The organism is Microbacterium sp. AC035, from assembly GCF_979258485.1.
This window is the reverse complement of record NZ_OZ409858.1, coordinates 3,042,967-3,495,905: the sequence shown is the minus strand read 5'-3', so window position 1 is coordinate 3,495,905 and position 452,939 is coordinate 3,042,967. Positions and strand designations below refer to the sequence as shown.

Annotated in this window: 415 protein-coding genes, 4 tRNA genes and 2 pseudogenes (2 of these 421 only partly in view); 170 read left to right on the top strand and 251 right to left on the bottom strand. The window is 67.8% G+C overall.

Annotated elements, in window-relative coordinates:
* The 4 genes from ACZ0AA_RS16835 to ACZ0AA_RS16820 form a co-directional block, all read left to right on the top strand.
* Nucleotides 1–789: the 3' portion of a LacI family DNA-binding transcriptional regulator gene (locus ACZ0AA_RS16835; RefSeq protein WP_463513632.1), read on the top strand. Its footprint begins 216 nt before the window's first position; the window shows 789 of its 1,005 coding nt (coding positions 217–1,005); the start codon falls outside the window, past its left edge; it ends in the stop codon at nt 787–789.
* Nucleotides 790–874: 85 nt separating this feature from the next.
* A complete protein-coding gene (locus ACZ0AA_RS16830) occupies nt 875–2,203 on the top strand; it encodes a Gfo/Idh/MocA family protein (RefSeq protein ID WP_463513631.1) in 1,329 nt (442 codons plus the stop codon).
* Nucleotides 2,200–3,123 carry an NAD-dependent epimerase/dehydratase family protein gene (locus ACZ0AA_RS16825; RefSeq protein WP_463513630.1) on the top strand — a complete coding sequence of 308 codons (924 nt, stop codon included), beginning with the start codon at nt 2,200–2,202 and terminating at the stop codon, nt 3,121–3,123. Before ACZ0AA_RS16830 ends, ACZ0AA_RS16825 begins: the two co-directional genes overlap by 4 nt.
* A complete protein-coding gene (locus ACZ0AA_RS16820) occupies nt 3,120–4,232 on the top strand; it encodes a mandelate racemase/muconate lactonizing enzyme family protein (RefSeq protein ID WP_463513629.1) in 1,113 nt (370 codons plus the stop codon). Before ACZ0AA_RS16825 ends, ACZ0AA_RS16820 begins: the two co-directional genes overlap by 4 nt.
* A gap of 118 nt (nt 4,233–4,350) precedes the next feature.
* Here ACZ0AA_RS16820 and ACZ0AA_RS16815 read toward each other — a convergent pair whose 3' ends face one another.
* Complete coding sequence (locus ACZ0AA_RS16815) at nt 4,351–6,639, bottom strand: glycoside hydrolase family 3 C-terminal domain-containing protein (RefSeq protein WP_463513628.1); 2,289 nt, start codon at nt 6,637–6,639, stop codon at nt 4,351–4,353.
* Nucleotides 6,640–6,731: 92 nt separating this feature from the next.
* On the opposite strand from ACZ0AA_RS16815, the gene ACZ0AA_RS16810 reads away from it, so the two are divergent.
* A complete protein-coding gene (locus ACZ0AA_RS16810) occupies nt 6,732–7,328 on the top strand; it encodes a TetR/AcrR family transcriptional regulator (protein WP_463513627.1) in 597 nt (198 codons plus the stop codon).
* A 76-nt stretch (nt 7,329–7,404) separates the two neighbouring features.
* Here ACZ0AA_RS16810 and ACZ0AA_RS16805 read toward each other — a convergent pair whose 3' ends face one another.
* The 4 genes from ACZ0AA_RS16805 to serS form a co-directional block, all read right to left on the bottom strand.
* On the bottom strand, nt 7,405–8,649 hold the full coding sequence (locus ACZ0AA_RS16805; protein ID WP_400862317.1) for an LCP family protein: 1,245 nt from the start codon (nt 8,647–8,649) through the stop codon (nt 7,405–7,407).
* 53 nt (nt 8,650–8,702) lie between these two features.
* Nucleotides 8,703–8,787: transfer RNA gene (locus ACZ0AA_RS16800), tRNA-Ser, on the bottom strand.
* 42 nt (nt 8,788–8,829) lie between these two features.
* A complete protein-coding gene (locus ACZ0AA_RS16795; RefSeq protein ID WP_042537005.1) occupies nt 8,830–9,651 on the bottom strand; it encodes an HAD family hydrolase in 822 nt (273 codons plus the stop codon).
* Nucleotides 9,648–10,931, bottom strand: a complete 1,284-nt coding sequence (gene serS / locus ACZ0AA_RS16790) for a serine--tRNA ligase (protein ID WP_400862321.1) — start codon at nt 10,929–10,931, stop codon at nt 9,648–9,650. Before serS ends, ACZ0AA_RS16795 begins: the two co-directional genes overlap by 4 nt.
* 74 nt (nt 10,932–11,005) lie before the next feature.
* Between serS and ACZ0AA_RS16785 the strand changes: the two genes are divergently transcribed.
* Complete coding sequence (locus tag ACZ0AA_RS16785; protein WP_463513626.1) at nt 11,006–12,004, top strand: diacylglycerol/lipid kinase family protein; 999 nt, start codon at nt 11,006–11,008, stop codon at nt 12,002–12,004.
* Between the two features lie 42 nt (nt 12,005–12,046).
* On the opposite strand, the gene ACZ0AA_RS16780 is transcribed toward ACZ0AA_RS16785, so the two are convergent.
* The 3 genes from ACZ0AA_RS16780 to ACZ0AA_RS16770 form a co-directional block, all read right to left on the bottom strand.
* Complete coding sequence (locus ACZ0AA_RS16780) at nt 12,047–12,787, bottom strand: hypothetical protein (protein WP_463513625.1); 741 nt, start codon at nt 12,785–12,787, stop codon at nt 12,047–12,049.
* A 50-nt stretch (nt 12,788–12,837) separates the two neighbouring features.
* Entirely contained in the window at nt 12,838–14,298 is a 1,461-nt protein-coding gene (cls, locus tag ACZ0AA_RS16775) for a cardiolipin synthase (RefSeq protein ID WP_463513624.1), read from the bottom strand.
* 100 nt (nt 14,299–14,398) lie between these two features.
* Entirely contained in the window at nt 14,399–14,572 is a 174-nt protein-coding gene (locus ACZ0AA_RS16770; protein WP_164481682.1) for a hypothetical protein, read from the bottom strand.
* Between the two features lie 112 nt (nt 14,573–14,684).
* Between ACZ0AA_RS16770 and ACZ0AA_RS16765 the strand changes: the two genes are divergently transcribed.
* A complete protein-coding gene (locus ACZ0AA_RS16765; protein WP_463513623.1) occupies nt 14,685–15,803 on the top strand; it encodes a DUF4192 family protein in 1,119 nt (372 codons plus the stop codon).
* Here ACZ0AA_RS16765 and lysS read toward each other — a convergent pair.
* On the bottom strand, nt 15,796–17,322 hold the full coding sequence (gene lysS, locus ACZ0AA_RS16760; protein WP_463513622.1) for a lysine--tRNA ligase: 1,527 nt from the start codon (nt 17,320–17,322) through the stop codon (nt 15,796–15,798). The genes ACZ0AA_RS16765 and lysS overlap by 8 nt on opposite strands.
* Before the next feature lie 81 nt (nt 17,323–17,403).
* On the opposite strand from lysS, the gene ACZ0AA_RS16755 reads away from it, so the two are divergent.
* Nucleotides 17,404–19,269 (top strand): DUF2207 domain-containing protein, encoded by a 1,866-nt coding sequence (locus tag ACZ0AA_RS16755; protein WP_463513621.1) that lies wholly within the window; start codon nt 17,404–17,406, stop codon nt 19,267–19,269.
* Nucleotides 19,270–19,288: 19 nt separating this feature from the next.
* Here the strand turns inward: ACZ0AA_RS16755 and ACZ0AA_RS16750 are convergent, their stop codons facing one another.
* The 10 genes from ACZ0AA_RS16750 to hpt form a co-directional block, all read right to left on the bottom strand.
* Nucleotides 19,289–19,996: a DUF2520 domain-containing protein gene (locus ACZ0AA_RS16750; RefSeq protein WP_463513620.1), complete on the bottom strand. Its 708-nt coding sequence runs from the start codon at nt 19,994–19,996 to the stop codon at nt 19,289–19,291.
* Nucleotides 19,986–21,902 (bottom strand): PH domain-containing protein, encoded by a 1,917-nt coding sequence (locus ACZ0AA_RS16745; protein WP_463513619.1) that lies wholly within the window; start codon nt 21,900–21,902, stop codon nt 19,986–19,988. Before ACZ0AA_RS16745 ends, ACZ0AA_RS16750 begins: the two co-directional genes overlap by 11 nt.
* Nucleotides 21,899–22,495 (bottom strand): PH domain-containing protein, encoded by a 597-nt coding sequence (locus ACZ0AA_RS16740; protein ID WP_400862338.1) that lies wholly within the window; start codon nt 22,493–22,495, stop codon nt 21,899–21,901. Before ACZ0AA_RS16740 ends, ACZ0AA_RS16745 begins: the two co-directional genes overlap by 4 nt.
* A complete protein-coding gene (locus ACZ0AA_RS16735) occupies nt 22,449–22,928 on the bottom strand; it encodes a DUF3180 domain-containing protein (RefSeq protein WP_400862340.1) in 480 nt (159 codons plus the stop codon). Before ACZ0AA_RS16735 ends, ACZ0AA_RS16740 begins: the two co-directional genes overlap by 47 nt.
* Entirely contained in the window at nt 22,925–23,467 is a 543-nt protein-coding gene (folK, locus tag ACZ0AA_RS16730; RefSeq protein ID WP_463513618.1) for a 2-amino-4-hydroxy-6-hydroxymethyldihydropteridine diphosphokinase, read from the bottom strand. The genes ACZ0AA_RS16735 and folK overlap by 4 nt, the downstream gene beginning before the upstream one ends.
* Nucleotides 23,464–23,856 (bottom strand): dihydroneopterin aldolase, encoded by a 393-nt coding sequence (gene folB / locus ACZ0AA_RS16725; protein WP_463513617.1) that lies wholly within the window; start codon nt 23,854–23,856, stop codon nt 23,464–23,466. Before folB ends, folK begins: the two co-directional genes overlap by 4 nt.
* A 3-nt stretch (nt 23,857–23,859) precedes the next feature.
* Nucleotides 23,860–24,660 carry a dihydropteroate synthase gene (gene folP, locus ACZ0AA_RS16720; RefSeq protein WP_463513616.1) on the bottom strand — a complete coding sequence of 267 codons (801 nt, stop codon included), beginning with the start codon at nt 24,658–24,660 and terminating at the stop codon, nt 23,860–23,862.
* Nucleotides 24,657–25,262 carry a GTP cyclohydrolase I gene (gene folE / locus ACZ0AA_RS16715; protein ID WP_400862346.1) on the bottom strand — a complete coding sequence of 202 codons (606 nt, stop codon included), beginning with the start codon at nt 25,260–25,262 and terminating at the stop codon, nt 24,657–24,659. The genes folP and folE overlap by 4 nt, the downstream gene beginning before the upstream one ends.
* Before the next feature lie 3 nt (nt 25,263–25,265).
* Complete coding sequence (gene ftsH / locus ACZ0AA_RS16710) at nt 25,266–27,266, bottom strand: ATP-dependent zinc metalloprotease FtsH (protein WP_463513615.1); 2,001 nt, start codon at nt 27,264–27,266, stop codon at nt 25,266–25,268.
* 80 nt (nt 27,267–27,346) lie between these two features.
* Complete coding sequence (gene hpt / locus ACZ0AA_RS16705) at nt 27,347–27,898, bottom strand: hypoxanthine phosphoribosyltransferase (protein ID WP_400862350.1); 552 nt, start codon at nt 27,896–27,898, stop codon at nt 27,347–27,349.
* A 139-nt stretch (nt 27,899–28,037) separates the two neighbouring features.
* On the opposite strand from hpt, the gene ACZ0AA_RS16700 reads away from it, so the two are divergent.
* Nucleotides 28,038–28,628 (top strand): DUF937 domain-containing protein, encoded by a 591-nt coding sequence (locus ACZ0AA_RS16700; protein WP_463513614.1) that lies wholly within the window; start codon nt 28,038–28,040, stop codon nt 28,626–28,628.
* A gap of 110 nt (nt 28,629–28,738) precedes the next feature.
* Here the strand turns inward: ACZ0AA_RS16700 and tilS are convergent, their stop codons facing one another.
* Entirely contained in the window at nt 28,739–29,725 is a 987-nt protein-coding gene (gene tilS, locus ACZ0AA_RS16695; protein ID WP_463513613.1) for a tRNA lysidine(34) synthetase TilS, read from the bottom strand.
* A 77-nt stretch (nt 29,726–29,802) separates the two neighbouring features.
* Here tilS and ACZ0AA_RS16690 point away from each other — a divergent pair, with 77 nt between their 5' ends.
* Both ACZ0AA_RS16690 and ACZ0AA_RS16685 read left to right on the top strand, forming a co-directional pair.
* Nucleotides 29,803–30,474: a TMEM175 family protein gene (locus ACZ0AA_RS16690; protein WP_463513612.1), complete on the top strand. Its 672-nt coding sequence runs from the start codon at nt 29,803–29,805 to the stop codon at nt 30,472–30,474.
* A gap of 52 nt (nt 30,475–30,526) precedes the next feature.
* Nucleotides 30,527–31,018 carry an inorganic diphosphatase gene (locus ACZ0AA_RS16685; RefSeq protein WP_053098719.1) on the top strand — a complete coding sequence of 164 codons (492 nt, stop codon included), beginning with the start codon at nt 30,527–30,529 and terminating at the stop codon, nt 31,016–31,018.
* A gap of 73 nt (nt 31,019–31,091) precedes the next feature.
* On the opposite strand, the gene ACZ0AA_RS16680 is transcribed toward ACZ0AA_RS16685, so the two are convergent.
* Entirely contained in the window at nt 31,092–32,456 is a 1,365-nt protein-coding gene (locus tag ACZ0AA_RS16680) for a M23 family metallopeptidase (RefSeq protein ID WP_463513611.1), read from the bottom strand.
* 210 nt (nt 32,457–32,666) lie between these two features.
* Here ACZ0AA_RS16680 and ACZ0AA_RS16675 point away from each other — a divergent pair.
* The 3 genes from ACZ0AA_RS16675 to ACZ0AA_RS16665 all read left to right on the top strand — a co-directional run bounded on the left by ACZ0AA_RS16675 (nt 32,667) and on the right by ACZ0AA_RS16665 (nt 32,985).
* Nucleotides 32,667–32,739, top strand: a tRNA-Glu gene (locus ACZ0AA_RS16675).
* A 29-nt stretch (nt 32,740–32,768) separates the two neighbouring features.
* Nucleotides 32,769–32,842, top strand: a tRNA-Asp gene (locus tag ACZ0AA_RS16670).
* A gap of 70 nt (nt 32,843–32,912) precedes the next feature.
* A tRNA-Phe gene (locus ACZ0AA_RS16665) sits at nt 32,913–32,985 on the top strand.
* Between the two features lie 18 nt (nt 32,986–33,003).
* Here the strand turns inward: ACZ0AA_RS16665 and ACZ0AA_RS16660 are convergent.
* The gene (locus ACZ0AA_RS16660; RefSeq protein WP_463513610.1) at nt 33,004–34,170 is read right to left on the bottom strand and encodes a tyrosine-type recombinase/integrase; all 1,167 of its coding nucleotides are present in this window, start codon (nt 34,168–34,170) and stop codon (nt 33,004–33,006) included.
* Between the two features lie 387 nt (nt 34,171–34,557).
* Between ACZ0AA_RS16660 and ACZ0AA_RS16655 the strand changes: the two genes are divergently transcribed.
* Entirely contained in the window at nt 34,558–36,606 is a 2,049-nt protein-coding gene (locus tag ACZ0AA_RS16655) for a hypothetical protein (RefSeq protein ID WP_463513609.1), read from the top strand.
* 412 nt (nt 36,607–37,018) lie between these two features.
* On the opposite strand, the pseudogene ACZ0AA_RS16650 reads toward ACZ0AA_RS16655, so the two are convergent.
* Nucleotides 37,019–38,343 (bottom strand): annotated as a pseudogene (locus ACZ0AA_RS16650) (ISL3-like element ISPfr2 family transposase).
* Between the two features lie 107 nt (nt 38,344–38,450).
* Nucleotides 38,451–38,762 carry a putative quinol monooxygenase gene (locus ACZ0AA_RS16645; RefSeq protein WP_463513608.1) on the bottom strand — a complete coding sequence of 104 codons (312 nt, stop codon included), beginning with the start codon at nt 38,760–38,762 and terminating at the stop codon, nt 38,451–38,453.
* A 107-nt stretch (nt 38,763–38,869) separates the two neighbouring features.
* Here ACZ0AA_RS16645 and ACZ0AA_RS16640 point away from each other — a divergent pair, with 107 nt between their 5' ends.
* Nucleotides 38,870–39,811 carry a GlxA family transcriptional regulator gene (locus tag ACZ0AA_RS16640; RefSeq protein WP_463513607.1) on the top strand — a complete coding sequence of 314 codons (942 nt, stop codon included), beginning with the start codon at nt 38,870–38,872 and terminating at the stop codon, nt 39,809–39,811.
* Between the two features lie 485 nt (nt 39,812–40,296).
* Here ACZ0AA_RS16640 and ACZ0AA_RS16635 read toward each other — a convergent pair whose 3' ends face one another.
* The 9 genes from ACZ0AA_RS16635 to ACZ0AA_RS16595 form a co-directional block, all read right to left on the bottom strand.
* On the bottom strand, nt 40,297–41,163 hold the full coding sequence (locus tag ACZ0AA_RS16635; RefSeq protein ID WP_275093363.1) for a WD40/YVTN/BNR-like repeat-containing protein: 867 nt from the start codon (nt 41,161–41,163) through the stop codon (nt 40,297–40,299).
* Between the two features lie 60 nt (nt 41,164–41,223).
* Nucleotides 41,224–41,823: a DUF305 domain-containing protein gene (locus tag ACZ0AA_RS16630; protein ID WP_463513857.1), complete on the bottom strand. Its 600-nt coding sequence runs from the start codon at nt 41,821–41,823 to the stop codon at nt 41,224–41,226.
* An 82-nt stretch (nt 41,824–41,905) separates the two neighbouring features.
* Nucleotides 41,906–42,367 carry a DUF6153 family protein gene (locus ACZ0AA_RS16625; protein WP_463513856.1) on the bottom strand — a complete coding sequence of 154 codons (462 nt, stop codon included), beginning with the start codon at nt 42,365–42,367 and terminating at the stop codon, nt 41,906–41,908.
* Between the two features lie 51 nt (nt 42,368–42,418).
* Nucleotides 42,419–44,539 (bottom strand): heavy metal translocating P-type ATPase, encoded by a 2,121-nt coding sequence (locus ACZ0AA_RS16620; protein WP_120227546.1) that lies wholly within the window; start codon nt 44,537–44,539, stop codon nt 42,419–42,421.
* A gap of 55 nt (nt 44,540–44,594) precedes the next feature.
* Complete coding sequence (locus ACZ0AA_RS16615) at nt 44,595–44,924, bottom strand: heavy-metal-associated domain-containing protein (protein ID WP_056313443.1); 330 nt, start codon at nt 44,922–44,924, stop codon at nt 44,595–44,597.
* A gap of 31 nt (nt 44,925–44,955) precedes the next feature.
* Nucleotides 44,956–45,237: a metal-sensitive transcriptional regulator gene (locus tag ACZ0AA_RS16610; RefSeq protein WP_056313732.1), complete on the bottom strand. Its 282-nt coding sequence runs from the start codon at nt 45,235–45,237 to the stop codon at nt 44,956–44,958.
* Between the two features lie 209 nt (nt 45,238–45,446).
* The gene (locus ACZ0AA_RS16605) at nt 45,447–46,424 is read right to left on the bottom strand and encodes an arsenic resistance protein (protein ID WP_120227545.1); all 978 of its coding nucleotides are present in this window, start codon (nt 46,422–46,424) and stop codon (nt 45,447–45,449) included.
* A 73-nt stretch (nt 46,425–46,497) separates the two neighbouring features.
* Nucleotides 46,498–46,893 carry an arsenate-mycothiol transferase ArsC gene (locus ACZ0AA_RS16600; RefSeq protein ID WP_120227544.1) on the bottom strand — a complete coding sequence of 132 codons (396 nt, stop codon included), beginning with the start codon at nt 46,891–46,893 and terminating at the stop codon, nt 46,498–46,500.
* A gap of 22 nt (nt 46,894–46,915) precedes the next feature.
* Nucleotides 46,916–47,590, bottom strand: coding sequence for an arsenate reductase/protein-tyrosine-phosphatase family protein (locus tag ACZ0AA_RS16595; protein ID WP_120227543.1), 675 nt, complete (start codon nt 47,588–47,590; stop codon nt 46,916–46,918).
* Between the two features lie 48 nt (nt 47,591–47,638).
* On the opposite strand from ACZ0AA_RS16595, the gene ACZ0AA_RS16590 reads away from it, so the two are divergent.
* Together ACZ0AA_RS16590 and ACZ0AA_RS16585 are read left to right on the top strand one after the other, a co-directional pair.
* Complete coding sequence (locus ACZ0AA_RS16590) at nt 47,639–48,391, top strand: MIP/aquaporin family protein (protein ID WP_120227542.1); 753 nt, start codon at nt 47,639–47,641, stop codon at nt 48,389–48,391.
* Between the two features lie 11 nt (nt 48,392–48,402).
* Nucleotides 48,403–49,785 carry an FAD-dependent oxidoreductase gene (locus tag ACZ0AA_RS16585; protein WP_120227541.1) on the top strand — a complete coding sequence of 461 codons (1,383 nt, stop codon included), beginning with the start codon at nt 48,403–48,405 and terminating at the stop codon, nt 49,783–49,785.
* A 174-nt stretch (nt 49,786–49,959) separates the two neighbouring features.
* On the opposite strand, the gene ACZ0AA_RS16580 is transcribed toward ACZ0AA_RS16585, so the two are convergent.
* On the bottom strand, nt 49,960–50,271 hold the full coding sequence (locus tag ACZ0AA_RS16580; RefSeq protein WP_120230188.1) for a thioredoxin family protein: 312 nt from the start codon (nt 50,269–50,271) through the stop codon (nt 49,960–49,962).
* 146 nt (nt 50,272–50,417) lie between these two features.
* Between ACZ0AA_RS16580 and cmtR the strand changes: the two genes are divergently transcribed.
* The 4 genes from cmtR to ACZ0AA_RS16560 all read left to right on the top strand — a co-directional run bounded on the left by cmtR (nt 50,418) and on the right by ACZ0AA_RS16560 (nt 52,679).
* Complete coding sequence (gene cmtR / locus ACZ0AA_RS16575) at nt 50,418–50,777, top strand: Cd(II)/Pb(II)-sensing metalloregulatory transcriptional regulator CmtR (RefSeq protein ID WP_201468909.1); 360 nt, start codon at nt 50,418–50,420, stop codon at nt 50,775–50,777.
* Nucleotides 50,774–51,421, top strand: coding sequence for a cation diffusion facilitator family transporter (locus ACZ0AA_RS16570; protein ID WP_120227539.1), 648 nt, complete (start codon nt 50,774–50,776; stop codon nt 51,419–51,421). Before cmtR ends, ACZ0AA_RS16570 begins: the two co-directional genes overlap by 4 nt.
* A gap of 151 nt (nt 51,422–51,572) precedes the next feature.
* A complete protein-coding gene (locus tag ACZ0AA_RS16565) occupies nt 51,573–52,130 on the top strand; it encodes a recombinase family protein (protein ID WP_120227538.1) in 558 nt (185 codons plus the stop codon).
* 108 nt (nt 52,131–52,238) lie between these two features.
* A complete protein-coding gene (locus ACZ0AA_RS16560; protein WP_463513606.1) occupies nt 52,239–52,679 on the top strand; it encodes a hypothetical protein in 441 nt (146 codons plus the stop codon).
* Here ACZ0AA_RS16560 and ACZ0AA_RS16555 read toward each other — a convergent pair.
* The 4 genes from ACZ0AA_RS16555 to ACZ0AA_RS16540 form a co-directional block, all read right to left on the bottom strand.
* On the bottom strand, nt 52,606–52,809 hold the full coding sequence (locus ACZ0AA_RS16555; RefSeq protein ID WP_463513855.1) for a ParB family protein: 204 nt from the start codon (nt 52,807–52,809) through the stop codon (nt 52,606–52,608). The two genes, ACZ0AA_RS16560 and ACZ0AA_RS16555, sit on opposite strands and share 74 nt — an antisense overlap.
* A 65-nt stretch (nt 52,810–52,874) precedes the next feature.
* Nucleotides 52,875–53,261: a plasmid mobilization protein gene (locus ACZ0AA_RS16550; RefSeq protein ID WP_463513605.1), complete on the bottom strand. Its 387-nt coding sequence runs from the start codon at nt 53,259–53,261 to the stop codon at nt 52,875–52,877.
* A 93-nt stretch (nt 53,262–53,354) separates the two neighbouring features.
* Nucleotides 53,355–54,413 (bottom strand): DUF3631 domain-containing protein, encoded by a 1,059-nt coding sequence (locus tag ACZ0AA_RS16545; protein ID WP_463513854.1) that lies wholly within the window; start codon nt 54,411–54,413, stop codon nt 53,355–53,357.
* Between the two features lie 212 nt (nt 54,414–54,625).
* A complete protein-coding gene (locus ACZ0AA_RS16540; protein ID WP_376128865.1) occupies nt 54,626–54,823 on the bottom strand; it encodes a helix-turn-helix transcriptional regulator in 198 nt (65 codons plus the stop codon).
* 84 nt (nt 54,824–54,907) lie between these two features.
* Here ACZ0AA_RS16540 and ACZ0AA_RS16535 point away from each other — a divergent pair, with 84 nt between their 5' ends.
* Nucleotides 54,908–55,627 carry a helix-turn-helix domain-containing protein gene (locus ACZ0AA_RS16535; RefSeq protein WP_463513604.1) on the top strand — a complete coding sequence of 240 codons (720 nt, stop codon included), beginning with the start codon at nt 54,908–54,910 and terminating at the stop codon, nt 55,625–55,627.
* Between the two features lie 667 nt (nt 55,628–56,294).
* Here the strand turns inward: ACZ0AA_RS16535 and ACZ0AA_RS16530 are convergent.
* Nucleotides 56,295–56,759: a plasmid replication, integration and excision activator gene (locus ACZ0AA_RS16530; RefSeq protein ID WP_463513603.1), complete on the bottom strand. Its 465-nt coding sequence runs from the start codon at nt 56,757–56,759 to the stop codon at nt 56,295–56,297.
* A 477-nt stretch (nt 56,760–57,236) separates the two neighbouring features.
* Between ACZ0AA_RS16530 and ACZ0AA_RS16525 the strand changes: the two genes are divergently transcribed.
* The 6 genes from ACZ0AA_RS16525 (at nt 57,237) to ACZ0AA_RS16500 (ending at nt 62,677) form a co-directional block, all read left to right on the top strand.
* The gene (locus ACZ0AA_RS16525) at nt 57,237–58,109 is read left to right on the top strand and encodes a sce7726 family protein (RefSeq protein ID WP_463513602.1); all 873 of its coding nucleotides are present in this window, start codon (nt 57,237–57,239) and stop codon (nt 58,107–58,109) included.
* 51 nt (nt 58,110–58,160) lie between these two features.
* Complete coding sequence (locus ACZ0AA_RS16520) at nt 58,161–59,096, top strand: sce7725 family protein (RefSeq protein ID WP_463513601.1); 936 nt, start codon at nt 58,161–58,163, stop codon at nt 59,094–59,096.
* 277 nt (nt 59,097–59,373) lie between these two features.
* Complete coding sequence (locus tag ACZ0AA_RS16515; protein WP_463513600.1) at nt 59,374–60,030, top strand: hypothetical protein; 657 nt, start codon at nt 59,374–59,376, stop codon at nt 60,028–60,030.
* A 373-nt stretch (nt 60,031–60,403) separates the two neighbouring features.
* Complete coding sequence (locus ACZ0AA_RS16510; RefSeq protein WP_463513599.1) at nt 60,404–60,712, top strand: hypothetical protein; 309 nt, start codon at nt 60,404–60,406, stop codon at nt 60,710–60,712.
* Nucleotides 60,713–60,818: 106 nt separating this feature from the next.
* Nucleotides 60,819–61,442, top strand: coding sequence for a GntR family transcriptional regulator (locus ACZ0AA_RS16505; RefSeq protein ID WP_400862359.1), 624 nt, complete (start codon nt 60,819–60,821; stop codon nt 61,440–61,442).
* A gap of 314 nt (nt 61,443–61,756) precedes the next feature.
* Complete coding sequence (locus ACZ0AA_RS16500) at nt 61,757–62,677, top strand: AEC family transporter (protein ID WP_400862361.1); 921 nt, start codon at nt 61,757–61,759, stop codon at nt 62,675–62,677.
* On the opposite strand, the gene ACZ0AA_RS16495 is transcribed toward ACZ0AA_RS16500, so the two are convergent.
* Nucleotides 62,658–63,392, bottom strand: a complete 735-nt coding sequence (locus ACZ0AA_RS16495) for a DUF2071 domain-containing protein (RefSeq protein WP_463513598.1) — start codon at nt 63,390–63,392, stop codon at nt 62,658–62,660. The two genes, ACZ0AA_RS16500 and ACZ0AA_RS16495, sit on opposite strands and share 20 nt — an antisense overlap.
* A 71-nt stretch (nt 63,393–63,463) precedes the next feature.
* On the opposite strand from ACZ0AA_RS16495, the gene ACZ0AA_RS16490 reads away from it, so the two are divergent.
* The 6 genes from ACZ0AA_RS16490 (at nt 63,464) to ACZ0AA_RS16465 (ending at nt 69,371) form a co-directional block, all read left to right on the top strand.
* Complete coding sequence (locus ACZ0AA_RS16490; protein WP_463513597.1) at nt 63,464–63,967, top strand: hypothetical protein; 504 nt, start codon at nt 63,464–63,466, stop codon at nt 63,965–63,967.
* Nucleotides 63,968–64,135: 168 nt separating this feature from the next.
* Nucleotides 64,136–65,554: a cell division initiation protein gene (locus tag ACZ0AA_RS16485; protein ID WP_463513596.1), complete on the top strand. Its 1,419-nt coding sequence runs from the start codon at nt 64,136–64,138 to the stop codon at nt 65,552–65,554.
* A gap of 146 nt (nt 65,555–65,700) precedes the next feature.
* Nucleotides 65,701–66,606, top strand: a complete 906-nt coding sequence (locus ACZ0AA_RS16480) for an ABC transporter ATP-binding protein (protein WP_463513595.1) — start codon at nt 65,701–65,703, stop codon at nt 66,604–66,606.
* The gene (locus ACZ0AA_RS16475) at nt 66,603–67,436 is read left to right on the top strand and encodes an ABC transporter permease (protein WP_400862371.1); all 834 of its coding nucleotides are present in this window, start codon (nt 66,603–66,605) and stop codon (nt 67,434–67,436) included. The genes ACZ0AA_RS16480 and ACZ0AA_RS16475 overlap by 4 nt, the downstream gene beginning before the upstream one ends.
* A gap of 94 nt (nt 67,437–67,530) precedes the next feature.
* Nucleotides 67,531–68,751: a sensor histidine kinase gene (locus ACZ0AA_RS16470; RefSeq protein ID WP_400862372.1), complete on the top strand. Its 1,221-nt coding sequence runs from the start codon at nt 67,531–67,533 to the stop codon at nt 68,749–68,751.
* Entirely contained in the window at nt 68,748–69,371 is a 624-nt protein-coding gene (locus tag ACZ0AA_RS16465; RefSeq protein WP_400862373.1) for a response regulator, read from the top strand. Before ACZ0AA_RS16470 ends, ACZ0AA_RS16465 begins: the two co-directional genes overlap by 4 nt.
* A 70-nt stretch (nt 69,372–69,441) precedes the next feature.
* On the opposite strand, the gene ACZ0AA_RS16460 is transcribed toward ACZ0AA_RS16465, so the two are convergent.
* The 7 genes from ACZ0AA_RS16460 to ACZ0AA_RS16430 form a co-directional block, all read right to left on the bottom strand.
* Nucleotides 69,442–70,560 (bottom strand): fatty acid desaturase family protein, encoded by a 1,119-nt coding sequence (locus tag ACZ0AA_RS16460; RefSeq protein ID WP_400864680.1) that lies wholly within the window; start codon nt 70,558–70,560, stop codon nt 69,442–69,444.
* 147 nt (nt 70,561–70,707) lie between these two features.
* Entirely contained in the window at nt 70,708–70,992 is a 285-nt protein-coding gene (locus ACZ0AA_RS16455; RefSeq protein WP_463513594.1) for a hypothetical protein, read from the bottom strand.
* Between the two features lie 192 nt (nt 70,993–71,184).
* Nucleotides 71,185–71,640 carry a Sec-independent protein translocase subunit TatA/TatB gene (locus tag ACZ0AA_RS16450; protein ID WP_463513593.1) on the bottom strand — a complete coding sequence of 152 codons (456 nt, stop codon included), beginning with the start codon at nt 71,638–71,640 and terminating at the stop codon, nt 71,185–71,187.
* Nucleotides 71,641–71,642: 2 nt separating this feature from the next.
* Entirely contained in the window at nt 71,643–72,446 is an 804-nt protein-coding gene (gene tatC / locus ACZ0AA_RS16445; protein ID WP_463513592.1) for a twin-arginine translocase subunit TatC, read from the bottom strand.
* Between the two features lie 3 nt (nt 72,447–72,449).
* On the bottom strand, nt 72,450–72,692 hold the full coding sequence (locus ACZ0AA_RS16440) for a twin-arginine translocase TatA/TatE family subunit (RefSeq protein ID WP_463513591.1): 243 nt from the start codon (nt 72,690–72,692) through the stop codon (nt 72,450–72,452).
* A gap of 38 nt (nt 72,693–72,730) precedes the next feature.
* Nucleotides 72,731–73,672: an intradiol ring-cleavage dioxygenase gene (locus ACZ0AA_RS16435; RefSeq protein WP_463513590.1), complete on the bottom strand. Its 942-nt coding sequence runs from the start codon at nt 73,670–73,672 to the stop codon at nt 72,731–72,733.
* A gap of 89 nt (nt 73,673–73,761) precedes the next feature.
* Nucleotides 73,762–74,892, bottom strand: a complete 1,131-nt coding sequence (locus tag ACZ0AA_RS16430) for a low temperature requirement protein A (protein ID WP_400864683.1) — start codon at nt 74,890–74,892, stop codon at nt 73,762–73,764.
* Nucleotides 74,893–75,244: 352 nt separating this feature from the next.
* Between ACZ0AA_RS16430 and ACZ0AA_RS16425 the strand changes: the two genes are divergently transcribed.
* The 7 genes from ACZ0AA_RS16425 (at nt 75,245) to ACZ0AA_RS16395 (ending at nt 86,752) form a co-directional block, all read left to right on the top strand.
* On the top strand, nt 75,245–76,777 hold the full coding sequence (locus ACZ0AA_RS16425; RefSeq protein ID WP_400862383.1) for a sugar transferase: 1,533 nt from the start codon (nt 75,245–75,247) through the stop codon (nt 76,775–76,777).
* Between the two features lie 98 nt (nt 76,778–76,875).
* Nucleotides 76,876–78,024, top strand: coding sequence for a DUF1972 domain-containing protein (locus ACZ0AA_RS16420; RefSeq protein WP_400862385.1), 1,149 nt, complete (start codon nt 76,876–76,878; stop codon nt 78,022–78,024).
* Nucleotides 78,021–79,136, top strand: coding sequence for a Gfo/Idh/MocA family protein (locus ACZ0AA_RS16415; protein WP_400862387.1), 1,116 nt, complete (start codon nt 78,021–78,023; stop codon nt 79,134–79,136). The genes ACZ0AA_RS16420 and ACZ0AA_RS16415 overlap by 4 nt, the downstream gene beginning before the upstream one ends.
* Before the next feature lie 2 nt (nt 79,137–79,138).
* Nucleotides 79,139–80,026 carry a hypothetical protein gene (locus tag ACZ0AA_RS16410; protein ID WP_235559917.1) on the top strand — a complete coding sequence of 296 codons (888 nt, stop codon included), beginning with the start codon at nt 79,139–79,141 and terminating at the stop codon, nt 80,024–80,026.
* Nucleotide 80,027: 1 nt separating this feature from the next.
* Nucleotides 80,028–81,167 carry a glycosyltransferase family 4 protein gene (locus ACZ0AA_RS16405; protein WP_463513589.1) on the top strand — a complete coding sequence of 380 codons (1,140 nt, stop codon included), beginning with the start codon at nt 80,028–80,030 and terminating at the stop codon, nt 81,165–81,167.
* A gap of 186 nt (nt 81,168–81,353) precedes the next feature.
* The gene (locus tag ACZ0AA_RS16400; RefSeq protein ID WP_463513588.1) at nt 81,354–81,974 is read left to right on the top strand and encodes a hypothetical protein; all 621 of its coding nucleotides are present in this window, start codon (nt 81,354–81,356) and stop codon (nt 81,972–81,974) included.
* 62 nt (nt 81,975–82,036) lie between these two features.
* Complete coding sequence (locus ACZ0AA_RS16395) at nt 82,037–86,752, top strand: PKD domain-containing protein (protein ID WP_463513587.1); 4,716 nt, start codon at nt 82,037–82,039, stop codon at nt 86,750–86,752.
* Nucleotides 86,753–86,978: 226 nt separating this feature from the next.
* Here ACZ0AA_RS16395 and ACZ0AA_RS16390 read toward each other — a convergent pair whose 3' ends face one another.
* The 8 genes from ACZ0AA_RS16390 to ACZ0AA_RS16355 form a co-directional block, all read right to left on the bottom strand.
* The gene (locus ACZ0AA_RS16390; protein ID WP_400862394.1) at nt 86,979–89,450 is read right to left on the bottom strand and encodes a right-handed parallel beta-helix repeat-containing protein; all 2,472 of its coding nucleotides are present in this window, start codon (nt 89,448–89,450) and stop codon (nt 86,979–86,981) included.
* 233 nt (nt 89,451–89,683) lie between these two features.
* On the bottom strand, nt 89,684–90,325 hold the full coding sequence (locus tag ACZ0AA_RS16385; RefSeq protein ID WP_400862396.1) for a CDP-alcohol phosphatidyltransferase family protein: 642 nt from the start codon (nt 90,323–90,325) through the stop codon (nt 89,684–89,686).
* A 71-nt stretch (nt 90,326–90,396) separates the two neighbouring features.
* Complete coding sequence (locus ACZ0AA_RS16380) at nt 90,397–95,730, bottom strand: PKD domain-containing protein (RefSeq protein WP_463513586.1); 5,334 nt, start codon at nt 95,728–95,730, stop codon at nt 90,397–90,399.
* Nucleotides 95,731–95,840: 110 nt separating this feature from the next.
* A complete protein-coding gene (locus tag ACZ0AA_RS16375; protein ID WP_400862400.1) occupies nt 95,841–96,491 on the bottom strand; it encodes a hypothetical protein in 651 nt (216 codons plus the stop codon).
* 57 nt (nt 96,492–96,548) lie between these two features.
* Entirely contained in the window at nt 96,549–97,826 is a 1,278-nt protein-coding gene (locus ACZ0AA_RS16370; RefSeq protein ID WP_400862402.1) for an O-antigen ligase family protein, read from the bottom strand.
* A complete protein-coding gene (locus tag ACZ0AA_RS16365; protein ID WP_400862404.1) occupies nt 97,810–99,135 on the bottom strand; it encodes a hypothetical protein in 1,326 nt (441 codons plus the stop codon). The genes ACZ0AA_RS16370 and ACZ0AA_RS16365 overlap by 17 nt, the downstream gene beginning before the upstream one ends.
* A 59-nt stretch (nt 99,136–99,194) precedes the next feature.
* The gene (locus ACZ0AA_RS16360) at nt 99,195–100,403 is read right to left on the bottom strand and encodes a polysaccharide biosynthesis protein (RefSeq protein WP_400862406.1); all 1,209 of its coding nucleotides are present in this window, start codon (nt 100,401–100,403) and stop codon (nt 99,195–99,197) included.
* A gap of 101 nt (nt 100,404–100,504) precedes the next feature.
* Nucleotides 100,505–101,683, bottom strand: a complete 1,179-nt coding sequence (locus tag ACZ0AA_RS16355) for a glycosyltransferase (RefSeq protein ID WP_400862408.1) — start codon at nt 101,681–101,683, stop codon at nt 100,505–100,507.
* Nucleotides 101,684–101,844: 161 nt separating this feature from the next.
* On the opposite strand from ACZ0AA_RS16355, the gene ACZ0AA_RS16350 reads away from it, so the two are divergent.
* Entirely contained in the window at nt 101,845–102,306 is a 462-nt protein-coding gene (locus ACZ0AA_RS16350; protein WP_400862410.1) for an FAD synthase family protein, read from the top strand.
* Between the two features lie 30 nt (nt 102,307–102,336).
* Here the strand turns inward: ACZ0AA_RS16350 and ACZ0AA_RS16345 are convergent, their stop codons facing one another.
* On the bottom strand, nt 102,337–102,729 hold the full coding sequence (locus ACZ0AA_RS16345) for an SIP domain-containing protein (protein WP_400862412.1): 393 nt from the start codon (nt 102,727–102,729) through the stop codon (nt 102,337–102,339).
* A 98-nt stretch (nt 102,730–102,827) separates the two neighbouring features.
* On the opposite strand from ACZ0AA_RS16345, the gene ACZ0AA_RS16340 reads away from it, so the two are divergent.
* Genes ACZ0AA_RS16340 through ACZ0AA_RS16330 form a run of 3 tightly spaced genes read left to right on the top strand, consistent with a single transcriptional unit; the run spans nt 102,828 to nt 106,309 of the window.
* Nucleotides 102,828–103,091, top strand: a complete 264-nt coding sequence (locus ACZ0AA_RS16340) for a glutaredoxin domain-containing protein (RefSeq protein WP_042542249.1) — start codon at nt 102,828–102,830, stop codon at nt 103,089–103,091.
* Nucleotides 103,092–103,128: 37 nt separating this feature from the next.
* Nucleotides 103,129–104,508: an MFS transporter gene (locus ACZ0AA_RS16335; protein WP_400862414.1), complete on the top strand. Its 1,380-nt coding sequence runs from the start codon at nt 103,129–103,131 to the stop codon at nt 104,506–104,508.
* 46 nt (nt 104,509–104,554) lie between these two features.
* Nucleotides 104,555–106,309, top strand: a complete 1,755-nt coding sequence (locus ACZ0AA_RS16330) for an aldehyde dehydrogenase family protein (RefSeq protein ID WP_400862416.1) — start codon at nt 104,555–104,557, stop codon at nt 106,307–106,309.
* A gap of 24 nt (nt 106,310–106,333) precedes the next feature.
* On the opposite strand, the gene pip is transcribed toward ACZ0AA_RS16330, so the two are convergent.
* Nucleotides 106,334–107,296, bottom strand: coding sequence for a prolyl aminopeptidase (gene pip, locus ACZ0AA_RS16325; RefSeq protein WP_400862418.1), 963 nt, complete (start codon nt 107,294–107,296; stop codon nt 106,334–106,336).
* Nucleotides 107,293–108,180 carry a KPN_02809 family neutral zinc metallopeptidase gene (gene ypfJ / locus ACZ0AA_RS16320; RefSeq protein ID WP_400862420.1) on the bottom strand — a complete coding sequence of 296 codons (888 nt, stop codon included), beginning with the start codon at nt 108,178–108,180 and terminating at the stop codon, nt 107,293–107,295. The genes pip and ypfJ overlap by 4 nt, the downstream gene beginning before the upstream one ends.
* 50 nt (nt 108,181–108,230) lie before the next feature.
* Between ypfJ and ACZ0AA_RS16315 the strand changes: the two genes are divergently transcribed.
* Both ACZ0AA_RS16315 and ACZ0AA_RS16310 read left to right on the top strand, forming a co-directional pair.
* On the top strand, nt 108,231–109,220 hold the full coding sequence (locus ACZ0AA_RS16315; protein ID WP_463513585.1) for a malate dehydrogenase: 990 nt from the start codon (nt 108,231–108,233) through the stop codon (nt 109,218–109,220).
* Nucleotides 109,221–109,272: 52 nt separating this feature from the next.
* Nucleotides 109,273–109,743 carry a recombinase family protein gene (locus ACZ0AA_RS16310; RefSeq protein WP_400862423.1) on the top strand — a complete coding sequence of 157 codons (471 nt, stop codon included), beginning with the start codon at nt 109,273–109,275 and terminating at the stop codon, nt 109,741–109,743.
* A gap of 161 nt (nt 109,744–109,904) precedes the next feature.
* Here the strand turns inward: ACZ0AA_RS16310 and eccCa are convergent, their stop codons facing one another.
* From eccCa to ACZ0AA_RS16270, 8 genes are all read right to left on the bottom strand, one after another.
* Nucleotides 109,905–113,879, bottom strand: coding sequence for a type VII secretion protein EccCa (eccCa, locus tag ACZ0AA_RS16305; protein WP_463513584.1), 3,975 nt, complete (start codon nt 113,877–113,879; stop codon nt 109,905–109,907).
* A complete protein-coding gene (locus ACZ0AA_RS16300) occupies nt 113,876–115,123 on the bottom strand; it encodes an FHA domain-containing protein (RefSeq protein WP_400862426.1) in 1,248 nt (415 codons plus the stop codon). Before ACZ0AA_RS16300 ends, eccCa begins: the two co-directional genes overlap by 4 nt.
* Nucleotides 115,120–116,484, bottom strand: coding sequence for a hypothetical protein (locus tag ACZ0AA_RS16295; protein WP_463513583.1), 1,365 nt, complete (start codon nt 116,482–116,484; stop codon nt 115,120–115,122). The genes ACZ0AA_RS16300 and ACZ0AA_RS16295 overlap by 4 nt, the downstream gene beginning before the upstream one ends.
* A 115-nt stretch (nt 116,485–116,599) precedes the next feature.
* Nucleotides 116,600–118,042 (bottom strand): hypothetical protein, encoded by a 1,443-nt coding sequence (locus tag ACZ0AA_RS16290; RefSeq protein WP_463513582.1) that lies wholly within the window; start codon nt 118,040–118,042, stop codon nt 116,600–116,602.
* Entirely contained in the window at nt 118,032–119,396 is a 1,365-nt protein-coding gene (locus ACZ0AA_RS16285; protein WP_463513581.1) for a S8 family peptidase, read from the bottom strand. Before ACZ0AA_RS16285 ends, ACZ0AA_RS16290 begins: the two co-directional genes overlap by 11 nt.
* Nucleotides 119,396–119,800 (bottom strand): hypothetical protein, encoded by a 405-nt coding sequence (locus ACZ0AA_RS16280; RefSeq protein WP_400862434.1) that lies wholly within the window; start codon nt 119,798–119,800, stop codon nt 119,396–119,398. Before ACZ0AA_RS16280 ends, ACZ0AA_RS16285 begins: the two co-directional genes overlap by 1 nt.
* A 125-nt stretch (nt 119,801–119,925) precedes the next feature.
* Nucleotides 119,926–120,207 carry a WXG100 family type VII secretion target gene (locus ACZ0AA_RS16275; RefSeq protein WP_079113895.1) on the bottom strand — a complete coding sequence of 94 codons (282 nt, stop codon included), beginning with the start codon at nt 120,205–120,207 and terminating at the stop codon, nt 119,926–119,928.
* 41 nt (nt 120,208–120,248) lie between these two features.
* Entirely contained in the window at nt 120,249–120,563 is a 315-nt protein-coding gene (locus ACZ0AA_RS16270) for a WXG100 family type VII secretion target (RefSeq protein WP_056309991.1), read from the bottom strand.
* 357 nt (nt 120,564–120,920) lie between these two features.
* Between ACZ0AA_RS16270 and eccD the strand changes: the two genes are divergently transcribed.
* The 7 genes from eccD (at nt 120,921) to ACZ0AA_RS16235 (ending at nt 127,355) form a co-directional block, all read left to right on the top strand.
* Nucleotides 120,921–122,255, top strand: a complete 1,335-nt coding sequence (gene eccD / locus ACZ0AA_RS16265) for a type VII secretion integral membrane protein EccD (RefSeq protein WP_463513580.1) — start codon at nt 120,921–120,923, stop codon at nt 122,253–122,255.
* A 3-nt stretch (nt 122,256–122,258) separates the two neighbouring features.
* A complete protein-coding gene (eccB, locus tag ACZ0AA_RS16260; protein WP_400862438.1) occupies nt 122,259–123,611 on the top strand; it encodes a type VII secretion protein EccB in 1,353 nt (450 codons plus the stop codon).
* Nucleotides 123,611–124,951, top strand: coding sequence for a S8 family serine peptidase (locus tag ACZ0AA_RS16255; protein ID WP_463513579.1), 1,341 nt, complete (start codon nt 123,611–123,613; stop codon nt 124,949–124,951). Before eccB ends, ACZ0AA_RS16255 begins: the two co-directional genes overlap by 1 nt.
* Nucleotides 124,952–125,042: 91 nt before the next feature.
* Nucleotides 125,043–125,768 (top strand): hypothetical protein, encoded by a 726-nt coding sequence (locus ACZ0AA_RS16250; RefSeq protein ID WP_463513578.1) that lies wholly within the window; start codon nt 125,043–125,045, stop codon nt 125,766–125,768.
* A gap of 4 nt (nt 125,769–125,772) precedes the next feature.
* Nucleotides 125,773–126,096: a hypothetical protein gene (locus ACZ0AA_RS16245; protein WP_400862442.1), complete on the top strand. Its 324-nt coding sequence runs from the start codon at nt 125,773–125,775 to the stop codon at nt 126,094–126,096.
* Between the two features lie 49 nt (nt 126,097–126,145).
* Nucleotides 126,146–126,859 (top strand): hypothetical protein, encoded by a 714-nt coding sequence (locus ACZ0AA_RS16240; protein WP_400862444.1) that lies wholly within the window; start codon nt 126,146–126,148, stop codon nt 126,857–126,859.
* Nucleotides 126,860–126,887: 28 nt separating this feature from the next.
* Nucleotides 126,888–127,355 (top strand): hypothetical protein, encoded by a 468-nt coding sequence (locus ACZ0AA_RS16235; protein WP_463513577.1) that lies wholly within the window; start codon nt 126,888–126,890, stop codon nt 127,353–127,355.
* 26 nt (nt 127,356–127,381) lie between these two features.
* On the opposite strand, the gene ACZ0AA_RS16230 is transcribed toward ACZ0AA_RS16235, so the two are convergent.
* From ACZ0AA_RS16230 to ACZ0AA_RS16185, 10 genes are all read right to left on the bottom strand, one after another.
* Nucleotides 127,382–128,140 (bottom strand): hypothetical protein, encoded by a 759-nt coding sequence (locus ACZ0AA_RS16230; protein ID WP_463513576.1) that lies wholly within the window; start codon nt 128,138–128,140, stop codon nt 127,382–127,384.
* Nucleotides 128,137–128,967 carry a PP2C family protein-serine/threonine phosphatase gene (locus tag ACZ0AA_RS16225; RefSeq protein WP_400862449.1) on the bottom strand — a complete coding sequence of 277 codons (831 nt, stop codon included), beginning with the start codon at nt 128,965–128,967 and terminating at the stop codon, nt 128,137–128,139. The genes ACZ0AA_RS16230 and ACZ0AA_RS16225 overlap by 4 nt, the downstream gene beginning before the upstream one ends.
* Nucleotides 128,964–130,820, bottom strand: coding sequence for a DUF5684 domain-containing protein (locus tag ACZ0AA_RS16220; RefSeq protein ID WP_463513575.1), 1,857 nt, complete (start codon nt 130,818–130,820; stop codon nt 128,964–128,966). The genes ACZ0AA_RS16225 and ACZ0AA_RS16220 overlap by 4 nt, the downstream gene beginning before the upstream one ends.
* Nucleotides 130,817–133,369, bottom strand: coding sequence for a transglutaminase domain-containing protein (locus ACZ0AA_RS16215; RefSeq protein WP_463513574.1), 2,553 nt, complete (start codon nt 133,367–133,369; stop codon nt 130,817–130,819). The genes ACZ0AA_RS16220 and ACZ0AA_RS16215 overlap by 4 nt, the downstream gene beginning before the upstream one ends.
* Complete coding sequence (locus ACZ0AA_RS16210; protein ID WP_463513573.1) at nt 133,366–134,736, bottom strand: DUF58 domain-containing protein; 1,371 nt, start codon at nt 134,734–134,736, stop codon at nt 133,366–133,368. The genes ACZ0AA_RS16215 and ACZ0AA_RS16210 overlap by 4 nt, the downstream gene beginning before the upstream one ends.
* On the bottom strand, nt 134,733–135,698 hold the full coding sequence (locus ACZ0AA_RS16205) for an AAA family ATPase (RefSeq protein ID WP_140038588.1): 966 nt from the start codon (nt 135,696–135,698) through the stop codon (nt 134,733–134,735). Before ACZ0AA_RS16205 ends, ACZ0AA_RS16210 begins: the two co-directional genes overlap by 4 nt.
* A 97-nt stretch (nt 135,699–135,795) precedes the next feature.
* Complete coding sequence (locus ACZ0AA_RS16200; protein ID WP_463513572.1) at nt 135,796–141,777, bottom strand: Ig-like domain-containing protein; 5,982 nt, start codon at nt 141,775–141,777, stop codon at nt 135,796–135,798.
* Nucleotides 141,777–142,907 carry a serine/threonine-protein kinase gene (locus ACZ0AA_RS16195; RefSeq protein ID WP_400862457.1) on the bottom strand — a complete coding sequence of 377 codons (1,131 nt, stop codon included), beginning with the start codon at nt 142,905–142,907 and terminating at the stop codon, nt 141,777–141,779. The genes ACZ0AA_RS16200 and ACZ0AA_RS16195 overlap by 1 nt, the downstream gene beginning before the upstream one ends.
* Nucleotides 142,908–143,041: 134 nt before the next feature.
* Nucleotides 143,042–143,608, bottom strand: coding sequence for a DNA-3-methyladenine glycosylase I (locus ACZ0AA_RS16190; protein WP_400862459.1), 567 nt, complete (start codon nt 143,606–143,608; stop codon nt 143,042–143,044).
* Nucleotides 143,609–143,718: 110 nt separating this feature from the next.
* The gene (locus ACZ0AA_RS16185) at nt 143,719–144,375 is read right to left on the bottom strand and encodes a GntR family transcriptional regulator (RefSeq protein ID WP_400862460.1); all 657 of its coding nucleotides are present in this window, start codon (nt 144,373–144,375) and stop codon (nt 143,719–143,721) included.
* A gap of 231 nt (nt 144,376–144,606) precedes the next feature.
* Here ACZ0AA_RS16185 and ACZ0AA_RS16180 point away from each other — a divergent pair, with 231 nt between their 5' ends.
* Complete coding sequence (locus ACZ0AA_RS16180) at nt 144,607–145,365, top strand: GntR family transcriptional regulator (protein WP_400862461.1); 759 nt, start codon at nt 144,607–144,609, stop codon at nt 145,363–145,365.
* Complete coding sequence (locus tag ACZ0AA_RS16175) at nt 145,365–146,039, top strand: GntR family transcriptional regulator (protein ID WP_400862462.1); 675 nt, start codon at nt 145,365–145,367, stop codon at nt 146,037–146,039. The genes ACZ0AA_RS16180 and ACZ0AA_RS16175 overlap by 1 nt, the downstream gene beginning before the upstream one ends.
* A 163-nt stretch (nt 146,040–146,202) precedes the next feature.
* Here the strand turns inward: ACZ0AA_RS16175 and ACZ0AA_RS16170 are convergent, their stop codons facing one another.
* A complete protein-coding gene (locus tag ACZ0AA_RS16170) occupies nt 146,203–147,750 on the bottom strand; it encodes an HNH endonuclease signature motif containing protein (RefSeq protein ID WP_400862464.1) in 1,548 nt (515 codons plus the stop codon).
* A gap of 260 nt (nt 147,751–148,010) precedes the next feature.
* Nucleotides 148,011–149,057 carry an NAD(P)-dependent alcohol dehydrogenase gene (locus ACZ0AA_RS16165; RefSeq protein ID WP_463513571.1) on the bottom strand — a complete coding sequence of 349 codons (1,047 nt, stop codon included), beginning with the start codon at nt 149,055–149,057 and terminating at the stop codon, nt 148,011–148,013.
* A gap of 113 nt (nt 149,058–149,170) precedes the next feature.
* Here ACZ0AA_RS16165 and ACZ0AA_RS16160 point away from each other — a divergent pair, with 113 nt between their 5' ends.
* Nucleotides 149,171–150,199: a hypothetical protein gene (locus ACZ0AA_RS16160; RefSeq protein ID WP_463513570.1), complete on the top strand. Its 1,029-nt coding sequence runs from the start codon at nt 149,171–149,173 to the stop codon at nt 150,197–150,199.
* 93 nt (nt 150,200–150,292) lie between these two features.
* On the opposite strand, the gene ACZ0AA_RS16155 is transcribed toward ACZ0AA_RS16160, so the two are convergent.
* The 6 genes from ACZ0AA_RS16155 to ACZ0AA_RS16130 all read right to left on the bottom strand — a co-directional run bounded on the left by ACZ0AA_RS16155 (nt 150,293) and on the right by ACZ0AA_RS16130 (nt 163,716).
* A complete protein-coding gene (locus ACZ0AA_RS16155) occupies nt 150,293–152,362 on the bottom strand; it encodes an acyl-CoA dehydrogenase family protein (protein ID WP_400862469.1) in 2,070 nt (689 codons plus the stop codon).
* Between the two features lie 150 nt (nt 152,363–152,512).
* Nucleotides 152,513–153,787 carry an HTTM domain-containing protein gene (locus ACZ0AA_RS16150; protein WP_463513569.1) on the bottom strand — a complete coding sequence of 425 codons (1,275 nt, stop codon included), beginning with the start codon at nt 153,785–153,787 and terminating at the stop codon, nt 152,513–152,515.
* Nucleotides 153,784–154,590, bottom strand: coding sequence for a DUF5819 family protein (locus tag ACZ0AA_RS16145; RefSeq protein WP_463513568.1), 807 nt, complete (start codon nt 154,588–154,590; stop codon nt 153,784–153,786). The genes ACZ0AA_RS16150 and ACZ0AA_RS16145 overlap by 4 nt, the downstream gene beginning before the upstream one ends.
* Nucleotides 154,591–154,673: 83 nt before the next feature.
* Nucleotides 154,674–160,334, bottom strand: a complete 5,661-nt coding sequence (locus tag ACZ0AA_RS16140) for a choice-of-anchor G family protein (protein WP_463513567.1) — start codon at nt 160,332–160,334, stop codon at nt 154,674–154,676.
* A gap of 320 nt (nt 160,335–160,654) precedes the next feature.
* Entirely contained in the window at nt 160,655–162,415 is a 1,761-nt protein-coding gene (locus ACZ0AA_RS16135; RefSeq protein ID WP_400862477.1) for a glycoside hydrolase family 3 protein, read from the bottom strand.
* Between the two features lie 2 nt (nt 162,416–162,417).
* On the bottom strand, nt 162,418–163,716 hold the full coding sequence (locus ACZ0AA_RS16130) for an MFS transporter (RefSeq protein WP_463513566.1): 1,299 nt from the start codon (nt 163,714–163,716) through the stop codon (nt 162,418–162,420).
* A gap of 134 nt (nt 163,717–163,850) precedes the next feature.
* On the opposite strand from ACZ0AA_RS16130, the gene ACZ0AA_RS16125 reads away from it, so the two are divergent.
* Nucleotides 163,851–165,128, top strand: coding sequence for a TetR/AcrR family transcriptional regulator (locus ACZ0AA_RS16125; protein ID WP_463513565.1), 1,278 nt, complete (start codon nt 163,851–163,853; stop codon nt 165,126–165,128).
* Between the two features lie 46 nt (nt 165,129–165,174).
* On the opposite strand, the gene recQ is transcribed toward ACZ0AA_RS16125, so the two are convergent.
* On the bottom strand, nt 165,175–167,253 hold the full coding sequence (recQ, locus tag ACZ0AA_RS16120) for a DNA helicase RecQ (protein ID WP_463513564.1): 2,079 nt from the start codon (nt 167,251–167,253) through the stop codon (nt 165,175–165,177).
* 91 nt (nt 167,254–167,344) lie between these two features.
* On the opposite strand from recQ, the gene ACZ0AA_RS16115 reads away from it, so the two are divergent.
* Nucleotides 167,345–167,662: a GNAT family N-acetyltransferase gene (locus ACZ0AA_RS16115; RefSeq protein ID WP_400862484.1), complete on the top strand. Its 318-nt coding sequence runs from the start codon at nt 167,345–167,347 to the stop codon at nt 167,660–167,662.
* 30 nt (nt 167,663–167,692) lie between these two features.
* Here the strand turns inward: ACZ0AA_RS16115 and ACZ0AA_RS16110 are convergent, their stop codons facing one another.
* Nucleotides 167,693–168,070: a hypothetical protein gene (locus tag ACZ0AA_RS16110; protein WP_463513563.1), complete on the bottom strand. Its 378-nt coding sequence runs from the start codon at nt 168,068–168,070 to the stop codon at nt 167,693–167,695.
* Between the two features lie 64 nt (nt 168,071–168,134).
* On the opposite strand from ACZ0AA_RS16110, the gene ACZ0AA_RS16105 reads away from it, so the two are divergent.
* Nucleotides 168,135–169,097, top strand: coding sequence for a pirin family protein (locus tag ACZ0AA_RS16105; protein ID WP_463513562.1), 963 nt, complete (start codon nt 168,135–168,137; stop codon nt 169,095–169,097).
* Nucleotides 169,098–169,206: 109 nt separating this feature from the next.
* On the opposite strand, the gene ACZ0AA_RS16100 is transcribed toward ACZ0AA_RS16105, so the two are convergent.
* Nucleotides 169,207–172,260, bottom strand: a complete 3,054-nt coding sequence (locus ACZ0AA_RS16100) for a S8 family peptidase (RefSeq protein ID WP_400862489.1) — start codon at nt 172,258–172,260, stop codon at nt 169,207–169,209.
* 145 nt (nt 172,261–172,405) lie between these two features.
* Between ACZ0AA_RS16100 and ACZ0AA_RS16095 the strand changes: the two genes are divergently transcribed.
* From ACZ0AA_RS16095 to ACZ0AA_RS16075, 5 genes are all read left to right on the top strand, one after another.
* On the top strand, nt 172,406–172,948 hold the full coding sequence (locus ACZ0AA_RS16095; RefSeq protein WP_463513561.1) for an ECF transporter S component: 543 nt from the start codon (nt 172,406–172,408) through the stop codon (nt 172,946–172,948).
* Nucleotides 172,949–173,030: 82 nt separating this feature from the next.
* A complete protein-coding gene (locus ACZ0AA_RS16090) occupies nt 173,031–174,866 on the top strand; it encodes an ABC transporter ATP-binding protein (protein WP_463513560.1) in 1,836 nt (611 codons plus the stop codon).
* On the top strand, nt 174,863–175,681 hold the full coding sequence (locus ACZ0AA_RS16085) for an energy-coupling factor transporter transmembrane component T (RefSeq protein ID WP_463513559.1): 819 nt from the start codon (nt 174,863–174,865) through the stop codon (nt 175,679–175,681). The genes ACZ0AA_RS16090 and ACZ0AA_RS16085 overlap by 4 nt, the downstream gene beginning before the upstream one ends.
* 11 nt (nt 175,682–175,692) lie before the next feature.
* Nucleotides 175,693–176,568, top strand: coding sequence for a siderophore-interacting protein (locus tag ACZ0AA_RS16080; protein ID WP_463513558.1), 876 nt, complete (start codon nt 175,693–175,695; stop codon nt 176,566–176,568).
* Nucleotides 176,565–177,326, top strand: a complete 762-nt coding sequence (locus ACZ0AA_RS16075) for an ECF transporter S component (protein ID WP_463513557.1) — start codon at nt 176,565–176,567, stop codon at nt 177,324–177,326. Before ACZ0AA_RS16080 ends, ACZ0AA_RS16075 begins: the two co-directional genes overlap by 4 nt.
* A gap of 220 nt (nt 177,327–177,546) precedes the next feature.
* Here the strand turns inward: ACZ0AA_RS16075 and ACZ0AA_RS16070 are convergent, their stop codons facing one another.
* Both ACZ0AA_RS16070 and ACZ0AA_RS16065 read right to left on the bottom strand, forming a co-directional pair.
* Entirely contained in the window at nt 177,547–178,710 is a 1,164-nt protein-coding gene (locus tag ACZ0AA_RS16070; protein ID WP_400862499.1) for an acyl-CoA dehydrogenase family protein, read from the bottom strand.
* Nucleotides 178,711–178,873: 163 nt separating this feature from the next.
* Complete coding sequence (locus tag ACZ0AA_RS16065) at nt 178,874–179,809, bottom strand: M15 family metallopeptidase (protein ID WP_463513556.1); 936 nt, start codon at nt 179,807–179,809, stop codon at nt 178,874–178,876.
* Nucleotides 179,810–179,893: 84 nt separating this feature from the next.
* Between ACZ0AA_RS16065 and ACZ0AA_RS16060 the strand changes: the two genes are divergently transcribed.
* Genes ACZ0AA_RS16060 through ACZ0AA_RS16050 form a run of 3 tightly spaced genes read left to right on the top strand, consistent with a single transcriptional unit; the run spans nt 179,894 to nt 181,779 of the window.
* Entirely contained in the window at nt 179,894–180,961 is a 1,068-nt protein-coding gene (locus ACZ0AA_RS16060) for an Rv2578c family radical SAM protein (RefSeq protein WP_463513555.1), read from the top strand.
* Between the two features lie 40 nt (nt 180,962–181,001).
* Entirely contained in the window at nt 181,002–181,199 is a 198-nt protein-coding gene (locus ACZ0AA_RS16055) for a hypothetical protein (protein ID WP_463513554.1), read from the top strand.
* A gap of 40 nt (nt 181,200–181,239) precedes the next feature.
* Nucleotides 181,240–181,779 carry a YaeQ family protein gene (locus tag ACZ0AA_RS16050; RefSeq protein WP_463513553.1) on the top strand — a complete coding sequence of 180 codons (540 nt, stop codon included), beginning with the start codon at nt 181,240–181,242 and terminating at the stop codon, nt 181,777–181,779.
* A gap of 191 nt (nt 181,780–181,970) precedes the next feature.
* On the opposite strand, the gene ACZ0AA_RS16045 is transcribed toward ACZ0AA_RS16050, so the two are convergent.
* Nucleotides 181,971–184,295, bottom strand: a complete 2,325-nt coding sequence (locus ACZ0AA_RS16045) for a DEAD/DEAH box helicase (protein WP_463513552.1) — start codon at nt 184,293–184,295, stop codon at nt 181,971–181,973.
* A 293-nt stretch (nt 184,296–184,588) separates the two neighbouring features.
* On the opposite strand from ACZ0AA_RS16045, the gene ACZ0AA_RS16040 reads away from it, so the two are divergent.
* Complete coding sequence (locus ACZ0AA_RS16040; RefSeq protein WP_463513551.1) at nt 184,589–185,485, top strand: aldose 1-epimerase family protein; 897 nt, start codon at nt 184,589–184,591, stop codon at nt 185,483–185,485.
* A 220-nt stretch (nt 185,486–185,705) separates the two neighbouring features.
* Here ACZ0AA_RS16040 and ACZ0AA_RS16035 read toward each other — a convergent pair whose 3' ends face one another.
* The 4 genes from ACZ0AA_RS16035 to ACZ0AA_RS16020 form a co-directional block, all read right to left on the bottom strand.
* Nucleotides 185,706–188,936, bottom strand: coding sequence for an efflux RND transporter permease subunit (locus ACZ0AA_RS16035; RefSeq protein ID WP_463513550.1), 3,231 nt, complete (start codon nt 188,934–188,936; stop codon nt 185,706–185,708).
* A gap of 21 nt (nt 188,937–188,957) precedes the next feature.
* Complete coding sequence (locus ACZ0AA_RS16030; protein WP_400862513.1) at nt 188,958–189,548, bottom strand: TetR/AcrR family transcriptional regulator; 591 nt, start codon at nt 189,546–189,548, stop codon at nt 188,958–188,960.
* A 154-nt stretch (nt 189,549–189,702) separates the two neighbouring features.
* Nucleotides 189,703–190,062 (bottom strand): fluoride efflux transporter FluC, encoded by a 360-nt coding sequence (locus tag ACZ0AA_RS16025; protein WP_463513549.1) that lies wholly within the window; start codon nt 190,060–190,062, stop codon nt 189,703–189,705.
* Nucleotides 190,059–190,448: a fluoride efflux transporter FluC gene (locus ACZ0AA_RS16020; protein ID WP_463513548.1), complete on the bottom strand. Its 390-nt coding sequence runs from the start codon at nt 190,446–190,448 to the stop codon at nt 190,059–190,061. The genes ACZ0AA_RS16025 and ACZ0AA_RS16020 overlap by 4 nt, the downstream gene beginning before the upstream one ends.
* A gap of 86 nt (nt 190,449–190,534) precedes the next feature.
* Here ACZ0AA_RS16020 and ACZ0AA_RS16015 point away from each other — a divergent pair, with 86 nt between their 5' ends.
* Complete coding sequence (locus ACZ0AA_RS16015; RefSeq protein WP_463513547.1) at nt 190,535–192,064, top strand: FAD-dependent oxidoreductase; 1,530 nt, start codon at nt 190,535–190,537, stop codon at nt 192,062–192,064.
* A gap of 3 nt (nt 192,065–192,067) precedes the next feature.
* Here ACZ0AA_RS16015 and ACZ0AA_RS16010 read toward each other — a convergent pair whose 3' ends face one another.
* The 3 genes from ACZ0AA_RS16010 to ACZ0AA_RS16000 form a co-directional block, all read right to left on the bottom strand.
* Complete coding sequence (locus tag ACZ0AA_RS16010) at nt 192,068–192,892, bottom strand: nitroreductase family protein (RefSeq protein WP_400862520.1); 825 nt, start codon at nt 192,890–192,892, stop codon at nt 192,068–192,070.
* 4 nt (nt 192,893–192,896) lie between these two features.
* Nucleotides 192,897–193,271, bottom strand: a complete 375-nt coding sequence (locus ACZ0AA_RS16005; RefSeq protein ID WP_463513546.1) for a hypothetical protein — start codon at nt 193,269–193,271, stop codon at nt 192,897–192,899.
* A 191-nt stretch (nt 193,272–193,462) separates the two neighbouring features.
* Nucleotides 193,463–194,251, bottom strand: coding sequence for a MerR family transcriptional regulator (locus ACZ0AA_RS16000; RefSeq protein WP_463513545.1), 789 nt, complete (start codon nt 194,249–194,251; stop codon nt 193,463–193,465).
* Between the two features lie 139 nt (nt 194,252–194,390).
* Here ACZ0AA_RS16000 and ACZ0AA_RS15995 point away from each other — a divergent pair, with 139 nt between their 5' ends.
* The 3 genes from ACZ0AA_RS15995 to ACZ0AA_RS15985 all read left to right on the top strand — a co-directional run bounded on the left by ACZ0AA_RS15995 (nt 194,391) and on the right by ACZ0AA_RS15985 (nt 198,527).
* Nucleotides 194,391–196,877 carry a glycogen/starch/alpha-glucan phosphorylase gene (locus ACZ0AA_RS15995; protein WP_463513544.1) on the top strand — a complete coding sequence of 829 codons (2,487 nt, stop codon included), beginning with the start codon at nt 194,391–194,393 and terminating at the stop codon, nt 196,875–196,877.
* A 187-nt stretch (nt 196,878–197,064) separates the two neighbouring features.
* Entirely contained in the window at nt 197,065–197,904 is an 840-nt protein-coding gene (locus ACZ0AA_RS15990) for a DUF4097 family beta strand repeat-containing protein (protein ID WP_400862527.1), read from the top strand.
* Nucleotides 197,901–198,527 carry a PadR family transcriptional regulator gene (locus ACZ0AA_RS15985; protein ID WP_400862529.1) on the top strand — a complete coding sequence of 209 codons (627 nt, stop codon included), beginning with the start codon at nt 197,901–197,903 and terminating at the stop codon, nt 198,525–198,527. The genes ACZ0AA_RS15990 and ACZ0AA_RS15985 overlap by 4 nt, the downstream gene beginning before the upstream one ends.
* Before the next feature lie 70 nt (nt 198,528–198,597).
* Here ACZ0AA_RS15985 and ACZ0AA_RS15980 read toward each other — a convergent pair whose 3' ends face one another.
* Nucleotides 198,598–199,140 (bottom strand): universal stress protein, encoded by a 543-nt coding sequence (locus ACZ0AA_RS15980; protein WP_400862531.1) that lies wholly within the window; start codon nt 199,138–199,140, stop codon nt 198,598–198,600.
* 149 nt (nt 199,141–199,289) lie between these two features.
* Here ACZ0AA_RS15980 and ACZ0AA_RS15975 point away from each other — a divergent pair, with 149 nt between their 5' ends.
* The gene (locus ACZ0AA_RS15975) at nt 199,290–199,478 is read left to right on the top strand and encodes a DUF3073 domain-containing protein (protein ID WP_042537993.1); all 189 of its coding nucleotides are present in this window, start codon (nt 199,290–199,292) and stop codon (nt 199,476–199,478) included.
* A gap of 133 nt (nt 199,479–199,611) precedes the next feature.
* Entirely contained in the window at nt 199,612–200,433 is an 822-nt protein-coding gene (locus tag ACZ0AA_RS15970) for an MOSC domain-containing protein (RefSeq protein WP_400862533.1), read from the top strand.
* 33 nt (nt 200,434–200,466) lie between these two features.
* Here ACZ0AA_RS15970 and ACZ0AA_RS15965 read toward each other — a convergent pair whose 3' ends face one another.
* The 3 genes from ACZ0AA_RS15965 to purM are packed head-to-tail and all read right to left on the bottom strand — an operon-like array spanning nt 200,467 to nt 204,362.
* Nucleotides 200,467–201,795: an MFS transporter gene (locus ACZ0AA_RS15965; RefSeq protein ID WP_400862535.1), complete on the bottom strand. Its 1,329-nt coding sequence runs from the start codon at nt 201,793–201,795 to the stop codon at nt 200,467–200,469.
* Nucleotides 201,768–203,240: an amidophosphoribosyltransferase gene (gene purF, locus ACZ0AA_RS15960; RefSeq protein ID WP_400862537.1), complete on the bottom strand. Its 1,473-nt coding sequence runs from the start codon at nt 203,238–203,240 to the stop codon at nt 201,768–201,770. The genes ACZ0AA_RS15965 and purF overlap by 28 nt, the downstream gene beginning before the upstream one ends.
* A 6-nt stretch (nt 203,241–203,246) precedes the next feature.
* Nucleotides 203,247–204,362, bottom strand: coding sequence for a phosphoribosylformylglycinamidine cyclo-ligase (purM, locus tag ACZ0AA_RS15955; protein ID WP_400862539.1), 1,116 nt, complete (start codon nt 204,360–204,362; stop codon nt 203,247–203,249).
* Between the two features lie 62 nt (nt 204,363–204,424).
* Here purM and ACZ0AA_RS15950 point away from each other — a divergent pair, with 62 nt between their 5' ends.
* The gene (locus tag ACZ0AA_RS15950) at nt 204,425–205,057 is read left to right on the top strand and encodes a zinc-binding alcohol dehydrogenase (protein ID WP_400862541.1); all 633 of its coding nucleotides are present in this window, start codon (nt 204,425–204,427) and stop codon (nt 205,055–205,057) included.
* A 25-nt stretch (nt 205,058–205,082) separates the two neighbouring features.
* Here ACZ0AA_RS15950 and ACZ0AA_RS15945 read toward each other — a convergent pair whose 3' ends face one another.
* Both ACZ0AA_RS15945 and ACZ0AA_RS15940 read right to left on the bottom strand, forming a co-directional pair.
* Nucleotides 205,083–205,397, bottom strand: coding sequence for a potassium transporter Trk (locus tag ACZ0AA_RS15945; RefSeq protein ID WP_400862543.1), 315 nt, complete (start codon nt 205,395–205,397; stop codon nt 205,083–205,085).
* Between the two features lie 102 nt (nt 205,398–205,499).
* Nucleotides 205,500–210,506: an HtaA domain-containing protein gene (locus ACZ0AA_RS15940; RefSeq protein WP_463513543.1), complete on the bottom strand. Its 5,007-nt coding sequence runs from the start codon at nt 210,504–210,506 to the stop codon at nt 205,500–205,502.
* Nucleotides 210,507–210,668: 162 nt separating this feature from the next.
* On the opposite strand from ACZ0AA_RS15940, the gene ACZ0AA_RS15935 reads away from it, so the two are divergent.
* The 3 genes from ACZ0AA_RS15935 to ACZ0AA_RS15925 are packed head-to-tail and all read left to right on the top strand — an operon-like array spanning nt 210,669 to nt 213,654.
* Entirely contained in the window at nt 210,669–211,793 is a 1,125-nt protein-coding gene (locus ACZ0AA_RS15935; RefSeq protein WP_463513542.1) for a heme/hemin ABC transporter substrate-binding protein, read from the top strand.
* On the top strand, nt 211,790–212,863 hold the full coding sequence (locus ACZ0AA_RS15930) for a FecCD family ABC transporter permease (protein ID WP_400862549.1): 1,074 nt from the start codon (nt 211,790–211,792) through the stop codon (nt 212,861–212,863). The genes ACZ0AA_RS15935 and ACZ0AA_RS15930 overlap by 4 nt, the downstream gene beginning before the upstream one ends.
* Nucleotides 212,854–213,654, top strand: coding sequence for a heme ABC transporter ATP-binding protein (locus ACZ0AA_RS15925; protein WP_463513541.1), 801 nt, complete (start codon nt 212,854–212,856; stop codon nt 213,652–213,654). Before ACZ0AA_RS15930 ends, ACZ0AA_RS15925 begins: the two co-directional genes overlap by 10 nt.
* Nucleotides 213,655–213,664: 10 nt before the next feature.
* Here ACZ0AA_RS15925 and ACZ0AA_RS15920 read toward each other — a convergent pair whose 3' ends face one another.
* The gene (locus tag ACZ0AA_RS15920) at nt 213,665–214,036 is read right to left on the bottom strand and encodes a sterol carrier family protein (RefSeq protein ID WP_400862552.1); all 372 of its coding nucleotides are present in this window, start codon (nt 214,034–214,036) and stop codon (nt 213,665–213,667) included.
* Nucleotides 214,037–214,206: 170 nt separating this feature from the next.
* Here ACZ0AA_RS15920 and ACZ0AA_RS15915 point away from each other — a divergent pair, with 170 nt between their 5' ends.
* The 4 genes from ACZ0AA_RS15915 to ACZ0AA_RS15900 all read left to right on the top strand — a co-directional run bounded on the left by ACZ0AA_RS15915 (nt 214,207) and on the right by ACZ0AA_RS15900 (nt 218,105).
* The gene (locus ACZ0AA_RS15915) at nt 214,207–214,887 is read left to right on the top strand and encodes an NUDIX hydrolase (protein WP_463513540.1); all 681 of its coding nucleotides are present in this window, start codon (nt 214,207–214,209) and stop codon (nt 214,885–214,887) included.
* Nucleotides 214,888–214,945: 58 nt separating this feature from the next.
* Nucleotides 214,946–216,223 carry a phosphoribosylamine--glycine ligase gene (gene purD, locus ACZ0AA_RS15910; RefSeq protein ID WP_463513539.1) on the top strand — a complete coding sequence of 426 codons (1,278 nt, stop codon included), beginning with the start codon at nt 214,946–214,948 and terminating at the stop codon, nt 216,221–216,223.
* Nucleotides 216,224–216,321: 98 nt separating this feature from the next.
* Entirely contained in the window at nt 216,322–216,786 is a 465-nt protein-coding gene (locus ACZ0AA_RS15905; RefSeq protein WP_463513538.1) for a winged helix-turn-helix transcriptional regulator, read from the top strand.
* A complete protein-coding gene (locus tag ACZ0AA_RS15900) occupies nt 216,783–218,105 on the top strand; it encodes an MFS transporter (protein ID WP_463513537.1) in 1,323 nt (440 codons plus the stop codon). Before ACZ0AA_RS15905 ends, ACZ0AA_RS15900 begins: the two co-directional genes overlap by 4 nt.
* Nucleotides 218,106–218,179: 74 nt before the next feature.
* Here ACZ0AA_RS15900 and ACZ0AA_RS15895 read toward each other — a convergent pair whose 3' ends face one another.
* The 7 genes and pseudogenes from ACZ0AA_RS15895 to ACZ0AA_RS15865 all read right to left on the bottom strand — a co-directional run bounded on the left by ACZ0AA_RS15895 (nt 218,180) and on the right by ACZ0AA_RS15865 (nt 224,230).
* Nucleotides 218,180–218,908: an amino acid ABC transporter ATP-binding protein gene (locus ACZ0AA_RS15895; protein WP_463513536.1), complete on the bottom strand. Its 729-nt coding sequence runs from the start codon at nt 218,906–218,908 to the stop codon at nt 218,180–218,182.
* Complete coding sequence (locus ACZ0AA_RS15890; protein ID WP_400862561.1) at nt 218,905–220,383, bottom strand: amino acid ABC transporter substrate-binding protein/permease; 1,479 nt, start codon at nt 220,381–220,383, stop codon at nt 218,905–218,907. Before ACZ0AA_RS15890 ends, ACZ0AA_RS15895 begins: the two co-directional genes overlap by 4 nt.
* A 119-nt stretch (nt 220,384–220,502) precedes the next feature.
* The gene (locus tag ACZ0AA_RS15885) at nt 220,503–221,033 is read right to left on the bottom strand and encodes a GNAT family N-acetyltransferase (protein WP_463513535.1); all 531 of its coding nucleotides are present in this window, start codon (nt 221,031–221,033) and stop codon (nt 220,503–220,505) included.
* Between the two features lie 104 nt (nt 221,034–221,137).
* Nucleotides 221,138–222,711, bottom strand: a pseudogene (locus ACZ0AA_RS15880) (DHA2 family efflux MFS transporter permease subunit).
* A complete protein-coding gene (locus ACZ0AA_RS15875; RefSeq protein WP_463513534.1) occupies nt 222,708–223,340 on the bottom strand; it encodes a PadR family transcriptional regulator in 633 nt (210 codons plus the stop codon). Before ACZ0AA_RS15875 ends, ACZ0AA_RS15880 begins: the two are co-directional and overlap by 4 nt.
* Nucleotides 223,341–223,412: 72 nt before the next feature.
* Nucleotides 223,413–223,961, bottom strand: coding sequence for a GNAT family N-acetyltransferase (locus ACZ0AA_RS15870; protein ID WP_463513533.1), 549 nt, complete (start codon nt 223,959–223,961; stop codon nt 223,413–223,415).
* Nucleotides 223,962–224,014: 53 nt separating this feature from the next.
* The gene (locus ACZ0AA_RS15865) at nt 224,015–224,230 is read right to left on the bottom strand and encodes a hypervirulence associated TUDOR domain-containing protein (protein ID WP_463513532.1); all 216 of its coding nucleotides are present in this window, start codon (nt 224,228–224,230) and stop codon (nt 224,015–224,017) included.
* Nucleotides 224,231–224,368: 138 nt separating this feature from the next.
* Between ACZ0AA_RS15865 and ACZ0AA_RS15860 the strand changes: the two genes are divergently transcribed.
* Together ACZ0AA_RS15860 and ACZ0AA_RS15855 are read left to right on the top strand one after the other, a co-directional pair.
* On the top strand, nt 224,369–225,247 hold the full coding sequence (locus ACZ0AA_RS15860; RefSeq protein WP_463513531.1) for a phosphoribosylaminoimidazolesuccinocarboxamide synthase: 879 nt from the start codon (nt 224,369–224,371) through the stop codon (nt 225,245–225,247).
* Between the two features lie 182 nt (nt 225,248–225,429).
* Nucleotides 225,430–226,785 (top strand): uracil-xanthine permease family protein, encoded by a 1,356-nt coding sequence (locus tag ACZ0AA_RS15855; RefSeq protein WP_463513530.1) that lies wholly within the window; start codon nt 225,430–225,432, stop codon nt 226,783–226,785.
* A gap of 81 nt (nt 226,786–226,866) precedes the next feature.
* Here ACZ0AA_RS15855 and ACZ0AA_RS15850 read toward each other — a convergent pair whose 3' ends face one another.
* Genes ACZ0AA_RS15850 through ACZ0AA_RS15830 form a run of 5 tightly spaced genes read right to left on the bottom strand, consistent with a single transcriptional unit; the run spans nt 226,867 to nt 233,013 of the window.
* On the bottom strand, nt 226,867–228,579 hold the full coding sequence (locus ACZ0AA_RS15850) for an acetyl/propionyl/methylcrotonyl-CoA carboxylase subunit alpha (protein WP_463513529.1): 1,713 nt from the start codon (nt 228,577–228,579) through the stop codon (nt 226,867–226,869).
* Nucleotides 228,576–230,165, bottom strand: a complete 1,590-nt coding sequence (locus tag ACZ0AA_RS15845) for a 5-oxoprolinase subunit B/C family protein (RefSeq protein ID WP_463513528.1) — start codon at nt 230,163–230,165, stop codon at nt 228,576–228,578. The genes ACZ0AA_RS15850 and ACZ0AA_RS15845 overlap by 4 nt, the downstream gene beginning before the upstream one ends.
* On the bottom strand, nt 230,165–230,965 hold the full coding sequence (locus tag ACZ0AA_RS15840) for a putative hydro-lyase (RefSeq protein WP_463513527.1): 801 nt from the start codon (nt 230,963–230,965) through the stop codon (nt 230,165–230,167). Before ACZ0AA_RS15840 ends, ACZ0AA_RS15845 begins: the two co-directional genes overlap by 1 nt.
* 1 nt (nt 230,966) lies before the next feature.
* A complete protein-coding gene (locus tag ACZ0AA_RS15835) occupies nt 230,967–231,731 on the bottom strand; it encodes a LamB/YcsF family protein (RefSeq protein ID WP_463513526.1) in 765 nt (254 codons plus the stop codon).
* Between the two features lie 4 nt (nt 231,732–231,735).
* Entirely contained in the window at nt 231,736–233,013 is a 1,278-nt protein-coding gene (locus ACZ0AA_RS15830) for an NRAMP family divalent metal transporter (RefSeq protein ID WP_463513525.1), read from the bottom strand.
* A gap of 173 nt (nt 233,014–233,186) precedes the next feature.
* Here ACZ0AA_RS15830 and ACZ0AA_RS15825 point away from each other — a divergent pair, with 173 nt between their 5' ends.
* Entirely contained in the window at nt 233,187–233,843 is a 657-nt protein-coding gene (locus ACZ0AA_RS15825; RefSeq protein ID WP_463513524.1) for a GntR family transcriptional regulator, read from the top strand.
* Between the two features lie 34 nt (nt 233,844–233,877).
* Here the strand turns inward: ACZ0AA_RS15825 and ACZ0AA_RS15820 are convergent, their stop codons facing one another.
* Nucleotides 233,878–234,543 (bottom strand): TetR/AcrR family transcriptional regulator, encoded by a 666-nt coding sequence (locus tag ACZ0AA_RS15820; RefSeq protein WP_463513523.1) that lies wholly within the window; start codon nt 234,541–234,543, stop codon nt 233,878–233,880.
* A gap of 118 nt (nt 234,544–234,661) precedes the next feature.
* On the opposite strand from ACZ0AA_RS15820, the gene ACZ0AA_RS15815 reads away from it, so the two are divergent.
* Nucleotides 234,662–235,465 (top strand): DUF1266 domain-containing protein, encoded by an 804-nt coding sequence (locus ACZ0AA_RS15815; protein WP_463513522.1) that lies wholly within the window; start codon nt 234,662–234,664, stop codon nt 235,463–235,465.
* A gap of 93 nt (nt 235,466–235,558) precedes the next feature.
* Here ACZ0AA_RS15815 and ACZ0AA_RS15810 read toward each other — a convergent pair whose 3' ends face one another.
* From ACZ0AA_RS15810 to ACZ0AA_RS15790, 5 genes are all read right to left on the bottom strand, one after another.
* Nucleotides 235,559–236,554, bottom strand: a complete 996-nt coding sequence (locus tag ACZ0AA_RS15810) for a LacI family DNA-binding transcriptional regulator (protein ID WP_056276469.1) — start codon at nt 236,552–236,554, stop codon at nt 235,559–235,561.
* 56 nt (nt 236,555–236,610) lie between these two features.
* The gene (locus tag ACZ0AA_RS15805; protein WP_463513521.1) at nt 236,611–238,041 is read right to left on the bottom strand and encodes a GH1 family beta-glucosidase; all 1,431 of its coding nucleotides are present in this window, start codon (nt 238,039–238,041) and stop codon (nt 236,611–236,613) included.
* Nucleotides 238,042–238,046: 5 nt separating this feature from the next.
* Entirely contained in the window at nt 238,047–238,937 is an 891-nt protein-coding gene (locus ACZ0AA_RS15800; RefSeq protein WP_400862589.1) for a carbohydrate ABC transporter permease, read from the bottom strand.
* Nucleotides 238,934–240,037 carry a carbohydrate ABC transporter permease gene (locus tag ACZ0AA_RS15795; protein ID WP_463513520.1) on the bottom strand — a complete coding sequence of 368 codons (1,104 nt, stop codon included), beginning with the start codon at nt 240,035–240,037 and terminating at the stop codon, nt 238,934–238,936. Before ACZ0AA_RS15795 ends, ACZ0AA_RS15800 begins: the two co-directional genes overlap by 4 nt.
* A gap of 127 nt (nt 240,038–240,164) precedes the next feature.
* Nucleotides 240,165–241,472, bottom strand: coding sequence for an ABC transporter substrate-binding protein (locus ACZ0AA_RS15790; RefSeq protein WP_400862591.1), 1,308 nt, complete (start codon nt 241,470–241,472; stop codon nt 240,165–240,167).
* 267 nt (nt 241,473–241,739) lie between these two features.
* Here ACZ0AA_RS15790 and ACZ0AA_RS15785 point away from each other — a divergent pair, with 267 nt between their 5' ends.
* The 3 genes from ACZ0AA_RS15785 to purQ all read left to right on the top strand — a co-directional run bounded on the left by ACZ0AA_RS15785 (nt 241,740) and on the right by purQ (nt 243,304).
* Nucleotides 241,740–242,270, top strand: coding sequence for an adenine phosphoribosyltransferase (locus tag ACZ0AA_RS15785; protein ID WP_400862593.1), 531 nt, complete (start codon nt 241,740–241,742; stop codon nt 242,268–242,270).
* Between the two features lie 81 nt (nt 242,271–242,351).
* Nucleotides 242,352–242,600, top strand: coding sequence for a phosphoribosylformylglycinamidine synthase subunit PurS (gene purS / locus ACZ0AA_RS15780; RefSeq protein WP_215171271.1), 249 nt, complete (start codon nt 242,352–242,354; stop codon nt 242,598–242,600).
* Entirely contained in the window at nt 242,597–243,304 is a 708-nt protein-coding gene (gene purQ / locus ACZ0AA_RS15775; protein WP_463513519.1) for a phosphoribosylformylglycinamidine synthase subunit PurQ, read from the top strand. The genes purS and purQ overlap by 4 nt, the downstream gene beginning before the upstream one ends.
* A gap of 536 nt (nt 243,305–243,840) precedes the next feature.
* Here purQ and ACZ0AA_RS15770 read toward each other — a convergent pair.
* Complete coding sequence (locus ACZ0AA_RS15770; RefSeq protein WP_463513518.1) at nt 243,841–245,103, bottom strand: hypothetical protein; 1,263 nt, start codon at nt 245,101–245,103, stop codon at nt 243,841–243,843.
* A gap of 161 nt (nt 245,104–245,264) precedes the next feature.
* Between ACZ0AA_RS15770 and ACZ0AA_RS15765 the strand changes: the two genes are divergently transcribed.
* The gene (locus ACZ0AA_RS15765; RefSeq protein ID WP_400862598.1) at nt 245,265–245,714 is read left to right on the top strand and encodes a VOC family protein; all 450 of its coding nucleotides are present in this window, start codon (nt 245,265–245,267) and stop codon (nt 245,712–245,714) included.
* Here ACZ0AA_RS15765 and ACZ0AA_RS15760 read toward each other — a convergent pair.
* Nucleotides 245,711–246,139 carry a DUF1761 domain-containing protein gene (locus ACZ0AA_RS15760; protein WP_400862600.1) on the bottom strand — a complete coding sequence of 143 codons (429 nt, stop codon included), beginning with the start codon at nt 246,137–246,139 and terminating at the stop codon, nt 245,711–245,713. The two genes, ACZ0AA_RS15765 and ACZ0AA_RS15760, sit on opposite strands and share 4 nt — an antisense overlap.
* 138 nt (nt 246,140–246,277) lie before the next feature.
* On the opposite strand from ACZ0AA_RS15760, the gene ACZ0AA_RS15755 reads away from it, so the two are divergent.
* The 4 genes from ACZ0AA_RS15755 to ACZ0AA_RS15740 all read left to right on the top strand — a co-directional run bounded on the left by ACZ0AA_RS15755 (nt 246,278) and on the right by ACZ0AA_RS15740 (nt 251,571).
* Nucleotides 246,278–247,939 carry a glycoside hydrolase family 13 protein gene (locus ACZ0AA_RS15755; RefSeq protein WP_463513517.1) on the top strand — a complete coding sequence of 554 codons (1,662 nt, stop codon included), beginning with the start codon at nt 246,278–246,280 and terminating at the stop codon, nt 247,937–247,939.
* 67 nt (nt 247,940–248,006) lie between these two features.
* Complete coding sequence (locus ACZ0AA_RS15750; protein ID WP_400862603.1) at nt 248,007–249,017, top strand: LacI family DNA-binding transcriptional regulator; 1,011 nt, start codon at nt 248,007–248,009, stop codon at nt 249,015–249,017.
* Nucleotides 249,018–249,092: 75 nt separating this feature from the next.
* Nucleotides 249,093–249,986 carry a formylglycine-generating enzyme family protein gene (locus ACZ0AA_RS15745; protein WP_463513853.1) on the top strand — a complete coding sequence of 298 codons (894 nt, stop codon included), beginning with the start codon at nt 249,093–249,095 and terminating at the stop codon, nt 249,984–249,986.
* Between the two features lie 85 nt (nt 249,987–250,071).
* Entirely contained in the window at nt 250,072–251,571 is a 1,500-nt protein-coding gene (locus ACZ0AA_RS15740) for an arylsulfatase (protein WP_400862605.1), read from the top strand.
* Between the two features lie 9 nt (nt 251,572–251,580).
* Here ACZ0AA_RS15740 and nhaA read toward each other — a convergent pair whose 3' ends face one another.
* The 3 genes from nhaA to ACZ0AA_RS15725 all read right to left on the bottom strand — a co-directional run bounded on the left by nhaA (nt 251,581) and on the right by ACZ0AA_RS15725 (nt 253,473).
* On the bottom strand, nt 251,581–252,861 hold the full coding sequence (gene nhaA / locus ACZ0AA_RS15735) for a Na+/H+ antiporter NhaA (protein ID WP_463513516.1): 1,281 nt from the start codon (nt 252,859–252,861) through the stop codon (nt 251,581–251,583).
* Between the two features lie 64 nt (nt 252,862–252,925).
* Complete coding sequence (locus ACZ0AA_RS15730) at nt 252,926–253,099, bottom strand: hypothetical protein (protein ID WP_164481681.1); 174 nt, start codon at nt 253,097–253,099, stop codon at nt 252,926–252,928.
* Between the two features lie 32 nt (nt 253,100–253,131).
* Entirely contained in the window at nt 253,132–253,473 is a 342-nt protein-coding gene (locus tag ACZ0AA_RS15725) for an ArsR/SmtB family transcription factor (protein WP_463513515.1), read from the bottom strand.
* 81 nt (nt 253,474–253,554) lie between these two features.
* Between ACZ0AA_RS15725 and ACZ0AA_RS15720 the strand changes: the two genes are divergently transcribed.
* Nucleotides 253,555–254,892 carry an FAD-dependent oxidoreductase gene (locus tag ACZ0AA_RS15720; protein ID WP_463513514.1) on the top strand — a complete coding sequence of 446 codons (1,338 nt, stop codon included), beginning with the start codon at nt 253,555–253,557 and terminating at the stop codon, nt 254,890–254,892.
* Entirely contained in the window at nt 254,889–255,296 is a 408-nt protein-coding gene (locus ACZ0AA_RS15715) for an arsenate reductase ArsC (RefSeq protein WP_400862612.1), read from the top strand. The genes ACZ0AA_RS15720 and ACZ0AA_RS15715 overlap by 4 nt, the downstream gene beginning before the upstream one ends.
* A 144-nt stretch (nt 255,297–255,440) precedes the next feature.
* On the opposite strand, the gene ACZ0AA_RS15710 is transcribed toward ACZ0AA_RS15715, so the two are convergent.
* The 3 genes from ACZ0AA_RS15710 to fdxA are packed head-to-tail and all read right to left on the bottom strand — an operon-like array spanning nt 255,441 to nt 256,929.
* The gene (locus ACZ0AA_RS15710) at nt 255,441–256,070 is read right to left on the bottom strand and encodes a superoxide dismutase (protein WP_463513513.1); all 630 of its coding nucleotides are present in this window, start codon (nt 256,068–256,070) and stop codon (nt 255,441–255,443) included.
* A gap of 11 nt (nt 256,071–256,081) precedes the next feature.
* A complete protein-coding gene (locus tag ACZ0AA_RS15705) occupies nt 256,082–256,606 on the bottom strand; it encodes a flavin reductase family protein (RefSeq protein WP_400862616.1) in 525 nt (174 codons plus the stop codon).
* Nucleotides 256,603–256,929 (bottom strand): ferredoxin, encoded by a 327-nt coding sequence (gene fdxA / locus ACZ0AA_RS15700; RefSeq protein WP_400862617.1) that lies wholly within the window; start codon nt 256,927–256,929, stop codon nt 256,603–256,605. Before fdxA ends, ACZ0AA_RS15705 begins: the two co-directional genes overlap by 4 nt.
* Nucleotides 256,930–257,010: 81 nt before the next feature.
* On the opposite strand from fdxA, the gene soxR reads away from it, so the two are divergent.
* On the top strand, nt 257,011–257,490 hold the full coding sequence (gene soxR / locus ACZ0AA_RS15695; protein WP_463513512.1) for a redox-sensitive transcriptional activator SoxR: 480 nt from the start codon (nt 257,011–257,013) through the stop codon (nt 257,488–257,490).
* Nucleotides 257,491–257,509: 19 nt separating this feature from the next.
* Here soxR and ACZ0AA_RS15690 read toward each other — a convergent pair whose 3' ends face one another.
* From ACZ0AA_RS15690 to ACZ0AA_RS15665, 6 genes are all read right to left on the bottom strand, one after another.
* Complete coding sequence (locus ACZ0AA_RS15690; RefSeq protein ID WP_463513511.1) at nt 257,510–259,756, bottom strand: exo-beta-d-1,3/1,6-glucosidase; 2,247 nt, start codon at nt 259,754–259,756, stop codon at nt 257,510–257,512.
* On the bottom strand, nt 259,756–260,880 hold the full coding sequence (locus ACZ0AA_RS15685) for an ABC transporter permease (RefSeq protein WP_400862623.1): 1,125 nt from the start codon (nt 260,878–260,880) through the stop codon (nt 259,756–259,758). Before ACZ0AA_RS15685 ends, ACZ0AA_RS15690 begins: the two co-directional genes overlap by 1 nt.
* Before the next feature lies 1 nt (nt 260,881).
* The gene (locus ACZ0AA_RS15680; RefSeq protein ID WP_463513510.1) at nt 260,882–261,970 is read right to left on the bottom strand and encodes an ABC transporter permease; all 1,089 of its coding nucleotides are present in this window, start codon (nt 261,968–261,970) and stop codon (nt 260,882–260,884) included.
* Nucleotides 261,967–262,773, bottom strand: a complete 807-nt coding sequence (locus ACZ0AA_RS15675; protein ID WP_400862627.1) for an ABC transporter ATP-binding protein — start codon at nt 262,771–262,773, stop codon at nt 261,967–261,969. The genes ACZ0AA_RS15680 and ACZ0AA_RS15675 overlap by 4 nt, the downstream gene beginning before the upstream one ends.
* Complete coding sequence (locus ACZ0AA_RS15670; RefSeq protein ID WP_056310222.1) at nt 262,770–263,594, bottom strand: ABC transporter ATP-binding protein; 825 nt, start codon at nt 263,592–263,594, stop codon at nt 262,770–262,772. The genes ACZ0AA_RS15675 and ACZ0AA_RS15670 overlap by 4 nt, the downstream gene beginning before the upstream one ends.
* Before the next feature lie 65 nt (nt 263,595–263,659).
* Nucleotides 263,660–265,327 carry an ABC transporter substrate-binding protein gene (locus ACZ0AA_RS15665; protein WP_463513509.1) on the bottom strand — a complete coding sequence of 556 codons (1,668 nt, stop codon included), beginning with the start codon at nt 265,325–265,327 and terminating at the stop codon, nt 263,660–263,662.
* Nucleotides 265,328–265,494: 167 nt separating this feature from the next.
* Here ACZ0AA_RS15665 and ACZ0AA_RS15660 point away from each other — a divergent pair, with 167 nt between their 5' ends.
* Both ACZ0AA_RS15660 and ACZ0AA_RS15655 read left to right on the top strand, forming a co-directional pair.
* Nucleotides 265,495–266,142: a TetR/AcrR family transcriptional regulator gene (locus ACZ0AA_RS15660; protein ID WP_311259895.1), complete on the top strand. Its 648-nt coding sequence runs from the start codon at nt 265,495–265,497 to the stop codon at nt 266,140–266,142.
* Nucleotides 266,143–266,152: 10 nt separating this feature from the next.
* On the top strand, nt 266,153–267,367 hold the full coding sequence (locus tag ACZ0AA_RS15655) for an amidohydrolase (protein ID WP_463513508.1): 1,215 nt from the start codon (nt 266,153–266,155) through the stop codon (nt 267,365–267,367).
* 24 nt (nt 267,368–267,391) lie between these two features.
* Here the strand turns inward: ACZ0AA_RS15655 and ACZ0AA_RS15650 are convergent, their stop codons facing one another.
* The 7 genes from ACZ0AA_RS15650 to ACZ0AA_RS15620 all read right to left on the bottom strand — a co-directional run bounded on the left by ACZ0AA_RS15650 (nt 267,392) and on the right by ACZ0AA_RS15620 (nt 272,573).
* Entirely contained in the window at nt 267,392–267,610 is a 219-nt protein-coding gene (locus tag ACZ0AA_RS15650; protein WP_400862632.1) for a hypothetical protein, read from the bottom strand.
* Nucleotides 267,607–268,185 (bottom strand): ArsR family transcriptional regulator, encoded by a 579-nt coding sequence (locus ACZ0AA_RS15645; RefSeq protein ID WP_400862634.1) that lies wholly within the window; start codon nt 268,183–268,185, stop codon nt 267,607–267,609. The genes ACZ0AA_RS15650 and ACZ0AA_RS15645 overlap by 4 nt, the downstream gene beginning before the upstream one ends.
* Nucleotides 268,186–268,268: 83 nt before the next feature.
* Nucleotides 268,269–269,354, bottom strand: coding sequence for a GTP 3',8-cyclase MoaA (gene moaA / locus ACZ0AA_RS15640; RefSeq protein WP_463513507.1), 1,086 nt, complete (start codon nt 269,352–269,354; stop codon nt 268,269–268,271).
* Between the two features lie 203 nt (nt 269,355–269,557).
* Nucleotides 269,558–270,613, bottom strand: coding sequence for a sulfate/molybdate ABC transporter ATP-binding protein (locus tag ACZ0AA_RS15635; protein WP_463513506.1), 1,056 nt, complete (start codon nt 270,611–270,613; stop codon nt 269,558–269,560).
* Nucleotides 270,610–271,341 carry a molybdate ABC transporter permease subunit gene (modB, locus tag ACZ0AA_RS15630; RefSeq protein ID WP_463513852.1) on the bottom strand — a complete coding sequence of 244 codons (732 nt, stop codon included), beginning with the start codon at nt 271,339–271,341 and terminating at the stop codon, nt 270,610–270,612. The genes ACZ0AA_RS15635 and modB overlap by 4 nt, the downstream gene beginning before the upstream one ends.
* Nucleotides 271,342–271,394: 53 nt before the next feature.
* Nucleotides 271,395–272,177, bottom strand: a complete 783-nt coding sequence (modA, locus tag ACZ0AA_RS15625; RefSeq protein ID WP_463513505.1) for a molybdate ABC transporter substrate-binding protein — start codon at nt 272,175–272,177, stop codon at nt 271,395–271,397.
* Between the two features lie 3 nt (nt 272,178–272,180).
* The gene (locus ACZ0AA_RS15620) at nt 272,181–272,573 is read right to left on the bottom strand and encodes a TOBE domain-containing protein (protein WP_463513504.1); all 393 of its coding nucleotides are present in this window, start codon (nt 272,571–272,573) and stop codon (nt 272,181–272,183) included.
* Nucleotides 272,574–272,723: 150 nt separating this feature from the next.
* Between ACZ0AA_RS15620 and ACZ0AA_RS15615 the strand changes: the two genes are divergently transcribed.
* The 4 genes from ACZ0AA_RS15615 to ACZ0AA_RS15600 are packed head-to-tail and all read left to right on the top strand — an operon-like array spanning nt 272,724 to nt 275,444.
* Entirely contained in the window at nt 272,724–273,491 is a 768-nt protein-coding gene (locus ACZ0AA_RS15615) for a HesA/MoeB/ThiF family protein (protein ID WP_463513503.1), read from the top strand.
* Nucleotides 273,488–274,735, top strand: coding sequence for a molybdopterin molybdotransferase MoeA (locus ACZ0AA_RS15610; protein ID WP_463513502.1), 1,248 nt, complete (start codon nt 273,488–273,490; stop codon nt 274,733–274,735). The genes ACZ0AA_RS15615 and ACZ0AA_RS15610 overlap by 4 nt, the downstream gene beginning before the upstream one ends.
* Nucleotides 274,732–275,211, top strand: coding sequence for a cyclic pyranopterin monophosphate synthase MoaC (gene moaC / locus ACZ0AA_RS15605; protein WP_463513501.1), 480 nt, complete (start codon nt 274,732–274,734; stop codon nt 275,209–275,211). The genes ACZ0AA_RS15610 and moaC overlap by 4 nt, the downstream gene beginning before the upstream one ends.
* The gene (locus ACZ0AA_RS15600) at nt 275,208–275,444 is read left to right on the top strand and encodes a MoaD/ThiS family protein (protein ID WP_463513500.1); all 237 of its coding nucleotides are present in this window, start codon (nt 275,208–275,210) and stop codon (nt 275,442–275,444) included. The genes moaC and ACZ0AA_RS15600 overlap by 4 nt, the downstream gene beginning before the upstream one ends.
* A 125-nt stretch (nt 275,445–275,569) precedes the next feature.
* Here ACZ0AA_RS15600 and ACZ0AA_RS15595 read toward each other — a convergent pair whose 3' ends face one another.
* From ACZ0AA_RS15595 to ACZ0AA_RS15575, 5 genes are all read right to left on the bottom strand, one after another.
* The gene (locus ACZ0AA_RS15595) at nt 275,570–276,010 is read right to left on the bottom strand and encodes a molybdenum cofactor biosynthesis protein MoaE (protein ID WP_463513499.1); all 441 of its coding nucleotides are present in this window, start codon (nt 276,008–276,010) and stop codon (nt 275,570–275,572) included.
* Nucleotides 276,007–276,495: a MogA/MoaB family molybdenum cofactor biosynthesis protein gene (locus tag ACZ0AA_RS15590; protein WP_400862648.1), complete on the bottom strand. Its 489-nt coding sequence runs from the start codon at nt 276,493–276,495 to the stop codon at nt 276,007–276,009. Before ACZ0AA_RS15590 ends, ACZ0AA_RS15595 begins: the two co-directional genes overlap by 4 nt.
* A 41-nt stretch (nt 276,496–276,536) precedes the next feature.
* Nucleotides 276,537–278,159, bottom strand: a complete 1,623-nt coding sequence (locus ACZ0AA_RS15585) for a molybdopterin-dependent oxidoreductase (protein WP_463513498.1) — start codon at nt 278,157–278,159, stop codon at nt 276,537–276,539.
* Between the two features lie 103 nt (nt 278,160–278,262).
* A complete protein-coding gene (locus ACZ0AA_RS15580; protein ID WP_400862651.1) occupies nt 278,263–278,532 on the bottom strand; it encodes a hypothetical protein in 270 nt (89 codons plus the stop codon).
* Nucleotides 278,533–278,589: 57 nt separating this feature from the next.
* A complete protein-coding gene (locus ACZ0AA_RS15575; RefSeq protein ID WP_463513497.1) occupies nt 278,590–279,288 on the bottom strand; it encodes a GTP pyrophosphokinase in 699 nt (232 codons plus the stop codon).
* A 107-nt stretch (nt 279,289–279,395) separates the two neighbouring features.
* Here ACZ0AA_RS15575 and ACZ0AA_RS15570 point away from each other — a divergent pair, with 107 nt between their 5' ends.
* Nucleotides 279,396–279,755: a nuclear transport factor 2 family protein gene (locus ACZ0AA_RS15570; RefSeq protein ID WP_400862654.1), complete on the top strand. Its 360-nt coding sequence runs from the start codon at nt 279,396–279,398 to the stop codon at nt 279,753–279,755.
* A 104-nt stretch (nt 279,756–279,859) separates the two neighbouring features.
* Nucleotides 279,860–281,947 (top strand): APC family permease, encoded by a 2,088-nt coding sequence (locus ACZ0AA_RS15565; RefSeq protein ID WP_463513496.1) that lies wholly within the window; start codon nt 279,860–279,862, stop codon nt 281,945–281,947.
* A gap of 6 nt (nt 281,948–281,953) precedes the next feature.
* On the opposite strand, the gene ACZ0AA_RS15560 is transcribed toward ACZ0AA_RS15565, so the two are convergent.
* A complete protein-coding gene (locus tag ACZ0AA_RS15560) occupies nt 281,954–283,360 on the bottom strand; it encodes an aminotransferase-like domain-containing protein (protein ID WP_463513495.1) in 1,407 nt (468 codons plus the stop codon).
* On the opposite strand from ACZ0AA_RS15560, the gene ACZ0AA_RS15555 reads away from it, so the two are divergent.
* Genes ACZ0AA_RS15555 through ACZ0AA_RS15545 form a run of 3 tightly spaced genes read left to right on the top strand, consistent with a single transcriptional unit; the run spans nt 283,359 to nt 285,553 of the window.
* Complete coding sequence (locus ACZ0AA_RS15555) at nt 283,359–284,309, top strand: DMT family transporter (RefSeq protein WP_463513494.1); 951 nt, start codon at nt 283,359–283,361, stop codon at nt 284,307–284,309. The two genes, ACZ0AA_RS15560 and ACZ0AA_RS15555, sit on opposite strands and share 2 nt — an antisense overlap.
* Entirely contained in the window at nt 284,309–284,920 is a 612-nt protein-coding gene (locus ACZ0AA_RS15550; RefSeq protein ID WP_463513493.1) for an FMN-binding negative transcriptional regulator, read from the top strand. Before ACZ0AA_RS15555 ends, ACZ0AA_RS15550 begins: the two co-directional genes overlap by 1 nt.
* A 9-nt stretch (nt 284,921–284,929) precedes the next feature.
* Nucleotides 284,930–285,553, top strand: a complete 624-nt coding sequence (locus ACZ0AA_RS15545; RefSeq protein ID WP_463513492.1) for a GNAT family N-acetyltransferase — start codon at nt 284,930–284,932, stop codon at nt 285,551–285,553.
* Here ACZ0AA_RS15545 and ACZ0AA_RS15540 read toward each other — a convergent pair.
* The 7 genes from ACZ0AA_RS15540 to ACZ0AA_RS15510 all read right to left on the bottom strand — a co-directional run bounded on the left by ACZ0AA_RS15540 (nt 285,517) and on the right by ACZ0AA_RS15510 (nt 291,032).
* Nucleotides 285,517–286,218 carry a GntR family transcriptional regulator gene (locus ACZ0AA_RS15540; RefSeq protein ID WP_463513491.1) on the bottom strand — a complete coding sequence of 234 codons (702 nt, stop codon included), beginning with the start codon at nt 286,216–286,218 and terminating at the stop codon, nt 285,517–285,519. The two genes, ACZ0AA_RS15545 and ACZ0AA_RS15540, sit on opposite strands and share 37 nt — an antisense overlap.
* Nucleotide 286,219: 1 nt before the next feature.
* Nucleotides 286,220–286,960, bottom strand: a complete 741-nt coding sequence (locus ACZ0AA_RS15535; protein ID WP_463513490.1) for a GntR family transcriptional regulator — start codon at nt 286,958–286,960, stop codon at nt 286,220–286,222.
* Between the two features lie 213 nt (nt 286,961–287,173).
* Nucleotides 287,174–288,352 carry an SLC13 family permease gene (locus ACZ0AA_RS15530; protein ID WP_463513489.1) on the bottom strand — a complete coding sequence of 393 codons (1,179 nt, stop codon included), beginning with the start codon at nt 288,350–288,352 and terminating at the stop codon, nt 287,174–287,176.
* Between the two features lie 399 nt (nt 288,353–288,751).
* A complete protein-coding gene (locus tag ACZ0AA_RS15525) occupies nt 288,752–289,063 on the bottom strand; it encodes an AbrB/MazE/SpoVT family DNA-binding domain-containing protein (protein WP_400862670.1) in 312 nt (103 codons plus the stop codon).
* An 81-nt stretch (nt 289,064–289,144) separates the two neighbouring features.
* Nucleotides 289,145–289,501, bottom strand: coding sequence for a YciI family protein (locus ACZ0AA_RS15520; RefSeq protein WP_463513488.1), 357 nt, complete (start codon nt 289,499–289,501; stop codon nt 289,145–289,147).
* Nucleotides 289,498–290,745 carry an RNA polymerase sigma factor gene (locus tag ACZ0AA_RS15515; protein ID WP_463513487.1) on the bottom strand — a complete coding sequence of 416 codons (1,248 nt, stop codon included), beginning with the start codon at nt 290,743–290,745 and terminating at the stop codon, nt 289,498–289,500. Before ACZ0AA_RS15515 ends, ACZ0AA_RS15520 begins: the two co-directional genes overlap by 4 nt.
* Nucleotides 290,746–290,840: 95 nt before the next feature.
* A complete protein-coding gene (locus ACZ0AA_RS15510) occupies nt 290,841–291,032 on the bottom strand; it encodes a hypothetical protein (protein ID WP_463513486.1) in 192 nt (63 codons plus the stop codon).
* Nucleotides 291,033–291,316: 284 nt separating this feature from the next.
* On the opposite strand from ACZ0AA_RS15510, the gene ACZ0AA_RS15505 reads away from it, so the two are divergent.
* From ACZ0AA_RS15505 to ACZ0AA_RS15480, 6 genes are read left to right on the top strand one after another with little or no spacing between them, the layout of a single operon-like run.
* Entirely contained in the window at nt 291,317–291,406 is a 90-nt protein-coding gene (locus ACZ0AA_RS15505; RefSeq protein ID WP_056276367.1) for a potassium-transporting ATPase subunit F, read from the top strand.
* Complete coding sequence (kdpA, locus tag ACZ0AA_RS15500; protein WP_463513485.1) at nt 291,406–293,091, top strand: potassium-transporting ATPase subunit KdpA; 1,686 nt, start codon at nt 291,406–291,408, stop codon at nt 293,089–293,091. Before ACZ0AA_RS15505 ends, kdpA begins: the two co-directional genes overlap by 1 nt.
* Before the next feature lies 1 nt (nt 293,092).
* A complete protein-coding gene (gene kdpB, locus ACZ0AA_RS15495; protein ID WP_463513484.1) occupies nt 293,093–295,237 on the top strand; it encodes a potassium-transporting ATPase subunit KdpB in 2,145 nt (714 codons plus the stop codon).
* Between the two features lie 42 nt (nt 295,238–295,279).
* Nucleotides 295,280–295,879 carry a potassium-transporting ATPase subunit KdpC gene (gene kdpC, locus ACZ0AA_RS15490; protein ID WP_463513483.1) on the top strand — a complete coding sequence of 200 codons (600 nt, stop codon included), beginning with the start codon at nt 295,280–295,282 and terminating at the stop codon, nt 295,877–295,879.
* 14 nt (nt 295,880–295,893) lie between these two features.
* A complete protein-coding gene (locus tag ACZ0AA_RS15485; RefSeq protein ID WP_463513851.1) occupies nt 295,894–298,416 on the top strand; it encodes an ATP-binding protein in 2,523 nt (840 codons plus the stop codon).
* Nucleotides 298,413–299,084, top strand: coding sequence for a response regulator (locus ACZ0AA_RS15480; RefSeq protein ID WP_400862682.1), 672 nt, complete (start codon nt 298,413–298,415; stop codon nt 299,082–299,084). The genes ACZ0AA_RS15485 and ACZ0AA_RS15480 overlap by 4 nt, the downstream gene beginning before the upstream one ends.
* Nucleotides 299,085–299,105: 21 nt before the next feature.
* On the opposite strand, the gene ACZ0AA_RS15475 is transcribed toward ACZ0AA_RS15480, so the two are convergent.
* Both ACZ0AA_RS15475 and ACZ0AA_RS15470 read right to left on the bottom strand, forming a co-directional pair.
* A complete protein-coding gene (locus ACZ0AA_RS15475) occupies nt 299,106–299,900 on the bottom strand; it encodes a tryptophan-rich sensory protein (protein ID WP_463513482.1) in 795 nt (264 codons plus the stop codon).
* A gap of 100 nt (nt 299,901–300,000) precedes the next feature.
* Nucleotides 300,001–300,564 (bottom strand): TetR/AcrR family transcriptional regulator, encoded by a 564-nt coding sequence (locus ACZ0AA_RS15470; protein WP_463513481.1) that lies wholly within the window; start codon nt 300,562–300,564, stop codon nt 300,001–300,003.
* Nucleotides 300,565–300,659: 95 nt separating this feature from the next.
* Here ACZ0AA_RS15470 and ACZ0AA_RS15465 point away from each other — a divergent pair, with 95 nt between their 5' ends.
* Nucleotides 300,660–301,502, top strand: a complete 843-nt coding sequence (locus tag ACZ0AA_RS15465) for an alpha/beta fold hydrolase (RefSeq protein WP_400862687.1) — start codon at nt 300,660–300,662, stop codon at nt 301,500–301,502.
* 164 nt (nt 301,503–301,666) lie between these two features.
* Here the strand turns inward: ACZ0AA_RS15465 and ACZ0AA_RS15460 are convergent, their stop codons facing one another.
* The 5 genes from ACZ0AA_RS15460 to ACZ0AA_RS15440 form a co-directional block, all read right to left on the bottom strand.
* Entirely contained in the window at nt 301,667–304,456 is a 2,790-nt protein-coding gene (locus ACZ0AA_RS15460; RefSeq protein WP_463513480.1) for a glycosyl hydrolase 53 family protein, read from the bottom strand.
* A gap of 31 nt (nt 304,457–304,487) precedes the next feature.
* A complete protein-coding gene (locus ACZ0AA_RS15455) occupies nt 304,488–305,399 on the bottom strand; it encodes a sugar ABC transporter permease (protein ID WP_400862691.1) in 912 nt (303 codons plus the stop codon).
* Nucleotides 305,399–307,021: an ABC transporter permease subunit gene (locus ACZ0AA_RS15450; protein WP_463513479.1), complete on the bottom strand. Its 1,623-nt coding sequence runs from the start codon at nt 307,019–307,021 to the stop codon at nt 305,399–305,401. Before ACZ0AA_RS15450 ends, ACZ0AA_RS15455 begins: the two co-directional genes overlap by 1 nt.
* A 64-nt stretch (nt 307,022–307,085) precedes the next feature.
* Nucleotides 307,086–308,312: a sugar ABC transporter substrate-binding protein gene (locus ACZ0AA_RS15445; protein WP_400862695.1), complete on the bottom strand. Its 1,227-nt coding sequence runs from the start codon at nt 308,310–308,312 to the stop codon at nt 307,086–307,088.
* 104 nt (nt 308,313–308,416) lie between these two features.
* On the bottom strand, nt 308,417–310,423 hold the full coding sequence (locus ACZ0AA_RS15440) for a beta-galactosidase (protein WP_463513478.1): 2,007 nt from the start codon (nt 310,421–310,423) through the stop codon (nt 308,417–308,419).
* 215 nt (nt 310,424–310,638) lie between these two features.
* Here ACZ0AA_RS15440 and ACZ0AA_RS15435 point away from each other — a divergent pair, with 215 nt between their 5' ends.
* Entirely contained in the window at nt 310,639–311,646 is a 1,008-nt protein-coding gene (locus ACZ0AA_RS15435) for a LacI family DNA-binding transcriptional regulator (RefSeq protein WP_463513477.1), read from the top strand.
* Nucleotides 311,647–311,652: 6 nt separating this feature from the next.
* On the opposite strand, the gene ACZ0AA_RS15430 is transcribed toward ACZ0AA_RS15435, so the two are convergent.
* Together ACZ0AA_RS15430 and ACZ0AA_RS15425 are read right to left on the bottom strand one after the other, a co-directional pair.
* Complete coding sequence (locus tag ACZ0AA_RS15430; RefSeq protein WP_463513476.1) at nt 311,653–312,519, bottom strand: alpha/beta fold hydrolase; 867 nt, start codon at nt 312,517–312,519, stop codon at nt 311,653–311,655.
* Between the two features lie 112 nt (nt 312,520–312,631).
* Nucleotides 312,632–313,453, bottom strand: coding sequence for an SDR family NAD(P)-dependent oxidoreductase (locus ACZ0AA_RS15425; RefSeq protein WP_463513475.1), 822 nt, complete (start codon nt 313,451–313,453; stop codon nt 312,632–312,634).
* A gap of 59 nt (nt 313,454–313,512) precedes the next feature.
* On the opposite strand from ACZ0AA_RS15425, the gene ACZ0AA_RS15420 reads away from it, so the two are divergent.
* Nucleotides 313,513–314,061, top strand: a complete 549-nt coding sequence (locus ACZ0AA_RS15420; protein WP_463513474.1) for a TetR/AcrR family transcriptional regulator — start codon at nt 313,513–313,515, stop codon at nt 314,059–314,061.
* A gap of 22 nt (nt 314,062–314,083) precedes the next feature.
* Here ACZ0AA_RS15420 and ACZ0AA_RS15415 read toward each other — a convergent pair whose 3' ends face one another.
* The 11 genes from ACZ0AA_RS15415 to ACZ0AA_RS15365 form a co-directional block, all read right to left on the bottom strand.
* Nucleotides 314,084–314,791: a hypothetical protein gene (locus ACZ0AA_RS15415; RefSeq protein ID WP_400862704.1), complete on the bottom strand. Its 708-nt coding sequence runs from the start codon at nt 314,789–314,791 to the stop codon at nt 314,084–314,086.
* Between the two features lie 62 nt (nt 314,792–314,853).
* Nucleotides 314,854–315,312, bottom strand: a complete 459-nt coding sequence (locus ACZ0AA_RS15410) for a GyrI-like domain-containing protein (RefSeq protein ID WP_463513473.1) — start codon at nt 315,310–315,312, stop codon at nt 314,854–314,856.
* Nucleotides 315,313–315,348: 36 nt separating this feature from the next.
* The gene (locus tag ACZ0AA_RS15405) at nt 315,349–316,305 is read right to left on the bottom strand and encodes a siderophore-interacting protein (protein WP_463513472.1); all 957 of its coding nucleotides are present in this window, start codon (nt 316,303–316,305) and stop codon (nt 315,349–315,351) included.
* A complete protein-coding gene (locus ACZ0AA_RS15400; protein ID WP_400862708.1) occupies nt 316,295–317,095 on the bottom strand; it encodes an ABC transporter ATP-binding protein in 801 nt (266 codons plus the stop codon). Before ACZ0AA_RS15400 ends, ACZ0AA_RS15405 begins: the two co-directional genes overlap by 11 nt.
* Complete coding sequence (locus ACZ0AA_RS15395) at nt 317,092–318,165, bottom strand: FecCD family ABC transporter permease (protein WP_400864694.1); 1,074 nt, start codon at nt 318,163–318,165, stop codon at nt 317,092–317,094. Before ACZ0AA_RS15395 ends, ACZ0AA_RS15400 begins: the two co-directional genes overlap by 4 nt.
* A gap of 5 nt (nt 318,166–318,170) precedes the next feature.
* Entirely contained in the window at nt 318,171–319,193 is a 1,023-nt protein-coding gene (locus tag ACZ0AA_RS15390) for a FecCD family ABC transporter permease (RefSeq protein WP_400864697.1), read from the bottom strand.
* A 53-nt stretch (nt 319,194–319,246) separates the two neighbouring features.
* The gene (locus ACZ0AA_RS15385; RefSeq protein WP_400862710.1) at nt 319,247–320,281 is read right to left on the bottom strand and encodes an iron-siderophore ABC transporter substrate-binding protein; all 1,035 of its coding nucleotides are present in this window, start codon (nt 320,279–320,281) and stop codon (nt 319,247–319,249) included.
* Between the two features lie 423 nt (nt 320,282–320,704).
* Nucleotides 320,705–320,908, bottom strand: a complete 204-nt coding sequence (locus ACZ0AA_RS15380; RefSeq protein ID WP_042538190.1) for a cold-shock protein — start codon at nt 320,906–320,908, stop codon at nt 320,705–320,707.
* Nucleotides 320,909–320,985: 77 nt separating this feature from the next.
* The gene (locus ACZ0AA_RS15375) at nt 320,986–323,883 is read right to left on the bottom strand and encodes a helix-turn-helix transcriptional regulator (RefSeq protein ID WP_463513471.1); all 2,898 of its coding nucleotides are present in this window, start codon (nt 323,881–323,883) and stop codon (nt 320,986–320,988) included.
* A gap of 68 nt (nt 323,884–323,951) precedes the next feature.
* Nucleotides 323,952–324,305 (bottom strand): hypothetical protein, encoded by a 354-nt coding sequence (locus ACZ0AA_RS15370; protein ID WP_463513470.1) that lies wholly within the window; start codon nt 324,303–324,305, stop codon nt 323,952–323,954.
* Between the two features lie 194 nt (nt 324,306–324,499).
* Complete coding sequence (locus ACZ0AA_RS15365) at nt 324,500–324,955, bottom strand: SRPBCC family protein (protein WP_400862715.1); 456 nt, start codon at nt 324,953–324,955, stop codon at nt 324,500–324,502.
* Between the two features lie 121 nt (nt 324,956–325,076).
* Between ACZ0AA_RS15365 and ACZ0AA_RS15360 the strand changes: the two genes are divergently transcribed.
* Nucleotides 325,077–326,111 carry an FUSC family protein gene (locus ACZ0AA_RS15360; RefSeq protein ID WP_463513469.1) on the top strand — a complete coding sequence of 345 codons (1,035 nt, stop codon included), beginning with the start codon at nt 325,077–325,079 and terminating at the stop codon, nt 326,109–326,111.
* A gap of 44 nt (nt 326,112–326,155) precedes the next feature.
* On the opposite strand, the gene ACZ0AA_RS15355 is transcribed toward ACZ0AA_RS15360, so the two are convergent.
* The gene (locus ACZ0AA_RS15355; RefSeq protein WP_400862719.1) at nt 326,156–326,344 is read right to left on the bottom strand and encodes a hypothetical protein; all 189 of its coding nucleotides are present in this window, start codon (nt 326,342–326,344) and stop codon (nt 326,156–326,158) included.
* Nucleotides 326,345–326,448: 104 nt separating this feature from the next.
* Here ACZ0AA_RS15355 and ACZ0AA_RS15350 point away from each other — a divergent pair, with 104 nt between their 5' ends.
* Nucleotides 326,449–327,117 (top strand): DNA alkylation repair protein, encoded by a 669-nt coding sequence (locus ACZ0AA_RS15350; protein WP_400862721.1) that lies wholly within the window; start codon nt 326,449–326,451, stop codon nt 327,115–327,117.
* A 37-nt stretch (nt 327,118–327,154) separates the two neighbouring features.
* Here ACZ0AA_RS15350 and putP read toward each other — a convergent pair whose 3' ends face one another.
* The gene (gene putP, locus ACZ0AA_RS15345; protein WP_400864700.1) at nt 327,155–328,669 is read right to left on the bottom strand and encodes a sodium/proline symporter PutP; all 1,515 of its coding nucleotides are present in this window, start codon (nt 328,667–328,669) and stop codon (nt 327,155–327,157) included.
* 106 nt (nt 328,670–328,775) lie between these two features.
* Between putP and deoD the strand changes: the two genes are divergently transcribed.
* Both deoD and ACZ0AA_RS15335 read left to right on the top strand, forming a co-directional pair.
* Nucleotides 328,776–329,489, top strand: coding sequence for a purine-nucleoside phosphorylase (gene deoD, locus ACZ0AA_RS15340; protein ID WP_400862723.1), 714 nt, complete (start codon nt 328,776–328,778; stop codon nt 329,487–329,489).
* A 55-nt stretch (nt 329,490–329,544) separates the two neighbouring features.
* On the top strand, nt 329,545–332,058 hold the full coding sequence (locus tag ACZ0AA_RS15335) for a DEAD/DEAH box helicase (RefSeq protein WP_400862725.1): 2,514 nt from the start codon (nt 329,545–329,547) through the stop codon (nt 332,056–332,058).
* A gap of 138 nt (nt 332,059–332,196) precedes the next feature.
* Here ACZ0AA_RS15335 and ACZ0AA_RS15330 read toward each other — a convergent pair whose 3' ends face one another.
* Genes ACZ0AA_RS15330 through ACZ0AA_RS15315 form a run of 4 tightly spaced genes read right to left on the bottom strand, consistent with a single transcriptional unit; the run spans nt 332,197 to nt 335,922 of the window.
* Nucleotides 332,197–333,231 carry an acyltransferase family protein gene (locus ACZ0AA_RS15330; RefSeq protein WP_400862727.1) on the bottom strand — a complete coding sequence of 345 codons (1,035 nt, stop codon included), beginning with the start codon at nt 333,229–333,231 and terminating at the stop codon, nt 332,197–332,199.
* Nucleotides 333,228–334,184 carry a D-alanine--D-alanine ligase family protein gene (locus ACZ0AA_RS15325; RefSeq protein WP_400862729.1) on the bottom strand — a complete coding sequence of 319 codons (957 nt, stop codon included), beginning with the start codon at nt 334,182–334,184 and terminating at the stop codon, nt 333,228–333,230. The genes ACZ0AA_RS15330 and ACZ0AA_RS15325 overlap by 4 nt, the downstream gene beginning before the upstream one ends.
* Entirely contained in the window at nt 334,181–335,317 is a 1,137-nt protein-coding gene (gene alr / locus ACZ0AA_RS15320; protein ID WP_463513468.1) for an alanine racemase, read from the bottom strand. The genes ACZ0AA_RS15325 and alr overlap by 4 nt, the downstream gene beginning before the upstream one ends.
* On the bottom strand, nt 335,314–335,922 hold the full coding sequence (locus ACZ0AA_RS15315) for a M15 family metallopeptidase (protein WP_400862731.1): 609 nt from the start codon (nt 335,920–335,922) through the stop codon (nt 335,314–335,316). The genes alr and ACZ0AA_RS15315 overlap by 4 nt, the downstream gene beginning before the upstream one ends.
* 102 nt (nt 335,923–336,024) lie before the next feature.
* Here ACZ0AA_RS15315 and ACZ0AA_RS15310 point away from each other — a divergent pair, with 102 nt between their 5' ends.
* Both ACZ0AA_RS15310 and ACZ0AA_RS15305 read left to right on the top strand, forming a co-directional pair.
* A complete protein-coding gene (locus ACZ0AA_RS15310) occupies nt 336,025–336,696 on the top strand; it encodes a response regulator transcription factor (protein WP_400862733.1) in 672 nt (223 codons plus the stop codon).
* Between the two features lie 28 nt (nt 336,697–336,724).
* A complete protein-coding gene (locus tag ACZ0AA_RS15305) occupies nt 336,725–337,801 on the top strand; it encodes a sensor histidine kinase (RefSeq protein ID WP_463513850.1) in 1,077 nt (358 codons plus the stop codon).
* Between the two features lie 433 nt (nt 337,802–338,234).
* On the opposite strand, the gene ACZ0AA_RS15300 is transcribed toward ACZ0AA_RS15305, so the two are convergent.
* The gene (locus ACZ0AA_RS15300) at nt 338,235–338,891 is read right to left on the bottom strand and encodes an FMN-dependent NADH-azoreductase (RefSeq protein WP_400862734.1); all 657 of its coding nucleotides are present in this window, start codon (nt 338,889–338,891) and stop codon (nt 338,235–338,237) included.
* Nucleotides 338,892–338,970: 79 nt separating this feature from the next.
* On the opposite strand from ACZ0AA_RS15300, the gene ACZ0AA_RS15295 reads away from it, so the two are divergent.
* The gene (locus tag ACZ0AA_RS15295) at nt 338,971–339,309 is read left to right on the top strand and encodes a winged helix-turn-helix transcriptional regulator (RefSeq protein WP_400862736.1); all 339 of its coding nucleotides are present in this window, start codon (nt 338,971–338,973) and stop codon (nt 339,307–339,309) included.
* A gap of 378 nt (nt 339,310–339,687) precedes the next feature.
* On the opposite strand, the gene ACZ0AA_RS15290 is transcribed toward ACZ0AA_RS15295, so the two are convergent.
* The 3 genes from ACZ0AA_RS15290 to ACZ0AA_RS15280 form a co-directional block, all read right to left on the bottom strand.
* On the bottom strand, nt 339,688–341,208 hold the full coding sequence (locus ACZ0AA_RS15290; protein WP_400862738.1) for an SDR family NAD(P)-dependent oxidoreductase: 1,521 nt from the start codon (nt 341,206–341,208) through the stop codon (nt 339,688–339,690).
* 181 nt (nt 341,209–341,389) lie between these two features.
* The gene (locus tag ACZ0AA_RS15285) at nt 341,390–342,595 is read right to left on the bottom strand and encodes a hypothetical protein (protein ID WP_400862740.1); all 1,206 of its coding nucleotides are present in this window, start codon (nt 342,593–342,595) and stop codon (nt 341,390–341,392) included.
* Nucleotides 342,596–342,670: 75 nt separating this feature from the next.
* Complete coding sequence (locus ACZ0AA_RS15280; protein WP_400862742.1) at nt 342,671–343,888, bottom strand: hypothetical protein; 1,218 nt, start codon at nt 343,886–343,888, stop codon at nt 342,671–342,673.
* A gap of 238 nt (nt 343,889–344,126) precedes the next feature.
* Here ACZ0AA_RS15280 and ACZ0AA_RS15275 point away from each other — a divergent pair, with 238 nt between their 5' ends.
* The 3 genes from ACZ0AA_RS15275 to ACZ0AA_RS15265 are packed head-to-tail and all read left to right on the top strand — an operon-like array spanning nt 344,127 to nt 345,768.
* Complete coding sequence (locus ACZ0AA_RS15275; protein ID WP_400862744.1) at nt 344,127–345,191, top strand: M4 family metallopeptidase; 1,065 nt, start codon at nt 344,127–344,129, stop codon at nt 345,189–345,191.
* Nucleotides 345,166–345,471 carry a protealysin inhibitor emfourin gene (locus tag ACZ0AA_RS15270; RefSeq protein ID WP_400862745.1) on the top strand — a complete coding sequence of 102 codons (306 nt, stop codon included), beginning with the start codon at nt 345,166–345,168 and terminating at the stop codon, nt 345,469–345,471. The genes ACZ0AA_RS15275 and ACZ0AA_RS15270 overlap by 26 nt, the downstream gene beginning before the upstream one ends.
* Nucleotides 345,472–345,531: 60 nt before the next feature.
* Nucleotides 345,532–345,768 (top strand): hypothetical protein, encoded by a 237-nt coding sequence (locus ACZ0AA_RS15265; RefSeq protein ID WP_463513467.1) that lies wholly within the window; start codon nt 345,532–345,534, stop codon nt 345,766–345,768.
* A gap of 17 nt (nt 345,769–345,785) precedes the next feature.
* Here the strand turns inward: ACZ0AA_RS15265 and ACZ0AA_RS15260 are convergent, their stop codons facing one another.
* Entirely contained in the window at nt 345,786–346,838 is a 1,053-nt protein-coding gene (locus ACZ0AA_RS15260) for a mechanosensitive ion channel family protein (RefSeq protein WP_463513466.1), read from the bottom strand.
* An 84-nt stretch (nt 346,839–346,922) separates the two neighbouring features.
* Between ACZ0AA_RS15260 and ACZ0AA_RS15255 the strand changes: the two genes are divergently transcribed.
* Nucleotides 346,923–347,792: a ribonuclease H family protein gene (locus ACZ0AA_RS15255; protein WP_463513465.1), complete on the top strand. Its 870-nt coding sequence runs from the start codon at nt 346,923–346,925 to the stop codon at nt 347,790–347,792.
* A 47-nt stretch (nt 347,793–347,839) separates the two neighbouring features.
* Here the strand turns inward: ACZ0AA_RS15255 and ACZ0AA_RS15250 are convergent, their stop codons facing one another.
* Nucleotides 347,840–349,024, bottom strand: a complete 1,185-nt coding sequence (locus ACZ0AA_RS15250; protein ID WP_463513464.1) for an FAD-dependent oxidoreductase — start codon at nt 349,022–349,024, stop codon at nt 347,840–347,842.
* 38 nt (nt 349,025–349,062) lie between these two features.
* Here ACZ0AA_RS15250 and ACZ0AA_RS15245 point away from each other — a divergent pair, with 38 nt between their 5' ends.
* Together ACZ0AA_RS15245 and ACZ0AA_RS15240 are read left to right on the top strand one after the other, a co-directional pair.
* Nucleotides 349,063–349,620, top strand: coding sequence for a TetR/AcrR family transcriptional regulator (locus ACZ0AA_RS15245; RefSeq protein ID WP_463513463.1), 558 nt, complete (start codon nt 349,063–349,065; stop codon nt 349,618–349,620).
* A gap of 19 nt (nt 349,621–349,639) precedes the next feature.
* Nucleotides 349,640–350,059 (top strand): DoxX family protein, encoded by a 420-nt coding sequence (locus ACZ0AA_RS15240; protein WP_463513462.1) that lies wholly within the window; start codon nt 349,640–349,642, stop codon nt 350,057–350,059.
* 79 nt (nt 350,060–350,138) lie between these two features.
* Here ACZ0AA_RS15240 and ACZ0AA_RS15235 read toward each other — a convergent pair whose 3' ends face one another.
* From ACZ0AA_RS15235 to ACZ0AA_RS15180, 12 genes are read right to left on the bottom strand one after another with little or no spacing between them, the layout of a single operon-like run.
* A complete protein-coding gene (locus ACZ0AA_RS15235; RefSeq protein ID WP_463513461.1) occupies nt 350,139–351,116 on the bottom strand; it encodes an SRPBCC family protein in 978 nt (325 codons plus the stop codon).
* A gap of 1 nt (nt 351,117) precedes the next feature.
* Nucleotides 351,118–351,516 (bottom strand): ArsR/SmtB family transcription factor, encoded by a 399-nt coding sequence (locus ACZ0AA_RS15230; RefSeq protein WP_463513460.1) that lies wholly within the window; start codon nt 351,514–351,516, stop codon nt 351,118–351,120.
* A 43-nt stretch (nt 351,517–351,559) separates the two neighbouring features.
* Complete coding sequence (locus ACZ0AA_RS15225) at nt 351,560–352,966, bottom strand: FGGY-family carbohydrate kinase (RefSeq protein WP_463513459.1); 1,407 nt, start codon at nt 352,964–352,966, stop codon at nt 351,560–351,562.
* The gene (locus ACZ0AA_RS15220; protein ID WP_463513458.1) at nt 352,963–354,444 is read right to left on the bottom strand and encodes an FAD-binding oxidoreductase; all 1,482 of its coding nucleotides are present in this window, start codon (nt 354,442–354,444) and stop codon (nt 352,963–352,965) included. The genes ACZ0AA_RS15225 and ACZ0AA_RS15220 overlap by 4 nt, the downstream gene beginning before the upstream one ends.
* 38 nt (nt 354,445–354,482) lie before the next feature.
* The gene (locus tag ACZ0AA_RS15215; protein ID WP_400862877.1) at nt 354,483–355,259 is read right to left on the bottom strand and encodes an SDR family oxidoreductase; all 777 of its coding nucleotides are present in this window, start codon (nt 355,257–355,259) and stop codon (nt 354,483–354,485) included.
* Between the two features lie 53 nt (nt 355,260–355,312).
* Nucleotides 355,313–356,785, bottom strand: a complete 1,473-nt coding sequence (locus tag ACZ0AA_RS15210) for an NAD-dependent succinate-semialdehyde dehydrogenase (protein ID WP_463513457.1) — start codon at nt 356,783–356,785, stop codon at nt 355,313–355,315.
* Nucleotides 356,782–357,744 (bottom strand): NAD(P)-dependent oxidoreductase, encoded by a 963-nt coding sequence (locus ACZ0AA_RS15205; protein WP_463513456.1) that lies wholly within the window; start codon nt 357,742–357,744, stop codon nt 356,782–356,784. Before ACZ0AA_RS15205 ends, ACZ0AA_RS15210 begins: the two co-directional genes overlap by 4 nt.
* Nucleotides 357,745–357,748: 4 nt before the next feature.
* Nucleotides 357,749–358,273 carry a formaldehyde-activating enzyme gene (fae, locus tag ACZ0AA_RS15200; RefSeq protein ID WP_400862883.1) on the bottom strand — a complete coding sequence of 175 codons (525 nt, stop codon included), beginning with the start codon at nt 358,271–358,273 and terminating at the stop codon, nt 357,749–357,751.
* Nucleotides 358,273–359,205, bottom strand: a complete 933-nt coding sequence (locus ACZ0AA_RS15195) for a glycine betaine ABC transporter substrate-binding protein (protein ID WP_463513455.1) — start codon at nt 359,203–359,205, stop codon at nt 358,273–358,275. Before ACZ0AA_RS15195 ends, fae begins: the two co-directional genes overlap by 1 nt.
* Before the next feature lie 50 nt (nt 359,206–359,255).
* A complete protein-coding gene (locus tag ACZ0AA_RS15190; protein ID WP_463513454.1) occupies nt 359,256–360,053 on the bottom strand; it encodes an ABC transporter permease in 798 nt (265 codons plus the stop codon).
* On the bottom strand, nt 360,050–361,096 hold the full coding sequence (locus ACZ0AA_RS15185; protein WP_463513453.1) for an ABC transporter ATP-binding protein: 1,047 nt from the start codon (nt 361,094–361,096) through the stop codon (nt 360,050–360,052). Before ACZ0AA_RS15185 ends, ACZ0AA_RS15190 begins: the two co-directional genes overlap by 4 nt.
* Nucleotides 361,089–361,754: an ABC transporter permease gene (locus ACZ0AA_RS15180; protein WP_400862890.1), complete on the bottom strand. Its 666-nt coding sequence runs from the start codon at nt 361,752–361,754 to the stop codon at nt 361,089–361,091. Before ACZ0AA_RS15180 ends, ACZ0AA_RS15185 begins: the two co-directional genes overlap by 8 nt.
* A 112-nt stretch (nt 361,755–361,866) precedes the next feature.
* On the opposite strand from ACZ0AA_RS15180, the gene ACZ0AA_RS15175 reads away from it, so the two are divergent.
* Together ACZ0AA_RS15175 and ACZ0AA_RS15170 are read left to right on the top strand one after the other, a co-directional pair.
* Nucleotides 361,867–362,727, top strand: coding sequence for an IclR family transcriptional regulator (locus ACZ0AA_RS15175; protein ID WP_463513452.1), 861 nt, complete (start codon nt 361,867–361,869; stop codon nt 362,725–362,727).
* Nucleotides 362,728–362,802: 75 nt separating this feature from the next.
* On the top strand, nt 362,803–363,849 hold the full coding sequence (locus tag ACZ0AA_RS15170; protein WP_400862894.1) for an NAD(P)-dependent alcohol dehydrogenase: 1,047 nt from the start codon (nt 362,803–362,805) through the stop codon (nt 363,847–363,849).
* A 57-nt stretch (nt 363,850–363,906) separates the two neighbouring features.
* On the opposite strand, the gene ACZ0AA_RS15165 is transcribed toward ACZ0AA_RS15170, so the two are convergent.
* Genes ACZ0AA_RS15165 through ACZ0AA_RS15150 form a run of 4 tightly spaced genes read right to left on the bottom strand, consistent with a single transcriptional unit; the run spans nt 363,907 to nt 368,620 of the window.
* Nucleotides 363,907–365,421, bottom strand: coding sequence for a glycoside hydrolase family 32 protein (locus ACZ0AA_RS15165; RefSeq protein ID WP_463513451.1), 1,515 nt, complete (start codon nt 365,419–365,421; stop codon nt 363,907–363,909).
* A gap of 36 nt (nt 365,422–365,457) precedes the next feature.
* Complete coding sequence (locus ACZ0AA_RS15160; RefSeq protein WP_400862897.1) at nt 365,458–366,291, bottom strand: carbohydrate ABC transporter permease; 834 nt, start codon at nt 366,289–366,291, stop codon at nt 365,458–365,460.
* Between the two features lie 8 nt (nt 366,292–366,299).
* Complete coding sequence (locus ACZ0AA_RS15155) at nt 366,300–367,238, bottom strand: carbohydrate ABC transporter permease (protein WP_463513450.1); 939 nt, start codon at nt 367,236–367,238, stop codon at nt 366,300–366,302.
* Nucleotides 367,238–368,620 carry an ABC transporter substrate-binding protein gene (locus ACZ0AA_RS15150; RefSeq protein WP_463513449.1) on the bottom strand — a complete coding sequence of 461 codons (1,383 nt, stop codon included), beginning with the start codon at nt 368,618–368,620 and terminating at the stop codon, nt 367,238–367,240. Before ACZ0AA_RS15150 ends, ACZ0AA_RS15155 begins: the two co-directional genes overlap by 1 nt.
* A 197-nt stretch (nt 368,621–368,817) precedes the next feature.
* On the opposite strand from ACZ0AA_RS15150, the gene ACZ0AA_RS15145 reads away from it, so the two are divergent.
* A complete protein-coding gene (locus ACZ0AA_RS15145) occupies nt 368,818–369,891 on the top strand; it encodes a LacI family DNA-binding transcriptional regulator (RefSeq protein ID WP_463513448.1) in 1,074 nt (357 codons plus the stop codon).
* A gap of 70 nt (nt 369,892–369,961) precedes the next feature.
* Nucleotides 369,962–370,714: an SDR family NAD(P)-dependent oxidoreductase gene (locus ACZ0AA_RS15140; RefSeq protein WP_463513447.1), complete on the top strand. Its 753-nt coding sequence runs from the start codon at nt 369,962–369,964 to the stop codon at nt 370,712–370,714.
* A 212-nt stretch (nt 370,715–370,926) separates the two neighbouring features.
* Here the strand turns inward: ACZ0AA_RS15140 and hisD (ACZ0AA_RS15135) are convergent, their stop codons facing one another.
* Nucleotides 370,927–372,243: a histidinol dehydrogenase gene (gene hisD / locus ACZ0AA_RS15135; RefSeq protein WP_463513446.1), complete on the bottom strand. Its 1,317-nt coding sequence runs from the start codon at nt 372,241–372,243 to the stop codon at nt 370,927–370,929.
* Nucleotides 372,244–372,319: 76 nt separating this feature from the next.
* Between hisD (ACZ0AA_RS15135) and ACZ0AA_RS15130 the strand changes: the two genes are divergently transcribed.
* Nucleotides 372,320–373,246, top strand: a complete 927-nt coding sequence (locus ACZ0AA_RS15130; protein ID WP_463513445.1) for a LysR family transcriptional regulator — start codon at nt 372,320–372,322, stop codon at nt 373,244–373,246.
* 242 nt (nt 373,247–373,488) lie between these two features.
* On the opposite strand, the gene ACZ0AA_RS15125 is transcribed toward ACZ0AA_RS15130, so the two are convergent.
* The 4 genes from ACZ0AA_RS15125 to ACZ0AA_RS15110 form a co-directional block, all read right to left on the bottom strand.
* Nucleotides 373,489–374,367: a nitrilase-related carbon-nitrogen hydrolase gene (locus ACZ0AA_RS15125; RefSeq protein ID WP_463513444.1), complete on the bottom strand. Its 879-nt coding sequence runs from the start codon at nt 374,365–374,367 to the stop codon at nt 373,489–373,491.
* Nucleotides 374,360–375,529 carry a cupin domain-containing protein gene (locus tag ACZ0AA_RS15120; protein WP_463513443.1) on the bottom strand — a complete coding sequence of 390 codons (1,170 nt, stop codon included), beginning with the start codon at nt 375,527–375,529 and terminating at the stop codon, nt 374,360–374,362. Before ACZ0AA_RS15120 ends, ACZ0AA_RS15125 begins: the two co-directional genes overlap by 8 nt.
* A 30-nt stretch (nt 375,530–375,559) precedes the next feature.
* Entirely contained in the window at nt 375,560–376,540 is a 981-nt protein-coding gene (locus tag ACZ0AA_RS15115; protein WP_463513442.1) for an ester cyclase, read from the bottom strand.
* Nucleotides 376,541–376,675: 135 nt separating this feature from the next.
* Entirely contained in the window at nt 376,676–377,677 is a 1,002-nt protein-coding gene (locus tag ACZ0AA_RS15110) for a LacI family DNA-binding transcriptional regulator (RefSeq protein WP_463513441.1), read from the bottom strand.
* Between the two features lie 100 nt (nt 377,678–377,777).
* On the opposite strand from ACZ0AA_RS15110, the gene hisD (ACZ0AA_RS15105) reads away from it, so the two are divergent.
* From hisD (ACZ0AA_RS15105) to ACZ0AA_RS15095, 3 genes are read left to right on the top strand one after another with little or no spacing between them, the layout of a single operon-like run.
* A complete protein-coding gene (hisD, locus tag ACZ0AA_RS15105) occupies nt 377,778–379,109 on the top strand; it encodes a histidinol dehydrogenase (RefSeq protein WP_463513440.1) in 1,332 nt (443 codons plus the stop codon).
* Nucleotides 379,106–379,864 (top strand): SDR family NAD(P)-dependent oxidoreductase, encoded by a 759-nt coding sequence (locus tag ACZ0AA_RS15100; RefSeq protein ID WP_463513439.1) that lies wholly within the window; start codon nt 379,106–379,108, stop codon nt 379,862–379,864. The genes hisD (ACZ0AA_RS15105) and ACZ0AA_RS15100 overlap by 4 nt, the downstream gene beginning before the upstream one ends.
* Nucleotides 379,864–380,604 (top strand): HpcH/HpaI aldolase family protein, encoded by a 741-nt coding sequence (locus ACZ0AA_RS15095; protein WP_463513438.1) that lies wholly within the window; start codon nt 379,864–379,866, stop codon nt 380,602–380,604. The genes ACZ0AA_RS15100 and ACZ0AA_RS15095 overlap by 1 nt, the downstream gene beginning before the upstream one ends.
* A 201-nt stretch (nt 380,605–380,805) precedes the next feature.
* On the opposite strand, the gene ACZ0AA_RS15090 is transcribed toward ACZ0AA_RS15095, so the two are convergent.
* From ACZ0AA_RS15090 to ACZ0AA_RS15055, 8 genes are all read right to left on the bottom strand, one after another.
* A complete protein-coding gene (locus ACZ0AA_RS15090) occupies nt 380,806–381,504 on the bottom strand; it encodes an alpha/beta fold hydrolase (protein WP_463513437.1) in 699 nt (232 codons plus the stop codon).
* Nucleotide 381,505: 1 nt separating this feature from the next.
* Nucleotides 381,506–382,399, bottom strand: a complete 894-nt coding sequence (locus tag ACZ0AA_RS15085; RefSeq protein WP_400862922.1) for a carbohydrate ABC transporter permease — start codon at nt 382,397–382,399, stop codon at nt 381,506–381,508.
* A complete protein-coding gene (locus ACZ0AA_RS15080) occupies nt 382,396–383,268 on the bottom strand; it encodes a carbohydrate ABC transporter permease (RefSeq protein ID WP_463513436.1) in 873 nt (290 codons plus the stop codon). Before ACZ0AA_RS15080 ends, ACZ0AA_RS15085 begins: the two co-directional genes overlap by 4 nt.
* 71 nt (nt 383,269–383,339) lie before the next feature.
* Entirely contained in the window at nt 383,340–384,647 is a 1,308-nt protein-coding gene (locus ACZ0AA_RS15075) for an ABC transporter substrate-binding protein (protein ID WP_400862926.1), read from the bottom strand.
* Nucleotides 384,648–384,783: 136 nt separating this feature from the next.
* Complete coding sequence (locus ACZ0AA_RS15070) at nt 384,784–386,007, bottom strand: MFS transporter (protein ID WP_463513435.1); 1,224 nt, start codon at nt 386,005–386,007, stop codon at nt 384,784–384,786.
* A gap of 91 nt (nt 386,008–386,098) precedes the next feature.
* Nucleotides 386,099–386,389 carry a hypothetical protein gene (locus tag ACZ0AA_RS15065; RefSeq protein ID WP_400862932.1) on the bottom strand — a complete coding sequence of 97 codons (291 nt, stop codon included), beginning with the start codon at nt 386,387–386,389 and terminating at the stop codon, nt 386,099–386,101.
* Between the two features lie 3 nt (nt 386,390–386,392).
* Nucleotides 386,393–386,722 carry a DUF7882 family protein gene (locus ACZ0AA_RS15060; RefSeq protein WP_463513434.1) on the bottom strand — a complete coding sequence of 110 codons (330 nt, stop codon included), beginning with the start codon at nt 386,720–386,722 and terminating at the stop codon, nt 386,393–386,395.
* A 72-nt stretch (nt 386,723–386,794) separates the two neighbouring features.
* On the bottom strand, nt 386,795–387,244 hold the full coding sequence (locus tag ACZ0AA_RS15055) for a MarR family winged helix-turn-helix transcriptional regulator (protein ID WP_400862935.1): 450 nt from the start codon (nt 387,242–387,244) through the stop codon (nt 386,795–386,797).
* A 120-nt stretch (nt 387,245–387,364) separates the two neighbouring features.
* On the opposite strand from ACZ0AA_RS15055, the gene ACZ0AA_RS15050 reads away from it, so the two are divergent.
* A complete protein-coding gene (locus tag ACZ0AA_RS15050; RefSeq protein ID WP_463513433.1) occupies nt 387,365–387,622 on the top strand; it encodes a hypothetical protein in 258 nt (85 codons plus the stop codon).
* Entirely contained in the window at nt 387,622–388,179 is a 558-nt protein-coding gene (locus ACZ0AA_RS15045; protein ID WP_463513432.1) for a MarR family winged helix-turn-helix transcriptional regulator, read from the top strand. Before ACZ0AA_RS15050 ends, ACZ0AA_RS15045 begins: the two co-directional genes overlap by 1 nt.
* Nucleotides 388,180–388,224: 45 nt before the next feature.
* On the opposite strand, the gene ACZ0AA_RS15040 is transcribed toward ACZ0AA_RS15045, so the two are convergent.
* From ACZ0AA_RS15040 to ACZ0AA_RS15030, 3 genes are all read right to left on the bottom strand, one after another.
* Nucleotides 388,225–389,805 carry an MFS transporter gene (locus ACZ0AA_RS15040; protein WP_463513431.1) on the bottom strand — a complete coding sequence of 527 codons (1,581 nt, stop codon included), beginning with the start codon at nt 389,803–389,805 and terminating at the stop codon, nt 388,225–388,227.
* Nucleotides 389,806–389,905: 100 nt separating this feature from the next.
* Nucleotides 389,906–390,079, bottom strand: a complete 174-nt coding sequence (locus tag ACZ0AA_RS15035; RefSeq protein ID WP_082477872.1) for a CsbD family protein — start codon at nt 390,077–390,079, stop codon at nt 389,906–389,908.
* 56 nt (nt 390,080–390,135) lie between these two features.
* Entirely contained in the window at nt 390,136–390,384 is a 249-nt protein-coding gene (locus ACZ0AA_RS15030; RefSeq protein WP_463513430.1) for a hypothetical protein, read from the bottom strand.
* 91 nt (nt 390,385–390,475) lie between these two features.
* Here ACZ0AA_RS15030 and ACZ0AA_RS15025 point away from each other — a divergent pair, with 91 nt between their 5' ends.
* Complete coding sequence (locus ACZ0AA_RS15025; protein ID WP_463513429.1) at nt 390,476–392,110, top strand: SDR family oxidoreductase; 1,635 nt, start codon at nt 390,476–390,478, stop codon at nt 392,108–392,110.
* A 937-nt stretch (nt 392,111–393,047) separates the two neighbouring features.
* On the opposite strand, the gene ACZ0AA_RS15020 is transcribed toward ACZ0AA_RS15025, so the two are convergent.
* The 3 genes from ACZ0AA_RS15020 to ACZ0AA_RS15010 all read right to left on the bottom strand — a co-directional run bounded on the left by ACZ0AA_RS15020 (nt 393,048) and on the right by ACZ0AA_RS15010 (nt 397,741).
* A complete protein-coding gene (locus ACZ0AA_RS15020; RefSeq protein WP_463513428.1) occupies nt 393,048–395,126 on the bottom strand; it encodes a BCCT family transporter in 2,079 nt (692 codons plus the stop codon).
* 269 nt (nt 395,127–395,395) lie between these two features.
* Complete coding sequence (locus ACZ0AA_RS15015; protein WP_463513427.1) at nt 395,396–397,084, bottom strand: ABC1 kinase family protein; 1,689 nt, start codon at nt 397,082–397,084, stop codon at nt 395,396–395,398.
* 24 nt (nt 397,085–397,108) lie between these two features.
* Nucleotides 397,109–397,741 carry a PadR family transcriptional regulator gene (locus ACZ0AA_RS15010; RefSeq protein ID WP_463513426.1) on the bottom strand — a complete coding sequence of 211 codons (633 nt, stop codon included), beginning with the start codon at nt 397,739–397,741 and terminating at the stop codon, nt 397,109–397,111.
* Nucleotides 397,742–397,885: 144 nt separating this feature from the next.
* On the opposite strand from ACZ0AA_RS15010, the gene ACZ0AA_RS15005 reads away from it, so the two are divergent.
* Nucleotides 397,886–399,460 (top strand): glycosyltransferase family 2 protein, encoded by a 1,575-nt coding sequence (locus ACZ0AA_RS15005; protein ID WP_463513425.1) that lies wholly within the window; start codon nt 397,886–397,888, stop codon nt 399,458–399,460.
* Nucleotides 399,461–399,472: 12 nt separating this feature from the next.
* Here the strand turns inward: ACZ0AA_RS15005 and map are convergent, their stop codons facing one another.
* Nucleotides 399,473–400,243, bottom strand: a complete 771-nt coding sequence (gene map, locus ACZ0AA_RS15000; protein WP_463513424.1) for a type I methionyl aminopeptidase — start codon at nt 400,241–400,243, stop codon at nt 399,473–399,475.
* A 77-nt stretch (nt 400,244–400,320) separates the two neighbouring features.
* On the opposite strand from map, the gene ACZ0AA_RS14995 reads away from it, so the two are divergent.
* Both ACZ0AA_RS14995 and ACZ0AA_RS14990 read left to right on the top strand, forming a co-directional pair.
* Nucleotides 400,321–400,599: a helix-turn-helix domain-containing protein gene (locus ACZ0AA_RS14995; protein WP_400864712.1), complete on the top strand. Its 279-nt coding sequence runs from the start codon at nt 400,321–400,323 to the stop codon at nt 400,597–400,599.
* A 1-nt stretch (nt 400,600) separates the two neighbouring features.
* A complete protein-coding gene (locus tag ACZ0AA_RS14990) occupies nt 400,601–401,359 on the top strand; it encodes an SDR family NAD(P)-dependent oxidoreductase (protein WP_463513423.1) in 759 nt (252 codons plus the stop codon).
* Between the two features lie 77 nt (nt 401,360–401,436).
* On the opposite strand, the gene ACZ0AA_RS14985 is transcribed toward ACZ0AA_RS14990, so the two are convergent.
* The gene (locus ACZ0AA_RS14985) at nt 401,437–401,742 is read right to left on the bottom strand and encodes an ArsR/SmtB family transcription factor (protein WP_463513422.1); all 306 of its coding nucleotides are present in this window, start codon (nt 401,740–401,742) and stop codon (nt 401,437–401,439) included.
* A gap of 99 nt (nt 401,743–401,841) precedes the next feature.
* Here ACZ0AA_RS14985 and ACZ0AA_RS14980 point away from each other — a divergent pair, with 99 nt between their 5' ends.
* The 3 genes from ACZ0AA_RS14980 (at nt 401,842) to ACZ0AA_RS14970 (ending at nt 404,157) form a co-directional block, all read left to right on the top strand.
* On the top strand, nt 401,842–403,059 hold the full coding sequence (locus tag ACZ0AA_RS14980) for an MFS transporter (protein ID WP_463513421.1): 1,218 nt from the start codon (nt 401,842–401,844) through the stop codon (nt 403,057–403,059).
* Nucleotides 403,060–403,465: 406 nt separating this feature from the next.
* Nucleotides 403,466–403,954 (top strand): DUF2975 domain-containing protein, encoded by a 489-nt coding sequence (locus ACZ0AA_RS14975; protein ID WP_463513420.1) that lies wholly within the window; start codon nt 403,466–403,468, stop codon nt 403,952–403,954.
* Entirely contained in the window at nt 403,954–404,157 is a 204-nt protein-coding gene (locus ACZ0AA_RS14970; protein ID WP_042540715.1) for a helix-turn-helix domain-containing protein, read from the top strand. Before ACZ0AA_RS14975 ends, ACZ0AA_RS14970 begins: the two co-directional genes overlap by 1 nt.
* A gap of 215 nt (nt 404,158–404,372) precedes the next feature.
* Here the strand turns inward: ACZ0AA_RS14970 and panB are convergent, their stop codons facing one another.
* From panB to ACZ0AA_RS14945, 5 genes are all read right to left on the bottom strand, one after another.
* A complete protein-coding gene (gene panB / locus ACZ0AA_RS14965) occupies nt 404,373–405,242 on the bottom strand; it encodes a 3-methyl-2-oxobutanoate hydroxymethyltransferase (RefSeq protein WP_463513419.1) in 870 nt (289 codons plus the stop codon).
* Nucleotides 405,239–406,108 carry a pantoate--beta-alanine ligase gene (gene panC / locus ACZ0AA_RS14960; protein WP_463513418.1) on the bottom strand — a complete coding sequence of 290 codons (870 nt, stop codon included), beginning with the start codon at nt 406,106–406,108 and terminating at the stop codon, nt 405,239–405,241. Before panC ends, panB begins: the two co-directional genes overlap by 4 nt.
* On the bottom strand, nt 406,105–406,881 hold the full coding sequence (locus ACZ0AA_RS14955) for a Rossmann-like and DUF2520 domain-containing protein (protein WP_463513417.1): 777 nt from the start codon (nt 406,879–406,881) through the stop codon (nt 406,105–406,107). The genes panC and ACZ0AA_RS14955 overlap by 4 nt, the downstream gene beginning before the upstream one ends.
* A gap of 242 nt (nt 406,882–407,123) precedes the next feature.
* Nucleotides 407,124–407,609 carry a hypothetical protein gene (locus ACZ0AA_RS14950; protein ID WP_463513416.1) on the bottom strand — a complete coding sequence of 162 codons (486 nt, stop codon included), beginning with the start codon at nt 407,607–407,609 and terminating at the stop codon, nt 407,124–407,126.
* 199 nt (nt 407,610–407,808) lie between these two features.
* Complete coding sequence (locus ACZ0AA_RS14945; RefSeq protein ID WP_463513415.1) at nt 407,809–409,023, bottom strand: exonuclease domain-containing protein; 1,215 nt, start codon at nt 409,021–409,023, stop codon at nt 407,809–407,811.
* A 117-nt stretch (nt 409,024–409,140) separates the two neighbouring features.
* Between ACZ0AA_RS14945 and ACZ0AA_RS14940 the strand changes: the two genes are divergently transcribed.
* The gene (locus ACZ0AA_RS14940) at nt 409,141–410,649 is read left to right on the top strand and encodes a SulP family inorganic anion transporter (RefSeq protein WP_463513414.1); all 1,509 of its coding nucleotides are present in this window, start codon (nt 409,141–409,143) and stop codon (nt 410,647–410,649) included.
* A gap of 62 nt (nt 410,650–410,711) precedes the next feature.
* Here ACZ0AA_RS14940 and ACZ0AA_RS14935 read toward each other — a convergent pair whose 3' ends face one another.
* The 4 genes from ACZ0AA_RS14935 to ACZ0AA_RS14920 form a co-directional block, all read right to left on the bottom strand.
* Complete coding sequence (locus ACZ0AA_RS14935; RefSeq protein WP_463513413.1) at nt 410,712–412,034, bottom strand: enolase C-terminal domain-like protein; 1,323 nt, start codon at nt 412,032–412,034, stop codon at nt 410,712–410,714.
* The gene (locus ACZ0AA_RS14930) at nt 412,031–413,617 is read right to left on the bottom strand and encodes an aldehyde dehydrogenase (NADP(+)) (protein WP_463513412.1); all 1,587 of its coding nucleotides are present in this window, start codon (nt 413,615–413,617) and stop codon (nt 412,031–412,033) included. The genes ACZ0AA_RS14935 and ACZ0AA_RS14930 overlap by 4 nt, the downstream gene beginning before the upstream one ends.
* A gap of 39 nt (nt 413,618–413,656) precedes the next feature.
* The gene (locus ACZ0AA_RS14925; RefSeq protein WP_463513411.1) at nt 413,657–414,592 is read right to left on the bottom strand and encodes a 5-dehydro-4-deoxyglucarate dehydratase; all 936 of its coding nucleotides are present in this window, start codon (nt 414,590–414,592) and stop codon (nt 413,657–413,659) included.
* Between the two features lie 116 nt (nt 414,593–414,708).
* Entirely contained in the window at nt 414,709–415,686 is a 978-nt protein-coding gene (locus ACZ0AA_RS14920) for a 2-hydroxyacid dehydrogenase (protein WP_463513410.1), read from the bottom strand.
* Nucleotides 415,687–415,945: 259 nt separating this feature from the next.
* On the opposite strand from ACZ0AA_RS14920, the gene ACZ0AA_RS14915 reads away from it, so the two are divergent.
* From ACZ0AA_RS14915 to ACZ0AA_RS14900, 4 genes are read left to right on the top strand one after another with little or no spacing between them, the layout of a single operon-like run.
* On the top strand, nt 415,946–417,514 hold the full coding sequence (locus tag ACZ0AA_RS14915; protein WP_463513409.1) for an ABC transporter substrate-binding protein: 1,569 nt from the start codon (nt 415,946–415,948) through the stop codon (nt 417,512–417,514).
* 29 nt (nt 417,515–417,543) lie between these two features.
* Nucleotides 417,544–418,533 (top strand): ABC transporter permease, encoded by a 990-nt coding sequence (locus ACZ0AA_RS14910; protein WP_463513408.1) that lies wholly within the window; start codon nt 417,544–417,546, stop codon nt 418,531–418,533.
* On the top strand, nt 418,526–419,494 hold the full coding sequence (locus ACZ0AA_RS14905; RefSeq protein WP_400862974.1) for an ABC transporter permease: 969 nt from the start codon (nt 418,526–418,528) through the stop codon (nt 419,492–419,494). Before ACZ0AA_RS14910 ends, ACZ0AA_RS14905 begins: the two co-directional genes overlap by 8 nt.
* 7 nt (nt 419,495–419,501) lie before the next feature.
* Nucleotides 419,502–420,227 (top strand): sulfite exporter TauE/SafE family protein, encoded by a 726-nt coding sequence (locus ACZ0AA_RS14900; RefSeq protein ID WP_463513407.1) that lies wholly within the window; start codon nt 419,502–419,504, stop codon nt 420,225–420,227.
* A gap of 88 nt (nt 420,228–420,315) precedes the next feature.
* Here ACZ0AA_RS14900 and ACZ0AA_RS14895 read toward each other — a convergent pair whose 3' ends face one another.
* The 4 genes from ACZ0AA_RS14895 to ACZ0AA_RS14880 are packed head-to-tail and all read right to left on the bottom strand — an operon-like array spanning nt 420,316 to nt 423,207.
* Complete coding sequence (locus ACZ0AA_RS14895; RefSeq protein ID WP_463513406.1) at nt 420,316–420,594, bottom strand: hypothetical protein; 279 nt, start codon at nt 420,592–420,594, stop codon at nt 420,316–420,318.
* Nucleotides 420,595–420,647: 53 nt separating this feature from the next.
* Nucleotides 420,648–420,845, bottom strand: a complete 198-nt coding sequence (locus ACZ0AA_RS14890; protein WP_463513405.1) for a hypothetical protein — start codon at nt 420,843–420,845, stop codon at nt 420,648–420,650.
* A gap of 59 nt (nt 420,846–420,904) precedes the next feature.
* Entirely contained in the window at nt 420,905–421,897 is a 993-nt protein-coding gene (locus tag ACZ0AA_RS14885) for a 2-hydroxyacid dehydrogenase (RefSeq protein WP_463513404.1), read from the bottom strand.
* Nucleotides 421,894–423,207, bottom strand: a complete 1,314-nt coding sequence (locus ACZ0AA_RS14880; RefSeq protein WP_463513403.1) for a glucarate dehydratase family protein — start codon at nt 423,205–423,207, stop codon at nt 421,894–421,896. Before ACZ0AA_RS14880 ends, ACZ0AA_RS14885 begins: the two co-directional genes overlap by 4 nt.
* A 133-nt stretch (nt 423,208–423,340) precedes the next feature.
* On the opposite strand from ACZ0AA_RS14880, the gene ACZ0AA_RS14875 reads away from it, so the two are divergent.
* The 7 genes from ACZ0AA_RS14875 to ACZ0AA_RS14845 all read left to right on the top strand — a co-directional run bounded on the left by ACZ0AA_RS14875 (nt 423,341) and on the right by ACZ0AA_RS14845 (nt 432,462).
* On the top strand, nt 423,341–424,249 hold the full coding sequence (locus tag ACZ0AA_RS14875; protein ID WP_400862982.1) for a LysR family transcriptional regulator: 909 nt from the start codon (nt 423,341–423,343) through the stop codon (nt 424,247–424,249).
* Between the two features lie 123 nt (nt 424,250–424,372).
* Entirely contained in the window at nt 424,373–426,079 is a 1,707-nt protein-coding gene (locus ACZ0AA_RS14870; protein ID WP_463513402.1) for a dipeptide ABC transporter ATP-binding protein, read from the top strand.
* A gap of 361 nt (nt 426,080–426,440) precedes the next feature.
* Nucleotides 426,441–427,517, top strand: coding sequence for an extracellular solute-binding protein (locus tag ACZ0AA_RS14865; RefSeq protein ID WP_463513401.1), 1,077 nt, complete (start codon nt 426,441–426,443; stop codon nt 427,515–427,517).
* A 45-nt stretch (nt 427,518–427,562) separates the two neighbouring features.
* The gene (locus ACZ0AA_RS14860) at nt 427,563–428,579 is read left to right on the top strand and encodes an ABC transporter ATP-binding protein (protein ID WP_463513400.1); all 1,017 of its coding nucleotides are present in this window, start codon (nt 427,563–427,565) and stop codon (nt 428,577–428,579) included.
* Nucleotides 428,580–428,679: 100 nt separating this feature from the next.
* A complete protein-coding gene (locus ACZ0AA_RS14855) occupies nt 428,680–430,473 on the top strand; it encodes an ABC transporter permease (RefSeq protein WP_463513399.1) in 1,794 nt (597 codons plus the stop codon).
* The gene (locus tag ACZ0AA_RS14850) at nt 430,470–431,501 is read left to right on the top strand and encodes a LacI family DNA-binding transcriptional regulator (RefSeq protein ID WP_463513398.1); all 1,032 of its coding nucleotides are present in this window, start codon (nt 430,470–430,472) and stop codon (nt 431,499–431,501) included. Before ACZ0AA_RS14855 ends, ACZ0AA_RS14850 begins: the two co-directional genes overlap by 4 nt.
* Complete coding sequence (locus ACZ0AA_RS14845) at nt 431,419–432,462, top strand: metallophosphoesterase (RefSeq protein WP_463513397.1); 1,044 nt, start codon at nt 431,419–431,421, stop codon at nt 432,460–432,462. The genes ACZ0AA_RS14850 and ACZ0AA_RS14845 overlap by 83 nt, the downstream gene beginning before the upstream one ends.
* Nucleotides 432,463–432,554: 92 nt before the next feature.
* Here the strand turns inward: ACZ0AA_RS14845 and ACZ0AA_RS14840 are convergent, their stop codons facing one another.
* On the bottom strand, nt 432,555–433,043 hold the full coding sequence (locus ACZ0AA_RS14840) for a hypothetical protein (RefSeq protein WP_463513396.1): 489 nt from the start codon (nt 433,041–433,043) through the stop codon (nt 432,555–432,557).
* A gap of 101 nt (nt 433,044–433,144) precedes the next feature.
* On the opposite strand from ACZ0AA_RS14840, the gene ACZ0AA_RS14835 reads away from it, so the two are divergent.
* Nucleotides 433,145–433,723: a hypothetical protein gene (locus tag ACZ0AA_RS14835; protein ID WP_463513395.1), complete on the top strand. Its 579-nt coding sequence runs from the start codon at nt 433,145–433,147 to the stop codon at nt 433,721–433,723.
* A 107-nt stretch (nt 433,724–433,830) separates the two neighbouring features.
* On the opposite strand, the gene ACZ0AA_RS14830 is transcribed toward ACZ0AA_RS14835, so the two are convergent.
* Complete coding sequence (locus ACZ0AA_RS14830; protein ID WP_463513394.1) at nt 433,831–434,445, bottom strand: HAD family hydrolase; 615 nt, start codon at nt 434,443–434,445, stop codon at nt 433,831–433,833.
* A 114-nt stretch (nt 434,446–434,559) separates the two neighbouring features.
* On the opposite strand from ACZ0AA_RS14830, the gene ACZ0AA_RS14825 reads away from it, so the two are divergent.
* A complete protein-coding gene (locus ACZ0AA_RS14825) occupies nt 434,560–435,069 on the top strand; it encodes a hypothetical protein (RefSeq protein ID WP_463513393.1) in 510 nt (169 codons plus the stop codon).
* Between the two features lie 20 nt (nt 435,070–435,089).
* On the opposite strand, the gene ACZ0AA_RS14820 is transcribed toward ACZ0AA_RS14825, so the two are convergent.
* On the bottom strand, nt 435,090–436,175 hold the full coding sequence (locus ACZ0AA_RS14820; RefSeq protein WP_463513849.1) for a type I restriction endonuclease: 1,086 nt from the start codon (nt 436,173–436,175) through the stop codon (nt 435,090–435,092).
* Nucleotides 436,176–436,356: 181 nt separating this feature from the next.
* Between ACZ0AA_RS14820 and ACZ0AA_RS14815 the strand changes: the two genes are divergently transcribed.
* Complete coding sequence (locus ACZ0AA_RS14815) at nt 436,357–438,279, top strand: HNH endonuclease (RefSeq protein ID WP_463513392.1); 1,923 nt, start codon at nt 436,357–436,359, stop codon at nt 438,277–438,279.
* A 393-nt stretch (nt 438,280–438,672) separates the two neighbouring features.
* On the opposite strand, the gene ACZ0AA_RS14810 is transcribed toward ACZ0AA_RS14815, so the two are convergent.
* The 5 genes from ACZ0AA_RS14810 to ACZ0AA_RS14790 form a co-directional block, all read right to left on the bottom strand.
* Entirely contained in the window at nt 438,673–440,766 is a 2,094-nt protein-coding gene (locus tag ACZ0AA_RS14810) for an AIPR family protein (RefSeq protein WP_463513391.1), read from the bottom strand.
* Nucleotides 440,759–441,706 carry a PD-(D/E)XK motif protein gene (locus ACZ0AA_RS14805; RefSeq protein ID WP_463513390.1) on the bottom strand — a complete coding sequence of 316 codons (948 nt, stop codon included), beginning with the start codon at nt 441,704–441,706 and terminating at the stop codon, nt 440,759–440,761. The genes ACZ0AA_RS14810 and ACZ0AA_RS14805 overlap by 8 nt, the downstream gene beginning before the upstream one ends.
* A 2-nt stretch (nt 441,707–441,708) precedes the next feature.
* Nucleotides 441,709–444,447 carry a Z1 domain-containing protein gene (locus ACZ0AA_RS14800; RefSeq protein WP_463513389.1) on the bottom strand — a complete coding sequence of 913 codons (2,739 nt, stop codon included), beginning with the start codon at nt 444,445–444,447 and terminating at the stop codon, nt 441,709–441,711.
* Nucleotides 444,444–445,892, bottom strand: a complete 1,449-nt coding sequence (locus tag ACZ0AA_RS14795; RefSeq protein ID WP_463513388.1) for an ATP-binding protein — start codon at nt 445,890–445,892, stop codon at nt 444,444–444,446. Before ACZ0AA_RS14795 ends, ACZ0AA_RS14800 begins: the two co-directional genes overlap by 4 nt.
* A gap of 63 nt (nt 445,893–445,955) precedes the next feature.
* On the bottom strand, nt 445,956–447,080 hold the full coding sequence (locus ACZ0AA_RS14790) for a DNA cytosine methyltransferase (RefSeq protein WP_463513387.1): 1,125 nt from the start codon (nt 447,078–447,080) through the stop codon (nt 445,956–445,958).
* A 498-nt stretch (nt 447,081–447,578) separates the two neighbouring features.
* Here ACZ0AA_RS14790 and ACZ0AA_RS14785 point away from each other — a divergent pair, with 498 nt between their 5' ends.
* The gene (locus ACZ0AA_RS14785; protein ID WP_463513386.1) at nt 447,579–447,770 is read left to right on the top strand and encodes a hypothetical protein; all 192 of its coding nucleotides are present in this window, start codon (nt 447,579–447,581) and stop codon (nt 447,768–447,770) included.
* 123 nt (nt 447,771–447,893) lie between these two features.
* Here the strand turns inward: ACZ0AA_RS14785 and ACZ0AA_RS14780 are convergent, their stop codons facing one another.
* Nucleotides 447,894–448,148, bottom strand: a complete 255-nt coding sequence (locus ACZ0AA_RS14780; protein ID WP_463513385.1) for a TetR-like C-terminal domain-containing protein — start codon at nt 448,146–448,148, stop codon at nt 447,894–447,896.
* Nucleotides 448,149–448,217: 69 nt separating this feature from the next.
* Complete coding sequence (locus ACZ0AA_RS14775; RefSeq protein WP_463513848.1) at nt 448,218–448,313, bottom strand: TetR family transcriptional regulator; 96 nt, start codon at nt 448,311–448,313, stop codon at nt 448,218–448,220.
* Nucleotides 448,314–448,442: 129 nt separating this feature from the next.
* Here ACZ0AA_RS14775 and ACZ0AA_RS14770 point away from each other — a divergent pair, with 129 nt between their 5' ends.
* A complete protein-coding gene (locus tag ACZ0AA_RS14770; protein ID WP_463513384.1) occupies nt 448,443–449,444 on the top strand; it encodes an SDR family NAD(P)-dependent oxidoreductase in 1,002 nt (333 codons plus the stop codon).
* Between the two features lie 3 nt (nt 449,445–449,447).
* Here ACZ0AA_RS14770 and ACZ0AA_RS14765 read toward each other — a convergent pair whose 3' ends face one another.
* Nucleotides 449,448–449,723: a hypothetical protein gene (locus ACZ0AA_RS14765; protein ID WP_463513383.1), complete on the bottom strand. Its 276-nt coding sequence runs from the start codon at nt 449,721–449,723 to the stop codon at nt 449,448–449,450.
* 151 nt (nt 449,724–449,874) lie between these two features.
* Between ACZ0AA_RS14765 and ACZ0AA_RS14760 the strand changes: the two genes are divergently transcribed.
* Both ACZ0AA_RS14760 and ACZ0AA_RS14755 read left to right on the top strand, forming a co-directional pair.
* On the top strand, nt 449,875–450,108 hold the full coding sequence (locus ACZ0AA_RS14760; protein ID WP_463513382.1) for a hypothetical protein: 234 nt from the start codon (nt 449,875–449,877) through the stop codon (nt 450,106–450,108).
* A 31-nt stretch (nt 450,109–450,139) separates the two neighbouring features.
* The gene (locus ACZ0AA_RS14755) at nt 450,140–450,520 is read left to right on the top strand and encodes a hypothetical protein (RefSeq protein ID WP_463513381.1); all 381 of its coding nucleotides are present in this window, start codon (nt 450,140–450,142) and stop codon (nt 450,518–450,520) included.
* Nucleotides 450,521–450,530: 10 nt separating this feature from the next.
* On the opposite strand, the gene ACZ0AA_RS14750 is transcribed toward ACZ0AA_RS14755, so the two are convergent.
* Nucleotides 450,531–450,941 carry a DUF1428 domain-containing protein gene (locus tag ACZ0AA_RS14750; protein ID WP_463513380.1) on the bottom strand — a complete coding sequence of 137 codons (411 nt, stop codon included), beginning with the start codon at nt 450,939–450,941 and terminating at the stop codon, nt 450,531–450,533.
* 74 nt (nt 450,942–451,015) lie between these two features.
* The gene (locus ACZ0AA_RS14745; protein ID WP_463513379.1) at nt 451,016–451,585 is read right to left on the bottom strand and encodes a TetR/AcrR family transcriptional regulator; all 570 of its coding nucleotides are present in this window, start codon (nt 451,583–451,585) and stop codon (nt 451,016–451,018) included.
* 135 nt (nt 451,586–451,720) lie between these two features.
* Here ACZ0AA_RS14745 and ACZ0AA_RS14740 point away from each other — a divergent pair, with 135 nt between their 5' ends.
* Complete coding sequence (locus ACZ0AA_RS14740) at nt 451,721–452,023, top strand: hypothetical protein (RefSeq protein ID WP_463513378.1); 303 nt, start codon at nt 451,721–451,723, stop codon at nt 452,021–452,023.
* Between the two features lie 203 nt (nt 452,024–452,226).
* Nucleotides 452,227–452,939 carry the 5' portion of a hypothetical protein gene (locus ACZ0AA_RS14735; RefSeq protein WP_463513377.1) on the top strand. The gene runs 97 nt beyond the window's last position, so the window shows 713 of its 810 coding nt (coding positions 1–713); the start codon lies at nt 452,227–452,229; its stop codon lies off the right edge, out of view.

Genomic DNA, 452,939 nt, shown 5'->3' with positions numbered 1-452,939 from the left:
CCGGATCTCGAGAACCCGACCTTCCAGGCGATTCTCCGAGGTCTCAGTCGCGCCGCCAACGCCGACGGATATCACGTGCTGGTCGCCGACTCGCGTGAAGACCTCGATGAGGAGCACGCACTCGCCAGGGCGACCAGGCTGCGCACCGACGGTGTGATCCTCTGCGCTCCGCGCATGCCCGAGGCGGAGCTCGCACAGCTGCTCCCCGCACTCTCCCCCGCCGTCGCGATCAACCGCGGACCGCAGTCCGACGCTCCCGTCGTCGGCGCCGACTACGGATCCGGCATGCGCGAGATCGTCGACCACCTCACCTCTCTCGGCCACCGTCGCCTGGTGTACCTCGCCGGCGCCACCCGCAGTGTGACCCATCGGGCGCGACAGGATGCGATCGCGGCAGCGGTCTCTGCCGTCGACGGACTCGAGGTCGAGGAGATCTCCGCCGGCGTCGACTTCGACAGCGGCACTGCGGTGGCCGATCGGGTGCTCGCGAGCGGAGCCACTGCGGTGATCGCCTACAACGATCTCGTCGCGATGGGACTGCTCTCCGCTCTGACGGTCCGACGGGTCGACGTGCCGGATCGGCTGTCGATCACCGGCTTCGACGACATCCCGTTCGCCGCCTACACCTCGCCGCCGCTCACGACTGCCGCTGTTCCCGCAGTCGAGATCGGCGCGGCCGCGTGGGCCGCGATGCACGCCCAGCTCACGGGCGGCGATCCCACCCCGATACTCACGCTGACACCGAATCTCGTCGTGCGCGGCAGCACCGCGCCTCCACACGAGAGCTGAGCACGCGCCTGCCGATTGCTCGGCATCGGCTCTGTGCTATCGTCGAGAAAACGTTTCCTGAGTTCGAGATCAAAGAAGGATCACGATGACGAAGACCCGCTATGCCCTCGTCGGCGCCGGAGCCCGTGCGCAGATGTACGTCGAGGGGATCATCGGCCCGCACCGCGACCGCGCAGAGCTCGTGGCGATCATCGAGCCGAATCCCGTCAGGGCCGCGCACTACGCCGACCGCATCGCCGAGGTCGGTGCACCGGCGCCCCGACTCGCCGCCCCCGACGAGCTCGAGCAGGTCATCCGCGACGAGCACGTCGACCGGGTCATCATCTGCTCCCGCGACGACCTGCACGCCGAGCTGATCGTCCGCTCGCTCGAAGCGGGTGCCGATGTCGTGGTCGAGAAGCCGCTGACGATCGACGCGGCGAGCGCCGCCCGCATCGAAGCCGCCGTCGAGCGCACGGGGCGCCAGGTCGTGCTGACCTTCAACTACCGCTACTCCCCTCGCAACAGCGCGCTGCGCCAGGTGATCCAGGACGGCACGATCGGGCAGGTCACCTCGGTGGACTTCTCGTGGATGCTCGATACGAACCACGGCGCCGACTACTTCCGTCGCTGGCACCGCGAGAAGAAGAACTCGGGTGGACTGCTGGTCCACAAGTCGAGCCACCACTTCGATCTGGTCAACTGGTGGATCCGCTCGCAGCCGACGCGCGTCTTCGCCTCGGGCGGCTTGCGCTTCTACGGCGCCGACAACGCTCAGAGCCGCGGCCTGGGCGTGCGCCCCGCCCGCGGCACGCACGACGGCGGCGACCTGTTCGAACTCGACCTCCGCACCGACGAGCGCCTCACCGCGCTCTACCTCGATGCTGAACAGCACGACGGATACCGGCGCGACCTCGACGTCTTCAGCGAGGGAATCACGATCGAAGACAATCTGGCCCTCGTCGTCGACTACGCCTCGGGCGCGACGATGTCGTACTCGCTGAACGCGCACTCGCCGTGGGAGGGCTACCGCGTCGCGGTCAACGGCACGCTCGGCCGGGTCGAGCTCGAGGTCGTCGAACGCGGAGCCGTGCTCGCCGGCGACGGCCTGCACCCGCACATCGACCCCAGCCTCTCGGGTGCCGACGGAATCAGCTCGCTGCGCCCCGAGAGCGAGCGGCTGATCGTGCAGCGCCACTGGGAGGCCGCATACGAGGTGCCGATCGACGGCGGCGACGGCGGTCACGGCGGCGGCGATGAACTGCTGCTCTCCGACGTCTTCGAGGGCCCGGGCGATGATCCGCTCGCCCGCCCCGCCGACTGGACCGACGGCATCCGCTCGATCGCGGTGGGCATCGCCGGCAATCGCTCACTCGAGACAGGGCTCCCTGTGAAGGTCGACGAGCTCGGGATCGCCCTGCTCGCACGCCGATGAGGATCGTCGTCACCGGCGGTTCCGGCAGGCTCGGGCGCACGCTCGTGACAGGCCTGGCGGATGCCGGGCACGAGCTCGTCTCGATCGACCGCGAGGCGACCGACGACCTCGCACGCCCCGGGATCACGCAGTTCGCCCTCGATCTGACGGATGCGGATGCCACGGCCTCGGCGCTCGCGGGCACGGAGGCCGACGCGCTGATCCACCTCGCGGCGATCGCGGTGCCGTTCAGCGCGCCGGAGGATGTCATCCTCCGCACCAACGCCGCTCTCGCGCAGTCGGTGCTCGGCGGAGCGGTGCGCGCAGGCATCCACCGTGTGGTCGCAGCCTCCAGTCCCACCGTCATCGGCTACGGAGCACCACGCGGCTGGACTCCCGAACGACTGCCTCTCGATGAGACGTCGCCCACCGAACCCTGGAACGCCTACGCCCTGTCGAAGCTGCTGATCGAGCAGACCGTCGACATGCTGAGGAGACAGACCGGCGACGATGTGCGCTTCGCGTCCTTCCGCCCCTGCTACGTGATCGCCCCCGAGGAATGGGCCGGCGCTCCGACCCAGCAGGGTCACACGGTGATCGAGCGCCTCGACGACCCGGCATTGTCGGCCCCCGCACTCTTCAACTACGTCGACGCCCGCGACGTGGCCGCTTTCGCCGTCACGCTGCTCGCCGCCCTGGACGACATCCCGAACGGCGAGCGGTTCTTCGTCGGCGCTGACGATGCGCTGGCCCGTCGCCCCCTGAGCGAGCTGCTGCCGCGGTTCCACCCCGGCACCGCGCGGGCGGCGGCCGAACTCACCGGCGATGCGCCCGCCTTCTCCTCCGCCAAGGCGGCCCGGCTGCTCGGCTGGCGCCCCACCCGCACCTGGCGCACAGAGCTCGCCGCCGCATCCGCCCCCGGCAAGGCCTTCCCGCGATGACCACCATCCGCAGGCTGACGACGCGCCTGCAGCGAGTCTCGCTGACGCGTCCGTGGGCGGCCGACGTGACTTCCGTCGGCGTCGTCGCGACCCATGTCGTGCGCTCCGACGGAGCCGAGGGGTGGGGGTTCTCGTGGAGCCCGCAGATCGGTGCGCCCGCCGTGCACGCGCTGCTCGAGCACGACATCGCTCCCGCCGCCGAGGGCCGTTCCGCTGTTCCCGGCGAATCCTGGCAAGGTCTGTGGGAGCACCTGCACGAAGCCGGAGGCGGGGGGATCACGACGATCGCGCTGGCCGGACTCGATCTTGCGCTGTGGGATGCCGAGGCCCGATCGACGGGCCTCTCGATGTCAGGGCTGATCGGCCGCCGTCGCGAGCGAGTTCGCGCCTACGGCTCGGGTGTGAACCTGCACTATTCGCTCGACGAGCTCCTCGCCCAGGTGCAGCGGTGGATCGACTCGGGCTTCGGCGCCGTGAAGATCAAGGTCGGAAAGCCCGAGCTCGCAGAAGACCTCGATCGCGTCGCCGCCGTGCGCGAGCTGCTGGGCCCTGATCGGGCGCTGATGATCGACGCGAACCAGCGGTGGGATCTGGAGCGGGCGACAGCATCCGTCGAGGCCCTGTCGCGCTTCGACCTCGCCTGGATCGAAGAGCCGCTGCGCGCCGATGACCTCGACGGCCACACGGAACTCGCGCGACGCATCGACGTGCCGATCGCGCTCGGCGAGAACCTGCACACGGTGCACCGCTTCGGCGACTTCCTGCGCGCGGGAGCAGCGCAGATCGTGCAGCCCAACATCGTGCGGGTCGGCGGCATCACCCCGTTCCTGCGCATCGCCGAACTCGCCGCATCTCACGGCGCAGCGCTGCATCCGCATCTGCTGCCGGAGCTCTCGGGGCAGCTCGCGCTGACTCTGGCCCACACCGCTCACGAGATCCTGGTGGAAGACGTCGAGGATGCCGGGTTCGGAGCGCTGGGCGCATTGGTCGATCCGTCGCCGGTGACGATCAGCGACGGCTGGCTCACCGAGACCGTACACGACGGTCTCGGCATCCGCTTCTCGCCTCTGCTCTACTCGCCCCGGTCCGACGCCCCGCGTCCCGCATAGGAGCGCCCCTCCTGACCACCTCGCCCGCAGTCTGATCGCTGCGGCCGATCACCGAACGCCAGAGCGCCCTCTCCGTCGCAGGACGGGGAGGGCGCTGAGGCGTTCGGAGAACGTCAGGTCAGGCGTTCGGCAGCACTCCGGCGTTGGCCCCCTCGAGCAGCTGCTCGACCTGCTCGTGCGTGACCTCGATGCCGGGGAAGCCGATCAGTCGGCCGATCGGGAACGATGCCATCATCTTCTGCATCGCCTCATCGTTCGGCATCATCGAGGCGGCCGACGAGTCGGCTCCGGTGAGCTCTCCCATGAAGCCCCCGAGGGCGCCCATGATGGTGGGCCCTGCCACGGGATGAGCGACCACGTCGCCGATCGACGAGTTCATGGTCAGGGGCAGCGAGACAGCGTCGCCCTCGACCTCGACAGTCGACGACGAGCGGATGTCCCGGCTCGATGCCGCGACCTCGACGGTGTACTCGCCGCTCTCGACGATCCAGCGGTCGACCCGCACGTCCCAGTAGGCGAGGTCTGCGCGACGCACGACCAGCTCGACCGTGCGGGTCTCACCGGCAGCGAGAGCGACCGACGAGAACGCCTTGAGCTCGCGCGGCGCGCGCTGCACTGCAGACGCGACGGGAGCGACGTACACCTGCACGATCTCCCTGCCGTCGCGCGTGCCGGTGTTGGTGATGTCGACGTGCACGACGATGTCGCCGTTCTCGCTCGCCTCGACGGAGGCCTCGCCGTAAGAGAACGTCGTGTACGACAGGCCGTGCCCGAACGGGTAGGTGACCTCGAGGTTCTTCGCGTCATACCAGCGATACCCCACCAGCACGCCCTCGCCGTAGCGGACGTGTCCGAACTCACCCGGGAAGTTGCCGAACGAGGGGTTGTCCTCGAGCCGCACCGGAACGGTCTCGGTGAGCTTGCCCGACGGGTTCACGGTGCCGTACAGCACATCGGCGACAGCGCCGCCGCCTGCCTGGCCGAGCAGCCAGGTCTCGACGATCGCGGGCACCCGGCCTGCGAACGGCAGCGCCACGACGCCACCGTTCGAGAGCACGACCACGGTCGTCGGGTTCGCCTCGATCACGGCGTCGAGCACCGCGAGCTGGTCGGCGGGAAGATCGATGTGCTCGCGGTCGAAGCCCTCCGACTCCTCTGCGGCGGGAAGGCCGAGGAAGACGACGGCCACGTCCGCTGCCGAGGCTGCAGCCGCGGCCTCGTCGCGCAGGTCGTCGTCGGAGCGACCGGATGCCGCGACGGCGCCGCCCTCGACCGAGAAGCCGGCCGCGTAGGTGACGTCGTCTCCGCCGACGGCTCGCAGCTCGTCGAGCGCAGTGTCGACACGGGTCGGGTTGATCAGCGACGACCCTGCGCCCTGGAAGCGCGGTTCGGTGGCGAATGCGCCGATGACCGCGATCTTCTGTCCCGCTGCGAGGGGCAGCACATCGCCGTCGTTCTTCAGCAGCACGATCGACCGTCCGGCCGCTTCCCGCGCGAGCGCGTGGTGGGCGTCGACGTCGAGAGGGCCTGAGACGGCCGGGCGCCGCTGCGCCTTGCGGACGAGGTCGATCGCGCGGTCCGCCGCGGTGTCGAGCACGGTCTCGGCGAGCTCACCCGCGCGCACGGCGGCCACGAGCTGAGCATCCGTCCGTCCGCCGGACGAGGGCATCTCGAGATCGAGGCCTGCCGCGACGCCCGCCACACGGTCGTTCACCGCACCCCAGTCCGAGACGACCACACCGTCGAAGCCCCAGTCTTCGCGCAGCACCTGAGTGAGCAGCCACGGGTCCTCCGACGCGTAGACGCCGTTGATGCGGTTGTACGAGCACATGACGGTCCAGGGCTGGGCGTCGGTGATGACGCGCTCGAAGCCACGCAGGTAGATCTCATGCAGCGGGCGAGGGTCGACGTCGGAGCTCGCGCGCATGCGATCGAACTCCTGGTTGTTCGCTGCGAAGTGCTTGAGCGAGGTGCCGACACCCTGAGACTGCACGCCGCGCACCGAAGCCGCACCCAGGATTCCCGAGACGATCGGATCTTCGGAGAAGTACTCGAAGTTGCGTCCGCACAGCGGGGAGCGCTTGATGTTGATGCCGGGGCCCAGGACGATCGCGACGTCTTCGATGGCCGCTTCGACGCCGATGGCTGCTCCGACCCGTTCGATGATCTCGGGGTCGAACGACGAGCCGATACCGACGGCGGGCGGGAAGCAGGTCGCGGGCACGCTGCTCGAGAGACCGAGGTGATCGGTCCCTCCCGCCTGCTTGCGCAGGCCGTGCGGGCCGTCGGTCATCATGATCGACGGCAGACCGACGCGATCGATGGCCTTCGTCGTCCAGAAGTCGGCCCCGCTCGTGAGCGATGCCTTCTCCTCGAGGGTGAGGTCGGATGCCGATGTATCGGTCATGGTGTTCCTTTCGCGGCGACAGCGGTGTCTTGCGAAAACTATATGCCAGTAAGTATTGGATTTCAAACGTTGTTCAGGATTACTCTCGGAGGATGGCACGACGAGGTTCATACGCGAAGGGCGTCGCCAGGCGCGAAGAGATCCTCGAGAGCGCTCTCGATGTGATCGGCCGCAAGGGCTACCAGAACGCCTCGCTCAAGCAGATCGCCGAGCTGGTCGGCGTCACCCCGGCTGCGCTCCTGCACTACTTCGGCAGCAAGGAGGAACTCTTCACCGAGGTGCTGCGCAAGCGCGACGAACATGACGGCATGATGCCGCAGACGATGGATCCGTCCGACGGCAAGTCCGCGTTCATCGACGTCATCCGCCACAACACCGAGGTCCCGGGTGTCGTCGAGCTGTTCTCCCGCCTGTCCGTCGACGCCGTCGACCCCGCGCATCCGGCCCATCAGTACTTCCTCGAGCGCAGCGAGCGGCTACGCGAGAGCATCACCGTCAGCTTCGCCCACGGCGAGGCACACCGAGCGACGCTCGATCCGGACACCATGGCGCGGGTGATCCAGGCGGTCGCCGACGGGTTGCAGCTGCAGTGGATGATCGACCGCTCGGTCGACATGCCGGGCATCATCGGCGCCCTCATGGACGTGCTCTACCCGCCGGCCGATCAGCCGGAGACACCCACCCGCTGAATGCGAAGAACCGCCCTCACCCGGCTGGCAGGAGGGGCGGTTCGTCGAGACGGATCATGCCGTCAGTGCGCGAACGTCAGCGCACGTTTCCGTTCGAGCAGGTCTGCTGTGCGGCCGAGTTGCCCTTGATCGAGTCCGGCAGCGCCACCACGTTCTCGGGCGTGACCGCAGGGTCGGGCGTCGCACCGGCGTCGACAGGGGTCTGCGGTCCCGGATCCGTCACGACGACTCCGTCGTTCTCGGTGTTCTGGTGCGTGACCTGCAGCTGGGCGTTCTCGTTGATCGCGGTCCACATCGCTTCGGCGGACTCCTTGTCCGGCACGACGCGGTTGGGGTCGGCCGGGTCCGCGAACGTCGGGTACTGCAGGAAGACGATGTCCTCGAACGGCACGGACTTCACCGCGAGCGCGATCTGCACGATCTTCATCGGGTCGGCGAGCGAGGTGCTCGCCTCGACGTTGTCGAGACCGGTGGTCGCGAGTTTCAGCATCATCGGGACGTTGCCGAGCGTCTCGCCGCTGATCAGCGTGCGAGCCAGGCTCGACATGTACTGCTGCTGGTTGCCGATGCGTCCGAGGTCGCTGCCGTCTCCGACCCCGTGACGGGTGCGAAGGAACTGCAGAGCCGTGATGCCCTCGATCACGTGGTTTCCGGCCGCGAGGTCGAGTCCCGTGTAGCGGTCCTTGATCGGCGAGGCGAGGCACACCTCGACGCCGCCGATCGCATTCGTGATCTCGATCACGCCGCCGAACGTGACGGACGCCGCGAACTGGATCTCCTGACCGGTGAGGTCGGAGACGGTCTTCGCGACGCAGTTGAGTCCGCCGTCGGTGTACGCGGTGTTGATCTGCTGCTTGCTCATCGCGGAGTGCACGTCGCCCTCGGCGTCCTCGCACTCGGGGATCGGGACCATCATGTCTCGGGGCAGGCTGACGACGGTGATGCGGCGGGGCTCCTCCGACACATGCAGAAGAAGGTTCACGTCGTTGAGCGTGCCTTCGGAGTCGGCGCCGGTGCAGCGCTCTCCGAAGTACTGCGCGTAGGCCTCTTCGCACGTGTCGACACCGGTGAGGAGCATGTTGAATCCGCCCTCGTACTCGCTGATGTCCGGCGGGAGCTGCTCAGTGCTGTCCAGCTCGACCGCGTTGGCCGAGACCGTGCTGGAGAGGTCGTAGACGATGTACGAGACGACGCCGAACCCGCTCACCAGGACGACGGCGAGGCCGATCGCGATGAACGTCAGAAGCTGGCTGACGGGGCCTGGCGAGTGGAGCTGCCCGTGTCGTGCGATGGTACGACGTCGTCGGGTGTGAGGACTCACTCGGGACCTTTCGGTTCAGCGTGCGGTGCGGGGGGACACCGTTCCCTGGAATGCGGAGGGTGTGGGATTCGAACCCACGAGACATCTCTGCCCACTGGTTTTCAAGACCAGCTCCATCGGCCACTCGGACAACCCTCCCGACAGACGAATCTGCCGACAAGCCGTGAGTCTAGCCGAGTTCTATTCTCTCGCGCTGACCTGGGCGGCCGCTGGAAGCGTGTTCAGGGCCATCGCGAGGCCGCCGTCCTCGACGTCGCCGGTCACCTCACCCGCGGCATCCTTGACCTCTGCGGGCGCCTGCCCCATGGCGACGGCCCGGCCGTCGAGCCCCAGCGCCCACCCGAACATGCCGATGTCATTGCGACCGTCGCCGGCCACGAAGACCTGTCCTCGCTCGAAGCCCAGCTCGGTGCGCACACGCTCGAGCGCCGTGCCCTTGTCGACGCCCTGCGGCGCGATGTCGAGCCACGCGGTCCAGCCGATCGCGTATGAGACCTCGTTGAGCCCTGCGTCGGCGACGAGGCGGTGGAAGTCCTCCTCATCGTGCCCCGGCGACACGACCACGACACGGGAGACGGGCTCGGCGACCAGCTCCTCGAAGCCGACCTGTCGTCCGCCGTCGAGCGTCCAGTCGTCGAGATGCTCGGTGTAGAGCCGCAGTCCGGAGCCGAGCTCGACCATGTACCGAGCCTCAGGAAGGCGGTCGCGCAGGAGAGCGAGCACGGGAGACGGATCGAACGTCTCGATGTGCCACCGCTCCCACTCGTCACCCACCCGACGCATCGTCACCGCTCCGTTCGAGCACACCACGAACTGCGGGGTCAGCTCGAGCTGCTCGACCCAGCGACGCGTGGCCATCCAGCTGCGCCCGGTGGCGATCGTCACCTCATGACCGGCGTCCCGCAGCCGTGCGACGGCCTCGGGCACACCGGGGCTCATCGTCTCGTCCTGCAGGATGATCGTGCCGTCGACGTCGAGACCGACGAGCCAGGGGGCCGTCACGCGGTCGGCTCCAGAACCTCGAGTCCACCGAGGTACGGCCGCAGCACCTCCGGCACGCGCACAGAACCGTCGGCCTGCTGATGCGTCTCGAGCAGAGCGACGATCCAGCGGGTCGTCGCGAGCGTGCCGTTGAGCGTCGCCACGGGCTGCGTCTTCGCGGTCTGGCCCTCATGCACCTCTGGACGGTGCCGGATGTCGAGACGACGCGCCTGATACGTCGTGCAGTTCGAGGTCGAGGTGAGCTCGCGGAAAGCGCCCTGCGTCGGCACCCACGCCTCGATGTCGTACTTGCGCGCTGCGCTGGAGCCGAGGTCGCCCGCGGCGACGTCGATCACGCGATAGGCGAGGCCGAGCGAGGTGAGCATCTCCTCCTGCAGCGCGACGAGCCGCAGGTGCTCCGCCTCGGCATCCTCCGGGTTCGTGTAGACGAACATCTCGAGCTTGTTGAACTGGTGCACCCGGATGATGCCGCGGGTGTCCTTGCCATGCGAACCCGCCTCGCGGCGATAGCAGGTCGACCAGCCGGCGTAGCGCAGCGCGCCCTTGCCCAGGTCGAGGATCTCGTCCTTGTGGTACCCGGCGAGCGCGACCTCGCTGGTGCCCACGAGGTACAGGTCATCGTCCTTGTCGAGGTGATAGACCTCGTCTGCGTGCTCGCCGAGGAATCCGGTGCCCTGCATGATCTCGGGCCGCACCAGGGTGGGCGTGATCAGCGGGATGAAGTCGTTCTGCAGGGCCTTGTCGAGCGCGAGGTTCATGAGCGCGATCTCGAGACGAGCCCCGATGCCCCGCAGGAAGTAGAAGCGAGCGCCAGACACCTTCGCGCCGCGCTCCATGTCGATCGCGCCGAGGATCTCGCCGAGCTCGAGGTGGTCGCGGGGTTCGAAGTCGAACGCGGGCACCTCGCCGACTCGGCGCAGCTCGACGAAGTCGGCCTCGCCTCCGGCGGGGACGCCGTCGATGACGACGTTCTCGATGCGTGCGAGAGCAGCGGCCAGCGTCTCGGCGGCCTCGTTGGCGGCCTGCTGCGCCTGCTTGACGCGCTCGGCGAGGTCCTTGACCTGCGCGACGAGCGCCGCCTTCTCCTCCTTGGGGGCCTTCGCGACCTGCTTGCCGAACGCGTTCTGCTCGGCCCTCAGCTCTTCGAACGCGGCGAGCGCCGCCCGACGCGATCGGTCGGCCTCGAGCGCGGTGTCGACGGTGCCCTGGTCGTTGCCACGGGCGGCCTGAGAGCGGCGGACGATCTCCGGATTTTCGCGGAGGAGTGCGAGGTCGATCATCCACCAAGTCTATGGTGCGGCCCGGGCGCGTCCGCCGCGACCGAGCGGGTCGACTGCCGGGTTAGAGTAGCGCCATGACCACGAGCGCCACCGGCCGACGCCAGGCAGCGCTCATCTACAACCCGATCAAAGTCGACGAGAAGCATCTGCGGGCCAGAGTCCGCGCCCTCTCGAGCGAGGCCGGGTGGGAGCATCCGGCCTTCTACCCGACCACGATCGAAGACCCCGGCCAGGGGGCGACGGCTCAGGCCCTCGCCCGAGAGGTGGATGTCGTGCTCGTGGCCGGCGGAGACGGCACCGTGCGCGCCGTCTCCGAAGCCATCGCGAACACCGGAGTGCCACTCGCGATCCTGCCGAGCGGCACCGGGAACCTGCTGGCGCGCAATCTGGCGCTCCCGCTCGCCGATCCCGACGAGATGATCCGCGCGGCGCTGGGCGAGTTCCGCCACGCGATCGACATCGGCTGGGCGCGACTGACGAGAGAGAACGGCGAGCACGAAGAGCATGCGTACGTCGTTCTCGCCGGGGTCGGGCTGGATGCCGACATGATCGCCAACACCCGCGCCGATCTGAAGAAGTCTGTCGGGTGGATCGCCTACGTCGACGGAGCCGCGAGGTCGCTCGTGGGCGCCGAGCCCTTCCGCTCCGTGTTCCAGATCGACGACGGACGCCTGCACTCGACCAAGGTGCACAGCATCCTGTTCGCCAACTGCGGCACTCTGCCGGCGGGCATCTCTCTGATCCCCGACGCCTCCATCACCGACGGCGTCCTCGATATCGCCGTGATCCAGCCCACCGGCATGTGGGGCTGGCTCGGGGTCTGGCGCAAGATCTGGTGGGACAACTCGGTGCTGCGGCGATCGCGCGCGGGACGCCGGGTGCTCGAGCGTCGGGGCAGGGACGCCTCGGTGCACTACTTCCGCGGAGCCGCCGCCGAGGCCGCCGTGACGTCGCCCACGCCGATCGAGCTCGACGGCGACGAGTTCGGGACCGCGGTGCGCATCACCTGCCGCGTGGACCCCGGAGCGCTCCTGCTCGCCCTTCCCGCCGACCATCCGGTCGCATCGTTCTGATCCTCGCCGGACCGGCCTGCTCCGGACCGCTCGGATCCAGTGTCAGCCCCGCACCTCGACCGTGCCGTCGAGGCCGCCGCCGACGAGTGTGAGGGTGAACGCGTCATCGTCTACGGCGTCCTCGCCGAACTCGAGGATCGTCGCGCGCGGCGCCATGTCCATGGTGCAGACCTGGTCTTCGTCCGTCGCGAAGGTGGCAGTGCCCGAGGAGCCCGAGCCTTCGAGGTTCTCGACCACGGGTGCGCATGTCGAGGAGCCCCAGGTGAGCAGCACCAGCGAACCGTCATCGAACCAGCCGGCCGTCGGCGCGTACTCGGTCGACGAGCCGGGGGTGCCGGTGAATGAAGGGTCGCCGTCGAGATCGACGTCGTCGACGACATCGCCGTAGGTCACCTGCAGGGTGATCTCCTTCGTCGGGTCGACACCGTCCGGCAGCGCGCCGACGCTCGCGCGGGACGCCAGGTCGGCCGTGCATGCCTTCTCGCCGTCTCCGTCGGACTCCGGCTCGACGAGTGTCACCGAGACTGTCTGTCCTTCGGCCGACACCGTATCGACCTGCGGCACGCAGGTAGAGGATCCCCAGGTCACAACGGCGAACATGCGGCCGTCGTCGAGCAGCGTGCCTTCGACGTCATCCGAGTCGTCGGTGCTCTGACCCGGCCCGCTCGAGGGGTTCGAGGTCGCCTGCGACCCGGTGGCCCCGGGACCGATCGTGCACCCCGCGATGAGCAGCACGGCGGCCAGGGACGAGAGTGCGGCGATGACACGCGATGGGGATTCCATGCACACAGGGTACCGGCAGCGATGTCCGAGGGCACCCCCGTCTTGCCGCCCTACTGCAGCGCAGAGGTGAGGCGCGCGAGGTTGTCGAGGACGGTCGAGCGCAGAGGCTGCTGCATCCACTCTTCGAGAGTCAGCTCCCTGCTGAGCGAGCGGTAGACGTCTTCGACCGCGCGCATCTCGGAGACGAATTCCTCGCCCCGCACCAGCATCGACACCTCGAGGTTGAGACCGAACGATCTCATGTCCATGTTGCTCGAGCCGATCACGGCGACCTGGTCGTCGATCGTGAGGCTCTTCGTGTGCAGGATGTAGGGCTTGCGGTACATCCAGATCCGCACCCCGGCCTTGAGCAGCGCCTCGTAATAGCTGCGCTGCGCGTGATAGACCATCGCCTGGTCTCCCTCTTCGGAGACGAACAGCTCGACGACGACGCCGCGGTCGACGGCGGCGGTGACGGCGAGCAGCAGCGCTTCATCCGGCACGAAGTACGGACTGACGATCATGATCTTCTCTTTAGCCGCGTAGAGCAGCCCGAGGAAGAGACGCAGGTTGTTCTCGACCTCGAACCCGGGCCCCGACGGCACGACCTGACAGTCGAGATCTCCTGATCCCGTCTCGGCGTGCGAGATGTCGATCTCCTGCAGCACCTCGTCGGTCTCGCTGTACCAGTCGCTGAGGAAGATCGCGTTCACGCTCAGCACGACGGGCCCGTCGATGCGGACCATGAGGTCGACCCAGTGCAGACCGCGCTTGATGTTCTTGGGGAGGTTGTAGGTCGAGTCCGTGACGTTCTGCGAGCCGAGGAACGCGACCTTGCCGTCGACGACGAGCAGCTTGCGGTGGTTGCGCAGATCGGGCCGCTGCATGCGTCCCTTCAGCGGCTGCACCGGAAGCATCAGATGCCAGTTCGCACCCATCCGATTGAGCCGCTTGACGGTCTGCCGATACTTCGGCTTCCATCTGTTCGCCCAGTGGTCGAGCAGCACGCGGACGTGGACGCCGCGCTCTGCGACCTCCTCCATCGCTCGGAAGAAGTTGTCCGTCGATACATCGGCCTGGAGGATGTAGAACTCGATGTGGACGTAGTCCTCGGCCTTGCGGATCTCGTCGGCCATCGCGTCGAGCGAATCCTGATAGTCGGCGATCAGATGCGCGCCATTGTCTCCCGAGATCGGCAGCGCGCCGAGCCTGTGGTTCATCTCGACGAGCGGGGGGAACCAGCTCGGGGCATCCGGTCGCAGGGTGCCGAAGTGCAGATGCTCGCTCGTCTCGGCGATGTACTCGTTGATCTGATCCTGCTTGCGGCGTCGGGCGCGCGGCAGGCGCGGGTTTCCGATGAGCAGGAAGAGGAACACGCCGATGAACGGGATGAAGAAGACCGCGAGCAGCCAGGCCATCGCCGCAGTGGGTCGCCGGTTGCGCGGGATCACGATGATCGCGGTGATGCGGATCGTCAGGTCGAGGGCGATCAGGAACGCCGCGGTCCACCAGGCCCAGATCTCGGGCGTCATACCTCGTCCTCTCGGCCGGTCGGCACTTCGACGCGAGGCGCTTCAGTGGGCACCGAAGACGGTGCGCTGGCTACACAGTAGCCGATGGTGCCGACGCCGCTCAGGAGCGCGGCGGCAGACCGCGCGCGGCCCGCTCCTCGGCCTCGATCCGTGCGTGCACCTTGCGTTCGGTGCGATCGAACCGCAGGATTCCGCGGAGCACGAAGAAGAACACGACGCTCACCCCGATGGTCGGGATGATCGACCATGCGGCTGCGAGCCAGAAGTTCTCCATGGCTCCATGGTACGCGACCCACTACTCCTCCACACTCGGGGGCCCCGAGCGGATCGACGATCGCAGCTGTGGAATCGATCCGCGACAGCGAGCGTGCGATGAGACTCGCCGGATGACAACACTGCTCCGCGCTTCCGGCTCCGCTGAGTTCCTCAGCATCGTCCCCTCTCTCGCAGGCTTCACCCCGACCGAGAGCCTCGTCCTGCTGCCGTTCCGAGGCACACGCACGTACGGTGCGATGAGACTCGACCTCCCTCGTGACGATGTCGAGCTCGAGGACTACGCGGATGCCGCGGTCGGCCTGGTCTCGCGGGTGGACCGAACGGATGCGGTCGCCGTCGTCGTCTACACGGATGATGCTGTGCAGCAGACGCGCGACGGGCTCGTCCTGCCGTTCGCGGTCGAGGTCGACGAACTCCTCGGGCGGGCGGAGGACGCCGGCCTGCGCATCGTCGACGCGCTCTGCGTGACATCCGGCGGGTGGTCGAGCTATCTCGACGGCGACCCGCAGCTCCGCACCCTCGCGCACGCGGCTCCCGAGGTGCCGGGCGTCGGCGACGTATCAGGCGACCAGTTGTCCGGCGCTGCTCTGCCCACCACCGGCTTCGCCGACAAAGAGAGGGTGGCTCGGGCGCTGCTCGACATCACGGCGCTCCTCGAGCGGGGTGGAGCACCTGCGCCGACGGGCGCCGAGAACCCCCAGGCGATCGCTGCGCTCGTCCTCCTCGAAGACATCCCGGCGTTCTTCGAAGCCGTGCTCGCTTCGCCCGATGATCTGCCGCCCTTCGCCACCGCCGCGCTGCTCTGGTGCTTGGAGCGGCCGCTCTTCAGAGATGTGGCGCTCACGCAGTGGGCCACCGATCTCGGCGGCGGCGGACGCACGCTCGAAGCGCAGCTCACCTTCGCCGACTCGGGGTCGACTGTTCCCGACGATCTCGGTGATGTGTTCCTCGGGCGCGGACCCACGCCCGATCCGGAGAGGCTCGGGATCGCCCTCTCACTCGTCCGCACCGCCGCATCGCTCGCTCCGCGAGTCACGAGACCCGCACCGCTCACCGCTGCGGCATGGCTCTCGTGGGCGCTCGGCCGCTCGAGTCACGCCGGGCAGTACCTCGAACTCGTGCGGGCGATCGATCCCGAGTACGGCCTCGCCGCCCTGCTCGAAACGATGATCAGCGCGGCGATGCTGCCGGAGTGGGCGTTCAGACGCGGTGGAACGCCCGCTACTTGACCAGGGGGAAGAGGATGGTCTCGCGAATGCCGAGCCCCGTGATCGCCATCAGCAGACGATCGATCCCCATGCCCATCCCACCGGACGGCGGCATGCCGTGTTCGAGAGCTCGGAGGAACTCCTCGTCGACGGGCATCGCCTCGACGTCGCCCCGGGCGGCGAGCTTCGCCTGTTCGACGAAGCGCTCGCGCTGGATGACGGGGTCGACGAGCTCGGAGTATCCGGTCGCCAGCTCGAAGCCGCGGATGTACAGGTCCCACTTCTCGACCACACCGTCGATCGAGCGGTGCTCGCGCACGAGGGGCGAGGTGTCGACCGGGAAGTCCATCACGAAGGTGGGGCGCACGAGGTCGCCCTTCACGAAGTGCTCCCACAGCTCCTCGACGAGCTTGCCGTGCGTCGCCTGAGCGGGCAGGTCCACACCGTTCGCTTCGGCGAAGGCGATCAGATCCTCGACCGAGTCGCTCGGGGTGATCGTGCGACCGGACACGGCCGACAGCGACTCGTACATCGAGATGCGATCCCATTCGCCCCCGAGGTCGTATTCGGTGCCGTCGGCCCACGTGACCGTGGTCGAGCCCGCGACGGCGATCGCGGCCTGCTGCACGAGCTCCTGCGTCAGAGCGGCCATCTGGTTGTAGTCGCCGTAGGCCTGGTAGGCCTCGAGCATCGCGAACTCCGGGCTGTGCGTCGAGTCGGCGCCCTCGTTGCGGAAGTTGCGGTTGATCTCGTACACCCGCTCGATGCCTCCGACGACCGCGCGCTTGAGATACAGCTCGGGCGCGATGCGCAGGTAGAGCTCGGTGTCGAACGCGTTGGAGTGCGTGACGAAAGGACGAGCGGATGCACCGCCGTGCTGCACCTGCAGCATGGGCGTCTCGACCTCGAGATAGTCGTGGCTGCCGAACGTCGCTCGAAGGCTCGCGTTGACCGCCGCGCGGGCGCGCACGGTCGTACGCGCCTGCTCGCGGACGATCAGATCGAGGTAGCGGCTGCGCACACGCCCCTCTTCGCTGAGCTCGGAGTATGCGTTCGGCAGCGGCAGGATCGCCTTCGAGGCGATCGCCCACGCGTCGGCCATGATCGACAGCTCGCCTCGGCGACTGGAGATCACCTCGCCGTGCACGAACACGTGATCGCCGAGGTCGACGTATTCCTTCCAGTCGGCGAGCGATTCCTCGCCGACGTTCGCGAGCGAGATCATCGCCTGGATCCGCGAGCCGTCGCCGGCCTGCAGAGTCGCGAAGCACAGCTTGCCGGTGTTGCGGCTGAAGACCACGCGGCCGGCGACGCCGACGACGACGCCCGTCTCGGCACCCGCTTCGAGCTCGCCGTACTCGGCGCGCAGCGCGGGGATCTGGTGGGTCACGGGCACACTGACCGGGAACGCTCCCCCGCCGGCATCCGCTCGGTTCGCGACCAGACGCTCGCGCTTGGCCAGGCGCACGGCCTTCTGCTCGTGCACGTCTTCTTCGGTGGCGGCGGTGGTCGTGTCGGGCGCGGCAGACGCGTCAGTCATTCGGGGCTCCTTGAAAAGTCGTGTCCAGTTTACCGAGGTCGCGTCCCTCACCCCGCGGTCGAGTCTGGGTAGCCTCGAAGCATGGCAGCCTCCAGACTCGCCCACGCTCTCGTCACGATCGTCCTCGCCGCGACGGCGGTGTGCACGACGGCAGCTGCTGCCTCGGCTGCCGCACCGGTCGACGCGGCGACGACGGCACCGCACTCCCGGACGCACGCCGACACGGCGACCACCGCCGAGGGGGATGTCGACGACTTCGCGTACGCGTCGTGGGACGCGCGCTACGAGGTGGGGCTCGACGACGACGGGCGCGCCCGCATGCACGTCACGGAGACCCTCACGGCGCGATTCCCCGACATCGACCAGAACAAGGGGATCGTCCGCGGACTGCCGACCAGCTATGAGAATGCGTGGCTCGACCCGCGTGTGCTGTCCGTGACCGACGAGACCGGCGCCGATGTGCCGTACGAGACCGAGAACGAGGATGGACTGCTGCTGATCCTCACCGGCGACGACGACTACGTGCGCGGACTCACGACCTACGTCATCGAATACGAGATGCGCGACGTGATCCTCGCCGCCGACTCCGGCGTCGACGAGTTCTATTGGGACCTGCTCCCGCTCGACAGCACGCAGCGCATCGAGGACTTCCACGCTGAGGTCGCGTTCGACGAGACGATGTCGGATCGGATGACCGGCGAGGCGCGCTGCTATGCCGGCTACCAGGGCTCGACAGACGAATGCGATCTGATCGCGTCCTCCGACGGCTCGCAGCTCAGTGTCGGTGCGAGCGAGCTGTCACCCGGCGAGGGCATCACGATCGCCGTCGGATTCGAGTCGAACACCGCGGTGCAGCCCTCGGCTCGGCACCCTAACCCCGTGACCGACACAGTGCCCGCTGTCGCCGCGCTCGGTGGACTCGGGCTCTCTGTCGCCAGCTGGTTCGCCGTCTCGGCCTTCAAGAAGAACCGGCGCAACGCGAGCGGTATCATCGTGGCCCAGTACGACGTGCCGGACTCCCTGCCGCCGCTTCTCGCCGCCGCAATCGTGCCCGGAGCCAAAGACCCGATCCCGGCCGAGATCATCCACCTCGCTGTGCGCGGCACGCTCCGCATCGAAGAGGGGACAGACGCCGAACAGCCACGGCTCCGGCGCCTTCCGGGTGGCCGGATCCCCGACCAGCTCGATGTCGAGGCGCTGGACGCTCTGTTCGCCGGCGCGGACTCCGAGGGCGTCGCCGAGCTCCCGCACTCGAGCGAGGAGTTCGCCGCTCGCATGAAGACCCTGGCGCAGCACGGCATCGAGGCGGCGGTCTCGCGCGGGCTCACCACGAAGGCCCGCAGCAGGGGCGCGATGATCGTGCAGTGGTGCGCGATCGCCATCGTGCTGGTCGGCTTCGCCCTGGGCATGTCGGGGATCATCGCAGGGAGGGTCACGGCGATTCCCGCGTTCGTGGCGATCGCCTTCGGCGCGCTGCTCGTCTTCCTGTCGTCCTTCTACAGCTTCTCGCGGCACACGGTCCTCTCTGCCGAAGGCGCTCGGCAGTACGAGTACCTCATGGGTGTACGGGAGTTCATCCGCGTCGCCGAAGCCGATCGGCTGCAGATGCTTCAGTCGTATTCCGGCGCCGAGCGTCGGCAGGACGGCAGTGCGAACGTGATCGTGGTCTACGAGCGCCTGCTCCCCTACGCGATGTTGTTCGGCATGGAGAACGAGTGGGGAGCCCTGCTCGAGCACGTCTACGCCTTCGAGCAGCGCGGGGCGACGTGGATCGGTGACCCCAGCACACCGTTCGTCCACGGTCAGCTCATCGCGTTCGCCGCCTCCTCGCATGCTTCCGCGACGTACTCGGCGCCGAGCGCCAGCAGCTCGTCCAGCGCCGGCGGATCTTTCGGCGGCGGATTCTCAGGCGGTGGCGGGGGCGGCGGATTCTCGGGCGGTCGCTGACCTCAGACGACCGACGAGGTCAGAGCAGCGGCGATTCGCTCGACGCTTCGCGCAGAGCTCGCTCGACCGTCGACTGCACCAGGGCGGATAGGAATCCGCCGGGATTCTCGACTCCGATCTCGCCGAGCCTCGCGGTGGACTGCGCGATGATCGACTTCGAGAACTCGGTCGCCGTCTGGATCGCGTCGGCGTAGGCGGCTCGATCGCTCTCGGCGATGACGACCGGCTCGCATCCCATTTCCACCGCCAGCGCCTGAGCGATGGGCAGCACGGCGGCGGGTGCCGTCACCGCTGCGTATCCGGCCTGCAGCTGTCGCAGGTCGACGGACGTGCCTGTGAATGTGATGGCCGGATGCACCGCGAGCGGGATCGCACCGCTCTCAGCCGCCGGTCGCAGCACCTCGATGCCGTACGCCGGATCGGTGTGCAGCACGAGCTGGCCGAGCTGCCAGCCTCCGACCTCGGCTATGCCGGCGATCAGCGGCGGCAGCTGATCATGCGGAACCGCGATGATCACCAGCTCGCTGCGACGAACGACTTCGAGCGCGTCGATGATCGGGACGCCGGGAAGCACCGCCGACGCTCGATCGTCGTCGGACCCGCTCGTGATTCCGGTGACCGCGTGACCTGCGCCGGCGAGCGCCGCGCCGACGACGGGCCCGACCCGCCCGGCGCCGATGATGCCGACCCCGAGTCGCCCGTCACGGCGCGACGGATCAGTCACCATTCGGCGGAGCAACCGGAGGTGCGGGCGGAGCAACCGGAGGCGCAGGCGGAGCAACCGGAGGCGCAGGCGGAGCAACCGGAGGCGCAGGCGGCGAGACCGGAGGCGCCGGCGGAGCAACCGGAGGCGCAGGCGGAGCAACCGGCGGAGCAGGCGGCGGCGTCGCGGGGTCGGACGCCGCGGTCGGGTACCCGGGAACCTGCGCTCCCTCGGCGTCCGTCACGTACTCGCCCCACCGGTGGGTGTGATCGCGCGCTGCGGCGGCGACCGCTGCCGAGCTCACGCCGTCGAGGAGGTACAGAGCGTCATCGCGCTCGAGACCCGACAGGTACCCCGTGATGAGGCCCTGCACGGAGTGCACCTGCGCACCCGATACACGCTGCGCGCGGTCGATGGGTCCCTGCGAGAGCGACACACCCTGCAGACGTGCGAGCGGGAAGATGGCCAGCTTGCGCCAGACGACTCCTCGCCTGAGCAGCAGCCCGAACTCGGTCAGCGCGAAGCCGTGGCGCTTCCACGACACGGGTCTGCGCCACCAGGCACGCCGCGGCATCGTCCGATAGGGATCGCCCTCGACAGGGCCGAGGATGCCGTGCTCCCAGACGAGCGGGATGTCGGCGACCGGAGCATCGGGCAGGATCAGCGCGAGCACCCTCTCGACATCGGCGCGCTTGCCGACCGGCAGCACGACGTTGAACTGCTGCGCGGAGCCCGACGACTGCTGCGCGGCGCTCTTGCCGCTCATGCGGTTGATCCTGATGGTCCACCAGCCGAACGGACGCCACAGCAGCGACTGCGTGACCTCCACGGCGAAGATGCGCCCGGGGGGCAGCGTCTCGGTGACGGTCGTCAGCAGACCGTAGGTGATGCGCACGCCGTCAGGGGTCGGGGCGATCGAGTAGCGCAGCGACTTGGAGATCTGCGCCCACGTGATTCCGACGATCGCGATGACCATGGGGATCCCGATGCCCAGCGTGATGCCGAGACCGAGGAACCCGCCGATCGGATCTCCGTCGATCAACGAGCCGATCGCGATGCCCCCGACAGCCACGCCGAAGATGATCGCGAAGAAGAGGAACCAGAGCACGCTCGAGATCAGCTGCGATCCGACCAGACGTCCCGTCGGGATCTTGACCACGCTCTCGGGTTCGACATCGGCGAGGTCGACGCCGCTGATCAGATCGTTGACCCCTGCGTTCATCGACCCGACGAGCTGCGCTCGCGCCGAACCCGGCGCGAGGGAGCCGGGGCCCGCAGCGTCCGACGGCCGCACCCCGGATGCGGCATCCGCGGCGGTCAGTCTCGCTGCGCGCGCACCCGAAGCGAGGCGCAGGATGTCGCTCCGGACCGCCTCAGCGCGCGGAGTCGCGAGGTACTCGAGTTCGACGTTGGAGTCGGTGCCCGCACCGACGACCTCCAGCTTCGCGAGCCCGATGATGCGCGCGGGGAACGGACGGGTGAGGTTGACGCCCTGAACCCGATCGAGAGGAGCGCGGCGGTGCGAGCGGAAGACGATGCCCTTGCGCACCTCGACGTGATCGCCGGTGATCCGGAACTGCTGGAATCGCCACACGAACCAGAAGATGAGCACGAGCACGGCGACGAGCGCCAGCACGCTGAGCAGCACGACGATGAGCAGGTTGTTCTCGAACACCCAGTCGACGGGATCGCCGCCCGAGTAGTCGTCGTAGTGGACTTCCTCAGGAGTGAAGATCGCGACGAACCAGGCGATCAGCCGATCGCGCAGGTTGGCGATCGCGATACCCGCGATGATGATGAGCGCCAGCCCGCCTTTGAAGAGCGGGGTGAGCGGGTGCATCCGGTGCCACTCGCCGTCGGCGAGCGTCGCCGCCCGCGCCGCGGAGTCGGCGGGCGCCGCAGGGGGCGACGCGAAAGGCTGCTCGCTCACAGGCCCGTCCGGCGGGTCTCGGCGACGGCGATCAGGGTGTCACGCAGCGCCTCGGCGGCGGCCTGCGCGAGTCCGGGGATCTGCACGCCTGTGGTCGCGGCGGCCGTGACCATCTTCAGCTGGGAGACGCCGAAGGCACGGTCGAGGGGCCCCTGCGTGATGTCGACGAGCTGCATGCGGCCGTACGGCACGGCGATCATGCGCTGCCAGAGGATGCCCTTACGGAAGACGATGTCGTCGTCGCGGAGCATGTACCCGATGGCCTTGGCCTGCCGGGGAAGGATGACCAGCGTGATCAGTGTGATGAGCACGATGACACCTGCCGGGATCCACACCCAGGTCTGGTCGAGCACCAGCGCCAGCACGAGGGCTGCGGCCAGCACGAACGCGATGAAGATCAGATTCTGCAGCACCTGCGAGACCACGTAGCGCGGCGAGATCTGATGCCAGGTGCCGTCGAGCTCCAGCCGCGCCTCATTGCGAGCGGTGCGCAGCTGCGAGTATGTGCCCTGGTCGAGGGCCGCGAGGTCTGTGACCTCCGCCGAACTAAGCGGTGCCGGGGTCCCCGGCTCGATCTCTGGGTTCTGAGTCATCAGGATCCTTCGGCAGGGTGCAGAACTGTTCGGCGATGAGCGCGACGACGGCGAGCACGATCGCGCTTCCGATCAGTGCCACCATCGCCACAGTCGACCCTACCGGGGGATCGATCGGCCTGGAGAGAAGGAACGCCAGAAGCCCCGCGCCGAAACCGGCCATGATCGCCCCGACCAGGCTGGACGCGCGGGCGAGGGTCACCGCGCGGGTCGCGCGGAAAGGATCGATGCGGATGCCGTTGCGCACGCTCGCGCGCACCGGCCAGGCGACCCCCAGCGAGGCCGCGGCGATCAGCAGCAGCAGCACGGGCAGGAGGAGCGAGGGGGTGAACGTCGTGCGGCCCATCGTCGTCAGCACGTGGTCGAGCACGAACCCCCCGGCCGCGGCGAGCACGGCGAGGACGACGAGAAGTCCGAGCGAGGTGCGTTTCATGAGTTCTCCCGCCGACGCAGGTCGGCGACGAGTTCGGCGACGCGACCCCTGCCGGGAAGCACGGCGTCACTGTCGAGCTCGAGCCACGGTTCGAGCACGAACAGCCGCTCGAAGGCACGGGGGTGCGGCAGCTGCAGGCCGCCGTCGCCGTCGGCCGACTCCTCGCCGTATGCGATCAGATCGAGGTCGAGGGTCCGATCGCCCCAGCGCTCATGGCGCTCGCGTCCGTGCTCGTCCTCGATCGCGTGCAGCATGCCGAGAAGTATCGACGGGGCGAGGCGCGTGGTGACCAGCGCCACCGCGTTGACGTATCCGGGAGCCTCCGGATCGGGCCCGTCCAGCCGCAGCGCCACCGTCTCGAACAGCGACGACAGCCGCACGTCCCCGACCAGGGGCAGCCGTGCGATGCGCTCGGCTGCGGCGCGGATCGTGTCCTCGCGATCGCCGAGGTTCGCGCCGAAGGCGACGACGGCCACGGCTTCCTCCCGCCCGGGCCGGGGGCCGGGAAGACTAGGCGGGTTGGCCAGATTTCGACTCATCGCTGCGCCTCCTCGGCGGACGGCTGCCGCATACGGTGCACGGTGACGGCGACGTCCGAGAACGTGAGCGCGATCGGGGCGTGCGGCTTGTGCACGGTGACGGTGACGGCGTGCACCCGAGGGTCGGCGAGCGCGACGGCGGCGATGCGCTCTGCGAGCGTCTCGATGAGGTTCACCGGTTCGCCCGCCACGACCTCGGCGACCTTCTCGGCGAGCTCTCCGTAGTGCACGGTGTCGTCGACGTCGTCCGATGCCGCGGCGACGTTCAGCGGCATCCTGAGGCGGAGATCGATCGTGAAGTCCTGGCCGTCCTCGCGCTCGTGGGCGTAGACGCCGTGCCGACCGAACACGGTCAGTCCCGTCAGGACGATCTCGTCGAAGACATCCATGGTCTATCCCTCCCAGGCGTGCACGACGGCCAGAGCATCGCGAGTGGCGCCGACATCGTGCACCCTGACTGCCCAGACCCCGGCGCGAGCGGCGAGCGCGCTCGTGACGGCCGTGGCGAGGTCGCGTCGGGCTTCGGAGACCGCCGCCGGGTCTGCGCCGAGGGTCTCCGCGAGGAACCGCTTGCGAGAGGTTCCGATGAGCACCCGGGGCCCCAGGGCGACGATCTCGTCGAGTCCGCGCAGCACACCCCAGTTCTGATCGCCCTTCTTCGAGAATCCGATCCCCGGATCGAGGATCAGGCGCGACGGCGCGATGCCGGATGCCGCGGCCGCGCCCATGCGCTCGTGCAGCTCCCCCGCGACCTCGCGGGCGGCACGGCGGTATTCGGCATGCGCGTACATGTCGGAGGAGAAGCCGCGCCAGTGGCCGATCGCATAGTCGGCGCCGGACTCCGCGACCGCTGCGAGCATGTCGGGGTCGGCCAGCCCGCCGGAGACGTCGTTCACGATCCGCGCCCCTGCTCGCACGGCTGCTGCGGCGGTCGAGGAGTTGATGGTGTCGACGCTCACGGGCGCACCCTCAGCGACGAGGCGCTCGATGACGGGGAGGACGCGCGCCTGCTCGACCTCGGCGCCCACTCGCTCGGCTCCCGGCCTCGTCGACTCGCCGCCGACGTCGAGCACGGTGGCGCCCTCCGCCCGCAGCCGCAGCCCGTGCTCGACGGCCCGATCCACGTCGAGATACCGACCGCCGTCGCTGAACGAGTCGGGCGTGACGTTGACGATGCCCCAGATGCCGGTCATCCGTGCGCCGCCCCGGGGCCCGACGACCCGATCAGGGCGATGAGTTCGGCGCGGGCGATCGGCTCGGTGTACTCGCCACGAGCGGCGATCGTGAGCGTCGATGCCTCCGGCTGCCGTCCACCGCGCATGGTCACGCAGCCGTGGCTCGCATCGAGGACCACGAGCACACCACGGGTGTCGAGGTGCTCGGCGATCGTGTCTGCGATCTGCTCTCCGAGGCGTTCCTGCACCTGGGGGCGACCGGCGAGGATCTCGACGACGCGCACGAGCGCGCCGAGTCCGACGACCTGCTCACCCGGCAGGTACGCGATGTGCGCGCGACCCGCGAACGGCAGCAGGTGGTGCTCGCACACCGAACGGAAGCGGATGTCCCTCAACAGCACGGCCCCCGACGGAAGCGTGTCGGGGGCGGGGCCTCGGGAGACGCTGATCGTGTGCGCAAGAGGCGCCGCTGCATCCTCGCCGACGCCCGCGAAGAACTCCGCATAGAGGTCGCCCATGCGCGTCGGCGTCTGCTTCAGCCCCGGACGATCGGGGTCTTCGCCGATCGCCTCGAGCAGTTCCCTGGTGAGCCGTTCGACACGCGCGCGGTCGACAGACACAGGTCAGGCCGTCGCGGGTCGAGCCTGGCCGGCTCCCGCCGATCCGGGCTGCGTGCGCGGAGCCGACATGGGCGCCTCGACCGACGCGACCAGCGACACGTCCTTCTTCGGCACCTCGATCGGAGGCCGCTCCGACACGGGGCGGTCCTCGCTCGAGAGCCACAGCGGACGCTCGGGGAGCTTCTTGACCTCGGTGAAGATCTCGGCGATCTGGTTGTGATCGAGGGTCTCCTCCTCGAGCAGCGACAGGGCGAGGCGATCGAGGATGTCACGGTTGGCGCTGATGACCTCGTACGCCTCGTTGTGAGCCTGCTCGATGAGCGCGCGCACCTCCGCGTCCACCCGCTCGGCGACCCTCTCGGAGTACTCGCGTCCCCTGCCCATGTCGCGACCGGCGAAGGGCTCGCCACCCTCGCTGCCGAGCTTGACCGGTCCGACCTGCGTGGTCATGCCGTACTCGAGCACCATCTTGCGAGCGATCGACGTCGCCTTCTCGATGTCGTTCGAGGCGCCGGTGGTCGGGTCGTGGAACACGATCTCCTCAGCGACGCGGCCGCCCATGGCGTAGGTCAGCTGGTCCTGCAGCTCGTTGCGGGTGATGGAGTACTTGTCGTCGAGCGGCAGCACCATCGTGTAGCCGAGAGCCTTGCCTCGGGGAAGGATCGTGATCTTCGTGACGGGGTCGGTGTAGTTCATCGCCGCCGCTGCGAGAGCGTGACCGCCCTCGTGGTACGCGGTGATGAGCTTCTCCTTGTCCCTCATCACACGGGTACGGCGCTGGGGGCCTGCGATCACACGGTCGATGGCCTCGTCGAGAGCACGGTTGTCGACCAGCTGCGCGTTCGAGCGTGCGGTCAGCAGAGCGGCCTCGTTCAGGACGTTCGCGAGATCCGCTCCGGTGAAGCCGGGAGTCTTGCGGGCGACGACCTCGAGGTCGACGCTCTTGGCCAGCGGCTTGCCCTTGGCGTGCACCTCGAGGATCTTCTGGCGCCCACGCAGGTCGGGGGCGTCGACGCCGATCTGGCGGTCGAAGCGGCCGGGACGCAGCAGTGCGGGGTCGAGGATGTCGGGGCGGTTGGTCGCCGCGATGACGATGACGTTCGCGTTCGGGTCGAAGCCGTCCATCTCGACGAGCATCTGGTTGAGCGTCTGCTCGCGCTCGTCGTTTCCGCCGCCCATGCCGGCACCGCGGTGGCGACCGACTGCGTCGATCTCGTCGATGAAGATGATCGCGGGCGCGTTCTCCTTGGCCTGGTTGAACAGGTCACGCACGCGCGAGGCACCGACGCCGACGAACATCTCGACGAAGTCGGAACCCGAGATCGAGTAGAACGGGGCTCCCGCCTCGCCGGCGACCGCACGGGCGAGCAGCGTCTTTCCGGTTCCTGGAGGGCCGTACAGCAGCACGCCCTTCGGGATGCGGGCGCCGATGGCCTGGAACTTGGCCGGGTCCTGCAGGAACTCCTTGATCTCGTGGAGCTCCTCGATGGCCTCGTCGGCGCCGGCGACGTCGGCGAAGGTGACCGTCGGGGTCTCCTTGTTGACGAGCTTCGCCTTGGACTTGCCGAACTGCATGACCTTGCTGCCGCCACCCTGCATCGACGAGAGCAGCCACCAGAACAGCAGGCCGAGCAGTACGAGGGGGAGAAGAAGGGAGAGGATGCCGTCGAACCAGGTCGCGCGAGGCACGGCGTCGTTGAAGCCGTCCTTCGGGTCGGCGTCGTTGATCGCCGTGACCACCTCTTCGGCGCGGGCGTCGACGTAGTAGAACTGCACGTTCTCCGAGCCCTCGAACGCCTTCGACAGGGTCATGTCGACGCGCTGGTCTCCGTCGGTGTTCACGACCTCGGTCACGGACTCGCCGGCGAGGAGCTTCAGCCCCTCCTGGGTCGTGATCTGCTTGGGCGCGCCGAGGTTCGAGATCAGCAGGAAGCCGCCGAACAGCAGCAGACCGATCAGAGCGACGTAGATCAGCGGATTCCGAGTGAGCTTCTTGACATCCATGGTCGGATCAGCGTATCGCGCGTGCCCTAGGTGGCCGCTGTGCGTTCACCCACGGCGTAGCGACGGGCCCGAGCCCCCGATCAGCTGTAGACGTGCGGAGCGAGCACCGCGACATCGCGCAGGTTGCGGTAGCGCTCGTCGTAGTCGAGGCCGTAGCCGACGACGAAGTCGGTGGGGATGTCGAAGCCGACGTACTTGCAGTCGATGACGACCTTCGCGGCCTCCGGCTTGCGCAGCAGCGCGAGCACCTCGATCGACTCCGCCCCGCGCGACTCGAAGTTCTCGAGCAGCCAGCTGAGGGTGAGCCCCGAGTCGATGATGTCCTCGACGATCAGCACGTGCTTGCCGTTCAGGTCGGTGTCGAGGTCCTTGCGGATCTGCACGACGCCGCTCGACTTGGTGCTCGCTCCGTAGCTCGACACCGCCATCCAGTCCATCGGGGCGTGGAAGGGCAGAGCACGGGCGAAATCGGCCATGACCATGACCGCGCCCTTGAGCACGCCGACGAGGATGATCTCCTTGCCCTCGTAGTCGGCCGCCACCTGGGCCGCGAGCTCATCGAGCTTGGCGATGATCTCCTCCTCTGTGACGAGGATCTGAGCAAGGTCGTCCTGGATCTCCGCGGCGCGCATGGATCGATTTTAGGTGACGCGTCCCCATGCTCCCGCACAGGATCCGCAGATCGTCGACCAGAATTCTGGATGCGCGTCCGGCATCCGCACTACTCTGGCGCTTGAACGGGCGTAGGCCCGCAGACGGAAGGATTCACCCATGGCTCTCGACGACATCCTCACGCAGGTCCCGATCGACGACATCGCCGCGAAACTCGGAGTCTCCCCCAGCGTCGCCAGAGAGGCGGTCGAACAGGGCGGTGCCGTGCTGCTCGGCGGGCTCGCCAAGAACGCGTCCACCACCGAGGGCTCCGCGGCGATCGAGAACGCGCTCAAGGGCCACCAGGGCAAGACCGGGGCCGCGAAGGTCGACGACATCGACGTGGCGGACGGCGGCAAGATCGTCTCGCACATCCTCGGCGACGACGAGCAGAAGGTCACCCAGAAGCTCACCGAGTCGAAGGAGACCGCCGGCATCGACTTCGGCAAGCTCCTCCCGATCCTCGCTCCGATCGTGATGGGTCTGATCGCCAACGCCACCAAAGACAAGACCGCGAAGCCCGGGACTGCAGAGGCGCAGTCCGGTGGCGGCGGCATCGGCGATGTGATCGGAGGCCTGCTCGGGGGCGGCAGCTCGTCGGGCGGCGGCGGAATCGGCGACCTGCTCGGCGGCCTGCTCGGTGGAGGCAAGTCCTCGGGCGGCGGCGGCATCGGCGACATCCTCGGCGGTCTGCTCGGCGGCAAGAAGTAGCACCGCCGGCCTGCTCGCCGCGAGCCCCTGCGATCCCCTTCCGAGGATGGGGACCGCAGGGGTTCTCTCGTCTCTGCGAGCGGATGCTGCGGGTGCGGGATGCCGGTCGTTCAGCGCGCGGTGAAGACGATGCGTCCGCCCCGTCGGGCCGCCGAGCACGAAGGCAGGTCGATGGGGCCCTGACCCGACCAGTCGGTGGCGAGCCGCGCGACCTCGAGCGTCTGCAGGCGCGTCAGGCTCACGCCGAACTCGCTGTCGACCACGAGTCGGATGATCCGGTTGCGCAGAGCCGCCGGGTTGGCGGCGAGAGCCGCGACGCTCACCGAGATGCCGGCCTCGGCATGCTCGACGATGTCCTCGATCGTCTCGTGGATCATCTCGTCGAACGCCTCGGCATCCTCACGCAGCTGCTCGGCGGTGCGCGCCAGAGCCTCGGCGATGCCCGGGCCGAGCTCGGCTTCGAGCACGGGAAGCACCCGGTCTCGCACCCGCACGCGAGCGAAGCGCTCTTCGGAGTTGTGCGGGTCGTCCCAGACCTCGAGGTCGGATGCCGCGCAGAATGCACGCGTCGTCTCCCTCCGCGCTCCGAGCAGCGGCCGCACCCAGCGCAGCCCGTCATCGTCTTCGCGCACGGGGGCCATGCCCTGCAGACTCGCCGCCCCGGATCCGCGGGCGAGGCCGAGCAGCACCGTCTCGGCCTGGTCGTCGAGTGTGTGGCCGAGCAGCACGGCTGAGGCACCGGCATCCGCAGCCGCATCCTTCAGCACCCGATACCTGGCGTCTCGTGCGGCGGCCTCTGGGCCCCCCTCCTCCCCCACCTCGACCCGGACGATGAGAGCGTCGAGTCCGAGGGCCGTCGCCGTCCGCGCCGCTCGAGCGGCCACGGCATCCGAACCGCTCTGAAGACCGTGGTCGACCGTCAGACTCCCCACCCGGAGCCCGAGCTTGGGCGCTTCGAACGCGGTCGCCGCGGCGAGCGCGAGTGAATCCGCTCCTCCGGAGAGAGCGACGATGACGACCGATCCCTCGGGCAGATCGGCGAGCGCAGTGCGCACGGCGAGGCGGATCTCGGCGATGGCGGGTGAGAGCGAGGGCACAGTCCCACGGTAGATCACGAGCTGAGATCGTCGCGCAAGGGTCGCGCCTGAGCGGGTGATGGCCCTAACCTGGCGCCGTGGCAGATCGATTGGGCGGGCAGCAGTACAGCACCGAACGGTTCACGACCTTCGTCGACGCGGTCGTCGCGATCGCGATGACTCTTCTCATCCTGCCGTTGCTCGAATCCGTGTCGGACGCAGGTGCCGCCGACCTGAGCACGGCTGAATTCCTCGAGGAGCACCACGGACAGCTCCTGAGCTTCGCCCTGAGCTTCGTTCTGATCGCGTCGTTCTGGCTCGAGCATCATCGGCTGTACGCCGGGGTGAAGGGTATGACGGGTGGACTGCTGTGGATCAACATCGCGTGGATGGTCACGATCGTGTGGCTCCCTGTGCCGACCGCCATGCTCGGCCAGATGGATGAGGACCCCCTGCAGACGGCGGTCTACATCGGGACGTTGATCCTCACCCAGGTGACGACACTCGCCGCGAAGGTCTACCTCCGACGGCATCCTGCTCTCACCGACCTCCCCTCCGATGTGCTGCGGCGTGGTGTCCTCGGAGACGTCGCGGCGATCGTCCTGTTCCTGATCGCTCTCCCGATCGCGGCGTGGGTGCACCCGATCGGCTATGCGGCCCTGCTGCTCGTCATCCTGTCCAGCCCTCTCGAACGCCTGCTGGATCACTCCACCACCCGAGGCCGGCGAGGGCGTGGCCTGAACGATGCGCGCGATGGCTCCGATCACTGAAAGGTAGGCTGGTCGGCGGCATCCAACCGAACTTTTCCTGAGGAGCACACGCATGGGCGCACACGACGCCGTCATCGAGATCCCGCGCGGCAGCCGCGTGAAGTACGAGGTCGACCACGAGACCGGACGAGTGCACCTCGACCGCGTGCTCTACACGACCTTCGGGTACCCCGCCGACTACGGCTACTTCGACAACACCCTCGGCGAGGACGGCGACCCGCTCGACGTGCTCGTGCTTCTCGACCACGCCATCTACCCCGGCGTCGTCGTCGAGGTGCGCCCGGTCGCGGTGCTCAAGATGAGCGACGAGGCCGGCGGAGACGACAAGCTCGTCGCCGTGCTGTCGAAGGACCCTCGCTGGGCGCACATCCAGGACATCGGCGATGTGGCCGAGTACACCAAGAAGGAGATCGAGCACTTCTTCGAGCACTACAAGGACCTCGAGCCCAACAAGTGGGTCAAGGTCGACGCGTGGGGCGACGCCGCAGAGGCGCAGCGCATCCTCGACGAGGCGATCGTCCGTTTCGGCGAGCAGGGTCACTGACCCCTCACATCGACGAAGAAGACCCCCGGCCGCTGTGCGGATCCGGGGGTCTTCTTCGTTGCCGATGCGGGTGTCAGACAGAGACGCCGCGATCTGCGAGGAAGGTGATCGGGTTGGTGTACGCGCCGTTGATGTACACCTCGAAATGCAGGTGGCAGCCGACGGATGCTCCGGTGTTGCCTGCGTATGCGATGACCTGACCGGAGTTCACCCATGCACCGCTGCGGACCGCGAACCCGCCGTCCCTGATGTGCGCATAGCCGGAAGCGACTCCGCCACCGTGCTGGATGCGGATGTAGTTGCCGTAGTTGCCACGAGGGCCGGCGTAGTCGACGGTGCCGGACTGCGCCGCGTAGATCGCCGCACCGCAGCCGTTCGCGAGGTCGACGCCGTAGTGGTAGCCCGAGCAGGCAGCACAGGGCTTGGGTCGAGAGCCGAATCCGGCGCTCCGGTAGCCGCCGTGCGGTCGCACCCAGCCACCCGACCCGGGTGATCCTCCGACGCCACCGCCTCCGCCTCCACCGCCATTGCCTGCGGCAGCAGCAGCAGCCTCGGCCGCTTCGCGGCGCTTGCGCTCCTCCTCCGCGACGCGCACGCCTTCCTGGTAGCCGGCCACGGTCGTCGCGGTGGCGTCCTTCAGGGCGGCGAGCTGCGCCTGCATCGTCGCGAGGTTGGCCGACTGCTCGTCGAGTGCCGCCTGAGCGGCATCGGCTGCGGCCTGGGCCTCGATCATCTTCTGCTCGGCGACCTGCTGCAGGCGGTCACGCTCGGTGCGGGCGACGACGGCCTGGTCGGTCAGCGCCTGTGCAGAGTTGCGTGCGGCGACAGCGTTGTCGTGCACGGTCTGGTTGTACTGATAGACCTTGTCCATCGTGCCGAGACGAGAGAGCAGCTGGTCGGCGTTGTCTGCCGAGCCGGCGAAGAACAGTTCGAGGGCGGTGTCGTCGCCTCCGTTGCGATACAGCTGCGCGGCGAGCTGAGCGGCCTTCTTCGTCGCGTCATCGGCGACGAGCGCCTGCTCGTCCGCCTTGGACTGAAGCTCGTCGGCGACCGCGATGGCGTCGAAGTACGCCAGCTGAGCGGCGTTGTACTCCTCGCCGGCGAGGACGGCTTTAGCCTGCGCGTCGGCCACCCGCTGCTTGAGCGACTGGATGAGCCCCTCGATGCGCGTGACCTCTCCCGCTTTCGCGGACTCGTTGTTCATGGCGTTCTGCACGTCATCCCAACTGGGATACGTCGCCGCGTACGCAGCGGTCACGCCGGAGGAGACGCCGAAAGCGCTGAGCGCGACGACGCTGAGAGCGCCGAGGGTGAGCGCGTTGCGACGGGTGACGGAACGGCCCTTCCAGAACGCACGGCTCTCCGCGGGCGTCGGCGCGCAGCCGCAGTCGTCGGATGCCGCAGCAGCAGCGTCCGTCGTCGAGTCCTTGTCGTTCACGCGGCCCCTTCCGCCGGTTTCACAAATGCCACACTAACAACTTCTTTCACATCCGCACCAGGCGCGGACAGCACGAGACGGCACAGTGATTCGTGCCCATCGTCCTCCTGAACACGCCCGGGGGACAGCAGGCTCGCCCTCGATTCGCGTTTTGCTCAGATCTTCCCTTATGCTTGAGCGTCGGCAAGGAAGTCCTCCGGGACAGACTTCGGCCCCATCGTTTAGCGGCCTAGGACGCCGCCCTTTCACGGCGGTAGCACGGGTTCGAATCCCGTTGGGGTCACTCCTTCCGGTACAATTGAAAACAAGTATGGCCCTGTAGCGCAGTTGGTTAGCGTGCCGCCCTGTCACGGCGGAGGTCGCGGGTTCAAGTCCCGTCAGGGTCGCTCTAAGCGACGGGCCTTTCTCTTCGAGAAAGGCCTTTCGTCTAGATGCGGCAGGTTTCGCCAGTCGCATGGCTCTGTAGCTCAGTTGGTAGAGCGCACGACTGAAAATCGTGAGGTCACGGGATCGACGCCCGTCGGAGCCACACGGATGATCGTTACAATCACCCTAGAAACCCCCGCCTAGCTTCTAACATGGCGGGGGTTTTGCTTTGCCCGGGTGAAGGACTTGACCACATTTTGGCCACACCTTCACTCGCTGCCTCATCGAGACGACCAGCCACGTGGTCAAGATCGTCGTCGAACAGGTCTGCATACACATCCAAGGTCATCGCGGCCGATGCGTGACCGAGCATCCGCTGCACAGCCTTGACGTTCGCCCCCGCGGAGATCGCGAGTGACGCGGCCGTGTGGCGCAGATCATGCACTGTCACTGTAGGAAAGCCCGCATCATGCTCCTGGAGACGCCTGAGCGCCGGGAGGAACACCCGCTTGCGGAAGTTGCCGTTGCGCATCTCCAGACCTCGACTAGAGACGAAGAGAGACTCCTGGGGTTGCTTTCCTGCCGCTCTGGCGCGCAGCGGAGGCTCCAGGAACGCAGGGAAGGGCACAGATCGGCGCTCGTGCGTCTTCGGTGTTCCGCGCACCAGTGTTCCGCGCACGTCAGTTAGAGCTTCCTTCACGTCGACGCGCCTACGGGAAAAGTCGATCGACGAGACCTTTAGCGCGGCCATCTCTCCCCACCGGAGCCCGGTGTAGGCGAGGAAGGCAATGAGATCCGCGTGTCCATCGCACTCCCGTGCGAGAGACGCCACCTGTTCATGGGAAAGGTACCCACGATCGGTCGCGCGCTTCCGCGGCATCTGCACGCCATCGGTGGGGTCGCGATTTATCCGACCATCCCTCACGGAGTACTTCATGAGGGCCGCGAGAACGAAGTAGATCTGGCGCACAGTCGACGGAGCCAGGCCCTCCGTCAGAGTCGTGATCCACGCCTGTACCTCGCCGTGGCCGATCTCGACGAGCCGCCGGCTCCCCCACGTTGGCAGGATATGGCGATCGAGCGTGTACCTATACCCCGAGAGCGTGCTTGGCTTGATCTGCACTTGGCCGGCGATCCACTCCACGGCGACGTCGGCGACACTCACCTTCGAGCGGGACGGATCGAGCCACTCCCCGCGCATCTTCGACACCTCGACCGTTGCGAGGTAGTTGTCCGCCTCGCGCTTCGTGCTGAAGCCACGCTTCGTCGTCTGCGTCCGGTCAGGACGCCGATACCTCACCCGATATCGCCGACCCCGCGCTGTCTCGTACGACTCAACAGACCCCATAACGACCTCCCCGTCAATCGGACCATAGACCGCAGACACTCGCTTGCCCATAACAATTCACCGCTACAGCCGCTACCCGCCACACCAGCGAGATTCCGCGCGAGGATCTCGACCGGCGTCCGCTACAGCGCGGCTACGGACGCCACACCACCGAGGGCAAGCGACGGGGACCATCGCGCGGCAGGTTCTCCTTTCACAGCACGAGCTTCAGTTGGACTATTGGGGTGGCGCGTCTTGTTGATGCTCCTTGCCCCGTCCTTCATGAGAACGGTGCTTCTAGCGGATGACTGGTTCTCGATCGTTCTGACCGGTTTCCGAGCGTGTTTCCGCACACCGATATGGTTGGCGGGGACCAGGCTTTCCTGCTTCGGCCAGACGGGAGCCTCGATGGTGACGCCGGGTAGTGCGCTGATTGGTTACGCGATTTTGCGGGCGAATTACAACAGCCAGGCGCCGAACTATCTGGATAACTTCGCGCCATTCGTGCTCTCCGCGATCTCGACTGCACCGAACGCGATCGTGGAGCGTCACACGATCGCTAGTTCTATTCGCGAAGTCTTCGGAGTAGACATTCCAGCGCTGGTGGTACCGCGGCTCTTGAGGCGCACCACGCGAGAAGGCCTGACTGAGCCTGTCGGCACTGACTCGGTGAGTCTCACTGCTAAGGGTGAGCAGGGGCTTCCGGACCTTACAACCGCGTTGGTCGAGTACCGACGCAGACAGACGGAGCTTGTCCACGAATTTGCGTCATTCATCGGATCGCAGTTTCCTGAACATGACGAGCTCACGACAGGAGATCTAGCAGCCAACCTCGCCGAGTTCTTTGATCGGCAGGCAGTTCCTGTTCTGAGTCAGAGTCTGGGGAACGCATCCATCAGTGATCCAACGAAGTCTGGGATTCAGTATGTCGTCGCCGCGTTTGTCGCGCATCTGGCTGTACGCGATCAAGCCCGCTTCGCGTACGTTGTGGAGGCTGCAAAAGGCGCGATGCTGGCATCTGTGCTGGACCTCGATACCTCCGGCATGAACGACTCCTTGAGCGAACTCACGATCGTGCTCGATACTCCAGTAGTCATGGATGCGCTCGGCTATCACGGCCCGATGCCTAGCTCGGCGATGATGCACGTCCTTGATATGGCGCGAGTGCAGGGTGCCCGAGTTGTCATGTTTGACCACTCGGTATCGGAGATGGACGGGATTCTCGAAGCTATCGAGGGACATCTTCGGCGGGGAGGACTCTCGCGAGCCACGTCGATGGGCTACCTCCACTTCGCGGAGACCGCCGCATCACCAGCGGACCTCGCGGTGATCCGCGAGCACCTCACCGATCGGCTATCAGAAGCCGGTATATCAGTCGTGGATCGTCCAGATGACTATGGCAAGTACGGCCTTGACGAGCAGAAGCTGGACGAGAAGATCCACAGTCGTGTGCATTATCTCCAAGACGCGGCGCGGGTCAATGACGTGCGTTCGCTGTCCGCAGTGCATCGGCTCCGGCGGGGTGTGCGCACCAAGGCCCTCGATCGTTGCGGTGCGATCATGATGACATCGAACATCAATCTGGTGCGCGGGGCGGTGGACTTCCGCGATGAAAGTTCGTTCCCGCTCGCAGCGACTGCCGAAGCCGTCGCCAGTTTGCTTTGGGCTCGCAGTCCAGTGTTGGCACCTGATGTGCCCCGCGAAATGGTCCTTGCAAGCGCGTATGTCGGCATGCAACCCTCTCCAACGCTGTGGGCGAAGTATGTGGCGGAGGTCGAGTCACTTGAGAAGAGCGGCCGGGTCAGCACAGACGACGCAGTCATTTTGCGATCGACTCGTGTCGGCCGCGACGCCCTCATGGCTGAGTCGCTTGGCGAGACTGATGCGGTCGTCGCGGAGTTGCCTATCGCAGTTCTTGAGAGAGTCCGCGGCGCGATATCAGACCCCCTGTTGACCGAGGTTGAGGAGTTGGAATCGAAACTTGCCGAATCCGACGCCGTCGCAACCCATGCGACTGTGGACTGGCTGAAACAGGTTGACGCTCGTGAGCTTGCTGAAAAAGCCGCCGCGGCAAAGACAGTGGAATCGGACGATCTACAGGCACGGTTGCTTGCGGTCGAAGAGGCGGAAATACAAAAGAGGAAGCGCATTGAAAGTCTTGCTCGGCTGATCGCGCATCGGAGGGTTCGTGGCGTCGCGTGGAGTGTCCGGGGCGTCGCTCTGGTGTTGGCCGTGGTGGCGGGGTGCGTCCTCTTGACCAGCAAGGATCCGTCAACGGGTTTACCCGCAGTCTTGGTCGGCATCGTCGGTATCGCCAGCTTCGCGATTCCATTTATGCCACGCATGGACGACCTTCTTTCTCGACTCGAGGCTCGACTAGCGCGGCGCGGAGAACGACGGTTGCTTGTGAACGCGGGATACGACCCGACTACCACGATCGATGCGCTAAGCCGGTAGGTAGTCATGACGAACCACCCGGGTGCCTTGCGTGCCTAACTCTAGAGCTCTGGTCGAAGCCTCGGCGGCGATCTCGGCCACAGGCGGGCATCGAAGGAGAGTAGAGATGTCTCCCAGATTCAGGTCGATGCCGCCACCCGTCGCAGGCCAGCTGCGAGTGAGAGATACACGGCTCATGAGCTGAACGACCGTGTCCGGGTCGGTCGGGAACAAGAACCGTGTCCTTCGATTCAAGCCCGCCGTTCTCGCAGGGAGTCCCACATCCACCCGGCAACTCCCCGCCATGGAGAATAAGAACAGGCGACACGTCATCAGGGCCGCGGAGAGTAACTCTTACGCCAATCGCCTGCCGGAAACGATCGTTTGCGGCAGCAGCAGTTAGTCGGCGCTTGAGGCGTGCCGCTATGGTGGCTCATCCCAATCGGGGGTGTAGGAGTTGGGGTCTGAAGCCGCCGGTCTCGAGCAGGCTTCGGGCGATGTAGTTGGTCAGGTTGCGGAACCCGAGTGCGGAGCCGCGCAGGTGTTCGAGCCGTCCGTTGAGTGCCTCGGTCGGCCCGTTGCTGGTGCCGGGTCGTTCGAAGTAGGCGAGCACGTCGGTGGCTCGCTTCTTCAGGGTCCGGCCCAGGGTGGCGAGCTCGGTGAGCACCTTGGGGACGCCGGCGCTGAGGTCGGTGATCAGCTTCTCCATGAGCTCGCGGCCACGTTGCCGGTCCTCGTGGCGATAGGCGGCGATCATCCGCTGGTAGACACCCCAGGTCGCCTCGACCTCGACGTGAGCGTCATCAACGAACAGCGCGCGTAGCCTGTCGCTCTGCTTGTCGGTGAGCAGGTCCGAGCCGGTGTGCAGCGTGCGCCGCGACTTGTAGAGCGGATCGTCCCTGAACCCACGGTGCCCGTGGATCGCGAGTTGGACCCGGCGCCGGCACCTGTCGAGGGCGTCACCGGCCACGCGCACGACGTGGAAGGGATCCATCACCGTGACCGCGTCCGGGATCTCCTCCGCAGCGGCGGTCTTGAACCCGGTGAAGCCGTCCATCGCGACCACCTCGACCGCGTCACGGAAGGCGTCGTCGCGGTCGGCGAGCCAGGTCTTGAACGCCGCCTTCGACCGGCCCTCGACCATGTCCAGCAGCCTTGCTGGGCCGGCGCCATCGCGGACCGGGGTGAGGTCGATGATCACGGTGACGTACTTGTCGCCACGCCTGGTGTGGCGCCAGACGTGCTCATCGACGCCAATCGCCTTCACGCCCTCGAACCGCGTGGGTCGTTGATTAGCAGCCGCTTGCCTTCGGCCAGGACCGCGTTGTTGGCGGTGTCCCACGCGACCCCGAGTCCCTCGGCGACACGGGCGACGGTGAGGTGTGCGACCACGATCCCTTCCAGCGCCCACCGCAGCCCGGTGCGCGAGAGCTTCGCGCGTGGCTCCGCCGCGGCGCTGGTGTCTTGGCGCCACACGTGTCCGCAGTCTGCACAGCGGTAGCGGCGCACTACAACTTCCAGCACGGTCGGTCGCCAGCCCAGCGGCTCGTGGGCCAACCGCCGGATCACGGTGTCACGAGCGGCGCCTTCGCTGCCGCACCGTCGGCACCACTGATCTGGTTCCACCACGCGGCACGCGAGGACCGCACGATCCGGTTCAAGTCGTTGCCCGATCACGCTCAGACCGAGGCCGTCGAGTCGAGCGAAGGCGGTCAGGTCAGGGCGGCCGAAGCCGGGCGGCGGGGTAGCGTCGGGCACGTCGAGGTCTTTCCGATGGATGGCGTAGGAACCTCCATCGTCGGGAGACCTCGACGTCTATCTGCGGACCGACTCGGCGGGGCGCGATCGTCTCGTGCGTTGGCGGACTACGGGAGCTTGGACGCGAGGACGTCGGCCGCCAGGATCTCGGGTGCTGCGCGGAGGAGGTGCTGGTTGGCCATCAGGGCTGCGACGATGGCGCCGTTGGCGTGGGCGTCGCGAGCGGCTTCATCGGGGAATGCATCGAAGATCCAGAAGGTGTCGGCGTGGGTCCTGACCGCGAACCAGACAATCGTTCCTACTTCTTCGTTGGCGAGTGCGACAGCGCCGGCGAGCAGATCGGCGACCGCGTCGTGCTGGCCATCGGCCGCGACGATCTTGGCGACGAAGGCATACGGAAGTGATGCGGGTGTGGACATGAGGGACTCTCCTTGACGTCGGGGTTCTTCGTGGGACGAGTTCAGCGTATGACGAGCGAGGGCCGGTGGGGAGTGGCGTATACGGCAGTATTGCTATTGTTTACGTCATGCGCATCGGACTGATCGCGATCGACGGCTGCTTCGGTTCGGCTATCGCGTCGATCATCGACATCGTACGGGTGGCCGAGGGAGCCCGCGGCGATGTCGACCCGCGGATCGACCCGATCGAACTCGCCATCCTCGGACCGAAACGGCGAGTGACCACGACGGCATCGATGACCCTGTCGGTGGACCACCCGCTGCCGGAGTCCGGAGAGTTCGACGTGGTCGTCGTCCCTGCGCTTGGAACCCTCACGGCCGCCGCGACCCACGACGCCCTCCAGAGTCGAGATGCTCGTTCGGTCATCGCCTCACTCGGGCGCCTCGACGACGCGACCACCCGGATCGCCGCGGCGTGCACCGGCGTGTTCGCCGTCGCCGAGACAGGACGGATGCATCATCGGCGGGCGACGACCAGCTGGTTCCTGGGGCCGGAGTTCCGGAAGCGCTATCCGACCGTCGCCCTCGATCTCGACACCATGGTCGTGGTCGACGGGAACCTCGTCACCGCCGGCGCCGCCTTCGCCCACATCGACCTCGCGCTCTCACTCGTGCGATCGATCAGCCCCGACCTGGCCCAACATGTCGCCAAGCTCCTCATCATCGACGAGCGCCCGTCGCAGGCGGCTTTCGTCGCCTACGAACATCTCCGGCACGAGGACCCGATCGTCGTCGAGTTCGAACGCTTCGTGCGCGCCCGCCTGGACGAACCGTTCAACGTCGCCTTCGTCGCGCAGTCGCTCGGCACCAGCCGGCGCACCCTCGAACGACGAGTCCGTGCGGCGCTCAACCTCACTCCGCTCGGCTTCGTCCAACGGCTTCGCACCGAACGAGCTCGACACCTCTCAGCAACCACGGACCTCACCTCCGCCGAGATCGCGCTACGGGTCGGCTACGCAAACGCCGAGACTCTGCGCTCCCTCCTGCGCAGGGAGCGACGCCGTTCCTGACCTATCGCCATGCCTGTAGCTTGTGTCCTAGCGCTCGGTTGGAACCACCTCTCAGCACGTCGCGTCGACGCTCCTGCGTCGCCCCTGGACTACCCACTCGACACGCCCGCAGCACAGCCCATGTGACGTGCCCCGGCTTCCCGGACGGTCGGGGTTGGGTGGCTGTGATGTCGCTGCGTTCTCGTCGAGAGGGTCAGCAGACCCGAGCAGAGCCGATTGGGATGAGCCGCGAAGGCGGTTAGGTCAGGGCGGCCGAAGCCGGCCGGCGGGGTAGCGTCGGGCACGTCGAGGTCTTTCGGATGGATGGCGTAGGAACCTCCATCGTCGGGAGACCTCGACGTCTATCTGCGGACCGACGCGCCCGGCCGACCTACACCTTCATCTGGGAAGAGCCGCTATGGTTCGCCGAAACCTCGTATCGGCAGACAGTTTCGGCGTGTAGCGGGACAGGTGAGCGTCTTTCGCTGGAGATATCGTCCTCTCGTTTACTTGGCTATTGCCGCCAGGCCGCTGTCATCGAAGACCAAGATGTCACCGTCGTTCGTGGTCGCGAGCGCTTGCGCGGAGCCATGAGTGACGCCGGCTGGAACCCACTCGGCTTTGGATCCTGTGCTGGCCCAGATCTGTCCGCCGCGACCGACACCGACAAGCCGTTTGCCGTCAGGTGACACGGCGAGTAGATAGAGCGCAGGCGCCTCGTTCAGAGGTGTAAAAGTGGTGCCCTCATCAGTGCTGATTTGCACCCCGTCTGGGGTGGCGGCGATCAGTTGCCCTTCACTGTCGATGACGAGGCTGAACGCCAGAATTTCTCCGACCGCCGACCAGGTCTCACCGAGGTCGTCAGTGCGGAGGAGCTCCGCAGAGTCCGAGGCGATCCCGTAGAGGGTGTCGTTCTTCCCGACGGCAAGCACGTGGAAGTCTTTCTCGTCGGTGAATGAGACAGGCGTCCAAGATCTGGCGCTGTCGTCGCTCCGGATGATTCCGAGGTTGGGGGAGCCGAGTTCTGGGGCCGTGGTCGGTCCGGGATGCCCGGACGCGAGGAGAGCATCACCAACAGTGATGAGGCCCATTGCGTCGAAGTCGGTCGTCTCGATACGCGAGCCGACCTCCCCATCCGGTGTGGCCGTGTAGATCCCGTCATGGGCACCCAGGAGGTATCCGTCCTCGGAGGGGTTAGGCACGATCGCGTGGACGTGGCTGATGGACGCGGCGTGGTCGTGCCCGGTGGTGGGCTCGGCGGGTGCCGTGCAGCCGGCCAGCACAATGCTGGCCGCGATCGTTGTGGAGAGCGTGAGTGCCGCTCGGTGTCGCTGTCGAAAAGTGGGCAACGTGAGCTTCTTGAGGGTTCGCATGATGGTGTGCGCAACAGATCACGAGGTGGGGTGCGGGAGCCCCGCACCCCACCCCGGGGATCACAGAGTTGCGAGGATCTCCTTCATGGTGGCGATCTCGTCGGTTTGCGTGTCGATGATCGTCTCAGCGAGTGCGATGGCGTCGCTGTTTTGACCGTTGTCGACTTCGTCCTGCGCCATGTCGACAGCGCCCTCGTGGTGCTGGATCATCTGCTCGAGGAACAGACGGCCAGTATCGGGACCGGTGGCATCTTCGAGGGCCTGCATGTCTTCTTCGGACATCATGCCGCTGCCGTGATCCATGCCCTCCATGCTGTCCATATCCGCGCCCCAGTCTTCGAGCCACTGGTCCATTGTCTGGATCTCCGGCTCCTGAGCGACCTTGATCTCTTCCGCGAGGGCGACGACGCGCTCATCGACGCCGTCTTTGCTGAGAAGGACATCGGACATCTCGATGGCCTGTGCGTGGTGCTCCTTCATCATGCTGGCGAACATGATGTCGGCGTCGTTCGCGTCCGCTGTTTCGGCGGGTGCGGACGAGCTGCCGCCGTGGTCCATACCTTCCATGCCGTTGCCGGAACCGGTGTTTCCGGCGCAGCCCGTGAGGGCAAGAAGGGCAGTGAGGGTGAGTGCGGCGATCGCCGCGGGTCGAATCTTCATGAGTGTTCTCCAAGGGTCGGTGATGAGGCCCGGCTGCTGCCGGTGCCAGGGGTGCGTGCCCGCAGAGCGGGCTAGCGCGTTATCACGTGCGACTGATGCAGAGAACCGTGAGAGAGGGGGGTGGCGGAAGGGCGTGGGCACGGGCGGGCCAGCGCATGGTCGCGGCCGTAAGTATTGCGATCAGTGTCGCGTGCCGCCAGCCGAGCCCGATCCGCCCGAGCAGGATCGTGGCGACTAGGAGCGCGAGAACGCACGCCATCCACGTCATCGGATCCCCGCCCCCGCACGTCGCGCATCCCGCATCCGCCGTCGGTGAGTCCGGCACGGCGGCGGCTTCGGACGTGTCGTGGTGCTGGTCGGCCGCTCCGGATTGAGTGCTGACTGCGACGGTGTCGTGGTGGCCGGCAGCTGTAGCGTGCGAGTTGAAGGAGTGCATCGCCAGCAGACCGGCGATGACGCCCACGGCGACCGCGAGGACGGCCACGACGGTATGGGTGAGCGTGCGCGGTCCACGCACCTGTTGTGCGACGTTGATCAGCGACATACTCACCTCCCGTTCTCCTCAGCCTACGTCCGTCACCCTGACTGTTTCTTGCTACTTGCCCGCTACTGCGTCCGGGCGGAGATCCAGCCGGCGCAGCAGCTGCGCGTTGAGCGCGACGACGATGGTCGACAGGGACATCAGCACTGCCCCCACGGACATCGGGAGAACGAATCCGATGGGGGCGAGCACGCCGGCCGCGAGCGGGACGGAGAGCAGGTTGTAGCCGGCGGCCCACCAGAGGTTCTGCTTCATCTTCCGGTAGCTGGCCCGTGACAGTTCGATCACCGACAGCACCGACCGGGGGTCGTCGCTGGCGAGGATGACCCCCGCGGAGGCGATCGCGACATCCGTGCCCGCGCCGATGGCGATACCGACATCCGCTTGCGCGAGCGCGGGGGCGTCGTTCACACCGTCTCCGACCATTGCGACCTTGCGGCCCTCGCCCTGCAGTTCTTTCACCTTCGAGGCTTTGTCCTCCGGTCGCACCCCGGCGAAGTACCGGTCGATGCCGAGCTCGCCCGCCACGGAGGCGGCCACCGCGTCGGCGTCACCGGTGATCATGACCACCTGTACACCCCGCTCGTGGAGGGCCTCGACGGCGTGACGCGACTCCGAGCGGATCTCATCTGCCAAGCGCAGCGCGCCCGCGACCTGACCGTCGACGAGTACGTGGAGGATGATCGCACCCTCCTCACGCCACTCGTCGGCAACAGCCAGCTCCTGGGCGTGCTCCTGCTCGAGCATGTACGGCCCACCGACCTGCACGATGTGCCCGTCGACACGCGCACGGACCCCAACCGCTGGCGAGGACTCGAAGTCGGACGAGGCAGGGGCCGTGAGGTTATTCTCCTTCGCTGCGTTGACGATTGCGCGAGCGAGGGGGTGCTCGGAGTCGGCTTCCGCAGCCGCGGCCCAGGCCAGCAGCTGCTCGGAATCGGTGCCGGACACGGGGTCGATCGCGGTGACGGCGGGGGTGCCCTTGGTGAGCGTCCCGGTCTTGTCGAACAAGACGGTGTCGACGGTGCGCATGCTTTCCAGCGCAAGGCGGTCTTTGATCAGCACACCCCCACGAGCCGCCCGCTCCGTCGCGATCGACACAACGAGCGGGATCGCCAGGCCTAGAGCGTGCGGGCACGCGATCACCAGCACGGTGATCGTGCGGATCACCGCCGCGTCGGGCAGACCGACGACCGTCCAGACGATCGCGGTGATCGCGGCAGCGCCGAGCGCAAACCAGAACAACCATCCCGCCGCCTTATCCGCGAGCCGTTGCGCCCGAGACGACGAGTTCTGCGCCTCGGTCACCAGCTTCTGGATGCCCGCGAGAGCGGTGTCCTCGCCGATCGCGGTGATCTCCACCCGCACACCAGAATCGGTCGCGACGGTGCCGGCGATGACCTGGTCGCCGTCGCTGCGGCGCACGGGCCGTGACTCGCCGGTGATCATCGACTCGTCCATGCTGGCCGAGCCCTGCACGATCCGCCCGTCTGCGGGGACCCGCCCGCCCGGGCGCACCACCACCACGTCACCCACCAGCAGATCAGACGGGGCAACCGTGACGGTTGTATCGCCCTCGATCTTTTCCGCCTCGTCAGGCAGCAACGCAGCCAAGGAATCCAACGCTGAGGTCGTCTGCGCGAGGGAACGCATCTCGATCCAGTGACCGAGCAGCATGATCACGATCAGCAGGGCCAGCTCCCACCAGAAGTCCAGTTCGTGGTGCAGCAGGCCCAGGCTCGCGCCCCATGATGCGAGGAACGCGACCGTGATCGCGAGGGCGATCAGCAGCATCATGCCGGGCTTGCGGGCCCGGAGTTCGCTCACCGCACCGGTGAGGAACGGCGCCCCGCCCCACACATACATGACCGTTCCGAGAACCGGGGAGATCCAGCCGACCCACGCAGCGTCCGGCAGCGGGTATCCGAGCAGCATCGAGAACATCATCGAAAACCCGACGACCGGAACCGCAAGGACCAGCATGATCCAGAACAACCGCCGGAACTGGCCCACATGATCACCGTGCCCACCATGTCCGCCGTGCCCACCATGGCCGCCATGTTCTGGCGAAGCGTCGTGATCGTGGCTCATCGCCGCGTGGTCATGCTCCGTTGTCGGCGCCGCGCCGTGGTTCTCGTGTGCGGCGTGATGGCTGTGTTCGTCATGCTGGCTCATCGGAACTCCTTGCTCAGATGCGCCCGGTTGAGCCCGGGTGCAGACGGTTAGCGACTCAGGCCTGGCTGGTCGCGAGGGTATACCCGGCCTCTTCGACCGCAGCCCTCACAGCAGCAGGATCGACCGGTGCTGCGCTGTGGATAGTCACGCGGGAGGTGCCGCCGGCGTTCAGGTCGACGTCGACGGACTCGACACCGTCCACAGCCGCCAGTTCCTTACTGACGCTCGATACGCAATGCGAGCACGTCATCCCCGCAACCAAAACCTCTTCGGAGGATGAGGATGAGGCCGCAGCAGGTGCGGACGCCTCGGTGTTCGATGGGACGGCGCAGCACGCGCAGCCTGCGTTCGCGTCCTTTAGGCCGAGTTCAATGCGATCAGTCATCGTGTGCTCCTTCAGTAGACAGATGTGGCGGTCATGAACGGACCAGGCGGGCAATGGCTTCGTTAGCCTCGCGGACCTTCTCTGCGGCGACCTCGCCGCCCTCTGCGCTGGCCTCGGCAACGCAATGACTTAGATGATCGCTCAGCAGCGACAACGCCACCGTTTCGAGCGCTCTCGTCGCTGCAGATACCTGCGTGAGGATGTCGATGCAGTACTTGTCTTCCTCGACCATCCGTGCGATTCCTCGCACCTGACCTTCGACGCGACTCAACCGCTTAGCGAGATCTGCCTTGCCGTCGCTGTACCCGTTCATGGTTAGAAGATACCCCCTGGGGGTATCTAACTCAAGGTTGGTTGCGCGCATTCCCGCGTGACTCGGTCCTTGTAGCGGCGCGAGCCTGACGAGAACTTAGTGCGCCCACCGAAAACGATCGTTTTCGGCGTGAGACCGTTCTGTGGCCGTGAGCAGCTGCCGATAACGCTCTCCAGAAGTCCCTTACGGCAGGGGTTTTCGGCGGTGCCTCAATCGGTTGCGAGACGACGGTCACCCACGAGCCGGGGGATCAGGCGGACAAAGATCACCATGGCGACGAGCTCGACGAGTGTTTGCGTCACGACGGCGAGAGGGGCAAGGGCGAACGATGTGGGGAGCGCGAGGGCGAGCGGGAGAACCACTAGGGAGTTGCGGGTCGCGCCGGAGAATACGACGGCGCGAGTGCTGGAGACATCGAGTCGTGCCGCACGCCCCGCGAATATCCCTACCGGGATCATGACCGCCGCGAAGGCGGCATAGATCGGAACTGTGGCGAGCAGTGCAGGAAGTTGCCGGCTGACGCCGTAGACCTGGGAAGCGACGACGACGGCGAGCGTGAGCATCATCAGCGGCACCATGGCGGCTAGAGCGGTGTCTCGGAGAGTGCGGCCCCAGCGCGTGCGGGAGGCGACGTACTGGGTGAGGCCGGCCGCCATGAGCGGGAGCACGATGAGCAGGAGGAAAGCGTCGACGAAGGGCGCGAGGTCGACCGCGGCGACGAGTTCAGGGCCGACGAACAGCCAGAGGTATGCCGGCAGGAGCAGCATCTGTCCCAGCATGAGGATCGGCGCGGCCGCAAGTAGCCGTTCCTTCGCCCCTCCGGCGAGCCCCGTGAAGACGATCACATAGTCGATGCAGGGCGTCAGCAAGACGAACAGCACACCCACCAGCAGCGCCTGGTCGTGAGCGACGAACCGAGACAGGCAGAACACGATGACGGGGGCGATCACGAAGTTCACGACCAGCACCACGGACAGGAACCGCATATCGCGGAAGGCGCGTCCGATCATCGAGAAAGGGACACCGAGGAATGTCGCGTACAGCAACAGCCCGAGAACGGGGTTGATCGCGAGCTCGAGAGGGTGCGCGGCTCCTGGTGTCAACAAGCCCAGCACGACGCCCGCAGCGATCGCTGCGAGATAGAGGGCGATCTGATGACGTTCCCACCAGGCGACGAGGTTGCTCACGTTCCCAGCATGTCGACTCACCCGGTCCCGCACGAATCACCCACGCCAGGGCCGGGTTCGTGACAAGGGAAACTCAGGTGAGAATCGTCGTACGAATCTTCTCGGCCACCGCTTCCCGTAGCGGGCGCACTGCTTCGGCGTCCCAGGACTCGGGGTTGGGGAACGACCACTCCAGAACCTTTCCGCGAGGGGTGGAAGGCAGGGTGAGTCCGGGCTTCATAAGGACGATGAGGTCGGCGGCGTCCAGGTCTTCGACTGTGACGGCGCGCGGTACGCGATCGGTGATGTTCATTCCGAGTTCTGCGACAGTGTCGGCCACGGCCGGGTTCACTTCGTCGGCGGGGGAGAGGCCCGCAGACGTGGCCCGAAACCGGTCCCCGGCCAGGTGCTCTAGGAGAGCCGCGCCGAGCTGCGACCGGCCGGCGTTGTGCTGGCAGATGAAAAGGACGGTCGGAGTGGTGTCAGTCACGGGGGCTCTTTCAGGTTGGGTTTCAGCTGGCGGCGAGCCGGGGTGCGAGTTCCGCGATGCGGCGCTCCAGCTCGTCGTAGGCGGTGTCGAAGGCGTCATCGGTGCCGATCCGAACGGGGTCGGGGATCGACCAGTGCAGGTGTCCGATGGCGCCGAGTTCTTCGTGGGCGCTGTCGCACACCGTCACCACGAAATCTGAATCGGTCAGGACCGAAGTCAGAGCGCGGGGTGCCTCATCGTGCAGCGCGAGAGTGTGGCGATCGGCAGCGGCGACTGCGCCCGGATCTATCCGCCCCGTCGGGTGCGTTCCTCCCGACGTCGCGGGGATACTGCTGCGGGTCGACCACAACGCCGCGGCGAGCTGCGACCGGGCGGAGTTCGCCGTACAAACGAACACGACGCGATCTGCGCGCTCGACCCGGCCGGGTGTGAGCCCGCGGAGTGCGTTATCTGAGAGGTGAACGTAGCTGCGCCGTCTATCGGCCTCCGAGCGGGACCGCGAGACCATCCCCACCGACTCCAGCACGTTCAGATGATGGGTGACGAGGTTGGAGGGAAGGCCCAACGCCATTCCGATTTCGGTGGGCGAGAGGTCGCCCAGCGTGAGACGATCGACGATCCGCAGGCGAGATGGGTCGCTCAGCGCAGCGTGCTTCGCGGCGCGCACCTCCACCTGGTCAGTTCGTTCAGTGTTCATTGTCTCAATCTTGACTGAAGTACCCCGTTCGGGTCAAGATGAGCCGACATGAAAACACCTCACCCCGCCCTCGCACGGCCACACCTTCTGCGCCGAGCTACCGCCGAGTTCCTTGGAACTGGTCTGCTCGTCACTATCGTGGTGGGTTCCGGTATCGCCGCGCAGCGGTTGTCCCCGGATGATGTCGGCCTCCAGCTGCTGGAGAACAGCCTGACCACTGCCCTCGGTCTGACGGTGCTGATCCTGATGCTCGGGCCAGTGTCTGGCGCGCACTTCAACCCCGTGGTGACGGTCGCGGACTGGCTGCTTGGCCGCAGCGCCAGCACCGGGCTTCCGTTGCGCGACGTCGCTGCGTACGTGCTCGCGCAGATCTTCGGCGGCATCGCCGGCACCCTGCTAGCGGGGGTCATGTTCGACACCGGCCCCGGGTTCTCGTCCAACGACCGGGCCACAGGCGGGCACCTGGTCGGGGAAGTGGTCGCCACTGCAGGGCTCGTGCTGCTGATCTTCGCTCTCGCCCGCACCGGAAAGGGGTCGGTCACGGCCGCCGCGGTCGGTGCGTACATCGGCGCGGCCTACTGGTTCACCAGCTCCACATCGTTCGCGAATCCCGCCGTCACGATCGCTCGCATGTTCACCGATACGTTCGCCGGTATCGCACCGTCGTCTGTGGCGCCGTTCATCGCTGCACAGCTCGTCGGGGCTGCCATCGGCCTCGCACTGCTCCTCGCCCTCTATCCAATCGCCGCCCGCACGGCCGGCGACGTCGTGGTTCCTCAGAAACTCGAAACCCAGCCCTGAAAGGCGCCTTCATGCATCTTGTAGCGATCGGCGGAAGCGACGCCGGAATCTCCACCGCCCTCCGGGCCCGTGAACTCGACCCGTCCGTCGATGTCACAGTCGTCGTGGCCGACGCCTACCCGAACTTCTCGATCTGCGGCATCCCGTACTACTTCTCCCGGGAGGTGCAGCCCTGGCAGTCGCTCGCCCACCGCACCCACGCGGATCTCGAAGCCACCGGCATGAACCTCCGGCTTGACACCCTCGCCACCAGCATCGACGTCGACAGCCGCCGGCTCACCGTCCGCGACGCCGACGGCACGGAATCGACCATCCCGTACGACGAGCTCATGGTCGGCACGGGGGCAGCGCCGTCGACAGCCGGAATATCAGGGCTTGACCAGCTCGGCCCCGACGACGGCGTGCACCTGCTGCACTCGATGGGCGACACGTTCGCGCTCGAGAAGTACCTCGACGAGCATCAGCCCGAGACGGCGATCATCGTCGGAGCTGGCTACGTCGGCCTCGAGATGGCCGAAGCCCTCACTGTGCGCGGCCTCCAGGTCACCCAACTCCAGCGCGGCCCCGAAGTCCTCTCCACCCTCGATCCCGAACTCGGTTCCCTCGTACACGACGGACTCACCCGCCACGGCGTCGACGTCCTCACCGATACCCGCGTCGAAGCTGTCACACGCGACGCAGGACGAATCACTGTTGCAGGAACCCGAGACGGTGACCCGTTCTCCCGCACCGCTGACGTGGTGCTCGTCGTCGTCGGCGTACGGCCCAACACCAGCCTTCTCACCGCAGCCGGTGCAACCACGGGCGCGGGCGGCGCTGTGGTCGTCGACGATCGGATGCGCACCGGCCTGCCGCACGTTTGGGCGGCCGGCGACGGAGTGGTCACTCATCACCGCCTCCTCGGTGTCACGTATCTCCCGCTCGGCACGACCGCCCACAAGCAAGGCCGCGTCGCGGGCGAGAACGCGATCGGCGGCGACGCGCAGTTCGCCGGGAGCCTCGGCACGCAGGTCGTGAAGGTCTTCGACCTCGTTGCAGCTCGCACGGGCCTCCGCGACCACGAAGCAGCTGCCGCAGGCTTCGCACCACACAGTCACACCGCGATCGCGGATGACCACAAGCGGTACTACCCGGGAGCGACGCCCATCAGCATCCGCATCACCGGAGACACCCGAGATGGCCGTCTGCTCGGCGCGCAGCTCGTCGGTACCCGCGGTGCGGAGATCTCGAAGCGCGTCGACACCTATGCCACAGCGCTGCATCACGGGATGACGGTCGCGGCGATGAGTGATCTCGACCTCTCCTACACCCCTCCGCTCGGCTCCCCGTGGGACGCCGTCCAGGTCGCAACCCAGGCGTGGGAGCGCGAAACTCGGACGAGCGCTTTGGTCTAAGTCGCCCTGAGGCCGGCTCCCGCGCCGAGAGCCTAGCTAGGCAGGTGGTCCCGGCGGAGGCGCAGTGCTACCCACCAACCGCATCGTCGACAGATGAAAGCACCCCCGTCGCCTAGGGCGTGCAGTTTCTTTCGTGGCAGATGCCGGCCGCAGCACGTGCAGGCGGTATTGAGTTCAGTCGACATGAGCGTCGATCGCCTCTCGGATCTGTTCAACCGTCGGCATTCCCGCTAGCCCAGTGGGTGTGCTGTAGATACGGCAGGCCAAATCGCTGCTGCGATCCGAACCCGGGAAAAGATCGTTCCCATTCAGGGTGATCGTCGGGGAGCCTGCAAACGGGACTGCTGCGGCGTCTTCTTCGGTTCGTATGAGCCGGTAATGCAGAGTTGATTCGTCGCGCCCTGTCGCTCGGAGCGCCTCCGAAACGCGACGGCCAGCCTCAACCCAACTGGGGCAATCAGCGATGTGTAGCAGCTCGATCTTCATGGTTCCAGGATCCTCTTTTTCGATGTTCAATCTCGGTAGGTAGGTGCCCCTGCTGGAAACGATGAGCATGTGTCTCCGTTCACAGGTGCCCGGCGGCTGACGAGTATGCTTTGAGCATAGGTCACTGATGACTGTATAGTCATCGTATGCTGACTATTGCCTCTCGGCTCGACGTGATGAACCGTCTCGGTCGGGCCATGGCTGATCCCACCCGTTCCCGCATCTTGATGTCGCTGCTCGATGCACCGAGCTACCCGGTGGTCTTGTCCCGGTCCCTTGAGCTGTCCCGGTCGAATGTCTCGAATCACCTGACATGCCTCCGTGATTGCGGCATCGTAGTCGCGGAGCCCGAGGGGCGGCAGACGCGCTACGAGATCGCAGACCCGCACCTTGCAGCGGCTCTGAAGGCACTGGTCGACGTAACGCTGGCCGTGGATGAGAACGCACCATGCGTTGATGCCTCTTGCGCCGTTCCCGGATGCTGCGCTGTCGGAGCAGACGCATGAGCGCGCCGATGACGGCAGCACGGCGATCGACACTGCACCGTCGGGTGCGCTTCATCGTCGGGTTCACGATCTCGTACAACGTCATTGAGGCGATCGTCGCGATCTGGGCGGGAACCCTGGCATCGTCAGCCGCGCTGATCGGCTTCGGACTCGACTCGGTTGTCGAGGTGCTATCCGCCGCGGCGATCGCTTGGCAGTTCACCCGGAAGGACCCCGAGCGCTGGGAGAAAGTCACCGTTCGAGCGATCGGACTGGCGTTCTTTGCTCTCGCTGCTTACGTCACCGTCGACGCGGTGATGAGTCTGATTAGCCAGGAAGGCCCGGAACACAGCCCCCTCGGACTGGGCATCACCGCCCTGAGCCTGATCGTCATGCCGCTGCTGGCATGGTTCGAAGTACGCACCGGACGTGAACTCGAATCCAAGAGCGTGATGGCCGACGCGAAGCAACTGATCCTGTGCATCTATCTCTCAGGCGCAGTGTTCATCGGCCTCATCCTGAACACGCTGTTCGGCTGGTGGTGGGCCGACTCCGTCGCTGCACTCGTCGTCGCCGTTCTCGCGATCCGTGAAGGCATCGAAGCATGGCGCGGGGACGTCGAGTCTCCGTTCGAGGTACTCGAAGATCTCGACAACGACGACTGACACCAGGCTGAACCTCTGCCCGCCGCAAACGATCGATTTCGGCGGTCTTGCCACCGATTGCGATCACCTGCGCGACACGCCGGCACGTGCCCTGCCGATACCCCCTGCCGAAACCTAAACGCCCCGACACCTCGGCTGTAGCGTTTTCGGCATGGCACACGAAGTCGGGTACGCCCGAGTCTCCAAGCGCGAGCAGAACCCCGACGCTCAGGAGGCTGAGCTGCGCGCCGCCGGCTGTGAACGGGTATTCGTCGACCACGGCGAATCGAGCCGCTCCACGGACCGCCCGCAATGGCTCGAGTGCTTGAACTATTTGCGAGCGGGCGACATTCTCAAAGTGCGACGTCTCGACCGTCTCGCCGGTAGTGAACGCATCCTGATCGAGACGCTGCAGGACCTAGACGCGCGGCAGGTGAACCTCGTCAGCCTCACCGAGCCCATGATCGACACGACCACGCCGATGGGCCGAGCTCTCTACGGCATCGTCGCGGTGTTCGCGCAACTCCGCGTCGATACCATCCGGGAAAACACCCTCCGCGGTCTCGACTACGCGCGCAGTCAGGGTCGTGTCGGCGGCCGTCCGAGCGTGATGACGCCCGAGCGGATTGCTGAGGCCGAGCGCATGCGTACCGGGCAGCAGAGCTGGGCAAGCATCGCGCGCGTGCTCGGGGTCGGAACTTCTAGCGTGCGACGAGCACTCGTCCGATAGTGATCACTATGGACGAGATAGAATTCCCTATCAGGGGTGATAGATATGGCGATCTCAGAGGTTCCGGACTGGGCCCGTGCGGCGGTGTCCGCGCGCCATCGGAAAGAGATGGCTGAGCTGGACTACCGGCGCGAGCTGCGCCGGTTCGACCAGCACGGATACAGCCAACGCGAGATCGCCAGATGGCTCGGGATGGCCCAGCCGTCAGTGCTCAGCGCACTCCGCACGGCCGCTAAGGTGACAATGCCTCTGGACGGATTCTCCGGCGCGACGCCGTACGAGATATGCCAGCGCTATGCCGCCAGGTTCATCGATCGGGCGCAGCTTGTGGACGAACTCACGCGGTTCCCCTACGTGCAAGGCGGCCATACCGACGGGTATGACTCGCTGATCGTCGATCCGCCTGGCACCTGGTCGGAGATCGACGACGCGGCGCGCCGCGGCCTCATCAGTGACGACATCTACGAGACCGTGTTCAATCGCCGACACTTCTCGACCGCGCCCGAAGCGCCGGCGGTCGGCCCCGAGGAACCGAGCCCGAAGCAGTGACCACGAATGGCTCCCCCGAGTTGTACCGCGCCTCGAGACGAGCAAGCTCGTAGAGCACGGCGTTGTTCAAGAAGTCCGACAGGGAGCGGTGTCCTTCTGCGACCATCGTGTTGAGCATGGCCGCCCGCATACGCTCATCGAGCGATAGATCGACGTAGAAAGAGACCTTCCTGGGCTTCGGTCGCCCAGTCCCGGTCATAAGGAGAACCGTTCGACGCATCGATCAATGGATTCGTACGCTGCCTTCGCCTGCTGAAGGTGTTCACGTAGAGATGACAGATCGGTGCTGCCCGTAGTGTTCGCTACTCTCGCGATCTGATTCACGTTGCTTGCGATGTTCGAGATGAGTCGCTCGATACGGAACAACATCTCCAGGGCATTCCTTCGATCGGTGGTCGTCTCGCCGGGCTCGGGTGACAGTGCCGACTCGACGAGTAGTCGAGCAACGGTCACGCCTTGCTCCGTGGAGCGAGCGACCAGTGCGGCCTCTTCCTCCTCGTTAACTTTCACCTTGTGGACAATCTGACGCGAGGCGGGTGCGTTCGGCCGTCGGCGGTTCTGGCTTGCGCGGTCGACCATCATGCTCTCCATGCCCAGCGCAGCGAACGGGAGAAACTTCGACTGGACAGACAAGCCGAATTAGGGGCCCTAACCGTATAGCTTGCTCTGCAGGATTCATGACCGCACATGCGTCACCTCTTCGATGTGGGAAACAGAGGCTGCCGCGGGATGCTCCGCATTCCCTTGCCCTCGGTTCGCTTCGTGGGTAGCGGTGCGTAGCGGATGTGTAGCTTGTCGCGTGGCTGCTTCCTCCTGATCTCTCTGCGGAAGTAGCGGCGTAGCTCCTGTAGCGGGCGAAAGCGCAGAGGGGAGGTACCGCATCCATGCGTCGCGAAGATCGACGAGTCGATATCCCTTTCGCACGCTCTCCCCGACACGATGGTTGGCGGGTCGGACTCCGTATGGACGAAGTACCCGAGCGACTCCGGCGACTCCCAGCGCACTTGCCAAATCGCGGTATTCGGGCACCTTGCTGAGGGCTTCGACCAGCTGGACGCTGCCGATCCATGCGCCATCGCGGTACGAGTTGAGTACTTCGCGAGTGGCTTCCAGAAGCGCCAAGCCGACGTTCGCGGAGCTCTCGTCCTCTCGCGCTTGCTCGACCATGGTGATTGCTGCTGTCCAGGCGCGATTGATCCATTCGTCTCCTGCAAGATGGGCCACTGCGACGAGCGGCTCCCAAAGATCAGCTGCGCGGTCTTCCACCGGCAGTTCGGGGCGGACACCGGCTATCTCATCTTGGTGGTCGGTGAGCAGACGATGCAGGCGATGGCGCACTACGGCGAGGTACTCCCCTGCGTCCCTAAGCCGGAACTGCTCAACGAGTTCAGTTCCCGAACGCCGACGCATAGTGAGTACTATCGCTCGGTCTTCGATAGTGTCCGGCAGTGCGCCGATCGAAGCGATCGCTGCCAGGGCGAAGACTCGATACTCCTTCAGCTGATTGTTCGGCTTCTCGACCCGGCCGTATACGAAACCCCGCTGGAATCCGGTGTTGAGGATCCCGCGGAGGGCTTCGGAGCGTTCACTCGGCCGTCCCGCTGAGAAGATCGCGTCCGCCTCGTCGAGCATCAACGTCGGCGGGGTGTCCCCTGCCTTCTCGATGCGTCGGAAGAGATACGGAACGCTGACGTCGGCGAATCGCACAGGGTCGTTGACCAGCAGGCTCAGCACCTCGAGCAAGCGCGTCTTCCCCGATCGTTTCTCGGCTGATCGGATCACCAACCTCGGTGCAACATCTAGGGCGGGAACCACGTGGGATGCGGCCGCCCACAGCGTCACTGCGTCATACGACGCCGCGTCCGGCAGAACGCAGTATCGGCGAATAGCCCGCTGAGCAGAATCGAGCGCGTCCGCGAGCTCAGGTATCTGAGTAACCAACCGGGTCACCTGCCGCTCGCCGTGGTGCGGCTCTGGCGGATCCACTCAACGACTTCAGAACGCGCGTAGCGAATCGTTCGAGGTCCCAGCCTGTAGAAGTCGGGCCCCTTGCCGAGGTAGCGAAGCTGGGCCAGCGCGCCAGTCGTCATTCCGGCGATGAGGGCGGCTTCCGCGGGCGTAAGTAGTGAGTCATCCATGATCATGTCCCCTTCGTTTCGTTGTGCTCGTTCTCTGTGAGCACTTGCTTCGACGATGACAACGTCTGAAGTGTGAGACACCATGGAGGGATGGATTGGTCCGAATCGGGGAAAGATTCGTTTGCGCGCTCGATCGGTGAGCGCATCCGAGAGCTGCGTCTGTGTCGCGGATTCCGATCCGTTCGCGAGCTAGCTGCCGCTATCCCTAACGCACGCCTCAGCGCGAAGGTCGTCAGCAACATCGAGCTGGGGCGCAAGCTCGATCTGACAGTCGTCGAGCTTCTCGAGCTGTCCAGAGCATTGGGCGTTGCACCACAGCAGATCCTCGTCGACCACCACCGTCCCTACGAGCCGACAGGGATTCCAGGAGTCAGTGAGGAGATCGCGACGATGTCCGCGATCGACTTCCTCGAATGGCTGTCCCTCCCGTTCGAGGGGCACCAACTATTCATGGATGTGAACGCGGAGACGCCTGAAGAAACCGCTGCCCTGGTTGCGCTTCGAAGCTATGAAATGCAACGACGAGAAGTCGCGCACCATACGGAGTCGCTAGCGAGGGCGCTTCAGGTCAATCGTAAGTTCGCCGGCTTCAACGATCTGGGGCATCTCCGCAACCGCGTGGCCGAATCCTTAGCTGAGCTTCGACGCATGGCTAGCTTCCTGGAACAACGTGGAGTTCGCGTGCCGGCTGACCACTTTGACCACAGTTTGACCACAACTCCCGGCGCGAAAGACGATCGAGGTGATCACATAGATCACACAGATCACCGCAACTCCGCGAGTGTGAGCGCCAAGGAATCCAGGCGATGAGGCGCAAATCTGACTGAAAATCGTGAGGTCACGGGATCGACGCCCGTCGGAGCCACAGGGTGATCATTACAGTCACCTTAGGAACCCTCGCCTAGCTTCTACATGGCGGGGGTTTCCGCTTTTTCCGGGTGCAGCGTCGGTTTCCGACCCGCTCCCCCATGCTGCTCCGGCACGGTCGTTGAGCAGGTGGACCCCCAGCCGTTGAGCCAGCAGAGCTGGACTCGGCTCCCGGCATGAAGCTTGCGCCGGTCTTGTGCCGGCTCGACGTCAGACGCGTTCTTCCAGAATGATCACGCAATCCAGTCGCTGGTGGACACGAGTTCGTCGTACGCGAGCCCCCGGGGAAGCGAGACCGACGCAACCACAGTCATCCCTTCCCAACGAGGGGTCCCAAGCCCGGCGAAGTTCGTCCTTCCGTCAAGCGTTCGGATCTGCGACCGCAGGGCGCGCGCGAGCGCCAGCCACGCTGCCTTCACATGCAGGAACAACTCTCGCTGCCACCGGCGCAGCAGCACCGCGTGCACATGCGACCAGCCAGCAGCCGTCGCTCGACGATGAGGAGGGTCGTGGCGACGATCAGTAGTGCGATCACGTGTCGCGGAGTTTGGATGAACAATGCGAGTGGCGTCAGAATCAGCGCGGTTCCGACCGTCCACCGACCGATGCGTCACAACCAGGGCCTCGCGCCCGTCCAGTACTGGCGAAGCATGGAGCGCGGAGCGCGGATCGGCCATCGCTCACCGCCGCGAGACTTCGGAGCAGGCTTCATCTCTGCTGCGCGGAGCGGGTACGCCACACGAGGGCGGCCACCGGTCTCCTTGACGTAGGGAGTGACAGACAGCCCCTCAAAGAACACCGGGCGGAACGGGAGGCCGTTGGCCTCAGGCGGTGCACTTGGCTCGGAGATGCTGACGAGCTTGACGGTGACCTCGTTCTGCCCCTTACGAGCGTCGGGATCGGCGTCGAGTACGCGAACCTGCCACAGGGGGTGGCCGGTGTTCTTGTCGAGATCCTGCTCCTGACGCTGTCCGTCGTCCGACCACTTCACGACGGGCTCGACCTCGCCGACCATGAAAGCCCCGCGTGGGAAGTACGCCTCGAAGTTGACTGGGATGGATGTCTGGATTGCCATGGAGTCCTCCTGTTTGATTTGTGTTCCCGCAGTTGCGAGTACAGCTCAAGACTGCGAAGGCACCCCGACAGACCTGCCGCGGTTTTCGGCGCTCAGCGCCAATGGAGGCGAACACACACACCCAGGGTCTCGACCGAAAAGTAAAGAACGATCCTGCTCAGAGGGCGAAAATCTGCCGCACACCGGCTCGGGATTCTCTCGGTAGTCGGTGCGCTGCAGACGAGCGAGCTCCAGACGAGTTCGATCTAGCATCCGGTCGCCGAGCCCGCATCAGTACCGCGCCAAGTCAGCGCATGGCATCAGGTGCATCGGCTGCAGCGTTCGAATGGGACCTAGGGTGTGAGAACTTTCTTTACTCATTCAAGGCCGGCCTTCGGCCGGATGGCGAGCGCGGCTTGCGGTGCGTCCGGTCCTCGCTCCGCTGCGGTCCGGGCGCTCCTCAGCCGCGCTTGCCATCGACTGCCTTAGACTCTCCCCGTGCCCACCTCCGATCTGCGCGCTCTGGCTGCAGCATTCTCCCCTGCAGTGTTCAAAGCGCTGGCGGGGGCAGAAATCGGCAGCGCGGCTGGGCGGGTGGCTCGGCTGCTTGGGCCCGATGAGCCAGCTTCGACTGTGCTCGCTGATGCTTTCGAGGCAGCGCACGCTCGCCTTCTCTCCACCTATCCGAGTGAGTATGCGTTTAAGAACGAGATAGTTTCAAAAATCATCATCGGTAAGCACTCGCCATCCACAGCCTCAGCCTTACTCGAGCAGCCGATGGGTTCATCGGTCGCCGATGTGCTGATCCTCAACGGAACATCGACTGTTTACGAGGTGAAGACCGATCTGGATTCCTTCGCTCGGTTGCCGGTGCAACTCGCGGACTACAGCCGTCACGCCGAATATGTGTACGTAGTTGTTTCCGAACGACGGGCGGAGTCAGCAGAACGCATCATCCCAGGAACTGTCGGGGTTCTAGCGCTCCGTCGACGCGGCTCCCTATCTGTTGTTCGCCCGGCCGTATCGAACCTACCGAATCTGCTCCACGCTGACCTCTTCCGTCTCCTACGAACGGGTGAAGCAAAGTCGCTTATCTTTACGTTGACGGGATATAGGTCAGGAATCGCCTCTGGCCTTGCGCGTGCAGAGATGTACGAGATCTTCACCACACTCCCTCATGAACAAGCACATGCTGCGACCGTCGCAGAACTCAAGGGGCGCGGTCTCAGCGCTCGAAGGCTGGTTACCAGCGGTGCTTTCCCGCCAAGTCTTCGGGCGCTGGCATATGGAAGTGAGCTTTCGGCGATCGGCACTGCACGCCTTGAGCAACGGCTGTCACTGCCTGTGGAGGCAGTGCTCTCCGCGATTTGACGCGGAGGCCCGGCTAGGCCATCATGAGGCCAGTCGAGCAATGGAGCCCTAATGTACTTCCCGTACTTGTACAGTCGTCAGGCCGAACTGAACGCGGTTTCTGACGTCTCTTCCAAATTCGGCTCCCCTCAGCGCATCTTCCCACTCATCGAGCCGGTCGAGCCAGCTGCAAAACTGATATCCACCCTGACCGACCTGAAGTCAAAGGCTAAGGCCGCGTACGTCATTGTGAACCCGCACCAGGGCAAGCTCTCAAAGTCGGCTGTCGCAACGGCTTGGCAGAGCGACTTCGCAGCAATGCTGGCCGATCCGGCTGTGGTCTACCCGACGTTCAAGGAGACGGCAGCCACGACCCTCAAGGACATTGCGAGTTTCGTCGCCGCATACCCAGGGCGCAAGATCGGCATCGTGCTGGCAACGAGCAAGCTCGCCCCCGGGGATCTTGCGAAGGCTCTTTCTGGTTCGGACTACACCGTCTTTTTCCTCGCGACTGCGAGCTCTGCGAACTATCTCGCCGCGCTAGGTCCCGCCCGAACAGTCGACGTGAGTGACAACTTCCGCAGCGAAGCCCGGAACAAGGACTACTCCGGTGAGGAGTGGCTCGGAAACAATCACACGTCATGGAGTGCAGCGGGTCGCCGCGGCTTCTCCGACTTCACCATGCTCCCCGGGACCTACAAAGACGGAGGCGGACCGGTTGGAGCCATCGCGATTCATCTAACATATGCGCTCGGTTCCGATCTCTGGATTCAGCACTTTATTTCGACTACTGATGAGCAGACTGATCCGCAAGCGACCAAATTCAAGGAAGTTCTGGGGGACATCCAGCGGCAGCGAGCAGTGACGCCTTCTCGCTTTGAGCTCTCTCCAGGACTTAGTAGCTACGAAGCGCAGCGCGCTTCGGGGAACTACACGAATCTTTCCGGAAATAAGCGCCAGCAGGTTTCGCACCACATACACACTGTCGCGAAGCATCTCGGGCTATAGATCCGCCCGGAAGTCAACTGGGGTGCAATCGCTCTTCGAGGGCGGGCATTCATTCATGCACCACGAATTCGCTGATGGTCGGCGCGCCTGACCCGGTTCCGGCACCCGCGGACTAGACTCCCGGTGACTCCGTCACGCGAAGCGCCCAAGGGCCGGGAGTCTAGTCCGCGGGTGCAAAGACGAAACCCCGGCGATGTGACGTAAGTCAGGGATCGTTCCGGGGTCTTCGCATACAAGCATACGGATTCTCCTTCCGATGTCAACCTAGAGGAATCGCATGCCGGAGCCACTTGATCGCTCGAGACTGCTACCGCTGCTGACTGCCGAAAGGCTCGACTCCTATCTCAGGGTGTCTACTAACAGCATCAACGACGCGATCGGGCTGTACGAGTGGAACATGGCCGCAGCGGCCAGCGTCATGGAACTCACCGGGATCGTCGAAGTCGTGGTCCGGAATGCGCTTGATAAAGAGCTCCAGCAATGGGTGAAAACCAAGCACCCCGGGAGCGTTTGGTTCGACAGAGTGCCGCTGGACCCACAGGGACGCGCTGACGTCGTTAAGGCCCGAAGCCGTGCAACCCAGAAGGGTCGCCGCGCCGAAGTGCACGGCAGAGTGATCGCCGAACTCACCTTGGGATTCTGGCGGTACCTCGTAGAGTCTCGCTACCTCACCTCACTCTGGATCCCGGCGACTCACAGTGCATTCCCGCATGGGGCTCAGGATCTGCGGCAGCGCCAACGAGAGGTTAAGTCGAACCTCCAGCAACTTCACTTTGTGCGGAACAGAGCGGCCCACCACGAACCGATCCATAGTCGCGATCTGGCACGGGACTTCGCACGTGCGCTCGAATTGCTCGGTTGGGTATCCTCTGACGCCGCGCAGTGGGCGCGGACAACCAGTTCTCTTCCCGAGGTCATCAGACGGAAACCTTGACGGTGCCGGTTCTGTGCCGGTAGCTCCACTGAAACCACCCTCAACCAGCCGCGACCAACCATGACGACTTCCGCGGAATCACGCGGCAAACGACGACCAATGAGCACCCGCTGCCCCGCCGCATCCAACTGAAAATCGTGAGGTCACGGGATCGACGCCCGTCGGAGCCACAGGGTGATCATTACAGTCACCTTAGGAACCCTCGCCTAGCTTCTACATGGCGGGGGTTTCCGCTTTTTCCCGGGTACAGCGTCGGTTCCCGATCCGCTCCCCCGGCCCGGGCCTTGAACGAGCAGAACTCGCGCCCGCGCATCCGGCCCGCACGCTGATGCGGCGAGGCCCGCCGCGCAGAGCGCTTGATACCGTCGATGACATGTTCATCTTCGGGATCGCAGCTGCCGCCATCGGGATCGTGATCTTCCACACCGCCCTCGGCATGACTCTGCGGGCGAACACGACAACGCGAGTTCCCTTCGGCGGCAAGCCTCGGAAGACGCCTGAACGATCGATCGCGCTGCGCGCCGTCGGTGCAGGGCTCATCGTGCTCGGGGCTGTTCTCGTCGGCACCGCGGGGTGGCACTGGACGATCATGGTGGTCCTGGCCGGTCCTGTCGCGGCTCTCGTCGTGCTGATCCTCCACAACCGGCGCGTCAGCCGCGGGTCCTCCTCGACCCGAGCGTGACGATCAGTTCGATGCGTCCGGCGAATGCGGCGGACGCAGAAGAACACGCACTCACTGCCCTCTCCGGCGAAAATCCCACCCGACGTATGCGAAGTAATATATCGATATGGGACCTGACCTTCCCGTTGCGCCTGGGGCTCAGCGGAACCTGGGAGCCGAAGAGCTCTTCCGTCGTCTGGCGACGTCGATCGCTGACGGAACCTATGCGCCCGGCGCGAAGCTGAGCGACAAGGCGATCGCCGATGACCTGGGTGTCACCCGTACTCCGGTCAGAGAGGCCGTGCAGCGTCTCGCACGCGCGGGGTTGATGGAAGTCCACGCGAATCGCTACTCGATGGTCACCGACATCACCGACGAACGCTCCCGCATCACCCGCGAGTTCGCCGCGTCTCAGGGTGGAGAGATCATCCGCGAGGCGGCACTCGCACTGTCGGAGGCCGACCTCGCCATCGCCTGCGAGCTGATCGGGGAGGCCATCGAGTCGGTCGAGTCCGGCGAGGGATGGATCGAGGCCCATGTCGAGCTCTTCGAATTCCTGACCGACCGTGCACTGAACGATCTCTACCGATTGATGCTGAGCGACTTCTGGTATCTGGTGTTCCGCGATCTCTACCTCGGTGAGCCGCGAGTGAACACGAGGGAGTCCCTCGAGGAGCTCGAGTCCGCGATGCGCGCCCGCAGCGCGAACGCCGGCGTCAAGGCCGTGCAGAGGATGCTCCGCCTGAAGTAGCGGGATCGACTCCGAGGAGTTGGTTCCGGTCCCCCGCGCCCGAACGGGGGGACCGGATCAGCCGATGAGAAGGTCCGCACGCGCACCCACCCCCCAGTGGGCGCTCAAGACCGAGAGACTCGAGGGCACGTCTGGTTCGACCGACGGAGAGCAGCAGAATGCGGCTCGTCGTGTTGCCAGCGTATTGGCGAGGCGGACGCTGACGCTGATCGGGGCCCGACCGTTGACGCCGCGACGCTCGACCTGCTATGCCGAGATCTCGCACTCGCGCCGCCGGTGACGACGGGTGGCTCCAGGCTGGATACGCTCGAACCATGCTCGAGACGTTCACCGGATTCGCGGTCGTGGGAGTCGCGATCGCGCTCGGCTACGTGCTGGGCCGGATCGATCTGCTCGGGCCCCATGCGCGGCACGTGCTCGGCCGCCTGATCTTCTTCGTGCTCTCGCCGTTCCTGCTCTTCACCGTGCTCGCCCACGCCGATGCGAAGATGCTCTTCTCCTCGCTGCTCCCCGTCTCGGCCATAGCGGCGGTCGCGATCATCGCGATCTACGCTCTGGTGGCGCGACTGTGGTGGAAGCGCTCCGTCGGCGAGACGCTGATCGGCGCCCTCTCAGCCGGTCAGGTCAACTCGAACAACATCGGCATCCCCCTGTCGCTCTACCTGCTCGGCAGCGCCGCCTACCCCGCGCCTGTGGTGCTCATGCAGCTGCTGATCTTCACGCCGGTCTCGCTGACGATCCTCGATGCCGTCACGAGTGACCGGGTCTCACTGCGCAAGACCCTCGTGCGCACCGCGACGAACCCGATCATCATCGCCTCGCTCCTCGGAACCCTCGTCTCGGTGCTGGGCATCACGGTTCCGCCCATCGTCATGGAGCCCGCGCAGCTGATCGCCGACGCGGCCGTGCCGGTCCTGCTGATCAGCTATGGCATCTCACTGCACGGCCAGCGCGTGCTCGGAGCCCCCGGACACCGCCGCGACATCATCTTCGCGACGTCGCTCAAGCTCATCGCGATGCCTCTGATCGCCTGGGTCGTGGCCGAGTTCGTCTTCGGGCTGTCGTCGGCCGAGGTGCTGATCGTCGTGATCCTCGCTGCTCTTCCGACCGCTCAGAACGTCTTCAACTACTCGCAGCGCTATGACATCGGCGAGACCATCTCGCGTGACACCGTGTTCCTGACCACGCTCGGCTGCCTGCCCGTGCTGATCCTCATCATGTTCCTGCTGGGCTGAGCAGCTCGGCACCCCTGCGGTCTCCGACTGCAGACAGGGTCAACGGCAGGTCTCGCATCACGACGACGCTGTCGAACGCCGTCGAACCAGGCGGAAGCGCCTCGAAGAACGACGATCGGAGGTGATTCAGGCGTGCACCTTCCACGCTCCACGCGTCGGTCGTGAGCGCGACCGACTCGACCGCTCGCCGGGAGGGCGCGTACGACCAGCCGACCCGACCGGCCCGATAGAAGTCCGATGCCTCGTCGATCGAGGCGAAGAGGGAGCTCGACCACGCGCCTCCCACCTCCACATCGGCGGTGAGACTGTGCTCTCCCGCTTCCATCGTGAGTGCGTAGCGGTCTCCTGATTCACGGATCGTGGATTGCGCTCTGCGATGCACCCCGGGGAACAGGCGTCCGCCGAACAGCACCGGATGCCATGCCGAGCTGTGTCGTTCGAAGATGAAGACACCGCGCTCGACGCCGCCGGGGCTGTCCCACTCGACGGCGATCCGGTGGGCGGCGTTCTCCGAACGGAGGCCCCATCGGCGCTGCAACCAGCGCGGTCGGATCGATTCGAGGCCCAGCACGCACACGCCGGCGATCGCAGACCCGTCGACGACCTGGGGTCGGAACCCGTCCGGCAGCAGCGATGCGGCCACCGCCGGGTCGACCCGGTAGGTGATCAGAAGGCGTCGGCGGAGCTGCGCGTGCACATCGCGGATGATCGTCATGTTGCGAATCTAGCACTGTAGCTAAATTACTCCAAGGGGTGCGCGCCCGCCTCTCCCCGTAGGTTGTATCCGTGGACAACCCGCTCATCTACGCCGCCGTGATCGGCGCGATCATCGTGCTGGCGATCTTCCTCCCCCGGTGGATACGCCGCTCGACCGACGCAGCCGGAGGAAGAGCAGGGCGGCGCTACGCGACCGACCGCCTCACCGGGATCCTCGCCGAACTGGGCACGACGCTGGTGCTGCATACGTCCGAAGCGACGGCGCGAGAGGTCGTCGACGGCGTCGTGCTGCAGCAGCCGCGCAAGTTCGCCCGTCTCGGGGGCGGCGGCTACGGCATCCGATTCATCGAGCAGGACGACGCGATCGTGCGTCTCGTCGACGATGAGGACGGAGTCCGGCTGGAGGTCGAGAGGGTCCGCGAGCACCTGGGCGTGCCGAACACCTCGGAGTTCTGGGCAGACCTGCGTGCCGCCGTCTCCACCGCCGCGCGCGCCGAGGGCATCGCGGTCTCCCCCGGACGGCCGATCCACCACCGGCGCGACACGGCGACCGGAGTATGGGTGCCGGAGTAGAGCGGCAGCACGTGGCGTGCCGGAACATCGGGTGCATCTCACAGCCGCCGCAACTAGGCTGTGGTATTGCTGATGACGCACCGGTCCCACCACAGCCGGCCTCGCGACGGCATCATTTCTCATCACAGCCCTCAGTCCCTCTGTGACCTGCGCCGGAAAGGCCGACCCATGAGTGAATCTCCAGAAAACGACCGGACTCCCGACTTCTTCGACAAGCTGATCGAAGAGACGCCTCGCGAGAACCCGCGCGAGCAGTCCGGCTTCACCGCCTCGTTCCGCGGCTATGACAAGGGCGAGGTCGACTCGGCTCTCAGCGCGCTGCGCAACCAGCTGCAGCAGGCGAAGGCCGACCTCGCGGCCACCGAGGCGCGCCACGAAGACGCCGTCGAGGCGCTCCGTGAAGAAGAGCGCATCGCCCGTGAAGAGCTCGAAGCCGAACTTCTCGCCACCAAGGCGAAGGCCGCCGAGACCGAGCAGCAGGTCGCCACCCTGACCAACGAGCTCGTCGACACCCCGCGTGCGGACGGCCAGGAGGCACCGTCGCGCGAGCAGTTCGAGGCGATCCTCCGCGTGGCCGAAGAGCAGGCGAACGTGCTCATCCAGAACGCCGCCGTGCAGGCAGACCGCCTGATGGCCGCAGCTCGCGAAGAGGTCACCACGCAGCGTGCCGAGGCCGACGCCGACGTCACCCGCATCATCGCTCACGCTCAACACGACGCCGACCAGGTGCGCTTGAAGATCGACACCGAATACACCGCGCACCAGGCGACGCTCGAGCGCGAAGCCGCGCACGCCGCCGAGCGGGTGCACCAGGCGACGCAGGAGGCCACCGCCATCCGCACAGAGGCAGAGAAGGGCGCTGCGGCGCTCCGCTCCCTCGTCACTCGCGAGACGACGCAGCTGCGCGCCGAGGCGGAGCGCGAGGTGCGCGAGATGAACGCCCGCGTCCTCGAGTTCGAGGAGACCCTCACCCGACGCCAGGACGACGCTCAGCAGGAGTTCCTCGTGCTGCACAACCAGGCTGTCGCACACGCCGAGCGCATCACCACCGATGCGAACGAGCAGGTCGCCGCCTCGCTCGATCACGCACAGCGCATCTCGGCGAAGGCCGACGACTACGAGCGCCTGATGAGGTCGCAGGCGCAGACCATCGAAGCGGATGCCCAGGTGCGAGCCCGCGACACGCTCGACCGCGCGCGCGTGAAGTCGCAGAAGATCGTCGACTCGGTGACGGGTCACACCTCCGCGGTGCTGCGGGATGCCGAGGACCAGGCGCGTCAGCTGCGCTGGCAGCAGCAGCAGCTCGCCAGCTTCATGGCGGAGGTGCGCGAGCTGATCCGCCCGGAGGGCATCTTCAGCGACCAGCAGACGGGCGACACCGTCTCCACGGTGGTGGACGCTGACGACGACGTCGACACGTTCGAGGCCGAGATCGTCGAAGACGAACAGGACGAGACCGCAGAGCCCGTCGAGGAGTTCCGCGGAGACGAGGCCCTCGACGATGAGCTCCTCGATGACGACGCCGAGACCATCGACGGCAAGATCACCATCGAGGTCGTCGAGACCGACGAGAAGGCCTCACGCTGACCTCGACCTCATGACGAACAGGGGCGTGGGCGGGTGATCCGCTCGCGCCCCTGTTCTGTGTTCGGTGCCATCCACCGATCGGTGGATGTCCGAGTCCGCCGCTTCACGGCTACCGCGCGAGCTCGTCTGCGGGCACGCTGGGGTACATGACAGACAGCGTGATCGAAGTACAGGATCTCCGCAAGGACTACGGTGGGTTCTCCGCGGTCGACGGCATCAGCTTCGACATCCGCCGGGGCGAGACGTTCGCTCTGCTCGGCCCGAACGGTGCGGGAAAATCGACGACCATCGAGATCCTCGAGGGGTACCGCCACCGCACGTCCGGGGACGTGCGCGTGCTCGGCGTCGACCCGCAGCATGGCCGTCTGGACTGGAAGGCACGTCTGGGTATCGTGCTGCAGTCGACGGGCGAGGCGGGGAACTTCACCGTGCGTGAACTCCTCACCGAATTCGCCGGGTACTACCCGCACCCTCGCGACATCGACGAGGTGATCGCAGCGGTGGGCCTCGAGCAGAAGCAGCGCTCCCGCGCAGGGAAGCTGTCCGGCGGCCAGCAGCGCCGACTCGATGTCGCACTGGGAATCATCGGTCGACCGGAGATGCTGTTCCTCGACGAACCGACCACGGGCTTCGATCCCGAGGCCAGACACCAGTTCTGGGATCTCATCCGCTCGCTCAAAGCGGAGGGGACCAGCATCCTGTTGACCACCCACTATCTCGATGAGGCGGCTCAGCTCGGCGACCGCGCCGCGGTCATCGCCGCGGGGCGGATCGCCGCGATCGGACCGATCGACGAGATCGGCGGTCCCGACGCACGCACGCCGGTGGTCCGCTGGCGGGATGCGACGGGCACACGTCATGAGCAGCGGACGGCGATCCCCGGAGCTTTCGTCGCCGAGCTGCATCGAACGGCCGGCGAGCCCGACACCCTGGAGGTCGTGCGTCCGACCCTCGAGGACATCTATCTCGGCCTGATCAGGCAGCACGACGCCGACGCCCTCGGCGACCCCACGACACACGACAGCCGCACCGACCTCAAGGAGCCCGCATGAGCACCGCGACCGCACCCACGCGCTTCGGACTCCCCCGCACGATCCGGCTGGGCGTGCGCCGCATCGGCTTCGAGCTGCGACAGTACTTCCGCGCGGGAGATCAGGTCTTCTTCACGTTCCTGTTCCCCACCGTGATGTATCTGATCTTCGCGACCATCTTCACCGGCGATGTCGGCGAGGGTGCCGACAAGGTCAGCATGGCGACCTATTACCTCCCAGGACTCATCGCGGGCGGCATCTTCCTCTCGGGAGTGCAGGGTCTGTCGATCGAGATCGCCGTGGAGAAGAGCGACGGAACGCTGAAGCGACTCGGAAGCACCCCGATCTCGCCCGCCACGTACTTCCTCGGCAAGATCGGCGAGGTCTTCGTGACGGCGATCCTGCAGATGGCACTGCTCCTCACCGTCGCGGTCGTGCTCTACAAGGTGCAGCTGCCCTCGGATGCCGAGTCGTGGGGGCTGTTCGCATGGGTGTTCGTGCTCGGTCTGCTCTCGTGCACGCTGCTCGGCATCGCCCTGTCGGCGCTCCCCCGTTCAGGCAAGACGGCATCAGCGGTGGTGATCCCGGTCGTCCTGCTGCTGCAGTTCATCTCAGGCGTCTACATCGCCTTCTCGGCCCTCCCCGAGTGGCTGCAGAACGTCGCCGCCGTGTTCCCGCTCAAGTGGATCGCGCAGGGGATGCGCGCCGCGATCCTGCCCGACTCGTTCAAAGCCGCAGAACCGGGCGGCGAGTGGAACCTCGGTCTCGTCGCGATCATGCTGGCGATCTGGCTCGTCGCCGGCTTCATCCTCAGTCGTGCGACCTTCCGTTGGATCCGACAGAGCGGATGACGCCGGCATCCGTGACGCCCCGACGCCCGGTCCGACGTCGTCACGGCGTCGGGCCGTGCATCGGGGCGCGCGGAACGATGGAAGAGTGGTGGGCATGAGCCGCGTGATCCGCCGAGAGCGTCTGGGGTGGGACATCGCCGCGACGGCACTGCTGCTCACGGTGGCCGGACTCTCCCTCGGCCTCCCGCAGAGCTTCGCCGGATCGCGATGGGTGCTCGTCGCCATCACCCTCGGCGTCTTCCTCCTCTACGCATTCGGCGCCAGGCGCTACGTGGGTATCCACGAGGGGGTCGAAGATCCTGCACCGGCTGTCTCGGCGCTGCTGCAGGTCGGAATGGTCTCGCTTCTCGCAGCGGGTGTCGCGATCGAGCCGAACATGCTGCTGCTGCAGACCCTGGTGCTTCCGCTGATCTGGATGACGTCACGCTCGACCCTTCAGGCCGTGCTGGTCACGGTGGGCAACGGCGTCGTGCTCGGCCTCGCCTACGGGTATTGGGGTGGCTTCAGCGCCGATGCGCTCAGCACCGGTTTCGTCTCTTCCGGGCTGTCGACGGCGTTCAGTCTCGCGCTCGGCCTCTGGATCACCCGCATCGCCGAGTGGGGTGTCGAGCGACAGCATCTGCTGGCCGATCTGACCGCCGCTCAGGCGGGCCTCGAGACGGCCAGTCGAGAGGCCGGCGCCATCGAGGAGCGGGCTCGTCTCGCTCGCGACGTCCACGACACGATCGCGCAGAGCCTGGCGAGCATCGTCATGCTGGCCGAGCGTGCGCGTCTCGACGGTTCTCCCGCCGCGATCGAGCTGATCGAGAGTGCGGCACGGGAGGCGCTCGTCGAGGCCAGGGCTCTCGTGGCCGTGACCTCGACCGCGCCGTCCGCCGGTTCGCTCGGCGATGCGCTCCGCCGCCTCGGCGAGCGATTCGCGAGGGAGACCGGCCTGCGCGTCGACGTGTCGGCATCGGATGCCGCGCTGGCGCGAGACGTGCAGGTCGTCCTGCTCCGCTGCGCTCAGGAAGGACTCGCGAACGTGCGCAAGCATTCCGGCGCTGCGTCCACCAGCGTCACGCTCCTGATCGCCGATGCCGCCGAGCTCCGCATCCGCGACGACGGCCGCGGACTCCGAGGAGTGTCGATCGACGACGACCGCGGATTCGGTCTTGCGGGAATGCGGGAGCGGGTCGCCCTCGTCGGCGGAACCCTGACCGTCGCCGACGGGGCGGAGAACGGCACCGACCTGACCGTGCGCATCCCGATGCGCGCCGAGGCTGGCGCCCCGGCCGTAGGCGCGACCGTGGTCGCGAAGGAGACGACGCCATGATCCGCGTCATCGTCGCCGACGACCACCCGATCGTACGCTCCGGCATCGTGGGGCTCCTCGCTCTCGATCCGGGGCTCGAGATCGTCGGGCAGGCGGCGAACGGCGCCGAGGCGTTCGACCTGGCCGCTCGCCTGCGCCCCGATGTCGTGTTGATGGATCTCCGGATGCCCGGAACCTCAGGAATCGAGGCGACGTCGCGCATCGCAGCCGAGCTGCCCGGCGTGCACGTGCTCGTGCTCACGACCTACGAGACCGATGACGACATCCTCGGTGCGATCGAGGCGGGCGCGAGCGGGTACCTCCTCAAGGCTGCCCCGCAGGAGGAGATCGTCGCCGGGATCCGCGCGGTCGCAGAAGGCCATACGGTTCTCGCCCCGACGATCGCCGCCACGCTCGTCACGCGGATGCGCGGCGACCGACCGTCAAGGCCCCAGCTGAGCCCGCGGGAACGCGAGGTGCTCCGCCTCGTCGCGGCAGGTCGCAGCAACCCGGAGATCGCTCGAGAGCTGTTCATCGGCGAGGCCACGGTGAAGACCCATCTGATCCACGTCTTCGAGAAGCTCGAGGTCTCCGACCGCACGCGTGCCGTGACCCTCGCGCTGGAACTCGGGCTGCTGTAGCCGCTGACGGAGAATGCGAACGGCCCCCATCCCGAGGGATGAGGGCCGTTCGAATCGACGTCGAGGCGTGTTACGCGCGCACGAACTGCGTGGCTGCGGGGCAGTCGAACGGATCGGCACCGGCGGCCAGTCCGACCCGGTTGAGGTATTCGATGACGATCGCGTACGAGCGCAGGAGGCTCGTCTCGGTATACGGCACGTCGTTCGAGACGCAGTAGTCGCGGACGATCTCGCGAGCCTTGGAGAGGTGCGGGCGCGGCATGTTCGGGAACAGGTGGTGCTCCACCTGGTAGTTGAGACCACCCATGAGCCACGTGGCCCACCATCCGCCTCGGATGTTGCGTGAGGTGCGCACCTGCTTCGAGAAGAAGTCGAGGCGGGCGTTCGGGTCGATGATCGGCATTCCCTTGTGGTTCGGGGCGAACGACGCCCCCATGTAGACGCCGAAGACGGCGAGCTGCACGCCCATGAAGGCGAATGCCATGCCGAGCGGGAGCATCAGGAAGACCGGGATCAGCACGATCGCGAACCGGAGGGCGATCAGGCCCAGCTCGATCCAGCGGCCCTTGGCCTTCTTGCTCGTCACCAGGTGCTTGACGCCGAGGTAGTGCAGGTTGAGCCCTTCGAGCGTCAGCAGCGGGAAGAACAGCCATCCCTGCTTGCGCGTGATCAGGCGGACGATGCCGCGCGACTGCGCCGCATCCGTCTCGAGGAACGAGATCGTGTCGACCTCGATGTCGGGATCCTTTCCGACCTGGTTCGGGTTTCCGTGGTGCTTGGTGTGCTTCGAGTCCCACCACGAGTAGCTGATGCCGACGACGCCGGCGGCCAGGATACGAGCGAGGCGGAAGTTCGCCGGACCGGAAGTGAGGATCTGGCGGTGCGCGGCCTCATGGGCGAGGAACGCCACCTGCGTGAGGACGAGGCCGAGCCCGGCGGCGATCAGCAGCTGGAACCAGCTGTCGCCGAGCAGGATGAAGCCGGTGACGAGTCCTCCGAGGGCGACGGCGAGGCCGGCGGCGACGAAGATGTAGAACCACCCGGCGCGCTGCAGGAGGCCGGTCTCCCGGACGACCTGCGACACCTGCTTGTACGCGTGCGTCATCGGGGGGATGTCTGCGTTCCCGGAATACGTCTGGCGTACCGGTCCGAGCGTGGCTGCGGTCTTTTCGACCTGTGAAATGGAGATGTTGCTCTCCCGTCGATTGGAGCCCTTGAGCTGTGGTAAGCCCAAGGCAGATCGCCCAACGCTTAACTCAACCTAACCCCCCGCACATGCGCCGTGGGGAATACATCGGCACCCCTTGACGATTCACAGGTCCTGTGAATGAAACGGTCAGGCGCGGGCCCGCCGTGGGCGCCTTCTCAGCGCACGCGGAAGGGTGAACGTGAAGGTGCGCGCGCGACGCGTCGGGGCACTCGCGGCCTCGAGAGCCTCGCGCGCGTCGTCGAGGGAGTCGAAGGCGCCGAGCTCGGTCCCGCGCTGATCGCGGGCGAGATGGGTCGCGCCGTCGAACTCTACGAAACCGGCGAACTCGCCGGATCGGGTCGCGACATGCACGTCTGCGTCGGCCTGTTTCCAGGTCAACGGGTCGGAAGGAGGAAAAGTGGTCATGCTCATGGTCATACTCATTGCTGTGTGACGGGCGCGCGATATCGCGACCCGCAAGATGTGAGATCGAGGGCGGATGCCGCGCGCATCGATGCACGCGGTCCGGAATGGCCCTGATCAGTGGCTCCGTGGACGGCCTAGATAGGGCCAGAACACACGGTACTCAATCAGTCTAGCAGGTCGGCATCCGCGGCGCCCGATTCAGCTGTGAGCCGGGACCCGAATACGGCGAGGGTGGCCTGACGATCCCCCCATGATCCACGCGCCCTCGGGCTCGGGCTCACGCTCCGACTCGGACTCGGCGTCCGCCGGCGCATCCGCCGTCGTCCCATGCGCCGTCGCGCCATCCGCCGTCGCGCCATCCGCGGTGTCGACCGGCATCCGCTCCCTCGACTCCGCGCTCTCCCCCGCCGCCCAGGCGTCGCGGATGATCCGCCGCGGGTCGTACTGCCGAGGATCCAGCGCGGTCCACTCCTGGCGGAGGCTCGTCACGCCGGCCTCCTGCTCGGCTCGCCGCGCCGCATCGCCTGCGAGCAGCGCGACCCGGCGGACGAGAACGCTGAGACGACGTGCGTACTCCGGCAGTCGTCGAGGACCGATGATCACCGCCGCGATCAGCGCCACCAGGAACAGCTTCTCGATGGTGAGTCCGAACATCGTCATCCTTCCGTCGCGGCGAGGGTCGCGGCCGCCCTGCGGTGTTCTCTGCGGTCGTGGAGCCAGGCGATGAGCAGAGCCACCAGGAACAGCACGGTCATGGGAACGGCGATCAGGAACATCGACAGCACGTCGGCCGCCGGGGTCACGATCGCGCTGAACAGCACGATGGCGACGACGGTGATCCGCCAGCTCCGCGCGATCGCTCCGGCCGGGACGACGCCGAGCAGATTCAGCATCACGAGGAACACGGGAAGGACGAACGCCACACCGGTCGCCAGCACGATCTTGAGGATGAAATCGACGTAGTACGACGCCTGCAGCAGGGTGCTGTCTTCGGTCGAGGCGAAGCTCGCGAGCAGTTCGACCATGTGGGGGAAGACGAGGAAACCCATCAGGCATCCGCCGACGAACAGGGGGACGGATGCTGCGACGAACCCGAACGTGTACTTCTTCTCCCGCGTGTTGAGGCCAGGGGCGAGGAAGGCGAACAGCTCGTACAACCAGACGGGACTCGACAGAGCGACACCCGCGAAGAGCGCGATCTTGAGCTTGAGGTCGAAGGCCCCGGTGATGCTGTCGTAGTTCAGGCTCGCGTCTCGCGACTCGGCGAGAGCGGTGACGGGCGCTCGCACGACCTCGAGGATCTGGTCAGACAGGAGGTAGCCGGCGGCCACCCCGATCAGGAGCGCCACCACCGCGCGGAACGAGCGCGTGCGCGCCTCCCGCAGGTGCGACGACAGCGGCATCCTGATCGGGTCGGGCGATGTGCCCGCCCCGACGACGTCAGCGACGAGCGCGGACACGTTCTACTCCGCGGCCCGTGGAACCGCGCGGGGGACGTCGGCGGACTCGCGCGCTTCGGCATGGTCGCGGACGCCCGCTGCCGGATCCGCCCGCGCGTCGCCCGAGGTCTCGGCGACCTCGGATCTGAGGATGCGCATGGACTGCCCGACGCTCCGGGCGAGGGCGGGGAGCTTCGCGGCGCCGAAGATGAGGACGACGATCGCGAGGATGATCAGGGCGTGCCACCCTGTGAGGTTCTGAAGCATGTCTTCCTTCTCTCTTATGTGGGGTGCGCGGTTCGCGTTCAGTCGGACGGGGCGGTGCCCGCGCTCGGAGTCGTGGTCGTGTCGATGCCGACCACGAGCGCCGCGGAGTACCCGCTGCCGACGTCACCGGTGACCGTGGCCAGCTGAAGCGCACCGGAGTCGTCGCCGAAGACGTTGTCTGCGGAGAGGCTCGTCTGCGAGAGGTTCTGCGTGGACCCCGGGTAGCGCGAGTCCGCGTAGACGCTGGCGCAGACGTCCTCCGGCAGCGCGAGCTGGGAGGTGGCGATGGCGTTCGCCGCGTCGGTGATCGACTCGACGTCCGGATAGACCTCGAAGTGGATGTGCGGCCAGCGGCCGGAGTAGCAACCGGGGAAGATCGACGTGAACGAGACCTTGCCGTCGGCATCCGCCACCTGCACTCCTCGGAGGTAGGTGACGTCCTCGAGGCCTGACGAGTACATCGAGTATTCGCCCTCCGCTGTGCAGTGCCACGCATAGACCGCGACTCCCTCGAAAGGGACGCTGCCATTCGCGAGATCCACGACCTGCAGCTCGAAGGTCAGGGGGATGCCGTCTGCGGTCGCCGAGCCGTCGATCGAGGTCGTGATGTCCTGACGCACGATGCCGGACTCCTCGAGGACATCCGGCCCGTTCGAGCCGTCGCCAGGGTACGGTCCTGCGGTCTCATCCGGGATCTCGTCCGTCGCTGTCGTGGCCGTCGATCCGGACGAGCCACCCGTGCCGGTCGTCGCCGTCGAGTCGCTCGTGCTCGACGTGGTGCTCTCCGACGGCGCGCATGCGGCGAGGACCAGCGCACCCACCCCGAGTCCGGCGAGACCGAGGACACCGCGACGGGTCACCAGGGTGCGGATGTCGAACGCCGCCCCCTGATCGACGACCTCCTCGTCGGCGCGGTCGAGCAGTCGGCCCTCGTAGGTCGGGCCCTCAGGGGTCTGGACGGGTTCGGGGATGCGGCTCATGATCGTGCTCCTCTCGGCGTGGATGGGTGTCGATGTACCCATGGTCACGGAGGGCCCGATCAGCGAGCTATGTCTCGTCTATGCGAAGACTATGACTCCCGGCGGACGGGCGGGTGCAGGACGAGCACGACCACGATCACGACGAGGACGGCGGCCGTGATCGCCACCGGGATCGGCAGGATCGGGTCAAGCAACACCACCACAGCCCCGAGTGGGATGACCGTGTTCACCACTCTGTCGGCGTGCTCGCGGATCGCGATCCACCAGATGCCGAGCAGGAAGAGCGCGATGGGGACGGCCACCGTGAGCGACGCGACAGCGTGGGTGAGATGGCTCTCGCCGGTCAGGACGTCGAGCTCGACCTCGATTCCGGCCGAGAACGCGGCGGCCGCGGCGAAGACGAAATAATGCGAGTACCCGTAGCGGAGCGTGCGGCCGAGCGTCGTGATCGCCCGGTGATGCGGCGGCCAGAAGTAGATCCACCACAGCGAAGCGGTGACGACCAGCGTCAGGACCGAGATCGCGATGAGCGGCACGAAGGAGTCGAGCTCGTTCTTCGCTTCGATGATCGCATTGGCCGAGGCGAGGAGGCTCTCGCCGAGCACGATGAGCGTGAAGAGACCGTAACGCTCGGTAATGTGGTGCGGATGCCACGGCGTCTGCCCGCGGCGCTCGGCGAACACCGGCACACTGACCTCGACGAGGGCGAATGCCACGAACGCCACGAGCTGCAGCGTCCCTGAGGGGATGAAGAGGAACAGCACCCACAGCACCTGCACGCCGGCGATACCGAAGGCGTAGCGACGAGTCGCGGCCTTCAGCTCCCCCGCCCCACGTGATGCGCGCAGCCATTGCCCGATCATCGCGAGGCGCATCACGATGTAGCCGATCACCGGAAGGGTGAAGTCTCCGTGCTCGAACGCCGCGGGGATCCCGGCCGCCAGCACGAGCACGCCACCCATCTGGATGATCGTCGTGACGCGATAGAGCCAGTCGTCGGTGTCGAAGGACGTGGCGAACCAGGTGAAGTTCATCCACGCCCACCACACGGCGAAGAACACCAGCAGGTAAGAGGTGATGCCGTGGACGAAGTCGCCGTGGCTCAGCGCATGGTGCAGTTGGGCCGAGGCGATGCTCACCGCGACCACGAAGACGAGATCGAAGAACAGCTCGAGCGTGCTGGCGGTGCGATGGGGTTGCGCCGGATCCCTGGGCAGCATGCGGCTGAGATGGAATCGGGGCGCTGAGGCGGTGGTCACGCGGTCAGAATATCGGCGCCGCTCACCACCAGCGCGCGTGTTCTGGAATATAGGTTGATCCACTCGGGTGAATTATCTTCCGCTGAACGTTCGGTTCCGCTAGAGTGAACGAAGTCTGCAGTGCCTGCTGCCAGCACCACCGTGTGGGACGGTGACCGCAACTCGTGATTTGGGATCACGGATGCAGCAGGACCCGAGGGGTCGGGACGCAGACGATGCCATGGACGTGGGGTCCGTGGTCTGGGGAATATCTGGGGATAACTATGGCGCGCTGGGGAATTCTGCGTACATTCAGGGCTCAAGGGGCTTCGGCATGACCTCCGTCGAGGATGCTCTGAGCATCACTCGCACGGGTTCGGTCTTCACGCCGGTCGCGGCTCCGCGAGCCGCGAAGTCGGTCACGCGCACGGTGGTCACACCGCGCGTGTCCGCGACGCTGGAGCGACGTCGCCAGTGGGAGCGGCGTTATCGCATGCGACTGCGGATCACGGATGCCGGGGTCATCCTGTTCGCGGTCGGGATCACCGCAGCGGTCCAGGTGGTGACCGGTGTCGCAGGGGAAGAGGCCCTGCGCAACGGCATCCTGCTGGCCACGCTCTGGTATCTGCTCCTCGGCGCGCTGCACACCCGTGATGCAGCGCTGTTCCGCGCCAGCGCCACCGAGTACCGCGGTGTGGCACACGCCACCGGGCTGGCGTTCGGCGTCATCGCCATGCTCAGCGTCGTGCTCGGCTGGCAGACGATGCAGCTGGTGCTGCTCGTCGGCCTGCCGCTCGGTGTCCTCGCGCTGCTCGTCACCCGCTGGGCGTGGCGGCACTGGCTGACGGCGCAGCGTGCGCGAGGGCGTTTCGCCTCGCGTACGCTCGTCGTCGGCAACCGCGACGACGTCGAGTACGTCATCCGCACACTGCACCCGATCGGCGCCTCCGGGTACCAGGTCGTCGGTGCGACGCTGCTCGACGGCAACGCGCGCGACGTCGAGGCTCGCGGCGAGCAGTTCCCCGTGCTCGGCAACGTCAACTCCGTCTCCACCGTGGCCGCAGAGCTCGGCGCAGACACGATCATCGTCGCGAGTCGTCCCGACGGCGAGCCCGACTTCGTGAAGCACCTCAGCTGGCAGCTCGAAGGCACCGCTGCAGAGCTCGTGCTCTCCAGCCGCCTCACCGATGTCGCCGGGCCGCGCATCTCGTTCGCTCCCGTCGAGGGACTTCCGCTGATCCAGGTGCAGATCCCCTCCTACGAGGGCGGCCAGCACGTGCTGAAGCGCGCACTCGACATCGTTGTCGCCTCGGTCGCGCTCATCCCGATCGCGCTGATCACGCCGATCCTCGCGCTGCTCGTCAAGCTCGACTCTCCGGGTCCGCTCTTCTTCTCGCAGGAGCGCGTGGGCCGCGACGGTCGCACCTTCAAGATCATGAAGTTCCGCTCGATGAAGACCGACGCCGAGCAGCAGCTCGCGACCCTCAAAGAGCAGAACCAGGGAGCCGGCCTGCTGTTCAAGATGAAGGACGACCCACGTGTCACCCGCGTCGGTCGGATCCTGCGCAAACTGTCACTCGACGAGCTGCCGCAGTTCTGGAACGTCCTCATCGGCGACATGAGCGTCGTGGGTCCGCGTCCGCCGCTGCCCTCCGAGGTCACCGCCTACGACGGCACGGTCTTCCGTCGCCTGTACATCAAGCCGGGCATCACGGGCCTCTGGCAGGTCTCCGGTCGCAGCGACCTCTCATGGGATGAGAGTGTGCGCCTCGACCTGCGGTACGTCGAGAACTGGTCCGTGATGAACGACCTGCAGATCATGTGGCGAACTGCCAAGGTCATGGTGCAGCCCAGCGGGGCATACTAGTCACAGAACACTGTGGTTCGGTCCGCCGGGGAGGCGGATGCAGGACCGTGATGCAGTGAGATGGGTGCGGGAGCATCCGAAATGAGGGGGAAATCAACGTGCCATCAACCGTCCGGATCCTTGGCACCCATGGTGTTCCGGCCGCGTACGGCGGTTTCGAGACAGCGGCTGAGAATGTCGGCCTGTACCTGCGCGATCAGGGCTGGAACGTCATCGTCTACTGCCAGCTGCCCGGCGAGGGGCCGACCACCGTCGACGAGTGGAACGGTCTTCAGCGCGTGCTCGTGCATGAGCCCCGCGAAGGCTGGAAGGGCACGTCGGCGTTCGACCTGACCTCGATCCGTCACGCGATGCGCGAGCACGTCGACGGAGACGTGTGGCTCACGTTCGGTTACAACACCGGCGTGTTCGACATCATCCCGCGGCTCCGCCGGATCCCGAACGTCATCAACATGGACGGCATGGAGTGGACACGCAAGCGCTGGGGCGTCGTCAAGCAGGGCATCCTGTTGGCGAACGAGCGCCTGGCGGGCCTCGTCGGAGACGTGCTGATCGCCGACCACCCCGTGATCGCCACGTATCTGCGCCGGCATTTCGGCAATCGACGTGTGCAGACGATCACCTACGGAGGACCCGAGGTGCTCGATGCACCGACAGGCCCCGTCCAAGAGCTCGGGCTGACACCCGACGACTACGCGATGATCGTGTGCCGGCCGATCCCCGAGAACTCGGTGCTCGAGATCGTCCAGGCGTGGTCGGCGGCTGAGCGGGGCATGCCGCTCGTGGTGGTCGGGCCTTACGGCGACGACGACCCTTATCACGTGGCAGTGCGCGCCGCGGCGTCCGACGAGGTGATCTTCCCCGGGCCGATCTTCGAACCCGAGCGCCTGCAGTCGCTCCGGTTCCACTCCGCCCTCTACCTGCACGGGCACACGGTCGGCGGCACCAACCCCTCGCTCGTCGAGGCGATGGGCGCCGGCAACGCCGTGATCGCCCACGACAATCCTTACAACACCTGGGTCGCAGGACCCGACAACGCCTACTTCACCGGAGCCGACGATCTCGCCGGCCTGCTCGACGATGTGCTCTCCGATGACGGCAGGAGGCGGCGCATGGGCGACGCCAGCCGCGAACGGTTCCGCGCGGAGTTCACGTGGGCCAAGATCGGCTCCGAGTACGAACAGGCCCTTCGCACCGCGCTCGCGCGGCGGGGGCACGCACAGCAGCAGACAGGGGTAAACGCATGATCGATGTGGCAGTGGTCGGACTCGGGAAGATGGGGTTGTCCCATCTGTCGATGATCAAGGCGCACCCCGACGTGAACCTCGTGGGGGTGTGCGACGCCACGGGGTACCTGCTCGACATCCTGGCGAAGTACACCGGCGTCACGACCTACAAAGACCTCGACAAGATGCTCGATGAGGCTCGGCCTCAGGCGATCATCATCGCGACGCCGACCCACCTGCACGCGGGGATGATCCGCACTGCGCTGCAGCGCGGCATCCACGTGTTCTGCGAGAAGCCGCTCGTGATCGACCCGGCCGACAGCATCGAGCTCACGGCGCTGGCCGAGCAGAAGGGTCTCGTCACGCAGGTCGGCTATCACAACCGCTTCGTCGGAGCCTTCCTCGAGGTCAAGCGCCTGCTCGACCTCGATGCGATCGGCACAGTCAACACTGCCCTCGCCGAGGCCTACGGCCCCGTCGTGCTGAAGCCCGCCGGTCGCACCTGGCGCAGCGAACGCGCCACGGGCGGCGGCTGCCTCTACGACTACGCCGCACACCCGCTCAACCTCCTCACGTGGTACCTGGGCACCCCGGAGTCGGTGAGCGGCAGCCAGCTGACGAGCATCTTCTCTGCGCAGATCGACGACGCAGTCGCGAGCACGCTGCACTATCCCGACGGCACGGCACAGATCATCTCGAACTGGTCGGACGAGTCACAGCGCAAGATGACGACCAAGATCACCCTGTGGGGAACGAACGGCCGGATCTACGCCGACCGCCAGGAGATCCACGTCTACCTGCGCGACACCGCCACGATCCCCGAGGGGTACCGCGTCGGCTGGAACGTCCGCTACACCACCGATCTCACCGAGGCGCCCTGGTTCTACCTACGCGGCGAGGAGTACAGCGCACAGCTGGACTCCTTCGTGCAGCGCGCCCAGGCCGGCGCATCGGCCGGCACGAACGACTTCGCATCGGCCGCGGTCACCGACAGGGTGATCTCGATGATCAGCGAGGATGCGGTGCGCGAGGACTCGCGTCTCACCGCCGAAGCAGCATCCGATCTCGCCGTGCAGACGGCACCGAAGGGGCGTATCGCGGCAGCGCTGAGCGCTCTGCGTGGAGGGAAATGACCATGACGACATCCACTCGCACCATGGACCGGCTGCTGTTCGGCGACAACCAGTTCTTCGGCGTCAACCACATGTCGGAGGAGAAGGCCCGCGCGCAGCAGATGCGCTTCCAGGACACGGAAGCGATCATGAGCGTGCTCGACGCGGCGTACGACGAGGGTGTGCACACGTTCATGTGCACCACCCACGATCGGATCGCCGAGGTCACTGACCATGTCAGGGCCCACCCCGACCGCTACGCAGACATGACCTTCTTCCCGTGCATGCCGTACGCGCACAAGTACGCGAACGCCGTGACTGAAGACGGCTTCCTCGGAGCCATCCGCAAGTTCCTCCCGGAGGAGGGCCTGCTCGACAGCATCGCGCGAGGCACCTCGTCGCTCGCCCGCAAGGACATCGAGGGCGTCACCACGCTGCTCATCGACGCCGAGATGAAGATGTTCGAGGGTCTGAACACCCCCGTCATCTGGCTGCAGAACGTCGTCGTCGATCTGCTCTCGGGCCTGGGCTTCACCGACGCGTTCCGCATCTTCGCCGATCACGTGCGCAAGCGCTACAACGCGGAACCCGGTTTCATCACGATGAACCTCCCTCGACTGCTCGACGACCTCGACAAAGCGGGGGTCGAGAACCCGATCGTGTGCTCGAACATCAACAAGCTCGGTTTCCGCATGTCGGGCGGCGTCGACGCCTATCGCGATGCGATGGAGAAGCGCCCGTTCCGCGCGGTCGCGATGTCGGTGTACGCCAGTGGTGCGATCCCGCCGCGCGAGGCCATCGAGTGGGTGACCTCGCTGCCGAATCTCGAGTCGATCGTCTTCGGCGCATCGAGCCGCGCGAACATCGCGTCCACGGTGAGCCTTGTAGACGAGTACTGGCCGCAGCGCTGACATGCCGAAGGGTGATGCGAACACGGTCCTGATCGCCAACCCCGGCGCCGACCTCTACGGGTCGGATCGGATGGTGCTCGAGACCGTGCGCGGCCTCGTGGGGGCCGGCCGGCGAGTCGTCGTGACCGTGCCGCACCCCGGCCCTCTCGTGCCTCTGCTCGAGGGGGCCGGGGCAGAGGTCGTCGAATGCATGACGCCGGTGGTGCGCAAGGGCCTTCTCAACCCCCGCGGGCTGGTGGATCTGGTGGTCACATCGATCAGGGCCATCGGCCCCGGCCTCAGGCTCATCCGACTGGTCGACCCCGGCGCGGTGATCGTGAACACCATCACTCCCCCGCTGTGGATCCTCCTCGGCCGGATCAGCCGACGCCTGACCGTCTGTCATGTGCACGAGGGCGAGGGCTCCGTCGCCGGAATCGTGCGTCGCGCCCTGTACCTGCCGCTCGTGTTCAGCGATCGCGTGATCGCGAACAGCGACTTCACGCGCCGCGTCCTGGCCTCCTCCGCGCCGCGGGTGCGCGACCGCACCGTCGTCGTTCACAATGCCGTCGCCGGCCCGGACAGGGTCGTGGCTCCGCGTGTTCCGCTCGCTCCGCCGACGCGCCTGCTCTACGTCGGTCGCCTGTCGCATCGCAAGGGTGTGCATGTGGCGATCGATGCGCTCGACACCCTCGTCCGCGAGGATCGCGACGTTCGTCTCGACGTGGTCGGCGCGGTCTTCCCCGGCAACGAGGCGTACCTCGAGGAGCTACACACGCAGGTCGCCCGCTGCGGACTCGAGGATCGGGTGTCCTTCCTCGGCTTCAAGTCTTCGGTATGGGATGACCTCGCGCGCAGCGATATCGCCGTGATCACCTCGCTGGTCGACGAGACGTTCGGGAACACCGCCGTCGAGGCCGCTCTCGCCGCGCGTCCTGCGGTGGTGAGCGAGGTCGGCGGCCTGCCCGAAGCGGCGGGTTCGTCGCAGAGCGCGACGCTCGTGGCGCCCGGCGACGCTTCCGCACTCGCGACGGCGATCGCGGCCAAGATCGACGACTGGCCCGCCCAGGCCGCCCTCGCCGTGGCGGACTCCTCGGTCGTCGCCGTCGCGTTCTCGGGCGCCAGATACACCGCCGGGATTCTCGCCGCACTTCGCCGCTGAAGGTCTAGCAAGATCTGTCCACAGGACTCTTGTCCCCCATCCGGTGGACATGATAAGATCTCGCCACTGGGGATAGCGTCATTTGGGGATGACGCCGCCGATCGACTCGTTCTGAACGGGTCGGCATCGGCAACCCTGATTGGGGAATCTGGGGAATCGACAATCATGATGATTGCGCGTACAAGCATGTCCATCGCGACCCTCGCGCTCTGCGTGAGTCTGGTCGCCTGCAGCAGCACCGGGGAGCCGACGAGCGGAGCGGATCCGACGGCGACGTCGTCGTCATCATCGCCCGCTCCCGATCCGACGGCCGGGTCCTCGCCGTCGGCGAATTCAGGATCGACCGATCCGGACTCACCGGTCGCGAAGATCGAACGGGCCGGGCAGTCGACCGCACCGACGGTGAAGGCCGAACCTGCCGACACCACGGGGGCCGTGTCCTACAGCGACGGCGTCACCGTCCGGATCGACGAGGTCTCGTTCGGCAAGGAGACCGCGCAGGGGCCCGGGAACTTCCCTGACCGCGAGTACGCCCGCCTGACGATCACGATCGACAACGGCTCATCCGATGCGATCGATCTCGGCACGGCAGTGCTCACGCTGCTCGACGCCGCCGACGCGACCGCCGTGCGCGTGTACGCGGCCGAGGCGGAGGTCACCGACTTCTCCGGCATGCTCGCCGCGGGCGACAGCGCCACCGCGACCTATGCGTACGCCCTCCCTGCGGATGCGCGCGACGCCGTCACCGTGGTCGTCGACTTCGACGGCCACCACTCATCCGCCGTCTTCCGCGGTGGGCTCGACTGATGTCCATCTCGAGCTCATCCGCGACCACCCGATCTGACCGCTTCTCGACACGAGGAACTCCCATGACACGCACCACCCGCGGAGCAGACCGTCTCCGCCGCGTGATAGCCGCGATCGCCACTGCAGCGACAGCCCTCGCCGCGATCGCATTCTTCGCCCTGCCCGCCGAGTCCGCGTCCGCCGACACGCTCGGACAGCCCAACACGGTCACCGCCGATGTCCTGCCCACCTGGCAGATCAACGGCGTCGTGTGGAGTCAGGTCGTCGCCGGCAACACGGTGTACGTCACAGGCAGCTTCACGAAGGCACGACCGCCGGGGGTCGCCGTCGGCGGGGCGGGCGAGATCGACGCGAACAATGTGTTCGCGTTCGACATCACGACCGGAAACCCCGTTCCGAACTTCAGCCACTCGTTCGACGCCCAGGGTCTCGTCGTGCGAGTCACACCCGACGGCAAGACCGTGTACTTCGGCGGCGACTTCACCGCAGTCGACGGTCAGGCCCGCGCGCACGTCGCAGCCTTCGACGTCGCCACCGGCACGATGCTCGACTGGGCGCCCCGCGCGGACGGTCAGGTGAGAGGCTTCGCCTTCGCCGGCGACACCGTCTACGTGGGCGGCAACTTCCGCTCCAGCGGCGGTCAGCCGCGCAGCGAGCTGGCGGCCTGGAACACCACATCCAAGACGCTCACGTCGTGGGCTCCGTCTGCGGCCGGCGACGGATTCGTGTGGGACATGCTGATGTCGCCGGACTCCTCCCGCGTCATCATCGGCGGGTCATTCACCACTCTCAACGGGGCGACCGCCTACGGCATGGCCTCGATCGACGCCGCGACCGGGACGGCACTCCCCTGGGCCGCCACCGACAAGATCAAGACGGCCGGGCTCAACGGCGCGATCTCCAGCCTCAGCACCGACGGTACGCAGGTCTTCGGCACCGGCTACGCATTCGGCGCAGGAGCCTCGTTCGAGGGCACCTTCGCCGCCGATCCGTACACGGGGTCGATCAACTGGGTCAACGACTGCCTGGGCGACACCTACGGCAGCTTCCCGCAGGGCGGTGTGCTCTACTCCGTCTCGCACAAGCACGACTGCAGCGTGGTGGGCGCCTTCGGCGACACGAACCCGCGCGCACGGTGGACGAAGGCGATCGCCGAGAGCACCACGCCCACCGGCGGCGTGATCACCAAGAAGGACGCCTACGGGTGGGACTTCACCGGTCTGCCCTACACGGAGCAGCTCAACTGGTACCCCGACCTCGAGTTCGGCACGTACACGAGTTCCCGCCAGGCAGCATGGTCGGTGACAGGCAACGAGAACTACGTCGTACTCGGCGGCGAGTTCCCCAAGGTCAACAACGTGGCGCAGCAGGGTCTCGTCCGGTTCGGCAAGACGAACGTCTCGCCGCACGCCGTCGCCCCGGTCTACAACGCCGGCCTCACCCCCGCGCCGTACTCGAACGAGTCCGGAGTGGTGAGGGTGCCGTTCACCAGCGTCTGGGATCGCGACAACGCCACGATCACCTACGACGTGTTCCGCAGCCCCTCCGTCAAGATCGCGACCTTCACCCGCACTGACGGCCGGTTCTGGAATCTGCCGAGCCTGAGCGTCACCGACAGCGGCCAGACGCCGGGAGCGCAGGTGCGCTACCAGGTCAGGGCGAAGGATGCCGACGGCAACGTGCAGTGGAGCGCCTGGTCACCGTACGTGACGGTGTCGAGCGCGCCGGCCGCGGCCTACCGCGCGGCGGTGCGCGCAAGCGGCGCAAGTCACTCCTGGCGACTCGACGAGACGACCGGAACCCGACTGTACGACGATGTGGGTAACGCGCCCGGTACGGCCACGAGCCTCACGCTCGGATCGAGCGGTGCGATGCTCAACGACTCGAACGCGGCGATCACCTCTGCCGGCGGCAGCTCGCCCAAGATGACGACGCAGGATGTCAGCACGGCGACGCCGGCCGCGACGGTCGAGGCGTGGGTGAAGACCACCAACACGAGGGGCGGGCGCATCGTCGGCTTCGGGGACTCCGCCACAGGCACGTCGACGTCGGGGATCACCGACCGAGTGCTCTATCTCGACAACTCGGGACGGGCCAACTTCGCGATCAACGACGGTTCCTACCGGACGATCTTCAGCCGCACCGCGGTGAACGACGGCAACTGGCACCACATCGTCGGCACCGTGGGCGCCGAGGGCATGCAACTGTTCGTCGACGGCAAGCGTGTGGACCGCGATCAGGCGCGCACCTCGCCGAGGATCTACGACGGCTACTGGCGCATCGGCGCAGACCAGACGAACGGCTTCACCAACAAGCCGACCAACGCCGGTCTCGCAGGCACGATCGACGACGTGGCCGTGTACCCGTCCGCGCTGACCCCGGCCGACATCCAGTCGCACTACCTGGCGAGCGGCCGTTCGGCCGCGTGGACCGCCGCTCCGACCGACGTCTACGGCGCCGCCGTCTCGACGGACAAGCCGGACCTCTACTGGCGCCTCAACGAGACGGCAGCCGGCACGATCACCGACTCGGCGGTCGGCGGGACCACCGGCAACCTCGCCGGAACCGTGACCCGCGGACAGACGTCCGCGATCGGCACCGGAACCGCGACCACCTTCAACGGCTCGACCGCGCTCGTGGTCGCACAGGAGCCCTGGACGGCGCCGTCCACCTACAGCGCCGAGCTGTGGTTCAAGACGACGAGCAACAAGGGCGGCACGCTGATCGGATTCGGCAACGCCACCAGTGGGCTCAGCACTCAATACGATCGCCACGTCATCATGCAGAGCGACGGAAAGGTGCAGTTCGGAAGCGGTCAGCCGCAGACGACGCTGGTCACCCCCACCGCCTACAACGACGGCCAATGGCACCACGTGGTGGCCACTCAGGGCGCCGACGGGATGAGGCTGTGGCTCGACACGCAGCTCGTCGGCAGCAACTCGATGGCAGGTTCGGAGAACTACCGCGGGTACTGGCGCATCGGCGCGGACAAGACGTGGGGCAGCACGTCGAGCAACTACATCGCCGGCACGCTCGATGAGGTCGCGGTGTACCCCTCGGCGCTCTCGGAGCAGCGGGTTCGCGATCACTTCGCAGCGAGCGGCCGCACGGTTCCCGGGCGCGCTCCGGTGGCGGCGTTCACCTCGGTGGCCGACAAGCTGAAGATCGACGTCGACGCGAGCACTTCGACCGACGCCGACGGAGGGCCGCTCGCCTACGCGTGGAACTTCGGTGACGGCACGGTCGCGACGGGGGCGACGGCGTCGCACGTCTACACCGCAGGGGGCACCTACACGATCACGCTGAAGGTGACGGACAGCACCTCGCTCGTCAACACCCTCACCCGGTCGGTGACGGTCGCCCCTAACCAGGCTCCGACCGCGGCGATCAGCGCCACCACGGATCACCTCGATGTCGCGCTCGACGGATCGGCATCGTCCGACCCCGACGGCACCGTCGCATCGTACGAATGGGACTTCGGCGACGGCACGACCGGCACCGGCGCCACCACGGCCCACACTTACGCCACGGCGGGCGACTTCACCGTGACTCTCACGGTGAAGGACGACAACGGCGCCACCGCCACCAAGACGCGGGCCCTCACGACGACGCTGGCGCCGAACCAGGATCCGACGGCGGCGTTCACGACCGCGGCTGACCTGCTCGCAGTGACGGTGGATGCCACGACGTCGACCGACCCTGATGGGACCATCGGCTCATACGCCTGGGACTTCGGCGACGGCGGCACCGGATCCGGTGCGACGGCGTCTCACACCTACGCGAGCGTCGGCACCTACACCGTGAAGCTCACGGTGACGGACGATCGGGGTGGCACGGCGACCGTCAACCATGACGTCACCGTGGCAATGAACCAGGCACCCTCTGCAGCATTCACCAACTCGGTGGCCAACCTCGCGGTGGCTGTCGACGGCTCGGGTTCAGCAGATGCGGACGGCACCGTCTCCGCATACGCCTGGGACTTCGGCGACGGCGGCACCGCTTCGGGAGCGACGTCGTCCCACACCTACGCAGCCGGGGGCACGTACACCGTGACTCTGACGGTGACGGACGACCGGGGGGCGACAGCCACCACGACGCAGCCCGTCACGGTAGCGGCCCCGCAGGTGTGGGCGCAGGATGCCTTCACCCGGACGGGCACCAACGGATGGGGCACAGCGACCACCACCGGGGGCGCGTGGACCATGTTCCCGACCAGCGCGACGGCCCTGAGCAAGTTCGCCGTCAACGGCACCGGTGGAACCGTCACCCTGTCGGCGGGGAACAACTACTCGGCCTCTCTCGCCGGCTCGACACCGTCGACGAACACCGAGGAGCGGTTCACCGTGGCGTTCAACCAGCCGTCCACCGGCGGCGGGTTCTACTTCTCCGCTCTCGGGCGACAGATCGACACTGCCAACGACTACCGGGCGAAGTTCCGCGTGGCGTCGAACGGCGTGGTGTCCCTCTGGCTGACGAAGACGATCGCCGGGGTCGAGACGGTCCTCTCGTCGACGACCGTCCCCGGTCTGACGATTACGAGCGCCGACAAGCTGAGCGTCAGGTTCCAGGTGACGGGTACCAACCCGACGACCCTCAAGGCGAAGGTCTGGCGCACCGCCGCCACGGAACCGACAGCGTGGACCCTTACGACGACCGACGCCACGGCCTCGCTGCAGGCCCCCGGCTACGTGGGCGTGAACAGCTACCTGTCGTCCAGTGCGACGGCCGTACCGGTCGTCTACACGTACGACGACTTCTGGGCGGGACCCGCACAGTAGTCATCAGTGACACGAAGGGCCGAGGCGATTCCGCCTCGGCCCTTCTGGGTTGAAGACACGCCCTCACCGGAGGACGGAAGCCGCGATGAGGCACAAGCGCGGCCTGGTATCGCGGGCGCCGACCCACGCGCTCTTCGGATACCGAAGACGGCGAGAGGCCGTGGACGCACGCGCCCACGGCCTCTCAGCTGCGTCCCGGAACCCGATCAGGGGAACCAGGCCCCGATCAGGGGAACCGGGCCCCGATCGCGGGTGTCGTCGATCCGAGGATCGTCGCCACGATCGCCGGAAGACCTCTGGCTGGGGCGGTCACACCCGCGAGCAGCCTTCCCGAGGCATCCGTCGCCTTCCGGCCCTCGACCGCGACCGAATTCGCGTCCTGCCCTGTCGTCGTCCGGTAGTTCGCCCACGTCGTGAACACATACGGGTTCACATTGGCGGTACCGCGAGACCAGATGACGAACCAGGTGGGTGCCGCGGCGCTGTTGCGCTGGATCACGTTGCCATCCGAACGGATGTTGAGCTGGTCGGGCGTGTACCGGTGCGTGTAGTCCTCGATGCACACCGTGCAGTTTCCGGCGCTCTCACCGATGACGTTGTTGCCCATCGAGATGTCGCGTATCAGCCACGGCATCGATGAATCCGGGAAAGGACGGCGGGCGTTGTGCCCGGGGACGGACGAATCCGTGGAGCTGCGACTGTCCTGCACGATGTTCACAGCCCGGTCGCCGCCGATGATCGTGTTGTTCCACAGGTTCACGCCGCCGGTGTTGTTGATCTTGACGCCGTTGCCCGCATTCCGAAGGACGAGGTTGTTGACGAAATCGATCTTCTGCGACAGCTCGAGGAAAGCGCCGGCTCCCTTGTTCTCGATGATGTCGGAACCGGCGATGCGGACGTCGTACACCGACTGGTCGAGCCAGACTCCCGGCCCGTCGTTGCGCAGCAGCGCGGAATCGGTCACGGTGACACCGCGCGACTTCGCGATCTTCACGCCGCCGGACACCGGCGATGTGTTGAAATGCTCCGCGTTGTTCTCGACTGCGAGGAGGTCGTCGATCACCAGCGCGTCGGCGTAGTTGGCTCCGAGCCCCATCAGCCCGTTGCGGGCCAGCGTCACATCGCGGACGGTCGCGTTCGAGGCGCCGACGAAGAGTCCGGTCGACGCCGTGTCGTAGATCACGACGTTCTCGATCGTCGCCTTCGGCGCTTCGACGGTGACGGCGCCCATCATCCACACGGACGTCGCGTAGTTGCGCACGCCGATGCCTCGGACGACCGCGCCCTCTCCGCGCAGGGAGAGCGCCTTGGTCAGAGTCGACGCGCGCACCGTGCGGCCCGCAGGGTCACTCCCGAGATACAGCCGGTCGTTCGCCACGTCGGTGAAGAAGGTGCCCGGCTTCAGTGCGGCCAGTGACGATACCTCGGCCTGAGCGGCGCCGTCGATCCAGACCTGCTCGGGGTGAGCGGCCATGGGATAAGCCGCGTTCAGCCACCGCCATCCGGGTTCCGTTCCGTCGGCCTCGCCCTTGGTGAAGGACGGCGTCGAATCGAAGTCGTGCTTCCAGTCCGCGCTGAACCAACGGCCGCTGGACGCCTGCCAGTTCTTCAGCGTCGAGGCGCCGTCGAACCAGACCGCCTCGCCCGGGTAGGACTGGATCGTGATCTTCTTGCCCGAGGGGATCACGACGGTTTCGTGATACGAGCCTGCGCGAAGCACGAGCGTCGAACCTGAAGGCGCCCGGTCGACCGCGGTCTGGACCGTGGCGAAGGGAGCCGCAGAGGTTCCAGAGCCGGCCGCTGTCGCGCTCGCACTGACGAAGAGCGCTCCAGCGGGAACCGCGTACTTCGTGGTTCCGACGAGCGCCGACCCCGCAGCCGTCCTTGAGCCGGCGAGATTCCAGACCGGTGCCGCACCTGCCGCACCGACAGGGGCAGGGGCAGGGACAGTCGGGGTAGTCGGAGTCGTCGGGGTAGTCGGAGTCGTCGGAGTCGTCGGGGTAGTCGGAGTCGTCGGGGCGGTCGGCGTCGTCGTTCCCTTCGCGGTGACCGTGAAGTCATCGAAGAGGGCTGCCAGCGCTGGAGTGCTTCGCGAGACATAGAGCCGCACTCCCACACGCCCCTGGACGGCAAGGCGCTTCGCCGAGCGATCCGTGACGGAGAGCTTCCATGTGGTCGGCTTCGTTCCCACCGCGGACACCCGTGCATCGACCGTGACTGCGGTCGTCCCTGCGAGACGGGTCTCGAGCACGAAGGGGACGCCGGCCTTCACACGGAGCTCGGGGACCCAGGTGTGGCCCAGACTCGTCTGAACCCCCGCGTTCACCCGAAGCGTCTCGAGAAGCACCACGCCCTTCGGATCGACGCGGAGCTGCGTCTGATAGAAGCCGTCGGCCGTGAGTCGCGACTGGACGCTCACGTACACGCCCGAGCCCGACTTGGGCAGTTGGGGAAGAGTGAAGACCGTCGACTGCGTGGAATCTCGGACGGAGAGACCGACCGGACGCGCCGTCACGGTGGCACCGGGCGCGGCGGCGGCCAGCTTGGCCTTGCCGTTGGCGACCGAGACCGAGGTCAGCGGTGAGGCGTCGTAGGTTCGACCGTCCGGCGCGGCCCCGAGGCCCTTGGCGACGGTGCGCGTCATCGAGTCCTGGATGAGGACCACGCCGGGGCTCTCTGCGGCCGCGGCAGGGGCCACGGCAGCGAACGGAAGGAGTAGTGCGGATAAGGCTGCGATCAGGGGGAGGGAGTTTTTTCGCATGGGGGAGGGGCTCCGATGTGCTTCTCGTCACTGCAGGGTCGGGTGTGGCAGCTTCGACATCCGACTTCGGTGGCGGATTGTCGTAGACAATAGCCTGAATTCCCTGCACAGTGGCTGAGGATTCGCTGATATTGGTCCGAAGACTGTCAGCGCTCGCAGTACGGGAGGGCTCAGCCGAGCGCGGACATCTTCCGGAACCATATGGCCAGAGCAGCGGCCAAGTACAGCAGCGCGGCGAGGGCGAGGAGGCTGTATACCAGCATGAAAGCCTGCGGCCAGCCCCACAGCACGAACGCGAAGCAGAGGATGCCGTAGTCCGTCGGAAGCCCGAGAAGAGAGCGAACGAGCGAGAAACCGCCGGACTCCGCCGCCTGAGCGACACCCCGCTTGCCGCGGAGGAGATCGTTGAGGATCATCCCGAAGAACGTCACCGTCGAGATCACCGCGAAGCCGAGCGGCACGAGGAGCCACAGCTCCGACGGGAGCGGGAAGAACCGGTAGGCGCCGATCGTCACCGCGATCGGGAGAGAGACGAGCTTGGTCGAGTCGAGAACATGGTCGAGCCATTCGCCCGCGAGCGACCCTCCCCCGCGCAGCCGCGCCACCTGACCGTCCGCGCTGTCCCACGCGTACCCGATAGCGAGAAGCAGCCAGACCACGATTCCGAGGACGATCGACGGGGGCACCGTCGCCAGCAGCACGATCCCGGTGAAGGTGAACGCCGCACTGATCAGGGAGACCTGATTCGGTGTCAGACCTGCGGTGTATGCACCCGCGGCGATCACACGCCCCACCGGGCGGTTGACGAACACCGAGTATGCGGGGGCCCCACGGGCCCGCCCCTTCTGCGCTGCTGAAAGGCTCCGGTACGCGTCTGCGAAACTCAGGGGGTCACTCCTCGTGCTCTGAAGTCATCGAATGTCACGGTGTAGGGAACGCTGGTGAAACCGGAACCCGCATACGTGGAGATTCCGATGTGACCTGCGGTCTGCAACGCCGCGGTGGAATCGGTCGTAGACAGCTGCCAGGCAGCCGGTTCCGTCGTTCCCGCCGCCCAGATCTTACTCCGGAGCGTCGTCGTTCCTGTGCCGAACGCCTGGACCCGCACGTTATATATCGTGCCGGCCGCAAACGTGAAGCCCGCGAGGTTCTGAGACACCAGCGCTGTTCCACCCCGAGCCAGCTGCGCGGTCACCGATCCGTCGGCCCCGATCAGCCAGCGCGCCCGGTAGTCGTCCGCCCCTACGACGCGGGCGAGAGCCGCGACGTAGACGCGAGCGCCCGCGGGCAGAGCGGGGGCTGCGACCGTGAAGGTCAGGTCGGTGCTCGTCGAGGTCGCCGAGTTCAGCGACGCGGTGCGGGTCTGGCCCGCCGCCTGCGTCGTGAACTTCGCCGCGCCGTTGTCGATCGACACGTTCGCCGCGCCGCTGGTCTGAGCCCAGACGCCGCCGGTCTGCGCCGTGCCCAGAGTGCCGTTCGCCCGACCGAAGTCGTCGGCGGCGAAGGCGGCACCGGCCGGCGCCACGACCGTCACCGGCTTCGTGACGGTGTGCACCGCGCCGAGGTTGTCTGTCACCGTGAGAGTCACCGTGTAGGTGCCGCTCGCGGCATACGGGTGCGAAGCCGTGGCTCCGGTGCCGGTCGCTCCGTCACCGAAGTTCCACGCATACGAGGCGATAGTGCCATCCGGGTCCGAGGACGCCGATGCGTCGACGGCGACCGTGAGATCGGTCGGCGTGGCCGTGAACGATGCGACGGGGTTCTGGTTTCCCGGAGCAGCGGTCACCGTGACCGGCTTGGTGACAGTTCCGGTCGCGCCCTTGTCGTCCGTCACCGTCAGCTTCACCTGGTAGGTGCCCGCAGCGGCATATGTGTGCGCTGTCGGGGTCGCTCCGGTGGCGGCGCCGCCGTCTCCGAAGTCCCAGGCGTAGGAGGCGATCGTGCCGTCGGCATCCGTCGACGTCGATCCGTTCACGGTCGTCGCGAGGCCGCTCTCCGAGCTGGTGAACGCGGCGATCGGTGCCTGGTTCGCCGGCGGTGTCGGGCCTCCGGTGGTCGATCCTGCCCAGAAGTTGTCGAACCTGGTCTGGAACGGGACGTTGGTGACGGAGCTGCCGAGGTACACGCCCATGCCGACGTGGCCCGCCGACTGCAGAGCAGCCGTGGAATCGGTCGTGGTCGAGGTCCAGCCGGCGGGCTCAGCCGTCCCGACCTTCCATACCTTCGCCCTGACCGTCGTCGGGTTGGTGCCCGTCGCCTCGGTGCGCACGTGCAGCGCATCGCCGGCGTTCACGGTCAGTCCTGTCGACGCCGTCGTCAGCACGGTGGTCGTCCGCTGCAACTGCAACTGGACTCCTCCGGTCGGCGAGACGATGACCCGAGACTTGTAGTCCTCGGTGCCCACCCGGCGGGCGGACACCGTGTAGTACGCGCTGCCCCCGGTCGGACGCTGCGGCAGGACCACATCGACATCCACCGCGGTGTCGGTCGAGGAGACGCCGGTGAGGTACGCGTATCGCTGCGCGCCTCCGGCCGGCTGCTGGAATGCCGCGTACGAGCCGCTGACGAGGTAGTTGGATGCCGTGTTGGACAGCGCCCACGCTCCCCCGGTGTTCGCCGTGCCGAGTCCGCTGGCGACCGTCCGGTTGAACGAATCCGACGCGTATGTCACCGCGCCGACCGGAGCCGTCACCGTGATCGACGCCGTCTTCTGCGAAGTCGCGCCCTCGTCATCGGTCACCGTGAGAGCGATCGTGTATGTGCCGGCCGCCGCATACGTGTGCGTCGCCGTGGCGCCGGAGCCCGCAGGCGATCCGTCGCCCCAATTCCAGGAGTACCCGGCGATCGTGCCGTCGGTGTCCTGCGAAGCACTCGCGTCGACGTCGACCTTGAGGTCGGTGGCCGCCGAGGTGAACGATGACACGGGAGCCTGGTTGGCCACCGCCTCGACGATCGCGGTCTCGGTATCGGTCGCGCCCTTGTCGTCGGTGACCGTCAGCGTCACCGTGTAAGAGCCTGCTGCGGCGTACGTGTGCGTCGCCGTGGCGCCGGAGCCCGCAGGCGATCCGTCGCCCCAGTTCCAGGAGTACCCGGCGATCGTGCCGTCGGTGTCGGTCGAGGCCGAGGCGTCGACCGCGAGGCCGAGCTTCGTCACCGCGGAGGTGAAGCTGGCACTCGGCACGATGTTCGCCGGGGCGCCCGTCGTTCCCAGCGCGAAGTGCTGCGAGACGGCGGTCTCGGAGATCGGCGTCAGGTAGACCGCGACCTCGTCGATCGCTCCGTCGAACTCCCAGTCGCCGGGACCCCAGGTGACGTCGCCGCCCACGTGCCAGTATCCGGTGTAGTCCTGCGCGTTGGTCTGGCCGTTCGAGCCCTGCAGCACGCCGTCGACGTAGAGACGCATGCCGGTCGCGCCCTGTGTCGCGACGACCTGGTGCCATTCGTTGTCGTTGTACGAGGCCGAGGTCTGCAGCGTGTCCGTGAAGCCGACGTACACCCCGTAGATGAGCTTGCCGTCCGGCGTCATGTAGATGTGGCGGTCGTATCCCGACGAGTTGCCGTCAGGGCTGTTCCCGAACCCGACGATCTTGCCACCGGTGGTCGTGCTCGTCTTGAACCACGCCTCGAGCGAGTACGACCGCGGGTTCGTGAAGGCATTCTGGCTGATGACCTGACCGCCCTCGAACGTGGCCGCCGAGTTGCCGACTCCCTCGAGAGCTCCGTCCGCGCCCTTGGTGACGGCGCCGAAGTAGTTGCCCTTCTGGTTGTACCCGGAGGCGTCTGCCGCGACACTGCCGGTCGACTCGCCGAGACGCCAGTACAGCGCGGGATCGGCGGCGTAGACGGCTGCGCCGTATGCGTCACTCGGTGCGGTCGACCCCTCGAGCTCGCGCCCGGATGCGATGTAGTGGGCGGCTGCCTGCTCACGCGTCAGCGGAGCGCCGTAGACGGCGACCTCGTCGATCTGACCGTCGAAGAAGGCGGCTCCTGACCAGGAGGTGTCGCCGCCGACACGCCAGAACCCGTTGTACGGCTGGGCCGAGGTGACGTCGGTGCGCTGGGCGACCCGGACGCCGTCGATGTAGAGCACCATGCCGCCGTCGCTGAGACCGGCCGACATGTAGTGCCACTGACCGTCGTTGAAGGCGGACGACGAGCTGATCGTCTGCGACGAGCCGGGGTAGACGCCGAAGGTGACGCGTCCGCTGGCCTCCATGTAGACGTGGCGGTCATAGCTGCCGGATGTGCCGGTCGAGCTGCTGCCGAAGCCGACGATCTTGCCGCCGTCGGTGGACGTCGTCTTGAACCAGGCCTCGACGCCGAAGGTGTTGGGGCCGGCGATCGCCGTCGTGGTCGAGGCGAAGCCGTTGGCCGAGCCGTCGAAGTCAGAGGCGTCGCGGGAGTCCGAGAGCATGGCACCCGAGGTGCCGCGCGTCACGCCGCTGCGGACGGCGAGGTCGGATGCTCCGGCCCAGTCGTACGAGAGCGTGGCGGACGAGTCGTCGAGCGGCCAGTAGCTCAGGGGCGCGTCATCGAGCACCGCGGTGCGGTATGCGCTCGGAGCCGCGGAACCGGATGCCGTCACGGTCGTCGTCCCGCCGAGGATCGTGTGGCCCTCGTTGTCGGTGGCGCGCACCCGATAGGTGTAGCTCGTGCCGTTCGTGACGGTGGTGTCGACGAAGGCCATCGGGGGCAGGCCCCAGTCGGCGGACTTCGAGCGGACGTTCTCATAGGTCTTGACGACCACGTTGTCGCGCAGCACCTCGTACTTCAGGAACTCGCTGTCGCGGTCGTAGTTGAGCGGCCAGCTGACGCGGATCGATCCGCCGGTGAGGGCGAGCGACGATGCGGGCCAGGCCGTGTTCCAGAGGATCGGGCCCTGCGCGTTCGGAGCCTTCTCCTTCACGGCGAAGCGGGCGAGACCCTGCTGTCCGGTGTTGTTCACTCGAGTGAACTCGCCGCCGTAGACGAGGTACTCGCTGTTGGACGAGACCGACCACGGACCCTGCGATGCGCCGCTGACGTTGCCGGCGTTGAAGGCCGGGAACCAGTGCTGCAGCTTGGGTGCGGGGTTTCCGCCGAAGTCGTAGTAGCCGAGGTTCAGGCCGAAGGGCGTGGTGCGCTCGACGTCCTTCGTGACGGCGAGGCCGCGGTAGAACGACCAGGGGTCGCTCTGCGGGAATCCGTCGACGAGGCTGCCGCAGTAGTGCGAGTGCCCGGCCGCGTACACGGTGTCGCCCATGGGCTCGACGTCGTACTGGTCGCCGTGGCAGTCGTTGACCCACACCAGGTTGCCGCTCGACCACGAGGCGCGGAATGAGCCTTCGAGATTGCCGCCGTTGCCGAAGACGTAGCCCGTGCCGTAGATGTCGTCGCCGTCGGACTTGAGCGAGAGGATCGCGGCGTCCAGACCGGCGTTGCGGATCACGTTGTTCGCGGAGAAGGGCAGCAGCGAGGCGTCGGATGCCGAGACCATGGCCAGTCCGTAACCGGGGTTGGAGCTGCCGTTGAGAGTCAGGAAGTTGCCGCCGAGCACCACTTTGTCGCCCGCGGGAGAGACGGTCACGACGCGACCCTGACGCGACTCGAGCACGGGCGCCCAGGGCAGCAGGGTTCCGCTGCGTGTGAAGGCTGCGGCGCCGGAGCGGTCGTTGCCCGAGACGCGGCCGAACGTGCCGGTGATGTACACGGTGTCGTTGGTCGCGGCCACGCCGGAGGTGACGCCGTTGGAGTTCGGGTTGAATGCGGCGAGGGTGCCGCTGGGCAGATCGAAGGCGGCGACGCGGTTGCGGGTCTGGGTGTTCACCGTGGTGAAGTCGCCGACGATGTAGAGGCGCGTTCCGTCGGGCGAGGCCTCGACCTGGCGCACCTGGCCGTTGATCGACGGGGCGAACGACGCGATCAGCGCACCCGTGCGGATGTCGTAGGCCAGGAGGTTCGATCGGGGCGTCTCGTTCGTCCCCGCGGCCGCCCCTGCCGGGCGAGCGCTGGTGAACTTGCCTGCGGCGTAGACGACGTTGCCGACGACAGCCTGATCCCAGACGATGCCGTTGATCTGGACCGTCGGCAGCGAGTCGGCGGTGACCGTCGGCGCCTCACCCTCGGGTGGACTCACGTCCGCCTGTGCGGGTGACATCGCCACCAGTGATCCGAAGACCACGGCGAGCGTCATCGCGATCGCGACGAATGCTGCACGAGTGCGGCGTCCCCAAGACATTGCTGTAGTGCCCATCGTTCATCTCCCCAGATGATGGACCGTTCGTGCACAACCCCTACATTGGCGCCGAACGATAATTCCCCAGTATTACGTCGCTCGGTGCGGACGACCTAGGGTCGCGGGCCTACGAAGATGACGTTTGGCGCAGATGCCAATATATCGACGGTAACACGCAGGTCCCCCTCAGGAGAAGAGGGAACGGCAAACTGGAATATCGCTTCTGCGCTGTCGCTGGCTGCGATCGATGCCGGCCAGACCGACGAGCCTGCTCCGGTGAGGCCCGCGGCCGGAAGTCGGTCGTCACCGCCATACGTCAAGGTGACGTTCGCCCCTGCGGTGTCGACAGCCTCGTCCGAATCGTTGGTCAGCCGCACCGTCACCTGGATCGCCGGGCCGCTCGGCTCTCCAGGAATGTCACTGCCCGCAGTGATGGCCTCGAGCGCGGTGACCTCTGCGACGACTCCCTGCACGGCCGGCGCGGGCTCGTCGAGCGGCACCTCATCCCCGCTGTCAGGCTTGGCGACTGCATCGGTGGAACCAGGCGACGGCGTCTCGAACTCGGTGGGCTGAGGCGTCGGGGTCGGCCCCGGGCTGCTCGTGGCGCCGGGGGATGCCGAAGCGCCCGGTCGCGCCTGGCCGGAGTTGCTGCTCGCCAGCACGCCCCAGATCGTTCCTCCGATGAGGAGCGCCGCGATCACGCCGACGACGGTCCACCCTCGCCAGCCCATGCGACGATGCGGCTCTGTGAGCGACTCAGTCACTGGTCCCCTCCTCCGCGCACCGATCCTCCGTGTCGATGACACGAATATACCGATGTTCTAGGTGAGACTAGCCTGTCTCGACCTGCGCCCATCGACCCTGTCGAATTCGGGACCGACCGGGTCGTCCGCGTGTCGGGACCGGTGAGTGAGCAGCGAGGTCACCACGAAGAACAGGATGAAGGCCGTCGCGCTGTCGATCAGACCGCTCTCCGTGACGGAACGGATGATGACCAGAGTCAGCAACGGCATGATGAGCCAACGACGTCGTGACGAGATCAGCGCACTCGCCACGCACCACACGATGAGCGCCCCGATCAGCGCCGTGCCGATGAGCCCGGTCTGGGCGAGCAGCGAAGCCCAGCTGCTGTCGAGCACCTGCTCGTCACGCCACTTGATGTCGACGGGGATCTTCTTGGCCGAGAGTCCGATGCCGATCCACTTCTGCCATTCACCCCAGTCCCAGCCGAGCACCACCCTCCACACATCGAAGCGCGAGTCGAGCGCGGTGGACGTGTCGTTCGACCCCGCTCTCGTGGCCAGGCTGCCGAACACGTCGGTGAACGAGCCGATGGCGTACCCGAGCGGCAGGGCTCCGAGAAGCAGATAGAGCACGCTGCGGTCGCGGATCCCGTTGACCAGAACGGCGACGCCGATTCCGACGACGATCGCGAGCAGCCCGGTCCGCGATCCGCTGGCCACGGCGATCCCCACCAGCACGACCGCGGCGAGGAGACGCCACATCCGCACGCCGTTGCGCAGTATCAGGATCACCAGTCCGATGATCGGCGCGGCCACGAGTCCGGCGAGCTCGTTCGGATGGATCTCGGGGATGCCTCCCCCGAGGCGACCACTCGCCGCGAGGGTCGGCAGCCCCGTGACGGCAGCCACGACCGCCACAGCGGCCATAGCCGCCAGGAGGCACGCGATGCTCGTCACCCAGGGGACGGTGGTGAGCAGGAAGAGGATCGTGGCCATCACCAGGAACATCCTGCCGACGAGGATGATCGTCGCGGAGTCGTTGCCGGCGAGCACCGACCCCAGCACACTCACCAGCAGAGCGAGCGTGATCACGCCGGCAGGCGCGATTCCGACGGCCACCCGCTCACGCGTCCGCGCGGCCAGGGCGAGAGTGGCGGCGAACGCGAGAACAGCGATGAACGCCTTGGCGACCACCACCCCGTCGGCACCGCCGGAGTAGATCGTCGCGCTTCGCCACGGGATCACGCTGACGATGATCAACGCGTAGAGAGCGCCCACGGCCGCCACCCGTGCGGTGCTCGGGTGGTGGGCGGACTGCTGCCGAGGTTGGCGACGGGTGTCAGTCAGAGCGGGCATGCGAGCCTCCGGCGCCCGCGAGAACCGGATCACGGTCGGAGACCCGCCATGACTCGGCGATGGAGCCGAGGGACCTCGAACCCGTGTGCAGCATCACCACACCCACGGGGCGCACGCCCATGACCCGCAGACGCGTCGTGACGGCCACCAGATCGGTCGCGGACGTGGAATTGTGCTTCACATTGATGATGACGCCGGCCCCCGGACCCACCAGTCTCTCGATGAGCGCCGACGCCCCAGGATCGCACAGGACGACCACCACATCGAAGTCCTCGTGCATGGCCGTGATGACGTCGGGAAGCTCCGAGACCAGCTTCTCGAGCGGGATGGGATCGTCGGCCACGAATACCGCGTCGGCCTCGTCACCGGTCGAGATCGACTCGCCATCGAGCACCTCGTTGAGCGTGTGACCCCGACCCTTCACGTGCGACTCTCTCGTGTCGACGACACAGGCGGTCGCACCGATCAGCCGCTGGGCCTCGAGCATCCCCATGACCGCGTCGTCGTCCATCGCGTCACTCGAGGCCGGGACCACCACGTGTGTGCGAACGCCGCCTCCGGCGAGCGCGACGAGGTTTCCTGCCGCTTCCTCGTATGCGACGGCCGCTCCGGAGTTCGAGTCCGGGTGCAGACGACTGCGCCGCGGAATCTGCCCGATGACAGGAAGACCGGACGAGCGCCGCACGTCCGAGATCGTGCGCAGACGCCGGTTGGTCGTGGTGCGGTACACGGCGACGATCGCTCCGAGCGCGAGCCCCGCGATGCCGCCGAGGCCTGTGATCGCCGTCACCTGTGGCGAGATCGGAGCAAGCGGTGCGACCGCCGGCAGCACCTGATCGAGCGCCACGGTGTAGCGCGCGTCATCCTCGTCGTTCTCGGTCTCGCCGATCAACTCCGACAGGTGGGTCGCGGCCGAGTTGGCGATGTCCGTGGCGAGCTGAGCGGTCGGCGCGTCGGCGCGGACCACGAGCAGCACGGTGTCTGCCGTGTTCTCGGCCGAGAGCATCCGTCGGATGTCGCGGTCGGGGTACTCGTCGTCGTCGAGGTCGAGGTCGTCGCGTACGGCATCGATGACCTCGGGGCTGTCGACCAGCGGCGGATACGACTTGATGCGCGCCAGGCTGAACTGGTTGCGCTCGAACAGCGACGCCTCGGTCGAATCGACGCGCAACAGGAGCGTCGAGGTCGCCGCATAGGTCTCTGGAAGCATCTTGGTGACGAGCCACCCCATGCCGGCCCCGAACACCGCGAGCACGACGATGACAACCCATCCCTCGCGCAGAATACGTCCGTAAGGAACATCTTCCATCGCCAACCCCCTCAGTCGAAGACAGGGCCTAAACCTACCATTCGCCCCGCGGCCATCTGTTACCGCGACGGCCCCTCGGCCCGGCCATCGGCGACGACGAGCCACCGCAGCCCCAGGCCGCCGAGCATCGAGGCCACCGCGAGTGCGAACGGGAGCATCGACGGCTCCGCACCCCACGCGATCATCGCGATCACCGCGATGATCGCGAGGACGGTGTCCGAGAGGCGGATCAGGAAGACCGCCACCTGCTTGCCTCCGACGGCTCCCAGTGCGCCGTACGGGGTGACGATCGCGACGGACATCCCGTATGCGAGCCAGGCGACCACCGCGAGCGGATCGACCTCGACGTCGAAGAGAAGCGGACTGACCCAGGGAACCAGCACCACGGCGACGACGCTCATCAGCACGGTCCCGATCAGGAGGAAGCCCACGACGCGGTCCGCTTCTCGGACGGAACCTCCTCTGCCTGCCTTGTGCTGGTCGGCGAAGCGCACGAAGAGGAACGACGACAGCCCGCCGATCACCAGGATCAGCGGCGATGTGTACGTGCGCGCAGCTTCGAGCAGGCCCACCGCGGTGAGGCCCGCCCCCGCGAGCACCAGGAGGCGCAGCACCGTGAACAGGCTGGGGCGCAGCACCTGCTGCAGTCCGCGCCACATGCCATAACGCCAGACAGGGGCGATCGCGGCGCCGCGGAGTCCGACGAGATGCCGGTCGGAGCGGGGCACGAGCACCCAGCCGACGAGTGTCGCGACGATCTGCCCGGCAGCGATGCCCGCGAGGAACACCCCCAGCGAGAGCGTGCCGGTCGCGTTCACGATGAGGACGATCGCGAGAGCGACGACGAATCCCGAGAGATCGGTGACGGCGGTGCGCACGAACGACATGTGAGCGATCAGAAGCCGCCGCACGATCTCCTCGACGGCGAATGCGGCGAGGGCGACAGCGAACAGCGCCGCCTCGAGGGCATCCGAGAAGCCCGTGAGCCAGGCGATCAGGAACGCACCCGTCGCGAGCACCGCCGACGTCACGAGCAGCATCGCCTGAAGACCGGCTCTGATCGCGCGCTGCGAACGCTCCAGCACGACGAGCGAGTCGCCGATGAGCCCCGTCACGACGGCCGTCGCGACGATCACGACCCCGTACAGGATCGCGAAGCGCCCGTACTCGTCGATCCCGAGCAGTCGTGCCACGAGGATCTGCAGAAGCAGGCCTATCCCCGCCTGCGCCGCCTGTGCGATCACGGCCCCCAGAGCCTTGCGTTTCATCTCGCCTCCCCGCCAGACATCCTCGCATGCACGAACGGACCGCGAATCCGGGTCCACCGCGCAGTCCTTCCGCACTCCGCGTTGATCGGACGCGACGGGCCTCAGAGCTCGCCGGGCTTCATCGCCTCGGCGTCGATCGCCCGGATGATGCGCAATGTCGCGGTGTCCGGCTTCGGTTCGCCCGCCGTCACATCAGTCTTCGCTCGACGTTTCGGCGCATATACGAACAGCGAGTGGAAGAGGAAGCGCGCGAAGAACGCGACGATGAGCGACAGCCCCGTCGCGAGAACACTCGAGATGTGCCAGGTCTCGACCATCAGCGCCATCACCGGGATCCGCAGCGCTGCCTCGGCGTTGTTGAAGGTGAACGACGCCGCGAAGCGACCGCCCAGTCCACGCGCATCGGTGCGCATGTCGGCGAAGACGAATCGCTCCTGCAGGATGAAGTTGCCGATGATGGTGACCTCGGCGCCGATGATCGCCGCCCAGATATAGGGCACCCCGGCCAGGGTCAGCAGCCACATGATGCCGAGGTTGGCGACCGCTCCGATCACACCGATCATCGCGAAGAGCGACATCTTGCCGAATCGCAGTCTGGCCAAATGCGCGACGAAGGTCACCCCCTGACGCATGCTCGCCTTGGAGGTTCCGTGGCGGCGCTCGCCGAACTCCATCGGCACCTCGGCGATGCGCAGATCGGTGCGGGCGAGGATCTCGAGCAGGATCTTGAAGCCCTGCGGCTTGAGGTCGGAGAGGTCCAGGCGCGTACGGTCGACCAGGAAGAATCCGGTCATCGGATCGGTGCTGCGGGCGAGACGGATCGGGAACATCGCGCGCGTCAGCCAGGTGGCCGACCGTGACACTCCGAATCGCACGGCGGTCCCGAGACCGCTCGTATCGCCGCCGCCGATGTAGCGCGAGGCGGCCACGACATCGGCATCGCCCTCGTCATGCCGGCGCAGCAGCGCAGGAAGCAGCTCGGGCGGATGCTGCAGGTCGCCGTCCATGACGATGCAGAGATCGGATGCCGCGGCCTCGAGCCCCACCACGACCGCTCCCCCGAGTCCGCCGGTGTTGTCGGTGCGGTGGATGACCCTGACCGGCAGCGGGGCGTCGGCAGCCACGCGTTCGACCTCGGCGGCCGTGCTGTCGGTGCTGTCGTCGACGAAGATGATCTCGGCGTCGTATGCGGCGAGCGCGGCAGCGGTGCGGGCCACGAGCTCGGCGACGTTCTCACGCTCGTTGAAGGTCGGCACGATGACGGTGACCGATGTCCCCACTGTGCGACCCCCCTTCGCCTGCCGGCACCTCTGCGGACTCCATAGTTCCACGTGTTCCTATGCGTGGGGAAACGGTGACCTGCTAGAGTGACGGGATGCGGCTGTGGGAGTCGCTGGCGGATGGGGATCCGCCTCTGGGGAATTACTGATCTGGGGAGATCATGGGGACGCGCATCGGCTATGCCGTGGGTGCTTTCGACCTGTTTCACGTCGGGCATCTGAATCTTCTTCGTCACGCCAAGCAGCACTGCGACGTCCTCGTCGCCGGTGTCGTCAGCGATGAGATGCTGCGGCAGGTGAAGGGCATCGAGCCCGTCATCCCGACCGCTGAGCGGGCGGAGATCGTCCGTCACATCTCGTTCGTCGACGATGTCTATGTCGAGACCACTCCGTCGAAGATGGACTCGTGGCGAGACGTGCAGTTCACGCACTTCTTCAAGGGCGACGACTGGCGTGGCACCGACAAGGGCCTGCGGCTCGAGCGGGAGTTCTCGGAGGTGGGGGTCGAGGTCGTGTACTTCCCGTACACGGCCCACACGTCGAGCTCGTCTCTTCGTCGCGCGCTCGATGCGATCAGCGCCGGCGCCACCGTCGGCGGCACTCCGGTGCTCGCGTCGCGCTGATCCCGAGCACCGACACCGCCGCGGCGGTGGTCAGTTGGCGACGCCGAGCAGGCTGCGCGCCATCCGTGCCACGTGCGGCGGAGTGTGCGCGCCGAGCCACACCGTCCACTGCAGGGCGGGTTCTGCACACGTCCACTCGACGCACCACGAGTGCACGGCATTCGCGAGGCGCTCGCCCTTCGCGTGCTGGCGGCTGCCGTCGCCGCGCAGCAGCCAGCGCACCGACACCCCTTCCGGCACGTCGATGTGGCGGAACTGGATGCGAGCAGCCGCCTCGAGAAGGATGACCCCTTCGGCATCCCAGGGCAGCCGCGCTGCGATCGCGGCGATGGCTCCTGCATCAGTCGAATCACCCGCGATGAGCACGACCCCCTCGATGTTCTCCCAGTCGGGGTCTTCGAGATGCTCGCACGCGCTGTTCATGCTCCGAGTATAGGTAAGGGTACCCTTAGTAGGCAATGGTCGACCGGTGCCGACTTCATCTCGGCGCCCGTCCAGCCGCGCGGCTTTACGCTGGATACATGACTTCTCCTGCAGACTCCGCGATCACCGTGTTCGGCGCCGACTGGTGCCGTGACTGCATCCGCACCAAGAAGCAGCTCGACTCCCTCGGCGTGGAGTACACCTACGTCGACCTCGTCGCCGACCCCTCCGCGGCCGACATCGCGAAGGAGATCTCGGGCCGCATGAACATCCCCGTCGTGCTCTACCCCGACTCCTCGCACCACGTCGAGCCGTCGAACGCGGACGTCGAGTCGAAGCTCCGAGAGCTCTCGCTCATCTGACCTGAGGGGGCTCTTCGCGCACCGATACACTGGCGCGATGAGCACCGCGGCTCGGCCAGAGCAAGCATCCGTCCGCCTGTCCGCCCGCACGGTCGCCCTCTACGCGATCGGCTCGCTCGGCACAGGCGGATACGCGACCCTCCCCGGGTTGGTGCTGACGTACTTCCTCACCGACAACCTCGGTGTCGCAGCGCTCACCGCCGGCCTCATCGTCACCGGAGCCAAGGTTTGGGACGTCGTCATCGACCCGGTGATCGGCGCGGCCTCGGACCGCCAGTACGCGAGGACGGGCTCGCGACGAGGATTCATGGTCGTCGGCGCCCTCACCCTTCCGGTGTTCTTCGCGCTCACCTTCGCGGTGCCCCCGTCCTGGGGGCCCACCGCCGGCGCCGTCTGCGTGCTCCTCGCGTTCCTCGCCACTGCGACGTCCTTCAGCCTGTTCCAGGTGCCCTACGTCGCGCTGCCCGCAGAGCTGACCGCGGGATACGACGAGCGCACCCGACTGCTCGGGTGGCGCGTCGTCGTGCTCACGGCAGCCATCCTGCTCTTCGGTGCGGGCGGCCCCGAGCTGAGGGGCGCCACCGCCGACCCCGTCACGGGATACCTGCTGATGGGCGTGGTCGCGGGTGTGGTCATCGGCGTCGGCATGCTCATCGCGTCGCGGACCGCGGATGCCGCCGCCCGCCACATGGCCGCGGACGAACGTCCGACGGCGGTCGCTCCGACGGGACTCCGTGAGCAGTACGCCGCCGGCGTGCGCACCCTTCGGCGCAGTCAGCCGTTCCGCGCCCTCCTCGGCACCTTCCTGCTGCAGGCCCTCGCCACCGGGACCATGCTCGCCGGCGCGCAGTACGTCGCGACGTGGGTGCTGCGCGCGGAAGATGCCGTGACACTCGTGTTCCTGGCGCTCGTCGGGCCCGCCCTGCTCGCGACGCCGGGCTGGACGGTGATCGCCCGCCGCGTGGGCAAGGAGAGGGCGTTCGCCCTCGCGAGCATCATCTTCCTCATCGCCGCCGCATCTCTCGTGCTCGCGGTCTGGACGCCCGGCACCTGGATGTACGGCTCGATCGCGCTGGCGGGCATCGCCTACGCAGGGCTGCAGTCACTGCCGATGGCGATGCTGCCCGATGTCATCTCACACGACGAGCGGCTCAGCGGAAGAGGCCAGGCCGGCACCTTCACGGGGGTGTGGACGGCAGGAGAGACCGTCGGGTTCGCGCTCGGAGCGAGCGCGGTATCGCTCACGCTGGCCGCGACGGGATACGTCTCGAGCATCGCGGGCGCGACCGCACAGCAGCCGGCTGCCGCGATCACGGGCATCGTGCTCGCGTTCAGCCTCCTGCCCGCGCTGCTGATGGGGGCGAGCCTGCTCACGCTCCACCGCTACCGCCTTCGCCGCGCAGACATCGACGCCTGACCGGAATGCGCGACATAAGCTGGGTACCCGCCCGAAGGAGACGCCGATGACTTCTGCGACACCGCCTGCCGCTTCGACGACGACCCCGGAGCTCGCACAGGCCGAGCGCGATCGCCTCGACACCGCGATCGACGAGCTCCAGACCGGCACCCGCACGTGGTCTGCGCTGACGCTCGCCCAGCGGGTCACCCTGTTGCGAGCTGTGCGCTCGAGTGTCGCCGCGGCCGCAGAGGACTGGGCAGACACCGCAGCCGCGTCGAAGGGCCTCGACGGCCGGCATCCGCTGCGCGGAGAGGAATGGCTCAGCGGGCCCTACAGCGTGCTCGGCGCCCTCGATGCCTACATCGAGACGCTGTCGCGTCTCGCGAACGGCACCAATCCGCTGGACGGGATCACGATCGACCGGGCTCCCGGTGGGCGCACGCGCGTGCACGCCTTCCCCCTCACCGGCATCGACAGGTTCCTGCTCTCGGGGTACACAGGAGAGGTCTGGCTCGAACCCGGTGTCACTCCCCACGGCGCGCGCGCCGCAGCCGGACTCGCGCAGCGCACCCCGTCGGACTCAGGGGGCGTGGGCCTGGTGCTCGGCGCCGGCAACATCACCTCGATCCCCGTGCTCGATGTGCTCTACGAGCTGCTCGCGCACAATCGCACGGCGCTGCTCAAGGTCAACCCGACACAGGACGCGCTCGTGCCCGTCTACAAGCGAGCACTCGCGCCGCTCATCGGCCCGGGGCTGCTGCGCATCACGCGCGGCGGACCCGACGTCGGCGCCTACCTGACCGGCCACCCGGATCTCGTGCACGTGCACATCACGGGGTCGGCTGCGACCTTCGACGCCATCGTCTGGGGCACAGGGACTGCGGTCACGCGGCGGCGCCGTGAGAATCGTCCGCAGCTGAAGAAGCCCATCACTGCCGAGCTCGGCGGGGTGTCGCCCATCATCATCGTTCCCGGCGAATGGACCGACGCCGATCTCACGTACCAGGCCGAGCACGTCGCGACCATGCGCCTGCAGAACAGCGGGCACAACTGCATCGCCGGCCAGGTCGTCATCATGTCGTCGGACTGGGCGCAGGCCGACGACTTCCGAGCCGCCCTCCGCCGTGCCTACGCGAATGCTCCGGAGCGGCCGATCTGGTACCCCGGTTCGCCCTCGCGGATGCGCCTCGCGACAGATGCGTATCCCGACGCCCTCGTGCTCGGCGATCGGCTGCTGGTCGAGGTCTCCGACGACGACGACGCGAGAGCGCTGCAGAGCACCGAGTACTTCGCGCCCGTGCTGGGCGTCGTCGCGGTCGCCGGCACCGGTCAGGAGTTCCTCGACGCGGCGGTGACCTATGCGAACGAGCGGCTGCAGGGGACGCTCGGCGCGAACCTGCTGATCGACCCGTCGACGGAGAAGACGCTCGGTGCGGGATTCGACCGCTCCATCGCAGCGCTTCGCTACGGCTCGATCGCGATCAACGGCTGGACAGCCTTCGGCTTCATCACCCCGACCATGACCTGGGGAGCGTTCCCCGGCAGCACGATCGCCGACGTGGGCAGCGGCATCGGCGTCGTCCACAACGCGCTCCTGCTCGATCGCGTCGAGCGCTCGGTGATCCGCGGTCCCTTCCGACCGTTCCCGCGTTCGCTTCCGGTCGTCAACGGCGGCGGGCGCCTCACCATCCTGCCCAAGCCGCCGTGGTTCGTCTCGTCACGGACGGGCGCGGCAGTGAGCGAGGGCCTCACCCGATTCCGTGCGAACGGCGGCACGATCGGGCTCCTGAAGACTCTGACGGCGGCGCTGCGCGCCTGACGCGCGCTCGGCCGCCGCGCGAGGTCAGCCGGCGAAGCGGTCGGTCGCGGCCCGCAGTGCTCGCTGGATGCCGGGCTCGGTCGCCGAATGCCCTGCATCGTCGACGACGACGAACTCCGCCTCGGGCCAGGCGGTGTGCAGGTCCCACGCGGTCATCATCGGCGTGCACACGTCATGGCGCCCCTGCACGATCACGGTCGGGATGTGGCGGATGCCGTCGACCCCGTCGATCAGCTGCCCCTCGGTCCACCAGCCGCGGTTCACGAAGAAATGGTTCTCGATGCGGGCGAACGCGGTGGCCGTGCGCGGGTCGGACATCGCCTCGATCTGCGCGGCATCCGGGCGCAGCGTGACCGTCGAGGCCTCCCACCGCGACCAGGCGATCGCCGCCGGCTCGTGCACGGCAGGGTCGGGGTCGAACAGACGCCGGTGATACGCGTCGATCATGTGCGAGCGCTCGAGCACCGGGATGGGAGCGATGAACTCCTCCCAGAGATCGGGGAACAGCGCGGCAGCGCCACCCTCGTAGAACCACTCCAGCTCTGCACGTCGGAGTGTGAAGATGCCCCGCAGGATCAGCTCGCTGACCGCCTCGGGGTGCGCCTGCGCGTAAGCGAGCGCGAGCGCGCTCCCCCACGACCCGCCGAACACCTGCCACCGCTCGACGCCGAGGTTGCGGCGCAGCAGCTCGAGGTCGGCGATCAGATGCGCCGTGGTGACGAAGCGGAGGTCTGCATCGGCAGCGCTCGCATGCGGGCTGCTGCGCCCGCAGCCGCGCTGATCGAGCAGCACGATCCGGTACACGTCGGGGTCGAAGAACCGTCGCTGCCAGGGCGACGTGCCGCTGCCTGGGCCGCCGTGCAGGAACACCACCGGCTTGCCCTCGGGGTTGCCGCTGACCTCCCAGTAGACGCGGTGCCCGTCGCCGACGAGCAGTTCGCCGGTCTCGTGCGGTTCGATGGGCGGATACAGCGCATCCAGGGTCATGGCGACAGGTCTCCCGCAGCCGCCGTGAGCGGCTCGGCGCACACATCGAGGCCGTTCTGATAGCCGTTCGCGAACCAGTACTTGCGCTGCTCGCTCGTGCCGTGCGTGAAGCTCTCGGGGTTCACCGCACCGGAGGACTGCTGCTGGATGTTGTCATCGCCGACCGTGTTCGCGGCGTTCAGGGCGTCTGTGATCTCAGCCTCGGTCGGCGTCAAGAGGTAGGGGACCCCGTCCGGGTCCTTCTCCTTCGTCATCTGACCGATCCACGAACCCGCATAGCAGTCGGCCTGCAGCTCGATGCGCACGCCGTTGCTGTCGGGGCCGGTGCCGTTGTTCGGATACTGATCCATCACGCCGGTGATGTACTGGATGTGGTGCCCCCACTCGTGGCCCACGATGTAGAGCTGAGCGAGATCGCCGGCGGACGCCCCGAACTGCTGCTGCATGAGGTCGAAGAACGTGGGGTCGATGTAGACCGTCTCATCGGGCGGGCAGTAGAACGGACCGACGGCGTTCGACGCGGTGCCGCACGAGGTCGAGGTGGCTCCGTCGACGATGATCAGCTGCGGCGGCCGATAGGGGTCGATGTAGTCCTCCCAGTAGCCGTCGAGCGCGAGCTGCGAGGCCGCCACTCGGCAATCGACGTTCTCGTTCGCGTCTTCGCCGGTGAGGCAGTTCTCGATCACGCTGCCGCCCTCGGGCTCAGATCCGCCACCCGTCGCGCCGCCGCCCAGGAGGCCGGTCAGGTCGATGCCCAGCAGGGGGCCGGCGATCAGAGCGATGATGCCGAGCAGGCCGACACCGCCCGCTCCGGCGACGACGGCGCCGCGGCCGCGACGGCGGGCGGTGTTGCCGGAGACATCCGCGTCAGGGTTGAAGGTCATGCCACGAGGGTACTCTGCACCCGGGGTTCACACCGTCGTAGGCTCGAGGCATGACCACCACCATCACGCTCACGGGTGCAGGCGGACAGATCGGCTACGCACTGCTCTTCAGGATCGCCGCCGGAGATCTTCTCGGCCCCGACGAGAAGGTGCGACTGCGGCTGCTGGAGATCCCGCAGGGGCTCGGTGCCGCCGAGGGAGCGGCCCTCGAGCTGCAGGACGGCGCCTTCGGCCTGCTCGAGCACGTCGAGGTGACGGACGAACCCTCCGTCGGGTTCGACGGGTGCGACCTCGCGCTGCTCGTCGGCGCTCGCCCCCGGGGCCCCGGGATGGAGCGGGGCGACCTGCTCGCGGCCAACGCCGGGATCTTCGGCCCGCAGGGCGCCGCGATCGCGGCGCATGCCGCTGCCGGCGTGCGCGTCACCGTCGTCGGCAACCCCGCGAACACGAATGCGCTGATCGCCGCGGCCTCGGCGGACGGCGTCCCTGCAGAGCGATTCACCGCTCTCACCCGACTCGACGAGAATCGCGCCAGGGCGCAGTTGGCGCAGGCGCTCGCGGCGCCGGTCGACACTGTTCGTCGTGTGCCCATCTGGGGCAACCACTCGGCGACGCAGTTCCCCGACGTCTCGCATGCGACCGTGGGCGGCAGGCCGGTCGCAGACGCGCTCGAGGCCATCGTCGGCGATGTGCCCGCCTGGCTCGAGAACGCCTTCATCCCGCGGGTCGCGAAGCGCGGAGCGGAGATCATCCAGGTGCGCGACTCGTCGTCCGTGGCGTCCGCCGCCAACGCCACGATCGAGCACGTGCGCGACTGGGTGCACGGCACCGACGACTGGACCTCGGCCGGGGTCGTCTCGCACGGCGAGTACGGCGTCCCGGCCGGCCTGATCTCGTCGTTCCCCGTGCGGTCGGTCGAGGGAGAATGGCAGATCGTCGAGGGCCTCGAGATCAGCGACTGGGCACGAGCGCGCATCGACGCCTCCGTGGCCGAGCTCGTCGAGGAACGCGAGACGGTCCGGTCCCTCGGGATGCTCTGAAAGGTCACCGCGCGGGCGCCGATCAGGGCAGAATGGATGCCGGAGGTGCGCGATGAGCGAGACGATCGATCCGATGAAGGCGACGGCATCCGTCGACGAGGCCCTGACGAGTCCGCTGCATCTGCCGCACGCGGCCGCGGAGTGCCCCAAGTGCTTCACCGAACTGCAGCAGAACCGGAACTTCTGGCTCGCGCGACCCGACGGCTCACGCCTGGTCGGACTCGTGGTCTCCCGCGAGGGCATGCCCTCGGTGGTCGAGCAGCGCGATGATCTCACTCGATTCGGGGTGCCGATCGAGGGGTTCCGCCACCCCGCTCCCGACATCCTCGAGAGCTGGAGCGATCGGCTGTCGCGCCTGATCAGCACGCTGAAGACCGGTGACGTCCTCGTCGTGGCCAACATCAATGCTCTGGGCCGTGACGCCGAAGAGGGCGCGCGCACCGCCAAGGAACTGCGTCGCCACGGCATCATCGTCAAGGTGCTGAGCCACGACGCACGCCACCTCGCAGACGCCACACGCTGACGTCACACGCTGGCGTCACACGCTGACGTCATACGCTGACGTCCGGCTCGGCTCGGCTCGGCTCGGCTCGGCTCGGCGGCACGGCCGTCGAGCGCGGCTGCGCCCGGCCTCCGGCGTGGCGGGCACCAGGATCGCCTGGCGCCCGTCTACGCCCCCGCGCGTCACTGATAGTTCGGCGGCACCCACAGCAGCTGCGCGGCGACGAGGCCGCGGTCGCGGCTGACGATCTGGGCTCGGCCGGGGATCGCGGGGATCGCCTTGACCTTGCCGATCAGCTGCCCCTCCTCGGGGCTCCCCGAGAGAAGGATGCCGGTGGCGCCCAGGTCGGTCATGCGCTGGATGATCGGGTCATAGGCGGCACGGCTCGCGCCACCGGTGCGACGCGTGAGGATCACGTGCAGACCGAGGTCTGCCGCCTGCGCGAGCAGCGGGGCGAGCACCGCGACGGGGTTGCCCTGCGACGTCGACACGAGGTCGTAGTCGTCGATCAGCACGAAGCCCTCTGCACCCTTCCACCACGACCGCGAGCGCAGCTGGTCGGGGGTGACGTCCCGACCGGGGATGCGGCTCTGGAAGAACTGGGCGAGCTCGCTCATCCCGCCTTCGGTCATCTCGTGCGAGGTGAGATAGGCGCCGAGGTACTCCTGCGGGATCTCGCCCAGCAGCGCACGGCGGTAGTCGACGACGAAGATCTTCGCCTCGGACGGACCGTAGAGACGCGTGATCTCGTGCACCACGCCACGGAGCATCGACGACTTGCCCGAGTCCGCGTCGCCGTAGAGGTAGAGCAGAGGCTCTTCGAGCGGGTCGATCGAGAACGGCGCGAGGTTCGCCTCGTCGATGCCGAGCAGGATCTCCCGCGGCTCCGAGCCGTCCGCCGTCGCGGCAGCGGCCACTGCCCGGAGGTCGGCGTGGCTGATGCGCGAGGGCAGCAGGCGCAGCTTCGGTCCCGCGGGGCCGTGCCACGCGGATGCCACACGGGTGACGAGATCATCGATGCCGTCGGCGAGCGAGGAGCCGTCGTCGACGCCGTCGATGCGCGGCAGCGCCGTGAGCATCTGCAGACCGTTCTCGTTGAGACCGCGACCGGGGAGCGCCGTGACGTTCTCGGCCGCCTTGCGGTTGACCTCGGAGTCCGTCGGGTCGCCGAGCCGAAGCTCGATGCGGGTGCCGATGAGGTCCTTGATGTTGGCGCGGACCTCCATCCAGCGCGATGCCGTGATGACGATGTGCACGCCGTAGGTGAGTCCCCGCGCGGCGATGGCCTGGATCTGCGGTTCGAGCATCTCGAATTCCGCGCGCAGGGTTCCCCAGCCGTCGACCATGAGGAAGATGTCGCCGTACCCGTCATCGGCGAGCCCCTGGGCGCGCCGCTGCCGGTAGGTGTCGATCGAGTCGATGCCGTTCTGGCGGAAGTACACCTCGCGCGCGTTGAGCAGGCTCGTGACCTCGGCGACCGTGCGTCGCACGATGTCGGGCTCCGAGCGCGTGGCCACGCCGCTGATGTGAGTGAACCGCTGCAGACCCGTGAAGCTGCCGCCACCGAAGTCGATGACGAAGAACTGCACCTCCTGCGGCGTGTGCGTGAGGGCTAGCGCGACCAGCGCGGTGCGGGCGAGGGTGCTCTTGCCGCTGAGCGGCGCTCCGACGATCGCCATGTGACCGGCTGCGCCTCCGAGCGAGATCGCGAGGTTCTCGCGGCGCTGCTCGAGCGGCACGTCGACGATTCCGAGCGGCACGGTGAGGGCGCCGGCGCCTCTCCACCGCGGGGAGATGAGTCCGAGGGCGGGATCTTCGACGAGATCGCCGAACAGCTGATCGAGGGTCGCCGGAGTCTCGAGCGGCGGCAGCCAGACCTGGTGGGCCGCCGGCCCTCGTCCGCTCATCATCTCGACGGCGATCTCGAAGGTGTTGCGCTTCTCTTCCGGCTCGGCGTCGACGACGACCTCGGGCTCCTCGACCGTCGTCTCAGCCCGCCACACCGGCGCGGCGGTGAAGAGCTCGACGGCGGTCGAACCCGTGCTCTGCGCAGAGCCTGATGCCGCGCGGCGCCGACGGCGGGGCGGGGGCCCTGACACGTAGGCGGCTCGGAACTGCGTCATGGTCTCGGTGTCGGACTTCAGGATTCCGGCACCCGGCTGCGTGGGCAGGTGGTAGGCATCGGGGACTCCGAGCACGGTGCGGGACTCGGCGGCGGAGAATGTGCGCAGGCCGATCCGATACGACAGGTGGGTGTCGAGCCCGCGGAGCTTGCCCTCTTCCAGTCGCTGAGAGGAGAGCAGCAGGTGCACCTGAAGCGAACGACCGAGCCGGCCGATGTTCACGAAGGTGTCGACGAACTCGGGCTTGGCGGACAGCAGCTCGGAGAACTCGTCGGCGACGATGAGGAGTGCGGGAAGCGGAGCGAGGTCGGTGCGGCCGCCGCGGCGGGCCTTCTCGTAGTCGGCGACATTGGCGAACGGTCCGGTCGCCCGGAGCAGTTCCTGACGGCGCACCATCTCGCCCTGCAATGCATCCTGCATGCGGTCGACGAGCGAGATCTCCTCGCCGAGGTTCGTGATGATCGCCGACACGTGCGGCATGTCGGCCATGCCCGCGAACGTGGCACCACCCTTGAAGTCGACGAGCACGAAGTTGAGCTGTTCGGGCGAATGCGTCATCGCGAGCGCGAGCACCAGCGTGCGCAGGACCTCGGACTTTCCCGAACCGGTCGCACCGATGATGAGGCCGTGCGGCCCCATACCCTGCTGAGCGGATTCCTTGATGTCGAGGATCAGCGGGCTGCCGTCTTCCGTCTGTCCGATCGGCACCCGCAGTCGATCGCGCTCGAGACGAGGCGACCAGGCCGCGTCGAGGTCGAGATCACGGACATCGGGGAGGCCGAGCAGTTCGACGAGCTCAGCCTGATCGGTCGCGCTCTTCTTCTTCGTGATCGTCGTGCCGCCGGAGTAGAGCGCGATGAGTCGCCGGGCGGTCGCCTCAGCCTCGACGATGCTGATCGCGTCGGCCTCGAAGGGGCGCGCGGGCACCTGCAGGCTCACGAGTTCGGCGCGGCTGCCCTTGTCTCCGGGCGCGAACGCGATGCGCAGGGCATTGGGGTCGTCGAGATCGCCCCACCGGGAAGGCAGGTCGATCACGGTCACGCCCTGCACGCCGTCGCCGCTCACGAGCACGTCGTTGAAAGAGTTCGTGACGCCATCCGTCAGGATCACGATGTGCGGCGTCTTGGCGCCGGACCCGTCGCGGGCGAAGCGCGGCCTCTCCCGCACCTCGGCGGGGAGCATGTCCTCGAGCTCAGACAGCTGCGACCCGATCATGCGTGCGGCACCGAGACCGTCTCTGACCGTGCGCGAATGCGTGTGCGGCATCCACTTCGCCCATTCCCACTGCGGCAGGACGCCAGCGTCAGCGGCGATCACGATCTGCACCGTGTCGGGGTCGTGCATCGTCGCGAGGTGCAGCAGCATGGCGCGCGCGAGACCGCGGGATTCGGTCTCGTCTCCCGTGATCTCGACGCGGGCGTAGTCGCGCAGCGTGATGCCGAGCGAGAGGTTCTTCTGGATCTCGTGCGTCAGCATGAAGCGATGCGCGGCAGAGGCGGCGACCGGGTCGAGCTGCGCCAGCGGAGGCAGCTCCGGAGCCTCGAGCGAGATGCACAGCGGCTGGTCGCTCGTGCCGACACGCACCGACAGGAAGTCGGGGTCGTTCATGCCGCGCTCCCACACCCTGGTGCGCTCCTCGGCGATGTACGGCAAGGCCGATGGTGCCGGAAGATGCCAGTTCGCGGCGCGGCGCTGCTGGCGGGCCGCGACCCGCACGGTCTGGCGCAGCTCGGTCAGGTACGCGAGGTACTCGCGACGCTCGCCGAGCGTGGCCGCCTGTCGCTGCGACCGCTGGCGCCAGCCGTTCACGGCGACGAACCCGAGGGACGACAGCAGGAACATTCCACCGGTGAGCAGACCCGTCACCGACTGGTTCGACATCGTGACCATGACGATCGCACCCACGCTGCCCAGCATCGGGAGCAGGGATCCGAGGATGCCCATGCCGCCGTCGTTGGGCTGCAGTTCGGGCGGCGCCTGAACGGGGAGCTTTCCGGAGGGAACGCGGGGCGGCGCGAGACGGGGTCCTGTCATGCTCTCTCTCCGGCGCTGCTGTCGGTGGCCAGCAGGAGGCTGATGGTGAAGCTGCGGTTGCCGATCCTGACGCGATCGGCGTCGTCGAGCAGGACGCGCTCACCGGCGACGAGCTCGGTCGTCTGCCCGTCGTCCGATCGGATGTCGGAGCCGTTGGTGGATCCGAAATCGGTGACCCAGGTGCGTCCGCGCGAGTGCTCGAGACGCAGGTGCGTCTTCGACACCGAGGAGTCGGGATCGGTCACGATCACGAGTCGGTCGTCGTGGACGCTGGCCGCCGGCGCTCGTCCGAGGTTCGCCGCGAGCGGCAGCCCGAGCTGCACGCGCTGCCCGGTGTCGAAGATCAGGAGAAGCGCTCCGGACTCGGATGCGGGGGCCGCGGCATCCGACTGCTGTGCTGCCGCCGGTGCGACGGTGAAGAGCGGCCTGTCGTCGCCGGCCTGCGCGACGGGTGCGGGCGTCTCGGTGCGGTGCGACGCGGCGCGGGCGTCGGTCGGCTCGGAGTCCTCGTCGACGACGGAGGAGTGCTCACCGAGGGGCACGACCTGCGGAGGAGCCAGTGGGACGGCGGCCTCGTCGACGGAGACCGTCGGCGGCGCTTCCGCGGCTGCACGGGGCGGGACAGCGACCACGACGGTGCCGGCCACGCGATCGGCCCAGGACTGACGGCGACCGCCGCGATCCCACGCGCTCGACGCGACGACGACCCAGCTGCCGACCGCGACCACGAAACCGGCGCCGGTGATGATCGCGCGCACGAACTGGCGTCCGACTCCCGGCGAGTAGGGCCGGTCGCCGCGCGCGGCGCGCAGGCGCAGCACGGCGTTGCCGAGGGTGAGGCCGGTGCGTGCTTCGAGCACGCACAGGAAGATCGCGAGCTCGGCGACTGTGAGCCCTGCGAGCAGCATGCTGCGGGTCGCGATGAGGACGATCGCCGCGGCGAGGATCACCGCCGCGGCATCGAGCGTGAAGGCGGCGATCCGCGCTCCGGTCCCCGCGGGAGCGCCGATGAAGGCCGGGCCGAGCCCGTCGGAGGGACGTCTCGTTCTGGAGCGCGCCGGGACGATCGGCGTGGGCGTCGGAGGTGTGGATCCGGATCTGAGCGGTGCGCCGTCGACCCCGGGCGGTGCAGCGATCAACGCCGGCGGCAGCGCAGGGATCTCCCCCGGCTGGCTGGGTCCCGGATGCACGGGTGGGATGGTGCCACCGCCCGGCCGGGGCTGTGGTTCGCCGTTCCCGCTCATCCCGCCATCATTCCACGAACGAGAGCCAGCGCATTCGCATAGAGGAGCGCTGCCGGAAGGGCGAGCGCGACGGCGAGCCATTCGAACGCGTCTCCGAAGCGCGACCAGACGAGCGAGCTCGCGCCGCGTGAGACGGGGATGATGACCGCGACCGCGGTGAGTCCGACGGCGAACAGCACGAGCGCACCGAACACCTGGAAGCCGGTGCCCAGGGCCGCGGATGCCTGCAGACCGGCGACCATGAACACGACTGCGGCAGCCGCACGGGGAAGCCAGCGGAGGATGCGCGAGGTCGTGTGTCTGGGCGTCAGCAGCAGGGCGAGGCCGACGCAGACGAGAAGCGCGATGCCACCGGAGATCACGAAGGGGTCGTCCGGCCACGGACGCAGGAACGCGATGGGGGTCATCAGCGCGGCGACGCTGCTGAGCACTGCCGTTCCGGCGATGAGACGTGCCGACGAGTCGTCGACGACGGCGATGATGCGCTCGGGCCGCAGCAGACCTACGGATTCGGGAATGGCTCCTCGGACCGTCCAGCGGCTGGTCATGAAGTGCTTGTAGTCGATGAAATACCCCTCCGGGAGGTTCACCAGACTGCTCGGCAGCGCTCGGAGCCCGAGCGGCACGAGTCCGAGCGAGATGGCCGCGGCCTCCGCCGGCCCCCAGCGCAGCAGCAGCGCGAGACCCCACACCGCGGCGAGGCCGACGAGGAGCACGGTCGCTGTGCCGGCCGCCGCCCTCATCGGACGAGCTCGGGCCGAGACGGCGATGACTGCGGTGGTGATGCCGGCGGCGAGAAAACCCGAGGCCGTGGAGAGGTGCGCACTCGCGTCGAGTTCGGCCGGGATCAGGAGAGCACCTGCGGCGAACGACAGGAGCACCGGGGCGAGGACGCCGAGGATGCCGCGCACCCCTGCCGCCGAGTCCCGGCGCGACCACGCCACCGCTCCGCTGACTGCGCCGAGCACGAGGAAGAGACCGGTCAGGAGTCTGAGCAGCGGATCTCCGGCACCTTGCGCGAAGACCGCGACGAGCAGCAGCCCGCTGACCGCGAGCATCCACCATCGGGCACCGTGGTCTGCGCGCGAGGTTCGCGTGTCCACGACCGCGGGCCGGGCCTGCGGCGCCAGCGCCGTGCGGTCGATGAGCGCGTAGAGGCCACCGTCGACGAGGTCTTCGCACTCGGTATCACCGGGGACCTCGAACCCGCCGGGACCGATCGTCACGAAACGATCGGCCGTCGACAGTCCGCTGAGGATCAGCGCGTCGTCGAGTGTCTCATCGAACGGAAGCGAGAGGTCGAAGCGACGGTCCTCGCTCTGAAGAACGATCCGACGCCGTTCTACCGTTTCGACTGACATACCTGAACCCTATCGACCGTGTACGGCTCTCGCCGCGGCCCCTCCGACCACTGAGCGTGCAGACGCGGAGGTCGTGCACGGCATGCGCCGCCCACGCTCACCGCCGCCCCGCGGATCAGTCTGTGTGCTCGTCACGGGAGCCGGCCTGCGCGCTCTTCGCACGCGGACCCCGCTCCTCTTCGTCCTCGAGCTTCGGGGCGATCGGGCCGCCGAGGCCGGAGCGCTTGGGCTTGTCGTCCTCATCGGCTCCGCCGGCGCCCATCATGCCCATGCCGGGTCGGCCACCTGCCGCGCCGGACGCACCGCCGCCGGCCGAGCCCGCATATCCCGAACCCGCGCCGCCTGCACCGCCCATGCCACCGACGCCGCCCACACCACCGACTCCGCCGCGCGCAATGCCGCCCGTGCCGGCTCCGCGAGCACCGCCGGACGCCGAGTTGCCGAGCAGTCCGCCGCCCGCCTTGACCCCTGCGCCGGATGCCGAGCCCCCGATGCCTCCCATGGCACCGGCACTGGCGATCTTCGAGCTCGCGGCGATCGCCGCAGCTCCCGCACCGCCGCCGACGACGCCGCCCAGGCCACCCCCGCCACCGGGGACGAATGCTCCGGGAAGCGAGCCGCCCGGCAGCGACCCGGATCCTCCGGAGCCTCCGGGGTAGCCGCCGCCAACGGTTCCGCCGGGACCCCCAGGGAGCACTCCGCCACCGGGGAAGTCGACCGACGGATCGTCGCCTCCGCTGTCCGAACCGTCGGGGTCTGTTCCATCCACTCCGCCGGGGTCGTTGGGATCCCAGCCGTCAGGATCCGTGGGATCCCATCCGTCGGGATATGTCGGATCCCATCCGCCGGGATTGAGGCCGACGGTTCCGCCACCGCCACCGCCACCGGGGTGGGTCGGGAACGTCGGAATCGACGGCTGCCCGCCACCGCCCGGCACGGAACCTCCGGGAGAGGATCCACCACCCGGATACGTGATCTCCGGAGCATCGATCTCCGTGCCGGGGGGAACCGGCTTCTCGGGCGGGGTCGCCATCGCGACGCGTGGGTCGAAAGACGCGAGCGTAGCCGCCGACGCCTTCATCGACTCCGCTGACGGCGCGAGACCGCGCTTGATGCCGTCGACGACCTTCGCCGCCTGCTCTTCGCGCTGATTTCCGAGGAAACCCCCGATCACGTCGAGAGCCTTGTCGGCGGCGATCGGCCCCAGCACCGGATGGACGACGACGGAGCCGATCTTCGCGGCGTTCGCCCAGAACGGGTCGACCTGCGCCGAGGGCAGTTCGGCTGCAGCCGCGTTGCGCCGGTAGTTGTTCGCGATCTCGATCGTGTCGGTGAGCTGCCCGACCAACGTGTCGATCATCCGGAAGTTCTGCTGCAGTGTCGACAGGGACTTCCGCGCCTCCTGTGCTGTCTCGCCGTCCCAGCCGGTGGAGTCGATCACAGCCGAGAGCGCCCGGTCGAGCGAGGTCAGCGCGGTGCGCAGAGACGCGGCCCGCGGGATCCGCCAGTCCTCGAGCGAACGGATCCTGTTGAGCTCCGCTTCATTCTTACCGACCATTGTTGCCCCCTTGTTCTGTCTTCTGTCGTCGCGATGCCCTCGTGAGCACGACCGCGAGCACGACGCCGCCGATCACCAGGACCGCCAGGATCACTCCTCCGCCGATGAAGAACGGCGTCAGCGCCGATCCTTCCGCCGACTCCCCGCCCTCGCCGGGCTCCGCACTCGGAGACGGGCTGCTCGCATCGAGCAGTTCGCGCTCCGTGTCGACATTCCGCTGATTCGGCACCGCATTCTCGTCGTCCGCGACGAAGAACGGATTGATGTCGGGATACTTCGTCGGGTCCACAGCCAGCATCCCGGTGAGCGATGCGGCACCGTAGCCCGTGGCGTTGTTCCACTCCGGCTCGTGCTCGCCCTTGGTGCCTGTGTTGTGGATGAGGCTCTGGAGCAGCTGGTTGCCGGTCGCCTCGGGATACTTCTGCTTCGCGACCGCGAGGAAGCCCGCCACGATCGGCGTCGCCAACGATGTTCCCGAGCGCAGCTGCTGGGCCTCCCACGACTCCGGTGTGCCCTGCGCGATGACGCCGAGGCCGGGCCCTGCGATCTTCACGTCATCGCTGAGATTCGGAGACGGCTCGGCGAGAGCAGGATCGTAGGACGACTTCTGGATCTGCCCGTCCGATCCGAACGCCTGCACGGCCACCGCGCCGTTGTAGGAGGAAGGCCAGTCGCCGACGCCGCCGACGTTGGGCAGCGAGCCCAGGACGATCACGCCTGCCGCATGGGCTTTCGCCACTGCATCGGCCGCGTCGATGAGTCCGCCGAGTGATACGGAGATGACGTCGGCACCGTCGTCGACGGCATCCGAGATCGCTTTCGCGAGGCCCGAGGGATAGCGGTCCATGGAGTCCGGACCTGCATCGATCAGCTGCCCGTTCTTCTGCAGGCACGTCGACTCGATGTCGGTGCCCTCGCCGACTGCGGTCGTGATCATGGAGTTGTAGTACCGCACGGTCGCTCCGGGTGCGACACCCTTGATGGGGGTCCCACCCACGGCCTCACCCGTGCCCAGGATCATCGACACGACGTTCGTGCCGTGGTTGGCAGCCGCGTAGTCGGTGGAGACGGCGGGATACGGCTGGGCCGAGGAGTCGTAGCAGTAGGAATCCTCGGCGACCTGCAGGTCCGCGCCACGCAGACCCGGCGCGTCGGGGTTCACCTGTGTGTCGATGACGGCGATCGTCACGCCGGATCCGTCGAAACCCGCGTCGATCGCCTCCTGGACCCGACCGCGATCGAAGTACCAGAGCCCGTCGCTCGAGGTCGCCGCAGACGCACCGGAGGGCAGCGCCAGTGCCGCGCACAGCGCCATCCCTCCGATCGCCGTCACGATCGACCGACGGGGGCTCATCAGTAGTCGGCCTCGTCGGGCTCGTCGCTTCCCGACGCGCCGCCGGTCGCTCCCGCAGCCGTTCCGGTCGGGACGGGAGCGGGACTCGTGCTCTGATCGGCAGCGGAGTCGAGCAACGCGAGGACGATCTTCGCGTCGTCGGCGAGCGCCGCATCCTGCTCAGCGAGCTCGGTGACGGCGAAGCGGATCGCGTCGCTGACCTCGTTCAGGGCGTCGACCGAGTTCTGGGTCGCGGTGCCCATGCCTTCTGCGACCCGACTAACCGAGTCGCGGAAGTCGGCCAGTGCAGGGGTCACCCCACCTTCGGACTGACGGACCTCCGCCGCAGCCGGGAACTGCTGCGCATCCCGCGCGATGCGCTTCAGCTCTGCCAGAATCTGGTCGATGTCGATCGCGATGCTCATCGATGCCCCCTCCTCTTTCACATACGGTGCCAACACTGACATCTGCCCTGCCATCCGACGATCGGCGGAGGGCACGGCAGACGGCGCGGGCCCGGCGCATCTCTGCGTCGGGCCCGCGGCAGAGATCAGGCTCCGAAACGCCCTGCGGCCGACTTGTCGGTCTGGACGTACTGGCCCGAGATCTCCTCGGTCTTGCCCGCGATCTGGGTGAGAAGCTGCTGCATCTCACTCAGCGAGCGGTTCCACTTGGCCTGAGCCTGGTCGTAGGCCTGCTGCGCGGAACCATCCCACGCCGCACGCAGCTTGCCGACCTCGGACTCGAGACGGTCGAGCTCTGAACGAATACCCTGCGACCCGCTGCGGATCTGCGCTGCCAGAGCGTTGACCTGCTCCGGGCGAACTGACATCGACTGCATCATGTTCTCCTTGAAATCTCTGTGGTCTGTGCTCAGGAACCCATCATCGAGCCGAGGCCCGAGATGGTCTGCTGGTGAGCTTCTTCGGTTGCAGCCTGGTCGCGCTCGGTGCCGGCGAGGGCATCCTCGAGCGTCACGAGGACCTCGTTGAGCTGACGAGCCTGCTCATCCCAGCGGGACATCAGCGTCGAGAACGATGCGGCAGCCGCACCCGTCCAGAAGCCACGCAGCTGCTCGATCTCGCTGCGGACCTTCTTGGTCTGCTGGTCGATCCCGGACTTGGTCTCCCGCACCGCCTGGGCTCCGCGGCGCAGAGCCCCCTCTTCTGCGGAGATGACATCAGCCATAACTCACTCCCTCCGGTCCTCACGGACACACGTGCGGGGGAGCGCATCCCTGTGTTGGGACGACTTCGAAACAACCCCCCACGATTCGTTTCAGGAGCCAGGCTAGATCAGATCGTCGGGATGCGCCAGAACACGAGCCGTATCCGTGCAGCATTCATGCGTTCGATGGACAAACCGCGGAGTCCGTCCATATGCGAGCAGGAGTCCTGCCTCGGGCAGACGATCGTGCGGTCGATGGAGAAGACGTCCCGCCGCGCGACTACGCGTTGCCGCACGCCTCAACTAGTGTGAAAGGCGGAATGCGCAGCCACGGGTCTCCTCCCGCTCGGCCGCACACCATGGAGGGGGCATCGTTCCATGACTCAGAGCAGCGCAACGGCAGGCACCGTGCTGCGGCTTTCCGTCGTCAGCGACGACCGCCGGCTCGATGTCGGCGTGCCGTCGCAGATCCCGCTCGTCGAGATCATCCCCGGCTTCGCGCGGAGCCTCGGTGTGCTCGACCCGACGCTCACCCACGGCGGCTACTCGCTGCAGCGGGCCGACGGAACTCCCCTCGACCCCGCACGCGGGGCGGCGGCGCAGGGAGTGCACGACGGTGAGCTGCTGACACTCGTCCGCGGTGGCCTGATGCAGGAGCCGCGCGTCTACGACGACGTCGTCGAAGCGGTGATCGACGCCACTGCCGAGCAGCACGGCTCCTGGACGCCGGCTGACAGCTCGCGCACCGCCCTCTTCGTCAGTCTCACCTTCCTCGCGCTCTGCGCTCTCCTCCTCGTCGCGACACCGCCCACCTCTCTCCTGCCCGCGATCATCGCGGCCTCGGGGGCGATCGTGCTCAGTGTCGCTGCGGCCGTGCTCATGCGCCTCCGCCAGCCCGAGGCCGGGCACGCGCTCGGACTCACCGCGGCGGCCTACGGAGGGCTCGCGGGCTATCTCGCCGTTCCGGTCCAGAGCATCTGGGGTTGGCCGCTCGCCGCCATGGGGTTGGGCCTCGTCATCGTCGGCGGCGTCGGCCTCGCCGTGACCCAGGAGAAGCCCGAGATCCATCTCGTCCCCATCGCGCTCGGCGCCTCTATCGGCATCACCGCCACCACCGCTGCGATCTTCGGCGACGCCCTCGCGCCGTACGCGATCATGCTCGCGACCACCGCGCTGCTCGCGAACGGCATCCCGTGGCTCGCTCTCAGCTCCACCCGCATCCGGGTCATCTCGCCGCAGAGCGACGCCGACATGTTCGCGGCCCCGGAGCCGATCGACGCCGACGAGGTCAAGCGTCGCGCAGCCGCGGGAACGCGCACCCTGATCGCACTCCGGGCCGCGCTCGGCCTCGCGGCTCTGACCGCGACACCGCTGGTTGCCGCGAGCGGCGTCTCCGGCGCACTGCTCTGCGTGCTCGCATTCGTCGGGATGATGTTCCAGTCGCGCCAGATCTACGCCCGCCTCGGCGTGCTCGTGCTGATGGCCATCGGAGCGATCGGGCTGGCCGTCACCGGCGTGACGGTGGCCCTCGCCCTCCCCGACGTCCGCACCTGGATGCTCCTCATCCTCGTCGTCGCCACCGTGATCCTGGTGGGTCTCACCCTGCTGACGCCGAAGGCACGTCTGCGGCTCACGAGGCTCGGCGACTCCGTCGAGGTCATCGCACTCGCGCTGCTGCTGCCCCTCGGCGTCACGACTGCCGGGCTCGTCTGACCCATGGCGACCAAGAAGGATCTGATCGAGGCCCAGGGCTTCAGCAGGCGACGACTCCTCTCGGCGTTCACCGGTGGGGCCCCCGGAGGCAAAGAACTCGACCCCGCGAAGCCGCTGCGCGCGGTCGTCGCCGGAGTCGCACTCACGATCGGAGTGATCCTCGTCGGGGTGTTCTGGGGGATCATGCAGCCGGGACTCCCCGGCGACTGGCAGAACAACCGTCTGATCGTCGCCACCGACACCGGAGCCCGCTACGTCTCGGTCGAAGGAACGCTGTACCCGGTCATCAACACGGCCAGCGCACGTCTGCTGATCCCTGCCGGTGAGTTCAAGGTCGTGCGCACGGATCAGGCCGCACTCGACGGCATCCCGGTCGGACCGTCGATCGGCATCCTCGGCGCGCCGGACGACCTGCCGGCTCCGAGCGCGCTGATCAACTCCTCGTGGACGGCCTGCATCGACGACACCGCCGGCGCATCGGTATCGCTGTCGAGCAAGCCGATCGCCGAGGTCTCGACCGGGACCGGCGCTGTGGTCCAGCGCGGCGATGAGCTGTTCGTGATCGCCGGGGGTCTCCGTTACGCGGTTCCCGCAGACGACGCCAACGCGGTGCTCCGCGCCGTCGGACTCGGCACCAGCGACATCCTCGAGGTCGACGGGCGCTGGCTCAATCTCTTCCAATCGGGCGAGGATCTCGAGCCGATCCGTCTCAACGCGGTCGGAGCCTCGGTTCCCGGCACCGATCTGACGGCGGGGACGATCGTGCACACGCAGGGCAGTCCGGCGGACGAGCGCTACGTGGCGCTCGCGACCGGCCAGCTCGCTCGCCTCAGTCCGCTCGCCTACCAGCTCTACCTGCTCGGCAGCGGCCAGGAGGCCGGCGCCGAGCAGGAGGTGTCGCCGGCCGAGGTCGCAGACGTGGAGACGCGTCCGTATGTCGGCGGCGAGGACTGGCCGACTCTGCCGCTCACGACCCTCGCAGCCGGCGAGACGCCGTGCGCGACGGTCACCGACGACGCTCGCACCGTGCTCGGCGCGACCACGGCCGAGCTCCCCGAGCAGCGCTCGGGCGTCGACGTCTCGGTCGGCGGCGGCGCACTCGTAGAAGTGAGCGGAGGCTCCGACGAGGCGGCCGGCCTGGCCGTGCTCATCGACGAGTCCGGCACCGCGTTCGCGATCCCCGGTGCCACTGCGGAGCAGAGCGCGGAGGATGCGGCGAGTGGCCCCATCGCTCAACTCGGCTACTCCCCCGACGACGTCGGGCGAGTGTCCGACGCATGGATCGAGTTCTTCGCGGCAGGCCCGGCGCTGACGTCCGATGCCGCCAGAGAGTCGCCCGGCTCAGGGGCGAAGTGATGCGTCGCAGAGTCGCCCTTCCGACGCTCCTGGTGGGCGCGATCGCGCTCGGCGCGGTCATGACGAGCGCGCCGGCATCAGCGACGGCACTCGACTCGACCGTGCCGGCGGCCACCGCCGGCGAGGCGTGCACTCCGGGCACCGTGGTGTACAGCCCCGACGCCCCGCCCGCCCTCGCACTGCTCGGAGCCGAGGACGCCAACCGCGTCGCCACAGGCAGAGGAGTCGTCGTCGCCGTCGTCGACTCGGGCATCGATGCGGGGAATCCGCATCTCGCCGGAGTCGTGATCGGCGGTGTGGACCTCGTCGGCGACGGCGAGCGGGCCGATGGTCTGAGCGACACCACCGGCCACGGCACCGCGATCGCCGGGCAGATCGCCGCGCAGCCGATCGCAGAGTCCGGGGTCGTCGGGCTCGCGCCGGACGCCCGACTGCTGTCCGTGCGGGTCTTCCGCAGCGACCAGCAGCAGGACAAGGACAAGGGCTTCGGACCGACGTCGCAGCGCATCGCGGATGGCATCCACTGGGCAGCCGACAACGGCGCCGACATCATCAACGTCTCGATCTCGCAGTCGACCGACTCCCCCGACCTCCGCGCGGCGGTGGAGCATGCGTCAGCCGTCGGCGCCCTGGTCGTGGCGAGCGGCGGCAACAGGGCATCGGACCCCGACGCGAAAGACGGCGCTCGCTACCCCGCAGCGTACGAGCAGGTCCTTGGCGTCAGCGCCGCTGACGCCAGCGGCCGCGCGAACGACGCCTCGATCCACGGCCCCCAGGTCGGCGTGACGGCGCCCGGAATGAATGTGCTGAGCGCGGCGCTCGGCGGCGGAGACTGCATCTTCGCCGCCGACGCCCCCGCATCGAGTTTCGCGACCGGGTACGCGAGCGCGGCCGCGGCGCTGGTGGCCGAAGCGCACCCCGAGGATCCACCGGCCGGTTGGGCGTACCGACTCACCGCCACGGCCCTTCGAGACGACGCCGACAATCGCGACGACGTCAACGGATGGGGATTCATCCAGCCGCTCGCCGCCATCGAACTGCTTCCGGACGAGACGACCCGAGGGCCGGTGAGCCCCTACTTCGACACCACCGGGAGCGCGGCCCGCCCGCCCGCCGCCGCCGTCGACCCCGACCACGGCGCATCACCCTTCCTGCTCACACGGGAGGCCGCGCTCTTCACGACCATCGGCGGAGCGACCCTGCTCGGCGTGCTCGGCATCCTGATCGTGCTGCGTCGCCGCAGAGAGCAGCCTGCCGTGGATCCGGTGGAGGCCGAACGCGAGGGCGGGCTGCTCAACGTGCCCGGGCCCGGCTCCGGCGGTCGGAGCACAACTTTCTGAACCCCGCGGCGCGCTCGATGCCCCTGGGCTGCGTGCACTCGGATCATGTACGGTGGGACGGTCGATGACGCTCACCCGGGGGGGAAACTGCATGGCCCACGATAACGACGCGATCTACGAGCTGCACGATCAGCTCACGAAGAAGACCGCGCAGATGCGCGAGGCGCTCGAGCAGACCAGCTCCGAGACCGCCGAGGATCCGACCGGGCAGGTCTCCGTCCGGTTCGACGATCCGTCCATCGAGATCACGATCGGCAGCTTCTGGCGCGCATCCATCCGCCCCGAAGAGCTGTCCGGCGTCATTCTCGAGACCGTGAACACGGTGCTTCTCGCCCGCCTTCAGGCGTGGGGAGCCAGCTTCAGCGACGAAGCTCCCGATGTCGCAGCGCCGCCTGCGCCATCCCCCGCGATCGCCGCGAACGAGATCTCAGAGCTCGTGGCATCGGCAGACGGAGACGTCTTCCACCGCAACGTCAATCGATTCATCGAGACGTTCTCGACGCAGTTGAGCTCGACCCTCTCTCAGCTCAGTGAGCGCGCCACTCAGGTGCACGGCGGCGAAGACAGCAGCGGCAACGCTCAGGTCGATCTCGACAGCAGGGGCACGATCGTCGGGCTCCGACTCGACGAGAGCTGGTTGCGCACCGCCGACGGCGGGGACGTCACCGACGCGATCCGCTCCGCTCTCTCGAAGGCGCAGGCCTCCGTCGCCGCGGCCACGCCGGCGCTCCCCTTCGAGGGCACTCCGCTCGCGCAGTATGCCGAGGGAATGGCCGATCCGGTCGAGATGATCAGAATGCTGACAAGGGGAGGTTGAGACGATGCTCTCACCGGAAGAGATCAGGGTCGCATCCGAAGCTCTCAGCAGCGATGCGACGGTGTGGGACGGCGTCTCGTCGACGCTCTCCACCGCAGCGTCCGCCACCGATTCGATGCGCTCCTCGGATGCGGCGTTCTGCTGGAAGGGTGACGAGCTCTACGCCCAGTACACCGAGATCGTCGACGCGGTATCGACCTATCTTGCGGACGGATCGTCCACGGCGGCTGACGGCGCCCAGGTTCTCCGCGAGGTACGCGACCTGTTCATCGCCCGCGAGGACGAGACGGTCAGCACGATCAACGGCGCATGGGACGTGCAGCTGTGAACGAAGTCCGAATGAACCTGCGGGTCGACCGCAACGACTGGAGGCGTCAATGTCCATCCCTGTGAGCGGTTCGGGAACCCCCGATTGGGGTCAGCTGGTCGAAGACATCGAGCAGCGAATCGAAGAGGCGCGGAACAACGTCAACAACCTTCTGTCGGACGTCTGGGACTGGCTGCAATGGGCGGCCGACCGCCTGTTGGACGCCTGGAACTGGCTCACCGAGCGTCTCGGCGAATTCTGGGATGTCATCTCGGACCCGTACGAGCGCCCCGGCTACCGTGAGCAGATCCGCGCCCTCGCCGGCACCTGGCGCTCAGACCTCGCCACACCGCTGTCGAACGCGAAGGACCAGATCGATCCTTCCGCTCTGCAGACGGACGAGGAGTGGGGCGGAAAGGGCGCCGAGCGCTACGAGCAGACCACCGCCGCACAGCGGACGACTCTCTCGGACTTCGAATCCGCCATCGTGAATCCCGTGGCAGGCGGCCTCGAGAAGCTGGCCGGCGGCCTCGACACCTTCACGACGCTGATGTGGACCACGCTGGGAACGCTGGTCGCCGGACTCATCTCCGGCATCGCCGCCCTCGCAACACTTATCGCGGCACCCGCCGGCATCCTCGCGATGGTCGGCGCGCTCGCCGCGGCGCTGATCCAGATCGCCAGCGCCAACGTGCAGCTCGACAACGCCATCGACTCGGCCAAGAGCCAGATCGCAGGCGTCGCCGCCAAGGCGACCGGATGGCCCGACTTCGCAGCCAGCTGAGGCGAGCTGTGCCGCAGAGGGGAATCGCATGACGTCTTCCACGAGTTCTCCGCCTGACCGGGTTCGTCGTTCCGCGCGTGCGCGCGGAATCGTCGCGGCGATCCTGGTGGTCGTCAGTCTCGTCGGTGTGCTGCTGACCCTCGACCTCTGGAAGCAGACAGCGGCACCGGGGACGGTCTCACTCCCCAGCAACCTGCTGCTCAGCGTCGCGTTCGTGGTCGCCTCGGTTCGGGCCTTCGCCCTCGCCGCGAGAGGCGAGCACACCGAGAGCAGCGCGGCGGCGGATCGCCTGATCGCGCTGGTCGGGCTGGTGGTCGTCTTCGCGATGGTCTTCTCCGCCATCACCGCCGTGGGCTCCGACGGATGGGTCGTGCTCGTCATCTACGCCGTGGCGCTGTCCGCCGCTCTCGAGACCCTCCTGATCCTCAACTGGAAGGCGCGTTCGCTCCAGGGCCCCCTGGCGGCCCAGCGGCCGGTGGGAGAGCGTCGGCGCTGAGCGACGCCCCCATCCGGGTGGGAGTGTCAGGCGAAGACGACGAAGCCCAACGCCACCAGTCCGGCGACCGAGACGACGCAGGCCGCGGCGAACGAGACAAGCGCGGCCATGCTCCAGCGCAGTCCCTGCTTCGCGACCGAGGGGAGCTCCTGGTCCACCGCGCGGGTGGGAGCGGCGGCACCGATCACCACGGGCGGAGCTGAAGGACCGAGGGGCGCGGGACGCGGTCGGTAGATCTCGGGCGCCGGAGCATCGGTCGGCGCCTCGAAAGAGATGGGTGCGGCGCTGGTCTCGACACCGGGGGCGGGATCGGCGGAGGCTTCGCCCTGTTCGTCGGAGCGCTCGGATCGTTTCCGTCGCACGCGCCGCGGCGTCCTGGAGACGAGCACGGTCGGCTCCTCGACGAGCTGCTCCTGCTCCTGCTCCTGCTCCTGCTCCTGCTCTCCTACGAGAACATCGGCCGGGACATCGGACCCCGACGAGCTCCGGTCGACCACGACGGTCGCCTCGTCGAGATCGCCAGCTGACTCCTCCTCGACCCGTTCGGGACGGCGGTCGACCACGACGGTCGCCTCATCGTGATCGTCGAGCGCCGGAGAGTCTTCAGCCGCGGCGGAGTCGCCGGCATCCGCTGAGTCGTCGGAACTCACCGGCTCGACTGCGGATGCGTCCACCGCCTCCGACTCACTCGGAGCAGTCGGCGAAGCAGCGACTGATGCGTTCCGGCGTCGATCACGACGGGTCAGCATGACGGTCTCCTCGACCTCGGACTCGTCGTCGGTCATCTGACGCGTACCGGGATCGTCGTGCCCTCGAGGCTCGAGTCGGTGAGAGAGGCGGATGCGGCCTCGTGATCGGCCGCGCTGTCATCCGGACGCCTGCGTGCGCCGCCGGAGACCACGTCGATCACGACCACCGTCACGTTGTCGCGACCACCCGCTTTGAGTGCCCGGCTCACGAGAGCCGCAGCGGCCGTCTCGGGGCGCCCGTTCATGGTCAGGGTGGCCCTGATGGCTTCGTCACTCACTTCGCCGCTGAGCCCGTCGGAACACAGCAGCAGTCGTTCGCCGTCGACCACCGGCAGCAGCCAGCTGTCGGCCGTGCTGTCGGGCGCACCGATGGCCCGGGTGATGACGTTGCGCTGCGAGAACGACGAGAGGTCCTCTGCGCGGAGCTCGCCGGCATCGACCAGCTCCTGCCCCAGCGAGTGATCGATCGTCAGCTGGGTCAGCTCGTTGCTGTGGTGGCGGTAGACGCGAGAGTCGCCGACGTTGAAGACGAGCCAGTGCGGTGCGCCCTCGTGATCGACCAGTGCGACACCGGTCACCGTGCTGCCCGCTCCGCGCTTGTGCTCGGCGGAGATGTCGTCGACGATCGCCGACGCTCGGCTCAGTGCGTCGCCGACATCGGCGACCTCGACCGCGAGCCCACGAAGAGGCTCGAACGCAGCGACCACTGCAGCGCTCGCTCGATCGCCGGCCTCATGACCGCCCATGCCGTCTGCGACGAGGAACACCGGCGAAGCCACGAGCACCGAGTCCTCGTTCGCAGTGCGCTTGAGGCCGGTGTCGGTCAGGGAGGCGACGTTCAGCACGACGGAAGAGACGGTCACGAGTCGCGCTCCGCGATCACGTGCATCCCCACTTCGCCGAGGATGAACCGGCCGTTGCCGGTGACGCTCTCACCCGGGTCGAGGAGTGTCTCCGTGCCGTTCTCCTCGACCACGACGACGCCATTCGTGGCGTGCAGATCGGTGAGGCGCCACTCGTCGTCGTGCACGACGAGGCGAGCGTGCGTCTTCGACAGCGTGCGGGTCGTGTCGGAGATCGCAAGCCGCTGCTCGCCCGGCTCGCCGATCGGATTGCGGCCGATCACGACGCTCGCGCCAGACAGCGAGAACGTGCGTCCGTCGTCGAGCACCAGCGAGCGACGCACGCCGCGCCGACGGGCGACGACGACCGTGGCGTCCAGGTCGTCGTCGACGTCGTCCGTCGGACGCGGGGTGACGACCGTCTTGTCGACGTCGGCCGCGAGGCCGCCGCCGGGCATCGCGAAAGACTCCGGAGCGGGCGCGGCAGGCCTATCCGCGGCAGGCGCGGCAGGAGCATCCGTGGATAGCGCGGCAGGAGCGGGCGGGGCGGGCGGAGCCCCTTCCGCGCTCGCCTCTGCGGCCGCACGGAGTTCTTCCGCGGCGGACACGTCCGCGGCGGACACGTCTGCGGCGGACGTGTCGGCGGCAGCGGTCGGCACCGGGCGGATCGTCGGCATCTGCGGATGCTGGTCAGAGACCCCGCCGTCGCGGAACGACGGTGGAGCCGGCCGGACCGCCCGCGGCGGCTCTCCGCCGAGGGTCGCGGAAGGTGTGTGTCCTGTCGGCGTCTCGAACGGGGACCCAGGCGCGGATGCGGGCGCGGGAGGGGCGGGCGGCTGGGGCACGACGTCCTCAGTGACGGTCTCCGGAGGTGCGGGGGGCTGGGGCGCGACGGGGGCCACGGGGTCGCCGCCCATCGCTGCCATGATTCCGGTCGTCGGGTGTGCATCGACGGGCGGCGCAGGGGACCCGGGTGCAGAAGGCACCGGTGCAGGAGACTCGGGTGCAGGCGCAGCCACCGGCGCGGGCGGCCGCGGAGCAGGCTGCTGCGGCGCGTGCCCCGGTGCGGGAGGCGCCGGCGCGGGAGGCTGCTGCGCGAAGGCAGGAGCGGGCGGCTGCGGCTGCGGCTGCGGCTGCGGAGGAGCGAACGATGCTGCGGGCGCACCGGGAGCCGGAGGCTGCCCGGCGACGGGAACGGGCGGAGGCCCGACCGGAGTCTGCGGCTTCTGCGCAGGCGCGCCCCATGCAGAGGGAGTGACGCTCCCAGAGCCCGTGGGAGCGCCAAGCGCACCGGTTGCGGCGTCCGCATCCGACTGAGCGGTCGCGCGGGTCGGTGCGGCGTAGTCCGGGAACACGAGCGCCGGGGCATCCGGCTGACTCGGGGTGTGCGGCGCGAGCGACGGGATCGTGTATCCCGACGCATCCCTGGCGGGTGCGGCGGCGGGCTGCACATTGCGGCGAGGCCCCGACTGCAGCGCGGCCAGTCGTTCACCCTCGGGGTGTGGCGGCGCGCCCCAGGCGAGAACGGTGGCCCAGACCGGGGGCAGCAGGATGGCGAGCACGGTCATGCCGGCGCCCCGACCGAACCTCCGATTGATGCGGTGGGTCGCGACGACCTTGAGGTAGATGCCGTACAGCTGCACGATCGGGATGAAGTAGAAGACCACCGACCACGCAGGCACTCCGCCTCGCGCCAGGATCTCGGCCTCGTTGAGGACGGGCACCCAGCCCTTCCAGCCCTCACCGCCGATGCGTGGGAACAGTCGCGACAGCGCCAGGGCGTACCAGACGTAGACGGCCAGGCCGACGAGCACGCCGACACCGCCGACGATGGCGAGCATCGTCACGTAGCCGCTATCCACAGGCGCGATCATGAGTTCCCCTTCTTCCGGTCGCCGAGCGACGCGGTCCATCCGAGCGTAGCGAGAGCCGGCCCGGCTCCCGGGTAACCCCGACCGCGCGCAGCCCGCATCCGACCGATGAAGGAGGTCGGCCGCACACGCCTGACGACGCGGCGCCACCACGCGCCGGATGCTGCCAGCTCCGCCCGCTCGGCATCCACGATCGCCCAGGCGGCGGTCGCATCGTCGTCGGTCGGTGGGTGCTCGGCGAAGACGGCGCGATCGACGAGCACCGCCAGCCGATCTGCGGCCTCGCGGTCGGTCGACAGAGCCCGCTGAGTTCGGGTGCCTTCGGCATCCATCAGCACGTCGTGATCGGCGTACACGTCGACCAGCTCCTCCCAGGCGCCGGCGAGACGCACTTCGGGGTCTTCGGCCGTGCGGCGGGTTCTGGCGCGCTGCCTCTTGGCGAACAGCAGCACGAGGAACGGCAGAGCGCACAGCGCGAGCGCGAGCAGGCTGAGTCCCACAGCTCTGAGGATGGGCAGCAGGAAAGCGAGGACCTCCGACTGCGGCGCCTCGAGCGGCGGCGCGTCGTTGTTCGAATCGCTCTGCGCCTGAGGAGGATCCAGCGCCTCCGACCGGGGCTGCTCCGGCACGGTCGGATGCTCCGGCAGTTGCTCGCCCTCGGTGATGGAGCTCGGCAGCATCGCATACTGCGGGGTCGTGTCGACCGGCATCCACTCGCCGCCGGAACTCCGCACCTCGACCCAGGCGCTCATGTTCGCACCCGTGCAGGTCTCGGTGCAGGCCGGAATCCCCGGCACCTCTTCCGCGGCCGCGAGCCGCGCGCCGATCACGACGCGGGACTCGAGGCCCCAGTGCTCGGCGAGGAGGGCAGCCGCCACCGAGAACTGCTCGTCGTCGCCGACAGCGGACACGAGCAGCTCGGGTGCGGCATCGGCCCCGGCCCTTCGCTCCTGTTCGACCAGGTCGGTGAACAGCTCCTCGATGCGGGCGGCGGAATGCCCCGCATAGCTCGGCGCGAACGCGTATCCCTCGGACTCCTTGAGCGACGCGATCCACCCCGCTGCCGCGTCGTCGTCGATCAGCGCATGGCTGAGGTAGCCGCGCGAACGCAGCCGATCGATGATCTCGAGGTATCCGGCTCCGGTGCGGGGCTGCTCCTGCATCTCGGCCCACTCGGTGAGCGCGGGATACAGGTCGGTGTCGAGGTTCGAGGCGCCGCCCTGCAGCGCGGCGACCTCGCCGGGTGCACCGGGGGCGTCCACGAGCACGGTGTAACGGTCACCGGGGACGAGCCCCTCACCGCCGCCGGGCGCCTCCGCCACGGTGATCGCGGTGTCGCCGCCGGAGTTCACGTGGAAGCCGTCGGCGAGCGCATCGGCGCGCGAGCCCGAGAAGTCCGGCGCCTCCGCGAGACCCGCAGGCGACGGCACCCAGATGCCGCGGTAGGCATCGCCGACCGTGATCCCGAGCGACGCGCGCCCGGCCCCCGGCATCGCGGTGCGGGGCAGCCTGCTGAACCGGTCGTCGGGCGCGATGTGGAAGTCCTCGCCGTCATATGAATCGAGAGTGACGAGCCGGAGGCGCTCGATCGCACCGGGGTCGCCCTCCAGCAGCACGACGGTGTCATCGAGAGTGCCGCCGGCGAACCACGAGCGGTAGGCGCTGAGCGGGCTCGCCTGCTGCTGCACGACGATCATGGGCTCGACCTCGTCGCGCAGCACCGAGCGGTCGCTCCACCCGGCCGCCGCGGGTGCGACCGCGAATCCGGCGATCAGGGCGACCACGGCGAGCCCTGCCGACAGCAGGTGACGACGGATCGTCAGCCACACGGGGGTCGCCCGACGCGAGATGTTCGCCGCGGCGACGGTGCGCAGCGCCTGCGCACGCTGCAGACGCGAGCGACCGACCAGCCAGACGAGAGAGGCGACGAAGAGCGCGACGCCGATGAGCCATTCCCGCGGCGCCGGAAGCGCCACGCCCAGCACTGAGACGGGAGCCGTCGTGCCGCTCACTCCGAAGGCGATGCCGAAGACGCTCATCGCGGTCACGACCGGAACCGCGATCGTGGCCCGACGCCCGCCTGCGAGCACGAGGAGAGTCGCGATGAACGTGCCGAACAGCATCACGACGAGGAACGGGATCAGCACCGCCTGGTACTCGCCGAGCGGCGGGTTCAGTGTCAGCATCTGCTTCCAGCCGAGCACGACCCCCAGCACCGCATCGCGGAGTCCGCCGAGGAACGCGGGGAGCGACGTGAGAGCAGAGGGGATCGCGAGGGGCACCGCGACGACGAGGTAGGTGCCGGCCGCCGCGAGAGAGCCGATCAGAACGCCCCACCGGAGCACCCGCGTCAGCACGGCGACGGCCATGCCGAGCAGTCCGCCGATCAGACCGACCGCCAGCGCGCGGGGCGATTCGTACACCGGCCATGCCGCCGCCGTCGCGAGGCCGACGCCGACGAGCACGTACCCGAGAGCCCACAGTGTGAGGGCCGAGAGCGCGAACGATCGTCGCGACTTCGCGACGCCGCGCCGGGGCCCTGCGGCGCTCATCGCAGCGCTCCACGGGCGAGCATCTGCGGAAGATCGCCGAGCGCGCCCAGCGTCATCACGGCGAGCTCGCGTGCCGTGCGCATCGTGGGCTGCTCTCCCAGCTCGCTGCGCACCGCGACGGCCTCGACCGCCGCCGGAAGCTTGACCGCGGCATGGCGCAGTCGCTCGAGCGGCATGCGCGAGCCCGTCAGCAGGAATCCGATCGACAGGTCGGGGTAGGACTGCGCGGTGAGCGCGGCGACGGCCTCGAGGCGCATCACGCGGTCGGCCGGGTCGATGGTCGAGGTGGCGTCGAGCAGCGCCTTGGGCGTCACGGTGGGAAGAGTGCGGATCGACAGCACCTCTGCGCGGCTGTGCTCGGGGATCTCGTTGCTCACCGAGAAGAGCACGTCGCGGCCGTCACGCACACCCTGCAAGGCGAGGGATGCGGCGGCGCTGACCGTGTTCTCGAACTCGTCGTCGCTCTCGTACGATTCCGCGTCGCGGTCGAGGATGATCGCGATGCGGGCATGGCGCGACTCCTCGTACTGGCGCACCATGAGCTTTCCGGTCTTGGCGGTCGACTTCCAATGCACGTGCCGCTGCGAATCCCCCACGACGTACTCGCGCACCGCGTGGAACGACAGGTCGGCATCGACCAGGGTCGTGCTCGGCGTGCCCTCGAGGTCGCGGATCAGGCCCGCGCTCGTGCTGGGCAGAGGAACCGTGATCGGGTGCACATGGATGCGCTGGACGTCGGGCCACCGCAGTTCCCGTCGGAGGATGCCGATCGGGTCGCCACGCGTGATGGTCATGGGTCCCACGTCGATGACCCCGCGGCGGTGGGCGGCGATCGTGAGCTGCTCGCGGTGATGCGCGGCGGGGCGCAGCAGCGGGACGTGCGCTTCGACGAGCCCCTCCCCCACGGGGACGTCGACGATACCCGGCAGCGAGAGACGATCGCTGTTGTTGCGCACATCGAGCGTCGCGCCGATCTCGGCCCCGGCGACCACGCGGTCGCGGTCGAGCGTCAGCTCGATGCGGTAGTCGTGGGTGCCGAGGATGAAAGGGACGCAGGCGATCAGCAGCACCAGCGCGATCGCCGCCACCGCCCATGCCTCCACCCATCCGAAGAGCAGCCCGGCGGCGATGCACAGCACGAGGGCCACGATGACGAGCATCCCGGCCGATGTGACCGTCTCGCGCACCCACGCGACGGCCGTGCGGGCAGCGCGACGCGTGGTGCGAGCGGCGCGACGGACGCCGAAGACCGCGCCGCGGACGGGTCCTCGGCGCGTGCGGTCGTAGCGCGTGACCGTCGACGTGCGCGTCGACGTGCTGGTGCCCGCCGTCGTGCGCGTCAGTCGGGACTCGGTGCTGAAGCTCACGCAGTGCCGTTCTCGCGCGGCGGCTCGACGTCGAGCAGGATCTGCCCCACCACGGCGACGGCGGTGACGCCGTCGAACTCGGCCTCGGGCTCGAGCACGAGGCGGTGAGCGAGTGCCACGACCGCGAGTTCCCGAACGTCGTCGGGCGTGGCGAACGTGCGCCCGCTCTTCGCCGCCCAGGTCATCACGAGGCGCGAGAGCGCGATCGCGCCTCGCACGCTGGCACCCAGACGCACCTCGGAGGCGCGACGCGTCGCATCGACGATGCGCATGATGTAGTCGGAGACCAGCGGATTCACGTACACGCCGCGCGTCATCTCGGCCATCGTGAGGATGGTGTCGGTGCCGACGATGCCGTCGAGCACGTGCTTCGGCTGCGCTGCGCCCTGGAGGATGCGCATGGTCGCCGCCTCATCGGGGTAGCCGATCGACGTCTTGATCATGAAGCGGTCGAGCTGCGCCTCGGGCAGCCGGTAGGTGCCGCCCTGCTCGATCGGGTTCTGCGTCGCCATGACGAGGAAGGGCGAGGGGACCGGACGCGTGACGCCGTCGACCGTGACCGTGCCCTCTTCCATGACCTCCAGCAGCGCCGACTGCGTCTTCGGGCTCGCGCGGTTGATCTCGTCTGCGAGCACGATGTTCGCGAAGACGGGGCCGGCATGGAACTCGAACGCCCCCTCCTTCTGGTCGTAGACCGTGATGCCCGTCACATCACCCGGAAGCAGGTCGGGGGTGAACTGGATGCGCGTGCTCGTGCCCGTGACGGTCTGGGCGATGGCGCGTGCGAGCGCCGTCTTGCCGGTGCCGGGGAAGTCCTCGAGCAGCACATGACCGCCGCTGACGGCCGCGGCGAGCGCCAGTTCGATCACATGCCGCTTGCCGAGGATCGCCTGTTCGACGTTGGCGGCGAGGATCGAGAACGTCTCCGCGAACCAGGAGGCCTGTTCGGGAGCGATGGTCACGGGAGCAACGGAGGGAGCGGGCATAGGGCAACCGTTTTCGTCTCGGGCGCCTGCACGGTGCAGGGCGGTGGGGAGGAGGGAGTCGTCATGTGAGCGCTCATCCCTCGGGGGCGGGCGGGTCGGGCGGGTCGACAGGATCGGGCGTCTCGACCGGTGGCTGCGTGCACAGCGGCGCGCGGTGCGTGATCGGCTTGAGCGGAGCGAAGGCTCCCGTCCAGGTGATCCTCGTCTCGAGCATGGAGATGCCGTCGACGATCCTGGGGGTGAAGATGTACGAGAACGACCCGCGCGCTGCGGGGCTGATGGCGAACACGTCCTCCGGCTTCGCCGGCACGCACTTCTGGAACTGCACGGCCACCGTCGTCGGTGCGGTTCTCGCTGTGATCTCGATCGGATCGGAGCAGTAGGTGGTCAGCACCGCGTGGCAGGACCGCGCGACGATCGGCAGCGGCGACGCGTCGGAGCTCAGCTCGAAGTTCTCGTACCACGATCCGTACAGGTTGTACCGCGCGATGAAGCCGTCCCGCGCGCCGATCTCGGGCAGCGACTCCAGGCCGTAGAAGTAGCGGTTGCCCTCGACTGACGGCTGGGTCGCCACCGTGTAGTTGGTCTTGCCCTTGGGGCTTTCGACGAACGTGAAGGTGAAGACCTGGGTGGTGTTCGACTCCGCCACGCCGAAGCCGTTCGAGGCGCACGCCTTCACGTTGTAGGTCGAGTACTCGGCGAGCTGGGCGAGAGTGGGGGACGACGACTGCGCCTCTGCGCCCGAGACCTGCAGCCGCCCGTTGCCGTCGGCGGTGCAGCTCGCATCGCCCGAGCGCCACGCGAGATAGACGACGTCGACACCCAGCGCGCTGCCGTTCGGCTGCGCAGCCACTCCCGAGACGTTGATCGAGGTGTTCGACGCGGCAACCGCATTCGTTCCTGAAGGGTCGAAATAGACGGTTCCCGCAGCCGTCACCGACGTGCGGAAGGCACCGCCCTCGTTGCCGCCATCGCCCGTAGGCGGCTGGAACTGGCTGATCGGGACGATCGTGATGTTCTGCGGGCCCGGCGCCAGCGCGATCTCGGCCGACGTCGTCGCGCCGGTGCGGTTGATGACCTGGCCCGTCTCCTCGACACGGAAGGAGAGGGAGTCGTCCGACGCGGCGATCGCGAGTTCGACGATGCCGCGTGCGCGTTCGGTGCCACCGGGGCGGTACACGGGCGTGGCCGTCGCATCCGACACCACCGGGGCGGCATACGCCCAGCTGGTGTGCGGTGACGTCGCGGCTGAGGTGCCGACCGCGTTGACGGCCGCTGCGGTGAAGACGTGCGGCGCCCCGTTCACGAGCCCGTTCACCGTGCAGCGGTAGGCGCCGCCGGCCGGACTGCACGACGCGTCCGCCGGGGATCCGTCCTGCAGGATCGTCACGCCGGTGACGGCGGGGTGCGCACGCCCTGCCTCGCCGAGCGGCACGTCGAGCACGACGGTCGAACGGGTGAATCCGACGGTCGTGACGCTGGCGGGCGCTTGCGGGAAGCCCTGCAGGTCGAGAGTGAGGGTTCCCGTGCCGGTGCGCCCCTGCGCATCGGAAACGACGAACGGGATGATGCACTGACCGCCGGGGGCCTGCCCTCCGCCGGGCCAGCTCGCGGAGATCGACGTGCTCCCAGAGGTCGAGATCGACGCGACATCGCACCGCGAGCCCGAACCCAGCGACATCAGCCGAAGGCCGGATCCGGGCTTGCCCGCGAACGGGTCGTATTCCCCCGCGACGTCGACGACATCGATCGTGCAGCTCGGGTTCGTGACGACGCACTGCGTCGTGAAGGTCGCGCCCCGCGGCGCATCGGGTGGCGCTGCGCCCACGACCAGGCGGACGGATGCCGACGGCTCACCGTACTGCGGCACCGTGACGCTCACGTTCTCGGTGTTGCCCGGCCTGGCATCCGCTCGCGCTTCGATGGTCAGCTCGGAGCCGTTCCTCGTGACGATGAACGCCGACCCCGAATACACGATCCGATACTCGAGCGATCCGGCGTCGCCCTCGCGGCCGCCCTCCCAGGCGGCCATGTTCGAGTACATGTCGACCGTCTCGATGGTTCCCGGGGCGATCGTGTGCGAGATCGATGAGAGCAGCAGCTGGGGCTCCGCGGGCCGGATGCTGATCGGCACGTCGATGAACGACCAGCGCTCCTGGCCCTTCAGCCGCACCTGGACGAGGCAGGTGTCCGACCACGGCGCCTCCCGGCCGGCCCGGTAGGTCACGCTGCCCGAGCCCTCTGCGGCGCACGACGCGGCCGCGCGCTGCGCACTGAACTGCCCGGTGCCCACCTCGACCGCATCGGAGGCGATCAGGTCGACGTAGTCTGCCGCGTCGAACGAGACCGACGCATCCTCGTCGACCACGACGGGGGTCGAACCGGGCTTCAGCTGCACCTGCATGTCGTCGAAGGCGGGAATGCGCAGGAACCCGTAGGCGACCACGTCTCTGCCGCCCGACCCCTTGCCCTTGAGCTGGAAGGGAACCAGCGCGCCGTCCTCCGGCGCCGCACCCACGATGCGGTCGCCCTGCACCGTGAATCCGGGCTGGTCGCCCCACAGACTCAGCGTGAGCGAGGAGGCATCGCCCGACGGCCAGCTCACGCGGTCGGTCACGACGTCGATGCCGCGATCCGGGAGGTCTTCCCTGTCGCGTGCGGTGAGCACGGTGTCGGAGACGCTCGGCTGATCGGCGACGGCACCGTCGGTCACGGTGACGACGATCAGCCCCTGCGACGTGCTCGACGTGCGCGTGGACCTGACGGTGTAGAAGTAGGAGTTCGTGCCCGCGGTGTCTCCCGCACGGAGCACGATGCGGCCGTCCTCGAGAGAGGTGTCGGGGTCGATCAGCGCGTTCAGGCGGTCGTACAGCGGGTTGCCCTTGACCGGAGGCGCGTTGGGCACGAGCTCGGTGATCTCCAGGTCGCTCTGCGCCGGGTCGAGGTCGTTCAGACGCGGGTCCAGGACGATCGGGGTGGTCGAGCCGGCTTCCACCCGCACGTAGTCGCTGAAGGTCACGGGAGCTGCGTCGTCGATGTCGGCGTCGAGCACGCCGACGCGGACCACACCGCTCCCCTGCTCGCCCTGAGGATCGCGCACCGTGTAGCGGAAGGTCACCTGACCTCCGTCGACGCCGCCCGCGGGCGCCCGGTAGACGATCGCGTCGCCGTCGGCCGAGATCGTCGCAGTGCCGGCACCCTTCTGAGGCTGGTCGATGCCTGCGAGGACCACGCGATCGCCGTCACTGTCCATGCCGGTCGACGGCACGGGCAGCGACACCGTCTGACCGCTGAGGACCCGGCCCGTCAGCGTCGACGGCGTCGGCGCGCGGTTCGTCCCCGGGGGGACGACCGTGACCGTGACGACGCCGTTGTCGGAGAGAGCAGGATTGCGCTCGAGCGACACCGAGTACGTGAGGCGGTAGGTGCCCGGCGTCGAGGGTGCGAGGTATCGCAGCGCGTTGCGGTCGGCGAAGACCAGCTCGCCGGCTTCGCCCGACCCGGTCACCTCGGGCAGCACCACGAGGGGTTCGCCGCGCGGCGCCACATCGTTCGCCGCGACGTTGATGCGCGTGAGCGAACCGGCACGGACCGTGATCGCATCGGGGAACACGATCGGGCGGGTGACCGTCGACGGCGGCGTGAGGAAGACCGTGACCGTGCCCTGCACAGCGGCTCCGGTTCCGTCGGCGACCGTGACGGTGGCCTTGCCGATGACCCCGGGCTCGCCATCCTCCGTCGTGCCGTTCACGCGGATGCTCTCGTTGCCGACCACGCGCACGCCGAGCTGCGGCGTCGAGCTCACGGCATCCGCCAGCATCAGCACGCGCCCGCTGGTGTTCTGCACGGCACGGAGGACGTCGACCGTCGTGTCCTCGCCCTCGCGCACGAACGCGGTGAGGGGCGCCATCGCGAGGCCGGCGGATCCGTCGACGGCCGTGATGCGGATGACCGCCGACTGCTCGGCCTGGGTCGAGACGTCCTGGGCCGTGTAGGTCACGACGTACTGACCGGGTTCGGCGACCGTCATCTCGACGGTGCCCGATGCCGCGTTGGGGTTGACCTCGAGTCCCTGAGCGGTCGCGGCGGTCTGCACGGCGTCGACCAGACGGTACGAGCCGGACCCTCCGGACAGGTGGTCCGAGATGCGGACGGACTGCAGGTCTCCGACACGGGCGGTCAGCGCCACCGGTGCGGCGACCAGGGCCGGGCTGCCGGTGACCTGGACATCGAGGGTCTTCTCGGCCGACGCGCCGTGCACGTCTTCGACGACGACCGTGACCGAGATCACCGCGTCGGCGGCGTTGGGGTCGGTGTGGCGGATGGCCACCCGTCCGTCCGCCATCGGCACGACCATGACGGGCGACGAGGAGTCGGTCTCATAGGCATCGCTGAGGACGAACGGATCGCCCTCGGGATCGACCCAGCCCGACAGCGCCGAGACGACGGTGCTGCCACCGGGAAGGAGCTGCGGTGTCGGCCACTCCTGCTGACAGGCGTCCACTCCGCACCACACCGGTGCGGAGTTGGTCTCCTGGTCGACGACGGTCAGCGTCACGGTCGCAGGGGATGACACTGCGGCGCCATCCGTGACCGCGTAGGTGAAGCTGACCTGCCCAGACCCCGCCTTGACGTCGACGACGAGCGACTGCCCGTTGGCGACGAGTGTGAGATCGCCGAATGCGGGGTCGCCGAGCCCGCCCGAGACCGAGTCCGGGTCGATCGACAGCACGTCCTTCTTGTTCGGATCGTGGTCGTTGAGCAGCACCGGCAGGATCACCTGCTCCCCCGCGCGCACGCCGAATGCATCGTCGACCGCGACGGGCGGCAGCTGCTCGGCCACGTCCTCGACGATGATCGTGCCCTCCTGCTGCTCGGTGTCGTCTTCGATCGCCCACTGCTCGAGCGGGATGAGCACGCCGTCAGGGGCGGTCCAGATGAGTCCGGTGCCGATCTCGCTCAGCACCGCTCTGTCGCCGTTCTCCTGGAACACCGGTTCGATCGTCGAGGAGTCGAGGGCCTCATCCGGAACGCGCAGCGGAACGGTCTCGCCCCCTGCCCACAGCGTTCCTGCACCGGTGTCGAGCCAGGCCGCGTAGACCTCGCCGTCCACGATGACGGGCGTGGCCGGGACGCCCGACGCCTCGGCGATGCGCTCCGACTCACCGGAAGCGAGATCGACGGACACGAGGCCGTCGGAGTCGGCGATCAACACCGCTTCGCCGGAGTCGGCGCCCTCCTGCAGGCGTGCGTCCTCGACGACATCGAGCTCGAGCGGCTCGTCGCGCCCCTGGAGCCACAGCTCGCCGGAGCCCGCCTGGAGCATCGCCCAGCGATCTCCCACGACCGTGGCGGTCAGGCCGTCCGCGGCATCCGGAGCTTGGGAGACCGACTCGGGATCGCCGAGGAAGCGGTACTCGTCGATGTCGAACCGCCGGATCGCCCCCTCGTCGGCGGAGTAGAGCACCAGCAGCCCTTCGGGCGACAGCCCGATCGCATCCGCCGTGTACGTCGGAGGATCCTCGCCTTCCTCCACCTCGACGCCCGCGAACGGGTCGACGAGAGCAGTGGCGGCGCCGGCGTCGAGCGTGGTCACCGACACCTGCCCGGTGTCCGTGCGATACGCGACGTATGCACCGGCGGAGAGGATCTCCCGCGTGCCCGCCGGTGTCGGCTCGGAAGCGATCGGCGTGCCCTCCTCCGACGAGTCGGAGAGGAGATCGGCGGGACTCGCGGGGTCCACGTCCCAGCGCTGCCTGTTGCCCTGTGCGTAGACCACGGCCGCGGAGCCGTTCTGCCAGACCGCCTCAGGGTCGTCGACGTTGCGCACCGTGTCGATCTCGGCGAGCTCGGTGTTCACGCGTGCGTATTGACCGCTGTCGCGCATGACCCAGACCGACGACTCGAGCCGCGGCACCTCCTGCGACTGGTAGCCCTGCGCGGTGATGGCGAGGGTGAGCACCACTGCCAGCGCGGCGATGCCGGAGATCGCCGCGATCAGGCGCCCCCGTGATCGGGGGTTGGCCTCCGCGCGGGCGCGATCGCCGATCGCCATCACAGAACCCCGGTGAGGTTGAGCGCGACGATGCCGACAGAGGCGAGCACTGCGGCTCCGATCAGCGCGCCGATCACCCCGGCGACGAGGGGCGAACGGGTCTTCGTGCGCGCGGCGGGCAGTTCGTCGCGGTCGCGGGGCGTCGCCTGCTGCCGTGCGGCACGCTCGGCGCGCCGAGAGTCGGGAGCGACCGTCGTGATCACCGGGCCACGGGCCGTGGAGTCCGAGAAGCTGACGGGAGCCGCGGCGGCCCACTCGGCGGAGGCCGCCTCGAACGCGGTCGGGTGCAGACCCAGCTCGTACTGCGCCCAGCGGAGTCGTTCGGCGAAGTCGGCCATGCTCGCGAACCGCTTGGCAGGATCGCGGTGCATCGCAATCGCGAAGATCTCGTCGATGATCGGGGGGATGCCGTCGACCGGCACCGCCGTGTAGCGCGCCTTGATGATCCGCTCGGTGAGCTGATCGCGTGAATTGGACCCGCGATCCGCCCTCTCGAACGGGCTTCTTCCGGCGAGCAGCGTGTAGAGGGTGGCTCCGAGGCTCCAGATCTCACTCGGGACCGATCCGGAGACCCGCTCCTGAAGCACCTCGGGCGAGCTCCACGGCACAGACATCGCGATCGTCTCTCCGTCGCCCTCGTCGATCACAGCGGCTGCGATGCCGAAGTCGGCGAGCACGGGAGCCCCGAGCGAGTTGATGAGCACGTTCGACGGCTTGATGTCGCGATGCAGAAGACCCGCCCTGTGCACGGTCTCGAGCGCGCCGGCGATGCGAACGCCGGTGTCGAGCACCTCGGCGAGGGCCAACGGCGCCTTCTTGTAGCGAGCGCTCATGGTGTCGGGGCAGTACTCCATCGCGAAGTACGGACGGCCGTCGGCGGAGATCGACGCCTGATAGATCGTCACGATCGAGGGGTGTGCGCTGAGTCTCGCGGAGATGTCGGCCTCGACATTGAAGGTGCGGAGCACCTCGCGGTTCACCGCATCGGCCAGCAGCACCTTCACAGCGGCGACGCGTCGCGGCATGTCCTGTTCGTACAGGAAGACATCGGCGAACCCACCCGAACCCAGCGGGCGCACGTAGCTGTACCCCGCCAGCGTCGGCGGTGTCGATGCCATGCGCGTGGCCACCCCTTGCTCCTCACGGTCGGATGGGAGACCGCGCTCTGCATTCGCCCTGCGCGCTGCGCTGGGCGATCCCCCCGATCAACGAGTATATCGAGGGCATGGATGATCCCGAAGGCGCGCTTTCGAGACCTCGAGCATCACGCTCTCCAGCATCCCGCCACGTGATCGTCGACCATGCCTGCCGATTGCATCAGGGCGTACATCGTGGTCGGACCGACGAATCTGAAACCGCGACGCCGCAGCTCCTTGCTCATGGCGGTCGACTCCGTCGTCACAGCCGGAACCTCCGCGAAGGACGCGGGTCGGGCGCCGGGCGCCGGCGCGAACGACCACATCAGCTCGTCGAGCTCGCCCTCCGCCATCGAGCGGACGATGCGGGCGTTGCCGATCGTGGCCTCGATCTTCGCCCGATTGCGGATGATCCCTGCATCCGCCATGAGCCGCTCGACGTCTGATTCACCGAACTCGGCGACCAGCTCAGGGTCGAAACCGGCGAAGACCTCGCGGAACCGCGGTCGCTTGCGGAGGATGGTGATCCACGAGAGACCCGCCTGGAAGCCCTCGAGCGCCATCTTCTCGAACAGCGCCCGGTCGCCGCGCAGAGGCGTGCCCCATTCTTCGTCGTGATACCGACGGTACTCCGCGTCGTCGCCGACCCAGCCGCATCGGTCGCGTCCGTCGGGGCCGGCGATCAGTGACGTCATGTGCCCACGCTAGCCGGGTCCACCGACGTCGGGCGGATCTCCGTGCCGGACGCCGGGAATGCACCCGCCGAGTCCGCGTGAGAACGATCGGAACGGCGCCGGCGACAGGTCTAGGCGGCGCGCTGCGCGGTTCCGGATCCGAGCGCAGAGATGAAGGATGTCGAGAACGCCTCGAGCGCGACGCGGGCCGCGCCGGGGTCCTGCCGCCCGATGGCGTCGATGGCCTGCGTGAGGAGATCACGCCGCGAGTCGCGATCGGCCTCGAAGTCGACGCCGTGATGGAGCGCGGTCCGGGGATCGACGAACAGGCGCAGCGGGTCGATGTGGTCCCTGACGATGCGGTCACCGAGTCGGCCGAGTTCTCGGGAGATGAGCTGTTCGGAGAGTTCGAGGTAGCCGCGCAGCTCGCAGGCGCCCTCCGCGATCCGAGGCGCGTTCGAGTGCGCTCTCACCGGCGGACCGGCGCAGGTCTTCTCGACGATCAGACGACCGACGACATGAGCGCGCTCGATCATGTCGATGCGCGACCATTCAGCCACGCGGGTCCCCGCGCTCGGCGACACCTGGACGAATCGCATGTCGACGAGTCTCTGCAACGCCTCGCGCACCGGGGTTCGCGAGACGGCCCAGGCGTGCGCGAGCAGGTCGAGTCGCAACCGCTGACCTGGCGGGATACGGCCACTCACGATCTCCTCGAGAAGTCGCTCGTAGGCGAGGCCGCTGAGAAGCTGCGGTCTCAGTTGTTCCTCGAGGGAGCCCGTCGGCATGTCCACATCACTCTCATCAACTAACATATTGGATGATTAGAGGATGACATAAGTAAGTGGTCAGCACAAATCGATAGATATTTTGATGTGCCGATGCGATGGTTCGCGCTGTTGGCGCGGCGGCCGCGCGTCACTCCCAGCGATGGGCCAGTCGAGGAGCTCTCTCGACGGGTATATATTGCGGGGGATTGATATATCAGGTACCCAGATGGTTCCGACTAGCATTGAGCCATGCCTGTGCCCAAGACGCCGGCGCAGATGCCTCGCAAGCTGCTGCGCGATCAGATCTTCGACACGCTTCTCGACGCCATCGTCGTCGGCGACCTGGCAGCGGGAGAGCCGATCTCCGACAAGCAGCTCGAGGGCTGGCTGGGCGCCTCACGCACCCCGATCAGGGAAGCCGTGAACCGGCTCGCGGGGATGGGGCTGATCGAGGTTCGTCCCCAACGCGGCACCCGCATCGCGCCTCTCGATTCGGTGAGGTTCGCGGAGGAGATGGAGATGCTCGGAGTCGTGTACTCCGCGACGGTCCGCGAGGCTGTTCCGATTCTGACGGACGCGGATCAGGCGCAGATCAGTGAACTGCACGCGAAGGTGAGTCGGACCTCGAACGCGCTCGAACGGGCCCGCATCGTGGACGCCATGATGAGCGTGTTCATCGATCGCTACCGCAACACTGTCGTCCAGCGCATCCGCGAGAAGTCAGTGCCGCACGTCACCCGGATGATCACCGCCCGACCTGGCGCGCTCGACGCGACCGACACATCGAAGGCGCTCGATGCGCTTGCCGCAGCCTCGGCGTCCGGGGATGCGGATGCGGCGGCCGAAGCCGCGCGGGCGTACTTCACTGCGGGGGTTGCGAGCGTGTCGGCTCGCGATGCGGCAGAATCGGCTCCGGCTGGGCCGGCCGCCGGTGCTGCCGCCGGTGATGCCATCGCCGGCGCCGCCGCAGCGCCAGTGGCTGCCGGACGTGAGAGCGAGATCGACTGATGCCGACGAAGAACGCTCCTCGAACACGGCGCCTGTTGCGCGACGAGGTCTACGACACGATCCTCGGGGCGATCCTCGACGGCACACTCGAACCGGGCGAGGTGCTTCACGATGAGGAGCTCATGACCTGGCTCGGGTCGTCGAGAACGCCGATCCGCGAGGCGCTCAACAGGCTCGCCGAGGAGGATGTGGTCGAGCTGGTGCCGCACCGTCACACGCGGGTGGCACCCGTGAACATCGCTGCGATCAACGAGAGCCTGTTCGTGACCGGCGTGATCCACGAGCATCTTGCTCGCACCACCACTGCCGATCTCACCGATGCGGATGTCGCGGACCTCCGTCGCGAGCTGGCTCACGTCGAGGACGCAGTGGATGCGGATGATGCCGCTGCTCTGGGCCTGGCGATCCGCCGATACTTCCTCGTCGTCGTGCGCGCCGCCACGAATTCCGTGCTGCGCGCGAAGGCGGAGACCCTCTCGTTCCAGCTCGTGCGCTTCCTGGCACCGCGCGAGAACCTCGTCACCCCCCAGCAGGCGCTCGAGTTCATCCGGGAGATCACCGAGGCGGCTGACGCGCGCGACGGTGAGCGAGCCGGAGACGTCATCCATGAGCTGCATGCGGCGACGCGCAGCAACTTCCTCGAGTTCTACCGCGAGCCGGATCCGACGGACTGACCGTCAGCTGGTCACGCGGTCGCGCCGTCGCGGCGCACACGGTGCGCATCGTGTCGATGCCAGCGATACATGCGACCGCTGGGTCAAGCGACCGTGTGGTCAAGCGACCGTGTGGTCATGCGACCGTGTGGCCATGCGACAGTGTGGTCATGCGACCGCTGGGTCAAGCGACCGTGTGGTCGGATTCGTATCGGAGCGCGCCGAACGTCCATGTGGTCGGGAGGCTGAGCCTCGGTATGCGCCATTGCCGTGCGGGGTCCCACCATGCCGGACCTCGGACTTCGGGGAGGCCGTTCGCCATGCGGATCTCCCACTGGGAGGTGTCGAGGGATCGGTGATGCCACCAGCACAACGGCACGCCATTGTCCGTATGGGTCGGCCCACCTCTGGCATGTTCGGTGACGTGGTGGATCTCGCACCAGGACGCGGGAACATGGCACCCGGGGATCAGGCACTCCTTGTCGCGGGCGATGATCGCCCTCCGTTGATGAACCGTGAACACCCGGTCGGTGGTCGTGATCCCGATGATGCGACCCTCATCGAACAGGACCCGTTGGATCACCCCGGTGCACGCGGCCTGCGCTGCGACGGAGACCGGGACGTGCGCGCCGGATCCGGGAATCGTCGCCCACCCACCATTACCCGCACCGCCTGCACCGCCTGCACCGAAGGCGGCCCCGTGTGCAAGGTCTTTCGCGTCAACGTTCACGACGAGCACCGGTGAGGCGCCCCCGAGGGTGGGCATGTCTTTGTGGCGGGCCGCGATCGCCAGGGCCGCGGCGAGAGCATCGTGGCGCTTCTGCGCCGCGGTGCGGTCATCGATCACACACCGCGGATCTGAATTGAACGGGTCGGCATCGTCCGCGGCAGCATCGGCCTCCGCATCCGCATCCGCCTCCGCATCCGCATCGGCGCCCTCGCTCGGGGAGAAGTGCACTCCGGGCATGGGCGGGCCGTCGCCCTTGGGGTTGAGGATCGCGTCCAGGATGAGCTGCAACTGGGCAGCAGCATCCGGTGTCAGATACCCGCGGATCGCGTGCACGCCGTCCGTGAGACGACCGATCGTGATGCCCCGGCGACGACGGGAGTCCTCATCCTTCGGTTCCTCCCCATCGGGGTCGAACATCGACGCGAGGTCCTCCGCGAGCGCTTTCAAGTCCTGCGCAGTCGGCGCCGGACCCGGCTCATCAGCATCCGGGCCGTCATCGTCAGCGTCGGCCACGAGGCCGTGCCCGCGCGCACACCCCGCCAACGCGGCATCCGCCGCCAACCGCTGATCGACCGTGAGGCGATCCCACACCTTCTCGATCGGTCCCGTCGCTGCCAGAAACCCGGCGACCCCGATCACCCCGTCGAGCAGCGCCAGCCGCATCTCAGACCATCGGGCCGGCATCCTCTCCCCCGCCAGACTCACCGGCCGCCGCACCAGATCGACGATCTTGTCGACCCTGGCCGCTCCCCGCACATCGACGCCCATCGTCCGTTGCAGCAGCTCGTTCATCCCCCGACACCCTGCGGAGTGAGGAAAGTCGCCCATGTCCCCGGTCGCGACGGTCTCGACGACCAGGGCTTCAGCCCGCCGGAACACCGCCCCTGCGCCCTGCAGCACCATGATCCGGTCTGCATCGGTCAGCCCCGCGAGCGCGTCATCGGACAGCACCGCGTCAAGGTCGGCGATGACCCTATCCAGGAGCTCCGCAGTGCTGTTCATACCCCCGAGTCAACCCGGGACCACCGACATTCGAACCCCGAAACCACCCATATTTATCCCAGACCAACTTCATATTCCGATCTCCCGATATAGCGCGACGCCAGCGCGGGCGCGACGAGGGAGAAGCAGAAAAGAGAGGAGGAGGACGACAGGAGAAAAGGAACGAAGAGGAAGACGGAAGGGCCCCCGAAAAGGGAGCCCCCGAATATGAACGCCCCCGAGGGCCGCCGGGGCAGCCGCCCCGGGGGCCCTCGAGAAAGTCAGTCCGCGATGGTCGCGGCGTCGATCACGAAGCGGTAGCGCACATCGGAGGCGAGCACACGCTCGTAGGCCTCGTTGATCTGCGCGGCCGAGATGATCTCGATCTCGGCGGCGATCCCGTGCTCTGCGCAGAAGTCGAGCATCTCCTGGGTCTCGCGAATGCCGCCGATGTTCGATCCGGCGAGGGACCGACGTCCGCCGATCAATGACGACACGTTGACCGCGAGCGGTTCTGCGGGCGCTCCGACGCAGACCATCGACCCACCCACATCGAGCAGACCGAGGTACGCACGAAGGTCGACCACGGCGCTGACCGTGTTGAGGATGACGTCGAAGGATCCGCGCAGCGAGCGGAACGTCTCGGGATCGCTCGTCGCGTAGTAGTGGTCTGCGCCGAGGCGAAGCCCGTCGTCCTTCTTGCTCAGGGTCTGCGACAGCACCGTCACTTCAGCGCCGAGCGCGTGGGCGATCTGCACGCCCATGTGGCCCAGTCCGCCGAGTCCGACGACCGCCACCCGCGTGCCGGGGCCGACGTTCCAGTGCCGCAACGGTGAGTAGGTGGTGATGCCCGCGCACAGAAGCGGGGCTGCGACGTCGAGTCCGAGGGCGTCGGGGATGCGCACGGCGAAGGACTCGGTCACGACGACCTGCTCGGAGTATCCGCCCTGAGTGATGGTGCCATCGCGATCCGGGCTGCCGTAGGTGAAGACCGCGCCGTTGGAGCAGAACTGCTCATCGCCGCGCAGGCAGTTGCGGCACTCTCCGCATGAGTTCACGAGACACCCGACCCCGACGCGGTCGCCCACCGAGTGCTTCGTGACGTCGGCACCGACGGCGGCGACGGTACCGGCGATCTCGTGCCCCGGCGCGAGCGGGTAGCTCTGCGGACCCCAGTCACCGCGGACGGTGTGGATGTCGGAATGGCAGATTCCGGCGAATGCGATATCGATCAGGATGTCGTTCGCTCCGAGTTCGCGGCGCTCGATCACGGTCTTCTCGAGCGGCGCGGCTTCGCTGGGTGCGGCGTAGGCATGGACACGGGTCATCGAAGACTCCTCGGGTCGGTTCGGAGTGGGCAGATCGACACTACCCGCGACGCCCTGTGCGCTACCCCTGTGTGATCGATACGTTGGGGCTACGACTCCGGAGGGGAAGTCCCATGCACCGCTCGACCTTGACCGCCCGACTGATCACCAGCGTGATCGCTCTCGTGCTCACGCCCATCGCCCTGACTCTGCTGTCTGTCGGCGGACAGACCATGATCCTCACATTCTTCGCGTACGCCAGCGACGGCGACCTCGCGTCGCTGACCGGACCTCTGCTGATGCAGATCCTCGGTCTCACGCTGCTCATCCTCGTCGTGCTCACCGGTGTGTGGAGTTCAGCCGGTCTGATCGTCATCGGCATCTTCAGCATCGTGCCGCTGATCGTCGCCGTCTTTCCCGTGACCCTGTCATGGCTCTACGGCATCGCACCCAGGGAGTGGGTCGACGGCTTCGTGTACGGCCTGCCGCTCGTCGTTCTGGCCGCGCTCGGGGCGATGGGTCTGGTGCTCACCCTCGTCCGCCGCGATCCTCGACCGAAGAGTGCCGCGCTCGGCGTGGTCGGCCTGATCGTCGCCCCGCTGCTGCTCGCTGCGGGCGCCTGGTCGATCACCTGGGGAATCGCCGAGGGAACGCTGTTCGCCCTGCAGCGGTTCCAGTTCGACGTGCGTCCCGGGCCCGGCTTCGCAGTCGTCGTCGGGGCTCTGCTCGTGATCGCCGGGATCACCGTGACCCGCTGGTCGCGGTTCGCCCTTGTCGTTCCCGCCCTCGTGCTCCTCGTCGGCAGCATCCTGCTCGTGGTGGCCCGCGATGCCGTGATGCCTGCGCTCTTCGAGCTACCGCGAGGGATGAACACCGTCGCGCCGAGCCTCCTTCTGCACGGCGGAGGAGCCGCGGCCGGACTCATCTATCTGGCCTTCACAGCGGTGCTGCTGCGCATCGGCGCTCACGCGCGAGCGGCCGGAGCGGCCGGAGCGGCCGGAGCGGCCGGAGCGACGACACCCGACACCTCGGTGCACGCGCAATATCCACAGGCGCAGTACCCACCAGTGCAGCACCCACCAGCGCCGATGCAGCATCCGTACCCGCCGGTCCCCGGTCAGCAGCCGCCCGCCGCGCCGTACCCGCCCCAGCCCGGCCCGTAACTCACGGAGCCGCCGCACGACGTCGGCTCAGACAGAAGCGAACCGGCCGGAATCCCAGGATTCCGGCCGGTTCTGTGTTCTGCGGGCTCAGCCTCAGCGCTTGGCGTTCTTCTTCAGCGTCTTCTCCAGCACAGGCGCATCGCCGGATGCCGCGAGCGCCGCGTAGTACTCGCGGGCCTCGTCCTGGCGCTCTCGCTCAGCACCGGACGCGATCGGCGCGCGCACGTGCTCGGGCTCGTATCCGAAGGCGTCGACCAGATCGAGGGCATACGGGCGCAGCCGTGCGCACAGACGATCGATGTACCGCGAGACCGCAGCGGCGCGCTGCGTGGAGAGGCGCCCGTTGATGAGATGCCACGCGAGGTGCTTCTCGATGAGCTGCAGGCCGAAGAGGTCGCGCAGCCACGTGAGCACCTTCTTGGTGTCGGCGTCATCGACTCGGTGGACGGCATCCGTGAACGCCTCCCACTGCAGCAGCTCGCCGTGTGCGCGAGCCGCCTCGATCAGTTCGGCCTGGTTCTCGTTGAACAGCTTCGCGCCGAGGACCTTGTCCTTGCCCGCCGGGCGCAGGCGCCCGGCGACATCGGCGACCATCTGCTGCACGCGCTCAGCGAGCAGCAGATGCTGCTGCTCTTCGCGCAGGCCGTTCTCGACCGAACGCGAGACCTGGCCGAGGTCGACGACCGACTGCCCGAACTGACGCAGACCGGCACCGTGGAACAGCTTCCCCGCGGTCATCCCGACGGCGAACTTGGCCAGTGCCGCAGCATCCTTGCCGGTGAACTGCTTGGCGTAGTCGGTCAGCAGCCGCTTGCCGACGAGCTGGAGCAGCACGTTGTTGTCGCCCTCGAACGTGACATAGATGTCGAGGTCCGCGCGGAGGCCCACGAGACGGTTCTCGAACATGAAGCCGGCACCGCCGCACGCCTCCCGCGCCTCCTGCAGCGTGTCGAGCGCATGCCAGGTCGACAGCGGCTTGAGCGCTGCGGCCAGAGTCTCGAGATCTTCACGATCATCGGGGGTGTCGGTACGACCGGAGAACACCCCGTCGAACTTCTGCAGGAACTCGTCGTGCGCGAAGATCTGCGCATACGTCGTCGCGAGCCGCGGGAAGAGGCGACGCTGGTGCTTGCCGTAGTCGAGGAGCACGACCTCCTGGCCGTCAGCACCGTCGAACTGACGACGCTGGGTGGCGTAGGTGATCGCGATCTTGAGCCCCAGAGCGGAGGCCCACGACGCTGCGCCATCGAGCGAGACGCGACCCTGCACCAGGGTGCCGAGCATCGTGAAGAAGCGGCGACCCGGGCTGTCGATCGCGCTCGAGTACGTGCCGTCTGCGGCGACGTCGCCGTACTTGTTGAGCAGGTTCGTGCGGGGAACGCGCACCTGATCGAAGCTCAGGCGACCGTTGTCGATGCCGTTCAATCCCCCCTTGAGCCCGTCATCCTCTCGTCCGATGCCGGGCAGGTCGACTCCGTCTTCACCGCGCAGCGGCACGTAGAAGCAGTGCACTCCGTGGTTGACGCCGTTCGTGATCAGCTGCGCGAACACGGTCGCCGCCACCCCGTGCAACGCGGCGTTGCCGAGGTACTCCTTCGTCGCGCCGCGGAACGGCGTGTGGATGACGAACTCCTCGGTCTCGGGGTCGTACGTCGCGGTCGTGCCGACAGCGGCGACGTCGGATCCGTGCCCGATCTCGGTCATCGCGAAGGCACCCGGGATCGTGAGATCCATGACTCCGGGGAGCCACTTCTCGTGATGCTCGGTCGTGCCGAGCTGCAGGATCGCCGATCCGAACAGCCCCCATTGCACGCCCGACTTGATCTGCAGGCTCGGATCGGCGACGACGAGCTCCTCGAAACCGGCGATGTTCCCGCCGTTGTCATCCGAGCCGCCGAGGGACGTGGGGAACGCGCGGTGCACGGCCTTGTTGTCGACGAGCAGGTGCAGCTGGCTGAGCACGCGCTCACGGTGCTCGTCCTTGCCCAGTTCATCCTGGCGCCAGAACGCGGAGTCCTTGATCATCTCGCGCGCCTCGCGGCGGGTGTCCGCCCACGTGCCCATCAGCAGGTCGGTGACCCTGGCGACGTCGAATCGAAGGTTCGCGTCTGCGTTGTCGGTGTGTGTGCGAGTCGTCTTCGGACGGACGGCGGCGTCGACCATGAGCGTTCCTCTCAGAGGGAAGTAGGGATACTCACATGGTAGGTCTGCCACAACCAGGAGCGAACTGCTGTGTGCGCATCCTCCAACCACCGGCGGGCACATCTCCCCGACCGATTGTCGTCAGACCACAGTCCGCGCGAGTCCGCGCGCTCAGACCTCCACACCTGCAGGCCGCGGTGGGGCCGTCTGCGCCTGCTCCCAGCGCCGTCTCGTCCCGGAGCTCAGACGCGCCCAGGTGCGGTCGCGGATGAAGATCGAGTCGATCGCGATCATCGTGAGCGAGAACCACGGCAGTCCCATCAGCACGCCGATGCCGATGTGGAACGAGAGGATGCCGATGAGACCGATGAGCCGAGTCGGACGGGTGAGCAGCATCAGCGGGAACGCCACCTGCAGGATGATCGATCCCCAGGTCGCCGCGACGACCATCGGCCCCCAGGTCGTGACGAGATCGCTCAGCACCGGCCACGTGCCGAACCGAGAGGTCTGCAGCGGGTTGTAGACCGCGTACCCCTCCTCCCAGGGCGCACCGCCGGCCTTGTACAGGGCACCGGAAGCGTAGACGAAGCACACCTGAGCGGTGAGCGCCACGAGGGCCAGGTTGTGGAAGACCGTGCCCAGAAGAGCCGGCTGGCTTCCCGGCGCGAACCACTCTCCGTTCTTCGCACGACGCTTGGCGTCGAGCGACCAGCGAGCGGCCGGATCGGCGAAGAACAACAGGAGCAGCGCGATGCGGAACATGTTGTCGCCCTGGTCGCCCACCATGTCGTTGGCTTCGATGAACCCGACCCAGAGGCAGAAGAACACGGGAAGGACGATCCTGAAGCGCCAGCCCAGCACGAACAGCACGGCCAGCACGCCGAGCAGCAGATAGAGAGCGGTGTAGAGGACGTCGTTGCCCATCGCCGCATGGAACGCACTGAAGATCCAGATCTTCGGGAACTCGCTGACGGGTTCGGCGAGCTCACCGTTCCACGCCGACCCCGAGCCGAACGTGTAGAGACGAGTGCTGAAGTTCGACGCGAGCAGGCCGATCGCCGTGATCCCGAACAGGATGCGCGTGACCGCCAGGCCGTAGAGGGCCTTCTTGCCGTTGAAGAGCCAGTCCCCCACGAATGCCGAGATCCGATCGATCGCCGAGAGGATCATCGACCACAGGCCGCCGATCATCGACGAGGCGAAGCTGAGGAGCCGCGTCACGAAGGATCGTGGCGGAGCGGGGACAGGAGCGGGCGCCGGTGCCGGTGCCCGCTCCGGCGTCGTGGGAGCGGATGCCGGAGCCGGCGCCGTCACGGTGCTCTTCGGTGCGGCGCTCTTCGGTGCACCGCTCTTCGGTGCAGCGCTCTTCGACGCGGCGCTCTGCGGTGCCGCATCCTTCTTCTTCTTCGCGTCTCCCTTGGGCGCGGTCCTGATCGGCGCGCTCACGGCTGGATCCTCTCGAACTGTGCACGGAAGGTGTCGGCGAAGTTCTCGCGACTCTGCCCTTCCTCTTCCATAGGCAGTCGCCACCCGGTGGTCGAAAACGTGGGATCGGGGCGCTGCGCGCTCGGATCGTTGCGGTCGGCGTAGGGGACGACGTTCTGTCGGCTCACGCGGTATTGCACCCTGATGACCGCGTCAGCACCCCAGATCGCATAGGCCACCTGAGTGGCGTAGGCGGTGGAGAGGTGCTCCTCGGCCATGTACGCCTCGGTCGACGGGTTCTCGCCCTCGAGCTCATCGAAAGAGCGCACCATCCACTCTTCCCAGTCGTCCTCGGCGAAGTCGAGTCCGACGATGGCCTTCTGATCGTCGTTCAGCTTGTTGAACGCGTTCATCTGACCACTCGCGACCTCGCTCGACTGGATGCCGGCGCGAGGGGGGAACAGGTTGTAGCGGATCATCGAGAGCTCGACATCGGTGGCGCTCACCCAGCCGGTCTCGATCTCCTGGCCGTCCTTCTCGATGACGGCGCGCACGTTGAAGTGGTAGTCGCCGTTGATCGGCTCGGGAGCGAAGACGCTCCACGACTGACCGAACATGGGCAGCATGTATCCGGCCAGGACCTCCTGCGTGGGAATCTCGCGCAGTGCCGAATACGGTGCGATCCAGAGGAACGACGCGCCCACATGCCACAGGGTCAGCAGACAGGCGGCGAACGCGATGAGCTTCACCCACCAGGTCGGGCGCGGTCGCGGGGCGGCACTGGCGATCGCCGCATCCTGCGTTTCCGGTGAGGTCTCAGTCATCGTGCCCATCCACATCGTTCTCACCGCTGCAGGTCGGGGCCGCCGCAGCGACGGCCCCGACCTCTCAGCGTTCCTGCACTGCGTTACTCCGTCTGGACGAACGGCCGTCTGGAGCGCGCGATCCTCGTCATTCCGAGCCCGAGCATCAGCAGCAGAGCCGCCAGCGCGATCCACCCGCCCTGGATCTCGCCACCGGTGGTGGCGAGGCCCGTTGCCACGACCTGGAACGAGGCTGAGACACTGCCGGAGGTCGCTCCGGTCAGGGTCACCGCGTGGGTTCCGAGGTCGGTGCCGGACGGGATGGTCCAGGTGAAGGTGACCGTGCCCTGCGCGTCGGCGACCTTGGTCCCCAGTGCGATCGGCTCGGAGGTCATCACTCCGGTGACGGACTCGCCGGGCGTGAACCCGGTGCCGACCGCCGTCTGCTTCTCGCCGCGCTCCAGAACGGGAACCTTGATCGTGATGGCGATCTTGCCCGTCGGGTCAGCGGCCGCATCAGCATCCGCAGACGCCGAGGCCTCGGCCGTCGGATCCGCCGCCGCCGACGCATCAGCCGTGGCCGAGACATCAGCCGCAGCCGACGCGGAGGCCGTGGCCGACGACGAGGCGTTGGCCGCCGCTGCCGCCGACGCGTTCGGGTCGGCGTCGGCCGAAGCCGAGGCGTCAGCCGCACTCGTCGAGGTCGCATCGTTCTGCGCCGTGGCCTGAGCCGCAGCAGCCGCCGCCGCCGTGGCGTTCGCATCTGTGGTGGCCGTGGTCGAGGCATCCGTGGATGCATCGTCCGTGGCCGCCGCCGAAGCCGCCGCATCAGCCGTCACGTCAGCCGCCGCCGAAGCGGAGCTCGTCGCATCGGCCAGCGCCGCGGCGACAGCCGCAGCCTGCGCCGCAGCGTTGCTGTCGTCATCGGCCTGAGCCGACGCCGCCGCAGATGCGGAGGCGTTGGTGTCGGCCTCAGCCGTCGGATCCGCCGCTGCCGACGCGTCAGCCGCAGCCGAGACATCAGCCGCAGCCGTCGCCGAGGCGGTGGCGGACGACGTGGCGTTGGCCGCCGCGGCCGCCGACGCGTTCGGGTCGGCATCGGCCGAGGCCGAGGCGTCAGCCGCACTCGTCGAGGTCGCATCGTTCTGCGCAGCCGCCTGAGCAGCCGCCGCCGCAGACGCGTTCGCATCCGTGGTGGCCGTGGTCGAGGCATCCGTGGATGCATCGTCCGTCGCTGCCGCCGAAGCCGCCGCATCAGCCGTCACGTCAGCCGCCGCCGAAGCGGAGCTCGTCGCATCGGCCAGCGCCGCAGCGACAGCCGCAGCCTGCGCCGACACGTTGCTGTCGTCATCGGCCTGAGCCGACGCCGCCGCAGATGCCGAGGCGTTGGTGTCGGCCTCAGCCGTCGGATCCGCCGCCGCCGACGCGTCAGCCGTGGCGACCGCGTCAGAGGAGGCGTCGGTCGATGCACTCGCGACAGCCGCCGCACTCGCGTTCGAGGCGGCGCTCGTCGAGGCATCGGACGTCGCCGAGGCCTCAGCCGCGGTGTCGGTCGTCGCGTCGGCCAGTGCCGCGGCCTGAGCCGCGATCGCCGCTCCGGCGTTCGCCTCCGACGTCGCGTCGGCCGTTGCCGCCGTCGAGGATGTCGCCGTCGCTGCCGATTCCGCCGCAGCCTCGGCAGCAGGGTCAGCCGCAGCCGAGCCCTCTGCCGTGGCATCCGCGAAGGCCGCAGCCTGTGCGGATGCTTCAGCGATCGCATCGGTCGAGGCGTCGGCGTTCGCCGAAGCGGATGCCGAAGCCGCCGCGTTCGTGTTCGCTGAAGCCTCGGAAGAGGCGTCGGTCGACGAGTCCGTCGTCGCCGCCGACTCGGAGGAGGCCGCGGAGTTGGACTCCGCCGCCGTAGATGCGTCTGCGTTCACGTCGTCCGATGCGTCGGCCTGAGCCGCAGCCTGCGCGGCGACCGCCGCAGAGGCGTTGGCCGTGGAGGTGACATCGGTCGTCGCGGTCGATGACGCGTCGGGCGTCGCCGCAGCGTCTGCCGCCGAGGTGGCGTCAGATGTCGCAGCTGCCGAGGCCTGCGACGTCGCATCTGCGAGAGCGGCGGCTTCCGCCGCAGCCTGCGCCGACGGGTCGCCGTCTGCCGTGGCGTCGGCCGACGCGGATGCCGATGCGGCCGCGTTGGTGTTGACGTCACCCGGGTCGCCAGCGGTCACCTCGGTGGTGTCCGTGTCGCTGAACGCCCCCGATGTCGCGGTGAGCAGGTATCCCGCACCGGGTTCGGTGCCGGCCGGAACCGGGTAGTTCTCCGTGAACGCACCGAACTCGTCGGTGGTCGCGGTCACCGAGCCTCCGACGCCCGCTCCGCCACCGGGCGCCGTGAGCTGCAGCGACACCGTGGAGTTCACCGGCCAGCCTGAGCCGGTGACGGCGAGGTTGGTGCCTGCCGGAACCGATGCTGCCGCATCGACGACGACAGGAGCCGCCGTCACCTCGGTCGCATCGGTCGCCGTCTGCGTTCCGACGCTCGCGGTCACCGTGTAGCCCGTGCCCGCGGGGGTTCCCGCCGGCACCGGATAATCGATCGCGAAGCCGCCGAGAGCGCCGGTCGTCACCGTCTGAGGTGTGCCGATGAGCGCACCGCCGGGGCCAGTCAGCTGCACCGTGACCTCGGTGTTCGCCGGCCAGTTCGCACCGGTGACTGCCAGGTCGGTGCCCGCCTCGACGGTTGCCGCCGCGTCGACGGTCGCCGCCGCGGTCACCGCTGTCGTGTCGGTCGCCGACTGCGTGCCGACGGTCGCCGTGACCGTGTAGCCCGTGCCCGGAGCCGCCGACGCGGGAACCGGGTAGTCCAGCGTGAACTCTCCGTCTCCGTCGGTCGTGACCGTCGCGGGAGCGCCGACCGTCGTCCCGCCACCCGGTGCCGTCAGCACCACCGAGACCTCGGTGTTCGCCGGCCAGCCGGTGCCGGTGACGGGAAGGCTCGTGCCTGCCTGCACCGTCGCCGCGGCATCGACCGCTGCAGCGGCAGTCACCTCGGTCGTGTCGGTCGCCGTCTGCGTGCCGAGGCTCGCCGTGACCGTGTACCCCGTGCCCGGAGTGGCCGACGCGGGAACCGGGTAGTTCAGCGTGAACCCACCAGCCCCATCGGTCGTAGCCGTCTCAGGACCACCGACGTCATCGCCGTCGGGGTCGGTGAGCTGCACCGAGATCGCGGTGTTCGCCGGCCAGCCGGTGCCGGTGACCGGAAGGCTCGTGCCTGCCTGCACCGTCGCCGCGGCATCGACCGTCGCAGCGGCCGTCACCTCGGTCGTGTCGATCGCCGTGTCGGCTCCGTCAGTCGCGGTGACCGTGTATGCGGTGCCTGGTGCCGCCGAGGCGGGCACCGGGTACGCGAGCGTGAACTCGCCGTCGTCATTCGTCGTGGCCGTCGCGGGACCACCGACATCCGCGCCACCGCCAGGAGCTGTCAGCTGCACCGAGATCTCGGTGTTCGCCGGCCAGTTCGCTCCGGAGACGGCGAGGTCGGTGCCGGCCTGAACGACCGGAGCTGCGTCGATCGACGCGACCGGAGCGTTCGTGACCTCGGTCGTGTCCGTCGCGATCTGCGTTCCCGCTGTCGCCGTGACGGTGTAGCCGGTTCCGGCAGGGGTGCCCGCCGGCACCGGGTAGTCGAAGGTGAAAGCCCCCGACGGGTCGGTGGTGACGAGCTGGGGGCCGCCGACGTTCGGACCGCCGCCGGGTTCGGTCAGCTGCAGCGAGATCTGGGTGCTCCCCGGCCAGTTCGTGCCGGAGATGCCGAGGTTCGTGCCGTCCTGCACGGCAGGTGCGGCGTCGATCGCGGCCGCAGCCGTGACCTCGGTGGTGTCCGTCGCCGTGCTGGTGCCGTCGGTGGCCGTCACGATGTATCCGGTTCCCGGCGTGGTCGACGCGGGGATGAAGACACCACCCGTGAAGTTGCCCGAGGCATCGGTCGTCAGGGTCGCGGGGTCGTTGACCGGCGCGCCGCCTGCGCTCGTGACCTGCACCGAGACATCGGTGTTCGCCGGCCAGCCTGAGCCGGTCACGGGAAGGCTGGTGCCCGCCTGAACCGTGTCGTCCGCGTCGATCACTGCGACTGCCGCGACCGCCGCCTTCACCGTCGACGAGGCGAGGTCGAGTTCGACCCCTCCGCCTACCCCTGGGAGCAGATCGATCGCGAGAGCGCGCACGGTGAAGCTGTCACCGGGGATGTCCCCCGGCTCGGACTGCTCGTTGATCGTGACGGTCGCCACCCCGGACAGCACGCCCTGCAGAACAGGGTCGAGGGTCGTGAGAAGCGGCCCGGTCAACGCGGCCAGTGCGGGCTGGAGCAGCGGGATGACGCTGTTCAGCGCGGTGTCGACGAGGGGACCTGCCGTGCCGGTGACCGCACCGGTGACGGCGTCGATCACCGGGTCGAGCAGGAAGCCGATGTCGAGGCCGGCCAGTGCGATGTCGGTGTCCACGACCGGGGCCGGCGTCGCCGTGCCCGCGAACTGCGCGAGCGAACCGACGACCGTGACGTCTCCCGACACCAGCTCGATCCCGGTGAGGGGGTTCGAGAGCTCCACGCCGACGGTGAGCGTCGCGACGAGCGAATCCAGAGTGGATTCGACGATGGTCGCGACCTTGCCGTTGAGGCTGTTGGGGTGCGTTCCCGTGAGAGCGGAGGTGATCCCCTGCTGGATGGCAGCGATCATCGGCCCGGACAGCACAGGAGTGTTGGCCGGCAACGAGTTCAGGTCTGCGCCGGCACCGGTCTCCACGAGGATTCTGGCGAGGTCGACGGAGATCGTCCCGTCGCTCAGATCGACGAGCACAGAACCTGTCGTGTTCTCGAGCGGCTCTGTCAGCAGCTCGGTGACCACCGTCTCGCCGACGGTGTCGAGTCCGGCGATCGAGACCGTTCCACCGGTCGCCTCGAAGGCGGCGATCAGGGGGACGTTGGGGATGGCGTTGATCGTGTTGACGACGGTCGTGACGATGCCCGTGAGCGCACCGCCGGGGCCCGCGAGATCGCTCACCGGAGTGAGCGTGCCTTGGATGGCCGTTCCGAGCGTCGTCGAGAGTCCTGCGACCAGGTTGCTGTGCAGGTCCAGGGTGAGTCCCGCGATCCGGTATTCGGAGGTCGCCGTTCCCGTGTTCGACTCGGCGCGCGACGCGAGAGCGCCAATGCCGATGGACGCCTCGTCGAGCACCGCGTCGGTCAGACCGGCGACCGAGAGCTGGTCGAAGAGGTCGGTCAGTTCGAGGGATGCCGGGTCGACGCTTCCGTCGATCGCGCCGGCGTCGATCGCACCACCGGAGGTGATCGCGCCGGACGATGCGATCGACTGGGTCTGACTCGGCGACGAGCTGAAGCTCTGGGCGCCTCCCAGATCGCCGAGCTGCAGCAGACCGGGCGTCGTGCCGTCGGTCAGCAGCGGCACGTTGAGCGTGCCGACGTCGATGCTGAGCGCCTCGAGCAGATCGAGATCGAGACCGCCGAGCTCTGGGCCAACCGCAGCCGGGTTGCTGGTCAGCGTGTGACCGAGCGCCGCGACGTCGAGTCCGCCCAGCAGATCAGCGGGCAACTGGACGATCTGTCCCTGCGCGACCGACGGATCGTTCGGATTCGCGTCGTCGAGCGCATTCGCCGCTGTGGGTACCAACGCACCCGCGAGGACCACCGCACCGACGGTGACGCCGGCGATGCCTCCCCCGATTGCTCTGCGCCGCCGCAGAGTCTTCCCCTCGATGATTCTCATTCGCCTCTCCCGTGATGCAGATACTCCGCGTCACAAGGCCCTCCCCAGGCGTCGACAGGTGTCGACCGAGCGCATGTGCTGTCAGTATTGCGGGATTTCGGTTGTTAAGTCCAGCGAACGTCCAGACTTCACGCACGCGCTGTCATCATCCGAGACATTTCGCCGGAATGATTCACAACCGTTCGGCAGGTTGATTCCAGGGATCACGTTCTCGCGGACGAAAGGCCACCCGGCAGCACCCGGCTGCGGGGTCTCGAGAACGACGAAGACCGCCCCGCAGGTCGGTGCCTGCGGGGCGGTCTCAGAGGGTCGGGCCTGGGCTACAGCGTCAGCCCGTGACCGAAGCGGAAGAGTGGATCCTCGGTGTCGAACGGCACGTCGGGGCGGGACGCCACGACCGCTTCCATCGACCTCGGAAGATCGAACGGTAGTCGGCCCCGGGCGCTGACGACACCGCTGAGCACGTCGAGCAGGGCAGCGCCGGAGACGCCCCAGTTGACCGTGACGGCCGCGGCCGCATCCGTGATCGGCTGGAGGATCGGCGGACGGTCTGCGAGCACGTCGACCACCGTCGGCACTGCTCGGGAGACCGCGCGGACATGGTCGACGACCTCGTCAGGGAAGGCGAGCGACCCTGCATGGAAGAAGTTCTCGAACATCGTGTCCCGCTGCTCGAACGGAGCCTGCAGGCGGATGACCGCGAGGTCGGCCTCGTCGGGGGTGTCGACGACCTGACCGTACGAGGCAGCGACCTCGACATCGATCCCCTCGATGTAGAGCTTGAGCCCGACGGAGAAGGGAAGCGCGCCGGAGTTGGTCAGGACGGTGACGGAGGCGCGCTGGGCCGCCTCGCCCGCCGCGCGGAACTCCGCCCTGCCGACGATCGCGTCAGCAGCGGCTTCGTCGACGAACGGGTTCTCGAAGAGCCCGAGCTCGAACTTCTCCCGCAGGATTCGTCGCGCCGAGACGTCGAGGCGCTCCTGGGAGATCGAGCCGTCGGCCACGAGCTCGACCAGCAGCTCGGGGCAGTCCTCGCCGCCGAACTGATCGGCGCCGGCATCGAGCACCTTGACCATCCGCTCTCGGGGTGTCAGGTCTTCGACACCCCACGCACGGGCGGGGAACGGCTGTCCGAAGATCTCGGCGTCGTTGATCAGACCCCAGTCGGTGCAGACGAGACCGTCGAAGCCGTAGCGCTCACGGAGCAGCCCGGTGATGACCGACTTGTTGAATCCGAACCCGACCTCTTCGTACTCGGTTCCGACAGGCATGCCGTAGTAGGGCATCATCTGCCGGGTGCCTGCGGCGAGAGCATCCTCGAAGGGCTTCAGGTGCAGCTCGAACTGCCCGCCCGGGTAGACCTGCTCGCGGCCGTACGGGAAGTGCGGGTCCTCGCCGTCCTTCTGCGGACCGCCGCCGGGGAAGTGCTTGGTCATGGTCGAGACCGACCCCGGTCCGAACGACTCGCCCTGGAATCCTCGGATGTATGCCGCTCCGAGAATGCCCGACAGCTCCGCGTCCTCTCCGAAGGTCGCCGTCTGCCGCGCCCACCGTGGTTCGGTGGCGAGATCGACCTGTGGATGCAAGGCGACACGAAGCCCCACGGCCGTATATTCCTGACGAGCTATATCAGCGAAGCGCTCGACGAGCTCGGGGTCGCGAGTGGCCGCGAGGCCCAGCGTTTCGGGCCATTGCGAGAACGGGCCGGCGAGGATCGACGCCCCAGGGTTCTCGCTGAACGAGTGCCGCGGATCGGTCGAGAGGGTGACGGGTATGCCGAGGCGGGTGTCTGCCGCGAGACGCTGCAGTTCGTTCTGCCACGCTGCGATCTCGCCGCCGGTAGGTGCGGCCCCCAGCAGGTTGAAGTGCGTCATCTGCTTCACGTCGACGAACTCTCGAGCACTCGGGGTGCCGAAGGTCGGATTCGCCTCATCGAGATCGCCGATCGCGATCATCGTATGGAAGAACAGTCCCGCCTTCTCTTCGACGCTCATCTCGTCGAGGAGCAGCTGCACGCGCTCGTCGACCGGAAGGGTCGCGTCGAGCCAGGGGCGAGCGGTGGTCACGTCGGTATCGGTCATGGTCACTTGACTCCCTTGATGCGGTAGACGAGAACGGCTCCGGCGAGGGCGACGAGCGCTCCGAACAGATACCAGGTGGTGTACCCGCCGAGTGGCGTGGCAGCGCCCAGGGCGATGATGCTCGGAGCGATCGCGGGGGCGATCGACTGCGGAAGCGCATTCGCGATGTTCAGCACGCCGAGGTCCTTGGCGACGTCGTCGGGGTTCGGCAGCACCTCGGTGGCGAGTGCCAGATCGACCGAGAGGAAGGATCCTGCGCCGAGGCCGATGATGGCCTGGGCGATGATGACGACAGGGATCGAGGGCGCCAGGGCCAGGATCACGAGGCCGATGACCATGATCACTCCGGCGATCGCGACGAACGGTCGGCGCTTGCCGATCTTGTCGGACAGGAACCCTCCCAGCGGAGCGGAGATGGCCATGGCAGCCATCGAGGCGAGGTTAGCGATGAGGATCGTGCCGACCGCCCCCTGCTCGTCGAGCTCGAACTTGTTGACGAGGTAGAGCGGAAGGAAGGTGGCGATGCCCGCATAGCCGAACATCACGAAGAACTTGGTGAGCCAGGTCCATCCGAAGTCGGGGTGCTTGCGGGGGTTGAACACGAACGAGCCGAAGAACGTGCCGACGGTGAAGCGCGTGGCGGGCTTCTCGGTGAGGCGACGGTCCTTGAGGGTGAGCACGAAGACGACCACGAGGATCAGCGCGATCGCACCCGGAACGAAGAACCGCTCGAAGTCACCGGGCAGGAAGTTCACGATGAAGCTTCCGGCGAGGATGCCGATGGGCGTCGTGATGCCGATGATGCCCGACACCTTGCCACGGCTCGAGACGGGGACCTGATCGGGCAGCGTCGCGTTGGCGGCGGCGAGCACGGCATTCATCGACGCCTGCACGAGGCACCAGGCCAGCATGACCACGAGCACCGAGGTCGCCATCCCGATGATCGCGAACCCGCCGAGGCCGACGATCGCACCGCCCAGGATCCAGGGCCGACGCATGCCCCATTTCGAGGTCGTGCGGTCGGAGAGGCGTCCGACGAGAGGGTTCGCGACGAGTGCGAAGGCCGCGCCGACACCCATCACCAGACCGAGACTCGCCTCGGTGTTCGTGGGGTCGAGGCGCTGGATCTTGAACGCCATCGACACCATCACCGGGGTCAGGAGCGCCAGGTAGACGCCGAAGTTCACGGCGGCGAGCCCGGGCGTGTAGCCACGAGGGGTCTTCAGCGGAGTGGTGCCTGGCACTTTGAAGCCGGTCGTACCGACGGCGGCCGCGGTGGCGGCCGATGACAGCTCTGTCACGGGGGGTCCTTTCGGGCAAGGTTCGCCGGTCATCTGCGATCGGGCGTGAGCACGACAATACCGGAATCTCGACCGTTTGGTAAGTGAATGTCTACCGATTGGTAATGAGAGAGAATGAGGGGGAAGGGGGAACGATGACGACGGTGGCGACGACAGGCTCACGCCAGAGCCGTGCCGCGGCGACGCGACAGCGGATCGTCGACGCCGCGCGCGAGCTCTTCGTCTCGAACGGATACCGGTCGACGTCGCTGCGCGACATCGCCGCCGCGGCATCCGTCAGCCACCCCGGCCTGCTCGGGCACTTCGCCTCGAAGGACGACCTGCTCGCCGAGGTGGTGGCCGGGTTCGAAGACGACAACGAGAAGGCATTCGACCTCATCACGGCCGCCTCGGATTCGGGCGACCTGATCTTCGCCGACGTCGCGCGGCGCAATGCCCGCACCCCCGGCTACCTCGAGCTCTTCGCCGCACTCACCGGCGAGGCGTCCGCCCCCGGTCACCCCGCACACGACCGGATGCGCGAGCGCTATGCGCGCCTTCGGGAGCTGAGCTCCGAAGTGCTGGCCGATGCGGCGCTGCACGGCACGATCGACTCGGAACGATGCGTGGCCGGCGAGACCACGAGGCACATGGCGGGGTGGGACGGCCTCCAGCTCATCTCGCAGTACCTTCCCGATCGGGTCGACGTGGTGCAGATGCTCGAAGAGCGCGAGTCGCTCTGGGCGCTGCCGCATCGGTGGCGGGATGCGGCCCAAGCGTCTCCGTCGCCCACACCCGCCGGTCCACTGCCTCCGGTGTTCGGCGCCGCCGCGACAGACAACGGCATCGAAGGATACGAGGTCGGGCGCCGCCGCCGTGCCCAGATCCTCGCCGACGCGACCCGCCTGTTCGCACGGGACGGATACGGCGACACGAGCCTGCGGGACATCGCTCAGGCGGTCGGCGTCTCGAAGTCCACGCTGCTTCACCATTACCCGTCGAAGGAGCTGCTGCTCAGCGCGGTGCTCGCCGAGCGAGACAGCGCCATCCGGATGCGCAGCGATGCGGTGCCCGTCGACCGAGCTGCCGAGGCACTGCGCAGCATCCCCCATGGCGCGCGAGTGAGTGCCCTCGACGAACCGGGGCTGATCGAGGTCTACGCCGTGCTGTCCTGCGAGGCGGTGCCCGCCGCGCATCCGGCGCACGACTACTTCACCACCCGGTTCTCCCAGGCGATCGACTACTTCACGGAGCTGTTCCAGCTCGCCAGGATCGACGGGGACCTGCCCGAGCACCGCGATCCCGAGCACGAGGCGATCTGGCTCGTCGCCCTCTGGGACGGCCTGCAGTACCAGTGGCTGTATGACCGCGAGGCGGTCGACATCGCGGCGCACCTGACGGCGCACCTCGACGACGTGCTCCCCCCGACCTGAGCGCTCAGGTGCGCGGCGCGGTGAGAGCCGGATCAAACGCTGCCGGTCAGGCCGCGGCGATCACCGCGAGCACGCCCTCGCCATATGCGTCGCGTTTCTTCGCGCCGATGCCGGTGATGCCGTCGAGGTCGGCCAACGACGCCGGCCGGTGCTCGGCGAGCGCGCGCAGCGTGGCATCGCCGAAGACGATGTAAGCGGGAACCCCTTGCTCTCGGGCCGTCTCGGCCCGCCATGCGCGCAGCGCCTCGAACAGCGGACGATCGCCGGCATCGAGAGCATCCGCCGCACTCGCCTTGCGGGCTCGCGGTGAGGACGCCAGTCGTCCGATCGTGTCTTTGCGCAGCGGCACGGGGGTCTCGCCCTTCAGCACCCCGACCGACTGCTCGCCCGGGGCGAGCGTGCCGTAGTCGCCTTGCGCCACGATGATGCCTCGCGCGAGAAGCTGACGGACGACGCTGCGCCAGTCCTGATCCGAGAGGTCGGCCCCGATGCCGTAGGTTGCGAGCTTCTCGTGGCCCTGCTGGCGGATGCGCTCGGTCGAGGCCCCGCGCAGGATGTCGATCAGATGCCCGGCGCCGAAAGACTGGTTGCGCTCGCGCTTGAGTCGCACGATCGTCGAGAGCAGCTTCTGTGCGGGGATCAGCCCGTCGAAGGTCTCGGTCTCGTCGAGGCACGTGTCGCAGTTGCCGCAGGGCTGCGACTCCTGGCCGAAGTAGCCGAGCAGATTCTGGCGGCGGCATTCGACGGTCTCGCACAGTGCGAGCATCGCGTCGAGGTGCTGCCCGAGGCGCATCTTGAACGTACGGTCGCCGGGGCTCTGATCGATCATGCGGCGCTGTTGCACGACGTCGCCCAGCCCGTAGGCCATCCAGGCGATCGAGGGTTCGCCGTCTCGACCCGCGCGCCCGGTCTCCTGGTAGTACCCCTCGACGGACTTCGGCAGATCGATGTGGGCGACGAAGCGCACGTCCGGCTTGTCGATGCCCATGCCGAACGCGATGGTCGCGACCATCACGACACCGTCCTCGCGGAGGAACCGGGACTGGTTCTTCGCTCGCACCTCGGCGGGAAGACCCGCGTGGTACGGCAGGGCGTCGAACCCCTGCGCCGCGAGATAGGTCGCCGTCTGCTCGACCGACTTGCGGCTGAGCGCGTAGACGATGCCCACCGAGCCCTCGGGCTGCGCCCGGATGAACGAGACGAGCTGCTTGCGCGGATCGACCTTGGGCACGATCCGGTATTGGATGTTGGGCCGGTCGAAGCTCGCGACGTAGTGCTTCGCCGTGTCGAGTCGCAGTCGCTCGGTGAGCTCTTTGTGCGTCGCGCGGGTGGCGGTGGCCGTCAGGGCCATTCGAGGAACGCCGGGGAACCGCTCGCCCAGGTCGCCGAGTGCGAGATAGTCGGGGCGGAAGTCGTGGCCCCATTGCGACACGCAGTGCGCCTCGTCGATCGCGATGACGCTGAGGGTGCCGCGCTGCAACAGCGCTGTGGTCTGCGGTGAGGAGAGCCGCTCGGGGGCGACGTAGATCAGGTCGAGCTCGCCGGCGACGTAGGCCCGTTCGACCTCGCGCCGCTCGTCGATCGCCTGCGTGGAATTGAGATACGCGGCGTTGACGCCATTGGCCCGAAGTGCGTCGACCTGATCGTGCATCAGGGCGATGAGCGGGCTGATGACCAGACCCGTGCCCTCCCGCACGAGAGCAGGCACCTGATAGGTCACGCTCTTCCCGCCACCGGTCGGCATGAGCACGACTGCGTCGCCGCCGCCGATCACCTGGTCGACGATCGCGGCCTGGTCGCCACGGAACTCGTCGTATCCGAACACCGTGTGCAGCGCCTCTGCCGCAGAGGCATATCGACTGGGTGCGGCGTGCCGCACGGCCGGCCCGGACATCGCCGGCCCGGACACCGTGGGGGATGCCGTCTGGCGGGACGCCGACCGGCCGGCCTTCGTCGTCACGGACGTCACAGGGCCGGGCCCCCAGTCCAGCGGAGGCTCGAACCCCTCGCCCTGCGGCACCCAGTCCATGGGCTCCGGCGGCTCGGAGGGCTCCCACCCTGCGCCATCCCAGGGCTCGTCTGCATAGGGCAGATCCTCGTACGGGTCACGGGGAGTCTGCGGCATCCCTCCAGCGTAACGACCCCCGCCGACCTCGGCCCGCCCCTCCACAACTCAGCGGGCGTAGGTTTGACGGAGACGCCCGAAGGAGATTCCGATGACCGACATCACCGTCACCCGCGACGAGGCAGCATCCCGCTATGAGATCCGCTCGGATGACACGCTCGCAGGCTTCGCGGAGTTCGAACTGCGACCGGGCGCGATCCGCTTCATCCACACCGAGATCGACCCCGCGTTCCAAGGTCAGGGTCTTGCAGGAATCCTTGCCGAGAAGGCTCTGACGGATGCCGCGGCATCGGGCGATGCGATCGTGCCGCTCTGCCCCTACATCGCGAAGTACCTCACGACGCACGAGATCGCAGGAGCCGAGATCCGCTGGCCGAAGCGACCGGGCACTGCTCCCGCCGAGGCCTGACCGGACTCGACCCGACGAGTTCGGGCGCGATCACTGCAGGCAGGTGCCCGTGTAGTACTCGAACAGGGCCTCGCCCGACGCCTTCGCGTCGTCGTCGTACGCCTCGATGACCGCGGTGGGATCGTCGTCGATCGATTCCGCGCCCACCGTGAGGTAGTCGGTCCAGGCCGCCAGGTCATCGGCGAGCTCCGGGGTCGGCTCGAGCTCCTCGACGAGGTCGAGCCGCGTCTGCACGTCCGTCTCGGTGTTCATCCCCGGGATCAGTGCGACGAAAGCGACCGCCGCCGTCTGGTGCTCGTCGTGGAGCGGGCCGCAGAACCCGGCGTCGCCGCCCGAGGCGCACCCCGACAGCATCACCGCCGAGGCGCCGAGGGCGAGCAGGATAATGGGAGAGCGTCGAGACATCATGGGGCGAGCCTAGGAGTCCACTCAGGCGCCTGTGCGCAGACGCACCTGAGCGAAGGAGAATCGGATGACCGAGATCGCGACCCCCTCCGGTGACGTCCACGCCGAGACACCGATCGGCGAACGACGCCTCGTCCTCGAGCCGCGCGAGGTGCCTCTCGGCGGAGTGCGGGGCATGAATGTGCTGCGCGTGCTGCCGCATCGCAACCTGCCGACGATCGGGGCCTGGTGCTTCCTCGACAGGTTCGGACCCGCAGACACCCGCATGCGCGTCGAACCGCACCCCCACATCGGATTGCAGACGGTCACCTGGCCGCTGGTGGGCGAGATCCGGCACCGCGACTCGCTCGGCAGCGACGCCGACCTGCGGCGCGGACAGCTCAACCTGATGACCGCCGGCAACGGGATCTCGCACTCCGAGTACTCGATCGGCGACGACCCCATCCCCCTCGACGCCCTGCAGTTCTGGGTCGTTCTTCCCGACGGAGCACGCCAGGGAGCGGGTGGGTTCGAGCGTCACACCGACCTCCCCCGGGTGACTCTCACGGCCGAGGAAGGAGCGGATGCCACCGCCACCGTCGTGCTCGGCGAGCTTGCCGGCGTCGTCTCGCCCGCGACCGTGCACACCCCGATCGTCGGCGCCGAGCTCGTCGTGCCCGCCGGCACCCGCATCCGGCTTCCCCTGCGCCCCGAATGGGAGCACGCACTGATGCTCGTCGACGGCGACGCGACCGTGTCGACGCACGAGCTGGCGCTCAACGACATGCTGTACCTCGGGGACTCGCGGGACGCCGTCGACGTGTCGAGCACGGAGGGCGCGCTGCTCTTCCTCATCGGCGGCGAGCCGTTCGCCGACGAGATCGTCATGTGGTGGAACTTCGCCGGGCGCACCCACGAGGAGATCGTCGAGGCGCGCACCGAGTGGGAAGCCGCATCCGATCGCTTCGGCGTCGTCGAGGGTCACGACGTGCGCATCCCCGCACCTCCCCTGCCCGACGTGCGGCTGATGCCGCGCGGCCGACGGATCTGACGGCACGGATCTGACGGCACGGATCTGACGGCGCGGGCCTTGAGGCGCGGACCCGGACAGCGCGACGACGCCCCGCCCTCCGGAGAGGACGGGGCGTCGGCGTCGACCGCTATTCGGCGTCGACCGTGACGACGGTGCGCACGGCGGACTCTCCGTACTGCACGAGTCCGAGGTAGCGGGTGCCGGCGGTGAGGCCGGTCCAGCTGAGCTCGTAGCTCGTCGCCTGGCCGCGCACGGCCTCGATCGGGTTCGGGGTCGCGGTGAACGCGCCCTCGCCCTCGGGCTGCACGTTGGCGTAGGTCATGTCCCACGTCATCGGAGCCGAGGTCGAATAGACGTTCGCGACGACCAGGTAGGTGCCGGCGGTCGGCGCAGGCAGCGTCACCTGCTCGTCCGCCGATCCCGTCGCCGACTGCCAGCGCTCGTAATAGCGCAGGTCGTCGGGGCTGACGACCCGGTAGACGGTGAGGTCGAGGTCGCTGCCCGCGTCATCCGACGAGTCGAGGTCGAAGCGCGAGAGCGTCGTGCCCTCCGGCACGTCGACGATCCACGACACGTCCTTGTTCCCGTCGCCCGATGCCTCGTCGCCCGAGTGCCCGACGACACGGCCGTCGGGGTCCTCCAGCAGCGAGAACGGAGTCAGACCCGACACCCCGAGAGCGAGAGCGCCGTCGACGCCGGGAGTGATGTCGACCGTGGTCGAACCGTCGACTCCCGTGCCCTCGACCTCGGCCGGAGCATCCGCCGTGACCGGGAACACCGCGATCGGCGACCGCACGGTGTTCTTCTTGCTCGTCCAGGTGAGCGATCCGGTCGCCCACTGCTCGACCGGCGCGCTCTGGTTGTCGAACGTGACCGTGTAGGTCGCGGTCTGACCCGGCTTGTCGAACTTCAGCGTCGACGGCTGCACCGTCACGTTCACGCCGGGCACATCGACGGATGCCGTGAACGTGCCCTTCTCCGTCGCGGTGACCGTGCGGGTGACCGTCTGCGCGCTCGCCAGCGACCCGATCGAGAACGATGCGACGTTGAGGTCGCTGCCGTCGATCGGCTCGCCGGGGAAGTCGGCCAGCCCCTTGCCCTCGAGGAACGCCACCCAGTCGGGCACGTCGTTCAGATACAGCAGACCCGGGTTGAACATGCGCTTCGGGTCGACCTGGCCCGCGCCCTGCTGGAACGGATCGGTGTTCTTCGAGCCGTCGGCGTTCACGGTGTCGTACGCGGTGGTCATCATCGCGGACTTGATCTCTGCCGGCTTGGCGTTGGGCCGCTCACCGAGGTAGAGCGCCGCGAGACCGGCGATGTGCGGAGACGCCATCGACGTTCCCGACAGGATGCCGAAGGTCGGCGCCTCTCCGGGAGCGTTCTGCGTGGCCGCGAGGATCGCGACGCCGGGGGCGGCGATGTCGGGCTTCATGATGTCGCTGCCGTCTGCCAGCATCGGTCCGCGGCTCGAGAACCCGGCGATCTGCGGCACGGGTGTGACCACACCGGTCGTGTTCTCACCGACGAGCGTGATCGGACGATCGACGCCGCCCTGCACGTAGGCGAGCACGGCCGCGCGGTGCACCGAGGACAGGTGCACGGTCGGCACGGCGTGGAAGTCGTTGTCGAGCGAGTCGGCGGCACCGGGCACGTTCACGAGCACGACGCCCATGCCACCGGCATCCTTCACGACCTGCGACTTCTCGGCGCGAGCATTGCCGCCTCGGTCGCAGACCACGATGTGACCCGTGACCTTCGCCGCATCGAGCGTGCCCGGAAGGCAGAGCGCCGCATCGGCGGCAGCCTGACCTGCGGCAGGCGCATCGCCCGCGTAGATCGAGGGCCCGGTGACCGTCGTGCCGAACGGCACGCTCACCGACGCACCCGCCTGGGCGAAGCCGTCGAACTGCACGGTGCCCTCCCACGTGGGGATCGTCGAGGCGGCGACCGTGGTGTACCACGGAGACGCGTGGTCGGCCGTGACGGGGTCGGGGCCGTCGTTGCCCGCGCTGGTCGCCACGAAGACGCCCGCTGCGGCCGCGTTGAAGAACGCGATGTCCTCGGGGGCGAGCACGGTGGATGCCGCACCGCCGCCGATCGAGTAGTTGATCACGTCGACGCCGTCGGCCACTGCCCGGTCGATCGCGGCGATCAGGTCGCTGCCGGCGCAGATGTCGTCGGTCGTGACCGCCTCGTCGGGTCCGACGTAGCAGGCCTTGTAGGCCGCGACCTTGGCCCCGGGCGCGACGCCCGAGATCCTGCCGAAGTCGACGTCCTCGATCGAGGCCTTCACGCCGAAGTTGCCGGCCGCCGTGCTCGCGGTGTGCGAACCGTGGCCGTCGCCGTCACGCGGCGAGAGGTAGTCGTACTGGAAGTCGAATCCGGCCGCCTCGGCGCCGGTGTAGAAGTACTGGGCTCCGATGAGCTTCGACGAGTAGTCGCCCTTGTCCCATTCCTGGGCCTCGACCATCGCAGCCTGGAACTGACCGCCGTCGGACTTGTCGAAGTAGACGAAGGTGCCGTCGGTGTACGGCTGGTTCCCCTTGTGGCGCTTGTCGTTCTTGGGCTGCTTCTTGAGCTTCTTCCCCTCGAACGACGGGTGCTCGGGGGCGATGCCGGTGTCGATGACACCCACGACCACGCCCTCTCCGGCCTTGTCGACCCCACCGGTCTGCTGCCAGACTCCACCGCGGCCCTTCTTGTCATCACCGAGGCCGAGGAAGCTCGTCGAGGTCTGCGCGTCGGGGTGGCGGATGAAGTCGGGGTAGACGTCGTAGACGTCCTTCGACGCACGCAGCTTGTCGACCTGCTCGCCGGTGAGCTCGGCGCTGAAGCCGTTGAGGACGACCTGGTAGCTGATCTCCGGGGTGACGCCGGCCTCCTCGGCGACCGTCTGCTGCTCGGTCTCGAGATGCTGCACGTAGCGCTGCGATTCCTGCGACTGCGTCTCCAGCTGCTCGCCTTCGGCGGGCTTCGTCGCCTTGAGACCGTCGACATCGCCGGTGTAGCTCGCGAGTGGATCGGACTTCAGCACGACGATGTAGTGACCGGGCGTGCCTTCGACCGGAGTGGGGTTTGTCACCTCCTCCGTGCCTGCATAGCCCGCGGTTGCCGTCGATGCGATGAACAGCGTTGCCAGGGTGGTGGCCGCTGCCATCCGGAGGGGTGTTCGACCCATGTGCTTCTCCCGATGATCACGGTGCGACTGCGTTGCCGCACCGCCGTTCAAGCTACGCCCGGCTTCCGTCCACACACCAGAGTCGGGGATTATTCCTGGACGAACGGCCAGCCGTGTCGCCAATGGTCGACAGTAGGCTGGTGGGGTGGCTCCCTCCCCCGTCCTGACGACTCGCGTGCTGCTGGTCTGCGCCGCGATCGGCGTCGCCACCGGCATCCTCGGGGGGATCGCCGGCCTCATCACCCCGGTCGTCATCGCCGCCGCTCCGTATCTCTACGGGCTCGTCCTCGGCTCGCACGTGCTGCCGGGCATCATCGCTCAGGAGGTGCTGCGCCGCCCGTTCGTCGCCCTCGTCACACACGTGTTCGCCGCTCTCATCTCGAGCGCCTTCAATCCGGCTTGGACCCTCCGCTTCATCGGCACGGCACTGCTGTTCGGTGCGATCCAGGAGGGCATCGCCGCGCTCACCCGCTATCGCTCGTGGGGGCCCTGGCGCTTCTTCATCTCCGCCGCGATCATCGGAGTCATCGTGGCGGTCGTGGTGTTCTTCGCCGTGGACCTCGCGACCTTCCCGCTGTGGGTCGAGATCTCCTATCTCGTGATCTCGGTGCTCGGCCCGATCGTGTGGACCGCGATCGGACTCGCGATCGGCGCGTCCCTGAGTCGCGCAGGGGTCGCGCGCCGCTGAGCCACCGCATCCGGCACGTGCGGATCAGGTAAGGCTCAGCTAAGTTAGAACGGTACCGATCCGCCGAAACCGGGGTAATGCCGTGCGCCCATCCGCGCCCCTTCTCCGCGTGCGTGACCTCTCGATCACCCACGCCGATGCGGTGCACCCCTCGCCTCGCGACGTCACATTCGACATCGACCCCGGCGAGGTCGTGCTGCTCCTCGGTCCCTCCGGTTCGGGCAAGTCGACGCTCACCCTCGCACTCAACGGGCTCATCCCCCACGCCGTGCCCGCCACGATGAGCGGCTCGGTCGAAGCCGGCGGCGTCAGCACGGCCGAAGCCGACACCGCAGCACTGAGCACCCACGTCGCGATGGTCTTCCAGGACCCGGATGCGCAGATCGTCACCGGCACCGTCTACGACGAAGTCGCGTTCGGCCCCGAGAACCTGCTGCTCCCTCTCGACGAGGTGCACGCCAGGACGGCCGACGCGCTCGGTCGCGTGGGCCTGTGGGAGCGACGAGACGAGAACCCCGACCGACTGTCGGGCGGTGGACGCCAACGCCTCGCGATCGCGTGCGCGCTGGCCATGGGGTCACCGCTGATCGTGCTCGACGAGCCGACCGCGAACCTCGACCCGCAGGGCATCGACGATGTCTACGCCGCCCTGACCGACGTGGTCGCGGCGGGCGATCGGGCCATCCTGCTCGTCGAGCACAACCTCGACGCGGCGATGGGCTTCGTCACCCGCACGATCGTGCTCGACCGCGCCGGGCACGTGGCGTTCGACGGCTCGGCGGCCGAGATCATCCGCACCCACGCCGCCGAGCTGCTGGCCATGGGGGTCTGGCTCCCCGGGGCGACGCTCGCGGCACTGCGGATGCAGGATGCCGGAACCGCGCGCTTCGACCAGCTGCCGCTCACCCCCGCCGAGCTCGCCACCGCGCTCGCCGAGGCCACCGCGCTCTCCACGCCCCCAGCGTCCACATCCCCCGCATCCACAGCTCCGGCATCCACGCCTCCCGCCATGTCCCGTCTGCAGGACCGGGGCACGGATGCAGGATCAGAAACCGCTGTCTCACCCGGCATCCGTGCTTCCGTCCTGCAGCCGGGCGCCGCCTCGCGACCGACGGCCGCCCCGCCGATGGAAGGGACGGGTCGCGCAGACGGCGACACCGCGCCGATCATCAGCGCCCGAGGCCTCACCGTTCGCCGCCACCGCACCGAGATCCTGCACGGCATCGATCTCGACATCGAGCCGGGCACCCTCACGGCGATCATCGGCACCAACGGTGCGGGCAAGACCACGCTGCTGCAGGCGCTCGCCGGCGTCGTCCCGCCGCCGAAGCGACAGGTGACGGTCGACGGCATCGATCCGGGAGCGGCCTCGCCCCGCGAGCTCGCGAGCCGCATCGGGTTCGTGTTCCAGAACCCCGAGCACCAGTTCATCGCGCACACGGTGTTCGACGAGCTGGCGCACGGGCTCCGACTGCGGCACACCCCGGATGCCGAGACGCGCGAACGCGTCGATGCCATGCTCGCCCGCTTCGGACTCGAAGCCAAGGCCGATGTGCATCCCTTCCTCCTCTCGGGCGGCGAGAAGCGGCGCCTCTCGGTCGGCACCGCGCTGATCACCCGCCCTCGGGTGCTCGCCCTCGACGAGCCGACCTTCGGACAGGATCGCGCACGGGCCTCCGAGCTCCTCGCCCTGCTGCGCGACCTGCGCACCGAGGGAACGACGATCGTCATCGTGACCCACGACCTCCAGCTCGTCGCGGAGCACACCTCGCACACCGTCATCCTCAAGGCAGGACGTGTGCACGCAGCCGGCCGCACCGATGCGCTCTTCGGCGACGAGACACCGTTCCTCGCGGCGGGACTCCGGTTGCCGGCGCTGCAGCGCATGCTGGCTGAAGCGGGGCCGGCGATCGCATGAGCGCGCAGGCATTCGACCCCTACGCCGCCGTGTCGGCATCCTCTCCGCGCCAGTTCCTGTATGCGCTCAACCCGCTGTCGAAGGTGGCCGGAGTCGCCCCGGCGATGGTGATGCTGATCTTCGTGCGCGACCTCGCCACACCCGCCGCGTTTCTCGTGCTGGCGCTCGCGCTGATCGTCGCGGGCTCCCGCGTGACCTGGCGGACGGCCGCGCTGCTGTTCGTCGCGCTGCCGGTGGGGATGCTCGCGATCGGGATCGGGTTCTCTGTCTGGGTCGATGCCTCGCTCGTCGACGGGACTCGCGCGGCGCTGCAGATCGGCGAATGGACGCTGTATCAGGGCGCTCTCGAGATCGGCTTCGCCACGGCTCTGCGCCTCGGCTCGATCGTCGCCCTGGCGCTCATCGGCGGTCTGACCACCACCGGCCCCGACCTCGTGCGCGCCAGCGTGCAGCAGCTGCGGGTGCCATATCGCATCGGTTACACAGCGCTGGCGGCCTTCCGCTTCGTGCCGCGGTTCGGGCATGAGCTCGCAGTGATCCGGGCCGCTCATCGTGTGCGGGGTCATCACGGCGGCAGCGGTCCGTTCGCGCGCATCGCCCGGGGATGGGGGTACATCGTGCCTCTGCTCGCCGGAGCGATCCGCCACGCCGAACGCGTCGCTCTCGCCATGGACTCCCGCGCCTTCGGCGCCCACCCGACGCGCACCGAGCGTCACCTCGTGCCGTTCCGCACCCGCGACACCGTCTTCATCATCGCCTCGATCGCCGCATCCGCCGCGATCTTCGTGCTCTTCTTCCCCTGGCAGCTGCCCTGAAAGGCGCCCGCATGGCATACAGCAAACTCGTCAAGCCCGAGTCGGCCGAACTCATCCACCTCAGCGTGCTGCGCACGGGGCGCCTTTCCGAGCACTGGATGAGGGTCACTCTCGGCGGAGGCGAGATCGAGAAGTTCCACCCGATGGGCTTCGACCAGTGGTTCCGCCTGTTCCTCCCGATCGGCGGCGATGCGGGCCTCGACCGCGTCCCCGCGAAGGCGAACAGGATGTTCGGGTACCTCAAGTTCCTCCGCATCCCCGACGGCGAGCGCCCCGTCATGCGCAACTACAGCGTTCGCGCATACCGCCCGGCGACGGCAGAGTCGGGCGCCGAGATCGACGTCGACTTCGTGCTGCACGGGTCGGCGACCGACGGCACGGCCGGCCCCGCGTCGCGGTGGGCTGAAACCTGCGCGCCCGGCGAGCACGTGTTGATCATCGACGAGGGCCTGACGTTCAACCCGCAGCGCGGAACGGATCGCGTCGTGCTGGTCGGCGATGAGACGGCGCTGCCCGCGATCGCCTCGATCTGCGCCTCGCTGCCCGCGCATGCCACAGGCACAGCGATCATCGAGGTGCCGTCCGAAGAAGACGCACTCGAGTTCTCGCATCCGTCCGGCGTCGACGTCGTCTGGCTCGTGCGTCCGCATGAGTTCGACCCAGGGTCGTTCGCCCTCGCCCGACTGCGCGAGCTGGCACTCCCCGACGCGCCGTTCCACGCGTACGCGGCGGGCGAGCAGTCACTGGCCTCCGGTGCCCGCAAGCACCTCGTCGGCGAGCGCGGTGTCGACAAGAACGACGTCAGCTTCTGCGGATACTGGAAGATCGGCGCCGCATCGCCCACGTCGAAGGCGGCCCGCGAGGCGGCTGCGGAGCCGCTCGCATGAACGGCGCGGATGCCGTGAACGGTGCGGATGCCGTGAACGGTGCGGATGCCGTGAGCTCGAACCCCTATGCGGAAGCGTCGGCCGCTGCGGGGCCAGAAACGCACCCGACGACCTCTGCGGGGTCGAATTCGCACCCCGCACCCGCTGCGGGGTCAGAAACGCACCGCGAATCGGCTTCCGAGGTGCAGAATCGACCCCGCACCGGCGGTGGACGCGGGCGTTTCCGCTTCCCGACGGCGATCCTCCTGACCTGTGCCGCTCTCGGCGTCGCCGGCGGAGCGCTGCTGGCCCCCGCGAACTGGATCTCGACGATCCTCTTCCCGGGCCTCCCCTTCGTGAGCGTCGGGCTCGCCGGGCTCTGGCTGCTCCCCTCGGTCATCGCCCTGCGCCTGCTGCGGCGCCCCCTCGTGGGTCTGCTGGTGGGACTCCTGGCCGGACTCGTCATCGTCCCCTTCTCGGGATACGGCTTCAGCAGTGTGGCCACGAACCTGTGGTGGGCGGCGTTCACCGAGCTGCCGTTCCTCTTCGTGCTGTGGCGCTACTGGGGAACCTGGTTGCACTACCTCGGCGCCGCTATCGTCGGCATCGTCTATCCGGTGCTCGCCTGGGCCTCGTTCAACCTCGGCAGCTTCGACCTCCCCCTGCAGATCACCTTCTTCGCAGTGACCCTCGCCAGCTGTCTCGGCGGCACCGCCCTCGGCATCCTGATCGCCGATCGACTGCGCCGTGCGGGTGTCGGAGCCCGGCTGCCCCGCTGACCGCGCTCGGCTGAACTCCGTCAGGAGTCTCTTCTCCGGGCACACCTTCGGATGCCGGTGTGCGGCGCTCTCTGCTGCGGCATCCGACTCCGGCGCGTCGCGCCCGCCCTCCGAATCTGTGCCCGCTGACATGGATCCGCTCGACACCGAACCCTGCTTCCGCCGCACACACGAAGGGCCCCGGATGCCGGCATCCGGGGCCCTTCGAATCAGCGATGCGTCAGCGCTTGCCGACGATCTGACGACCGACGAGGTCGCGCATGATCTCGTTCGTGCCGCCGTAGATGCGGTGCACGCGGGCATCGGTGAAGGCCCGGGCGATCGGGTACTCCATGATGTAGCCGTAGCCGCCGTGCAGTTGCACACCGATGTCGAGCACCTCCCACTCGCGCTCGGTGGCCCAGAACTTGACCTTCGCGGCATCCTCGGCGGTGAGAGTGCTGTTCTTGTAGGCGAGCAGTGCGCGATCGATGTACGCCCACATCGCGTCGGTGGTCGCGGCCATGTCGGCGAGCCGGAACCGTGTGTTCTGGAAGTCGGCGATGCGCTCGCCGAACGCCTCGCGGTCCTTCGTGTAGGCGACGGTCCAATCGAAGGCCGCCTGAGCGGCAGCGGCCGCGGCCACGCCGATCGACAGACGCTCGAGCGGCAGGTTCAGCATCAGCTGGATGAACCCCTGCCCCTCCTTGCCGCTGATGAGGTTCTCGTCGGGGATGAACACGTCGGTGAAGCTGAGCTCAGCCGTGTCCCAGCCGTGGAAGCCCATCTTGCTGAGCTTCTTTCCCTGGTCGAAGCCCTCCATGCCCTTCTCCACGAGCAGCAGGCTGAACGCGTCGGGCCGGTTGCCCTCACCGGTCTTGACGAAGGTCACCACGACGTCGGCCGTCGAGCCGGACGAGATGAACGTCTTGGCGCCGTTGAGGATGTAGCCCCCGTCGACCTTCTTGGCGTTGGTCTTGATGCCGCGCAGGTCGGAGCCCGCACCAGGGTCGGTCATGGCGAGCGCGCCGAGCACCTCGCCCGTGGCCATGCGGGGCAGCCACTTCTCCTTCTGCTCCTGCGTGCCCATGTGCACGAGGTAGGGCACGGCCAGGTCGTCCTGAATGCCGAAGGCACCGGCCAGCGAACCTGCACCGGAGGCGATGACCTCCTCCATCACGATGGTCCGGAAGCGGTAGTCCTGCAGCATGCCGGCACCGCCGAACTCCTCGGGGACGGACAGCCCGATCAGGCCCGCCTCGCCGGCCGCGAGCATGGTCGCCCGGTCGATCTCACCCGCGGCATCCCACCGCTCGATCGCCTCGTTGTTCACGTGGCGCTTGACGAAGTCCTTGACGAGGTCGCGGAAGGCCTCGTGATCCTCTTCGTAGATGTCGCGTTCCATTGCGTCCTCCCGAACGTTCGTGCGTCTTTGCTCCGGCGATTCTATGCCGGGTCACCGACACCACGACAGCCCGTTGTGAGAATGCATCCCACAATCGGTGAGACTGGGTATCGCGATTGTCGGATGCCGCAATGCAGCGTTTTGAAGGCCGACGACCCGTCGGTCAGTGCGCGTAATCGGGGGCGGCAGGGAGTCCGAAGAACTCCTCCAGCGTGTGATATCCGCCCTGGTGGTAGGCGGCCGCGAGCTCGCGGCCGAGGTAGCGCAGATGCCACGGCTCTGGCTTGTACCCCGTGATGCCCGAACCGACCTGCTCGTAGCGCACGATGAAGCCGTACTCCCAGGCGTTCGCCGCGATCCACTCGCCCTGCACCGTGGCCCCGAACGACTCGATGGCCCCGCACGACGAGTCGCACGCGACCAGATCGAGTGCGAGCCCGGTCTGGTGCTCACTGTGCCCGGCGCGCGCCGACGAGGCATCCGCCCCGGCCTGTCCGCTGTTCCGCACATGCGCTGCGTGAGTCGCGACCTGCAGGTCGTACGACCGGTAGCCGTTGTTCGCACCGATGCGCCCCGCTCCGTCGGCGGCTGCGGCGTCGGCCATCTCCCCGACCGCCGCCGCGACGTCTGTCCGGGCCTGCCCCGAGCGAGTCGTCATCTGCAGGGGGAGGTCGGCGAGCGACGACGGAGCGAAGGAGAGCGGGACGAGTGGACGAGCCTTGTTCACGACCACCCAGACATGGGCGGGATCGTCGAGTGCGATGCAGGGCGCATTGCCCGCCACGACTGCGGCCCGGAAGCTCTCGCCGCCGCCGAAGCCGGCGATGATCGCCGAATCGTCGGCGACCGCTATCGCGTCGAGCACGCTCGGCTCCGAACACGGATCGGCAGCGGTGGTCGCACCGACCTCGACCGCCGGCACCTCCTGCACCGCCACAGGCTGCGGCATCGCCGACTCTGCCGGCGCCGATGCGGCGATGGGCGCGCCCGCGATCGACAGCAGGATGCCGATCGCCGTCACCGCAAGACCGATGGGCAACGCGGGCCCGCGGATCGGGGAGCGCTGCGCCGCATGCTGAGGCTGCGGCGGGAAGAACATGCTCCCATTCTCCCCTAAGTCGGATCGAACAGATTTCCCATCCCCGGGTTGACGTTCTATCGTCATTATGTTCGAATTGACCGCATGCGGTGGCAAGGACAGAAACTCGGCGACGTCGATGCCGCCGCGCTGCCCGGCCTCGAACAGCGCTCCGGCGTGCTCCGCACCGTGACCACTCCCGATTTCGCGGGCATGACATTCCATGAGGTGCTGTCGAAGTCCGCGCTCAACCATGTTCCCGGCGCATCGCGTATGCCGTTCTCGTGGACCATCAACCCCTATCGCGGATGCAGTCATGCCTGCGTCTACTGCTTCGCTCGAGGAACGCACGAGTACCTCGATCTCGACGGCGGCGCGGACTTCGACTCGCAGATCGTCGTGAAGGTCAACGTCGTCGAGGTGCTGCAGAGAGAGCTGCGCAAAGGCAGCTGGGAGCACGAGACCGTCGCTCTGGGCACGAACACCGATCCATATCAGCGCGCCGAGGGCCGGTACAAGCTGATGCCGGGGATCATCGACGCCCTCGCCGCGTCGGGCACCCCGATGTCGATCCTCACCAAGGGCACGCTGATCAGGCGCGACATCCCGCTGCTGGTCAAGGCCGCACAGCGGGTGCCCGTCGACATCCAGATGTCCATCGCGATGTACGACGACGAGCTGCAGAAGGCGATCGAGCCCGGTACTCCGACGACGCAGGCAAGGCTCGACACGGTACGAGCGCTGCGGGATGCAGGCTTCCGGGTGACCGTGTTCCTGATGCCGATCATGCCCCACATGACCGACTCGGTCGAGGCGATCGACACCGCCCTGCGGCGCATCAAGGAGGCGGGGGCGAATCGCGTCGTCTACGGCGCTCTCCACCTGCGCGCCGGGGTGAAGCCCTGGTTCATGCAGTGGCTCGGCGAGTTCCGTCCCGACCTGCTCTCGTCCTATCGGGGGCTGTATCCCGGCGTCTCGGCCGAGGCGCCGAAGGGGTATCGACAGTGGCTCGCCAAGCGGGCCCGACCGCTCATCAGGCTGCACGGACTCGACGGGCAGCACGAGGACGACTACCCGGTGCGCGGCATCCGGGCATCCGCGCCGCACGGGCGCCCGGCTCCCGCGTTCTCGCCATCGTCGACGCCCGCTCCCTCTCAGCCGATGCTGTTCTGAGTCGCCGAAGGCGCGTCCCCGCCGCACTAGGTTGGACAGCATGTTCCGCGGATACGTCGCCCTGTTGTTCCTCTCCGGCCTCGCCGCCACCGTCTTCGGCACGTTGATGCCCCTGGGCGGCGGCACGACAGTGGCAATGGTGGGCGCAGCGGCCCTCGGCGCATCGTTCGTCCTGATCGGGGTCGTGCTCCTGAGAGACCGGGACGGCGCATCCCGCGGGTCCCGCGCATCGCGCTGACGGTCGGGCGCACCGTTCAGGGCGCGTAGGCTCGAGCGTTATGGCTACCGGCTCCACGATGCACACGTTCGACGTCCAGTTGGCCGACATGGATCGTGGTGTGTACGACGACTTCTCGCTGCGCGTGGCGCGGCATCCGTCCGAGACCGACGCATACATGCTGACCCGCGTGCTCGCCTACGGGCTCGAGTTCACCGAGGGCATCACGTTCGGCGGAGGCATCTCACAGACCGATGAGCCGGCCGTGCTCGTTCGCGACCTCACCGGCCAGATCATCGCATGGATAGAGGTCGGAGCCCCCGACGCCGAACGTCTGCACTACGGCAGCCGCCTCGCCGAGCGCACGGTCGTCTACACGCACCGCGATCCCGCCAAGGTCATGGCGCCGTGGGCCGACAAGCGCATCCACCGTTCAGAGGACATCCGGGTCTTCAGCTTCGACGCCGGCTTCGTCGAGTCGGCCGCGCCGCTCATCGCACGCCGCAACACGATGACGCTCACCGTCACCGAACAGGTGCTCTATCTCGACCTCAACGGCACGACGCTGACGTCAGCGATCCACGAGAACGAGCTCGCCTGAGCCCAGCGGGCGCTTCGGGAGGAGAACTCCCTGTCGGGAGGATGCTTCGCGCTCATTTCTCCTCCCGAGGGGGAGTTCTCCTCCCGAGCGCACGTCGACGTGCCGCGCATCGCACCGCATCGCACCGCCCACGGCGACGACGAAGGCCCCGCCGCCGCGAATGCGGGAGCGAGGCCTTCGAACGCGACGGATCAGGCCGTGAGGTCTGACGCGGTCGGCACGCGACCGGCGATCTCCTCGATCAGGTCGTCGTTCAGGCGAGCGTTCTCGAACGGGGCGTCGATCTCGGCGCGCTCCAGCAGCTCGGTCATGCGGCGCTGACGCTGACGGGTGATCAACGTCACGACGCGGCCCGAACGACCGGCGCGGCCGGTGCGACCCGAACGGTGCAGGTACGTCTTGTACTCGTCGGGGGCGTCGGCCTGGACGACCAGGTCGATGTCGTCGACGTGGATGCCGCGGGCCGCGACATCGGTGGCGACGAGCACGTTCACTCGGCCCGAGGTCAGACGCTCGAGGTTGCGCGTGCGCTTGGCCTGGTTGAGGTCACCGTGCAGCGAGACCGCGGGGATGCCGGCGTCGTCGAACTGCTCGGCGAGCATGTCGGCGTACGCACGGGTGCGGGCGAAGACGAGTGTCTTGCCCTCGCGGTCGACGAGGGACGTGAGGATGTCGGCCTTGTCGCGGTGCTCGATCACGAGCACGCGGTGCTCGATGGTGCTCGACTCCTGGTCTTCACCGGCGACCTCGTAGACGGCCGGGTCGACGAGGAACTCGTCGACGAGAGCCGCGACCTCGCGGTCGAGCGTGGCCGAGAAGAGGAGCTTCTGGCTGCCGTCTGCCGTGTGACGCAGGATGCGCTGCACGGGCTCGACGAATCCGAGCTCGCACATGTGGTCGGCCTCGTCGAGCACGGCGATCTGGCAGTCCGAGAGGTCGAGCTTGCCCTGGTTGATCAGGTCCTCGATGCGACCGGGGGTGCCGATGACGATGTCGACGCCCTTTTTCAGCGCACCCACCTGGCGGCCCTGGGGAACACCACCGTAGATCTGCGTGGTGAAGAGGCCGACGCTGCGGGCGATCGGCTGGATCGTGCCGTCGATCTGCAGCGCGAGCTCGCGCGTCGGAGCGAGGATGATCGCGCGGGGCTTGCGGCCGAATTCACGACGCTTGCCTGCCTGCGACTGCAGCACGCGCTCGACGAGCGGAGCGCCGAAGGCGATGGTCTTTCCCGAACCGGTGCGACCGCGGGCGAGGACATCGCGCCCCTTGAGCACTGCCGGGATGCTGGCTGCCTGGATCGGGAACGGCGTCGCCGCGCCCATGCCCGCGAGGGTCTCGACGATGTTGGATCCGAGACCGAGGTCGCCGAAGGTCACACCGTCGACCTCGACGGCTGCGACGGACTTCGCCTCGAGGCGCTCGTGCACGACGTCGTCCGTCGGCTCGAACTTCTTGGCGGGTGCCGCGCTCGAGGTGGCGTTCCAGTCGTTACGGCTGGGGCGCTCGTTGCGCGACGGCCGCCCGCGGGTGTCCGACGTCAACGGGCGGGGACGCTCGGTGCGGTACGCGCCACCGGTCGAGGGACGCGAACGCTCGTCGCGGCCACCCTCGATCGAACGCTGGGTGCGGTCACGGTCGAAGGCACGACGCGCACGGTCGGCGTCGTAGGAGCGCTCAGAGCGCTCAGCGCCACCGCGGTCATCCCGACGCGGGCCCGCGCCACGGTCGTCACGACGAGGACGGTCGTCGCGGTCGAAGCGGGGACGCTCGGATGCTGCGCGGTCGAAGCGGGGACGCTCGGATGCTGCGCGGTCGAAGCGGGGACGCTCGGTGCGGTCGCCCGAACGGGCAGGACGGTCGTCGCGGTTGAAGCGCTGGCCACCGCGGTCGTCACGGAAGCCACCGGGACGCTGGTCACGGCGGTCGTCACGACCCGGACGTCCGCCATCGCGGTGATCGTTGTCGCGGAAGCCCTGGCGCTGCATGCCGGCACCGCGGTCGTCACGGCGCGGACGCTCGTCACGCTGGCCGCCGCGCTCATCGCGGTACGTGCCGGGACCGGTCGGACGCTGGCCACCGCGGTCATCGCGGCGCGGACGGTCGAAGCCCGCGGAGGACCGGTCGTTGTAGCGCGGACGGTCGTCGCGGTTGTGCGGTGCCTCGCGGCGACCCGACTCGGCACGGTTGCGGATGCCGCGGGACTCGTCGCGACCCGCACGCTCCTGCGACGACCAGCGCTGCTTGGGGGCGCCGCCCTCTTCGGCCGGACGGTAGCCGCGGTGGCCGACGCTGCGGCTGCCAGGGCGACGGTCGAATCCGGCTGCCGGGGTGCGGCGCTCACCGGCATCCGCGCGTCCGCCTCGTGCATCGCGGGTGTCGCGGGTGTCGCGGGTGTCGCGGGCGCCGTCACGGCCGCCGTTGTGGCGGTCGTGGAACGAGGTCTTGTTCGCGCCGTAGCGCGGCTCGAAATTCGCGGAGGGGCGGCCGCCGCGGGGCTTCTTGTTCTTGGGCATGAGGGTGTCCTTCTGAGTTCTCGCCACGAGAACGGCGCCGCGCACACGCGCGGTACCCTGCGCGCGATCGGATGCGACCACGCGGGGTTTCCGGACTGTCAGCGGCCGGGGCCATTCATGTGATGGTTGATTAGCGTCGAGCGACGCTCACCATCGGCCCCTGGACTCACACTTCTTACACAAAAACGTCCGCGCGCTGCGCGGGTGTCCGAAGCCGACGCATCAAGTGTAGCGGTCGCACCTGAAAGAGTCCCCAGTCCCATGACCGATGCAGGTCGCCATACGATTGCGGAGTGAACTCCGCATCCCCCACCGGCACGCAGGTGCACCTCCAGCTCGGCGACGTCAGCGCTCAGATCGCGCAGGTCGGCGCCTCCCTCCGTTCCCTCCGCATCGGATCGGTCGACCTGATCGCCCCGTATCCGCTCGACTCGCCGACGCCCTCGTGCTCCGGTGTCGTGCTCGCTCCCTGGCCGAACCGGGTCCGGGACGGACTCTGGAACGACGAGGGCACGGAGCGGCAGCTCGCCATCACGGAGCCGAAGTTCATGAATGCCAGCCACGGGCTGCTGCGGTTCACGGCGTACGCGATCGAGGAGACGGCCTCGGCGACCACGCTGAGCGCGACGATCGTGCCCCAGACCGGCTACCCGTATCTGATCGAGACGAGCGTCACATACGTGCTGCGAGCCGACGGCATCGATGTCACGCACGCGCTGACCAACCGCTCTGCCACTGCAGCGCCGGTCGCGCTCGGCACTCACCCGTTCGTCACGATCGGCGATGTCGATCCGCGCGACCTCGTGCTGCGGGTGCCTGCGCAGACCGCGTTCGACACCGACGAGCGGATGCTCCCCACCGGCACCCGTCCGGCCGATGCCGCGCTGCGTGACGGCGTCCGGGTCGGCGATGCGAGCCTCGACACGGGCTTCAGCGACCTCGAGCGCGATGCCGACGGACTCGTGCGGCACGCGCTGACCGCACCGGACGGCCGTCGACTCACCGTCTGGCAGGGCGCGGGCTTCGACTTCGTGCAGGTCTACACGACCGACAAGTATCCGGGGCAGTCGCTCGCCGTAGCGATCGAGCCCATGACCGCGCCCGCCGATGCGCTGAACAGCGGTGTCGGCCTGCGGCGCCTGGCTCCCGGGGAGACCTGGACCCTCGAGTGGGGCATCACGCTCGACTGAGTTCGGACGCCTCGGCTCCGTAGCTCCGGAGATGCTGGGCGACGGAGGACTGCTCGGCCCCGCTCGGGCCGAGCAGTCCCCGATTCTCCGGAGTTGCGGCGCGGGCCACACAGCGCGACCCGCGTGCACAGCTCAGCAGGAAACGGCCGACGCCCGCCCGGAATGAGGTTCCGGGCGGGCGTCAGTCTCGGTCGTGAAGAATACGGGACGGCGAGGGCGACTACTCGCCGCGCTCGCGCAACTCCCGGCGGGTCAGCTGATTCGCGTGCGGCAGCGCCGAACCCGACTCCGACGAGCCCGATTCCGACACACCCGCGCCGGCCAGCGCCAGGTCGCCCGAGGAACGAGGGCCGTCCGAGGGATCCGAGTCGTCGTTCGGCGCAGAGCCGTCGCCATCCGAACCCGACTTGCGGGCACGGCGCCGCTCCTTCGCGCCCTCGACGAGGTTGTAGAGCGTCGGAAGCACGATCAGCGTGAGCACCGTCGACGAGAGCAGTCCGCCGATCACGACGATCGCGAGCGGCTGCGAGATGAAGCCGCCGTGACCGGTGATGCCGAGTGCCATCGGGGTCAGCGCGAGGATCGTCGCGAGAGCTGTCATGAGGATCGGCCGCAGACGCTTCTCACCACCGGCCTTGACCGCAGCGAGCGTCGACAGACCCTTCTCCCGATACTGATTCACGAGGTCGATGAGCACGATCGCGTTCGTCACCACGATGCCGATCAGCATCAGCACGCCGATCAGCGATGCGACGCCGAGCGGCACGCCCGTCACGATCTGCAGCAGGATCGCGCCTGTCGCCGCGAACGGCACCGACACGAGCAGCAGCAGCGGCTGACGCAGCGACTTGAAGGTCGCCACCATCACGACGTAGACGATCAGGATCGCCGCGAGCATCGCGAGTCCGAGCTGCGAGAACGAATCGGCCTGCTGCGAGGCGACTCCGCCGACCTCGGCCGACGCGCCGTCAGGCAGGTCGACCGCGGCGAGCGCCTCGGTGACCGACTGGGTCGCCACGGCGAGGTTGTCGGATGCCGGGGGCACGGTGATCGTGGCGGTGCGGCGTCCCTGCTCGGTGGTGATCGAGGTCGGGCCGTTGCGCTCCTCGACGGTGGCGATGTCCTGTAGCTGCACCACACCGGCAGCGCTCGGGATCGCCAGCTCGCGCAGGGCCTGTGCGGTGGCCGGCGGCTCGGAGGCCGCGAGGTAGATCGTCAGCGCGGTGTCGTCGATCTCGACGGTTCCGACCTGTTCCGGGCGCATCGTGTTCGAGACGATCGATCCGACCGCCACCTCCGACAGTCCGCGCTGCGCCGCGGCGTCGCGGTCGACGACCACGGCGAGGTAGGGCAGTGCTGCGGCGAGATTGTCGGTGACCTGTCCGATGCCGTCGCGTCCGTCGAGCTCGTCGATGACCGCAGTCGTGGCGGTCTGCAGGTCTTCGGAGTCGGATGCCGAGACGGTGATCTCGATGTCGCTCGACCCGAGTCCGGCAGAGGCGGCGACCGACACCTCGCCGACGTCGGTGAGCCCCTCGATGGCATCCTGCACATCGGTTCGGAGCTGCTCCTGGTCGGCATCCGCGTCGGTGAGCACTGAGTAGGTCACGCCGGCTCCGCCGGAGAACGCATCGCGCAGTGCGGATCCGCTCGAGCCGATCGAGGCCTGCACGTGGGTGATGCCGTCGATGTCGAGAAGTGCGTCCTCGACGGCGATCGCCGCCTCGGACTTGGTCTCGAGGCTCGCGGTCGGACCGAGGTCCTGCGTCACCGTCATGGTGTTCTGGCCCGAGTCGCTGAGGAAGTTGATCTTCATCAGCGGTGCGGCGGCGAGCGTCGCACCGAGCACGACGACCGCGAGGACCACGGTCAGACCGGAGTGCTTCAGTGTCCACCCGAGGATCGGGCGATACGCCTTCTGGAGCCGCGTGGGCGGGGCGTCGGGGTCTTCGGGGTCGATCTGCGCGCCGTGCTCGTCGAGCAGCGGCTTGCCGGGACGGAGGAACCAGTACGCGAGCACCGGCACGATGGTCAGCGACACCAGCAGCGAGGCGACCATGGCGATCGACACCGTCATGGCGAACGGCCGGAACAGCTCGCCGACCATGTCGCCGACGAACACGATCGGCAGGAACACCGCCACGGTGGTGATGGTCGACGAGGTGACGGCCATCGCCACCTCTCGCACGGCCAGCCGGATCGCGTCTCCCTTGTCGGCATCGCCGACATAGTGCCTCTTGATGTTCTCGATCACGACGATCGAGTCGTCGACCACACGGCCGATCGCGATCGTGAGCGCGCCGAGGGTGAGGATGTTCAGCGAGTAGCCGAACGCCTGCAATCCGATGAAGGTGATCAGCACGCTGGTCGGGATCGAGATGGCGGTCACGAGCGTCGAGCGGATCGACATCAGGAACACGAGGATGACGATCACTGCGAAGACGAGTCCGAGCAGACCCTCTGTGGCGAGGGTCTCGATGGACTGCTGGATGAACGGCGCCTGGTCGAAGATGATCGTGAACTTCGCGTCGGGGAACGCCTCTTCGAGCGTGTCGAGCGCGGCGATGACCCCCTGCGACACCTCGACGGTGTTCGCCGCCGGCAGCTTGGTGATCGAGATCGACAGGGCGTCCTTGCCGTCGACGCGCGAGATCGACGAGATGGGGTCGGTCTCCTGCACGACGGTGGCGACGTCGCCGATCGTCTCGGTCGTGCCGACGAGCGGCAGCGCGGCCAGCTCATCGACAGAGGTGATCTTCGCACCGGTCTGCACGGTGAGCGTCTGACCGTTCTCGGTGATGTCGCCACCGGGGAACAGCGTGCCGTTCTGCTGCAACGCCGTGGTGATCGCCTGCGTGCTCTGACCGACCGCCGCGAGTTTCGCGACGTCGGGCGTGATCGTGATGCGCTGGCCGACGCCGCCGATGATCTCCGCGGCATTCACGCCGTCGACGTCTTCGAGCTCGGGGATGGCAACGCTCTGCAGTTCCGCCTGCGCGTTCTCGGCATCCTCGAAGCCCGTCACCGCGACCTGGATCACAGGGAAATCGTCGATCGACACCGTCAGCACCTGCGGGCTCACGTCTTCGGGCAGTTGACCGGAGATGCGGTTGATCGCCTGCTGGATCTTCTGCTCCGCCGTCGCGAGGTTCGTTCCGTAGGCGAACGTCGCCTGCACGATCGAAGCGTTCGTCGTGCTCGTGGCGGTGGTGCCCTCGAGACCCGGAACACCCTGGATCGCCGATTCGATGGGGGTCGACACGTCGTTCTCGACGACCTCGGGCGAGGCGCCGGGGTAGGTCGTCATGACCATCAGGTTGGGCAGCTCGAGCGACGGGATGAGCTCCTGCTTGAGGTTCGTCAGAGCGAGCCCGCCGAACACGGCGGCGACGATCGTGATCAACGCGATCAGTGCGCGGTTCTTGAGGCTCAGGACGGCGAGGTTCGACAAGGCGGATTCTCTCTCTGCTGATCAGGCGGATTCTGCGGCGGTGGTTGCTGAGGTGGACGCCTGAGGAGTGAGTATCCCGGCGAGGGCGTCGCGAATGAGCTCTTCGTCGAGCGGCTCGTCATGGATCTGAGAGTGCCAGAGTACGCCGTCGATGAAGACGGCTGCGGCCCTCGCCCTGTCGACTCCGTGAACGGGAGCGATGAAGCCGACGATCTCGTCGGACCAGAGGCGTGCGAACTGACGGACCCGCGGGTCGTGCACGGCGGCGGTGACGACCGCGCGGTCGGCCTGCACCGCGCGCGCGTCATCGAGCCCTCGGCGCACCAGACGGGCGAGGCCTTCAGGCGTCACCCCCTCGACGACCACGGCCTGACGGGTCGCGTCGATGCGCGCCTCGATCTCAGCGGCCAGCGCTCCGATCGCCGCCTCGCGCAGATCGTCGAGCGTCGCGAAGTACTGCGTCGTCGAGCCGAGCGGAACTCCGGCCCGCGCTGCGACCTTGCGGTGGGTGAGGGCATCGACGCCGATCTCGACGATCAGCTCGGCGGCCGCTGTGACGATCTCGCGACGGCGCGCTTCAGGATCGCGGCGGCGGCGTGTGCCATCGCTCATCCGAGACCCCCCGTGCGATCACCCCTGTACGGGCGTACATGTACGTTTGTACATTCTGCATCCCGAACCTGGGGGTTCGCCCCGCGCACGCCTCGACCGAAAGGCCCGCAGAGGCCCGCGCAGACGCGAGCTCAACCGCAGACCACCGGCGAGGTCAGAGCAGCGAACCCAGCGCGAGTCCGAGCCCGGCCGCGAGCAGGCCGAGCACCAGCATCCCGATCGCGTGCAGAGCGGATGCCGAGCGCTCCCCGTCGCGCCAGAGCGAGACCGTGTCCAGCATCGCGGTGCTGAACGTCGTGAAGCCGCCGAGCAGACCGGCGCCGAGCAGGAACGCCTGATCCGGCAGCGCGGCGGTGACGAGTCCCAGCGCGAAGGATCCGGTGACGTTCACGACGACGATGCCCCAGGGGAAGCGTCGCCCGACGGCCGTCGAGACAGCGCGGTCGAGCAGGTAGCGCAGTACGGCCCCCACCCCTCCGGCGAGTGCGGCGGCGACGAACAGCAGCGGGGTCATGAGCCGGCTCCGGCGATACGGGCGGCGGAGCGCGGCCGCCCGAGTCGCAGCCCGAGAGCCGCCGCCGCGAGGCCGAGCACGAGGCTGACGGTGACGTAGGCGAACGCGAGCAGTGGAGCATCCGTCCACAGCTCGATCGTTCCGGTCATCACCGCGCTGTACGTCGTGAAGCCGCCGAGCACGCCGGTGCCGAGGAACACCCTGAGGTCTGAGGTCTGGGGCAGACGGGCGGCGAGGACGCCGATCAGCAGCGACCCGAGCACGTTGACCAGCAGCGTGGCGACCGGGAAGCCACCGGCATCCGCGATCGCGAGCCCGAGCCCGAGCCGTGCCGCCGTGCCGATCGCACCGCCGGCGAAGACGAGGAGCAGGCGGCGAAGGGTCACGCGGCAACTCTATCCGCGTCATTGCAAGGCATCCGTCCGATGTCAACCCGCTGTGTGCCAGGGGCGCCGAGGCGAAGACTGTCGTCATGAAGCCACTGTGGAAGCTCGACCGGACCCCGCCCATCGGCACACCGTTCGACCCCGGCGCACGGCACGACGTGATCGTGGTCGGCGCCGGACTCACCGGGCTCTCCACCGCGGTGATGCTGACGCGCGCAGGGCTCGATGTCGCCGTGATCGAGGCGGGCGACGTCGCCGAGCTCGCGACCGGCGGCAACACCGGCAAGCTGACGCTGCTGCAGGGCAAGCGCCTCGCCGAGATCCGTAGACATCACCCCGCGTCGCTCGTTCAGGCGTACGTCGACGCCAACCGCGAGGGCATGGACTGGCTGGTCGGCTTCGCCGATCACGCAGGAGTCGGCTACGAGCGACGGATCGATCACTCGTATGCGCAGGACCCGAGTGGGGTGGACTCCGTGCGCGAGGTGCATGAGGCTGCGCGCGAAGCCGGCCTTGCCACCAGGATGCTCAGTCGTGCAGAGCTGGCAGGCACGGCGTTCCCCGTCGTCGGAGCCGTGGCGCTCGACGACCAGGTGACGATCGACCCTGCTCTGGTGTCGCAGGCGCTCGCTGAGGAGCTGCTCGCCACCGGCGGCACGCTGCACACGGGCGTCAGGGTCACCGCCACCCACGTCCTCCCCGAGCCGCGTGTCGAGACGCCCGTGGGCCCGATGTTCGCCGAGCACATCGTGATCGCGACGGGATACCCGATTCTCGACCGCGGCCTGTACTTCACGAAGATGCGGGCCTTCCGCTCGTACTGCGTCTCGTTCCGCGTCGCAGGCGACGTGCCGGACTCGACCTTCATCTCGCTCGACTCCCCCAGCCGCTCGATCCGTCCGGTGTCCCCCGCCGACGGCCCCGGCGGCACGGCGCAGCTCATCGTCGGCGGCAACGGGCATCCGGTCGGGCGCTCCGACAGCGAGGCCGCTGCCGTCGACGACCTGGTCGAGTGGACGAAGAAGCACTTCCCCGGCGCGGAGGAGACGCACCGCTGGTCGGCGCAGGACTACGAGTCGCACAATCAGATCCCCTTCGTGGGGGCGATGCCGCGGGGACTCGGCAGCATCCGCTTCGCCACGGGCTATGCCAAGTGGGGGCTGTCGAACGCGCCGGCCGCGGCTCTGCGTCTGACCGCCGAGATCCTCGGTGCCAGCTGGCATGACCGGCCGTCGTGGATGGTCAAGCTCGGCACGAGACTGACGGTTCCCGCCGACCTCGCCAGAGGGGCCGTCGAGGGTGCGAAGGTCGCTGCCGCCGCGACGAGCGGATGGGTCGAGGCCGAACGCCGACCCGTGCCCGTGCCGAAGCCGGCCGAGGGCGAAGGCGTCGTCGCGAACCGAGGCGGACGCCCTGTGGCCATCTCGACCGTCGACGGCGTGACCCGCTCAGTCTCGGCCGTGTGCCCGCACCTGGGCGGAGTGCTCGCCTGGAACGACGAGGAGTGCACGTGGGACTGCCCGCTGCATGCCTCGCGCTTCGAGGCCGACGGCACGCGCATCGAAGGCCCTGCGCTGCAGGACCTCAAGGCGCTGCCCCGCAAGAGCGGGGGCTGAGCGTCAGCTCGCCGCCGGTGCGCCTGCGCCCGGCGGCGGGGAGTCCCAGCCCTGCTGAGGCTCGTCGCAGTTCTCGCGGAACACATACTGCGAGGCGAGCTTGCGCTGATGGCTCGACCAGTCGATGGCCGGGCGGCGCTGCTCGGGCGGCAGGTAGCCGAGGCGGTAGACGGCCATGAGCTCGAGGTCGTCGGGCACGCGCAGCAGCTTGACGATCTCGTCCCACTGCCCCGGAACCTCCATCGGGAACGAGATGAACTGGATGCCCATGCCGAGCTCGACCGTGGTGAGCCAGACGTTCTCCATGGCCGCGCCCATGCTGAACACCGAGTAGAACGACGAGAGCTGGCCCGGTCGATACTCGCTGCGATCGAGCATCACGCCCAGCAGCAGCGGTGAGCCGGCGACGAGCTTGTGGTTCTCCTCGCCCAGAGTCTTCGGCACCCCGAACGTGTTCATCAGCTTCTGGCCGCGCTTGGTGAACACCTGGCTCGTGAACGGGCGAAGGGCTGCGGGGAGCTTGTCGAACAGCATCCCGCTGCGCTTCTCCTCCATCTCGGCCTGACTGAAGCGGAAGTAGGGCTTGTAGCGCTCGAAGAACGTGCCGTTCGACATCGCCTCGGTCATGCTGTCGCCCGAGATGCGTGCGATCCTGTCGATCGTGTCGCGGCTCTCGATGACGACGAACCGCCACGGCTGACTGTTCAGCTGCGAGGGTGCGCGGCCTGCTGCTTCGAGCAGGATGCGCTGATGCTCCTCCGACACCGGGTCGGGCAGGAAGGGCCCGTTCGTGGTCTTGCGGCGGCGGATGGCGTCGAGCAGTTCCATGCGTTCACTTCCGGTCGGTGGCGAGGCGCGAGCAGATGAGGCCCGCGACGATGAAGGGGGCTGCGGCGAGCGCGACGAGCGGATGCCGTCGGCCGTGCGTGCCGAGATACGGGATGGCGGCGAGCGGTGCAGCGGCGGGCGCCAAGGCCAGGGCTGCGCGACGGCTCGCGTGCTTCGGCGTGCCCCAGAGGATCGCCGAGAATGCGGCGGCAGAGGTCGCACACGTGGCGATGTAGATCGCGTGGTGCAACCAGCGGAAGTTGCTCGTGTCGATGAGTCTGGCGGCGACCGCCGAGCCGAGGGCGACGTTCGCGATGTACGCGACGGCCGCCGCCGCGAACAGCGGCGCAGCATCCGTGCGTCTGCGTCGGTGGCCCATGCCATGACACTACGCCCACGCCCGGCATCCGCTCTCGGCCTTGCCCCGACGTCTGGATCTGTGCAAAGCGGGGTGTGTCGGTGCGGCCGGGCACGCACCACCGGCGCGGTGCGGGGGTCAATTACGCACCTGAATCGGGCGATTCGGATGCGTAACTGACCCCGCACGACCAGCGGATGCTGTCCAGCGCGTTACAGGTTGCCCTCCGCGTAGATGCGGAGCGCGTCGCGGACGAACTCCGCGCCCTGCGTGCCACCCGCCGACGTCGCGTAGTTCGAGCCGAAGCGCGGGTCTGCGACGTACATCTCGCCGAGTCCGATGACGTATGCCTTGACGTCGCCGCCCGGCACAGCCGCGGGGGTACCCGGGATGCCGGTGAGCCACTCGACGTGGCGCCGGGCGATGTCCTGTGCCTCGGCGGATGCCGGGTCGATGCCGCTCTCTGCGGCGGCGATCCAGTCGCGGCCGAGGTCGGAGACGCGCTGCTGCCAGTCGGCGCGTTCGGCGTCGGTCATCCCGCGCCACCAGCGGTCGCTGTCGGCGTAGGTCTTGCGACCCCAACGCTGTTCGACCTCCTCCTTGTACTGGGTGTGGTCGAAACCGTCGAACATGTTCTCTGCCATGAGTTCTTCACCTCCTTTCAATGCGTTGATGGTGTTCTCGACCGATGCGATCTGTCGCGCCAGCCGGTTCTGCTCCTCGCGCAGCAGCGCGAGGTGTGTCTCGAGGGCGGACTCCTCGCTCTGCCGTGAGGTCACCGGGTTCAGCACCTCGGCGATCTGCGGCAGACCGAGTCCGAGCTCGCGCAGCAGCAGGATGCGCTGCAGGCGCACGAGAGCGGACTCGTCGTAATGGCGATAGCCGTTGTGCGCGATGCGCGACGGCGGCAGCAGGCCGACATCGTCATAGTGGCGCAGGGTTCTGCTGGTGGTGCCCGCCAGTCGGGCGATCTCCTGGATCGACCAATCACGACCGGTCATCGCGTCCTCCTTCCGTGGATCCGTTCTGCGATAACTCCACGGTAGAAGTTGACGTTGCGTCAAGGTCAAGCCAGGCCCCAACCGATATTCTTCATCCGCCCGTGACACGAATCGGCCCGCCGCTCGCTACGGTCGTCACGTGCCCGAATCACACTCCTCCCTGCATCCGCTCGCCCTCGCTCCTGTGATCGCTCCGCCGAGCACCGCGGATGAGTTCGCGAAGCGCTTCCTGCACAACCTCAACTTCGACCGGGGCGTCGCGCTGTCGGCATCCAGTGCCAACGATCGCTACCTCGCGCTCGCCCACACGGTGCGCGACTACCTGATGGCGCGCTGGCTCGAAGATGTGCGGCACCAGAAGGAGGTGCAGTCGAAGGGCGTCTGCTACCTCTCGGCCGAGTACCTGCTGGGGCGTCAGCTCGACAACAACCTGCTCGCCGCCGATCTCACGGAGGTCGCGGCCGAAGCCCTCGCCTCGTGCGGCGTCTCGCTCGACGAACTGCGCGCCCACGAGGTCGAGCCCGGCCTCGGCAACGGAGGACTCGGGCGCCTCGCGGCCTGCTTCATCGACTCGCTCGCCACGATGGCCGTGCCGAGCATCGGCTACGGCATCCGCTACGAATACGGCATCTTCCGCCAGACGTTCGTCGACGGGCAGCAGGTCGAGCAGCCCGACGCGTGGCTCGCTCTCGGCTCTCCGTGGGAGTTCGCCCGCCCCGAAGACGCGCAGACCATCGCGTTCGGCGGCCACACCGAGAAGTACGACGACGAGGGCATCACCCGCAGCCGCTGGGTGCCCGCCTGGAACGTGCAGGCGGTGCCCTACAACTACATGGTCCCCGGCTTCCGGAACGGCCGCGTCAACACTCTGCGGCTGTGGAGCGCGGTCGCGACGAGCGCCTTCGACCTGCGCATCTTCAACTCCGGCGACTACGAAGAGGCCGTGCGCGCGCAGACCTACGCCGAGAACATCTCGAAGGTGCTCTACCCCGAAGACTCCACTCCGCAGGGCAAAGAGCTGCGACTGCAGCAGCAGTACTTCTTCGTCGCGGCCTCGATCCACGACTTCCTCGACAACATGCTCGCCGACGGCTTCGACCTCGCGAACCTTCCCGACCGCGTGATCTTCCAGCTCAACGACACCCACCCGGTGATCGCGGTGCCCGAGTTCATGCGCGTGCTCATCGACGAGAGGCACCTCGAGTGGGATGCCGCGTGGGCGATCACCCGGCAGTGCTTCGCCTACACGTGCCACACGCTGCTGCCCGAAGCGCTCGAGGTCTGGCCGGTCGAGCTGCTCGGCCGCCTGCTGCCCCGCCATCTCGAGATCATCTACCGCATCAACGACGAGTTCCTCGTGGCGGTGCGCGAGCGTTTCGGCGACGACGAGATGCTCGTGCGCAACATGTCGATCATCGCCGAGCATCCGGTCCGCTCCGTGCGCATGGCGTATCTCGCCACCGTCGCCGGTGCGAAGGTCAACGGCGTGGCCGAACTGCACTCGCAGCTGCTCCGCGACAAGGTGCTCCATGACTTCGATGCGTTCTTCCCCGGAAAGTTCACCAACGTCACGAACGGCGTCACGCCTCGACGGTTCCTGCGTCTCGCCAACCCCGAGCTCTCGTCCCTCATCACCGCGGCGATCGGCGACGGCTGGACCACCGACCTCGAGCGGCTGCACGAGCTGGAGCCGTTCGCCGAGGATGCCGAGTTCCGCACGGCGTTCGCCGGAGTCAAAGCCGCGAACAAACGCCGCCTCAGCGAGGTGCTGCGCGAGCGCGACGGCGTCGAGATCAGCGACGGCCACATGCTCGACGTCATGGTCAAGCGCCTGCACGAGTACAAGCGCCAGCTGCTGAAGGTGCTGCATATCGTCACGACCTACGAGGGCGTGATCTCGGGCCGCATCGCCGTGTCGGACGTCGTGCCCCGCACCGCGATCTTCGGGGCGAAGGCGGCGCCCGGCTATGCGATGGCGAAGCGCATCATCCACCTGATCAACGCCGTCGGCGAGGTCGTGAACACCGACCCTCGTCTCGAGGGTCGGCTGAAGGTCGTCTTCCCGCCGAACTACAACGTGACCCTCGCCGAACGCGTGATCCCCGCCGCCGACCTGTCGGAGCAGATCTCGCTCGCCGGCAAAGAGGCATCGGGCACGGGCAACATGAAGTTCGCCCTGAACGGCGCGCTCACGATCGGCACGGATGACGGGGCGAACGTCGAGATCCGCGAGCTCGTGGGCGACGACAACTTCTACCTGTTCGGCATGAGCGAGCCCGAGGTCGAGGCCCTCAGCATCCGCGGATACCGACCGCAGGAGTTCTACCAGGCCGACGAGGGCCTGCGTCGGGCGATCGACCTGATCGCCTCCGGCGCGTTCTCACGCGGTGACCGCTCGGTGTTCGAGCCCGTGGTCTCGAACCTGCTCTACGAAGACCGCTTCATGGTGCTCGCCGACTACGCGTCGTACATCGAGGCACAGGGCGCAGTGGATGCTGCGTACGCCGACCAGGATGCGTGGACCCGCTCGGCGATCCTCAACGTCGCGCGCACCGGGTTCTTCTCGTCCGACCGATCGATCCGCGACTACATCGACCGGATCTGGCACACCCCTCCCCTCGTCTGAGGACCCCTGGCCCGTTTGCAGGACCGAAGCACGTCTGCAGGAGCATCTCGGCCAGCCGCTCCTGCAGACGCGCCGGGATCCTGCACACGGCACACTCAGGAATCTCCCTGTTGACAAAGTCGAGATATATCGTGTTACTGTTCTCGAACACGATATATCGTGTTCCCTCGACCCAGGAGAAGCAGACATGACCGAGAAGTGGCTCATCGCCCCCGGCGAAGAACGCGTCATCGACATCGAGAACGTCACCCGACTGAAGATCGGTCTGGTGGGCGGACAGGTCGATGTCATCGCGCACGACGAACCCGGCATCCGCATCGAGGTGCACGGTGTCACCACCAAGGATCTCCGCATCGAAGCCAACGACGGCGAGGTCGAGATCGATCACCCGCAGCTCGGCTGGGACAACTTCCTCGAGGTGTTCCGCAACTTCGGCTCCGGCGGCCCCAAGGCCGAGGTCAGCGTCGCCGTGCCCCGCTCGATCGCCCTCAACCTCGGCGTCGTCAGCGCCGGCGCACTCGTCTCCGGCATCCGTAACGACGCCCGCCTCAACACCGTCTCGGGCGACCTCATCGTCGACACGCTCATCGGCGACCTCACGGTCAACTCGGTGTCCGGCGACGTGCAGGTGCGCGGCCTCACGGGCTCGATCAGTGCGAACAGCGTCTCAGGAGATGTCGCGGTCACCGGCACCATCCGCCGCGCCACGGTCGACATCGTCTCGGGGTCGACGCTGGTCGACGCAGCGGGCGACGTGAACACCATCAACGTCAACTCGGTCTCCGGCGGCACCACCGTGCGCCTCGACGAGTCGCTCGCCGCGAACTACGTCGTGCGCTCGCTGAGCGGTCGCCTGCTGATCGACGGCATCGAGCGCGGCTCCTCCGGAATCAACAACTACACGGGCTCGACCGGCGAGCTGGCGGGTCGCTTCGTCGATCTCCGCGCGAACTCGGTGTCGGGCGGCGTCACGATCCTTCGTCGCACGCCGGCCTCGATCACAGATGATGCGGAGTGGGAAGCATGAGTCCCGCAGTCTTCTCCCACGGCGACCTCAGGCTCTACCTGCTGTCGTTGCTCGCCGAGGCCCCCCAGCACGGATACGGCATCATCCAGGCCCTGACCGATCGCACGGGCGGCACCTACACGCCGAGCGCCGGCACCATCTACCCGCGGCTCGCGAAGCTCGAGGAAGAGGGTCTGGTCAGCAAGACCGTCGACGGTCGCACGACCATCTACTCGATCACGGATGCCGGACGCGCCGAGCTCACGTCACGCGAAGGCGACCTCGCGGGCATCGAGGCGGGTCTCACCGACTCGGTGCGCCTGATCGCCAACGAGGTCCGCCAGAGCGTCAAAGAAGCCATGAAGAGCCTTCGCGCCGACCTGGCCACGGCTGAGAAGGACGACCGCGCAGCATCCAAGTCCCGCCCGCGCACCGCAGGCGACGACGAGCGCATCGTCAGCCGCGAGGAACTGCACCGAGCGGATGCCGTCATCAACGCCTTCCGCGCCCGCGTGCGCACCGACCTCCGCACCCACGTGGCGAAGGGCGGCACGTTGCCGACATCCGTCGTCACGCAGTTGGAGGACGGACTGGATGCCGCAGCGCGAGGCATCACCACCGCCCTGGCGTCGCTCGGGCGCTGACCCCTGCCAAGACCGTCGAAGCCCCTCCCGTCGTATGACGTGAGGGGCTTCGGCGGTTCGGATGGCTGACCTACTCCGTCCAGATCTCCGGCTGGGTGTCCGGCACCGGGTCTTGCAGGGGCACGACGAGCACGGACCTGTGCTGACGATGCGCGAGGCGAGCGGCGACCGATCCGGTGAAGAACTCGCGGATCGACTCTCCGATGCCGCGCTTGCGCGTGCCGACGACGATCAGCTGGGCGTCGAGCTTGGTCGCGAGCTGCTTGATGGCGAGGGCCGGGTCGCCGACCAGCTGGCGGGCGGTCCACGTCAGGCCCGTTCCGTCGAGGGCGGCGGTGGCTTCGGCCTGCACGGCCTCGAACTCGGCTGTTCCGGCGTCGATGTTGATGTCGATGGGTGCCGAGTGCACGTAGCCGTCAGGATCTTCGTAGGTGACGAAGCGCGTGACGTCGACGTGCGCCACCACGAGCGGCACTCGGAGCAGCCGCGCGAATCGCGCCGCTTCTTCGATCACACGCACCGGCTGACCCGGCTGCATCCCGACGATCACGGCCTTCTGCAGTGTCGCGTTCTGCGCGGCCTCATCGGTGGGCCTCGAGGTGTCATCAGTCATGAGGATCGCTCCCTTCACCAGCTGCCAACGGGCCAGTGCGGTCTGGCCGCGTGCTATTCTGAATGCTACTCTTACCGGCCCTCAGCCGGTGTCGTGAATGACTCGGGCAGATGGTTGCCCGCAGCTTAACTCGTGAGGGGGTCTCAGGCATGGGCCGTGGCCGTCAAAAGGCGAAACACACCAAGATCGCCCGCGAACTGAAGTCGTTCAGTCCGTCGGTGAACTACTCGGCGCTCGAGCGCGAGCTCGCGCACCCGAGCGACGCTGAAGACGCATACGTCGACAAGTGGGCCGACGAGTATGCAGACGAAGACGAGGACGAACTCGAAAAGGCCTGACCGCCGATTCGTTCGTCGTCGACTCCCCCGTGCGCTGCACGGGGGTTTCGTCGTGCCCGGAATGCCGGAACTGAGCGCAGCCCGTGCCCTGTCGGTCGCGGACGGACCTCGACCGGCCTGAGAGGATCTCCTCATGGCTCGTGTCGTCTCGCTCTTCCGTCACCCGATCAAGGGCTTCACTCCCGAACCCGTCGACTCCCTGACCGTGCAGTCCGACGGCCGGATCGCGGGCGATCGCGTGCTGGCGTTCCGCTTCGCCGATGCGACCGATCCCGAGCACCGCGACGGGCTCGACCACTGGCCGAAGGCGAAGGGACTCTCGCTGCAGGATTTCCCGGGGCTTGCCACCCTGCGCACCGACTACGACGATGATCGGCAGCGGGTGCGGATCGAGCACAGCGGAACAGTGCTCGTCGAGGCCGGGCTCGACGACTCGGGCCGGGTCGAGCTCGCGGACGCCGTGACCGAGTTCGTGCTCGCGAGTGCCGAAGGCCGACGGATCCGACGCCCGGGGCGACTGCCGCTCGTGCTGGTGGGCGACGGCGTGACATCGAGATTCCAGGACCGCGCTCGCGGCTACGTCTCGGTGCACAGTCGAGGCAGCGTCGACGCCCTGAGCGACGCCCTCGGCTTCGGCATCGACGACCGCCGATTCCGCTCGAACGTCGTCATCGACGACGCCGCCCCCTGGTCCGAGCTCGACTGGACGGGCGAGCTGAGCATCGGCCGGGTGACGTTCCGCGCGGCGGGTCCGATCGTGCGGTGCCTGGCGACACATGCGAACCCCGACACCGGTGTGCGCGATGCGAAGGTGCTCAAGACCCTCACCAGCGACCTCGGGCAAGACGAGCCGACGCTCGGGCGACTGCTGCTTCCGCCCCGGGCCGACACCGACGGATCGGCGGAGTGGGCCGGCGGCACGATCAGCATCGGCGACGAGGTGCGGGCGCACTGAGGCCGCACCGGGTGCCGGGCCTCGCGCCGCGAGTCACCAGCGACCGTGTCGGCGCTCCCAGTCCTCTTCGATCGTGCGGCGACGGCCCGCGACCCACCCGGCGGGGATGACCGCGATCAGCACGCCCACGAGAAGCCACAGCGGGATGAGCCAGCTGTCGGTGAGGTCGTGCAGCAGCCCGATCAGCAGCGGGAACACGGCGGCGACGGCATATCCGATGCTCTGCACGAAACCGCTGAGCGCCACCGCGCTCTCGGGCGTGCGGGAGCGGATGCTGAGCAGCACGAGAGCGAGCGGGAACAGCGCGGCCGCCAGCCCGAAGAACGCCACCCACAGCGGCAGGCCGACCGTCGGGAAGAACAGCATCCCCGCGAGGCCGACGAGACCGCAGCTGATCGCGATGAAGAAGACCGGACGCGTCGCCTGGAACCGCACGATGAGGATGGGCACGAGCAGCGAGCACGGCAGTCCCATGAGACCGAACAGGGACAGCAGCAGACCGGCGTTGGCGGGTGACACCCCACCCACATCGATCATGATCGTGGGGAGCCAGGCGAAGGACACGTAGGCGATCGTCGAGGACGCCGCGAACACGAGCGCGATCGACCACGCCATCGGCAGTCGCCAGAGCCGACCGAAAGCCCGAGGATTCGCGGGCGTCGTCGCGATCGGACCGGTCGCCATGGAGGCGGCATCCGCATCGGTCTCGGCCTCGGCGGCGGCGGGAGCGCTCCGCGGGGTCGCGTCCGCGACCGCATCCGCCCGACTCGTGACCAGCATCGCCACCCACGGCACCAGCGCGATCGCGGCGAACACGCCCCAGAGCCCCAGCGAGACCCGCCACCCCGCCGAGTCGGCGAGGGGCACCGCGACCAGCGGTGGCACGAACGTCGACACGGCCATGGTGGTCGAGTAGACGGTCATCATCAGGCCGAGACGATCGGGGAAGTACTTCTTGACGAGTGGCGGCAGCAGCACGTTGCCGGAACCGACACCCGCGAAGACCACGGCCGTCGCTGCGAGCAGCGATGTCGAGTCGACGGCGAGGCTGCGCAGCAGCAACCCGGCCGCGATCAGCGCGATCGCGACCACCGCCACACGCTCGAGCCCGAAACGCCGCTCGAACAGCGGCGTGAGCAGGCCGAAGACGGCGAAGCACACCGGCGGTGCTGCGCCGATCAGTCCGACGACGACCGACGACACCGCGAAGTCGTCGGAGACGTGGTCGAGCACGGGCGACAAGGATGCCACGGCCGACCGCAACGAGAACGCCACCAGGACGATGCCGACGAGAGCGAGCGCACGACCACGCCAAAGCGGCTGCGCACCCGAGGTCACGAGGTCTGCGACCCCTCCACCCACGCGAGGTACTCGTCGGAGACCGTGCCGGTGACATACCGACCGTCGAAGCAGCTCATGTCGAGATCGCTCAGCACGGAGCCCTCGGTGATCGCAGCCTTGAGGTCTTCGACCTCCTGGTAGACCAGGTGGTCGCAGCCCAGCTCGGTGGCGATCTCGGGGATCGTCCGCCCGTGGGCGATGAGCTCGTGGCGCGACGGCATGTTGATGCCGTAGACGTGCGGATACCGCACGGGCGGCGCCGCGGAGGCGAACGTCACCGAGGTGGCACCGGCATCCCGGGCCATCTGGATGATCTCCTTCGACGTCGTGCCACGCACGATGGAGTCGTCGATCAGAAGCACGTTCTTGCCCTGGAACTCGGTCGACATGGCGTTCAGCTTCTGCCGCACGCTCTTCTTGCGCACGGCCTGACCGGGCATGATGAAGGTGCGGCCGACGTAACGGTTCTTGTAGAAGCCCTCGCGATATTCGATTCCCAGCTTGCGAGCGACCTCCATGGCCGCGGGCCGAGACGAATCGGGGATCGGCATGACGACGTCGATCTTGTCCATCGGCACGTGCTTGGCGATCGTGTCGGCGAGCTTGTCGCCCATCCGCAGGCGGGACTCGTAGACCGAGACGCCGTTCATGACCGAGTCGGGTCGCGCGAGGTAGACGTACTCGAAGGCGCACGGCGCGAGCATCGCGTCCTTCGCGCACTGCCTGCTGTGCAGTTCGCCCTCGTTCGTGATGAAGATCGCCTCGCCGGGTTCGACCTCGCGGACCACCTCGTAGTCGGCGTTCTCGAGCACCAGAGACTCGCTCGCGACGACCCACTCGTCGCGCCCCTCAGCGCCGGGGACGGTCGAGGGACGGCGTCCGAGGATGAGGGGGCGGATGCCGAACGGGTCACGGAACGCGAGCAGACCGTAGCCGGCGATGACCGCGATGACCGCATAGGCGCCCTCGATGCGCTCGTGGGTGCGTTCGACCGCCTCGAAGACCCGCTCGGCGTCGAGGTCGACCGTCGAGGTGGTGTTCTGCAGCTCGCCGGCCAGCACGTTGAGCAGCAGCTCGGTGTCGCTCGAGGAGTTGAGGTGACGGCGGTCGCGCTTGGCCATGTCGGCCGTGAGCTCACGCGTGTTCGTCAGGTTGCCATTGTGGATGAGGATGATGCCGTAGGGCGCGTTCACGTAAAACGGCTGCATCTCCTCCTCGTTCGACGCGGTGCCCTTCGTCGCGTACCGCACATGCCCGAGCCCGACGTTGCCGAGGAGTCCGCGCATGTCGCGCGTGCGGAACGCCTCGCGGACCATGCCCTGCGCCTTGGCGTTGTGCATCACGCCGTTCGCCTCGGCGGTCGCGATGCCCGTTGCATCCTGACCGCGGTGCTGCAGCAGCAGGAGTGCGTCGTAGATGTCCTGATTGACCGGGGCAGAGCCCACCATTCCGACGATGCCGCACATGGACTCTTACTTCGCTCCGTCCGCGTAGGCGCCGACCAGGCGCACCGCTCCACCATCGACGCCCTTGGCGCCCTGTTCGAACTCTCCTGCCGGGCGCGCGCCGAAGCCCACGGTTCCGACCTGCCACGCGGGCATGCCCTCGGCGGCGAGGGCCGCGATCGCGGCATCCTTCTTGTCCGCCGCGATGATCGCGAGGAATCCGATGCCGAGGTTCCACGTGCCCTCCGCCGACTCCAGCGTGGAGCCCGCGATGTCGCTGAGCACGCGGAAGACCGGGCTCGGCGACCAGGTGCTGCGGTCGACCTCTGCCCAGCTGCCCTGCGGGAGCACCCGGGCGAGGTTCGCCGCGATGCCGCCGCCGGTGACGTGACTGAGCGAGTGCACTCCCCCGCCGAGCTGCTCGATCAGCCGCAGCAGCGGGAGCGTGTAGAGGCGCGTCGGCTCGAGAAGAGCCTCGCCCCAGGTCTTGCCGAAGTCCGCGGCGTTGTCGCCGTAGCCGATTCCGGCATTCGTGACGATGTGGCGCACGAGCGAGTAGCCGTTGGAGTGCAGTCCGCTGGACTCGACGGCGAGAACGACGTCTCCGTCCTGCACGCGGTCGGCTCCGAGGATGCCGTCGGCCTCGACGACACCCGTCGCGGCTCCCGCCACGTCGTAGTCGCGCGGACCGAGAAGACCCGGGTGCTCGGCCGTCTCGCCGCCGATGAGCGCGGTGCCGGTGGCGGTGCAGGCCTCGGCGATGCCGCGCACGATGTCGGCGATGCGCTGCGGGAAGACCTTGCCGCACGCGATGTAGTCGGTCATGAAGAGCGGCTTGGCACCCACCACGACGATGTCGTCGACGACCATGCCGACGAGATCCTGGCCGATCGTGTCGTGCTTGTCGATGGCCTGCGCGATGGCGACCTTCGTGCCGACGCCGTCTGTGCTGGTCGCGAGCAGCGGGCGACGGAAGTCGCGCAGGGCGCTCGCATCGAACAGTCCGGCGAAGCCGCCGACACCGCCCAGCACTTCAGGGCCGTGCGTCGCGCGCACGGAAGACTTCATCAGCTCGACGGCGAGATCGCCTGCAGCGGTATCGACGCCGGCTTCGGAATAGGGATTGGTGGGGGAGGCAGCCACGCCACCAGCCTACCGCCCGCGGGGCCCTCCTCTCCCCGCCCTCCATCTCCTACGATGGGGCCATGGCCGACAAGCCGCAGTGGTTGATCCGCGAAGACGCGAGCGTTCCGGTGCTCGTCGCGCTCGCGCTGCGCCAATCCCTCGGCATCCGGGCCCCGGAAGACCTCCCCAGCCTGCGCGATCTGCCCGTCCGAGCACCGGACGCCGTCGAGGTGACGCCCGCGCTGGAGAAGCAGTGGCGCGACTACTGGGACATGACGGTCGAACCCCGTGCGCACCCGTCCGGCGTGCCCCTCGAGCTCATCGAGGGCTTCGACACTCTCGTGGCACTGCCTGCGACGGGGGCCGAGCAGCTCGCTGCGGCGATCGCCCCGCATGCGGAGTCGGCGATGCACTTCGCCCGCGTGGCCCACGATCGCTATGTCGCGTCGATCCGCAGTTCGATGGCGAGCCGGTCGGGCAACGGGAACATCGGCGGCGAGGCCTACCGGGCCTACGCGAGCGCGATCGCCGAATTCGAGCGCGATATCGGGCGACGTGCGCATTCATTCGAGCTCAACGTGCAGGTGCTGCCGTTCTCGCAGCGAGGGATCTGGTGGATCGGCGCTCTCACCGTGGCGGTGACCGACGGGCTGCGCCGCGACGTGGTGTCGTTCGACGCGGCGATCCGACCGATCATCGCAGAGCTCGCCTGACGCGGCCTGCTGTGCGCTGACCGGGTCAGTCGTTCGCGATGATCGTCTCGTGCTCGACCGTGACGACATGATCGTGGCGGCGAGCGACGCGCTCGAGGATCAGCGCGACGATGCTCGCGAGGGCGAAGCCGATCGGCACCGTCCACAGCAGCAGGAATCCGAACACCTGTCCGGGCGGGTAGACGACGTTGACCGCTTCGGAGGGTTCGTAGCTGCCCATCATCGTCAGGATGCCGGCGGCGATGATGCCGAGCACGACGCCGATGCCCATGAACACGCCGAAGCGCGGCACGCGGCGGACGGTCGCCTCGACCGTCTGGGAGGAATCGTGGGAGGACATGCATCCATTCTCCCACCGTTGCCTGTGGGTCGCTCCCCCACGTGCGCAGAGCATCGCCCTCCCGCGTGCGCTGCGGGGAGGGCGATGCGGCTCTGCGGAGGATCAGACCTCGGTCGGGACCTCGGCGTCGGTCGGCTTCGCCACAGTGCGGCGCCCGATCAGCACGCCTCCGCCGACGGCGAGCACGACGATCACCAGGCCTCCGACGATCCACGGCCACACCGGGGCGCTGTCGGTGTCCGCGGCAGCCGTGACGGATGCGGCGGCTGCCGTGCCCTGGGACTCGGCGGGCTCGTCCTCTGCCGGAGCCACGACACCGCACTCGGCCGCGACAGGGATCTGCGCGGTCACCGGGTCGAGCTCCTCGCCGGCGGCATAGGTGCCGAAGGCGGCGGCCCCTGCCTCGGTGAGGGAGGTGGGAACCCCGTCGAGCGACAGCATTCCGTCGACGACAGTCGTGTCTCCGAGCGCGAACTCGGCGAGACGGACATCCTTCTGGTCGACGCTCTGTCCGTCCTGCGTGGTGCCGAGCACGTCGAACACGAGATAGCCGGTATCGCCAGCGAGCTCGAGGCGGGCGTTGGCCAGAGTCGTGTTCAGCGCGCCATCATGACCCGTGAAGTTGATGCTGCCACCGAACCCGACGAGCCCCGCGAGGGTCTCGTCGTCGAACGAACCCGCCCCGTTCGACCACACGAAGGCGGGGTACTCGTAGACCACATCGGTCAACGTCCAGCCCCCGGCCGCGATGCCCTCGATGTAGGTGCGGAACGATTCCTTGTATCCCCATTCGAGAGTCGCGCCGTCGACCGTGCACGCCCCGATCACCGCAGCCTCCCGCGTCAGGGTGAACTCGAGACCGCGAACCACCGACCCCTGCAGGGTCAGCGTGTGCGGACCGTCCTCGAGACTGGCCGGCAGCGAGCCTGACCAGGTCGCGATGCCCGACGCATCCGCCGAGATCGTATCGAGCAGCACCGGGGTCGAGTACACGACGACCTTGATGCCGGTCTCGTTCGGCTGGAATCCCGATGCCGAGAACGTCGCCGACTTTCCTGACTGCAACGCCGCGAGCTCCTCGTCAGTGATCTCGATGCCCGTCGTCGCCGGCGGTGCGCTGGGGAGCGTGGCCTTCGGCTGCACCACGGCAGCCGCAACCGTTCCGGTGGTGCCGGTCGGAGCCGCCGCAACCGAGCCGATCGTGAACGACACGGGATCCAGATTGGTCGAGAAGCCCGCAAGCACGCGGTCACGCCCCTCGGCCGTCAGCGACGCGGGCACGCCCGAGTAACTCACCGCGCCGTTCGCCGTCGTGATGGCGGCTCGGGACAGGTCGAGCGTCGCGAAGGGCACCTGGGCGCCGCCATGCGTCACGGACAGCGTCGCCGCGCCTGCGGAGGTGACGGTGACCTGCGGGTTCGACACCGTGACATCGAGGACGCCGCTGTGACCGGTGAAGCGCACCGAGCCGCGATAGATCACACTGCCGAGACCGGTCGCCGCGTTGTAGTCACCGCCGACCGTCTGGCCGAACTGGAACACGCCGTTCGAACGGGTCGCCCCGCCGGATACGTCGATCGCCCCCTTGGCGATACCGCCGACGACATACTCCGTGAAGGACGTCGAGATGCCCCACCGCAGCGAGCCGCCAGGCACCGAGACCGCCGGCGAGGTCGGAGTCGTCGGGTTCGGAGGCGTCGGCGGGGTCTCGGGCTTCTCGCCGAACAGGCCCTTCCACTGTGCATCCGTGATCTTGACGGTCGAGCGTGCGTGGATCGTCTCCGCGGTCGGGAGGGTGTGCTGCCGCCACGCGACGACCTCATAGGTCTTCGTGCGGTCGAGGCTCTCGGCCGACGCGTTGAGGTCGACGGAGAACGCGCCCCACTCGATGCCCTGCACGAACTTCATCGCGAGGAAGCCACCTTCGGCGGTGACCTGCGCCTCCGTGCCCTTCTCGATCAGAGCGACGTACGCACCCGTCACGTCGCCGAGTCTCGAACCGGTGGCAGTGACGGTGAGACCGTCAGCCGCGCTCGCGGACTTCACCGCGGTGGTGAGAGCCGGAGCATCCGGAGCACCCAACAGCGCGTTCCACTGTGCATCGGTGATCTTGACGGTCGAGCGTGCATGGATCGTCTCCGCGGTGGGGAGGGTGTGCTGCTGCCACGCGATGACCTCATAGGTCTTCGAACGATCGAGAGCATCAGCGGCCGCAGTCAAGTCGACGGCGAACGCGCCACCCGTGATGTTCCGCACGTACTCCATCGCGAGGAAGCCACCCCCGGCGGTGACGTCGGCTTCGGTGCCCTTCTCGATCAGAGCGACGTACGCACCCGTCACGTCGCCGAGATTCTTGGCTGCTGCAGAGACGGTGAGACCGTCAGCCGCGCTCGCGGACTTGACCGCGGTCGCGAGAGCCGGAGCATCCGGAGCACCCAACAGCGCGTTCCACTGTGCATCCGTGATCTTGACGGTCGAGCGTGCATGGATCGTGTCCGCGGTCGGGAGGGTGTGCTGCTGCCACGCGATGACCTCATAGGTCTTCGAACGGTCCAGGACGTCGGCCGCCGCGTTGAGGTCGACGGCGAACGCGCCACCGGTGATGTTCCGCACGTATTCCATTGCAAGGAAGCCGCCGCCGGCGGTGACATCCGCCTCCGTGCCCTTCTCGATCAGAGCCACATACGCACCCGTCACGTCGCCGAGTCTCGAACCGGTGGCAGTGACGGTGAGACCGTCAGCTGCCGTCGCGGACTTCACCTTCGCCGTGAGCGAGGCCGCGGGCGTGGTGGGGGTGGGGAGCAGTGCGTCCCACTGCGCATCCGTGATCTTCACCGTCGAGCGGGCGTAGATCGTGTCCGCAGTCGGGAGGGAGTGCTGCTGCCACGCGATGACCTCATAGGTCTTCGAACGGTCCAGGGTCTCAGCAGCCGCAGTCAGATCGACGGCGAACGCGCCCCCGGTGATGCTCCGCACGTACTCCATCCCCAGGAAGCCACCACCAGCCGTGACATCCGCCTCCGTGCCCTTCTCGATCAGCGCCACATACGCACCGGTGACATCACCCAGCTTCGAACCGGATGCCGTGACAGTGAGACCGTCAGCTGCCGTCGCGGACTTCACGGTCGATGTGAGCGAGGCCGAGGCGTTGCCGTAGTTGAGGGCGACGCTCTTCTCCTGCGTCGCATTGGTGACGCCGCCGGCGCCATAGGTGTACACGCCATAAGAGCCCGGCGTCGCCGGAGCATCCTTCAGCGTCAGGGTCGCCTGGAAGGTGCCGTCGGCGGCGATGTCGACCCACTGCGCGCGGATCGCGGCCTGGAACTGCGCGGGAACCTGATTCAACACGCTCTCTGCGAGCGCCCACGCCTGCGAGCCGACCGAACGCGTCGAGCCGGCCGCGCCCGTCGAGGGCTGCCAGGTCGAGGCGAAGTTGCCGAACACGACGTACGTGCCCTGCGGGAGATTCGCGGGAATCGGCATGCCGCGGCCACCGACGTTCGCAGTCGGGTCATACCCCGAGCCCTTCACGACGACCTTGTCACCCGGCTTCAGCGCGTTGGCCCCGGCCGGAGTCGTGCCGTCAGCGAGGAACACCTGGATCGCAGGCTCGGCCGGAGTCGTCGGCTCGATGGCATCCCAGTCCGCGTCGCTGACCGTGACCGCCGCGCGAGCGAGGATCGTCTGGGCGCTCGGCAGCGTGTGCTGCGTCCAGACGATCACCTCGTAGCTCTTGGTGCGATCGAGATCTGCCGCCTTCGCCGTGAGATCGACCGAGAACGCACCACCCGTGATGCCGCGAACGTATTGCATGGCGGCGAACCCGCCCCCTGCAGTCACGTTCGCCTCGGTGCCCTTCTCGATGACCGCCGCATAGACGCCCGACGCCGAGCCGAACGAGGAGCCGGTCACGGTCGTGGTGATGCCGGGGTCACCCGTCGCGACCGCCGAAGCGACAGTGATCTTGGGTGCGCCCGAGTAGTTGAGGGCGACGCTCTTCTCCTGAGCGGCGTTGATGACTCCACCGGCGCCGTAGGTGTAGATGCCGTAGGCGCCGGGGGCGGCCGCGGCGTCCTTCAGCGTCACTGTCGCCTCGAACGTGCCGTCGGCTGCGATGTTCACCCACTGGGCGCGGATCGCGCCCTGGAACTGCGTCGGAACCTGGTTCAGAACCGTCTCGGACAGCGCCCACGCCTGAGCCCCGACCGAGCGCGTTGCTCCCGCGGCGCCCGCGGAGGGCTGCCAGGTCGACGCGAAGTTGCCGAACACGACATACGTGCCCTGCGGGAGGTTCGCCGGAATCGGAACGCCGCGGCCCCCGACGTTCGCGGTCGGGTCGTAACCCGAACCCTTCACGACGACCTTGTCGCCCGCCTTCAGTGCGGTCGTGCCGGCCGGCGTCGTGCCGTCAGCCAGGAACACTTCGATCGCTGGTGCAGCGGGGTTCGTTCCGGGGTCGGTTCCGGGGTCGGTGCCCGGGTCGGTTCCTGGATCAGTACCCGGATCGGTTCCGGGGTCCGTGCCCGGATCGGTTCCGGGGTCCGTGCCCGGATCGGTTCCTGGATCAGTACCCGGGTCCGTACCCGGATCGGTTCCGGGATCGGTACCTGGATCGGTACCCGGGTCGGTCGTCTCCACACCGAAGACCGCATCCCACTGCGCACCCGAGATGGCGACGTCGCCCCGGGCATAGATGGTCTGAGCGTTCGGCACCGAGTGCTGCTGCCAGATGAGCACCTCGTACACCTGAGTGCGGTCGAGCCCGGCTGCGGCGGCGGTCAGTGTGAAGGCACTCGCGCCGGCGGTCACCGCGGGGAACGGCTGCGCGAAGGCCGCGTACCCGCCGCCGGGGCCTGAGAGCCCAGCTTCGGTGCCCTTCACGATGAGCGCTGCATAGATGCGCGTGACGTCGGGCAAGCCCGAGGCGTCGACCTGCACCGTGATGCCAGCCGTGTCGACCGAGGTCACGGACGTCGCGACAGTCCCGCTCGCTGCGTGCGCGGGGGGAACGATCACCGCACCGGCCGCTATCAGAAGGAGGGAGACGAAGGCGGCGACCAGCACGCGTATGCGGCTGCTCCCCGTGGATGCTGTGGCTGTGGCGTTCACGATTCTCCAGGCTCCGAGGCGCGCGAAATCGATGCGCGCCGGCGGTGCCGCTGTGCGGTCGGGCGAGAGGGTGATTGTTGGTTAGGCTTAGCTAAGTAAGCTCCATTCCTGAGAATAGAGGCGGCCGTGAGGCCGAGTCAAGTTTTAGGATAGCCTTGCCTAATGCGACGCGCCTCAGCCCTTCTCCTCGCCGCCGCTCTGGCCGTCGGTCTGGCCGCGTGCGCAGACCCGGGAGCCTCCGCCGCACCGCAGCAGAGCGAGACCGCGCACGCGTGCCCCCAGGCATCCGTTCCCCTCGCCGAGCTGGATCTCGTCGACGACGTGCGCGGCGCGACCGGTGGATCCACGGCCTGTCTCTCGAACCATGCGATCGAGCCGGTCGCCGACGACACCGCCCCGGAACTCCCCGTGACCGTCACCGACACCGAGGATCGCGAGGTCGAGATCACGGACGTCGACCGCATCCTGCCGATCGACATCTCGGGCACGATCGCCTCGACCGTCTTCGCCCTGGGCCTCGGCGATCAGGTCGTCGGCCGCGACTCGTCGACGATGTTCGCCGGCACCGAAGAACTCCCCGTGGTCACCAAGACCGGCCACACGCTCAATGCCGAGGCGATCCTCGAACTCGCTCCGACGATCATCCTCACCGACACCACGATCGGCCCGAAGGAGATCCGCCAGCAGCTGCGCGACGCCGGCATCGCGGTCGTGGTGATCTCGAGCGACCGGCGACTCGACACGACCGACGAGCTGGTCACCGAGATCGCCGCGGCGCTCGGCGTGCCTTCGCGCGGGGCCGCGCTGATCGAGCGCCTCGACGCCGACCTCGACGATGCGCTGGCCGAGATCGCCGAGGTCGCGCCGTCCGACGTCGACGACCGGGCGCGGATGCTGTTCCTCTACGTGCGCGGCAATGCGAACATCTACTACATCTTCGGCGAGGACTCTGGTGCCGATTCTCTGATCGACGCCGTCGGCGGGGTCGATGTCGCGGCCGAGATCGGATGGACCGGCATGAAGCCGATGACCGCCGAAGCGCTCGTCGCCGCGAAGCCCGACGTGCTCGTGATGATGACCGACGGACTCGAATCGGTCGACGGCATCGACGGCCTGATCGAGCGCATCCCGGCGATCGCCGAGACTCCCGCAGGAGCGAACCGGCGCGTGATCGACATGGCCGACAGTGAGATCCTCAGCTTCGGCCCTCGATCGGCCGACGTGATCGGCGCACTCGCTCGAGCACTCTACGCACCCGAGTCCGCGACCGCCGAGTCCGCGAAGTGACCGGCGAGGTCGTCACCCGCACGCCGTCGCGTCATCTCGGGCTGCGCTTCACGCTCGTCATCATCGGCCTCGTCGCCGCCCTCCTCGTGACCTGCATCGCGTCGATCACGAGCGGCCAGTACTCGCTCTCCCCCACCGACCTCATCGGGGTGCTGCTGCGCGGCATCGGCATCGACACCGCCTGGGCACCCACCCAGGCGGCCGACTACGGCGTGATCTACAACCTGCGTCTCCCTCGCCTGGTGCTCGGCCTGCTCGTCGGTGCCGCCCTCGCGGTGTCAGGCGTGCTCATGCAGGCGATCTTCGGAAATCCGCTGGCGGATGCCGGGGTCGTCGGCGTCTCGTCCGGTGCTGCCCTCGGCGCGGCGGCGAGCATCACGCTGGGGCTCGCGTCGTTCGGCATGTGGACCACCCCCGCGTTCGCCTTCCTCGGCGGGCTCGCGGCCGTGCTCGCCGTCTACTTCATCAGCCGGTCCGGCGGCCGCACCGAGGTCGTGACGCTGCTGCTGACGGGCATCGCGATCAATGCGATCGCGGGCGCCGGCATGGCCTTCCTCACCTTTCTCGGCACGACGTCGACGCGTGAGCAGATCGTGTTCTGGCAGCTCGGATCGCTCAACGGCGCACTCTGGTCGAACGTCGCCCTGGTCGCGCCGCTCGTCGCCATCGGTGTCGTCGTCGCACTGATCGTGTCACCGCAGCTCGACCTCTTCGCCCTCGGCGAGCGCACCGCCCGGCACCTCGGCGTCAACGTCGAGCTGCTGCGGATGGTCGTGATCGTCACGGTCGCGATCCTCGTGTGCGCCGCGGTGGCCTTCGCCGGCATCATCGGGTTCGCGGGCCTCGTCGTGCCACACCTGATGCGCATGATCATCGGGCCCGCGCATCTGCCGCTGATGATCACCTCGGCGCTCGGCGGCGCGCTGCTGATCGCGGTCGCCGACCTCGTCGCACGCACCGCCGTGCCGCTGGCCGACCTGCCGATCGGCATGATCACCTCACTCGTCGGCGGACCGTTCTTCCTGTGGCTGCTCGTGCGCACGCGCCGCCGGTCGGGAGGATGGGCATGAACGCTGTTAATGCCACGACCCGCCTGGAGGCGACCGGCGTCACCGTGCTCGTCGGCGGCGGGCGCGCGATCCTCGACGACGCGTCGATCGAGATCAGGGCCGGCGAGAGCCATGCGCTGGTCGGGCCCAACGGCGCGGGCAAGACGACTCTCTTCGGGGTCCTGTCCGGAGATGTCATGCCGAGCACGGGAGACGTGCTGCTCGACGGGGTGCCGATCGACGGCATCCGCGCTCAGGACATGGCGCGAGCCAGGGCCGTGCTGCTGCAGGAGAACGCGGTGTCGTTCTCATTCAGCGCCGAGCAGGTCGTGCGCATGGGACGAGCCCCGTGGGCACGCACCGGCGCTGCTCACGATGACGACGAGATCGTCGCTGCCGCGATGGCATCGACCGAAGTGCTGCCTCTCGCCCCTCGCGGAGTCACCTCGCTCTCGGGCGGCGAGCGCGCCCGCGTTGCGCTGGCCCGAGTGATCGCGCAGAGCACCGGAATCCTTCTGCTCGACGAGCCGACGGCGGCACTCGATCTGAAGCATCACGAAGACGTCATGCGGCTCATTCGAGGGCAGGCGGATGCCGGTCTCGCTGTCGCGATCGTGCTGCACGACCTCAACGCCGCACTCGCGCACGCGGATCGCGTGACGCTGCTGTCGGAGGGCCGGGTCGCCGCAACGGGTGCCGCTGCCGACGTTCTCACGGCCGAGCGGATCGAGGCCGTCTACGGACAGCCGGTCGACGTGTTCCCGCATCCGGCGACGGGTGTGCCGCTGGTGGTCGCGCGCCGCAGTCGCTGACCGGGTCGCTTCAGGGGCGAAGGGGCAAGACGTCCGAGAGGTCGGCGCGGGTGCCGGAGGCGCTGACCCGGCCCGAGCCCGCGGCATCCGCCCAGTGCTCCGTGCCCGTGGCGACGGCGATCCACGTCGCGGGGTCCATCTCGACGACGTTCGGCGGGGTGCCACGCGTATGCCGAGGGCCCTGGATCACCTGCACGGCGCCGAACGGCGGCACCCGCACCTCGACGCTGTTGCCCGGAGCCTTCTCATCGAGCAGCTGCAGCAGGTACCGCACGGACGTCGCGAGGTCGGTGCGCTGCGGCTTGTCGCCGGCGGCATCCGCTCGGCGCACCGCATCGAGTGCGGCGCGCCCCGCGATGATGTCGATCTTCCTGGAGGGCATGGTGACCAGGCTACGCCGGGGCCATTCGCCCTGGATGCGCGCGCTTCGAAAGGAGATGCGCGCTTCCGAAGGAGAGATTTCCCGAATTCGGCCTTCCGAAGCGCGAATCTCCTTCGCTGGCGCACACGCCGCCCGCCTCCATCCCGGCGCACAGGAATAGGCTCGAGGCGATGAGCCAGAATCCCGACACCCTGCACGGCGCGAGAGCCGAGCTGCTCGCCGCGGCGCAGCGCAGTGCGGGCTGGACGAGACCCCTCCCTCCTGTCGACGGCACGGCCCACCCGGCATCCGTGCTCGTGCTGTTCGGAAGGCTCGACAGCATCCCGGCTCAAACAGACACCGCGACCATGGCCGCAGACCTCGATGTGCTGCTGCAGCGCCGAGCCGCCACGCTGTCGTCGCACCCCGGGCAGGTGTCGTTCCCCGGCGGCCGGGCCGAGGACGCCGATGCGGATGCCGTCGCCACCGCCCTGCGCGAAGCCGAAGAGGAGACGGGGCTCGACCCGGGCGGCGTCGAGATCCTCGCCACTCTCTCGGAGATCCCGCTCGCCGCGAGCAACCACATGGTCACCCCGGTGCTCGGCTGGTGGCGTTCACCATCGCGCGTCGCGGCCGTGGATCACGCGGAGACGGTCGACGTGTTCCGTGTGCCCGTGGCGCAGCTGCTCGACCCGACGACCCGGTTCACATCGACGATCCACCGCATGGGTCGCACCTGGAAGGGGCCGGCGTTCGATGTCGACGGCACGATCGTGTGGGGCTTCACGGCCATGGTGCTCGATGCACTGTTCGACGCGGCCGGCTGGACCGTGCCGTGGGACCCGTCGGTCGAGCGCCCGGTCGAGCTCTGACCCGGTCTCGCGCCGCAACCCGCCGAAACGCGCCCGCCCGCCTCGGTAGTCTGGACGGGTGAAGATTCTCGTCCTCGGTTCCGGTGCCCGTGAGCACGCGATCATCCTCGCTCTGCGAGCAGAGACCGCGGAGCACGAGATCTTCGTCGCCCCCGGCAACGCCGGAATCGCGCAGGATGCGACGCCGGTCACCCTCGACATGCTCGACGGGGCGGCCGTGACCTCGTTCGCCAACGAGCACGCCGTCGACCTCGTGGTCATCGGGCCCGAGGCCCCTCTCGTCGCCGGCGTCGCAGATGTGCTGCGCTCGCACGGCATCCCCGTGTTCGGCCCCGGCAAAGCTGCCGCGCAGCTCGAGGGCTCCAAGTCGTTCGCGAAGCGGATCATGGATGCCGCGGGCGTGCCCACCGGTCGTGCGGTGCGCGCCACCACGACCGCCGAGGTCGAGGCCGCGTTCGACGAGCTCGGCGCCCCGTACGTGGTCAAGGCCGACGGGCTGGCAGCAGGCAAGGGCGTCATCGTCACCGCCGACCGCGCAGACGCGCTCGCCCATGCCGAGCACTACCTGCCCTCCGGCCCCGTGCTCATCGAGGAGTTCCTCTCCGGCCCCGAGGTCTCGCTGTTCTTCCTGAGCGACGGCGACACCGTGCGCGCGCTCAGCCCGGCCCAGGATTTCAAGCGTGCGCTCGACGGCGACGAGGGCCCCAACACGGGTGGAATGGGTGCGTACTCGCCCCTGCCGTGGCTCGCCGAGCAGTTCGGCAGCGAGCAGGCCTTCGTCGACGAGGTCACTCGAGATGTCGCCCTGCCCGTGATCCGTCAGCTCGACGAGGAGGGCACCCCGTTCATCGGCTTGCTCTACGCCGGCCTCATCCTGACTCCCGCCGGTGTGCGCGTGATCGAGTTCAACGCCCGCTTCGGCGACCCCGAGACGCAGATCGTGCTCCCGCGCCTCGTGACCCCGTTGTCCGAGCTGCTGCTCGCCGCAGCATCCGGCACCCTGGAAGACCAGCCAGAGCCGGTCTTCAGCGATGACGTCGCCATCACGGTCGTCCTGGCCAGCGAGGGCTACCCCGAGGCACCGCAGACCGGGCGCCCGATCGAGGGTCTGGCCGAGGCCGCGGCCGTCGAGGGCGTGCGACTCGTGCACGCAGCGACCGCCAGCCCTGATGCACCCGGCGGCTCGCTGATCGCGACCGGCGGTCGCGTGCTGAACGTCGTCGCCGTGGCATCCGACTTCCGCACCGCCCGCGACCGGGCCTACGAGGCGATCGGCCGCATCACTCTCGAGGGTTCGCACTTCCGCACGGACATCGCCGCTCGCGTCGCGGAATAACTCGCCCCGTCGTCTCTTTCCTGCCGATTCGCGCAGGTACTCCGCCATTCCGGACACGGACGGTTGACACCGGGAGCTTTCTTCAAGAAAGTGAGCGGATGCCGCTCCGCTCCGACTGGTCGACAGCCACGTGTCCGATCGCCCGCTCCGCCGATGTGCTCGCCGACCCCTGGGTGCTGTTGATCCTGCGCGAGCTGTTCTCGGCTCGCACGCGCTTCGATGAGCTGCGCGAAGCCACCGGAGCCGCCGACTCCGTGCTCGCCCGACGTCTCACCTCGATGACCGAGGCGGGCCTGGTCGCGCACGACGATCCCGGCTATCGGCTCACCGACGCCGGACGCGAGACCCTCCCGATCCTCCACGCCTACGCGCGATTCACGCGCGCGCTCGATCCGGACGGCCCCTGGGGGCTGACGATCAGCTGCGCGCGCTGCGGCGCGATCGCCGCATCCGCCGACTGGTGCGCGGAATGCGCCGCTCCGCTGGATGCCGACAGCACTCGCTGGGCGCGGCGCAGCATGGGCGGCGAGCCGTTCGCCCTCGCTTCGGGCAGCGCAGCATGACCGCCGAATCGGTCGAGGAGCCGAGCGGCCTTCCGACACCCCCTCAGCCTGCGATGCCGCAGCGCCGAATCCATCCCGCGTGGATCGTCGCACTCGTCGCACTGATCGCCCTGATCGGAGCCGCCGGGTTCCGTGCGGCACCCGGGGTGCTGATGCTGCCCCTGCAGGACGAGTTCGGCTGGACCACCGCCGAGCTCTCGCTCGCGGTCACGGTCAACCTGCTGCTGTTCGGCCTCACCGCGCCGTTCGCCGCAGCCCTCATGCAGCGTTTCGGCATCCGCGCCGTCACCGTCACCGCTCTGTTCGTGATCGGCGCGGGTGCGGCCCTGAGCGTCTTCGTCGCCACCCCGGCGCAGCTGATTCTGACCTGGGGCGTGCTCATCGGACTCGGCACCGGCTCGATGGCGCTGGTGTTCGCGGCCACGATCACCGACACCTGGTTCGCGACGAGGCGCGGCCTGGTCTCGGGTGTGCTCACCGCCGGCAGCGCGACCGGACAGCTCCTCTTCCTGCCTGTGATCGCCACGGCGGCCGAGGACATCGGGTGGCGCGGAGCATCGCTGATCATCGCCGGGGGTGCGCTCGCGGTCGTTCCCCTGGTCTGGATCTTCGTGCGCAACCGTCCGAGCGATCTCGGCGTCAACCGCTACGGCGACACCGGCCCCGTCACCGTGGCTGCGCGGCCGAAGGGCAGTGCGTGGGGCGCCGCGCGCCTCGCGATCACCACGCTGCGCGACGCCGCACGCACCAAGACGTTCTGGGCTCTGGCGATCGGGTTCGCGATCTGCGGGGCGACGACCAACGGCCTGATCGGCACGCACTTCATCCCCAGTGCCCACGACCACGGGATGGCGACGACCACCGCCGCGGGCCTGCTCGCGGTCGTGGGGATCTTCGACATCGTCGGCACGGTGTTCTCGGGCTGGCTGACCGATCGGGTGAACCCCCGCATCCTGTTGGCCGCGTACTACGCGCTGCGCGGCGTGAGCCTGCTCTTCCTGCCGAGCCTGCTGTCAGCCGAGGTGCAGCCGAGCATCATCGTGTTCATCGTGATCTACGGCCTCGACTGGGTCGCGACCGTGCCGCCCACCATCGCACTGTGCCGCGAGGTCTTCGGCGATCGGGGCCCTCTCGTGTTCGGCTGGGTGTTCGCCTCGCATCAGATCGGCGCCGGCATCGCGTCGTTCCTCGCGGGCATGGTGCGCGACCACACCGGTCAGTACACCGTCGCCTGGTTCGCGGCCGCCGGTCTGTGCGCCGTCGCCGCGCTGGTGAGCGCCACGATCCGCCGGCATCCGGCCCAGGTCGCGTCCGACTGACCGCCGCCCCTCGCCGCACACGGACGAAGGCCCCCTCCCGAACGGGGAGGGGGCCTTCGACACAGGCGAACCGGTCAGAGCACCTTCGAGAGGAAGTCCTTCAGGCGCTCGTTCTTCGGGGCTCCGAACAGCTCGGCGGGCGGCGCCTCCTCGACGACGACACCGGCATCCATGAAGACGGTGCGACCCGAGACCTCGCGCGCGAAGCCCATCTCGTGCGTCACAAGCACCATCGTCATGCCGCCGGACGCGAGGTCGCGGATGACCTGCAGCACCTCGCCGACCATCTCGGGGTCGAGGGCGCTCGTGGCCTCGTCGAAGAGCATGATCTCGGGGTCCATCGCCAGCGCGCGAGCGATCGCGACGCGCTGCTTCTGACCACCCGACAGGGATGCCGGCTTGGCGTCGGCCTTCTCGGCCAGCCCCACGCGATCGAGCAGCGCCAGAGCGCGCTCCTTCGCCTGGGCCTTCGACAGCTTGCCGAGCTCGACCGGTGCGAGCGTGATGTTCTCGAGCACGGTCATGTGCGGGAACAGGTTGAAGTGCTGGAACACCATGCCGATGCGCTGACGCACCTCATCGAGCTGGACGCTCTTGTCGGTCAGATCGACGCCGTCGACGACGACGTGACCAGACGTCGGCTCCTCGAGCTTGTTGAGGCACCGCAGCAGAGTGGACTTGCCCGAACCCGACGGACCGATGACCGCCACCACCTCGCCGTCCTCGACGGTCAGGTCGATGCCCTTGAGCACATGGTTGTCGCCGAACGACTTGTGCAGGTCTCTGACTTCGATCTTGCTCATGCGTTGAACTTCCTCTCCAGGCGGTTCGCGAGCAGCGTCAGCAGCGTGATCACGACGAAGTAGATGATGGCGACGATCGTCAGCACCTGAGCGGACAGGTACGTCGAGGCGATGATCTGACGCGACACGAACGTCAGCTCGGCCAGGCCGATGACGCTGATCAGCGACGTGTCCTTGAGGGTGATGATGCCCTGGTTGACGAACGACGGGATCATGATGCGGAACGCCTGCGGCAGCACGACCTTCTGCATGGTCTTCCAGTGCCCGAGGCCGAGCGAACGCGATGCCTCCGCCTGACCGGGGTCGACGGCCTGGATGCCGCCGCGGATGATCTCGGTCATGTACGCACCCGTGTTCAGCGAGAGCGTGATCGCCCCGGCGACGAACGGGTTGAACGTGAGCCCGGGGAACAGCTGCGGGATGGCGAAGAACACGAAGAACGCCTGCACCAGGATCGGCGTGCCGCGGAACACGTAGACGTACGCGGTCGCGACCCAGCGGAACGGCGCGAAGGCCGAGACACGACCGAACCCGAAGATGAGGCCGAGGATGAACGCCGCCACGATCGCGACGAGCGTCGCGAGGATCGTGAGCCAGAGGCCCTCCATGAGAGCGGGCCAGTACTTCACGGCCACGGAGAAGATGTCGGTCGCCTGCGTGGTCTCCTCGCCGCCGGCGAGGTAGCTGTCGACGATCTCGTCGTACTCGCCGGATGCCTGGAGGTTCTCGAGCCCCGCGTTGAACATCTCGACCAGCTCAGGGTTCTGGCCCTTGTTGACCGCGAAGCCGTACTCGCCGCCGAGCTCCGGCTCGCCGATCAGGCGGAAGCCCGATCCCTGCTGGATGCCGTAGGCGAGCACCGGGAAGTCCTCGAAGTAGCCGACGGCCTGGCCCGCCTTGACGGCATCCACCATGTCGGTGGTGTCCTGGTACGGCGTGATGCGGAAGCCGAACTCGTCTTGGTTCTCCTCGGCGAACGTCTGCCCCTGCGTGCCGGTCTTGACCGCGACCGCCTCGCCGTCGAGGTCATCGAGCGACTGGATGTCGCTGGACTCCAGCACGCCGAGCTGGATGCCGCTGGTGAAGTACGGCTCGCTGAAGTCGAACGTCTTCTCGCGCTCCTCGGTGATCGACATGCCTGCCATGACGGCGTCGACCTGGTTGGCCTGCAGCGCCTGCACCGCGGCGTCGAAACCGAGCTGACGGATCTCGACCTTGAAACCCTGGTCTTCGGCGATGGCGCGAAGCAGGTCCATGTCGATGCCGACGAGTTCGCCGTCGGGAGAGGTGAACTCGAACGGCGCGAACGTCGTGTCGGTGCCGATGACGTAGGTCTCGGAATCGTCTGCGGCAGTCGCCGCGGATGCTCCGCCGAGCAGGGCACCGGCCGCGATGAACGCCGTGAGCGCCATCGCCCCGACGGTGCGTCCGAACGCGCGCAGGCGCGCAGACGCAGGAGAGGGATTTCGGATCACGACGGATGCTCCTCGGATCGGATGGGCGACAGGATGCTGCCACCGGGATGGTCGTCGACCATCAACCCTAACCGGCGACGGCGTGTCGCCGTGTTCGCTCGACCCTTGGGGCCGTCCGATCAGAGGGTGATCCAGTATCGCCGGAGCATCGCGTGGCCGCGTGCGGACTGGTCGCTGACGTCCTGCAGCACGCCTCCGGCGCCTTCGATCGTGCGGTAGGACCCGACGTTGTCGTCGTCGCACGTGACCAGCACGCGCTCGAGTCCGAGCTCCCGGGCGCGCTCGAGTCCGAGCCGCAGGGCGGCCGACGCGTAGCCTCGACGGCGCCGCGACTCCCGCACCGAGTACCCGATGTGACCGCCCGCCTCGCGGAGCCACTCGTTGAGGTCGTGCCGGAACGAGAGGAAGCCCACGACCTCGCCCTCATCCACGACCCAGTACAGGTCGTTGTGCACGGCATCGTCGGGCAGCTCGGCCGTGGTGTCGGAGAGGAGAGCCGACTTCTCGATCAGAGCATCGAGCGTCGCGCGATCAGGGGTGACCGGCGACTGCAGACCCGATCCGTCGACGTGACCGTCACCGAATTCGGCGACGGCCGCCGCCCAGGAGTCGAACAGGTCGGTGGTGGGCCTCGTGAGCTCGATCGTCATCGCACGATGAGATCACACCGGGGCCGTCTCTCGCAAAACCGGTCAGAGAGAGCCGGGTCTTCCGCACCATTGTGCAGAAGACCCGGCTCGTCGTCGGGCCTGGGTCAGGCCGCGGGAGCGGGCGCCTCCGCGGGGGCGGATGCCGCGGCATCCGCCTTGTCGTAGCGACCGAGGAAGAGCGAGGCGACGAGCGCGACGACCATCACGCACGCCGGCAGCAGGATCGCCTGCGACATCCCGGCTGCGAACCCCTCGGCGACCTCGGGCGGCAGCGAGCCGCCGCTGATGCCCGAGGGCGCATCGGCGAGCCCAGGCAGGTTCGCCTCGAGACGCGACTGCATGAACGTCGCGATGGACGCCGAGCCGATGACCGATCCGATGGTGCGGGTCGTGTTGTAGATGCCCGCCCCGGCACCGGCCTGGCGCGGGGCAGCTTGCGCGTCGCGGTGGTCGCGAGCGGCCCCCACATGCCCGCGTTGCCGATACCCATCAGCGCCGACGGCAGCAGGAACATCCAGATCGGGGTGTCCATGTTGATCAGGGCCGAGTACCAGATCAGGGCGACGACGACGCACAGCAGACCCGGTATCAGGATGAGGCGCGGGTCGACCCGGTCGAGCAGCTTGCCGGCGAAGGGGGCGAGCACACCTGACAGCACGGCCATCGGGATCAGCAGCAGCGCGGCCTCGGTCGGCGTGAGTCCTCGTGCCGTCTGCAGGAAGAACATCATGGGCAGCGACATGCTCGTCACGGTGAAGCCGACGGCGGCGATCGCCACGTTGGCCCCCGAGAAGTTGCGGTCGCGGAAGAGCGCGAGGGGCACCAGCGCCTCGCTGCGCGTGCGCGCCTGCTGCACGATGAACAGCGCGAGGATCACAAGCCCGGCGATGATGAGGCTCCACACCGAGATCGGACCCCAGATCACACCCCAGTCGAACTTCTCGCCCTCCTGGAGGCCGAACACGATGAGGAACAGCGCAGCCGCGCTCAAGATCACCCCGAGGATGTCGAAGCGGTGCGGACTCGTCTGCAGCTTGGGCACGAGACGCCAGGCGAGCACGAAGGCGACGATGCCGACGGGGATGTTCACGAAGAAGATCCACTCCCAGCCGAAGCCGTCCACGAGCAGGCCGCCGACGAGGGGACCGACGAGCGTGGCGACGCCGGCGGTCGCGCCCCACAGCCCCATGGCTGCGCCCCGGCGCTCGGGCGGGAACGTGCGGGTGATGACCGCCATCGTCTGAGGCGTCATGAACGCCGCGCCCAGGCCCTGCACGGCGCGCGCCGCGATCAGCATCTCGAGCGAGCCCGAGAGCCCGCACCAGAGTGACGCGAGCGTGAAGATCGCGAGGCCGATGAGGTAGATGTTCTTCGGCCCGAACCGGTCGCCGAGACGCCCGGTGATCAGCAGCGGCACCGCGTATGCGAGCAGGTAGGCGCTCGTGACCCACACGACGTTGTCGAGGTTGTTGGTGGTCGGGTCGAGGGCCGCCTTGATCGCGGGGTTCGCGACCGAGACGATCGTCGTGTCGACGAGGATCATGAAGAACCCGATGACGAGCGCCCACAGGGCGGGCCACGGGCTGGCGGGGCGATGCCCTGCGGCGAAGGTGCCGGTCGAGGGACCGGATGACGCGGATGCCCCGGGCGGGCGTCCTGTCGAGGAGGGTTCGGTCATTGCTGTGCGGCCTTTCGCTGTGCGCGGTAGCGGTCTGAGTACTCGAAGGCGCTGGGTCCCCAGGGGAACTCCTCGGCCTCGAGCCGGTCGATCAGGGAATCGATCCAGCGCAGCTCGGCGTCGAGCAGCACCTCCTGACGTTCGAATTCGACGAGCACCTGCTCGGGCACCCCGGTGCGTCTCGCCTCGACCAGCCCGTCGCGATGCGACCCGTGCCCCTCATCGAGAGCCGCACGCCGCAGACGCAGCGCTTCGATCACGTCAGCGCTCTCGAGGTTGTGGGCCTCGGCGAGCGCGACACGGAACTCGGCCGGCCGGTCGATGATCGACAGCTCGCGACGTAGCCAGGTGATGAGAGCGTCTCGCCCGGCATCCGTCAGAGAGTACGTCGTGCGCTCGGGACGGTTGCCCTCTCGATCGCTGCCGACCTCGTCGAGGAGGCCTGCCCGTCGGAGGCGTCCGACCGTGTGATAGAGCGTGCCGTTGGTGATCGTGAGCAGGCGTTCGTCGCGCCGAGCGCGCATGAGCCGCACCATCTCGTAGGGGTGCATGTCGCCCTCGCGCAGCAGCGCGAGGATCATGACGGCCATCGAGGTCAGGCGGTCGGTGGTGTCGTTCGGCACGCGCATCCCTCCAAATAGTCCATGTGGACTATACGCCGGTCATGCGCCCTGCGACAACACCGGGGTGTGTCCATTCGGTTACTGCAGCGTGGCCTGGAGCTGGGCCGGCGAGAGTGCTCGGTCTGCATACACGAGCCGCACCGCCGAAGGGTCGGGATTGCCGAGGTCCGGTGCCCGATGCACGAGTTCGAGTCCGAGCTTCTCGGCCACGCGTGCCGACCCGGTGTTGTGTTCGACGAGGTAGGCGATCACCGGCCGGTCGGGGTCGATCTCCCGGGCACGCTCGACACCGGCGCGGGCGAGCTCGGTCGCGAAACCGCGCCCGTGGTGGTCGGCGGCGATCCGGTAGCCGACGTTCCAGACCTCGTCTCCGAGCAGCGTGCATCCGCCGTTGCCGATCACCTCTCCGGTGTCTTGCAGCCGAGCGACCCATGATCCGAGCCCGACGGTGCTCCAGCTACGCTCCCACCGCTCCATCATCCGGACCGTCGTCTCGGGGTCGGTGTGCCGGAGGCTCGGATAGTGCGTCCACACTCGCGGATCGCTCTGGATCGCGAACACCGCGTCGAGATCCGAGGGAACAGCCCGCGACAGCCGCAGTCGATCGGTGAGGAGGTCGTCAGTCACAGCTCCACGCTAGACAGCCCCGCCGACACTCGGGCCGGACGTCGCCCCGAGCCTCAGCTGCTCAGCTTGCGCAGAGCCGACCCCTTGTGGGCCACCGTGTCACCGCTCTTCTCCGACTTCACGATGTACGCGGGCTCGTCGTCGGATGCCGCGAAGCTCTGCCCGGCGAACCGGAAGTCCTTCGTCCGCTTCTCCTCCACGGTGCCCTGCGTTCGCCCCTGCGGGGTGTTCCAGCTCACCCGGTCACCCCTGGACAGATCCTTCGTCATGACTTCTCCTCTCGTTCCCGTCGAGGGTCGCCGATGCGTTGCCCTCCGCATCGGGCCTTGACAGGCGCCGAGGAAGTGCACTGCGCCCGCATTCGTCCCGGAGGTGGGGCTGGGGATCGGAACCGGGATAATGGGCGGGTGAGCACACCTTCCGAGAACAACGCGCAGACCATCCCCGGCTGGCGCCACATCTATTCGGGCAAGGTCCGCGACCTGTACGCCTCGGACGACGCCGCCGACACCCGCATCCTCGTGGTCGCCTCCGACCGCGTGAGCGCCTTCGATTTCGTGCTGTCGCCCGGCATCCCCGAGAAGGGGGCGCTGCTCACGCGTCTCAGCCGCTGGTGGTTCAGCCAGCTGGACGACGTTCCCAATCACCTCGCCGAGGGCGAGATCCCGGCGAGCGTCGCCGATCGTGCCATGCTCGCGCAGTCGCTGGAGATGCTGCCGGTCGAGTGCGTCGTGCGCGGCTACATCACCGGCTCCGGCTGGGCGGAGTACACCGAGAACGGCACCGTGTGCGGCATCCCGCTGCCCGAAGGCCTGCAGAACGGCGACCGCCTGCCCGAGCCGCTCTTCACCCCCGCCTACAAGGCGCCGATGGGAGAGCACGACGAGAACATCACCTTCGACCAGACCGTCGAACTCGTCGGCGCCGAGCGTGCGGCCGAACTGCGCGACGTCTCGCTCTCGCTCTACTCCCGCGCCGCCGCGATCGCCGAGGAGAAGGGCCTGATCCTCGCCGACACGAAGTTCGAGTTCGGAACGGATGCCGACGGCGTCCTGCACCTGGCCGACGAAGTGCTCACGAGCGACTCCTCGCGCTATTGGGATGCCGAGGCCTGGCGCACTGGCGCGACGCCGACCGAGCGCATGGCGAGCTTCGACAAGCAGATCGTGCGCGACTGGCTGGCCGCGAACTGGGACAAGCAGGGCGAGCCGCCCGTGCTCCCAGAGGACATCGTCGAGCGCACCGCCGCCCGCTACCGCGAGCTGATCGAGCGCCTCGGGGCCTGACCCGCGCGATTCGTCACCCTCACAGGAGGAGAACTCTCTGTCAGGCGGAATGAACCTCGGGTTTTCTCCGCCCGAGGCGGCGAAGTCCGCCCAAGGCGGCGGCGACCCGCGCACCCAGCCAACACTCAGGAATCGGTAGTGTTGCTCCAGCACTCCCCCTCCCCCGATCCTGAGGAGCCCGCATGCCCCTGTGGAAGACCCACGGAAACGGCCGCACGGTCGAACCCGGCGCCGTCGTCAAGCCCGACGAGCGCCTGAACTGGCCCGCCACGATCGCGATCGGCGCCCAGCACGTCGTCGCGATGTTCGGCGCCACGTTCCTCGTGCCGACGCTGACCGGCTTCCCGGTCTCGACCACGCTGCTGTTCAGCGGCCTCGGCACTCTGATCTTCCTGCTGATCACCAAGAACCAGCTGCCCAGCTATCTCGGCTCGTCGTTCGCGTTCATCGCGCCGATCACCGCCGCCGTGGCCGCGGGTGGCACCGGATCCGCCCTGGCCGGAGTGGTCGCGGTCGGCATCCTGCTCACCGTCGTCGGCCTGGTCGTGCAGTTCGCGGGCCTCCGCTGGGTCGACGCGCTCATGCCCCCGGTGGTCGCCGGCGCGATCGTCGCCCTGATCGGCTTCAACCTCGCCCCCACCGCGTGGAACAACTTCAAGATCGACCCCGTGACCGCGACCATCACGCTCGTCGCGATCATCCTGTTCGCAGTGCTGTTCCGCGGATTCCTCGGTCGCATCTCGATCTTCCTGGGCGTCGCCGTCGGCTTCATCTACGCCGCGTTCACCGGGTCGTTCCAGGTGCCCAACGCGCTGCGCGGAGACAAGACACCGGCAGAGCTCATCGCCGACGCCCCCTGGATCGGCCTACCCGAGTTCCAGCTCCCCGACTTCGTCGCCCCTGGCACCTGGTCGACGATCGCGATGTTCCTGCCCGTCGTCCTGGTGCTGGTCGCCGAGAACGTGGGCCACGTGCGCGGCGTCGCGACGATGACCGAAGACCCCGCCATCAACAAGCACACGGGTCGCGCACTCATCGCCGACGGTGTCGCGACCACGATCGCCGGTGGATTCGGCGGCTCGGGAACGACGACGTATGGCGAGAACATCGGTGTGATGGCCGCCACCCGCGTCTACTCCACCGCTGTCTACTGGGTCGCCGGTCTCTTCGCGATCCTGCTCGCCTTCTCGCCCAAGGTCGGCGAGGTCTTCAACTCGATCCCCGCCGGCGTGCTCGGTGGCGCGACCACCGCCCTGTACGGCCTCATCGGCATCATCGGCATCAAGATCTGGGTCGACAGCAAGGTCGACTTCTCGCGCCCGGTCAACCAGTACACGGCAGCCGTCTCGCTCGTGATCGGCATCGCCGGATTCTCGATGCAGCTCGGCGACTTCGCCTTCGGCGGCATCGTGCTCGGCACGGTCGCGGCTCTGCTGATCTACCACCTGGGCAACGCCATCGCCCGGGCCCGCAAGACCGGCGCCGACGACCCGAAGCCGCTCGAGGCCGTGGGACCGTTGGGCGGCGACCCCGCGTAATCACGAACCACGCACGACCACGACGATCCCGGATGCTGCAGCTGCGGCATCCGGGATCGTCGCGTCAGGACGCGGTCGCGCTCAAGCGATGACGGCGAGCACTGCATCCGGCGCGATCGCCGCAGAGAGCTCCGCCCGGTGCGAGAGCGTGCCGGCCCGGTGGGCGGCGACCGTCGTCTCCATCTTCATCGCGTCGAGCACCGCGACCGGATCGCCCTCTGCGACGCTCGCCCCGTCATCGGCGAGCCAGCGCACGAGCGTGCCCGGTGCCGGCGAGCGCAGCTCGGTCGGGTCGGATGCGGAGGGCGCGGCCACGGCATCCGTCAGTCCGCCGAGCCCTGCGAGCAGGGCGAGCGGGAGCCCGAGCACGACACGGCGACCGTCGATCTCGACGGGGAAGCGCTGGAGTGCGGCATCCGGTGCGGGAGCCGGTCGCAGCTGCGGTTCGAGGCGAGGCAGCAGGGTGCTCTCGATCCACTGCGTGTGCACTGCGAAGGTCTCGGTGGCGAACGCCTCGTCGTCGAGCGCGAGCAGATCGAACGGGATGACGGTCGCCGGCCCCTCGACGACGAGCTCGCGCAGCGCCCGACGCGCGCGCACGAGTGCCGCATCGCGAGTGTCGGCGTGCACGATGAGCTTCGCGATCATCGAGTCGAAAGCCGGCTGAACGACATCGCCCGCGTCGATGCCGCTGTCCCAGCGCACGCCGGGCCCGCCGGGGATCCGCAGCGACTCGACACGACCGGGGCTGGGAAGGAAGCCGCGACCCGGGTCTTCGGCGTTGATGCGGAACTCGAAGGCGTGCCCTGCCGGCACCGGAGTCTCGGTGAACGAGATGCCCTCTCCGAACGCGATGCGGAACTGCTCGCGCACGAGATCGGTGCCGGTGACCTCTTCGGTGACCGGGTGCTCCACCTGGAGCCGGGTGTTCACCTCGAGGAAGGAGATCGTACCGTCGGCCGCGAGGAGGAACTCCACGGTCCCCGCACCCCGGTACTGCACCTCGCCGCAGATCGCGCGGGCAGCATCATGGAACTGCGTGCGCTGATCGCTCGTCAGGCCCGGCGCCGGGGCTTCCTCGATGAGCTTCTGGTTGCGGCGCTGCATCGAGCAGTCACGGTCGCCGACGACCACGACGCCGCCGTGCCCGTCGCCGAGCACCTGCACCTCGATGTGACGCGGGCTCTCGAGGAACCGCTCGACGAAGCACTCGCCGCGGCCGAAGGCAGCGATGGCCTCACGGGTCGCGGCATCGAAGGCGTCTGCGACCTCCGACATCTCTCGCACCACCTTGAGGCCCCGCCCGCCACCGCCGAACGCGGCCTTGATGGCGATCGGAAGCCCATGCTGCTCGGCGAATGACACGGCCTCGGCAGGCCCGGCCAGAGGCTGGTCGGTGCCGGCCGCCAACGGCGCTCCGACGCGCTGCGCGATGCGGCGCGCGGTCATCTTGTCGCCGAGCGCGTCGATGCTCTCGGGTGAGGGGCCGATCCAGACGAGGCCAGCTCCTTCCACCGCCCGCGCGAACTCCGCGCTCTCCGAGAGGAATCCGTAGCCGGGGTGCACGGCATCCGCGCCGCTCCTGCGAGCCGCGTCCACCAGCGCATCGATCGAGAGATACGTGGTCGCCGCGGTGTCTCCGCCGAGGCCCAGGGCCTCATCGGCGAGCCGCACATGCAGCGCGTCAGCATCCTGGTCGGCGTAGACCGCGATCGACGAGTAGCCGGCTTCGGCGCAGGCGCGGATGACGCGCACGGCGATCTCTCCGCGATTCGCGATCAGCACCTTGGTCATGAGGTCTCCTTGACGATGAAACGGACGCGCACGCCGGGCGGCAGCTGCCCGGCGAGATCGAGACTGCGGTCGGTGAGCGCACCGATGATCGGGTATCCGCCGGTAAGCGGGTGGTCGGGAAGGAACAGCACGGGCTGACCGTCCGGCGGAACCTGGATGGCGCCGGTCACCGCCCCTTCGCTGGGCAGCTCGCCGCTGACGGATCGCTCCAGGGGCACGGTGCCGTCGAGCCGGATCCCGACCCGGTCCGACCGCGGGGTCACGGACCACTCCTGGCCGGTGAGAGTCGCGAGCGCTGCGGGGGTGAACCAGTCGTCTCGCGGGCCGAGGGTGATCTCGAGCTCGACGAGGTCACCGGACGCGGGGAGCGTGCGCGGGGTGGCGATCGGCTCGACAGGATGCGGTGCGCGATCGCCCACACGGACCACGTCTCCGGCGGCCAATGGGGCCGGTCCGAGACCGGCGAGGGTGTCGCTCGCACGACTCTCGAGGGCCGACTCCACGGCCACGCCGCCACGGACCGCGATGACATAGCGCAGCCCGCTGGTCGGATGCCCGAGCGTGAGCTCGTCGCCGTCGACCGTGGCGAAAGGCGCCCCGTGATCGATGCGACGCGTCACGCCGTCGGCGTCGATCAGGCCGAGAGAGCCGACGGCCCCCGCGACGGCGGCGACTCCGGCACCCCGGAAGCGCAACACCGCACCCCCGACGCTCTCGAGCACCGCGGCGCCGCTTGCGTTGCCGACAGCGCGGTTCGCCTCGCGCATCGCACGACGGTCGGCGGCGCCGGACGACGAGACGCCGAGTGCCGCGAATCCCGGACGTCCGGCATCCTGCACCAGCAGCTGCAGCGACGGGCGCACGATCTCGACGGAGGCGGCGGTCGGAGAACCCGGATCATGCGCTTCGGCGGCGGCGTGTCGCTCGGTGACGCGCCGCGCGTCCGCGAGATCGTCTGACTTTTCCGACATCACGACCTGCTCGCGCACGTGCTCGAACCGCACCGTCGTGCCCGGCGACAACAGGGCGGGCGGGTCGCGGTCGATGTCCCACATCAGGGCGTCGGTGTGTCCGATGAGCTGCCAGCCGCCCGGACTCTCGCGCGGGTACACCCCGGTGAACTGTCCGGCGAGCGCCACCGACCCCGCGGGCACACGCGTGCGGGGCGACGATCGGCGGGGCACATCGAACAGCGGGTCGCTGCTCACCACGTAGCCGAAGCCCGGGGCGAAGCCCGAGAAGGCGACCTTCCAGTCGGCAGCGAGGTGACGGTTCACGAGCTCGGCCGCCGATACGCCGAGCAGGGATGCGGCCTCGTCGAGGTCCTCGCCGTCGTAGCGCACCGGCACGATGACCTCACCCGTCACGGGCAGATGCGCTGCGTCGATCTCCGTCGCCGCGAGCACAGCCGCGAGATCGGCAGCCGAGACGAGAAGCGGATCGAAGCGCACGAGCACGGTGCGAGCGCCGGGAACACGCTCGACCACGCCGAGCACTCCGTCCCAGGCCAGGTTCAGGCGCATCGCCTCGTCGAGGTCTGCCGCCTCCACGAGAAGAGCGCTGTCGGATGCGGTGAGGATGCGCATCAGACGAGGTACTCCGCATCCGGCACGTCGGTGATGAACATGTAGCCGGGCGCGTGGGTGATGGCGAACGGCGGCTTCGAGGCCATGATGGCGGCCTGCGGGGTGACGCCGCACGCCCAGAACACCGGCACCTCGCCCTCGCGCATCTCTGGAGCATCGCCGAAATCGGGACGAGCCAAGTCGACGATGCCGAGCGCTGCAGGGTCCCCGATGTGCACCGGGGCGCCGTGCACGGCGGGGGTCCGCCCCGAGATCTGCACGGCATCCGCCACTCGACCTGCCGGGATCGGCCGCATCGAAACGACCATCTCGCCGCTCAGTCGACCGGCTGGGGCACAGGGCACCGCCGTGCGGTACATCGGCACGTTGCGACCCAGCTCCTGGTGGCGGATCGGGATCCCCGCCTGCACGAGACCGGACTCGAACGTGAAGCTGCATCCGATGAGGAATGAGACGAGGTCCGGATGCTCCGCCCACGCCGCCGTCGCGTCGGCCACCTCGTCAGCCAGTTCACCGTCTCGCCAGATGCGATACCGGCCGATGTCCGTGCGGATGTCGCTGCCCGGTGCGAGCCGCGACTCCACCTCGCCCTGTTCGATGACCTCGAGCACGGGGCACGGCTTCGGGTTCCGCTGCGCGAAGAGCAGCGTCTCGAAGGCCCAGTCGGCCGGCACCGAGATGAGGTTCGCCTGCGTCAGCCCCACCGCGACTCCGCTGGTCGGCTCTGCGTGCCCCGCACGGATGGCCGCGCGCGCTGCACGTGCGGCGGCGAGCTGGTCGGCGGTGGCGAGAACGGTCATGTCAGACCCCCGCGAACGGTGCGATCGTGATGCCGGCATCCTGCAGCATCCGCTTGGTCTCCGCGGCCATCGCCACCGAGCCGGGGCTGTCGCCGTGCACGCAGATCGACTGCGCGCTGACGGGGACGTCGGTGCCGTCGATCGCGCGGATCACTCCCTCGCCGGCGAGGCGCACCATGCGCTCGGCGACGGCCGCGGGATCGTGAAGCACAGAGCCCGGTTCGGTGCGCGAGACGAGCTGACCGTCGGGCTGATATGCCCGATCGGCGAAGGCCTCGGCCGCGATCTGCAGGCCCGCGCGCTCGGCCACGTCGAGCACGACGCCTCCGGCAAGGCCCAGCAGCACGAGGCTCGGATCGATCGCGCGGATGGCCGCCACCACATCCTTCGACTGCCGCTCATCACGGGCGATCGTGTTGTAGAGCGCACCGTGCGGCTTGACGTAGGAGACCGTGCCTCCGACGGCTGCGGCGAGACCGATCAGGGCTCCGAGCTGATACTCGACATGCGCCTGCAGCGTCGCCGAATCGATCTCGACCTTCGTGCGGCCGAAGTTCTCGTAATCGCGGTATCCGGGGTGCGCGCCGATCACGACGCCACCGGCCACAGCACTCGCGAGGGTCTCGCGGATGCCCTCCGGGCTGCCCGCATGGAAGCCGCATGCCACGTTGGCGCTCGTCACGAGGCGCAGCATGCTTTCGTCGTCGCTGACCACCCGGTCAGGCACGTTCTCGCCGAGGTCGGAGTTCAGGTCGATCGATGTCATGGGGTCACGCTCCGATTCCGAGGAAGGCGAAGATGGGGCCCACCGAGACGATGCCCATGTACCAGGTGAGCAGCGTCACGAGCGTACCGGCGACGAGCAGCCACATCGGGTACTTCTTCGAGCCGAGCAGATCGCGGCGGAACCAGCCGATGTACATGAAGACCGTGAGGCCGATGGGGAGGATGAGGCCGTTGAAGCCGCCGACGAAGACGAGGATCGCCGCCGGCGCGGTGCCGACCGACAGGTAGACGATCAGCGAGACGACGATGAAGGCGACGGTCGCCAGCTGCAGCGGCCAGCCGCCCTTGAGCTTCTTGGTGAAGGTCGAGAGGAAGGTCGCCGAGGTGTAGGCCGCACCGATGACCGAGCTGATCGCGGCGGCCCAGAAGATGGCACCGAAGATCCGCAGTCCCGCGTCGCCGAGCACGGCACCGAAGGCCTGACCCGCGGGGTTCGCCGCCTGGCTCGACAGATCGAGCGAGACACCCGAGGCGACCACACCGAGGATCGCGAGGAACAGCACGTAGCGCATGACGCCGGTGACGAGGATGCCGTTCGCCGCTGCGCGCATCACGGGGCCCGCCTGCTCGGGACCGGTGTGACCCGAGTCGAGGTACCGGTGGGCGCCCGAGTAGGTGATGTATCCGCCGACGGTCCCGCCGACGATCGTCGTGATCGTGGCGAAGTTGAGCTCATCCGGCACGAACGTCTGCCGCAGCGCCTCGCCGATCGGCGGCTGGGCGATGACGGCGACGATCACGGTCATCACGATCATGCCGATGCCGAGCACGACCAACACGATGTCCATCACCGGCCCGGCCTTCTTGATCAGGAAGATGATGATGGCGAGAGCCGCAGTGAGCATGCCGCCGAGCTTCGGGTCGATGCCGAGCAGCGCGTTCAGCCCGAGGCCACCACCGGCGATGTTGCCGATGTTGAAGGCCAGGCCGCCGATCACGACGAGCACGGCGATGACGTGGCCCGAGAAGGGGATGGCACGGTTGGCGAGCTCTCCGGCGCGCATGCCCGAAGAGGTGATCATGCGCCACACGTTCAGCTGCACGGCGATGTCGACGAGGATCGACACGAGGATCGCGAACGCGAACGCCGCCCCCATGGTCGCCGTGAAGGTGGCAGTCTGCGTGATGAATCCGGGGCCGATGGCGCTGGTGGCCATCAGGAAGATCGCGCCGATCACGGCGCTGCGGCCTGCACGTCTCTTCGCGGCGGAGAGCCGGACTTCGTCTTCTGCGGACAGCGGGGCTGCGGTGTTCTCAGACATTGCGGGGGATTTCCCATCGTCGTTGGTGGGTGTCGAGTGCACCCAGTGTAGAACGGATCGAGCAATATTGTTCAACAACTTTGTTTCGGCTGTGCTACGGCGGAGTTCCAGTCGCGTAATGCCGGAGGCCGGCGGTCGAACGATCCGTCGCGCGCCCCGCCTACGATGAAGGCATGAACCAGCAGGGCATGCTCGCCGATGCGCTCCGACAGCAGATCATCGACGGAGCCTTCGCGCCCGGTTCACGACTGTCGGAGTCGGCCATCGCCGAGCACTTCGGCGTCGCACGCAACACCCTGCGCGAGGCGTTCCGCGCGCTCTCCGAGCAGGGGCTGCTCGAGCACGTGCCGCACCGGGGCGTCTCCGTCGCCTCGCCGTCGATCGCCGACGTCATCGACATCTATCGAGCGCGCCGCGTCATCGAATGCACCGCGCTCCTGCACTCCGAGCCGGAGCATCCAGCAGTCCAGCAGATGCAGGAGGCGGTGCTCGCCGCGGAGGCCGCCGCCCAGGATGCCGTCCTCGACGACTCCGAGACGTGGCGCGCGGTGGGCAGCGCCAACATGGCATTCCACGTGGCTCTGGTGTCGCTCGCCGACAGCCCGCGCCTCGCCCGCACCTACCGCGACCTGGCGGCGGAGCTACGACTCGCGTTTCTGAAGATCGATGATCCTCGATCGCTGCACGAACCGTTCGTCCGCAAGAACCGCGCCGTGCTCGACACCTTCCTCACCCGGGGTGCGCAGGAAGGAGCCGCCGAGCTCGAGCGCTACCTCGTACAGTCGGAGCGCGTCGTGCTCGGGGCGTTCGCCCGGATGCAGCTGGGGTGACCCGCTCCGCGTTCGGCGCTCGATCGCGGGGCTGTCAGTGCTCCGAACGCACGGCGCCGGACGCACGCGTGCGCGCATCCGGGTTCCGCGGCGCGAGCTGCAGCGGAAGCGGCGTCTCCGGCTCGGGCAGTCCGTAGAGTCGGCGCACCCAGCGTCGTGCGTCTTCGAGGGGGTACGTGTCGCCGTAGACGGCGTACTTCATGAAGACCCCCTCGAGAGTGGTGCGCAGCATGATCTCCTCGAGCGGAGGATCGACGGCTCCCCTCTCTCGGAAGATCTCGCGGACGGCGTCCTCGGATGCCACGGCCTGCTCGGCGAAGCGATCCTCGGCTTCGGCGAACATGCGGTGGGTGCTGGGCTGCTGCTGCATCGCGAACACCGCGCGCTGCACGGGCAGGGCGTACCCCGTGGCTGTGAGTGCCCCGTCGATGATGCCGGCGAGCCTGTCGTCGGCGGGTCCGTCGACCTGCGGGATCGCGAACAGGTTCTCGTACCAGCGATCGATCACCGCGGCGACGAGCTGCTGCTTGCCGCCGAAGTGATAGCTGACGAGACCCTGTGCGACCCCGGCTCGCTGCGTGATCTCGGCGATGCTCGCGCCTGCCACGCCCCGCTCGGCGAAGAGCTCGATCGCGGCCTGCAGGATCACGGTTCGGGAGCGCTCCCGAGCCAGACTGTTCTGCTCGTCGGAACGTGCCATGCTGCGTCCACCTCCCCAGGATTGGACTGCTTCGGATTTCCCCCCGAAGCCTATATATTACTGATTGAACGCCTATTCAAGCTACGAGTGGCCTCAGACCGCGGCCCCAAGGAGTGCAATGCGTCGCACAGTATGGATCCTGCCTTCCCCGAAGGTGAAGCCTGCGGCGCGCTTCTCCGTCGTAGACCTCGAGGCGAACGAGATCGCCCTCGGCTTCCTGCAGATCAGCGCACTTCCCTCCGGGCCCTGGAACGATCCGACCGCCTCCGCTCTGACCTCTGCCGAGAAGCAGATGGTCGCCGAACAATGGGGCGTGCATTCGCGAGCCGACTGGCTCGGCATGATCGAGCACCTCACCACGGTGCGCCGCCGTCGCCACGCCTGGATGGCGCATCTCGCCGCGCGCAATCAGCGGGCCATCACGCTGGGTCGCGTTCCGCGGTCGGCGGAATGGCTCGCCGCGATCGCAGCGGAGGGCGGCGATGAACGCAACGCCCGCCCGTTCGTCACAGGCATCGAGCAGATCGAACGCGAGATCCGCACCCACGTCGGCAGCGAGATCGTCACCCCGGAGCTCTTCGTGCGCACGCTGGACGGCTACGCCCTGGGCCAAGCCGTCGCGATGGTGACCTGGGGCGTGGCACTCGGCCACGCGGACATCGCAGAGGCTCGTCGCATCATCCACCGGATCAACGTCGATGCGCGGCCGTCGTTCGTTTCCTGGGCGGACTTCGGACTCAGCTATCTCGCCGGACGCGTCATGCACTGGAGCGATGGTGAGGTCGACGACGAATCGTTCGCGAAGTTCGGCGACGGCTGGAGCGACTTCAAGGCCGCCGCGTCGGCGAAGCGAGGCGGCCCCTGGGCGACGCTGCCGTGGCCGGCGGCCGTCAAGATCCCCTCACCGCACCGGATCGGCTGACCGCACAGACCCACGGATGCGAACCAACCTGGAGGGGCGTCTGGTTCGCATCCGTGTCACCTCTCACCCGCAGCCCGCCTCCGACTCGGCGGGCTAGGACGAGGCGCGCACCACCAGCTCAGTGGGCAGGATCGTCGTATGCGCGGGGTCGCGACCGGCCAGGCGCGAGAGCAGCACTCCGGCCATCGCCTCCCCCTGCGCGTACATGGGCTGCCGCATCGTGGTCAGCGGCGGGTCGGTGCTCAGCGCGACGGACGAGTCGTCGAATCCGACGAGCGCGACGTCTTCGGGAACACGGATGCCGGCGGAGCGGAGCGCCGTGAGAGCGCCGCGGGCCATGAGGTCGCTGGCGACGAAGATCGCATCGGGGCGACCCGCCGCGAGGATGCGGCGTGCGGCATCCGCTCCGCTGGCCTCGCTGTAGTCGCCCGCCTCTTCGGCGAAGGGCGAGAGTCCGGCGTCGGCCAGCGCGCCGCGGAAGCCCTGCACGCGGTCGACCGAGGAGACCATCGTGATGGGCCCCGAGATCGTCGCGATGCGTGTGCGGCCGGTCTCGATCAGATGCTGGGTGGCCGTGCGGGCACCGGCGACGTTGTCGACATCGACCACGTAGTCGCCCTCGCGGATCCGCACCGGTCGACCGCCCCAGACCACGGGCACGGCATCGGCGACTCGATCGATGAAAGCGTCGCTGGTGTGGTGAGACACGATGAGCGCGCCGTCGACGCCGCCGTTGCGCACGAAGCTCGTCATCTTGTCGCCGGGGTCGTCGCTCGCGATGAGCAGGTTGAGCAGGTAGTCCGAGCCTCGGAGCGCGCCGGTGATGCCCGCCACGATCGCCGCGAAGAACGGGTCGCCGAAGAAGCGCGTGGTGTCCTCCGGCACGATCAGCGCAATCGCGTGCGTCTGCCTCGACGCGAGCGAGCGGGCCGCGCGGTTGGGCACGTAGCTGAGCTCTTCGATGGCGCGCTTCACGGACTCGAGGGCTTCGGGGCTCACCGCCGTCGACCCGTTGACGACGCGCGACACCGTCGATCGTGAGACCCCGGCGGCCGATGCCACCTCTTCGATGGTCGCTCGTGACGACACGACTCTCCCTCCGTCCGGCGGCGAGACCGGATGCTCCCTGGTGTCGCCGCCCGGCGTCAGAGAGCGCGAGCGGCGATGATGCGAGCGTACTCCCGACCGGAGTCCTTCAGAGTCCGCTCCTGGGTGTCATAGTCGACGCGCACGATGCCGAAGCGCTTGTCATACCCCCAGGCCCACTCGAAGTTGTCGAACATCGACCAGTAGAAGTAGCCGCGCACGTCGACGCCGGACTCGGCCGCATCGAGCACCGCGGCGAGGTGCAGCCGCAGGAACTCCGCGCGATCCTCGTCGTGCACGCGGGTCTCGCCGTCTTCGACCACGGCGACATCGTCGTATGCCGCGCCGTTCTCGGTCATGTAGAGCACGGTTCCCGCGGGCTCGGCGTACTCGGTCCACACGCGCTGCAGCAGACGGGTCAGCCCCTCTGGCTGCACCTCCCAGTTCTGCGCGGTGCGCGGCAGTCCTCGTTCGACCGCGTAGATGCCGTCGCTCGACGGGTAGGGGCTGCGAGCGGGACGCTCCGTCGCGGGTCCACCGCTGACGGGCATCTCCGCCGGAGCTGTGCCAGACACGAGATCTCCGTGGTAGTAGTTGACACCCTGCGTGTCGATGCGCTGCGAGATCACATCGAGGTCGCCGTCGTGCACGGCATCCGTGAAGCGCGACACGGCGTCGGCATCCACCGCCCTGATGTCTCTGATGATGTCGTCCGGGTATACCCCGCGGTAGATCGGGTCGAGGAACCAGCGGTTGAACTGCCCGTCGACGCGGCGCGCGGCGTCGACGTCCGCCGGGTTCGTCGGGTCTGCAGGATCCGCGACCGTGTGGTTGAGCGTGATGCCGAGGTTGAGGCTCGCGTCCCGACCCCGCAGCTCGCGCACCGTCTCACCGTGGGCGAGCAGCAGGTGATGGGCCGAGAGCAGCCCCTCGGCGACGCTCGTGTGCCCGGGAGCGTGCTCGCCGCCGGTGTACGACAGGAACGACGAGCACCACGGCTCGTTCAGCGTCGTCCACACGTTCACGCGGTCGCCCAGCGCGTCGTGCATCGTGCCCGCGTATTCGAGGAAGCGCCCGACGGTGTCGCGGTTGGTCCAGCCGCCGGTCTCCTGCAGCGCCTGCGGCATGTCCCAGTGGTACAGGGTCAGCCACGGCAGGATGTCGTTCGCGAGCAGCTCGTCGACCAGGCGCTCGTAGAAATCGACACCTTTCGCATTGACCGCACCGCCGTCGGGCCGCACGCGCGACCACGACGTCGAGAAGCGGTAGGTCTGCAGTCCGAGTTCCTTCATGAGCGCCACGTCCTGCGGATAGCGGTGGTAGTGGTCGCACGCCACGTCGCCGTTGTCGCCGCCGATCACCGCACCGGGCACCTTGCTGAAGGCATCCCAGATCGACGCGGTGCGCCCGTCTTCGAAAGCCGCCCCTTCGATCTGGTACGCCGCGGTCGCGGCGCCGAACAGGAAGTTCTCGGGAAAGGCTCGGGTCATAGGGGTCATCCTTTCACCGCGCCCGCCATGATGCCACTGACCAGCTGGCGTCCTGCGACGACGAACAGGACGAGCAGCGGGAGGGTCGCGAGCACCGCGCCGGCGAGCACGATCGAGTAGTCGATGTAGTAGCCGGACTGCAGCTGACTGAGTGCCGTCTGCAGTGTCGGGTTCTGCGGGGAGAGCACGATCAGCGGCCACAGGTAGTCGGTCCAGGCTGTCATGAAGGTGAAGAGCCCGAGGATCGCCATGGCGGGGCGAGCGGCCGGGATGCCGACGGTGAGGAACGTGCGGAACTGGTTCGCCCCGTCCATGCGTGCGGCTTCGATCAGCTCGTCGGGGATCACGTCGACCAGGTACTGCCGCATGAAGAAGACGCCGAACGCGGTGACCAGAGTCGGCACGATGACCGCGCCGATCGACCCCGTCCAGCCGAGTTCGCGCATCAGCATGAACAGCGGGATGATGCCGAGCTGCGTCGGGATCGCCATGGTCGCGATCACGAAGATCATCAGTCCGTCGCGGCCTTTGAAGCGCAGCTTCGCGAACGCGTAGCCCGCGAGGGTCGAGAACGTCACGACCGACACCGTGATGATGCCCGAGATGAGGAACGAGTTGCCGAGCGCCAGCCAGAACGGGATCGCATCGAAGACCTTGGCGGCGTTCGTGAAGAAGTTGCCGCCGGGGATCAGCGGCAGGGTCTCGCCCCGCGTGGAGTTGGTGCCGCTCGCCACGACCACCGACCACCACAGCGGGTAGACGCTGCCGATGATGAACGCGGCGAGCAGGCCGTAGGTGAGGAAGCCGGGGCGACTGCCGATGCCGGCGTTGCCGCCGACGGCTCCACGCCGCCTGCGGATCTTCTCGGGGACGCTCAGCGCCTGTGTGGCGGTCATCGTGCGTTCTCCTCGGTCGTGGTGGCGATCGTCGTGCCCGCGGCGGCCGTCGCGGCAGCAGCAGCGGCAGTGCGTGCACGCCGACGGGCGGCGCGATTCTGGGGAGCATCCCCGGTCGAGATCCGTCTCGAGATGAGGAAGTTGATCACTCCGATGCCGACGATGAGCAGGAACAGCAGGATCGCGACAGCGGATGCTTCGCCGAGGTCGCGGCGGAAGAAGGCGAGCTCCCACAGGAACAGCACGGTGGTCTGGAACTGCCGGTCGCTGCCGCCGATGCCGCCCGCAGTCGAGACGTCGAACAGACGCGGCTCGGCGAAGATCTGCAGACCGCCGATCGTCGCGGTGATGATCACGAAGATCAACGTCGGACGGATCGTGGGGATCGTGATCGAGAAGAAGCGACGGGCGGCTCCTGCACCGTCGAGCGCGGCGGACTCGTAGAGATCGCGCGGCACCGCCTGCATCGCGGCGAGCAGGATGAGGGCGTTGTAGCCGGTCCAACGGAAGTTCACCATCACCGCGATCGCCAGGTGCGACAGCGCGGTGTCGTGCTTCCACTGCTGGTCGGCGATGCCGATCAGGTTGAGCAGGTTGTTGGCGAGGCCGTCGGCCTCGTTGAAGATGCTCGAGAAGATGATGGCGACGGCGACCGGCGTGACCACGAACGGGATGAGGATGCTCATGCGCCAGAAGGTGGGGGCACGAAGGCCGCGGTCGAGCAGGTAGGCGATCACCAGGGCGACCGCGAGCTGCGGGATCGCCGAGAGAAGGAAGATGCTCAGCGTGTTGAAGATCGAGTTCCAGAACATCGCGTCGCCGAGGATCTCGACGAAGTTCGCGGCGCCGATGAACTCGCCCTGCCCCTTGAGCAGGTCCCACTCGTGCACGGCCACCCACACCGTGTAGATCAGCGGGAAGAGTCCGACCAGCCCGAACAGCAGGAAGAACGGCGAGATGTAGAAGTACGGGGAGGCGTTCTGGTCGAACCGCGAGAGGCGGTGCCGCCAAGGACGCCGGCCGGCGGCATCCGTCTTCGGGCTCTTCGCGTTCTTCGTCGACGCGGACGTCGTCTCCGAGCGCTCATGGGTGAGTGTCATGACTCTTCCTTGGTCCTGGTTCTGGTCCTGGTCCTGGTCCGTGCGGCCGTGGTGCTCCGGTCGCAGTCCGTGCCGCCCCGACAGAGGCGGTGCGGCACGAACTGCGACCTGAATGGATGCGGCTGGGTCAGTCGACCAGCTCGTTCAGCAGCTTGACCGCGGCATCCCAGGCGCCCTGGGTGTCGGTCTCGCCACGGTCGAGGCCGCTGAGGGCCGGACCGAAGACGTTCTCCTGGATCACCGAGTCATCGGCGCCCTTGAACTGCGCGACGACGCCCTTGGCACGCTCCGCGAGGATCGCGCCGGTGGGCGCGTCGTTGAAGAACGGGTTCGGCGTCGCATCAGAGGCGAGCGTCTCCTGTGCCTTCACCGTGGAGGGGAAGTTGCCCGCGGCCTCGGACTGCTTGACCTGCTGCTCGGGCTGCGTCAGCCAGTCGGCCAGGTCGGCCGCGGCTTCCTTGTGCTGCGAGCTCTCCGGGATCGACAGGAAGGCGCCGCCCCAGTTGGCTGCACCGCCGGGGAACACGTCGGCGAAGTCCCAGCCGGTGGATGCGTCGCCGCCTCCGGCCTCGACCTGACCCTGCACGACTCCGAGCATCCAGCCGGGGCAGACGAACGTGGCGAAGGTGCCGTCGACGAACGACTTGCCGCCGTTCCAGTCCCACGCGGTCTGAGCAGCGGACTGGCCGCCCTCGGTCGCGGCTCCGAGCAGTTCGAAGCGCTCCTTGAGCTCGGCGTTGTCCTCGACGTTCAGCTCGCCGTCGGTCGTGTAGTAGCCCTCGTCGAGCTGGTTGACCATGGCGTTCCAGACGAAGCCGGAGTGGTCGTACCAGGCCTTGCCGGTCTTCGCCGTGTACTCGGCGCCGACGGCGAAGTAGTTCTCCCAGTCGCCGTTCAGCAGCTCGGCGACCGACTCGCGGTCGCTGGGCAGCCCTGCGGCTTCGAAGGCGGCGCCGTTGTAGCAGATGCCGCTCGGACCGATGTCGGTGCCGTAGCCGATCACGCGGCCCTCGGCATCCGTCGCCTGTCCGTACTTCCAGTCGACCCAGTCGGCCTTGCGGTCTTCGATGCCGTAGTCGCGCAGGTCGACGAAGGTGTCGGAGACGTCCATGATGGCGCCGAGCCAGCCCTCTTCGATCGCGACGACGTCGCTGAGGCCCGAGCCCGCGGCGATCTTGGTGAATGCATCGGTGCGGGCGTTGCCGCCGGTGTCGATGTTGGTCGCCTCGATCGTGACGTTCGGGTTCGCCTTCTCGTATTCGTCGTAGAGGTCGTCGTATCCGAAGGTGCCGAAGGTCGTCACGGTCAGCGTGACCTTCTCGTCACCGGTGGCGCTGTCTCCCGAGTCGGCAGAGGCGCAGCCGGCGAGGGCCAGGGCGGAGACGGATGCGACGGCTGCTGCCGTCAGGATCCGCTTGCGGGCACGTGTGTTCACAGTTCACTCCTTTGTGGTGGGTCGTGCAGTGGTGGTGCGGGTGGTGCTCGGGGCGTGCGCGGGATTCCGTTGCGTTCCGGTGGCAATTCTCGTGGGAGCGCTCCCACGCACTGTCCAGTGACTCTATGGGAGCGCTCCCACGGTGTCAAGCCCGAGCTGTTGGCCTCCATAACTCCGGAAGAACGGGGCGATTCGGGGCGGGACGGCCGGAATCTGCTGGATGCGGTTCGTTTCTCCGGAGTTACGAACGCGGCGTACCCTTGTCCGGTGCCCGACACCGAACTCTCCCCCGCCCTCGTCCGTGCCGCATCGCTGATCCGCAGCATCCCGGACTACCCGGAGGCGGGAATCATCTTCCGCGACATCACGCCGCTGCTCGCCGACGCCGAAGCCCTTCAGGCCACGACCGACGCGATCATCGCGCCGTTCGCCGGCCAGTTCGACGTCGTCGCCGGCATCGAAGCGCGAGGGTTCATCCTCGCCGGAGCCGCGGCGATCGCAGCGGGTGTCGGCCTGATCCCGATCCGCAAGGCCGGCAAGCTGCCCCGCCCCGCGGCATCCGTCGACTACGCCCTCGAGTACGGCACCGCCACTATCGAGATGCACGACGACCTGCCCGCGGGATCGCGTGTGCTGCTGATCGACGACGTGCTCGCCACCGGTGGCACGCTCGCTGCCGGACGGGAGCTGGTCGAGCGCCTCGGCAGCCACGTCGTCGGCATCTCGGTGCTGTTCGAGATCGACGGGCTCGGCGGGCGCGAGGCCATCGGCGACCTGCACACCGTCTTCCACGCCTGAGCCTCGTCGCGCCGGGAATCGAGCGACTCTCGAGCCGGTAGACTGAACGCGCCCGTCCGCCCGCGACTTCCGGAGCCGTTCATGCCCACCATCGTCGTCGACGTCATGCCCAAGCCCGAACTGCTCGACCCCCAGGGGAAGGCCGTCTCCGGCGCATTCACCCGACTGGGCGTCGAGGGCTTCTCCGATGTCCGCATCGGCAAGCGCTTCGAGCTCACCGTCGAGGGCGAGGTCACCGACGAGATCCTCGCCGAGGCCCGTCGCATCGCCGATGAGGTGCTCTCCAACTCCGTGATCGAAGACGTCGTGGGCATCGAGGTCGCCGAGTGACCACGCGCATCGGCGTCATCACCTTCCCGGGCTCGCTCGACGATCGCGACGCGCAGCGCGCTGTGCGCATCGCCGGAGCCGAGCCCGTCGCCCTCTGGCACGGTTCGCACGACCTCGAAGGCGTCGACGCTCTCGTGCTGCCTGGCGGCTTCAGCTACGGCGACTACCTGCGCGCAGGCGCGATCGCCGCTCTCTCGCCGATCATGAGCGAGGTCAAGGATGCTGCCGCGAAAGGCATGCCGATCCTCGGAATCTGCAACGGGTTCCAGATGCTCGTCGAGGCGCACCTGCTGCCCGGCGGTCTGATCCGCAACGACCACCAGCACTTCGTGCGTCGTGATCAGAAGCTCATCGTCGAGAACTCCGACACGGCGTGGACCAACCGGTTCCGCACCGGCCAGGAGATCACGATCCCGCTCAAGAACGCCGACGGCGGGTACATCGCCGACGAAGAGACGCTCGACCGTCTCGAGGGCGAGGGTCTCGTCGCGTTCCGCTATGCGGGGGTCAATCCCAACGGATCGCTGCGCGACATCGCCGGACTCACCAACGAGGCGGGCAACGTCGTGGGGCTCATGCCGCACCCCGAGCACGCCACCGAGGCCGGCTTCGGCCCCGACACCTCCGCCGCCATGCGCTCGGGACTCGACGGGCTCGACTTCTTCACGAGCGCGATCGCCGCGGTCGCCCGCGTCGCCGCGTAGCCCCCGCGCCTCCTCCGCCGCGCCTGGCTCGCAGCCGACAGCGCGTAGCTGGACCCGCGCCGAACGCGCCCGCGCCCGCACCCACGCCCGGCCCGCGCCGCGCCGAGCGAGGTCGTCCACCCCATCCGCATCCCCATCCGCATCCGTGCGCTCATCCCCGCATCTTGCGGGGCCAAAAGAGCATCCAGAACGGGCGTTTCCGATGCGTAACTGGCCCCGCACCGCGCGCAGGGTGCACAACTGACCCCGCACGGCGCGCTGCACCCGCACCGGGGTCGAAACGGCATCACGTCGCATCCGCATCATGCGGGGCCAAAAGCGCATCCGAAACCGGCGTTTCCGACGCACAACTGACCCCGCACCGAGCGCAGGGTGCACAACTGACCCCGCACCGAGCGCAGCACCCGCACCGGGGTCGAAACGGCATCACATCGCCTCCGCATCATGCGGGGCCAAAAGCGCATCCAAAACAGGCGTTTCCGATGCACAATTGACCCCGCACCGCGCGCAACCGACCCCGCGCCGGGATCGGTGGGTCAGTCGGCAGGAAGGCTGAAGGGGTTGTCGCCGGCTGCCGCCAGCAGGTACCACGCCGTCGCTCCGGTGTGCAGGCTGGCGTAGTAGAGGTCGCCGAAGCCCGAGTCGAGGCCGTCGGTCGACGTCGCGACGATCCCCTTGCCGTCGCCGTTCGCCGCATCGCGCTGCCCGAGTCGGATGCTGCTCAGCAGCGTCTCCACGCGGTCGGCGTCGCCCACGGCGTCGCGCAGCGTGAGCGCGAGCGCCAGGTGGCCCGATCCCTCGAACCACACCTTCGACACGTCCACGTCGCTGATCGACGCCCCCTGATACGGACCGTCGGTCGCGATCAGGTTGCCGAGCGTCCAGTCGAGAGCGACGTCGTACCGGGGGTCACCGGTGGCGAGCGCGCTCCACGTCTGCGCGTCGAGCGGGATGGGCCGAGTGTTGACCGTCGAGCCGTCCAGCAGCGTGCCGGTGTCGACATGACCGTCAGCGCTCTGCATCGCCGCCACGAAGGTCGTGGCGACGGCGGCGCGGTCGGCCCACACCGAATCCCCGGTGAGCTGCGCGAGCTGCGTGAAGAAGCCGGCGATGTCGCTGTTGTGCTCGGTGGACTTCCATTCCAGCGAGGAGCCGTTCTCGAGCTGACCGCCGGTGTAGCCGAAGGGAGCACGCACCATGTCGGCGGTGTTGGCCTGGATCCACTCGGCGATCCGCACGGCTCCGTCGAGGTACTTCGACTCACCGGTCGCGTGGAAGAGACGTGCGAGCGCCATGCCCGCCCACGCCTGGTTGCCCGTGAACGTGCCGGGACCCGTGATCTCGACGCGTCCCTGTCGGATGCCGTGGGGTTCGTACGACGTGCGGACTCGTCCGTCGCCGATCGGATCGTTCTCCTGCACGAAGAGCAGGGTGTCTGCGACCGTCTGCGCCCGACGGATGTCCTCCGGCAGACCCCTGGCGGTGTAGGCGATCACCACGAGTGCGTCGTCGTAGACGAAGGACGGAGTGAAGTCCCACGTCGGCAGGTCGGTGAAGAACCCACCCTCGTAACTGCGCGGAAGGCAGTGCCCCGCACCGTCGCAGAACTCGTCGACACGAGCGTCCAGGAACTCGTACGCCAGGGCGACGGACAGGGTGGGGTCGGAGGCGACGTCGGCGGTCGGGGCGTCGGCTGGGCCATCGCCGGACGCGGCGGTCGCGGCACCCGCGACGAGGGTCGCGGCGACCAGCGCGGCGGCGATCACCCACGGAGCCGATCGGCGCGGCGAACCCGACATCGATACCCCTTCGGTCTGAACCGTGGTTCGCGTGCACGAACCGCAGGCGACCAGAAGGTCACGTGCAAAATGCTGGCATACCAGGAAGTCTCGGCGGAAGGGGCGAAGGTCTAGTCTTTCGCCGCATCCGGCGTGTCGGCCCCGCGAGTAGCATGCGACCCATGCCCATCACTCTGGAGAACGTCGGCATCGCCGTGCGCGACCTCGACGCGACCATCGCCTTCTTCACCGATCTCGGCCTCACCGTCCTCGGCCGCGACGAGGTCAGCGGAGAGTGGGCCGACACCGCGGTCGGCCTCGACGGCAATCATGCGAAGATCGCCGTGCTGCAGACTCCGGACGGCCACGGCCAGCTCGAGCTGTTCGAGTACATCCACCCCGAGGCGATCGAGACCGAGCCCACCCTGCCGAACGAGATCGGGATGCACCGGGTCGCGTTCTCGGTCGACGACATAGACGAGTCCCTGGCCATCGCCGCGCGGCACGGGTATCACCCGCTCCGAGGAGTCGCGAACTACCAGGACGTATACAAGCTCACCTACCTGCGAGGCCCGAGCGGGATCCTCGTGATGTTCGCGCAGGACCTCACGAAGGATGCCGCGGCGGGCTAGCCGAGAGCGGGTGGCCAGACCCCGATGATCAATGCCATGACCGCGATCGTGACGAGTTCGTGGGCGATGTTCATGGTGGTCAGTGCGGTCGGGCGCCCCTCGAACGCATCGTGGGTGATGAACCGCGCGGCGGTGAAACCGGCCCAGAGCAGCACGCCGGTGACGACCGCCGCCCAGAAGAACGACCCGTCGTAGAAGTGCCAGGCGATGGCGGAGGCTCCGGCCAGCACCCAGGCCGTCGCGAAGCTCACCAGAACCGTGGTGATGATCGCCATCGTCGCGCTCGAACCGGGGCGGTCCATGTCGACGTTCGCGAGCTTCGACCAGCGCGTGCCGAACACCTTCGGGGAGTACCAGATCGTGCCTACGACCATGCTCGAGGCGGTCGCGAGCAGAACGGCCCAGTAGTTGATCTCGGGAACCATGACAGCCTCCAGTCGTCGGATGCCCGAAGCCTACTCTCGGCCTGCAAGTCGCTGTGGAGCGACGTGAGATATTGCTTCCCCGAAACGATTCGATCGCAATGGTGGCAGACCTGCAAGCGTTTGCACTAATCTGTTGCCATGGCACAGCTTGAGCAGATCGCAGCCCCCGGTTCCGAGTGGTGGCGCAGCGCGGTCATCTACCAGATCTACCCCCGTTCGTTCGCCGACGCCTCTGGCGACGGCATCGGCGACCTGCCCGGCATCACCAGCCGGCTCGACTCGCTGGAGGAGCTCGGCGTCGATGCGATCTGGCTGAGCCCGTTCATGACGAGCCCGCAGCGCGACGCGGGGTACGACGTGGCCGACTACCGCGACGTCGATCCGCTGTTCGGCACGCTCGACGACTTCGACACGATGCTGAACGAGGCGCACGCCCGCGGCATCCGCGTGGTCGTCGACCTGGTCCCCAACCACTCCTCCGCGCAGCACGCCTGGTTCCAGGAGGCGCTGAAAGCGGCTCCTGGCAGCCCTGAGCGTGCGCGCTACATCTTCCGTGACGGCAAGGGCAAGAACGGCGAGCTGCCCCCGAACAACTGGGAGTCCGTCTTCGGCGGCGGGATGTGGGAGCGCATCACCGAGGCCGACGGCACGCCGGGCCAGTGGTACCTGCACATCTTCGACCCCACGCAGCCGGACTTCGACTGGAACAACGAAGAGGTGCGGGAGGAGTTCCGCTCGATCCTGCGCTTCTGGCTCGACCGCGGTGTCGACGGCTTCCGCGTCGACGTCGCCCACGGCATGATCAAGGCGGAAGGCCTGCCCGACTACACGCCGCCGGCCGATGCCGACTCGATGGGCGGCGGCGAGGCGAATGTGCCGTACTGGGGTCAGGACGGCGTGCACGACATCTACCGCGACTGGCACAAGGTGCTCGCCGAGTACGACGGCGACCGCGCGCTGTGCGGTGAGGCCTGGATGCCGACGCTGAAGCAGACCGCTCTGTGGGTGCGCCCCGACGAGATGCACCAGACGTTCAACTTCCCTTACCTGATGACCGAGTGGGACGCGAAGGCCCTCGGCGACGTCATCCGCGAGTCGCTCGACGCGTTCGGCGCCGTCGGCGCCCCCAGCACCTGGGTGCTGTCGAACCACGACGTGGTGCGCCACGCATCGCGCCTCGCCCTCACCGACGACAACCCGCAGGGCGAGGGCATCGGCCCGAACACCCCGCACAAGCCCGACACCGCCATCGGGCTCGCCCGTGCTCGCGCGGCGACGACCGTGATGCTCGCTCTCCCCGGGTCGGCATACCTGTACCAGGGCGAGGAGCTCGGCCTTCCCGAGGCCATGGAGATCCCTGACGCGTTCCGTCAGGACCCGACGTGGTTCCGCACGAACGGCGAGCGGTACGGCCGTGACGGATGCCGCGTGCCGCTGCCCTGGGAGGCGGATGCTCCGGCATTCGGCTTCAACGAGACCGGCGCATCGTGGCTGCCGCAGCCGGCCGACTGGTCCTCCTACTCGCGCGACGTGGAAGAGGTGGACCCGGGCTCGACGCTCGCGCTCTACAAGCGCCTGCTCGCCGGACGTCGTGAGTACGGCTTCGGCAGCGGATCGCTGGTCTGGGAGGACGCGGGAGCGGATGCCGTCGCGTTCCGCCGCGGCGACGTGCACGTGCTCGCGAACCTGGGCACGGAACCTGTGCCGCTGCCGTCCGACGCGTTCGTGATCCTGCAGAGCCAGCCGTTCGACGGTGGCGCCGTGCCGGTGGACACGGCCGTCTGGTACACCACGGCGTAAGCCGAACACGGTGGGGCCGCGGCATCTGTGAGGATGCCGCGGCCCCATCGGCTCAGAGAGGAATCCCATGGCGAGCATCGATGAGGTCGCCCGGCTCGCCGGCGTCTCGACCGCGACCGTCTCCCGCGCCTTGAGCGGTCGAGGTCATGTGTCGGAGTCCGCACGCCTGCGCGTGCAGGAGGCGGCATCGGCGCTCGGCTACGTCGTGTCGTCGCGGGCCTCGAGCCTGGCATCCGGCCGCACCCGCAACATCGGCGTGGTCGTGCCCTTTCTCGACCGCTGGTTCTTCAGCACGGTGCTGTCAGGGGTGTCCTCCGCCCTGATGCGCGAGGGCTACGACATCACGCTCTACAACATCACCGCCGACAAGGACGTGCGCCGCCACGTGTTCGACACGTTCCTACGGCGGCAGCGAGTGGATGCTGTGATCGCGGTGTCGATCGAGCTCGACGACGACGAGACGCAGTATCTGCTCGACCTCGGCCTGCCGGTGATCGCGATCGGCGGCCCCAACCCGAAGCTCGACACCCTCACCGTCGATGACGTGGCCGTCGCCCAGCTCGCGACAGAGCACCTGATCGGGCTCGGCCACCACGACATCGCGCACATCGGCGCGAATCCCGAGTTCGACATCGACTTCCACATCCCGACGAACCGTCGTCTGGGCTTCGAGAAGGCACTCGCGAAGGCAGGCATCCCGTTGAACCCCGCCTTCCTCGAACCCGCCGACTTCACGGTCGAGGGCGGTTACCGGGCGGCGAAGCAGCTGCTCGGCCGTCCGGGCCCGAGGCCCACCGCCGTGTTCGCCGCATCCGACGAGATGGCGATCGGCGCGATCCTCGCCGCCCGCGACCTCGGCTTCGCCGTGCCGGACGATCTCTCGATCGTGGGCATCGACGGTCACGAGCTCGGCGAGTTCTTCCGGCTCAGCACCGTCGACCAGTTCCCGCTGGGCCAGGGCGAGCGTGCGGCGGACGCCGTGCTCGCCAAGCTCGCCGACGGCGACGCCGCCGGCATTCCGGCGGAGCTCCCCTACGAGCTGAACGTCCGCGGCACGACCGCACGCCTGGTCGGCTAGCCCCACGCGGGCGAGCATCCTGCTCCGCGCGACGACCCGGACGCTACGCTGACGCGGGTGACGAACATTCGCGACATGGTGCTGATTCCCGCCGGAACGTTTCGGATGGGGTCCGAGGATTTCTATCCCGACGAGCGTCCGGTGCACGAGCGCGCGGTCGCGTCGTTCGAGATCGACCGCTACGAGGTGACCAACGCTCAGTACGCCGAGTTCGTCGATGCGACCGGCTATGTCACCGTGGCCGAGCGGCCGCTCGACCCGACTGCGTTCCCCGACGCGGATCCGAAGGATCTCCTGCCGGGCTCCATGGTCTTCACACCGACCACCGGCCCGACGGACCTGCGCAACTGGCGCAACTGGTGGCGCTGGCAGGCGGGCGCCTCATGGCGGCATCCGTTCGGCCCCGACTCGTCGATCGACGATCGACTGCAGCATCCGGTCGTGCACATCGCCTTCGAAGATGCCGTCGCCTACGCCGACTGGGTCGGGATGCGGCTGCCCACCGAGGCCGAGCACGAGTACGCCGCCCGGGGCGGGGTCGACGGTGCGCCGTTCGCCTGGGGCGACGAGCCTTATCCCGGTGGCGAGGCGCAGGCCAACTCCTGGCTGGGTCGCTTCCCGTATGACAACCAGGGCGTCGGCGGCACGGCCCCGGTCGGGTCGTACGCCCCCAACGGCTACGGCCTGTATGACATGATCGCGAACGTCTGGGAGTGGACGAGCGACTTCTACACGCCGCGGCATCTGAAGCTGTCGGATAAGCCGGTGGATCCTGGCAAGCGCGCGAACCTGCTGGCCGCTGCGAGCGCACAGGAGGGGTTCCCCAGCATCCCGCGCCGTGTGCTGAAAGGCGGATCGCACCTGTGCTCCCCCGACTACTGCCTGCGCTTCCGCCCGGCCGCACGCTCGCCTCAGGCCGAGGACACCGGCATGTCGCACATCGGATTCCGCCTCACCCGCTCTGTGTGAGGCCCCCCTGGGCATCGGCCCGGGCCCCTGGTTGGCTGAGCGGCACGGGCGCCTGCCCGGCCTCACCGCCGACCGAGGAGCGATCATGTCCGACAAGCCCAACATCCTCATCATCTGGGGCGATGACATCGGCATCGCCAATCTGAGCACCTACACCGACGGCCTGATGGGCTATCGGACTCCGAACATCGACCGGATCGCCGCTGAGGGCGCGAAGTTCACCGATTACTACGGCGAGCAGAGCTGCACGGCCGGGCGCGCAGCCTTCATCACGGGCCAGAACCCGTACCGCACCGGTCTCACGAAGGTGGGGATGCCGGGGGCGAAGCTGGGTCTCCAGCCCGAGGATCCGACGATCGCCGACGCGCTCAAGCATCACGGCTATGCCACCGGGCAGTTCGGCAAGAACCACCTCGGCGACCGCGACGAGCACCTGCCGACCGCGCACGGCTTCGACGAGTTCTTCGGCAACCTCTATCACCTCAACGCCGAGGAGGAGCCGGAGCACCCGGACTACCCGACCGACGAGGAGTACCCGGGGTTCAGCGAGCGGTTCCGCCCTCGCGGTGTGATCCACTCGTGGGCGAACGACGACGGCACGCAGCGCATCGAAGACACCGGCCCCCTGACGAAGAAGCGCATGGAGACGGTCGACGAGGAATTCCGCGACGCGGCGGCAGACTTCATCCGTCAGCAGGCCGACGACGACACCCCGTTCTTCGTCTGGTTCAACTCGACGCACATGCACTTCCGCACGCACACGAAAGAGGAGAGCAAGGGGCGGGCCGGCCGCTGGCAGTCGGAGTATCACGACACGATGCTCGATCACGACGACGTGGTGGGCAGCCTGCTCGATCTGCTCGACGAGCTCGGCCTCGCAGAGAACACGATCGTCATGTACTCGACCGACAACGGCCCGCACATGAACAGCTGGCCGGATGCCGGCATGACGCCGTTCCGCAACGAGAAGAACTCGAACTGGGAGGGCGCCTATCGGGTGCCCGCGATGGTGCGCTGGCCGGGACACGTTCCGGCAGGCACGACGCTGAACGGCATCGTCAGTCACAACGACTGGTTCGTGACCTTGCTGGCCGCGGCCGGAGACACCGACATCGCCGATCGCCTGAAGTCGGGCACGGAGCTGCACGGCACCGACTTCACGGTCCATCTCGACGGCAACAACCAGCTCGACTACATCACCGGCGCTGTCGAACACAGCCCGAGGCGTCACTTCTTCTACGTCTCGGACGACGGCGACCTCACGGCGCTGCGCTTCGAGAACTGGAAGTTCGTCTTCCTCGAGCAGCGTGCCGTCGGAACCCTGCAGGTCTGGCAGGAGCCCTATATCGAGTTGCGGTTCCCGAAGCTCTTCAACCTGCGCACCGACCCCTTCGAGCGCGCCGACATCACGTCGAACACGTACTGGGACTGGGTGCTCGACCACATCTTCCTGTTCATCCCGGCGCAGGCCTACGTCGCGACCATGCTGCACAGCCTCGTCGAGTTCCCCGCTCGGCAGGAGTCGGCGTCGTTCACCATCACCCAGGTCATGGCGAAGCTGCAGTCGACGGTCGGCAGCTCCTGACCGGCATCCTCAGGCGTCGAGCAGCGATCGGCGGGCGAGCGCGTTGCGCCTCGCGAGCATCAGCCCGCCGATCACCGCGGCGATGAGCGAGCCGAGGAGCACGCCGATCTTGACGTGCTCGTCGGCGACCGAACTCGACCCGTAGGCGAGCTCGCCGACGAGCAGCGAGACGGTGAAGCCGATTCCCGCGAGGAACGCCATGCCGGTGAGGTCGAGCCAGCGCAGCGTCTCATCGAGGCGCAGAGCGGGCACACGGCTGAGCAGGAACGTGGTCGCGAGGATCCCGATCGGCTTGCCCAGCACGAGTCCGACGATGATGCCGATCGCGATCGGGTCGGTCAGCGCGGACGCGAGCCCCTCGAGTCCGCCGATCGTGACCCCCGCAGCGAAGAAGGCGAACACGGGCACGGCGAACAGCGTCGCCACGACACCCCACCGGTCGGCGAAGTGCGGTGCGAGGCCGTCGTAGACCGGCTCGCCGTCGGCATCGGTCCCTCGACGCACGCGGGCGCGCTCGGTCGGGACGACCGGCACGACGAAGCCGAGCAGCACACCCGCGACGGTCGCATGGATGCCTGCGGCGTGGATGCAGACCCACACGGCGATCGCGAGAGGCAGCAGGATCCACCATGCCCGCACGCCCTTCTGCACGAGCAGGGCGAACCCGGCCAGGGGCAGCAGGGCGAGCGTCAGCCACGGGAGGCTGATCGTGTCGGTGTAGAAGGTCGCGATGATCGTGATGGCGATCAGGTCGTCGATGATCGCGAGTGTGAGGAGGAAGACACGCAGCGCGGGTGGGAGGAACTTTCCGACCACGGCGATCACCGCGACCGCGAACGCGATGTCCGTCGCTGTGGGGATGGCCCAGCCGCGCAGGGCGTCGCCGTCCCCGGCGTTGATCAGGGCGAAGATGACAGCCGGCACGATCACACCGCCGACAGCCGCGGCGATCGGCAGCGCGGCCTGGCGCGGATCGCGCAGGCGGCCGGTGACGAACTCCTCCTTCAGCTCGAGGCCGACGACGAAGAAGAAGATCGCCAGCAGACCGTCGGCCGCCCAGGCGCCGATGCTCAGATCGAGATGCAGCTCGGGGATGCCGAACGTGAAGTCGCGCACCGATTCGTACCACGACACCGCGGGGGTGTTGGCGAGGATCAGCGCGGCGACGGTGGCGGCGAGCAGGAGGGAGCCCCCGAGCACATCGCTGCGGGCGTTGTTGCGGATGCCGCGCCACAGCTCGTGCGGAGCCAGGCGGAGACGGGGACGGGTGCGGACGGGAGAAGTGGACACGAAGAGACCTCACGCGAGAGAAGGGGTGAACGGCGCGGAAGACCGCACCCCATCGAGGCGCGGTCTAGTCGCGTGGCGGCGGGCAGCCCGCGATCTCACCGTGCGAGAGCGTGCCCCAGACGCTGGTCCACCCGTTGGTCCCCGGATGCATGACGACGCGCATCGACTTCCTCATCGGGGTCGCCGAGCGCAGCTCATGCGGAGCGCGCGTCGAGCCGGCGATCGAGAGAAGGGCCATGGAACCAGCCTATCGGGGCATGCCTGAGTGACTCAGACGCCTCGCAGCGCTTCGCCCGCCGCGTCGAGCGCGCCGTCGGCGAGGGAGAAATAGGCCCACTTGCCGCGCTGCTCGCGAGTGACGAGGCCGGCGTCGGCCAGCAGCTTCATGTGGTGCGAGACGGTGCCCTGCGACAGGCCGACCGGATCGGTGAGATCGCAGATGCAGGCCTCGCCGCCCTCGGCCGACGAGATGAGCGACAGCAGGCGGATGCGGGTCGGGTCGCCGAGCGCTTTGAACAGCCGGGCGATGCGCTCGGCCTCCGCGAGGGGCAGAGCGGATGCCGATCGCGGCGTGCAGCAGGCGGTGTCTGCGATGGTGGCCGGAAGCATCATGCCGCCATCCTCTCACGTATTGACATTCTTCGATACGTGCCGGATGCTTCATATTGACGTTCATCGATTCGAGGAGACATGATGCCAGACCTTCCCGTCGTCGTCATCGGAGCAGGCCCGCAGGGTCTCGCCGCAGCCGCGCACCTGGTCGAACGAGGCGAAGACGTCGTGGTCGTCGAACGGGGGCGCGGAGCTGCGAGCGCCGTCTCGGAGTGGGGGCACGTGCGTCTGTTCTCGGCATGGTCGGAGCTGACCGACGCCGCCGCACGTCGCCTGCTCGAGCCGACGGGATGGAGCGCTCCTGCTTCGGGATACCCCACAGGGGCGGAATGGGTGAGCGGCTACCTGGCGCCGCTCGCGAATGCCCTGGGACACCGCGTGAAGTACTCGACGACCGTCACGGGCGTCGCACGCCAGGGGCGCGACAAGGTCGTCGACGCAGGGCGCAAGAGCCAGCCGCTCGTCGTGCACACCGTCGACGCCGACGGATTCGAGTCACGGATCCTCGCCCGGGCCGTGGTCGATGCGAGCGGCACGTGGAGCATGCCGAATCCCGCAGGCGCCGATGGCTTCCCCGCGGTCGGCGAGTCGGCGGCATCCGACCTCATCTCGTACCGCATCCCGGACGATGTGTCAGAGCTCGCCGGTGAGCACGTCGTCGTCGTGGGTGCGGGGCACTCCGCCACGCACGCGGTGCTGCGCCTGAGTGAGCTGGCTCGCCGATCGACGGGGACCCGCGTGACCTGGCTGCTGCGCCGAGGGAGCGCCGCGAACGTCTTCGGCGGCGGCAGCGGAGACGAGCTGCCGGAGCGCGCCGCCTTGGGTTCTCGCGCCCGCAAGGTCATCGACGAGGGTGTGATCGAGCTCGTGACAGGATTCCGCGTGGCTGAGTTCCGCCGCGGGGGCGACGGCATGACGATCGTGGCGGAGGACGGACGCGAGGTGGCGGATGTCGGGCGGGTGTTCGCGCTCACCGGATTCCGGCCGGACACCGGCATCCTGCGGGAGCTGCGCATCGATCTCGACCCCGCTCTCGAGGCGGTCGCCGGCATCGCCGCAGAGATCGACCCGAACATCCACTCGTGCGGATCGGTGTCGGCGACCGGCGCACGCGAGCTCGCCCAACCGGAGCTCGGGCTCTTCATCGTCGGCGCGAAGTCGTACGGCCGCGCGCCGACGTTCCTCGCACTGACGGGGTACGAGCAGGTGCGCAGCGTCGCCGCGCACCTGGCCGGAGATCACGAGGCCGCGGCACGAAAAGACCTCACCCTCCCGGACACCGGCGTGTGCGGCGGATCGGGTGACTTCGGTGAGGCGGATGCCGCAAGCTGCTGTGCCGCACCGACCGTGCTGCAGATCGGCAGATCGCCGTTGACCGTCCTCGGCCCCACGCGTTCACTTACCCTGGAGACATCATGACCACCACAGCCAAGCCCTCCGTCCTGTTCGTCTGCGTGCACAACGCAGGACGCTCCCAGATGGCCGCAGGCTTCCTGCGCGAGGTCTCAGGCGGCCGCATCGAGGTGCGCTCGGCCGGCTCCATGCCCGCCGACCAGATCAACCCGGTCGCGGTCGAGGCGATGAGCGAGCTCGGCATCGACATCACCGCCGAGCAGCCCAAGGTGCTCACGACCGAGGCGGTGCAGGCATCCGACGTCGTGATCACGATGGGATGCGGCGACGCGTGCCCGTTCTTCCCCGGCAAGCGCTACGAGGACTGGAAGCTCGACGACCCGGCCGGGCAGGGCATCGACGCCGTGCGACCGATCCGCGACGACATCCGGCGCCGCATCGAGGCGCTCGCGGGCGAACTGCTGGCCTGACGCGGTATCCAGCTCCCTGTCGGGCGGAGCACGCCGCGACGGGCGGACGGATGCTGCGGCATCCTCCGCCGGACAGGGAGAAGTCCGCCCCACGCGGCGCACTGTCGACAGCGCCGCGTCGGACGGACTCCACTCAGAAAAGGGTCAGCGGGCGACGATGAGCCCGGCAGTCTTCTCCTGCACAGCCTGGAACCGGCGCTGCACGTCGGACCAGTTGACGAGCTCCCAGAACGCCTTGACGTAGTCGGCGCGCACGTTGAGGTAGTCGAGGTAGTAGGCGTGCTCCCAGACGTCGAGCTGCAGCAGCGGCGTCACGCCGAGCGGAGCGTTGCCCTGCTGGTCGAACAGCTGGAAGATGACCGGTCGCGCTCCGACGCTGTCCCAGGCGAGCACGGCCCAGCCCGAGCCCTGCACGCCGAGCGCGGTCGCGGTGAAGTGGGCGCGGAAGGCGTCGATCGAGCCGAACGCATCGGTCAGCGCCGCCTCGAGCTCGCCTTCGGGGTTTCCGCCGCCGTCGGGCGACAGGTTCTCCCAGAACACCGAGTGGTTGATGTGTCCGCCGAGGTTGAACGCGAGGTCCTTCTCGAGCTTGTTCACGGCAGCGAAGTCACCGGACTCGCGTGCTCCGGCCAGCTGCTCGAGCGCGGTGTTGGCGCCGGTGACGTACGCCTGGTGGTGCTTGGAGTGATGCAGCTCCATGATCTTGCCCGAGATGTGCGGGGCGAGCGCCGCGTAGTCGTACGGCAGCTCGGGGAGGGTGTACGGAGTGGTCATGCGTGTTCCTTTCAGTCGTTCTGGTCGGTAGGGAGTGAGTGGAATCGGCGGTCGAGGTAGACGAGCGGTCGGCCCGGCCGCCCGAGCAGCACCTCGTCGATCTCGGCGACCACGACGGTCGATGAGCCGACCGCGACCGTCGACATCGTGTGACCGCGCATCGCAGCGCGCGCCTCCGCGAGGTACGGCTCACCGGTCGGAAGGGTGCTCCACCCCTGTTCGGGGGTGAAGCGATCGGCGCCGCTCACCGCGAAGCTCTGCGCCAGAGCCGAGTGCTCGTCGTCGATCAGGTGCACGACGAACGACTCGGCGTTGAGGATCGAGCCCGCGCTGCCGGTCGCCCTGGTGACCGAGAACACGATTGCGGCGGGGTCGACCGCGACGGATGCGACGCTGGATGCCGTGAGCCCCACCGGGCCGGCGGGAGTCATCGCGGTGATGATCGCGACGCCGGCCGGATGCGCGCGGAACGCGGCCTTGAGCCCTTCACCGACCTCGGAGGGGACCGGCGCTGCGGGATGCTGCTGGGTGCTCATTCGGGTGCCTCCTGGGGCGGAAGTGCGGCGATGATCGGGTGGTCGTGTTCGATGACGCCGAGTTTCGCCGCGCCGCCGGGCGAGCCGAGCTCGTCGAAGAACTCGACGTTGGCCTTGTAGTAGTCCTGCCATTCTTCCGGCAGGTCGTCTTCGTAGTAGATCGCCTCGACGGGGCACACCGGTTCGCACGCGCCGCAGTCGACGCATTCGTCCGGGTGGATGTACAGCGAGCGTTCGCCCTCATAGATGCAGTCAACAGGGCATTCGTCGATGCACGCACGGTCCTTGACATCGACGCAGGGCAGGGCGATCACATAGGTCATCGGGTGGCGGTCTCCGTTCGGGTCACGGTTGCAACCGTATGACCTCAAGTACACTTGAGGTCAAATCGAGGAGGACTGCGCATGAGCGACACCGATGCGGAGCAGGTCATTCACGGACCTGACGAGCCGCTGACGATCGGAGAGATGAGCAGGCGCACCGGGGTCGCCCCGTCGGCCCTGCACTTCTACGAGAGCCTCGGGCTCATCGCCTCGACGCGCACCGCGGGCAATCAGCGCCGCTATGCCAGGCACATGCTGCGGCGGGTCTCGCTCATCACGGTGGCGAAGCGCCTCGGCATCCCCCTGTCGGACGTGCACGACGCGTTCGCCGACGTTCCGTTGACGCAGACGCCGAGCCACGAGGACTGGCAGCGTGCGTCGAGGCGCTGGAAGCGCGAGCTCGAGAAGCGCCGCGAGGGCATCGAGCGCCTGGAGCGCGAGCTGACCGGATGCATCGGCTGCGGCTGCCTGTCGATGAAGGCGTGCGGCCTGCTCAACCCCGGTGACGCGCTCAGCAGCCAGGGCGCGGGCCCCCAGCGTCTCCGCGACGAGGACGCTTGAGCGCCCTCGTCGCAGATGATCAGGCGACGGTGAACGCGGCGCTCAGCAGAACGTCGTCACGGGAGCTCGGACCCACGAGCAGCTCGAACGCGCCGGATTCCACGAGACGGATGCCGGCGGCATCCACGATCGAGCACTCTGCGACCGGCAGGTCGAGGCGCACGCGCGCCGACTCCCCCGGCGCCAGGTCGACCTGGCGGAAAGTCTTCAGTTCCTTGTCCGCCCAGCTCACACTCGTCACGGAGTCGCGCACGTAGACCTGCACGGTCTCGCGCACCGGACGCGCACCGGTGTTCGTGACCGTCACCTCGGCGACGATCGTGTCGTCGAGACCGAGCCGGTCGGTGTCGAGCGACAGCTCGCCGTACGAGACCGTCGAGTACGACAGCCCCTCGCCGAACGCCCAGGCCGGGGACTGCGTGAGGTCGGCGTAGCGATCGCCGTGCTGTCCGCGGATCTGGTTGTAGTACGTCGGCTGCTGCCCGACGTGGCGGGCGAACGAGATCGGCAATCGCCCTGACGGCTCGACGGAACCCGAGACGATCTCGGCGAGCGCGCGGCCGCCCTGCATGCCCGGGTTCGCGGCCCAGATGACGGCGGCGGCCTGCGAGGCCGATGCCGGCAGCACGAGCGGCTTCGAGGCGAGCAGCACGACGACGACCGGCTTGCCCGTCGCGATCAGCGCGTCGAGCAGCGCGTTCTGCCCGCCGATCAGCTCGAGGGTCGCAGTCGAGCGGCCCTCGCCCACGAGCTCGATACGGTCTCCGACGACGACGACCACGACATCGGATGCCGCAGCCACGGCCACGGCCTCGGCGATCTGCGTCTCGTCCGGCGCGCTCGGCACGACGACCGGGGGTCGGGGCTGCCCGTCAGGGAACTTCGCGCCGTGGGGGTCTTCCTCGAGCGTGAGGATCTCGGCACCGCGAGCGTGCGTCACCGACCACCCGTCGACGCCCGACAGGCCGTCGAGCACGGTCGTGATCATCTCGCGCGGCTGCCCGTCGAGCCATCCGGCCTGACCGGAGCCGCCGGCCCAATCGCCGAGCTGCGTCTGGGCGTCGTCGGCGAGGGGACCTACCACCGCGACCTTCAGCGGCGCGGACGCGTCGAGCGGCAGCACGCCGTCGTTCTCGAGCAGCACGATCGAGCGGCGTGCGGTCTCGAGGTTGAGCTCCGCATGCGCGGCGCTGCCGACCACGGCATCCAGCTCGTCCTGCGGCAGCCGCGGGTCTTCGAACAGCCCCAGCTCGAACTTCAGGGTCAGGATGCGTGCCACGGCGTCGTCGAAGGCGTCCTCCGCGAGCAGCCCGTTCGACACCGCCTCGAGCGCGCCCTCGAAGAAGCCCGGGGTGTTCATGACCATGTCGTTGCCGGCGCTCACCGCGGCGGCGGACGCGTGCGCGTAGTCGGGCTGCACGTGCTGTTCCCACACCATGCGGCCGACGTTGTCCCAGTCGGTGATGAGCGTGCCGGTGTAGCCCCACTCCCCACGAAGCACGTCGCTGAGCAGCCAGTCGTTGACCGTGATCGGCACGCCGTCGGTGGTCTGGTAGCCGAGCATGAACGTGCGGCAGCCTTCACGAGCGACGCGCTCGAAGGGCGGCAGGAACCACGACCGCAGCTTGCGCCGCGAGATGTCGGCCTCGCTGGCGTCGCGCCCGCCCTGCGTCTCGGAGTATCCGGCGAAGTGCTTGGCCGTGGCGAGGATCGCGGTCGGGTCGTCGAGGCCGTCGCCCTGGTAGCCGCGCACCATGGCCGAGGCGAGCTCGCCGATCAGGAACGGGTCTTCACCGAGCGTCTCGTCGATGCGGCCCCAGCGCAGGTCGCGCGCGATGCACAGCACGGGCGAGAACGTCCAGTGGATGCCGGTCGCCGCGACCTCGATCGCAGTCGCCCGCGCGACCTTCTCCACGAGTTCGGCGTCCCACGTCGCCGCCATGCCGAGCTGGGTCGGATAGATCGTCGCCCCCGGCCAGAACGAGTGGCCGTGGATGCAGTCCTCCGCGACGAGCAGCGGGATGCGCAGCCGGGTCTGCGCGGTCAGCTCGTTCGCGCGGATGATGCGCTCGGGCGACGTGTGCAGGATCGAGCCGACGTGCTTTCCCAGGACGTGGTCGTCGAGGTCGTCGCGGGCATCGAGCTGCAGCATCTGCCCGACCTTCTCCTCGACCGTCATGCGGTCGAGAAGGTCGGCGACACGCGCCGCGATCGGCAGCTCGGGGTCGAGATAGGGCAGGGATTCGGTCAGGGTCTGAGAGGTCATCACTCGGCGTTCTGTGTCTTCGTATCGGTCTTCGTATGGGTCGTCGTCGCTGTCGCCGCGCTCTGCACGGTACCCGAGTCGGTTGTCGGCACGCTGCGCACCGCCGTCACCGGGTCGTTCACGTCGAGGCCCTTCTTCTTCATCGCGCGGGCGCGCTCACCCGCCGACCGCAACCTCGGGTTGACGTACTCGTCGATGCCGAAGTTGATGAGCGACAGGGCGACGCCGATGATCGCGATGCAGAGTCCTGCGGGCACGTACCACCACCACAGCCGAGGGAACGCGCCGTTCTGCTGCGCCCAGAACAGGATCGTGCCCCAGTTGAGGTTGCTCACCGGGATCACGCCGATGAAGGCGAGGGTCGTGAGTCCGAGGATGGCCGCGGTGACGGTGCCGACGAAGCTCGATGCGATCAGCGCCATGAGGTTCGGCAGCATCTCGACGGTGATGATGCGGTGCAGAGGTTCGCCGTTGGCACGCGCGGCCTGGATGAAGTCGCGGTTGCGCAGCGACATGGTCTGCGCGCGCAGCACACGCGCACCCCAGGCCCATCCCGTGAGGCCCAGCACGGCGGCGATCACGATGAGCGGCGGGTTCTCGAACTGCGAGGCCACGATGATGATCAGCGGGATGCCGGGGATCACCAGGAAGACGTTCGTCAGCGCCGACAGCGACTCGCTCTTCCAGCCGCGCACGTAGCCGGCGATCACGCCGATCGTGATGGCGATGATCGTCGCGATGATGGCCGAGAGGAACCCGACCACGACGACGCCGCGCGTGCCGAAGATGAGCTGGCTGAGCACGTCCTCGCCCATGTGGGTGGTGCCGAGCCAGTGGTCGAACGAAGGCGGCTGCCGCAGCGCCGTGCGGTCCTTCTGCGTCGCGCCGTAGGGCGCGAGCAGCGGGGCGAAGATCGCGATCAGCACGAACACCCCGAGGATGATCAGGCCGGCGATCGACTTGGGGTTGCGGAACATCGCGAACGAGTGCGCGAGCTGCGACCAGAACGTCTTGCGCGGCGGCGAGACGTCCTCGGTGGTGCGGAACGTCGCGGTCTCCGGCATCCCCGTGGGGATCGCGCTGCCGTCGGGTGCCGTGGTGTCGGTCGAGGTGGGAACGCTCATGTCAGGCCTCCGTCTGGCGCGTGCGCGGGTCGAGGTATGCGTAGACGATGTCGGCGAGGATGTTCGCGACCAGCACCGACAGCGTGATCACCAGGAACACACCCTGCATCAGGGCGAAGTCCTTCGCATTGGTGGCATCGAGCAGCAGCTTGCCGACACCCGGGTAGCTGAAGACCATCTCCATGACGATGGTGCCGCCGACGATGAACCCGATCGAGAGCGCGAAGCTCTGGATCTGCGGCAGCACCGCGTTGCGCGCGGCGTACGCCCAGAGCACCCGCTTGTTCGGCATGCCCTTGGCCTGGGCGACTGTGATGTAGTCCTCGTCGAGCACCGTGAGCATCATGTTGCGCATGCCCAGCATCCATCCGCCGAGCGACGCGATGATGATCGTGACCGCCGGCAGCGTGCCGTGCATGATCACCTGACCGATGAAGTCGAGGCTCCACTCCGGCGACTGCCCCTTGTCGTACGCGTGCGACGACGGGAACCACTTGAGGGTCGACGAGAAGATCGCGATCGCGATGAGACCCAGCCAGAAGTAGGGGATCGTGTTGAAGAACGTCGTGATCGGGATGAGTGCGTCGAGCCTGCTGCCACGACGCCAGCCGACGATCGCGCCGCCGACGGTGCCGAGCGCGAACGAGATGATCGTCGCGAGTCCGACGAGGCCGAGCGTCCACGGCAGAGCGGATGCCAGCACCTCGCCCACCGGCCGCAGACCGTGCAGGGTCGAGATGCCGAGATCGCCGCGGAAGAGCATCGCCCAGTAGTCGATGTACTGCTGCCACATCGACTTGTCGGTGTCGATGCCGAGCAGCACGCGCAGCGAGTCCGCCGCCTCCGGGCTGATGTTGCGGTTGCGCGCGAGGTACGAGCTGACCGCATCGCCCTTCATGAACCGCGGCAGGAAGAAGTTGATCGTGATGGCCGCCCACAGGGTGAACAGGTAGAAGCCTGCCCGCCCGGCGAAGAAGCGCCAGGGCACGAGAGCTCGGCCCTTCTGGGTCGTCGTCGCCGTGGTGCCGACCTCGAGCGCGTCACGCTGCTCGTCATCGACGAGCGGGAGCTGAGGGGATGCGGTGGTCACTGTGCACCTCCGTGCGAGGCTGCCGACGCGAAGTGCTTGTCGGGGTCGGGAGACGCTGCGCGCAGCTCGCGCGTGTAGGGGTCCTGCGGGTTGAGGATGACGTCGTCGGCGTCGCCGTACTCGACGACCCGACCCTGGTTGAGCACCATGATCTTGTCGCTGAAGTGCCGCGCGGTCGCGAGGTCGTGGGTGATGTAGAGCACTCCGAGGCCCTCTTCGCGCTGCAGATCGGCCAGCAGGTTCAGCACCCCGAGGCGGATGGATACGTCGAGCATCGACACGGGCTCGTCGGCGACGAGCAGCGAAGGGCGCGATGCGAGAGCGCGGGCGATGGCGACGCGCTGCCGCTGCCCGCCGGAGAGCTCGTGCGGACGGCGGTCGATCACGGCATCGGCGTCGAGGCGCACGCGCTCGAGCAGTCGTCGCACCTCAGCCTCGGTCTCGTTCTTGGGCACCACGTCGTCGAGCCGGATCGGCCGCTCCAGGTGGTACCTGATCGAGTGGTACGGGTTGAGCGAGGCGAACGGATCCTGGAACACCATCCGCAGCTGCTGGCGATACTTTCGCAGGCCCTTGCCGCGCCGAGGGATGGGCTTGCCGTCGAGGCGCACCTCTCCGGTCGTCGGCGTCTCGAGCTGGGTGAGGATCTTCGCGATGGTCGACTTGCCGCTGCCCGACTGTCCGACGAGACCGATGGTCTGGCCGGAGTTCAGGGTGAAGCTGACACTGTCGAGCGCCTTGAGCTGACCGGCTCCTCTGACGTTGTAGACCTTGGTGACATCGGCGAACTCGAGAGTGGTCATCGGGTCAGCACTCCTCTCGCGCCGGTGAGACGGGGGAACGACGACAGCAGCGTCTTCGTGTAGTCGTTCTGCGGGTTCGTCCAGATCTGCTCGGCGGAGGCGAGCTCGACGATCTCGCCCTCGCGCATGATCGCGATGCGGTCGCTGATCTCGAGCAGCAGCGGCAGATCGTGGGTGATGAAGATGACCGAGAAGCCGAACTCGTGACGCAGCTGCGAGATCTGCTTGAGGATCTCGCGCTGCACCAGCACGTCGAGCGCGGTGGTCGGCTCGTCCATGACCATCAGCTGCGGACGCAGAGCCAGCGCCATCGCGATCATGACGCGCTGGCGCATGCCGCCGGACAGCTCGTGCGGGAACGAACGCGTGCGCTGACGGCCGACCTTGACGATCTCGAGCAGTTCCTCGGCCTCGGCCCTGCGCTGCCTGCGGGTCATGTCAGGGCGGTGGATCTCGAAGACGTCCTCGAGCTGCGAGCCGATCGTCGCCACGGGGTTGAGGGCGTTCATCGCGCCCTGGAACACCATCGAGACCTTGTCCCAGCGGAACTTCTGCATCGCATCGACGTCGAGTGCGTTGATGTCGACGTCCACGCCGGATGCATCGTGGAACGTCACGCTGCCGCCCGCGATCACGGCGGGGGCACGCAGCAGACGCTGCACGCCGTAGGCGAGGGTGGTCTTGCCGCATCCGCTCTCTCCTGCGAGACCGAGGATCTCTCCGCGCTGCAGTTCGAGCGTCACGTTCTTCACCGCCTCGACGGGCGGATCGACGTCGTACACGACGGAGAAGTCGCGCACGCTGAGCAGGGGTTCTGACATGAGGGGTCCTTCGTCGGTCGGTGGGGTGGGCGGATGCCGTGGCATCCGCCCACCCCCGGGACTGCTTACTCGGCCGGCTTCAGCTTCGTGAGGATCTGCACGATGTTCTGCTGAGTCGGGTCGCCCGAGGCGTACGGGTCCTCCTCCGAAGGCCACCCGACGTAGTTGCGGGTGTTGTACTCGCCGAGCAGCGGGTGCGCGCCCAGCGGGATCGCCGGGACCTGCTCGACGAAGATCTGCTCGAGCGTCGTGATCGCCGCGGTGCGCTCGTCATCGGACGACGCGTTGGCGTAGGTGTTCAGCGCCTCGGTCGCCACGGGGTCTTCGAAGCGTCCGAAGTTGAATCCGGCGACGCCCTCTGGCGAGATCCAGCGCGGGTCCATGGTCGACGTGTAGAGGCCGTAGGCCGTGCCGCTGTCTTCGAGCCAGTGGATGATCGCTGAGAACGAGCCGTCGTCGCGGGGTCCTGCCCAACCGCCCCAGTCGGGCATGTCGATCTTGACCTCGGCGCCGATGGCCTCGGTGACGTCTTCGGCGATGAGCTCCTGCGCGGTGTTCCAGTCGCTCCAGCCCGAGGGCACCGAGAGCGTGAACGAGACGGGCGTGCCGTCGGGGTCGATCAGTGCGTCGTCCTTCCAGGTGTACCCGGCTCCTTCGAGCAGGTCACGGGCCTTCTCGGCGTCGACCGAGTACTCCTCGCCCTGGAACTCGGGCTGGATCTCGTCTTCGAGGATCGACGAGAGTCCGGTGACCGACCAGACCGGCTCGCTCGCCCCTTCGCGTGCGATGTCGACGTACGCGTCGCGGTCGATGACCCAGGCGAGCGCCTGGCGGAACGCCACATCGTCGAACGGCTTCTGCTGCAGGTTCATGAACAGCGTCGCGGAGCCGGTGGTCGGCGCCACGAAGAACTTGTTGTGCTCGGGGTCGGCGTCGAGGAACTGCTCCTTGATCTGCGGGATGAACGCCTGCGCCCAGTCGGCCTCGCCCTGAGCGAGTGCGGTGGTCAGAGCGGTGTTGTCGCCGTACGAGACGTAGTGCAGCTCGGGCACCGCGAGGTCGCCGCCCCAGTAATCGTCGCGGGCCTCGAGGGTGACCGACTCGGTCGACCAGTTCGAGAGCGCGTAGGGGCCGGTGCCGACCAGGTCGTCGCCCTTGACGGGGTCGGTGGCCGGCTCGTCGAGGTTCTCCCAGATGTGCTTCGGCACGATGGGCACGTGCAGCACGCGGGCCTGGTTCACGTACTTCGACTCGCCGAAGGTCAGGGTGACCGCGTCGCCGTCGACGGTCGCGCCCTCGAACTTGAGACCGGCGGTGTCGAGCGCGGGGGTGGAGACGAGCTCGTAGGTGAAGACGATGTCGTCGGCGGTGAAGGGCTCGCCGTCGCTCCAGGTGACGTCCTTGCGGGGCACGACGGTGACGGCCGTGTAGTCGTCGTTCCACTCGATGCTCTCGGCGAGCCAGGGGGTGACCTCGCGGTCGCCGGTCTGGTTCACGAGGCCGAGGGTCTCGAAGATGACCTTGCCGTAGCCGTACTTCGAGGCCGACGAGTCGCCGACATAGGGGTTGTTCGACTCGGTGGTGATCGCACCGTCGGGCTTGGCGATCGTCAGGGCCGCACCGCCGGCTCCGCTGTCTGCGTCGTTCGATCCGCCGGCGGCGCAGCCGGCGAGGGCCGAGACGCTGAGGGCGGAGATCGCCGCGACAGCGATCAGGGACTTTCTGAGCTTCATTGCTTCTCCTTGGGCACGGGTCGTTGTGCTGTGTGGCTGCCCGATGCTCGGGCATCCGGCGAACTTTGCTTACTGGCGAGAAAGTAAGCTGGTGCGAGGTTACTCGTTGGTAAGTAGAGTTGGCAAGTACGATCCAGTGCAGGATTCCGTGCAGAAGAGGATGGACCATGTCGAAGGATGCTGTCGCCCACACGTCCGTCCGGCCTGCCACCCGCGAGAAGCGGGAGCAGATCCTCAAAGCCGCCGTCGAGATCTTCGGCAACAAGGGCTCGACGAACGGCACTCTCGCCGATGTCGCCGAGCAGGTGGGCATCACCCATGCCGGCGTGCTGCACCACTTCGGCTCGAAGCAGAAGCTGCTGCTCGAGGTGCTCGCGTACCGCGACCAGGCCGATGTCGCAGAGCTCGCCGAGAAGCACATCCCCGGCGGGCCCGAGCTCTTCCTGCACCTCGTGCGCACCGCGGTCGCGAACGAACGGCGCCCCGGCATCGTGCAGGCGTACACCGTGCTGTCGTCGGAATCCGTGACGGACAACCACCCGGGTCGCGACTACTTCGAGGACCGCTACACGACCCTCCGACGCGAGGTCACCGACGCCTTCCATCTGCTGTGCGCACAGGAGGGTGTGACGGAGCCCGACACCGTGGCCACCGCCGCGGCCAGCATCCTCGCCGTGATGGACGGACTGCAGCTGCAGTGGCTGCTGCACCGCGACGTCTTCGACCTGGGCGAGGCGAGCGAGTTCGCGATCCGCTCGATCGTCAACGGCGTGCTGCACCCCGGACCGGCACTGGAGTCGTACCGCCACGACTAGGCTCGGGGCCATGACGATCGACCTCGAAGCGCTCTACACAGACCTGCACCAGCACCCTGAGCTCTCGTTCCAGGAGACGCGCACCGCCGGCATCGCCGCCGGTCACCTGCGGGATCTCGGCCTCGAGGTGCACGAGGGCATCGGCGTCACCGGCGTCGTCGGCATCCTGCGCAACGGCGACGGACCGGTCGTCTGGGCACGTGCCGACATGGACGCGCTGCCCGTCGGTGAAGAGACCGGCCTCGCCTATGCCAGCACCGCGACCGGCATCGACCCCGCAGGCAACACCGTGCCCGTCATGCACGCCTGCGGCCACGACATGCACGTCACCGCGATGATCGGGGCCGTCGAGAAGCTCGTCGCCGAGAAGGCGGACTGGTCGGGGACCGTCGTCGTGCTGATCCAGCCTGCTGAGGAATACGGCGCGGGATCCCGCGCCATGCTCGACGACGGACTGCGCGATCTCGTGCCGCACCCCGATGTCGTGCTCGGTCAGCACGTCACTCCCCTGCCCGCCGGCACGATCGGCGTACGCCCCGGCACGCAGATGGCGGCATCCGACGGCCTGACCGTCACCCTTCACGGCCGCGGCGGGCACGGTTCGCGGCCGCACTCGACCATCGACCCCGTCGTGATGGCTGCGGCGACCGTCATGCGCCTGCAGACCATCACCTCGCGCGAGGTCGACCCCCGAGACGTCGCCGTCGTGACGGTCGGGTCGATCCACGCGGGGCTCAAGAACAACATCATCCCCGCCGAGGCGAAGCTCGAGCTCAGCCTGCGCTACCCGAACGACGAGATGCGCGACAAGGTGCTCGCGAGCGTCGAGCGCATCGTGCGTGCCGAGGCCGCGGCATCGGGCGCGGAGCGCGAACCCGAGATCCGCACCGACCACACGCTGCCCCCGACGATCAACGACGCGGATGCCACGGCACGCGTGACGTCGGCGCTGCAGCGCGCGCTGGGCGAGGCCTCGGTCATCGACCCCGGCATGTTCACCGGCAGTGAAGACGTGTCGTGGTTCGCCCGCGACACGGGGGCTCCTCTGGTGTTCTGGTTCTGGGGCGGGATCGATGCCGCGAAGTTCGCTGCCTCAGCGGCGGCCGGGACCCTCGACAAGGACATCCCGACCAACCACTCGCCGTTCTTCGCACCGGAGATCCACCCGACGATCGAGGTCGGCGTCACCGCGCTGTCGGCCGCCGCGCGCGAGTTCCTCGGCTGAGGCGCGTCCGCGCGAAGCGGTCGGTCAGCGTCGGTACGGCGGGAGCGTATCCGCGAGCCGCGCAGCCAAAGCCTGGTCGGGATCATCGTCTCGAAGCGTCACCGCTGACGCGACATGCCTCCGGGCACGCTCGATGAGCAGTTCGGCGTGCTCGACATTCGCCGCGACCTGCTCGAGGTGCTTCTTCTCCAGAAGAGCGTCGATGGCGAGTCGACCCGTCTCCCACCTGAGTAATCGATTCACGGAGCCTCCGACTCACTCTCGACCCGCAGCCTCACGAGCGGTCGATCCTTGACCGTGCGGAGGAAGGGCTCGTCTGCGTTCTGCCAACGCTCGGCGCTGACCACCCGCATGTTGACCTCTCGACCGAGCTGCGCCTCTGCTGCCGATGCTGCTTCTTGGATCTCGACCCGATCGGGACTGCCCACGACCAGAACGTCGATGTCTTGGGGGTCGGCACCGGCCTCTCCACTCATGCGCGCAGCCCAAGAACCATAGACGTAAGCATCCTCGACCCCACCGACATCGGCGAGGACCTCCGGAAGCACCACGCGGGGGCCATAGGCATACTCGATGATCTCTCGAACGGGGCGATAGAGCGGATGCTCGCGGTTCGCTCGGATGTAGCGATTCCGACCCGACCTGCGCTGGGTCAGGAACTCCGCCGTAACGAGCCGTTCGATCTCGCGATGCACAGTGGGCATCGATCCCCCGACGTCGGCCGCGATCTCCGTCACGGTGCGCTCTCGATCGGGCGCGAGCAGAAGGAGCGCGAGAAGGTGTCCTTGAAGATCAGATCGCAGCAGAGGCGAGATCACCGGCACAGTTGCTTTCACATTTTGTATCAAAACAGACATTTTGTGAAAACTTAAGTGCGGGTTCACCGCATCCGAACTCTGCCTCAGCCGCCGATGGCGTTCATGCCGCGGGCGGGCTGCAGGAACGACGGGTCGTTGATCGCGTGCCCCGGCAGCTTGCCGTGCACGCACGAGCGCAGCATGGCGCCGATCGCCGCTGCCCGCTGGGCGGGATCGGACGCCGCGGGTCCGCGGAGCGAGTCGATCAGGTCGTACTCGGCGTTCGAGAAGAGGCAGTTGCGCAGCTGCCCGTCGGCGGTCAGTCGCAGTCGGTCGCACGCGCCGCAGAAGGGGGCGGTGACCGAGGCGATGACGCCGACCTCGTGCGGTCCGCCGTCGATGCGCCACTTCTCGGCCGGCGCTCCGCCGCGACCGGGAACCGGCTCGAGGCTCCACCGCGCGCTGAGCTTCTCGAGGATCTCCTCGCGCGTGACCATCGACGCGCGGTCCCAGGTGTGCCCGGCGTCGAGCGGCATCTGCTCGATGAAGCGCAGCTGCGCACCGACCTCCATCGCGAACGCGACCAGGTCGGGCAGCTCGTCGTCGTTCACACCGCGCATGGCGACCGTGTTGAGCTTGAGCGGGCGGAGCTCGGACGCCGCCGCTGCCGCAATGCCCTCGAACACGTCGTCGATGCGATCACGACGCGTGAGGTCGGCGAAGCGCTGACGATCGACCGTGTCGATGCTGATGTTCAGACGCGTGAGGCCGGCGTCGATCAGGTCGGGCAGGTGCTTCGCGAGAGTGATGCCGTTCGTCGTCATCGCGACCTCGACCGGCCCGTCATCCCCCTCGATCGCCGAGACACGGCGCACCACGTCGATGATGTCGGCGCGCAGCAGCGGCTCGCCGCCCGTGAGGCGGAACGTGCGGATGCCGAGCGAGGCGGCGACCTGGGCGACCTCGACGATCTCGTCGGTCGACAGGATGCTGGTGCGCGCGAGCCATTCGTTGCCCTGCTCGGGCATGCAGTAGGTGCAGCGCAGCGAGCAGCGGTCGGTCAGCGAGATGCGCAGGTCACGGTGCACGCGACCATGCGTGTCGACGAGTCCCTGCGAGGCGGGCGCGGCGGCATCGAGGACCACGGCGCTCGGCGCCCGCATCCCGATCACGACCGGCACAGCCGTCATCGCTCGATCCCTCTCCCCGACATGTTCCGAGACTACCCGCGTGCCCGGCGCACAGGCCCGTGCAGGCAGGACGACCGGCATATTGCCAGGTCTCCCCAGCGCACGCCGCTCGCCTAGGCCACCTGGCCGGAGATTCCGCGACGGGCTGAGTGGGCGACAGCATCCGTCCAGCCATCCGGGATTTCTTCAGCCGTCGGGCGAGCTCAGAGCACCGAGACGAACCGCACCAGTGCCGGGTCGACCCGCAGCCGAATCCGATCGCCGACCGCGACCCCTCCGGCAGCATCCAGCGACAGGTCGACCGCCCCAGCATCGGTGTGCACGCGCACGCCCCCCAGCGTGGGCTCGATCCGCGTCACCACAGCGGGCCACGACACTGCGTCCGCCTCGGCGACCCGCACATCGCCCGGCCGGAACACTGCGGCGAGCGCAGCGCCATCCGTCGCTGCGAGAGCACGCGACGCCGGATCGTCACTGGTCAGCAGCACCTCGCCGCTGCGCCACCCTCCCCCACTCGCGACCCCGACGAGGCGGTTCAGCCCGGCGATAGACGCGACGAAACCGGATGCGGGTGCGGCGAGCACCTCTCGCACCGGCCCCTCCTGCGTCACGCGACCGGCCTCGACGACGATCAGACGGTCGGCGAGCGCGACCGCGTCCGCCGCATCATGTGTGACCGCGACGGTGGTGGTCGAGACGAGCTGGTCGCGCAGCATCCGCCTGATGTCACCGGCCGTCTCGGGGTCGAGGGCGACGAGGGGCTCGTCGAGCAGCACGACGCGAGGGGATGCGGCGAGCGCACGCGCGACCGCGACGCGCTGCTGCTCACCGCCGGACAGCTCGTGCGGCATCCGCTCTCCGGCGCCGGGAAGCCCGACCCGCGCAAGCCAGTCGTCGGCGCCAGCTCGCGCTGCTCGCGCCTCGACCCCCGCCGCACGCGGCCCGAATGCCACGTTCTCGCGCGCCGACAGATGGGGGAACAGCCGGGGCTTCTGCCCCAGCAGCACGACCCCGCGGCGCATCGGCTCGGTCTGCACCCTGGGCTTCGCGACCCGGTCGACGACCCGACCCTCCACGACGATCTCGCCCCCACCCAGCGGCTCGAGTCCGGCGAGCGCTTGCAGCAGGGTCGACTTGCCCGCACCGCTCGGCCCCATCACGGCGACCGTCTCACCCGGTTCCACCTGCAGTGAGACGTCGACCGTGAAGTGCTCCCGCGGCACGACCACATGAGCGTGCATGCCACCGACGGCGCTCATCGGGCAGCCCCCGGACGCCAACCGCGCACGAGCAGCAGCACGAGGATCGCGGTGGCGAGCAGCAACAGCGCGAGAGCGACCGCGGCCCCCTGGGTCACCCCGGCGCCGTTGAAGGCGGTGTAGATCGCGAGCGGCATGGTCTGCGTGACGCCGGGGCGGTTGCCCGCGAAGAGCGCCGTGGCACCGAACTCCCCGATCGCCCGCGCGAAGCACAGCACCACGCCGGCTACGATTCCGGGAGCCGCCAGCGGCAGGGTGATGCGGCGCAGGATCGTCCAGCGGCCGGCGCCGAGCGCGGCGGCGGTGCGCTCGTACTCGACCCCCGAGGTGCGCACGGCACCCTCGACGGCCAGCACCAGGAACGGCAGCGCCACGAACGTCTGCGCGAGGATGACCGCCGGCGTGCTGAACGAGAGTCCGAGCCCTCCGAACCACCCCGCCCGGCCGAACAGGTAGAGCAGGGCGACACCGCCGACCATGGGCGGCAGCACGAGCGGCACCGTGACCGCCGCACGCAGCACCGCGGCGAGGCGCGGCCCCGAACGAGCGATGGTCAACGCCAGCGGAACGCCGATCACGATGCACAGCAGTGTGGCGATGAGACCGGTGCCCAGCGACAGCAGCAGCGCCGAGCGCGCGGCCTCCGACGTCACGTCGGCGATGAAGGTCGACCACTCCACGCGGGCGACGAGAGCCGCGAGCGGGAGGATGAGGAACGCGAGACCCATCAGGGCAGGGATGGCCAGTGCACGCGGCGCGTATCCGCCCGCTCCGGCCGCGCTCACGGCGCTCCGAACCCGAAGTCGGCCAGGATGCGCTGCCCCTCATCCGAGAGCACGAAGGCGACGAACGCGTCGGCGGCCGCGGAGTTCGGGGCCTCGGACAGCGCCGCGATCGGATAGTGGTTGACGACCTCGTCGGCACCGTCGGGCACGATCACCTCGACGTCGTCGCGACCGACGACGTCGGTCGCATACACGAGTCCGGCGTCGGCCTCGCCGGCTGCGACCTTGGTGAGCACAGCGGTCACGTTCTGCTCGAGGCTGGCCGCCTCCACCGTGACGCCCGCGTTCGAGATCAGGGTGGCGGATGCAGCACCGCACGGCACCTCGGGGGCGCACAGCACGGTGGTGACGTCGGCCAGGTCGGCGAGGGTCTCGACGCCGCCGGGGTTGCCGGTCGGCACCGCGATCACCAGAGTGTTCGACGCGAACAGCGTCGGGTCGACCGCGGCATCCTCGAGCTTGTCCATGTTCGCCTCGTCGGCAGAGGCGAACACGTCGGCCGGGGCGCCTTCGAGGAGCTGCGTGACCAGCGTCGAGGACCCGTCGTACACCCCGCTGAAGTCGACGTCCGGGTTCGCGTCGGTGAACGCCGCGCCGATCTCTTCGAAGGCGCCGGAGAGCGAGGCGGCCGCATACACCGTGAGCTCACCGCTCACGGTGCCCTCAGCGGGGTCCGTCGCGGTCGGCGTCGGCGACTCGGCACCGGCGGCGCACCCCGTGAGGGCGAGCGCTGCGGCAGTCAGGACGACCGACACGGCGCGGCGGAGAGTGCGGCTCATGGGTCAGCCCTTCGGCACTTCGACGACGACGTTGGTGGCCTTCACGGAAGAGGTGGCGAGCGAGCCCACCTCGAGGTTCAGCTCGCGGGCGGCCTCGGCCGACATGAGCGAGACGACGCGATGGGGCCCGGACTGCAGGTCGACCTGCGCCATGACTCCGTCGATCTGCACACGCGTCACGATGCCGACGAAGCGGTTGCGGGCACTCGAGAGCGCATGATTCGACTCCTGCGCCTCCTCGGCAAGCTCGACGGCGCGTGCGGCGAGAGCGTCTCCGGGGATCTCGGCCGGGACGGCATCCGTCGTCGGCAGCAGGCCCTGATCGATCCAACGCCGCACGGTGTCGTCGCTCACCCCGAGCAGCTGGGCGGCGCGGGAGATCCGAAAGGTCTGCATAGGTGAACGTTACCGCAGGAGCGGATGTTGAGGCAGTAAAATTCCGCATCAGCGGATATCTCTCGCCCGCAGAGTACCCCTCCGCTCCGAACACAGGGCGAATCGCGCTGCTCCCGCCGCAATCGCGCACCCCGGGCATAGCCTGGTGCCATGCAGCCGCTCGTCGCACCCGCGCCCTCCCTCGACCCGGCCGAACTCGTCCGCACCGCACGGCACGCTGTGCTCGCGGGCATCGGCGAAGAGGGGCAGCGCCGCCTCGCGGCCGCCCACGTCACGGTCGTCGGGGCGGGTGGCATCGGCTCCCCCGTGCTGCTCGCACTGGCCGCGGCCGGAGTCGGCAGCATCGCGGTGATCGATGACGACATCGTCGAACTGACGAATCTGCAGCGCCAGCTCGCCCATCGCGTCGAAGACATCGGCAGACCGAAGACCGCCTCGGCCGAGCGCGCGATCCTGGCTCTGTCGCCCGGGGCGGACGTCGTGACGGCGGCCGAGCGACTCGACTCCGAGAACGCCGAGCGCCTGTTCGCGGGGGCCGACATCGTGGTCGACACGAGCGACTCCTTCGCGACCCGGCGCGACGTCGCCGCCGCGACCGAGGCCCTCGGCATCCCTCTCGTCTGGGGCGCCGTGCAGGAGTGGCACGCGCAGGCGACCGTGTTCTGGTCGAACCCGCCAGAGCACGATCCGGTCGTGCTGACCGATCTCTTCCCGCTCGGCACCGAGGGCGAGCCGCCGAGCTGCGCGCAGGTCGGCGTGCTCGGGGCCCTGTGCGTGCAGGTGGGCGGGATGCTGGCGGGCGAGGTCGTGAAGCTCATCACCGGCGCGGGCGAACCGCTGCTCGGGCGCCTCGCCATCATCGACGCACTCACGGCGAGACAGCACGAGATCGCCATCCGGTCGGCGGTGTCGGCATGAGCGCCGCGAACGGCAGCCGCCGCACGGTCGAGGAGCAGTTCGCGCGGGTGCTGGATGCCGTGCGCACACTGCCCGCCGAGACACGGCCGATCCGCGACGCCGCCCAGCGCACGCTCGCGGCGGCTGCGAAGGCGGCCCACGACATCCCGCTCTTCGACAACTCCGCGATGGACGGCTTCGCGGTGCGGGCGGCCGACGTCGCCGCGGCATCCGAAGAGAACCCCGTCGTGCTCCGCGTCGTCGCCGATCTGCCGGCCGGGGTGTCGGATGACCCCTCGCTTGCGGCGGGAGAGGCCGCGCGCATCATGACCGGCTCCCCTGCGCCGACGGCGGCGGATGCGATCGTGCCGTTCGAAGACACTGCGGGCGGGCTCGCCGACTCGCTGGGCGACGTGCGGGTGCTGCGCGCACCGGCCACCCTCGGAGCCTTCATCCGCCGCCGAGGAGCGGACCTGCAGGCCGGGGATGCCGTGGTGCTCGCGGGCGAACGACTCGGGGCCTTCCAGCTGTCAGCCGCCGTGGCGGCTGGGGTCGAGAGCGTGTCGGTGACCCGAGCGCCGCGTGTGGCCGTGATCTCGACCGGCAGCGAGCTGCTCGCTCCCGGGGAGCCCGCCACCCGCGGCCGCATCCCCGACTCGAACGGCCCTCTGCTCGAGCTCCTCGTGGCCGATGCCGACGCCGAGGTCGTGCTCGTCGCGCGCGTCGCCGATGACGCAGATGCCGTGCGAACCGTCACGGCGACGGCGGTCGACCGCGGTGCCGACGTGATCGTGTTCACCGGCGGGGTGAGCGCCGGCGCCTACGAGCCGGTGCGCGGCGCGTTCGACGGGCGCGGCCAGGTCGAGTTCGCGAGCGTCGCGATGCAGCCGGGCAAGCCGCAGGCGTTCGGCGTGCTCGACACCGGCACACTCGTCTTCGGACTGCCGGGCAACCCTGTGAGCGTCGCGGTGTCATTCGAGGTCTTCGTGCGGCCCGCGCTGCTCGCACTGCAGGGTCGCACCGAGATGCACCGCCCTCGGGCGTCCTTCACCGCGGATGCGGCCTGGACGCCCCCTCCCGGCCGACGTCAGTACCTCCCCGCCGTCGTCGACCTCGCGAACCGGACGGTGCGCCCGGCGACCTCCGGCGGCTCGGGCTCGCACCTCGCCGGCGGTCTCGCCAGAGCGCACGCGTTCGCGATCGTGCCCGCAGAGGTCGAGGCCGTCGCCGTGGGCGATGCGATCGATGTCATGCTGGTCGAATGAGCTTCACGCATCTCGACTCGGCCGGCCACGCGCACATGGTCGACGTGACCGCCAAGCAGCCGACCGTCCGCACCGCCACCGCCCGTGGCTTCGTGCGCTGCAGCCGAGACGTGATCTCGGCACTGCGCGACGGCACCGCCCCCAAGGGCGACGTGCTGGCGGTCGCCCGCATCGCCGGCATCCAGGCCGCGAAGTCGACCCCGACCCTGCTGCCGCTCGCGCACGTGATCGGCGTGCATCGGGCCAACGTCGAGCTCGACATCGTCGACGACGGCGTGCACGTCGAGGCGACCGTCGGCACCGCCGACCGCACGGGCGTCGAGATGGAGGCGCTCACGGCCGTCTCCGTCAGCGCGCTCGCGATCGTCGACATGATCAAGGGCCTCGACCGGTCGGTGGTCATCGAAGACGTGCGCATCGTCGCGAAGTCGGGCGGACGCTCGGGCGACTGGGTGCGCGAAGGAGAGACGCTGTGACCACCCGCGTCCGCTATTTCGCTGCGGCCGCCGAGGCCGCGGGCACCGACGCCGAGGACCGCGGCGAGCACTCGCTCGAGCAGCTGCGCGCCGCCGTCGTCGCCGACCACCCGGCGCTCGCCGACATCCTTCCGCGGTGCGCGGTCATGGTCGACGGTATGCGCAGCGATGACGACCGTCCGCTCGACGACGCCCAGCTGATCGACGTGCTCCCCCCGTTCGCCGGGGGATAGGCCGCAGGCGAAGCGACGCCCGCGGGACGTTCGCTTCGTGCGGCGATCTGCGCTTCAGAAGGACGCTGATACCGAAAACGGCCGTCAGAAGCGCGAATGGCCGCGTGAAGCAGCCGCACCTCAGTTCAGCCGCCGATGCCCTTCCACGACGTGGAGCCGTCGGACTCGACCTGACGCTTCCACACGGGCAGTGCCTTCTTGATGTCCTCGATGACCGCACGGCACACCTCGAAGGCCTCCGCACGGTGCTCTGCGGCGACCGCGATCACCACGGCCGCATCGCCGACGTCGAGGCGCCCGATGCGGTGACTCACGGCCACCACCACTCTGGCGTCGCCGACGGCATCCGCTGCCGCCTCTTCGGCGATCCGTCGCAGCGTCGACTCGGCGTCGGGGTGCGAGCTGTATTCCAGTCCGACCACCGGAGTCGTCGCGTCGGGGTCGTTGTCGCGCACGCGGCCGATGAAGGTCGTGACCCCGCCCAGAGCAGGGTCGTCGACCGCGGCGAGATGCGCGTCGACGTCGAGCTTCTCGTCGGAGATCGCGGCGATCCGCACCTCATTCATGAGTGGTCACCGCCCTCGACCTGGTCGACCACGTGTCTCGCGACGGTCAGCACGACGGGAACACCGGATGCCACTGCCCGGGGCGACCCAGGAAGATTCACCACGAGCGATCCGCCCGGGTCGACGATGCCTGCCACACCACGAGAGAGCACCGACAGCGGAGTGTCGGCGAGGCCGCTGCGGCGGAGCTCTTCGGCGATGCCCGGCACCTCCCGAGTGATCACCCGACGGGTGCCTTCGGGGGTCTGATCGCGTGGACTCACGCCGGTGCCTCCCGTCGTCACGATCAGCCGCACCCCGCGGGCGACCGCCCGGCGCAGCGCGTCGGCGACGGAGGTGGCACCATCTGCGATGACCTCGGCATCCGGGCAGTGCCACCCGGCATCCCGCAGCAGACCGACGGCGATCGGCCCGCCCCGGTCTTCTCGTTCACCCGCGAAAGAGCGGTCCGAGACGGTGATCACGCAGGCGGGGAGCGACGTCATGGCTCCCACCCTAGGGCGAGATCCGACAGGCCGCACCGACATCAGGCGACGCGGATCAACGACCGCTGCCAGCCCGCCGACCCGTTCGGCGCGATCGGCGCGCGCTCCTCGATCTGCAGGTCGCCGTTCTTGTTGACCGCCCGCACGGCGACATAGTGCGTGCCGGGAGTGGCATCCCATTCCATGAACCACTGCACCCAGGTGTCCTCGTTGATCGGCGCAGAAAGCGTCGCGGGCACCCAGTCACCTTCATCGATCCGCACTTCGACGCGCTCGATGCCGACCGTCTGCGCCCACGCGACGCCCGCGATCGGGATGCGGCCTGCCTTGACGGCCTCGCCGACCTTGGGTGTGTCGACGCGTGAGGCGAACTTGATCGGCGCCTCGGCGCTGTATCCGCGCGGGGTCCAGTAGGCCTCGTCCTTGTCGAACGTCGTGACCTTCAGTTCGGTGAGCCACTTCGTCGCCGACACGTAGCCGTAGAGGCCAGGAACGACCATGCGCACCGGGAACCCGTGTTCGAGCGGCAGCGGCTCACCGTTCATCCCCACCGCCAGGATCGCATCGAGGTTGTCGTCGGTCAGGGCCGACAGCGGCGTGCTGGCGGTGTATCCGTCGACGCTCTTCGACAGCACCATGTCAGCGCCCGACTTCACGCCGGCCTTCTTGAGCACATCTCGCAGCGGAACACCGAGCCATTTGGCGTTGCCGACGAGGTCGCCGCCGACCTCGTTCGAGACACAGGTCAGGGTGATCGCGTATTCGTCGAGCCCCATGTCGAGGAGGTCCTGGAAGCTCATCTCGACCCGCTGGTCGACCATGCCGTCGATCACGAGGCGCCAGGTGCTGGGGTCGATCGTGGGCACGGTCAGCGCCGTGTCGACGCGGTAGAAGTCCTTGTTGGGGGTGAACAGCGTGCTGAGTCCCGGGATGTCGAGTTCCGCACCCTTCGGCACGGTCACGGTCGACTTCGGCGACGGCAGCTTGAGCGCGTCGCGGATCGTGGCCACAGAGGCGACGGTCATGCTCACTGCCCGCGACGCGATGCCCACGATCACAGCGGATGCTCCCGCGATGCCGGCGAGGAGGAAGAACTGACGGCGACCGATCGGCTTCGCCACTGTCGCGGCATCCGCGTCCGAGTTCTCGAGGAGGCCCGTACCGACGCTCTCTCCCTTGCGATCGACCATCGCGACAGGAACAGCGGATGCCTTCCACGTCTTCAGGCGGCGCACGAGGAGGACGATGAGGATCGACCCCGCGATGGTTCCGAGCACGGGAGGAAGGAAGGCGAGGGGCGTGACACCCGCCCTGGTCACGATCGCCGCGGTGGAGAGCGCGCCCGCGACCACCAGGGCGATCACGCCGAGCGGGGGACGGAGCAGCTGAAGGATTCCGGCGATCGCCGACGCGATCACCACCGCGAGACCGAGTCCGGCCAACAGCGCGATCTTGTCGTACTCGCCGAAGGTCGCGATCGCGAACTCCTTGAACGGCTGCGGCACGATGTCGATCACGAACCCGCCGACCGCGAGGATCGGACTCGCGGAGCGCGCGAAGATCAGGGCGAACAGCTCAGCGGTGGCGAGGAAGACGGCTCCGCTGATCACACCCGAGAGTGCTGCCCAGAAGATGAATCGTCTGCCCTTGCTGCGCTGTGCCATGGTCTGCTCCTTCGCACCGCCGACGGGTGTGGTCAGCGGTTGTTCGGAGCGGGCACCCGAACGGATGGTCGCAGGTCTGCGTGTCCCCAGAGGCGGCGCGCTCTCAGAGGCGGCGCGCGGTGATGGTGTCGCGGTCCTGAGAGTCACGCAGTGTGCGCAGGCATCTCGAGCAGAGGATCTCGACGCGACGAGGGTGGTTCTCCCCGCAGACGCAGTCGACGGAGACCCGCCACTTGGCTTTGCGGCCGCACGCGGCGTACGCCTCATCGTCACCGTGGTCGCATTCGCAGAGCTGTCGACCACGGTCGAGACCGGGCACCTCCACGAGGGTTCGCTCGAGGTCGGCGACCGGGGGCTGCTGCGTCTTCACCACCTGTCGATGTTCCCAGGGCCGCACCACCCCGCGCAACACGGCCGGGCGGGTGGCGGGTCACACCTGCACGACGTGCGGCGGGGGCGGCGGCGCCAGCTGGCGTTGCGGCACCCCATGCGCCTCGCGGTGCAGGCGCTCCATGCGGCTGTCGAGTTCGGCGGCGGCCTCGGCGGCATCCGTCAGACTCTCGACGAGATGCGAGGGAACCTGGTTCGAGAACTTGTAATAGATCTTGTGCTCGAGGCTGGCCCAGAAGTCCATCGCGATCGTGCGGAACTGCACCTCGACCGGCACCGACAGGGCTCCGGTCGACAGGAACACGGGCACTTCGATGATCGCGTGCAGGCTCTTGTAGCCATTGTCCTTCGGGGTGGCGATGTAGTCCTTGACCGTGACGACGGTCACGTCGTCCTGCGCGGTGAGCAGATCGAACAGGCGGTACACGTCGGCGACGAAGCTGCAGGTCACGCGCACGCCGGCGATGTCGGTGATCTCCGCGCGGATGCGCCCGAAGTCGGGCTCGGCGATGCCCTTGCGGGCGATCTTCTCGACGATGCTGTCGGGAGTCTTCAGCCGGCTCTTGACGTGCTCGATCGGGTTGTAGGCGTGGTGGTGGGTGAACTCGTCACGAAGGATCGAGATCTTCGTCTCGACCTCCCGCATCCCGAACTCGTATTCGCGCAGGAAGCGCTGGAACTCGTCGCGGAGCTCCCGAGTCTGCTGGATGGCGTCATCGGTGACCTGAAGGGACGTCATGCATCCGACGTTACGCGTTCGTGATCGGAACAGGCTGTGCATCCGCGATGAGAAAATCGGCCCCGATCGCCTTGACGATGTCGGAGGCCAGGTCTACAACGGAGGACATGACCAGCGCAGGCGAGAAGTGGACGGAAGCGTACGTAGAGGCGTGGCGATCGAATGACCCGCAGCAGATCGCCGCGCTCTTCAGCGAAGACGCGAAGTATCTGACGAGCCCCGATTCCGAGCCCCGCGTCGGCCGCGCCGACATCGTCTCCGGCTGGCTCGAAGATCTCGACGATCCGGGAACCTGGACCTTCGAGTGGTGGATCGTCCGCGAGGACGCCGACCTCGTGGTGATCGAGGGCCGCACCAAGTACCCGGCCGAGCGGGACTACCTCAACCTCTGGATCGTCCGTCTGGATGCCGAGGGCCGGGCCACCGAGTTCACGGAGTGGTACATGCCTCGCCCCCATGAGGACTGAGCGCGCGAGGGTACGGGCGCCAGGACGTGAGGATTCCGTTAGGGACGCGTGAGCACCCGTAGGGATTCCGTGAGGAACCCGTGAGGGAAGCGTCAGCGGGCGTAATGTCGCCCGACGTGTCAGATGAAACCCGGGACAACCTCGACGCTCCGCCTCGCGTGAAGCGCATCCTCATCGGCGACCCTCTCACGAGCGCTCAGGTCGACGATCAGCTGCTCCCGAAGAAGATGGCGCTGCCGATCTTCGCCTCGGATGCACTGAGCTCGGTGGCCTATGCGCCGCAGGAGCTGGTGATGATCCTGCTCATCGGCGGACTGACCTTCCTGTCGTTCACGCCGCTCGTCGCCGTCGCGGTCGTCGTGCTGCTGATCGTCGTGGTGCTCAGCTACCGCCAGCTCATCAAGGCCTATCCCTCGGGCGGTGGCGACTACGAGGTCGCGTCGAAGAATCTGGGCGAGATCCCCGGCGTCATCGTCGCGGCAGCACTGCTGGTCGACTACGTGCTGACGGTCGCGGTGTCGGTGGCATCCGGTGTCGACAACATCATCTCGGCCGTGCCGGGGCTCGACCCGCTGCGGGTGGAGCTCGCGGTCGGATTCGTGATCCTCATCATCCTCGTGAACCTGCGCGGAGTGCGCGAAGCCTCGCTCGTCTTCGCCATCCCCACCTATGTGTTCATCGCCTCGGTCGGCTTCATGATCGTGACGGGACTCTTCCGGACGTTCCTCGGCGATGCCCCGGTCGCCTCGAGCGCCGAGTTCGCCGTGCACTCCGAAGACCTCGGCCAGGCCGCGGTGATCCTCCTCATCCTGCGCGCGTTCTCGAGCGGATGCTCGGCGCTCACCGGCGTCGAAGCGGTGTCGAACGGCGTGCCCGCTTTCCGCACCCCGAAGGTCCGCAACGCGCAGACCACGCTCGTGCTGATGGGCTCGATCGCGGCGTGCCTGTTCGCCGGACTCACCGCGCTCGCGCTGATCACCGGTGTGCACTATGCCGAGAACCCGTGCGACCTGATCGGCTTCGACTGCTCGAACCCGCAGCCGAGCCTGATGGCGCAGATCGCCTCGGCGACGTTCGGCGGCGGCAGCATCCTGTTCTTCATCATCCAGGCCGCGACCGCCTGCGTGCTGCTGCTCGCGGCCAACACCGCGTTCAACGGATTCCCGCTGCTCGGCTCGGTGCTCGCCCGCGACGGCTATGCGCCCAAGGCGCTGAACACCCGCGGCGATCGCCTGGTGTTCTCGAACGGCATGATCGTGCTCGGAATCGCGGCGATGGTCGTGCTCGTGGTGTTCCAGGCGAAGCTCACCACGCTCATCCAGCTCTACATCATCGGCGTCTTCGTCTCGTTCTCGCTCGGGCAGATCGGCATGGTGCGGCACTGGAGGCGCGTGCTGCGCGGCCCGGCCGAGAAGACCCCGGGATCAGGGGTCGACGGCGCCTCGGCATCCGATCGTCGCTCGGCCAAGATCGGACTGGTCATCAACTCGGTGGGCGCTGCGATGACCGTCGCCGTGCTGCTCATCGTGACGATCACGAAGTTCACGCACGGCGCCTACCTGGTGTTCTTCGCGATCCCGGTGCTGGCGTTCCTGATGATGGGCGTGAAGCGGTACTACCGCGATGTCGAGCATGAGATCGCGATCGACGACACCACCAAGTTCGGCGCGACGGGCGACCTCGCGATCGTGCTCGTCAACCGCCTGCAGAAGCCCGTGATCAAAGCGATCGACTATGCGATCGCCGCCAAACACGGCAAGACTCTCGCGGTGCACGTCGCTGTCGCATCCGACGATGCCGCTCAGCTGCAGAAGGAATGGGCCGATCACCTCGTGCCGATCCCGCTGGTGATCGTCGAGTCGCCCTTCCGGTCGTTCGCGCAGCCGGTGACGCAGTTCATCAAGCAGTACCGAGAGAAGCACGGCTCGTCCGTGGTCACGGTCTACCTGCCGCAGTACATCGTGGGGCACTGGTGGGAGACGTTCCTGCACAACCGGCGCTCGCGTCGACTGGCCAACCAGCTGATGCTCGTGCACGGGGTGTCGATCACACTCGTGCCATGGCTGCTCGACTCCTCCGAGCTGATCTACGGTCGGCGCTCGCGCCCGCTGCCAGGGCAGGAGCGTGCGGGCCGTCCGGTCGTCGTGAACGGTCGCCGCGCGCACCGACCCGAGGGTCCGCCCGAGAGCTGACTTCGTTCAGGATGCGGCGAGGACACCGCCGAGGATCTCAGCCGCCTCGGTGAAGCGCGACGGGTCGGCGTTGGCGTAATTGAGGCGCACATAGGCGCCGGAGGGCTCAGCGGGAAACCACTCGGACCCGGGAGAGATGATGAGCCCGTGGGCCTCGCATCCACGGACCACGGCGACGACATCGGCGCCCTCCGGAAGCCGCGCCCACAGGTTGAGGCCGCCACCCGGAACCGTCTCGACGATCGCCGTCGGAGCGTGCTCGGCGAGGCTCGAGAGCAGCAGATCTCGTCGCGCCCGCAGCTGTTCCCGGAAGCCGCGCAGATGACTCCGCCACGCGGGCTGGGTCACGACGTCGAGCGCTGCCGCCTGCAGCAGCCCGCTCACGTACATCGACTCGGCGGCGCGGTCGGCGAGGATGCGTTCGCGCGCCGGGCCCCGGACGATCAGCGCTGCGATCCGCAGCGACGGTGAGACGCTCTTGGTCAGCGAGCGGAGATAGACGACATGGCCGTCATCGTCCATCGCCGCGATCGGACGCGGATCGCCGTCGATGGCCAGATCGTGCGCCCAGTCGTCTTCGATGAGGAAGGCACCGTGTCGCCGCACGCTCTCGAGAACGGCGAGGCCCGTCGACGTCGGCCACCTGGCGCCCGTCGGGTTGGCGAATGTGGGTTGCGCGTAGAACGCGCGAGCCCCGGTCTCGGCGAAAGCCCGCTCGACGGCATCCGGATCGGGGCCGTGCGGACCAGACGGCACCGGCACCAGCACGACTCCTGCCTGCTCAGCCGCGAGCAGTGCGCCCCAGTAGGTGGGCGACTCGATCAGCAACGGCTGGCCGGCGCCGACCACGGCTCGGAAGATCGAGCTCAGCCCGCTCTGACTGCCGGCGATCACGAGCGCATCCCTGGCGGATGCCGGTGTGACGTCTGCCGGTGCGGATGCCGCGAGCTCGGCGGCGAACCAGGCCTGCAGTTCCGGCAATCCGGCGGCGGGGGATCGCGTGAGCGCCGCCGAGGTGCGCGCCGCACGGGTGATCGCCTGACGGACCAACCGCTCGGGAAGCAGGTCGACCGCCGGATACCCCGAGTGCATGCCGATCGCATCGGGAGCGACGGTGCGCTGCGTCGAGGTGAGACCGGCGAGTCGGGCGGGAGGCGCCCCGAGGGCTGACGTCTGCCAGCCGTAGTCGGCCGCGCGCGGAGGCCGCTGCGCCCGTACGAAAGTCCCGGCGCCCGGTCGGGACTCCACCAGTCCCAGCCGCGCCAGTCGCCCCATCGCCTTCTGCACAGTCACGGGACTCGCGCCGTGCTCGGCGACGAGTGCCCGATTCGACGGCACGCGGGCGCCCGGTGGGGCGGCGGCGATCCACCGACGCAGTTCTTCCACGATCCGGTCACTGCTATCCTGGCCCATGAAAGAACAGAGTAGCGTTATCGTCCCGCCACGTGCGCCGCTATCCTCGCGCACGGGACTCTGGTGGGGTCTCCTGGGCGTCGCTGCCTTCTCATTCACCCTCCCTTTCACCCGCATCGCGGTCGGCGGCCTCTCGCCGCTGTTCATCGGATCAGGCCGCGCGGTCGTCGCTGCAGCACTCGCCGCCATCGCCCTGGCGGCCACCCGTCAGCAATCGCCGACCAGGGTGCAATGGTGGCGACTCGCGATCGTGGCCGGTGGCGTCGTCGTCGGGTTCCCCCTGCTGACATCGTTCGCGATGACCGCGGCGCCCGCGAGCCATGGCGCCGTGGTGATCGGCCTGCTGCCCGCAGCGACCGCCGTGATGGTGGTGCTGCGCACTCGCGAGCGCCCCGGACGAGCGTTCTGGTGGTTCGCCGCCCTCGGCGCCACCGGAGCGGTGGTCTTCGCGTCGCTGCAGAACGGCGGCTTCGGAGAACTCCACTGGGCCGATCTGCTGCTTTTCGGGGCGGTGCTCGCAGCGGCGATCGGCTATGCAGAGGGCGGCCTGCTCGCTCGGGAACTCGGGGCCTGGCAGACCGTGTCGTGGGCGCTCGTGCTCTCCGCTCCGCTGATGCTCGCGCTGACTCTGGCATCGGCGCTCACCGATCCGCCGACGGCATCGCCCGTGCAGTGGCTCGCCTTCGCCTACCTCGCCGTGGTGAGCATGTTCCTCGGATTCTTCGCCTGGTATCGCGGGCTCGCGATCGGGCCCATGGCCCAGGTGAGCCAGATCCAGCTCGTCCAACCCGTGATGAGCATCGCGTGGGCCGCGCTGCTTCTTCATGAGCAGATCGGATGGCCCACCGCGCTCGGCGGCCTGGCCGTCATCGTGTGCGCCGCACTCGCGGTGCGTACCCGTCTCACCGAGTCCCGATCCACCACCCACCCCCTGAACGAGGAGTTCTGATGCGTCACACACCCCGCTATCTGATGACCGATCCGCTCGAGGTGAAGCGCCTGATCCGCGGCAATCCGTGGGCCACGTTCGTGTCTCCCGCGAGCACAGGGCTGATCGCTTCCCATTACCCCGCTCTGCTGATCGAAGACGAACACGAGATCGTGATCGCGAGCCACTTCGGTCGGCCGGACGAGCTGCTGCATGAACTGGGCGCGCACGAGGTGCTCGTGATCATCCAGGGCCCGCACGACTACGTGTCGCCCAGCCTCTATGCGCCGGGCGACCTCGTGCCGACGTGGAACCACGTCACGGCCCACCTGTACGGCACTCCCGAGATCCTCAGCGAGGAGGAGAACTACGCCATGCTCTCGCAGCTGACCGACCACTTCGAGAAAGGCACACCGCACGGGCGCAGCCTGTCGGAGGACGAGGCCGGCACGCGGCGAGCGGCGAAGGGCACGGTGGGCCTGAGAATGCGTGTCGACCGGTTCGATGCGCGCGCCAAGCTGAGCCAGAACAAGTCGCCCGAGGTGCGAGACAACGTCACCGGGCGGTTCGACGAGACGAACGCGGCACTTGCGGCCGAGATGCGTCGAGTGTCCGGCCCTGCCCCTCAATAGGCTGGGGCGATGACCGATTCGCCGCACACCGACGTCTGGCCCGTTCGCACCGAGCGGCTGCAGATCCGGCCGATGACGGCACCCGACGTCGACGTCATGTGGGAGTGGCGTCGACTGCCGGAGGTCAACCGGTGGCTCGGACTCGCGCCGGCCACAATCGAGGAGTTCCGCGAGCGGTACCTCGATCCCGGCCGGCTCACGTCGATGTACCTCGTCGAGCTGATCACGGAGAACGACGGGCCCACGCCGATCGGCGACATCATGATCAGGCTCGGCGACGGGTGGGCGCAGCTCGAGGTCGCCGATCAGGCGAAAGGCGTCGAGGCCGAGCTCGGCTGGGTACTCGACCCCGCGCACACCGGCCGCGGCTATGCGACCGAGGCCATCCGCGCGGTGATCGACGTCTGCTTCGGCCCGCTGGGGCTGCGTCGGGTGCACGCCGGATGCTTCGCCGACAACGAGCCGTCGTGGCGTCTGATGGAGCGGGTCGGCATGCACCGGGAGGAGTTCAGCCGAAAGACCGCTCTGCACCGGTCGGGCGAGTGGCTCGACGGCCTCAACTACGGCATCCTCGCGGAGGAGTGGACACGGACGCGTCAGAGTTCTGTGACCCCGTCGACCACGAACGTGTAGAGGTCTCTCACCAGATCAGTCGCTTCGAGGCGGTCGCGATCGCGCGCGGCGGCGACGAGCGCGTCGACGACCGATCGGAGCATGGCGGGGTTGCGGGGCCGGCTGAGCGAGCGGATGCCGAGCACCAGCGCAGGTCTCTTCGACGCGTGCAGGGCGCTCAGGTATCGGTTGCGCGAGAACACCGCGAGCAGGTCGAGCAATTCCCACAGACCTTCTGCTCCGACGACCTGGTCGCTCTCTTCGGTCGCCCAGAGTTCGCGAACCGCCGCTGCCCTGGTGGCGAACTCGGCGACCTGCGCCTCGGTCGCCTGTGCGATGCCCAGGTCGGCCGCCGCGATCGACAGACCCGAGCATTCGGCGGCGACGGCGACGAACCACGCGGGGGTCGGTGTCACCACGACCGACGCCCTGTTCAGTCGGTGCTCGATCAGGTGCATCGCCTCGAGGGCGCCGAGGGCCGACCGCACCGTGCCGGCGGCGACGTTGAGACGCTGCACGAGCGCGGTGACCGACAGGGGATCGCCGGGAGCCAGCTCGCCCGTCTCGATCGAGTGCGCAAGCGAGTCGACGACGGCATCCGCTCTCGAGGTGATGAGAGGCGGCGGCTGCTCGACCCCTCCCAGCAATCGCGTGGAGTTCAGCCTGTCGATCCGCCGGTCGGGCATGTCAGTCCCCGGGTAAGAGGACGGCGGGCGTCGAGCCGGCGGAGACGGAGGCGGATGCCGCGGCGATCGCCGCCGCGGCGCGGAGAGGTTCGATCGTCGATCTCAGGAACAGCGGTTCGATGAGGTCGCGTACCCCGACGCCGTCGCGCCGATCGAGCAGGGCACGCAGCTGATCGAGGGCCGCGCGCATGTAGTCGACGAGTTCGTCGGGCACGCGTTGCGCGGGCACTGTTCGGGTGAGGTGCAGCACCAGCTGACCGTCGAGGATGTCGATCATCGTCTGGTTGTGGGCGTTGAGCACGATCTCGCCCCACAGCGCGTACCAGAGGCTGAGCCCCTCGCGACTCGAGGTTCCTGCGAGCTCGGCGACCAGGAGTCCGTCGATCCTCTCGTGCACAGAGGCGACCTGCTCGTCGGTGTAGGTCGGCACCGCTCTGACGGCGCAGTACCCGATCATCGCGACCGCAGTTTCGACACGTTCTGCCTGTGCCTCGAGGTCGACCGGCGCGACGCGTGTGAACCGGTTGGTGCTGACCTCGATGAGTCCGAGGTCGGCGAGACGGTTGAGAGCCTCGCGGATGGGCGTGCGGGAGACGCCGTATTCGGCCTGCAGATCCTGGTCGCGGATCTCTTCGAGGGGTTGCATGCGGCCGGAGATGATCTCTTCGGCGAGCGTGGCGAAGACCTGGTCGCGGATCAGCTGCCGCGGCCGGATCGGCAGAGATGCGCTGATGTCGCCCACGGGCACACTTTATGCCGGTGTCATGCCGACGCACCATACATCAGCCACTGAAGTTTCACCGGACCAGACGACATGTGCGTAGCGTGGAGGCGTAGGGCAGCGACCCTCACCCGGCACACACTCCCCATGTCGTGCTGCGGACCTCCCCCAGATCCCGTGACCTGAGTCGCTGCCCTTTCCCTACCCCGGGGGCCGGGACCGGGATGCAGGATCTCAGCCCGCGACGAACGCGAGCACGAGCGTGGCGACCACCACCGTCGGCACGGCGACGATCGCTCCCCAGAGCATCAGGCTGCCCCAGCGGATCTCGACGCCCAGCGACACCACCCTGTGATGCCAGAGCAGCGTGGCGAGCGACGCCCAGGGTGTGATCAGCGGGCCGAGATTCACGCCGATCAGCAGCGCCATGAGCGCGACCGGATCGCCGGCTGTGGGTTCGAGGATCAGGTAGGCGGGCAGGTTGTTCACGCCGTTCGCGGCGAGCGCGCCGGCTGCAGAGAGACGCAGCAGCTCTGCGGGCGCGTGGCCACTGGTCGCGAGAACCGACAGAAAGTCGAGGATGCCGTTCGCGTGCGCGGTCTCGACCACGACGAACAGGGCCGCCGCCAGGCCGATCGCCTGCCATGGCACGAGCGAGAGTCGCAGCACATGACGACGCCGGATGCCGAACACGACGATGAGCACGAGCGCGGCGACCGTCGCGGGGATCCACACGTCATGAGTCAGTGCGAGCAGCGGCATCAGGAGCAGCAGGATGCCGGACGCCGCCCAGAAGAGCACACGGTCAGACGGGTCGCCGCCTGTCGGAGCGCGATATTCGCCGAAGAGCGTGCGTCGGTGTCGCAGCGTGAGGATCACGACGGGCACGAGCACCCCGACCAGAGTCGGCGCCCAGCTCAGCGCGATGAACGCGAGCGGGTCGTCACCGATCGACCGCGCCGCGAGCAGGTTGGTGAGGTTCGACACGGGCAGGGCGAGGGACGCCGTGTTCGCCAGCCACACGGTGACGAGGGCGAACGGAAGCGGAGGGATGCCGACGCTCTGCGCGAGCACGACCACGACCGGCGTCACGATCACCGCCGTGGTGTCGAGCGACAGGAACACCGTGCTGATGACGGCGAGCACGACGACGGACAGCCACAGCAGGATGACCCGCCCGCGGCCCCAGCGTGCCAGACGCTGGGCGACGACGTCGAACACCGCAGCATCGCGGGCCAGCTCAGCGACGATCGTGATCGCGATGACGAACCCCAGCACGGGTGCGATGCGAGCGCCGAGCGCCCCGGCATCCCCGGGTGGAAGGATGCCCGTGACGATGCAGACGAGTGCGACGGCGATGAGCGCCAGGACGATGATCGTCCCCGCTCCCAGCCGCCGTCGCGTCGCACTCACTCGCTGAGTGTAGATCCGGTGGGGGTGTGGTTCGGTGTATCTCCGACATGCGGGCGTCGACGTCTCCGCGTTGCTCGGCCCGAACTGTCGCCTACGGGTTCCTGAAGACGTCGTGGTCGCCGACCCGACGCCAACGGATCCGCAGCTCGCCCTGGACCGTGACGATCTCGAACGTGGCGCGACCATCAGGGGAGGAGAACGACCACGTCATCTCGAGAATCCCTGGGGCAGATCGCACGGACTTCACTCTCAGTGATGCCGGCCACGGAGTCGATGGGGCTTCGGCGTATGCGTCGCAGGCGGGAATGAACTTCTCTCGCAGAACCTTTCTGAATTCGGCCAGATGAACCGGCTTCAGCCTGCGGACATCGCCATCGAAGCTCGGGGTGGTCTCGAACTTCACTGCTCCGACTCGACGGCATCAAGGCTCTCGAGGAAGGCGTCCCCGTTGGAGAAGGAGGTCACCCGGCCGGCCCTCACATGTTCATCCACTTCGCGTTCGCGCTGTTGCCAACGCTCGGTCCAGAACCACGCCTGGTCGGCGGGGACAGGAACTGCCGCACGAAGCTCCACGACTCCATCCGGACGCTCGGTCACCTCAAGCTGCGTCCCCGGCTCGTTCAGATGCAGACGCTCGCGGACGCTGGCAGGCAGGGCGATGAGGCCTCGACTCTGGACGCCGACATACCCGTGGAACTCTGCGGTGGACATCACCCCAGGGTACAGTAATGCGGCTCCACCGGAAAGCTGTATAGCAGCATTTCAGCTACACAGGTGCGTTCGAGCCCGGCTTCAGTCCTCGTCCCAGGGGAGCTTCACCACCGGCAGGATGTAGACCCGCCCCATCACGGCGGTCGGATGCTTCGCCATGAAGCTCGCGGCCTCGTCGATCGACTCGGCGGTGACGATGTCGTAGCCGGCGAACCATTCCTTGAACTCCGGGAACGGGCCGTCGGTGACGAGCACCTTGCCGTCTCGCACGGCGACCGACTTCGCCTCTTCGGGCCCGGCGACGGGTGCGCCCTCGCCCAGGCTGCCTGCCGCCCGACCCTCATCCGCCCAGTCTTCGAGCAGGCGCTGATCCTCCCCCTGCGACATCGTGCCGCCGGTCGGGTCGGTCATGTGGATCACGAGGTACTTGTTGCTCATCTGCTCTCTCCATTCGGTGTGCGCCCGAGCTCTTCGCGGCGTCGGGTCAGGTGGATGATCTCTGCGGTGTTGTCGGCGAGGGCGATCGCGCGCTCATAGGCTGCCCGAGCATCGTCCCGCCGGTCCGCAGCGCGCAGCAGCTCTGCGAGCGTCACGTGGAAGGCATGGAACTGATCGAGCGCATCACGCAGCGCCTCCACGATCAGCAGCGCTCGTTCGGGCGAGTCCCGTTCTGCGACGGCGACTGCCTTGCTGAGGGTCACGACCGGGCTGGCATCGATCCGCTCGAGCTGCTCGTAGAGTCCGACGATGCGCGCCCAGTCGGTGGCGCCGGCATCCGTCGCCCGCACATGCACCGCGTTGATCTCGGCCAGCAGCCGGTGACGACCGGGGGCCGCGGCGGGTGGCTCGTCGAGCAGTGCGAGGCCTCGACCGATGAGCTCGAGGTCCCACGCCCCACGGTCCTGTTCGTCCAGGCGCACCAGCTCGCCGTCGTCGGTGACGCGTGCCGCGGCCCGCGCCTCGCTGAGCAGCATCAGCGCCAGCAGACCCGCGACCTCCTCGTCGTCGGGCAGCAGCTCGCGGAGCAGCCCGGTGAGCCGGATCGACTCGCCTGTCAGCTCGCGACGCAGTGCGGGCACTCCGGCCCCCGACGCGAAATACCCTTCGTTGAAGATCAGATAGAGCACTGCGAGGACTCCGTCGATCCGGAGGCGGAGGTCGTCGGCAGCCGGCATCCGATACGGGATCCGGTCGGTCTTGATCTTCGCCTTGGCTCGGGTGATGCGCTGCCGCACCGTGGACTCCGGGATGAGGAACGCCCGCGCGATCTCCTCGACGGTGAGACCACCGACGATTCGCAGGGTCAGGGCGACGCGCGCTTCGAGCGACAGCGCCGGGTGGCAGCAGGTGAAGAGCAGACGGAGGCGATCGTCGTCGATGACGCCCGTCGGCTCCGGTGGTTCAGGATCCTGCAGCATGAGAGCCTCCCGCTGCTTGCCATCGCGGAACGACTCACGACGCAGTCGATCGATGGCCTTGCGGTAGGCCGTGGTGGTGATCCAGCCGGCAGGGTTGGGCGGCACGCCCTCGTTCGGCCACCGCTCAGCGGCCGAGGCGAACGCCTCAGCCGCCATCTCCTCGGCGAGGTCGAGATCACCGCACCGTCGGGTGAGTCCTCCCACGATGCGCGCCCACTCGTCGCGATAGACCTGCGTGACCCGCGCACCGGCGTCGGCGTTCACCGAGGCTCCTCGATTCGATTCCGGCGCTGCATCACTCAGACTCTCTCCGTCCGCTCGATCGAGCAGGTTCCGCTCCGATCCTGCCGTCAGGACGATCATCCCGGTTCCCCGCTTCCGCCGGAAGAGATGCGCGCCCAGAGGCGGCGAGCGCGCTCACGGAGAGAACGACGCCGGATCAGACCAGGATGCTCGAGCGCCGCCCGACGTCGCACGATCTGCTCCTCGGCGTGCTCAGCCTCGAGCCGGTAGACGAGGTTCGCCACCATCGGGTCGTTGTACACAGTCACCACCGCACCTCTCGCGTCTGAGACCACCCGATCGGTGACCTCCTACCCGAACCACGAACGACGAACGACGGATGCGACAACGAGATGCGAGAAAAGTCGGATCGACCCCGAGATGTGAGCAACTCGCATGCATCCCGCACGCCACCGTAGGCAAAGCGTGAGGATCGCCATATCCCGGTCCGCACGGGAGTTGTATCGAGTCTCGTGCTCGACATCATCTACATCGCGCTGACTCTCGCGCTGTTCGCCCTCGTCTCCCTGGTCGCGAAGGGAGTGGAACGACTGTGATCGTCTTCGAGATCATCGCCGCCGCCCTCGCCGTGGCCGCCGTCGTCTACCTCGTGGTGGCTCTCGTCGCCCCGGAGAAGTTCTGATGGGCGCCGGCGCCGACCTCTGGTTCGGCATCCTGCAGGCCGCGGTCCTCATCGTCGCCATCGTGCTGCTGTATCGCCCGGTGGGCGACTACATGGCGCACGTTTTCAGCACCCCGCGTGACCTGAAAGCCGAGCGCGGCCTGTACCGACTGATCGGCGTCGACCCGGCATCCGAGCAGACCTGGCGGGCCTACGCACGCAGCGTCCTCGCGTTCTCCGTCGTCGGTCTGCTGCTGGTCTACGGGCTGCAGCGTCTGCAGGGCTTCCTGCCCGAGTCGCTCGGACTCCCTGCGGTTCCCGAGGGGCTCGCATTCAACACCGCCGCGTCGTTCGTCGCGAACACCAACTGGCAGTCGTATTCGCCCGAGCAGACCATGGGCTACACCGTGCAGCTCGCGGGCCTCACGGTGCAGAACTTCGTCTCAGCCGCTGTCGGCCTGGCCGTCGCGGTCGCTCTGATCCGCGGCTTCGCTCGCCGCGGCTCGACGACGATCGGCAACTTCTGGGTCGACCTGATCCGCGGGCTCGGACGCATCCTGCTGCCGATCGCCCTGCTCGCCGCACTCGCCCTGATCGCGGGCGGCGTGGTGCAGAACTTCGCCGGCTTCACCGACGTGACGACCGTCTCCGGTGGCACGCAGACGATCCCCGGCGGACCGGTCGCCTCGCAGGAGGCCATCAAGCTGCTCGGCACGAACGGCGGAGGCTTCTTCAACGCCAACTCGGCACATCCGTTCGAGAACCCGACCGGCTGGACCAACCTGCTGCAGATCCTGCTGATCCTCGTGATCCCGTTCGCGCTCCCCCGCACGTTCGGCCGCATGATCGGCGACAACCGCCAGGGCTATGCGATCGCCGCCGTGATGGGCACGATCTTCCTGATCTCGACCTTCGCTCTCTCGGCCCTCGAGCTGGCCGGCCGCGGCAGCGCTCCCGAACTCGCCGGCGCCGCCATGGAGGGCAAGGAGGTGCGCTTCGGCATCCTCGGCTCGACGCTGTTCGGCAGCGCCAGCACCCTGACCTCGACCGGTGCCGTCAACTCGATGCACGACTCGTACACGGCCCTGGGCGGCATGATGCCGATGCTCAACATGATGCTCGGCGAGGTCGCCCCCGGCGGCGTCGGCACCGGCCTCTACGGCATGCTCGTGCTCGCGATCATCGCGGTGTTCGTCGGCGGACTCCTCGTCGGCCGCACCCCCGAGTACCTCGGCAAGCGCATCGGCCCGAAGGAGATCAAGCTCGCGAGCCTCTACATCCTCGTGACGCCGACTCTCGTGCTGGCAGGCACCGCGCTGAGCTTCGCGATTCCCGGCATCCGAGCGGATGTCGAATCGACCAGCATCCTGAACCCGGGCGTGCACGGCATGAGCGAGGTGCTCTACGCCTTCACCTCGGCGTCGAACAACAACGGCTCGGCCTTCGCCGGCCTCACCGCGAACACCCCGTGGTTCAACACCGCACTGGGCATCGCGATGCTGCTCGGCCGGTTCATCCCGATCGTGCTCGTGCTGGCTCTCGCCGGATCCTTCGCCGCACAGCAGCGCGTACCCGAGAACACCGGAACACTGCCCACGCACCGGCCGCAGTTCGTCGGGCTCCTCGCCGCCGTCGCGGTCATCATCACGGCACTCACCTACTTCCCCGTGCTCGCACTGGGACCCCTCGCTGAAGGACTCGTCTGACATGACCCTCATCACCACACCCTCGGAACAGCAGGATGCTGCGGCATCCGCCCCCGCCTCGACCGAACCGCCGCGCTCGTTCGGCTGGGCGCAGCTGACCCAGGCCCTGCCCGGCGCCCTGCGCAAGCTCAACCCCACGTCGCTCCTGCGCAACCCCGTGATGCTCCTCGTCTGGGTCGGCGCCGCATTCACGACCGTGCTCGCGATCGCCGAGCCGTTCCTCGGCGGCCCGGCCGACTCCGGCGGAACACCCGTGCCCGCACCCTTCACCTGGGGCATCGCGATCTGGCTGTGGCTGACCGTGCTGTTCGCCAACGTCGCCGAGTCGGTGGCCGAAGGACGCGGCAAGGCGCAGGCCGCGAGCCTGCGCAAGACCCGCACGAGCACCATGGCCCGCAAGGTCGTCGGGTATGACGCCGGTGCGGATGCCACGGCCGAGCGCACCGAGACCGTCGACGTCTCGTCGGCCGAGCTGCAGCGCGACGACGTCGTGATCGTCACGGCGGGCGAGCTCATCCCCGGTGACGGCGACATCGTCGCGGGAATCGCGACCGTCGACGAGTCGGCGATCACGGGCGAGAGCGCACCGGTCATCCGCGAGTCCGGTGGCGACCGCAGTGCCGTCACCGGTGGCACGCGCGTGCTGTCTGACCGCATCGTCGTGCGCATCACCTCGAAGCCCGGCGAGACGTTCGTCGACCGCATGATCGCGCTCGTCGAGGGCGCGAGCCGTCAGCGCACACCCAACGAGATCGCGCTGAACATCCTGCTCGCGAGCCTGTCGATCGTGTTCGTGGTGGTGGTGCTCGCGCTCAACCCGATCGCCTCGTATGCGGCCTCGCCCGTCAGCATCCCGGTGCTGATCGCTCTGCTCGTGTGTCTGATCCCGACCACGATCGGCGCCCTGCTCTCGGCCATCGGGATCGCCGGCATGGACCGTCTCGTGCAGCGCAACGTGCTCGCCATGTCGGGCCGCGCCGTCGAGGCCGCAGGAGACGTCACCACCCTGCTGCTCGACAAGACCGGCACCATCACCTATGGCAACCGCCAGGCCCACGAGGTGCTGCCGCTCGCGGGCGTCGACCCCGAGGAGCTGCTGTATCTCGCCGCGCAGTCGTCGCTCGCCGACCCGACGCCCGAGGGCGCCTCGATCGTCGCCCTGGCCCGGTCGCGCGGCATCCAGGTCGACGAACCCGCCGGCGCCGTGATCGTCCCCTTCACCGCGCAGACCCGCATGTCGGGGCTCGACCTCCCCTGCGGCACCCAGATCCGCAAGGGCGCCGGCTCCGCCATCAGCGCCTGGCTCGGGCTCGCATCCGATGCCGAGCTGACCGCGCTCACCGACGGCGTCGCGTCGAGTGGCGGCACGCCCCTGGTCGTCGCCGTGAAGCATGCGGAAGGCGGCGACCGCGTGCTCGGCGTGGTGCACCTCAAGGACATCGTCAAAGACGGCCTGCGCGAGCGGTTCGAGGAGCTGCGCAGCATGGGCATCCGCACCGTCATGATCACCGGTGACAACCCGCTGACCGCCGCCGCGATCGCGAAGGAGGCGGGCGTCGACGACTTCCTCGCCGAGGCGACACCCGAGCAGAAGCTCGAGCTCATCAAGCGCGAGCAGGAGGGCGGCCGACTCGTCGCCATGACCGGCGACGGCACGAACGACGCCCCCGCTCTCGCCCAGGCCGACGTCGGCGTCGCGATGAACACCGGCACGTCGGCGGCCAAGGAGGCCGGCAACATGGTCGACCTCGACTCGGATCCGACGAAGCTCATCGACATCGTGCGCATCGGCAAGCAGCTGCTCATCACGCGCGGAGCCCTCACGACGTTCTCGCTCGCGAACGACATCGCCAAGTACTTCGCCATCATCCCGGCGATGTTCATGGGCGTCTTCCCCGGGCTCGCGGCACTCAACATCATGCAGCTGCACTCGCCGGCATCCGCTGTGACCAGCGCGATCATCTTCAACGCGATCGTGATCGTCTTCCTCATCCCGCTCGCGCTCCGAGGGGTCAAGTACCGGCCGGCGAGCGCCTCGCAGATCCTGCAGCGCAACCTGCTCGTCTACGGTCTGGGCGGCGTGATCGCGCCGTTCATCGGCATCAAGCTGATCGACCTCGTCATCACCCTCATCCCCGGTTTCTGACCGCATCCGTCTCGCTCCTCCTCTCGCTTCGAAAGGCCTCTCATGTCCTCCTCCCGCACCGTGGCCCGCACCACCGGCGTCGCGATCCGCGCGATGCTCGTGCTCACCCTCGTGCTCGGCGTCGGCTACACGCTCGTCGTCACCGGCATCGGCCAGCTGCTGCTGCCCTTCCAGGCGAACGGCTCGCCGCTGGGCGACGACAAGGGCAGCTCGCTGATCGGGCAGTCCTTCACGGATGCCGACGGCGAGGCGCTACCCGAGTACTTCCAGTCGCGGCCGTCGGCCGCCGGTGACGGCTACGACGGAGCCGCGTCCAGCGGCAGCAACCTGGGCCCGGAGAACGCCGACCTCGTCGCGTCGATCGGCGAGCGCCAGGCAGCCATCGCCGAGCGCGAAGGCGTGAGCCCCGCTGCCGTGCCGGCCGACGCCGTGACGGCATCCGGCTCGGGCCTCGACCCGCACATCAGCGTCGCCTACGCCCTCTTGCAGGTGCCCCGCGTGGCCGAGGAGCGCGACCTGCCCGAGCAGCAGGTGCGCGACCTGGTGGAGTCTAGGATTCAAGGGCGGGATCTGGGATTCCTCGGCGAAGAACGCATCAATGTCGCCGAACTCAATCTCGCGCTCGATGAGCAGGAGGGCTGATGACGGCAGAGCGGATGCCGCGGCGCGGCCGACTCCGCGTGCTGCTCGGCGCAGCCCCGGGTGTCGGCAAGACCTTCGAGATGCTCGTCGAAGGTCGCCGGCTGCTCGACGAGGGCCGGGACGTCGTGATCGCGATCGTCGAGACGCATGAGCGCGCAGCGACGGCAGCGCAGACCATCGGCATCCCCGAGGTGCCCCGCCGCACGGACCTGCACCGGGGCGTGCCGCTGAGCGAGATGGACCTGGAGGCGGTTCTCGCCCGGCATCCCGAGATCGCCCTCGTCGATGAGCTCGCCCACACCAACACCCCCGGCTCGCAGAATGCGAAGCGGTGGGAGGACGTCAGCGCTCTGCTCGATGCGGGCATCGACGTCGTCACGACGGTGAACGTGCAGCACATCGACTCGCTGAACGCCGTCGTCGAGAAGATCACCGGCATCGCACAGCAGGAGACGATTCCGGATGCCGTGGTGCGCGCGGCCGATGAGATCGAGGTCGTCGACCTGGCGCCGCAGACGCTGCGCGACCGGCTGACCGCCGGACTCGTCTATCCCGCTGAGCGGATCGACGCCGCACTCTCGAACTACTTCCGGCTCGGCAACCTCACGGCGCTGCGCGAACTCGCGCTGCTGTGGCTGGCCGACGAGGTGGACAGCGCGCTGCGCAGCTATCGCGCCGACCATGGCATCGAGGGCACCTGGCAGGCGCGCGAGCGCGTGGTCGTCGCCCTCACCGGTGGCCCCGAGGGCGAGACCCTGCTGCGTCGAGGAGCCAGAATCGCCGCCCGCTCGGCCGGTGGCGAGCTGCTTGCGGTGCACATCGCCGCGCAGGACGGCCTCCGCGATGAGACCCCCGGTGCCCTTGCTGCGCAGCGCTCGCTCGTAGAGTCGCTCGGCGGCAGCTTCCACCAGATCATCGGCGACGACATCCCCGGCACGCTCGTCGAGTTCGCGCACGGGGCCGACGCCACACAGCTCGTGATCGGCGTCAGTCGCCGCGGGCGCCTCGCGGCGGCATTGACCGGACCCGGCATCGGGTCGGAGGTCATCCGCCGCTCCGGAGACATCGACGTGCACATCGTGACGCATGCCGCCGCGGGCGGTCGCGTCGCTCTCCCCCGCATCACCGGCGGTGCGCTGGGGTGGCGTCGTCAGGTGCTCGGGTTCGCGGTGGCACTCGTCTTCGGGCCTCTGCTGTCGTGGGCGATGTTCGCGTTCCGCAGCCCCGAGTCGATCACGGTCGAGGTGCTGGCCTTCCAGCTGCTCGTCGTGATCGTGGCCCTGGTCGGCGGAGTGCGCCCCGCCGTCTTCGCGGCGGTGCTGTCAGGCATCACACTCGACTTCCTGTTCGTCGCTCCGCTCTTCACCATCACGATCGCGCATCCGCTGCACGTGCTCGCCCTCGCGCTGTACGTGACCATCGCCATCCTCGTCAGCATCATCGTCGATCAGGCCGCTCGCCGAGCGCGCACCGCGCAGCGCGCAGCCGCCGAGGCCGAACTGCTCGCGGCAGTCGCAGGCAACGTGCTCCGAGGCGACAACGCCGTGCTCGCCCTCGTCAGCCGCACGCGCGAGGCGTTCGGGCTCACCGGCGTGCGGCTGCTCACCGCCGACGGCGAGGTGCTGGCCACCGACGGCGAACCCGTTCCCGACGGACGCGCCACGACCGTTCCGGTCGGTGCCGGCGGCTCGGCACCCGCCGTGCTCGAACTGCACGGCGAACCGCTCGACACCCCCGCTCGACGCCTGCTCGACGCCATCGTCGCCCAGCTGGCGGCGGCCATCGAGCACACCGATCTGCGTGCCACGGCGCGGGAAGTCGCGGCGCTGGCCGAGACGGACCAGGTGCGCAGTGCCCTTCTTTCGGCCGTGAGCCACGACCTGCGTCGGCCGCTCGCCTCGGCCGTCGCCGCGATCGGCGGACTCCGTGGGGCGCACGTCCTGTCGGCATCCGACCGGGAAGAGCTGCTGGCCACGGCGGACGAGAGCCTCGCGACCCTGTCGTCGCTCGTCACAGATCTGCTCGATGTCAGTCGCGTGCAGGCAGGAGTGCTCGCCGTCTCGACCATGCGTCTCGACGTGGCGGGCCCCGTGCTCGCGGCCGTCGACGAGCTGGGCCTGGGCCCGTCTGACGTCGAGCTGGCGATGGATGCCGGGCTTCCCGCTGTGTCGGCCGATCCGGTGCTGCTGCAGCGCGTGCTCGTGAACGTGATCGCCAACGCGCACCGCCACTCGCCCGCAGAGAGTCGGGTGATCGTGTCGACGAGCACCCTCGGCGAGCGCGCGGAGATCCGCGTCATCGACCGGGGCGCCGGGGTGCCGGTCGAGAAGCGGGACCAGATCTTCCAGCCGTTCCAGCGCCTCGGCGACACCGACAACACCACCGGCCTCGGCCTCGGACTCGCGCTGTCGCGCGGATTCGCCGAGGGCATGGGCGGTACCCTGACACCCGAGGACACCCCCGGCGGTGGACTCACCATGGTCATCTCGCTGCCGCTGGCCGCAGAGCCCGAACTCACGCAGGAGGAGACGGAGTGAAGCTCCTCATCGCCGACGACGACCCGCAGATGGTGCGCGCGCTGCGAATCACGCTCGCCGCCCACGGATACGAGGTGGTCGTCGCACCGGACGGCGCCGCTGCGGTGGCGGCCGCCGCCCAGACCCACCCCGACCTGATCATGCTCGACCTCGGGATGCCGCGGCTCGACGGCATCGAGGTGATCCAGGCGCTGCGTGGGTGGACGACCGTGCCGATCATCGTCGTCTCGGGTCGCACCGGCTCAGCCGACAAGGTCGAAGCGCTGGATGCCGGAGCAGACGACTTCGTCACCAAGCCGTTCCAGGTCGACGAGCTCCTCGCGCGGCTGCGCGCGCTGTCACGTCGGTCGGTGCCCGCTGGCGGCGAATCGACCGTCGGATTCGGCGACGTCGTCGTCGACCTCGCGACGAAGACCGTCACCAGGGCGGGCACGCGGGTTCATCTCACGCCCACCGAGTGGCGCATGCTCGAGCATCTCGCCCGGCATCCCGGAGCTCTCGTCACCCGGCAGGACCTGCTGAAGGAGATCTGGGGCAGCGAGCAGGTCTCCGACTCCGGATACCTGCGGCTGTACATGTCTCAGCTGCGCAAGAAGCTCGAGGCCGAGCCCAGCACGCCGGCACACCTGCTCACCGAATCCGGCATGGGGTATCGGCTCGTCCTCTGAGCCCTCTGCCGGTCCCGAGAATCAGAGGGCGATGTCGGCCCGCGGGCGACGCAGCACGCCCCATGCACCGGCAGCGACGAGGGCGACCGCGACGATGATCGCGGCGATGGCGGTGATGGTGCTCTCGGGTTCTCCGGTCAGACGGCCGACGGCGAGCCAGCCGAGGCCCCACGCGGTTGCGAGTGCCGGGGCGGCACGCCTGGTCACGAGGGCGGTGGCGACACCGATCACGAGCACGACCGCGAGCACGGCGACCGCCCAGATCTCGGCCTGGTCGGCCCATGCTGAGGGTGCGATCTGCGTGAACCAGGCCGTCGTGTTCGCCACGGTCGCGATGGTGACCCAGCCGCAGTGCAGGCCGTTCGCGCCGTCGACCACGATGCGCTCCGGCCAGGTGCGAGCGCGGCTGCGCCCGAGGATCACGATGACCCGGGCGAGGGTGGCGAGCAGCAGCGCGATCACGAGCACCGTCAGCGGAAGCGACAGGAACTGCGCCGTCACGAGCCAGAGCCCATTGAGGATCATGGACGCGGCGATCCATCCGCCGACCGCGCGCTGACGTTCATCCGCCCGCTGCGGCGGAAGCGCCTGCCACACCGTATAGGCGATGAGGCCGAGGTAGATCAGCGACCAGATCGAGAAGGCGGGACCGGCCGGGGCCAAGTACGACCCTTGCGCCGACAGGGCTCCATCCTGCAGCTCACTGACCGAAGTGCCGCCGAAGGCGCCGGAGCCCACGGCCGCGGCTATCAGCATGAACGTGGCCGAGGCGATGATGATCGACTGGCGAGCGATGTCCTGCGTCCGGGATTCCATGCTGGAAACCTACGCGGGTCTGCGGCGGAGCGCACCAGCCTTGACACCGACCACCCGAAAGGCTAGCCAGGCTAGCTAAATCCCTGAAGCAGACACGAAGTCAGGCGGCGACGGCGGCGTCGATCAGCACCTGCGCCGCATTGCGGGCCTGCACGGCGACCTGAGGGTCGGCGGCGATCGCCGCGGTGCTCTGCGCACCCTCCGCGAGGATCGACAGCTGGGCGGCGAGCGACGCCGGTGCGCCGGCGTCCATCACGAGACCCGACATGTAGGCCTGGAACGAGGCCTTGTGGTCGCGGACGATCTTCGCGACCTCCGGGTTCGTGCCGCCGAGTTCGCCGAACGCGTTGATGAAGGCGCAGCCGCGGAAGTCGTCGGCGCAGAACCAGTCCTCGAGGTATCCGTAGACGGCGAGCAGCCGGTCGCGCGGGTCGGCTCCGGCATCGGCGACAGCCCCGGTCAGCCCCGATTCCCACTCCGCGTGCTTGCGCGCGAGAACCGCCGTGACGATGTCGGTCTTCGACGGGAACAGCGCATAGAGGCGGCGCAGCGACACGCCGGCCGCGGCCCTCAGCTCGTCCATGCCGACAGCCGCGTATCCCTTGCGGTAGTAGAGCTCGTCCGCCGCCGCAAGGATCTGTTCACGCACCGTTTCCTCCGTCATGCTCCCAGTGTACTTGACATGAGAACGAACGTTCTCTACAGTGGGGAACATCAGCGAGAACGACCGTTCTCACCGGACCGAAAAGGATCAGGATCATGGGCTACATCACCGTCGGAAACGAGAACAGCACCTCGATCGAGCTCTACTACGAAGACCAGGGATCGGGCCAGCCCGTCGTCCTGATCCACGGCTACCCGCTCGACGGCCACAGCTGGGAGCGCCAGACCCGCGAGCTGCTCGCTCAGGGCTACCGCGTCATCACCTACGACCGCCGCGGATTCGGTCAGTCGTCGAAGGTCAACACCGGCTATGACTACGACACGTTCGCCGCCGACCTCAACACGGTGCTCGAGACCCTCGACCTGCGCGACGTCGTGCTCGTCGGATTCTCGATGGGCACCGGCGAGCTCGCCCGCTACGTCGCCAAGTACGGCCACGAGCGCGTCGCCAAGCTCGCCTTCCTCGCCTCGCTCGAGCCCTTCCTCGTGCAGCGCGACGACAACCCCGAGGGTGTGCCGCAGGACGTCTTCGACGGCATCGAGGCCGCAGCCAAGGGCGACCGCTTCGCCTGGTTCACCGACTTCTACAAGAACTTCTACAACCTCGACGAGAACCTCGGATCGCGCATCAGCCAGGAGGCCGTCACCGGCAGCTGGAACGTCGCGATCGGCAGCGCACCCGTCGCCGCCTACGCCGTCGTCTCGTCGTGGATCGAGGACTTCCGCGGTGACGTCGACGCCGTGCGCGACGCCGGCAAGCCCACCCTGATCCTGCACGGCACGAAGGACAACATCCTGCCGATCGACGCCACGGCCCGCCGGTTCCACCAGGCAGTGCCCGCCGCGACCTACGTCGAGGTCGAGGGCGCCCCGCACGGCCTGCTCTGGACCCACGCCGACGAGGTCAACGCCGCACTGAAGGACTTCCTCAGCAAGTAATCCGCGAACCGCACGAGAGCCCGGCATCCACCTCAGGATGCCGGGCTCTCGCTCGTGATCACCCCGGGAAGCCCAGACGAGGTCCGGCAGACACCGCGTGTCGCGCCTGGACACGCCACCCACCGATCCGATGCTCTGCGTTTTCCCTTCCACGAGCGCTGCCGTCAGCGCTTCACCGTCACCGTGAGCGTCTTGCTCTCGGCACTTCCGGTGGCGTTCACGAACTCGACGCGGTACGTGTGCTTCCCGACAGAGCGGCCTGTGACCGGCACCGTCGCACGCTGCGCGGCGGGGCTGTTCGCGACCAGGTCGCCCTCGGAGATCAGCACACCGTCTTCGTACAGGCGGTACGAGGTCGCGTTCGTGCCCCACCACATGTCGGCGGTGAGCGTGTACGAGCCGTCGCCGTCCCAGTTGTCGGCCGACAGCACGGGCGTGCCGGGAGCCGCATCCTTCACCTTCACCGTCACGGGCTTCACCGACGTCACGCCACGTGAGTTGACCAGTTCGCCGGTGTAGACGTAGCTGCCATTCGCCTTGCCGGTCACGGCGACCTGTGCCGTCTGCGCACCGGTGCCTCCGAACGTCAGCGGCACCGTCTCGATCAGCACGCCGTTCTCGAACACTCGCAGCTTGGTGGCGTTCTGCCCCCACCACAGATTCATGGTGAGCGTGAAGTCGCCGTCGAGCAGCCCGGTGTCGCGGCCGTTGTCGTGCGACAGCAATCCCCGCGCCGGCGCGGCCGTCGCCGAATCTTTCACCACGAGGGCGTCGACCGCGGCATCCAGCACGTCCAGCGCACCCGCGACAGCAGATGCGCTCGGGCTCGTCGCCGCCAGCACGATGTCAGCCCGCGCGATCGCGCCGGGCACCGCAGCCGTCGACGACTCGACGTACGCAGCGAGGTCGAGTGCTGCAGCAGCATCCCGTCGCTCCCGCAGCGCAGTCGTGTCGGCACCGGCAACCGGCTCGCGCACGAGTTCCAGGTCGTCGAGCGTGCCCCAGGCCCCCGCCGGAAGCGCCGCAGACACTCGCACGGTCGCCACGCCCTCGGCTCCGACCTGCAGCGCCTCGGTGGTCGGCGTCGACCACACGCGCCAGCCGTCGAGTCCGAAGGCCGCAGGCGCGCCCGCCACCGCAGCAGAAGACAGAGACAGCGCGACCTTGCCGTCTGCGCCCTCGCCATCACCCTGCAACGACGCCCGTGCGACATACGACCCGGCGGGCAGCCCGGTCACGGTCTGCGACAGCTCGAACGAATACGCGGATGCCGCGTAGAAGTGCGCCGAATGCGTGCCGCTCCGCGGGTCGTCCCACGCACGCAGAGTCAGCCCCGATCCGGTCGCACTCCACATGCTCGTGTCCGCATCCTCGAACCCGGGGCTGCGCAAGAAGTTGCGTGCCGAGACGACGACGGTCGCGGTGGCCGCGAGGCCGGCATCCGTCACTCCCGCGATCGCGTACTCGCCGACGCCCTCGATGAATTCCGCGGCCGACGACCAGGTGACCGCCTCCTGCTCCGACGATCCGTCGTTGTAGAGCACTGTGACCTCGCCCGGCAGCTCGACGGCGTCCCCCTCGGTCAGGTGCAGCGCCACCGGCTGCACCGATTCGACCGCGCGCGGAGCCTGAGCCCCGGTGCGCACGTACGAGAAGATGTTCAGCGCGTCGGATGCCGTGCCGTCGAAGCCGAAGAGCGCCTGGTTGTCCCACGCGGATCCACCGAACCAGTGCCCCGCATCCTCGGGCTCGTACTCGCCCGCGAAGCTCGACGCCCATCCCGATCCGTCGCGCTCCCACAGCGTCTTGTTCTGCTCGAGCTGCGCCGGAGGCCCGACCGGCAGCCAGGCCGGCTCCCAGTAGTAGACCCCGATTCCTGCCTCGCCCACGTCGGCGACGGCCTGCACGACCGCGCGCACCGCATCGGCCTGCCCCTGCACGCTCACCGGGTACTGCGTAGCCTCGGACGGCAGGTCGACGACGTTGCCGTGGCCGTCTCCGTCGTCGAGGGTGAACGCCCACGAGGTCTCGGCGACCATGACCTTCTTGCCGTAGGTCTCGGCGACGTGCGAGAGCACGGCCGTGAGGTTCTCGGGGGTCCCGTGCCAGAACGGGTAGTACGACGACGCGAACACGTCGTAGTCGACGTCGCGGCGGTCGAGCTGGGCGGCGACGTCGGCATAGAAGTCGGCGCGCTCGGGGTTCGTGAAGTGCACCGCGACGAGAGTGTCCGGCGCCTCGGCGCGCACCGCGGCTGAGCCTGCGGAGAACACCTTGGCCATGTCGTCCCAGCCACGCACCCCGGCGACTCCGCCGTTGGTCTCGTTGCCGACCTGCACCATGCGCAGGTCGACCCCGGCCGCGACGAGCCGCCGCACCGCATCGCGGGTGAAGACGCCCACCTCGGCGGCGACCTGATCGGCCGTCATCCCCTCCCACGCCTTCGGCGCCTGCTGCTTGGCGGGGTCGGCCCAGAAGTCGGAGTAGTGGAAGTCGACGAGCACGCCGAGTCCGGCATCCGTCGCGCGCTGCGAGATCTCGATTGCCCGCTCGACGTCGACGTCACCGCCGCCGTAGCCGTTGCCGTTCGCGTCGAACGGGTCGTTCCACACGCGCACCCGCACGTCGGTGACCCCGGCGTCGGCGAGGATCTCGAACAGATCACCCGGGGTGCCGTCGGCATCGCGGAAGACCACACCGGATTCCTCGAGCGACAGCACCGACGACACGTCGACGCCGCCGATGAAGTCGTCAGGCAGATTCTCGACCCGGGGGACGGTGATGGTGGCATCCACCGGGTCGGCCGCAGCGGCCGAGACCGCAGCGGTCGAGACCGCAGCGGCCGAGACGGGCGCGGACGACGCGGCCGACGCCGGCAGCGCGACGCCGATGAGGGCGACGGCGGTGACAGTTGCCAGGGCGGTGGAGAGAAGGGAACGCGTGCGACGGTGCATGACGGCCTTTCGAGCAGTGCGGAAAAAGGGATCAGCCCTTGACGGATCCCTGGGTGAGCCCGCCGACGATGTACTTCTGCAGCGAGAAGAACAGCGCGAGCACGGGCACGGCGGCGACCACGACACCGGCGGCGAAGAGCCCCCAGCGCGAGGTCAGCTGATTCGAGACCCACTGGTACATGCCGACGGCGAGGGTCCAGTTGTCCTCGGAGGTGAGGATGATCTTCGACAGGATGAAGTCGCCGAAGGCCGCGAGGAACGCGAGCAGTGCGACGACCGCGAGGATCGGCACGACCAGCGGCATGATGAGCCGCCAGAAGATCTGCGCATGGCTGGCGCCGTCGATCTTCGCCGACTCGTCGATCTCGACGGGGATCGTGTTGAAGAAGCCGTACATCAGGAAGGTGTTCGCGCCGAGTGCGCCGCCGAGGTAGACGCAGATAAGGGCGATCTTGGAGTTGATGCCGAGGGCCGGCACCACGTCGCCGAGCGTCTGCAGCATCAGGAAGATCGCGATGAACGCGAGCGCCTGCGGGAACATCTGCAGCACGAGCAGGGTGGTGAGGCTCGCGCGCCGCCCGCTGAAGCGGAAGCGCGAGAACGCGTAGGCACCGCAGGCGCCCATGAGCACCGAGCCGACCGCGGTCACGCCGCCGATCAGCAGGGTGTTGCCGAACCACACCCAGTAGCGGGATTCGCCGAGGGCGATGTAGTTCGCGGGGTCGAACGCACTGAACAGGGCGCTGGATGCCGCGAGGCTGCCGTTCGGGTTGAGCGACGCCGACAGCACGTAGACGAGCGGGAACGCGGCGAAGAACAGCACGCCTGCGGCGAGGATGTACTTCCAGCCGACCTCGCCCCACCAGCGACGCCGTCGTGCGCCTGCGCGTGCAGCATCCGCACCCTTCGATGAACCGGTCACGATGACTCTGGTCTCACTCATCACTGGTACTCCTCGAGCTTGCGGGTCTGTCGGAAGCTCAGCGCTGAGATGAGACCGACCACGATGAAGGCGATGATCGACAGCGCACTCGCGAGGCCGTAGTCGGCCGCACCACCCGAGACGCCGGAGACGTCGTAGATGGCCGAGACGAGGATGTCGGTCGAGCCCAGTGCATACGGGGCTCCGGCGATGGCCGGCCCGCCGTTGTTGAAGGTGTAGATCACGGTGAAGTTGTTGAACGCGACGGCGAACGAGGCGATCAGCAGAGGGGCGGTCGACACGAGCAGCAGCGGCAGCACGATCGCGCGGAAGCGCTGCAGCTTGTTGGCACCGTCGATCTCGGCCGCTTCGAGGGTCTCGCCGGGCAGCGACTGCAGCGCGCCCGTGCACACGAGGAACCAGTAGGGGTAGCTCAGCCACACGTTCACGAAGATCACCGCGGCCCGGGTCAGCCACGGGTCGCCGAGCCAGTTGATCTGCGAGCCGAAGAAGAACAGGTCGTTGATCACGCCGAACTCGGCGTTGAACATGCCGCGGAACAGCAGCGCGGCCATGAACGCCGGGAACGCGTACGGGAGGATGAACAGCGCCCGGAGGAACCGCCGCCCCTTGACCCGAGGGTCGTTGTAGACGATCGCGAGTCCGAGTCCGACGGCGAAGCTCAGCACCACCGAGAGGATCGCGAACGCGAAGGTCCAGACCGTGACGCTCAACAGGGTGCCGGCGAGGTTCGCATCCGTGAACAGCTTGAGGAAGTTCGCGAAGCCGACGTTCACCGACCAGCCGGTTGGCAACGCCGTGCCGTCTTCGGCCACGAACGCACCGAGATCCGTGGCCGTGTAGACAGTGCCCGACTGCATGTCGGTGATGGTCTGCGCTTCGGCATCCCACACCAACGTGGGTTCGTAGACCGAGCCGGTCGACCCCTCGCGAGTGCGGATCGATCCGTCGTTCGGGTCGTCCGAGACCGGAACCCTGAGGTCCTTGATCGTCGCGCCGAGTGTCGGGTCGGTCAGCACCGTCGCCCGCGGGACGACCGTCCATCCAGGCACCTCGCTCGGGGCGCCCGTGGTGCCGATCTCGGCGTCGGATGCGGTGGTCAGCGGCTCGGTCGCGGATCCGACCTGCACGTCACCGTCGTCATCGACGATCGCGAAGCCGAGCTCCTCACCGCGCTGCACGATCGAGAGCGGGTAGTCGGAGGAGCCCTCGATGCGACGCTCGCCCTGGATCAGCGCGGCCTCGACCGCCTGCTCCTGCGTGCCGACGTGGCCGGTGCCGTAGTTCGTGAAGGCGATGTAGGCCGTGTAGCCGAAGATGAAGACCTGGAAGACGAGCAGGAAGATCAGCCCTGGCAGCAGGTACTTCAGAGGCAGCGCCTTGCGGGTGAAGTACACCCAGTCGGCGATGATCACCAGCAGCACGACGACGCCGAGGACGATCCACGACTCGGCGCTCCACGCCGAGATCGCCGTCATGATGCCGAAGGCGTTGACCAACGCCATCAGGGCGAGCTTGATGAGGAAGCCCCAGCCCAGGCCGCGGAAGCGGCGGGCGTGGGACTCGCGCGAGGGCTTCACCACGGGGGTGGGGGCCTCGGCCGGAGGTGCCTGGATCGTCATGTGTGCGTCCTGTCTGAGGACCGCAGGACGGGGAGGGGTTCGGGCCCCTCCCCATCCGGCGGGGTCAGCCGGCGAGAGTCGTCTCGAGGTCGGCGACCATGGTGTTCCACGTCGACACGGGGTCGGCGCCGTTGATGATCTGCGCCTGCGCGGCGTTCCACAGGTCCCAGACCGAACCCATCTCGGGGATCGACGGCATCGGGACACCGGACTGCGCGGAGGCCACGAAGCCGGCCGTGATCGGGTCGGACGAGACCTCTTCGGCGAGAGTCGACCAGGCGGGGATGCGCGGGTCGGCCTCGTAGAGCGCGCGCTGCGCGTCTTCGGTGCCGAGGTAGTTCACGAGGAACTCCTGGGCCAGAAGAGCGTTCTTGCTCTTGCTGGAGAGGTAGAAGCCCTGCACGCCGACGAAGGGCGCGGCGGGCTCGCCACCCGCAGACGGGATCGGGTTGACGGCGACGTTGACTCCCTCGAACGCGCTGATCGCCCACGGACCCTGGATCGTGTAGGGGGCCTTGCCCGATGCGAACAGCTCGTTGTTGATGTCGTAGTCGACGGTGGTCGAGATGTAGCCGGTGCCGCTCGAGCCGTTGGCGCCGAGCCAGCTGGCGAATGCCTCGCCGGGCGCTCCGCCCATGCCGACCTCGCTCGTGTACGAACCGGTGCCGTCCTGCACGAAGACGGGCGCGCCGAACGAGGTCTGCAGGCCGTACATCGTGTAGCCGTCGCCGGTCTCGCCACCGGTGTTGATGACGAACGGACGCTCGGTGCCTGCCGAGACACCCTTCGCGATCATGTCGTCCCAGGTGGCCGGGGCCTCGGCGCCGACGAGGTCGACGTTCTGCACGAGGGCGATGGTCTCGAGCGAGTACGGCATCGCGTACAGCTGACCGTCGTAGGTCATGGCGTCGAGGGCGACCTGCTCGAACTCCGACGCCTTGTCGCCGAGGTCGATCGTGTCCACGACGCCTGCGGCGACCAGTGCGCCCAGCCAGTCGTGCGCGCCGACCGTGATGTCGGGGCCCTCGCCGGTCGGGACCTGCGCGATGAAGTCATTGCGGAGGTCTTCGAAGTTCTTCTGCACGAGGGTGACCTTGGCTCCGGTCTCCTCCTCGAACGCCTCGGCGGCTGCGGTGATCGCGGCTTCGCGCTCGGCATCCGTCCAGATGACGAGTTCAGCGCCGTCGCCGGATGCGGCGTCGTCGCCGCCCTCGGGTGCGCCGGCGGAGCAGCCCGCGAGGACCACGGCCGCGGCCAGAGCGAGTGCGCCGACTCCGATGTGCTTGCGCATGCGTTTTCCTATCTGTCGTGGCCGACGATGCGCTGCGCGTCATCGCGACCGGGGTGGGTGTTGCTATGTGGTTCGAGGTGGTGCAGGTCGTGCGGGTCGTGCTGTCAGTGGGAGGTGCGGATGACGGCGACGCCGCCCGCCGCGATCGTCAGGGCGCCCGAGATCTCGGCGCCGCTGAGGAGCTCGACGCCTGTGGCCTCGAGCTCGACGTCGTCGTCACGGTGGTTCACCGCGATGCGGTAGACCGCGTCGGCGCCGTGACGGGTGATGACCTCGAGGCCTTCGGCGACGCCCGACGGCGTGACGTCGGCATCCGCGTAGACCTCGTGCAGGAGTGCGCGCATCCCCGCCGCATCCAGTCGGGTTCCGACGTACCAGCCGGTGCCCGCTCCGTGGCGGTGACGCGTGATGGCAGGCTCGCCTTCGCCGGGTCCGCCCGAGAAGTTGGCGACGACCTCGGCTCCTTCGAGCGCGATGTCCTCCTGCCAGACGTCGGCGACGATGCCCTCGTGGTCGACCCAGTCGAGCCCGTGGCTCTCGCCCTCGCGCAGCGGCAGGAACTCCTCGACCGTGAGGCCGAGCGCCTCGCGCAGCGGGGCGACGAAGCCTCCTGCGTGCACGGCGTCGTTCTCGTCGACGATCGCCGAGAAGAACGACACGAGCAGCGTTCCGCCGCCGCCTACGTAGGAGGTGAGGTTCGCGGCATCCGCGGTGCTGAGCAGGTACTGCGCCGGAGCGACCACGAGGCGGTAGCCCGAGAGGTCCTGACCGGGCAGGGCGAAGTCGACCGTGACGCCGTCGCGCCAGAGCTGCTCGTAGAAGCGGCGCACCTGGGCCGCATGGGTGACGTCTTCGGAGGGGCGCCACTCGAGGTCCTGCGCCCAGAACGACTCGAAGTCCCAGAGGATCGCGACGTCGGCCTTGACCGTGGAGCCCTGCACCTCGTCGAGGCGGCCGAGTGCTGCGCCGAGGTCGACGACCTCACGGAACACACGCGACTCGGTGCCTGCGTGCGGCAGCATCGCGGAGTGGAACTTCTCGGCACCCGAGCGGCCCGCGCGCCACTGGAAGAACAGGATGCCGTCGGCCCCGCGGCCGAGGTGAGTGAAGGAGTTGCGCTTCATCTCGCCGCGACGCTTGGCGATGTTGCGGGGCTGCCAGTTGACGGCCGAGGTGGAGTGCTCCATGAGGATCCACGGCTTGCCCCCGCCGACCGAGCGGCTGAGGTCTGCGGCGATTGCGAGCCCGATGTGTGCGTCCTCGTCGGCGGCCCACAGGTAGTGATCGTCCGAGACGATGTCGACCTCGCGGCCCCAGGCCCACAGATCGGTGGTCCAGCTCTGGTTGGCCATGAAGTTCGTCGTCACCGGCTGGTCGGCGTGCGCGCGGATCGCGTCGCGCTCGGCAATGAAGCACGCGCGCAGCTGGTGGTCGGTGAAGCGCGCGAAGTCGAGTCGCTGCGCCGGGTTCACGACGCTCGGGGCGATCGCGGGGGCGCCGACGTGCTCCCACGCCGAGTAGTGCTGACCCCAGAAGGCGGTGCCCCACGCGCTGTTCAACGCGTCGAGCGAGCCGTACTTCTCCTGGAGCCAGAGCCTGAAGGCGGCGACCGCGTTCGGCGAGTAATCCTCGCCGACGGGAACGCCGTACTCGTTATGCACGTGCCACAGCACGACGGCCGGATGCTGCGCATAGCGCGCCGCGAGAGCATCCGCGATCCGCACGATCGCTTCGCGGTAGGCGGGCGACGAGTGCGAGGCCATGCCGCGTGAGCCGAAGCCCATGGCGCGGCCCTCGCGGTCGATCACGTGGGCGTCGGGGTGGTTCGCGAAGAACCAGGCCGGCGGGGATGCCGTGGGCGTGCCGAGGTCGACCTTGATGTCGTTCGCGTGCAGCAGGTCGAGCAGCTCGTCGAGCCAGGCGAAGTCGAACTCGCCCTCGGCGACCTCGATGAGCGCCCACGAGAAGATTCCGACGCTGACCAGGTTCACGCCTGCCTCGCGCATCAGGATGACGTCTTCGCGCCACGTCTCGGGCGACCACTGCTCGGGGTTGTAGTCGCCGCCATAGGCGATTCCGCTCAGAGCGGGCCAGGCGTGGGGGGAGGTCATCGGCACTCCATCGGGTCGGTGCGGTCGTGGTGCGCGTCCCAGCGTGCTGTCGCTCTTTCGACTGGGACCGGTCTCAGGTTGTCACAAGAACGTGACTGGGACCGGTCTCAGTTCTACCCCAGGTTTGTCAGTGACCACAACCGCCGTTATCGAACTGAGACCGGTCCCAGGTTGGACTACCGCTGGACGGGATGCTGTGGGTAGAGTCACAGGCGATGAGTGATGTCAGCGCGAAGCGCAAGCCGACGATCCGCCAGATCGCGGCGCAGGCGGGGGTATCCCGCAGCACGGTCTCGCGTGTGATCAACGGCGGGCACTGGGTGTCTCCCGACGCCAGGCAGGCCGTCGAAGAGGCGATCCTCGCCACCGGCTACACCGCCAACCATCACGCTCGCAGCCTCGCGACCGGTCGAGCGGGCTCCCTGGCCTTCCTCCTCACCGAGCCGCAGCAGCTGCTGTTCGACGATCCGACGTTCGCACTGCTGCTGCGCGGAGCAGCCGAGGCTCTCGCCCAACGGGCCATGACCCTGGTGCTCCTCGTCGCCGGAACACCCGCCGAGCGCGAGAGCGTCGCGCAGTTCCTCAGCGCCGGGCACGTCGACGGCGTCATGCTCATCTCGTCGCACGAGTCCGACCCGCTGCTCGACCAGCTGATCGAGGTCGGCATCCCCACCGTCTGCTGCGGCCTGCCCCTCGGACACGAGCGCGAGCTCTCGACGATCTCCGTCGACGAGGTCGCCTCCGCCCGCACCATGGCCGCGCACCTCGTGGCGCAGGGACACCGCCGCATCGGCATGATCACCGGCCCCGACGACACCCCCGGTGGGCGCTACCGCCTGGTCGGATTCCGCGAAGAGCTCGGCGAACTGTACGACGGGAGCCTGGTCGAGGTGGGCGACTACTCCTACGAATCAGGGCAGGCGGCCATGACCAGGATGCTCGAGCACGACGTCGACGCCGTGTTCGCGGCATCCGACCGGATGGCGGCCGGAGCGATCGCCGCCGCTCGTCGCGCCGGACGCCGCGTGCCCGAGGACATCGCGATCGCGGGGTTCGACGACTCGGGCCTCGCCGCCACCCACGAGCCGCCGATCACGACCATGCGTCAGCCCTGGGATCAGATCAGCGCGAAGATGGTCGCCGTGCTGCTCGAGGTCATCGCGGGAGCATCCCCGCGTTCGGTCATCCTCGACACCGAGCTCGTGGTGCGCGACAGCGCGTAGGAGCACCTATCCTCGGTCGAGCACTTCGCGGAGCTTGGCGGCGAAGGCCTCGGGCTGGCCGGCGTAGCCGAACTCGCCACCCATGAAGCCGCCGTGGTGGCTGGGGAAGACCGTCGCCTGCTGGCCGAGCTGCTCGGCCAGGGCGATCGCGGTGCGGCCGGTGTAGACCTTCAGCGACTCCTCCCCGACAGCGACCACGATCCGGGTCGGTGCCGCCTTCAGAGCCTCGATATCCGGAACGTAGAGAGGAACCGCCCAGGAGAGTTCGGACAGCAACGGGTCGTCTCGCTTGCCATCGTCATCGGTCGGCATCCCGAATGCCGCGGGGTCCGGTGCGGGCTGAGCGAGGTATTCATCGGTGACTTCGCCCTCCCACGAGGTCATCGCGACGAACGCCGCCATTCCGGCTCCCCATCCCTTGTCCTGATACGCCCGCGTATAGGCCACCCGGGCGCGATGGACAGCCTCGGCGTCCGGCAGCACGCTGTCGATCGGCGGCTCGTGGGCGACCAGAGTCGCGACGTCGTGCGGGTGCGCGGCGACCAGAGCGAGTGCGCTCACGGCTCCGCCGCTGCTCGCGAGCATGTCGACCGGGCCGGCGCCGAGCGCCTCGATGATCGCGTGGACATCCTCGGCCTGGGTGTCCGGCTCGTTCGTGACGCCGCCGTCCTTGCGCGTGCTCCGACCGAGGCCGCGCGGGTCGTACGTCACGACGGTGCGATCGTCGAACAGCTTCACCTGGGCCTGGAAGCCGCTCGCATCCATCGGCTGGCCGATCATCATCAGCGGAGGGCGACCATCTGCGGTCGGCAGCGGTCCGTGCACGTCATAGACGAGGTCGACCTCCGGTAGCTCGAGCGTGTGCTGCGTCATCGGTGGCCTCCTCGCCGGCGGAACGATTCCACTGGGATGCTACGACGCGGCGCCCCCGGGCGCCACCGTTTCGCGAGCGAGCGAGCGCTCGCGGCGACTGAGAATCAGCACGTCAGGCGGTCGGGAACCTCGGATCGAGAGCGTAGTCCTGACGCCGCAGCTCGAGCGCCGCTGCGACCTGCGCGGGGGCGTCGTCGCCGACGAGCACCCGGAGGCGGGGGTCACGGGCGTCTGCGACTCGGGCGAGGATCACCGTTGCGGCATCCTCGGGTGTCGCTCCACCGCCCGACTCGCCCGCGGGCCACGGCACCTCCGCGGTGCCGAACATCTCGGCTCGCTGCTCGTCGTAGTCACGCAGGGGCGCACTGAAACGCATGCTCGCGCCTGCCCAGTCCGTGTCTAGCGAGCCCGGCTCGATCAGGGAGACGCGGATGCCGAATCGTTCGACCTCCGCCGCCATCGCCTCACTGAATGCTTCGAGGCCCCATTTGGTCGAGTTGTAGAGACCGAGCATCGGCATCGTCCCGACGGCTCCGACTGTCGAGATCTGCACGATGTGTCCGCCACCCTGGCGGCGCATGATCGGGATGACAGCCTGACTCAGCCACAGAGGGCCGAGCAGATTCGTATCCACGATCGCACGGGCATCGTCTTCTGAAGCCTCTTCGACGGCCCCGATCACGCCGTAGCCGGCGTTGTTGACCAGCACGTCGATCCGGCCGAGGAGATCGGCGGCGCGCTGGACGGTCTCGTGCGCGTCATCGCGGTCACGGACGTCGAGCTGCATCACGGTCAGCCGCTCGTGGTCAGGCAGCGTGTGATCGCCTCTGACCGTCGCCACGACAGCGTGCCCCGCGTCGAGGGCGGCGTGGGTGAGCGCTCGACCCAGGCCTCGACTGCTGCCGGTGATCATCCATGTCTGCGGTGAAGTCATGCCGAGATCGTATCGCGAACTGGACGCACCGTCTCGTTTGCTCGGGTATCGTTGTCGACATGGCCCGTGAGCGAACCCGCACCAAGGTGCACGCGGCTGCGCTTTCTCTGGCCAGCGAGCGCCAGGTGGGGGCGATCACGATGGAGGGGATCGCCGCCCGCGCGCAGGTCAGCAAACAGACTCTCTATCGGTCGTGGTCATCGACGGGTGAGATCCTCTTCGACGCACTCCTCGCCCGCAGCACCGATGAGAACGGCAGAGTCACCGTGCCGAACTCGGGTGATCTCTCTGTCGACCTCACGGAGCTGGCGACCGGCATGATCGACGAACTGACCGACCCGACCCAGGAGCGGCTGCTGAGAGCAGTCACCGCCGAGCTGCAATCCGACGAAGAGCTCGCCACTCATTTCCGCGAACCCTTGCTCGGGCCGCAGATGAGCGCGATCTCCGAGCGGCTGCGTCAGGCGGACGTGTCTTTCGCGGACGATGTCGCAGAACTCTTCGTCGGGCCGATCTTCCACCGCTGGCTGCTTCGCAGCCGACCGTTCGATGCGGAATGGGTGACCGCTCACGTGGAGCGGATTCTGAGAAGCGTCGGCGCGCTATGACAGCGGCCGAAGATCGGTCGACTCACTTGAAGGTCGTGATGGCGAGGTCGATCATCGGCAGGCTGTCTCGGGGAACGACGGTGGTGCAGACCACGTTCTCATCGACGCGGAACCCGACCGCGTAGACGAACGGGTCGGTGTCGATCTGCACGGCGGGGCGATCCTGACCGTCGACCGCGACGACGGCATCCCTCGCCGCCGATGTCCTCGCCTCCCAGCCGCCGTCGCCCTCGCTCGGCAGGTCGGGGAGTCCGAGCTCCTCACGGAATCTGTTGCGCAGTATGTGATTGGTGTGGTCGACCAGCTGCTGAGCGAGCGAATGCCGTTCGCGGTCGGGTGACGCCTGCCAGCTGGACCGCACCGCCTCCCAGAGCATCGGGTACTTGAGCAGCTGAGCCCGCTCGATCAGCCACGCTGGGCGGCCCCACGGCGGTTCCTCCTCGATCGAGCGTCGGATGCCGGGGTCCAACTCGACCTCGTTGCGCGGGTCGGAATGATCGTCGGGATTCCTCCACAGCGTGTAGTTGAGCGACACCGACGACTCCGCCAGTCCCATCGGCGCGCCCGCTGCCGCCGACGCCCCCATCTCCATGAAGGATGCACCCGGGATGCGCGTGAGCGACGGCTGCGGTCGCAGCTGGAACACCGGGTAGGAGAGCCCGCGCACGCGAGCTTCGAACCCGGCACTCGGATCAGGGGCGTCCATCGGCACTACTCCGGCGTACTCCATCCGCCCAGTCTGACCTCTGTCGCGACGGATCTCCAGGACTCAAAGCGCGACGTCCTGATCAGTCAAACGTGAAAGGCAGACCGAGCGCTTCTGATCGGCACGAGGCAGTCGACTTCACCCTCCCTGCGGTAGGACTCGATGTGCGGTCTATCGGCGTCGTGGTTCGCGAGCGCGAACAGCACGTCGAACGCATCCGAGATCTGCCCGTAGACGTCGGGCGCCTCCCCGCGCAGTCGCAGCCGCAGGTAGTCTCCGCCGGGGATCGTCGTCTCGTCCAGGCCCAGCGCGTTCTCACGGTCTCGCTCGAGGCGCACGCACGAGAGGCGGTACACCGAAGTGCCTCCGTAGACGAGCCCCAGCATCCTGCGTCCTTGCAGCGAGTCGAATGCCCCCTCGAACGCCGGCCACGCCGCCTGCACGGTGTCTACATCGAGAGAGACGTCGCGGCTGAGCGCAGGGGTGTCGACGAGCGTGACGACGTCGATGCGACCGAGTTCGTGCGTGACCGGGTAGTCGTTCATGCCCTCGTGTCTAGCACTTCTCTGCCTCTCGGCGACTCAGCCGCGCATGGCGACGCCGCGACGCCAGTAGCCCATGAAGGCGACCTGCGAGCGGTCGATGCCGAGATCCTTCACCAGATGGCGCCGCAGCGTCGTGACGACGCCGCTCTCGCCGGCGATCCAGAAGTAGCGCTCGGCGGGAACATCCGCCGCCGCGATCTCCTCGCCGAGACCCGAGTAGTCGGGGGTCTCCCAGAGCAGGTCTTCGGTGTCGATGTCCTTCACGTCGATCTCATCGTCGGCATCCGCATCGCCCAGGTAGGCGAGCACGGCAGGAATGAGTCGCACGCCGTGAGGCTCGCCCGCGTCGCGAGGAAGCCAGTGCACCTCGACGCCGACAGGGGCGTCGATGCGCAGGATGTCGGCGGGAGACGGAACCTCGATGAAGGCGCAGCCCCGCAGGTCGCTGGGAGCGTCCTCGAGGATGCGTGCGATCGCCGGGGCCGCGGTCTCGTCGCCGGCGAGCACCACCGACGTCGCCGTGCCCGGCTCGTACTCGGCGCCACCATGAGCGGATGCGGGGACACCCCGTCGCGGCCCGACGATGAACAGCTCCTTGCCGACGGCAGCCGCATCGGCCCACCGCGATGCCGGGCCGGTGAGTCCCGGCGCGAGGTGCAGCACGAAATCGACATCGAGCTCGGTGCCGGCATCCGACACCCGCAGCTCTCGCACCGAATACGTGCGCATCGATCCACGCTCCTCCTCGGGAACGGCGAGGAAGGATCCCCACCAGTCGTCGGTGTCCCGATCGAGATCGGGGAGGATGCCGGATGCCGGCGGGAACACGAGCTTGATCCGGGAGTCGAAGACGTCACCCGGCGTGCCGAACTCGAACAGATCGTCGCCGCCGAAGGTGACCCGCACGAAGTTCGGCGACACCCGTTCGACCGCGCGCACCTCGGCGCGGGCGAGCACGTAGGTGGGGCGTTCGGTGGTGGTCTCAGCGGACATGATGCCTTCCGATCGGGGTGACCATCGGCTTGCCGGAGACCGGGTCGATGGTGATCTGGTTCGCGAGGTCGAAGACCTCTTCGACGAGCTGGGCGGTCACGACATCCTGCGGAGCGCCGGTGGCATGCACCCTGCCCTCCTTCATCGCGACGAGCTCGTCGGAATACCTCGCGGCGAGGTTGAGGTCGTGCAGCACCATGACGATCGTGGTGCCGCGCGACACGCTCAGGTCGGTGAGCAGATCGAGGACCTCGACCTGGTGCGCGACGTCGAGGAACGTGGTCGGCTCGTCGAGCAGCAGGATGTCGGTCTCCTGCGCGAGCGCCATCGCGATCCACACGCGCTGGCGCTGACCGCCCGACAGCTCGTCGACGCTGCGGTCGGCGAGGTCGGTGGTGCCGGTCGCGGCGAGAGCATCCGCCACGACCTCGTAGTCGTGGGTGCTCCAGCGCGCCAGCATCTTCTGGTGCGGATGCCGGCCACGACCGACCAGGTCGGCGACGGCGATGCCCTCGGGCGCGACAGGCGACTGCGGCAGGAGGCCGAGGATGCGGGCGACCTCCTTGGTCGGACGCGCGTGCACCGACTTGCCGTCGAGCACGACCTGACCGGCCGTCGGCGAGAGCAGGCGCGCGAGCGAACGCAGCAGCGTCGACTTTCCGCATCCGTTCGCGCCGACGATCGTCGTGATCTTGCCGGGGGCGATCGCCAGGTCGAGGCCATCGATGATCGTGCGGTCGCCGTAGGCGAGGGTGACGGACTCCGCCGTCAGAGTGTGCGCCTCGGTCACAGAGAGCCTCCCGAGCGGTTGGTGCGGATGAGCAGATAGATGAGATACGGAGCGCCGAGCACGCCGGTGATCACGCCGACCGGGTAGCGCTCACCGAACGCGAACTGACCGAGGAGGTCGCCACCGAGCACGAGCACGGCTCCGATGAAAGCGCTGGGCACGAGCAGATTCGCACCGGGCCCGGTGATGCGGGCCGCGATCGGGCCCGCCATGAATGCCACGAACGCGATGGGGCCGGTGGCGGCGGTGGCGAACGCGAGCAGGGCGACGGCACCGAGGATGAAGAGCAGGCGCGTGGTGTTGACCCGCACTCCGAGGCCGGATGCCGAGTCGTCGCCGAGCTGCATCGCACCCAGCGCCCTGCCCTGCAGAAGCAGGAGCGGCACGATGATCACCGCAGCGATCGCGAGCGGCATCACACGCTCCCATGAGGCGTTGTTCAGGCTGCCGGTGAGCCACTGCATCGCGGTCTGGATGTCCCAGTTCGCCGCCCGCGACAGCATGTAGGAGATGATGCTCTGCAGCATCGCCGCGACGCCGATGCCGATCAGGATCAGTCGGGTGCCGGCGAAGCCGTTCTTGATCGACAGCAGGTAGATGATCCCCGCTGTGACGATCGCCCCGCCCAGAGCGAGCAGCGAGACGATCGGTCCGTTGAGCGACAGCACGATGATGCCGAACACCGCGGCGGCGCCGGCGCCGTTCGAGATGCCGATGATGTCGGGCGACGCGAGCGGATTGCGCAACAGCGTCTGGAATGAGACGCCGGCGATGCCGAACGCGAACCCGGCGAGGATCGCCAGCACCGCTCGGGGCAGTCGCAGCTCTCCGACCGTGAACGACGCGCCCGGCACGGTCTCGCCGAGGATGACGCGGATCACCTCGTCAAGCGGATAGAAGGTGTTGCCGATCATCAGCGCCACGGCGAACAGCACCAGCAGCATCGCGCCGAGCACGATCGTGGCCACGGCGTGACGGCGGTGGCGCGAACGGCGTCCGGCGATGAGGGCGGCGACCTCGTCGCGAGCGCGGTCGGATGCGGCGGGAGTCTGGGCGGCGGCCCGGTCGATGGTGCTCACAGTTCACGCACCTTCTGACGACGGACGATCCAGATGAAGAACGGGGCGCCGATGATGGCGGTGATGATGCCGACCTGGATCTCCTCCGAGGTCGGGGCGATGACGCGGCCGACGATGTCGCTGGCGAGCAGCAGCGCGGCACCGGCCATGGCGGAGAACGGCAGCAACCAGCGGTGGTCGGTGCCGATCAGCATCCGACAGACGTGCGGGATGACGAGTCCGACGAAGCCGATCGGGCCCGCGATCGCGGTGGCGGCACCGGCGAGGATCACGGCACCGAGCGCCGACATGAGCCGCGTGCGGAACACGTGCTCGCCGAGCCCCTTCGCCATGTCGTCGCCGAGGGCGAGGGAGTTCATGCCGCGCGCACTGGCGAAGCAGATCAGGGCGCCGAGCGCGAGCACGGGAGCGGTGATCGCGATGCGCGGCCACTCGGCGCCGCCCACTCCGCCGATCTGCCAGGACTGGAAGGCCTGCAGCAGGTCGACGCGGGGCAGCATGACGGCGCTGATCAGCGAGGCGAATGCCGCCGAGGTCGCGGCCCCCGCGAGGGCGAGCTTGAGAGGAGTGGCGCCACCGCGGCCGAGCGAGCCGACGGTGTAGACGAACGCCGCGGCGAGGGCTGCCCCGATGATCGCGAGGGCCATCTGGCTGTAGGCATTGGTGAGGCCGAGGAAGGCGAGGCCGAAGACCACGGCCAGCGATGCGCCGTTCGAGACGCCGAGGATGCCGGGGTCGGCGATCGGGTTGCGGGTGACCGCCTGCATCGTCGCACCGGAGAGCGCGAGGGCAGCGCCCACGAGGATCGCGAGCACCGTGCGCGGAAGGCGCTTGATGATCGCGGCCTGGGCGAGGGTGTCATCCTGCCCTGCGAGGGCGGCGAAGATGTCGTCGATGCTCACGGAGCGCACACCGAAGCAGATCGACAGGATGCAGAGCACGAGCAGCACTCCGAGACCGACGAGCAGCCAGAGCGAGCGCGCCCATGCCGGGCGCCGCAGGTCTGCGGTGCCCGGCATGGGAAGGGTGACAGCGGTCACGGGAACTCAGTGCGCGAAGGTGACGCCGAAGGTCACTTCGCGGCGAGCGGTGCTGCCAGCAGGCCGAGGTAGTCGGACAGGCCCCACTGGATCGACAGCGGCGACGGGTTCGCCGAGGCTGCGATCGGGGTGGAGTCGGGCAGGATCACGATGTTGCCTGCGGCGATCGCCGGGATCTTCGACAGCAGCGGGTCGGCCTGCATGGTGGCGATGAGCGAGTCGTCGCCGTAGGTCACGAAGACGTCGACGTCGTCGAACGCGTCAGCCTGCTCGGAGCTCACCGAGAGGTAGAACTCCTCGCTGTCGGCGTTCTCCTCGACGATCGACGGCAGCGGAAGGCCCAGGTCGTCGTGCAGGTAGCCGGGGCGCGTGTCGATCGCGGTGTAGTAGCCGACCTGGCTCAGGTCGCTCGGGTCGATGTAGGCGAACAGCACCTTCTTGTCCTTGAGGGCGCTGTTCTCCTCGAGCGCGGCCTCGGCATCGGCGTGCAGCTCTTCGATGAGGGCGTCGCCCTCTTCCTCGAGCCCGAGAGCCTTGGAGTTCAGCTCGATCATGTCGTCGACGGGAGTGCCCCAGGCGACCTCGGGGTAGGCGACGACCGGAGCGATCTTCGAGAGCTGGTCGTACTCCTCCTGCGTCAGACCCGAGTACGCCGCGAGGATGACGTCGGGCTGGGTGTCGGCGACAGCCTCATAGTCGATGCCGTCGGACTCGTCGAACAGCACGGGCTCTTCGCCGCCGAGCTCGTCGAGCTTGTCCTCGACCCAGGGCAGGATGCCGTTGTCGTCGTCGTCTCCCCACGAGGCCTTGCTCATGCCGACCGGGACGATGCCGAGGGCCAGGGGCACCTCGTGGTTCGCCCACGCGATCGTGGCGACGCGCTCGGGCTTCTCGTCGATCGTGGTCTCGCCGAACACATGCTCGATCGTGACGGGGAAGGCGCTGTCATCGGCGGGGTTGCCACCGGCGGAGTCGGAGTTCGAGTCGGTCGGGGGTGTCGCGCAGGCGGTGAGGCCGAGGGCGAGAGCCGCGGCGACACCGGCGGCGAGAAGGCGAGAGGTGCGCACAGGCGTTCCTTCGGGTTCGAGGTGAGGGGGCTGGACGCAGAGCGCGTCAGGCTTTGGTAAGCCTCGCCTAATCTAACAGAAAGTTAGGCAAGCCTCATCTCGAGGACCTGGACTCACGCGGCATCCGTGCCCCGCGTGCGGGGTCAAAAACGCATCCCCCACGCCCGATTCGGATGCAGTTCTGACCCCGCTCGCCCGTTCACATGCAGTTTTGACCCCGCTCGCCCGTTCACATGCGTTACTGGCCCCGCACCGGGCGGGGTCAAAAGGACACCGGGACCCGGCTCTTCGGATGCGTTACTGGCCCCGCACCGACGTTCGAATGCGGACGAGACCCGCGCCCGCGTCGGAAAAGCCCCCGGGCATGCAGAAAGCCGGCCGGATCCGTGAGGATCCGACCGGCTTCAGGAAGTCTGCTCGCGCTCAGAGAGCGCGGATGTTCGCAGCCTGCATGCCCTTGGGGCCACGCTCAGCGTCGAATTCGACCTTCTGGTTCTCACGAAGCTCCTTGAAACCGGAGCCGGTGATTGCCGAGTAGTGGGCGAAAAGGTCGTCCGTGCCGTCATCGGGAGCGATGAAGCCGAAGCCCTTTTCAGCGTTGAACCATTTCACAGTGCCAGTGGCCATGTGTTTTCTACTTTCTGTTTTCAAACGGCCGCTTGCGCGGCCCGCGCCGTGACGGAACGTCCGACATACGCGCAAGCTCAACGTACCACGGCATCCTGACGTGAAACCCGGAAGTTCGGATTCTTTTGAAGAACCGCCGCCTCAGTGCGCGTGCTGACGCCGAGTTTTCGCAGCACGGCCGACACATGAACGCTCACCGTCTTCACGCTGATGAAGAGCCTCTCGCCGATCTGACGGTTGCTCAGCCCCTCGGCGAGCAGGTCGAGCACCTGCCTCTCGCGTGCCGTGAGCGGGTCGGCCGATGCCTCGGCACTGGCGATGCCGGATGCTGCGGCGAGGCCCGCCGCAGCCGAGAACCCGTTGACGATGCGGAGAAGCGGAACGTGGCCGAGCCGTTCGGCCTCATGCAGCGCCTGCCCGAGGACAGTGGCCGCTTCGACGCGGTCTCCTGCCCCGACCAGCATGCGCGCGAGTTCGAGCCGCGTCGTCACACGGAAGGTCGCCGGCACGTCGTCCGAGTCCGCCAGTTCGACGGCCGCCCGCAGCGCCGGGACCGAGGGCGCCAGCAGGGCATCGAGAATCGCCCACCACCTGTCGTCGAGCAGCTGTGTCGGCTGAGCGAGCCACGCGGCGCGCACCTCGTCGATCGCATCATCGACAGTCATCCCGTGCTCGGTGCCGGACGACTGCAGCTCGGCGATCAACCACCCCGCTTCCAGGAGGAGGCGACGCTGGTGCAGGCAGACGGGTCCCGCATCGCGGAGCATCTGCCTGATCTCGTCGAGCGCCGCCGCCAGGTCTCCTCGGCTCTCGGCGACAGAGACCCTCATCATGACCTCGTCGTACCAGATCTGCCGCTCGTCTTCGCCTGTCTCGGCGAACGCAGGATGCCACTCGCGGAGGATTTCGGCGGCCTCTTCGTGTCGACCGCGCCACGACAGCACCCGAACCCGCGTCATCGTGGAGTACATGTGGAAGATCCGCAGTGTGTCTTGGGCGAGTTCGCGCGCCAGCATCCCCTCGACGCGCTCGATCTCGCCGAGTTCGAGCAGCGGCACCGCCATGTTCTGCGTGATCATCGCACCGGTGGTGCGCTCGACCCCGTAGGCACGCGCCCGCGCCATGCCGTCTTCTGCGACGACCACGGCATCTCGGTAACGCCCGAGCAGCGCCAGCAGGTCGGAGTAGTTGACGCGGTAGCGCAGTTCTGGATTGGCGCTCCTCGCGAGGCTGAGAGCGAGCGCGTACTCATCATGCGCCTCAGCCAGGTCGCCGAGCTGGGCCCTGGAACCGCCGCGCACATTCGCGGCGATCGATGCCTCATCGTCGGAACCGGCACGTGCCGCCCTCTCGCCGGCCTCCGTGGCCAGCGCCATCGCCTCCTCGAATCGCCCCGCGACCATGTGGCGACTGCCCAGCTGATTGAGGATCGACGCGCGGAGCCGATCGTCGTCGACCCTGCCGTCGAGGATCTCGAGCGACTCCTGCAGAAGCGGGATCGCGCCGCGGCGGCCGAGATTCATCGTGTAGTACGCCTTGTCGCGCAGCAGCCTCGCGTGCATGCGAGGGTCGACGGTCGTCGGGTCGACCTCCCCGAGTGCGAGATTGACGACGGCGAGCGCGCGCTCTCCGTCGCCTCCGTTCCGCAGCACCGAGCCGAGTGCGCGGAGCATCTCGAGACGACCGAGGCCCACCACGCTCTCCGCATCGGGCACCTGGATCCACAGATCGAGGGCGAGCTCACCGAACCGGGCCGCACTCGCGAAAGCGAAACGCGACTTGGCGTCGAACATGGCGGCGACGGCCGCGGCGAGCGCGCGCCGATCGTCTTGCGCGAGCTGCCAGTGGTAGGCGAGCGCGGCCGAGTCGGCGGTGTCGGAGCCTGTGCAGTTCTCCTCCAGCGCCTCCGCATACGCACGGTGCAGCCGCGCCCGCTCGCCCGGGAGCAGATCGTCGTGCACGGCTTCGCGCAGCAGCGCGTGCCGGAACCGGTAGTCATCGTCACCCACGACGAGGATCCCACTGAGCGTCGCCTCGCGAATCGCCTCGTCGAGGCGTGCTTCGGGCAGACCCGCGAGCTGTGTGACCAGCGGATGGGTCAGCGGGCGCTCAGCGCCCGAGACCACCTGCACCACCCGCTTCGCGTCATCGCCGAGGCGGTCGAACCGGGCCAGGAGCAGGTCGCGCAGGCTGCCGGGAAGCGGCCCCGAGGAGCATCCGGCGAGCTCCTCCACGAAGAACGGGACTCCTTCGGCGCGGTTTTGGATGCGCTCGAGCGCCGCGTCGGTGAGCGGCTGGCCGGTGATCGATTCGGCGAGTTGGCGAACCGCCGACGTCTCGAGCCGTTCGACCGCGACCCGCTCGAGCAGGCGCGCACGCGTGGCCTCGCCGATGAACCGGCTGACCGCGTCACCGCGTCGGACGTCGTCGGAGCGGCAGGTGAGCAGCAGAAGGATGCGCCCGTGGGTCAGAGTGCGCAGCAGGAAGGAGAGCAGCGCGAGCGTCGACTCGTCTGCCCAGTGCAGATCTTCGACGACGAGCACCTGCGGCGCGTGCTCGGCCGCGGCCTCGATGAGGGCGGCGATCGCGTCGCGCAGCCGGTCGGGGCTGGTCTGGGAGCGCTCGGTGGGATTGAGTTCTGGCAGCAGCATGCCCAGAGCCTCGACCCCGACGCCGAGCTCTTCGCGCACGTGATCTGCGCCCATGCGGGTGACGATCGAGCGGAGGATGCCGGTGATCGGCCCGAACGGCGTGCGCGACGCCCCGAGGTCGAGGCACCATCCGACATGCACATCGGCTCGATTGACCACCTCGGCGCCGAACTCGCGCAGCAGCCGGGATTTGCCTATGCCCGCTTCGCCCTCGACGAGCGCCGCGAGAGGCACTCCATCGACGACTCGATCGAAGAGCCCGCGCACGACCGAGATCTCGACCTCACGGCCGACCATCGCAGCGCTCGCGGCGGAGAGGGACATGGACTCATCGTCCCACTCCCCTCCGACATTCGGGCGGGGTGGCGCGGCCTGCGACAGGGACGTGGAACTCACCGAGCCGCCGCGGGCTCGCAGCCGACGACGGCCAGACGGTCGGCGGGCGCAGCGGTCGCCATCTCGGCGGGCGCAGCGACCCGTGCGACTCGCGGAGCGGGGGTCGCGGCGAGGTGCGCAGCGTTCGCGACAGCATCCGGCGCGGCGTTCGCGACAGCATCCGTTGCAGTCGACCGCGGGCGGGTGATGGCGCGCAGCATCCGCTGTCCGAGGCGCCTGACCGCGCCGGGAGCCCGCGGGACGAGCTGGTCGGCGTGCTCGGCGAGGAAACGACGGCATTCGACCGCTCGCTCCAGACGCTCGTTCTCGTACTCGGCGACCTTCTCAGTGAAGTAGGGGTGCTCGTACATGACATCTCCTCGGTTGGGATGTCCCTACACTCCGCTCTGAGGTGCCCGGTCGACATCGGGAGGATACCCTATCTTCTGCATCGAGCGCGCCCTAGATGGCCTCAGTCAGGCAGCGGACAGGCTGCGAGCGGGCAGCAGAAGAGGCCCGGGCGGCAGTGGGGGCACCACCGCCCGGACCTCGGATCAGGGGTCGATCAGGCGTCGACGTCGCCGCGCCAGGCACCGGTCTCGGCGCCGCGCTTCTCGATGAACTCCTTGAAGTTCTTCAAGTCCTTCTTCACCGCGTGCGAGCCTGCTCCCACGAGCGAGCCGACCTTCTCGAGAAGGCCCTCGGGCTCCCAGTCGATCTGCACCGTCACGCGAGTCGTGAGCTCTTCGAGCTTGTGGAACGTCACGACGCCCGCGTGCTCGGTGTCGCCTCCGACGCTCTTCCACGCGACGCGCTCGTCGGGGTGCTGTTCGGTGATCTCGGCGTCGAATTCACGCGTCGCGCCGCCGACCTTGACGGTCCAGCGGTTGTGGGTGTCATCGATCTGGACGATCGACTCGACCTCGTCGAGGAAGTGGGGGAAGCTCTCGAACTGCGTCCACTGGTTGTAAGCGATGTCGACCGGAACGTGTACGTCGATGGTCTCGATGATCTGCGCCATGTGATGCTCCTCACTGTTCGTCGTTCGTGTGATCCCATTCAGCTGCATGCTCCTGAGATGCGCGATGGGGTTGACATCGAGGACGCCGCGACCGAGCATGCGCGCGAGTAGCGTTGAGGGCATGCGCATCCATGCCGCGATCCGCGCCTCGAAGCGCTCACCCCTGCTGCAGGTGGTGAAGTCCGCCGCGGCCACGATCGCCGCGTGGCTGCTGGCCGGGTGGGTGGTTCCGGGGCAGCTGCCCGTGTTCGCCGCCATCGCGGCCCTGCTCGTCGTGCAGCCGAGCGTCAACCAATCGTTGTCGAAGGCCCTCGAGCGCAGCATCGGCGTGATCGTCGGTGTCGTGATCGCCGTGGCGCTCGGCCTGCTGCTCGGTTCGCCGAGCTGGATCGTGCTGCTCGCCATCGTCGTGGCGATGCTGGTCGCATGGGCCTTCAAGGCGACCCCGGGCACCGGCAACCAGGTCGCGATCTCGGCGATGCTCGTGCTCGCACTCGGTTCGACGCCCGACTATGCGATCGCGCGCATCTTCGAGACCCTGATCGGCGTGGCCATCGGCATCGTCGTGAACGCGCTGATCGTTCCACCGGTGCTGGTCGCCCCCGCCCGCCGCGATCTCGGGCTGCTCGGCAGCGAACTCGCCTCGAGCCTCGACCGTCTGGCCGACGCGCTGCCCGAACCTCAGACGCCTGCGAAGCTGCAGGAGCTCATGCTCGAGGCGCGGCTGCTGCGCCCGATGAAAGAAGCCGCAGAGGCCTCCATCGCGGCCGGCGAGGAGTCGCTCACCCTGAACCCGCGCCGCTCGACGCACCGCGAGGAGCTCCGCGAGATGCGTGCCCTGCTCGAGCGCCTGTCACCGATCGTGACGCAGACCATCGGGATGACCCGCGCCTACTTCGACCACTACGACGACTCGATCGGCCAGGAGCCGGCTGTCACCGCGATCGCCGAACAGCTGCGCCGGGCGGGGCACGATGTGCGGCTGGCCGTGCAGATCGCCGACGTGTCACCGGAGCCCGAGACCCTGACCTCCGCGATCCCCGCGCTCACTGCGCCGCTCGTCATCCGGCCGCCGTCGTCGACCCACTGGATCCTGATCGGGTCGCTGATGGAAGACCTCCGGCGCATCCGCGGGGAGCTCGTCGAAGAGGAGTGAGCGCACTGCGCCTGCCCCGTTCACGGAACGGGGCAGGGGCTGAGTCAGTCCTGGTCGGGATCGTCGGCGAGCACGTCGCCGTCGTCGTCGGACTCGGCGCCCGACGGCACGACCGTGGGAGGCTCGCCCTTGTTGTCCTCGGTGCCGAGGTTGTCGTTCTCCTCCGCGCCGGGCGACGGCTCGGTGCTCAGGTCGTTGCGGTCGGTGTTGATGTCGTCGCTGTCGCGGTTCATGCGCGTTCCTCTCGTCGGCGTTCGGTCTGCGTGCATGCCAGATTACGGCCGGACGCTCACCGCGACCCGGGCCTTGACAAGCGCCGGAGGCCTACCCTGGTCTCATGCCCGACATGACCGTGCCCGAAGCCCTCGCCGAACTGGCCGCCCTCGAGGATCCGAAGATGCGCGCGGCCAACGAGAAGCGCGGCGACGACCACGGCATGAACCTGAGCCGTCTGCGCGGGGTGGCCAAGCGCATCAAGACCGACCAGCCCCTGGCGAAGGAGCTGTGGGCGACCGGCGAGACGTCAGCCCGCCTGCTCGCCCTGCTCATCTGCACGCCGCGCGAGTTCACCGCCGACGAGCTCGACGCGATGCTGCGCCAGACGCAGGCCCCCAAGGTCAACGACTGGTTCGTCAACTACGTCGCCAAGAAGACTCCGCTCGCTGAAGAGCTGCGACTGCGCTGGTTCGACGACGCAGACCCGACGGTCGCCGCCGCCGCCTGGTCGCTCACGACCGTGCGGGTGGCCAAGGATGCCGACGGCCTCGACCTCGACCATCTGCTCGACCTGATCGAGCGTGACCTGGTGGATGCGCCGAAGCGCCTGCAATGGGCGATGAACGAGACGCTCGCGAATATCGGCATCTTCCACCCCGAGCTGCGGGCCAGGGCGCTCGCGATCGGCGAGCGCCTGCAGGTGCTGGCCGACTACCCCACCGCCCCCGGCTGCACCTCGCCGTTCGCCCCGATCTGGATCGGCGAGATCGTCAGGCGACGCGAAGGCTGAGCCGCAGCATCCGCCGACTCAGCCCTCGCGCACACCGTCAGCGACTGTCTGCCACCGCCTGAGCGCGGGGTGCCGCGAGCATCGTCTCGGTGTCGGTGAACTCCTGCTCGATCTCTTCGTTGCGCCTGTAGGTCACGAGACTCACCACGACCGCGGCGATGAATGCGAACACGAACGCCGGGAGAAGCTCGTACAGCGCGGTGTCGAGCGCCTTCCAGACGAACACCGTGACCGCGCCGACGAACATGCCAGCGAGCGCGCCCCAGTTCGTGAGCTTGCGCCAGAAGAGGCTGAGCAGGATGATCGGGCCGAACGCGGCGCCGAAGCCCGCCCACGCGAAGGACACCAGTCCGAGGATCGAGTCGTTCGGCGTGATCGCGAGGAGGATCGCGATCACGGCGACGACGAGCACAGCCATGCGTCCCATCAGCACGAGCCGCTTGTCTGACGGCGGGGTCTTTCGCACCACCTTGTAGAGGTCCTCGACCAGCGCCGACGAGCACACCACGAGCTGGCTCGACACGGTGCTCATGATCGCCGCCAGCACCGCTGCCAGCACGAGGCCCGCGACGAACGGATGCAGCAGCGTCTGCGACATCAGCAGCACCACGGTCTCCGGGTTGTCGAGCGTGATGCCCCTCTGCGCCATGTACGCGATGCCGACCAGACCGGATACGACCGCGCCACCCATCGAGAGCACCATCCACGAGATGCCGATACGGCGGGCGCTCTTCGCCTCCCGCGGCGAGCGCAGCGCCATGAAGCGCACGATGATGTGCGGCTGGCCGAAGTATCCGAGACCCCAGGCGAGGGCAGAGACGATGGCGAGGAAGGTGCCACCCGTGACGGCTCCGCCGCCGAGCAGCGACAGGAATCCCTCTCCGCCGTTCTCCGTGATCAGGGTCGACGTCTCGTCGAGGCCGCCGATCGCGATGATGGCGGCGACCGGCACGACGATCAGCGCGATCACCATCATCAGCCCTTGCACGACATCGGTGAGCGAAGCGCCGAGGAACCCGCCGAAGAGCGTGTAGAGCAGCGTGATCCCACCGACCAGCAGCATGCCGAACAGGTAGTCGCCGTTGAAAGAGCTCTCGAAGAAGACGCCTGCTGCGACCATGCCCGAGGAGATGTACAGCGTGAAGAAGACCAGGATGATGAGGCCGGACACCACTCGCAACGAGCGGCTCGTGTCGCGGAGTCGGTTCTCGAAGTAACTCGGGATCGTGATCGAGTTGCGCGACACCTCGGTGTAGGCCCGCAGCCGCGGTGCGACAAGCAGCCAGTTGAGGTAGGCGCCGATCGTCAGCCCGATCGCGATCCAGGCCTCGATGAGCCCGGCGGCGTAGATGGCGCCGGGCAGCCCCATCACCAGCCAGCCCGACATGTCGGCCGCCCCGGCGCTGATCGCGGCGACCCACGGGGGCAGGTTGCGACCGCCGAGCATGTAGTCCTCGTGGTCGGAGGTGCGCTTGTAGGCGAAGTATCCGATGAGCAGCATCCCGGCGAAATACAGCCCGAGCGCCCCGTACAAGAAGATCTGGTCGGACATCATCGTCCCTCCTGAGCGGTGCCGATCACCGCATCCGTATCGATGATCTCAAGACGGATGCCGTCGTCGGACGCGCCACGCAGAGCCGGCTGGTTACGCTGAATCCATGAGCACGCACATCGCCGCAGAGCCCGGTCAGATCGCCCCCATCGTCCTGTTCCCCGGCGACCCGCTGCGGGCGAAGTGGATCGCCGAGACCTTCCTCGAGGATGCCGAGCTGTACTCCGAGACCCGCGGGATGCTGGGCTACACCGGCACCTGGAACGGCCACCGAGTCTCGGTGCAGGGCTCGGGTATGGGCCAGCCCTCGATGGCGATCTACGCGAGCGAGCTGTTCGAGGAGTACGACGTGCAGACCATCGTGCGGGTCGGATCGTGCGGGGCGCTGACCGAGAAGATCAAGGTGCGCGACATCATCATCGCGAACGGCGCCTGCACCGACTCGGGAATCAACCGGGTGCGCTTCCACGGACTCGACTACGCACCCGTCGCGGACTTCGGACTGCTGCGCGCCGCGGTCGAGGCGAGTGAAGCGGAGCCGTTGGACGCCGCCGTGCATGTGGGACTGCTCTTCTCGAGCGACCAGTTCTACAGCACACGCCCCGAGCTCACCGAGCCGTTCGTGCAGCACGGCGCGCTCGGAGTCGAGATGGAGGCGGCGGGTCTCTACACGCTCGCTGCGTTCCACGGCCGCCGCGCCCTGGCCATCTGCACGGTGTCGGATCACATCGTCACGGGCGAAGAGACCACCGCCCAGGAGCGCGAGCAGACGTTCGGCGACATGATCCGCATCGCGCTGAGCGCCGCGACTTCGGTCTGAGTCTCGCGCTCGTTCGCAGGAGGCGCCGCGCCGAAGGTGGGATGATCGACAGACCATGCCTGCGATCCTCGACCACACCACGCTGACCGACGGATCCGATGCGGATGCCGTCTACACGGCGTTCGTCGAGTGGGCAGAGTCCACCGGCATCAACCTCTACCCAGCACAGGACGAGGCGGTCATCGAGATCGTCTCGGGCAACAACCTGATCCTCTCGACACCCACCGGCACCGGAAAGTCGCTCGTCGCCGTCGGCGCGCACTTCGCCGCCCTCGTCGAGGGGCGCCGCTCGTTCTACACCGCCCCGATCAAGGCCCTGGTGAGCGAGAAGTTCTTCGCGCTCGTCGACGTGTTCGGCGCCTCGAACGTCGGCATGATCACGGGCGACTCGTCGGTCAACCCCGACGCCCCGATCATCTGCTGCACGGCCGAGATCCTCGCGAACCTCGCCCTGCGCCAGGGCACGGATGCCGCGGTGCACCAGGTCGTGATGGACGAGTTCCATTTCTACGCCGACCCCGACCGCGGGTGGGCGTGGCAGGTGCCGCTGCTCGAACTTCCGCAGGCGCAGTTCATCCTCATGTCGGCGACCCTCGGCGACGTCTCGCAGCTGTCGAGCGATCTCACCCGCAGGACCGGCCGCGACACGGCATCCGTCACGGGCGTCGAGCGGCCAGTGCCGCTGCACTACTTCTACGAGACCACGCCGATCCACGAGACGATCGACGACCTGCTCGGCACCGGCCAGGCGCCGATCTACGTCGTGCACTTCTCGCAGGCGGCGGCGATGGAACGGGCGCAGGCGCTGTCGAGCACCAAGGTCGCCACGCGGGAGCAGCGCGACGAGATCGCGGCGCTCATCGGCGGATTCCGCTTCACGACCGCGTTCGGCAAGACCCTCTCGCGGTTCCTGCGTGCAGGTATCGGCGTTCACCATGCGGGGATGCTGCCGAAGTACCGACGCCTCGTCGAACAGCTCGCCCAGCGCGGCCTGCTGCGCGTGATCTGCGGCACCGACACGCTCGGCGTCGGCATCAACGTGCCCATCCGCACGGTGCTGCTGACCGCGCTGACCAAATTCGACGGCACCCGGATGCGGCAGCTCAGCGCCCGTGAGTTCCACCAGATCGCGGGACGCGCAGGGCGAGCAGGATTCGACACGGCCGGCACGGTCGTCGCGCAGGCTCCGGAGCACGAGAGCGAGAACGTCGCCGCGATCAAGAAGGCCGGCGACGATCCGAAGAAGAAGCGCAAGATCGTCCGCAAGAAAGCACCCGACGGCTTCGTCTCGTGGGGCGAGCCGTCGTTCCGCAAGCTCATCGACGCCGAGCCCGAGACTCTGACCTCGCACATGCAGATCACGAGCGCGATGATGCTCAACGTGATCGGCCGCGGCGGCGACGTCTTCGGCAACATGCGCGCACTGGTCTACGACAACCACGAGCCCCGCAAGAGGCAGCGCGAGCTGGCTCTGCGCGCCATCGGCATCTACCGGACGCTGCTCGAGTCGGGCGTCGTGCAGCAGACGGCGGACGGCGAGATCCGTCTGACGGTCGATCTGCAGCCGAACTTCGCCCTGAACCAGCCGCTGTCGCCGTTCGCACTCGCGGCGTTCGACCTGCTCGACCCCGATCCTTCGGCCGGCACGGGCACCGGCTCGTACGCCCTCGACATGATCTCGATCGTCGAGTCGACGCTCGACGACCCCCGCGCCATCCTCAGCCAGCAGGAGTTCCAGGCACGCGGCGAAGCGGTCGCCGTCATGAAGCGCGAGGGCATCGAATACGACGAGCGCATGGAGCTGCTCGAGGAGATCACGTATCCGAAACCCCTCGACGAGCTGCTGACGGCCGCGTTCGAGACCTTCAGCGCCGCACAGCCGTGGATCCGCGACTTCGAGCTGCATCCGAAATCCGTCGTGCGCGACATGTACGAGCGGGCCATGTCGTTCGGGGAATATGTCGCGTATTACAAGATCGCCCGCTCCGAAGGTGTCGTTCTGCGGTATCTCTCCGATGCCTATCGCGCGGCCTCGCAGACGATTCCCGAAGAGGCGAAGGACGAGGATCTCCGCGATCTGATCGAGTGGCTCGGCGAACTCGTGCGCCAGGTCGACTCGAGCCTGCTCGACGAGTGGGAGGAGCTGGTCAACGGCGTTCTCCAGGGCCCGGACGACGAGCCGATCGTGCCGCCGGCACCGAAGCGCCTGACGTCGAACACGCGCGCATTCCGCACTCTGGTGCGCAACGAACTGTTCCGCCGGGTGCAGCTCGCGGCCCGCGAAGACGTCTCGGCGCTCGCGGAGCTCGACCCGACGTTCGGTGCGGATGCCTGGTCGGACGCTCTCGACGGCTACTTCGCCGACCACGATGAGATCCTCACCGGCGCCAACGCCCGCAGCGCTCAGCTGCTGCTCCTGACCGAGGGACCCACGGAGTGGACCGTGCGTCAGATCCTGGACGACCCCGCCGGCGACCACGACTGGGGCATCTCGGCCACCGTCGACCTCGCCGCCTCCGATGAGGAGGGCGCTGCGGTGCTCACCGTGACGGGCGTCGATCGACTGTGAGCCCGGCCGGATGGCTGATCTTTCCCCGGATGGCTGACCGCACGGGCCTCCTCAGTCAGCCATCCGGGCGTCAGTCAGCCACCCGGGCCTGAGTCCCGCGAGCCTCAGTCAGCCATCCGGGCCTCAGCCACCCGAGCCTCAGCCAGCCACCCGGGCCGCAGCCACGCGGTCGATCGGTCGCAGTGGATCGAACAGCACCCCGAGCCCCACACGCACGAGCACTGCGTGCGCTGCGAGGCAGATCACGATGACGAACGCCGTGAGCACGATCGGCCAGGCGACCTGGACCGCCGGCGTCGCGACCCAGCCCGCTCCGCGCAGCGCGCCATCGATCAGGGCGAGCGGGATCATGTGGATCACGTAGATCGGCAGCGTGCGCTGACCCACCCACCGCAGCGGCCGGGCGATCACCCCCACACCGCGGTCGAGCATCGCGCACCCGGCGACGCCGAAGGCGACTGCGACGACCGCGACCAGAGGCCAGACGCCCGGCCACTGCCGCATTCCGAGCACTCCGACAGCGCCGACTGTCGCAACATATGTCATTCCGAGCATGAGAGTGTGAAGAGGGCCGGATGCCGCGGCGAAGCGCTCGATCATCGGGCGCAGCCGAAGACCGGCGAGGAAGAAGAGGAGGTTCTGCACCAGCTGCCAGAGGTTCCCGAGGTCGGGGATGACGCCCGCCGCCGCAACCGCAGCCATCACGAACGCGACCGGTAGCACCACGGCGGTCGGCACGTGCCGCACCAGGCGGGCGATGAGCAGATACACCGCGAGGGCGAGCAGGTACCAGAGGTTCGTCGGACTGATCGTGAGCTGCGCGAGCAGCTGCCATCCGTTCTCCGCCCTGGCCGTGTCGAAGTCGGGAGTGAGGGCGAGCACGAACGTCTGGATCACGACCCAGATGACGTAGACCCCGGCCAGTCGACCCGCGCGGCGACGCCACGAGACTCCGACCGGAGCGTTCACGGCTCGACCGGCGAACATCCCCGAGATCAGGAAGAACAGCGGCATCCGCAGCGGCAGCAACTGCGCGTTGAGCGTCGCCCAGGCGTCGGTGACCGGCCCCGCTCCCTCGACCTCGATCGCGTGCTTGGTGACCACGTGCCACAGCACCACGAGGATGATGCACACGCCCTTCGCGACATCGGGCCAGCCGACGCGTGCCGTCACCGTCCTGGAACCTCGGCGGCACGCACGAGGCGCGACACCAGGTCGACGTACGACACGTCGGCGGCGGCGAACATCCGGGGCACCTGGGATGCCGCGGTCAGACCTGGCATCGTGTTGACCTCGTTCAGCACTGGCCCCGCGGCGGTGAGGAAGAAGTCCATCCTCGCGACGCCGGCGCAGTCCAGAGCGTCGAACATGGTCAGCGCCGCGCGCGTGAGTGAGGTCGTCTCGGCTGCCGATAGCTGCGCGGGCACGGTGAACCGCGCACTGCCGTCGTACTTCATGGCGGTGTCGAACAGCCCTGCCGCATGTATCTCCAGCGGCGGCGCCGCCCATCGCACCCCGCCGGCCTCGCGGATGACCGCGACGTCGATCTCCCTCCCGTGCACGACCTCTTCGACGAGGATGCGCCGATCGAACCGCGCCGCCTCCCGCAGCGCCGCTCCGAGCTCGCCCTCCTCCCGCACGAGCGAGACTCCGTAGCTCGACCCTGCCGACACCGGCTTCACGACCGCAGGGCCGTCGAACTCGGCATCCCCGCAGTCAGCTGCATCGACGACCCGCCCCTTCGCCGTACGCAGCCCCGCCGCCTGCGCGACGAGCTTCGTCGCCCACTTGTCCATGCCGATCGCGCCAGCTCGCGGACCGGATCCGACCGATCGCACGCCCGCGAGAGCGCACAGCGCGGCCAGCACACCGTCCTCCCCCAGCGCTCCATGCACCGCGGGGAATACGACGTCCGCTGCGGCTATGAGCGGCATCGCGAGACTCAGGGATTCGGCGGCGGTGGCACCCTCCGAGACGCCCGCCACCTCCCAGACGCCCTCGCGCGAGATCGTCGCCGTGCTGACCTCGTATCCCCCGACCCGCAGCGCCTCGGCGACTGCGGCTGCCGACGCGAGCGAGACCTCGTGCTCAGCGTTCTGCCCTCCTCCGATCACCAGCACGCTCACGCGATCGCCCTCTCGACCCGCGCACCGATGCCCGTGACGATGGTGTGAGGGATGCTCCCCGCCCATCTCGCCCAGTCCTGCACGCTCGGCACCGCCCCGCCCTCCGGGCCGAACACGACGGCTGTCGTGCCTCTGGGCACACTCAGATCACCCGTGTCGACGACGATCTGGTCCATCGACACACGCCCGACGAGCGCGCAGCGGATGCCGTCGATCGCCACACCCGAGCCGGGCGCCAGCTCGCGCGGGATACCGTCGGCATAACCGACGCCGATCACGCTCAGGCGGGTCCTGCGCTCGGTCACGTACACGCCGCCGTACCCGACGGGGGTTCCCGCAGGCACGACGCTGCTGTGCACGACCGCTGCCGTCAACCGCGCCGCGCCCCGCAACGACACGGTCTCGGACGGGTCGATGCCGACGAGACCGGCGCCGACGCGCACCATGTCGAAGTGCGTCGCCGGATCCGTCAGGGTGCCCGACGTCGCCGCGAGGTGCACGATCAGCGGGCCGAATCCGGCACGCAGCGCGGCATCCCTCGCCTGTCTCATCCGCAGCACCGCCGGGGCGTTGATCGCGGGGTCAGCCGCGTCGGCGCCGGGCAGATGCCCCATCACCCCGACCACCTCGATGCGACCTCGTCCCGAGCGGGCGACCCGCAGCAGCTCCGCCCACTCCTCGACCGGCGCACCGCCTCGCGACATCCCCGTATCCATCTGCAGATGCACGCGCACGCGTGCGTGCGGCAGCGACGACGCGTCGGCGATCAGCTGCCGCAGTTCGTCGACGGAGCCGACGGCGATGTCGACGCGATCCGCGACGACCTGCGCGACGTCGACACCCGACGGATTCAGCCACGCGAGGATCGGCACCTCGATGCCCGCATCGCGCAGCTCGGCGGCATCCCCTGCGTCCGTCAGCCCCAGCCACTCGGCCCCGGCGCCGACAGCCGAGAGGGCGACGCTGACGGCTCCGAGACCGTATCCGTCGGCTTTCACGACCGCCATGATGCGGGCATCGGTGGCCGACCGCATCCGCTCGACGTTCGCCGCAATCGCATCGGGAAGCGTGTGCAGGGTCGGGGCGTGCATGCGCGAGAGCGTGAGGCGCGGGGTCGTGAGCGCGTTCGTCATCGCTGGGTCCTCGGGTCGGCAGTCGGATCGTCATACATCAGCGGGCAGCCGTTCGCCACGGCCGCCGGCCGCAGTTCGAAGTGCCACCGCTCGTTCGCATAGATCTGGCAGAGGCCGAACTCGTCGCCTCGTTGCGCCAGCCAGTCCTGCGCGGTGAGCGGACCGAGGTCCACCGCATCCCCCGACACGTGCTCCGAGTTCTCGGGAGTGGCGACCCAGCGTGCCGCCTCCTCTTCTGATCCGTATTCGGCGACCGCATCCTGCCGGAGCACCTGCTGGTACTCGGCCGACCTCCACCCGCTGTTCACGTGCATGCGCACGCCGTCACGTTCGGCAGCGGTGGCGGCGGCACGCACGGCGGCGAGCAGATCGGAGTCGAGGTTCGTGACCGCAGGCGTCTCGTCGAACACCGAGACGGCGCCCTCCTCGCGGATCAGCCCGTCGGCCTCGGTGAGAGATGCAGGCGAGACGGTCGGCGGGACGGATGCCGATGCCAGCGACTGCCGGCCGATCAGCACGACCGAGCCCGTGATGGCCGCGGCGAGCAGAGCGACACCGATGATCGCGGTGAGGCGTCGCTGTCTGAGGGCAGTGCGTGTGTTCATGTCCTCAGTCAAGAAGGGCGCCTGTTGCGACGGCGTATGCGCTTTTGCATACGCTCCCGATATGTCCGGGTGCGTAAGCTCTGAGCACATGGGAGCTGTGTCGTGAGGGTGCTGATCGTCGAGGACGAGCCCTACCTCGCAGAGGCCGTGCGCGACGGTCTGCGGCTCGAAGCGATCGCCGCAGACATCGCCGGCGACGGAGACACGGCACTCGAGCTGTTGAGCATCAACTCCTACGACCTCGCCGTGCTCGACCGAGACATCCCAGGCCCCTCGGGCGATGACGTCGCCCGCTCGATCGTGGCCTCGGGCAGCGGCATCCCGATCCTCATGCTCACTGCGGCCGATCGTCTCGACGACAAGGCGACGGGGTTCGAGATCGGTGCCGACGACTACCTCACCAAGCCGTTCGAGCTGCGCGAGCTCGTGCTGCGACTGCGTGCCCTCGACCGCCGACGGCAGCGCGTGCGTCCGCCCGTGCTCGAGGTGGCGGGCCTGCGGCTCGACCCTTTCCGTCGCGAGGTCTTCCGCGACGGCAGATACGTCGCCCTCACCCGCAAGCAGTTCGCCGTTCTCGAGGTGCTCATCGACGCGGCCGGCGGAGTCGTCAGCGCCGAGCAGCTGCTCGAACGCGCGTGGGACGAGAACGCAGACCCGTTCACGAACGCCGTGCGCATCACCGTCTCGTCGCTGCGCAAACGTCTGGGCGAGCCCTGGCTGATCCTCACGGTGCCGGGCGTCGGCTACCGCATCGGGACGGATGCCGATGGCTGACCCGAACCGCCCGAAGCGCCGCCGTGGCATGAGCGCCCGCTGGAAGCTCACCCTGAGCTACGCCGGCGTCGTGGTGGTGTCGGGCATCGGGCTGCTCGCCGCGGTCGCCATGTACCTGCTGAGGTACGTGCCGGATATCCAGATCATCAACGACGTGTTCGTGCCGAACCGCAGCGACCTGATCCGCGCCTTCATCCCCGCTGCGGTCGTGATGATGCTCGTGCTCCTCGCTCTCGGGCTGGGCGGCGGCTGGCTCATCGCCGGGCGGATGCTGGCGCCGCTCGACCGCATCGGCAAAGCCGCACAGCTCGCGGCTCAAGGGTCGCTGTCGCACCGCGTCGCTCTCGAGGGGCCGCGCGATGAGTTCCGCGACCTGGCCGACGTGTTCGACTCGATGCTCGAACAGCTCGAGGCGCACCTCGCCGAACAGCAGCGGTTCGCCGCCAACGCCTCGCACGAGCTGCGCACCCCGCTCGCGATCTCGCAGACCATGCTCGAAGTCGCCCGAAACGACCCCGGCCGAGACGTCGACGCGCTGATCGACCGACTGCACGAGGTCAACACGCGGGCGATCGAGCTGACCGAAGCGCTGCTGATGCTCAGCCGCGCCGAGCGCCGCTCATTCACGCGCGAGCCGATCGACCTCTCACTGCTCGCCGAGGAATCCGCCGAGACACTGCTTCCGCTCGCCGAGCGCCGCGGCGTGACGATCGACGTCGGCGGCGACACGGCGAACGTGCTCGGGTCGCCGGCGCTTCTCCAGCAGCTGATCACCAACCTCGTGCACAACGCGATCGTGCACAATCGGGCCGCCGATGGCACCGTCGTCGTGCGGACGCACACGCTGCCGCACGCCGTGGCGCTCGTGGTCGAGAACACCGGCGACGTGCTGCCTGCCCACCTCGTGGCGACGCTCGCCGAGCCCTTCCAGCGAGGCGCCGACCGCACCCGCAGCGACGATCACGGAGGCGTCGGCCTGGGCCTCGCGATCGTGCAGCGCATCGCGCAGGCGCATGACGGGTCGCTCGTCCTCACGGCTCGCCAGGGCGGCGGGTTGAACGTGACGGTGTGGCTGCCGCATCCGTACCCCGGGCCGCTCGCCTGAGGGCGGCTTCCCCGAGCCCGTCCGCACACCTGCGGCCGACTGCCCGAGCCCGTCCGCATACCTGCGGCCGACTGCCCGAGCTGTCCGCATACCTGGATGCTCCGATCACAGATGCATGCCCGGAAAACCTGTTCTCGGCATCCGTGATCTCGCCCCGCACCCGTGCGACGCGGTCGGCGCGGCCGATCGAGGAGGCGGCCCGGTCGAGTCCGCGCCGAATGCAGGGCCGAAGCACGGATGCAGGACCAGAAACCGTGTTCCGGCCCTGCACCCGTGCTCTCATCCTGCAAACGGTCCGGCTCGGATGAACTGGTCCGCATACCTGGATGCTCCGATCACAGATGCATGCCCGGAAAACCTGTTCTCGGCATGCATCCGTGATCTCGGCATGCAGACGTGATCCCGGGATGCAGACGTGCACGCCCGCCGGAGGTCAGGCGACCTGGTCGCCCCGGAGTGCTGCGAGCTCGCGGCCGTACGTGCGAGCATCCGTTTCGGCGTTCTCCTTGAGCTCGCGGGCGGTGTCGGCGAAGGCGTCGAGCGCCGGGTTCACACCCACGAGCGTGAAGGGCCGCTCGACGATGCGCAGGTCGAGGCCCCAGACGTCCTCGAGCACGCGGCGCAGCCATCCGGTGGAGTGGTCCCAGCCCTCCTTGGGGGTTCCGGGGGCGTAGTTGCCGCCGAGCACGGTGACGAGGGTCGCGGGCTTGCCACGGAGCGCGGTGCCCTGGGGGTCGATGCGCGGATCGGTGTAGGCCAGGTCGAACCAGGTCTTGAAGTGCTGCGAGACGCCGTAGTTGTAGAGCGGCACGGCGAACAGCAGCGCGTCGCCGGCGATCAGCTCGTCGGCGAACGAGGTGGCGAGGGCACGCGCTGCGCGCTGGGCGTCGGTGCGCTGCGCCTCGTCGACGAAGCCGCCGGTCACGGCATCCGCCCAGGCCGTCGCGGGCACGGGGTCGGCGGCGAGGTCGCGACGCGTGACCGTGGAGTCCGGGTGAGATGCCGTCCACTCGGCTTCGACGAGGTCGGCGAGCGAACGGCTGGCGGACGACGCAGGAAGGATGCTGGCATCCAGGCGGAACAGGGACATGGGGAGTACCTTTCGTTTTTCGTAGTCACTCTGTTTTTCTTAGCGACTCGCGTTAACGTAGCACAGGTATGATGGGCGCATGGCCGAGATCGACGAAGAGCGTCACGTCTGCGACGCCGCCGTCACACTGGCCTTCAGCGTGCTCGGCAAACGCTGGAACGGCATGATCGTCTCGTCACTGGGCGGCGGTCCTTCGACGTTCGTCGCGCTGCGACGCGGAGTGTCCGGCATCAGCGACACCGTGCTCTCCGACCGCCTGGCCGAACTCGCCGAGGCAGGACTCGTCGCACGCGCAGTCGACGCCGGCCCTCCGGTCGCGGTCTCCTACGCCCTCACTGACAGCGGCCGCGGGCTGCTGCCCATCCTCGATCAGCTCGGCACCTGGGCGTCCGAGAACCTCGAGATCCGCGCGCACTGAGCGTCGGCTCTCCCCCTCACCAGGGGCTGGGCTGATTCCGCCCATCAGGCTGGCCGACTACCGGCTGGCTGACCAGGCCGCCCCGTTCAGCCAGCCATCCGGGGAATCGTCAGCCAGACCGCCACGAACAGCACCTCGGTCAGCAGAGCCGGGCGCCCGCATCTCCACCTGGCTGGCCGATCCCCGGCTGGCTGACCGGCGAGGCGCGTTCAGCCAGCCATCCGGGGAATCGTCAGCCAAGTCGCCGAATGCCGGACGCCGCAGACCGGACGTCGGGGACCAGTCGCCGCAGACCGGACGTCGGAGACCAGTCGCCGCAGACCGGACGTCGGGGACCGGATGCCGGATGCCGAATGCCGGATAGCTCTCGGGCAGGGCTCACCAGGGGCTGGGCTCGTAGTCCTTCAGGAAGACGCCGTGGATGTCATCGCCGGCCTCGCCGCGCACGATCGGGTCGTACACGCGCGCGGCTCCGTCGACGAGGTCGAGCGGGGCATGGAAGCCCTCCTCGGCCAGTCGCACCTTCGTGTAGTGCGGGCGCTCGTCGGTGATCCAGCCGGTGTCGACGGCGGTCATCAGGATGCCGTCGGTCTCGAGCATCTCGCCCGCACTGGTGCGCGTGAGCATGTTGAGCGCGGCCTTCGCCATGTTCGTATGCGGGTGCCCGGGGCCCTTGTACCGTCGCGAGAACTGGCCCTCCATCGCCGAGACGTTGACCACGTACTTGCGGTGCGCACCGGATGCCGCCATCGAGGCGCGCAGGCGACTGATCAGCAGGAACGGCGCGGTCGTATTGGCGAGCTGCACCTCGAGCATCTCGAGCGGGTCTACCTGATCGACGGACTGCACCCAGCTGTTCGAGCGGTTCACGTCGGGCACGAGGCCGCCCGCATCGATCGCGGTGCCGTCTGCGTGCTTCTCGAGCGACGACGACCCCGGGGCCATCGCAAGACGTGCCAAGTCTTCAGCAGTGAGCGCCTGGCCGCCCTGCTCCGCGACCGTGCCGCCGAGGGCAGCGACCGACAGCAGCGGATGCGAATCGACCGAGGCCTGCAGCGCCTGCGGATGCGGGTCGACCGTGTGCCCGAACGTCTCCATCTCGGGCAGCGGACCGTCTGGGAGCGGCTGAAGCTCGGCATCCGCCAGCAGTGAATAGGAGCCCGGCGAGCGGCGCACGGTCTGCGCGGCGTTGTTGATCAGGATGTCGAGCGGACCCTGAGCGGCGACCGAATCGGCAAGGCCGATGACCTGAGCAGGGTCACGCAGGTCGATGCCGACAACACGCAGTCGGTGCAACCAGTCGCCCGAGTCGGGAAGGGCGGAGAACCGGCGGACCGCGTCCCTCGGGAAGCGCGTCGTGATCGTGGTGTGCGCGCCGTCGCGCAGCAGCCGCAGCGCGATGTGCATGCCGATCTTGGCGCGACCGCCGGTGAGCAGCGCGCGCTTGCCGGTGAGGTCGGTGCGAGCGTTGCGCTTGCCGTGGCTGAAGCGCGCGCAGTCCGGGCAGAGCTGGTGATAGAACGCGTCGACCACCGTGTAGGGCTGCTTGCAGATGTAGCAGTTGCGGGGCTTGAGCAGCTCGCCCGCGATCGGGGCGTCGACGACGCTGGTCGCCAGGTCGTGGCCGCGGGTCTCGTCGTCGATGCGGTCGGGGGCTCCGGTCGCGGTGCGGGCGACGACGGCCTTGTCGGCGTCGGCGATCGCATCGCGGATCTCTTTGCGACGCACGCGCTTGACGGCCTTGAACATCGCCGCCGTCGCGTGGCGGACGGCTACGAAGTCAGGGTGCTCGTTGTCGATCTGGTGCAGTTCCGAGAGGACACGCAGCGTGGTGGCCAGGTCTTCGGGGTCGATGCCGGGTCCGAGGTCGGGTGCAGCGTCGGAGGGAGCATCGGTCATTGTGCCGATTTTACGCGAATGCTCGGGGTGTCTTCCTGAGAGCGCGGGCGGGGCGCCAGGGCTCGACCTCCACAACTCCGGAGACGCGTGCACCACCGGGTTCGCGCTCCCCGGAACGGCGCACATCGGGGAACGAGAGCCACGTGGATCTCCGGAGTTGTGGAGAGGTGCCTGGATCCGATCAGTGTCCGGCTGCGCCGACCACCACGAACTCGCCGGGCACGATGTCGAGGGTCGCCTCGGCCGAGACTTCTCCGGTGTGGAGATCGACCGCGAGGATGCGGTTCTCCGCGGGCTCCGTCACGTAGGCGATGTCGCCCACGACACGGAGGCCCGGGTGCGGCTGCTGCCACTCTTCGGGGCTCTCCCACGGCTCGATCACGTCCCACGAATCGACGAACGCACCGGCCTCGTCGAGCACGTTCACCGTGCCGTCCGACGCGAGCACGATGATGTTGTCGTGGCCGTCGCGGCCGACGCCGCGCCAGGTGTACTCGACCCCTTCGGGCAGGTCGACCACAGAAAGCTCCTGCGCATCGGTGTCGACGAGGGCGAGCTGCGAGAGCAGGTATCCCTCCTGGTCGGGATCCGACTTGTAGTCGAGCGCGGCGATCGCGCTCGTGTCGGTCACGTAGGCGTTGCCCGAGCGACCGAAGTCGTCGGGGGCGTCGAGCTTGGTGAAGGCTCCGTCTGCGAACACGAGCACGCCGTCTTCACAGCCGAAGACGATGGTCTCACCCTTCAGGGCTCCCTCTCCGTGCACACCGGGGCACTGCTCGTTGCGGGCGAGTTCCGATCCGTCGCCGGCGAGCAGGCGCACACCGCTGCGCGATTCCGACGTGCCGATGGTCGACAGCAGCGTGCCGTCGGAGAGCTCGATCGCGACGCCGTGGTGAGCGGCCTCCGACTCGACCGTCTGCGATTCGGGCACGGTTCCGGTGCCGACCGCGTCGGTGTCGAAGAGGGTCACGTCTCCGGTGCCGTCATCGAACAGGGCCGTGCGTCCGGCGTGCGGGGTCGCATGGCCTGGGGTGACGGCATCGAACACCTCACCGGTGAACTCCACAGTGTCGGAGGCGAGGCCGGTGTCGAGCACGTGGAAGCCGTCGGCGGCCGTGACGAAGACATGTCCGTCGTGGTCGCCGGCGGGGTTGACGCGCAGGAATCCGTCGAGCTCGGCCGTGTCGACCGTCTCGAGAGTCTCGCCGTCGAGCACGACGATGCCGCCGTCGTAGGCGATCGCGACGCGGGTGTCCCCCTCGTGCGACGTGGACGATTCCGGTTCTCCGGATGCCGACGGCGCGGCGGTCGCGCATCCGGCGAGCGCGACCGCGGCGATGGCGGTGATCGCGCCGGCCGCGAGGCGGCTGCGGGCAGGTCGATGCATGGGGTTTCTCCTTCTTATGGGTGGGTGCGCGGAAGGCGCGTGACGGCGGTTGCCGTCGAAGAATGTGCGGGCGGCTCAGCCGACGAGCTGGATGCGATGGGGGTCGAGTCCCTCGAGGGTGCGGGTGACCGCGCCGTCGGCGTGGTCGATCTCGTGCACCGCTCCTGCCGCCGGGTCGGAGACATAGGCGTGGCGGGCGTCGACGAGGAGCTGCACCCGATCTCGCAGGGTGGGGTCGGAGAGGGATGCGGCGAGCAGGGGCGCTGTGCGGGCGAGCTCGGAGCCGTCCTCGGTGAGCACGCGCACGGTGCCGTCTGTCGCGATCACGACCGTGTGGCTGTCGTCGTCGCCGATCGCCGCGGCGCGGAGCAGCGGGGGGTCAGTGGGGAGCAGCATCCATTCGCGGGCTCGGGAATCGAGCAGCCAGGCGCCCTGGTCTCCCGCGACGCCGGCGAGGTCGGGACGGTCGGCACGGCCGGAGAGGTCGCGCGCCGAGGGGGTGACGGCCGGGTACGGGATGAGCTCCGCGGCGAGCGCACCGCCGACTTCGCGGGTGACGAGCAAGGCGCCGGTCTCGCAGGCGAAGACGGCGCCGACGCGGGTGATGTCGGCATCCGTCGCCGTCGAGCAGGGCGCGGTGATGCCGGTCGCGGTCCCTTCCGCGTCGAGGATCTCGATCGTCTCGTCGGTGGCGGCGAGGAGGTGCCCGGAGAAAGGCAGCACGGGGCCGGCCGGGTCGACGGGGAGGGTGAGTCGAGGCGCGTCGTCGAGATCGGCGAGCTTCTCGTGGTCGATGAGGGCGACGTCGCCGCCGAAGCGGATGGCGGTCGCACTGTCACCCACTCGGATGTCGGCAGGACCCTCTCCGTCGATGGTTCCGAGCACCCCCGCGTCGCCGAGGAAGGAGTGCGAGTGGTCGCCGTGCGGCACCGTCCAGCGGCCGGAGTCGATGATGTCGACGGCGGTGGCCTCTCCCTCGACATGGGTCACGTGGGCGAAGCGGCCGACGCCGAGAACGGCATCCGCATCCGCGTCCGCCTCTACGAGCGTCGAGCGTTCTTCGGTCTCGAGGTCGAGCAGGGTGAGGTCTCCGTTCGCGTCGGCGACGAGGAGTGCGAGCGCCGGCGATGCGACCTCGGCCGCTCCCCCGCCGTCGACCCCGTCGTTCGGCGGAATGCTCGCGCTCGATGCAGGTGCCGGGGCATCGGATGCTGCGCACGAGGTCACCGTCAGGGTGGCCGCGAGCAGGGAAGCGAACAGCAGAGTGCGGCCGGTGCGAGGAGAGGGGGTCACAGGACCTCACTTTATTGATAACGATTCTCAGTATCAAGTCGGGGCCATTTCGAGTCATCCTCATGTCGGTCCGACACCGTTCGTGTGCGCCGGTTCGGTGGCACATGCTTCCCTCGGCCGGGGGCTCGGAATCCGGCCGATGCAGGCGCATCCGGCCGACCGAGGCGCACAGACGGCGACTCCGCACGACCCCGCCAGCCCTCGCCCGAACGTCGGACCCCCGGCGTAGGGTCTGAACATGAGCAGCCACACCGCAGCCCCAGGAGTCGTCCCGTCCTACCTGCTCGCGCGTCTCGCCGAGTCGGGTCGCTACCCCCGTGCCGCCGCGGCCGCGCGGCAGACGCTGACGGCGGGCAGACCGCCGTTCCGGGCACGCCTCGACCTCTCGATCGATGAGAACGGAGACCTGGTCGCCGAGTTGTCCGACGCTCCGAATCGCACGATCAGCGACGCCGCCAACACACAGACCCTCCCCGGTGCGATCGTGCGCAGCGAAGACGACGGGCCCGTCGCCGACGCCTCGGTCAATGAGGCGTTCGACGGCCTCGGGGCCACGTTCGAGATGCTGCTCTCCGCCTTCGGGCGCAACTCGCTCAACGACGCCGGCGCCCCGCTCGACGCGACCGTGCACTACGGCATCGACTACGACAACGCCTTCTGGGACGGCGAGCGCATGGTCTTCGGCGACGGAGACGGGGAAGTCTTCGTCGGCTTCACCTCGTCGACCACCGTCATCGGGCACGAGCTCGCGCACGGTGTCGTGCAATACACCGCCAACCTCGAGTATCAGGGCCAGCCCGGCGCGCTGAACGAGTCGATCGCCGACGTGTTCGGCGCTCTCACCGAGCAGTATCTGCTCGAGCAGACCGCAGCCGATGCGACCTGGCTCATCGGGGCCGAGATCTTCACAGAGGCCGTGCAGGGCAGCGCGCTGCGGTCCATGATCGAGCCCGGCACCGCCTATGACGACGACGAACTCGGCAAAGATCCGCAGCCGGCGCACATGCGTGACTTCGTCCGCACGACCGAAGACAACGGCGGGGTGCACATCAACTCCGGCATCCCCAACCGCGCGTTCGCCCTCTTCGCGATCGACCTCGGCGGCAACGCATGGGAGACCGCGGGAACCGTGTGGTACCGGGCGCTCACCGGCGGCCTGTCGAGCACCGCCACCTTCACGGAGTTCGCCGACGCGACCGTCGCCGCGGCATCCGCCATCGACGACGACACCGCCGCAGCCGCTCGACGTGCGTGGGCGACCGTGGGAGTCTATGAAGATGAGCGAGTCCCCCGCACCGACTGACCCGCAGGTCGTCATCGCGGTGGTGCGCACGGGCGGCATCGCCGGCATCCGTCGCAAGTGGCGGGTCGAGCCCGATCCCGCCGAGACGCATCACTGGATCGCGATGATCGACAGCTGCCCGTGGGATGCCGACAGCGACACCGATCCGGGCGCAGACCGCTTCGTCTGGTTGATCAGAGTGCGCACGCCCTCGGAGGAGCGCGAACGGGAGCTTCCTGACTCCGCACTCGACGGTCCGTGGCGAGAACTCGTCGACGCCGTCCGCGAGGCCTCGGCCTGAACCGATCAATCCGGTGTGAATCCGGCCGCCCGGGTGCGGGGCAGGTCGAGAATGGGACGCATGGGACTTTTCCAGCAGCGCGCCGACGAAGAAGAGAACCAGTGGACTCTGCCCTCCGAGCCGCTGGAACGGTCGGAGTCCGAGGTGCTCGACACCGCTCCGGCGATCGATCCGCTCTCGATCGGCCTGGGACTCGGCGCCGGCGCGTCGATCAGTTCCGTGGTCTTCCCTGTGGCACCGCCGGCGGCCGCGCCGTCGTCGATCGAGGATCGCGAACCGCAAGACCGCGACGACTGACCTCCGCGGGTCAGGGGTCAGCCCGCGAGCTGCGGGGAGAAGTCGACTCGCGTCCGAGGAAGCGCCTCGGGGTGCTCCCGCTGCAGCCAGCTGATCATCTTCTCCCGCACCTCACAGCGCAGAGTCCACTGATCACCCGAGTCCTTGGCCGACATCACCAGACGCACGGTGACATATCCGCCCTGAGCCTCCGTCACTGCAGCATCCGACGAACGACCGTCCCACGCCGATGACGCTTCGACGACGCGCTGGAACTCCTGGCGCAGCTCGTCCATCGGCACGCGCCAGTCGAGGTCCAGATAGACCGTGCCGAGGATCTTGTCGGACTTCCTGGTCCAGGTCTCGATCGGCGTGGTCGTGAAGTAGCTGCACGGGACCACGAGCCGTCGTTCGTCCCAGATGTAGACCACGACGTACGAGAGGTTGATCTCGCCGACGCGCCCCCACTCCCCCTCGATGACGACGACGTCACCGACCTTGATGGCATCGGTGAACGCCACCTGCACACCGGCGATCAGGTTGCCCAGAATCGATTGCGCGGCAAGGCCCGCGATGATGCTGACGATGCCGGCGGACGCGAGAAGGCTCGTGCCGACCGCACGCATCTCGGGGAACGTGAACAGCACGGTGCCCAACGCGAGGACCGCGATCGTCACCAGAACGAGGCGATGGATGACGAGAAGCTGCGTGCGCCGACGGCGTGCTTCCGGACCGACGAGCACGGCCTCTTCGCGGTCGATCAGCCTTTCGAAGCCGAACGAGACCGAGGCGGCGAGAAGCCATGAACCGGTCAGGATCGTGGCGATCAAGAAGATCCTCGAGACCGCAGTCCACCAGGGCTGCTCCGCGGGTTCGGTGACGGACGCGGCGATCCAGATCGCGACCACCGCCGCCGTCGCGATCATCGCGTTGCGCACTCGACGGGCGAGATCACGCACCCACGGCACGCGCCGGCTGATCAGGCCCGCGACCAGAGCAAGCAGAGTGAGGGCGGCTGCGGCGACGACGATCGCGGTGCCGATCGCCACCGCGCTGCCGATCCAGGAATCCCATGTGAAGTCGGAAGGCATCCGACCACACTATGTCGAGGCCGGGCAGTGCGCGAAAGACGCAGGCCAGCATGCGGTGTCGCCGGGCGCGGCTACGGTTGAGGGATGACGATCACCGCCGCCGCAGACGGCTCCGCCCTGGGCAACCCCGGCCCCAACGGCTGGGCCTGGTACATCGACGACGACAACTGGGCCGCGGGCGGTTCGCCACACGGCACCAACAATCAGGGCGAGCTGCGGGCCGTGCTCGAGCTGCTGCTCGCGACGGCGGGCATCTCTGAGAAGCTGATGATCGAGTGCGACAGTCGCTACGTGATCGATTCGGTGACCAAGTGGATGCCGGGGTGGAAGCGCAAGGGCTGGCGCAAGTCAGACGGCGGGCCGGTGCTCAACCGCGACCTGCTCGAGGGCATCGACGAGGCCATCCGCGGGCGCGACGTGGAGTTCTCGTGGGTCAAGGGCCACGCCGGTCACCCGCTGAACGAAGCTGCCGACGAGCGCGCGAACGCGGCGGCCAAGGCCTACCAGGCGAAGCAGGAGCCGCGCCGTGGGCCCGGCTTCACCCTGGCGACGGATGCCGGAGCCGCCGCCGCGGCATCCGCGCCGATCGCCGCGGCCGCAGGGCGATCGGACGCGGCAGGCACTCCGACGGACGACGACACCGCGTGGGCTGACGCCGTCGAGGCGGATGCCGCGTCGATCGCGTCGGCCGACTCCGGAGCCGATCCGTGGGGCGCCGCATCGCAGGGCGCGGGCGCCGCACCGGCATCCGGCACGTCGTCTACCGCCGCCGTCTCGGTCGCCGAGCCGCTCTGGGCTGAGGCGGCAGATCTGTTCGACGGTCTCGACGATGAGCCTGCGATCGACCCGGTCGAGCTGACGATCTCGCTGACGGGTGCCGAGCACGCCCGCCTCGTCGACCGCGCCACGGCGCAGGGGATCTCTCTCGAGGAGGCGCTCCGCCGTCTGATCTGACGGCGGGAGGCGCCCGCGAGTGCCCGCCTCTCGACCGAACCGGCGGCTCAGCCGAGACGCTCGGGTCGGGCGCCGAGGCCGACGAAGCGGCCGGTCAGGCGAGTCAGTGCGGGATGTCGACGCAGCATCCGCAGTGGCAGGGGCAGTGGCGCTCCCGGTCGCGTCGTCGACAGCAGCGGCCTCTGCAGTGCGCGCTGCACTGTCTGCGTCACGATGACCGGCCACGCGCGGCGGCGCTGGACGCGCCGCAGATCGGCGAGTTCGGGCACGCCCCTTTCGAGCGCCGGTCCGAGGATGCGGGCGGCCGCCACCGCATCCTGAATCGCGAGATTGATCCCCACCCCACCCGCGGGCGACATCGCGTGCGCGGAGTCGCCGATGCACAGCAGGCCGTCGAGATACCAGCGACGCAGCCTTTCAAGCCGCACCCGCAGCAGATGCACATCATCGGCGACGAGCTCGGTGGCGACCCGACCGAGGCGGGGCGAGATCGAACGGATGCGCTCCTTCATGCGGGTGAGGTCGTCGTCCGATCCCGTCCAGGTCCCGGCGGGAATGACGTGCGCGATCTGGAAGAACTCCTCCCGATCGATGGTGATGAGCATTCCGGCGCCGGCCTGCACGAACGGGTAGGTCTCGTCGCCGTTCTTCGGCAACCGGAACCAGAGCACGTCCATGGCCGCTGCGACTCCCGACGGCGTGAGCCCTGCCGCGGCGCGCACGACCGAGTCGCGCCCCGACGCGTCGACGACGAGCCGCGCCCGGATGTCGAGCGAGCCGTCGGCGCCCGTCGCGACGATGCCGTCGATGCGCCCGCCGTCATGAGTGATCCTGTCGACGCGAGTCGACCGCAGCAGATGGAACCCGGGGTATCTGCCGGCCTCAGCGGCAAGCAGGTCGAGGAAGTCCCATTGCGGCATGAACGACATCACCTTGCGAGCCGTCGGCAGGTGCGAGAAGTCGGCGAGGGCGAGTTCGGTGCCGTGCCAGCTGAGCATGACCCGCTGCATGTCGGCGTGCGGCTTCGCAAGGAACTCGTCGAGCAGGCCGAGCTCGCCCAGCAGCTGCTGGGTCGAGGGGTGGATCGTGTCGCCGCGGAAGTCGCGCAGGAAGTCGGCGTGCTTCTCGACCACAGTGACATCACGCCCCTGACGGGCGAGCAGCAGACCGAGCATGAGCCCGGCGGGGCCGCCGCCCACGATGACGCAGTCGGTGTCGATTCGCGTGTTCATGAGTCGAGCTTCGACCGAGCAGGTGCGACGATACGAGCATGGTCAATAAGAGACCCGGTCGCCCCCGCGGCTCTGCGACGGCTCGGCAGAGCCTGATGGATGCCGCGCAGAGACACTTCGACGCCGGCGATCTGGCTTCGCTCTCGTCGCGCGAGCTGGCCGCGGAGATCGGCGTCAGTCACACGTTGGTCAATTATCATTTCGGTTCCCGCGACGGACTGATCGCAGCGGCGATCGCCCTGCGGGCCGCCCCGCACGATGTCATCGCCCTGTCGCGCGACCATCACGGACATATCGACGTGAACCGCCTCGCTCACGGCATCCTCGCGGTGTGGGAGCATCCGGAGCACGGCGCTCGACTCGCGGGATTCGCGCGCCGACTGGCATCCGGCAGCGGGTCGTCCGAGACGATCAGCGACTACATCCAGAATTCCGTCTTCGAGCCGCTGGTCGACGACTTCGGCCGCGCGCAGGCTCGGCGGATGGCGATCGTCATCGTCGGGTTCCTCTTCGGACGCTACGTGCTGGCGCTGCCGATGTTCGCGAAGCTCTCGCGAGACGACGCAGGGAACCTGCTTCTCTCGATGCTCCATTGAGCCCGCGTACACTCGCACCATGCCCAAGAAGAATGTCGCGCGCACCGTCGGTCGGATCTTCCTCGGCTCCTTCCTCGTCTTCGCCGGAGTCTCGCATCTGACCTTCGCCCGCGATGAGTTCCAGGCGCAGGTGCCGGACTGGGTGCCCCTGGATCCGGACGTGACCGTGCTCGCCTCGGGTGTCGTCGAGGTGGGTCTCGGAGCGGCGCTGCTCGTCGCGCGCAAGCGCCGGGGGCTGGTCGGAGTGCTCACCGCGCTGTTCTTCGTCGCGGTCTTCCCCGGCAACATCGCACAGTGGGTGGAGCACCGGAATGCCTTCGGGCTCGACACCGACATGAAGCGCTTCGTGCGCCTGTTCTTCCAGCCGGTGCTCATCGCCCTGGCCATCTGGTCGACGCGCACTCCGCGCCGCACGTCGACCGCCCGGTCCGCTCCATAACTCCGGAGAACCTCGCCGGTGACAGCAGAAGACCGGCCGATCCCCGAGGGAACCGACCGGTCTTCCGGAGTTGTGGATCTCAGACCGCGAGCAGCTCCCGCTCGAGGCGTGCGTACGAGGTCTCCATGCCGTCGGCCATGCCGGTGGCGAGGATCATGTCGCGCGTCTCCTTGTCGGGATACTCGATGTAGAGGGTGATGAGCGTCGCACCGTCCTCTTCGTAGAGGTTCAGGTCGTTCAGCGTCTCGACCGGCATCCCGATCATCCGCTCGGTCTGCACCGACCGCCGGGGTGCGTCGATCAGCAGCGCCTCACCCTCGAAGCCGAACGGCTGCCCCTCCGTGTCGCCCACGGGTGCCCACGAGTTGCGGTACGTCTGACCGACTTCGGTGGCGACGACGCACTCGGTCATCTCCCACCCGTCTGGTCCGAGCAGCCACTGCTTCATGAGCTCGGGGTCGTTGTGCGCGCGCCAGACCAGGTCGCGCGGCCCTTCGACCAGACGAGTGATGCGCACGTGCACGTCGTCGAGAAGCTCGACCTGCGTGCCCTTGCCCTGGGCGTACTCGCGGAGATCCTGCAGCACGGCGTCGAGCTGGCTCATCGCGAGCTTCAGACCCTCGATCTGACCCATCTCGACGACCTGCTCGATCGCCTCGACCGAGTCGAAGTGACTGGTCGTGACCATGCGGGTGCCGTCGGCGGTGGACTCGAAGGCGAACGACATCCGCTGCGCCGGGAAGCCGTCGAGAGGTTTGCCCTCATCGTCGACGAACGAGTCGAGCACCTCGAAGCTGTGCGGGGCATCGATCGAGAGGAACTCCCACGACCCCGACGACTTCTCGCCGCGCGGCCCGCTCATCGAGTACTGCGCACGTCCGCCGACCGTCTGGTCCCAGGCGGTGAAGGTGGCCGGCCATCCGGGAGGGCCCCAGAAGCGCTCGAGCTGGCGCGGGTCGCTGTAGGCGGCCCAGACCCGCTCGATCGGCGCCGCGAAATCGGCGACGACGGTCATGGTGAGGTTGTCGGCATCAGTGGTGACATCCGTGACGGGCATGTCAGTCTCCTTCTTCGGTTCGTGAATCATCGGTGGTGTCGGTGGTGGTGTCGGATGCGGATGCCGGTGTCTCGGCCAGCAGCTCGTCGAGTCGGGCGATGCGCGACCGCCACAGCTCTTCGTATCGGGCGAGGAGCGCCCTGGCGCGGGCGATCATCTCGGGGTTCGCGCGGACGAGCCGCTCGCGTCCCTCGGCGCGCTTGACAATGAGATTCGCCGCTTCGAGCACGGCCACATGCTTCTGCACTGCGGCGAACGACATCTCGTATTCGGAGGCGAGGGTCGAGACGGACTGCTCCCGCTCGATCGTCCGGCGCAGGATGTCACGCCGGGTCGACGTCGCCAGTGCGTGGAACACACGGTCGACCTCCGCTTCGCTCAGTTCTCGTTGTGCAACCATTTGGTTGTACGTTATGCCTGGGCGAAGCGGATGTCAAGAGAAACTAGTAGTCGGTGCCCGCGAAGAGCTCGCGTATGCGCGGAAGCACGGTGGCGTACCTGTTCGCCACCGCCACGTACGACTCTCTGAGGGTCGGGTCGACGGAGACCCGCTTGTCGATCCGCACCATGCAAGCCACCGCCTCGGCAACGGATCGGTGCAACCCGGTGGCCACCGCAGCCGTGATCGCCGCCCCCATTCCCGCCGCATCGGAGACCGCAGCGGTGCGCACCGGGACGCCGTAGACGGCGGCGAGAATGGTGAGCATCAGATCGGAGGCGCTGCCTCCGCCTGTCACGATCAGACCCTCGAGCGGTCGTCCCAGAGCTCGGCGAGCACGCGCATCCGCGAACGAAGTCTCGATCGCGAGCGCCTCGAGGATCGCGCGGTAGACGTGGAATCGGCCCTGGGTTCCATCGAATCCGACGATCGCCCCCCTCCTCCAGGGCTCGTCGACAGACGCCAACCAGTCGAGGGCGACGAACAGACCGTCCGCCCCTGGCGGTACCAGTTCAGCGCCGACGTTGAGTTCGGTCTCGGAGTATCCCCCTGACGGTGAGGCGAGCAGATCGCGGAACCAGCTGACGGTCCACATGCCACGCCTGACGCCGTGACTCTCATAGAGATACCCCTGCGGCTCAGCGGCGAAGTTCGTCCAGAAGGCGTCGCTCTGACGCACCTCGCTGCCCGGCGTCATGGTCGCTACATACGTGCCGAGCGAGAGAAGTGCATCGCCCTCGGCTCGCATCCCCGCGCCGAGCGCCTCGACCGCCTTGTCGTTCGAGGTGGCGATGACAGGGATGCCGACCGGCAGTCCTGTGACGGCGGACGCCTCTGGCGTCACCGTGCCGAGCAATTCCCCGGGTGCGACGAGCTCGAACAGCATCGACGGGTCCATGCCGCAGCGGACGTAGTCCTCGGCATCCGCGCTCCACGTCCATCGAGTGGTGTCCACCGGCCATACGCCCTGCACGTTGCCCGCGGCATCCCGCCGCTCCCCCGTCAGCCGATGACCGATGTACCCCGAAGACGTGGTCACGAAGACGGCGTCGTCGGTCTCGCGTTCATACGCCCTCGGAACACGCTCGTCCATCCAGCTCATGACGGGCTGGGCGAGATGCCCGTCGGCTCGGAGCACGGCCCGACAGAATCGTATGGTGCAGAGGCCCACCCCGCGGATCTCTGCCGGATCGCCACGGAACTCGGCCATCGCTGCCCGCAGCGCGGTGACGATCGAGTCCCACAGGTCGTCGTCCGGATGCTCCCACCGCCCCGGCGCCGGAGAGGCATACGGCCTCAGCGGCACACGCGCGCTCGCATGCACCGCCCCCGACCCGTCGACGATGAGGACCTTGGTGCTCTGCGAGCCGTTGTCGATCGCGACGACGAATCCCGCAGCCGGCGCGGTCACGCGCGAATCACCTCGGCGTCATCGAGCGGGTAGATAGTTCCGCGATTCATGATGCCGTTCGGATCCAGTCCCTGCTTCAGCGTGTGCAGCAGCGAGTACGCCGTGCCGTGCTCTTCGTGAGTCCACGGCGTGCGGTACTTGCCGATGCCGTGGTGGTGCACCATCGACCCGCCGAGGCGCAGAGCCTCCTCCACCACGATCGCGTTGAGGGGCTCGTGGTACTCCGTGATCTCTTCGCGCGGCTCGCAGCTGATGTCGTAGTCGTACACGAAGTACAGGTTGGTTCCGGTCTGGTAGCTGTGCGAGGAGTGCGCACCCAGCATCGTCAGATCGGCTGCGCGCGGGAACTCGGTTCGCGCCCGCCGCATCACCGACTCGAACAGCTCTTCGACGCCCGACCAGTCGATCGAGACCTCTGTCGTGTAGCCGAGATGCGCCTTCTCCAGCATCTCCCGCCTCTCGGCGTCGATCTTGTCCTGCCCCCAGTTGAGGTTGTCGAACCAGGACTCGATGAGCGCGCTGTCGACCTTCTGATGGGGGATGCCAGCGAAGATGGCTTCGATGCCGGCCGCTGTCGCGTCCGCCACGCCCTTCGGCCCCTCGGCGACGAGGACGACGACCGCCTTCCCCTCGGCGAAATGCGAGAAGTGCTGGGATGCGTCCTCCTCCGAGTACGCACGCGCGACAGAGGGGCGGTAGCCGGCGACGATGACATCGCGCAGCCCTGCGACCCCGGTCGGCAGCGAGTCCACGAGGAATCCGAGGAAACGATTGTTCTCGGGCTGGTATGTGAACACCTTCACAGTGACCTCGGTGATGACGGCCAGCGCACCCTCGTTGCCGATCACGATGTGGCGGATGTCGGGACCAGCGGCTCGTCGGGGCACACTCTTGATCCGCACGACGTCACCGCCGGGGAGCACCGCCTCGAGGCCGACGACCATGTCTTCGATCCCGCCGTACAGGGTCGAGAACTGCCCGATCGAGCGGGTGGCGACGAGTCCGCCCATCTGTGCGAGAGGCTTCGACTGCGGCGAATGCCCCGTGGTGAGGCCCTGCGCGCGAAGAGCGTCTTCGAGCACCTGCAGCGGCACGCCGCACTGCGCCGTCACCATCATGTCGACCGGATCTACCTCGAGGATCGCGTTCATGCGTGAACCGTCGAGCACGATCGTGTCGTCGACGATCGTCTCGAGGCCTCCCTCGGTCGCGGTGCGGCCAGTGCGAGGCACGACATTGATCAGGTTCTCGTCGGCGAAACGCAGGATCGCGACGACGTCGTCCGTCGATTCGGCGTACGCGATCGCCGCCGGGATCGGACCATCGAATATGTCGTGCACGGCCGTGTACTTCTTGAAGCGATCGACGCTCGCCTCCCGCAGCTCGTGCAGGTCGGTGTCGACCTTGGCAGAGCCGATCAGTTCGCCGAGGCGGGTGACGATCTCGTCGCGTGAAAGGGCTGATCGTGAAGCAACCATGAGGGTGATGTCCTGTTCGTAGAGAGGTGGGGGCGCGGTCAGCGCACGAGGTAGCCGCCGTCGACGGTCAGGGTGTGACCGTTGACGAAGTCGGATGCAGAGCTGGCGAGGAACACGGTCGCACCCATGAGGTCTGCGACGTCACCCCACCGGCCTGCCGGGGTGTGCTCGATGATCCGGCGGTTCACTTCAGCATCCGCTCGGGACTGCTCCGTGATGCGAGTCGTGAAGTATCCGGGGGCGATCGCGTTGACCTGGATTCCGTGACCGCCGAGCTCATCGGCGTAGGCCCGTGTGAGGCCGACGATCCCATGCTTCGTCGCCGCATAGGCGGGCGAGCCGAGGCCGCCGAGGAACGCGAACAGCGAGGCGATGTTGATGATCTTGCCTGAGCCCTGAGCGATCATCCGCTTGCCCGCTTCGTGCGCCATCTCGAACGCTGCCGTCAGGTTGACGGCGACCATCGGATCCCAGTCCGCACGCCCGAACTCGCTCACGTCCGCGATCCGACTGATCCCTGCGGAATTGACCAGGATGTCTACTCCGCCGAGCACCTCACAGGCAGCAGCGATCGCCGCCTGCGGGGCGCCGGGAGCAGTGATGTCGACCGTCAGCTCGGCGTAACGACGGCCTTCGGCCTCGACCAGTGCCGCGGTCTCGCCACGGTCGTCGAAGAGGCCGGGAACGAAGACATCGGCTCCGCCTTTCGCGAGTGCGAGGGTGAATGCCTGACCGAGCCCCGTGTTGCCGCCGGTGACGACCGCGCGCTTCCCGTGCAGAGAGAAGTGATCCAGGGAGAAGTCGGAGATGTGCAAGAGATGCTCCTTCAGAAGTGCGGGGTTGCGGGGATCCGGATGCCGGCGCCACGTCACGCGAACGGATCTGAGATGCCGATGTACGTCGTCTCGAGGTACTCGTCGATGCCCTCGAAACCGCCCTCGCGGCCGAGGCCCGACTGTTTGACGCCGCCGAACGGGGCCGCGGGGTTCGAGACGAGGCCCGTGTTGAGCCCGAGCATTCCCGTCTCCAGTCGTTCGGCGAGACGCAGCGCGCGATTCAGGTCGCGCGTATATGCGAAGCACACCAGGCCGTACTCGCTCGCGTTGGCGAGGCGCACCGCCTCGTCCTCATCGCGGAACGCCGTTATGGGCGCGACCGGACCGAAGATCTCCTCCTGCAGGATGCGCGCGGACTGCGGCACATCGACGAGCACCGTCGCTGGGTAGAAGTACCCTGCCCCCTCTGGCGTCACGCCACCGAGCACGAGACGCGCGCCGTCTTCCACCGCTCCGCCGACGAGTTCAGCCACCTTCTCGCGAGTGGACTCGTCGACCAGCGGTCCGAGAGTCGACGCCGGATCCGTACCGCGAGCGTTCACCGTCTGTCTCATCCGTTCGACGAGACGTCTCGAGAACTCGTCGACGATGCTCTCGTGCACGAGGAAGCGATTCGCAGCCACGCACGCCTCGCCGCCGTTGCGGAGCTTGGCGATCAGTGCCCCGTCGACCGCGGCGTCGAGGTCGGCGTCGTCGAACACGAGGAACGGAGCGTTGCCGCCCAGCTCCATCGAGACGCGAAGCACCTGGTCGGCGGCATCGGCGATCAGCCGTCGACCCACTTCTGTCGATCCCGTGAATGACAGCTTGCGCAGTCGTGCATCCTTGATGAGCGGTCCGGTGACGGCGCCGGCGCGCGTCGTGGGGATGACATTGACCACGCCGTCGGGCACCCCCGCTTCACGCAGGACCTCGGCGAACAGCAGGGCAGTGAGCGGAGTGAGGGCCGCGGGCTTGAGTACCGACGTGCATCCGGCGGCGAGCGCGGGCGCGATCTTTCGGGTCGCCATCGCCAGAGGGAAGTTCCACGGCGTGATGAGCAGGCTGGGGCCGACGGGGCGCTTTGCGACGAGCAGCCGGTTGCGACCGTCGGGAGCTGTGGCATAGCGCCCCGAGATGCGCGGCGCCTCTTCCGAGAACCAGCGCAGGAATTCGGCGCCGTAGCCGACCTCGGCTCGTGACTCGGCCAGGGGCTTTCCCATCTCGAGCGTCATGACGAGCGCGAAATCGTCAGCGCGCGCGGTGACGAGCTCGAACGCACGGCGGAGAATCTCACCGCGCTCGCGCGACGGAGTCGCCGCCCAGGAGGCCTGCGCAGATGCGGCGGCGTCGAGCGCGGCGGCGCCGTCTTCGGGCGCAGCGTCTGCGACGTGGGCCAGCACTTCGCCTGTCGAGGGATCGTGCACAGCGAACGTCCCACCGGTCGTGGACTCCCGCCACTCGCCTCCGATGAACAGCCCGGTCGGCAGAGACGCCAGCAGCTCCTGCTCCCGAGCGGCGGTCATGCCGCCACCTCCGCGGCGTGCTCGCCGGCCTCGCGACGCAGGTCACGTCCGAGCATCTCCTCGTAGAGACGCACCGGCGTCATCTCCCCCGCGAGATCGCCGAACCGCGCTCGCGCCCTGCGGAAGATCTGCTCGACCAGCGACGAGAGCTCCACCGGCATGCCGACAGATCGCGCAAGATCCACCGAGAGCCCCAGGTCCTTGCAAGCGAGAGCGATGGCGAACCCTTCGTCGTAGTCGCCGTGGTCGAGGATCGAGAGCACGTCTCGAGAGACGAACGTGCTGTTCGCCGGGCTCGCAACGAGCGCATCGCGGAGCACGCCGAGATCGACGCCGGCGGCGACACCCACCGACAGCACCTCGGCTGTCGCGACGAGGTGAGAGAACCACAGCTGATTGATCATGAGCTTCACGGCGTAGCCGGCACCGTGGCCGCCGACGTGCAGGATCCGTTCGGGATCGCCCATCGCCTCGAAGACGGGACGCAGTCGAGCGACGTCGACCGCATCGCCGCCGACGAAGATCTGCAGCATCCCGTTCGCGGCACCGACCGACATCCCGCTGACCGGAGCGTCGAGCAGGTGCAGGCCGCGATGTTCCTCGGTGCGGCGGATGCCGTCGAGCACATCGGGGACCGAGGTCGACATGTCGATCCAGGTGCCGCCGTCCGGGAGGCCGGCGACGATGCCGTCTGCTCCGGCTGCGACGGCCGCGACGTGCTTCGGGGTCGGCAGCATCGTGATGACGAGATCGCTGGCGGCCGCGACCTCACGTGGGCTATCGGCCCAGCGGGCGCCCCCTGCGAGTAGCCCTTCTGCAGACTCTCGTCGCAGATCCGTGACGACCAGGGGATAGCCCGTGGCCTGGAGGTTCTTGGTCATCCCAGATCCCATGTTGCCGAGTCCGATGAACCCGACGGTGGGGAGGGGGCCATGCGCTGACCCGGTGGAAGCGTTCATGGAGCTATGCATCTTTCGGTGGAAGGTTCGGGGTGTAGAAGGGATTCGTCGGGCTGTGCCGCGCGGCCAGCACGTCGTCGATCGTGGGGAGAGAACGCGCCCCGTTGGCGAGCGCGGTCTTCGTGGCCTCGCGATTGTTCAGGTACACGAGGTCGGCGTCGTCGGCGGACGGGTTCACCCAGACCGCCGCGACGAGCGCGTGGGTGTCGGCCTGCTCTGCGGAGACATGCCCCTCAGCCACCGCGTCGGCCACGCCGGCGGCGACTCCGGCCTGCGCCGGCCCCCAGATGAGGAGACCGTGGTCGTCGCTCGCCGGCGCCGCCTTCGTGACGAACAGCGTGAGGGGTTTCACGGGCAGTGACGGTCGGAGGACAGCGACGAAGGGCACGTGCCCGGCGGTCGGCGTAGCCAGCGCCGTGGCCCACGCCGTGCCCGCAGGGCCGTCGCGATGCCCGAAGACGGTGTTGATGTGCGCGGCGTTCACGCCGCTTCCGATGAAGCTCTCGCCGATCTGCAGCGCGGAGGTCATCAGATCAGGCCCTGATCTTCGAGCCACTCGATCGCGACATCTTCAGGGTCCTCACCCTCGACGTCGACGAGGGCGTTGAGCTCTTGCATCACCTCAGTGGTGAGCAACGGGCTGACCTCGGCGATCACGTCGGCGATGGCCGGGTACTCGTCGAGCGTCGACTGCTTGAGCGTGAATCCGCCCTGGTAGCTCGGGAAGAACTCCTTGTCGTCCTCCATCACCACGAGTCCCAGAGCAGGGATGCGCCCGTCGGTCTGGAAGACCTCGCCGAAGTTGCAGTCATCGCCCTTCTCGGTCGCGGTGTAGATCACGCCGGTGTCGAGCATGGTGATGGAGGCATCGAATCCGTACGCCTCGCTGAGCCCCGGCATCCCGTCATCCCGAGTCGAGAACTCGCTCTCGATGCAGAATGTCTGATCGCCGGCCGGCAGGGCCGCGACGTCGCTGAGAGTCTCGACCCCGAGCGCATCGGCCTCGGACTCGCGGATCGCGAAGGCGTAGGTGTTGTTGAACGGCGCCGGGTCGAGCCACGCGATGTCGTTCTCCGCGTCGGCTTCCTTCACGGCGTCGAACTGCGCCTCGGCTCCCTGCACCGGTGCAGTGTTGCCGTTGTAGGTGATCCACGACGTGCCGGTGTACTCCCAGTAGCCGAGGAACTGATCGTTCTCGAGCGCCTGGCGCACGTTCGCCGAACCGACGAGCTTGGTGTTCGCTTCGACATCCGCGCCGTGGGCGTTGAGTAGTTCGGCAGTGAGGTAGGCGAGGATGTACTGCTCGGAGAAGTCCTTGGAGCCGATCTCGCCTGTGAGACCTTCGAGCTCGTCGCCCTGTGCGCCGGCGCCGCCGCCGGCGCCGGCGGAGCAGCCGGTGAGGGCGATGGCGCCGAGAGCGAGGACGGCGATCGAGGATGAGGCGAATCTGGATGTCTTCATGTCGAGTTCCTTTCGGAGGGATTCGGGTGTGTTCGTGCAGTTCAGAGAGGTCAGAGACCCTTGGGGCGGACGATCTCCTCGACGAGGCCCGCGGCCCAGTCGATGAGAACCGCGATGGAGGCGACGAGCACGGCGCCGACGACGAGCACCGGGTACCGCTGCAGCTTCAAGCCGTTGATGATCATGTCGCCGAGCCCGCCCGCGTTGATGAAGGTCGCGACGGTGGCGACTCCGACCGCGAAGACGAGCGCCGTGCGCAGACCCGCGAGGATGACGGGCGACGCCAATGGCAGCTCGACCCGGCGCAGCACCTGGGCAGGGCGCATCCCCATGCCGCGGGCGGATTCCTTGATGCTGGCATCGACCTGCGCGAGACCCGTGATCGTGTTCTGCAGCACGGGCAGGAAGGAATACACGACGAGCGCGACGAGGGCGGTGGTGAAGCCCGTCTGCCAGACGATGGCGAGCAGGATCACGACGCCGATCGCGGGCGTCGCCTGCCCGATGTTGGCGATGCCGATGACTGTTGCGCGGAAGACCCGAGAGTGCGACCGGCTGACGGCGATGCCCGCCGGAATCGCGAGGATGGCGACCAGCACCGCGGCGAGGATCGACAGCGCCAGGTGCTCGCCGATGCGGGCGATGATGTAGTCGCCGTTGAGGGTGCGCTGTTCGATCGAGTCGAGTTCGAGACTCGATACCCACAGGAATGTCGCCAGAAGCACGAGGGCGACGACGATCAGCGGCATCGTCCGTCTCAGCAGCGTCGGCATCCTTCGACGCGGAGCGCGCTGGGTCTGCAGCACCGTCGTCGCCGACGGCACGACCTGGTCGGTTGTCATCGTCATGCCTCCGCCGTGCGCCGGGCGTCGTGCGGGCGGGGCTCTGCACCTAGGGCTGCCGAGATGGCAGCCTGATCGATCGAGCCGACAGGCTGACCCGCGCGCGAGACCGTGATGCGCGGCGCACCGGTGAGCACGAGCAGGTCGAGCGCCTGGCGCAGAGACGAGGTCTCATCGATCGTGGCATCGGGTGCTGTCGGGTCGATCGAGCCGATGCGCGCCGTCCCGACCGGGATCAGCGCGAGGCGCTTGAGGGCGGCACCTTCGCCTATGAACGAGCGCACATAGTCGTTGGCGGGCTCGGCGAGGATGCGAGCCGGGGTGTCGAACTGCTCGATCCGGCTGCGGTCGCTGAGCACCGCGATACGGTCGCCCATGCGAATCGCCTCTTCGAAGTCGTGCGTGACGAAGATGATGGTCTTGCCGATATCGGCCTGCAGCCGAAGGAACTCGGCCTGCAGCTTCTCGCGGGTGATCGGATCGGTCGCGCCGAACGGCTCGTCCATGAGCATGACGGGCGGGTCTGCGGCGAGGGCACGAGCGACACCGACCCGCTGCTGCTGACCGCCGGACAGCTGGCGCGGATAGCGGTCAGCGAAGATGCCGGGGTCGAGCTGCACGGTCGTCAGCAGCTCCTCCACTCGAGCTGCGGTGCGCTGTTTAGACCAGCCGAGCAGGCGCGGAACGACCGCGATGTTCTCGGCGATCGTGAAGTGCGGGAAGAGCCCGATCTGCTGGATGACGTAGCCGATGTGGCGGCGCAGCTCGTTGCCGTCGAGGGAGAGGACGTCGTCGCCGTTGATGCGGATCGACCCGGAGGTCGGCTCGATGATGCGGTTGATCATCTTCATCGTGGTGGTCTTGCCACATCCGCTCGGACCGACGAACATGACGAGTTCACCGGGTTCGATCCGCATCGAGAAGTCCTCGACGGCAGGGTCCGCCTGCCCGGGGTACTGCTTTGTGATCTGGTCGAGGACGATGTCGACGCCCGCCTGCTGCGATGCGAGAGACGTGAGAACGCCGGTGTTCGTGGTGATGTCAGGCACGGAGACCCCTTGAGGTGGTGAGACGGGCGACGAGGATGAGGATGCCGTCGAGGACGAGCGCGAGGATGATCACGGCGACGGTGCCCGTGAGCGCATAGTTGAGCGCGTTCTTGGACCCGAGCGACGACAGCCCCTTGAAGATGTACTCGCCGAGACCGGGACCCGCGACGTAGGCGGCGATCGCCGCGATGCCGACGGTGAGCTGCGCGGCGACGCGAATCCCCGTCATGATCACCGGCCACGCGATCGGCAGCTGCACAGTGAACAGCACGCGGGTCGGCCCCAGTCCCATTCCGCGAGCGGATTCCAGCACGGAGACCGGCACCTCCCTGAGTCCCACCACGGTGTTGCGGACGACTGGCAGCAGTGAGTAGAAGACGAGAGCGACGACGGTAGGAAGCCAGCCGAGGCCGAGCACCGGGCTGAGGAGAGCGAGCAGAGCGAGCGACGGAATGGTGATCGCGATGGCCGCTGCCGTGAGAACCGATGTCCGGGCGATCCGCCTGTTGCGCACCAGGATGCCGAGGCCGACACCGATGACCGACGCGAGCAGTACAGAGATGACGACGACGACGAGGTGATCCCGAGTGAGCTCGAGGATGTCGTCAGCGCGGCGTGTGAGGAAGGCCGTGAGGTCTTCCCAGTTGAATCCGGTCAAGAGGGCTCCTGTCTCGTCGTTGAGGCCGGTACCGGTGTGTACTCACGGTACTGGCCGTATCCATTTGGTCAAAGGGTGTTGCGCATATGGCAACGACATTTAGACTTCGAGCATGAATCGCTCAGTGGGAAACGGTGTGCGCCGCAACTCGTCGGGGTTGGCTCGGGACTTCGAGATCCTCGAGATCCTCGGCTCCGACGAGGCCTTGCGGTCGGGCGGGCTAGGCGTCTCGCAGGTCGCGCAGTTGACGGGACGCGACAAGGCCGTCGCGTCCCGAACCCTCGCGACTCTCGCCGAGACCGGGCTCGTGGAACGCGATGACGAGACTCTTCGCTACATGCTCGGCTCGCGGCTGTACGCGCTGGCCGCCCGAACCGCCAGCACCTCGCTCGTGCATGCGTCACGGGGGATCCTCCGACGTCTCGTGCAGTCCACGAGGGAGACGAGCCACCTGTGCGTACTCAGAGGTGGCAACGTGCTCACTCTGATGAGCGAACTGAGCCCTCACGATGTCCGCACGACCGGTTGGGCGGGGACCACCACCGCCGCGTGGCGCACGCCATCTGGTCGCGCGCTCCTCAGCGACTGGGATGAGGATGCGCTCGAGCAGTGGTATGACGACCACGGACGGGATCAGCCGCTCGTGGGACGTTTCGACCAGTCCGACGACTCGGTCTTCCCGGTGCTCGATGCACCGCCTCCCGGCAACGCCCCAGTGACGGACTTCGCCAGCCTCCTCACCGAGCTGGGGCGCATCCGCGACCAGGGCTACGCGCTTTCGGACGAGGAGCTGGAGTTCGGCGTCGTCGCCGCGTCTGCACCGATCACCGATTTCACGGGGCGCGTCGTGGCGGCGATCAATGTCAGCGCCCCCAAAGTCAGAATCGGCTCGCGCCTGGATGCGCTCGGCACCCTCGTGGGTCGAGCATCGCGTGAGCTGTCCTCACGCCTCGGCGCCACCCCGGGCGGATAATCGAAGGGACGGCACCGAGCGCCCACGCCTCCGCACCGCGCGGCAGACCGCTCGGGCGCCAGGAAGAAGAAGCACATGAAAGCTCTCCGTTACGTCGAGATCGGCAAGCCCCCCGTCGTCGTCGACATCCCGATTCCGAAGCCAGGACCGGGTCAGGTCCTGCTCAAGATCACGGCGGGCGGCGTCTGCCACTCCGATGACTACGTCATGGGACTCCCGGAGAAGGACTACCTCGAGCAGAGCTATCCGCTGCCGCTGACGCTCGGCCATGAAGGCGCGGGCATCGTGCACGAGATCGGTGAGGGCGTCGACTCGACGCTGAAGGTCGGCGACGCCGTGGCGGTCTACGGCCCCTGGGGCTGCGGCCGCTGCCACAACTGCTCACAGGGCATGGAGAACTACTGCACGAACGCCGCTGCAGAGGGCATCCGTCCTCCCGGTCTCGGCAGCCAGGGCTCGATGGCCGAGTACATGATCGTCGATGACGCCCGCCACCTCGTACCGCTCGGCGACCTCGACCCCGTGCAGAACGTCTCGCTGACCGACGCCGGTCTCACCCCGTATCACGCGATCAAGCGCTCGCTCCCGAAGCTCGGCGCCGGCACGTTCGCCGTCGTGATCGGCACCGGCGGTCTCGGCCACGTCGGCATCCAGATCCTGAAGGCGATCTCCGGCGCCACGGTGATCGCCCTCGATGTCAACGACACCAAGCTCGAGCTCGCCACCGAGGTCGGTGCAGACCACGTGCTGATCAGCGACGCATCAGCCGCCGACAAGATCCGCGAGATCACCGGCGGCCTGGGCGCGAACGCGGTGTTCGACTTCGTCGGAGCGAACCCGACCATGGCCCTGGCGCAAAGCGTGGCCGCTCTCGATTCGGACGTGACGATCGTCGGCATCGGTGGCGGGACGATGAGTCTCGGTTTCGGTGCGATCGCCTACGACGCCGCCGTGCGCATCCCCTACTGGGGCTCCCGCTCCGAGCTGATCGAGGTCCTCGATCTTGCCCGCGCCGGCAAGATTCATGTCCAGACCGAGACCTACTCTCTCGATGACGGCCCGAAAGCGTACGAAGATCTCGCCGCGAACAGCATCCGCGGCCGCGCGGTCATCGTCCCCTAGACGGCGATTCCGCAGAGTGCGGCCGCTCCGACTCGCCGTCGGAGCGGCCGCCAGGGGTCAAAATCCCCTCTCCGCGATATCCGCTCGCGCCCCGTGCAGGGATCCTCCGACGGCTGACACGGTGTAGGTGCGCGGCGAGGCGACGGGGATCAGCGCAGTGAGCACCCTCTCGCCGTTCTGTGCGAACAGCTCGACCGACGACACCCGCTCATTCAGATCGTCGATCCAGATGTCCCATCCGATCTCGCCCGGCCGGTCGAGCCTCATCGAGGGCGACCCATGAAAACCTGGCGGCATTCCCGCGCCGGGACGCTCGAGCTCGATGCGCCCACTCGCGCGGTCCTGTCGGATCACGACCCCTCCGTCATCCGATGCCGAGTCGATGTGGAGTTCGACGCTCTGGGCATCTCCGAACGTCGCCGTGAAGCCGAGACGCGCGGCACCGGCGACTCCTTCGGCGAGCGCGACGCGACCGGTCACACTGCTGCCGAGGTCGATGCTCTCACCGAGCTCGAGTCCGACCGCCGGCTGCTGCCGCAGTCGCTCGACCCCCGTCTCGTCACGAGTGAGCGAGAGGCGTCGAGGAAGAGTCATCGCGCTACGGTGCTCGTCGGAGTCCTCGCCCGGGATGCGACCGGCATACTTCCAGTTGTCCATCCAGGCGATCAGCGTCCGCTCGTGCGCGGCGAGGCCGTCGAATGTGACACCGGCGTAGCAGTCCGGACCGAAGTCGATCCAGCCGTACTCCTCCAGTTCTTCCCGCGACTGACTGCGGTCGACCATCAGCCGCCGCGAGGGCGTCGGGTGGGGAACGGAGGCGCGGAACGTCGTTCCGTCGAAGTCGCCCACGACGTAGTGAGTGCCCGAGCCGCCCGCGATGCCGCCGGGGTTGAGACTGATCAACAGCACCCAGCGCACATCGCCCTCGTCGCCGTCGACGGCGAGCGGGAACATGTCCGGGCATTCCCAGACCCCGCCGACGGGACCGGCCGGACCATAGGACGAGAGATACGTCCACGTCTTGAGGTCGTCGGAGCGATGGAACAGCACCTGACGGTCCTCCGCCTCGACCGCGACCATCACCCAGTACCCATCGCCTCCGTCGTCATAGCGGAACACCTTCGGATCACGGAAGTCGCGCGTGCCGCGGTCGAGCACGGGGTTGCCGGAGTACTTCGTCCAGACGTACCCGCCGTCGGTGCTGTACGCGAGCGCCTGAGCCTGATGCCCCGGCGCCGCGGCCGTGTACAGCGCGACGAGCGGGGGCTCCTCGGCGGTACCGAATCCTGACGTGTTGCCGTGATCGACCACCACGGAGCCCGAGTAGATCTGCGCATCGTCATCCCAGAGGATCGCCGGGTCATGCTCGGTCCACCGCATCAGATCGGTGCTCGTCGCGTGCCCCCAGCTCACGTCTGCATGCGAGACCCCGTGCGGGTTGCATTGGAAGTACAGGTGGTAGAGGCCGTTGTGGAAGACGAGACCGTTCGGATCGTTCATCCAGTTGTGGCGCGGAGCGAAGTGCATTCGCGGGCTCGTGGTGCGGACCGGGGGAAGGTCAGTGGGGGTCACCGGGGCAGTCGTCTTTCTACTTGATGGGGGCGTGCGTCACTTGCCGACGCCCGCTGTGAGTCCTTCGCGCAGCGGCTTCTGCCCGAAGAAGAACACCAGGAGCGCGGGGATCATCGAGAGGATCACCCCGGCGAGCACGGTCGAGATGCTCCCGGTGCCGAGGTTGCCCTGGAGCGTCACGAGTCCCAACGGCAGGGTGAAGTTCTGATCGCTGATGGTCATGATCAGCGGCCGGAAGAACTCGTTCCAGTGATAGTTGAAGGCGAGGATGCCGACGATCGCGAGACCCGGCGTCGCCAGCGGCAGGTACACGCCGAAGAACGTGCGCCAGGGTCCCGCGCCGTCGAGTTGCGCGGCTTCCCCCAGTTCCGTCGGGATCCCCATGAAGTACTGCCGCATCAGGAACGTGCCAAACGCAGTGGGCAAAGCGGGCACGATGAGCGCCAGAAGCGTGTCGGCGAGCCCCATCCCCCTCACCAGCATGAACACCGGCACGATCGTCACCTGCAGCGGAACCATCATGGTCGCGAGGATCAACGCGAACAGCAGCTTCTTGCTGCGGAACTCGAACTTCGCGAAGACGTAGCCGGCCATCGCGGCGGAGAGCATCTGCCCGGCGGCGACGAGCATCACCACGAGCGCGCTGTTCCAGGCATACAGCCAGAGCGGGATCTTGGTGAAGACGTCTGCGAAGGCTCCGAAGCCCACGGTGACCTCTTGGGTGACGCTGTCGGTCGGCGACAGCGCCGTGATCAGGGTCCAGACGACGGGACCGAGGGTCAGCAGGGCCGCGAGTCCGAGCAGGGCGAACTTGCCGCCCGTGCCGAGGGTGTAGAGCCAGGAACGCTTCGTAACCACTGTCGTTGTCATGATGGGCCTCACCCGTAGAAGACGAATCGGCGGCTCAGCCGGAACTGGATGGCCGTGACGAGCATGATCAGAAGCGTCAGCACGATTCCGATGGCGGAGGCGCCGCCGAAGTCGAGCTCCCGGAAGGCGGATTCGTAGATCACCATCACGGCGGTGCGCGTCTCATCACCGGGCCCGCCGCGGGTCAGGACCCACGGCTGGTCGAAGATCTGCAGTGCGTTGATGATGGCCATGACCGATGCGACCAGCAGGGTCGGGCTCACCAGCGGCAGCGTGATCATGCGGAACTGGGTCCACCCGGCCGCGCCGTCGAGCGAGGATGCCTCATAGACCTCGCTCGGGATCGCGGCGAGCCCGCCGATGAAGAGGAGGAACGTGAAGCCGAAGTTCTGCCACACGTAGACCAGCAGCACCACGACCTTCGCGCCGAACCCGGTCGTCAGCCACCCGACGTCGGCGATGCCGATCAGGTTGAGTGTCTGGTTCACGAGCCCGAATTCCTGGTTGAACAGGTACGCCATGATCAGGGAGACGGATGCGGCCGAGAGGATCAGCGGAAAGAACAGCGACGATCGGAAGAAGGTACGCAGCCACGTCGGCATCTTCGATTGGACGAGCACGGCGAGCACCAGGGCTACGCCGAGCTGCAGGATGACGGCGACGATGACGAAGCCGATGGTGTTCAGGAACGACACCCGCACCGTCGGGTTGGCCACCAGGTCGACGAAGTTGTCGAATCCGACGAAGACCGGATCCGAGATGATGTCCCAGCGGAAGAAGGCCAGGACGAACGATCCGATGATCGGGACGAAGTTGAACAGCCCGAGGCCGATCAGGGTGGGTGCCAGGAAGACCCAGATGATGGACCGGCCTGAGCGGGCGACCGTGCCGGTCTCGCTCCGCGCTCCGGGCGGCACGGTGAGTGTGCGGGTGCTGTCTGCGGACATCAGTTTCCCCTCAGTGCGAGTTCGAGATCCCGCTGCATCGTCTCGAGCCCGCGGCGGACGCCGGACGGACCGTTCGTGATGGTCGACACCACGTTCTTGAGCAGCGCGGACTCGACGGCGGCCTGCTGCGGAGGCGCCGGCATCGGACCTGTGTCGGGGAACTTGTCGAGAGTGTCGTAGAAGACCTCCCAGTGCGCGGGCCCCACCCCCGCGCCGTACAGCTTCGTGTTCAGGGAGCGACGAGGGAGTGACGAATCGGGCTTCGGGTGGGCGATCGTCATGCCCTCGACCGAGACGCAGTACTTGAGCCATTCCCACGCCTCGTCCTTGCGGGGCGAGGTCTCCATGATCGCGTAGCCTCCCGCCCCGAACTGGTGCCGTTGCCCCGACATCCTCGGAAAGTAGGTCACGTCGTAGGCGTCGTTCGCGACGCCCGCTTCCTCGAGGCCGCTGACCCAGAAGCCTCCCGCGGGGGTCATTCCGACCGAGCCGGTGGAGAACAGGGAGACCAGCTCGTTTCCGCCCCCCTGTGCAGGGTTCGCGGCGAGCCCCTCCGAGACCATCCGCTCGAGCACCGAGAAGCTCTCGACGGCGTGCTCGTTGAGAGCGTCAGCCTGCTTCCACACGTAGCCGCCGCTGCGTGCCGGCTGGTCGGGGTAGAAACGGTCCCACAGCCAGTCGCCGCCGCTCGCCTTCTCCTCGTGCAGGAAGCTCGTGTTGTTCACGTACAGCCACGGGACGACGCCGCCCCACAGCCGGTTGTTCCAGAAATACGGCAGGAACTGCCCCGAGGCGCTCTTCTTCATCGCACGGGCAGTGCCGAGGAAGTCCTCCAGCGTCCAGTTGTCGGCGGGGCGCTCGAGCCCCGCACGCTCCATCGCCGTCGTGCTGTAGAAGACGTTCGCCGCATTGAAGTTGTCGGGCATCTGGAACAGGCTGCCCTGGTACATGAACGCCTCGATGAGGGTCGGGTTCACGTCGTCGAAGTACTCCTGCATCTCCGATGCGTCTCGGCGCACATAGTCGTCGAGCGGGTGCGCGAGACGCGAGGCGAAGAGCTGCGCACCCTCCGTCGCGACCGTGACGACGTCGGGCGGCGTGCCGGCTGCGATCATCGTGAGGATCTTCGCGAAGTACTCGCTCCAGTCCTGTCCCTGGATGGCGACGATGCGCACCTCGACGCCGGGGTGCTTGCGCTGGAAGCCGTCGACCAGCGCCTGACGCGCCACCGCGTCCTGCGCGGTGCCGAAGAGGGCGACCGTCAGAGTGTCCTTGCCGCGTCCCGGGATGTCAGTTCCGGTGAGCCTCGGCCACGAGACGACGGTGCCGACGATGCCCAGTCCGATCGCGCCGAACAGAGCCCTGCGAGTGAGATCAACCACGATGTTCTCTCCTGAGTGAATGACTTCGCGGCGAGGGAAACGGGCCCTGACCGCCGAAGCTAAATTGATTCAGCATCGCCGAGGTTAGCATCGCCGATGTGTTGCCGCAACGATTTTGCTAAATCAATTCAACCTGAGTGGTTCCGCGGCATCCCGTGCACTGCCTAAGCTGGAGATGTCACGACAGGAGGACGCCGGTGCCGAAGAACGTCGATCGCAGGCCGACGCTCGCCGACGTCGCCGCGCTCTCGGGCATGTCGAAGACCGCCGTCAGCATGATCCTGAACGACCGGCCGGGCTCACGTCTGTCCGCCGACGCCGCCCGCCGGGTCCGCGCCGCCGCAGAGGAGCTCGGCTACCGGCCGAATCCCGCGGCGCAGAGCCTGCGTCTCGGCAAGACGAAGACTCTCGGCTTCATCTCCGACCAGATCACCGTGACCCGCTACGCCTCCGAGATGATCCGCGGCCTGCTGTCCGCGGCGAAGGAGCATGGCCACACCGTTCTGATCGCCGAGACGGAGGGCGACGACGCGAAGATCTCGGACGAGATCCAGGCGATGATCGACCGCCGGGTCGACGGCATCCTGATCGGACTCCTCGGCGCCCGCATGATCGAGGTGCCCGAGACACCCGCCGACGTGCCGGTCGTGATCGTCAACGGCACGTCGACGACGGGGCACCCTTCCGTGCTCCCCGACGAACGGGTCGCCGGTCATGCGATGGCGCGCCTGCTCACAGACGCCGGGCACCGACTCGTCGGGGTGATCGGCAACAACCCGCGCGCGGTCTCGTCCCCCCTGCACTCGGTGACCATCGGCCCGAGATTCGACGGCATCCGCGCCGCGTTCGCCGAGGCCGGCGTCGATCCGCTCATCATCGACGTCCCGGAGTGGAACCCGGACATCGGATACACGCGGACGCTGCAGATGCTCGACGCGCACCCCGACATCACGGCGATCCTCGCAGGCAACGACGGCGTGGCATTCGGCACCTACCAGGCGATCGCCGAGCGCGGGCTACGAGTTCCCGACGACATCTCGGTCGCCTCGTTCGACGACGAAGAGCTCGCCAGCTTCCAGCGACCGGGGCTCACGACCGCGCGGCTCCCGTACGACGTGATGGGTCGCACGGCGGTCGAGATGCTGCTCGGCGAGCGCCCCCTCGACGCCGTGCTGATCCCGATGCCGGTCATCGAACGGGCCTCGATACGAGGCCTTGATCGAGCAGCCGAGATTCATTCAGGCGAATCCATCTCCGTGAGACAGGCGTAGGCTGGAAGCCGAGGACGGACCGTCCGAGAAGATCTCCCGGCACCGTGACCGTCCGAGAGAGGAGCCACTCGTGGCTCAGTACGACGTCTCGAACCGCTCGGCGATCGTGACGGGAGCAGGCAGCGGAATCGGACGCTCGACCGCGCTGCTGCTCGCCCAGAACGGCGCATCCGTCGTCGTCAACGACCTGAACGCGGACAACGCGAACGCGGTCGTCGAAGAGATCCGCGCCGCCGGCGGCACCGCCGAGGCATCCGTCGGAGATGCGACCGACACCGACTGGATCGCCAGCTCGGTCGAGCTCGCGAACACGCTCGCCCCGCTGCGCATCGGCGTCAACAACGCCGGCATCGGCGGAGCATCCGCCCCCACGGCCGAATACGACGACGAGGCGTGGGACAAGGTCATCTCGATCAACCTCAACGCCGTCTTCCGCAACATGAAGGCGCAGATCCCGTCGATCCTCGCGAACGGCGGCGGCTCGGTCGTCAACATCGCGTCGATCCTCGGCAGCGTCGGCTTCGCCGGCTCTCCCGCCTACGTCGCCGCGAAGCACGCGGTCGTCGGCATGACCAAGTCGGCCGCACTCGAGTACTCCGCCCAGGGCGTGCGCGTGAACTCGGTCGGCCCCGGCTTCATCGACACCCCGCTGCTCGCCACCATGGGCGACGAGGCAAAGGCATTCCTCGTGAGCAAGCACCCGATCGGCCGTCTCGGCCAGGCCGACGAGGTCGCGAACCTCATCGCCTTCCTCGCCAGCGACGCCGCCAGCTTCATCACCGGCAGCTACCACCTCGTCGACGGCGGCTACACCGCCCTCTGAGGCTCGGCCGCCGCGCGCCTCTCAGCGCTGGGCCCGTGTGCAGGACGAAAGCACGGATGCGGGACGAGATCGACCATCTCGTCCTGCATCCGTGCTTCGGTCCTGCATCCGGCACCGACCTACCCGTCGACACCGGACCAGGGCCTGCATCCGGCACCGACCTACCCGTCGACACCGGACCAGGTCACCTCGGAGTTCCCGCCCCGAGGAAGTCAGGCGAGGCGGTCCAGCCGCAGGGTCGCCGTCGCGCTGTGCGCGGCCATGCCCTCCGAGTCCGAGATCACCTGCACGGCGTTGGCGAGCTCGGGCGTCGCCTCGCGGCTGATGCGCTGATACGTCAGCGGCTTGAGGAACCTCGACACCGAGAGACCCGCGCTGTGCTTGGCCCCACCGGCTGTCGGCAGCACGTGGTTCGTACCGGCCATCCCCTTGTCCGAGTACGCGACAGTGCTCCACGGCCCGAGGAAGATCGAACCGTAGTTGCGCAGGTTCTCGTGGTACCAGTCGTCGTCGGCGGTGAGCAGTTCGAGGTGCTCGGGGGCGAGGTCGTCCATGAGGGCGACTGCGGTCTCTCGGTCCTTCACGACCGTGACCACGCCGTAGTCGCGCCAGGCAGCCCCGGCGATATCGACGGTCGCGAGCGTCTCGAGCTGTCGCTCGATCTCGGCGATCACAGCATGCCCGTGCTCTTCGGATGTCGTGATGAGCGCGGCGGGCGAGTTCGGCCCGTGCTCCGCCTGGCCGAGCAGATCCGCCGCGACCAGCACGGGGTCGGCGGTCTCATCGGAGATGACGGCGACCTCGCTGGGCCCTGCCAGCAGGTCGATCGCCACAGTGCCGAAGAGCTGGCGCTTGGCCTCGGCCACGAACGCGTTGCCCGCGCCCACGAGCATGTCGACGGGCAGGTCACCGAGCAGCCCGTACGCCATGGCGGCGAGCGCCTGCACGCCACCGATCACGAACACCCGGTCGACACCCGAGAGATGTGCGGCATAGACGACGGCGTCGTTCGCCGCGCCATCGGGCTGAGGAGGAGTGCACGCGATGACGGTGGGCACGCCCGCAGCCTTCGCGACACCCACGGTCATGAAGGCGCTCGCCGTGAGCGGGAAGCGCCCGGCCGGAAGGTAGGCGCCCACGCGTGAGACCGGGATGTACTTCGCGCCCGTCACGATGCCGGGAACGAACTCGGTCTCGAAATCGGTCAGATGCTCGCGTGATGCGCGGGCGAAAGCCTGGGTGCGCTCCGCGCCGAGCTCGATCGCCGCACGGAGGTCGGGAGCGAGGCGGTCACCACTCGTGGCGATCTGCTCGGCGGTGAGCTCGATGTCGGTGCCCTGATAGTTGTCGAGCTTGCGGGCGTAATCGAGCACCGCATCCATGCCGCGCTCGCGGATGTCGGCGAGCATGCTCGTGACGGTCTCGATCACTGCCGGATCCCGCTGCGCGGCGGGGGCATCGATGAGCGGGGTCTTGAGGTGTCGGAAGTCGCCGTCGAAGCGGGCGAGGACGGCAGAGGAGTAGCGCATGCAGGAAGGCTAGATCCGCCGCATCCACGAGACAACCCTGATGGTCCGTGGTGATCCATCGGGTTTACCATTGGATATGACCATCACGCAGCTGACCGCCTTCCTCGCTGCACTCGATGACGGCTCGTTCACCGCGGCGGGCAGGAGCCTGGGCATGACTCAGGCCTCGGTGTCAGAGCTCGTCGCGCGGCTCGAACGCGAACTCGGCGTCACTCTCTTCGCGCGCGGCAGTCGACGCCTCGTGCCGACGGCCGCTGCACTCGAACTGCGCCCCCACGCGGCGCAGGCAGTGAGCGCGGTGCAGAACGGGATCGACACCATCCACTCGCTCACCTCGCTGGACCGCGGCACCTGCACGTTCGGCGTGCTGCGCAACGCGGCGTATTACGCGCTGGCAGACCTCGCAGAGACCTTCCATCACCGGCATCCGAACGTGCGGCTGCGGCTGGTCGGCATCAACTCGGCGCACGTGGCGCGCTCGATCGCCGCAGGAGAACTCGAGGCCGGGCTGCTCGTGCTGCCGGTCGACGAAGACGGCCTCGAGGTGCGCCCGCTCTTCCGCGACGAGGTGCTCTACGCCTCGGCCACACGGCCACCAGAAGCAGGCGCCGTCACGGTCGACGAGGTCGCCGAAGCCAAGCTGGTGCTCTACGACGCCTTCGCCGGATGGGACGACCCCACGAGGCGCCAGCTGCTCGAACGCGCACGGCTGCGCGGGCTCACCATCGAACCCGCGGTCGAGGTCGAGCACGTCGAGACAGCACTCAGCCTCGTCGCCGCAGGCACGGCCGACACGATCGTGTCCCGCTCAATCGCCGAATCCGAAGCGTTCCCCGTCGGCATCCGTACGTTCCCGTTCGCCGAGCCGATGCACGACACGATCGCGCTCGTGCAGCGCGAGGGCGTGCTGCTCTCACCCGCGACGCAGAAGCTCGCCGAGCTGGCAGAGCGGATGCTGCGCGAACGCCTTCCGGAGCATCAGGGGCGCACGGCCCTCGGCTGAGGCCGACTCCGGGTGGGCGGGCGGCGCCGCCTCGCCAGCCCACCGCACGCCGTTTGCAGGACGAGAGCACGGATGCAGGACCAGATCGGCGATGCCACCCTGCATCCGCGCTTCGGTCCTGCATTCGGCACGGGTCAGGACACGACCGGCACGGGGTCAGTTCCTGCATCCGTGCTCAGGTCCCACATCCGGCACGGGGTCAGGTCCGGCACCCGGCACGGGGCCGGACTTCACATACCCGCTCAGTACAGGTCGGCCCGACGGTCGGCGAACAGGTCGTTGTGCGGCGGCAGCGCCTTGCTGCGAACGGCGTCCAGCGACAGCACAGCCGTCGCCCCCATCACGGCGCGGAACGCGACGATCCAGCCCTGCTCGTCGATGATCGCCGTGCCGTCGGTCCACGCGACCCCGCGCTCGGAGCCCCAGCGGTCGGCGATCACGACCGGCAGCCGCGACGACCGCGCAGACGCCATCGCCTGGATCAGCTCGGGAGCGTGTTCGCCCTCAGGGCGAGGGACGAGTGGCCAGTTGACGGGCAGCGCGAGCACATCGGCACCGGCGAGGGCGAGGCGGCGGGGCACCTCGGGGAACTCGTTGTCGTAGCAGAGCGCCACCCCGAGGCGCCCGAACGGAGCCTCGACCACGATTCCGGCCTCGGAGCCAGTGTCGAAGACGAGCTTCTCGTCACCCCACAGGTGCGACTTGCGGTAGTCCGCCAGGCGCACGTCGTGGGTGAGCACGGCGGCGGTGTTGAAGAGACGGTCGCCGTCGCGTTCCGCGTAGCCGACCACGACGACGGCATCCTCGGGGATCGCCTCCTGCAGCGAAGCCCATCGAGGGTCGTCGGCAGCCATCGCCGCCTCGCGCGCCTCCTCCGGATCGGCGAACACATAGCCGCTGATGGCGAGCTCGGGCAGCACGATCAGCTCCGCCCCGCGACGAGCGGCCGCCGAGATCGCCGAACGGATGCGGTCGAGGTTGCCGTCCAGATCGCCGATCAAGATCTCGGGCGACAGCGCCGCGACGCGCAGCCCCCCGGCATCCGCTGCACCCGCACCATCCGCGGAGACGCCGGGGCGCGAGGAGCCGGCAGCCCCTCGCGCCCCTGTCGTCTCAGTCATCTTCGGTGGCGGTGACCATCACTCCGAGCGGGGCCAGGTAGCCGTTGGGGTCGATGGTCCAGTCGGCGGCAGCAGCGGCCTCGACGACCTCGGGAGCCCACTCGAGGTAGACGCGGTCGTCGCCGCCGTTGATCACGAGGACCGTTCCGGTGCCGGTCTCATCGCCCTCGACGCAGACATACGAACGCCAGCTGCCCTCGGGCACCGAGAACGTGTCGCCGGCGCCGAGCGTGACCGCGGTCGACGGGTCGCCGTTGAGGGTGACCTCCCAGCGACCGGTCTTGAACAGCAGCGCCTGCGTCTTGTCGTGCCGGTGGCGCAGCACACCCTGCCCCGCCTCGGCTCGCACCCACGCGAGGTTGAACGAGTGGGGCTCGGTCACGTTCGGTACCTGGCGACGGTTCTCGCTCATGCCGTACCCGATCGCGGTGGCCAGTTCGACACGACCGCCGTCGACCGCTGCACAGAGCAGCGCCGCCGCCGAGTACTTGCGGTCGCCCGGCTGGATCACGCGCGAGCGCATGTCCTCGACCGTGTAGGTCGTGAGCTCGTCGATGTAGTGCTGCTTCATCGGCGTGATCAGCGGCACGTCGTCGGGCAGCACGTCGCCCGCGACCGTGTCGATGAGCTTGTTGTCGGCCGTCAGGTGCAGCCCGTACGACTCGGCCTCGCGCAGCACCGAGGGGCCCCAGATGATGCCGCCGTTGTCGTCGCGACCGAGCACCGTGTAGAGGATGCCGTCATCCGGCCCCTCGTTGGTGAAGCCGCGGAAGATCCACGTGGGGATCGTGACGATGTCGCCGTCGTGGCTGATGTACTCGCCCTGCTTGCCGTCTACGCCCCACCGGAGTCGGAACTCGCCGCCGAGGTTGATGAAGACCTCCGCGGTGAAGTGCAGGTGCAGGTTGTTCGAGATCCCGTTCGGCATGCCGGCCGCGCCGGTGTTGAAGCCGTGGTTGACCTCGAGGTTCACGTACTGGCTGGCGTTCTGCGAGACACCGGCTCCGATGAAGGAGTAGTTCTCCTTGCGGTCGGACCCCGGGGTGCGGCAGTCGATGAACGCCGAGTTGCACGGCACCCAGTCGGAGCGACGGATGGTGCGGCGTTCGATCTCGTTCGCGTCGACGATGACGTCGGCCGCGTCGACGATGGCGTTGCTCATTTCTTCTTCTCCTAGTCGATCAGTCGTTGATCAGTAGATGTTGCTGAAGGCGGCGGGCTCGTCGCCGCGGGCGCCGGCGATCTGAGCGCGCAGCGCGATGTCGTCCCACAGGCGTACCTCTTTGACGAGGGCCCCCTGGTGGAAGGTGAACTGCGAGATGCCAATCAGGTCGACCGGCTTGCCGGTGAGGCTTCCGTAGTTGGGGGCGCCGTTGTAGTCGCCGACGAACTTCCACGTGACGGCGACCCGGAGGCCCGCATACCGCACGTCGTAGTTGGTCTGGATGTCGCGGATCTCGAACTGTCCGGCAGGGAATGACTCGAGGAACCGCAGCAGCGCGCGCCGGTACCCCTCGGGGCGGATGACGACCCGGTTGCCGACCGTGAGCAGCACGAGGTCGCGGTGGAAGAACTTCTCGACCTTCTGCAGGTCGCGCTCGTTCCAGACCGTCTGGATCATGTCGATCACGGTCTCGACCTCGGCACGATGGTCGTCGGGCCGGACACCCGAGTCGCCCTTCGCGATCGGGTCGACCGGCGCCGACTCGAGCCATGAGCCCGAGTAGCCGCGGAAGGCCTGCGCACGCGCGAGCTCATCGAGGTCGTCGCCCCGCTCGAGCGCGCCGGCGAGCGAGTCGCGCACGACCCACTCCTCCACCATGCGGCCCTTGCGATAAAGGCAGTTGGCGATCGTGCGACTGTGGGATGACGTCTGCAGATGGCCCGAGAGCACCAGGTGCGAGCTGAGGAACGCATCGTCGCCGCGCGCCTCCCAGATCACGTCTTCGGCTTGGCCGGTGCGGTCGGGCGTCGCCGAGATGCGCATGAGCGTTCCCTCGATGACCTCCTGACGCGTGGTCGATGTGCCGTAGGCGCCGTGCACGATCGAGTCGGGCTCGTAGTTTTCACGGATGAAGCTGATCGACCGATCGACCCAGATCAGATCGGTGACTTCACGGATGAAGTCGTCGGGGTCTTTGTACGGCAGGTAGGCAACCGGGTCGAGAGACACGCTTTTCACTCCTTCGAGATGCGAAGCTGCGGTTCATCGGTGATCGCTGGCTTCGTCTCCGTCAGTGTATGCGTATGCACAAACGGACGCAAGAGACGATCCTGCGCACACGGTGATCATCGCCGGGAGGCGAGGTCAGTCGGCGCGCACGGCCGCGAGAGTGCTGCGGGAGACGAACACGGACTCGAAGCGCGTCTTCTCGAGTTCGGCCTGCGGGTCCTCGATGCGACGCACGATGAGGTCTGCGGCCGTGCGAGCCATGCCGGCGATGTCATAGCCGATCGTGGCCAGGTCGATGATCGGCCAGGCCGCCTCCGGCAGGTCGTCGAATCCGAGGATCGAGAGATCGTCCGGCACCCGCAGACCCGCGCGGTGGGCGGCGTTCAGCGCTCCGTAGGCCACCACGTCATTGCCGCAGAACAGCAGAGTCGGACGGTCGCCGCCCGCGAGGATCTCGGATGCCGCCGCTTCGCCCTCCGCGGCCCCGTAGGGCACACGCCGGACATCGCTCTCGTTCAACGCGACACCCTCCGCGGCCAGCGCGTCGCGCAGTGCCGCCTCCCGACTCTGCGCCGTGCTCGTGTTGCTCGGCCCCAGCACCGCGCCCACCCGCGTGTGCCCCAGTTCCACAGCTCGCCGAACAGCGTCTCGATATCCGGGTCCGGGGTCGACCACCGTGGCATCCGCCTCGACGAACGAGCCGGTGCGGTTGAAGTACACGAACGGCAGGCCACGGTCCTTCAGACGCAGCGGCGCGACGGACTCGACCGTGGTGGTCGCGAGGATCACGCCGTCGAGCCCGTTGGCGAGCAGACGCTCGACGATCGTGTCGTTGTCGGCCGACTCGGTGTGCAGCATGAGCTGGTAGCCGAGAGCCTCGAGCTCCCTGTGCACCGGGGCGATGATGTGCGAATAGAACTGGTTGTCGAGATCGGTCAGCAGCAGGCCGATGCGCCGGGTGCGTCCGGACGACAGGGCACGCCCCGCTTCGCTCGGCACGTAGCCCAGCAGCTGGGCCGCTTCGCGCACTCGAAGCTTCGTCGCCTCGGACACCCGCGCATCGTCGCGCAGTGCGCGTGACACCGTCGGCTGCGAGACACCCGCCAAGCGGGCCACATCACGACTCGTGACGACCATCTGGCGCCTCCCCCTCGATCTCACGGATTCTACTGCTCTTGACGCCCGAATGCATACGCGGTCATAATCAGCACATACGTATGCAACGGAAGGAAGGGCCATGCCCCTGCATCTCAAGACCGCGCCGACGAAGACGTTCGCGGACACCGCTCAGCAGGACGTCGCCGAGCGGGTGAGAGGAATCATCGGCGACATCCGCGAGAGCGGCGACGCCGCCGTGCGACGGTACGCCGAGCAGTTCGACAACTGGAGTCGCGACTCGTACCGACTCTCCGACGACGAGGTCGCCCAGATCATCGGCACGCTCGACGCACAGGTCATCACCGACATCGAGTTCGTCCAGAGTCAGGTGCGGCGGTTCGCTCAGGCGCAGCGCGATTCGCTCGTCGACATCGAGGTCGAGACGCTTCCAGGGGTGTTCCTCGGCCAGAAGCATGTTCCCGTGCAGGCCGCGGGGGCGTACATCCCCGGCGGCAAGTACCCGCTGACGGCGGCCGCACACATGACGATCATCACCGCCAAGGTGGCCGGCGTGCCCCGCGTGGTCGCGTGCACCCCGCCCATCCGCGGCGAGATCCCCGCGGCGACCGTGGCCGCGATGAAGATGGCCGGTGCAGACGAGATCTACATCCTCGGCGGAGTGCAGGCCGTCGCGGCGATGGCCGTGGGCACCGACACGATCGAGCCGGTGAACATGATCGCAGGGCCGGGCAACGCCTACGTCGCAGAGGCCAAGCGGCAGCTGTTCGGCGAGGTCGGCATCGACCTGTTCGCCGGCCCCACCGAGATCCTCATCGTCGCCGACGAGCACGCAGACCCGTTCTTCACCGCGGTCGATCTGCTGTCTCAGGCCGAACACGGCCCCGACTCCCCTGCGGTGCTCGTCACGACCTCGCAGACGCTGGCCGAAGAGGTCATGGACTGGATCGAGAAGATCCTTCCCGGCATGCCGACCCGCGATTACGCGGGACCCGCCTGGCGGGACTGGGGTCAGGTGATCGTCGCCGACGACCTCGACGAGGCCTACCGGATCGCCGACGACTTCGCCTTCGAGCACGTGCAGATCTTCACCCAGAACCCGCGCGAGGCCCTGACGAAGATGCATGACTACGGCGCGCTCTTCCTCGGCGAGAACACCTGCGTCTCGTACGGCGACAAGGTGATCGGCACGAATCACGTGCTGCCGACGCTCGGTGCCGCGCGCTACACGGGCGGGCTCTGGGTGGGCAAGTACCTGCGCACCGTGACGTACCAGGAGGTGCAGAACACCGAGTCGTCTGCCGAACTCGGTGCCGTGTGCGGTCGCGCTGCACGGGTAGAGCTGTTCGAGGGGCATGCTCGGTCCGGGGATGCGCGCGCCTGGCGGCATGCCGGCACCGAGTTCGCCTGGATCGACGAGAGCCACGCCGCAGTCGGCGCGGAGACGCGGTGACCGACCTCGCCGGTCGCACTGCCGTGGTCACCGGCGGCGGCAGCGGACTCGGGGCGGCGATCGCCCGGGCGCTGCACGCCGCCGGCGCCCACGTCGTGCTGGTCGGTCGCGACGCCGAGAAGCTCGATCGGGTCTCGGCCGACCTGGGCTCGCGGGCGCGGGGGATCGCGTGCGACGTCGCCGACCCGGCATCCGTCGAGGCGCTGCGCGAGCAGCTCGTCGGCACCGAGGTGTCGATCCTCGTCAACAACGCCGGCATCCCTGGTCCGGTCGCGGCCCTCACCGACATCCATGTCGCCGACTGGGACGAGGTCTTCGCCGTCAACGTGCGCGGTACCTTCCTGCTCTGCAAGGCGCTGCTGCCCGGAATGGTCGAGCGCGGCGACGGCGACGTGATCAACGTGGCATCCGTGTCCGGCAAGCGTCCGCTGGCGCATCGCACGCCGTACTGTGCCTCGAAGATGGCCGTGATCGGGCTGACATCGACCCTCGCGTTCGAGGTCGGCCCCGCCGGTGTGCGCGTGAACTCGCTGTCGCCGGGTCCGGTGCAGGGGCCGCGCATGGAGCGCAACTTCCGCCTCGAAGCCGAGAGATCGGGCACGAGTGTCGGCGATGCCGAGCAGGCCTTCGTCTCGCGCGCAGCGCTCGGCCGCATGGTCACCGAAGACGAGGTGGGCGCGGCGGTCATCGCGATGCTCGGGATGCCGGGCATGTGCGGTGCCGACATCGACCTCTCGGCCGGGATGGTGGCGTGATGCCGTCGCTGCGCGCCAGGGCCCGGGCGGGCGAGAAGCTGATCGGCGCCCTGCTGCGGATGCCGTCGGAAGAGCTCGTCGAGATGCTCGCTGTCGCGGAGTTCGACTTCGTGCTCATCGACTGCGAGCACGGACCGGCCGACCTCGTCGCCCTGCGCCAGCACATCGCGCTCGCACAGGTGCACGACGTGCCGGTGATCGTGCGGGTCGGCGAAGGCGACCGGGGGCAGATCCTGCGGGTGCTCGACCAGGGCGCAGAGGGCATCCTGGCGCCGCACCTCGATACGACGACGGATGCCGAGGCGTTGGTGTCCGCGTCGATGTATCCGCCCGTCGGTGACCGAGGCTTCGCGACCTACAGCCGTGCGGGGCGCTTCGGGCTCGTCGACCCCGCGCAGCACCGCGACTGGTGGCTCGAGAACACGCTGGTGCTCGGCATGATCGAGTCGCCCCGCGGAGTCGCGAACGTCGATGCGATCATCGCGGTGCCGCGACTCGATGGCATCATGGTCGGTCCTGCCGACCTCGCGGCCAGCTCCGCCCCCGAGGATCTGCCGGTGCCAGAGGCGATCGCTGCGGTGCATTCCGCCCTGGCTCGGGCCGGCTCGCTGCGCATGGACATCGTCGGAACCAGGGATGCCGCCAGCGCGGCCTTCGTCGACGGCGCCGACCTCGTGGTCTACAACCTCGCATCCTCGCTCATGGCGCATCTGCGCGGTCTCGCGACACCCGCGCGCTGAGCACGCCCGCGCGCTGAGCGACGCGGGGTGAGCGACCGCGCTGAGCGACCGGGCTGAGCGGATCTCTGCCATCCGAGGACCCCGCCCACCCCGTCGGGAGGAGAACACCCCGTCGGGAGGAGATTCCCCCGGATTCTCTCCTCCCGAGAGGGAGTTCTCCTCCCACGAGGGCGTCGGCGCGATGACTCCCGCACCAGTGGCTCAGAGTCGCTGCTGCGACATCCACGACCGCACGAGACGCCCGAACTCACGCGGCCGCTCGAGTGGCAGCAGATGACCGGCATCCAGTGTCACGAGCCGTGCGTCTGGCATCGCCGACACGATCTCGGTGTGGAAGTGCGGCGGGCATATGACGTCGTCGAGCCCTGACACCACGAGCGTCGGCATCGGCAGGTCGGGCAGGCGGGCGAGCAGATCGGTGCGCGTGAGCTGCATCCGCAACTGCGCCCGCAGCCGCTCCAGGCCTGTCTCTTCCCCCATGCTCAGCGTCCGCTGCACCAGATCTGGTCGGTCGCGCACGAGCGCCTCCCCGAGAAGCGGAGAGAGGATGCTCTCCTGCAGCCCCCTCGGTTCGCCGCCCTCGTCGAGCTGCGCGAGCCAGTCGCCCCATCCTGCGCGCTGCGCATCGGTCGGCGTCTTGGCGTTGGTCGAGACGAGGCAGAGCCCCGCGACACGTGACGGCGCGGCGAGCGCGAGTGCCATGCCGACGATGCCGCCCAGGGAATGCCCCACCACCACGAACCGATCGGGCAGCCCGTCGAGGAGCGCCGCGACCTGATCCGTGATGGTGGGGCGATCCAGCAGTGGCCGGATCGCCCCGTCGAGTCCGCCGTCGGCCCAGAGATCAGCGGTGCAGTTCATGCCGGCGAGCAGCACGAGCGGCGGGGCTGCGACCGGCACGTCAGCCCTTCACAGCACCGTCGCTGAGGCCGGCGACGAGGTACTTCTGCGCGATGAATGCGATCACGAACACCGGGATCGTCAGCAGCATGGATGCCGCTCCCGCCTGTTGCAGCATCGGCAGAGTCTGCCCGAGCTGCGTCGCGATGAAGACCGGCACGGTCTTGGACGAGGTGTCGGTGAGCACGAGCGCAGTCAGATACTCCTGGAACGCGAAGAGGAACACGAAGATCCCGGCGGTCAGGATGCCCGGGCCCATCAACGGGATCATGACCCTGCGCAGCATCCCGATCCTGGTGCAGCCGTCGATCATGGCGGCTTCGTCGAGCTCCTTGGGGATCTCGGCGAAGAAGTTGCGCAGCAGCCAGATGGTGAATGGCTGGTTGATCGCGACCAGGGCGATCGCCAGGGCGAACGTGGTGTCGTAGATGCCGAGCGCTCGACTGATGTCGTACATCGGCAGCACCACGGCGAAGCGGGGCAGCGCGCGGAAGACCAGGGCGACCACGAGCAGCAGAGCCGAGACGTAGCTCGGGAACCGCGAGAGCGCATACGCCGCGGGGATGCCGATGACAAGGGCGATCACCGTCGAGACCACTGCCACGACGAGGGTGTTGATCAGGTAGTCGGCGAAGTACGTGGTCTCCCAGAGGTCGACGAACGCCTGCAGCGTCGGCTGGTAGTCCCAGAGCACGGGAGGGTTCGAGAAGGCGACGTCGGTCGGCTTGGTGACCGAGAGCATCATCCAGATGAACGGGCTGAGCATCACGATGCAGAGGATCGCGAGGAGCAGGCCGGTGATGACCGGCGGACGGCTGGGGCCGCGGCGGCGGCGCTTCGACGCGCCGCTCGTGATGATGGCCCTAGTCGAGAGCTCGGAGGAGGTGAGACTCATCGTTCTGCCTTCGCTTCCTTGAAGATGTCGCGGATGAAGGGGATCAGCATCACGAGGATCAGGAGGATCGTGAGCACGTTGATCGCGCTGCCGAGCCCGAGCTTCTCCGCCCCGTCGGCGAACGCGACCGAATAGACGTAGAGCATGATCGACTCGTTGCCGATCGACTGCGCCTGCGGCGACAGCGGGATGAGGTTGTCGAACATCCTGAGCACGTCCATGATCGTGATCAGAGTCACGAATCCGAGCACGCCCTTGATCGTCGGGATGATCACATTGAGGTGGGTCTGGAACCCATTGGCGCCGTCGATCTTGGCGGCTTCCTTGAGCTCGGCCGGCACTCCCTGGAGACCCGCGAGGATGATCAGCATGGCGAACGGCAGCATGTGCCACACGGTGTTCGCGATCACCAGGATGCCGTTGGGCACCTGGTCGGTGAACCACAGCACCTGTGATCCGCCGAAGAAGCCGATCAGCCGGTTCACGACGCCGCCGAAGTTGTCGTCGAACAGCCACGAGAACGCGACGGCGCCGACGAGGTTCGGCAGCACGTACGACACCAGCATGATCCCGAGAACCAGCGGACGTGATGTCGTGATGCGGTTGATGCCGGTGGCGATGATGTAGCCGGCCACCAGCAGGATGATCGTCGTGATCACGGTGACGGTCACCGTGAAGAGAACCGCCTTGTGGAAGCGCGGGTCCGTGAGTGCGTCGGTGAAATTCGACAACCCCACGAAGGTTCCCGGCGTGCCGTATCGGACCTGCTCGAAGCTCCACTGCACCGTGCGCACCAGGGGCAGCACCAGCAGAGCGCACATCACCACCAGACTCGGGGCGAAGAGCAACCAGAATTCGCGTGCCTTCATGTTCGTCCCTCCTGAAAGGACTGCGGCCTGAACCTCGAGTTCAGGCCGCAGTCATCGACCGATGGTCGGGGTCAGCCGGCGATCTTCTCGCCGGCGGCCTGCATCTGCGCGAGTCCGTCGTCGACGGAGACGTTGCCGTTGAGGATCTCGACCAGGATCGGTCGGATCTCGTTGGTGATGTCGGCGATGACCGGCGACACGATCGGAGGTTTCGCCGAGGCGAGCGAGTCGTTCGCCGCGGCGCCGTAGGGAGAGTTCTCGTCGGTGACCATGCCCTCGCGCGCCGGGTAGGCGGCGGGGACCGACGCTGTCGACGCGTCTTCGCTGACGGCCGAGGCCATCATCACGAACAGCATGTCGTGGTCGAGCTTGGTGTTGAACGGGATGGACCAGCCATCGATCGACAGGCGGTTGTACGAGTACGCGGCGTCGTCGGAGATCTTCGGAGCACCCGCGAAGCCGAACGAGTCGGACAGCTTCGAGTTGGCCGGCAGGGTGAGGTCGATCATGCGTCCGGAGAACATGATGGACATCGCCGCGGTGCCGTTGAACATCTGCTGCTGCACCTTGGGCTGATCGAAGGTGGTGACCTGCGGGTCCATGTAGGGCTTCAGCGCGAGCATCGACTCGACGGCCTGCTTGGCCTCGTCGGTGTCGAGGGTGACCTCGCCGTCAGCGGTCACGAAGTCGGCGTCGACCGAGTTCATCGCGGCCTGGAAGCCGGTCGTCACGTCGCTCGTCGCGAGCCACGGGAGGGCGATCGGGTAGTCCATGAGGCCCTCGGCCTTGATCGCCTCGGCGGCGGCGATCATCTCGTCGAAGGTCGTCGGCACCTCGAGCCCGAGGTCTTCGAAGATGTCAGTGCGGTAGGCCATGACGAACATCTGCGCCTGCATGGGCAGCGCGTAGAGCTCGCCGTCGAACGACATGCCCTCGCGCATCGACTCGCTGATGTCACCGAGACCGTAGTCGTCGGCATACTTGTCGAAGAGATCGTTCAGCGGGACGAGCTTCTCGTCTTCAGCCAGACTCGGGATCACGAATCCGTAGGTCTCGACGATGTCGTACGTGCCGGTCTCGCCCGAGAGCGTGGCAGTGGTCTTGGTCACCTGGCCGCCGAAGTCGATCGGGTCGTGCTTCAGCGTGACGTCATCGGTCGAACAGCTCGAGACCATGGTGTCGGTGAAGGGGTCGATGGCGGAGGAGTTGTATGCGAGGACGTTGACCGTGGTCTTGCCCTCCGGAGCGGTGTAGTCGCACGACACCGTTGTCGCGTTCTCGTTGTCGGTGCGGGTCCCGGCGCCGCAGCTGGAGAGGGCGACCATGCCCACAGCTGCGAGGGCGAGTACCGGCAGTGCCCGATGCTTGATGTGTCCCATGTCGCTGATGGTATACGTATGCAACGGACTTAGGGAAGCCTACATTCCAGGAAACTTTAGGGATTGAATACGTATACTGCGGAAACGCGCGCCGGGGTGGGCCCGGACAGGTTCGGCATCCGCCCGCCGACGCCGACTAGCCCCGCGGTCGACGCTTCTCGAGCACACCGGCGAGCAGTACCGCGACCGCTGCCGCAGCCGGCGCCACGATCAGTCCGGCCCGCAGGCTCTCGGTGTCGGCGATGAAGCCCACGAACGGCGGCGAGAGCAGGAATCCGAGTCGCAGCAGCCACGACACGATCGTGAGGCCTGCCCCCGGCCGCAGACCCGGCAGCTCGTCCGCCGCATGCATGGCCGCTGGAATCAGCGTCGCGATGCCGAAGCCGACGGCGGCGAACCCGGCGATCGTTCCGGGCACGCTCGGGAAGAGGAGCGCGAGGGTCATGCCCGCCGCGGCGATCAACCCGCCGACGCGGGCCACGGCGCGCTGGCCGAACCGGTCGGTCATGCCGTCGCCCAGCATCCGTCCGATGAACTGCGCTCCCACCAGCGCGATGAATCCGAGGGGTGCGATCGCGGCCGCAGCACCGAGAGATTCGCTGAGGTAGAGGGTCGCCCACGAGTTGCCGGCGTCCTCGGCGATCGCCCCGGCCATCGCGATGAGGGTGAGCGCGATGAGGATCATCACGGTCCGCGGGCTCACACCACGGCGCACCGCGGTCTTCAGTTCGACCGGCTCGGCCGTCGCCTCGGCATCCGCCTCCTCGTCGCGACCGGGCAGGCAGAACCAGAGGGCGGTGAATGCGACAGCCGCGAACACCGCGGTCGAGATGCCCAGGTGCACGCCGAGCGGAAGCTGCAGCGCGATCGCCGCTGCGGCCATGCCGCCACCGAGCACGGCGCCGATCGACCAGATGGCGTGGAACGAGTTGATGATCGAGCGGCCGTAGCGCCGCTGCACTCGGAGCCCGTGCGCGTTCTGCGCGACATCGGTGACCGCATCGAAGGCCCCGCCGAGCAGCAGGGCGACCGCGAACAGGATGCCGGAGGGCGCGAGGGCTGCGGCGAGCAGCCCGAGTCCTGTTCCGATCGTTCCGATCACTGCGATCCGCGCCGAGCCGAATCGGCGGATCAGCACGGCCGCGAACAGTCCGGCGGCGATGGCGCCTGCCGGGAAGGCGGCGATCGCGAGGCCGTAGCCGGCGTTGTCGAGCTCGAGTGCCGCCTTGATCTCCGGGTACCTCGGCAGGATGTTGGCGAACAGCGCGCCGTTCGTGAGGAACAGCGCCGAGACGGCGATCCGCGCGCGACGGGTCGCCCGGTCCACGGCGGGCCGTCGAATCGATTCGATCGAAGTCATAGCAACGACGGTACACGCCACGGGCCGCCGTGGAAAATCGCCTCCGCGCAGCCGGGGCCGAGGCACCTCGACGCCGCGACCAGGGTCCGCGTCAGCCCAGCAGCGGTTCGACCCGAGCAGACTCCCCGACGCTCGCCGACGCCGCGGCGATCGCGGCCTTCGCGTCATCGAGACGGTCGAACTGACCGATGAACTCGGACTGCGCCCCGAACGCCCGGAAGCCCTCGCGGGGCGTCCCGGTGATCGACCCGAGGAACTGACGTCGGTCGTTGCCGACGTGGAAGCCGGGGTCGACCTCGACCCACAGCCCTCGAGGCCGCGAGGCTCCGCGAACCCGCGCACTCGTCGCCGCCTTCGCGGCATTCCTGATTCGTGCAGACATGGTTCACGCACTCATCGCGTGCAGGGTGCGAGACCCGTCGAGCGCGCGGGCGAACTCGTCGCGGGTGAGGTCGAGGCCTCCGCCGGAGCTCGCGGCGTTCATCATCGCGACCACCAGCGAACGATCGACATCCGTCTCCTCGGTCATGGAGAAGCGCAGAGGAATCGACGCGTGCACCCAGATCGTCTCGGCGACCCCGTCACCCATCGCGAGCGTCAGAGGAAAGGACTCGTTTCGCCGCAGCTTGGTCACGATCACGAGCCGCAGGTGCGTCAGCAGCCGATCGTCGACCTCGATCGGCGTTGCCGTGTTGCCGTACGTCAGGCGTCCCATGTGCTCTCCCTCAGACGAACATTTCCCTTGAGAGATAGATTACTAGGTTACCTAGCTAAATCATAGTCGAACCTAGGGAAGGTCGCCGATCTCCTCCGCCAGACGTCGCAGAAAGCGAGTGATCGCGTCGGTCTGATCCGGGGTGAACTCGCTGGCGAGCGACTCGATACGCTGCGTCAGCTCATCGGCCTGGGCGTTGAGGTCGCGGAGCGAGGGACGCAGCACCTTTGACCGAGCATCGGCAGGATGCGGCCCCACGACGATCTGACCACGCTCTTGAAGTCGACGCAGGAGGCTCGTGATCGCCGCCGTGCTGACGTTCAGGTGAGCGGCGAGTCCGCCCGGTGTGGCGGGGGCGTCGTCAGAGGCGTCGAGGATGTACCTCATCGCCTCTCGATCGGTGTCGTTCGGCGCACGCACGGCGGCAAGGCGTCGCCCGAACTGGGCCTCCGCCCTGCGGAGTTCATCGACACGTGCGACGAGTTCGGTCGCCCGTGTCGTCGTCTCGGTCCTGCTGTTCATGCGTCACCCCCTGACCCCTCCATGGTACTCGAGAAACAGGTAACCAGGTTGCCTAGTGAAATCCAATGCGACCAGCCACTCTTACGAGGTGAGATGATGGAATTCTGGGAAAGGGGAGTCATGGTCGAGCGATTCGCACTCGAAGATGCCGGGTACATCATGTACGCCGACATGATCGATCGCCTGCGCGCGGACTTTCCTTCCGTGCCCACGTGGCGGATCGACCAGATCGTCACGGCCGAGCATGACGCGATCACCGGTGGGATCCTGCGGATCGTGCCAGCCGAGGTCGAGTCCGGCGCGGCCGAGATGCTCGCACGCGAGGTGGAATCCCGTGGAAGTGAAGAAAGCCTGAGCGACGATGGCGAGGTGGCCTGATGGAGCGCCCTGAGGAGTTCGGCCGGTCGGGCTACTGGTACCCCGAGTCCGACAGCGCGAGCACGGTCGACGTTCTCAACATGCTGCGTCGCTACCGCTCGGCCGAGACGGCGATGCGGGCACGCACCCGCGTCTCGATGAAGATGAACGAGACCGACCTCGTAGCCCTGCGCTTCCTGCTGCGTGAGCAGCGCGCCGGTCGCATCGTCCGAGCGATCGACATCGCCCGCATGCTCGACATCTCCACGGCGTCGACGACGACGCTCATCGACCGCCTCGAGAAGGGCGGGCACGCGAAGCGAGAGCCGCATCCGACCGATCGGCGCGCAGGAATCGTGGTGCCGACGGTCAGCAGCGACGACGAGGTTCGCGAGACCCTCGGTGCGATGCACAGGCGGATGCTGGCGCTCGTCGACGAGATGAGCGACAAGGAACGCGCAGTGGTCACGCGGTTCCTCGCCGGCATGACCTCCGCCATCGAAGAGGCGTCGGATCTCGACCAGGAGCTGCGCGACGTCATCCGCTCGCACGAGGAATCCGAGTCCTCCGGCGAGTAATCGCCGAGAGCCGGCCGATGATCGGCCGGCCACCCGACGCTCCGATCAGGCCTTGCCGGCGTCGATGTTCGTCTGAGTGTCCGCCTCGCCCTCGGCATCCGCCGAGACGCTCTCCAGGCGCTCCGGGAACAGCTCGTCGAGATCGAGGTCGGGGTTCTCCTCCTGCGTCTCGACCAGCTCGACGGCCTCCTCGATCGTCTGCACGCTCGGCATCGCGCCGGGGAGGGGTCTGCGTGCGGATTCCTTGAGCACGATCACCGCGATGAAGCCGGCGATCGACGTGCCGATCACGTAGAACGCCGGAGCGAGCGACGAGCCGGTCAGCTGCACGAGCGCCTCCATCACCACCGGCGCGGTGCCGGCGAAGAGCGCGACGGCGAGGTTGTACGAGATGCCCATGCCGCCGTACCGCGACGACGTCGGGAAGAGCGCCGGCAGCGACGACGCGAGGTTCGCCACGTAGAACGTCACGGGGAAAGCGAGCAGCACGAGCCCGAGCAGGGTCGACCAGATCTCGCCGTGCATCATGAACAGGAACGACGGCACCGCCAGCACGATCGCCGAGATCGAGCCGATGAACAGCACCTTCTTGCGTCCGATGCGGTCGGACAGCTTGCCCGTGAGCGGGATGCAGAGGGCCATCGCCACGAGCACCGGCAGGGTGAGCAGGGTGCCGTGCACCTCGTCGTAGCCGAGTGTGCCGGTGAGGTACGTCGGCATGTAGGAGGTGAGCGCGTAGCCGACCGTGTTGGCGGCGGCGACGAGCACGAAGGCCGTCAGCAGCTCGCGCCAGTACGCGCGGATCAGTGCGAGGACGCCCTTGGGCGCATCCGCGGAGGCCTGTGCGTCATCAGCCGCGCGCTTCGCCGACTCCTGCGCCTCCTGGAACGCCGGAGTGTCTTCGATCTTGAGACGGAAGTAGATCGCGATGAGCCCGAGCGGCAGCGCGACGAGGAACGGGATGCGCCAGGCGAAGCCCTGCATCGTCTCGGCCGACAGCGTGAGCTGCAGGATCGACACGAACGCCGCGCCGATCGCGAAGCCCATGTACGAGCCGAGGTCGAGCAGCGAGGCGTAGAAACCGCGGCGCTTGTCCGGCGCGTACTCCGTGATGAAGGTCGTGGCACCGGCGTACTCGCCGCCGGTCGAGAAGCCCTGCGCGAGCTTGAGGACGATCAGCAGGATCGGGGCCCAGATGCCGATCACCGAGAAATCGGGAAGGACGCCGATCAGGAACGTCGCCGCCGCCATCATGATGAGCGTGAACGCCAGCACGCGCTGGCGGCCGAGGCGATCACCGAGCTGGCCGAGCACGATGCCGCCGAGCGGACGGGCGACGAAGGTCACCGCGAACACGCCGAGAGAGAAGAGCGACTGCGCGCCGGCCGACGCGTCCGGCAGGAACGCACGTCCGATGATCACGGCGAGATAGCCGTAGACGCCGATGTCGTACCACTCCATCAGGTTGCCGACCACGGTCCCGGCGACGGCACGGCGCAGCATCGGGCGGTCGACCACGGTGACGTCCTCGACGGTGAGTCGTCGCGGTTCGTCCGTCGTCGGTCGCAGTCGACGGATCAGTCGCTGCCACAGGCTCAGGGTGGTGCTCTTCAGGGGATCGGACATCCTGCCATCTTCCTTCTCTTGCGGCATCCGCGTCGTATGCCGGGCCGCACAAACGGCGGGGAGGCGGCTTCCGCCACCTCCCCGCCCTGTGTCGCCGGTGTCAGCTGTTGAAAGCGTCCTTGACGTTCTCGCCGGCCTTCTTGACGTTGGCCTTCGCCTGGTCGGCGCGGCCCTCCGCCTCGAGCTTCTCGTTGTCGGTCACCTTGCCGGCGGCCTCCTTCGCCTTGCCGGCGAGGTCCTGAGCGGCGTTCTTGATCTTGTCATCGAGTCCCATGGGGGATCCTTTCTCTTATCAGCGGTGGTCTGTGGTCGGAATCCTGCGGGGTGTGCTCACAGGGGGATGTCGAGCGCCGAGGCGGCCAACGGCAGGGATCCTGCGGCGATGACGGCGATGAGGCCGACGACTCCGGCGGACTTCCAGAGTGGAGGGCGCGAGGGGGCCAACGGGACGCCGCGCATTCCGGTCGAGCGGCCGATTGCTTCCCGCGCCGAGAGCGGAGCGAGGGCGACGGAGTCGATGGGGGTGACGCGGCGCGATCGGAGCTCACGACGGGTGAGCTCCTGCGTTGCTGTCGACATGGGGTCCCCTTCCTCGAACGAAAGATTACTAGATGAACTAGTGATTTGCCAGCCTAGTGAAAAGTTCGGGCATCGCGCATACGCTCGAGCCATGACCGAACTCACGCAGCCCACCGGGCACGAAGAGGCCCTGCGCGCCCTCCCCCGCGAAGACGGATCGGCACCGCGCGTCCTCGTTCTCGGGGCGACCGGATACATCGGCGGGCGTCTGACGCCGCGATTGTTGAACGCCGGATACCGGGTGCGCGCACTGGCCCGCGACGCCGCGCGAGCGGCATCCTTCCCCTGGGGTGCGGAGTGCGAGATCGTCGAGGGTTCAGCCGACGACGCCGACGCAGTGGCAGAGGCGATGCGTGATGTGGACGTGGTCTACTACCTGATTCACTCGATGACCGCGGGCAAGGGCTTCGAAGAGAGCGATGAGCGAGCGGCCACGACGGTGGCGGATGCCGCGGCGAAGGCCGGAGTGCGACGCATCGTCTACCTCGGCGGGCTGCACCCCGACGACGTGAAGCTGTCGCCGCATCTGCGCTCCCGCGTGCGGGTGGGAGAGATCTTCCTCGATTCGGGCGTGCCGACGCTCGTGCTGCAGGCGGGCGTCGTGATCGGCTCGGGTTCTGCGTCGTTCGAGATGATCCGCCACCTCACCGATGTGCTGCCGTACATGCCCGCGCCGAAGTGGGTGCGCAACCGCATCCAGCCGATCGCGGTGCGCGACGTGCTGCACTACCTGCTGGGCGCTGCCCGGGTCGACGCCGACGTGAACCGCGCGGTCGACATCGGCGGACCGGATGTGCTCCGCTACGGCCAGATGATGAACGGCTATGCGCTCGAGGCGGGGCTCCGCCAGCGTGCGATCGCCGCGCTGCCCGTGCTGACTCCCGGTCTCGCATCGCACTGGGTGAACCTCGTGACGCCCGTCCCGCGGTCGATCGCCCGCCCGCTCGTCGCCTCGCTGCAGAACGAGTGCATCGTGAAGGATCGAGCGATCGACGACCTCATCCCCCGCCCCGACGGCGGGCTGACGCCGTATCGGACGGCGGTCTCGCTCGCGCTCGGCCGCGTCGACGCAGACACCATCGAGACCAGCTGGCAGGATGCCGAGGTCTCGGGCGCCCCGAGCGATCCGCTGCCGAGCGACCCCGACTGGGCCGGTCGCACCGTCTTCACCGACACACGCAAGCTGCGCACCGCCGCTCCGGTCGACGGACTGTGGCGTGTGATCATCGGCATCGGCGGCACGAACGGCTGGTATTCGTCGAAGTTCCTCTGGGCCGTGCGGGGCTGGATGGACCGCCTCGTCGGCGGAGTGGGACTGCGCCGCGGACGCCGCAGCAAGGCCGAGGCGCGAGTCGGAGACGCGATCGACTTCTGGCGCGTCGAGGCCGTCGAGGAGCCGGGCCGCGAGACCGACTCCTCCCCGGCGAGCGGTGGACTGCTGCGGCTGCGCGCCGAGATGAAGGTGCCGGGTGAAGCATGGCTCGAGCTGCGCGCGCTGCCGGACGGCGACGGATCGCGCTACGAGCAGCGTGCGGTGTTCTTCCCGCGAGGGCTCGCCGGCCGGTTGTACTGGTTGGCGGTGCTGCCCTTCCACGGGTTCATCTTCGCGGGAATGGCGGCGAAGATCACCGCCGCTGCTGCGGTGCCGGTCGAGACGCTCGCGGCGGGTACGGCGGGTGCGGCGGGTGCGGCGGCGCCGGCGGCGCCGGAGGCGGCATCCGCCTGAGCCCCTCCCATCTCGCACGCCTTCGCGTATGCGGGGTCCGTTTCGGCATCCGGACTCACGGGGGGTCCTGGGCGGGGTCACTTTCGCATCGCGACTCACGTGCCAGGTCCATGCGGGGCCACTTCCGCATCGCGACTCACGTGCGGGGCCACTTTCGCACGCCAAACGGCCGAATCGGATGCGGTATTGACCCCGCACCGCGATGAGGTCCGCGGGTAGGGCAACCTCACGCCCGGCCCACGGCGCATGCGGGGCCACTTCGGCATCCGGACTCACGTGCGGGGTCCATGCGGGGCCACTTCCGCATCGCGACTCACGTGCGGGGCCACTTTCGCACGCCAAACGGCCGATTCGGATGCGGTACTGACCCCGCACCGCGATGAGGTCCGCGGGTAGGGCAACCTCACGCCCGGGCCACGGCGCATGCGGGGCCAGTTACGCACCCGGGATGCTAGGCGAGGCCACTTCCGCATCGGAAACGGGCGATTCGGATGCAGTACTGGCCCCGCACCGGGCCGCGGCGCATGCGGCGCAGTTACGCACCGGTGCGAAGAGGCTCGCTCAGCGAGGCCGGAGCCACGCCGAGCAGCAAGGCCGTAGGCGCATTCGCGATTCCGTGCGGGGCCACTTCCGCATCGGCGATTCCGTACGGGGCCACTTCCGCATCAGAGGTTCCGTGCGGGGCCACTTCCGCATCGGAAACGGGCGATTCGGATGCAGAACTGACCCCGCACCGGGCCGCGGCGCATGCGGGGCCAGTTACGCACCGGTGCAAGGAGGGTCGCTCAGCCAGGCCGGGGCCAGGCCGAGCAGCGAGGCCGTAGGCGCATTCGCGATTCCGTGCGGGGCCACTTCCGCATCGGAAACGGGCGATTCGGATGCAGTACTGACCCCGCACCGGGGCGACACCACGCGCGGGGTCAGTAACGCATCTTCGTCAGGACGGGCGTTCAGCCAGGCCAGCAGGATCCGAACCGGGTTCGGTGCCCGCACCTGCGCCCGCATCCGCACCGGCAACGGCTTCCGCACCCGCACCGGCACCGGCACCGGCACCTGCATCCGCACCGGCACCGGCACCTGCACCTGCACCTGCACCTGCACCTGCACCTGCATCCGTGTCGGTCGCGCCGGCATCGGGGATGATGTCGATCGCCTCGGTCGCGGTCGCGTAGACCTCGGCGAGGCTGTCATCGACGTCGGCCTCGTCGATCCAGGCGAGGTCGTCTTCGGAGTGGTCGTATTCCACCGGCACGAGGGCGAAGTCGTCGCCGTACTCCTCGAGACCTGCCATGACGCTGTGGCGCACAGCCATGCGGGCATAGCGATCACGCAGGATCATCGGGTCGCGCCGCAGATCCTTCATGAACGCGACCATCATGAACGCCATGATCACCGCGAACGGCAGAGCGGCGATGATCGTGACGTTCTGCAGCGACTTCAGACCGCTGCCCTCTTCGCCGGTGACGAGCAGCACCGCGGCGATCACCCCGACCAGCACGCCCCAGACCACGGCGACCCAGCGGGACGGCTCCGGACGGCCCTGCTGTGAGAGCGTGCCCATGACGAGCGAGGCAGAATCGGCTCCGGTGATGAAGAAGATCGAGATGAGCAGGATCAGGACGATGCTCGTGATCAGAGGGAAGGGCAGGTTCTCGAGCACACCGAAGAGCACCTCCTCGGGCGGATCGACGGAGAGGTTCGCACCGTCCATCTGCTGCTGGATCGCCGTCGTGCCGAAGATCGCGAACCAGACGAGCGAGATGACGGCGGGCACGACGATGACGACCGACACGAACTGGCGCAGCGTGCGGCCGCGCGAGATCTTCGCGATGAACATGCCGACGAACGGCGACCACGAGATCCACCACGCCCAGTAGAAGATCGTCCAGCTCGACAGGAACATCTGAGCCTCGTCGCCCTGCGATGCCGAGCGGGCGACCATCTCGGGCAGATCGCCGAGGAACTGCACGGCGACCGACGGGATGACGTTGAGGATCAGCAGCGTCGGGCCGACGAAGAAGACGAAGAAGGCGAGCAGCAGCGCGACGACCGCGTTGATGTTCGAGAGCGCGCGGATGCCCTTCGAGACGCCGGAGACGGCGGACGCGATGAAGCACGCGGTGAGCACGGCGATCGCGGCGATGAGCACGCCGTTGCCGAGTTCGCCGATGCCACTGACGATCTCGACGCCGTGGCCGATCTGCAGCGCACCGAGGCCGAGCGAGGCCGCGGTGCCGAAGAGCGTGACGATGATCGAGAAGATGTCGATCGTGCGGCCGAGAGGTCCGGTCGTGCGGCCCTCTCCGAGCAGCGGCGCGAAGATCGACGAGATCAGGGGCGTGCGGCCACGGCGGAACGCGCCGTAGGCGATCGCACCACCGACGAGCGCGTAGAACGCCCACGCCTGAGGTCCCCAGTGATAGAGCACCTGGGCCTGAGCCGTGTGCATGGCCTCGAGGGTGTTCGCCTCGACGGTGCCGGGCGGCGGGTTCTCGAAGAACGTGAGCGGCTCGGCGGCGCCCCAGAACACGAGGCCGATGCCCATGCCGGCGGCGAACAGCATCGAGATCCACGAGAACATCGAGAACTCGGGCTCTTCGTCGTCGCGACCGAGAGGGATGCGTCCGTAACGGCTGAAGCCGACGAACAGCATGAAGACCAGGATGACGGTGGCGATCGTCGTGAAGAAGAAGCCGAAGTACTCGACGACCCAGGCGAGGACGGTCGAGGTCGTGCCCGAGAGGTTGTCGCCCGCGAACACTCCCCACGCGATGAACGCGATGGTCAGTGCGACGGCGACGCCGAACACCAGCGGATCGGTGCGATAGGTGCGCCCAGTCTCTTCGACCGAGACGCCCGGAACGAGCGCCGGGTGCACGCCGCGCGGCGGCACGGCAGCTATGTCACGGACTATCTTCTGCGCGGCTTCGGTGGCCTTGGCCGCTTGGCGCACTGCCGCGGTGTTGGTCTTCGGAGCGTCGGTGCGCGTGGGCGTCTTGTCGTCCGGAGTGTCCATGAGAACCAATTCTCCCATGCCGGCATTCTGCGGCGGGGACGGGAAAACCCAGATGACTCGGTCGATCCGCGGTGCGTCAGGGTGGGACGCGCCGCGCGGATGCCGGACGCTGCGGGTTCTCCGGGCGCGTCAGCGCGGGTTCGGGCGGGCCAGCACGGGATCGGGCGGGTCAGCACGGGTTCGAATGCGCCAGCACGGGTTCGAACCCGTCAGCACGAACGCGCCAGCACAAGCTAGCCGCAGCCGCGGGCCGGGATGCCCGATGCCCCTCAGCGCTGGCGACGCCCGCCGAACACCGAGTGCAGCAGCGGCAGCGCCGAGACGCAGATGAGGGTGATGCCGAGCGGCGGCAGAGTCGCGACGAGCAGCGCCCCGCCGACGAGCATGGCGGCGAACAGCACGCCCGAACCTATGCGTCGGGCGATGCCCTCGAGCCGATCGAGGCGGCGTTCGAGGGCCGACGTGTCGAACGTGACGTTGCCGTCGTCGACGCGGGTGATGATCGCGTCGATCCGCTTGGGCAGACGGTAGGTGACGGCGGCGGTCTCCATGGCCTGTTGCGCCATGTCCTGCATGAGGTTGCCCGATTCGTCGCGCAGCAGCCGCGCGGCATAGGGCTCGGCTGCGTCCCACACGTTGAACGAGGGGTCGAGGCTCGAGCACATGCCGGAGGTCAGCGACACGGCGCGGATCAGCAGCAGCATGTTCTCGGGAAGCTGCAGCGGGAGCGAGCGCACCATGTCACCGAACTCGTCGGCGAACTCCGTGAACTCCCGAGGGTCGACCTTGCTCAGCTCCGCGAAGCCCATGCCGCCGAAGCGGGCGAACAGTGCCCGGAGTGCGCGTTCGAGCTCGGCGGTGTCGGCCGATGGCAGCAGCACGCCGATCTCCTGCGCCGCGGTGACGAGACCACGGCTGTCACGTCCGGCGACGGCGATCAGCAGCGTGCGCAGACCGTCGCGAAGGTTCGCGGGCACCTCGGCCATCATCCCGAAGTCGATGAATGTGAGGCGGAAGTTCCTGCCGGTGGCGGATGCCGGCTCAGGTGTCACGAAGATGTTGCCGGGGTGCGGATCGGCGTGCACGAAGCTGTGCGTGAACACCTGGTCGAACATGACCTCGGCGAAGACATCCGCGACCTCGGACGGATCGATGCCGGCCGCCCGCAGAGCGTCGGTGTCGTTGATCTTGACGGCCGTGACGTCAGACAGCGTGAGCACGCGACGCGTCGAGCGCTCCCAGACGATCTCGGGGGCGTCCACACGCGCATCGCCGGCGAAGTTCTCGCGGAACCGCTCGGCGCTGGCCGCCTCGTGCAGGTAGTCGATCTCTTCGAGGCTCGTCTGCGCGAACTCCTCGACGAGCCCCGGGGCGTCGACACGGTCGGCGACCAGCCGCACGCGCGTCAGCCACCGGGCGACGCGGCGGAGAGCCGCGAGGTCGACCGCGACGATCTCGTCGATGCCGGGGCGCTGCACCTTGACGACCACGTTGCCGAGACCGGTGTCGACGGCATCCTGGGCGGAGAGACGGGCGCGATGCGCCTGACCCAGGGATGCTGCGGCCACCGGCGTCTCGTCGAACCAGGCGTACGCCTGCTCGAGCGGCATCCCGAGCTCTGCCTCTGCGGCGGCGCGGATGCCGGAGAACGGCACCGACGGAACCTCGTCCTGCAGGCCCTCGAGCTCTTTCGTGATCTCGGGTGGCAGCACGTCGAGGCGCGACGACATGAACTGCCCCACCTTGATCATGAGCCCGCCGAGCTCGACCGCGAGCACGTGGAAGCGCTTCGCGAAGCGCTGCATGCGCGGAGCGCGGGTGCGCTCGGCGATCGAGCTCATCCCGAAGCGAGGCAGGACGAGCTCGAACCACCAGATCTTGACGAACTCGCGCGCCGCGAACGACAGGATGCGGCGGTACCGGGCACGATGGGCGCCCTGCGCCGCAGCATCCGTCATGTGTCGTCCCTGGTTCGTGTGCGATCAGTCCTGAGCGAGGATCGAGTACAGCCTACGGCGGGCCTCGTCGAGGATCTCGATCGCCGCCTGCACCTGCTCAGGCGATCCGCTGCGGCCCACCTGCGCGGCTGCCGCTGCGAGGTCGACGCCCGCCTTGGGCAGAGCCGTGAAACGGGGATCGTTGCGGTGACCGTCCTTCGTCGAGCTCGACTCCCAGGGTGCCGGTGCCTCGATGGTCTCGGTCGCGACCGCACGGCCGGCCTCGGTGAGCGAGTAGGTCTTGCGACCGTTCTGCTCTTCGGCCTCGATCAGGCCCTCGTCGGCGAGCAGCTGCAGCGTCGGGTAGACCGAGCCTGCGCTCGGCTTCCACGAGCCGCCACTGCGCTCGGCGATCTCGTTGATGATCTGGTAGCCGTGCATGGGCTTCTCGGCGAGGAGCGAGAGCACCGCGGCGCGAACGTCGCCCTTGGCCATGCGGGTGCCGCCGGACGGACGCTGCTCGAACGACTTGCGCAGCTGGTCGAGTGCGTCGAAGAGGGTGCCGGCCGGGCCGTTGGTCCCGCCGAAGCCGCCGGATCCGAAGATGCCGCCCAGCGGGTTGTCGGTGTTGCCTGCGCCGTTGCCTGCGCCGGTGCCGAAGGGGAATGCGTTGTTCATGATGACCTCCCGGAAGTGGTGAGCGATAGTCAACGATATATCGTTAAGGCTGAGTGCCGGGTGGGAATCCGACGCCGATTGCACGGCGCATTCCTGAACGCAAGCCCCGTGCGTCGCACAGCCGACGATGTTTCACTGATGTCGATGTCGAATATCCCTGCCGTTTCCCCCGCGTCCACCTCCATCCGAGTGAGCGTGGTCGTCCCCGTGTTCCGACCGGGAGCAGCGTTCGACGAACTCATCGACTCGCTCGACCGGCAGACGCTCGCCCACGACCGATTCGAGGTGCTGCTGTGCGACGACGGCTCGGGCGAGGAGACAGCGTCGCGGCTGGTCGAGATCGCGCGCGATCGTTCCTACATCCGCGTCGCGTACCTGCCGCATTCCGGATGGCCGGGAACGCCTCGCAACCACGGCATCGACGATGCCCGCGGCACCTACATCCAGTTCGTCGATCAGGACGACTGGCTGTATGACGGCGCTCTCGAAACCCTCTGCGACTACGCCGACCAGCATTCCTCCGATGTCGTGGTGGGCAGAGAGGTCGGGATCGGACGTCGACTGCCGAGTCGGATCTTCCGCCGCGACATCCCCCGCGCTCGCCTCGGCGAGGATCCGCTGCTCGAGATGCTGACGCCGCACAAGATGTTCCGCACCTCGTTCCTGCGCGAGAAGCGCATCAGATTCCCCGATGGCAAGGTGCGGCTCGAGGATCACCTGTTCGTGATGCGGGCGTACTTCGAGGCGTCGACGATCTCCATCCTGGCGAGCCGACCCTGCTACGCGTGGGTCAAGCACGCGGGCAGCGCGAGCTCGTCGCGGATCGAGCCGGAGACGTACTTCCCGCACCTCGAGGCCGTGCTCGACCTGGTCGAGCGATACACCGAACCCGGAAGGCTGCGTGACAGACTGCTGCGGCACTGGTTCCGCGGCAAGATCCTGAAGCGACTGGCGGGCAAGAAGTTCCTCGGGTACCCGGACGAGTATCGCGAGCGTCTGCTCGATGTGGTCGGACCGCTCGCGAAGCGTCGGTTCGGGCCCGGCGTCGACGGCGGCCTCTCGTTCCCGAACCGCATCAGGGCGTCTCTGCTGCGCGCGGATCGGCGAGCCGATCTGGTGAGCTTCGCGCGGTTCGAGACGGAGATGACGTGCCGCGCGGTCGTGACGTCGGCGCGGTGGTCACGGGGCGGCGGCCTGTACCTGACGATCGACATCTCGATCACGCGCGACGGGCGGGACGCCCTCGTGTTCGAGCAGGGCACGGGGCGCCTCACCTCCTTGCCCGTCGCGATGGACGGCCTGCCGACCGGCCTCGTCGAGGCGGGTCGCGAGTTGCAGAACGATCGCGTCGAGCTGCTGCTGCGCGACAAGGCAGCCGGATTCGAGCGTCGCGTGACGACCCTGCACCCTCGGAATCTCGGCGCGATCCCCGTGGCGATCGATCCGCTGAAGGTGTTCCGCCCCGACGACGAGACCCGGGGAGCGAAGCTCGTCGTGACGGTGCGACGCGGGGGCTGGACGTTCGATGTTCCCCTCACCGCGGATGCTGCGACGCTCGCCGCCGCCGGACGCTCACCTCTGCTCGCAGGGCGCACCTGCACACCGGTTGCGGGTCACGGCGGTGCGGTCGAGCTGCGCCGGCAGTGGCCCGGCGGGCGACTGAAAGAACTCGCCGGCCGTGCGGTCCGTCGGGTGCGGAGCGGTTCGCGCAAGAAGTGACGGGATGCCGCCTCACCGCGGAATCGTGAGCACCTCGGCCCCGGTCTCGGTGATCGCGATCGTGTGCTCGGTGTGCGCGGTGCGGCAGCCGGTCGCGCTGCGGAGGGTCCAGCCGTCTTCGTCGGTGATCAGCTCGGCAGTGTCGGCCATGACCCACGGTTCGAGGGCGAGCAGCAGACCGGGGCGCAGTCGGTAGCCACGACCTGGACGCCCGTCATTGGCGACGTGCGGGTCCTGATGCATCGTGGAGCCGATGCCATGGCCGCCGAACTCGAGGTTGATCGCGTAGCCCGCAGCGCTCAGCACGGTGCCGATCGCGTGCGAGAGATCGCCGATGCGGGCACCCGGACGAGCCACGGCGATGGCTGCGGCGAGCGCTCGTTCTGTCGCGTCGATCAGAGCGAGGTCTTCGGATGCAGCGGTGTCGCCTACCACGAAGCTGATGGCGGCGTCCGCCGAGATCCCGCGCAGCGTGACCGCGAGGTCGAGGGTGAGCAGGTCGCCGTCGGCGAGGGCGTAGTCGTGCGGCATCCCGTGCAGCACCGCGTCGTTGACCGCGGTGCAGACGTAGTGGCCGAAGGGCCCGCGCCCGAACGAGGGGGCGTAGTCGACGTAGCAGGACTCGGCCCCGGCATCCTCGATCATCTGCTTCGTCCAGCGGTCGAGGTCGAGCAGGTTCACGCCGACGGTGGTGCGTTCTTTCAACGTCTGGAGGATGCTGCCGACGAGCGCCCCGGTCTCCCTCGCCCGGGCAAGCTGGTCGTCGTTGAGGATCTCGATCATGGTTGTCTCCGCATCCGGCGTCGGCCGTTCCAATAACTATCCCGGTAATACTATCCCGGTATTAGAATGGGCGCATGATGGTGCGCATGCCGCTGACTCCTGCCGAGCTCGAACGCGGAGAGCGCCTCGGTGCCCTGCTGCGGCGAGCGCGCGGCGAGCGGTCGATGCTGAGCGTCGCCCTCGATGCGGGCGTCTCACCCGAGACCCTGCGAAAGATCGAGTCGGGTCGCGTCGCGACTCCCGCCTTCTCGACCATCGCCGCGATCGCCGGCGTGCTGCACCTCTCGCTCGACGCGGTCTGGGCCGAGATAGAGCCTCCGGTGCGCACGATCGGTCGCGCACAGGTCGCGTCCTGAGATGGCGCAGGCGCTGATCACGGGCAGCTCGCGCGGCATCGGTCGCGCGGTTGCTCAGGCACTCGCGCGTCGTGGCGATCGGGTCGTGGTGCACTACGGCCGTGACCGGGATGCCGCCGAAGAGACCGTCGCGTCACTCGACGGCACCGGCCATGCGATCGTCGGGGGAGGCCTGGGCGATCCTGCCGAGGCGCAGCGCGTGGTCGAGGAGGCCATCGCCGCTCTGGGCTCCCTCGACATCCTGGTGAACAATGCCGCGGTCGCGCCGAGCGTGGCCAATGAGCATCGCGTCGACTCGACGTCGTACGCCGAGTGGCAGGCCGCGTGGTCTGCCATGGTCTCCGTCAACCTGCTCGGGGCGTCGAACGTGACGATGCTCGTGGCGCAGCACATGATCGAGCGCGGCAGCGGCGGGGCGATCGTGAACGTCGGGTCGCGTGGGGCGTTCCGCGGCGAGGCCGACCACCCCGCATACGCCGCGACGAAGGCAGGACTCCAGGCGTTCGGTCAGTCGATGGCCCTGGTGCTCGCTCCGCACGGCATCTCGGTGACCTCCGTGGCCCCCGGCATGGTGGCGACCGAGCGACAGTCGGCGAAGCTCGAGGGAGATCGGGGCGACAGCATCCGCGGTCAGAGTCCGTTCGGTCGCGTCGGCACACCCGAAGAGGTGGCGGATGCCGTCGCCTACCTCACGTCTTCCTCGGCGGTGTGGGCGTCGGGCACAGTGCTCGACCTCAACGGGGCGTCGTACTTCCGCTGAGCTTCGGGCAGCGTCCCGCCGCGCGAACAGGCCGCCGCTCGGGAGGAGCTCGCCCCGGGAACCCGGGTTCCGGCGCCTCAGGCGCGCAGCACCGAGTCCAACAGCCCCGGGAACAACTCGTCGAGCTCGTCTCGCCGGAGCGTCAGCATCCGTCGTCGCCCGTTGGGCTCGTTGCGGATGACCCCCGCCTCGCGCAGCACCTTCATGAAGTGCGACTTCGTCGACTTGGGCAGGTTCGGGTCGGTCGCGTGGCACTCGGCCATGTCGAGGGGGCCGTCGGCGAGCTGCCGCGCGATGGCCAGACGCTCGGGGTCGCTGAGCGCGAAGAGCACGTCAGTGAGCTGGATCTCGGCACGATCCGGATGCGGGAGTTCGCCTGGCATGGTTCGAGAATAGTTGAACAATCATCGGAACGCGAGTACGCTCCGATAGTTCGATGATTCTCGAACTCAAGACTCGAGACTGACCCCGCGGGAGCACGCATGACCACCACGGCACCGATCGCAACGACCCCGGCGTCAGCATCCGTCATCCGCCGCCCTCGGTTCGGATTCGCGCTGGCGATCGTCACGCAGATCGCGATGATGACCGGTGCGAGCGCTCCTTCCCCGTTCTACCCGGTGCTCGCCGCAGAGATCGGCTTCGACGCGATCGTCATCAGCGCGGTCTTCGCCGTGTACGCGATCGCCCTGCTGCTGGCGCTGCTCTCGGCCGGCGCGCTCTCCGACCACATCGGACGTCGCCCCGTCGCGATCGGCGGACTGCTGCTCCTCGCCGGAAGCATGCTGCTCTTCTGGCACGCCGATTCGGTCGCGACCCTCATGCTCGCGCGCATCCTGCAGGGCGCCGCGAGTGGTGTGCTCATCGCCGCGCTCTCGGCCGCCGCCCTCGACCTCGCCCCCGGCGGACGTTCGAGGGTCGCCGCCCTGTGGAACGCCCTCAGCCCCGGAATCGGCCTCGCGCTCGGAGCCCTCATCTCCGGCATCGCGCTGGACGTGACCGGCCAACCGCTGCTCGACGTCTTCGCGCCGCTCACGATCATCTACGTCGTGCTCGCCGCGCTGTTCTTCCTCGCACCCGAGACCGCGCCGCTGCATCCCGGAGCATGGGGGTCGCTGAGTTTCCGGCTGTCGGTGCCGGCCGGCATCCGCTCGGACTTCTGGCGCGGCGCCCCGGCGATCATCGCCGGATGGGCGACCGGCGGACTCTTCCTCTCACTCGGCGCCAACATCGTGCGCACCGAACTCGGCGGCGACGCCCACGTCTGGCAGGGACTCGCGGTCGCGATGCTGGCGGGCGTCGGCGCGATCACGGCATTCGTGTTCCGCAATCGGAAGCCCCGCACATCGGTGATCTTCGGCACCGCGGCGCTCGCGACCGGAACGGCGCTGTCGCTCTGGGCCCTCTCGTCCGAGTCGCTCCCCTTCTACCTCGCCGCGACCGCCATCACCGGCATGGGCTTCGGCACCGCCTTCTCGGGAGTCGTCGCCTCACTCGCACCGCGCATTCCTGCGGCCGACCGCGCCGACGCCTTCGCCGTGATCTACCTGCTCGCCTACCTCGCGTTCGGGGTGCCTGCCGTCATCGCCGGGACACTGGTCGGAGCGTTCGGGCTCGGAGTCGTGTGCGTCGGATACGGGGTCGTGGTCATCGTGCTCGCGCTGGTCGCACTGGTGCTGCGGGGGCGCCGGGCGGAGTAGGGCTCGGGCACGGGTCCTCACCCCTTCGGGCGGAGAACTCCCTCTCGGGAGGAGATTTCCCCCGAATCCCTCCTCCCGAAGGGGAGATCTCCTCCCGAGGCGGCGACCCGAGCACGCCGCGCACGACCCTCACCCTCTGGGGCGGAGAACTCCCTGTGGGGAGGAGATTTCCCGCGAATCCCTCCTCCCGAAGGGGAGATCTCCTCCCCAGGCGGCGACCCGAGCAGGGCGCACACGACCCTCACCCTCTGGGGCGGAGAACTCCTCCTCGGGAGGAGATTTCCCGCGGACACCTCCTCCCAAAGGGGAGATCTCCTCCCGAGGCGGCGACCCACGACATCCGGCGTCTTCCCCTATCGAACGATTAACGATAGATTTCTGTTGTTACTCGACGAGAGGCGGAGTCATGGGCAAGTCGACGATCATCGTGTTGCGGGTCGTGATCGTGCTGGCGCTGATCGGATCCGTGGCGGTGCAGGCGCTCGTCGTGCCACTGCTGTGGATCGACCTCGGCGCCGAGGAGCTGTGGGGCGGGATCGCCCTCGTATCGATCGTGGTCCTCGGCGTCGGAACCCTGCAGGTCTTCGGCATCTGCGTGTGGATGCTGCTGACGAAAGTGCGGCGCGGATCGATCTTCTCCCCATCGTCCTTCCGCTATATCGACGTCATCATCGGGGCGATCCTCGTCGCCGCCGCACTCGCCTGGATCCTTGCGGCGATACTCGCACCGGGCTCGGCCGCTCCGGGTCTCGTCGCGCTCATCGGCGGGGCGGGCGTCGTGCTCGGAGGCATCGCCCTGCTGGTCGTCGTCATGAAGGCGCTGCTTCGGCAGGCCATCGAGCGCGACACCGAAGCACAGTCGCTGCGCTCGGAGCTCGACAACGAGGTGATCTGATGCCCGTCGTCGTCGACATCGACGTCATGATGGCGCGGCGCAAGATGGGAGTCGGCGAGCTGGCCGAGCGCATCGGCATCACTCCCACGAACCTCGCAGTGCTGAAGAACGGTCGCGCGAAGGCCGTGCGTTTCTCGACCCTGGACGCGCTGTGCGAAGTGCTCGAGTGCCAGCCGGGCGACATCCTGCGCTGGGAGGCGTGAAGGGCCGGGCCGCATCCCTGCCGCGCACACGCAGCGAAGGAGATTCGCGCTTCCGACGGCCAGTTTCCGGGAAAATCTCCTTCGGAAGCGCGAATCTCCTCCGCTAGCGCACGAAATGAGCGGATGCCGGATGCGGATGCAGGATGCGGATGCAGATGCGGATGCAGGATGCGGATGCGGATGCGGATGCGGATGCAGGATGCGGATGCGGCGCGCTACCGCCCGGCGAGCAACTCCTGCAGCCGGGCGGCCTCGCCCTCAGCCATCCCGTAACCGTGCTCGGGCCCGGGATACACACCTTGCCGCACCTCGCTCGCATACGCCGCCACCCCGGCGATCGAGACGCCCCGCACATCCGCATAGCGTTTGACGAACTTCGCGACCCCGCCCGCATAGATGCCGAGCAGGTCGTGGAAGACGAGCACCTGGCCGTCGGCATCCGCTCCCGCCCCGATGCCGATCAGCGGAATGCGCAGCAGGGGCGCGAGCGCCGCGGTGACCTCCGACGGGACTGCTTCGATGACCAACACCGAGACTCCGGCATCCTGCAGGGCAAGGGCATCCTCGATCACCGTGAGCGCGGCATCGGCGGTGCGTCCTTGCGCGCGGTATCCGCCCAGCGACGTCGCGGTCTGCGGGGTCAGCCCGACATGTCCGACCACGGGGATGCCGGCATTCACGAGCGCGCGGGCCCGTTCGACCGTGGCGCCGCCGCGTTCGATCTTGACCAGGTCGACGCCCGCCTCTTTCACGAAACGCTGCGCGGTCGCGACGGCGATCTCGTCCGATGCCTCGTACGACCCGAACGGCAGATCGCCCACGAGCAGCGGCTTCTCGAGTCCGCGCCGCACAGCCTTCGTGAGCATGAGCATCTCGTCGATCGTGACGGGCACCGTGCTGTCGTAGCCGAGCACGGTCATCGCGGCCGAGTCACCGACGAGCACCATGTCGACGCCCGCCTCCTCGACGATCTGCGCGCTGGGGAAGTCATACGCGGTGACCATGACGATGGGCTCGCCGGCAGCCTTCTTCGCGGTCAGATCGCCCAGAGTCAGGCGCTTGGTCGGGGCGGCATGGGTGCTCACGGGGTGGCCTCGGAGGTGTCGGTGGTGGTCAGCAGATGGTTGTCGATCAGTCGCGCGGCGCCGACGCGGGCGGCGACGAGCAGCAGCGCATCCCGCTCGACACAGGTCACCGGCTGCAGGGTCTCGGCATCCCGGAGTTCCAGGTATTCGGCGGCGATCCCCGCTTCCACGAGGACAGACTGCGCGACGGAACGGATGCTGTCGCCGTCGCGCTCCCCCGCCCGGTGCACCGCATCCGCGGCGTCGAGGGCGCGGTTGAGCGCCGTCGCCTGGGCGCGAGCATCCGCGTCGAGATACACGTTGCGGGAGCTCATGGCGAGTCCGTCGGGTTCTCGGACGATGGGGCAGGCCACGATGCGCACGTCGAGGTCGAGATCGCGCACGACCCGGCGGACGACGAGCACCTGCTGCGCATCCTTCTGTCCGAAGTAGGCGACGTCAGGCTGCACGACGCCGAAGAGCTTGGTGACGACGGTGGCGACGCCGTCGAAGTGGTGGGGTCCGCGGCTCGCGCCGTCGAGCACCTCGGTGATGCCCGCGACGCGGATCGTCGTGGCGAAGCCGTCGGGGTAGATCTCGGCGGGCTCCGGTGCGAAGAGGATGTCGACGCCCTCGGACTCTGCGAGCGCGGCGTCGCGGGCCTCGTCACGCGGGTAGGTGCTGAGGTCCTCGTTCGCGCCGAACTGGGTCGGGTTGACGAAGAGCGAGACGACGACGAGACCGTTCTGCTCGCGTGCCGCGCGCATGAGCGAGAGGTGACCCTCGTGGAAGGCGCCCATGGTGGGGACGAGTCCGACAGTCCGGCCCTCGGCGCGGGCTTCACGGACCGCGGCTCGCACCTCGGCGATCGTGCGCAGGATTCTCATGCCTCGGGCTCCTCGGTGGCGGCCGCGTGATCGGCAGTCGCGTGGGTGGTCGCGTGCGGCGCTCGCCCGGCGACCGCACGGGTGGCGGTGGCGAGTGCGTCGAAGAGGTCTCGGTAGTCGGCGGATGCTGCGCGCTGCCGCGCCACGGTCGCTTCGTCGCCGCGCGCGATGGGGCCGGTGAGAGCGGATGCCGCGCCGGATGCCGCCCAGTTGTCGACCGTCTGACGCACGAGCGGTGCGAGGTGCGATCGGTCGACCCCGGCGTCAGCAGCGAGGCGCTCCGCCGCATCGAGCACGGTGAGCACGAAGTTCGAGGCGAAGGATGCCGCGGCGTGATACTCCGCGCGGTGGGCGTCGTCGACGTGGAACGGGTTCGCGCCCAGCGCCCGCGCGAGATGCTCAGCCACCTCGAGCGCCGCGGCCGTGCGGCCATCGACGGCGATGCCGATGCCGTGAAAGACCTCGGACGGCTCCGTCCCCGTGAAGGTCTGCAGCGGGTGGAGGCTGAAGTCGACGTCGGTGAGCGGCGTCGCACCCGAGACATGGGCCACGAGCCGCGCGTGCGGTCGCGCGGCGAAGGCCACGGCGGGGATGGCCGAGTCGGGAACGCAGAGCAGTGCGATGTCGGCATCCGGCATCCGGTCCTCACGGCGCAGAGGACCGACGACGACGAAACCCTCCGCGCGAAGGGCTCGTGCGAGTACGCCGCCGAGACGGCCGGCGCCGACGATGGCGATGGTCGTTTCAGGGGCGAGAACAGGGGTGCTGTGCATGTCGATTCCCCGGCCGAGACGGTAGGCGCGGATGGGACGAGTATCCGCCCGAGACGGGGTGCGCGCAAAATCTGAGAGCAAAGCGCACATTGATCTGCGCTCATTAGTTGCAGAAATAACCAGCGATTCCTCTGTGTTGTGCGCTTAGTGATCCCGAGCGATAACCAAACCGGTCGTTGAGCGAGGCTGGCGAAGCCACCCGAGACGAAACGCTCCAAACGCGACGACGCCACGGACCCGAGCTACAGGTAGTACGTACGCGAGAGCCGTTCTCCGTCTTCGCGGACCCACTCGAGCGTGACGCCCCGCACCGCAGGACCCCCGAGGATCTGGTGCAAGAGCACTTGGAAGGATGCCGTCGGCGGCACGTCAAGTGGCAACTGATCCCGAAGGGTCAAAGCGATCCCACCTGTGGAGGTGATTCCCGAGACGACCAGGAGCTGTCCGCTCGTGTTTCGAAAGGTCCCGAGCTGACCGTCGCTGTCGAAGCTCCACGGCTCCGGCCCCACAGTCGCGGTCCCCGACAGCCGCACTCCGAAGGTCACATCAGCCTCGCGCTGCACCGTCGGTTCACGGTTGAGCGCCTCGCCGATCTCGCGCACACCGCCCTTTGCCGAGAGGCTGTTGATGAACGCGATGACCGCGACCGTCGACGCCGCGATGGAGGCCACCGCACCCAACCACGAGGGCACGACGACGCCCCAGAAGTCGGTGGGCAAGGGTTCCATGACCGCACTCTATCCACGAGCTCCGACACGGGACAGGGGCGGTCTGCTCCGTGACGAGTCCTCCCACGTTTCGTCTAGTCGACTTCGTTGTCTTCGCTCAACGACCGGGGGAGTCAACTTCTCTCAACCGACGGGCGACGTTGTGCCACATTTCGCTCTCACACCATTCGGTATCAGTCGCGAAGAAGAGAAGCGCCCGTCACGCGTAACGCTCGGCCAGCCAGGCTTCGCCGACGATCGGGATGCCGTAGTCACGGGCCTTCCGAGCCTTGCCCGACAGAGAGTCGGGGTCAGCCGCGATCACGAGCCGCGCGGCCTTCGTCACGGCCGGCTTCGGAGTGAAGCCGTGATCGCGCAGCCGCTGCTCCCATTCCGACCGGGGCCGGGCCATGTCGCCCGTCAGTACGACGATGTCACCGGGTGTCAGCGCGAACGCCTCCGCGGGTGCGGCCTCGGCGATCTCCACCGGTTGGGCGAGGGCATCGAGTACGACCTCCGTGGGGACTTCGAGCAGATGAGCGACGGCGAGCAGGTCGGAGCGCTCGCCCTCGGTGACCACGCCGTCTGACCACGCGATGCGCACCAGCGCGGAGAGGTAATCGCGGTGGAGTCGTTCGACGGTCGCACGGCCGAGACCTGTGCGATCGGCGTGCGCCACCAGCGCATCCTTCTCGTGCTCTGACAGGTAGCGATCGAGCAGACACCGCTCGACGAGCGCGACGTATTCGGCCTGCTCGTCCGAATCGCTGATGTCGGGAACCCTGTCGACGATGCGCTCGAGGAAACTCGGTGAGTACTCCTCCACGCCGGTGCGGGCCAGCCACGGGCGGCGCTCGCCCGCGTGCGGAGCGAGCCGCTCGGCGCTGCCGAGAAGCTCCGTCCATGACGACAGCCCCGTGCTGGCGACGAAAGCTCCGAGCAACTCCGCAGTCGCGCGTGCATCGACCGCGGCACGGTGTCCGCCGTTCAGGTCGATGTCGAAAGCGGCGCAGCAGTCGGCGAGGGTCGTGCTGCCTCCGAGATGAGTGCGCGCGAGACGCATGGTGCAGAGGCTGACGAATTGCACACCACCCCAGTACGCTGCACGCCCGAGCTCGGCCTGCAGGAACCGCATGTCGAACGAGGCGTTGTGGGCGACGACCACTCTCTGCGAGAGGAGCTCGACGAGGTCCGCTGTGATGTACGAGAACTGCGGTGCGCGCAGGATCTCGCGAGCGCTGATGCCGTGGATGTCCTGCCGCCCGAGATCACGTCCCGGGTTGATCAGGGTCTCCCACTGCCCGGTGATCGTGCCGTCGGGCTCGGAGTGCACGACCGAGATCTCGATCGCGCGGTCCGTGCCCTCGGCATGGAACCCGGTCGTCTCGAAGTCGATCGTCGCGAAGCCGGAGGACGGGGTGGGGATCACACTCATGATCGCCAACTTATCGGCGAAGTCCGACGTCACTCGGGGGTGACACGGATGCCCCCGCATCCGCCGTACCCTTAACCGTTCTGCCCCATCCCCGGGCACCTTCTCTGGAGCTTCCCCATGTCTGCACTCGCGGTCGACGATCGTGCCCGCTATCGGGCGAATCCCACGGTGCTTGACGCACTGAAGAGTCCGCGGATGCTGACGCGCGAGGTGCTCGCGGGGCTCGTCGTGGGGCTGGCGCTGATTCCCGAGGCGATCGCCTTCTCGGTGATCGCGGGCGTCGACCCGAAGGTGGGGCTGTTCTCGTCGTTCATCATGGCGGTGTCGATCGCGTTCCTCGGTGGGCGTCCGGCGATGGTGACCGCGGCGACCGGAGCCGTCGCACTCGTGATCGCACCGGTCGCGCCGACGTATGGGATGGACTACTTCATCGCGACAGTGATCCTGGCGGGCATCTTCCAGGTGATCCTCGGGGTGCTGGGCGTCGCGAAGCTGATGCGGTTCATTCCGCGCAGCGTCATGGTCGGTTTCGTGAACGCGCTGGCGATCTTCGTGTTCAGCTCGCAGTTCCCGCAGCTGATCGATGCGCCGTGGATGGTGTATCCGCTGGTCGCGCTGGGAATCGTCGTGATGATCGTGATGCCGAAGATCACCAAGGTCGTGCCGGCGCCGCTCGTGTCGGTGGTCATCGTGACGGCTGTGGTGCTGACCTTCGCGATCGCGGTGCCGACGGTCGGCGATCAGGGCGAGCTGCCGAAGAGCCTGCCGGAGCTGTTCATCCCGAACGTGCCGCTCACGTGGGAGACGTTCACGATCATCGCGCCGTTCGCGCTCGGGGTCGCGCTGGTCGGACTCATGGAGTCGCTGCTCACCGCGAAGCTCGTCGACGAGATCACCGACACCCACTCGAACAAGACGCGCGAGTCGTGGGCTCAGGGCGTGGCGAACATGCTCTCCGGAATCTTCGGCGGCATGGGCGGATGCGCGGTGATCGGCCAGACGATGATCGGCGTCAAGGCCTCGGGCGCCCGCACGCGCATCTCGACCTTCTGCGCCGGCATCTTCCTCTTCCTGCTCGTCGTCGTCTTCGGCGACTTCGTCAGCACGATCCCCATGGCCGCCCTCGTCGCGGTGATGATCATGGTCGCGATCGGAGCCTTCGACTGGCACAGCGTCAAGCCGTCGACCCTGAAGCGGATGCCGAAGAGCGAGACCTTCGTGATGGTCGCGACCGTGGTGCTCGTGCTCCTCACACACAACCTCGCGGTCGGCGTCGTCGGCGGCGTGCTGGTCGCATCCGTGCTGTTCGTGCGCCGCGTGGCTCACTTCGTGTCGGTCGAGCGCTCGGTCGACCGCTCGGTCTCGGGCGACGTCGCCCGCTACGTCGTGAATGGCGAGCTGTTCTTCGCCTCGAGCAACGATCTGACCACCCTGTTCGAGTACCCCGACGACCCCGAGCACGTGGTCATCGACCTGTCGGGCTCGCACATCTGGGATGCGTCGACGGTCGCCGCTCTGGATGCGATCGAGACGAAGTACGCAGCTCTCGGCAAGACGGTCGAGATCGTCGGGATGAACGAGAGCAGCCAGCGGATGCGGGGGCGGTTGACGGGCGGGTTCGAGTAGAGCCGATCTCCTCGGGGGAATCGGCCGCCACGGTCAGGAGCTGACTGCAGCGCCCGGCCGCGTCACCGCACCAGCGACGGCCGCTTGCTGTCGAACGTCCAGCCGGGCACGAGGTACTGCATCCCGATGGCGTCATCCCTGGCGCCGAGCCCGTGCTCGACGTAGAGCTCATGCGCCTCGGCGAGCCGCGCGCGGTCGAGCGTCACCCCGAGCCCCGGACGGTCGGGCACGCGCACCGCACCGTCGCGGATCTGTGGCGCATCGACGGTCAGCTGCTGACCGTCCTGCCAGATCCAGTGCGTGTCGAGCGCCGTGATCTCGCCGGGCGCCGCTGCTCCGACCTGCGTGAACATCGCCAGGGAGATGTCGAAGTGGTTGTTGGAGTGCGACCCCCAGGTCAGGTCGAAGTCGTTGCACAGCTGCGCGACCCTCACCGAACCGGCCATGGTCCAGAAGTGCGGGTCCGCGAGCGGGATGTCGACGGCATCCGAGCGGATCGCGTGGGCCATCTCGCGCCAGTCGGTCGCGATCATGTTCGTCGCCGTGCGCAGCCCGGTGCGCCGCCGGAACTCCGCCATCACCTCCCGACCCGAGAACCGGCCCTCGGCACCGCACGGGTCTTCGGCGTACGCCAGCACATCACGCAGACGCCGGCCGATGCGCACCGCATCGTCGAGCAGCCACGCACCGTTGGGGTCGAGAGTGATGCGCGCCTCGGGAAAACGCTGCGCGAGCGCGGTGACGACATCGGCCTCGACATCGCCGTCGAGAACACCGCCTTTGAGCTTGAAGTCGGAGAAGCCGTATCGAGCCTGCGCGGCTTCGGCCAGGCGCACGACGCCCTCCGCCGTCATCGCCTCCTCGCGACGCACGCTCTCCCAGTCGTCGCCGCTCTCGCGTCGGTAGGGAAGGTCCGTGCGGTCGGGGTCGCCGATGAAGAACAGATACCCCAGCATCGGCACGCTCTCGCGCTGCTGACCGTCGCCGAGCAGCTCGGCGACGGGCACACCCAGGTGCTGCGCGTGCAGATCGAGGAGCGCGGATTCGATGCCCGTGACGGCGTGCACGGTGGTGCGCAGATCGAACGTCTGCAGCCCGCGGCCACCGGCGTCACGATCGGCGAAGCGCGTCGCGATCTCTCGGAGCAGCGAACGGTATCGGCCGACCGGCCGGCCCACGAGCAGCTCGCCGGCTTCTGCGATCGTGCGGCGGATCGACTCTCCGCCGGGGACCTCGCCGAGGCCCTCGCGTCCGTCCGAGTCGGTCGCGATGACGATGTTGCGCGTGAAGAACGGCCCGTGCGCTCCCGAGAGGTTCAGCAGCATCGAGTCGTGGCCGGCGACCGGCACGACCTCGATCTTCTCGATGGTGGGCACGGCGGTCATGCCGACGCCTCGCGCCGCCCGTCGATGAGACGCGGCAGATGCCAGGGGTTGGCCTCACGCAGCGCCTCCGGAAGCAGCTCATCGGGGATGTTCTGATACGCCACCGGGCGCAGGAACCGCTCGATCGCGAGCGTTCCGACGCTCGTAGTGCGCGAGTCGCTCGTTGCCGGGAACGGCCCCCCGTGCACCATCGCGTGCCCGACCTCGACCCCGGTGGGCCAGCTCCCCGCGAGGATGCGCCCGACCTTGCGCTCGAGCACCGGCAGCAAGGCGGCCGCGAGCTCATGATCGTCCGCGCTCAGCTGCAGTGTGGCGGTCAGCTGACCCTCCAGCTGCGACGCCGCCTGAATCAGCTCCGACACATCTCCGTAGCGCACCACCAGCGACGCCGCGCCGAAGATCTCCTCGCTGAGCACGGGGTTCTCCTCGAACGACGGCAGGTCGGCGGCGTGGATCACCGGCGCCGGCGCGTGCGGACCCTCGCCGTCCGTTCCCCGCGCGAGCACCTCCGCGTTGGCATCTCTCGTCGCGACGCCCTCGCGCCACGCGGCGGCGATGCTCGGTGAGAGCATGGTCTGCCCTGTCGCCGAGCGAAGCGAGTCCGAGACGGCCCGCAGGAATGCCTCCCCCTGCTCTCCGCGCGGAACGAACACGACACCGGGCTGCGTGCACAGCTGCCCACTGGAGCCCGTGGCGCTCTGCACGTATCCCGCGGCGAGCGCCTCCACGTCGCCGTTCAGGGCACCCGGCAGGATGAACACCGGGTTCACCGAACTCATCTCGGCGTACACGGGAATCGGCACCGGCCGTGCCTGTGCCGTGCGCACCAGCGCGAGGCCGCCTTCGCGCGATCCGGTGAATCCGACCGCGTGGATGTTCGGGTCGGCGACGAGCGCCTGGCCGACACTGCGTCCGGGCCCGAAGATGTGCGAGAACACACCCGGGTGCAGACCGTGCGCGGCGATGGCACGTGCGATCGCCGACGCGACGAGCTCGCTCGTGCCGGGGTGCGAGCTGTGCGCCTTGAACACGACCGGGCAGCCTGCTGCCAGGGCGGATGCGGTGTCTCCCCCGGCGGTCGAGAACGCGAGCGGGAAGTTCGACGCCCCGAAGACGCCCACCGGCCCAAGGGGGATCTTGCGCTGGCGGATGTCGAGGCGGGGCATCGGCGTGCGGTTCGGCAGCGCCGGATCGATCCGCACACCGCGGTGCTCACCGGCGCGGACGACCTCGGCGAACAGTCGCAGCTGCCCGGTCGTTCGAGCCCGTTCCCCGATGATCCGCGCCTGCGGCAGTCCGGTCTCCTGCATCGCCCGCTCGATCAGCGTGTCGCCGATCGCCTCGATCTCGTCTGCGATCGACTCGAGGAACGCCGCGTGAGCCTCGGGGTCGAGGCGCGAGAACGAGGTGAAGGCCTCCGCCGCTGCCGCCGTCGCTTCACGGAGCTGCTCGACGTCGATCTGCGAGTAGGGCGGGTCGAGCTGCTCGCCGGTGGCGGGCTCGATGGCGCGCAGCGCTGTGCCGGTGCCGGGCACGGAACGCCCGGCGATCGAAGAATGCCCGGTGAGGACGGCGGCGGTCATGTCACACTCCTTGGGTCGAAGACGGGGTACGGCGGGGGATCAGGCGGGAACGGGCGCGAGCAGTCCGGCCCGCTCGAGGAGCTGAGCCAGATCGGCGTCATCGCGCGCCGACAGGTCGTGCAGCGGCGGGCGGACAGGCCCGACGCCGTGCCCGGTCAGACGGAGCCCCGCCTTGACGATCGAGACGCCGAACCCGCGTCCGCGGTTTCGGATCTCGATGTAGGGCAGCACGAACCTTCCCAGCTTCTCGGTCACCGCGGCGCGGTCCTGAGCGCGCACATCCCGGTAGAACTCGAGGGCGAACTCGGGGACGAAGTTGAACATCGCCGACGAGTAGGTGCTCATGCCCATCTGCAGCAGCGGCAGCGCGTAGGTCTCGGCGGTGGGTAGTCCGCCCAGATAGAACAGCCGCTCGCCGTTGCGCACGTAGACCGACGCGAGGTGCTCGATGTCACCCGTCGCGTCCTTGAACCCGACGACGTTCTCGTGCCGTTCGGCGAGGATCGCCATCGTCTCGGCCGAGTAGATCGCGTTGCCGCGGTTGTACACGATGATCGCGAGGCGGGTCGACGCGGCGATCGCGGAGACGTGCTCGACGAGGCCGGGCTGGTCGCACTCGGTGAGGTAGGGCGGCAGCACGAGGATCCCCTCCGCGCCGGCCTCCTCGGCCGCCCGGGCGTTCGCGATCGCGTGCCGGGTCCAGCCGCCGGCCGATGCGAGCACCGGCACCTCGGGGCGCGACGACTGCACGGCTGCACGGACGACCGCGGCGGACTCGGCGGCATCCAGGCTGAAGCCCTCGCCGGTGCCGCCGGCGGCGAACAGACCGGCGACGTCGAATCCCGCCTGCCACTCGACGTGCTCGCGGTAGCGCTTCTCGTCGAACTCGAGCTCGGGCGTGAACGCCGTCGCCGGGAAGGAGAGGAGACCTTCGCGAAGGTGGTCGGCCAGCTCGGTGGGCGTGAATCGTGCCACGGTGCACTCCTGGGGTGTCGCGCCGGTGTCCGGCTCGGATCTGAACACTCGTCACGCTATGCGTGAAACGATGCGCCTACAAACCAAATGGTGGATGGATCAATGCTCTACCTGCATCAGAGCGCGGACATCTCCGGCACCGGTGTGGGTAGCGGCTGACCGGAGAGGTGAGCCCGGAGGTTCGCCAGCGTGAGGTCTCGCATGTCTCGCCGGGTCTCGTGAGTGCCACTGCCGACGTGGGGCAGCAGCGTGACGTCGTCGCGGATCAGCCGCTCCGGCACGTGCGGCTCGTCGGCGAACACGTCGAGCCCGGCGCCCGCGATCTCGTCACCCTCCAGAGCGGCGATCAGCGCCTCCTCGTCGACGACCGATCCCCGCGCGATGTTCACCAGGAACCCGTCCGGCCCAAGGGCGCGGATCACCTCGGCGTCGACCAGACCCTCGGTCGCGGCTCCTCCGGGAACCGCGATGACGAGCACATCCGATCGGCGTGCGAGTTCGACGGCGGATGCCACGTGCTCCCACGGCACCCCGTCGACCGGGCGACGGGTCGTGTAGAGGATCGTCGTGTCGAAGGCTGCGGCGCGACGGGCGATCGCCTGCCCGATGCGGCCGAGGCCGAGCACGCCGACCGTGCTGCGCGAGAATCTCCGCGTCAGAGGGAACCCGCCGGACTCCCAGCTGCCGTCGCGCAGGAACCTCTCGGATGCCCCGAAGCGGCGGAACACGTCGAGCATGAGCGCGAGTGCGGTGTCGGCGACGCAGTCGGTGAGCACGTCGGGCGTGTGGGTCACCTGGATGCCTCGGGCGACCGCCTGAGCGACGTCGGTGGTGTCGTAGCCCACACCGAAGTTCGTCACGATCTCGAGGTTCGGGAGCGCGGCCATCAGGGCGGACGGAACGCCGTTGCGACCACTCGTGACGACGGCGCGCACCTTCGCTGCGTCGGACGGATCGAGGGTCGCGACGTCGTCGGGGAGGCGCACCACGGAGTACTCGTCCTGCAGCGTCTTCTCGAGCGAGCCGAGCAGCGGACCCGCCTGAGCGACGGAGCCGGGGGCGAGCGGAGAGGTGGTGTCAGCGAAGTTCGTCATGGCGCGAGACTATGACCCGCCAACGATGCAGTTCCATAAGCGAAGTTGCATGGATTGATGCGCCTGCGGCATCTATGGGGGGAGAACGGCGGAATCTCGCGGATCGCGACGATGTCGACGGATGCCGCGGGGCGCCGAGGTCCGGCATGGGTCGCCGATGCATCCCGCGCATCGGTTGACGCTCGGGAAGCGGTCTGCGACATTCGCAACGGGCCGACAGCCAATCTGGGCCGCGGCCGTCCCCTACCTGGAGGAACCGATGAAGCTTTCTTCCCCCCGACGCACAGCCACCCGGGCGTCCGCCGTCGCCGCCGGAGTCGCGTCGATCGCACTGCTCGCCTCGTGCTCTGTCGCGAACTCGGAGTCTCAAGGCGGCGGCGAGGGTGGCACTGATGACACCCTCCGCGTCGTCCTCACGCAGGAGCCGCCGACGCTCGAGGCGTGCGACGCGAACCTCACCTCCACCGGTGTGGTCGTGCGCAGCACGGTCACCGAACCGCTCGTCGAGCGCAACCCCTCGACGGGCGAGCTCGAGCCGCTGCTCGCCACCGAGTGGGAGCAGACCGGCGACACCGAGTGGACGTTCACCGTCCGCGACGACGTCACCTTCCAGGACGGCACGCCCTTCGACGCAGAAGCGGCGGCATACTCCATCGATCGCGCCGTGAACGGCGACCTCGGCTGCAACGTCGAGGGCTACATCTTCGGCGACGACGACCTCGAGGTGAAGGCCACCGATGCCACCACCCTCACCGTGACCACCCCGAGCCCTGACCCGATCCTCCCCCTGAAGCTCTCGTTCATCGAGATCGTCTCGCCCGAGACCTCCAACACCGAGTTCGTGCGCGAGCCGGTCGGCACCGGCCCCTACGCGATCGGCGACTGGCAGGCCGGCACGAAGCTGACGCTCGAGCGCAACGACGACTACTGGGGCGACGCTCCGCAGTTCGCCGATGTCGAGTACCAGTGGCGATCCGAGGGCACCGTCCGCGCGGCGATGATCACCAGCGGCGAAGCCGACATCGCCCTGGGCCTCAGTGCCGAGGACGGCATCGGCGACTTCGGCGTGAGCTACCCGAACAACGAGACGATCGCCCTGCGATTCTCGGGTCAGACCGCGCCGCTCGACGACATCCGCATCCGCCAGGCGATCAACTTCGCGATCGACCGCGAGGGCATCGTCTCCTCGCTCTACCCCGACGGAGACAAGGTCGCTGCGCAGCTGATCCCCGAGGGCATCGTCGGGTTCAACTCCGACCTCGAGCCGTGGGAGTACGACCCCGAGAAGGCGACCGCGCTCGTCGAGGAGGCCGCTGCCGACGGGGTTCCGGTGGACACGAAGATCCTCATGCCGGTGCGCACCGCCCAGTTCCCGAAGGTCAGCGAGCTCGGCGAGGTCCTGCGCGAGCAGCTCGCCGCGGTCGGCCTGAACGTCGAGCTGCGCATGGTCGACACCACTCAGCACCTGCAGTACCAGCTGAGCCCGTTCGTCACGAACGAGGGTCCGATCTCGATGCTCATCCAGCACGGCAACCAGGCAGGTGATGCGCAGTTCACGGTCGAGCAGTACATGCTCACCGGCGGCGCGCAGGCCGAGTTCGGCGACCCCGGTCTGGACGACCTGATCAACAACGCACGCACCCTCACCGGCGACGAGCGCCAGGCTGCCTACGAGGACGTGTTCGCCTACGAGCGCGAGAACGTGGTCGCGCTCGCCCCGATCGCGCACCAGACGGTGATGCTCGGTCTCGCAGACCGGGTGACGTACGAGCCCAACTCGTCGACCGGCGACGAGCTGCGCATCAAGGAGGTCTCGCTCGCGGGCTGACCGCGAGCGAGAGTGAGAGGCGGGCGACCATGTGGACCTACCTGAGAAGACGTATCCTGCAGAGCGCACTTCCGCTGATCGCAGTCGTACTGGGTGTCTTCGTGCTCGCCCGTCTCACCGGCGATCCGTCCCAGCTCTATCTGCCGCTGAATGCCACAGACCAGATGCGCGAGGACTTCGCCGCCCGCAACGGCTTCGACCAGCCGCTGTGGCAGCAGATGGGCGACTACTTCCTCGGCGTCCTGCAGCTCGACTTCGGTCAGTCGCTGCGCACCGGGGAACCCGCGGCGGAGATGGCGCTGCGTGCCTTCCCCGCCACCCTCCAGCTCGCCGCGGTGACCATGATCCTCGCGATCGTCATCGCCGTCGTGCTCGGCAGCTGGGCCTCGCTGAAGCCCAACGGCGTGGCCGACCGCATCGTGAGCTTCTTCTCGATGACGGCGGCGAGCGTTCCCGACTTCTGGGTGGCGATCCTCGGCATCTGGATCTTCGCGATCACCCTGGGCTGGCTGCCGACCTCGGGCACCTCAGGCGCCCTGGTGTGGATCCTGCCGGTCGCGACGCTCATGCTGCGGCCGGTCGGCGTGCTCGCCCAGGTGATCCGCGGGTCGATGGTGACCGTGTTGGGTCAGCCCTACATCCAGGTCGCCCGCAGCCGCGGCGCCGGCCAGATGCACATCGTCTCGAAGCACGCCCTGCGCAACGCCGCAGCGCCCGCCCTCACCGTGGCCGGTGACCTGACCGTCGGCCTGATCAACGGCGCGGTGGTCGTCGAGTCGATCTTCGGCTGGCCCGGCATCGGCAAGCTCATGATCGACTCGATCCTGCAACGCGACTTCGCGGTGCTGCAGGCCGCGGTGCTGATCACCGCGCTGGCGATCTTCGCCCTGAACATCATCATCGACCTCGGCTACGCACTGCTCGACCCCCGCGTGCGACCGACCGCCGGGTCCCGCGCCCGTCGTCGCGGCCCCGGGGCGCTCTCCGACACGAAGGCAGAGGTGCTGACGAATGTCTGACAACAACGCATCGACAGTCACCGTCCTCACTCAGAAGGCGCGCGGAGCACGCTCGTCGGGCCGCGCCAATCTCTGGCAGCTGCTGCTGAAGGACAAGGTGGCCACCGCAGCGGCATTCGTGCTGTCGTTCATCGTGCTCACCGCGATCATCGGCCCGCCGCTGTTCGGCGAGATCGCGCAGCGGCAGGACCTCGGTGCACGCAACATGCCGCCCTTCAGCTTCCAGCTCGGGTGGGAGTACGTCCTCGGCAGCGACTCGCTGGGTCGCAGCCTGCTCGCCCGCATCATCACCGCGGCGGGCACGACCCTGGGCGTCGCCGCCGCAGCCGTGGTCGTCTCTGCGATCGTCGGCTCGATCTGGGGCATGTGGGCGGGGTTCCACCGCGGATGGCGCGAGTCGGTGTCGATGCGCATCGCCGACGTCATCATGAGCTTCCCCTCGCTGCTGCTCGCCGTGGTGATCCTCTACGTGTTCAACCCCAGCGCCGCGAACATCGTGCTCGTGCTCGCGATCACCCGCATCCCTCTCTACCTGCGTACTGCGCGAGCGGATGCGGCAGAGCTGCGCTCGCGGATGTTCGTCGACGCCGCGACGAACTTCGGAGCCACGAACCGCGCCATCGTCTTCCGGCACATCGTCCCGAACGTCCTGCCGACGCTGGTCACGCTGGCGACGCTGGAGTTCTGCTACGTGATGCTGGCCGAGTCGTCGCTGAGCTTCCTCGGTATCGGCATCCAGCCGCCCGACGTCAGCTGGGGCCTCATGGTCTCGCAGGGACGTCAGTACCTCGCCGAAGCATGGTGGCAGTCGGTGCTCCCGGGTCTCGCGATCGTGATCACCACGGTCTGCGCGAACGTGCTGGCCGCGTGGCTGCGCCTCGCCACCGACCCTGGACAGCGCTGGCGTCTGCAGAGCAAGAAGCGTCGTCGTGTGATCGGCTCGATCGCCCCGCGCCGCTGAGCCTGTCGTGACGCCCCTCGAGTTCGTGCTGCTGGGGGCGGTCATCCTCGCCGCCGGCTGCCTGCAGGGGTCGATCGGATTCGGCATGGGCATGCTGGCGGCGCCGTTCATCGCCCTCATCGACGCCACGCTGCTGCCGGTGCTCGTGATCATGCTGGCGATGGTCGTGACGCTGATCGTGGTGGTGATGGATCGCGCAGCCCTCGACCTGCGCGGCGCAGGCTGGGCGCTGGCGGGGCGAGTGCCCGGAACCGTCGTCGGGGCAGGGCTCGTCACCGTGATGTCGGCGACGGCGCTGTCGTGGGCGGTCGCCGGCGTCGTGCTGCTGGGCGTCGTCATGTCGCTGCGCGGCTGGCACCCGCGGGTGACCAGGACGACGCAGGCGGTGGCCGGGGCGCTGTCGGGCCTCATGGGCACGACGACGTCTGTGGGCGGCACGCCGATGGCGATCATCTGGCAGGGGTCGGAGGGGCCGCGGCTGCGCGGCACGATGTCGGCGTTCTTCCTCGTCGGCTCGTCGCTGTCGCTCGTCGCCCTGTTCCTGTGGGGTGCTGTGCCGCCGCACGCGCTCGTCACCGCCGCCTGGATGGCGCCGTTCGCCGTGGGCGGGGTGGTGCTGTCGCGCTTCGTGAACCGGTTCCTCAACCGTCGGCGCACGCGCGCGATCGCCCTCGGCGCATCCGCTCTGGGCGCGGTGACGCTGATCGTCACCCGCCTGGTCGAGATGTTCTGAGCGGATGCCGGGGCGCTCAGCCATGTGGTGAGTCACGCGGAGCACGAAGGCTCGAGAGAACCGCGCGAGCGCCGTCTCCACTGATCACCTACTTCTGTACGCCGGCATCCTTGCCGTGGCGCTCCTCGAACGCTCGAACCTCGCGAAGGACTCCCCTGAGCACGAAGAGCTGCGCAACTGCCAAACCAGCATTCACAACGCCCACGATCAACCGCATCACGTCGAGATCCGCAGAGTCGCCGAGCAACCCGGAACTCAGCCACCACACGGCGCTCACAGCGAAGACGACGAGAAGAGCGATCGCCAGCGTTCTCTTTCGCTGCAGCGCCAGGCGCTGCTGTGTGAGGGACGGCTCGGGCTCGCTCATGCGCAGAGCATACCGAGAGGGTGCCGACGCACAACGGGGATGGCGATGCCCAGTCAACCGGCGGGGTCTTCGCCGAGTTCGGTCAGGCGCGCCTGGATGTCGCGCGCCTCGTCCTCGTGAAGGCTCTGCTGTTGGTGCGCGCCGAGGCCGCCACCCATACTCAGACCGCTCAGCCACGCTTCGTGGTGGAGGCGCTGAACCTCAGCGAGACGCCGACGCAATCGCAAGATCTCGTCATCAGAACCGACCATGCGGACAGCGTAGCTCGCCCCTCTGATTGGGCAGGAAGGAGGCGCCGACGCCTGACCGCTCAGCGCACCTGACGCTCGAGCGGGCGGCCGGCGTCGAGCAGATCGATGTTGCGGGCGATGTCGGCGGCCCGCGCCGTGAAGACCTCGCGCGCATGGCCCGAGTGGTGCGGGGTCAGCACGACCCGGTCGAGCCCGGCGAATCTCTGCACGACAGGCGGCGCCTCGGCACCCTGCGGAGCATCCCACCAGACGTCGATCGCCGCTCCTCCGATGCGCCCCTCGGCGAGGGCCGCATACAGCGCGTCCTCGTCGAGGAGCGCGCCGCGGGCGACGTTGACGATCAGAGCATCTGAGTGCAGCTGTGCGAGCGCGTCGGCATCGATCATCCCCCGGGTGCTCTCGGTCAGGGGTGCGGTGACGACGACGACATCGCTCTCCGCGAGCAGCGGATGCAGTTGACCCTCGCCGTACACCTGATCGAGCAGCTCGGTTCCCGGGCCCCCGGCATCCGGATGCCGGCGCATCGCGACGACGCGCATCCCGAAGGCCTTCGCGAGGTGGGCGACGGAGCGGCCGATCTCGCCGTAGCCGACGAGCCCGAGAGTGCTCCCGGCCAGCGAGCGATGGTACGGGGCGTCGGCCGTGGCGATCGTGCGCCACTCCCCTCGACGCATCTCGGCGTCGGCCTCGAGCGCACGACGGCGCAGCATGAGCGCGGTCATGATCACGTGCTCGGCGATCGCGGCGCCGTGATGACCGGTGTTGCACAGCGGCACATCGTCGGGCACGGCACCGGCATCCACCCGGTCGACCCCGGCACCCGTCGCGTGCACGAGACGCACGCGGTCGCCGTCGGCCATGTCGTCGGCCGTGAGCCGCGAGCAGATCACCACATCGGCGCCCGCGATCGCCGCGCGAGCGGAGCCGGGCACCTCGAGGTCGGCGAACACCCACTCGTGCGGCCGCTCGGTGCGGCGCAGGTCGTCGGCGAACGCCGACATGATCGGGTCGGTGACCGCGATGCGCAACGGATCCCGCCGCACCGCGCTCACCAGCGAGGGCTTTCCAGCACGTACCCGGGGTCGACCCGCTGCATGTAGCCGGTGTCGTCGCGCTCGCGGATGCCGCCGTCGAGATACTGCCTGTGCAGCCGCGCCAGCGCCTCCGGGTCGAGCTCGACGCCGAGGCCCGGTGCGGTCGGCACCGCCAGCGATCCGTCGCGGAACGTCAGTGCGCCCGGCGCGATGACGTCTTCGTCCTCTCGCTTCCACGGCCAGTGCGTGTCGCACGCGTAGCCGACGCCCGGGGTGGCCGCAGCGAGGTGGGTCATCGCCGCGAGGCTGATGCCGAGGTGCGAGTTCGAGTGCATCGAGAGTCCCCAGCCGAGGGTCTCGGCGAATCCCGCGAGCAGTCGCGACCTTTCGAGGCCTCCCCAGAAGTGGTGGTCGGAGAGCACGATGTCGATCGCGCCGAGGCGCACGGCATCCGCGATGTGCGAGAACGCGACCACGCACATGTTGGTCGCGAGGGGCAGGTCGGTGTGGCGGCGCACCTCTGCCATCCCCTCGAGACCGGGGGTGGGGTCTTCGAGGTATTCGAGCACGTCCTTCAACGCGTCGGCGACCCGCAACGAGGTCTCGACGGTCCAGGCGCCGTTCGGATCGATGCGCAGCGGGTGATCGGGGAACTCCTCGCGCAGCGCGAGGATCGCCGCGATCTCCTCCTCCGGGGCGAACACCCCGGCCTTGAGCTTGAGCGCGGTGAAGCCGTAGGTGTCGATGATGCGACGGGCCTGCGAGACGATCCCGTCGGGCGTGAGCGCTTCGCCCCACTCGTCGTCAGAACCGCCCGGATGACCCGCCCACTTGTAGAAGAGATAGCCGCTGAACGGCACGGCATCCCGCACCCGCCCGCCCAGCAGCTCGCTGGCGGGCACCCCCAGCAGCTTGCCGCGGATGTCGATGGCCGCGACATCGAACGGCGAGAGCACGCGGTCACCGGTGCTGGTGCCCGTGACCATGCCCGACATGCCGTGCCCACCCTGCACACCGTCGCCGGCCACACTGCGTTTGACCCGCGCCCGCAGATCGTTGGTCGCGAACACGTCGCAGCCGAGCACGGAGTCGGCGGCGACCCGCAGCCGCTGTAAGTGAGCACTGTCGCCGTAGGTCTCGCCGAGCCCGACGACCCCCGACTCAGTGGTCATCTGCACGATGGCGCGCAGCGCGAGGGGCTCGTGCACCCCGACGGTGTTGAGCAGGGGCGGGTCCTGGAACGCGACCGGCGTGATGCGGACGGACCGCACCGCGTTCTCCGGCAATCGCGTGGCGGCAGGGACAGACAGCAGGAGCTCTTCGGACATCACGCCTCCGTTGGTGAGACTCCGGGGACTCCGCATCGGCGGATTCCGCGTCATCGAGTTTCTCCGACACTATGGTGGGGACAGATGCGCAGACAAACCAAAAGTCGCACTGATTGATGTCAGGAGTGGATCGATGATCTCGCTGGTACAGCTCGAATGCTTCATCGCCGTGGCCGAGGAACTGCACTTCGGGGCCGCGGCGACGCGACTGAAGATGACGCAGCCTCCGCTCAGTCGTCAGATCCAGCAGCTCGAGCGCGAGCTGTCGACGAGGCTCTTCGACCGCACCAGTCGCCGCGTCGCCCTGACCCAGGCCGGGCGCGCGCTGCTCCCCAACGCGCGGCGGCTCATCGACCTCGCGGCGAAGGCGGTCTCCGACGTGCGCTCGGTCGGCGAGGGTGCAGCCGGCACCGTCACGATCGCGTACACGGCGATGGCGGGGCAGGCGGTCGTGCCCGATCTGCTGCGTCGCGCGTCAGCCGAGCTGCCCGGCGTCACGCTGCTGCTGCGCGAGCTCGTCTCCCTCGATCAGGTGGAGGAGCTCGAGAAGGGCACGGTCGACATCGGACTGATGCGCCCCCTGCTCGCCCGACCGCAGATCAGCAGCCGGGCGGTCTATCGCGAGCGACTGTCGGTGGCGCTTCCCAGCGACTCGGCCCTGGCACAGCGCGCGGAGCCGCTGAAGCTCATCGATCTCAAAGACGAGTCGCTGCTGATGTACTCGCCGAGCGGCGCGCGGTACTTCCACGACCTGCTGCTGTCGATGTTCGTGGCGAGCGGGGTGCATCCGCACATCGTGCAGTATGCCGGGCAGGTCCCCGCTCTGCTCGCGATGGTCAGCGCCGGCATCGGGTTCACACTGGTGCCGGAGTCCGCCGAGCGGATCTCCCCCGACACGGTGACACTGCTGCCGATCAGCGAGGCGGACCCGTCGTCGCGCGTCAACAGCGTCGAGCTCGACATCGCGTGGAACTCGGAGTCTCACAATCCGCTCGTCGAACGGCTGCTCAGTCTGGTCGACGACGTGGATCGCGCGAGCTGATCGATGCACTGAGCGCATTGCCCAATGCCGATGTAGGGCTTGATCTGGATGAATCCGCACGCCTAGCGTGAACGGAAGATGATCAGTGCTGATGACACGACCCGTGCTCGACGAGGAGGACGCATGCCGAACGATGTCGCCGCCACCGCCGATGAGCCCGCCCGACTCGGTGAGTCCGTGAACCCGACCGACAGCGCGATGCCGGCTGCCCACAACGACATCCTGCGCGTCGAGGATCTGCGCGTCGCCTATCGGATCGGCGACCGCGAGGTCGAGGCGGTGCGCGGCGTGAACCTGAGCGTCGGTCGCGGCGAGGTCGTCGCGATCGTGGGCGAGTCAGGCTCGGGCAAGAGCACGGTCGCGCAGTCGATCATGAATCTTCTCGCGCCGAACGCCGAGGTGGTCGGTGGGCGGATCGAGTTCGAGGGCGAGGACCTGATCCCGCTGAGCGAACGACGCTGGCGCGGCATCCGCGGGCGGCTCATCGGCTTGGTCCCCCAGGACCCGGCACTCTCTCTCAACCCCGTGCGCCGGGTGGGCGTGCAGGTGGCCGAACCGCTGCTCGTGCACGGACTCGCGACCAAGCATGACGCGCACGATCGCGCGGTCGAACTGCTCGAGATGGCAGGGCTGACGTATCCGGCCGAGCGGGCGAAGCAGTATCCGCATCAGTTCTCCGGAGGCATGAAGCAGCGTGCGCTGATCGCCGGGGCACTGGCCGCGCAGCCGAGCCTGATCATCGCCGATGAGCCGACGAGCGCGCTCGACGTGACGGTGCAGAAGCAGATCCTCGACCACCTCGCGAACCTGACGCGGGAGCTGGGCACGGCGATCCTGCTCATCACCCACGACCTCGGAATGGCGGCTGAGCGGGCCGACCGGGTCGTCGTCATGAAGCAGGGCGAGATCGTCGACTCCGGGCCCGCCGAGCAGGTGATGACCGCGCCGACGCACGAGTACACCCGCAAGCTCATCGCCGCGGCACCGCGGTTGAGTGCGCACGAGCGACGGACGGCATCGACCAAGGCCCGCATCGAGTTCGGTGCAGAGCCGATCGTGCGCGTGACCGAGCTGACCAAGGTCTTCCCGCTGCCCAAGGGCGAGGGCGGACGCCGCTCGCTGACCGCCGTCGACGCCGTCTCACTCGAGGTGCGGCGTGGCGAGACGATGGCCGTCGTGGGCGAGTCGGGTTCGGGCAAGAGCACGCTGGCGCGGCTCGTGCTGCGCCTCGAAGAGCCGACATCCGGTTTGATCTCGTTCGCGGGCGACGACATCACGCACCTCAAGGGCGAGAAGCTGCGGCAGCTGCGCCGGCGGTTCCAGATGGTCTACCAGAGCCCCTTCGACTCCCTCAACCCGCGCATGACGATCGAGCAGCTCATCACCGAGCCCCTGCTGTCGTTCGGTGAGGGGGACCGACAGTCCCGATCGAAGCGCGCTCTCGAGCTGTCCGAGCAGGTCGCTCTGCCCGACGGGATGCTGGGCCGCTTCCCCGACGAGCTGTCAGGCGGACAACGACAGCGCGTGGCGATCGCCCGAGCCCTGGCGCTCGACCCCGAGTTCCTCGTGCTCGACGAGGCCGTCTCGGCGCTCGATGTGTCGGTGCAGGCGCAGGTCCTGAAGCTGCTCGACGAGCTGCAGCGCGAGCGCGAGCTGACCTACCTCTTCATCACGCACGACCTCGGGGTCGTCGCCGAGACCGCCGACCGCGTCGCCGTGCTCAAGAACGGGAAGCTCGTCGAATGCGGTGACGCCGCTCAGATCTTCACGGCTCCGCAAGAGGAGTACACCCGGATGCTGATCGAGGCTGTGCCCGCGTTCTCCGCCTGACTCGTCACCGTCGGTTCGACCGCGCGTGAGTGGTCACTTTCGCATCCCTCACGGCCACTTCAGTTGCAGTACTGACCACCCACCGCACGCCGGGCGCGTGAGTGGTCACTTTCGCACCCCTTACGGCCGGTTCAGGTGCATTACTGACCACCCAGGGAACGGACGCCAGGCGTGAGGCGTCAGGCGTCAGGCGAGGCAGAGCGTCGACAGTTCACTTCGCACTCCCCCTGCGTTCACGTTCGACGCCTATCTTGAGTGCGGTCGCGCGAACGCGGCTAAGAAACAGCCAGATTGTTGTGTAGACACCACAACAGCGGGGTAAAGTCGATTCAGACATACCTCGATGACGAGAAAGGCGACCATGGTCGACATCCGAAAGAAGCGCTGGTCTCTCCTGGGAATCGCTGCGGTGGCGGCCGTGACCCTGACCGGCTGCGCAGGCGGCAGCACCGAGACCGAAGGCGGCTCGAGCGACGGTGGGTCGGATGCGACCCTCATCGTCTACACGAACTCGAACAGCGACGGCCGTGGCGAGTGGATCACCGAGAAGGCCGCGGATGCCGGTATCGACATCGAGATCGTGGGCCTCGGCGGCGCCGACCTGACCAACCGCATCATCGCCGAGAAGAACAACCCCGTCGGCGACGTGGTGTTCGGTCTGAACAACATGTTCTTCGAGCAGCTCAAGTCCGAAGAGGCGATCACCGCCTACGAGCCCGAGTGGAGCGGCGAGGTTCCGGCCGACGCGGGCGACCCGGCCGACGGCGCGTTCTGGCCGCTCGTCGAGCAGGCCATCGTCACGGTCTACGACGAGAACAAGATCACCGACGCACCCTCCGACGAGGAGGACCTCTGGACCGGCGAGGAGTACGCGGGTCGCTACGAGGTCAACCCGGCACTGGGCCAGGCCACCCCGCAGCTCGTGCTCGCCAGCATCCTGTCGCGTCACCTCGACGAAGACGGCGACCTCGGTGTCAGCGATGAAGGCTGGGACCTCGTGAAGTCGTACTACGCGAACGGCTCGCCAGCGGTCGAGGGCACCGACCTCTACGCCCGCATCACGCGTGACGAGATCGACTACGGCGTGCTCCCCTCGAGCGGCATCGCCGCGCGTGACGAGGAGTACGGCACGAAGACCGGGATGATCGTGCCCGACTACGGCGTGCCGTATGTCACCGAGCAGATCGCGCAGATCAACGGCACCGGCAACGAGGCCAAGGCTCAGGAATTCATCGACTGGTTCGGCAGCGCCGAGGTGCAGGGCGAGTTCGCGGCCGAGTTCAACTCGATGCCCGTCAACGAGGGCGCGGTCGAGCAGGCCAACCCCGAGGTCGTCGAGCTCATGGGCACCCTCGACCGTCAGGACATCGACTTCGGCTTCGTGAGCGAGAACCTCGGCGCCTGGGTCGAGAAGGTCACGCTCGAGTACATCGGCTGATCGAGCCTCCACACCCCCTCATCCAGCACTGACCGGAAAAGACACATGATCCGTTTCGAAGATGTCGAGGTCGCGTTCGGCGATCACCGCGCGGTCTCGCACCTCGATCTGGAGATCCAGGAGGGTGAGTTCTTCACCCTCCTGGGTCCGTCCGGATGCGGCAAGACCACCGCCCTGCGGGCACTCGCCGGGTTCGTCGAGCCGACCGGCGGGCGCATCCTGATCGGCGGGCGCGATGTCACGCGCGTGCCGAGCGAGAAGCGCGGCGTGGGCATGGTGTTCCAGAACTACGCGCTGTTCCCGAGCATGAACGTGCGCGAGAACATCGCGTTCGGACTCTCGATCCAGAAGACGTCGAAGGCCGAGCAGCGCCGCCGCGTCGACGAGATCGCCGATCGCACGGGCCTCGCGCTCTCGCAGCTCGAGAAGAACGTGTCGGAGCTCTCGGGCGGACAGCAGCAGCGTGTGGCGATCGCCCGCGCGCTCGCGCTGACCCCCAGCATCCTGCTGCTCGACGAGCCGCTGTCGAACCTCGACGCCAAGCTGCGCGTGCAGCTGCGCGAGCAGCTGAAGGACCTGCAGCACGAGGTCGGCGTGACCACGGTCTACGTGACGCACGATCAGGAAGAGGCACTGACCCTCAGCGACCGCATCGCCGTGCTCGACGCCGGCACGCTGCAGCAGGTCGGCACTCCCGAGGAGATCTACGACCGCAGTGCGACGCCGTTCGTCTGCCGGTTCATCGGCGAGAACAACCGCCTCAGCCCGGCGCAGATCACGAGCCTCGGCGGCGGGCTGGATGCCACGGCCGAGACCTACGTGCGGCCCGAGAAGCTGCACCTCGCGGAGGCGGGCGACAGCTCGACGGCATCCGCGTCGCTCGATGGCACGATCGTCGACCGCACGTACCACGGCAGTCACAGCGTCTACACCGTGACGGCAGAGGATGCCGCGCTGCGCGTCAGCGTGCCTGCCGCGGCGAGCGCCCGCCAGTGGAACCCGGGCGACGCGGTGCGCGTCGACGTGGATCCCCGCTGGATCCTGCAGTACCCGGCGGCATGACATGTCGGATGCGCAGAAGCCCCAGAACCCCTCGAGCTCTCAGAACCCCATGAACCCCGCGGTCCCGCCGTCAGCGGCCGTGACCGGAGAAGCCGGCTCCTTGACGACACAGGCTGTCGTCGAGGGTCAGACGGCGGGACCGCGGCTCCGTAAGAGAGGGCGACCCGGCAGCGTGAAGGCGATGCTGCGCTCGCCGCTCGCGTGGATCACGGGCATCATCGTGATCTGGTTCGCTGCGGCGTTCCTCGTGCTGCCGAACGCCGCCCTGCTCGGCGTCACGTTCTTCCCCGACGGGCAGTTCAGCATCCGTGCCGTCGAGAAGCTGTTCGGCAGCGAGCGCGCGCTGAAGACGCTCGGCAACAGCTTCTTGCTCGCCGTCACCCTGTCGATCACGGTCAACGTGGTCGGTGTGTTCATCGTGCTGGTGACGAAGTACTTCCAGGTGCGCGGCGCGAAGATCCTCTGGCTCGGTTATGCCACGACCCTGATCTACGGCGGCATCGTGCTGGCCGCCGGCTACAACTTCATCTACGGCCGGTTCGGGTTCTTCACGAACATGATGGTCAACTGGTGGCCCGACATGGACCGCGACTGGTTCTCGGGCTACTTCGCCGTGGTCTTCGTGATGACGTTCGCGACCACGACGAACCACATGCTGTTCCTCTCCTCTTCGCTCGGCAAGGTCGACTACGCGTCGATCGAGGCGGCGAAGCTGATGGGCGCCTCGACCTGGACGATCCTGCGCCGCATCGTGCTGCCGGTGATGAAGCCGATGCTGTTCGCCGTCACGGTGCTCACGTTCCTCATCGGGCTCGGGGCGCTGACCGCTCCCCTCGTGCTCGGCGGGCCCGACTTCCAGACCGTCGCGCCGCTGATCATCGACCTCTCCCGCAGCCCCATCACGCGTGACATCGCAGCTCTCCTGGCGATCGTGCTCGGCATCGCGACGATCATCCTGCTCGCGATCATGAACCGCTTCGAGAAGTCGGGCGTGTACTTCTCGGTCGCGAAGGTGGCGACGCCGATCCAGAAGCAGAAGATCCGCAACCCGTTCGCGAACGTCGTCGTGCACGTCATCGCCTACCTGCTGTGGGTGATCTACCTGATCCCGGTCGTGCTGATCGTGATCTTCTCGTTCGTCGATGCGCGCAGCATCCTCGCCGGCTCCATCACCCTCGACAGCTTCACGCTCGACAACTACGTCACCGTGTTCTCGAGCGCCGAGGCGATCCGTCCCTTCATCGTCAGCGTCGTCTACAGCGCCGTGGCGTCGATCGTCGTGGTCGGCGGTCTGCTGTTCGTCGCGCGGATGCTGCAGAAGCACCGCAACCTGCTGACCACCGCGATCGAGTACGTGCTGCACATCCCGTGGATCCTGCCGATCGTGCTGATCGCGCTCGCCCTGGTGACCGCCTTCGACGAGCCGCGGGCGATCGTGGGTGGATTCGTGCTCACCGGCACGCCGATCCTGCTGCTCATCGCCTACATCTGCGTGAAGATCCCGTTCACGCTGCGTCTGCTCAAGGCCGGGTTCGCATCGGTGCCTGATTCGCTCGAAGACGCCTCACGCATTCTCGGAGCCAAGTCGCTGACGACGTTCCGCAAGGTTCTGGTTCCGCTGGTGCTGCCGACGGCCGCGGCGATCACGGCGCTGAACTTCAACAGCCTGCTCGACGACTACGACGCGGCGATCTTCCTCTATCACCCGCTGTTCAAGCCGCTGGGTGTGGCGATTCAAGAGAGCACGCGCGGCGAGAACAATCTCGACGCGATGCCGATCACGTTCGTCTACACAGTGCTGCTGATGATCATCATGGGTGTCACCATGTATCTCGTGTATGGACGAGGTTCGCGCGCAGGAGCGCCCCGCAAGGCCAAGAAGGCTCGCGCGTGAGTGTTGCGGATGCCGGTGCGCCGGGGCTGCGCGTCACGGTCAGCGATGTGGCCGCGGCCGCCGGGGTTTCGCGCGCGACCGCGACCAGGGCGTTGAAGGGCGAGGGGCGTTTCGCTCCCGAGACCCAGGAGCGGATCCTCGCCGAGGCCGAGCGCCTCGGATACGTGCGCAACACGATGGCCGCCGAGCTCGCCGCCGGCCGCACCGGCACTGTCGGGCTGATGCTGCGCGACGCGAGCAACCCGGCATACGGTCTGCTGTTCTCGCGGTTGCAGGATGAAGCGCACCGGCGTGGCCTCGACCTCGTGACCGTCACGATCGGCGCAGACGAGCAGGGTGCCGAGCAGGTCAACGCGCTGCACCGGCTGCTCGGGATGCGCGTCGCCGGGTTGATCGTCGCGACCGGAGGAATCACGGCCGCGCAGCTTGAGCCGTTCGCCGACCAGGTGCCGATCGTGCGCGCGGGTCGGGTTGAGACGGCGGAGGGGATTCATACGGCGCACTATGACGATCCCTCGCATGGAGCGATGCTGGCGTCGCATGTTCTGTCGCTGGGGCACCGGCGTGTGGTGGTGCTCTCCGGCGCTGAGGACGTGTCGTTTGCGGAGCATCTGCGGGCGTCGGCAATGGAGTCGACGTTGGTCGCTGGTGGGGCGACAGTGACTCGGGTGTCTGCGGGGGCTGCGCCGACCGATGGAGTGGATGAGGCGCTGGATGCCGTGCGCGATGGGGCCACGGCTGTGATGTGTGCGTCGGACTATCGGCAGCTCGCGGTCATGCGCGCTCTGCGTGCTGCGGGGTTGTCTGTGCCCGGCGATGTGAGCGTGACGGGGTGCGACGGCATCCTGCCCGGTGCCGATCTGCTGGGGCTGACGACTCTGCGCATTCCGGTCGAGGCCGTCGCGGCCGCGGCTGTCGAGACGATGCAGCGGCTGCTGAGTTCTGATGCTGACTCGGATTCCTCCGAGACCGTGCGGCAGCCGTTCGTCGGAACCCTCGTGCCCGGGTCGACCGCCGCCGCCGTCTGACTTCTGTCCTGTACTTGTTCGTCGTCTCACTGGAAGAGAAATGATCCTCACCGAGCACTCTCGCCCATCGCACACCTTCGTGCACATCTCCGATACGCACCTTCCCGGTGAACGCGCTCCGCTGTATGGCAGCGGGGCGGATGCTGATGCGAACCTCTCTTCTGTTCTGTCGCGGTTGGTGTCTTCGGGGCTTCGCCCTGACGCTCTGTTGTTCACGGGGGATCTCGCGGATCGCGGGGACGCGTCGTCGTATCGGCGGTTGCGTGAGTTGGTGGCGCCGGCGGTGGATGCGTTGGGGTGTGAAGTCGTGTGGGCCATGGGGAATCATGACGAGCGCGGGGCGATGCGGGCCGAGTTGGGGCTTGCCGAGGAAACGCCGGTTTCCGGTACCGTAGGTCGCTCTTCGGATGCCGTGGTCGAGGTGCGCTGGTTCGGCGGGATGCGGGTGATCGTGCTGGATTCGACGGTTCCCGGGCAGCACTGGGGTCGGGTCGATGAGGCGCAGTTGGAGTGGCTCGCGGCCGAGCTGACTACGCCCGCGCCGGAGGGTTCGCTGCTGCTGATCCATCACCCGCCGCTGCCGACGGTGCTCGACCTCGCTGTGACGGTGGAGCTGCGTGAGCAGTCGGCACTGGCCGCGGTGCTGGCGGGGTCAGACGTGCGGGGGATCCTGTCGGGGCACGTGCATCACCCGTCGTTCGGGACGTTCGCGGGGATTCCGGTGGCGGCCGCATCATCGAGTGCGTACGGGCAGGACCTGGCTCAGCCCGTTGGAGCTACGCGTGGGCAGGATGCTGCGCAGGGGTACAACCTCGTGCACGTGTATGACGGGACTATCGTGCACTCGGTCGTCGGGCTCGAGGTCGGTGCGGATGTCGGCGAGCCGGTTGCGGCGGAGGAGGCCGGGAGGCGGATTGCTGGGCGGGGGATCAGCTGGCGGGAGCGACCCCTCGGTCGTTGAGCGGGTCAGATGTGTCACGGGACGCGAGGCGCTCAGAGTGGTTGGGTCATAGTCGCACTGATGGCAGGGCCCGTGCCCTGGTCAGTCTTCCGTCAGCCGCCGACAAACCCGGACGTGACAACAGCGAAGCCGACGGCTTCGCACGCGGCCGCGAGGTCCGCGGTGGGGTCATGCGCTCCTAACGCGAAGGCCCCGAGAAGCGATCGCCCATCAGGAGCTGCCTCTTTCACGGCGTCGACCGCGTCGGCTATTGACCCGTGGTCGGCACTAGGGGTGTTGCTGAGAACCCGAGAGGCGAGGTCTGCCCACAGGTCCAGCTCGTCCTGACTCATGCGATCCGTTTCGAACGCGGCTCGCGAATTGTAAAGAATGGTCCGCACGTCGCCTAGCGCCGCACAGGTTGCTTCATCATCTGCGGCAGTCGACGTCGGTGTGGGTGTCGGCGTTGCTGTCGAGGGCTGCGCCGTCGAGGTCTCGTCCCCTAGGTTCGGGGACGAAGCGCAACCGGTCAGACTGCCGAGCACGAAGACGGCGAAGGCGGCGCCATAAAGCGGGAGGCGGCCGGTTCGAAGGAGCGACATGGCTTCAACTTACTCGTCTGGCCGGCAGCGGCAGGAAGCCATGAGGGTAGAGGATGTGCGGCAGCTGGTGTCGTAGTGCAGGCATTGGATAGCGTGCGGTCATGTGGAAACGCACAAACATCCTCACGGTCGCCCTCGTCTCTGCCTTCTGCACTGCAGCGCTCGTCGGGTGTACGGCCTTGGCTCCAGAAGCTGTCGAAAAACCAGCGACGGTCACAACAGCGGATGGTGCAAGCGCGGAGCCAGGGCCCAGCGGGACGCCAGCGCCCGAAGAATCGCCGGAATGCCGGCTGCCCCGCGGCGATTCCACGATCTTGAGCGACGAGCTGCTCGATGTGGACCTATACGCGGCCATGGCTGATTTCGGCCCGCGGGCGGGAGCTGCAGGCACAGTGAGCTACGCGGAGGATGGGACTCTCGCTTCGTACTTGGTCGCACCGGGGGATTCCAAGGATGCAATCCGCGATCGGCTCTGCGTTGGGTCGTACTCTTTCGAGGCTCTGAATGCGGTTCGACGCGGCAGCTTGTACTCGGTGGAGCCGACGAATCAGGCGTACCTGACACCGCTGTATGCGGGCGACACGCTGAATCTCAGCCCCTACACGATCGCGAGCGTCGGAGACGTCAACGGTGAAGTTCACTCATACGAAACCGTGTTGATCCTGCCCCCACAGCGTTGAGACTCCAATGGCCCTGCCCCGCAGCGGGCGGTAGCAGGCTTCCGAGGACCGGTCCGTCCGTCGCTGCGATTCGTTGACCCTCCACCAAGATCGGCATCGGCAACCACTTACGCATCACCTCGAGCCGTGTGAAGTACTCCCACCGCGCGCAGTGACTCGCGAAGTCCAGCGACTCCCGTGAAGTGATGCGTCGGCATCCCCAGTGCGTCCGCCCCGGCGAGCTTGCTCGCCGAATCATCGGTGAAGAAAACCTCGTGGGGTGCGAGCTGCATCGCGTCAAGCACGTGCTGGAATGCCCGCACGTCGGGCTTCGTCCAGCCGATCTCTGCGGAGTTGAAGACGGCCTCGAAGTGGGAGCCGAGGTTGATCGAAGCGATCTCGTCCGGAATCGTGTCGGTCCCGTTGGTCAGGATGGCGGTGCGGATGCCATTCGCTCGCAGTTCATCGACGAGGCCCAGCACCTCCTCGTCAACATGGAAGGGCTGACTCCCCCACGCCTCAGCAGCTTCATCGTTGCCGAGCTCCACGCCGATCCGCTCAACCCACTCGCGGCGAGAGATGCGGCCGGTCGTCACCGGTTCGAGACGGTGTGGAGCGAAGGCGATGGCCTCGATCGAGCCTGGCTCGAGGTCATGAACCCGCTCGATGCTCGCGACGTTCTCGGAGTCGAAATGACGGACGACGCCGTCGAGGTCGAAAAGCACGGCGCGGATGAGAGACATCGGAACAGGCTAGCGGTCGATATCGCAGCGTTGTGAAGCGAAGACGGCTGAGAGCGACGACGAAATAGCGTCCCAACCAAGCAATAACACTCGCGCTGTCCCTATGATCGCGAGATGGACACTGGTGACGTGGTTGGTCTCATCAGCGGCATCGCAGCGGTCGCCGCAGCTGGGGTCGCCATCTGGCAAGCACTTGATGCTCGACGGGCTCGTGACGAGGCAAAGAAATCCAGTGCCGAGGCCGCCGCATTAGCGGAGAAGTCCAACGCCGCTTGGCAGCGCATCGCCGACGCTCAGGAGGTGGTGGCTCAGGCTCACAGACCCAAGGCATGGGGTGTACCGAAGCAAGGATCGGGCGACCTTTGGACCATTCGAAACACCTCCGAACGAACGCTCCTGGTCGACCGGATCGACGTCAGGCCAGCGGACGCTCAGCCGCTGCTCGAGGTCGAGAACTCACTCCCTAGCCGATTCCGCGCTGGGGAACTCCTCGAGCTCTTCGCTAGGTCCCGCTACACGCTCGCGATTCGCTCCATCACGATTGTTTGGAGATTCGAGCAGGAACTCGAAACCCACGAATCCACGCGCACACTCGATGCGCGCAGCACATCGAGCTCCCGCTAGTCGTCCCGGCGCGAACGTGGTCAGTCCTTGTACCGCCGGACGGCTTCCCTGATCGCATCGGCATGAGCGTAGATCTCGTCCAGCTCTTCGAGGGCGTGACGCGTCTCGACCTTGTCCTCGTCGAGCAGGCCGAGGTACTTCTGCTTGCCGTTGAAGTGAAGGCGCGCGACCGGTTTGCGGTTGTTGTCGTCGAGAAGAACGGCGAAGTAGCTCTTCGCGTCGCGGTGAGTCACGCGCTGCGGCTTCACCTCACCGCAAGCAATGGCCTTCACGATCTGATAGCCCTCGAGCTCCTCCAGAGTCGTCTCGATCTCTGTATCCCGATCGAGGTCTGCCTCCGCTACCTCGGCACTGGCGGGTGCTGGCGCCGTCGACGTATGAGTGATCCCGCTGACGCCCAGCGCAGTCTTGAGCCTCTCGTTGACCCGCTCCGTAAGGAACTGCTGACCCGCCTTGCTCACCAGAGTCGTGAACTGCTGACGGACCTTCTGCGTGTAGGAACCATCGAGCACGCGCGTCGCGAAGAACTTGATCCACTCGTCGGTGGGCTCGCGGAACTGTGCCGCGATCTCGCGCTTGAGCGCTCCGATGTACTTGAGTTCCTCTGCGGCGCTGATGATCGAGTCGAGATCGAAGCTCTCCTTGCTGAGCTTCTGAATCTCATGGATGAGCGTTTCGTCGATGTCGAGCAGATCCAGAACGAGGAACGGTTTCGCGTCCATGCGGTTCGGAGCGTCGAGGTCGGTATAGAACTGCCAGACCACGCCGTTGGTCAGGACTGCGATTCGGGCGTTGGTGACAGAAAAATAGCGGAACAACTGCGATGCGTGCTCGATCTTGAGCGCGCCCATCGACGGCTTGCACTCGATGAGGATCTGGACCTCACCATCGCGCATGATGGCGTAGTCGACCTTCTCCCCCTTCTTGGTTCCCACGTCGGCGGTGAACTCCGGGACGACCTCCAGCGGGTCGAACACGTCGTATCCGAGGATCGTTGAGATGAACGGCATGACGAAAGCGTTCTTCGTTGCCTCCTCAGTCCCGATTGCCGTTGCCTGGTTTTTCACCTTGGTCGCCAGTGAATCGAGACGCTCCGAGAACTCCACTGTTACTCCGCTCATCGTTGAACACGCATTCATCCAGACGATAGCGGAATTCCGGGACATCGGATGCGCCGTCCTAGTCATCCGTCGGCGTCTAACACAACTGATTCAGCCCAGATCAACCGCGAGTGCGTCATGATCAAAGGTGTGCCCACCGATGGGCCGCAACGGGAGGGCAAGATCCATGGGCGACGCAGACCTGAGCGAGATCGAGATCGAGATCGTCAGCGACGGAGACGGAATCGCCCTGATCGGGTCGTCATCCTCGATCGAGATATTCCTGGCGTCGAATCGACTCGAGTCGCGCGAATTGGATCTGCCAAGGCTGAGCACCATATTCGGCGGCGGCGCTGCGGTCACCAAGGCCGGCTCCGAGGTCGCCGCCAACTCGGGCCGCTGGATGAAGCTCACGGAAGAGTCGTGGGCGGCCGTGCAGAAGCTGCCCAAGACGGCCCAAGTGACCAACTCATCGAGCGGCAATCTCCACGCCACGCTCCGAGCGCCCACCGGACAGTTTGCGAAGAACCTCCAGTTCCTCAAGACGCCAGGCGCAATGCTCACGAACCCTGCAATGCTCGCCGGGGTTGCAGGGATCATGGCTCAGGTCGCGATGCAGCAGACCATGGACGAAATCACGGACTATCTCGCGATCATCGACGAGAAGGTCGACGACGTCCTACGAGCCCAGAAGGACGCGGTCCTCGCCGACATGATCGGCGTCGACATGATGCTCGAAGAGGCGATGACGATCCGCAAGGAAGTCGGAGGCGTCTCTGAAGTGACCTGGTCCAAGGTGCAGGGGAGTGCGATGACAATCGCCCGCACTCAGGCGTATGCACTGCGTCAGATCGACGCGCTCGCCGAGAAGCTGGAGAGCAAGTCGGTGAGCGACCTCGCCGACGCATCGAAGAAGGCCGACCGCCAAGTGCAGGAATGGCTGGCCGTGCTCGCGCACTGCTTCTATCTGCAGGAGGCGATGGGAGTGATCGAGTTGGACCGAATTTTCAGATCGTCGCCGGAAGAACTCGATCAGCATCGAGTCGCATTGCGGACGGCTCGAGCGAACCGCGCAGATCTGATCGCGCGCGCCACACGACAGCTCCTCGACCGAATGGATGGGGCGGCCTCGATCGCGAACTCGAAAGTCCTCCTCAACCCGATCGAGTCGCCGACAATCGTGCGATCGGAACAAGGTCGCGGGTGCGGTCGGAGATTTCCACGCACGCCTCGGCATCGAAGCCGCCGCAGAATCGCTGGAGTCGCGGCGCTGGGCGTCGGCGGTTGCCGACACCCGCGACGGTCTACTCAAAGCAGGCGGCGATGGCGTGGGTGCGGCCCGCCGGATCGGCGCCGACGGTGTCGGTGCCGCCGCGCGCGTCGGCACCGAGGGCGTCGACAAGGCGAAGGAGATCGCAGGATCCTTCGCAGGCCTCGCGGGCCGCACGTTCAGGCGTCGCGGTTCGAAGGACGAGCCCCACGAGTGAGCGACACCCCTGCAGCCACCGACGGTGAAGCTATCGCCATCACGTATTTCGGCCAGTTCGCCATGCCGAAGCCCGTGCGCATCACCGGACGCAGTTCGAGCATCACGAACTCGTTCGTGAACGGCGTCATTCCCGTCGTGGTTCCGACGGAGGCCGAAGTGCGGGAAGCCCTGAAGATTCTCGGAATGCTCGAACGCGTGACCTGCTCCTACTGCGGCGACACGAGTACGGAGTGGGATCACCTCCGCCCACTCGTGGAGCGCCAGCGGCCCACAGGGTACATCTCTGAGATCCACAATCTTGTGCCCGCGTGCGGGAAGTGCAACCAGAGCAAGGGCAACAAGCATTGGCTCACCTGGATGCGCAGTACCGCTCGGCTATCGCCTACGGCTCGGGGCGTCGCTGACATCGAGGAGCGGATAGCGCGACTGCAGGAGTACGAGGACCGCGGCGTTCCGACAAAGATCGACTTCGAAGCGGCCGCTGGCGCCGAGCTGTGGGAGAACCATTGGGCCCACCACAAGAAGCTCTTGGAACTCATGCGCGTAGCCGACGAGGAAGCTCAGGAGATCCGAGTGCGGGTCCGAGCGGCCTACGCCGAGCAACGCGCTGCGATCGACTGACGCGGCCACCCCTGTCGCTCGCGGCTTGGCCCCGGATGTGCGGACAATGCGCGCCCGGGGCCGACGCCGCGATCGAAGTGCCGATCACTACGGGTTGACGATGACCTTGCCGCGATCGGACCCTCACCCGCCTCCGCGTGCACCGCCGGCAGCTCGGTCAGCGGGATGCGACAAGTGACTTCTAGGGTGAGCACTCCGCTCTCGACAAGCGACACCAGCTCGGCAAGCTTCTCCGCATCACTTCGATGAACACGACGATGCGATGCCGTCTCACCGCGAGCTCCGGCGTGGTATCTCGCCGTGATTCGCCTGCATCGTCCGCCTCGCAGACTCGCTGGACGCCCACGATTTTCTTCATGGGGGGGCGAGCTTGCGTCGGATTCCGCGCTTCTCCTACGCAATATCGTTCGCGTCGAGCACTCCTTCATCAACACAGCGTTCGAGTGCACGCCACGCTCGAATTGCCTGCCGATCGGTCGGAATCTTGCCTGCGGCCACGAGGCCAATGATGTCTCGATCTGTCGGGCTGAGAATGTTCCGACCCGAGACGGTTGCCAACGCCTTGACCCAAACCGGGCGTCCGACTGTCAAGACGCGGGCGATGGTCTCCATGCCTGTGTCCATTGCACGCTCACGCTTGGCGTCCTTGGCACGGGTTCTCACTTCATCGACGTCGATGAGATCCGACTCAATTGCCGGGTGAAGAGCAACGGGCCTCAACTTTGCGCGCCGCCAGGCTTCTTCCTGCTTCGCCCACTGAGTAACATTCGCTTGAGGCCGCGCCGGGTCCGTGAGCAACTGCTGCATCTCGCGAGCGATCGTACTCAGTGATATCCGGCTTGACTCGGATAACCCCTGTTGCCTCCAGACTCGCTCCAGATCGTACTTCCGCCCAGGAAAACGCGATTCGACCTCGTGCACGAAGCGCGAGATCGAGTACGTAACGATATTCGCGAGATAGCCAGTCGAGTACCATTCGGCAGCCATAACGAGCGAACGTGCCTCCGCGTAGAAGATCGCCTTCGCGATACCCGCACGGAAGTACGCGTCACCGAACTGATTCTCGTCGTTCTCCCACAGCTCTGATGCCAACTTTGCAAACGCCATAAAATTGGTCTGCGCACCGCGGCTCACCTCGTGGGGCCTCTTTCCCCAGCTGAACGCGTACTTCGCCCAGTCCGTCTTTGTGATTCGCTGTCTTTTGGGGTACTCGAGTTCAAACCGCTTTACGTGCGATGGTGGGCCTGCGTTCCTCTGGTTCTCCCACTGTCCTCGAGCACGTTCATAGAACCACTTCGTATGGACCTGTTGCCCGTTCAGGGCCGGCGCGAGGAGCCTCCGGCTGATCTGCTCCAGCCGAATGTGGAATGGACTGTTCGAGAAGAGGTCCGCTTCACTGACCGCATTCTGACTATTTGCATACCGCGAAATCGAGGACACCGTCTCGGATGCGCTCGCAGGTTCAACAGTCACAAGCTTCATCGGGACGTGCACGTCATCGATCGCCGCATCACGCTGCGTTCGTACGAAGTGTGCGATCGACGCGGTCGTCTGGCCGCCATTCACAATCTGCCAGTTGCGAAGGGAAGTTATGCGCGGTCCGTCGGGGCCACCTTCGACAACGACTCCAGTCGCAGTCGTCGTCAAACCGTTGTTGAATGAAAGGAACTTCTCAGGCTCGTTTGCCAGCGTCTTCTGGATGCCGCGATTAACCTTTCCTCGCGCGCTGAGGAACGTCCTCACATTCGACTCGAGGAGCTGGCTGCCGTACTCGGCGAACACATCGGCAAGCAGACGGGCCGGCAACACCGCCAGATACGACTGCGTGGTCGACTCAGTCGATGCAGCGGGTAGGCAGGGAAGGCCGTTAGGTAACCACTTGGTGATATCGACGTCGTAGTCGTCCTGTCCGCTCTCCGAGCGCGCAAGCTCCTCGAATCTCCCAAGATCCCAGATGGCGTATGAGGCCGGGAGCCCGCAGACCTCGTCGCTGTCGATAGACCGCAGCTTGCCGCTCGCCGTTCCGTCAGACAGGAGGATGAACTTGAATCGGGTCACCGTCTCGAGGGAGTTGCGCTGGTCCCGCCTGAGCAGATCCCTGAAGTAGCGAGCGTGCTCGGCTTCGCGCGAACTCATCTCGAGACTGTCGATCAGATGTCCGTCTGCTGATTGTTCGATGAAGCCCGCCGCTGCTTTGAAAGCGGCCCTTGCATCAGCCGTCGAAAGCATCGCACCGGGCTCATCATAGAATGCGTGGCAAAGAATGATCAAAGAGCTGTCGGCAGAGTCTTCAGCGTAACCAAGCAGGCTTAGCCGAGTGCCCTTACGCCCCAGGCATCGAAGTGCGACGATCGTCAGATCCTGAACAACTTCAGCGGACTCGAGTCGCTCCGCGGCCTCCTCGCCGAACGATTCGAGGCGAAATGCCGAGTTTCCTTCTGCCCGCAACGTGATTGCGTTCGAGAGTTCCCCGTAGAAGTCAGACACCTGGCGCCCCCTCAGGCCAGAAGGCCCCGCATGCGAATGCCTCCAGTTGATCGGTGTCGAGCGAGAAGCTGACCCGCGAGACCCCTGACGGAACGTTCGCCGGCTCGATCCGCGGGAAATCCTTGCCGACCCAGAACCACCGCCATTCCCCGATCTCGAAGCGCCATCGCTTGTAATACGGATCGCTGGTATCCATGCCCAACGTCGAGATCGCTTGAGCGTACGGCAGTCTCGATGCTGGATCTGAGTCTGTCCAGAGTCCGACTTCCTCGACGAGTTCAAGCACGGATCTGCCCTCACCGGCGCTCACACCGTCGAGGGTCAGAATCGCGAGCCTCAAGTCCTCACCTCTCGGATCAAGCTGATCGACGCCTGAAATTCGAACGCGATGATTCGTGCGTCTGATCGATTTCACCTCAACCGCTCGCCCATGGGGCAACACGAAATCCTTGGCCACTCGATAAGGCCCCTGCCAGGCGTTGATCGCCGAAGCTGCCGTGTAGCCGTGGTCCCTCAGGTCCAAGAGCATCACAAGCTCAGCAAACAATCCTCGAACAGCTGACTCGCCCAATCTTCCCGAACGGCGTGCGAACATAACGCGAAGCTCGTCGTAGTGGTCAAGGAGCAATCCAACACCATCGGCCTCCGACTCGCACTCTCCGACTTCATCGAGCAGAGTGCTGACGATGGCAGCGAACATCGGAGTCAGACCGAGCGATTCAGACTCGAATCTCAGACAGCGGTTCGGTGTACCCGCACTATCGACTCGGACCGCGATGCCTCCAGTTCCGTCCACTTCACGATCGAAATGATCGTCGATGCGAAGGAGCAATGCGGGATGGCCATTCACGTTCTGTGCATAAGCTTGGATCCGAGGCTGGTGCAACGGAATCACCTGATGATTTACTCCGGCGAGCGCACGCTCGAACTGCTCGATCACGCTCACGACTCCTCATCTCCTGGATCATCGGAATCGTCAGGCCAACCCATGAGCTGGCGCGCGAGGACACGATTGATCTTCCACTGCACGCCTTTGTTGGCAAAGATCTCTTCGATCTCCTCCTCCGGGCTCAACTGCGGTGTAGCGACCACGATCGCGGGAATCGGCTCGGTAGCCGATGCGCTGACTGCCACTAGAGAGGAAGGGTCTGTCACGTCGCGGCCCTCCTGCGCTGTGACCAGGTAGAGCATCAGAGTCGGAGACACTAGCGCCTTGCGCGCGAGGCTCCGGTCTGCGAGCGCCCGGTCCCCGTTCTCAGCCTCGAGTTCCGCCCGTCTGTCAGCAGGAACAAGCCCTGCGAGGTCTGCCCCCGCCGCGACCCGTCGATTCGGGAAGCGAATGATATCGCCGTCGAGGCCGACGCCATCGCGCACGCTTGTGCTGATCGAAGGCAAGCCCGATACCTCCAGCTTGCGCCCCCGTCCGGAGATCAGAGCGACGTCCCACGATTCCACGTTCTTGATATCTGCGAAACCTGTGACGATCGGCGTCTGTTCACCTTCCGCTGCGCCGAACGGATGGTTCGATTCGTGCGCCCGGAACTCTCGCAGGAAGTCGAGAACGACCTCAGCCTCGACGCCGCGCCAGATCAGGTCGGTTGCCTCGCCTTCGGCCGCGTCGCCGCCGACGCGATCGATGAGCTTCCGCATCGCGTCGAGATTGTGTCGCCTGGAATCACCGGAGCCAGCCAGCATGTGAGACTCCCACACACTGCTGTTCAACGAAATCATTCCAATAAAGTCCTCAGCGTGTTGCATCTTCTTTGCATTTGCGATCTGGAACCCTTCGGGATGGCGTTTCATCTTCAGCCCGAAATCCTTCGGCGTCAGTCCCTTGGCATTCATCTCCGCCAACGACTCGCGCAATTGCTGAGAGAGGTCGGCCGTCCAGCGGAAGAGTTCGGAGGTCTCCGAATCGATCCACAACCGCACGAGGTCTTCGTACCCCGGCCTGTAGCCGAACCAGCGCCCCATCTGCAATAGCGTGTCGGCGGCCGCGGCTCTTCGCGCGTAATAGCTCACCTGCAGTCCATCCAGTGTCAGACCCCGCGCGAGCACATCCCCACCGACGTACACCGTCGGCAGAAGTGCATCAGCATCACGCACTCGCCGAGGAGTCTGAGCGAGCCACTTGTCTCGCGCGACCTTGGTGTCGCCGTTGATCAGCTGCGTCCGCATCTCCTCTGCCACTCCGACGAGCTCCTCGCGCAGTGACATCCAAGTCACGTCTGCGTCAGGGAAGATCTCCGAATAGGTGTCGAAGAGCAGATCGGTGGCGGCGCTACGACGAGCGCCCTCAGGAAGACCGAACTCTCCCATGATCGCCGCGTTAGTCTCGGCGATGAATTCCTCAACCAGGCCGTGCATCCTTGCCTGCACGGCCTTGAATCGGCTGACGTTGATCAGCATGGAGGACGGCCGCGCATCTCCATCGCGGAAACGGCGGATCGCCGTCCCGATGTAGAAGCTAGCGACCGCCTTTCGGATCGAGAGCGGCAGCTCCTTCAGCCGGACAGTCGACCGGTGCGAGTATGGCAGGACCGACAATGTGTCGCTCACATCCTCAACCAGCGCCGGGTGAGATGCCGCGGTGAAGTACTCAGCGACTCCTTGATAGTTGGAAGGACTCTCCAGCACCTGAATGAAATCACGCGGGAACAGGTCCTCCTCGATCTCATCGTTGATGAAGATGTTCGCGAACGGCGTCGCAGTGATACCCACATAGCTGTTCCTGTTGGAACAGGCGAGGAGTTTTCGGATCGCCGCATTGACGGCGGTCACTTCATCTTCGGAGCTGGTGTTGATCGAGGCCCAATCCGCCTCGTCATCTATCAGCAGCAGCGGCGGCTGATCCCCGTCGCCGGGCATCGCTTTCAAATATTGCGCGAGGTTCTCCAGCACACGATGGTTCTTCTTTACGACGAAGAGAGTCGGGGTCCCCGCACCGAGCGCGACCTTTCCCGCACGCTTGTTTGCGGAACTGAAGTCCGCCTGCGTCGTTGTGAGCACGTTGATCGAGGTCGGGAGATGCTTGTCGATCTTCCCGACCCCGATCTGCGCCATCTCATTGTGAGAGATGTTGTCAGCGAGATAGGCAGAGTCGATTCCGGTGAGATCACAGTCCAACCTCGTCTGCGTCTGTCGACGAAGATCCTCTGTGTGCCCTCCGATCACGATGATGATCTTGTAGCCGTAGTCAATCGCCTTCGCGAGAAGGCTAATGTACGTCGCCGTCTTCCCCGATTGGACCTCACCGATTGCGATGCCCCGCCTTGCCCACGCTCCGCTCTTCTGCGGATCACCTGTGAGGTCGAGAATTCGATCAGTCTGCCGATCGAGAGTCTCGATCACCGCACCGGACCAGCCACGCTCGAGGAGAAGCTCAGCGTACGCGCTCGACCGCACGCGGTCGACGCTCTCGCGCCTGCCTTCGATCCATGGCTCGAACGTGGCCTTGTTCACGACGCCATAGCCGTCACCCATGACGACTCGATACTGCTCCATCAGAACGTTGATCACGTCCTGAATCTCCTCGTTGCTGATTCCCCCGGCAACGATCGGCGCGAGTAACGCAGCCATCTTCTGCAGTTCGTCGAGATGCACTGACTCCGCAGACAGACCTCGGATCTGGACCCCCAGCGTGGCTCTGAGATTCTCTGCATCGGCCGAGAGCTTCATCATTCTTCCCTCCATACTTCCAGGACCAGGTCTCGCAGATTCGCGACATGGTTAAACGGTTCCATCTTTGCGAGCGCTTCGGCCATGAGGGCAGGGTCGGCGTTCGCCGCGCCACCGTGGCGCATTGCGCGCAACCTCCGCACGACGCTGGCGTCGGAGCGCGACACCACAGTGCGCTCCTTGTTCTCGGCGAGCCGCATGTAGAGGTCAGGAGCAGGGAACGCGTCTGCAAGATCGACGATCAGTTCGTCAAACTCGTCCCGCCTCCCTAGAGGTAGCGCGTCACGTACGGCGATCAAAGCCGGATGCTCCGGATTGATCTCGTACCGGAAGCCATCCCTGTCCTCGACGAATCGCCAGAAATAGGTGAAATCGGTGACGCTCTCCTTGCGGCCTCGAAATCGGTGTACGCGACCGCTCGGGACTTTCACGTGATCGATGATCTGACGGAATCTCTGTCGGAACGCCTGCGGTGGTTCGACTCGGGACTTCTTGATATCGAGTTGCCAGTGCTTGTCCAATGCGACAGGGATATCGACGCGCACCCGGGTCTGCTTGCTCAGCTCATCCTGCCTGGCCAGTCCAAACCAGCCGCCGGCGCTGATCAGCCTCTTGTTGCGGTAGACATAAAAGCCCTGGCTTTCCCTCATCCTCGACCCCAGGTCTTCGCGTTTGCGATCCTTTGCGCTGAGCCCGCTGATGTGCGGCAACGTGAATGCCTCAACACGAACGGCTTCACCTTCGATCAGAACGTTCTCCACTGGTGCGACTTGGGTCCTGGGATTGTTCTCCAAGAATGGGTTGATCGCACTGATCTGCACACCGTTGACATGGATACTAAGCAACTTCGGCGCTTCCAGAAAGCGATGGAAGACCAGACCGATGTGCGCGCGTAGCTCTGAGACAAGAGAGCTCATCCAGTTCGCGACATCACCAGCCCCCGAAAGGAGGTAATCGAGAGACTCCCAGATAACGAGAGTCCCCTTGTCAGCGACAACCAGCCTGTCCGAGTGGGGCACATCGCGGGTGTCATCCTCTTCCAGCACACGGATCGACCAGTTGCCACTCTCAAGGACATGGTCGAGATCCCATTGAAGCCCAGTCAGCTCTTCGCCTCGCTTGGTCAGTACCGTGAGCCTCCTCCCCTGAGAAAGAGAAGCCGTCTTCAGACCAAGCCCGAACCGTCCCAGGTCCGACTCGCCGCGCTCGATATGCCTGGTCCCCGCAAGCTTGAGCGCTTCTCGAGCCTCGTACGATGACATGCCGCCCCCGTCGTCCAGGAACCCGATGTAGGTTCCACCGACGGTATCCGCGAACACTTCTATTCTCGTCGCCCCCGCGGCGATGCTGTTGTCGATGATGTCTGCGGCGGCGGCGTTGAAGGAGTAGCCCACCGACCGCATCGATTCGAGCAGCTCCACTCCAGGAACCAGAGTCTCGTCGCGCAACGCCTTCCGCCTTTCGTCAACCGTTGGGATTTACCCTAGAGGTCCAGGCGGACATCGCAGTCTTCAGCGCATGGAGTCCAGCGAAACGGCCTCGTCTGTGACGCTCAAGTTCGAATCCACGAAGTCGTACGGTTCACCCGTGAAGGTCTTGAAGACGGCCTCGAAGATTCTCTGCGCACCGAGGACAGGTACGGCCATACCAACCTGCCGACGCACACTTTCCTTCGGTCCTTTGAACACGAATTCGTCCGGGAAGGTCTGGAGACGGGCACGCTCACGGTTCGTCAACGCGCGCGCCTCATCCCAGTGGTATCCGTGGGTCCCTCCACCGCCTGAACCAGTGATCGTGTAAGACGGACGATCAGCGCGGAGCCTGCGATAGATCTGGCTGAGGGTTGCACCCTTCACGTTGAGCTTCAGTCGATCCGGCAACTTCTTGGCGTTGAAGGCGTTCTCGCCCGGATCGATGTAGGTGAGTCGTTCCACAACAGTCGGCGACTGCTTTGTCTTCTCCTGATTGGGCAGTGACTCTGGGATGTCAGCAAGCGCTTCGCCTGCCGACATCCAGGACTCTGGCGTGACGTGCGTCGGAGAGGGCACACGGAACTCGAGAGGGATGTCGGATCGTATGCCCACGATGATGATGCGGTGGCGACGTTGCGGAACACCATACTGCTCGAATCGGTACAGATGGGGCGTGAGAACGTAACCAGGACCGGCAGTTCGCATCGCGCGAAGAATCTTGGCAAAATCACGTCCACCGTTGGAACTCTGAAGACCAGTTACGTTCTCTGCGACGAACCATTCGGGGGCGAAGTGATTCAGCACCTCGATGCCGTACTGGTAAAGGGGCCCGAACTCACCCTTGAGGCCACGATTCTCGCCTACGAGGCTGTAGTCATTGCACGGGAAGCCAAACGCGAACCCATCGATGTGCGCAAGCTCTGCGACGTTGAGGTCGCGAACATCTCCGTGGATGACCGTCTCATCGCTCGCACCATCGATGTTTGCGATGTAGGTCTGCACAGTATGCGCGTCGTAGTCGTTCGCCCAGCGGTGCTCCAACTGGACACCGACTTCAGCCGCAGCCAGATGCGCACCCATGGCCATGCCACCGGGCCCAGAGAACAATTCACCCATTCCAAAGCCGAGCGTCGCCGAACCCGCGATTCCATTCTGCACAGACACCAAGCCTCCTGACCGATCGTGGCGCCTTGGACTGCGTCGGTCGCTCCGCTGGTGCTCGGTCCGACAGCCACTCGTCTCTGGCGCTAAGAGCAGCCTAGCGCGCGGATCGGACATTCGTTCGACGACCAGCCGTTGGGACGCGTCCTTGACTCGGGGGACCCGCTCTGGGGTCTGGCGATCCGACCGGAGCAAGCGGAGAGAGGATGCGCGAGTTGCTCCGGCAGCTAAGCCCCAATGCACCGGACTCCGCACGTTCTTGGGAGACCGCGAAGAAGAGCGGCGACGTCGAGCCGATTTCGGCGGCATCCGACTGGCGAGAAGATTTGAGGCGGAAGAACATCGGGATCAAGACCAAAGTACCGGTCAAGACCAAGGGACCAGGCAACCCGCCAGTCGTCGCGGAGCTCTTCGCAGTCAATGACAAGCGAGTCATCGTCGAAAGAGCCCAGCTACTTGAACACGTCGAACCAGGATTCCTTGACTCGACGGATCAGACGGATGCTCGACGCGGAAACCCCGGTCTCACTGATCGCGATTACCGCCACCGATCATTTCTTCGAAACCGCAACAGAGATCACGAAGAAGCTCGACAGCCCCGGCGCTAGAGCTCGCGTCCTTAAGTTTCGACGCGGAAGCGAAGCAGGCGCACTGTCGGTGAAACGGATCAAGGAACTACTGGCCATTCACTAAATGGCGAGTGAATTCACACCATTCAGGGGTATGCCTCGCTCGTCAGGCTGACATCCCTCGCAGCACCAGATGGCTGAGAGCATCCGCCTTCGCCCGATTCAATGGCTTGTCGAGCAGTACGTTTTACGACCCGATCGCGAGGAGCTGATGGGCAACGACAGCGGCGTCGACGTCACGGCGCACCTCACCGGCATCCACCGATCGAGCGAGCCGTTCCTTCGTCCACTCGCGCAGCGGCGCCGCAAGACGCTTGCCCAAGACGGCGCCGACCTCCGGGCCGGGGGCGGTGTCCGCGATGAGCGCCCGGGCCAGCGCAACCGTGTCGTCGCCCCGCGGAGTGAACAGCGCCCGCAGGTCAGCCGCGAGGTCGTCCGTCATCTGTAGCGAGACCGGAGTCAGCTCCCCCTCCAACAGCGCCTCCCCCAGAATCGCCGCCTTCGACGGCCACTATCGGCAGATCGTCTGCTTCGACACTCCGGCGGCCTCAGCGAGCAACTCGATCGTCACGGCCTCGTAGCCGGACGAAGACAGAGAAGCACGCATCGCGCCCAGCGCCGCCTGCAGAGGAGCGGATTTGCTTCGAGGTCTGGGCGCGCTCACAGACTACCTAGGAGTACGATCAGAAATAAGTAGACGCACCGTTGCGAAACCCAAGCCTCAAGGAGCTCAACCATGGCCCTCACCGCACACTCCACCATCGGCGACTGGATGAACGACCCGACCGGCGGGCCGCTCATCCGTGCACTCTTCGAGCAGACGGGCGCTGACCCCGAGCTCCTCACCCCCGTGCTCGGACTGCCACTCCAGCAGCTCGTCGCGATGAGCCAGGGCGCACTGCCGCAGTCGGTCGTCGACGACCTCGTGCGCGCAGCCAACGGCGGCGAGATCCCTGAGGCTGACGAGTCCGAGGGCTGGACCGAGAAGCCCACCACCGGACGCTTCGCCGGCAAGACCGTGATCGTCACGGGCGCAGCATCCGGAATCGGCAAGGCCACCGCATCCCGCATCGCCCGTGAAGGAGGACGCGTCATCGCCTCCGACATCGCCGCCGACAAGCTCGACGCCCTGAAGGCCGAGCTGCCGGATGCTGACATCACGACCGTCGCCGGCGACCTCACCAAGCAGGACGCGATCGACGCTGTGATCGCCGCCGCGGGCGACCGCATCGACGCCCTCGCGAACGTCGCCGGCATCAACGACGACTTCTCCCCCGCCGGCGAGACGACGGATGCCGTCTGGGACAGGGTCATCGCCATCAACCTCACCGCCCCATTCAAGCTCATGCGCGCGGTGCTGCCGATCATGGAGAAGGCCGGCCGCGGCTCGATCCTCAACGTCGCCAGCGAAGCCGGTCTGCGCGGCAATGCGTCGGGCAACGCCTACACGGCCAGCAAGCACGGCATCATCGGCGTCACGAAGTCCGCAGCGTTCATGTACGGGCCGAAGGGCATCCGTGTGAACTCCGTCGCTCCGGGCGGCGTCGCCACCGGCATCCCGATGCCCCCGAACATGTCGGAGTACGGCTCCGGTCGCCTGGCCCCGTTCCAGCAGGCGATCCCGACGGTCGCGACCGCCGAGCACCTCGCCGCGTCGATCACGTTCCTGCTGTCGGACGACGCCGTGAACATCAACGGTGCCGTGCTGGCCTCCGATGGTGGCTGGTCGGTGCAGTAAGCGTCAGTCTTGGAGGCCGGCACGGCTGCCGTGCCGGCCTTCGAACTCGCCGATCGCTCGACGCGCCTTGCGCAGCTCGAAGATCCCGACGCCCACTCCGGCGCCGAAGACGACGAGGCTGATCCATCGATAGACCGCACTCGGATCCAGCATGATCGCGACGGCCCATCCTGCAAGCAGGACAGCCGAGAACACGAGCGTGTAGAGCGCGAAGTTCTTGCGGCGCCGCAGTGCCATGCGCTGCTGGATCAGGGAGGGCTCGGCGTCGGGCTCGCTCATGAGCCGAGCCTAGACCGCGGCTCCTCGTGTGGACTCAGGCGGCCTGCTCCCAGAGCGGTGAGAGACTGAACTCGTGCCTGAGCGTCCTGAAATCGTCTGCATCTGCGGTTCCATGCGGTTCGCTGAGGACATGCGAGCAGTGAGCCAATCCTTGACACTCGCTGGCGTCATCGTCCTCATGCCTGCCGAGATCGACACCGCGATCACCGCAGAGCAGAGAACCGCTCTCGGCGAGCTGCACCTGCGCAGGATCGACCTGGCCGATCGCGTCGTGGTCGTCAACCGCGGCGAGCGCTTCGGCGAGTCCACGACGCGGGAGATCGACTATGCGCGCGCAGCCGGAAAGCCCGTGGCCTTCGTCGGCCCGGCGTGGGGCTCGGAGTAGACCTCACATCTCCCCCGCCTACCCTGGCTCTATGAAGAAGCTCCCCGCGCTCGCGACGCTCGCCGCCGGCATCCTCCTGCTCTCCGGGTGCTCTCAAGCGTCGACCATCGCCGCGTGCGGCCAGGTCGCAGCACAGGCGGCGCAGGTGACCGGTGTGATCGGCAGCGTCAGCTCGCCGACTCCCAAGGCCGCGCAGGCCGCGCTCGATGAGGTCAAGAACGTCGCCGAGAACATCCGCGGTGTCGACGGCCCCGAGGAGTTCGTCGCCCTCCGCGACTCGTGGACGACGAGCATCGACGCATTCGCCGCCGAAGGCGAGAAGGCCATCGCGGGTGACATCACGGGCCTGGAAGCCGCGACGACGGAGATGCGCGCAGCCACCGACGCGATGCTCGCCTACTGCACCCCGTGACCGGAGCCCGTCACTCTTCCTGCTGAACCCTCATCGCGATCTCGAAGCTGTCGCCGATCACGCGACCTCCGTCGAACACGGGATCTTCCTCGAGCGTCTCGAGAACGCGAGGATCGCTCGTGACGGCAGCGGTCCCGCGGTCACGAACCTCGCGCGACGGCCAGGTCGTCACCGTGACCACGACGGATTCCCCGGCACCCGTGCCCGCGAGGTCGGCGATGCTCTTGAGCTCACCCGATTCGTACGACGTCCCGTCTGCATGGAAGTCACTCGGGTCGGCTGACTCGCTCGACTGCCAGTAGTCCACGACACTGATCGCACCGTGATCGCGGTAGACCTCCGCCATCCGCTTCGAGAAGTCGAGGTATGCGGCCTTGCGTTCCGTCGGCACCGGAACGACCGTGATGTCAGCGATGACCATTCTCTGCTCCAGTCCTCAGCGGCGAGTGTCCGTCGCAAGGGTATCCACCGTCGGTCTCACCCCACCAGACGTGCCTACCGAGCGATGCCCCGCAGCAGCCGCGTCACCGTCTCCTCGACGCGCTCTGCGCTCAAAGGCTGTCCGATGAGCGCCGCGTACGACGCCATGGCGATGAGCTGGTCGGCGATCGCGTCCGCATCCACGTCGGCGCGAATCTCGCCCGCCGACTGTCCGCGCGCGATGCGCTCGGCAACCCACGAACGGATCGGCGCCGCGAGACGCTCGTTGAGCGCCAGCCCGAGTTCGTGGTCGGTGGCGGTCACCGCGATCAGCGCCCGGGCGAGCGCAACGCCCTCGGGCCTCGCGAGTCCGGCAGACATCGCCGAGAACCACGCGTGCAGGTCGGCCCGGATGTCGTCGCTCATCGCGACGGCGGGGTCGGCTCCGGGCAGGTCTCCCTCGAGCAGCGCCTCGCCGAGGATCGACGCCTTCGACGGCCACCACCGGTAGATCGTCTGCTTGGCGACTCCCGCTGTCTCCGCGAGCCCCTCGATCGTCACCGCTTCGTAGGTGCCAGCGACGACGGCGGCGCGCATCGCCTCGAGCACGGACTGGCGCGCGGCTTCACTTCGGGGACGAGGCACCTGAACAGGCTACCGACGACTCCAGGGGGAGCGTCTCACCGAGGGGCGTCGTCCAGCGAACCTGCCCGCGGTTGCCCACCGCCGATCAGCGCGATATTCCGTGACCGACGCTCGGCCCGCCGATAGAGTCGCGGCATGGGGGATTACTTTGCGTTCAATGCATCCGGAATGCAGAACTCGGCCGGACACACGAGGAACGCGCTCGCAGGATTGGGTGTCGCTGGCATGGACCGCGTCGGCGACTGCGGAAGCTCGCTCGTCGCCACCACAGTCGATTTCTTCCTCGACCTGCTCAAGGAGGCTCGGGATGATGCCGATCAATCGTCCGAGAGGCTGGCGAAGAACATCGAGTTGACCGCCGAAGACTTCGTCGGCACAGAGTCGACTCATCAATCCGAGCTCGATTCCTTCGTGGACACTCTGAAGGGAATCTACTGACGTGAGCACCCAGTGGACGGATTCCAATCCTGGCGCCGGCAGCATGACATCCGTGAGCCCTTTTGGCTGCGCAACTGAACAAACTTGAGACGAACCTCGATTCGGGTCTTTCGGATCTGAGGAAGGCCGACGATGTCTTCCTCGATCAGTGGATCGGCCAGTCCGCGACAGGTGCGCGAACACAGCTCTCCTCCCTGCTTGCAATGGCGAAGGCATACGAGAAGGCGATCCGCCGGGTGCGGAAAGCGCTACCCCGGTATGCCGACGAGGTCGAGGAGATTACGGAGCTCGCCGCCATTCAAATTAAAAGACGCAAGGCCGCTCAAGAAGCCCTGCAGGATCAGTTGTCGAACGACCCCGGCGCTTTCGACCCTGAACGGGGCGGGTCCGGCCAGCAAGAGCTCGAGAACGCAGTGGCGGCATTGCGCGCCCTGGCCGTGCGGCGACAGTCCGCCGACGATTCGGTGCTTGCTGAGGTCCGTGCCGCCATCGCGATGACATGGGAGATAGCGCCGGAGGACTATCCGTCGGATCGCATCTGGTACGACCAGGCCGGGTACGAGTACGTGATCGACGACGGACTCGGGTTCTCGACCGACGAGTACACGGCGGAAGAGCTCATGGAACTGTTCAAGAAGTATCCGACAGAGGTTTTTCCGTTCGATGTCGCTGGCAACTCGAGCACCTTCAGAGATGGTGCCTTGTTCACCTTGTCGGACACGATCTTCGACAACGGCAGTGCCGACCCGTACGAAAGCGGTGATGTCGTCGTCACTACGACAGGCACGAGTGTGAAGTTCACTGTCGTCTCCGACAGATACTTCGATGGGCCAGGATCCACGATCGAGTTCTCGATCGTGGAGGTCGACGGCGAATGGGTTCTCCGCAAGACGGCGATCGCGGTGGATGCCAATCA

What these genes read in the sequence shown, in the direction of transcription:
- folP (WP_463513616.1), bottom strand. Translation starts at nt 24,660, where the DNA reads ATGACCGGCATCTGGGGCATCGTCAACGTCACGCCCGACTCGTTCAGC.
- ACZ0AA_RS16750 (WP_463513620.1), bottom strand. Translation starts at nt 19,996, where the DNA reads ATGGTGACTGATCCGTCGCGCCGTGACGGGCGACTCGGGGTCGGCATC.
- ACZ0AA_RS14800 (WP_463513389.1), bottom strand. Translation starts at nt 444,447, where the DNA reads ATGATGAAGCTCTCGGCCGATGCAGAGAATCTCAGAGCCACGCTGGGG.
- ACZ0AA_RS16200 (WP_463513572.1), bottom strand. Translation starts at nt 141,777, where the DNA reads ATGGCGATCGGCGATCGCGCCCGCGCGGAGGCCAACCCCCGATCACGG.
- ACZ0AA_RS16655 (WP_463513609.1), top strand. Translation starts at nt 34,558, where the DNA reads ATGGTGACGCCGGGTAGTGCGCTGATTGGTTACGCGATTTTGCGGGCG.
- ACZ0AA_RS16330 (WP_400862416.1), top strand. Translation starts at nt 104,555, where the DNA reads ATGACTTCTGCGACACCGCCTGCCGCTTCGACGACGACCCCGGAGCTC.
- ACZ0AA_RS16410 (WP_235559917.1), top strand. Translation starts at nt 79,139, where the DNA reads ATGACGACATCCACTCGCACCATGGACCGGCTGCTGTTCGGCGACAAC.
- ACZ0AA_RS16015 (WP_463513547.1), top strand. Translation starts at nt 190,535, where the DNA reads ATGAAGCCACTGTGGAAGCTCGACCGGACCCCGCCCATCGGCACACCG.
- ACZ0AA_RS16080 (WP_463513558.1), top strand. Translation starts at nt 175,693, where the DNA reads ATGGCATACAGCAAACTCGTCAAGCCCGAGTCGGCCGAACTCATCCAC.
- ACZ0AA_RS16230 (WP_463513576.1), bottom strand. Translation starts at nt 128,140, where the DNA reads ATGACCGACGACGAGTCCGAGGTCGAGGAGACCGTCATGCTGACCCGT.
- ACZ0AA_RS16510 (WP_463513599.1), top strand. Translation starts at nt 60,404, where the DNA reads ATGTTCATCTTCGGGATCGCAGCTGCCGCCATCGGGATCGTGATCTTC.
- ACZ0AA_RS15655 (WP_463513508.1), top strand. Translation starts at nt 266,153, where the DNA reads ATGACGATCGACCTCGAAGCGCTCTACACAGACCTGCACCAGCACCCT.
- ACZ0AA_RS15130 (WP_463513445.1), top strand. Translation starts at nt 372,320, where the DNA reads ATGACCATCACGCAGCTGACCGCCTTCCTCGCTGCACTCGATGACGGC.
- ACZ0AA_RS15920 (WP_400862552.1), bottom strand. Translation starts at nt 214,036, where the DNA reads ATGCCCTCCAGGAAGATCGACATCATCGCGGGGCGCGCCGCACTCGAT.
- ACZ0AA_RS15255 (WP_463513465.1), top strand. Translation starts at nt 346,923, where the DNA reads ATGACGATCACCGCCGCCGCAGACGGCTCCGCCCTGGGCAACCCCGGC.
- ACZ0AA_RS16540 (WP_376128865.1), bottom strand. Translation starts at nt 54,823, where the DNA reads ATGATCATGGATGACTCACTACTTACGCCCGCGGAAGCCGCCCTCATC.
- ACZ0AA_RS15635 (WP_463513506.1), bottom strand. Translation starts at nt 270,613, where the DNA reads ATGAGCGCCGTCGGTGGCATGCACGCTCATGTGGTCGTGCCGCGGGAG.
- ACZ0AA_RS15160 (WP_400862897.1), bottom strand. Translation starts at nt 366,291, where the DNA reads ATGACAACGACAGTGGTTACGAAGCGTTCCTGGCTCTACACCCTCGGC.
- ACZ0AA_RS14940 (WP_463513414.1), top strand. Translation starts at nt 409,141, where the DNA reads ATGTCTGCACTCGCGGTCGACGATCGTGCCCGCTATCGGGCGAATCCC.
- ACZ0AA_RS15895 (WP_463513536.1), bottom strand. Translation starts at nt 218,908, where the DNA reads ATGAGCAAGATCGAAGTCAGAGACCTGCACAAGTCGTTCGGCGACAAC.
- ACZ0AA_RS14880 (WP_463513403.1), bottom strand. Translation starts at nt 423,207, where the DNA reads ATGTCCGAAGAGCTCCTGCTGTCTGTCCCTGCCGCCACGCGATTGCCG.
- ACZ0AA_RS14955 (WP_463513417.1), bottom strand. Translation starts at nt 406,881, where the DNA reads ATGCACAGCACCCCTGTTCTCGCCCCTGAAACGACCATCGCCATCGTC.
- ACZ0AA_RS15525 (WP_400862670.1), bottom strand. Translation starts at nt 289,063, where the DNA reads ATGTCCACCGCAGAGTTCCACGGGTATGTCGGCGTCCAGAGTCGAGGC.
- ACZ0AA_RS16415 (WP_400862387.1), top strand. Translation starts at nt 78,021, where the DNA reads ATGATCGATGTGGCAGTGGTCGGACTCGGGAAGATGGGGTTGTCCCAT.
- ACZ0AA_RS16485 (WP_463513596.1), top strand. Translation starts at nt 64,136, where the DNA reads ATGAGTGAATCTCCAGAAAACGACCGGACTCCCGACTTCTTCGACAAG.
- ACZ0AA_RS15850 (WP_463513529.1), bottom strand. Translation starts at nt 228,579, where the DNA reads ATGACCAAGGTGCTGATCGCGAATCGCGGAGAGATCGCCGTGCGCGTC.
- ACZ0AA_RS14825 (WP_463513393.1), top strand. Translation starts at nt 434,560, where the DNA reads ATGGACACTGGTGACGTGGTTGGTCTCATCAGCGGCATCGCAGCGGTC.
- ACZ0AA_RS16755 (WP_463513621.1), top strand. Translation starts at nt 17,404, where the DNA reads ATGGCAGCCTCCAGACTCGCCCACGCTCTCGTCACGATCGTCCTCGCC.
- ACZ0AA_RS16740 (WP_400862338.1), bottom strand. Translation starts at nt 22,495, where the DNA reads ATGACTCAGAACCCAGAGATCGAGCCGGGGACCCCGGCACCGCTTAGT.
- ACZ0AA_RS16310 (WP_400862423.1), top strand. Translation starts at nt 109,273, where the DNA reads ATGAGCGAGACGATCGATCCGATGAAGGCGACGGCATCCGTCGACGAG.
- ACZ0AA_RS16610 (WP_056313732.1), bottom strand. Translation starts at nt 45,237, where the DNA reads ATGAACGGGTACAGCGACGGCAAGGCAGATCTCGCTAAGCGGTTGAGT.
- ACZ0AA_RS15945 (WP_400862543.1), bottom strand. Translation starts at nt 205,397, where the DNA reads ATGTCCTCCCACGATTCCTCCCAGACGGTCGAGGCGACCGTCCGCCGC.
- eccD (WP_463513580.1), top strand. Translation starts at nt 120,921, where the DNA reads ATGACTCAGAGCAGCGCAACGGCAGGCACCGTGCTGCGGCTTTCCGTC.
- ACZ0AA_RS15585 (WP_463513498.1), bottom strand. Translation starts at nt 278,159, where the DNA reads ATGGCACAGCGCAGCAAGGGCAGACGATTCATCTTCTGGGCAGCACTC.
- ACZ0AA_RS15745 (WP_463513853.1), top strand. Translation starts at nt 249,093, where the DNA reads ATGGTGCTGATTCCCGCCGGAACGTTTCGGATGGGGTCCGAGGATTTC.
- ACZ0AA_RS15915 (WP_463513540.1), top strand. Translation starts at nt 214,207, where the DNA reads ATGAGCCAGAATCCCGACACCCTGCACGGCGCGAGAGCCGAGCTGCTC.
- ACZ0AA_RS16115 (WP_400862484.1), top strand. Translation starts at nt 167,345, where the DNA reads ATGACCGACATCACCGTCACCCGCGACGAGGCAGCATCCCGCTATGAG.
- ACZ0AA_RS14990 (WP_463513423.1), top strand. Translation starts at nt 400,601, where the DNA reads ATGGCGCAGGCGCTGATCACGGGCAGCTCGCGCGGCATCGGTCGCGCG.
- ACZ0AA_RS16635 (WP_275093363.1), bottom strand. Translation starts at nt 41,163, where the DNA reads ATGCGAACCCTCAAGAAGCTCACGTTGCCCACTTTTCGACAGCGACAC.
- ACZ0AA_RS15005 (WP_463513425.1), top strand. Translation starts at nt 397,886, where the DNA reads ATGTCGAATATCCCTGCCGTTTCCCCCGCGTCCACCTCCATCCGAGTG.
- ACZ0AA_RS15460 (WP_463513480.1), bottom strand. Translation starts at nt 304,456, where the DNA reads ATGCACCGTCGCACGCGTTCCCTTCTCTCCACCGCCCTGGCAACTGTC.
- ACZ0AA_RS16360 (WP_400862406.1), bottom strand. Translation starts at nt 100,403, where the DNA reads ATGAAACGCAAGGCTCTGGGGGCCGTGATCGCACAGGCGGCGCAGGCG.
- ACZ0AA_RS16785 (WP_463513626.1), top strand. Translation starts at nt 11,006, where the DNA reads ATGACCACGAGCGCCACCGGCCGACGCCAGGCAGCGCTCATCTACAAC.
- ACZ0AA_RS16380 (WP_463513586.1), bottom strand. Translation starts at nt 95,730, where the DNA reads ATGTCTTGGGGACGCCGCACTCGTGCAGCATTCGTCGCGATCGCGATG.
- ACZ0AA_RS16180 (WP_400862461.1), top strand. Translation starts at nt 144,607, where the DNA reads ATGCCTGTGCCCAAGACGCCGGCGCAGATGCCTCGCAAGCTGCTGCGC.
- recQ (WP_463513564.1), bottom strand. Translation starts at nt 167,253, where the DNA reads ATGCCGCAGACTCCCCGTGACCCGTACGAGGATCTGCCCTATGCAGAC.
- ACZ0AA_RS16140 (WP_463513567.1), bottom strand. Translation starts at nt 160,334, where the DNA reads ATGAGAATCATCGAGGGGAAGACTCTGCGGCGGCGCAGAGCAATCGGG.
- cmtR (WP_201468909.1), top strand. Translation starts at nt 50,418, where the DNA reads ATGCTGACTATTGCCTCTCGGCTCGACGTGATGAACCGTCTCGGTCGG.
- ACZ0AA_RS15220 (WP_463513458.1), bottom strand. Translation starts at nt 354,444, where the DNA reads ATGGTTGCTTCACGATCAGCCCTTTCACGCGACGAGATCGTCACCCGC.
- ACZ0AA_RS16530 (WP_463513603.1), bottom strand. Translation starts at nt 56,759, where the DNA reads ATGGCAATCCAGACATCCATCCCAGTCAACTTCGAGGCGTACTTCCCA.
- ACZ0AA_RS15550 (WP_463513493.1), top strand. Translation starts at nt 284,309, where the DNA reads ATGCGTCACACACCCCGCTATCTGATGACCGATCCGCTCGAGGTGAAG.
- ACZ0AA_RS14780 (WP_463513385.1), bottom strand. Translation starts at nt 448,148, where the DNA reads ATGACGGACGACCTCGCGGCTGACCTGCGGGCGCTGTTCACTCCGCGG.
- ACZ0AA_RS15970 (WP_400862533.1), top strand. Translation starts at nt 199,612, where the DNA reads ATGGCTCGTGTCGTCTCGCTCTTCCGTCACCCGATCAAGGGCTTCACT.
- ACZ0AA_RS16235 (WP_463513577.1), top strand. Translation starts at nt 126,888, where the DNA reads ATGACGTCTTCCACGAGTTCTCCGCCTGACCGGGTTCGTCGTTCCGCG.
- ACZ0AA_RS16735 (WP_400862340.1), bottom strand. Translation starts at nt 22,928, where the DNA reads ATGAAACGCACCTCGCTCGGACTTCTCGTCGTCCTCGCCGTGCTCGCC.
- ACZ0AA_RS15830 (WP_463513525.1), bottom strand. Translation starts at nt 233,013, where the DNA reads ATGTCTGAGAACACCGCAGCCCCGCTGTCCGCAGAAGACGAAGTCCGG.
- ACZ0AA_RS16570 (WP_120227539.1), top strand. Translation starts at nt 50,774, where the DNA reads ATGAGCGCGCCGATGACGGCAGCACGGCGATCGACACTGCACCGTCGG.
- ACZ0AA_RS16560 (WP_463513606.1), top strand. Translation starts at nt 52,239, where the DNA reads ATGGCTGAGCTGGACTACCGGCGCGAGCTGCGCCGGTTCGACCAGCAC.
- ACZ0AA_RS15070 (WP_463513435.1), bottom strand. Translation starts at nt 386,007, where the DNA reads ATGACTTCGATCGAATCGATTCGACGGCCCGCCGTGGACCGGGCGACC.
- soxR (WP_463513512.1), top strand. Translation starts at nt 257,011, where the DNA reads ATGAGCGACACCGATGCGGAGCAGGTCATTCACGGACCTGACGAGCCG.
- kdpB (WP_463513484.1), top strand. Translation starts at nt 293,093, where the DNA reads ATGACCCTCATCACCACACCCTCGGAACAGCAGGATGCTGCGGCATCC.
- ACZ0AA_RS15520 (WP_463513488.1), bottom strand. Translation starts at nt 289,501, where the DNA reads ATGAGCAACAAGTACCTCGTGATCCACATGACCGACCCGACCGGCGGC.
- ACZ0AA_RS15840 (WP_463513527.1), bottom strand. Translation starts at nt 230,965, where the DNA reads ATGACCGTTCTCGCCACCGCCGACCAGCTCGCCGCCGCACGTGCAGCG.
- ACZ0AA_RS14905 (WP_400862974.1), top strand. Translation starts at nt 418,526, where the DNA reads ATGTCTGACAACAACGCATCGACAGTCACCGTCCTCACTCAGAAGGCG.
- ACZ0AA_RS16590 (WP_120227542.1), top strand. Translation starts at nt 47,639, where the DNA reads ATGAAAACACCTCACCCCGCCCTCGCACGGCCACACCTTCTGCGCCGA.
- ACZ0AA_RS15765 (WP_400862598.1), top strand. Translation starts at nt 245,265, where the DNA reads ATGCCCATCACTCTGGAGAACGTCGGCATCGCCGTGCGCGACCTCGAC.
- modB (WP_463513852.1), bottom strand. Translation starts at nt 271,341, where the DNA reads ATGGGTCTCGCGTTCCTCATCCTCCCGCTCGCGGCTCTCGTCGCCCGC.
- ACZ0AA_RS15275 (WP_400862744.1), top strand. Translation starts at nt 344,127, where the DNA reads ATGAGCAGCCACACCGCAGCCCCAGGAGTCGTCCCGTCCTACCTGCTC.
- ACZ0AA_RS15120 (WP_463513443.1), bottom strand. Translation starts at nt 375,529, where the DNA reads ATGAGCAACGCCATCGTCGACGCGGCCGACGTCATCGTCGACGCGAAC.
- ACZ0AA_RS16395 (WP_463513587.1), top strand. Translation starts at nt 82,037, where the DNA reads ATGACACGCACCACCCGCGGAGCAGACCGTCTCCGCCGCGTGATAGCC.
- ACZ0AA_RS16370 (WP_400862402.1), bottom strand. Translation starts at nt 97,826, where the DNA reads ATGCCCGCTCTGACTGACACCCGTCGCCAACCTCGGCAGCAGTCCGCC.
- ACZ0AA_RS16160 (WP_463513570.1), top strand. Translation starts at nt 149,171, where the DNA reads ATGCACCGCTCGACCTTGACCGCCCGACTGATCACCAGCGTGATCGCT.
- hisD (WP_463513446.1), bottom strand. Translation starts at nt 372,243, where the DNA reads ATGCGCTACTCCTCTGCCGTCCTCGCCCGCTTCGACGGCGACTTCCGA.
- fdxA (WP_400862617.1), bottom strand. Translation starts at nt 256,929, where the DNA reads ATGACCTATGTGATCGCCCTGCCCTGCGTCGATGTCAAGGACCGTGCG.
- purF (WP_400862537.1), bottom strand. Translation starts at nt 203,240, where the DNA reads ATGTGCGGCATCGTCGGAATGGTGGGCTCTGCCCCGGTCAATCAGGAC.
- ACZ0AA_RS16275 (WP_079113895.1), bottom strand. Translation starts at nt 120,207, where the DNA reads ATGTCAGTTCGCCCGGAGCAGGTCAACGCTCTGGCAGCGCAGATCCGC.
- purS (WP_215171271.1), top strand. Translation starts at nt 242,352, where the DNA reads ATGCCCACCATCGTCGTCGACGTCATGCCCAAGCCCGAACTGCTCGAC.
- ACZ0AA_RS16535 (WP_463513604.1), top strand. Translation starts at nt 54,908, where the DNA reads ATGGATTGGTCCGAATCGGGGAAAGATTCGTTTGCGCGCTCGATCGGT.
- ACZ0AA_RS15835 (WP_463513526.1), bottom strand. Translation starts at nt 231,731, where the DNA reads ATGACATCGATCGACCTGAACTCCGACCTCGGCGAGAACGTGCCTGAC.
- ACZ0AA_RS15035 (WP_082477872.1), bottom strand. Translation starts at nt 390,079, where the DNA reads ATGGGACTCGATGACAAGATCAAGAACGCCGCTCAGGACCTCGCCGGC.
- ACZ0AA_RS16440 (WP_463513591.1), bottom strand. Translation starts at nt 72,692, where the DNA reads ATGCTTCAGAACCTCACAGGGTGGCACGCCCTGATCATCCTCGCGATC.
- ACZ0AA_RS14915 (WP_463513409.1), top strand. Translation starts at nt 415,946, where the DNA reads ATGAAGCTTTCTTCCCCCCGACGCACAGCCACCCGGGCGTCCGCCGTC.
- ACZ0AA_RS15820 (WP_463513523.1), bottom strand. Translation starts at nt 234,543, where the DNA reads ATGGCACGTTCCGACGAGCAGAACAGTCTGGCTCGGGAGCGCTCCCGA.
- ACZ0AA_RS15285 (WP_400862740.1), bottom strand. Translation starts at nt 342,595, where the DNA reads ATGCATCGACCTGCCCGCAGCCGCCTCGCGGCCGGCGCGATCACCGCC.
- moaA (WP_463513507.1), bottom strand. Translation starts at nt 269,354, where the DNA reads ATGACGGCTGTGCCGGTCGTGATCGGGATGCGGGCGCCGAGCGCCGTG.
- ACZ0AA_RS14830 (WP_463513394.1), bottom strand. Translation starts at nt 434,445, where the DNA reads ATGTCTCTCATCCGCGCCGTGCTTTTCGACCTCGACGGCGTCGTCCGT.
- ACZ0AA_RS16615 (WP_056313443.1), bottom strand. Translation starts at nt 44,924, where the DNA reads ATGACTGATCGCATTGAACTCGGCCTAAAGGACGCGAACGCAGGCTGC.
- ACZ0AA_RS16630 (WP_463513857.1), bottom strand. Translation starts at nt 41,823, where the DNA reads ATGAAGATTCGACCCGCGGCGATCGCCGCACTCACCCTCACTGCCCTT.
- ACZ0AA_RS15295 (WP_400862736.1), top strand. Translation starts at nt 338,971, where the DNA reads ATGGCCGAGATCGACGAAGAGCGTCACGTCTGCGACGCCGCCGTCACA.
- ACZ0AA_RS16685 (WP_053098719.1), top strand. Translation starts at nt 30,527, where the DNA reads ATGGGCGCACACGACGCCGTCATCGAGATCCCGCGCGGCAGCCGCGTG.
- ACZ0AA_RS16585 (WP_120227541.1), top strand. Translation starts at nt 48,403, where the DNA reads ATGCATCTTGTAGCGATCGGCGGAAGCGACGCCGGAATCTCCACCGCC.
- ACZ0AA_RS16625 (WP_463513856.1), bottom strand. Translation starts at nt 42,367, where the DNA reads ATGTCGCTGATCAACGTCGCACAACAGGTGCGTGGACCGCGCACGCTC.
- ACZ0AA_RS15335 (WP_400862725.1), top strand. Translation starts at nt 329,545, where the DNA reads ATGCCTGCGATCCTCGACCACACCACGCTGACCGACGGATCCGATGCG.
- ACZ0AA_RS15705 (WP_400862616.1), bottom strand. Translation starts at nt 256,606, where the DNA reads ATGAGCACCCAGCAGCATCCCGCAGCGCCGGTCCCCTCCGAGGTCGGT.
- ACZ0AA_RS15720 (WP_463513514.1), top strand. Translation starts at nt 253,555, where the DNA reads ATGCCAGACCTTCCCGTCGTCGTCATCGGAGCAGGCCCGCAGGGTCTC.
- ACZ0AA_RS15365 (WP_400862715.1), bottom strand. Translation starts at nt 324,955, where the DNA reads ATGGCGCAGATCATCGAGACCATCGACGTACACGTTCCGGTCGACATC.
- ACZ0AA_RS16250 (WP_463513578.1), top strand. Translation starts at nt 125,043, where the DNA reads ATGGCCCACGATAACGACGCGATCTACGAGCTGCACGATCAGCTCACG.
- ACZ0AA_RS15740 (WP_400862605.1), top strand. Translation starts at nt 250,072, where the DNA reads ATGTCCGACAAGCCCAACATCCTCATCATCTGGGGCGATGACATCGGC.
- ftsH (WP_463513615.1), bottom strand. Translation starts at nt 27,266, where the DNA reads ATGGATGTCAAGAAGCTCACTCGGAATCCGCTGATCTACGTCGCTCTG.
- ACZ0AA_RS16135 (WP_400862477.1), bottom strand. Translation starts at nt 162,415, where the DNA reads ATGACCGATACCGACGTGACCACCGCTCGCCCCTGGCTCGACGCGACC.
- ACZ0AA_RS16085 (WP_463513559.1), top strand. Translation starts at nt 174,863, where the DNA reads ATGAGCGCGCAGGCATTCGACCCCTACGCCGCCGTGTCGGCATCCTCT.
- ACZ0AA_RS15760 (WP_400862600.1), bottom strand. Translation starts at nt 246,139, where the DNA reads ATGGTTCCCGAGATCAACTACTGGGCCGTTCTGCTCGCGACCGCCTCG.
- lysS (WP_463513622.1), bottom strand. Translation starts at nt 17,322, where the DNA reads ATGACTGACGCGTCTGCCGCGCCCGACACGACCACCGCCGCCACCGAA.
- ACZ0AA_RS15260 (WP_463513466.1), bottom strand. Translation starts at nt 346,838, where the DNA reads ATGCCTTCCGACTTCACATGGGATTCCTGGATCGGCAGCGCGGTGGCG.
- ACZ0AA_RS15030 (WP_463513430.1), bottom strand. Translation starts at nt 390,384, where the DNA reads ATGTCGACAGCAACGCAGGAGCTCACCCGTCGTGAGCTCCGATCGCGC.
- ACZ0AA_RS16105 (WP_463513562.1), top strand. Translation starts at nt 168,135, where the DNA reads ATGACCGAGATCGCGACCCCCTCCGGTGACGTCCACGCCGAGACACCG.
- ACZ0AA_RS15025 (WP_463513429.1), top strand. Translation starts at nt 390,476, where the DNA reads ATGACCGAACTCACGCAGCCCACCGGGCACGAAGAGGCCCTGCGCGCC.
- ACZ0AA_RS16480 (WP_463513595.1), top strand. Translation starts at nt 65,701, where the DNA reads ATGACAGACAGCGTGATCGAAGTACAGGATCTCCGCAAGGACTACGGT.
- ACZ0AA_RS15665 (WP_463513509.1), bottom strand. Translation starts at nt 265,327, where the DNA reads ATGAAGCTCAGAAAGTCCCTGATCGCTGTCGCGGCGATCTCCGCCCTC.
- ACZ0AA_RS15610 (WP_463513502.1), top strand. Translation starts at nt 273,488, where the DNA reads ATGAGCGCCGCGAACGGCAGCCGCCGCACGGTCGAGGAGCAGTTCGCG.
- ACZ0AA_RS16500 (WP_400862361.1), top strand. Translation starts at nt 61,757, where the DNA reads ATGCTCGAGACGTTCACCGGATTCGCGGTCGTGGGAGTCGCGATCGCG.
- ACZ0AA_RS15620 (WP_463513504.1), bottom strand. Translation starts at nt 272,573, where the DNA reads ATGCAGACCTTTCGGATCTCCCGCGCCGCCCAGCTGCTCGGGGTGAGC.
- ACZ0AA_RS15055 (WP_400862935.1), bottom strand. Translation starts at nt 387,244, where the DNA reads ATGAACAGCAGGACCGAGACGACGACACGGGCGACCGAACTCGTCGCA.
- ACZ0AA_RS15170 (WP_400862894.1), top strand. Translation starts at nt 362,803, where the DNA reads ATGAAAGCTCTCCGTTACGTCGAGATCGGCAAGCCCCCCGTCGTCGTC.
- ACZ0AA_RS16290 (WP_463513582.1), bottom strand. Translation starts at nt 118,042, where the DNA reads ATGGTCGGTAAGAATGAAGCGGAGCTCAACAGGATCCGTTCGCTCGAG.
- ACZ0AA_RS15770 (WP_463513518.1), bottom strand. Translation starts at nt 245,103, where the DNA reads ATGTCGGGTTCGCCGCGCCGATCGGCTCCGTGGGTGATCGCCGCCGCG.
- ACZ0AA_RS15065 (WP_400862932.1), bottom strand. Translation starts at nt 386,389, where the DNA reads ATGTCTGCACGAATCAGGAATGCCGCGAAGGCGGCGACGAGTGCGCGG.
- ACZ0AA_RS15660 (WP_311259895.1), top strand. Translation starts at nt 265,495, where the DNA reads ATGTCGAAGGATGCTGTCGCCCACACGTCCGTCCGGCCTGCCACCCGC.
- ACZ0AA_RS16295 (WP_463513583.1), bottom strand. Translation starts at nt 116,484, where the DNA reads ATGTCAGTCGAAACGGTAGAACGGCGTCGGATCGTTCTTCAGAGCGAG.
- ACZ0AA_RS14980 (WP_463513421.1), top strand. Translation starts at nt 401,842, where the DNA reads ATGACCACCACGGCACCGATCGCAACGACCCCGGCGTCAGCATCCGTC.
- ACZ0AA_RS15590 (WP_400862648.1), bottom strand. Translation starts at nt 276,495, where the DNA reads ATGACGTCGCTCCCCGCCTGCGTGATCACCGTCTCGGACCGCTCTTTC.
- ACZ0AA_RS16335 (WP_400862414.1), top strand. Translation starts at nt 103,129, where the DNA reads ATGAGCACCGCGGCTCGGCCAGAGCAAGCATCCGTCCGCCTGTCCGCC.
- ACZ0AA_RS16060 (WP_463513555.1), top strand. Translation starts at nt 179,894, where the DNA reads ATGCGGTGGCAAGGACAGAAACTCGGCGACGTCGATGCCGCCGCGCTG.
- ACZ0AA_RS15110 (WP_463513441.1), bottom strand. Translation starts at nt 377,677, where the DNA reads ATGGTCGTCACGAGTCGTGATGTGGCCCGCTTGGCGGGTGTCTCGCAG.
- ACZ0AA_RS15795 (WP_463513520.1), bottom strand. Translation starts at nt 240,037, where the DNA reads ATGACACTCACCCATGAGCGCTCGGAGACGACGTCCGCGTCGACGAAG.
- ACZ0AA_RS14870 (WP_463513402.1), top strand. Translation starts at nt 424,373, where the DNA reads ATGCCGAACGATGTCGCCGCCACCGCCGATGAGCCCGCCCGACTCGGT.
- ACZ0AA_RS14920 (WP_463513410.1), bottom strand. Translation starts at nt 415,686, where the DNA reads ATGACGAACTTCGCTGACACCACCTCTCCGCTCGCCCCCGGCTCCGTC.
- eccCa (WP_463513584.1), bottom strand. Translation starts at nt 113,879, where the DNA reads ATGACAGGACCCCGTCTCGCGCCGCCCCGCGTTCCCTCCGGAAAGCTC.
- ACZ0AA_RS15485 (WP_463513851.1), top strand. Translation starts at nt 295,894, where the DNA reads ATGCCGCGGCGCGGCCGACTCCGCGTGCTGCTCGGCGCAGCCCCGGGT.
- ACZ0AA_RS16010 (WP_400862520.1), bottom strand. Translation starts at nt 192,892, where the DNA reads ATGGAACTGCTCGACGCCATCCGCCGCCGCAAGACCACGAACGGGCCC.
- ACZ0AA_RS15430 (WP_463513476.1), bottom strand. Translation starts at nt 312,519, where the DNA reads ATGACGCAGCACACGCTCGAGCTACCGGAGGTCGACCTCGTCTATGAC.
- ACZ0AA_RS15290 (WP_400862738.1), bottom strand. Translation starts at nt 341,208, where the DNA reads ATGACCGATGCTCCCTCCGACGCTGCACCCGACCTCGGACCCGGCATC.
- ACZ0AA_RS16435 (WP_463513590.1), bottom strand. Translation starts at nt 73,672, where the DNA reads ATGAGCCGCATCCCCGAACCCGTCCAGACCCCTGAGGGCCCGACCTAC.
- ACZ0AA_RS16580 (WP_120230188.1), bottom strand. Translation starts at nt 50,271, where the DNA reads ATGAAGATCGAGCTGCTACACATCGCTGATTGCCCCAGTTGGGTTGAG.
- ACZ0AA_RS16045 (WP_463513552.1), bottom strand. Translation starts at nt 184,295, where the DNA reads ATGCCCAAGAACAAGAAGCCCCGCGGCGGCCGCCCCTCCGCGAATTTC.
- fae (WP_400862883.1), bottom strand. Translation starts at nt 358,273, where the DNA reads ATGACCTCCGCGCTGCAGATCGGCGAGAGCTTCATCGGAAGCGGCGTG.
- ACZ0AA_RS15925 (WP_463513541.1), top strand. Translation starts at nt 212,854, where the DNA reads ATGGGCATGAACGCTGTTAATGCCACGACCCGCCTGGAGGCGACCGGC.
- ACZ0AA_RS16165 (WP_463513571.1), bottom strand. Translation starts at nt 149,057, where the DNA reads ATGACCCGTGTCCATGCCTACGCCGCACCCAGCGAAGCCGCGCCGCTC.
- ACZ0AA_RS16240 (WP_400862444.1), top strand. Translation starts at nt 126,146, where the DNA reads ATGTCCATCCCTGTGAGCGGTTCGGGAACCCCCGATTGGGGTCAGCTG.
- ACZ0AA_RS15540 (WP_463513491.1), bottom strand. Translation starts at nt 286,218, where the DNA reads ATGCCCGACCGGCGGATCGACAGGCTGAACTCCACGCGATTGCTGGGA.
- ACZ0AA_RS15045 (WP_463513432.1), top strand. Translation starts at nt 387,622, where the DNA reads ATGGAGCGCCCTGAGGAGTTCGGCCGGTCGGGCTACTGGTACCCCGAG.
- ACZ0AA_RS16365 (WP_400862404.1), bottom strand. Translation starts at nt 99,135, where the DNA reads ATGGAAGATGTTCCTTACGGACGTATTCTGCGCGAGGGATGGGTTGTC.
- ACZ0AA_RS14875 (WP_400862982.1), top strand. Translation starts at nt 423,341, where the DNA reads ATGATCTCGCTGGTACAGCTCGAATGCTTCATCGCCGTGGCCGAGGAA.
- ACZ0AA_RS14815 (WP_463513392.1), top strand. Translation starts at nt 436,357, where the DNA reads ATGGGCGACGCAGACCTGAGCGAGATCGAGATCGAGATCGTCAGCGAC.
- ACZ0AA_RS15440 (WP_463513478.1), bottom strand. Translation starts at nt 310,423, where the DNA reads ATGACCTCCCCCCACGCCTGGCCCGCTCTGAGCGGAATCGCCTATGGC.
- ACZ0AA_RS16620 (WP_120227546.1), bottom strand. Translation starts at nt 44,539, where the DNA reads ATGAGCCAGCATGACGAACACAGCCATCACGCCGCACACGAGAACCAC.
- ACZ0AA_RS14785 (WP_463513386.1), top strand. Translation starts at nt 447,579, where the DNA reads ATGCTCGACGCGGAAACCCCGGTCTCACTGATCGCGATTACCGCCACC.
- ACZ0AA_RS16430 (WP_400864683.1), bottom strand. Translation starts at nt 74,892, where the DNA reads ATGCTGCCCAGGGATCCGGCGCAACCCCATCGCACCGCCAGCACGCTC.
- ACZ0AA_RS15300 (WP_400862734.1), bottom strand. Translation starts at nt 338,891, where the DNA reads ATGTCCCTGTTCCGCCTGGATGCCAGCATCCTTCCTGCGTCGTCCGCC.
- ACZ0AA_RS16190 (WP_400862459.1), bottom strand. Translation starts at nt 143,608, where the DNA reads ATGACGTCACTGATCGCCGGCCCCGACGGACGCGACCGATGCGGCTGG.
- ACZ0AA_RS16005 (WP_463513546.1), bottom strand. Translation starts at nt 193,271, where the DNA reads ATGGGCCACCGACGCAGACGCACGGATGCTGCGCCGCTGTTCGCGGCG.
- ACZ0AA_RS15235 (WP_463513461.1), bottom strand. Translation starts at nt 351,116, where the DNA reads ATGCCCGTCACGGATGTCACCACTGATGCCGACAACCTCACCATGACC.
- ACZ0AA_RS15370 (WP_463513470.1), bottom strand. Translation starts at nt 324,305, where the DNA reads ATGTACGAGCACCCCTACTTCACTGAGAAGGTCGCCGAGTACGAGAAC.
- ACZ0AA_RS15815 (WP_463513522.1), top strand. Translation starts at nt 234,662, where the DNA reads ATGCGTCGCACAGTATGGATCCTGCCTTCCCCGAAGGTGAAGCCTGCG.
- ACZ0AA_RS14895 (WP_463513406.1), bottom strand. Translation starts at nt 420,594, where the DNA reads ATGAGCGAGCCCGAGCCGTCCCTCACACAGCAGCGCCTGGCGCTGCAG.
- ACZ0AA_RS16820 (WP_463513629.1), top strand. Translation starts at nt 3,120, where the DNA reads ATGACCACCATCCGCAGGCTGACGACGCGCCTGCAGCGAGTCTCGCTG.
- ACZ0AA_RS14765 (WP_463513383.1), bottom strand. Translation starts at nt 449,723, where the DNA reads ATGAGCGAGCCCGACGCCGAGCCCTCCCTGATCCAGCAGCGCATGGCA.
- ACZ0AA_RS16810 (WP_463513627.1), top strand. Translation starts at nt 6,732, where the DNA reads ATGGCACGACGAGGTTCATACGCGAAGGGCGTCGCCAGGCGCGAAGAG.
- ACZ0AA_RS15575 (WP_463513497.1), bottom strand. Translation starts at nt 279,288, where the DNA reads ATGACGTCCCTTCAGGTCACCGATGACGCCATCCAGCAGACTCGGGAG.
- ACZ0AA_RS15445 (WP_400862695.1), bottom strand. Translation starts at nt 308,312, where the DNA reads ATGCGCAAGCACATCGGAGTCGGCGCACTCGCTCTGGCCGCGGCCGTG.
- ACZ0AA_RS15475 (WP_463513482.1), bottom strand. Translation starts at nt 299,900, where the DNA reads ATGGAATCCCGGACGCAGGACATCGCTCGCCAGTCGATCATCATCGCC.
- ACZ0AA_RS16065 (WP_463513556.1), bottom strand. Translation starts at nt 179,809, where the DNA reads ATGTTCTTCCCGCCGCAGCCTCAGCATGCGGCGCAGCGCTCCCCGATC.
- ACZ0AA_RS16555 (WP_463513855.1), bottom strand. Translation starts at nt 52,809, where the DNA reads ATGCGGGCGGCCATGCTCAACACGATGGTCGCAGAAGGACACCGCTCC.
- ACZ0AA_RS14910 (WP_463513408.1), top strand. Translation starts at nt 417,544, where the DNA reads ATGTGGACCTACCTGAGAAGACGTATCCTGCAGAGCGCACTTCCGCTG.
- ACZ0AA_RS15935 (WP_463513542.1), top strand. Translation starts at nt 210,669, where the DNA reads ATGCGACGCGCCTCAGCCCTTCTCCTCGCCGCCGCTCTGGCCGTCGGT.
- ACZ0AA_RS15015 (WP_463513427.1), bottom strand. Translation starts at nt 397,084, where the DNA reads ATGACGGATGCTGCGGCGCAGGGCGCCCATCGTGCCCGGTACCGCCGC.
- ACZ0AA_RS15380 (WP_042538190.1), bottom strand. Translation starts at nt 320,908, where the DNA reads ATGGCCACTGGCACTGTGAAATGGTTCAACGCTGAAAAGGGCTTCGGC.
- ACZ0AA_RS14890 (WP_463513405.1), bottom strand. Translation starts at nt 420,845, where the DNA reads ATGGTCGGTTCTGATGACGAGATCTTGCGATTGCGTCGGCGTCTCGCT.
- ACZ0AA_RS15010 (WP_463513426.1), bottom strand. Translation starts at nt 397,741, where the DNA reads ATGAACAACGCATTCCCCTTCGGCACCGGCGCAGGCAACGGCGCAGGC.
- ACZ0AA_RS15465 (WP_400862687.1), top strand. Translation starts at nt 300,660, where the DNA reads ATGGGCTACATCACCGTCGGAAACGAGAACAGCACCTCGATCGAGCTC.
- ACZ0AA_RS16145 (WP_463513568.1), bottom strand. Translation starts at nt 154,590, where the DNA reads ATGACTGAGACCTCACCGGAAACGCAGGATGCGGCGATCGCCAGTGCC.
- ACZ0AA_RS14970 (WP_042540715.1), top strand. Translation starts at nt 403,954, where the DNA reads ATGCCCGTCGTCGTCGACATCGACGTCATGATGGCGCGGCGCAAGATG.
- ACZ0AA_RS16025 (WP_463513549.1), bottom strand. Translation starts at nt 190,062, where the DNA reads ATGACCCCGCTGCTGTTCGTCGCCGCCGCACTCGCCGGAGGGGTGGGG.
- eccB (WP_400862438.1), top strand. Translation starts at nt 122,259, where the DNA reads ATGGCGACCAAGAAGGATCTGATCGAGGCCCAGGGCTTCAGCAGGCGA.
- ACZ0AA_RS16825 (WP_463513630.1), top strand. Translation starts at nt 2,200, where the DNA reads ATGAGGATCGTCGTCACCGGCGGTTCCGGCAGGCTCGGGCGCACGCTC.
- hisD (WP_463513440.1), top strand. Translation starts at nt 377,778, where the DNA reads ATGCCCCTGCATCTCAAGACCGCGCCGACGAAGACGTTCGCGGACACC.
- ACZ0AA_RS15975 (WP_042537993.1), top strand. Translation starts at nt 199,290, where the DNA reads ATGGGCCGTGGCCGTCAAAAGGCGAAACACACCAAGATCGCCCGCGAA.
- ACZ0AA_RS16780 (WP_463513625.1), bottom strand. Translation starts at nt 12,787, where the DNA reads ATGGAATCCCCATCGCGTGTCATCGCCGCACTCTCGTCCCTGGCCGCC.
- ACZ0AA_RS15885 (WP_463513535.1), bottom strand. Translation starts at nt 221,033, where the DNA reads ATGACGATCGAGCTCACGAGGCCCACCACCGACCTGTTCGACTCCTGG.
- ACZ0AA_RS15095 (WP_463513438.1), top strand. Translation starts at nt 379,864, where the DNA reads ATGCCGTCGCTGCGCGCCAGGGCCCGGGCGGGCGAGAAGCTGATCGGC.
- ACZ0AA_RS16505 (WP_400862359.1), top strand. Translation starts at nt 60,819, where the DNA reads ATGGGACCTGACCTTCCCGTTGCGCCTGGGGCTCAGCGGAACCTGGGA.
- ACZ0AA_RS15375 (WP_463513471.1), bottom strand. Translation starts at nt 323,883, where the DNA reads ATGTCCCTCTCCGCCGCGAGCGCTGCGATGGTCGGCCGTGAGGTCGAG.
- ACZ0AA_RS15305 (WP_463513850.1), top strand. Translation starts at nt 336,725, where the DNA reads ATGAGCGCCCGCTGGAAGCTCACCCTGAGCTACGCCGGCGTCGTGGTG.
- ACZ0AA_RS15825 (WP_463513524.1), top strand. Translation starts at nt 233,187, where the DNA reads ATGAACCAGCAGGGCATGCTCGCCGATGCGCTCCGACAGCAGATCATC.
- ACZ0AA_RS16640 (WP_463513607.1), top strand. Translation starts at nt 38,870, where the DNA reads ATGCGCATCGGACTGATCGCGATCGACGGCTGCTTCGGTTCGGCTATC.
- ACZ0AA_RS16245 (WP_400862442.1), top strand. Translation starts at nt 125,773, where the DNA reads ATGCTCTCACCGGAAGAGATCAGGGTCGCATCCGAAGCTCTCAGCAGC.
- ACZ0AA_RS15190 (WP_463513454.1), bottom strand. Translation starts at nt 360,053, where the DNA reads ATGACGATGACAACCGACCAGGTCGTGCCGTCGGCGACGACGGTGCTG.
- ACZ0AA_RS15980 (WP_400862531.1), bottom strand. Translation starts at nt 199,140, where the DNA reads ATGACTGATGACACCTCGAGGCCCACCGATGAGGCCGCGCAGAACGCG.
- ACZ0AA_RS15855 (WP_463513530.1), top strand. Translation starts at nt 225,430, where the DNA reads ATGCCCCTGTGGAAGACCCACGGAAACGGCCGCACGGTCGAACCCGGC.
- ACZ0AA_RS16645 (WP_463513608.1), bottom strand. Translation starts at nt 38,762, where the DNA reads ATGTCCACACCCGCATCACTTCCGTATGCCTTCGTCGCCAAGATCGTC.
- serS (WP_400862321.1), bottom strand. Translation starts at nt 10,931, where the DNA reads ATGATCGACCTCGCACTCCTCCGCGAAAATCCGGAGATCGTCCGCCGC.
- ACZ0AA_RS15350 (WP_400862721.1), top strand. Translation starts at nt 326,449, where the DNA reads ATGCCCGACATGACCGTGCCCGAAGCCCTCGCCGAACTGGCCGCCCTC.
- ACZ0AA_RS16815 (WP_463513628.1), bottom strand. Translation starts at nt 6,639, where the DNA reads ATGACCGATACATCGGCATCCGACCTCACCCTCGAGGAGAAGGCATCG.
- ACZ0AA_RS15075 (WP_400862926.1), bottom strand. Translation starts at nt 384,647, where the DNA reads ATGGGACACATCAAGCATCGGGCACTGCCGGTACTCGCCCTCGCAGCT.
- ACZ0AA_RS15230 (WP_463513460.1), bottom strand. Translation starts at nt 351,516, where the DNA reads ATGGTTGCACAACGAGAACTGAGCGAAGCGGAGGTCGACCGTGTGTTC.
- ACZ0AA_RS16340 (WP_042542249.1), top strand. Translation starts at nt 102,828, where the DNA reads ATGACTTCTCCTGCAGACTCCGCGATCACCGTGTTCGGCGCCGACTGG.
- ACZ0AA_RS15315 (WP_400862731.1), bottom strand. Translation starts at nt 335,922, where the DNA reads ATGAACACACGCACTGCCCTCAGACAGCGACGCCTCACCGCGATCATC.
- ACZ0AA_RS16280 (WP_400862434.1), bottom strand. Translation starts at nt 119,800, where the DNA reads ATGAGCATCGCGATCGACATCGACCAGATTCTGGCAGAGCTGAAGCGC.
- ACZ0AA_RS15425 (WP_463513475.1), bottom strand. Translation starts at nt 313,453, where the DNA reads ATGACTTCACCGCAGACATGGATGATCACCGGCAGCAGTCGAGGCCTG.
- ACZ0AA_RS14860 (WP_463513400.1), top strand. Translation starts at nt 427,563, where the DNA reads ATGATCCGTTTCGAAGATGTCGAGGTCGCGTTCGGCGATCACCGCGCG.
- ACZ0AA_RS16550 (WP_463513605.1), bottom strand. Translation starts at nt 53,261, where the DNA reads ATGATGGTCGACCGCGCAAGCCAGAACCGCCGACGGCCGAACGCACCC.
- ACZ0AA_RS15125 (WP_463513444.1), bottom strand. Translation starts at nt 374,367, where the DNA reads ATGACTGAGACGACAGGGGCGCGAGGGGCTGCCGGCTCCTCGCGCCCC.
- ACZ0AA_RS14750 (WP_463513380.1), bottom strand. Translation starts at nt 450,941, where the DNA reads ATGGTCATCGCTGACATCACGGTCGTTCCGGTGCCGACGGAACGCAAG.
- ACZ0AA_RS16350 (WP_400862410.1), top strand. Translation starts at nt 101,845, where the DNA reads ATGGGGACGCGCATCGGCTATGCCGTGGGTGCTTTCGACCTGTTTCAC.
- ACZ0AA_RS15875 (WP_463513534.1), bottom strand. Translation starts at nt 223,340, where the DNA reads ATGCGCGTGCCGAACGACACCACCGACCGCCTGACCTCGATGGCCGTC.
- ACZ0AA_RS16595 (WP_120227543.1), bottom strand. Translation starts at nt 47,590, where the DNA reads ATGAACACTGAACGAACTGACCAGGTGGAGGTGCGCGCCGCGAAGCAC.
- ACZ0AA_RS15420 (WP_463513474.1), top strand. Translation starts at nt 313,513, where the DNA reads ATGGCCCGTGAGCGAACCCGCACCAAGGTGCACGCGGCTGCGCTTTCT.
- ACZ0AA_RS16450 (WP_463513593.1), bottom strand. Translation starts at nt 71,640, where the DNA reads ATGTTCGGACTCACCATCGAGAAGCTGTTCCTGGTGGCGCTGATCGCG.
- ACZ0AA_RS15675 (WP_400862627.1), bottom strand. Translation starts at nt 262,773, where the DNA reads ATGACCACTCTCGAGTTCGCCGATGTCACCAAGGTCTACAACGTCAGA.
- ACZ0AA_RS15175 (WP_463513452.1), top strand. Translation starts at nt 361,867, where the DNA reads ATGAATCGCTCAGTGGGAAACGGTGTGCGCCGCAACTCGTCGGGGTTG.
- folB (WP_463513617.1), bottom strand. Translation starts at nt 23,856, where the DNA reads ATGGATGTCTTCGACGAGATCGTCCTGACGGGACTGACCGTGTTCGGT.
- ACZ0AA_RS15060 (WP_463513434.1), bottom strand. Translation starts at nt 386,722, where the DNA reads ATGGGACGCCTGACGTACGGCAACACGGCAACGCCGATCGAGGTCGAC.
- ACZ0AA_RS15545 (WP_463513492.1), top strand. Translation starts at nt 284,930, where the DNA reads ATGACCGATTCGCCGCACACCGACGTCTGGCCCGTTCGCACCGAGCGG.
- ACZ0AA_RS15450 (WP_463513479.1), bottom strand. Translation starts at nt 307,021, where the DNA reads ATGACGATCCAGGCACCTCCGGCCGAGGCCCCCACCCCCGTGGTGAAG.
- ACZ0AA_RS14775 (WP_463513848.1), bottom strand. Translation starts at nt 448,313, where the DNA reads ATGCGTGCTTCTCTGTCTTCGTCCGGCTACGAGGCCGTGACGATCGAG.
- ACZ0AA_RS16455 (WP_463513594.1), bottom strand. Translation starts at nt 70,992, where the DNA reads ATGAGCATGACCACTTTTCCTCCTTCCGACCCGTTGACCTGGAAACAG.
- ACZ0AA_RS15595 (WP_463513499.1), bottom strand. Translation starts at nt 276,010, where the DNA reads ATGAATGAGGTGCGGATCGCCGCGATCTCCGACGAGAAGCTCGACGTC.
- ACZ0AA_RS16030 (WP_400862513.1), bottom strand. Translation starts at nt 189,548, where the DNA reads ATGAGCGATGGCACACGCCGCCGCCGCGATCCTGAAGCGCGCCGTCGC.
- ACZ0AA_RS15685 (WP_400862623.1), bottom strand. Translation starts at nt 260,880, where the DNA reads ATGAGCGTTCCCACCTCGACCGACACCACGGCACCCGACGGCAGCGCG.
- ACZ0AA_RS15270 (WP_400862745.1), top strand. Translation starts at nt 345,166, where the DNA reads ATGAGCGAGTCCCCCGCACCGACTGACCCGCAGGTCGTCATCGCGGTG.
- ACZ0AA_RS16405 (WP_463513589.1), top strand. Translation starts at nt 80,028, where the DNA reads ATGCCGAAGGGTGATGCGAACACGGTCCTGATCGCCAACCCCGGCGCC.
- ACZ0AA_RS15040 (WP_463513431.1), bottom strand. Translation starts at nt 389,805, where the DNA reads ATGTCCGATCCCCTGAAGAGCACCACCCTGAGCCTGTGGCAGCGACTG.
- panC (WP_463513418.1), bottom strand. Translation starts at nt 406,108, where the DNA reads ATGAGAATCCTGCGCACGATCGCCGAGGTGCGAGCCGCGGTCCGTGAA.
- ACZ0AA_RS15210 (WP_463513457.1), bottom strand. Translation starts at nt 356,785, where the DNA reads ATGACCGCCGCTCGGGAGCAGGAGCTGCTGGCGTCTCTGCCGACCGGG.
- ACZ0AA_RS15390 (WP_400864697.1), bottom strand. Translation starts at nt 319,193, where the DNA reads ATGCCGGGCACCGCAGACCTGCGGCGCCCGGCATGGGCGCGCTCGCTC.
- alr (WP_463513468.1), bottom strand. Translation starts at nt 335,317, where the DNA reads ATGACGAACGCGCTCACGACCCCGCGCCTCACGCTCTCGCGCATGCAC.
- ACZ0AA_RS15410 (WP_463513473.1), bottom strand. Translation starts at nt 315,312, where the DNA reads ATGAACGACTACCCGGTCACGCACGAACTCGGTCGCATCGACGTCGTC.
- ACZ0AA_RS14935 (WP_463513413.1), bottom strand. Translation starts at nt 412,034, where the DNA reads ATGACCGCCGTGCCCACCATCGAGAAGATCGAGGTCGTGCCGGTCGCC.
- ACZ0AA_RS15360 (WP_463513469.1), top strand. Translation starts at nt 325,077, where the DNA reads ATGCGCATCCATGCCGCGATCCGCGCCTCGAAGCGCTCACCCCTGCTG.
- ACZ0AA_RS15195 (WP_463513455.1), bottom strand. Translation starts at nt 359,205, where the DNA reads ATGAAGACATCCAGATTCGCCTCATCCTCGATCGCCGTCCTCGCTCTC.
- putP (WP_400864700.1), bottom strand. Translation starts at nt 328,669, where the DNA reads ATGTCCGACCAGATCTTCTTGTACGGGGCGCTCGGGCTGTATTTCGCC.
- deoD (WP_400862723.1), top strand. Translation starts at nt 328,776, where the DNA reads ATGAGCACGCACATCGCCGCAGAGCCCGGTCAGATCGCCCCCATCGTC.
- ACZ0AA_RS15805 (WP_463513521.1), bottom strand. Translation starts at nt 238,041, where the DNA reads ATGACCCGAGCCTTTCCCGAGAACTTCCTGTTCGGCGCCGCGACCGCG.
- ACZ0AA_RS15415 (WP_400862704.1), bottom strand. Translation starts at nt 314,791, where the DNA reads ATGGAGTACGCCGGAGTAGTGCCGATGGACGCCCCTGATCCGAGTGCC.
- ACZ0AA_RS15470 (WP_463513481.1), bottom strand. Translation starts at nt 300,564, where the DNA reads ATGACGGAGGAAACGGTGCGTGAACAGATCCTTGCGGCGGCGGACGAG.
- ACZ0AA_RS15560 (WP_463513495.1), bottom strand. Translation starts at nt 283,360, where the DNA reads ATGGGCCAGGATAGCAGTGACCGGATCGTGGAAGAACTGCGTCGGTGG.
- ACZ0AA_RS16170 (WP_400862464.1), bottom strand. Translation starts at nt 147,750, where the DNA reads ATGAACAGCACTGCGGAGCTCCTGGATAGGGTCATCGCCGACCTTGAC.
- ACZ0AA_RS15710 (WP_463513513.1), bottom strand. Translation starts at nt 256,070, where the DNA reads ATGACCACTCCGTACACCCTCCCCGAGCTGCCGTACGACTACGCGGCG.
- ACZ0AA_RS16565 (WP_120227538.1), top strand. Translation starts at nt 51,573, where the DNA reads ATGGCACACGAAGTCGGGTACGCCCGAGTCTCCAAGCGCGAGCAGAAC.
- ACZ0AA_RS16765 (WP_463513623.1), top strand. Translation starts at nt 14,685, where the DNA reads ATGACAACACTGCTCCGCGCTTCCGGCTCCGCTGAGTTCCTCAGCATC.
- ACZ0AA_RS14930 (WP_463513412.1), bottom strand. Translation starts at nt 413,617, where the DNA reads ATGACCGCCGCCGTCCTCACCGGGCATTCTTCGATCGCCGGGCGTTCC.
- ACZ0AA_RS15555 (WP_463513494.1), top strand. Translation starts at nt 283,359, where the DNA reads ATGAAAGAACAGAGTAGCGTTATCGTCCCGCCACGTGCGCCGCTATCC.
- ACZ0AA_RS16515 (WP_463513600.1), top strand. Translation starts at nt 59,374, where the DNA reads ATGCCGGAGCCACTTGATCGCTCGAGACTGCTACCGCTGCTGACTGCC.
- map (WP_463513424.1), bottom strand. Translation starts at nt 400,243, where the DNA reads ATGATCGAGATCCTCAACGACGACCAGCTTGCCCGGGCGAGGGAGACC.
- ACZ0AA_RS15900 (WP_463513537.1), top strand. Translation starts at nt 216,783, where the DNA reads ATGACCGCCGAATCGGTCGAGGAGCCGAGCGGCCTTCCGACACCCCCT.
- ACZ0AA_RS16050 (WP_463513553.1), top strand. Translation starts at nt 181,240, where the DNA reads ATGGCTACCGGCTCCACGATGCACACGTTCGACGTCCAGTTGGCCGAC.
- ACZ0AA_RS16055 (WP_463513554.1), top strand. Translation starts at nt 181,002, where the DNA reads ATGTTCCGCGGATACGTCGCCCTGTTGTTCCTCTCCGGCCTCGCCGCC.
- ACZ0AA_RS15990 (WP_400862527.1), top strand. Translation starts at nt 197,065, where the DNA reads ATGACCGAGAAGTGGCTCATCGCCCCCGGCGAAGAACGCGTCATCGAC.
- ACZ0AA_RS16465 (WP_400862373.1), top strand. Translation starts at nt 68,748, where the DNA reads ATGATCCGCGTCATCGTCGCCGACGACCACCCGATCGTACGCTCCGGC.
- ACZ0AA_RS15265 (WP_463513467.1), top strand. Translation starts at nt 345,532, where the DNA reads ATGGGACTTTTCCAGCAGCGCGCCGACGAAGAAGAGAACCAGTGGACT.
- ACZ0AA_RS15725 (WP_463513515.1), bottom strand. Translation starts at nt 253,473, where the DNA reads ATGATGCTTCCGGCCACCATCGCAGACACCGCCTGCTGCACGCCGCGA.
- ACZ0AA_RS16770 (WP_164481682.1), bottom strand. Translation starts at nt 14,572, where the DNA reads ATGGAGAACTTCTGGCTCGCAGCCGCATGGTCGATCATCCCGACCATC.
- ACZ0AA_RS16425 (WP_400862383.1), top strand. Translation starts at nt 75,245, where the DNA reads ATGACCTCCGTCGAGGATGCTCTGAGCATCACTCGCACGGGTTCGGTC.
- ACZ0AA_RS15570 (WP_400862654.1), top strand. Translation starts at nt 279,396, where the DNA reads ATGACCAGCGCAGGCGAGAAGTGGACGGAAGCGTACGTAGAGGCGTGG.
- ACZ0AA_RS14945 (WP_463513415.1), bottom strand. Translation starts at nt 409,023, where the DNA reads ATGAGTGTGATCCCCACCCCGTCCTCCGGCTTCGCGACGATCGACTTC.
- ACZ0AA_RS16270 (WP_056309991.1), bottom strand. Translation starts at nt 120,563, where the DNA reads ATGGCTGATGTCATCTCCGCAGAAGAGGGGGCTCTGCGCCGCGGAGCC.
- pip (WP_400862418.1), bottom strand. Translation starts at nt 107,296, where the DNA reads ATGACCCTGGATGCGCTGTATCCGCCCATCGAACCGCACGAGACCGGC.
- cls (WP_463513624.1), bottom strand. Translation starts at nt 14,298, where the DNA reads ATGACGCCCGAGATCTGGGCCTGGTGGACCGCGGCGTTCCTGATCGCC.
- ACZ0AA_RS14770 (WP_463513384.1), top strand. Translation starts at nt 448,443, where the DNA reads ATGGCCCTCACCGCACACTCCACCATCGGCGACTGGATGAACGACCCG.
- ACZ0AA_RS14840 (WP_463513396.1), bottom strand. Translation starts at nt 433,043, where the DNA reads ATGTCGCTCCTTCGAACCGGCCGCCTCCCGCTTTATGGCGCCGCCTTC.
- ACZ0AA_RS16285 (WP_463513581.1), bottom strand. Translation starts at nt 119,396, where the DNA reads ATGAGCCCCCGTCGGTCGATCGTGACGGCGATCGGAGGGATGGCGCTG.
- ACZ0AA_RS15405 (WP_463513472.1), bottom strand. Translation starts at nt 316,305, where the DNA reads ATGTCCGCTGAGACCACCACCGAACGCCCCACCTACGTGCTCGCCCGC.
- ACZ0AA_RS15050 (WP_463513433.1), top strand. Translation starts at nt 387,365, where the DNA reads ATGGTCGAGCGATTCGCACTCGAAGATGCCGGGTACATCATGTACGCC.
- ACZ0AA_RS15085 (WP_400862922.1), bottom strand. Translation starts at nt 382,399, where the DNA reads ATGAGTCTCACCTCCTCCGAGCTCTCGACTAGGGCCATCATCACGAGC.
- ACZ0AA_RS15435 (WP_463513477.1), top strand. Translation starts at nt 310,639, where the DNA reads ATGAGTGATGTCAGCGCGAAGCGCAAGCCGACGATCCGCCAGATCGCG.
- kdpA (WP_463513485.1), top strand. Translation starts at nt 291,406, where the DNA reads ATGGGCGCCGGCGCCGACCTCTGGTTCGGCATCCTGCAGGCCGCGGTC.
- ACZ0AA_RS15455 (WP_400862691.1), bottom strand. Translation starts at nt 305,399, where the DNA reads ATGAGTGAGACCAGAGTCATCGTGACCGGTTCATCGAAGGGTGCGGAT.
- ACZ0AA_RS16300 (WP_400862426.1), bottom strand. Translation starts at nt 115,123, where the DNA reads ATGAGCGGGAACGGCGAACCACAGCCCCGGCCGGGCGGTGGCACCATC.
- ACZ0AA_RS15155 (WP_463513450.1), bottom strand. Translation starts at nt 367,238, where the DNA reads ATGTCCGCAGACAGCACCCGCACACTCACCGTGCCGCCCGGAGCGCGG.
- ACZ0AA_RS15245 (WP_463513463.1), top strand. Translation starts at nt 349,063, where the DNA reads ATGGTCAATAAGAGACCCGGTCGCCCCCGCGGCTCTGCGACGGCTCGG.
- ACZ0AA_RS16185 (WP_400862460.1), bottom strand. Translation starts at nt 144,375, where the DNA reads ATGCCGACGGGCTCCCTCGAGGAACAACTGAGACCGCAGCTTCTCAGC.
- ACZ0AA_RS15905 (WP_463513538.1), top strand. Translation starts at nt 216,322, where the DNA reads ATGCCGCTCCGCTCCGACTGGTCGACAGCCACGTGTCCGATCGCCCGC.
- ACZ0AA_RS14845 (WP_463513397.1), top strand. Translation starts at nt 431,419, where the DNA reads ATGCTGACTCGGATTCCTCCGAGACCGTGCGGCAGCCGTTCGTCGGAA.
- ACZ0AA_RS15755 (WP_463513517.1), top strand. Translation starts at nt 246,278, where the DNA reads ATGGCACAGCTTGAGCAGATCGCAGCCCCCGGTTCCGAGTGGTGGCGC.
- ACZ0AA_RS15355 (WP_400862719.1), bottom strand. Translation starts at nt 326,344, where the DNA reads ATGAACCGCGACAGCGACGACATCAACACCGACCGCAACGACCTGAGC.
- ACZ0AA_RS15715 (WP_400862612.1), top strand. Translation starts at nt 254,889, where the DNA reads ATGACCACCACAGCCAAGCCCTCCGTCCTGTTCGTCTGCGTGCACAAC.
- ACZ0AA_RS14950 (WP_463513416.1), bottom strand. Translation starts at nt 407,609, where the DNA reads ATGGAACCCTTGCCCACCGACTTCTGGGGCGTCGTCGTGCCCTCGTGG.
- ypfJ (WP_400862420.1), bottom strand. Translation starts at nt 108,180, where the DNA reads ATGACCTTCAACCCTGACGCGGATGTCTCCGGCAACACCGCCCGCCGT.
- ACZ0AA_RS16110 (WP_463513563.1), bottom strand. Translation starts at nt 168,070, where the DNA reads ATGATGTCTCGACGCTCTCCCATTATCCTGCTCGCCCTCGGCGCCTCG.
- ACZ0AA_RS16000 (WP_463513545.1), bottom strand. Translation starts at nt 194,251, where the DNA reads ATGACCGGTCGTGATTGGTCGATCCAGGAGATCGCCCGACTGGCGGGC.
- ACZ0AA_RS15250 (WP_463513464.1), bottom strand. Translation starts at nt 349,024, where the DNA reads ATGAACACGCGAATCGACACCGACTGCGTCATCGTGGGCGGCGGCCCC.
- ACZ0AA_RS16660 (WP_463513610.1), bottom strand. Translation starts at nt 34,170, where the DNA reads ATGGGGTCTGTTGAGTCGTACGAGACAGCGCGGGGTCGGCGATATCGG.
- ACZ0AA_RS16700 (WP_463513614.1), top strand. Translation starts at nt 28,038, where the DNA reads ATGGCTCTCGACGACATCCTCACGCAGGTCCCGATCGACGACATCGCC.
- moaC (WP_463513501.1), top strand. Translation starts at nt 274,732, where the DNA reads ATGAGCTTCACGCATCTCGACTCGGCCGGCCACGCGCACATGGTCGAC.
- ACZ0AA_RS15565 (WP_463513496.1), top strand. Translation starts at nt 279,860, where the DNA reads ATGTCGCCCGACGTGTCAGATGAAACCCGGGACAACCTCGACGCTCCG.
- ACZ0AA_RS16315 (WP_463513585.1), top strand. Translation starts at nt 108,231, where the DNA reads ATGACCACCACCATCACGCTCACGGGTGCAGGCGGACAGATCGGCTAC.
- ACZ0AA_RS14865 (WP_463513401.1), top strand. Translation starts at nt 426,441, where the DNA reads ATGGTCGACATCCGAAAGAAGCGCTGGTCTCTCCTGGGAATCGCTGCG.
- ACZ0AA_RS15865 (WP_463513532.1), bottom strand. Translation starts at nt 224,230, where the DNA reads ATGACGAAGGATCTGTCCAGGGGTGACCGGGTGAGCTGGAACACCCCG.
- ACZ0AA_RS16220 (WP_463513575.1), bottom strand. Translation starts at nt 130,820, where the DNA reads ATGATCGCGCCTGTGGATAGCGGCTACGTGACGATGCTCGCCATCGTC.
- ACZ0AA_RS14740 (WP_463513378.1), top strand. Translation starts at nt 451,721, where the DNA reads ATGGGGGATTACTTTGCGTTCAATGCATCCGGAATGCAGAACTCGGCC.
- ACZ0AA_RS14975 (WP_463513420.1), top strand. Translation starts at nt 403,466, where the DNA reads ATGGGCAAGTCGACGATCATCGTGTTGCGGGTCGTGATCGTGCTGGCG.
- ACZ0AA_RS16345 (WP_400862412.1), bottom strand. Translation starts at nt 102,729, where the DNA reads ATGAACAGCGCGTGCGAGCATCTCGAAGACCCCGACTGGGAGAACATC.
- ACZ0AA_RS16520 (WP_463513601.1), top strand. Translation starts at nt 58,161, where the DNA reads ATGTACTTCCCGTACTTGTACAGTCGTCAGGCCGAACTGAACGCGGTT.
- ACZ0AA_RS15750 (WP_400862603.1), top strand. Translation starts at nt 248,007, where the DNA reads ATGGCGAGCATCGATGAGGTCGCCCGGCTCGCCGGCGTCTCGACCGCG.
- ACZ0AA_RS15730 (WP_164481681.1), bottom strand. Translation starts at nt 253,099, where the DNA reads ATGGCCCTTCTCTCGATCGCCGGCTCGACGCGCGCTCCGCATGAGCTG.
- ACZ0AA_RS15845 (WP_463513528.1), bottom strand. Translation starts at nt 230,165, where the DNA reads ATGCGCATCCTCACCGCATCCGACAGCGCTCTTCTCGTGGAGGCGGCA.
- ACZ0AA_RS15080 (WP_463513436.1), bottom strand. Translation starts at nt 383,268, where the DNA reads ATGAAGGCACGCGAATTCTGGTTGCTCTTCGCCCCGAGTCTGGTGGTG.
- ACZ0AA_RS15240 (WP_463513462.1), top strand. Translation starts at nt 349,640, where the DNA reads ATGCCCAAGAAGAATGTCGCGCGCACCGTCGGTCGGATCTTCCTCGGC.
- ACZ0AA_RS15670 (WP_056310222.1), bottom strand. Translation starts at nt 263,594, where the DNA reads ATGTCAGAACCCCTGCTCAGCGTGCGCGACTTCTCCGTCGTGTACGAC.
- ACZ0AA_RS16215 (WP_463513574.1), bottom strand. Translation starts at nt 133,369, where the DNA reads ATGAGCGCCGCAGGGCCCCGGCGCGGCGTCGCGAAGTCGCGACGATCG.
- ACZ0AA_RS16830 (WP_463513631.1), top strand. Translation starts at nt 875, where the DNA reads ATGACGAAGACCCGCTATGCCCTCGTCGGCGCCGGAGCCCGTGCGCAG.
- ACZ0AA_RS14755 (WP_463513381.1), top strand. Translation starts at nt 450,140, where the DNA reads ATGAAGAAGCTCCCCGCGCTCGCGACGCTCGCCGCCGGCATCCTCCTG.
- ACZ0AA_RS14835 (WP_463513395.1), top strand. Translation starts at nt 433,145, where the DNA reads ATGTGGAAACGCACAAACATCCTCACGGTCGCCCTCGTCTCTGCCTTC.
- folK (WP_463513618.1), bottom strand. Translation starts at nt 23,467, where the DNA reads ATGAGTCGAAATCTGGCCAACCCGCCTAGTCTTCCCGGCCCCCGGCCC.
- ACZ0AA_RS14995 (WP_400864712.1), top strand. Translation starts at nt 400,321, where the DNA reads ATGGTGCGCATGCCGCTGACTCCTGCCGAGCTCGAACGCGGAGAGCGC.
- ACZ0AA_RS16475 (WP_400862371.1), top strand. Translation starts at nt 66,603, where the DNA reads ATGAGCACCGCGACCGCACCCACGCGCTTCGGACTCCCCCGCACGATC.
- ACZ0AA_RS14985 (WP_463513422.1), bottom strand. Translation starts at nt 401,742, where the DNA reads ATGCCAGGCGAACTCCCGCATCCGGATCGTGCCGAGATCCAGCTCACT.
- ACZ0AA_RS16400 (WP_463513588.1), top strand. Translation starts at nt 81,354, where the DNA reads ATGTCCATCGCGACCCTCGCGCTCTGCGTGAGTCTGGTCGCCTGCAGC.
- ACZ0AA_RS15690 (WP_463513511.1), bottom strand. Translation starts at nt 259,756, where the DNA reads ATGACCTCTCAGACCCTGACCGAATCCCTGCCCTATCTCGACCCCGAG.
- ACZ0AA_RS16495 (WP_463513598.1), bottom strand. Translation starts at nt 63,392, where the DNA reads ATGACGATCATCCGCGATGTGCACGCGCAGCTCCGCCGACGCCTTCTG.
- ACZ0AA_RS15205 (WP_463513456.1), bottom strand. Translation starts at nt 357,744, where the DNA reads ATGAACGCTTCCACCGGGTCAGCGCATGGCCCCCTCCCCACCGTCGGG.
- ACZ0AA_RS15615 (WP_463513503.1), top strand. Translation starts at nt 272,724, where the DNA reads ATGCAGCCGCTCGTCGCACCCGCGCCCTCCCTCGACCCGGCCGAACTC.
- ACZ0AA_RS16255 (WP_463513579.1), top strand. Translation starts at nt 123,611, where the DNA reads ATGCGTCGCAGAGTCGCCCTTCCGACGCTCCTGGTGGGCGCGATCGCG.
- ACZ0AA_RS16100 (WP_400862489.1), bottom strand. Translation starts at nt 172,260, where the DNA reads ATGGGTCGAACACCCCTCCGGATGGCAGCGGCCACCACCCTGGCAACG.
- ACZ0AA_RS15800 (WP_400862589.1), bottom strand. Translation starts at nt 238,937, where the DNA reads ATGACCGCCACACAGGCGCTGAGCGTCCCCGAGAAGATCCGCAGGCGG.
- ACZ0AA_RS16070 (WP_400862499.1), bottom strand. Translation starts at nt 178,710, where the DNA reads ATGGAACGCGACATCTACGAAGAGGATCACGAGGCCTTCCGCGACCTC.
- ACZ0AA_RS15950 (WP_400862541.1), top strand. Translation starts at nt 204,425, where the DNA reads ATGGCCGACAAGCCGCAGTGGTTGATCCGCGAAGACGCGAGCGTTCCG.
- modA (WP_463513505.1), bottom strand. Translation starts at nt 272,177, where the DNA reads ATGAGCCGCACTCTCCGCCGCGCCGTGTCGGTCGTCCTGACTGCCGCA.
- hpt (WP_400862350.1), bottom strand. Translation starts at nt 27,898, where the DNA reads ATGCGCGCCGCGGAGATCCAGGACGACCTTGCTCAGATCCTCGTCACA.
- ACZ0AA_RS16125 (WP_463513565.1), top strand. Translation starts at nt 163,851, where the DNA reads ATGACGACGGTGGCGACGACAGGCTCACGCCAGAGCCGTGCCGCGGCG.
- ACZ0AA_RS15985 (WP_400862529.1), top strand. Translation starts at nt 197,901, where the DNA reads ATGAGTCCCGCAGTCTTCTCCCACGGCGACCTCAGGCTCTACCTGCTG.
- ACZ0AA_RS15020 (WP_463513428.1), bottom strand. Translation starts at nt 395,126, where the DNA reads ATGGACACTCCGGACGACAAGACGCCCACGCGCACCGACGCTCCGAAG.
- kdpC (WP_463513483.1), top strand. Translation starts at nt 295,280, where the DNA reads ATGTCCTCCTCCCGCACCGTGGCCCGCACCACCGGCGTCGCGATCCGC.
- ACZ0AA_RS16075 (WP_463513557.1), top strand. Translation starts at nt 176,565, where the DNA reads ATGAACGGCGCGGATGCCGTGAACGGTGCGGATGCCGTGAACGGTGCG.
- ACZ0AA_RS16155 (WP_400862469.1), bottom strand. Translation starts at nt 152,362, where the DNA reads ATGGTCGACGCCGCCGTCCGTCCGAAGACGACTCGCACACACACCGAC.
- ACZ0AA_RS16175 (WP_400862462.1), top strand. Translation starts at nt 145,365, where the DNA reads ATGCCGACGAAGAACGCTCCTCGAACACGGCGCCTGTTGCGCGACGAG.
- ACZ0AA_RS16470 (WP_400862372.1), top strand. Translation starts at nt 67,531, where the DNA reads ATGAGCCGCGTGATCCGCCGAGAGCGTCTGGGGTGGGACATCGCCGCG.